Origin of the sequence: Pseudoblastomonas aquimaris (assembly GCF_035481675.1) — a bacterium.
Classification (GTDB): Bacteria; Pseudomonadota; Alphaproteobacteria; order Sphingomonadales; family Sphingomonadaceae; genus Alteriqipengyuania_B.
Genome location: NZ_JAYJJW010000001.1, coordinates 789,134 through 1,233,967 on the forward strand (window position 1 = coordinate 789,134; position 444,834 = coordinate 1,233,967).

At 65.5% G+C, this 444,834-nt stretch carries 449 protein-coding genes, 10 tRNA genes, 1 other RNA gene, 1 pseudogene and 2 riboswitches (2 of these 463 only partly in view); of the genes and pseudogenes, 215 read left to right on the top strand and 246 right to left on the bottom strand.

Going from position 1 to position 444,834, the window contains the following annotated elements:
* From VCJ71_RS03775 to VCJ71_RS03785, 3 genes are all read left to right on the top strand, one after another.
* Positions 1-574 carry the final stretch of a transglycosylase SLT domain-containing protein gene (locus VCJ71_RS03775; RefSeq protein WP_324639213.1) on the top strand. The gene continues 1,139 nt to the left of window position 1, outside the view, so the window shows 574 of its 1,713 coding nt (coding positions 1,140-1,713); its start codon lies beyond the left edge, outside the window; its stop codon occupies positions 572-574.
* 42 nt (positions 575-616) lie between these two features.
* Positions 617-1,702, top strand: a complete 1,086-nt coding sequence (locus VCJ71_RS03780; RefSeq protein ID WP_324639215.1) for a PA0069 family radical SAM protein — start codon at positions 617-619, stop codon at positions 1,700-1,702.
* A 111-nt stretch (positions 1,703-1,813) separates the two neighbouring features.
* Entirely contained in the window at positions 1,814-2,326 is a 513-nt protein-coding gene (locus VCJ71_RS03785) for a YbjN domain-containing protein (RefSeq protein ID WP_324639217.1), read from the top strand.
* Positions 2,327-2,344: 18 nt separating this feature from the next.
* Here the strand turns inward: VCJ71_RS03785 and VCJ71_RS03790 are convergent, their stop codons facing one another.
* Complete coding sequence (locus VCJ71_RS03790; protein WP_324639219.1) at positions 2,345-2,776, bottom strand: DUF1330 domain-containing protein; 432 nt, start codon at positions 2,774-2,776, stop codon at positions 2,345-2,347.
* 2 nt (positions 2,777-2,778) lie between these two features.
* The gene (locus tag VCJ71_RS03795; RefSeq protein ID WP_324639221.1) at positions 2,779-4,377 is read right to left on the bottom strand and encodes a long-chain fatty acid--CoA ligase; all 1,599 of its coding nucleotides are present in this window, start codon (positions 4,375-4,377) and stop codon (positions 2,779-2,781) included.
* A gap of 31 nt (positions 4,378-4,408) precedes the next feature.
* On the opposite strand from VCJ71_RS03795, the gene VCJ71_RS03800 reads away from it, so the two are divergent.
* Positions 4,409-4,846, top strand: a complete 438-nt coding sequence (locus VCJ71_RS03800; RefSeq protein ID WP_324639223.1) for a hypothetical protein — start codon at positions 4,409-4,411, stop codon at positions 4,844-4,846.
* Here VCJ71_RS03800 and dnaE read toward each other — a convergent pair.
* The 5 genes from dnaE to VCJ71_RS03825 are packed head-to-tail and all read right to left on the bottom strand — an operon-like array spanning position 4,769 to position 10,885.
* Positions 4,769-8,242, bottom strand: a complete 3,474-nt coding sequence (gene dnaE, locus VCJ71_RS03805) for a DNA polymerase III subunit alpha (RefSeq protein ID WP_324639225.1) — start codon at positions 8,240-8,242, stop codon at positions 4,769-4,771. The genes VCJ71_RS03800 and dnaE overlap by 78 nt on opposite strands.
* Before the next feature lie 57 nt (positions 8,243-8,299).
* The gene (locus VCJ71_RS03810) at positions 8,300-8,629 is read right to left on the bottom strand and encodes a hypothetical protein (protein WP_324639227.1); all 330 of its coding nucleotides are present in this window, start codon (positions 8,627-8,629) and stop codon (positions 8,300-8,302) included.
* Positions 8,630-8,644: 15 nt separating this feature from the next.
* Positions 8,645-8,926: a hypothetical protein gene (locus VCJ71_RS03815; protein WP_324639229.1), complete on the bottom strand. Its 282-nt coding sequence runs from the start codon at positions 8,924-8,926 to the stop codon at positions 8,645-8,647.
* A gap of 50 nt (positions 8,927-8,976) precedes the next feature.
* Positions 8,977-9,651 carry an ABC transporter ATP-binding protein gene (locus VCJ71_RS03820; RefSeq protein WP_324639231.1) on the bottom strand — a complete coding sequence of 225 codons (675 nt, stop codon included), beginning with the start codon at positions 9,649-9,651 and terminating at the stop codon, positions 8,977-8,979.
* Positions 9,644-10,885, bottom strand: a complete 1,242-nt coding sequence (locus tag VCJ71_RS03825; RefSeq protein ID WP_324639233.1) for a lipoprotein-releasing ABC transporter permease subunit — start codon at positions 10,883-10,885, stop codon at positions 9,644-9,646. The genes VCJ71_RS03820 and VCJ71_RS03825 overlap by 8 nt, the downstream gene beginning before the upstream one ends.
* Positions 10,886-11,082: 197 nt before the next feature.
* Here VCJ71_RS03825 and VCJ71_RS03830 point away from each other — a divergent pair, with 197 nt between their 5' ends.
* Positions 11,083-12,273, top strand: coding sequence for a diguanylate cyclase (locus VCJ71_RS03830; RefSeq protein ID WP_324639235.1), 1,191 nt, complete (start codon positions 11,083-11,085; stop codon positions 12,271-12,273).
* Here VCJ71_RS03830 and recG read toward each other — a convergent pair.
* Positions 12,270-14,336: an ATP-dependent DNA helicase RecG gene (gene recG, locus VCJ71_RS03835; protein WP_324639236.1), complete on the bottom strand. Its 2,067-nt coding sequence runs from the start codon at positions 14,334-14,336 to the stop codon at positions 12,270-12,272. The genes VCJ71_RS03830 and recG overlap by 4 nt on opposite strands.
* 56 nt (positions 14,337-14,392) lie before the next feature.
* Here recG and VCJ71_RS03840 point away from each other — a divergent pair, with 56 nt between their 5' ends.
* Both VCJ71_RS03840 and mfd read left to right on the top strand, forming a co-directional pair.
* Positions 14,393-14,671, top strand: coding sequence for an FAD assembly factor SdhE (locus tag VCJ71_RS03840; protein WP_290135332.1), 279 nt, complete (start codon positions 14,393-14,395; stop codon positions 14,669-14,671).
* Between the two features lie 36 nt (positions 14,672-14,707).
* Positions 14,708-18,211 carry a transcription-repair coupling factor gene (gene mfd, locus VCJ71_RS03845; RefSeq protein WP_324639239.1) on the top strand — a complete coding sequence of 1,168 codons (3,504 nt, stop codon included), beginning with the start codon at positions 14,708-14,710 and terminating at the stop codon, positions 18,209-18,211.
* A gap of 6 nt (positions 18,212-18,217) precedes the next feature.
* Here mfd and VCJ71_RS03850 read toward each other — a convergent pair whose 3' ends face one another.
* Together VCJ71_RS03850 and VCJ71_RS03855 are read right to left on the bottom strand one after the other, a co-directional pair.
* Entirely contained in the window at positions 18,218-18,796 is a 579-nt protein-coding gene (locus VCJ71_RS03850; RefSeq protein ID WP_324639240.1) for a hypothetical protein, read from the bottom strand.
* A gap of 2 nt (positions 18,797-18,798) precedes the next feature.
* Positions 18,799-20,118 carry a GGDEF domain-containing phosphodiesterase gene (locus VCJ71_RS03855; RefSeq protein WP_324639242.1) on the bottom strand — a complete coding sequence of 440 codons (1,320 nt, stop codon included), beginning with the start codon at positions 20,116-20,118 and terminating at the stop codon, positions 18,799-18,801.
* A 73-nt stretch (positions 20,119-20,191) separates the two neighbouring features.
* Between VCJ71_RS03855 and VCJ71_RS03860 the strand changes: the two genes are divergently transcribed.
* Together VCJ71_RS03860 and VCJ71_RS03865 are read left to right on the top strand one after the other, a co-directional pair.
* Positions 20,192-20,980 carry an NAD kinase gene (locus tag VCJ71_RS03860; RefSeq protein ID WP_324639243.1) on the top strand — a complete coding sequence of 263 codons (789 nt, stop codon included), beginning with the start codon at positions 20,192-20,194 and terminating at the stop codon, positions 20,978-20,980.
* An 84-nt stretch (positions 20,981-21,064) separates the two neighbouring features.
* Positions 21,065-21,139 (top strand) — tRNA-Asn (locus VCJ71_RS03865).
* Positions 21,140-21,146: 7 nt separating this feature from the next.
* Here the strand turns inward: VCJ71_RS03865 and VCJ71_RS03870 are convergent.
* The 4 genes from VCJ71_RS03870 to VCJ71_RS03885 all read right to left on the bottom strand — a co-directional run bounded on the left by VCJ71_RS03870 (position 21,147) and on the right by VCJ71_RS03885 (position 25,828).
* Positions 21,147-21,884: a sulfite exporter TauE/SafE family protein gene (locus VCJ71_RS03870; protein WP_324639245.1), complete on the bottom strand. Its 738-nt coding sequence runs from the start codon at positions 21,882-21,884 to the stop codon at positions 21,147-21,149.
* A 40-nt stretch (positions 21,885-21,924) separates the two neighbouring features.
* Positions 21,925-24,672 (bottom strand): preprotein translocase subunit SecA, encoded by a 2,748-nt coding sequence (gene secA / locus VCJ71_RS03875; RefSeq protein ID WP_324639247.1) that lies wholly within the window; start codon positions 24,670-24,672, stop codon positions 21,925-21,927.
* Between the two features lie 96 nt (positions 24,673-24,768).
* Complete coding sequence (locus VCJ71_RS03880; RefSeq protein WP_324639249.1) at positions 24,769-25,032, bottom strand: hypothetical protein; 264 nt, start codon at positions 25,030-25,032, stop codon at positions 24,769-24,771.
* Positions 25,033-25,087: 55 nt separating this feature from the next.
* Positions 25,088-25,828, bottom strand: a complete 741-nt coding sequence (locus VCJ71_RS03885; RefSeq protein ID WP_324639251.1) for an energy transducer TonB — start codon at positions 25,826-25,828, stop codon at positions 25,088-25,090.
* Between the two features lie 87 nt (positions 25,829-25,915).
* Here VCJ71_RS03885 and argJ point away from each other — a divergent pair, with 87 nt between their 5' ends.
* Together argJ and VCJ71_RS03895 are read left to right on the top strand one after the other, a co-directional pair.
* The gene (gene argJ, locus VCJ71_RS03890) at positions 25,916-27,100 is read left to right on the top strand and encodes a bifunctional glutamate N-acetyltransferase/amino-acid acetyltransferase ArgJ (RefSeq protein WP_324639253.1); all 1,185 of its coding nucleotides are present in this window, start codon (positions 25,916-25,918) and stop codon (positions 27,098-27,100) included.
* 29 nt (positions 27,101-27,129) lie between these two features.
* Positions 27,130-27,897 (top strand): inositol monophosphatase family protein, encoded by a 768-nt coding sequence (locus VCJ71_RS03895; protein WP_324640864.1) that lies wholly within the window; start codon positions 27,130-27,132, stop codon positions 27,895-27,897.
* 185 nt (positions 27,898-28,082) lie between these two features.
* Here the strand turns inward: VCJ71_RS03895 and trxA are convergent, their stop codons facing one another.
* The 8 genes from trxA to ahcY all read right to left on the bottom strand — a co-directional run bounded on the left by trxA (position 28,083) and on the right by ahcY (position 40,845).
* Complete coding sequence (trxA, locus tag VCJ71_RS03900; RefSeq protein WP_290135342.1) at positions 28,083-28,403, bottom strand: thioredoxin; 321 nt, start codon at positions 28,401-28,403, stop codon at positions 28,083-28,085.
* A gap of 57 nt (positions 28,404-28,460) precedes the next feature.
* Complete coding sequence (gene addA / locus VCJ71_RS03905; protein WP_324639256.1) at positions 28,461-31,928, bottom strand: double-strand break repair helicase AddA; 3,468 nt, start codon at positions 31,926-31,928, stop codon at positions 28,461-28,463.
* Positions 31,925-34,915, bottom strand: coding sequence for a double-strand break repair protein AddB (gene addB, locus VCJ71_RS03910; RefSeq protein WP_324639257.1), 2,991 nt, complete (start codon positions 34,913-34,915; stop codon positions 31,925-31,927). Before addB ends, addA begins: the two co-directional genes overlap by 4 nt.
* Positions 34,916-35,632 (bottom strand): nucleotidyltransferase family protein, encoded by a 717-nt coding sequence (locus VCJ71_RS03915; RefSeq protein ID WP_324639260.1) that lies wholly within the window; start codon positions 35,630-35,632, stop codon positions 34,916-34,918.
* Entirely contained in the window at positions 35,629-36,603 is a 975-nt protein-coding gene (locus VCJ71_RS03920) for an aminoglycoside phosphotransferase family protein (RefSeq protein ID WP_324639261.1), read from the bottom strand. The genes VCJ71_RS03915 and VCJ71_RS03920 overlap by 4 nt, the downstream gene beginning before the upstream one ends.
* Positions 36,600-37,037: a tRNA (adenosine(37)-N6)-threonylcarbamoyltransferase complex ATPase subunit type 1 TsaE gene (gene tsaE / locus VCJ71_RS03925; RefSeq protein ID WP_324639263.1), complete on the bottom strand. Its 438-nt coding sequence runs from the start codon at positions 37,035-37,037 to the stop codon at positions 36,600-36,602. Before tsaE ends, VCJ71_RS03920 begins: the two co-directional genes overlap by 4 nt.
* Positions 37,034-39,358 (bottom strand): sensor histidine kinase, encoded by a 2,325-nt coding sequence (locus tag VCJ71_RS03930; protein WP_324639265.1) that lies wholly within the window; start codon positions 39,356-39,358, stop codon positions 37,034-37,036. Before VCJ71_RS03930 ends, tsaE begins: the two co-directional genes overlap by 4 nt.
* An 80-nt stretch (positions 39,359-39,438) precedes the next feature.
* Complete coding sequence (ahcY, locus tag VCJ71_RS03935; protein WP_324639267.1) at positions 39,439-40,845, bottom strand: adenosylhomocysteinase; 1,407 nt, start codon at positions 40,843-40,845, stop codon at positions 39,439-39,441.
* Positions 40,846-41,042: 197 nt separating this feature from the next.
* Here ahcY and VCJ71_RS03940 point away from each other — a divergent pair, with 197 nt between their 5' ends.
* Entirely contained in the window at positions 41,043-41,522 is a 480-nt protein-coding gene (locus VCJ71_RS03940; protein ID WP_324639269.1) for a peroxiredoxin, read from the top strand.
* 61 nt (positions 41,523-41,583) lie between these two features.
* Here the strand turns inward: VCJ71_RS03940 and VCJ71_RS03945 are convergent, their stop codons facing one another.
* A complete protein-coding gene (locus VCJ71_RS03945) occupies positions 41,584-43,932 on the bottom strand; it encodes a TonB-dependent receptor (protein ID WP_324639271.1) in 2,349 nt (782 codons plus the stop codon).
* Between the two features lie 100 nt (positions 43,933-44,032).
* Between VCJ71_RS03945 and VCJ71_RS03950 the strand changes: the two genes are divergently transcribed.
* Positions 44,033-44,659 carry a TetR/AcrR family transcriptional regulator gene (locus VCJ71_RS03950; RefSeq protein WP_324639273.1) on the top strand — a complete coding sequence of 209 codons (627 nt, stop codon included), beginning with the start codon at positions 44,033-44,035 and terminating at the stop codon, positions 44,657-44,659.
* Here the strand turns inward: VCJ71_RS03950 and folE are convergent, their stop codons facing one another.
* The 5 genes from folE to VCJ71_RS03975 all read right to left on the bottom strand — a co-directional run bounded on the left by folE (position 44,660) and on the right by VCJ71_RS03975 (position 48,023).
* A complete protein-coding gene (folE, locus tag VCJ71_RS03955; RefSeq protein ID WP_324639275.1) occupies positions 44,660-45,271 on the bottom strand; it encodes a GTP cyclohydrolase I FolE in 612 nt (203 codons plus the stop codon).
* Positions 45,268-46,836, bottom strand: coding sequence for a phospholipase D-like domain-containing protein (locus VCJ71_RS03960; RefSeq protein WP_324639277.1), 1,569 nt, complete (start codon positions 46,834-46,836; stop codon positions 45,268-45,270). Before VCJ71_RS03960 ends, folE begins: the two co-directional genes overlap by 4 nt.
* A 19-nt stretch (positions 46,837-46,855) precedes the next feature.
* A complete protein-coding gene (locus VCJ71_RS03965) occupies positions 46,856-47,344 on the bottom strand; it encodes a hemerythrin domain-containing protein (protein ID WP_324639279.1) in 489 nt (162 codons plus the stop codon).
* Positions 47,345-47,462: 118 nt separating this feature from the next.
* Positions 47,463-47,539: transfer RNA gene (locus VCJ71_RS03970), tRNA-Arg, on the bottom strand.
* Between the two features lie 46 nt (positions 47,540-47,585).
* Entirely contained in the window at positions 47,586-48,023 is a 438-nt protein-coding gene (locus VCJ71_RS03975; RefSeq protein WP_324639281.1) for a (deoxy)nucleoside triphosphate pyrophosphohydrolase, read from the bottom strand.
* A 63-nt stretch (positions 48,024-48,086) separates the two neighbouring features.
* On the opposite strand from VCJ71_RS03975, the gene VCJ71_RS03980 reads away from it, so the two are divergent.
* Together VCJ71_RS03980 and VCJ71_RS03985 are read left to right on the top strand one after the other, a co-directional pair.
* On the top strand, positions 48,087-48,269 hold the full coding sequence (locus VCJ71_RS03980; RefSeq protein ID WP_324639283.1) for a Flp family type IVb pilin: 183 nt from the start codon (positions 48,087-48,089) through the stop codon (positions 48,267-48,269).
* A 102-nt stretch (positions 48,270-48,371) separates the two neighbouring features.
* The gene (locus VCJ71_RS03985) at positions 48,372-48,539 is read left to right on the top strand and encodes a Flp family type IVb pilin (RefSeq protein WP_324639285.1); all 168 of its coding nucleotides are present in this window, start codon (positions 48,372-48,374) and stop codon (positions 48,537-48,539) included.
* A gap of 95 nt (positions 48,540-48,634) precedes the next feature.
* On the opposite strand, the gene VCJ71_RS03990 is transcribed toward VCJ71_RS03985, so the two are convergent.
* From VCJ71_RS03990 to VCJ71_RS04010, 5 genes are all read right to left on the bottom strand, one after another.
* Positions 48,635-50,125, bottom strand: a complete 1,491-nt coding sequence (locus tag VCJ71_RS03990; protein WP_324639287.1) for a M48 family metalloprotease — start codon at positions 50,123-50,125, stop codon at positions 48,635-48,637.
* Positions 50,126-50,218: 93 nt separating this feature from the next.
* Positions 50,219-51,166, bottom strand: coding sequence for an acetyl-CoA carboxylase carboxyltransferase subunit alpha (locus VCJ71_RS03995; RefSeq protein ID WP_324639289.1), 948 nt, complete (start codon positions 51,164-51,166; stop codon positions 50,219-50,221).
* 12 nt (positions 51,167-51,178) lie between these two features.
* Complete coding sequence (locus VCJ71_RS04000; RefSeq protein ID WP_324639291.1) at positions 51,179-52,066, bottom strand: tyrosine recombinase; 888 nt, start codon at positions 52,064-52,066, stop codon at positions 51,179-51,181.
* Positions 52,067-52,070: 4 nt separating this feature from the next.
* A complete protein-coding gene (locus VCJ71_RS04005; protein ID WP_324639292.1) occupies positions 52,071-53,606 on the bottom strand; it encodes an ATP-binding protein in 1,536 nt (511 codons plus the stop codon).
* A gap of 335 nt (positions 53,607-53,941) precedes the next feature.
* On the bottom strand, positions 53,942-54,088 hold the full coding sequence (locus VCJ71_RS04010; protein WP_324639293.1) for a hypothetical protein: 147 nt from the start codon (positions 54,086-54,088) through the stop codon (positions 53,942-53,944).
* Between the two features lie 128 nt (positions 54,089-54,216).
* Here VCJ71_RS04010 and VCJ71_RS04015 point away from each other — a divergent pair, with 128 nt between their 5' ends.
* Genes VCJ71_RS04015 through VCJ71_RS04025 form a run of 3 tightly spaced genes read left to right on the top strand, consistent with a single transcriptional unit; the run spans position 54,217 to position 56,665 of the window.
* Entirely contained in the window at positions 54,217-54,789 is a 573-nt protein-coding gene (locus tag VCJ71_RS04015) for a shikimate kinase (RefSeq protein WP_324640865.1), read from the top strand.
* The gene (gene aroB, locus VCJ71_RS04020) at positions 54,782-55,891 is read left to right on the top strand and encodes a 3-dehydroquinate synthase (RefSeq protein WP_324639294.1); all 1,110 of its coding nucleotides are present in this window, start codon (positions 54,782-54,784) and stop codon (positions 55,889-55,891) included. Before VCJ71_RS04015 ends, aroB begins: the two co-directional genes overlap by 8 nt.
* A 3-nt stretch (positions 55,892-55,894) precedes the next feature.
* Positions 55,895-56,665, top strand: a complete 771-nt coding sequence (locus tag VCJ71_RS04025; RefSeq protein ID WP_324639296.1) for a cyclase family protein — start codon at positions 55,895-55,897, stop codon at positions 56,663-56,665.
* Here VCJ71_RS04025 and VCJ71_RS04030 read toward each other — a convergent pair.
* The 14 genes and pseudogenes from VCJ71_RS04030 to pgi form a co-directional block, all read right to left on the bottom strand.
* Positions 56,662-57,033 (bottom strand): annotated as a pseudogene (locus tag VCJ71_RS04030) (MAPEG family protein); the annotation flags it as partial. The gene VCJ71_RS04025 and the pseudogene VCJ71_RS04030 overlap by 4 nt on opposite strands.
* Positions 57,034-57,149: 116 nt before the next feature.
* On the bottom strand, positions 57,150-59,171 hold the full coding sequence (locus VCJ71_RS04035; protein WP_324639298.1) for an acetyl/propionyl/methylcrotonyl-CoA carboxylase subunit alpha: 2,022 nt from the start codon (positions 59,169-59,171) through the stop codon (positions 57,150-57,152).
* A 74-nt stretch (positions 59,172-59,245) separates the two neighbouring features.
* Positions 59,246-59,665, bottom strand: a complete 420-nt coding sequence (locus VCJ71_RS04040) for a hypothetical protein (RefSeq protein ID WP_324639300.1) — start codon at positions 59,663-59,665, stop codon at positions 59,246-59,248.
* Between the two features lie 11 nt (positions 59,666-59,676).
* Positions 59,677-60,465, bottom strand: a complete 789-nt coding sequence (locus VCJ71_RS04045) for a heme-dependent oxidative N-demethylase family protein (RefSeq protein WP_416379138.1) — start codon at positions 60,463-60,465, stop codon at positions 59,677-59,679.
* The gene (bioB, locus tag VCJ71_RS04050) at positions 60,462-61,472 is read right to left on the bottom strand and encodes a biotin synthase BioB (protein WP_324639305.1); all 1,011 of its coding nucleotides are present in this window, start codon (positions 61,470-61,472) and stop codon (positions 60,462-60,464) included. The genes VCJ71_RS04045 and bioB overlap by 4 nt, the downstream gene beginning before the upstream one ends.
* Positions 61,469-61,624 carry a hypothetical protein gene (locus tag VCJ71_RS04055; protein WP_324639307.1) on the bottom strand — a complete coding sequence of 52 codons (156 nt, stop codon included), beginning with the start codon at positions 61,622-61,624 and terminating at the stop codon, positions 61,469-61,471. Before VCJ71_RS04055 ends, bioB begins: the two co-directional genes overlap by 4 nt.
* 59 nt (positions 61,625-61,683) lie before the next feature.
* On the bottom strand, positions 61,684-63,840 hold the full coding sequence (scpA, locus tag VCJ71_RS04060; RefSeq protein ID WP_324639309.1) for a methylmalonyl-CoA mutase: 2,157 nt from the start codon (positions 63,838-63,840) through the stop codon (positions 61,684-61,686).
* A 26-nt stretch (positions 63,841-63,866) separates the two neighbouring features.
* Positions 63,867-64,328: a methylmalonyl-CoA epimerase gene (gene mce, locus VCJ71_RS04065; protein WP_324639311.1), complete on the bottom strand. Its 462-nt coding sequence runs from the start codon at positions 64,326-64,328 to the stop codon at positions 63,867-63,869.
* On the bottom strand, positions 64,325-65,287 hold the full coding sequence (locus VCJ71_RS04070; protein WP_324639313.1) for a DUF2806 domain-containing protein: 963 nt from the start codon (positions 65,285-65,287) through the stop codon (positions 64,325-64,327). The genes mce and VCJ71_RS04070 overlap by 4 nt, the downstream gene beginning before the upstream one ends.
* 8 nt (positions 65,288-65,295) lie before the next feature.
* Positions 65,296-66,828 carry an acyl-CoA carboxylase subunit beta gene (locus VCJ71_RS04075; RefSeq protein ID WP_324639315.1) on the bottom strand — a complete coding sequence of 511 codons (1,533 nt, stop codon included), beginning with the start codon at positions 66,826-66,828 and terminating at the stop codon, positions 65,296-65,298.
* Between the two features lie 87 nt (positions 66,829-66,915).
* A complete protein-coding gene (locus tag VCJ71_RS04080; RefSeq protein WP_324639316.1) occupies positions 66,916-67,704 on the bottom strand; it encodes an enoyl-CoA hydratase-related protein in 789 nt (262 codons plus the stop codon).
* An 87-nt stretch (positions 67,705-67,791) separates the two neighbouring features.
* Entirely contained in the window at positions 67,792-69,141 is a 1,350-nt protein-coding gene (gorA, locus tag VCJ71_RS04085; protein WP_324639318.1) for a glutathione-disulfide reductase, read from the bottom strand.
* A 67-nt stretch (positions 69,142-69,208) separates the two neighbouring features.
* The gene (locus VCJ71_RS04090) at positions 69,209-70,597 is read right to left on the bottom strand and encodes a DEAD/DEAH box helicase (RefSeq protein ID WP_324639319.1); all 1,389 of its coding nucleotides are present in this window, start codon (positions 70,595-70,597) and stop codon (positions 69,209-69,211) included.
* 246 nt (positions 70,598-70,843) lie between these two features.
* Entirely contained in the window at positions 70,844-72,346 is a 1,503-nt protein-coding gene (pgi, locus tag VCJ71_RS04095) for a glucose-6-phosphate isomerase (RefSeq protein WP_324640867.1), read from the bottom strand.
* Between the two features lie 161 nt (positions 72,347-72,507).
* Between pgi and lepB the strand changes: the two genes are divergently transcribed.
* The 5 genes from lepB (at position 72,508) to VCJ71_RS04120 (ending at position 75,717) form a co-directional block, all read left to right on the top strand.
* Entirely contained in the window at positions 72,508-73,341 is an 834-nt protein-coding gene (gene lepB, locus VCJ71_RS04100; protein ID WP_324639321.1) for a signal peptidase I, read from the top strand.
* Complete coding sequence (gene rnc, locus VCJ71_RS04105) at positions 73,338-74,012, top strand: ribonuclease III (protein WP_324639323.1); 675 nt, start codon at positions 73,338-73,340, stop codon at positions 74,010-74,012. Before lepB ends, rnc begins: the two co-directional genes overlap by 4 nt.
* Before the next feature lie 4 nt (positions 74,013-74,016).
* The gene (era, locus tag VCJ71_RS04110; protein ID WP_324639324.1) at positions 74,017-74,916 is read left to right on the top strand and encodes a GTPase Era; all 900 of its coding nucleotides are present in this window, start codon (positions 74,017-74,019) and stop codon (positions 74,914-74,916) included.
* Between the two features lie 291 nt (positions 74,917-75,207).
* Positions 75,208-75,450 carry a hypothetical protein gene (locus VCJ71_RS04115; RefSeq protein ID WP_324639325.1) on the top strand — a complete coding sequence of 81 codons (243 nt, stop codon included), beginning with the start codon at positions 75,208-75,210 and terminating at the stop codon, positions 75,448-75,450.
* 96 nt (positions 75,451-75,546) lie between these two features.
* Complete coding sequence (locus tag VCJ71_RS04120; RefSeq protein ID WP_324639326.1) at positions 75,547-75,717, top strand: hypothetical protein; 171 nt, start codon at positions 75,547-75,549, stop codon at positions 75,715-75,717.
* 101 nt (positions 75,718-75,818) lie between these two features.
* Here the strand turns inward: VCJ71_RS04120 and VCJ71_RS04125 are convergent, their stop codons facing one another.
* The 4 genes from VCJ71_RS04125 to plsY form a co-directional block, all read right to left on the bottom strand.
* Positions 75,819-76,001 (bottom strand): hypothetical protein, encoded by a 183-nt coding sequence (locus VCJ71_RS04125; RefSeq protein ID WP_324639328.1) that lies wholly within the window; start codon positions 75,999-76,001, stop codon positions 75,819-75,821.
* Positions 76,001-78,574, bottom strand: coding sequence for a type I DNA topoisomerase (topA, locus tag VCJ71_RS04130; RefSeq protein ID WP_324639329.1), 2,574 nt, complete (start codon positions 78,572-78,574; stop codon positions 76,001-76,003). Before topA ends, VCJ71_RS04125 begins: the two co-directional genes overlap by 1 nt.
* A gap of 369 nt (positions 78,575-78,943) precedes the next feature.
* The gene (gene dprA, locus VCJ71_RS04135; protein WP_324639331.1) at positions 78,944-80,044 is read right to left on the bottom strand and encodes a DNA-processing protein DprA; all 1,101 of its coding nucleotides are present in this window, start codon (positions 80,042-80,044) and stop codon (positions 78,944-78,946) included.
* Positions 80,041-80,628 (bottom strand): glycerol-3-phosphate 1-O-acyltransferase PlsY, encoded by a 588-nt coding sequence (gene plsY / locus VCJ71_RS04140; RefSeq protein ID WP_324639333.1) that lies wholly within the window; start codon positions 80,626-80,628, stop codon positions 80,041-80,043. Before plsY ends, dprA begins: the two co-directional genes overlap by 4 nt.
* A gap of 101 nt (positions 80,629-80,729) precedes the next feature.
* Between plsY and murI the strand changes: the two genes are divergently transcribed.
* The 6 genes from murI to VCJ71_RS04170 all read left to right on the top strand — a co-directional run bounded on the left by murI (position 80,730) and on the right by VCJ71_RS04170 (position 85,789).
* Positions 80,730-81,524: a glutamate racemase gene (gene murI, locus VCJ71_RS04145; RefSeq protein ID WP_324639335.1), complete on the top strand. Its 795-nt coding sequence runs from the start codon at positions 80,730-80,732 to the stop codon at positions 81,522-81,524.
* 68 nt (positions 81,525-81,592) lie between these two features.
* The gene (gene hemA / locus VCJ71_RS04150) at positions 81,593-82,813 is read left to right on the top strand and encodes a 5-aminolevulinate synthase (protein WP_324639337.1); all 1,221 of its coding nucleotides are present in this window, start codon (positions 81,593-81,595) and stop codon (positions 82,811-82,813) included.
* A gap of 53 nt (positions 82,814-82,866) precedes the next feature.
* The gene (locus tag VCJ71_RS04155; RefSeq protein WP_324639339.1) at positions 82,867-84,030 is read left to right on the top strand and encodes a cell wall hydrolase; all 1,164 of its coding nucleotides are present in this window, start codon (positions 82,867-82,869) and stop codon (positions 84,028-84,030) included.
* Positions 84,031-84,039: 9 nt separating this feature from the next.
* Complete coding sequence (locus tag VCJ71_RS04160) at positions 84,040-84,318, top strand: YdeI/OmpD-associated family protein (RefSeq protein WP_324639341.1); 279 nt, start codon at positions 84,040-84,042, stop codon at positions 84,316-84,318.
* A gap of 24 nt (positions 84,319-84,342) precedes the next feature.
* Positions 84,343-85,023 (top strand): nitroreductase, encoded by a 681-nt coding sequence (locus tag VCJ71_RS04165; RefSeq protein ID WP_324639343.1) that lies wholly within the window; start codon positions 84,343-84,345, stop codon positions 85,021-85,023.
* Positions 85,016-85,789, top strand: a complete 774-nt coding sequence (locus VCJ71_RS04170) for a hypothetical protein (protein ID WP_324639345.1) — start codon at positions 85,016-85,018, stop codon at positions 85,787-85,789. The genes VCJ71_RS04165 and VCJ71_RS04170 overlap by 8 nt, the downstream gene beginning before the upstream one ends.
* Here the strand turns inward: VCJ71_RS04170 and VCJ71_RS04175 are convergent, their stop codons facing one another.
* Positions 85,790-86,977 (bottom strand): type III PLP-dependent enzyme domain-containing protein, encoded by a 1,188-nt coding sequence (locus tag VCJ71_RS04175; RefSeq protein WP_324639346.1) that lies wholly within the window; start codon positions 86,975-86,977, stop codon positions 85,790-85,792. It abuts the gene before it with no gap.
* A gap of 219 nt (positions 86,978-87,196) precedes the next feature.
* Positions 87,197-87,766 carry a LemA family protein gene (locus VCJ71_RS04180; protein WP_324639348.1) on the bottom strand — a complete coding sequence of 190 codons (570 nt, stop codon included), beginning with the start codon at positions 87,764-87,766 and terminating at the stop codon, positions 87,197-87,199.
* Positions 87,767-87,865: 99 nt separating this feature from the next.
* Here VCJ71_RS04180 and VCJ71_RS04185 point away from each other — a divergent pair, with 99 nt between their 5' ends.
* Complete coding sequence (locus tag VCJ71_RS04185; protein WP_324639350.1) at positions 87,866-89,095, top strand: DUF3137 domain-containing protein; 1,230 nt, start codon at positions 87,866-87,868, stop codon at positions 89,093-89,095.
* Positions 89,096-89,098: 3 nt separating this feature from the next.
* On the opposite strand, the gene VCJ71_RS04190 is transcribed toward VCJ71_RS04185, so the two are convergent.
* Together VCJ71_RS04190 and VCJ71_RS04195 are read right to left on the bottom strand one after the other, a co-directional pair.
* Positions 89,099-90,271, bottom strand: a complete 1,173-nt coding sequence (locus VCJ71_RS04190; RefSeq protein ID WP_324639352.1) for a carboxynorspermidine decarboxylase — start codon at positions 90,269-90,271, stop codon at positions 89,099-89,101.
* The gene (locus VCJ71_RS04195) at positions 90,271-91,482 is read right to left on the bottom strand and encodes a saccharopine dehydrogenase family protein (RefSeq protein WP_324639354.1); all 1,212 of its coding nucleotides are present in this window, start codon (positions 91,480-91,482) and stop codon (positions 90,271-90,273) included. The genes VCJ71_RS04190 and VCJ71_RS04195 overlap by 1 nt, the downstream gene beginning before the upstream one ends.
* 67 nt (positions 91,483-91,549) lie before the next feature.
* On the opposite strand from VCJ71_RS04195, the gene VCJ71_RS04200 reads away from it, so the two are divergent.
* Genes VCJ71_RS04200 through VCJ71_RS04210 form a run of 3 tightly spaced genes read left to right on the top strand, consistent with a single transcriptional unit; the run spans position 91,550 to position 93,448 of the window.
* Entirely contained in the window at positions 91,550-92,497 is a 948-nt protein-coding gene (locus tag VCJ71_RS04200; RefSeq protein WP_324639355.1) for a threonine ammonia-lyase, read from the top strand.
* Between the two features lie 58 nt (positions 92,498-92,555).
* On the top strand, positions 92,556-93,008 hold the full coding sequence (locus tag VCJ71_RS04205; protein WP_324639356.1) for an MAPEG family protein: 453 nt from the start codon (positions 92,556-92,558) through the stop codon (positions 93,006-93,008).
* Positions 93,008-93,448, top strand: coding sequence for an MAPEG family protein (locus tag VCJ71_RS04210; protein WP_324640868.1), 441 nt, complete (start codon positions 93,008-93,010; stop codon positions 93,446-93,448). Before VCJ71_RS04205 ends, VCJ71_RS04210 begins: the two co-directional genes overlap by 1 nt.
* Positions 93,449-93,454: 6 nt before the next feature.
* Here VCJ71_RS04210 and trxB read toward each other — a convergent pair whose 3' ends face one another.
* Together trxB and VCJ71_RS04220 are read right to left on the bottom strand one after the other, a co-directional pair.
* Positions 93,455-94,423, bottom strand: coding sequence for a thioredoxin-disulfide reductase (gene trxB / locus VCJ71_RS04215; protein ID WP_324639357.1), 969 nt, complete (start codon positions 94,421-94,423; stop codon positions 93,455-93,457).
* 78 nt (positions 94,424-94,501) lie between these two features.
* Positions 94,502-95,278, bottom strand: coding sequence for a tyrosine-protein phosphatase (locus VCJ71_RS04220; RefSeq protein WP_324639359.1), 777 nt, complete (start codon positions 95,276-95,278; stop codon positions 94,502-94,504).
* 124 nt (positions 95,279-95,402) lie between these two features.
* Here VCJ71_RS04220 and VCJ71_RS04225 point away from each other — a divergent pair, with 124 nt between their 5' ends.
* Complete coding sequence (locus VCJ71_RS04225) at positions 95,403-95,870, top strand: response regulator (RefSeq protein WP_324639361.1); 468 nt, start codon at positions 95,403-95,405, stop codon at positions 95,868-95,870.
* Between the two features lie 8 nt (positions 95,871-95,878).
* Here the strand turns inward: VCJ71_RS04225 and VCJ71_RS04230 are convergent, their stop codons facing one another.
* From VCJ71_RS04230 to VCJ71_RS04270, 9 genes are all read right to left on the bottom strand, one after another.
* On the bottom strand, positions 95,879-97,258 hold the full coding sequence (locus VCJ71_RS04230) for an alpha,alpha-trehalose-phosphate synthase (UDP-forming) (RefSeq protein WP_324639363.1): 1,380 nt from the start codon (positions 97,256-97,258) through the stop codon (positions 95,879-95,881).
* Positions 97,259-97,265: 7 nt separating this feature from the next.
* Positions 97,266-99,071, bottom strand: a complete 1,806-nt coding sequence (locus VCJ71_RS04235; protein WP_324639364.1) for a glycoside hydrolase family 15 protein — start codon at positions 99,069-99,071, stop codon at positions 97,266-97,268.
* A complete protein-coding gene (gene otsB, locus VCJ71_RS04240) occupies positions 99,068-99,808 on the bottom strand; it encodes a trehalose-phosphatase (protein ID WP_324639366.1) in 741 nt (246 codons plus the stop codon). The genes VCJ71_RS04235 and otsB overlap by 4 nt, the downstream gene beginning before the upstream one ends.
* 42 nt (positions 99,809-99,850) lie before the next feature.
* Positions 99,851-100,336, bottom strand: coding sequence for a DUF421 domain-containing protein (locus tag VCJ71_RS04245; RefSeq protein WP_324639367.1), 486 nt, complete (start codon positions 100,334-100,336; stop codon positions 99,851-99,853).
* A gap of 127 nt (positions 100,337-100,463) precedes the next feature.
* Positions 100,464-100,540: transfer RNA gene (locus VCJ71_RS04250), tRNA-Met, on the bottom strand.
* An 87-nt stretch (positions 100,541-100,627) separates the two neighbouring features.
* A complete protein-coding gene (locus tag VCJ71_RS04255) occupies positions 100,628-101,161 on the bottom strand; it encodes a 2'-5' RNA ligase family protein (RefSeq protein ID WP_324639369.1) in 534 nt (177 codons plus the stop codon).
* Entirely contained in the window at positions 101,158-102,129 is a 972-nt protein-coding gene (mltG, locus tag VCJ71_RS04260) for an endolytic transglycosylase MltG (protein ID WP_324639371.1), read from the bottom strand. Before mltG ends, VCJ71_RS04255 begins: the two co-directional genes overlap by 4 nt.
* 6 nt (positions 102,130-102,135) lie before the next feature.
* Positions 102,136-103,398 carry a beta-ketoacyl-ACP synthase II gene (gene fabF / locus VCJ71_RS04265; protein ID WP_324639374.1) on the bottom strand — a complete coding sequence of 421 codons (1,263 nt, stop codon included), beginning with the start codon at positions 103,396-103,398 and terminating at the stop codon, positions 102,136-102,138.
* Between the two features lie 148 nt (positions 103,399-103,546).
* Entirely contained in the window at positions 103,547-103,783 is a 237-nt protein-coding gene (locus VCJ71_RS04270; RefSeq protein ID WP_067680685.1) for an acyl carrier protein, read from the bottom strand.
* A 222-nt stretch (positions 103,784-104,005) separates the two neighbouring features.
* Between VCJ71_RS04270 and VCJ71_RS04275 the strand changes: the two genes are divergently transcribed.
* The gene (locus VCJ71_RS04275; RefSeq protein WP_324639376.1) at positions 104,006-104,620 is read left to right on the top strand and encodes a hypothetical protein; all 615 of its coding nucleotides are present in this window, start codon (positions 104,006-104,008) and stop codon (positions 104,618-104,620) included.
* Positions 104,621-104,998: 378 nt separating this feature from the next.
* Positions 104,999-105,178: a hypothetical protein gene (locus VCJ71_RS04280; protein ID WP_324639377.1), complete on the top strand. Its 180-nt coding sequence runs from the start codon at positions 104,999-105,001 to the stop codon at positions 105,176-105,178.
* A gap of 89 nt (positions 105,179-105,267) precedes the next feature.
* On the opposite strand, the gene aspS is transcribed toward VCJ71_RS04280, so the two are convergent.
* The gene (gene aspS / locus VCJ71_RS04285) at positions 105,268-107,085 is read right to left on the bottom strand and encodes an aspartate--tRNA ligase (RefSeq protein ID WP_324639379.1); all 1,818 of its coding nucleotides are present in this window, start codon (positions 107,083-107,085) and stop codon (positions 105,268-105,270) included.
* 199 nt (positions 107,086-107,284) lie between these two features.
* Here aspS and rnd point away from each other — a divergent pair, with 199 nt between their 5' ends.
* The 3 genes from rnd (at position 107,285) to VCJ71_RS04300 (ending at position 109,817) form a co-directional block, all read left to right on the top strand.
* Complete coding sequence (gene rnd, locus VCJ71_RS04290; protein ID WP_324639381.1) at positions 107,285-108,475, top strand: ribonuclease D; 1,191 nt, start codon at positions 107,285-107,287, stop codon at positions 108,473-108,475.
* Positions 108,476-108,479: 4 nt separating this feature from the next.
* On the top strand, positions 108,480-109,376 hold the full coding sequence (locus tag VCJ71_RS04295) for a hydrogen peroxide-inducible genes activator (RefSeq protein ID WP_324639382.1): 897 nt from the start codon (positions 108,480-108,482) through the stop codon (positions 109,374-109,376).
* A 78-nt stretch (positions 109,377-109,454) separates the two neighbouring features.
* Positions 109,455-109,817 (top strand): PilZ domain-containing protein, encoded by a 363-nt coding sequence (locus VCJ71_RS04300; protein ID WP_324639383.1) that lies wholly within the window; start codon positions 109,455-109,457, stop codon positions 109,815-109,817.
* Here the strand turns inward: VCJ71_RS04300 and VCJ71_RS04305 are convergent.
* Together VCJ71_RS04305 and pgsA are read right to left on the bottom strand one after the other, a co-directional pair.
* On the bottom strand, positions 109,805-110,443 hold the full coding sequence (locus VCJ71_RS04305; protein ID WP_324639385.1) for a DUF6151 family protein: 639 nt from the start codon (positions 110,441-110,443) through the stop codon (positions 109,805-109,807). The two genes, VCJ71_RS04300 and VCJ71_RS04305, sit on opposite strands and share 13 nt — an antisense overlap.
* Before the next feature lie 4 nt (positions 110,444-110,447).
* The gene (pgsA, locus tag VCJ71_RS04310; RefSeq protein WP_290135412.1) at positions 110,448-111,041 is read right to left on the bottom strand and encodes a CDP-diacylglycerol--glycerol-3-phosphate 3-phosphatidyltransferase; all 594 of its coding nucleotides are present in this window, start codon (positions 111,039-111,041) and stop codon (positions 110,448-110,450) included.
* 113 nt (positions 111,042-111,154) lie between these two features.
* Here pgsA and VCJ71_RS04315 point away from each other — a divergent pair, with 113 nt between their 5' ends.
* The gene (locus VCJ71_RS04315) at positions 111,155-112,486 is read left to right on the top strand and encodes an MFS transporter (protein WP_324639388.1); all 1,332 of its coding nucleotides are present in this window, start codon (positions 111,155-111,157) and stop codon (positions 112,484-112,486) included.
* On the opposite strand, the gene VCJ71_RS04320 is transcribed toward VCJ71_RS04315, so the two are convergent.
* Entirely contained in the window at positions 112,474-112,677 is a 204-nt protein-coding gene (locus VCJ71_RS04320; protein ID WP_324639391.1) for a hypothetical protein, read from the bottom strand. The two genes, VCJ71_RS04315 and VCJ71_RS04320, sit on opposite strands and share 13 nt — an antisense overlap.
* Before the next feature lie 137 nt (positions 112,678-112,814).
* Here VCJ71_RS04320 and VCJ71_RS04325 point away from each other — a divergent pair, with 137 nt between their 5' ends.
* Positions 112,815-114,467 (top strand): thiamine pyrophosphate-dependent enzyme, encoded by a 1,653-nt coding sequence (locus VCJ71_RS04325; RefSeq protein ID WP_324639393.1) that lies wholly within the window; start codon positions 112,815-112,817, stop codon positions 114,465-114,467.
* Positions 114,468-114,627: 160 nt separating this feature from the next.
* Here the strand turns inward: VCJ71_RS04325 and VCJ71_RS04330 are convergent, their stop codons facing one another.
* Positions 114,628-115,041, bottom strand: coding sequence for an EVE domain-containing protein (locus tag VCJ71_RS04330; RefSeq protein WP_324639395.1), 414 nt, complete (start codon positions 115,039-115,041; stop codon positions 114,628-114,630).
* A 128-nt stretch (positions 115,042-115,169) separates the two neighbouring features.
* Here VCJ71_RS04330 and VCJ71_RS04335 point away from each other — a divergent pair, with 128 nt between their 5' ends.
* From VCJ71_RS04335 to VCJ71_RS04355, 5 genes are all read left to right on the top strand, one after another.
* Positions 115,170-116,825: a putative bifunctional diguanylate cyclase/phosphodiesterase gene (locus VCJ71_RS04335; protein WP_324639397.1), complete on the top strand. Its 1,656-nt coding sequence runs from the start codon at positions 115,170-115,172 to the stop codon at positions 116,823-116,825.
* Between the two features lie 75 nt (positions 116,826-116,900).
* On the top strand, positions 116,901-117,710 hold the full coding sequence (gene dapF, locus VCJ71_RS04340; protein WP_324639398.1) for a diaminopimelate epimerase: 810 nt from the start codon (positions 116,901-116,903) through the stop codon (positions 117,708-117,710).
* Positions 117,707-118,882 (top strand): MiaB/RimO family radical SAM methylthiotransferase, encoded by a 1,176-nt coding sequence (locus VCJ71_RS04345; RefSeq protein WP_324639399.1) that lies wholly within the window; start codon positions 117,707-117,709, stop codon positions 118,880-118,882. The genes dapF and VCJ71_RS04345 overlap by 4 nt, the downstream gene beginning before the upstream one ends.
* On the top strand, positions 118,879-119,814 hold the full coding sequence (ftsY, locus tag VCJ71_RS04350; protein WP_324639401.1) for a signal recognition particle-docking protein FtsY: 936 nt from the start codon (positions 118,879-118,881) through the stop codon (positions 119,812-119,814). Before VCJ71_RS04345 ends, ftsY begins: the two co-directional genes overlap by 4 nt.
* Positions 119,811-120,464, top strand: coding sequence for an inner membrane-spanning protein YciB (locus tag VCJ71_RS04355; RefSeq protein WP_416379139.1), 654 nt, complete (start codon positions 119,811-119,813; stop codon positions 120,462-120,464). The genes ftsY and VCJ71_RS04355 overlap by 4 nt, the downstream gene beginning before the upstream one ends.
* On the opposite strand, the gene VCJ71_RS04360 is transcribed toward VCJ71_RS04355, so the two are convergent.
* The 11 genes from VCJ71_RS04360 to VCJ71_RS04410 form a co-directional block, all read right to left on the bottom strand.
* Complete coding sequence (locus VCJ71_RS04360; RefSeq protein WP_324639402.1) at positions 120,454-120,876, bottom strand: hypothetical protein; 423 nt, start codon at positions 120,874-120,876, stop codon at positions 120,454-120,456. The two genes, VCJ71_RS04355 and VCJ71_RS04360, sit on opposite strands and share 11 nt — an antisense overlap.
* A 42-nt stretch (positions 120,877-120,918) precedes the next feature.
* On the bottom strand, positions 120,919-122,850 hold the full coding sequence (locus VCJ71_RS04365; protein WP_290135423.1) for a potassium transporter Kup: 1,932 nt from the start codon (positions 122,848-122,850) through the stop codon (positions 120,919-120,921).
* A 95-nt stretch (positions 122,851-122,945) separates the two neighbouring features.
* Positions 122,946-123,587, bottom strand: a complete 642-nt coding sequence (locus VCJ71_RS04370; protein WP_324639404.1) for a tetratricopeptide repeat protein — start codon at positions 123,585-123,587, stop codon at positions 122,946-122,948.
* The gene (locus VCJ71_RS04375) at positions 123,584-123,994 is read right to left on the bottom strand and encodes a cytochrome c-type biogenesis protein (protein WP_324639406.1); all 411 of its coding nucleotides are present in this window, start codon (positions 123,992-123,994) and stop codon (positions 123,584-123,586) included. Before VCJ71_RS04375 ends, VCJ71_RS04370 begins: the two co-directional genes overlap by 4 nt.
* Entirely contained in the window at positions 123,991-124,521 is a 531-nt protein-coding gene (locus VCJ71_RS04380) for a DsbE family thiol:disulfide interchange protein (RefSeq protein ID WP_324639408.1), read from the bottom strand. The genes VCJ71_RS04375 and VCJ71_RS04380 overlap by 4 nt, the downstream gene beginning before the upstream one ends.
* A complete protein-coding gene (locus VCJ71_RS04385; RefSeq protein ID WP_324639409.1) occupies positions 124,518-126,461 on the bottom strand; it encodes a heme lyase CcmF/NrfE family subunit in 1,944 nt (647 codons plus the stop codon). Before VCJ71_RS04385 ends, VCJ71_RS04380 begins: the two co-directional genes overlap by 4 nt.
* Positions 126,458-126,907: a cytochrome c maturation protein CcmE gene (gene ccmE / locus VCJ71_RS04390; protein WP_324640870.1), complete on the bottom strand. Its 450-nt coding sequence runs from the start codon at positions 126,905-126,907 to the stop codon at positions 126,458-126,460. The genes VCJ71_RS04385 and ccmE overlap by 4 nt, the downstream gene beginning before the upstream one ends.
* A 5-nt stretch (positions 126,908-126,912) precedes the next feature.
* Positions 126,913-127,053, bottom strand: a complete 141-nt coding sequence (locus VCJ71_RS04395; RefSeq protein ID WP_324639410.1) for a hypothetical protein — start codon at positions 127,051-127,053, stop codon at positions 126,913-126,915.
* Between the two features lie 4 nt (positions 127,054-127,057).
* The gene (gene ccmC, locus VCJ71_RS04400) at positions 127,058-127,774 is read right to left on the bottom strand and encodes a heme ABC transporter permease CcmC (RefSeq protein WP_324639411.1); all 717 of its coding nucleotides are present in this window, start codon (positions 127,772-127,774) and stop codon (positions 127,058-127,060) included.
* Positions 127,775-127,866: 92 nt separating this feature from the next.
* Positions 127,867-128,931 carry a Glu/Leu/Phe/Val family dehydrogenase gene (locus VCJ71_RS04405; RefSeq protein ID WP_324639413.1) on the bottom strand — a complete coding sequence of 355 codons (1,065 nt, stop codon included), beginning with the start codon at positions 128,929-128,931 and terminating at the stop codon, positions 127,867-127,869.
* A gap of 63 nt (positions 128,932-128,994) precedes the next feature.
* Positions 128,995-129,071: transfer RNA gene (locus VCJ71_RS04410), tRNA-His, on the bottom strand.
* Between the two features lie 204 nt (positions 129,072-129,275).
* Between VCJ71_RS04410 and VCJ71_RS04415 the strand changes: the two genes are divergently transcribed.
* Genes VCJ71_RS04415 through VCJ71_RS04425 form a run of 3 tightly spaced genes read left to right on the top strand, consistent with a single transcriptional unit; the run spans position 129,276 to position 130,629 of the window.
* On the top strand, positions 129,276-129,908 hold the full coding sequence (locus VCJ71_RS04415; RefSeq protein ID WP_324639415.1) for a prolyl hydroxylase family protein: 633 nt from the start codon (positions 129,276-129,278) through the stop codon (positions 129,906-129,908).
* Positions 129,905-130,216, top strand: coding sequence for a hypothetical protein (locus tag VCJ71_RS04420; protein WP_324639417.1), 312 nt, complete (start codon positions 129,905-129,907; stop codon positions 130,214-130,216). The genes VCJ71_RS04415 and VCJ71_RS04420 overlap by 4 nt, the downstream gene beginning before the upstream one ends.
* On the top strand, positions 130,213-130,629 hold the full coding sequence (locus VCJ71_RS04425; protein WP_324639419.1) for a GFA family protein: 417 nt from the start codon (positions 130,213-130,215) through the stop codon (positions 130,627-130,629). Before VCJ71_RS04420 ends, VCJ71_RS04425 begins: the two co-directional genes overlap by 4 nt.
* 57 nt (positions 130,630-130,686) lie before the next feature.
* Here the strand turns inward: VCJ71_RS04425 and rpmE are convergent, their stop codons facing one another.
* The 10 genes from rpmE to pyrH form a co-directional block, all read right to left on the bottom strand.
* Positions 130,687-130,911 (bottom strand): 50S ribosomal protein L31, encoded by a 225-nt coding sequence (gene rpmE / locus VCJ71_RS04430; protein ID WP_290135434.1) that lies wholly within the window; start codon positions 130,909-130,911, stop codon positions 130,687-130,689.
* A 106-nt stretch (positions 130,912-131,017) separates the two neighbouring features.
* Positions 131,018-131,503 carry a 3-hydroxyacyl-ACP dehydratase FabZ gene (fabZ, locus tag VCJ71_RS04435; RefSeq protein ID WP_324639421.1) on the bottom strand — a complete coding sequence of 162 codons (486 nt, stop codon included), beginning with the start codon at positions 131,501-131,503 and terminating at the stop codon, positions 131,018-131,020.
* Between the two features lie 25 nt (positions 131,504-131,528).
* On the bottom strand, positions 131,529-132,230 hold the full coding sequence (locus VCJ71_RS04440; protein WP_324639422.1) for an OmpH family outer membrane protein: 702 nt from the start codon (positions 132,228-132,230) through the stop codon (positions 131,529-131,531).
* On the bottom strand, positions 132,230-134,920 hold the full coding sequence (gene bamA, locus VCJ71_RS04445; protein WP_324639423.1) for an outer membrane protein assembly factor BamA: 2,691 nt from the start codon (positions 134,918-134,920) through the stop codon (positions 132,230-132,232). The genes VCJ71_RS04440 and bamA overlap by 1 nt, the downstream gene beginning before the upstream one ends.
* A gap of 195 nt (positions 134,921-135,115) precedes the next feature.
* Positions 135,116-136,255: an RIP metalloprotease RseP gene (gene rseP, locus VCJ71_RS04450; RefSeq protein ID WP_324639426.1), complete on the bottom strand. Its 1,140-nt coding sequence runs from the start codon at positions 136,253-136,255 to the stop codon at positions 135,116-135,118.
* Positions 136,256-137,407, bottom strand: coding sequence for a 1-deoxy-D-xylulose-5-phosphate reductoisomerase (locus VCJ71_RS04455; RefSeq protein ID WP_324639427.1), 1,152 nt, complete (start codon positions 137,405-137,407; stop codon positions 136,256-136,258). It abuts the gene before it with no gap.
* Entirely contained in the window at positions 137,404-138,180 is a 777-nt protein-coding gene (locus VCJ71_RS04460; protein WP_324639429.1) for a phosphatidate cytidylyltransferase, read from the bottom strand. Before VCJ71_RS04460 ends, VCJ71_RS04455 begins: the two co-directional genes overlap by 4 nt.
* The gene (gene uppS / locus VCJ71_RS04465; protein ID WP_324639430.1) at positions 138,170-138,853 is read right to left on the bottom strand and encodes a polyprenyl diphosphate synthase; all 684 of its coding nucleotides are present in this window, start codon (positions 138,851-138,853) and stop codon (positions 138,170-138,172) included. The genes VCJ71_RS04460 and uppS overlap by 11 nt, the downstream gene beginning before the upstream one ends.
* Before the next feature lie 25 nt (positions 138,854-138,878).
* Entirely contained in the window at positions 138,879-139,436 is a 558-nt protein-coding gene (frr, locus tag VCJ71_RS04470) for a ribosome recycling factor (RefSeq protein ID WP_324639432.1), read from the bottom strand.
* Between the two features lie 22 nt (positions 139,437-139,458).
* The gene (pyrH, locus tag VCJ71_RS04475) at positions 139,459-140,193 is read right to left on the bottom strand and encodes a UMP kinase (RefSeq protein WP_290135441.1); all 735 of its coding nucleotides are present in this window, start codon (positions 140,191-140,193) and stop codon (positions 139,459-139,461) included.
* Positions 140,194-140,282: 89 nt separating this feature from the next.
* On the opposite strand from pyrH, the gene VCJ71_RS04480 reads away from it, so the two are divergent.
* On the top strand, positions 140,283-141,128 hold the full coding sequence (locus VCJ71_RS04480) for a metallophosphoesterase (protein WP_324639434.1): 846 nt from the start codon (positions 140,283-140,285) through the stop codon (positions 141,126-141,128).
* 47 nt (positions 141,129-141,175) lie between these two features.
* Here the strand turns inward: VCJ71_RS04480 and VCJ71_RS04485 are convergent, their stop codons facing one another.
* From VCJ71_RS04485 to rpsB, 3 genes are all read right to left on the bottom strand, one after another.
* Positions 141,176-141,442 (bottom strand): hypothetical protein, encoded by a 267-nt coding sequence (locus tag VCJ71_RS04485; protein ID WP_324639436.1) that lies wholly within the window; start codon positions 141,440-141,442, stop codon positions 141,176-141,178.
* A gap of 104 nt (positions 141,443-141,546) precedes the next feature.
* A complete protein-coding gene (tsf, locus tag VCJ71_RS04490) occupies positions 141,547-142,473 on the bottom strand; it encodes a translation elongation factor Ts (protein WP_324639438.1) in 927 nt (308 codons plus the stop codon).
* Between the two features lie 88 nt (positions 142,474-142,561).
* Entirely contained in the window at positions 142,562-143,305 is a 744-nt protein-coding gene (rpsB, locus tag VCJ71_RS04495) for a 30S ribosomal protein S2 (protein WP_290135445.1), read from the bottom strand.
* Positions 143,306-143,681: 376 nt separating this feature from the next.
* On the opposite strand from rpsB, the gene VCJ71_RS04500 reads away from it, so the two are divergent.
* The gene (locus VCJ71_RS04500) at positions 143,682-143,942 is read left to right on the top strand and encodes a hypothetical protein (protein ID WP_324639439.1); all 261 of its coding nucleotides are present in this window, start codon (positions 143,682-143,684) and stop codon (positions 143,940-143,942) included.
* Here VCJ71_RS04500 and pssA read toward each other — a convergent pair.
* Genes pssA through VCJ71_RS04515 form a run of 3 tightly spaced genes read right to left on the bottom strand, consistent with a single transcriptional unit; the run spans position 143,911 to position 146,654 of the window.
* The gene (gene pssA / locus VCJ71_RS04505; protein WP_416379140.1) at positions 143,911-144,723 is read right to left on the bottom strand and encodes a CDP-diacylglycerol--serine O-phosphatidyltransferase; all 813 of its coding nucleotides are present in this window, start codon (positions 144,721-144,723) and stop codon (positions 143,911-143,913) included. The two genes, VCJ71_RS04500 and pssA, sit on opposite strands and share 32 nt — an antisense overlap.
* Positions 144,720-145,472: a phosphatidylserine decarboxylase gene (locus tag VCJ71_RS04510; RefSeq protein WP_324639441.1), complete on the bottom strand. Its 753-nt coding sequence runs from the start codon at positions 145,470-145,472 to the stop codon at positions 144,720-144,722. The genes pssA and VCJ71_RS04510 overlap by 4 nt, the downstream gene beginning before the upstream one ends.
* Before the next feature lie 51 nt (positions 145,473-145,523).
* Positions 145,524-146,654 carry a beta-ketoacyl-ACP synthase III gene (locus tag VCJ71_RS04515; protein WP_324639443.1) on the bottom strand — a complete coding sequence of 377 codons (1,131 nt, stop codon included), beginning with the start codon at positions 146,652-146,654 and terminating at the stop codon, positions 145,524-145,526.
* Between the two features lie 165 nt (positions 146,655-146,819).
* Between VCJ71_RS04515 and VCJ71_RS04520 the strand changes: the two genes are divergently transcribed.
* The 3 genes from VCJ71_RS04520 (at position 146,820) to VCJ71_RS04530 (ending at position 149,030) form a co-directional block, all read left to right on the top strand.
* Positions 146,820-146,905, top strand: a tRNA-Tyr gene (locus VCJ71_RS04520).
* A 213-nt stretch (positions 146,906-147,118) separates the two neighbouring features.
* On the top strand, positions 147,119-147,913 hold the full coding sequence (rlmB, locus tag VCJ71_RS04525) for a 23S rRNA (guanosine(2251)-2'-O)-methyltransferase RlmB (RefSeq protein ID WP_324639445.1): 795 nt from the start codon (positions 147,119-147,121) through the stop codon (positions 147,911-147,913).
* 34 nt (positions 147,914-147,947) lie between these two features.
* The gene (locus VCJ71_RS04530; RefSeq protein ID WP_324639447.1) at positions 147,948-149,030 is read left to right on the top strand and encodes a hypothetical protein; all 1,083 of its coding nucleotides are present in this window, start codon (positions 147,948-147,950) and stop codon (positions 149,028-149,030) included.
* Between the two features lie 95 nt (positions 149,031-149,125).
* On the opposite strand, the gene VCJ71_RS04535 is transcribed toward VCJ71_RS04530, so the two are convergent.
* From VCJ71_RS04535 to VCJ71_RS04550, 4 genes are all read right to left on the bottom strand, one after another.
* Positions 149,126-149,401 carry an HU family DNA-binding protein gene (locus VCJ71_RS04535; RefSeq protein WP_290135451.1) on the bottom strand — a complete coding sequence of 92 codons (276 nt, stop codon included), beginning with the start codon at positions 149,399-149,401 and terminating at the stop codon, positions 149,126-149,128.
* Between the two features lie 207 nt (positions 149,402-149,608).
* Positions 149,609-152,002, bottom strand: a complete 2,394-nt coding sequence (gene lon, locus VCJ71_RS04540) for an endopeptidase La (RefSeq protein WP_324639449.1) — start codon at positions 152,000-152,002, stop codon at positions 149,609-149,611.
* Between the two features lie 108 nt (positions 152,003-152,110).
* Positions 152,111-152,452: a YbaB/EbfC family nucleoid-associated protein gene (locus VCJ71_RS04545; protein ID WP_324639451.1), complete on the bottom strand. Its 342-nt coding sequence runs from the start codon at positions 152,450-152,452 to the stop codon at positions 152,111-152,113.
* Positions 152,449-154,245, bottom strand: a complete 1,797-nt coding sequence (locus VCJ71_RS04550) for a DNA polymerase III subunit gamma/tau (protein WP_324639453.1) — start codon at positions 154,243-154,245, stop codon at positions 152,449-152,451. The genes VCJ71_RS04545 and VCJ71_RS04550 overlap by 4 nt, the downstream gene beginning before the upstream one ends.
* A gap of 87 nt (positions 154,246-154,332) precedes the next feature.
* Between VCJ71_RS04550 and VCJ71_RS04555 the strand changes: the two genes are divergently transcribed.
* Positions 154,333-154,827: a DUF4188 domain-containing protein gene (locus VCJ71_RS04555; protein ID WP_324639454.1), complete on the top strand. Its 495-nt coding sequence runs from the start codon at positions 154,333-154,335 to the stop codon at positions 154,825-154,827.
* Between the two features lie 7 nt (positions 154,828-154,834).
* On the opposite strand, the gene ffs is transcribed toward VCJ71_RS04555, so the two are convergent.
* Positions 154,835-154,929, bottom strand: an RNA gene (gene ffs, locus VCJ71_RS04560) — signal recognition particle sRNA small type.
* A 125-nt stretch (positions 154,930-155,054) separates the two neighbouring features.
* On the opposite strand from ffs, the gene VCJ71_RS04565 reads away from it, so the two are divergent.
* Entirely contained in the window at positions 155,055-155,921 is an 867-nt protein-coding gene (locus VCJ71_RS04565) for a hypothetical protein (RefSeq protein WP_324639456.1), read from the top strand.
* Between the two features lie 48 nt (positions 155,922-155,969).
* On the opposite strand, the gene VCJ71_RS04570 is transcribed toward VCJ71_RS04565, so the two are convergent.
* The 3 genes from VCJ71_RS04570 to VCJ71_RS04580 are packed head-to-tail and all read right to left on the bottom strand — an operon-like array spanning position 155,970 to position 159,752.
* Positions 155,970-156,248: an ETC complex I subunit gene (locus VCJ71_RS04570; protein ID WP_290135456.1), complete on the bottom strand. Its 279-nt coding sequence runs from the start codon at positions 156,246-156,248 to the stop codon at positions 155,970-155,972.
* 53 nt (positions 156,249-156,301) lie between these two features.
* A complete protein-coding gene (hrpB, locus tag VCJ71_RS04575; protein WP_324639458.1) occupies positions 156,302-158,719 on the bottom strand; it encodes an ATP-dependent helicase HrpB in 2,418 nt (805 codons plus the stop codon).
* 22 nt (positions 158,720-158,741) lie between these two features.
* Positions 158,742-159,752 carry a polyprenyl synthetase family protein gene (locus tag VCJ71_RS04580; protein WP_324640872.1) on the bottom strand — a complete coding sequence of 337 codons (1,011 nt, stop codon included), beginning with the start codon at positions 159,750-159,752 and terminating at the stop codon, positions 158,742-158,744.
* Positions 159,753-159,817: 65 nt separating this feature from the next.
* On the opposite strand from VCJ71_RS04580, the gene VCJ71_RS04585 reads away from it, so the two are divergent.
* A complete protein-coding gene (locus tag VCJ71_RS04585; RefSeq protein WP_290135458.1) occupies positions 159,818-160,111 on the top strand; it encodes a chorismate mutase in 294 nt (97 codons plus the stop codon).
* A 12-nt stretch (positions 160,112-160,123) separates the two neighbouring features.
* On the opposite strand, the gene VCJ71_RS04590 is transcribed toward VCJ71_RS04585, so the two are convergent.
* The 5 genes from VCJ71_RS04590 to VCJ71_RS04610 all read right to left on the bottom strand — a co-directional run bounded on the left by VCJ71_RS04590 (position 160,124) and on the right by VCJ71_RS04610 (position 164,332).
* Positions 160,124-160,840, bottom strand: a complete 717-nt coding sequence (locus VCJ71_RS04590) for a hypothetical protein (RefSeq protein WP_324639459.1) — start codon at positions 160,838-160,840, stop codon at positions 160,124-160,126.
* Positions 160,841-160,933: 93 nt separating this feature from the next.
* Positions 160,934-162,349 carry a sensor histidine kinase gene (locus VCJ71_RS04595; protein WP_324640874.1) on the bottom strand — a complete coding sequence of 472 codons (1,416 nt, stop codon included), beginning with the start codon at positions 162,347-162,349 and terminating at the stop codon, positions 160,934-160,936.
* Positions 162,350-162,426: 77 nt separating this feature from the next.
* On the bottom strand, positions 162,427-163,104 hold the full coding sequence (locus VCJ71_RS04600) for a response regulator transcription factor (RefSeq protein WP_290135460.1): 678 nt from the start codon (positions 163,102-163,104) through the stop codon (positions 162,427-162,429).
* Positions 163,105-163,214: 110 nt separating this feature from the next.
* Positions 163,215-163,526: a hypothetical protein gene (locus tag VCJ71_RS04605; protein ID WP_324639460.1), complete on the bottom strand. Its 312-nt coding sequence runs from the start codon at positions 163,524-163,526 to the stop codon at positions 163,215-163,217.
* Positions 163,527-163,618: 92 nt separating this feature from the next.
* The gene (locus VCJ71_RS04610; protein WP_324639462.1) at positions 163,619-164,332 is read right to left on the bottom strand and encodes an SIMPL domain-containing protein; all 714 of its coding nucleotides are present in this window, start codon (positions 164,330-164,332) and stop codon (positions 163,619-163,621) included.
* A gap of 132 nt (positions 164,333-164,464) precedes the next feature.
* Between VCJ71_RS04610 and VCJ71_RS04615 the strand changes: the two genes are divergently transcribed.
* Positions 164,465-166,282, top strand: coding sequence for an ABC-F family ATP-binding cassette domain-containing protein (locus VCJ71_RS04615; protein WP_324639464.1), 1,818 nt, complete (start codon positions 164,465-164,467; stop codon positions 166,280-166,282).
* On the top strand, positions 166,279-166,848 hold the full coding sequence (locus VCJ71_RS04620) for a uracil-DNA glycosylase family protein (protein ID WP_324639466.1): 570 nt from the start codon (positions 166,279-166,281) through the stop codon (positions 166,846-166,848). Before VCJ71_RS04615 ends, VCJ71_RS04620 begins: the two co-directional genes overlap by 4 nt.
* Here VCJ71_RS04620 and VCJ71_RS04625 read toward each other — a convergent pair whose 3' ends face one another.
* Entirely contained in the window at positions 166,849-167,319 is a 471-nt protein-coding gene (locus tag VCJ71_RS04625; protein WP_324639468.1) for a DUF6456 domain-containing protein, read from the bottom strand.
* Between the two features lie 104 nt (positions 167,320-167,423).
* Here VCJ71_RS04625 and VCJ71_RS04630 point away from each other — a divergent pair, with 104 nt between their 5' ends.
* Both VCJ71_RS04630 and VCJ71_RS04635 read left to right on the top strand, forming a co-directional pair.
* On the top strand, positions 167,424-167,996 hold the full coding sequence (locus VCJ71_RS04630) for a helix-turn-helix domain-containing protein (protein ID WP_324639470.1): 573 nt from the start codon (positions 167,424-167,426) through the stop codon (positions 167,994-167,996).
* Entirely contained in the window at positions 167,957-169,171 is a 1,215-nt protein-coding gene (locus tag VCJ71_RS04635) for a glycosyltransferase (protein ID WP_324639471.1), read from the top strand. Before VCJ71_RS04630 ends, VCJ71_RS04635 begins: the two co-directional genes overlap by 40 nt.
* A gap of 19 nt (positions 169,172-169,190) precedes the next feature.
* On the opposite strand, the gene secF is transcribed toward VCJ71_RS04635, so the two are convergent.
* Genes secF through yajC form a run of 3 tightly spaced genes read right to left on the bottom strand, consistent with a single transcriptional unit; the run spans position 169,191 to position 172,132 of the window.
* Positions 169,191-170,168, bottom strand: a complete 978-nt coding sequence (gene secF / locus VCJ71_RS04640; RefSeq protein WP_324639473.1) for a protein translocase subunit SecF — start codon at positions 170,166-170,168, stop codon at positions 169,191-169,193.
* A gap of 10 nt (positions 170,169-170,178) precedes the next feature.
* Positions 170,179-171,786, bottom strand: a complete 1,608-nt coding sequence (gene secD / locus VCJ71_RS04645; protein WP_324639475.1) for a protein translocase subunit SecD — start codon at positions 171,784-171,786, stop codon at positions 170,179-170,181.
* Between the two features lie 16 nt (positions 171,787-171,802).
* Positions 171,803-172,132, bottom strand: coding sequence for a preprotein translocase subunit YajC (gene yajC, locus VCJ71_RS04650; protein WP_290135470.1), 330 nt, complete (start codon positions 172,130-172,132; stop codon positions 171,803-171,805).
* A gap of 160 nt (positions 172,133-172,292) precedes the next feature.
* Here yajC and VCJ71_RS04655 point away from each other — a divergent pair.
* Positions 172,293-172,369, top strand: a tRNA-Pro gene (locus VCJ71_RS04655).
* 7 nt (positions 172,370-172,376) lie between these two features.
* On the opposite strand, the gene VCJ71_RS04660 is transcribed toward VCJ71_RS04655, so the two are convergent.
* Together VCJ71_RS04660 and VCJ71_RS04665 are read right to left on the bottom strand one after the other, a co-directional pair.
* On the bottom strand, positions 172,377-172,928 hold the full coding sequence (locus VCJ71_RS04660; protein WP_324639476.1) for an LbetaH domain-containing protein: 552 nt from the start codon (positions 172,926-172,928) through the stop codon (positions 172,377-172,379).
* Positions 172,925-174,049 carry a glycosyltransferase gene (locus VCJ71_RS04665; protein ID WP_324639477.1) on the bottom strand — a complete coding sequence of 375 codons (1,125 nt, stop codon included), beginning with the start codon at positions 174,047-174,049 and terminating at the stop codon, positions 172,925-172,927. Before VCJ71_RS04665 ends, VCJ71_RS04660 begins: the two co-directional genes overlap by 4 nt.
* Before the next feature lie 122 nt (positions 174,050-174,171).
* Here VCJ71_RS04665 and VCJ71_RS04670 point away from each other — a divergent pair, with 122 nt between their 5' ends.
* From VCJ71_RS04670 to accC, 4 genes are all read left to right on the top strand, one after another.
* Positions 174,172-174,585: a holin family protein gene (locus VCJ71_RS04670; RefSeq protein ID WP_290135473.1), complete on the top strand. Its 414-nt coding sequence runs from the start codon at positions 174,172-174,174 to the stop codon at positions 174,583-174,585.
* 129 nt (positions 174,586-174,714) lie between these two features.
* Positions 174,715-175,149: a type II 3-dehydroquinate dehydratase gene (locus VCJ71_RS04675; protein ID WP_324639479.1), complete on the top strand. Its 435-nt coding sequence runs from the start codon at positions 174,715-174,717 to the stop codon at positions 175,147-175,149.
* A gap of 154 nt (positions 175,150-175,303) precedes the next feature.
* Positions 175,304-175,762, top strand: a complete 459-nt coding sequence (gene accB / locus VCJ71_RS04680; protein WP_416379156.1) for an acetyl-CoA carboxylase biotin carboxyl carrier protein — start codon at positions 175,304-175,306, stop codon at positions 175,760-175,762.
* 4 nt (positions 175,763-175,766) lie between these two features.
* Positions 175,767-177,116, top strand: coding sequence for an acetyl-CoA carboxylase biotin carboxylase subunit (accC, locus tag VCJ71_RS04685; protein ID WP_324639482.1), 1,350 nt, complete (start codon positions 175,767-175,769; stop codon positions 177,114-177,116).
* A 72-nt stretch (positions 177,117-177,188) separates the two neighbouring features.
* Here accC and VCJ71_RS04690 read toward each other — a convergent pair whose 3' ends face one another.
* Complete coding sequence (locus VCJ71_RS04690) at positions 177,189-177,653, bottom strand: Lrp/AsnC family transcriptional regulator (RefSeq protein WP_290135478.1); 465 nt, start codon at positions 177,651-177,653, stop codon at positions 177,189-177,191.
* A gap of 257 nt (positions 177,654-177,910) precedes the next feature.
* Here VCJ71_RS04690 and VCJ71_RS04695 point away from each other — a divergent pair, with 257 nt between their 5' ends.
* The 4 genes from VCJ71_RS04695 to VCJ71_RS04710 all read left to right on the top strand — a co-directional run bounded on the left by VCJ71_RS04695 (position 177,911) and on the right by VCJ71_RS04710 (position 180,902).
* Entirely contained in the window at positions 177,911-179,590 is a 1,680-nt protein-coding gene (locus VCJ71_RS04695; protein ID WP_324639484.1) for a histidine kinase dimerization/phospho-acceptor domain-containing protein, read from the top strand.
* Between the two features lie 40 nt (positions 179,591-179,630).
* A complete protein-coding gene (locus VCJ71_RS04700) occupies positions 179,631-180,635 on the top strand; it encodes a polysaccharide deacetylase family protein (RefSeq protein WP_324639485.1) in 1,005 nt (334 codons plus the stop codon).
* Between the two features lie 61 nt (positions 180,636-180,696).
* Positions 180,697-180,773 (top strand) — tRNA-Ile (locus VCJ71_RS04705).
* 52 nt (positions 180,774-180,825) lie between these two features.
* A tRNA-Pro gene (locus tag VCJ71_RS04710) sits at positions 180,826-180,902 on the top strand.
* A 21-nt stretch (positions 180,903-180,923) separates the two neighbouring features.
* Here VCJ71_RS04710 and VCJ71_RS04715 read toward each other — a convergent pair.
* The 5 genes from VCJ71_RS04715 to VCJ71_RS04735 form a co-directional block, all read right to left on the bottom strand.
* On the bottom strand, positions 180,924-182,132 hold the full coding sequence (locus tag VCJ71_RS04715) for a GGDEF domain-containing protein (RefSeq protein WP_324639487.1): 1,209 nt from the start codon (positions 182,130-182,132) through the stop codon (positions 180,924-180,926).
* Positions 182,133-182,174: 42 nt separating this feature from the next.
* Positions 182,175-183,686, bottom strand: coding sequence for a PH domain-containing protein (locus VCJ71_RS04720; RefSeq protein WP_324639489.1), 1,512 nt, complete (start codon positions 183,684-183,686; stop codon positions 182,175-182,177).
* Between the two features lie 71 nt (positions 183,687-183,757).
* Positions 183,758-184,252 (bottom strand): PH domain-containing protein, encoded by a 495-nt coding sequence (locus VCJ71_RS04725; protein ID WP_324639491.1) that lies wholly within the window; start codon positions 184,250-184,252, stop codon positions 183,758-183,760.
* Positions 184,249-185,619 carry a M28 family peptidase gene (locus VCJ71_RS04730; protein WP_324639493.1) on the bottom strand — a complete coding sequence of 457 codons (1,371 nt, stop codon included), beginning with the start codon at positions 185,617-185,619 and terminating at the stop codon, positions 184,249-184,251. The genes VCJ71_RS04725 and VCJ71_RS04730 overlap by 4 nt, the downstream gene beginning before the upstream one ends.
* A 44-nt stretch (positions 185,620-185,663) precedes the next feature.
* The gene (locus VCJ71_RS04735; protein WP_324639495.1) at positions 185,664-187,937 is read right to left on the bottom strand and encodes a TonB-dependent receptor; all 2,274 of its coding nucleotides are present in this window, start codon (positions 187,935-187,937) and stop codon (positions 185,664-185,666) included.
* Positions 187,938-188,150: 213 nt separating this feature from the next.
* On the opposite strand from VCJ71_RS04735, the gene ettA reads away from it, so the two are divergent.
* Positions 188,151-189,830 carry an energy-dependent translational throttle protein EttA gene (gene ettA, locus VCJ71_RS04740; protein WP_324639497.1) on the top strand — a complete coding sequence of 560 codons (1,680 nt, stop codon included), beginning with the start codon at positions 188,151-188,153 and terminating at the stop codon, positions 189,828-189,830.
* Between the two features lie 73 nt (positions 189,831-189,903).
* The gene (locus VCJ71_RS04745) at positions 189,904-190,413 is read left to right on the top strand and encodes a hypothetical protein (RefSeq protein ID WP_324639499.1); all 510 of its coding nucleotides are present in this window, start codon (positions 189,904-189,906) and stop codon (positions 190,411-190,413) included.
* Between the two features lies 1 nt (position 190,414).
* On the opposite strand, the gene VCJ71_RS04750 is transcribed toward VCJ71_RS04745, so the two are convergent.
* On the bottom strand, positions 190,415-190,939 hold the full coding sequence (locus VCJ71_RS04750; protein ID WP_324639500.1) for a hypothetical protein: 525 nt from the start codon (positions 190,937-190,939) through the stop codon (positions 190,415-190,417).
* Between the two features lie 64 nt (positions 190,940-191,003).
* Positions 191,004-191,573, bottom strand: a complete 570-nt coding sequence (locus VCJ71_RS04755) for a pyridoxamine 5'-phosphate oxidase family protein (RefSeq protein WP_324639501.1) — start codon at positions 191,571-191,573, stop codon at positions 191,004-191,006.
* Positions 191,574-191,794: 221 nt separating this feature from the next.
* On the opposite strand from VCJ71_RS04755, the gene VCJ71_RS04760 reads away from it, so the two are divergent.
* A complete protein-coding gene (locus VCJ71_RS04760) occupies positions 191,795-192,673 on the top strand; it encodes an RcnB family protein (protein WP_324639502.1) in 879 nt (292 codons plus the stop codon).
* 93 nt (positions 192,674-192,766) lie between these two features.
* Here VCJ71_RS04760 and VCJ71_RS04765 read toward each other — a convergent pair whose 3' ends face one another.
* On the bottom strand, positions 192,767-193,321 hold the full coding sequence (locus tag VCJ71_RS04765) for a cytochrome b (RefSeq protein ID WP_324639504.1): 555 nt from the start codon (positions 193,319-193,321) through the stop codon (positions 192,767-192,769).
* Positions 193,322-193,391: 70 nt separating this feature from the next.
* Here VCJ71_RS04765 and VCJ71_RS04770 point away from each other — a divergent pair, with 70 nt between their 5' ends.
* Complete coding sequence (locus tag VCJ71_RS04770) at positions 193,392-194,078, top strand: prolyl hydroxylase family protein (protein ID WP_324639506.1); 687 nt, start codon at positions 193,392-193,394, stop codon at positions 194,076-194,078.
* A 3-nt stretch (positions 194,079-194,081) separates the two neighbouring features.
* On the opposite strand, the gene VCJ71_RS04775 is transcribed toward VCJ71_RS04770, so the two are convergent.
* Complete coding sequence (locus VCJ71_RS04775) at positions 194,082-195,698, bottom strand: lysine--tRNA ligase (protein ID WP_324639508.1); 1,617 nt, start codon at positions 195,696-195,698, stop codon at positions 194,082-194,084.
* Between the two features lie 278 nt (positions 195,699-195,976).
* On the opposite strand from VCJ71_RS04775, the gene VCJ71_RS04780 reads away from it, so the two are divergent.
* From VCJ71_RS04780 to VCJ71_RS04790, 3 genes are read left to right on the top strand one after another with little or no spacing between them, the layout of a single operon-like run.
* Positions 195,977-197,782, top strand: coding sequence for an SLC13 family permease (locus VCJ71_RS04780; protein WP_324639510.1), 1,806 nt, complete (start codon positions 195,977-195,979; stop codon positions 197,780-197,782).
* A 56-nt stretch (positions 197,783-197,838) separates the two neighbouring features.
* A complete protein-coding gene (locus VCJ71_RS04785; RefSeq protein ID WP_324639512.1) occupies positions 197,839-200,556 on the top strand; it encodes an ATP-dependent DNA helicase in 2,718 nt (905 codons plus the stop codon).
* Positions 200,553-201,080, top strand: coding sequence for a SixA phosphatase family protein (locus VCJ71_RS04790; RefSeq protein WP_324639514.1), 528 nt, complete (start codon positions 200,553-200,555; stop codon positions 201,078-201,080). The genes VCJ71_RS04785 and VCJ71_RS04790 overlap by 4 nt, the downstream gene beginning before the upstream one ends.
* A 1-nt stretch (position 201,081) precedes the next feature.
* Here the strand turns inward: VCJ71_RS04790 and VCJ71_RS04795 are convergent, their stop codons facing one another.
* The 6 genes from VCJ71_RS04795 to rpmF form a co-directional block, all read right to left on the bottom strand.
* Complete coding sequence (locus tag VCJ71_RS04795; protein ID WP_324639516.1) at positions 201,082-202,515, bottom strand: NAD-dependent succinate-semialdehyde dehydrogenase; 1,434 nt, start codon at positions 202,513-202,515, stop codon at positions 201,082-201,084.
* Between the two features lie 60 nt (positions 202,516-202,575).
* A complete protein-coding gene (locus VCJ71_RS04800) occupies positions 202,576-202,965 on the bottom strand; it encodes a MerR family transcriptional regulator (RefSeq protein WP_324639518.1) in 390 nt (129 codons plus the stop codon).
* A 1-nt stretch (position 202,966) separates the two neighbouring features.
* Complete coding sequence (locus VCJ71_RS04805; RefSeq protein WP_324639520.1) at positions 202,967-203,263, bottom strand: integration host factor subunit alpha; 297 nt, start codon at positions 203,261-203,263, stop codon at positions 202,967-202,969.
* 113 nt (positions 203,264-203,376) lie between these two features.
* On the bottom strand, positions 203,377-204,348 hold the full coding sequence (locus VCJ71_RS04810) for a beta-ketoacyl-ACP synthase III (protein ID WP_324639522.1): 972 nt from the start codon (positions 204,346-204,348) through the stop codon (positions 203,377-203,379).
* Positions 204,345-205,388 (bottom strand): phosphate acyltransferase PlsX, encoded by a 1,044-nt coding sequence (gene plsX, locus VCJ71_RS04815; protein WP_290135498.1) that lies wholly within the window; start codon positions 205,386-205,388, stop codon positions 204,345-204,347. The genes VCJ71_RS04810 and plsX overlap by 4 nt, the downstream gene beginning before the upstream one ends.
* A gap of 33 nt (positions 205,389-205,421) precedes the next feature.
* Positions 205,422-205,604, bottom strand: a complete 183-nt coding sequence (gene rpmF, locus VCJ71_RS04820; protein WP_290135499.1) for a 50S ribosomal protein L32 — start codon at positions 205,602-205,604, stop codon at positions 205,422-205,424.
* A gap of 240 nt (positions 205,605-205,844) precedes the next feature.
* On the opposite strand from rpmF, the gene VCJ71_RS04825 reads away from it, so the two are divergent.
* Entirely contained in the window at positions 205,845-206,255 is a 411-nt protein-coding gene (locus VCJ71_RS04825; RefSeq protein ID WP_324639524.1) for an MAPEG family protein, read from the top strand.
* A 10-nt stretch (positions 206,256-206,265) separates the two neighbouring features.
* Here the strand turns inward: VCJ71_RS04825 and VCJ71_RS04830 are convergent, their stop codons facing one another.
* The 3 genes from VCJ71_RS04830 to VCJ71_RS04840 form a co-directional block, all read right to left on the bottom strand.
* Positions 206,266-206,940: an MBL fold metallo-hydrolase gene (locus tag VCJ71_RS04830; RefSeq protein WP_324639525.1), complete on the bottom strand. Its 675-nt coding sequence runs from the start codon at positions 206,938-206,940 to the stop codon at positions 206,266-206,268.
* A 56-nt stretch (positions 206,941-206,996) separates the two neighbouring features.
* Positions 206,997-207,314 carry a hypothetical protein gene (locus tag VCJ71_RS04835; protein WP_324639526.1) on the bottom strand — a complete coding sequence of 106 codons (318 nt, stop codon included), beginning with the start codon at positions 207,312-207,314 and terminating at the stop codon, positions 206,997-206,999.
* A 108-nt stretch (positions 207,315-207,422) separates the two neighbouring features.
* Positions 207,423-208,109 (bottom strand): LexA family transcriptional regulator, encoded by a 687-nt coding sequence (locus VCJ71_RS04840; protein WP_324639527.1) that lies wholly within the window; start codon positions 208,107-208,109, stop codon positions 207,423-207,425.
* A 142-nt stretch (positions 208,110-208,251) separates the two neighbouring features.
* On the opposite strand from VCJ71_RS04840, the gene VCJ71_RS04845 reads away from it, so the two are divergent.
* Together VCJ71_RS04845 and VCJ71_RS04850 are read left to right on the top strand one after the other, a co-directional pair.
* Positions 208,252-208,440: a hypothetical protein gene (locus tag VCJ71_RS04845; RefSeq protein ID WP_290135551.1), complete on the top strand. Its 189-nt coding sequence runs from the start codon at positions 208,252-208,254 to the stop codon at positions 208,438-208,440.
* On the top strand, positions 208,430-208,786 hold the full coding sequence (locus VCJ71_RS04850) for a hypothetical protein (RefSeq protein WP_324639529.1): 357 nt from the start codon (positions 208,430-208,432) through the stop codon (positions 208,784-208,786). The genes VCJ71_RS04845 and VCJ71_RS04850 overlap by 11 nt, the downstream gene beginning before the upstream one ends.
* A gap of 2 nt (positions 208,787-208,788) precedes the next feature.
* Here VCJ71_RS04850 and VCJ71_RS04855 read toward each other — a convergent pair whose 3' ends face one another.
* From VCJ71_RS04855 to VCJ71_RS04885, 7 genes are all read right to left on the bottom strand, one after another.
* Positions 208,789-209,727 (bottom strand): D-2-hydroxyacid dehydrogenase, encoded by a 939-nt coding sequence (locus VCJ71_RS04855; protein ID WP_324639531.1) that lies wholly within the window; start codon positions 209,725-209,727, stop codon positions 208,789-208,791.
* Entirely contained in the window at positions 209,724-211,163 is a 1,440-nt protein-coding gene (gene cysS, locus VCJ71_RS04860; RefSeq protein WP_324639532.1) for a cysteine--tRNA ligase, read from the bottom strand. The genes VCJ71_RS04855 and cysS overlap by 4 nt, the downstream gene beginning before the upstream one ends.
* 33 nt (positions 211,164-211,196) lie before the next feature.
* Positions 211,197-211,859: a nitroreductase gene (locus VCJ71_RS04865; protein WP_324639534.1), complete on the bottom strand. Its 663-nt coding sequence runs from the start codon at positions 211,857-211,859 to the stop codon at positions 211,197-211,199.
* Positions 211,856-212,329, bottom strand: coding sequence for a hypothetical protein (locus tag VCJ71_RS04870; protein WP_324639536.1), 474 nt, complete (start codon positions 212,327-212,329; stop codon positions 211,856-211,858). Before VCJ71_RS04870 ends, VCJ71_RS04865 begins: the two co-directional genes overlap by 4 nt.
* A 62-nt stretch (positions 212,330-212,391) precedes the next feature.
* A complete protein-coding gene (gene cobT / locus VCJ71_RS04875) occupies positions 212,392-214,215 on the bottom strand; it encodes a cobaltochelatase subunit CobT (RefSeq protein ID WP_324639537.1) in 1,824 nt (607 codons plus the stop codon).
* A gap of 12 nt (positions 214,216-214,227) precedes the next feature.
* The gene (gene fsa, locus VCJ71_RS04880; protein WP_324639539.1) at positions 214,228-214,881 is read right to left on the bottom strand and encodes a fructose-6-phosphate aldolase; all 654 of its coding nucleotides are present in this window, start codon (positions 214,879-214,881) and stop codon (positions 214,228-214,230) included.
* Positions 214,882-214,965: 84 nt separating this feature from the next.
* Entirely contained in the window at positions 214,966-215,667 is a 702-nt protein-coding gene (locus tag VCJ71_RS04885) for a DUF4197 family protein (RefSeq protein ID WP_324639541.1), read from the bottom strand.
* A gap of 81 nt (positions 215,668-215,748) precedes the next feature.
* Here VCJ71_RS04885 and VCJ71_RS04890 point away from each other — a divergent pair, with 81 nt between their 5' ends.
* From VCJ71_RS04890 to metH, 4 genes are all read left to right on the top strand, one after another.
* Complete coding sequence (locus tag VCJ71_RS04890) at positions 215,749-217,914, top strand: primosomal protein N' (RefSeq protein ID WP_324639543.1); 2,166 nt, start codon at positions 215,749-215,751, stop codon at positions 217,912-217,914.
* Positions 217,915-218,032: 118 nt separating this feature from the next.
* Positions 218,033-218,965, top strand: a complete 933-nt coding sequence (gene metF / locus VCJ71_RS04895) for a methylenetetrahydrofolate reductase [NAD(P)H] (protein ID WP_324639545.1) — start codon at positions 218,033-218,035, stop codon at positions 218,963-218,965.
* Entirely contained in the window at positions 218,958-220,004 is a 1,047-nt protein-coding gene (locus tag VCJ71_RS04900) for a homocysteine S-methyltransferase family protein (RefSeq protein ID WP_324639547.1), read from the top strand. The genes metF and VCJ71_RS04900 overlap by 8 nt, the downstream gene beginning before the upstream one ends.
* The gene (gene metH / locus VCJ71_RS04905; RefSeq protein WP_324639548.1) at positions 220,004-222,616 is read left to right on the top strand and encodes a methionine synthase; all 2,613 of its coding nucleotides are present in this window, start codon (positions 220,004-220,006) and stop codon (positions 222,614-222,616) included. Before VCJ71_RS04900 ends, metH begins: the two co-directional genes overlap by 1 nt.
* A 6-nt stretch (positions 222,617-222,622) precedes the next feature.
* Here metH and VCJ71_RS04910 read toward each other — a convergent pair whose 3' ends face one another.
* Positions 222,623-222,991 carry a winged helix-turn-helix transcriptional regulator gene (locus VCJ71_RS04910; RefSeq protein WP_324639550.1) on the bottom strand — a complete coding sequence of 123 codons (369 nt, stop codon included), beginning with the start codon at positions 222,989-222,991 and terminating at the stop codon, positions 222,623-222,625.
* Positions 222,992-223,092: 101 nt separating this feature from the next.
* Here VCJ71_RS04910 and VCJ71_RS04915 point away from each other — a divergent pair, with 101 nt between their 5' ends.
* The 5 genes from VCJ71_RS04915 to VCJ71_RS04935 all read left to right on the top strand — a co-directional run bounded on the left by VCJ71_RS04915 (position 223,093) and on the right by VCJ71_RS04935 (position 228,857).
* Entirely contained in the window at positions 223,093-223,689 is a 597-nt protein-coding gene (locus VCJ71_RS04915; RefSeq protein ID WP_324639552.1) for an FMN-dependent NADH-azoreductase, read from the top strand.
* Positions 223,690-223,727: 38 nt separating this feature from the next.
* Entirely contained in the window at positions 223,728-224,669 is a 942-nt protein-coding gene (locus VCJ71_RS04920) for a sulfite exporter TauE/SafE family protein (RefSeq protein WP_324639554.1), read from the top strand.
* A gap of 34 nt (positions 224,670-224,703) precedes the next feature.
* Complete coding sequence (locus VCJ71_RS04925; protein ID WP_324639555.1) at positions 224,704-226,263, top strand: cryptochrome/photolyase family protein; 1,560 nt, start codon at positions 224,704-224,706, stop codon at positions 226,261-226,263.
* 176 nt (positions 226,264-226,439) lie between these two features.
* Entirely contained in the window at positions 226,440-227,345 is a 906-nt protein-coding gene (locus tag VCJ71_RS04930; protein ID WP_324639556.1) for an OmpA family protein, read from the top strand.
* 132 nt (positions 227,346-227,477) lie between these two features.
* The gene (locus VCJ71_RS04935; RefSeq protein WP_324639557.1) at positions 227,478-228,857 is read left to right on the top strand and encodes an NAD-dependent succinate-semialdehyde dehydrogenase; all 1,380 of its coding nucleotides are present in this window, start codon (positions 227,478-227,480) and stop codon (positions 228,855-228,857) included.
* A gap of 10 nt (positions 228,858-228,867) precedes the next feature.
* Here the strand turns inward: VCJ71_RS04935 and VCJ71_RS04940 are convergent, their stop codons facing one another.
* Positions 228,868-229,908 carry a bifunctional transcriptional activator/DNA repair enzyme AdaA gene (locus VCJ71_RS04940; protein WP_324639558.1) on the bottom strand — a complete coding sequence of 347 codons (1,041 nt, stop codon included), beginning with the start codon at positions 229,906-229,908 and terminating at the stop codon, positions 228,868-228,870.
* A gap of 64 nt (positions 229,909-229,972) precedes the next feature.
* On the opposite strand from VCJ71_RS04940, the gene VCJ71_RS04945 reads away from it, so the two are divergent.
* Positions 229,973-231,520: a S1C family serine protease gene (locus VCJ71_RS04945; protein ID WP_324639559.1), complete on the top strand. Its 1,548-nt coding sequence runs from the start codon at positions 229,973-229,975 to the stop codon at positions 231,518-231,520.
* Between the two features lie 9 nt (positions 231,521-231,529).
* Positions 231,530-232,156 carry a hypothetical protein gene (locus VCJ71_RS04950; protein WP_324639561.1) on the top strand — a complete coding sequence of 209 codons (627 nt, stop codon included), beginning with the start codon at positions 231,530-231,532 and terminating at the stop codon, positions 232,154-232,156.
* Here the strand turns inward: VCJ71_RS04950 and VCJ71_RS04955 are convergent.
* A complete protein-coding gene (locus tag VCJ71_RS04955) occupies positions 232,153-232,980 on the bottom strand; it encodes a TauD/TfdA dioxygenase family protein (RefSeq protein ID WP_324639563.1) in 828 nt (275 codons plus the stop codon). The two genes, VCJ71_RS04950 and VCJ71_RS04955, sit on opposite strands and share 4 nt — an antisense overlap.
* A 206-nt stretch (positions 232,981-233,186) precedes the next feature.
* Between VCJ71_RS04955 and VCJ71_RS04960 the strand changes: the two genes are divergently transcribed.
* The 7 genes from VCJ71_RS04960 (at position 233,187) to VCJ71_RS04990 (ending at position 238,674) form a co-directional block, all read left to right on the top strand.
* A complete protein-coding gene (locus VCJ71_RS04960; RefSeq protein ID WP_324639565.1) occupies positions 233,187-233,744 on the top strand; it encodes a F0F1 ATP synthase subunit delta in 558 nt (185 codons plus the stop codon).
* 20 nt (positions 233,745-233,764) lie between these two features.
* A complete protein-coding gene (gene atpA, locus VCJ71_RS04965) occupies positions 233,765-235,294 on the top strand; it encodes a F0F1 ATP synthase subunit alpha (protein ID WP_324639567.1) in 1,530 nt (509 codons plus the stop codon).
* A 28-nt stretch (positions 235,295-235,322) separates the two neighbouring features.
* The gene (locus tag VCJ71_RS04970; RefSeq protein ID WP_324639568.1) at positions 235,323-236,198 is read left to right on the top strand and encodes a F0F1 ATP synthase subunit gamma; all 876 of its coding nucleotides are present in this window, start codon (positions 235,323-235,325) and stop codon (positions 236,196-236,198) included.
* Positions 236,198-236,500: a hypothetical protein gene (locus VCJ71_RS04975; RefSeq protein ID WP_324639570.1), complete on the top strand. Its 303-nt coding sequence runs from the start codon at positions 236,198-236,200 to the stop codon at positions 236,498-236,500. Before VCJ71_RS04970 ends, VCJ71_RS04975 begins: the two co-directional genes overlap by 1 nt.
* Before the next feature lie 43 nt (positions 236,501-236,543).
* On the top strand, positions 236,544-238,001 hold the full coding sequence (gene atpD, locus VCJ71_RS04980) for a F0F1 ATP synthase subunit beta (protein ID WP_324639571.1): 1,458 nt from the start codon (positions 236,544-236,546) through the stop codon (positions 237,999-238,001).
* A 5-nt stretch (positions 238,002-238,006) separates the two neighbouring features.
* Positions 238,007-238,264 (top strand): ATP synthase F1 subunit epsilon, encoded by a 258-nt coding sequence (locus VCJ71_RS04985; RefSeq protein ID WP_324639573.1) that lies wholly within the window; start codon positions 238,007-238,009, stop codon positions 238,262-238,264.
* A gap of 179 nt (positions 238,265-238,443) precedes the next feature.
* Positions 238,444-238,674 carry a DUF1153 domain-containing protein gene (locus VCJ71_RS04990; protein ID WP_324639575.1) on the top strand — a complete coding sequence of 77 codons (231 nt, stop codon included), beginning with the start codon at positions 238,444-238,446 and terminating at the stop codon, positions 238,672-238,674.
* A gap of 105 nt (positions 238,675-238,779) precedes the next feature.
* Here VCJ71_RS04990 and VCJ71_RS04995 read toward each other — a convergent pair whose 3' ends face one another.
* Positions 238,780-239,037 (bottom strand): hypothetical protein, encoded by a 258-nt coding sequence (locus VCJ71_RS04995; RefSeq protein ID WP_324639577.1) that lies wholly within the window; start codon positions 239,035-239,037, stop codon positions 238,780-238,782.
* 66 nt (positions 239,038-239,103) lie between these two features.
* Positions 239,104-240,003, bottom strand: coding sequence for a DMT family transporter (locus tag VCJ71_RS05000; protein WP_324639579.1), 900 nt, complete (start codon positions 240,001-240,003; stop codon positions 239,104-239,106).
* 129 nt (positions 240,004-240,132) lie between these two features.
* Between VCJ71_RS05000 and VCJ71_RS05005 the strand changes: the two genes are divergently transcribed.
* Genes VCJ71_RS05005 through VCJ71_RS05015 form a run of 3 tightly spaced genes read left to right on the top strand, consistent with a single transcriptional unit; the run spans position 240,133 to position 243,849 of the window.
* The gene (locus VCJ71_RS05005) at positions 240,133-241,140 is read left to right on the top strand and encodes a glycosyltransferase family 2 protein (RefSeq protein WP_324639580.1); all 1,008 of its coding nucleotides are present in this window, start codon (positions 240,133-240,135) and stop codon (positions 241,138-241,140) included.
* A 4-nt stretch (positions 241,141-241,144) separates the two neighbouring features.
* The gene (locus VCJ71_RS05010; RefSeq protein ID WP_324639581.1) at positions 241,145-242,767 is read left to right on the top strand and encodes a hypothetical protein; all 1,623 of its coding nucleotides are present in this window, start codon (positions 241,145-241,147) and stop codon (positions 242,765-242,767) included.
* The gene (locus VCJ71_RS05015) at positions 242,767-243,849 is read left to right on the top strand and encodes a glycosyltransferase family 4 protein (RefSeq protein WP_324639582.1); all 1,083 of its coding nucleotides are present in this window, start codon (positions 242,767-242,769) and stop codon (positions 243,847-243,849) included. The genes VCJ71_RS05010 and VCJ71_RS05015 overlap by 1 nt, the downstream gene beginning before the upstream one ends.
* Here VCJ71_RS05015 and VCJ71_RS05020 read toward each other — a convergent pair.
* The 3 genes from VCJ71_RS05020 to VCJ71_RS05030 are packed head-to-tail and all read right to left on the bottom strand — an operon-like array spanning position 243,816 to position 246,663.
* On the bottom strand, positions 243,816-244,610 hold the full coding sequence (locus VCJ71_RS05020) for a glycosyltransferase family 2 protein (protein ID WP_324640875.1): 795 nt from the start codon (positions 244,608-244,610) through the stop codon (positions 243,816-243,818). The two genes, VCJ71_RS05015 and VCJ71_RS05020, sit on opposite strands and share 34 nt — an antisense overlap.
* Positions 244,610-245,353, bottom strand: coding sequence for a glycosyltransferase family 2 protein (locus VCJ71_RS05025; protein WP_324639584.1), 744 nt, complete (start codon positions 245,351-245,353; stop codon positions 244,610-244,612). The genes VCJ71_RS05020 and VCJ71_RS05025 overlap by 1 nt, the downstream gene beginning before the upstream one ends.
* Complete coding sequence (locus tag VCJ71_RS05030; protein WP_324639586.1) at positions 245,350-246,663, bottom strand: oligosaccharide flippase family protein; 1,314 nt, start codon at positions 246,661-246,663, stop codon at positions 245,350-245,352. The genes VCJ71_RS05025 and VCJ71_RS05030 overlap by 4 nt, the downstream gene beginning before the upstream one ends.
* A gap of 242 nt (positions 246,664-246,905) precedes the next feature.
* On the opposite strand from VCJ71_RS05030, the gene VCJ71_RS05035 reads away from it, so the two are divergent.
* A complete protein-coding gene (locus VCJ71_RS05035) occupies positions 246,906-248,429 on the top strand; it encodes a CpaF family protein (RefSeq protein ID WP_324639588.1) in 1,524 nt (507 codons plus the stop codon).
* Here VCJ71_RS05035 and VCJ71_RS05040 read toward each other — a convergent pair.
* A complete protein-coding gene (locus VCJ71_RS05040; protein WP_324639590.1) occupies positions 248,426-248,704 on the bottom strand; it encodes a hypothetical protein in 279 nt (92 codons plus the stop codon). The two genes, VCJ71_RS05035 and VCJ71_RS05040, sit on opposite strands and share 4 nt — an antisense overlap.
* Positions 248,705-248,747: 43 nt before the next feature.
* Here VCJ71_RS05040 and VCJ71_RS05045 point away from each other — a divergent pair, with 43 nt between their 5' ends.
* Positions 248,748-249,656 (top strand): DMT family transporter, encoded by a 909-nt coding sequence (locus VCJ71_RS05045; RefSeq protein ID WP_324639592.1) that lies wholly within the window; start codon positions 248,748-248,750, stop codon positions 249,654-249,656.
* On the opposite strand, the gene VCJ71_RS05050 is transcribed toward VCJ71_RS05045, so the two are convergent.
* Positions 249,649-251,193, bottom strand: a complete 1,545-nt coding sequence (locus VCJ71_RS05050) for a fatty acid--CoA ligase (protein ID WP_324639594.1) — start codon at positions 251,191-251,193, stop codon at positions 249,649-249,651. The genes VCJ71_RS05045 and VCJ71_RS05050 overlap by 8 nt on opposite strands.
* A gap of 120 nt (positions 251,194-251,313) precedes the next feature.
* Here VCJ71_RS05050 and VCJ71_RS05055 point away from each other — a divergent pair, with 120 nt between their 5' ends.
* Positions 251,314-251,442 carry an entericidin A/B family lipoprotein gene (locus VCJ71_RS05055; protein WP_290135590.1) on the top strand — a complete coding sequence of 43 codons (129 nt, stop codon included), beginning with the start codon at positions 251,314-251,316 and terminating at the stop codon, positions 251,440-251,442.
* Positions 251,443-251,515: 73 nt separating this feature from the next.
* On the top strand, positions 251,516-251,644 hold the full coding sequence (locus VCJ71_RS05060; protein WP_324639598.1) for an entericidin A/B family lipoprotein: 129 nt from the start codon (positions 251,516-251,518) through the stop codon (positions 251,642-251,644).
* Positions 251,645-251,662: 18 nt separating this feature from the next.
* On the opposite strand, the gene gcvPB is transcribed toward VCJ71_RS05060, so the two are convergent.
* From gcvPB to VCJ71_RS05100, 8 genes are all read right to left on the bottom strand, one after another.
* Positions 251,663-253,288, bottom strand: coding sequence for an aminomethyl-transferring glycine dehydrogenase subunit GcvPB (gene gcvPB, locus VCJ71_RS05065; RefSeq protein ID WP_324639599.1), 1,626 nt, complete (start codon positions 253,286-253,288; stop codon positions 251,663-251,665).
* Entirely contained in the window at positions 253,285-254,655 is a 1,371-nt protein-coding gene (gene gcvPA / locus VCJ71_RS05070; protein ID WP_324639600.1) for an aminomethyl-transferring glycine dehydrogenase subunit GcvPA, read from the bottom strand. Before gcvPA ends, gcvPB begins: the two co-directional genes overlap by 4 nt.
* A 22-nt stretch (positions 254,656-254,677) precedes the next feature.
* Complete coding sequence (gene gcvH, locus VCJ71_RS05075) at positions 254,678-255,049, bottom strand: glycine cleavage system protein GcvH (protein WP_324639601.1); 372 nt, start codon at positions 255,047-255,049, stop codon at positions 254,678-254,680.
* 10 nt (positions 255,050-255,059) lie between these two features.
* Entirely contained in the window at positions 255,060-256,178 is a 1,119-nt protein-coding gene (gene gcvT, locus VCJ71_RS05080; protein WP_324639602.1) for a glycine cleavage system aminomethyltransferase GcvT, read from the bottom strand.
* 32 nt (positions 256,179-256,210) lie between these two features.
* Positions 256,211-256,305: riboswitch (glycine riboswitch) on the bottom strand.
* Between the two features lies 1 nt (position 256,306).
* Positions 256,307-256,410: riboswitch (glycine riboswitch) on the bottom strand.
* A gap of 52 nt (positions 256,411-256,462) precedes the next feature.
* Positions 256,463-257,173, bottom strand: coding sequence for an NAD-dependent epimerase/dehydratase family protein (locus VCJ71_RS05085; protein WP_324639603.1), 711 nt, complete (start codon positions 257,171-257,173; stop codon positions 256,463-256,465).
* Entirely contained in the window at positions 257,166-258,326 is a 1,161-nt protein-coding gene (locus VCJ71_RS05090; protein ID WP_324639604.1) for a deoxyguanosinetriphosphate triphosphohydrolase, read from the bottom strand. The genes VCJ71_RS05085 and VCJ71_RS05090 overlap by 8 nt, the downstream gene beginning before the upstream one ends.
* Positions 258,327-258,471: 145 nt before the next feature.
* Entirely contained in the window at positions 258,472-259,563 is a 1,092-nt protein-coding gene (locus tag VCJ71_RS05095; protein ID WP_324639605.1) for a S8 family serine peptidase, read from the bottom strand.
* Between the two features lie 125 nt (positions 259,564-259,688).
* Positions 259,689-260,417 (bottom strand): aspartate/glutamate racemase family protein, encoded by a 729-nt coding sequence (locus VCJ71_RS05100; RefSeq protein ID WP_324639606.1) that lies wholly within the window; start codon positions 260,415-260,417, stop codon positions 259,689-259,691.
* 160 nt (positions 260,418-260,577) lie between these two features.
* Here VCJ71_RS05100 and VCJ71_RS05105 point away from each other — a divergent pair, with 160 nt between their 5' ends.
* On the top strand, positions 260,578-261,018 hold the full coding sequence (locus VCJ71_RS05105) for a DUF2147 domain-containing protein (protein WP_324639607.1): 441 nt from the start codon (positions 260,578-260,580) through the stop codon (positions 261,016-261,018).
* Here the strand turns inward: VCJ71_RS05105 and VCJ71_RS05110 are convergent, their stop codons facing one another.
* The 4 genes from VCJ71_RS05110 to VCJ71_RS05125 all read right to left on the bottom strand — a co-directional run bounded on the left by VCJ71_RS05110 (position 261,019) and on the right by VCJ71_RS05125 (position 264,402).
* Positions 261,019-262,506: an NAD(P)(+) transhydrogenase (Re/Si-specific) subunit beta gene (locus tag VCJ71_RS05110; RefSeq protein ID WP_324640876.1), complete on the bottom strand. Its 1,488-nt coding sequence runs from the start codon at positions 262,504-262,506 to the stop codon at positions 261,019-261,021. It lies immediately after the preceding gene.
* Positions 262,506-262,790 (bottom strand): NAD(P) transhydrogenase subunit alpha part 2, encoded by a 285-nt coding sequence (locus VCJ71_RS05115; protein WP_290135600.1) that lies wholly within the window; start codon positions 262,788-262,790, stop codon positions 262,506-262,508. Before VCJ71_RS05115 ends, VCJ71_RS05110 begins: the two co-directional genes overlap by 1 nt.
* Positions 262,790-263,209 carry an endonuclease domain-containing protein gene (locus VCJ71_RS05120; protein WP_324639608.1) on the bottom strand — a complete coding sequence of 140 codons (420 nt, stop codon included), beginning with the start codon at positions 263,207-263,209 and terminating at the stop codon, positions 262,790-262,792. The genes VCJ71_RS05115 and VCJ71_RS05120 overlap by 1 nt, the downstream gene beginning before the upstream one ends.
* A gap of 71 nt (positions 263,210-263,280) precedes the next feature.
* Positions 263,281-264,402 (bottom strand): Re/Si-specific NAD(P)(+) transhydrogenase subunit alpha, encoded by a 1,122-nt coding sequence (locus tag VCJ71_RS05125; protein ID WP_324639609.1) that lies wholly within the window; start codon positions 264,400-264,402, stop codon positions 263,281-263,283.
* Positions 264,403-264,729: 327 nt separating this feature from the next.
* Here VCJ71_RS05125 and VCJ71_RS05130 point away from each other — a divergent pair, with 327 nt between their 5' ends.
* Positions 264,730-266,154, top strand: a complete 1,425-nt coding sequence (locus VCJ71_RS05130) for a sigma-54-dependent transcriptional regulator (protein WP_324639610.1) — start codon at positions 264,730-264,732, stop codon at positions 266,152-266,154.
* Positions 266,155-266,163: 9 nt separating this feature from the next.
* On the opposite strand, the gene folP is transcribed toward VCJ71_RS05130, so the two are convergent.
* Positions 266,164-267,276: a dihydropteroate synthase gene (gene folP / locus VCJ71_RS05135; RefSeq protein ID WP_324639611.1), complete on the bottom strand. Its 1,113-nt coding sequence runs from the start codon at positions 267,274-267,276 to the stop codon at positions 266,164-266,166.
* Positions 267,277-267,409: 133 nt separating this feature from the next.
* Here folP and VCJ71_RS05140 point away from each other — a divergent pair, with 133 nt between their 5' ends.
* Positions 267,410-268,081 (top strand): ferredoxin reductase domain-containing protein, encoded by a 672-nt coding sequence (locus VCJ71_RS05140; protein ID WP_324639612.1) that lies wholly within the window; start codon positions 267,410-267,412, stop codon positions 268,079-268,081.
* Between the two features lie 50 nt (positions 268,082-268,131).
* On the opposite strand, the gene VCJ71_RS05145 is transcribed toward VCJ71_RS05140, so the two are convergent.
* The 7 genes from VCJ71_RS05145 to VCJ71_RS05175 form a co-directional block, all read right to left on the bottom strand.
* Entirely contained in the window at positions 268,132-268,548 is a 417-nt protein-coding gene (locus VCJ71_RS05145; protein WP_324639613.1) for a hypothetical protein, read from the bottom strand.
* Between the two features lie 4 nt (positions 268,549-268,552).
* On the bottom strand, positions 268,553-268,909 hold the full coding sequence (locus VCJ71_RS05150) for a hypothetical protein (RefSeq protein WP_324639614.1): 357 nt from the start codon (positions 268,907-268,909) through the stop codon (positions 268,553-268,555).
* 53 nt (positions 268,910-268,962) lie between these two features.
* A complete protein-coding gene (locus VCJ71_RS05155) occupies positions 268,963-269,466 on the bottom strand; it encodes a helix-turn-helix domain-containing protein (protein WP_324639616.1) in 504 nt (167 codons plus the stop codon).
* 104 nt (positions 269,467-269,570) lie between these two features.
* Positions 269,571-270,707 carry a site-specific DNA-methyltransferase gene (locus VCJ71_RS05160; RefSeq protein WP_324639617.1) on the bottom strand — a complete coding sequence of 379 codons (1,137 nt, stop codon included), beginning with the start codon at positions 270,705-270,707 and terminating at the stop codon, positions 269,571-269,573.
* Between the two features lie 184 nt (positions 270,708-270,891).
* The gene (locus VCJ71_RS05165) at positions 270,892-271,797 is read right to left on the bottom strand and encodes an oxidoreductase (protein WP_324639619.1); all 906 of its coding nucleotides are present in this window, start codon (positions 271,795-271,797) and stop codon (positions 270,892-270,894) included.
* Between the two features lie 63 nt (positions 271,798-271,860).
* Positions 271,861-272,793 (bottom strand): calcium/sodium antiporter, encoded by a 933-nt coding sequence (locus VCJ71_RS05170; RefSeq protein WP_324639621.1) that lies wholly within the window; start codon positions 272,791-272,793, stop codon positions 271,861-271,863.
* Positions 272,794-272,830: 37 nt separating this feature from the next.
* Positions 272,831-273,457 carry a ribonuclease HII gene (locus VCJ71_RS05175; RefSeq protein ID WP_324639623.1) on the bottom strand — a complete coding sequence of 209 codons (627 nt, stop codon included), beginning with the start codon at positions 273,455-273,457 and terminating at the stop codon, positions 272,831-272,833.
* Here VCJ71_RS05175 and VCJ71_RS05180 point away from each other — a divergent pair.
* From VCJ71_RS05180 to VCJ71_RS05205, 6 genes are all read left to right on the top strand, one after another.
* Positions 273,456-274,643 (top strand): PQQ-dependent sugar dehydrogenase, encoded by a 1,188-nt coding sequence (locus VCJ71_RS05180; RefSeq protein ID WP_324639625.1) that lies wholly within the window; start codon positions 273,456-273,458, stop codon positions 274,641-274,643. The genes VCJ71_RS05175 and VCJ71_RS05180 overlap by 2 nt on opposite strands.
* A gap of 64 nt (positions 274,644-274,707) precedes the next feature.
* Positions 274,708-275,226: a GNAT family N-acetyltransferase gene (locus VCJ71_RS05185; RefSeq protein WP_290135614.1), complete on the top strand. Its 519-nt coding sequence runs from the start codon at positions 274,708-274,710 to the stop codon at positions 275,224-275,226.
* Between the two features lie 55 nt (positions 275,227-275,281).
* Positions 275,282-275,830, top strand: a complete 549-nt coding sequence (locus VCJ71_RS05190) for a DUF1285 domain-containing protein (protein WP_324639627.1) — start codon at positions 275,282-275,284, stop codon at positions 275,828-275,830.
* 7 nt (positions 275,831-275,837) lie between these two features.
* Positions 275,838-276,437, top strand: a complete 600-nt coding sequence (locus VCJ71_RS05195; protein ID WP_324639629.1) for a CoA pyrophosphatase — start codon at positions 275,838-275,840, stop codon at positions 276,435-276,437.
* 67 nt (positions 276,438-276,504) lie between these two features.
* Positions 276,505-277,701, top strand: coding sequence for a CCA tRNA nucleotidyltransferase (locus tag VCJ71_RS05200; protein ID WP_324640877.1), 1,197 nt, complete (start codon positions 276,505-276,507; stop codon positions 277,699-277,701).
* Between the two features lie 93 nt (positions 277,702-277,794).
* Positions 277,795-278,310, top strand: coding sequence for a hypothetical protein (locus tag VCJ71_RS05205; protein ID WP_324639630.1), 516 nt, complete (start codon positions 277,795-277,797; stop codon positions 278,308-278,310).
* A 6-nt stretch (positions 278,311-278,316) separates the two neighbouring features.
* Here VCJ71_RS05205 and parC read toward each other — a convergent pair whose 3' ends face one another.
* On the bottom strand, positions 278,317-280,626 hold the full coding sequence (gene parC / locus VCJ71_RS05210) for a DNA topoisomerase IV subunit A (RefSeq protein ID WP_324639632.1): 2,310 nt from the start codon (positions 280,624-280,626) through the stop codon (positions 278,317-278,319).
* Positions 280,627-280,724: 98 nt separating this feature from the next.
* Here parC and VCJ71_RS05215 point away from each other — a divergent pair, with 98 nt between their 5' ends.
* Together VCJ71_RS05215 and VCJ71_RS05220 are read left to right on the top strand one after the other, a co-directional pair.
* Positions 280,725-281,285, top strand: coding sequence for a type 1 glutamine amidotransferase domain-containing protein (locus VCJ71_RS05215; protein WP_324639634.1), 561 nt, complete (start codon positions 280,725-280,727; stop codon positions 281,283-281,285).
* 172 nt (positions 281,286-281,457) lie between these two features.
* Positions 281,458-282,396, top strand: coding sequence for a DUF4349 domain-containing protein (locus tag VCJ71_RS05220; RefSeq protein WP_324639635.1), 939 nt, complete (start codon positions 281,458-281,460; stop codon positions 282,394-282,396).
* On the opposite strand, the gene VCJ71_RS05225 is transcribed toward VCJ71_RS05220, so the two are convergent.
* The 3 genes from VCJ71_RS05225 to VCJ71_RS05235 are packed head-to-tail and all read right to left on the bottom strand — an operon-like array spanning position 282,393 to position 284,892.
* On the bottom strand, positions 282,393-282,725 hold the full coding sequence (locus VCJ71_RS05225) for a 2Fe-2S iron-sulfur cluster-binding protein (protein WP_324639637.1): 333 nt from the start codon (positions 282,723-282,725) through the stop codon (positions 282,393-282,395). The two genes, VCJ71_RS05220 and VCJ71_RS05225, sit on opposite strands and share 4 nt — an antisense overlap.
* Positions 282,722-283,819: a cysteine desulfurase family protein gene (locus VCJ71_RS05230; RefSeq protein WP_324639638.1), complete on the bottom strand. Its 1,098-nt coding sequence runs from the start codon at positions 283,817-283,819 to the stop codon at positions 282,722-282,724. The genes VCJ71_RS05225 and VCJ71_RS05230 overlap by 4 nt, the downstream gene beginning before the upstream one ends.
* Positions 283,816-284,892: a cysteine desulfurase family protein gene (locus VCJ71_RS05235; RefSeq protein WP_416379157.1), complete on the bottom strand. Its 1,077-nt coding sequence runs from the start codon at positions 284,890-284,892 to the stop codon at positions 283,816-283,818. The genes VCJ71_RS05230 and VCJ71_RS05235 overlap by 4 nt, the downstream gene beginning before the upstream one ends.
* Before the next feature lie 157 nt (positions 284,893-285,049).
* On the opposite strand from VCJ71_RS05235, the gene VCJ71_RS05240 reads away from it, so the two are divergent.
* Together VCJ71_RS05240 and VCJ71_RS05245 are read left to right on the top strand one after the other, a co-directional pair.
* A complete protein-coding gene (locus VCJ71_RS05240) occupies positions 285,050-285,706 on the top strand; it encodes an alpha/beta hydrolase (protein ID WP_324639640.1) in 657 nt (218 codons plus the stop codon).
* 166 nt (positions 285,707-285,872) lie between these two features.
* Complete coding sequence (locus VCJ71_RS05245; protein WP_324639642.1) at positions 285,873-286,586, top strand: energy transducer TonB; 714 nt, start codon at positions 285,873-285,875, stop codon at positions 286,584-286,586.
* A 16-nt stretch (positions 286,587-286,602) separates the two neighbouring features.
* Here VCJ71_RS05245 and VCJ71_RS05250 read toward each other — a convergent pair whose 3' ends face one another.
* Positions 286,603-286,806, bottom strand: a complete 204-nt coding sequence (locus VCJ71_RS05250; RefSeq protein WP_324639643.1) for a hypothetical protein — start codon at positions 286,804-286,806, stop codon at positions 286,603-286,605.
* Positions 286,807-286,916: 110 nt separating this feature from the next.
* Here VCJ71_RS05250 and VCJ71_RS05255 point away from each other — a divergent pair, with 110 nt between their 5' ends.
* Together VCJ71_RS05255 and VCJ71_RS05260 are read left to right on the top strand one after the other, a co-directional pair.
* Positions 286,917-287,300 (top strand): DUF3597 domain-containing protein, encoded by a 384-nt coding sequence (locus tag VCJ71_RS05255; protein WP_324639645.1) that lies wholly within the window; start codon positions 286,917-286,919, stop codon positions 287,298-287,300.
* Positions 287,301-287,340: 40 nt separating this feature from the next.
* Positions 287,341-289,203 (top strand): DUF885 domain-containing protein, encoded by a 1,863-nt coding sequence (locus VCJ71_RS05260; protein ID WP_324639647.1) that lies wholly within the window; start codon positions 287,341-287,343, stop codon positions 289,201-289,203.
* Here the strand turns inward: VCJ71_RS05260 and VCJ71_RS05265 are convergent.
* The 4 genes from VCJ71_RS05265 to VCJ71_RS05280 all read right to left on the bottom strand — a co-directional run bounded on the left by VCJ71_RS05265 (position 289,185) and on the right by VCJ71_RS05280 (position 294,186).
* Positions 289,185-290,162: a glycoside hydrolase family 16 protein gene (locus VCJ71_RS05265; RefSeq protein ID WP_324639648.1), complete on the bottom strand. Its 978-nt coding sequence runs from the start codon at positions 290,160-290,162 to the stop codon at positions 289,185-289,187. The two genes, VCJ71_RS05260 and VCJ71_RS05265, sit on opposite strands and share 19 nt — an antisense overlap.
* Before the next feature lie 113 nt (positions 290,163-290,275).
* On the bottom strand, positions 290,276-290,830 hold the full coding sequence (locus VCJ71_RS05270) for a DUF937 domain-containing protein (protein WP_324639650.1): 555 nt from the start codon (positions 290,828-290,830) through the stop codon (positions 290,276-290,278).
* A 13-nt stretch (positions 290,831-290,843) separates the two neighbouring features.
* Positions 290,844-291,176, bottom strand: coding sequence for a hypothetical protein (locus VCJ71_RS05275; protein ID WP_324639652.1), 333 nt, complete (start codon positions 291,174-291,176; stop codon positions 290,844-290,846).
* Positions 291,177-291,237: 61 nt separating this feature from the next.
* The gene (locus tag VCJ71_RS05280; protein WP_324639654.1) at positions 291,238-294,186 is read right to left on the bottom strand and encodes a M16 family metallopeptidase; all 2,949 of its coding nucleotides are present in this window, start codon (positions 294,184-294,186) and stop codon (positions 291,238-291,240) included.
* 106 nt (positions 294,187-294,292) lie between these two features.
* Here VCJ71_RS05280 and VCJ71_RS05285 point away from each other — a divergent pair, with 106 nt between their 5' ends.
* The 12 genes from VCJ71_RS05285 (at position 294,293) to VCJ71_RS05340 (ending at position 303,681) form a co-directional block, all read left to right on the top strand.
* Entirely contained in the window at positions 294,293-294,871 is a 579-nt protein-coding gene (locus VCJ71_RS05285) for a NifU family protein (RefSeq protein WP_324639655.1), read from the top strand.
* A gap of 24 nt (positions 294,872-294,895) precedes the next feature.
* Positions 294,896-295,489 (top strand): malonic semialdehyde reductase, encoded by a 594-nt coding sequence (locus VCJ71_RS05290; RefSeq protein ID WP_290135632.1) that lies wholly within the window; start codon positions 294,896-294,898, stop codon positions 295,487-295,489.
* Between the two features lie 308 nt (positions 295,490-295,797).
* The gene (gene tsaB / locus VCJ71_RS05295; RefSeq protein ID WP_324639658.1) at positions 295,798-296,415 is read left to right on the top strand and encodes a tRNA (adenosine(37)-N6)-threonylcarbamoyltransferase complex dimerization subunit type 1 TsaB; all 618 of its coding nucleotides are present in this window, start codon (positions 295,798-295,800) and stop codon (positions 296,413-296,415) included.
* Positions 296,412-296,879, top strand: a complete 468-nt coding sequence (locus VCJ71_RS05300) for a GNAT family N-acetyltransferase (RefSeq protein WP_324639659.1) — start codon at positions 296,412-296,414, stop codon at positions 296,877-296,879. The genes tsaB and VCJ71_RS05300 overlap by 4 nt, the downstream gene beginning before the upstream one ends.
* 110 nt (positions 296,880-296,989) lie before the next feature.
* Positions 296,990-297,430 (top strand): Ros/MucR family transcriptional regulator, encoded by a 441-nt coding sequence (locus VCJ71_RS05305; protein WP_324639660.1) that lies wholly within the window; start codon positions 296,990-296,992, stop codon positions 297,428-297,430.
* Positions 297,431-297,520: 90 nt separating this feature from the next.
* Positions 297,521-297,946, top strand: coding sequence for a Fur family transcriptional regulator (locus VCJ71_RS05310; protein ID WP_290135636.1), 426 nt, complete (start codon positions 297,521-297,523; stop codon positions 297,944-297,946).
* Complete coding sequence (locus tag VCJ71_RS05315) at positions 297,936-298,799, top strand: lysophospholipid acyltransferase family protein (protein ID WP_324639661.1); 864 nt, start codon at positions 297,936-297,938, stop codon at positions 298,797-298,799. The genes VCJ71_RS05310 and VCJ71_RS05315 overlap by 11 nt, the downstream gene beginning before the upstream one ends.
* A 43-nt stretch (positions 298,800-298,842) precedes the next feature.
* Positions 298,843-300,186 carry a tRNA (N6-isopentenyl adenosine(37)-C2)-methylthiotransferase MiaB gene (gene miaB, locus VCJ71_RS05320; RefSeq protein WP_324639662.1) on the top strand — a complete coding sequence of 448 codons (1,344 nt, stop codon included), beginning with the start codon at positions 298,843-298,845 and terminating at the stop codon, positions 300,184-300,186.
* Positions 300,187-300,275: 89 nt separating this feature from the next.
* Positions 300,276-301,310 carry a PhoH family protein gene (locus VCJ71_RS05325; protein ID WP_324639663.1) on the top strand — a complete coding sequence of 345 codons (1,035 nt, stop codon included), beginning with the start codon at positions 300,276-300,278 and terminating at the stop codon, positions 301,308-301,310.
* Positions 301,311-301,802 carry an rRNA maturation RNase YbeY gene (gene ybeY / locus VCJ71_RS05330; RefSeq protein ID WP_324639664.1) on the top strand — a complete coding sequence of 164 codons (492 nt, stop codon included), beginning with the start codon at positions 301,311-301,313 and terminating at the stop codon, positions 301,800-301,802.
* Positions 301,803-301,825: 23 nt separating this feature from the next.
* Positions 301,826-302,749 (top strand): hemolysin family protein, encoded by a 924-nt coding sequence (locus VCJ71_RS05335; protein ID WP_324639665.1) that lies wholly within the window; start codon positions 301,826-301,828, stop codon positions 302,747-302,749.
* 47 nt (positions 302,750-302,796) lie between these two features.
* A complete protein-coding gene (locus VCJ71_RS05340; RefSeq protein WP_324639666.1) occupies positions 302,797-303,681 on the top strand; it encodes a LysR substrate-binding domain-containing protein in 885 nt (294 codons plus the stop codon).
* Positions 303,682-303,691: 10 nt separating this feature from the next.
* Here the strand turns inward: VCJ71_RS05340 and VCJ71_RS05345 are convergent, their stop codons facing one another.
* From VCJ71_RS05345 to VCJ71_RS05355, 3 genes are read right to left on the bottom strand one after another with little or no spacing between them, the layout of a single operon-like run.
* A complete protein-coding gene (locus VCJ71_RS05345) occupies positions 303,692-304,135 on the bottom strand; it encodes a hypothetical protein (protein WP_324639667.1) in 444 nt (147 codons plus the stop codon).
* A 37-nt stretch (positions 304,136-304,172) separates the two neighbouring features.
* A complete protein-coding gene (locus VCJ71_RS05350) occupies positions 304,173-304,637 on the bottom strand; it encodes a peptidylprolyl isomerase (protein WP_324639668.1) in 465 nt (154 codons plus the stop codon).
* A 59-nt stretch (positions 304,638-304,696) separates the two neighbouring features.
* Positions 304,697-306,190, bottom strand: a complete 1,494-nt coding sequence (locus VCJ71_RS05355) for an amidohydrolase family protein (protein WP_324639669.1) — start codon at positions 306,188-306,190, stop codon at positions 304,697-304,699.
* A 109-nt stretch (positions 306,191-306,299) separates the two neighbouring features.
* Here VCJ71_RS05355 and mgtE point away from each other — a divergent pair, with 109 nt between their 5' ends.
* From mgtE to VCJ71_RS05375, 4 genes are all read left to right on the top strand, one after another.
* Positions 306,300-307,739, top strand: coding sequence for a magnesium transporter (gene mgtE, locus VCJ71_RS05360; RefSeq protein WP_324639670.1), 1,440 nt, complete (start codon positions 306,300-306,302; stop codon positions 307,737-307,739).
* 34 nt (positions 307,740-307,773) lie between these two features.
* On the top strand, positions 307,774-308,163 hold the full coding sequence (locus VCJ71_RS05365) for a DUF1489 family protein (protein WP_324639671.1): 390 nt from the start codon (positions 307,774-307,776) through the stop codon (positions 308,161-308,163).
* Positions 308,164-308,215: 52 nt separating this feature from the next.
* Complete coding sequence (locus tag VCJ71_RS05370) at positions 308,216-308,485, top strand: hypothetical protein (RefSeq protein ID WP_324639672.1); 270 nt, start codon at positions 308,216-308,218, stop codon at positions 308,483-308,485.
* Between the two features lie 112 nt (positions 308,486-308,597).
* Entirely contained in the window at positions 308,598-308,939 is a 342-nt protein-coding gene (locus tag VCJ71_RS05375) for a DUF4168 domain-containing protein (protein ID WP_324639673.1), read from the top strand.
* Between the two features lie 21 nt (positions 308,940-308,960).
* Here VCJ71_RS05375 and VCJ71_RS05380 read toward each other — a convergent pair whose 3' ends face one another.
* The 3 genes from VCJ71_RS05380 to VCJ71_RS05390 are packed head-to-tail and all read right to left on the bottom strand — an operon-like array spanning position 308,961 to position 311,852.
* The gene (locus VCJ71_RS05380) at positions 308,961-309,641 is read right to left on the bottom strand and encodes a DsbA family oxidoreductase (RefSeq protein ID WP_324639674.1); all 681 of its coding nucleotides are present in this window, start codon (positions 309,639-309,641) and stop codon (positions 308,961-308,963) included.
* Complete coding sequence (gene nudC, locus VCJ71_RS05385; protein WP_324639675.1) at positions 309,638-310,513, bottom strand: NAD(+) diphosphatase; 876 nt, start codon at positions 310,511-310,513, stop codon at positions 309,638-309,640. Before nudC ends, VCJ71_RS05380 begins: the two co-directional genes overlap by 4 nt.
* 1 nt (position 310,514) lies before the next feature.
* Positions 310,515-311,852 carry a serine hydrolase domain-containing protein gene (locus tag VCJ71_RS05390; RefSeq protein WP_324639676.1) on the bottom strand — a complete coding sequence of 446 codons (1,338 nt, stop codon included), beginning with the start codon at positions 311,850-311,852 and terminating at the stop codon, positions 310,515-310,517.
* Positions 311,853-311,951: 99 nt separating this feature from the next.
* Between VCJ71_RS05390 and VCJ71_RS05395 the strand changes: the two genes are divergently transcribed.
* On the top strand, positions 311,952-312,173 hold the full coding sequence (locus VCJ71_RS05395; protein WP_324639677.1) for a hypothetical protein: 222 nt from the start codon (positions 311,952-311,954) through the stop codon (positions 312,171-312,173).
* On the opposite strand, the gene VCJ71_RS05400 is transcribed toward VCJ71_RS05395, so the two are convergent.
* Positions 312,170-313,198 carry an A/G-specific adenine glycosylase gene (locus VCJ71_RS05400; RefSeq protein ID WP_324639678.1) on the bottom strand — a complete coding sequence of 343 codons (1,029 nt, stop codon included), beginning with the start codon at positions 313,196-313,198 and terminating at the stop codon, positions 312,170-312,172. The genes VCJ71_RS05395 and VCJ71_RS05400 overlap by 4 nt on opposite strands.
* Before the next feature lie 29 nt (positions 313,199-313,227).
* Between VCJ71_RS05400 and VCJ71_RS05405 the strand changes: the two genes are divergently transcribed.
* The 4 genes from VCJ71_RS05405 to smc all read left to right on the top strand — a co-directional run bounded on the left by VCJ71_RS05405 (position 313,228) and on the right by smc (position 318,831).
* Positions 313,228-313,803 (top strand): DUF721 domain-containing protein, encoded by a 576-nt coding sequence (locus VCJ71_RS05405; protein WP_324640879.1) that lies wholly within the window; start codon positions 313,228-313,230, stop codon positions 313,801-313,803.
* Complete coding sequence (locus VCJ71_RS05410; RefSeq protein ID WP_324639679.1) at positions 313,800-314,483, top strand: DsbA family protein; 684 nt, start codon at positions 313,800-313,802, stop codon at positions 314,481-314,483. Before VCJ71_RS05405 ends, VCJ71_RS05410 begins: the two co-directional genes overlap by 4 nt.
* 150 nt (positions 314,484-314,633) lie before the next feature.
* Positions 314,634-315,380 (top strand): thioredoxin domain-containing protein, encoded by a 747-nt coding sequence (locus tag VCJ71_RS05415; protein WP_324639680.1) that lies wholly within the window; start codon positions 314,634-314,636, stop codon positions 315,378-315,380.
* Between the two features lie 25 nt (positions 315,381-315,405).
* Positions 315,406-318,831 carry a chromosome segregation protein SMC gene (gene smc, locus VCJ71_RS05420; protein WP_324639681.1) on the top strand — a complete coding sequence of 1,142 codons (3,426 nt, stop codon included), beginning with the start codon at positions 315,406-315,408 and terminating at the stop codon, positions 318,829-318,831.
* Here the strand turns inward: smc and VCJ71_RS05425 are convergent, their stop codons facing one another.
* The 3 genes from VCJ71_RS05425 to ubiA are packed head-to-tail and all read right to left on the bottom strand — an operon-like array spanning position 318,832 to position 320,599.
* Positions 318,832-319,098, bottom strand: a complete 267-nt coding sequence (locus VCJ71_RS05425; RefSeq protein ID WP_324639682.1) for a hypothetical protein — start codon at positions 319,096-319,098, stop codon at positions 318,832-318,834.
* A complete protein-coding gene (locus VCJ71_RS05430; protein ID WP_324639683.1) occupies positions 319,095-319,697 on the bottom strand; it encodes an SOS response-associated peptidase in 603 nt (200 codons plus the stop codon). The genes VCJ71_RS05425 and VCJ71_RS05430 overlap by 4 nt, the downstream gene beginning before the upstream one ends.
* A complete protein-coding gene (gene ubiA, locus VCJ71_RS05435) occupies positions 319,697-320,599 on the bottom strand; it encodes a 4-hydroxybenzoate octaprenyltransferase (RefSeq protein ID WP_324639684.1) in 903 nt (300 codons plus the stop codon). The genes VCJ71_RS05430 and ubiA overlap by 1 nt, the downstream gene beginning before the upstream one ends.
* 39 nt (positions 320,600-320,638) lie before the next feature.
* On the opposite strand from ubiA, the gene VCJ71_RS05440 reads away from it, so the two are divergent.
* Together VCJ71_RS05440 and VCJ71_RS05445 are read left to right on the top strand one after the other, a co-directional pair.
* Positions 320,639-321,400 (top strand): 16S rRNA (uracil(1498)-N(3))-methyltransferase, encoded by a 762-nt coding sequence (locus VCJ71_RS05440; RefSeq protein WP_324639685.1) that lies wholly within the window; start codon positions 320,639-320,641, stop codon positions 321,398-321,400.
* Between the two features lie 39 nt (positions 321,401-321,439).
* Positions 321,440-322,810 carry a glutamate--cysteine ligase gene (locus tag VCJ71_RS05445; protein WP_324639686.1) on the top strand — a complete coding sequence of 457 codons (1,371 nt, stop codon included), beginning with the start codon at positions 321,440-321,442 and terminating at the stop codon, positions 322,808-322,810.
* 6 nt (positions 322,811-322,816) lie between these two features.
* On the opposite strand, the gene VCJ71_RS05450 is transcribed toward VCJ71_RS05445, so the two are convergent.
* The 5 genes from VCJ71_RS05450 to VCJ71_RS05470 form a co-directional block, all read right to left on the bottom strand.
* On the bottom strand, positions 322,817-324,202 hold the full coding sequence (locus VCJ71_RS05450) for a methyltransferase family protein (RefSeq protein ID WP_324639687.1): 1,386 nt from the start codon (positions 324,200-324,202) through the stop codon (positions 322,817-322,819).
* Positions 324,203-324,259: 57 nt separating this feature from the next.
* On the bottom strand, positions 324,260-325,597 hold the full coding sequence (locus VCJ71_RS05455; RefSeq protein ID WP_324639688.1) for an outer membrane protein assembly factor BamB family protein: 1,338 nt from the start codon (positions 325,595-325,597) through the stop codon (positions 324,260-324,262).
* A 19-nt stretch (positions 325,598-325,616) separates the two neighbouring features.
* Positions 325,617-326,399 carry a tetratricopeptide repeat protein gene (locus VCJ71_RS05460; RefSeq protein ID WP_324639689.1) on the bottom strand — a complete coding sequence of 261 codons (783 nt, stop codon included), beginning with the start codon at positions 326,397-326,399 and terminating at the stop codon, positions 325,617-325,619.
* A gap of 115 nt (positions 326,400-326,514) precedes the next feature.
* Positions 326,515-327,669, bottom strand: a complete 1,155-nt coding sequence (locus VCJ71_RS05465) for a glycosyltransferase family 4 protein (RefSeq protein ID WP_324639690.1) — start codon at positions 327,667-327,669, stop codon at positions 326,515-326,517.
* Positions 327,666-328,529 (bottom strand): alpha/beta fold hydrolase, encoded by an 864-nt coding sequence (locus VCJ71_RS05470; RefSeq protein ID WP_324639691.1) that lies wholly within the window; start codon positions 328,527-328,529, stop codon positions 327,666-327,668. Before VCJ71_RS05470 ends, VCJ71_RS05465 begins: the two co-directional genes overlap by 4 nt.
* 84 nt (positions 328,530-328,613) lie before the next feature.
* Here VCJ71_RS05470 and VCJ71_RS05475 point away from each other — a divergent pair, with 84 nt between their 5' ends.
* Positions 328,614-329,987, top strand: coding sequence for a protein adenylyltransferase SelO family protein (locus VCJ71_RS05475; RefSeq protein ID WP_324639692.1), 1,374 nt, complete (start codon positions 328,614-328,616; stop codon positions 329,985-329,987).
* Between the two features lie 84 nt (positions 329,988-330,071).
* Positions 330,072-331,487, top strand: a complete 1,416-nt coding sequence (astD, locus tag VCJ71_RS05480; RefSeq protein ID WP_324639693.1) for a succinylglutamate-semialdehyde dehydrogenase — start codon at positions 330,072-330,074, stop codon at positions 331,485-331,487.
* A 9-nt stretch (positions 331,488-331,496) separates the two neighbouring features.
* Here the strand turns inward: astD and VCJ71_RS05485 are convergent, their stop codons facing one another.
* Both VCJ71_RS05485 and VCJ71_RS05490 read right to left on the bottom strand, forming a co-directional pair.
* Positions 331,497-332,189, bottom strand: a complete 693-nt coding sequence (locus tag VCJ71_RS05485; RefSeq protein ID WP_324639694.1) for a hypothetical protein — start codon at positions 332,187-332,189, stop codon at positions 331,497-331,499.
* 142 nt (positions 332,190-332,331) lie between these two features.
* Entirely contained in the window at positions 332,332-332,805 is a 474-nt protein-coding gene (locus tag VCJ71_RS05490; RefSeq protein WP_324639695.1) for a glycine zipper 2TM domain-containing protein, read from the bottom strand.
* Positions 332,806-332,963: 158 nt separating this feature from the next.
* On the opposite strand from VCJ71_RS05490, the gene rarD reads away from it, so the two are divergent.
* On the top strand, positions 332,964-333,914 hold the full coding sequence (gene rarD / locus VCJ71_RS05495) for an EamA family transporter RarD (protein ID WP_324639696.1): 951 nt from the start codon (positions 332,964-332,966) through the stop codon (positions 333,912-333,914).
* Here rarD and pyrC read toward each other — a convergent pair.
* Complete coding sequence (gene pyrC, locus VCJ71_RS05500) at positions 333,884-334,918, bottom strand: dihydroorotase (protein ID WP_324639697.1); 1,035 nt, start codon at positions 334,916-334,918, stop codon at positions 333,884-333,886. The genes rarD and pyrC overlap by 31 nt on opposite strands.
* A gap of 120 nt (positions 334,919-335,038) precedes the next feature.
* Here pyrC and ygfZ point away from each other — a divergent pair, with 120 nt between their 5' ends.
* Positions 335,039-335,776 carry a CAF17-like 4Fe-4S cluster assembly/insertion protein YgfZ gene (ygfZ, locus tag VCJ71_RS05505; RefSeq protein ID WP_324639698.1) on the top strand — a complete coding sequence of 246 codons (738 nt, stop codon included), beginning with the start codon at positions 335,039-335,041 and terminating at the stop codon, positions 335,774-335,776.
* Positions 335,777-335,804: 28 nt separating this feature from the next.
* On the opposite strand, the gene VCJ71_RS05510 is transcribed toward ygfZ, so the two are convergent.
* Together VCJ71_RS05510 and VCJ71_RS05515 are read right to left on the bottom strand one after the other, a co-directional pair.
* A complete protein-coding gene (locus tag VCJ71_RS05510) occupies positions 335,805-336,407 on the bottom strand; it encodes a hypothetical protein (RefSeq protein ID WP_324639699.1) in 603 nt (200 codons plus the stop codon).
* Between the two features lies 1 nt (position 336,408).
* Positions 336,409-337,002: a TetR/AcrR family transcriptional regulator gene (locus VCJ71_RS05515; RefSeq protein WP_324639700.1), complete on the bottom strand. Its 594-nt coding sequence runs from the start codon at positions 337,000-337,002 to the stop codon at positions 336,409-336,411.
* A gap of 52 nt (positions 337,003-337,054) precedes the next feature.
* Between VCJ71_RS05515 and VCJ71_RS05520 the strand changes: the two genes are divergently transcribed.
* Complete coding sequence (locus VCJ71_RS05520) at positions 337,055-337,990, top strand: metal-dependent hydrolase (protein WP_324639701.1); 936 nt, start codon at positions 337,055-337,057, stop codon at positions 337,988-337,990.
* Positions 337,991-338,056: 66 nt separating this feature from the next.
* On the opposite strand, the gene VCJ71_RS05525 is transcribed toward VCJ71_RS05520, so the two are convergent.
* The 3 genes from VCJ71_RS05525 to rplU form a co-directional block, all read right to left on the bottom strand.
* A complete protein-coding gene (locus tag VCJ71_RS05525; RefSeq protein ID WP_324639702.1) occupies positions 338,057-338,602 on the bottom strand; it encodes a GNAT family N-acetyltransferase in 546 nt (181 codons plus the stop codon).
* 211 nt (positions 338,603-338,813) lie between these two features.
* Positions 338,814-339,083 carry a 50S ribosomal protein L27 gene (rpmA, locus tag VCJ71_RS05530; RefSeq protein WP_290135676.1) on the bottom strand — a complete coding sequence of 90 codons (270 nt, stop codon included), beginning with the start codon at positions 339,081-339,083 and terminating at the stop codon, positions 338,814-338,816.
* A 26-nt stretch (positions 339,084-339,109) separates the two neighbouring features.
* The gene (gene rplU / locus VCJ71_RS05535) at positions 339,110-339,631 is read right to left on the bottom strand and encodes a 50S ribosomal protein L21 (protein ID WP_324639703.1); all 522 of its coding nucleotides are present in this window, start codon (positions 339,629-339,631) and stop codon (positions 339,110-339,112) included.
* Between the two features lie 251 nt (positions 339,632-339,882).
* Here rplU and VCJ71_RS05540 point away from each other — a divergent pair, with 251 nt between their 5' ends.
* Positions 339,883-340,380 (top strand): hypothetical protein, encoded by a 498-nt coding sequence (locus VCJ71_RS05540; protein WP_324639704.1) that lies wholly within the window; start codon positions 339,883-339,885, stop codon positions 340,378-340,380.
* Here the strand turns inward: VCJ71_RS05540 and VCJ71_RS05545 are convergent.
* The 6 genes from VCJ71_RS05545 to VCJ71_RS05570 are packed head-to-tail and all read right to left on the bottom strand — an operon-like array spanning position 340,377 to position 343,547.
* The gene (locus tag VCJ71_RS05545; RefSeq protein WP_324639705.1) at positions 340,377-340,823 is read right to left on the bottom strand and encodes a molybdenum cofactor biosynthesis protein MoaE; all 447 of its coding nucleotides are present in this window, start codon (positions 340,821-340,823) and stop codon (positions 340,377-340,379) included. The genes VCJ71_RS05540 and VCJ71_RS05545 overlap by 4 nt on opposite strands.
* A 2-nt stretch (positions 340,824-340,825) precedes the next feature.
* Complete coding sequence (locus VCJ71_RS05550; RefSeq protein WP_324639706.1) at positions 340,826-341,068, bottom strand: MoaD/ThiS family protein; 243 nt, start codon at positions 341,066-341,068, stop codon at positions 340,826-340,828.
* Positions 341,068-342,066: a GTP 3',8-cyclase MoaA gene (gene moaA / locus VCJ71_RS05555; protein ID WP_324639707.1), complete on the bottom strand. Its 999-nt coding sequence runs from the start codon at positions 342,064-342,066 to the stop codon at positions 341,068-341,070. Before moaA ends, VCJ71_RS05550 begins: the two co-directional genes overlap by 1 nt.
* A 5-nt stretch (positions 342,067-342,071) precedes the next feature.
* The gene (locus tag VCJ71_RS05560; protein WP_324639708.1) at positions 342,072-342,410 is read right to left on the bottom strand and encodes a Rossmann fold domain-containing protein; all 339 of its coding nucleotides are present in this window, start codon (positions 342,408-342,410) and stop codon (positions 342,072-342,074) included.
* Between the two features lie 7 nt (positions 342,411-342,417).
* Complete coding sequence (locus VCJ71_RS05565; protein WP_324639709.1) at positions 342,418-342,801, bottom strand: dihydroneopterin aldolase; 384 nt, start codon at positions 342,799-342,801, stop codon at positions 342,418-342,420.
* 11 nt (positions 342,802-342,812) lie between these two features.
* Positions 342,813-343,547, bottom strand: a complete 735-nt coding sequence (locus VCJ71_RS05570) for a TlyA family RNA methyltransferase (RefSeq protein WP_324639710.1) — start codon at positions 343,545-343,547, stop codon at positions 342,813-342,815.
* A gap of 90 nt (positions 343,548-343,637) precedes the next feature.
* Between VCJ71_RS05570 and VCJ71_RS05575 the strand changes: the two genes are divergently transcribed.
* Positions 343,638-344,183 (top strand): hypothetical protein, encoded by a 546-nt coding sequence (locus tag VCJ71_RS05575; RefSeq protein ID WP_324639711.1) that lies wholly within the window; start codon positions 343,638-343,640, stop codon positions 344,181-344,183.
* A 451-nt stretch (positions 344,184-344,634) separates the two neighbouring features.
* Positions 344,635-345,744: a branched-chain amino acid aminotransferase gene (locus tag VCJ71_RS05580; RefSeq protein ID WP_324639712.1), complete on the top strand. Its 1,110-nt coding sequence runs from the start codon at positions 344,635-344,637 to the stop codon at positions 345,742-345,744.
* A gap of 6 nt (positions 345,745-345,750) precedes the next feature.
* Here the strand turns inward: VCJ71_RS05580 and VCJ71_RS05585 are convergent, their stop codons facing one another.
* On the bottom strand, positions 345,751-346,704 hold the full coding sequence (locus VCJ71_RS05585; RefSeq protein ID WP_324639713.1) for a sensor histidine kinase: 954 nt from the start codon (positions 346,702-346,704) through the stop codon (positions 345,751-345,753).
* 180 nt (positions 346,705-346,884) lie between these two features.
* On the bottom strand, positions 346,885-347,901 hold the full coding sequence (locus tag VCJ71_RS05590) for a DNA topoisomerase IB (RefSeq protein ID WP_324640881.1): 1,017 nt from the start codon (positions 347,899-347,901) through the stop codon (positions 346,885-346,887).
* A gap of 100 nt (positions 347,902-348,001) precedes the next feature.
* Between VCJ71_RS05590 and yghU the strand changes: the two genes are divergently transcribed.
* A complete protein-coding gene (gene yghU, locus VCJ71_RS05595; protein ID WP_324639714.1) occupies positions 348,002-348,868 on the top strand; it encodes a glutathione-dependent disulfide-bond oxidoreductase in 867 nt (288 codons plus the stop codon).
* Between the two features lie 10 nt (positions 348,869-348,878).
* On the opposite strand, the gene argE is transcribed toward yghU, so the two are convergent.
* Positions 348,879-350,030 (bottom strand): acetylornithine deacetylase, encoded by a 1,152-nt coding sequence (gene argE, locus VCJ71_RS05600; protein ID WP_324639715.1) that lies wholly within the window; start codon positions 350,028-350,030, stop codon positions 348,879-348,881.
* Positions 350,031-350,122: 92 nt separating this feature from the next.
* Between argE and VCJ71_RS05605 the strand changes: the two genes are divergently transcribed.
* The 10 genes from VCJ71_RS05605 to VCJ71_RS05650 all read left to right on the top strand — a co-directional run bounded on the left by VCJ71_RS05605 (position 350,123) and on the right by VCJ71_RS05650 (position 359,585).
* A tRNA-Gln gene (locus VCJ71_RS05605) sits at positions 350,123-350,197 on the top strand.
* Between the two features lie 122 nt (positions 350,198-350,319).
* On the top strand, positions 350,320-351,390 hold the full coding sequence (gene gmd / locus VCJ71_RS05610; RefSeq protein ID WP_324639716.1) for a GDP-mannose 4,6-dehydratase: 1,071 nt from the start codon (positions 350,320-350,322) through the stop codon (positions 351,388-351,390).
* A 2-nt stretch (positions 351,391-351,392) separates the two neighbouring features.
* Complete coding sequence (locus tag VCJ71_RS05615; protein ID WP_324639717.1) at positions 351,393-352,637, top strand: DegT/DnrJ/EryC1/StrS family aminotransferase; 1,245 nt, start codon at positions 351,393-351,395, stop codon at positions 352,635-352,637.
* Positions 352,630-353,472, top strand: coding sequence for an NAD-dependent epimerase/dehydratase family protein (locus tag VCJ71_RS05620; RefSeq protein WP_324639718.1), 843 nt, complete (start codon positions 352,630-352,632; stop codon positions 353,470-353,472). The genes VCJ71_RS05615 and VCJ71_RS05620 overlap by 8 nt, the downstream gene beginning before the upstream one ends.
* Entirely contained in the window at positions 353,469-354,491 is a 1,023-nt protein-coding gene (locus tag VCJ71_RS05625) for a glycosyltransferase (RefSeq protein WP_324639719.1), read from the top strand. Before VCJ71_RS05620 ends, VCJ71_RS05625 begins: the two co-directional genes overlap by 4 nt.
* Positions 354,488-355,369, top strand: coding sequence for a glycosyltransferase family 2 protein (locus tag VCJ71_RS05630; protein WP_324639720.1), 882 nt, complete (start codon positions 354,488-354,490; stop codon positions 355,367-355,369). Before VCJ71_RS05625 ends, VCJ71_RS05630 begins: the two co-directional genes overlap by 4 nt.
* Positions 355,366-356,319, top strand: a complete 954-nt coding sequence (gene fcl / locus VCJ71_RS05635) for a GDP-L-fucose synthase (protein ID WP_324639721.1) — start codon at positions 355,366-355,368, stop codon at positions 356,317-356,319. Before VCJ71_RS05630 ends, fcl begins: the two co-directional genes overlap by 4 nt.
* Positions 356,312-357,541: a WcaI family glycosyltransferase gene (locus tag VCJ71_RS05640; RefSeq protein ID WP_324639722.1), complete on the top strand. Its 1,230-nt coding sequence runs from the start codon at positions 356,312-356,314 to the stop codon at positions 357,539-357,541. Before fcl ends, VCJ71_RS05640 begins: the two co-directional genes overlap by 8 nt.
* Positions 357,538-358,917, top strand: a complete 1,380-nt coding sequence (locus VCJ71_RS05645; RefSeq protein WP_324639723.1) for a lipopolysaccharide biosynthesis protein — start codon at positions 357,538-357,540, stop codon at positions 358,915-358,917. The genes VCJ71_RS05640 and VCJ71_RS05645 overlap by 4 nt, the downstream gene beginning before the upstream one ends.
* A complete protein-coding gene (locus VCJ71_RS05650; RefSeq protein WP_324639724.1) occupies positions 358,914-359,585 on the top strand; it encodes an O-methyltransferase in 672 nt (223 codons plus the stop codon). Before VCJ71_RS05645 ends, VCJ71_RS05650 begins: the two co-directional genes overlap by 4 nt.
* On the opposite strand, the gene VCJ71_RS05655 is transcribed toward VCJ71_RS05650, so the two are convergent.
* The gene (locus VCJ71_RS05655) at positions 359,586-360,806 is read right to left on the bottom strand and encodes a glycosyltransferase family 4 protein (RefSeq protein ID WP_324639725.1); all 1,221 of its coding nucleotides are present in this window, start codon (positions 360,804-360,806) and stop codon (positions 359,586-359,588) included.
* Positions 360,807-360,907: 101 nt separating this feature from the next.
* Here VCJ71_RS05655 and VCJ71_RS05660 point away from each other — a divergent pair, with 101 nt between their 5' ends.
* Entirely contained in the window at positions 360,908-361,348 is a 441-nt protein-coding gene (locus VCJ71_RS05660) for a hypothetical protein (protein WP_324639726.1), read from the top strand.
* Positions 361,345-363,291 carry a pectate lyase family protein gene (locus VCJ71_RS05665; RefSeq protein WP_324639727.1) on the top strand — a complete coding sequence of 649 codons (1,947 nt, stop codon included), beginning with the start codon at positions 361,345-361,347 and terminating at the stop codon, positions 363,289-363,291. Before VCJ71_RS05660 ends, VCJ71_RS05665 begins: the two co-directional genes overlap by 4 nt.
* Here the strand turns inward: VCJ71_RS05665 and VCJ71_RS05670 are convergent.
* Complete coding sequence (locus VCJ71_RS05670; RefSeq protein ID WP_324639728.1) at positions 363,278-364,387, bottom strand: glycosyltransferase family 4 protein; 1,110 nt, start codon at positions 364,385-364,387, stop codon at positions 363,278-363,280. The two genes, VCJ71_RS05665 and VCJ71_RS05670, sit on opposite strands and share 14 nt — an antisense overlap.
* Before the next feature lie 110 nt (positions 364,388-364,497).
* On the opposite strand from VCJ71_RS05670, the gene VCJ71_RS05675 reads away from it, so the two are divergent.
* Positions 364,498-365,892 carry an O-antigen polymerase gene (locus VCJ71_RS05675; protein WP_324639729.1) on the top strand — a complete coding sequence of 465 codons (1,395 nt, stop codon included), beginning with the start codon at positions 364,498-364,500 and terminating at the stop codon, positions 365,890-365,892.
* A 39-nt stretch (positions 365,893-365,931) separates the two neighbouring features.
* Entirely contained in the window at positions 365,932-366,726 is a 795-nt protein-coding gene (locus VCJ71_RS05680; protein ID WP_324639730.1) for a DUF1499 domain-containing protein, read from the top strand.
* A gap of 73 nt (positions 366,727-366,799) precedes the next feature.
* Here the strand turns inward: VCJ71_RS05680 and VCJ71_RS05685 are convergent, their stop codons facing one another.
* The 6 genes from VCJ71_RS05685 to VCJ71_RS05710 form a co-directional block, all read right to left on the bottom strand.
* The gene (locus VCJ71_RS05685) at positions 366,800-369,184 is read right to left on the bottom strand and encodes a TonB-dependent receptor (RefSeq protein WP_416379158.1); all 2,385 of its coding nucleotides are present in this window, start codon (positions 369,182-369,184) and stop codon (positions 366,800-366,802) included.
* Between the two features lie 155 nt (positions 369,185-369,339).
* Positions 369,340-370,014, bottom strand: coding sequence for a retropepsin-like aspartic protease family protein (locus VCJ71_RS05690; RefSeq protein WP_324639732.1), 675 nt, complete (start codon positions 370,012-370,014; stop codon positions 369,340-369,342).
* Positions 370,015-370,071: 57 nt separating this feature from the next.
* Positions 370,072-371,058, bottom strand: coding sequence for an L-histidine N(alpha)-methyltransferase (gene egtD, locus VCJ71_RS05695; protein ID WP_324639733.1), 987 nt, complete (start codon positions 371,056-371,058; stop codon positions 370,072-370,074).
* Complete coding sequence (gene egtB / locus VCJ71_RS05700; RefSeq protein ID WP_324639734.1) at positions 371,058-372,311, bottom strand: ergothioneine biosynthesis protein EgtB; 1,254 nt, start codon at positions 372,309-372,311, stop codon at positions 371,058-371,060. Before egtB ends, egtD begins: the two co-directional genes overlap by 1 nt.
* A 105-nt stretch (positions 372,312-372,416) precedes the next feature.
* The gene (locus VCJ71_RS05705) at positions 372,417-373,790 is read right to left on the bottom strand and encodes a class II 3-deoxy-7-phosphoheptulonate synthase (RefSeq protein WP_324639735.1); all 1,374 of its coding nucleotides are present in this window, start codon (positions 373,788-373,790) and stop codon (positions 372,417-372,419) included.
* 192 nt (positions 373,791-373,982) lie between these two features.
* Positions 373,983-375,572 (bottom strand): phosphoenolpyruvate carboxykinase, encoded by a 1,590-nt coding sequence (locus tag VCJ71_RS05710; protein ID WP_324639736.1) that lies wholly within the window; start codon positions 375,570-375,572, stop codon positions 373,983-373,985.
* Positions 375,573-375,767: 195 nt separating this feature from the next.
* Here VCJ71_RS05710 and VCJ71_RS05715 point away from each other — a divergent pair, with 195 nt between their 5' ends.
* The 9 genes from VCJ71_RS05715 (at position 375,768) to VCJ71_RS05755 (ending at position 382,651) form a co-directional block, all read left to right on the top strand.
* On the top strand, positions 375,768-376,523 hold the full coding sequence (locus VCJ71_RS05715) for a response regulator transcription factor (RefSeq protein WP_324639737.1): 756 nt from the start codon (positions 375,768-375,770) through the stop codon (positions 376,521-376,523).
* Positions 376,516-378,114 carry an ATP-binding protein gene (locus tag VCJ71_RS05720; protein WP_416379141.1) on the top strand — a complete coding sequence of 533 codons (1,599 nt, stop codon included), beginning with the start codon at positions 376,516-376,518 and terminating at the stop codon, positions 378,112-378,114. The genes VCJ71_RS05715 and VCJ71_RS05720 overlap by 8 nt, the downstream gene beginning before the upstream one ends.
* Positions 378,111-378,524 (top strand): HPr kinase/phosphorylase, encoded by a 414-nt coding sequence (locus VCJ71_RS05725; protein WP_324639738.1) that lies wholly within the window; start codon positions 378,111-378,113, stop codon positions 378,522-378,524. Before VCJ71_RS05720 ends, VCJ71_RS05725 begins: the two co-directional genes overlap by 4 nt.
* Positions 378,525-378,601: 77 nt before the next feature.
* Positions 378,602-379,525 (top strand): RNase adapter RapZ, encoded by a 924-nt coding sequence (gene rapZ, locus VCJ71_RS05730; protein WP_324639739.1) that lies wholly within the window; start codon positions 378,602-378,604, stop codon positions 379,523-379,525.
* A 76-nt stretch (positions 379,526-379,601) separates the two neighbouring features.
* The gene (locus VCJ71_RS05735) at positions 379,602-380,006 is read left to right on the top strand and encodes a PTS sugar transporter subunit IIA (protein WP_290135714.1); all 405 of its coding nucleotides are present in this window, start codon (positions 379,602-379,604) and stop codon (positions 380,004-380,006) included.
* A 28-nt stretch (positions 380,007-380,034) separates the two neighbouring features.
* Entirely contained in the window at positions 380,035-380,316 is a 282-nt protein-coding gene (locus VCJ71_RS05740) for an HPr family phosphocarrier protein (RefSeq protein ID WP_324639740.1), read from the top strand.
* Between the two features lie 11 nt (positions 380,317-380,327).
* Entirely contained in the window at positions 380,328-381,137 is an 810-nt protein-coding gene (locus tag VCJ71_RS05745; protein ID WP_324639741.1) for a TrmH family RNA methyltransferase, read from the top strand.
* Positions 381,130-381,786: an SEL1-like repeat protein gene (locus VCJ71_RS05750; protein WP_324639742.1), complete on the top strand. Its 657-nt coding sequence runs from the start codon at positions 381,130-381,132 to the stop codon at positions 381,784-381,786. The genes VCJ71_RS05745 and VCJ71_RS05750 overlap by 8 nt, the downstream gene beginning before the upstream one ends.
* 142 nt (positions 381,787-381,928) lie before the next feature.
* The gene (locus VCJ71_RS05755) at positions 381,929-382,651 is read left to right on the top strand and encodes an META domain-containing protein (protein WP_324639743.1); all 723 of its coding nucleotides are present in this window, start codon (positions 381,929-381,931) and stop codon (positions 382,649-382,651) included.
* A gap of 4 nt (positions 382,652-382,655) precedes the next feature.
* On the opposite strand, the gene VCJ71_RS05760 is transcribed toward VCJ71_RS05755, so the two are convergent.
* Entirely contained in the window at positions 382,656-384,059 is a 1,404-nt protein-coding gene (locus VCJ71_RS05760) for a DNA recombination protein RmuC (protein ID WP_324639744.1), read from the bottom strand.
* A gap of 95 nt (positions 384,060-384,154) precedes the next feature.
* Between VCJ71_RS05760 and VCJ71_RS05765 the strand changes: the two genes are divergently transcribed.
* Entirely contained in the window at positions 384,155-384,553 is a 399-nt protein-coding gene (locus tag VCJ71_RS05765; protein WP_324639745.1) for a four-helix bundle copper-binding protein, read from the top strand.
* Positions 384,554-384,631: 78 nt separating this feature from the next.
* Here VCJ71_RS05765 and def read toward each other — a convergent pair whose 3' ends face one another.
* A complete protein-coding gene (def, locus tag VCJ71_RS05770; protein ID WP_324639746.1) occupies positions 384,632-385,198 on the bottom strand; it encodes a peptide deformylase in 567 nt (188 codons plus the stop codon).
* A 32-nt stretch (positions 385,199-385,230) separates the two neighbouring features.
* Positions 385,231-385,827 (bottom strand): recombination mediator RecR, encoded by a 597-nt coding sequence (gene recR / locus VCJ71_RS05775; protein WP_324639747.1) that lies wholly within the window; start codon positions 385,825-385,827, stop codon positions 385,231-385,233.
* A gap of 53 nt (positions 385,828-385,880) precedes the next feature.
* Between recR and fmt the strand changes: the two genes are divergently transcribed.
* The 3 genes from fmt to VCJ71_RS05790 are packed head-to-tail and all read left to right on the top strand — an operon-like array spanning position 385,881 to position 388,665.
* Positions 385,881-386,789 carry a methionyl-tRNA formyltransferase gene (gene fmt, locus VCJ71_RS05780; protein WP_324640883.1) on the top strand — a complete coding sequence of 303 codons (909 nt, stop codon included), beginning with the start codon at positions 385,881-385,883 and terminating at the stop codon, positions 386,787-386,789.
* Positions 386,786-387,556: a tRNA pseudouridine(38-40) synthase TruA gene (gene truA, locus VCJ71_RS05785; protein WP_324639748.1), complete on the top strand. Its 771-nt coding sequence runs from the start codon at positions 386,786-386,788 to the stop codon at positions 387,554-387,556. Before fmt ends, truA begins: the two co-directional genes overlap by 4 nt.
* Positions 387,553-388,665, top strand: coding sequence for a zinc-binding dehydrogenase (locus VCJ71_RS05790; RefSeq protein WP_324639749.1), 1,113 nt, complete (start codon positions 387,553-387,555; stop codon positions 388,663-388,665). The genes truA and VCJ71_RS05790 overlap by 4 nt, the downstream gene beginning before the upstream one ends.
* 45 nt (positions 388,666-388,710) lie before the next feature.
* Here VCJ71_RS05790 and VCJ71_RS05795 read toward each other — a convergent pair whose 3' ends face one another.
* Both VCJ71_RS05795 and cobS read right to left on the bottom strand, forming a co-directional pair.
* Complete coding sequence (locus VCJ71_RS05795; RefSeq protein ID WP_324639750.1) at positions 388,711-390,927, bottom strand: transglycosylase domain-containing protein; 2,217 nt, start codon at positions 390,925-390,927, stop codon at positions 388,711-388,713.
* Between the two features lie 62 nt (positions 390,928-390,989).
* A complete protein-coding gene (gene cobS / locus VCJ71_RS05800; protein WP_324639751.1) occupies positions 390,990-391,979 on the bottom strand; it encodes a cobaltochelatase subunit CobS in 990 nt (329 codons plus the stop codon).
* Positions 391,980-392,033: 54 nt separating this feature from the next.
* Here cobS and VCJ71_RS05805 point away from each other — a divergent pair, with 54 nt between their 5' ends.
* A complete protein-coding gene (locus VCJ71_RS05805; protein WP_324639752.1) occupies positions 392,034-392,870 on the top strand; it encodes an oxygenase MpaB family protein in 837 nt (278 codons plus the stop codon).
* 4 nt (positions 392,871-392,874) lie between these two features.
* Here VCJ71_RS05805 and VCJ71_RS05810 read toward each other — a convergent pair whose 3' ends face one another.
* Positions 392,875-393,558 (bottom strand): winged helix-turn-helix transcriptional regulator, encoded by a 684-nt coding sequence (locus tag VCJ71_RS05810; protein WP_324639753.1) that lies wholly within the window; start codon positions 393,556-393,558, stop codon positions 392,875-392,877.
* An 87-nt stretch (positions 393,559-393,645) separates the two neighbouring features.
* Between VCJ71_RS05810 and VCJ71_RS05815 the strand changes: the two genes are divergently transcribed.
* The 5 genes from VCJ71_RS05815 to VCJ71_RS05835 all read left to right on the top strand — a co-directional run bounded on the left by VCJ71_RS05815 (position 393,646) and on the right by VCJ71_RS05835 (position 396,677).
* Entirely contained in the window at positions 393,646-393,996 is a 351-nt protein-coding gene (locus VCJ71_RS05815) for a DUF1428 domain-containing protein (RefSeq protein WP_324639754.1), read from the top strand.
* Between the two features lie 2 nt (positions 393,997-393,998).
* The gene (locus tag VCJ71_RS05820; protein ID WP_324639755.1) at positions 393,999-394,802 is read left to right on the top strand and encodes a VOC family protein; all 804 of its coding nucleotides are present in this window, start codon (positions 393,999-394,001) and stop codon (positions 394,800-394,802) included.
* Positions 394,803-394,807: 5 nt separating this feature from the next.
* Positions 394,808-395,431 carry a glutathione S-transferase family protein gene (locus tag VCJ71_RS05825; protein ID WP_324639756.1) on the top strand — a complete coding sequence of 208 codons (624 nt, stop codon included), beginning with the start codon at positions 394,808-394,810 and terminating at the stop codon, positions 395,429-395,431.
* Entirely contained in the window at positions 395,428-395,886 is a 459-nt protein-coding gene (locus VCJ71_RS05830) for an SRPBCC domain-containing protein (RefSeq protein ID WP_324639757.1), read from the top strand. The genes VCJ71_RS05825 and VCJ71_RS05830 overlap by 4 nt, the downstream gene beginning before the upstream one ends.
* Positions 395,887-395,966: 80 nt before the next feature.
* Positions 395,967-396,677, top strand: a complete 711-nt coding sequence (locus VCJ71_RS05835) for a hypothetical protein (RefSeq protein WP_324639758.1) — start codon at positions 395,967-395,969, stop codon at positions 396,675-396,677.
* Here the strand turns inward: VCJ71_RS05835 and VCJ71_RS05840 are convergent.
* Complete coding sequence (locus VCJ71_RS05840) at positions 396,674-397,276, bottom strand: J domain-containing protein (protein ID WP_324639759.1); 603 nt, start codon at positions 397,274-397,276, stop codon at positions 396,674-396,676. The two genes, VCJ71_RS05835 and VCJ71_RS05840, sit on opposite strands and share 4 nt — an antisense overlap.
* Positions 397,277-397,319: 43 nt before the next feature.
* Between VCJ71_RS05840 and VCJ71_RS05845 the strand changes: the two genes are divergently transcribed.
* From VCJ71_RS05845 to VCJ71_RS05865, 5 genes are read left to right on the top strand one after another with little or no spacing between them, the layout of a single operon-like run.
* On the top strand, positions 397,320-397,613 hold the full coding sequence (locus VCJ71_RS05845) for a BolA family protein (protein WP_290135749.1): 294 nt from the start codon (positions 397,320-397,322) through the stop codon (positions 397,611-397,613).
* Complete coding sequence (locus tag VCJ71_RS05850) at positions 397,610-398,320, top strand: glutathione S-transferase (RefSeq protein WP_324639760.1); 711 nt, start codon at positions 397,610-397,612, stop codon at positions 398,318-398,320. Before VCJ71_RS05845 ends, VCJ71_RS05850 begins: the two co-directional genes overlap by 4 nt.
* An 8-nt stretch (positions 398,321-398,328) precedes the next feature.
* Entirely contained in the window at positions 398,329-399,219 is an 891-nt protein-coding gene (locus VCJ71_RS05855) for a pirin family protein (RefSeq protein WP_324639761.1), read from the top strand.
* Positions 399,216-400,022, top strand: a complete 807-nt coding sequence (locus tag VCJ71_RS05860) for an SDR family NAD(P)-dependent oxidoreductase (RefSeq protein WP_324639762.1) — start codon at positions 399,216-399,218, stop codon at positions 400,020-400,022. The genes VCJ71_RS05855 and VCJ71_RS05860 overlap by 4 nt, the downstream gene beginning before the upstream one ends.
* Positions 400,023-400,027: 5 nt before the next feature.
* On the top strand, positions 400,028-400,918 hold the full coding sequence (locus tag VCJ71_RS05865; RefSeq protein ID WP_324639763.1) for an alpha/beta fold hydrolase: 891 nt from the start codon (positions 400,028-400,030) through the stop codon (positions 400,916-400,918).
* Between the two features lie 24 nt (positions 400,919-400,942).
* Here VCJ71_RS05865 and VCJ71_RS05870 read toward each other — a convergent pair whose 3' ends face one another.
* Positions 400,943-402,046: a DUF2332 domain-containing protein gene (locus tag VCJ71_RS05870; protein WP_324639764.1), complete on the bottom strand. Its 1,104-nt coding sequence runs from the start codon at positions 402,044-402,046 to the stop codon at positions 400,943-400,945.
* A 42-nt stretch (positions 402,047-402,088) separates the two neighbouring features.
* Between VCJ71_RS05870 and hisG the strand changes: the two genes are divergently transcribed.
* Genes hisG through thiL form a run of 4 tightly spaced genes read left to right on the top strand, consistent with a single transcriptional unit; the run spans position 402,089 to position 405,374 of the window.
* Positions 402,089-402,748, top strand: coding sequence for an ATP phosphoribosyltransferase (gene hisG / locus VCJ71_RS05875; protein ID WP_324639765.1), 660 nt, complete (start codon positions 402,089-402,091; stop codon positions 402,746-402,748).
* Positions 402,748-404,040, top strand: coding sequence for a histidinol dehydrogenase (hisD, locus tag VCJ71_RS05880; RefSeq protein ID WP_324640884.1), 1,293 nt, complete (start codon positions 402,748-402,750; stop codon positions 404,038-404,040). The genes hisG and hisD overlap by 1 nt, the downstream gene beginning before the upstream one ends.
* On the top strand, positions 404,037-404,489 hold the full coding sequence (gene nusB, locus VCJ71_RS05885) for a transcription antitermination factor NusB (RefSeq protein ID WP_324639766.1): 453 nt from the start codon (positions 404,037-404,039) through the stop codon (positions 404,487-404,489). The genes hisD and nusB overlap by 4 nt, the downstream gene beginning before the upstream one ends.
* Positions 404,490-405,374, top strand: a complete 885-nt coding sequence (gene thiL, locus VCJ71_RS05890; RefSeq protein ID WP_324639767.1) for a thiamine-phosphate kinase — start codon at positions 404,490-404,492, stop codon at positions 405,372-405,374.
* Here the strand turns inward: thiL and VCJ71_RS05895 are convergent.
* On the bottom strand, positions 405,371-406,336 hold the full coding sequence (locus VCJ71_RS05895) for a fatty acid desaturase (protein ID WP_324640885.1): 966 nt from the start codon (positions 406,334-406,336) through the stop codon (positions 405,371-405,373). The two genes, thiL and VCJ71_RS05895, sit on opposite strands and share 4 nt — an antisense overlap.
* Positions 406,336-406,530, bottom strand: coding sequence for a hypothetical protein (locus tag VCJ71_RS05900; RefSeq protein ID WP_324639768.1), 195 nt, complete (start codon positions 406,528-406,530; stop codon positions 406,336-406,338). The genes VCJ71_RS05895 and VCJ71_RS05900 overlap by 1 nt, the downstream gene beginning before the upstream one ends.
* A gap of 249 nt (positions 406,531-406,779) precedes the next feature.
* Between VCJ71_RS05900 and VCJ71_RS05905 the strand changes: the two genes are divergently transcribed.
* From VCJ71_RS05905 to VCJ71_RS05920, 4 genes are all read left to right on the top strand, one after another.
* Positions 406,780-408,933, top strand: a complete 2,154-nt coding sequence (locus VCJ71_RS05905; RefSeq protein ID WP_324639769.1) for a sodium-translocating pyrophosphatase — start codon at positions 406,780-406,782, stop codon at positions 408,931-408,933.
* A gap of 194 nt (positions 408,934-409,127) precedes the next feature.
* Positions 409,128-410,261 carry a GNAT family N-acetyltransferase gene (locus VCJ71_RS05910; RefSeq protein ID WP_324639770.1) on the top strand — a complete coding sequence of 378 codons (1,134 nt, stop codon included), beginning with the start codon at positions 409,128-409,130 and terminating at the stop codon, positions 410,259-410,261.
* Positions 410,258-411,142: a cupin-like domain-containing protein gene (locus tag VCJ71_RS05915; protein ID WP_324639771.1), complete on the top strand. Its 885-nt coding sequence runs from the start codon at positions 410,258-410,260 to the stop codon at positions 411,140-411,142. The genes VCJ71_RS05910 and VCJ71_RS05915 overlap by 4 nt, the downstream gene beginning before the upstream one ends.
* Before the next feature lie 25 nt (positions 411,143-411,167).
* Positions 411,168-412,070: an acyl-CoA thioesterase gene (locus VCJ71_RS05920; RefSeq protein WP_324639772.1), complete on the top strand. Its 903-nt coding sequence runs from the start codon at positions 411,168-411,170 to the stop codon at positions 412,068-412,070.
* Positions 412,071-412,145: 75 nt separating this feature from the next.
* Here VCJ71_RS05920 and VCJ71_RS05925 read toward each other — a convergent pair whose 3' ends face one another.
* Positions 412,146-412,331: a hypothetical protein gene (locus tag VCJ71_RS05925; protein ID WP_324639773.1), complete on the bottom strand. Its 186-nt coding sequence runs from the start codon at positions 412,329-412,331 to the stop codon at positions 412,146-412,148.
* Between the two features lie 205 nt (positions 412,332-412,536).
* Positions 412,537-414,498 (bottom strand): excinuclease ABC subunit UvrC, encoded by a 1,962-nt coding sequence (gene uvrC, locus VCJ71_RS05930; RefSeq protein WP_324639774.1) that lies wholly within the window; start codon positions 414,496-414,498, stop codon positions 412,537-412,539.
* Between the two features lie 129 nt (positions 414,499-414,627).
* On the opposite strand from uvrC, the gene VCJ71_RS05935 reads away from it, so the two are divergent.
* The 5 genes from VCJ71_RS05935 (at position 414,628) to VCJ71_RS05955 (ending at position 419,751) form a co-directional block, all read left to right on the top strand.
* A complete protein-coding gene (locus VCJ71_RS05935; RefSeq protein ID WP_324639775.1) occupies positions 414,628-415,065 on the top strand; it encodes a hypothetical protein in 438 nt (145 codons plus the stop codon).
* A 58-nt stretch (positions 415,066-415,123) separates the two neighbouring features.
* Positions 415,124-416,119, top strand: coding sequence for an LLM class flavin-dependent oxidoreductase (locus VCJ71_RS05940; protein ID WP_324639776.1), 996 nt, complete (start codon positions 415,124-415,126; stop codon positions 416,117-416,119).
* Positions 416,116-417,288 (top strand): BaiN/RdsA family NAD(P)/FAD-dependent oxidoreductase, encoded by a 1,173-nt coding sequence (locus VCJ71_RS05945; RefSeq protein WP_324639777.1) that lies wholly within the window; start codon positions 416,116-416,118, stop codon positions 417,286-417,288. The genes VCJ71_RS05940 and VCJ71_RS05945 overlap by 4 nt, the downstream gene beginning before the upstream one ends.
* Before the next feature lie 109 nt (positions 417,289-417,397).
* On the top strand, positions 417,398-418,966 hold the full coding sequence (locus VCJ71_RS05950; protein WP_324639778.1) for a WS/DGAT/MGAT family O-acyltransferase: 1,569 nt from the start codon (positions 417,398-417,400) through the stop codon (positions 418,964-418,966).
* Positions 418,963-419,751 carry an alpha/beta hydrolase gene (locus tag VCJ71_RS05955; RefSeq protein ID WP_324639779.1) on the top strand — a complete coding sequence of 263 codons (789 nt, stop codon included), beginning with the start codon at positions 418,963-418,965 and terminating at the stop codon, positions 419,749-419,751. Before VCJ71_RS05950 ends, VCJ71_RS05955 begins: the two co-directional genes overlap by 4 nt.
* Here the strand turns inward: VCJ71_RS05955 and VCJ71_RS05960 are convergent, their stop codons facing one another.
* Entirely contained in the window at positions 419,752-422,511 is a 2,760-nt protein-coding gene (locus VCJ71_RS05960) for a TonB-dependent receptor plug domain-containing protein (protein WP_324639780.1), read from the bottom strand.
* A gap of 255 nt (positions 422,512-422,766) precedes the next feature.
* Here VCJ71_RS05960 and infA point away from each other — a divergent pair, with 255 nt between their 5' ends.
* The 6 genes from infA (at position 422,767) to VCJ71_RS05990 (ending at position 425,841) form a co-directional block, all read left to right on the top strand.
* Positions 422,767-423,027 carry a translation initiation factor IF-1 gene (gene infA / locus VCJ71_RS05965; protein ID WP_290135767.1) on the top strand — a complete coding sequence of 87 codons (261 nt, stop codon included), beginning with the start codon at positions 422,767-422,769 and terminating at the stop codon, positions 423,025-423,027.
* Between the two features lie 29 nt (positions 423,028-423,056).
* Positions 423,057-423,635, top strand: a complete 579-nt coding sequence (locus VCJ71_RS05970; RefSeq protein WP_324639781.1) for a Maf family protein — start codon at positions 423,057-423,059, stop codon at positions 423,633-423,635.
* Positions 423,628-424,617 (top strand): Rne/Rng family ribonuclease, encoded by a 990-nt coding sequence (locus tag VCJ71_RS05975; protein ID WP_324639782.1) that lies wholly within the window; start codon positions 423,628-423,630, stop codon positions 424,615-424,617. Before VCJ71_RS05970 ends, VCJ71_RS05975 begins: the two co-directional genes overlap by 8 nt.
* A 35-nt stretch (positions 424,618-424,652) precedes the next feature.
* Positions 424,653-424,796, top strand: a complete 144-nt coding sequence (locus VCJ71_RS05980; RefSeq protein WP_324639783.1) for a DNA gyrase inhibitor YacG — start codon at positions 424,653-424,655, stop codon at positions 424,794-424,796.
* A gap of 138 nt (positions 424,797-424,934) precedes the next feature.
* Positions 424,935-425,010: transfer RNA gene (locus VCJ71_RS05985), tRNA-Phe, on the top strand.
* Positions 425,011-425,169: 159 nt separating this feature from the next.
* Positions 425,170-425,841 (top strand): hypothetical protein, encoded by a 672-nt coding sequence (locus VCJ71_RS05990; protein WP_324639784.1) that lies wholly within the window; start codon positions 425,170-425,172, stop codon positions 425,839-425,841.
* A gap of 5 nt (positions 425,842-425,846) precedes the next feature.
* On the opposite strand, the gene VCJ71_RS05995 is transcribed toward VCJ71_RS05990, so the two are convergent.
* Both VCJ71_RS05995 and VCJ71_RS06000 read right to left on the bottom strand, forming a co-directional pair.
* On the bottom strand, positions 425,847-426,719 hold the full coding sequence (locus tag VCJ71_RS05995) for a glycosyltransferase (RefSeq protein WP_324639785.1): 873 nt from the start codon (positions 426,717-426,719) through the stop codon (positions 425,847-425,849).
* 245 nt (positions 426,720-426,964) lie between these two features.
* The gene (locus tag VCJ71_RS06000; protein WP_324639786.1) at positions 426,965-428,278 is read right to left on the bottom strand and encodes a lipopolysaccharide biosynthesis protein; all 1,314 of its coding nucleotides are present in this window, start codon (positions 428,276-428,278) and stop codon (positions 426,965-426,967) included.
* A 123-nt stretch (positions 428,279-428,401) separates the two neighbouring features.
* Here VCJ71_RS06000 and VCJ71_RS06005 point away from each other — a divergent pair, with 123 nt between their 5' ends.
* The 3 genes from VCJ71_RS06005 to VCJ71_RS06015 all read left to right on the top strand — a co-directional run bounded on the left by VCJ71_RS06005 (position 428,402) and on the right by VCJ71_RS06015 (position 431,152).
* On the top strand, positions 428,402-429,487 hold the full coding sequence (locus VCJ71_RS06005) for an EpsG family protein (RefSeq protein WP_324639787.1): 1,086 nt from the start codon (positions 428,402-428,404) through the stop codon (positions 429,485-429,487).
* A gap of 100 nt (positions 429,488-429,587) precedes the next feature.
* The gene (locus VCJ71_RS06010) at positions 429,588-430,046 is read left to right on the top strand and encodes an acyltransferase (protein WP_324639788.1); all 459 of its coding nucleotides are present in this window, start codon (positions 429,588-429,590) and stop codon (positions 430,044-430,046) included.
* Positions 430,043-431,152, top strand: coding sequence for a glycosyltransferase (locus tag VCJ71_RS06015; RefSeq protein WP_324639789.1), 1,110 nt, complete (start codon positions 430,043-430,045; stop codon positions 431,150-431,152). The genes VCJ71_RS06010 and VCJ71_RS06015 overlap by 4 nt, the downstream gene beginning before the upstream one ends.
* A 20-nt stretch (positions 431,153-431,172) precedes the next feature.
* Here VCJ71_RS06015 and VCJ71_RS06020 read toward each other — a convergent pair whose 3' ends face one another.
* The 8 genes from VCJ71_RS06020 to VCJ71_RS06055 all read right to left on the bottom strand — a co-directional run bounded on the left by VCJ71_RS06020 (position 431,173) and on the right by VCJ71_RS06055 (position 440,635).
* Entirely contained in the window at positions 431,173-432,399 is a 1,227-nt protein-coding gene (locus VCJ71_RS06020) for a hypothetical protein (RefSeq protein ID WP_324639790.1), read from the bottom strand.
* 10 nt (positions 432,400-432,409) lie between these two features.
* Positions 432,410-434,602 (bottom strand): GumC family protein, encoded by a 2,193-nt coding sequence (locus VCJ71_RS06025; protein WP_324639791.1) that lies wholly within the window; start codon positions 434,600-434,602, stop codon positions 432,410-432,412.
* Positions 434,603-434,636: 34 nt separating this feature from the next.
* Positions 434,637-435,344: a polysaccharide biosynthesis/export family protein gene (locus tag VCJ71_RS06030; RefSeq protein WP_324639792.1), complete on the bottom strand. Its 708-nt coding sequence runs from the start codon at positions 435,342-435,344 to the stop codon at positions 434,637-434,639.
* Between the two features lie 94 nt (positions 435,345-435,438).
* Positions 435,439-436,887, bottom strand: coding sequence for an O-antigen ligase family protein (locus tag VCJ71_RS06035; RefSeq protein ID WP_324639793.1), 1,449 nt, complete (start codon positions 436,885-436,887; stop codon positions 435,439-435,441).
* Positions 436,888-436,898: 11 nt separating this feature from the next.
* Positions 436,899-438,179 carry a nucleotide sugar dehydrogenase gene (locus VCJ71_RS06040; protein WP_324639794.1) on the bottom strand — a complete coding sequence of 427 codons (1,281 nt, stop codon included), beginning with the start codon at positions 438,177-438,179 and terminating at the stop codon, positions 436,899-436,901.
* Positions 438,180-438,270: 91 nt separating this feature from the next.
* Positions 438,271-439,380, bottom strand: a complete 1,110-nt coding sequence (locus VCJ71_RS06045) for a glycosyltransferase family 4 protein (protein ID WP_324639795.1) — start codon at positions 439,378-439,380, stop codon at positions 438,271-438,273.
* Entirely contained in the window at positions 439,377-440,012 is a 636-nt protein-coding gene (locus VCJ71_RS06050; RefSeq protein WP_324639796.1) for an acetyltransferase, read from the bottom strand. The genes VCJ71_RS06045 and VCJ71_RS06050 overlap by 4 nt, the downstream gene beginning before the upstream one ends.
* A complete protein-coding gene (locus tag VCJ71_RS06055; protein ID WP_324639797.1) occupies positions 440,009-440,635 on the bottom strand; it encodes a sugar transferase in 627 nt (208 codons plus the stop codon). Before VCJ71_RS06055 ends, VCJ71_RS06050 begins: the two co-directional genes overlap by 4 nt.
* 121 nt (positions 440,636-440,756) lie before the next feature.
* On the opposite strand from VCJ71_RS06055, the gene VCJ71_RS06060 reads away from it, so the two are divergent.
* From VCJ71_RS06060 to VCJ71_RS06070, 3 genes are all read left to right on the top strand, one after another.
* On the top strand, positions 440,757-441,929 hold the full coding sequence (locus VCJ71_RS06060; protein WP_324639798.1) for a DegT/DnrJ/EryC1/StrS family aminotransferase: 1,173 nt from the start codon (positions 440,757-440,759) through the stop codon (positions 441,927-441,929).
* 29 nt (positions 441,930-441,958) lie between these two features.
* Positions 441,959-442,972, top strand: coding sequence for a GDP-mannose 4,6-dehydratase (locus VCJ71_RS06065; RefSeq protein WP_324639799.1), 1,014 nt, complete (start codon positions 441,959-441,961; stop codon positions 442,970-442,972).
* Between the two features lie 79 nt (positions 442,973-443,051).
* Entirely contained in the window at positions 443,052-443,669 is a 618-nt protein-coding gene (locus VCJ71_RS06070; RefSeq protein WP_324639800.1) for a hypothetical protein, read from the top strand.
* On the opposite strand, the gene VCJ71_RS06075 is transcribed toward VCJ71_RS06070, so the two are convergent.
* Positions 443,670-444,834, bottom strand: the 3' portion of a protein-coding gene (locus VCJ71_RS06075) for a polysaccharide biosynthesis protein (protein ID WP_324639801.1). 785 nt of this gene lie beyond the right edge of the window; the window shows 1,165 of its 1,950 coding nt (coding positions 786-1,950); the start codon falls outside the window, past its right edge; its stop codon occupies positions 443,670-443,672. It lies immediately after the preceding gene.

Genomic DNA, 444,834 nt, shown 5'->3' on the forward strand with positions numbered 1-444,834 from the left:
GCAGCTGTGGCTCGCCCACCGCGCCCCGCGCGGTTCCGATCCGGAGCCTGCAGCGCAGTTCCCGGTGGCCCGATGGCAGCCGGTAGGCGGCTGGAGAGTCGATCCCGCCCTCGCCTATGCCCATGCCTTGCAGGAATCGAATTTCCAGCGCGGCGTCGTCAGCGGTGCGGGCGCGACCGGCCTGATGCAGATCATGCCGATCGCCGCGCGCGAATACGGGCCCTCGCTCGGCATGAACAACCCCGACCTGCGCAATGCCAGCGTCAACCTTGCCTTCGGCCAGCGCGCGCTCGAGGTGCTGAGCGAAAGCCGGGGCACGCAGGGCAAGCTGCCAAAGATCATGGCCGCCTATAACGCCGGGCTGACGCCGGTCACCCGCTGGGAAGGCGAGGTCCGCGACCAGGACGACGCGCTGCTCTACATGGAATCCATCCCCTATTGGGAAACGCGCGGCTATGTCGCCATCGTCACGCGCAATTACTGGATGTACGAGCGGCAGGCGAATGCGCCCTCGCCCTCGCGCCGGGCTCTTTCTGAGAACAAGTGGCCGATGTTCCCGCGGGTGCAGCGATAGAAAGCGGCTGACAGACCCGTTTGTTCTATCTATGTTCCGCTCATGGCAGCGGGACCGGATGACAGGATTCGCGGGCGCGGGGCGCAGTCTTCCGCGGTCCCCCAACGTTTCGGCCTGGCCGAGCGCCTGGTCGACGACGACTGGCGCGATGCGATGGAGGCGCTCGACGGCCCGCCCGCCAAGCTGCGGACCACGGTGATCGAGGAACGCCCCAAGACGATCGTCACTTTCAACCAGTCGCCTGATGTTCCCTTCGACCGGTCGATCAACGCCTATCGCGGCTGCGAGCATGGCTGCGTCTATTGCTTTGCGCGGCCGACCCACGCCTATCACGACCTCTCGCCCGGCCTCGATTTCGAGACGAGGCTCTTTGCCAAGGCAAATGCCGCCGAATTGCTGCGTTCGACACTGTCGAAACGCGGCTACCGGCCGGCCCCCATCGCAATGGGCACGAATACGGACCCCTACCAGCCCATCGAGCGGCGCTATCGCATCACGCGCAATGTCCTCGCGCTGTGTTTGGAGACCCGGCATCCGGTGACGATCACGACCAAGTCGGACCGCGTGCTGGACGATCTCGACCTCCTTGCCGACCTGGCGCGACGCGAGCTGGTGGCGGTGTCCCTCTCCGTCACCACCTTCGATCCGCGGCTGTCGGGCTTGCTGGAGCCCCGCGCCGCCTCCCCGGCCAAGCGGCTTGCCGCCATCCGCCGCCTGTCTGAGGCAAGTGTCCCGGTGCATTGCAGCGTCTCGCCGATAATCCCGGCGGTGACCGACGAATTCATGGAAGATATCGTCGCCCGTGCGGCAGGGGCCGGCGCGCGGTCCGCCGGATGGATACCGCTGAGGCTTCCGCACGAGGTCGCGCCCCTGTTCCGCGAGTGGCTCGATGTCCATTTCCCGGACCGCAAGGACAAGGTGATGAACATCGTGCGCGACATGCGCGGCGGGCGTGACAACGATCCCGGTTTCTTCACACGCTTCAGGCCGAAAGGCGTGTGGGCGGACCTCTTCCGCCGCCGCTTCGCGCTCGCCCTGAAGCGCGCGGGCCTCGACAAGCCGAAGTTCGCGCTCGACACGACCAGTTTCCGCAAACCCGGGCCCGAAGGCCAGTTGTCCCTCATCTGATGGTCGACGATCAATCCCTTGTTAAGGGGTGGCATTGTCGACTGCGTTTTGTCAGAACGACATGCGGACGCGGATTGGCAAGCCGCTTTCGAGCCAACAGGGGGATAAAGAATGAAATACCTAGCCACCGCTCTTTGTGCAGGCGCCATGATGATGGCCGCTCCCGCCGGGGCGCAGGAATTCCGCGAGAGCACCATTGTGAAGTTCCTTGACGCGGAGTCGGCAATGAAGCCCGTAATGGACGAAATCGGCGCGACCTATACCGACATGGATGGCGACACCGGCGGGAAACGGATCGTCTTCAGCAACGGTCTCATCACCTATGCTGAGTTCCGCGTTTGCAGCAACGGTAACTCGAACTGCGAAGGCATGCGCCTGCTTGCCAGCTATGGGGCGCCGGAGGGAGTCTCGCGCACCGAGCTTATGCGCCGCGCGAACGAGTTCAACAGCCTCTACAACACTGCCAAGGCCGTGGTACGTGACGATGGATCGGTCTATTACACGCGATACCTGATCAGCGACGGCGGCATCTCGATGGAGAATTACCGCGTCGGTCTCAGCGTGTTCCAGAACATGCGCGAACCGTTCGAAACCATCGTCCTCGAAGGCGGCTCGACCGAATAGGTTAAATGCGGGCGGCGGTCAGGCGAAGCCCTTGCCGCCGCCCGCTTTTGCAAAGCGGATAAGCCTGCTGTCCGCAACGGCTGCCGTGCGATTTACCACGGCCCGACGATAATCCTCGTCCGTCAACATTTCGAAGAATGCCGCGGCGTCGGGATATTCGGCAATGAAGCCTGCATCCCAAGCCTCTTCCTGCGGCCCCGTCAGGGTCACTTGCGGCTTTCCGCGCCATACGATCGTGCCGCCGACCCGTTCGAATATCGGGCCGCTGGCCTTGCCATATTCGCGATAGGCTTCCTCCCCGCTCCACCCCTTCGCCGCATGGGGATGATCGTCAGGATAAGCCGCCTTCTCGCGATAACGGATCAGGTTGAGCATCTGGATCGGCTCGTCGCGCGGCAGCGACTTGAAAAGCTCGAACGCCTCCCGCGTCGGATCGATGTGCTGCGCCATGGTCAGCTTCCCAGCGTATAGTCGGCAAACCGGGCGCGCAGGTCCTTCTTGCTGATCTTGCCGGTGGCGGTGTGCGGGATGTCGTCCACGAACTCCACCGCGTCGGGGAGCCACCACTTCGCGACCTTGTCGGCAAGGAAGGCGGTCACTTCCTCGCCCGTGCAATCAGCCCCGTCCTTCTTTACGACGAACAGCACGGGTCGCTCGTCCCATTTGGGATGCGGCATGCCGATGGCCGCTGCTTCGGCGACTGCCGGATGGCCGACCGCGGCGTTCTCCAATTCGACCGAGCTGATCCACTCGCCGCCGGACTTGATCACGTCCTTGGTCCGGTCGGTCAATTGCAAGGTCCCATCCGGGTGGAGGATGCCGACGTCGCCGGTATCGAACCAGCCATCGGCATCGACCGCGTCTTCGTCCGCCTCGAAATAGCGCTTGATCACCCATGGCCCGCGGATTTGCAGCGCGCCGCTCGTCTTGCCGTCACGCGGCAGTTCGGTGCTCATGTCGTCGAGGTCGACAGTGCGTAATTCCACGCCGAAGACCGGCCGGCCTTGCATAGCGGTCTTGCCGACCTTTTCCTCGAACGACAGCTGGTCCCAATCGGCAGTTGGCCCGCCGACTGTGCCGATGGGGCTGGTTTCGGTCATCCCCCAGGCGTGCTGGACGCGGGTGCCGTTCTTCATCAGCCGCTCGATCATGAACTTCGGCGCGGCGGATCCGCCGATGGTGGCGGCCTTTAGCTTGGGAAGCTCGGTGCCGGTGGCATCGCAATACTGGAAATGCGCAAGCCATACCGTCGGCACACCCGCACTGTCGGTCACGCCTTCGCGCTTCATCAGTTCGTCCAGCACCGCCGGCTCGTTCACGGCGGAGAACACGAACTTGATGCCTGCCATCGCGCCGGCATATGGCAGCCCCCAGCTGGCCGCATGGAACATCGGCACGACCGGCAGCATGACCGAGCTTGCGCTGAAATTGAACGCGGCAGGCTGCAGGCCGGCCATCGCGTGCAGGACGGTGGAACGGTGCTCGTAAAGGACGCCCTTCGGATTGCCGGTGGTGCCGCTGGTGTAGCACAGCATGCACGGATCGCGCTCGTCACCCTCGACCCAGTCGAAATCTTCGCCATAGGGCGCGATCCAGTCCTCGAACGCCGGACTGTGTTCGCCGGAATCGTAGCAGACGTAATGCTCGATCGTGGTCCAGCGCTCGCGCATCTTGTCGACGATCGGCTGGAACATCGCATCGTACAGCAGGACGCGGTCTTCGGCGTGGTTGGCGATATACTCCAATTGGTCCTCGAACAGGCGCGGGTTCACCGTGTGGAGCACGCCGCCCATCCCGGCGACGCCGTACCAGCTGACGAGATGACGCGAATGGTTCATCGCCAGGCTCGCGACCCGGTCGCCTTCTTTCACGCCGAGCGCCTGCAGCGCCTGGGCCATCTTCTTGGCATCCCGCCTGATCCCGGCCCAGTCGGTGCGCGTCTCGCTGCCATCGGCCCAGCGCGTCACGATCTCGCGCGATCCGGCCTCCCGGGCCGCATGATCGATCACCCGCGTCACCCGCATCGTCCAGTCCTGCATCGCACCCTGCATTCGTCTCTCCTCAAATCCGGTCGCGGGCACCATGCAGCGCCTTGCCACGCTTGGCAATCGGACCCATGGCGGGGGCATGTACTGGTATATGGATCTGAAGACGCAGGTCGTCGCCGCGACGGGCCTCAGCATGGATGCGCTGCACATCCACATTGGCATGGCCGCGTTCGTCATCGCGTGTTTCGTGCTGCGGCGGAAGGCGGGCGATCTCGCGCCGTTCCTGCTCGTGCTGTTGCTGGCCATCACCGGCGAAATGCTGGACCTGCAAGGCCAGCTTTCGCGCGAACTTCCGCTGGATATGGTCGAGCATGTTCACGACATCGTGAACACGACTGCCATCCCCTTTTTCGTATTTCTGCTCGCGCGGTTCAGCGCCGTCTTCGAGCGAAAGCTAGGCGACGAGACGGAGCCGGTCGCTCCCGCTGCGGGCAGCGATGCTGACATTGGCGAGACCGGGGATCTCGCCTAGCCGTTCCGCCAGCTCGCCATCGACGCGGAAATTGCGGCCGAGCCGCATCGTCACGAAAGAGCCTTCACTGGTGGCGAGACGCACCACGATCTCGCCCGTCGCCTGCGCATCCTGCGAAACGCTGGCGGCGAGCTGGGCAAGCCCCGCCTCGTCGGCCACGTCGAGCCGCAACAGCATCCGTGCCGCGCTAGTCACTTCGCCAAGCGGCCGCGCGCCGCGCACGGTGACCCGTGGCGGTTCGTCGGGGCTCGGCTGGTCGAGCTCGACGGTGAGCAAAACACATTCGCCGCTCGCCGCCCACTTGCGGAACGGTTCCACCAGTTCCTCGTCGAAACAGGCGGCGCTGAACTGGCCGGTCGTGTCGGAGAAATCGGCGCGGATGAAGTCCTTGCCCTTTCGCGTCTTGCCGATGTTCACGTCCTCGACCAGCGCGGCCATCACCGCGCGGCTGCGCCCGGCGCCTTCGGTGCCGCCTCCCATCAGCCCGGCATAGGTGCGCGCACCATTGGCGCTGGCTACCTCTCGATAGGCCTGCACCGGATGGGCGGAGAAATAGAAACCGAAAGTCTCGCGCTCTTTCGCCATCATGTCGGGCCGCGACCATTCGGCGGTTTCCTTGAGCCGCAGGTTGGAACCGGCATCGTCCTCCCCGCCGAACAGGGCCACCTGCCCGCTGGACCGCTCCCGCTCCGCTGCATCGGCGACCGCCATCAACAGCTCGGCATTGTCGTGGACTAGCGCGCGATTGGGCTCCAGCGTGTCGAACGCCCCGGCAGAGGCGAGCGCTTCCAACTGGCGGCGGTTCATGCAGCCCTGCGGCAGGCGGCCGAACATTTCCTCCAGAGAGGTGAACTTGCCGCTCCCCTCCCGTTCCGAAACGATGGCCGCCATCGCCTTTTCGCCGACATTGCGCAGCCCGCCGAGGCCATAGCGCACCGCATACCCGTCGTCGGTCGGCTGGACGACGTACTCCGCCTCGCTCTCGTTTATATCGGGCGGCAACAGGTCGATCCCGTTGCGGCGCATGTCGTCGACGAAGATCGCCAGCTTTTCCGACTGGTGCATGTCGAAGCACATCGAAGCGGCGTAAAATTCTTCCGGGTAATGCGCCTTCAGCCACGCGGTCTGGTAGGCGAGCAGCGCGTAGGCGGCGGCGTGCGACTTGTTGAAGCCGTAGCCGGCGAACTTGTCGATCAAGTCGAACAGCTCGTTCGCCTGTTTCCTGTCGATGCCGGACACTTCCAGGCACCCGTCACAGAAGCGGGTGCGCTGCGCATCCATTTCCGCCTGCACTTTCTTGCCCATCGCGCGGCGCAGGAGGTCGGCATCGCCGAGCGAATAGCCGGCGAGGATCTGCGCGGCCTGCATCACCTGTTCCTGGTAGACGAAGATGCCGTAGGTTTCTGCGAGGATGCCTTCCAGCTTGGGATGCGGATACTCGATCGGCACCTCGCCCGCCTTGCGCTTGCCGAACAGCGGGATGTTGTCCATCGGGCCGGGGCGGTAGAGCGAGACGAGGGCGATGATATCCTCGAACTTGGTCGGTTTCACCGCGGTCAGCGTGCGGCGCATGCCTTCCGATTCCAGCTGGAACACGCCGACCGTGTCGCCGCGCTTGAGCAGGTCGAAGACTCCCGGGTCGTCCCACGCCAGAGCGCCGAGGTCAATTTCAACCCCGCGCCGGGCGAGAAGGTCGACTGCCTTCTGCAGCACCGACAGCGTCTTCAGGCCAAGGAAGTCGAATTTCACCAACCCGCTCGATTCGACATATTTCATGTCAAACTGCGTCACCGGCATGTCCGAACGGGGATCGCGGTAGAGCGGGACGAGCCTGGCCAGCGGGCGGTCGCCGATCACCACGCCCGCCGCGTGGGTCGAGCTGTTGCGCGGCAGCCCCTCCAGCTGCAGCGCCAGGTCGACGAGGCGCTTCACCTCGTTGTCGTTGCTGTATTCGCGCTTGAACTCCGCCGCGCCGTTCAGCGCACGCGGCAAGGTCCACGGGTCGGTCGGATGGTTCGGCACCATCTTGCAGAGCCGGTCGACATGGCCGTAGCTCATCTGCAGGATACGCCCGCAATCGCGCAGCACGGCGCGGGCCTTCATCTTGCCGAAGGTGATGATCTGCGCGACATGATCGGCGCCGTATTTCGCCTGCACGTAGCGGATCACCTCGCCGCGGCGCGTTTCGCAGAAGTCGATATCGAAGTCGGGCATCGACACGCGTTCCGGGTTGAGGAAGCGTTCGAACAGCAGGCCCAGTTTCAGCGGGTCGAGGTCCGTGATGGTCAGAGCCCAGGCGACCAGGCTGCCTGCGCCCGACCCGCGCCCCGGGCCCACAGGAATCCCGTTGTCCTTGGCCCACTTGATGAAGTCCGCAACGATCAGGAAGTAGCCGGGAAAGCCCATCCCGACGATGATCTCGACTTCGAAATCGAGCCGGTCGAAATAGGCCTTGCGCTCTTCGGCGGACATTTCGCCATAGGGTTCGAGCCGGGCTTCGAGGCCCTTGCGCGCATCCTCCGCCAGCATTTTCGCCTCGCCTTCGAGGTCGCCGGCAAGGCTCGGCAAGATGGGCGGGCGCTTGGGCGGGGCGATGGCGCACCGCTGCGCCACGACCAGCGTGTTGGCCAGCGCTTCGGGAATGTCGGCGAAAGCCTCTTCCATCATCCGCTCGGACTTCACGAAGCTGTCCTTGGCGCTGCGCGGCCGATCTTCGGCCTCGATTTGGGTCGAATTGGCGATGCACAGCATAGCGTCGTGCGCGGCATAGAAATGCGGATCGGCGAAGTTGGCGGGATTGGTGGCGACCAGCGGCAGGTCGCGGACGTAGGCAAGATCGATCAGCGCCTCCTCGGCGGCAATCTCGACTGCATTCCCGCGCCGCGCCAGTTCGATGTAGAGCCGCTGCGGAAACATGCTTTCGAGGCGCGAGAGCAGCGCCTCTGCATGATCGGCCTGCCCGTCGGCCAAAAGCTGCGTCAGCCCGCCTTCGCTGGCGCCGGTGAGCGCGATCAGGCCATCCGTGTGGCCTTCCAGATCGTCCATCCGGACGTGCGGTTCCAGCTCCAGCGGCCGGTCCAAATGCGCGCGGCTGACGAGATGGCACAGGTTATCCCACCCCGCCTCGTCCTGCGCATAGAGCGGCAGGTAATCGACGCCCGCCCCGCCCTGTTCCCGCGCCATGCCCAGCAGCGTACCGACGATGGGCTGGATCCCCTCGTCGAAGCAGGCGGCAGCGAAGGCGACCGAGCCGTAGAGCCCGTTGCGGTCACAGATGGCGATTGCGGGGAAGCTGCGTTCCTTCGCCAGCTTGGCGATGGCCTTGGGCTCGATTGCGCCCTCCAGCATCGAATAGCTGGAAAGGACGCGTAAAGGGACGAAGGGAGCGAAAGCCATGGCGCCAATATGCGAACGCCGGCGGGATTCGCCAAGGCGCAGCGCCCGCCTATCCCCTCACTTGTCTTCCACTTTCGCGATCTTCCGGCGGGTGTCCCGAATTGTCGAGAAAGCGCCGTAGATCACGAGGACCGCGAGGAAGATCCACACCCACACGGGGATGTTCCGCCCCGCTATCGCAAGATAGAGATAGGCCGACACGAAGAAGAACCCGGCCAGCAGCGTGGGCACAACCGTCGATTGCCCCGCCCTCGCCCGTCGCACGAGCCAGGCGATCGACGCGAGGAAGAAAGGGATCGCGCCCACATAAATCGCGCCGAAAATCCACGGATTGACGCCATATTCGCTGCCGAGCGACAGGAACCATTCCTGGCCGGTTTCAATCATCCCCCCTCGCTCCGGTCAGTCTTCGCGCGGGAAATCGGGCCGGTCGGCCAGTGCGGCAACTTCTTCGGCGTGGTATTCGCGATCGCCCGCCTTTTCGATGTAATAGGCCGAGCGTTCTTCGGCGGGGAGCAGCATCATGTGGCGGACAATATCCGCAAATGTGCCGCTGCGCAGGCCCTTGGCGCTGTCGAGCACGCCGCCGCCATCGTCCTTGCGGTGGAGCGAGGCGCGGTCGTCCCACGCGAACCCCTTGTGCTCGCTGGTGTCGCCGTCGAATGTGCTGGGATGGTCGCTCATGAAATTCCTCCGGTGTTTGGGAGTTAACGCACCGCAGCGCGAGGCGTTTCCTAGCCGAGCACGCCGTCGTGCAGGCGGACCACCCGGTCCATCTTGGCCGCGAGCCGCTCGTTGTGCGTCGCCACGAGCGCGGCGCTGCCTTCCCCGCGAACCAGCGCGAGAAACTGTTCGAGCACCTTGTCGGAGGTATGTTCGTCCAGATTGCCCGTCGGCTCGTCCGCCAGCACGAGGCGCGGCTTGTTGGCGAGCGCGCGGGCGACCGCCACGCGCTGCTGTTCGCCGCCGGAAAGCTGGCTCGGCCGGTGATCGAGCCGGTGGCCGAGGCCGAGGGCGGTAAGAAGCTCGCCGGCGCGCGCTTCCGCCGCGTCTTTCGGCACTTCCGCCACCAGCTGCGGGAGGACCACGTTCTCGCTCGCGTTGAAATCCGGCAGCAGGTGGTGGAACTGGTAGACGAAGCCGAGGTGGTCGCGCCGCAGTCTCGTGCGTTCGTCGCCGTCCATCTTTTCCGCCGCTTCGCCCGCGATGCGAATGGAGCCGCCAAAGCCGCCTTCCAGCAGGCCGACGGCCTGCAGCATCGTCGACTTGCCCGAACCCGACGGCCCGAGCAGGGCGACGATCTCGCCCGGCTGGATGACGAGGTCGACACCGCGCAGCACGTCGATACGGACATCGCCCTGCTCGAAACTGCGGGTCAGGCCGCGAAGTTCGACGACCGGGCTATTCATAACGCAGCACCTGCACCGGATCCGTGCTGGCGGCACGGCGCGCCGGATAGAGCGTGGCGATGAAGCTGAAGACCAGCGCCATGACGCAGATCGCGACGATCTCTGCCGGATCGACGCGCGCGGGCAGTTCGGTCAGGAAACGCACTTCCGGGTTCCACAATTCGACCCCCATCATCCACTGCACGCCTTCGATGATCCCCTGCCGGAAGAACAGCAGGACGAGGCCGAGGACGACCCCGGCGATAGTGCCGAGCGCGCCGATCAGGAAGCCGGCGGTAACGAAGATTTTCAGCAAGCTGCGCCGCGTCGCGCCCATCGTGCGCATGATGGCGATATCGCGGGTCTTGGCGCGCACGAGCATGATCAGGCTGGACAGGATGTTGAACACCGCCACCAGCACGATAATCGACAGGATCACGAACATCGCCACCCGTTCGATCTCCAGCGCTTCGAACAGCGAGCTGTTGATGCTTTTCCAGTCGGTCACGACGGCGCGTCCGGCCAGGCTTTCCGTCACCGGGGCAAGCGTCTGCGTGACCGAATCCGGATCGTCGGTCATCACCTCGATCATGCCGACGGTGTCGCCGATCAGCAGCAGGGTCTGCGCGTCCTTCATCGGCATGACCACAAAGGTCTGGTCGAAATCGTATACCCCGACCTCGAAAATCGCCGCGACTTCGTAGCCGATCTGGCGCGGGACGGTGCCGAAGGGCGTGGAGCGGCCCTGCGGGTTAATGATCGTGAGCGTCTGGCCCAGCTGGAGGCCCAGGTTCTGCGCCAGCCGCGAGCCGATGGCGACCTTGTTCGACCCCGGTTGCAAGGCGCCGAGGTCCCCCTGCAGCAGGTTGGGCTCCAGCCGGTCGATATCCGCCTGCAGGTTGCCGCGCGCCATGATCGCGGCGGCGCGGCCTTCGTAACTGGCGAGCAGCGGCTGCTCAATCAGCGGCGAGGCACGGGTGACGCCCGGCGTATCGCGAACTTCCTCCAGGATATCTTCCCAGTTTTCCAGCTGGTTGCCGTAGGCCTGGATAACCGCGTGGCCGTTCAGGCCGCTGAACTTGTCCAGCAATTCGGCGCGGAAGCCGTTCATTACGCTCATCACGATGACGAGCGCGGCCACGCCCAGCATCACCGCGACCAGGCTGATGCCCGCGACGAGCGCAATGAAGCCCTCGCTGCGGCCGGGCAGCATGTATCGCTTGGCGATGGTCCATTCGAAGGGGGAGAGGATCAAAGCGTGCGCGCCGTGAAGGAAGGATCTGGATTCAGCATGAATGCAGCGCGCAGTTACCCATCCCGCCCCTGAAGGGCAACTGAATTGGCGCTGCCCTTCCCACCGAATGTCCGGACCGCCCGTTTACCATTGCGATACCGAAGGCGTGGTAGGCGAAGGCGCCGCACCATGCGGCCGGGGTAACGATACTGGCGACATTGGCTAAGATCGGCAGCGCGAGCCGGACATCCGCGTGGCGAGGCTACAGCTTCGTCGCGGTGGTCATGGCACTTGCGACGATGCTGGTGGTGGCCAGCCTGTTGGCCCACCAGGCTGCAGGCGAGCGAGATGCCGCCACGCGCCAGCTGCGCGCGACGCAGCAAGTTCTCTCGGCAACAAGCGAGCTGGAAATCCAGCTGTTGCAGGCCGTGCGCGGACAGCGCGGATACTTGCTGACTGGCGATCGGATGTTCCTCCAGCCTTTTGAAAAAGCCCGGCCGCAAATTGCCGGACGTCTGGAACAGCTGGAGATTGCCACCCGGGGCGATGCGCCCCGGCATGAAATGGTCGGGGAAATACGCGACAAGTCGAACCTGCTGTTGCAGGATCTGTCGGACACCATCGCAAACCAGGCCGACGGCGATCACGACGGCGCGGTCGACCGCACTGCCATCGCCGACGGCCGCCGCCGGATCGAAAGCGTCTCGGCCAGCATCATGCAATTCGAACAATCGGAACGCGAACTGCTGGAATCGAGGCTCGCCAGCGCCAACGCCGCCGCGGCCGAAACCGAAAACTATCAATATAGCCTGACGCTGGTCGGCTTCCTCCTGCTCGCGCTCGGAATATCCGTCCTCGTTTCGCTCAAGCGGGCCGTGCGGCGCGAATCCGAGATACGCAACGAGCTTCGCCGCATCGCGGCGACCGACGAGCTTACGGGTCTCGCCAACCGCCGCGAATTCCTCGCTGCGCTGGATCGCGCCGTCGCCGGAGCAAAGCGGCGCCGTGCCCCGCTCGCCGTGGCCATGCTCGACATAGACCATTTCAAGCGGATCAACGATACCTTCGGGCATCCCGCGGGCGATGCCGTGCTGCGCCGGGTCGCCCTGACTGCGGTCGATATCGTGCGCGCGGAAGACCTCGTCGGCAGACTTGGCGGAGAGGAATTCGCCGTGATCCTTCCTGCCGCGCCCGCGCAAAGCGCCTTCGATGTATGCGAACGGCTGAGGCTGGCCGTGCAGTCCTCCGACCTGGAGCTGGAGACCGGCTCGCCGATCAGCGTCACCCTGAGCACCGGGATCGCCGCCCTCGGCCCCCACGACACCGCCGAAAGCCTTCTCGCCCGGGCGGACCAGGCGCTTTACGATGCGAAGAACGGCGGCCGCGACCGGGTCTTGCTGGCAGCCTAGCCCCCGCGAAGCAGCTGTACGCCGTAATCGCGTTCCAGCAGGTAAAGCAGCAGCCGCGCCGCCTGCCCGCGCTCTCCGTCAAGCCCGCCGTCGCGGTCGACCAGCAGGCGCGCATCCTCGTGCGCGATGGGCAGCAGGCGCTGGATCTGCTCGAGGCTGGCGATGTTGAAAGGCGTGTCGCCGGACTGGCGCGTACCAAGCAATTCGCCCCCGCCGCGCAGGGCGAGGTCTTCTTCCGCGATACGAAAGCCGTCCTGCGTCTCTCGCATCAGCGCGAGCCGGCGGCGCGCCGTTTCGGACAATTCGTTCGATCGCATCAGCAGGCAGGTCGATTTCTCCGCCCCGCGCCCCACGCGCCCGCGCAGCTGGTGCAATTGTGCCAGCCCGAACCGTTCGGCCTGTTCGATCACCATGAGCGTGGAGTTTGGCACGTCCACACCGACTTCGATCACCGTGGTCGCGACCAGAACCTTGGCCGCGCCATCGGCGAAGCGCTGCATGTTCGCATCCTTCTCTTCCGGCGGCAGCTGGCCGTGGACGAGCACGATGTCGTCCCCGAATCGCGCCTTGAGGCTGGCGAAGCGGGCTTCGGCGGCAGCAAGATCGTCGCTCTCGTTGTCGCTGCCGCGCACCATCGGGCAGACCCAGTAGGCCTGCTGCCCCCCCGCAACGTGGCGCGCCACGCCTTCCACCACTTCGGGCAAGCGTTCCATCGCCACCACGCGCGTGTCGATCGCCTGCCGGCCCGGCGGCAGCTCGTCGAGCTTGCTGACCTCCATCTCGCCATATTGCGCCAGTGTCAGCGTGCGCGGGATCGGCGTGGCGGTCATCGCCAGCGTGTGCGGCTGGCGCTTTCCCTTCTGGCTCAGCATCAATCGCTGCCCGACGCCGAAGCGGTGCTGTTCGTCGATCACGACGAGGCCCAGGTTCCTGTAGGCCACGCTGTCCTGGAAGATGGCATGGGTGCCCACGACGATGTCGATCGACCCGTCGAGCAGGCCCATCAGCGTGCCTTCGCGCGCACGGCCCTTGTCCCGGCCGGTCAGCAGCGCCACCATGACGCCGGTCGGCTCCGCCATCTTTCGCAGCGTTTCGAAATGCTGGCGGGCGAGGATTTCGGTCGGCGCCAGCATTGCCGCCTGCGCACCCGCCTCCACCGCGACCAGCATCGCTTCCAAGGCCACCACCGTCTTGCCTGCCCCGACATCGCCTTGCAACAGCCGCAGCATCGGCGCGCCTTGCGCCATATCGCCGGCGATCTCGTCGATCGAGCGCCGCTGCGCTCCTGTCAGCGGAAAGGGCAGCTCCAGCCTGTCTCGGAGCCGCCCGTCGCCCTGCAATGCTAGCCCCTGCCGCTTGCGTCTGCTTTCGCGTACCAGCATCAGCGCAAGGCTGTTGGCGAGCAGCTCGTCATAGGCGAGCCGGTCGCGCGCGGCCTCGTGCGGGCCCTTGTGCGCCAGGTGCAGCGCATCCTGCCAGCTGGGCCATCGCGCCTTGTCCAGCTGTCCGCGCTCGATCCACTCGGAAAGCTGCGGCAGTTTCGCCAGCGCCTGCGCAACCAGCGCGATGACTTTCGGCTGCGTCAGGCCTTCGGACAGCGGGTAGACCGGTTCCAGCAAGCGGCCCATGGCTGCGCTGCTTTCGGTCTCGACCTGCTCGGGATGCACGATCTGGAGCATCTGGTCGTACTGGTCGAGGCGCCCCGCGACCCACCGCGTCTCGCCCACCGGCAGCAGCTTCTTGCCGGTAAAGGCGGCGCGCCCGAAATACGTCAGCGCGCAGATGTTGCCCATCGCGTCCTGCGCGAGGATGCGGTACGGCCCGCGCGGAGAGCGGCTGGCGCGATGCTCCGTGGGGGTGAGCGCCACCACGATCTGCTCGCCTACGCCGGCCTCGTCGAGATCGGCCACGGCGCGGCGTTCCACGAAGCGGTCCGGCAAGTGATAGGCGACGTCGCGAATGCGGCCGAGGCCGAGCTTTTCCAGCGGCTTGCGCAGCTTCGGCCCGACGCCGTCCAGCGTCTCCACTTCGGCGAACAGGGGGTTGAGGACTTCGGGCCGCATGGGAGCCATCCTATAGCTGCTTGCGCGCGCTTGGCGAGTGCCCTACCCGCGCGGCCATGCCTCCCGCCCAGCTCGACCCGACCCGTCTCGCCCGCGCCCGGTTTCGCGCCTGGCACCGCGGCACGCGCGAGGCCGACTACATGATCGGCGGCTTCCTCGATCGCTACGCAAGCAGCTGGTCGGAAGAAGACCTCGTCTGGTTCGAGGCGCTTCTGGACCACGACGATGTCGACGTGATGGCGTGGGCGCTTCAGACCCAGCCAGTGCCGGAACGCTTCGCTGGCGCGCAGATGGAGGCGATGCAGAAGCTCGACTACGTCGAAATCCCGCGCTGACGGGAACGCCCGCCGCCGCCCTGCCTTGAGCCTGTAATGCCCGATCTCTCCCGCATCCTTTCCGCCGCGCAGCCGCTGACGCTGGCCCATCTCGCCCGCGGCGCGCAGCCGCTGGTGATGGGCGACCTCGCGCGCGCCGCGAAGGGCCGCGGTGTCTTCATCGCGCCCGACGAAACTTCGATGGCATCGGTCGCCGATGCGGCGCGTTTCTTCGCGCCCGAACTGGAGGTGATCGAGTTTCCGGCCTGGGACTGCCTGCCCTACGACCGCGCGAGCCCTGCCCTGTCCGTCAGCGCGCGCCGCCTGTCCGCCCTCTACCGCCTGCAGACCGGCAAGGCGCCCAATCAATTGCTCGTCACCACCGTCAACGCGGTGCTGCAACGCGTGCTCACCCCTTTCCGCATCCGCGAAAGCGTGCGCGAGCTCAAACCGGGGATGGAGATCGGGCACGAAAGCCTCAGCCGGCTGCTCCAGCGGCAGGGTTATGGTCGCACCGACACGGTCATCGACCACGGCGAATTTGCCGTGCGGGGATCGATTTTCGACATCTTCCCGAGCGGGCTCGAAAACGGCTTGCGGCTCGATTTCTTCGGCGACGAACTGGAAAGCCTGCGCCTGTTCGATCCGAACACGCAGCGCACTGTCGGCACGCTCGATTCCCACCTGTTGCTACCCGCCAGCGAAGCACTGCTGGACGAGGAAAGCATCAAGCGCTTCCGCAGCCGCTATCGCGAGAAATTCGGCGCGGCCGCCACGCAGGACCCGCTGTACGAAGCGGTCAGCGACGGGCGCCGGCTGGCAGGCATGGAACACTGGCTGCCGATGTTCGAGGAGCGGATGGCGACGCTGTTCGACCACCTGTCTGACGGCGATGTGTGCATCATGGACGGCGGCGCGGTTGCAGCGGTCGAGGAACGGCTGACCGACATTGCCGACTATCGCAAGGCGCGCACCGACACCGCCGGGCAGGCGAAGGGCAACTACCGTCCGCTCGCCGCCGAAGCGCTGTACCTGAGCGAAAGCGAATTTGCCGAAGCGGCCGCCGCGCGCCCGATCCACCGCACCTCCATCTTCGACGAGCCGGAAAGCGACACGGTGCTCGATTTCGCCTTCCGGGCAAGCCGCGATTTCACGCCGGAGCGGACACAGAACGCCAATGCCTACGAAGCTGCGGCGAAGCATTTCGCGGCAGTCGCGAAATCGGGCCGCAAGCCGATGCTCGCCGCCTACTCCACCGGCAGCCGCGCGCGCATGGCCTCCATCATCGAGGAAGCGGGGCAGAAGGTTGCCCTGGTCGACAGCTGGCAGGAAGCGCTCGGATCGTCGGCCAAGGGCACGCTCGCCGCGATGGTCCTGCCGCTGGAGAGCGGCTTTGCAAACGACGAACTGGAATTCGTCACCGAACAGGACCTGCTCGGCGACCGGCTCGTTCGTCGCCGCAAGAAACGCAAGAGCGCCGATGCCTTCCTGGCGGAATTGCAGTCGCTTAACCGGGGCGACCTCGTCGTCCACATGGACCACGGCATCGGCCGCTACCTCGGCCTCGAACCCATCGCCGTCGGCAAGAGCCAGCACGACTGCGTGATGCTGGAGTATTCGGGCGGCGACAAGCTCTACATCCCGGTCGAGAATATCGACGTCCTTAGCCGCTACGGCAGCGAGAATGAGGGCATTACGCTCGACAGGCTTGGCGGCGAGGCATGGCAAAAACGCAAGGCCAAGCTGAAGGAGCGCATCCGCGCCATCGCCGGCGACCTGATGAACACCGCGGCTGCACGCGCCCTGCGCCAGGCGCCGGTGATCGAGGTCGAACCCAACGCCTACACCCAGTTCGTCGACCGCTTCCCGTGGGAGGAGACGGACGACCAGGATGCCGCCATCGACGATACGATGCGCGACCTTGCACGGGGGCGGCCGATGGACCGCCTCGTCTGCGGCGATGTCGGTTTCGGCAAGACCGAGGTCGCGCTGCGGGCCGCCTTCACGGCGGCGATGAGCGGCCAGCAGGTGGTGATGATTGCGCCCACCACCCTGCTCGCCCGCCAGCATTACCAGAATTTCTGCGAACGCTTCGCCGGCTTCCCGCTCAAGATCGGCCGCCTCTCGCGCCTCGTCCCGTCGAAGGAAATGAAGGACACGCGCGAAGGGCTAGAAAGCGGCGATATCGACATCGTTGTCGGCACCCACGCCATCCTGTCGAAGAGCACGAAGTTCAAGCGCCTCGGCCTCGTCATCGTGGACGAGGAACAGCGCTTCGGCGTCACTCACAAGGAAAAGCTGAAACAGCTGCGCGCCGACGTTCACGTCCTCACCCTGACCGCCACGCCGATCCCGCGCACGCTGCAGATGGCGATGACGGGCCTGCGCGAGCTTTCCACCATCCAGACCCCGCCGGTCGATCGCCTTGCGGTGCGCACCTACGTGATGGAGTGGGACGAGATCGTGATGCGCGAAGCGCTGCTGCGCGAGCACCATCGCGGCGGGCAGAGCTTCATCGTCGTCCCCCGCATCGCCGACATGGCGGAGCTGGAGGAATGGCTGCGCGACGCGGTGCCGGAAGTGAAATTCGTGACCGCACACGGCCAAATGAGCCCGACCGAAGTGGAAGAGCGGATGAGCGCCTTCTACGAAAAGAAATACGACGTGCTGCTGTCGACCACCATCGTCGAAAGCGGCCTCGACATTCCCAGCGCCAACACGATCATCATCCACCGCGCCGACCGCTTCGGCCTCGCCCAGCTTTACCAGCTGCGCGGGCGCGTAGGCCGGGCCAAGATCCGCGCCTACGCCTACCTGACCTACGCGCCCGACACGCAATTGTCCGAAATTGCGGAAAAACGGCTCAAGGTCCTCGGCGATCTCGACAGCCTCGGCGCGGGCTTCCAGCTTGCGAGCCACGACCTCGACATTCGCGGCGCCGGCAACCTGATAGGCGACGAGCAGTCCGGTCATATCAAGGAAGTCGGCTTCGAGCTTTACCAGTCGATGCTGGAGGACGCGATCCTGGCGCTGAAGGCGGGCGACAGCGGCCTTGAACGCGATTCGAGCGGGCTCAGCCCGCAGATCACCGTCGATGCGCCGATCATGATCCCGGAAGATTACGTGCCCGACCTTGCCGTGCGCATGGCGCTCTACCGCCGCCTCAACGATGCGCAGGACAAGGCGGAAATCGAAAGCATGGCGGCCGAGATGATCGACCGCTTCGGGGACTTGCCCGCGGCCACCGCGAACCTCATCCGCCTGCTGGAGATCAAGCACCAGGCCATCGCCGCCAACATCGCCAAGATCGATGTCGGCGCGCGCGGCACGCTGGTGACCTTCCACAAGAACGAATTTCCCGACCCCGCGGGCCTCATCGCCTATGTCGAACGCCTCAACGAAGGCCGCGCCGACAGCGCCAAGCTGCGCCCCGACATGAAGCTCCAGGTCAACCGCGCATGGGGCGATCCCTCATCGCGCCTCAACGGCCTGTTCCAGCTGACCAAGGGCCTGAGCGGGATCGTGAAAAAGGCGAAGAAGCGCGACAAGGCGAGCGCCTGAAGCCGTTCAATAGTTGATCGAAAATCCTTCGACGTAATAGGTCCCGGTGAAACTGCGCACCCTGCCCTCCAGCAGCGTCTCGGCATTGGAGACGAACGCCTTGCCCTTCTTCGAGTCATAGGACCTGGCATAATCGACTTTCGCAATTTGCGAGCCGCTCGATCCCGGGCTTCCCCAGCCGGCGCTTGCCGAGCCCCTGCCGCGGTGGGCGTGGCCCGACTTGTTAACTGTTCGCGTCCCCAGCGGCAGGCCGCTGACCGACTGGGTGTAAAACCCGTCAAGATAAACGGCCTCCACCCGCGCGGCCCCCGGACCGCCGATTTGCCATTCGATCGGCTCGTAAGCCGACAAGGCCAGCCTGATTGCCGGTCCCTCGGCCTTCGAGACCGTGACTGGAATCGGGGTCGACCGGTTTATGCCCCTTCCGTTGGCATGTTCGTAAATGCCGATAGCGATGATGTTGGCCTCTGCGCTTGCGTCGAGTGAAACACGCTCGACATCGCGCGCGCCGCTTGTCGAGACATCGCCACCGAAGCAACCGGCGAGCATGAGTGCGGTCGCCAATGCCGGGCCGGTCCAACGCAAACTTAGACGCATTTGAGAAACTCCGCTGCCGCCATCGGCTTCGCGCCGAGGAACCCCTGGTAGAATTCGCAGCCCTCCGCCGCGATCACGGCGCGCTGGTCTTCGCGCTCGATTCCCTCGACGATGACTTTCAGGCCGAGCGAGTGGGCCATCGTCACGATGCCGCGCAGGACGGCGAGGTCACGGCTGTTGTCGGACACGCCTTCCACCATCGTGCGGTCGAGCTTCAGGTAGTCGAGCGGCAGGATCTTCAGGTAGCGGAAGTTGCAGAACCCCGCCCCGAAATCGTCGAGCGCGATGGCGAGGCCGCGATCCGAAAAGCGGCGCAGCAGGTCTGCCGCCCGCTCCAGATCGCCGAGCAACGCCTGCTCGGTGATTTCCAGCGTGATGCAATCGGCAGGGACACCGGACGCATCGATCAGTCCGATCATCTCGGCGACGTAACCCACGGTTGAAAGATCAGCCGGCGTGATGTTGAGCGACAGGCGCAGGCCTTCCGGCCAGTCCGCCGCCAGCGACAGGGCCTCGCGCGCGATATGGTTCGATAGCTGGGCGGTCTGGTCCGCCCGGGTGGCGATACCGAACAAGGCCTCCGCACCCAGTCTCCCGAGTTCGGGATGTTCCCACCTCGCGAGCGCCTCCGCGCCAACGATGCGGCCGGTCCGGCAGTCGAACTGCGGCTGGAACAGGACGGAAATTTCCTTGCGCTCCAGCGCGGCGAGCAGGTCGCCTTCCAGCTGTGCCACGCCGCGCCCCTGCGGAACGTCGTCGCCGTCGACCCAACCGATGCGGCGGCCTTCGTGCTGGCCGAGGCCTTCGAGCGTGTGCGCCAGCGCCCCGATCAACTTCTGCGGCTCGTAGCGACCCTTCGCCCGCATCAGCGCGATCCGCGGCCACAGGCGCATCGCGCTGCCCGACGAGATATTGCCGAGCGGGCGGGCGATCGCCGCAGCAAGCATTTCCGCCAGCGATTGCCAGCGTTCCCTGCTGCTCGCCTCGTTCGCCGCAAACAGGAAGGTGCCCCCGCCGAGGCGTGCGACGAGCCATTCCCCTTCGATTTCCGCCGCCGCGAAATGCAGCAGGCGTCCGGCGACCTCGACCAGCGCGGCATCGCCCGCGTCCGCGCCATAGGCGAGATTCACCGCATCGAAACGGCGCAGGCCGATCAGCATCGCCTGCACCGGCGCAGGCCCCGCCCCCGCCTCGTCTCGCCAACGTTCCAGGCGCGCGCGCGCACCGGCGAGGCCTTCCAGCCCCGTAAGCCGGTCGCGTCCGCCCGGAAGCTCGCCCGGTCCGGGATCATTGGCAGCGTTCGTCACCATCGCGCAGGTGCGTACCAGCAGGCGGTTGAGAATTCCTTCCCATTTCGCGCGCCGACGCTAGGGTGCCGCGCCAATGACGAAGCGCAATTCCTTCGACGCCCTCGCCCTTGCCGCATCCGACACGCCGCGGGCGCAGGAAGCCTACACCGAACTGCGCGACCAGTTCGACTGGGTCCCGCTGGAAGAGGCGGACGCGGTGGTGGTCCTGGGCGGCGACGGCTACATGCTGCAGACCCTCCATCGCATGCTCGACAACGGGCGGGTCATCCCCGCCTACGGGATGAATCTCGGCACGGTGGGCTTCCTGATGAACCGCTATCGCGGCGCGGCCAGGTTGCTCGACCGGATTGGGCGGGCGCGCAGCTTTGCCGTGTCGCCGCTGGTCATGGACGCGACGCTGCACGACGGCAGCCAGCAACGCCATTGCGCCATCAACGAAGTCAGCCTGCTGCGCGAAACGCGCCAGACCGCGAAGATCGAGATTTCGGTGAACGGCAAGATCCGCCTGCCCGAACTCAGCTGCGACGGGGTGCTGCTGGCGACGCCGGCGGGTTCGACCGCCTACAATCTGTCTGCCAACGGCCCGATCCTGCCGCTGGGTTCCAACATGCTCGCCCTCACCCCGATCAGCGCCTTTCGCCCGCGGCGCTGGCGCGGGGCGATCCTGCCGGACCGATTCGACGTGCGCTTCCGTGTGCTGGAAGCGGACAAGCGCCCGGTTGCGGCCGTGGCCGACCAGACCGAGCTGCGCGACATCGCCGAACTTGCCATTTCGATCGCGCAGGACATGGAACTGACCCTGCTGTTCGACCCCGGCCATAGCCTCGACGAGCGGATCGTCGCCGAACAATTCATCGCCTGAGGCCGCACGGTCGAAAATGGCCAAACTGGGCCTTGCCAAGCGAAATCCGTCCGCATATAGGCGCGTCTCGCTCGAAAGAGCTGCTCCCCGATAGCTCAGCGGTAGAGTAGGTGACTGTTAATCACTTGGTCGTTGGTTCGAATCCAACTCGGGGAGCCACTTCTACCTAGATCGCCAGCAACAGCCGCCCGCCGACGAGGATCGTCAGCGCGGCCGTTGCCATGCGGATCACGCGTTTCGGCATGAACTTTACGGCGAGCAAGCTGCCGATCTGGCCGCCGACCACGACCGCGATGATGAGCGGCAGGCCGAACTCTGCGGCAGCGCTCAATAATCCGCTGCCCGACTTCAGTAGCTGCCCGGCCAAACCGAAGAGCGAATTCACGAGGATGAACAGGCTCGCGGTGGCCGCGATGGCGCGCGCCTCCCGCCACCGCACCAGGTGGAGCAACGGGGCGAGGAAGATGCCGCCGCCGATCCCCACAAGCCCGGCGAGGTAGCCGAGCGGCGCTGCGGCCAGCCAGGCGAAGCGGGCTGCGCGGGCGGGCTCGTCATCGCGTCCGGCAGTCGGCAGGAACAGGGCGAACCCGGCAAAGACCAGGCTCGCCCCGAGCACGGTGAAGAAAGCCCGTTCGCCGATCGGGGTCAGCCCGCCGAGGAATGCTGCCGGCGCGCCGAGGGCAACCAGCCCCAGCGCACCGCGCCACGGCGTGACCCGGGCACGGGCGAAGCGCACAGTGCTGCCCGCGACGACCACGAGGTTGCACAGCAGCGCCACCACCGGCAGCAGCAGGTAATCCGCGCCCGCCAGAGCGAGCAGCGCGCTATAGGTAGATCCGCCCCCGAACCCCACGGAGGCGTACAGGATCGCTGTGACGAAGAACGCGGCGGCGAGGACGGGCATGGCCCCCGCCTAGCGCTTCGTCGCTATCCTGGCGAGCGGATCAGCCGCGCGCACCGTGGCAATGCTTGTACTTGTTCCCGCTGCCGCAGGGGCACAGCGCATTGCGGCTGAGGTTCTGGTCCGCATAGGGATCGTCGTTCGGCGTGCCCGGCCCCGCATCGGCGCGCGGGCTGCCGGCAAGCGATCCGAACATCGCCGGCCGTGCTTCCGATCCGTCGCCATCGTTCGAGTTGTCGAGCCCGCTCAGCGGATCGATATGCCCGGTCAGGAAGTCAGGCAGGTCCGGCAGGTCGACAGGCGGCGGCGGCGCGGCGCGGCGCAGTTCCGCGGTCAGCAGGATCCGCGTCACGTCCTCGCGCAGCGTGTCGAGCATGCTTTCGAACAGGCCGAAGGCTTCCTTCTTGTACTCGTCGAGCGGCTTGCGCTGCGCATAGGCGCGCAGGAACACCACCTGCCGCAACGCGTCGAGCGTTGCCAGGTGCTCCTTCCAGTGGAAGTCGAGCCGCTCGAGCAGCACCCGCTTTTCGAGGTTGCGGAAGGTCTTCTCGTCGATCTCGGCGGTCTTGGCGGCCATGATCTCGTCGGTGCTGTCCATCAGCCGCTCTTCGAAGATTTCGGCTTCGACGGCGTCTTCCTGCAGCCATTCGTTGATCGGCGGCGTCAGGCCGGTCACGTCGGTGATATGAGCCTTCAGCCCTTCGATATCCCATTGTTCGGGATAGGATCCCGGCGGGCAATGCCGGCTGACGAGTGCGTTGATGGCGTCGTGGCGCATGTTTTCGACCACGTCGTCCACCGTCTCGCTGTCCATGATGTCGGCGCGCTGTTCGTAGATGACCTTGCGCTGGTCGTTCATCACGTTGTCGTATTCGACGACCTGCTTGCGAACCTCGTAATTGCGCGCCTCGACCTTCTTCTGCGCGGTCTCGATGGCCTTGGAGAGCCACTTTGAGCCGATCGCCTCGCCATCTTCGAGGTTGGAGTTCATCATCTTGGCGAACAGCGTGTCCGGTCCGAAGATGCGCAGGAGGTCGTCTTCGAGGCAGAGGTAGAATTTCGACAGGCCGGGGTCGCCCTGCCGGCCCGAGCGGCCGCGCAGCTGGTTGTCGATGCGGCGGCTTTCGTGGCGCTCGGTGCCGAGCACGTAGAGCCCGCCGGCGGCCAGCACCTTTTCACGGTCGGCAGCGATTTCCGCCTTGATCTTCTGGACTGCCGCGTCGCGTTCCGGGCCTTCCTCCATCGAGGAAAGCTCGTCCTCGATGCGAAATTCGGCATTGCCGCCCAGCTGGATGTCGGTGCCGCGCCCGGCCATGTTGGTGGCGATGGTCACCGCCCCCGGCTGGCCGGCCTGCGCCACGATATGGGCTTCCATTTCGTGGAAGCGGGCGTTGAGGACGTTATGCTTCACGCCCTCCTTCTTCAAGAATTCCGACAGCAGTTCCGATTTCTCGATGGACACGGTTCCGACCAGGATCGGCTGCCCCTTCGCGCTCTTTTCGGCGATCGACTTGGCGATGGCCTGGAACTTGTCGGTCGTGTTCTTGTAGAACTCGTCTTCCTCGTCCACCCGCTGCACCGGCACGTTGGTCGGTATCTCGACGACATTCATCTTGTAAATTTCGAAGAACTCGCCGGCCTCGGTCGCGGCCGTACCGGTCATGCCCGACAGCTTGGGATACATGCGGAAATAGTTCTGGAAGGTGATCGAGGCCATGGTCTGGTTTTCGGGCTCGATCTTGACGCCTTCCTTCGCCTCGACCGCCTGGTGGAGGCCATTGGACCAGCGCCGGCCGTCCATCATGCGGCCGGTAAACTCGTCGATGATGACGACCTTGTCGTCTTTCACGATGTAGTCCGTGTCGCGCTTGAACATCACGTTCGCACGCAGCGCCTGGTCGAGGTGGTGGACGACCTGCGTGTTCTCCACATCATAGAGGTTATCGCTTTCCAGCAGCCCCTTCTCGACGAGGATTTTTTCGACTTCCTCGACCCCGTCTTCGGTCAGCTGGATGTTCTTGGTCTTCTCGTCCTTCTCGTACCAGTCTTCGGGGATGTCCTTCACGATGGCGTCAAGCGCCACGTAGAGCTCGGACTTGTCCTCGGTCGGGCCGGAGATGATCAGCGGGGTACGTGCCTCGTCGATCAGGATGGAGTCCACCTCGTCTACGATGGCGTAGTTGAAGGGCCGCTGCACCATCTGCTCGCGCGAGTGCTTCATGTTGTCGCGCAGGTAATCGAACCCGAACTCGTTGTTCGTGCCGTAGGTGATGTCGGAGTGATACGCCTCGCGCCTCTGGTGCTCGGGCAGGTTGGGCACGATCACGCCGACCGTCAGGCCGAGGAACTTGTGCAACCGGCCCATCCATTCCGCGTCGCGGCGGGCGAGGTAATCGTTGACGGTAACGACGTGGACGCCCTTACCCTCGATGGCATTCAGATAGGTGGCGAGCGTGGCGACCAGCGTCTTGCCCTCACCCGTGCGCATTTCGGCGATTTCGCCGCGGTGGAGCACGATGCCGCCGACCATCTGCACGTTGAAGTGCCGCATGCCGAGCACGCGGACCGAAGCCTCGCGCACGGTGGCGAAGGCTTCGGGCAGGATATCGTCGAGCGTGGCGCCATTCGCCAGCTGTTCGCGGAACTTGTCGGTCTGGCCGGCCAGCTCCTCGTCGGTCAGGTCCTGGATTTGCGGCTCCAGCGCCTCGACCTGGCGGACGATCTTGTCGAGCGATTTGACGTAGCGGTCGTTCGCCGACCCGAAAATGGACTTGGTGATTGCGCCGAGCATGGGCGGTTCCTTGGATGAAAATAGGTGGGTTGGCCGCGCGGGCTGAACCGCAGCGCCGGCCGGAAATCGGATTTGGTGGAGGGTCGCGAAAGCGCGCTATTCGCGGGAGCGATCCACCTTGATGCGCACTGCCGACGGGGCTGCGAACGCCCGCTTCGGAGCTGCGTTTTCGTCCGCTGCATCCAGCGCTGGGGTATGCACCAGCTGCTGCGCTACGACGGCTGCGCGCTCCGCCGTGACGACGATGTCCGCGGCATCCGCAACCTGCGCCTGAACTTCCGCCGCGCGCACTTCCGCCGCGGCAGGTGCCGCAGCAAGGCCCGACAGGACCGCGAGCATGGTGAGAAGCTGGCGCAACATGTGCCTGCGCACATAGCTATCGGTCGGCAAAAGTCCAGTTAAGACGCGCGCGGCGTTACTCGGTTTCGAGGGGTATGTCCTCGACATTCAAGGTCATGAGGAGCCGCCGGGCAACCGGCTCTCCCATTTCGTTTCGAAAGGGTATGCCGCGCCCCGCCGACAAGCATGGGCCACGCTCCATCGAATCCCGCATCCCGCTCGGCAGCTTGCCTTCCGCCGCCAGAACTTCGCAATTGCTCGGCGTGCCGTCCTTGTCGACCGTGAAGGCAACCACGAGCTTGAAAGTGTCGAACTCGGGCTCCCTTTTATACCAGTTATGCTGGCCACGCACGGTCCCGCCGGCCCGCGCCATGTCGTCGTTGAATGCGAGGCGCGCTCGCTTGTAAAGGATGGGGCACGTCGCCGCATCGAGACTTTCGCTCCCACTGGAATCGACGATTTCGCACCCCGTTATCGTGGCGGCACCATCATAGGTGAGTTCGTATCCGACGCTGCCTTCCTCGTTCCTGCGCCATGCTTCCGCGGGGTAATCTGCAGGCTGGATGCCGCTGTTGGCGACCAACACCTTGGGCCGAGGCGTGGCTGGATTGGCCATGGCCGGCGCTCCCTGCGGCGGGATCGCGATCATGCGCGGCGGAGGGATATCCTGCTCGACCGCTTCAGCCGCGTCCTCGGCGATTTCCTGCACGGTCTCGAGCGCTTCGCCCCCTTCCTCCGCATCCTGAGCCGCAGCAGCGCCGCCAAGCCCCATTGAGCCGAGCGCGGCGCTCAGATAGATCGCAATCCCGTATTTCATCGCATGACCCTTCCCGTTGTGCCGCAAATCCTAACCGAGGCCGTCCGCTTGTCCAGCATATCCCCTCTCGCCGTGCCCTTCCCTGACATGTCCGCCATCGACGGAGTCACGCTGCGCACGGTCCGTGCCGGCTACAAGGAATGGGACCGGGCCGACCTCACCTTCGTCGAACTGGCGGAGGGGACTGCGGTCGCAGGGCTGTTCACGCAGAACGTGTGCTGTTCGACCGAGGTCGAAATGGGCCGCGAGCAGGTGAAGTCTGGCCGCGCCCGGGCGCTGGTGGTCAACGCCGGCAATGCCAATGCCTTCACCGGGTATCGCGGGCGCGAGGCGGTGGAGCAGATCGCGGCGCAGGTCGCAGGCGGCATCGGCTGCGAAGCTTCCGAAGTGTTCGTTTCTTCCACCGGCGTGATCGGCGTACCGCTGCCTAAGGACAAGGCGCGCGAAGGCGTGGCGGCAGCGCTTCGCGCCGAGCCTTGCGACTGGGAAGATGTCGCGCGGGCCATCGGCACCACCGACACCTACACCAAGGGCGCGCACGCCTCGGCGATGATCGGCGAGACGAAGGTCCACCTTGTCGGCGTGATCAAGGGCAGCGGCATGATCGCTCCCGACATGGCGACCATGCTCGGCTACATCTTTACCGATGCGGCGGTGGAGCCCGCCTTCCTGCAGGACATGTTAAGCGCGGCGAACGGGCCGACCTTCTCCTCGATCACGGTGGACAGCGACACCTCGACCAGCGACACGGTGCTGGCCTTTGCGACCGGCAAGGCGGGCAACGCGCCCCTCGCCGGCTTCGACGATGCCGGGGCTGACGCCTTTGCCGCCGCGCTGCACGACGTCTGCCGCCAGCTCGCCCACCTGGTGGTGCGCGACGGCGAAGGGGCGACCAAGTTCATCGAGATCGCAGTCGGCGGCGCGGTGTCGGATGAAAGTGCGCGCCGCATCGGCCTCGCTATCGCCAATTCGCCGCTGGTGAAGACCGCCATCGCGGGCGAGGATGCGAACTGGGGCCGCGTCGTCATGGCAGTCGGCAAGGCGGGAGAGCCTGCGGATCGGGACAAGCTGTCGATCGGCTTTGGCGGCACCTGGGCCGCGCGCGACGGCCTGCCGCTGGCGGACTACGACGAGGCGCCCGTCGCGGCGCATCTTAAAGGGCAGGATATCCGCATCGACGTCGACATCGGGCTGGGTGACGGGCGCGCGACCGTGTGGACCTGCGATCTCACCCACGGATACATCGAAATCAACGCGGATTATCGCACGTGAACGCGCTCGAGGAAGAAATCCTGTCGCTGATGCGGTTCGCGGCGGAGCGGGCGATCCTGCCGCGTTTTCGCAACCTGTCGGACGAGGACATCGTCGAGAAAGCGGCCGACGATCTCGTCACCGTGGCCGACCGCGAAACCGAGGAATTCCTGACCGAAGCGCTCCGCAAGTTGCAGCCGGGCGTGCCGGTCGTGGGCGAGGAGGCGGTTCATGCCGACCCCTCGTTAATCGGGAAATTGTCCGGCCCGTGCTGGATCGTCGACCCGATCGACGGCACGCATAATTTCGCGCACGGCAAGGCACCGTTCGGAATCATGATCGCGCTGGCCGATGCGGGCGAAGCGGTCGCCGGGTGGATCTACGACCCGCTGTCAGGGCGCTTCTGCCACGCGCGCCGCGGCGAAGGGGCCTTCATCGGGGAAAAGCGAATTGCGGCGCAGGTAACCGGCGAAACGCCGCCGGTGGCCGCGATTTCGGTCATCTTCCTCGACCAGGCCCGGCGCGAGGCGGTAGAAGCGCATGTCGCGCCGCATTACCGCGTGGTCGAAACGCCGCGCTGCGCCGCCGAGCAATACCCCCGCCTCGCGCTGGGCGAAAACGACGTTTCGTTCTTCGAACGGACGCTCGCGTGGGACCACGCGGCTGGCGCGCTGTGGGTCAACGAAGCGGGCGGCAGGATCGCGCGGCCCGATGGCTCACCCTACAGGGTGGACGAGCCGGACCGGACCGGCATGATCGGCGCCGCCAGCCCCGCCCTGTGGGACGGGTTGGCGGAGCTTTACGCGAAGCTTCCGTAGGCAGGTCTTTCCTAAAGCCGCTCGGGCGTGCAAGGTCGAACGATGCCGGGATAGAGGCTCGACAGGCGGGGGGCCGCCCCATCCTGTCGGCGCTTCACTGATCTGACGATAAAGTCCTGAATTCAGGTCCCTTTTTTGCTCTATCGAAGTTGACGCCCTGTCAACTTCGTCAAGCAATCAGCGGGTCAAAGCTCGCCTTCGAGCCATCCCTTCAGCTGGCTCTTCGGAGCCGCGCCCAGCTTCTTGGCGACGACCTCGCCGTTCTTGAACAGCAGCATCAGCGGGATCGACTGGACGCCGAACTTGCCGGGCACTTCGGGGTTTTCCATGATGTCCATCTTGGCGATGGTCACCTGATCGGACAATTCGTCGCTGATTTCTTCCAGCGCCGGGCCGATCATCTTGCAAGGGCCGCACCATTCGGCCCAGAAATCCACCAGCACGGGCTTGTCGGCGCCCAGCACCTCGGTTTCGAAATTTTCGTCGGTTACGGCAACGGTGGCCATGGGAATCTCCTCTTGTGTTGCCCCTTACTTGGGCAAAGGCGTCACGGGTGCAACCGTTCAGCCGCGAAAGCTTTCCTCATCCACCGGCAAGGCGGGTTTGGCGGCGGCAAGCATCGCTTCCGGTATGGTAATCAGTCGGGGTGCGTGGGTGTAGAGCACTGCCGCCTCGATGCGCCGGCCGGGATAGATCGCCCCCAGCGCGGCGGCATAGGCTCCCATCTGGCGGATCGTCGCCGCCGGGACGCCGCCGATGACCGCAGGCGGGCGGCGCGTGGTCTTGTAGTCGACCACCGTCACCGTATCGGCGGTCACCAGCAACCGGTCGGCGGTGCCCGCGATGACCTGCCCGTCGACCACGGCGGTGAGCGGGATTTCGGCAAGCGCCCGCGGAGAGAACAGGGCGGCGAAATCCGGAGAATCGAGCACGGCCAGCGCCTGATCCAGCATTTCCGCGCGCGTAGGCTCATCCAGGGCGACCGCCTGCCGCGTCAGCCATGCCGCCCCGGCTTCGCGCCGATTTTCGAGCGCGACGTCGGGCAAACGTTCCAGCAAGCGGTGGATCAGGACCCCGCGCCGTGCCGCGTCGCGCAGGGCATCGGGCGGCAGCGGCGGGTCGGGCGCTTCGTCGACGCCCGCATTCGAGGGCGCGAGCGGGCGCGGCGGGCGCGGTTCGGGGCCGATGGGCGTGGTCGCCCACGATGGAAGCGCCGGGCGCCCGGATAAGGTTGCGCCCCCTGCTGCAGGCGGTAGCGCTCCGAGCTCCCCGACCTGCCGGACATCGCCCCAGATCGCCGATGCCTGCGCCTCGGAAGGAAACAGCGGTTCGAGCCGCGCATACCAGCTGTCCGCCGCGGGTTCGTCCTCGCGTGCGCCCAGCGATCCGGCGATGAACAGCGCCTCTTCCGCCCGCGTCATCGCGACATAGAGCAGGCGCCAGTGTTCCTGCATATCCGCCGCCTGCTGCCGCTCCAGCGCCGTGGCGAGCGCGGTGGGTCGCTCGTCGCTGCGGACCGACGGGACGGGGATTTCGGGCCGGTGCAGCACATCGTCCGCCACCCCGTCCGGCAGCCCCGCCTGCAACGCGATCGCCCCGCTGCGCGAGTTGCGCGGATTGTCCGCCGCGTCGGCCAGGATGACGATCGGTGCCTGCAGCCCCTTGGACCCGTGCACGGTCATGACCCGCACCTCGCCCGAGCTTTCGCCCTGTTCGCGCTTGATCTCGCCGTCGCCCGCATCGAACCAGCGCACGAAGCCTTGCAGGCTCACGACATGGCTGGCGGAATAGGCGTAGGCCGCGTTGACCAGCTCGTCGATCGGGTCGTTCGCCTCGCGCCCAAGGCGCGCGACCAGCTTGCGACGGCCTTGCCACGGGCCGGACAGCATCCAGTGCAGCAGGGTCTCCGGCGGTTCGTAATCGGCGCGTTCCAGCAGCCGGCCGAGCTGCAGGGCGGTGCGCTGCACCAGCGGCGCGTCACTGTCGCGCAAATGGCTCCACAGGCCGGTCTTCGCCGGGCGGTATGCGTGCTCCAGCAGCTCTTCCTGCGTCCAACCCACCAATGGCGAGACCAGCAGGTTCGCAAGGCTGAGGTCGTCGCCGGGCTGCACGGCGAAGCGGATTGCGGCCATCAGGTCCTGCACCGCCAAGGGCGCGCCCAGGCGCAGCCGGTCTACCCCGGCAACCGGCACGCCCGCCGCATAAAGCCGCGCCACGATCAGCGAGGCCAGCTCCTTGCGCTTGCGGACCAGCACCATGACGTCGCCGGGTCCGGCGCGGCGGGCCGTGCCCTTCACCAGCGGGAAGCCTTCGTCCATCCACGCCCGCACCTGCCGCGCGATCCGGTCTGCAAGGTCGCGGTCGGGACGGGAGAGCCAGGCATCCTCGTCTCCCTCGCCTTCATCCTCCTCGCCATCGGGCAGGCCGGTGGGCGGCCACAAGGCGACGATGCCGGGGCGGTCCTGCCCGTCATGGCGGATGCGCCCCCCCGGCAGGCCGAATTCTTCAGGGCCGATGGCGGCGATGGCGGAATCGACGAAATCGAGCACGGGTTGCGCCGTGCGGAACGACCGGTCGAGGCCGAGCTCCTGCAGTTCGCGCGCCTGCCCGCGTTCCCGCAAGGTAGCGCGGTTTTCAGCAACCCGCGCCATGCGCGCCGCCACCCGCTCGCGCGCGGTGCGGAAGTTTTCCGGGCTCGTGCCCTGAAAACCGAAGATCGCCTGCTTGTAGTCGCCGACCACGAACAGCGTGCGCACCTTGTCGGCATGCTGCCCCTCGCCGGCGAAGAATTCCTCCGTCAGCGCGTCGATGATGGTCCACTGGGCGGCGTTGGTGTCCTGCGCTTCGTCCACCAGGATGTGATCGAACTGCCGGTCGAGCTTGTAGCGGATCCACGCCGAGACGTCGCTGCGGGCGAGCAGCCGCGCGGCAAGCCTGATCTGGTCGTCGAAATCGACGAAGCCCTCGCGCGATTTCGCCTCTTCCCACAGCGCGCTGTAACGCCGCCCCAGCTCCAGCGCCGGGGCGAGCCATTCGGCAAGGCCGAGTGCGCGCCTGCGGTCAGCAATGCGTTCGATAGATGCCAGCAGGCGCTCTGCATGCTCGGCATAGGCAAGTTCGTGCTTTTCGAGCGATTTCAGCGAGCGCGGATCGCCCGCTTGCGTGAACAGCGCCTTGGTAAGATCTTCGAGAGCCTCGACGCGTTTGTCCGTCGCCAGGAAGGCAGCGATGGCATCGGCCGATGCGAAGCCGGTCTTCGTCCCCCACGAGGCATTCGCAGCCGCGCAAGCCTGCAGCGCATCCTCGTCGAATTCCGGCGCGCGGCAGAGCGCTTCCAGATCGGCGGCGGTGGCATCCGCCGGCAGGCCGAGCAGGCCGAGCACCGGCCCACGCAGCGGCTGCGGCTCGGCCCACTGCGGTGCCTCCCACGCCGCGCGGTGATCCACGCAGCGCTGCATCCAGCTGCGCACGCCATCGGGCCCCATCCGCAGGCTGAGCGCCTCCAGCGTCGCCAGCGCTTCCGCGTCGCCGCTGTCGGCAAGTTCCGACAATACATCGCGGGCGAGCAGTTCGCGATCGCGGTCCTCCATCGCCTTCGAGCCGACGAGCAAGCCCGCCTCTTCGGGAAACGCGGCGAGTAGCCATTGGGCAAAGGCGTGGATCGTATCGATGCGCAGACCGCCGCCGGGGGTGTCGCGCACGCTCGCGAACAGGGTCCGCGCGCGTTCGCGCGTGTCGGGGTCGACCGGCGCACCGATATGGGAGAGCTCCGCTGCCAGCTTGTCGTCGGGCAAGCGTACCCATCGCGCCAGCACCTCGTTCACGCGCGTCGCCATCTCGGCGGCACCCGCCTTGGTGAAAGTCAGGCACAGGATCTGCGACGGCTCGACCCGGTCGCGCAGCAGCAGGCGCAGCACGCGGGCGGACAGGACCTGCGTCTTGCCGGTCCCGGCACTGGCGGAGAGCCACACCGTCTCTTCCGGCAAGACGGCGAGCTGCTGCGCGCCGTGGAGGGGGTAGACCGCGCTCATGCGCCAGCCTCGCCGGCCGAACGGCCCATCCATTCGGACAGGCGCATCAACTGGTCGTAATCGGTGTAGCCGGGCTGGTCGGGGTTGAGCTTGGCCGTGAACGGCTCCGAGCCGAGGATCCAGTCGTCGATCGCCTGGTCGAGAAATGCGAGCGTCGTCGGCAGGAACTCTTCCGGCAAAACGCCGCTTCGCTTGCGTCCGGTGAGTATCGGCGTCTCGATATAGCCGAAGCCGGTTTCGCTCTTGTCGTTCCTTCCCAGAGACCAGTATTCGAATGTCTCGGCGACGCCGCTCACGGAACCGCCCTCGGTCCGGAATTCGCTTTCCCGCGCGATCAGGCCGAGCGTGCCGAGTTGCAGCGCGTAGCCCTTTGCCACCTCGCTGCCGCTGGGCGGCTTGCCGGTCTTGTAATCGACGATGGCGAGCGATCCGTCCGCCATGCGGTCGATCCGGTCGACCCGGCCATGGATTGTGACGCCGCGCCGGGTCCAGTCGCCCCTGGCTTCCACTGCGACCACCTCGCGACCGTCATCGGCTTCCAGTGTCTGCCGGACCCATTCCAGCGCTGCCAGCAGGCGCGGTCGCCACAGCGTGCGCACGAGCGGATGCGCGCCCATCGCCTCAAGTTCTTTCGCGGCGAGCTCGTCCAGCGTGCCCTCTTCATTGTGCCAGCGTTCGAGGATCGCGTGGGCGAGCGTGCCCTGCCATTGCGCCGTCGGCTCTGCGTCGAGCGCGTCGAGCTTGCGCAGGCGGAGTATTTGCTGGGCATAGAACTGGTACGGGTCCGACCGCAGCCGGTCGAGCGCGGTCGAGCTGATGCGGACCTTGCGCTGCTCCGTGTCCGGCATCGGCTTGGGCTGGGGATAGGGCGACGCAGGCTCCGCATCGTCCAGCGCGCGGGCCAGCGCGACGAGGTGCGTATCAGTGTAGTCCGGCAGCAACCCGTCGCCCAGCAGCGCCTGTGCGCGCAAGAGGAAGCGCGACGGAATCGCCGGACCCGACAGCTCGCGTGCCGCGCGGCTGAGCACCACCTCGGGCGCGCCCATCGCGGCGGCAAGGTCATGCGCAGAAAGGCCGATGCGGAAATCGGCGCCGGGCACGCCGAGCGCGCGCAGCACAGGCGGCGGCAACACGGGGTCGGGCGAAGGCGCGGCAGGCCAGGTCCCTTCGTTCAGCCCGGCACAAATCACCAGGTCGGCCCGGTTCATACGCGATTCGAGCAAGCCATAGATGCTCACGCGCGGATGGCCGCCATAGGGCGGGCGGACGGACACATCCTCCATCGCATCGCGCAGCACGGCGACGAGATCGTCGGGCGCCAGCACCGTTCCGACTTCGCGCGCCTGCATCCGCAGGTCCTCGATAAAGGCCGACAGCGCGCGTCCATCCTCCCGCGCCCACACGCCCTCCCCGCACAGCGCCTCGGCCAACTGCGCGAACCGGTCGAGCCGGTCGGCGAGCGGCAAGTTGTCGGGCGCGGCGAGAGCCGGCGCGAGCAGGTCGGCCACACCTTGCCACCACTCGGCGAATTCCGGCCGCGCGCTGCCGATCTTCGCCGCAGCGTCGGCATAGCCTGCCAGACCCGCCACTGTCCGCGGGCCGCGCATCTCCGCCTCAAGCAGACGCACGTTGCGCAGCCAGCGATTGCGCCCTTCCCCGGCGCGGACGAGCGGGTGGCCGAGCAAGGCCATCAGCGCCACGGGCGCGGCATCCTGCGCCATGACCTCGGCCAGTTGCAGGACCACGCGCCCTGCCGCCGTCCGCGACAGGGGGCGGCCGGCGGAATCGTCCGCGGCGATGTTCCAGCGGCCGAGGTGGGCGACGATCCGCCGGGCAAGGCCACGATCGGGCGTGACCACCGCAACCCGCTTCTCCGGCTCCGCCAGTGCCTGCCGGACGAGCAGCGCGGCCGCCTGCGCCTCTTCTTCCGGCGTCGCGGCCTGCATGATCGATACGCCGGACAGGCGGCGCTTGTCGGCGGGCAGGCTCGCCCAGCCCTTGCTCGCCTGAGGGGGCAGAAACAGCGCGGAAATCGCATGGCTTCGCGCCGGCGGTCCCTTGCCCATGCCAGCACGATGCCATGGCTGAACCTCCTCGCGCGCGATGCCCATGCGGTTGAGCAGCAACTTGAGGTGGTATTGCGGGTGCGTCACCGCATCGCCGGGCGCGAACGGCGGGTCGGTCGGACCATCGCCCACCCCTGCCCGGCCAAGCTCGCTCCAGACATCACGCTCCATCGACAGGTCCAGGTCGGGGAGCACGACCGCCCCGTCCGGCAGGTCGGCAATCGTGCGCAGCAGCCGGGCGAGCGCCGGCGCGGCACTGGTTACGCCTGCGGCCACCACCGAATGCACGGGCGGCGTCGCCTTCCAGCGTTCAGCTGCATGTTCGAACAGGCGGTTGCGCCGTCCGGCGGCATCGACCTCGCCGCGCGCCAGCAGCACGTCCAGCCATTTCACATGGATGCGGGCGAAGCGACGAGTACTCGCCTTCCAGTGATCTGCCAAATCGCCCACGATCTCGATTACACGGTCCTGCAACAGTTCCTCGGGGCCGATATCCTCGACCAGCAGCCGGTCGATCACTTGCGCAAACTGGCGCGCCAGGCGGAGCAGCGCCGCGCCTTGCGGGGCGGCGGCACCTTCCTCCTCGCGGATCAGTTCCGCCAGCTTCAGCCAGCGGAATGTCGGGTCCACGGCCGGGGGAATGCCCGCACCGTCGCCGAGGGGATCGAGCAGCGGGCCGAGCGCTTCGTCGAGGTCGAGATCGCCCGCCGCGACCATCCGCGGCAGCAACAGCCCGCCGCCCGATATCCTCACGAACGCCTCCGTCACGGCGCGGGTCGCGCGGCTCGACGGCAGGATCAGCGTGAGGCGGGCAAGGCCCAGTTCGTCATCGCGGTAGCGCGGCAACAGACCGGCGGCGAGCGCATCGGCAAACCCGCGATGCGCGGCGATCGAATAGACGGATGGTGCGCCCTTCGACACCTACAGCCGCTTCAGCGCGTCTTCGGTCGGACCGATGGCCTGCGGCGTGCCGACTTCGAACCACTTGCCGGTAAACGGCAGGCCATAAAGCCGCCCTTCCATCAGCGCGCGGCTCCACAGCACATTGGTGCTGAACTTGCCGTCGGGCGCATCGCGCAGCAGGCGGTGGCTGACGATCTGGATGCCGGTGTAGATGAATGGCGCGATCCGGCCCGGGCGGCGGCGCGTGATGCGACCCCGTGCATCGAGGTGGAAGTCCCCCTTGCCGCTGAAGTTCGCCGCGCTCGAGTGCGGGACCACGAGGAGCAATGCGTCCATCTCGTCCGCGTCCCAGCGTTCCGACAGATCGTGAAACGCGCTGCGCGGCCCATCCAGCCAGATGTTGTCGGAATTCAGGCAGAAGAACGGATCGGGCAGCTGCGCCTGCGCCCGGATGATCCCCCCGCCGGTTTCCAGCAGGGCGTCGCGCTCGTCCGAAATCGTGACCTTGGGCGACGCACGCTCGCGCAGGTGCGCCTCCAGCGCGTCGGCGAGGTAGTGGACGTTCACGACCGCCTTGCCCACGCCGGCTTCGGCAAGCCGGTCAAGCGTGTGATCGATCAGCGCCTTGCCGGCCACGCGCACCAGCGGCTTGGGCTGCGTGGCGGTAAGCGGGCGCATCCGCTTGCCCATGCCCGCCGCCATCACCATCGCGGTGTCGCTGGCGAGCGTGCTCACGCCGCGATGCCCCCGCCGGCCTGCCGGACCTCGGCGGGGATATTGGCTGCGAACCAGTCTGCCACCGGCGTCAGGATCGGGTGCTTCAGGTCACGCTCCAGCAGGTCCCATACGCGCGGGATGAGCGAGAGGTATTTCGGCTTCCCGTCACGGTCAGCCAGGCGCGCAAAAATGCCGACGATCTTGGCGTTCCGCTGCGCGCCTAGGAGGGCGTAATCGGCAAGGAAGCGATCCTCCGGCTGCATCGCTGCGCGGTACCGGTCTAGCATGACGGCTTCGAGACCGGGATCCACGTCCCGCCGCGCATCCTGCAGCAGGGATACGAGATCGTAGGCCGGATGCCCGACCAGCGCGTCCTGGAAGTCGATCAGGCCCTGCTCGCCCGCAGGTGTCAGCATGATGTTCTCGGCATGGTAATCGCGCAGCACCGTGACCCCGGGCGATTGCCGGTCGGGCAATTCCGACAAGACGCGGATCCATGCATCGGTATAGGCGGCGCCGTCGACCTCCGAGCCTGCCAGCGGGCAATACCATTCGATGAAGAGTTCGACCTCGCGCATGTAGGTGGCGAGGTCATAGAGCGCGAAATCGCCCGGCGGCTGACGGTGCAGCGCGACCAGCGCATCGATTGCGCCCGCGTAAAGCGCCTCTTCCTCGCTGTCGTCTTCCGCAAGGCGATCGGCGAGGCGTTCGTCGCCGAAATCTTCCAGCAGGACCAGTCCCTCGTCGGGATCCGCAGCCAGCGTTTCCGGAGCGCGCAGGCCATGGCGGGAGAGATAATCGCTGACGTGGAGGAACGGCTTCGGATCCTCGTGCGGCGGCGGCGCGTGCATCAGCATCGCGGTTTCGCCACCGGCACGGCGCAGTCGGAAATAGCGGCGGAACGAGGCATCGCCCGGCAGCGGTTCGACCGCAGCGTCCGACCACCCGGCCCGTTCGATGAAAGGGGCGACCCCGTCCGGCAAGCTCATGGCATGCGCTCTAGCCAGTCCGCCCCGCCGCGGGCAATCGCCTTTCGCCCCTCGCCCACGATTTCAATGTCGATGGCCAGGCAGCCTGCCTCGCGATCGAAACCGCCCGCCTTGTCCGGCCATTCGGCAATCAGGACGGCGCCATCGCGGTAATCGTCCAATCCGATCTCTTCGGCCTCCGCCGGCGTTTCGAGGCGATAGAAGTCGGCGTGGACCAGCGGCGGATCGAGCGCGTCGTAGGTTTCGATGATCGTGAAGGTCGGCGAAGGCACCTCGCCGTCATGTCCCAAGGCGGCGATGATGCTGCGGGCGAGCGTCGTCTTGCCCGCACCCAGCCCGCCGGATAGCGCCACCACGTCGCTGGGTTGCAGCCTAGCCGCAATCTCGGCGCCGAAGCACTCCATGGCGGCGAGGTCCGGCAAATCGCGCGTCACGGCAGCAGGACCGTCGCCGTCGTGCCGAGCCCTTCTTGCGACATGACCTCCAGCGTACCGCCGTGCGCTTCGACCAGCTGCTTCGCCAAAGGCAGGCCGAGCCCGTCGCGTTTCGCGACCGGCGTTGCCGCTTGGCCTTCCAGCGCGCGGGCCAAGGCTGCCGCGCTCATGCCCTTGCCGTTGTCGGAAATGACGATACGGGCCGCGCCTTTTACCCGTCCGACATCGACGAGGATCTTGCCGCCTGCGGGCGTCGCCTCGATCGCATTATCCAGCAAGTGACCGATTGCGCGGCCGAGGCGCTTGGCGTCGCCCTCGATCGTGCCGAGGCTCTTCGCGCCGCGCAGGTCGAGCGACAGGCCGCCCTTCCCGATGGCCTCTTCCCGCTCCCGCACGATGGCGGTCACGAAGGTGAACAGTTCCAGCTTCTTGCGTTCGAGCGGCAGAAGCCCCGCCTCGCTCTGCGAGAGATCGAGCACGGTTTCGATCTGCTCGGACAGGCGCTCGACCGAGGCGAGGATGGCGGCGACGTATTCCTTGCCCTGGGCCGAAAGGTCCCCCGCCACGCCCGCTTCCAGCAGTTCGGCGAAACCGCCGATGGACGTCAGCGGCGTGCGAAATTCGTAGCTCATGTTGGCAAGGAACCGCGTCTTCAGCGCATCCGCCTCTTCCAGCGAGCTTGCGCGGGCCTGCAAGGCTTCCGCCGCGCGCTGGCTGTCGGTGACGTCGAGCGCGGTGAGCAGGCCGTTGCCGTCCGGCAGGGGCACGCCGGCGAATTCGAGGATCCGCCCGTCCTTCAGCTCCACCCGGCCGCCCCGCTCGCGCCGGTCGAGTGTGGCGGCGCGAATGGCCTCGCCCACGCGCTTGGCATGGGCAGGCATGGCCAGGCTGTTGCCGATGACATCGAGCAATTCTTCCGAACGCGGATGGCTGTCCAGCACATCGTCTTCGAGGCCCCAGAAGCTGGCGAAGCTGCGGTTCCACAGCTGGAGCTTCCCGTCGGGGGCGAAGACCGCGAGCGATTCGAACAGGCTGTCGAAAGTGGCCGTGCGGGTACGCAGCAGCGTGTCGCGCGTAGCCGACAGGGCGAGCTGCTCGGTCCGGTCCTCGGCCACCAGCGTCAAGCCGCCATCGGGCATGGGCTGCGACAGGATACGCAGGTGGGTGCCGTCGGCAAGCGACCACGCCTCGTCGCTGCCCGACCCGCTGGTGAACCACGCGCGGTGCTCGTCACGCCAGGCGGGAAAGTCGCGGGCTTCCGGCAGCCGGCCGCTATCGCGCGCATGATCGAGCCAGCGGTCGAATTCGAGCCCGTCCTTCACCGCGCCTTGCGGCAGGCCGAAGATGCGGCGGAACGGCTGGTTGGCGAAAATCAGGCTGCGCTTGCCGTCGAACTGGGCAACGCCGACGGACAGCTGGTCGAGCATGGCGCGCTGCGCCTCGCGGAAAGCGCGGAAGGCGCGGACCTGCTCCTCCACCTCCTCGATATCGACGGCGTATCCGGCAATCCCTTCCCCGCCCAGCGGCAGGTCGCTGACCCGCAAGGACCGGCGCTGGCCGGCGATGGTCGCCGATACTTCGCGGCTGATGGGCCCGTCCGTGGCGGACAGCGCGACATCCGCCGCGCTGCGCCCGTCGACCGGTTCGACCAGCTCGACCTGGCGCTCGATGACGTTCTCGGCGCTCTTTCCGTCGACGGCCTCGACATAGGCGCTGTTGACCAGTCGCAGGCGTCCGTCGCGCGCACGGAACCACATCGGCAGGGGCGCCGCCTCGATCAGGCCGACCAGCGCGGCGAAATCTTCCCGTGCCCGCGCCGTCTCGTCACGCAGGCGGCTCAATTCCTCTTCGCTTTCGGAAAAATCGAAGAACCACACCAGCGCCGCCCCGCCCGGCGAGATTTGCGCATCGGCAAGGTGGCCGTGCAAGGCGAGGCTGCGCTGCGAGCCGACCGGGCTTGCCACCATGCGAAAAGGTGCGGCCGATTTCTGCGCGGCCTTCACGTTCTCGGACAGCCGCTCAAGCGTGACCTTGGGCAGCCCGCGATCCTCGCCTGCCAGTTCGGACAGGAAGGACGGCATCGATTCCAGCCCGAGCCATTTGGCGAGCCGGTCCGGCGCCTCGATCCGTCCGTCCGCGCGCACCAGCATCGGCACGGCGGGCGCATCGTCGACCATGCGGGACAGCCGCGCGGCATGCTTGCGCGAAGCCTCGGCCTTCTGCGCCTTAGTGCCGGCGGCGATCATCAGCCACGCCGCGCCGAGCGTCCAAACGGCAAGCAGCAAGCCGATCAGGGTCAGCGCGGTGTCGGACAATTCCATGCCAATGCAGCTATGCCGCGCTGCAAGTGTTTGCAACGCGGCACAGGTGAACAATCAGGGTTTATTCGATGCTTTGCCGCTTAGTAGCGGTAATGCTCCGGCTTGAACGGCCCTTCGACCGGCACGCCGATGTAATCGGCTTGGCGCTGGCTCAGCTGAGTCAGCTTGACGCCCAGCTTGTCGAGATGCAGCGCAGCCACCTTTTCGTCGAGGATCTTGGGCAGGACGTAGACCTTGTTCTCGTACTGCTCCGGACGCTCCCACAGTTCGATCTGGGCGAGCACCTGGTTGGTGAAGCTGGCGCTCATCACGAAGCTGGGGTGGCCGGTGGCGCAGGCGAGGTTGACCAGGCGGCCCTTGGCGAGGACGATGATTTCCTTGCCGTCCGGGAACTTCACCAGGTCGGTGCCGGGCTTGAGTTCGGTCCACTCGTAATTGTCGAGCGCCGAAATCTGGATCTCGCTGTCGAAGTGGCCGATGTTGCTGACGATGCTCATCGGCTTCATCGCCTTCATGTGCTCGGCGGTAATGACGTTTTCGTTGCCCGTGGTGGTGACGAAGATGTCGGCGCGCTTCACGGCCTCTTCCATGGTCACGACTTCGAAGCCTTCCATCGCCGCCTGCAGGGCGCAGATCGGGTCGATCTCGGTCACCAGCACGCGTGCGCCGCCGTTACGCAGCGACTGTGCCGAACCCTTGCCGACATCGCCGAAGCCGGCGACGCAGGCGACCTTGCCGGACAGCATCACGTCGGTCGCGCGGCGGATGGCATCGACCAGCGATTCGCGACAGCCGTATAGGTTGTCGAACTTCGACTTGGTCACGCTGTCGTTCACGTTGATTGCCGGGAAAGGCAGCTTGCCCTGCTTTTCGAGGTGGTAGAGGCGGTGGACACCGGTGGTGGTTTCCTCCGACACGCCCTTGATCGCCTTGACGCTTGCGGTGAGGTAGCCGGGCTTGCGCTTGATGAAATCCTTCAGCGCGCGCTGCATCTCGATCTCTTCGGCGTTTTCGGGAGCGGGCATATCCTCGCCCGCTTCAAGCCGCGCGCCCCACAGGGCGAACATGGTGGCATCGCCGCCATCGTCGAGGATCAGGTTGCAGGTAAGGTCGGCATCGTCCTCGGTCGACCAGTCGAAAATGCGGCCGACATAGTCCCAGTAATCGGCCAGGCTCTCGCCCTTGATCGCGAAGACCGGGATGTCCTGCGCGGCGATGGCGGCGGCGGCGTGGTCCTGCGTCGAAAAGATGTTGCAGGTCGCCCAGCGCACATCCGCGCCCAGCGCCACCAGCGTTTCGATCAGGACGGCGGTCTGGATCGTCATGTGGAGCGAGCCGACGATCCGGGCGCCCTTCAGTGGCTTCGCCTCGCCGAATTCCTCGCGCAGGGCCATCAGGCCGGGCATCTCGGTCTCGGCAATGGCGATTTCCGCGCGTCCGTAGTCGGCAAGCGCGATGTCCTTGATGATATAGTCGTTGAAAGCCACGTGGCGTCTCCTGGGGAAATTCGTTGGGTGGCGGAGCGGCTGTTCTGCCCCGCGATTCTGCCGCAGCCCCTAGACGCTGAACTCCTGCGGCGCAAATCCTGTCACCGGCACGAGGCCCGGTTGCCGCCGGTCCCTTGCAGGAATGGGGTGGCCGCCCCTATGTGCACCGCGGACGGGACAGAAAAGGAATTCGAGACATGGCTATTTCCGTGGGCGACACGCTGCCGGACGTGAAACTGGTAAAGGCGACCGACGAAGGGCCGCAGCAGGTGGACGCGAAGGACTATTTCGCCGGCCGCACGGTAGCCCTGTTCGCAGTGCCGGGCGCTTTCACCCCGACCTGTTCGGCCAAGCACCTGCCGGGCTTTGTCGAGCATGCCGACGACCTGAAGGCCAAGGGCGTTGACGAAATCGCCTGCACCTCCGTCAACGATCCCTTCGTGATGGGCGCTTGGAAGAAGTCGGACGGGTCCGACGCCATCACCATGCTGGCCGACGGGAATGCCGATTTCGCCAAGGCGGTCGGCCTCGACATGGATGCCAGCGGTTTCGGCATGGGCCAGCGCAGCCAGCGCTATTCCATGCTGGTCGAGGACGGCGTGGTGAAACAGATCAACGTCGAGGCACCGGGCGATTTCTCGGTCTCCAGCGCGGAACACATGCTCGAACAGATGTGATCGCTTGGTCCACTCTGGAAATTAAAAAGGGGCGCGCCGGGAGGCTGCGCCCCTTTTCGTGTCAGAGACCGAAGCTGACCGTCACGAAGACCCGGCGCGGATCGCCGTAGAAGCCGGTCAGCGTGCCTTCCAGCCCCAGGGTGGGGACGAAAGGCGCACCGCCCACACCGCCGCTCACGAAGTTGTAGCCCGCCACGATATAGCGCGTATCGGTCAGGTTCTTGCCGTGCAGTCCGATGCTGAAGCGGCCCGAATCCGGCGTATAGACGATGCTCGCATCGACAAGCGCGAAGCCGTCCTGGTCCAGGAACGGGTTCGGCACCTCGAACTGGCTGGTCTTGGTCCGGAAGGAATAGGACCCGATCAGGTCGACCATGCCCGCGCCCGCCGGAATGGCGACGTTGAGACCGGTGTTGAAAGTGAGGTCCGGCGTGTTCTGGAACACCCGCTGGTCCGCCACGTCGTTGCCGAAGGCGTCGATGAACTGGTTGTATTTCGCATCCAGGATACCTGCGGCCATCGTCACGCCGAAGCGGCTGCCCGGCCCCGCAAAATCGCGGCTGATCGTCGCGATCGCCTCGATCTCGGCCCCGTTGATGTCCGCATCGCCGGCGTTGGAGGTGATGCCGATGAAGGTGTCGTTCTGCCCGTCGTTGTTGCTGTCGAAGCCGACTGATCCAGGGATCTGGACGTCGGTATAGTCGCCCTTGAAGATCGCCGCGCTCAGGTAGAGATCGCCGTTCAGCAGGCTTCCCTTGTAGCCGAGTTCGTAACTGTCGACCGTTTCCGGCGCGAAGCGGAGGAATTCGAACTGATCGGCATAGTCGATCGTGCCGTCGCCATTGAGGTCGGGCGCCGCGGTCGTTTGGCCGCGCGGATCGAAACCGCCGCCCTTGAAGCCCTGCGAATAGCTCAGGTAGATGTTCTGGTCCGGCGTCGGCTTGAAGCTGATGCTGGCGCGCGGGGTGAACTTCTCGAACGTTTCGGTGCCTTCGAAGTCCGAAGTCACCGCAATGGGAAAGGCATCGGAAGGCGGGAATAGCGGGGAATAACCGCCGAGGAAGGTCGTGCGCAGCACGGTGCTGTTCCGCTCGTCGCTCGTATATCGCCCCCCGACCGACAGGCTGATCCGGTCCGTGATATCGTAGGTGAAATCACCGAACACCGACCATGTCCGGGTGTTCACATCGCCGAGCGTCTGGGCGTTCAGGCCTGGCAGGCTGGCAATGGAGCCAAGCGTGAACAGCGCGACGTCGAAGGCCGTAAAGGCGTTGGCGTCGAGGTAATAGGCGCCGAGCACGCCATTCAGGCGATCGCCTTCCCACAGCAGCTGCAGTTCCTGGCTGAACTGGTCGTTCTCGTAGATCGCCGGCACATCGAGGTCGGCTGCCGGGAGACTGTCGAAATCGATCGGCGTGGTGGACTTGTCCTCACGGTAGCCGGTGATCGAGCGCAGCGTGAGGTTGTCGGAGAGATAGAACGAAAGGTTGAGAGCGCCGCCGTATGCCTCGACTTCCTGCTCGACGACATTCAGTCCCCCGCGCGTGTCGTAAGGATCGTCGAGCACCGGTGCACCGCTGAAGAGGCCGGGGATCAAACGCGCGCCCTGCCGCGGGTCGCTCGTGTCGCGCACATAATCGCCTGACAGGCGCGCAAAGACGGCTGGCGTGTCGAGCTCGATCGTGCCGCGCGCGGCCCAGACATCCTTGTTGTAGTTCTCCACCCCGTCCTGGACGAGGTTGTCGCCGTATCCGCCGCGGCTGAGCCGCGCACCGCTCGCCCCGATGCGCAGGCTCTCGCTCAGTGGTGCGGATGCGGAGACGACGAGGTCGGCCTGGTTATAAGAGCCGTAAGTCGCGCGAACATTGAATGCCACCTCGTCGGGTAGCGGCGCGGTCACGTACTTGATCGCCCCGCCGATGGTATTGCGGCCGTAAAGCGTGCCTTGCGGACCGCGCAATACCTCGATCCGCTCGACATCGTAGATATCGAGCACGGCCGCCTGCGGGCGGTTGAGATAGACGTCGTCAACATAAAGACCGACGCCCGCCTCGAAACCCGCGACCGGATCCTGCTGGCCGACGCCGCGGATGAAAGCGGTCAGGGTCGTGTTGGTGCCGCGGCTGACTTCCAGCGTGAGGTTGGGAACGACCTCGCCGATTTCGGTGAGCTCCAGCGTGCCGCTCGTGACCAGGTCGTCCCCGCTGAGCGCAGTGACCGAAACCGGCACGTCGACCAACCGCTCTTCCCTACGCCGGGCGGTGACGACGATCTCGCCGCCTTCTGCCGGCAGTTCGATTTCGTCATCGGGCATGGGCTGGGTGTCTTGCGCAAACGCGGCGGCTGGCACGGCAGCGAACGATGCGCCGGCCATGAGAATGGCGACACGGCTGGCAGAAAACGTCTTCATCTGGAAATCTCCCTCTCCTGATGAGCAGCCATATTGAAACTTGAACCACCTTTCAAGTTATCGATTGACCCTATCCGCAAGTGCCTGCACATTGCCGGACATGGGGACGGAGAATTCAGCGAAGGATGCCGCCAGCGAAGCGCGCATGCCGCGCACCGAGCGGGGCAAGCGGACGCGGCGCAAACTGCTCGACGCAGCGCAGGCGGAATTCGGCGAGCGCGGCTTTGCGGACACATCGATCAGTGGCATCACCCGCCGTGCCGACGTCGCCCTGGGCAGTTTCTATACCTACTTCGAATCTAAGGAGAGCATCTTCCGCGACCTGGTGCGCGACATGAGCGAACAGGTGCGCGTCGAAGTTTCGAAAGGCGTCGATCCCGAAGCGCAATCCTTTGGCATCGAGCAATCCGCCCTCGCCGCCTTCCTACGCTTCGTGAAAGCCAACAAGGCGATCTACCGCATCATCGACGAGGCGGAGTTCGTCGATCCGGAATCTTACAGGCTGCATTACGAGAGCACGGCCGCACGCATTCTTGGTCGCCTCAAGGCCGGCAGTGAAAGCGGCGAATTCCGCGACGACCTGGAAGAAGCGCACGCCTGGGCGGTCATGGGAATGAACGTATTCCTCGGCCTGCGCTACGCGGTGTGGGACGAAGACGGCGAAGATCCGGACCGCGTGTCCGCCATCGCGCGGTCATTGCTGGAACACGGCCTCGCCAAGCGCTGATCAGCCGTAGCCCATCAGCTTGAGCACTTCCTCGCGGCTGCGGGCATCTTCGCGGAATGTGCCCATCATCCGACTGGTGACCATGCCCACCCCCGGCGTCCGGACGCCGCGCGCGGTCATGCAGGCATGGGTGGCGTCGATGACCACCGCGACGCCGCGCGGTTCGAGGTGTTCCCAGATGCATTCCGCCACTTCGGCGGTCAGCCGTTCCTGGATCTGCAACCGCCGGGCGAACCCGTGCAGAACGCGTGCAAGCTTCGATATGCCGACCACGCGGTTGGTCGGCAGGTAGGCGATGGCGGCCTTGCCGATGATCGGCGCCATGTGGTGCTCGCAGTGGCTTTGGAACGGGATGTCTTTCAACAAGACGATCTCGTCATAGCCGCCGACCTCCTCGAACACACGGGACAGGTGGACGGCAGGGTCTTCGGTGTAGCCGAGGCAATATTCCTTCCATGCGCGCGCGACGCGTTGGGGCGTGTCGAGTAGCCCTTCCCGGTCGGGGTCGTCCCCCGCCCATCGAAGCAACGTGCGGACAGCGTCCTGCACGTCGTCCGGCACGGGGGGCTTGCCCCGCGGATCGTCTTCGTCGGGACCGACAAGGCTGCTCATTCGCCGTTCTTCCTCGATAATTTCTTGCGCATGCGGCTGAGGCGTCCTCCCTTGCGGAAGATGCCTCCCTTGGCAAACGGTTCGAGCAGGTCGTCCGGATCCTCCGGATCGAGCGCCTGGGATCGCGCCAGTTCCTTTTGGACGGTGTTGAGTTCCGGCGGATGGTACCGCTGCAAGCGGCGCGGGCTGTCGGTTTCGACATGTTCGATCATGGCCGCCATCGAGCCGTGTCGGGCGAGCAGATTGGGCATCTCGTCCTCTTCGACACCGCAGTGTTCGGCCAGCAGCGACCAGCGCAGGCCGCGAATGACGGTGCCGGCGTGCTCGTTCCCCTTGCGCGCCGCATCTATGAACAGGTCGCATTCGGAATCGAGCCGCATCGACCGGTTGTTGAAATTGGCGCTGCCGACCCGCAGCACCTCGTCATCGACGATCATGATCTTCGCATGCACGTAAATCGGCGTTTCGCCGACGTAGGGGCACCAGATCGAGAAGCGGTTCTTGTGATCCGCTTCTCGCACACAGCGTACGAGTTCGGCCCGGGCATGGTCCATGACCTGCTGTTCCAGCCAGCCATCGGCGTTTTCCGGATGGACGATCACGATTTCCGGCGGATCTTCCTCCTCCAGACGCGCGATCATTGCTTCTGCGATCTTGCGAGAGGCGAAATACTGGCTTTCGGCATAGATGAAGCGCTTGGCCCGGCGAATGTGCGCAAGGAACAATTGCTCGATTTCGGTCACAGCGTCCCAGTCGCGGTATTCCGCGCGGGTGCGGGCAATGCCGATTTCGACATTTTCGAACTGCACGTCGAGCTCGTCCGGCCACAAGCTGTCCGTCCGCTTCTCGTGCGGTTTCAGCGCCTTGCCGCCGGCACGGATCCAGCGGTCGCGACCGATGTCCTCGAGCATATCGGCCACCTCGCCCTCGACCATCATCGTGGCATCATGCCAGGGCGTGTAGGTCCCGCCGCGCGGAGATTTGCGACGCTCGTCGTCTTCCTTGTGCTCGCGCGTGTCCCAGCGGCCGTCGGTCATGTCGATGCCGCCGCACACCGCTAAGCGATCGTCTAACACGGCAATCTTCTGGTGATGCGAACACCCGGTGGGATGCGCGCTATCGAAGGTGAAATCGATGCGCTTGTGCGGCGTCCAGCGCAGCAGATCGAACCACATCGAACCGCGCATGGGGAACTTGAAGATGCCGAAGCTCCACTTGAGCAACCGGATTTCCAGGGTCTTGCGGTGCCGCACGAGCCAGGGAATGAAGCTGCCGAGGCGGGACGGCTGTTCCTTCTTCCGCCCCTTCTCGAACCAGCGGCGCCCCTCGGTCAGGTGAATGCGCGTATCGAAATCCCACCCGATCAGGAGGATGCGATGGCGCGCTTTCATCATCGCCTGCTGCATCACGGCAAAATAGCACTGCGCGTCTATGATCAGCGAGGCCCTCTCCGCTTTCGCGAAGCGCCAGACCGTTTCGTCCACGCCTTCCGACAAGCGCGAAACCTGTTTCGGTTCCGGCTCTTGTTCGGACGGCTGCTCGTCCGACTTGCCCTTCTTTGCCATGCCCCCCGCCGATCCTGACCTATTCCTTGGCTTCGCTCTTCTTCTCGGGCGTCACTTCGGCATCGGCCTTTTCGGCTTCCTTGCGGCGATCGAACACCTCGGCCATCTGCTCTTCGTCGTCCGTATCGAGATACTTCTCGAAATCCTTGAAGTGCTCGTCCTCCTCCTCGTCGATGTGGTGAAGGTAGTCGTGCTTCAGGGTCTTGAACTTCTGCAGCCACGCGCTCGACGACATGTCGGTTGCTGCAAGATCGTTGAGCGTTTCGTTGAGTTCATGGTGCTCGGCCACCGAATGGCGGGTCTCGTCCGTCGTTTCGGGCTTGCGGAGCATGGTGGCGTAAAGCGCCTGCTCCTCGGCGGCGGCGTGGCTCTTCACGTCCTTGGTGAATTCAGTGAACAGCTCTTCGCGCTCCGGGCTGTCGCCGCTGGTCTCGCCGATCTTGTCCAGCAATTCGCGGTGGCGATCGTGGTCTTCCTTGAGGCGAGCGAAAATCTGTTCAGCGGCCATGGCAATTCTCCGATTGTGTGCTTGGTTGGAGAATGTGCGGGCGCGCGGAGGGTTCCAACCTCTCGTTGACCCGAAACCAAACACCCCGCCCCCGCTTTCGCGGAGACGGGGTGTTTGATGGCGCGCCCGGAAGGATTCGAACCTCCGGCCACCTGATTCGTAGTCAGGTACTCTATCCAGCTGAGCTACGGGCGCGCACTGGAAGCGGGCACATAGGCAGGGGATTTGCGCTTGGCAATAGCTATTCCGGGAAAAGCCGCCCCAGCTTTGCCGCAAGCTCGACGTCGAGCGGCGGGCGCTCGAGACCGTCGATTTCCGCGACTGTGAACCAGCCGATGCCCTCCCCCTCGACGGCACGCGGGGTCCCCGCAAATTCCCCTACCCTGTAAAGGAGTATGACAATTCCCGGCTCATCATCGACAGCGTCATGCTGGGCGAAAGAGACCGGCTCGACCGCCGCCGGATCGATCTCGATATCCAGCTCTTCGTAAAGCTCGCGCACCAAAGCTTCCGTCGGCTTTTCAAATACTTCCACCTTTCCACCGGGGAATTCCCACAACCCGCCATGCGCCTTTGCGAGCGGCCTGCGATGCATCAGCCATCGACCCGCCCCGTCGGAGATCGCGCCCGCAACCACCAGCAGGTATGTCGGATTATTTTTCACGTCGCAGCCCGCCATCAACCTTTTGTTAGCATCCTCGCTGCAGAAAGGCCCCATCGCAACACGTCATTGGGGTGACCGATGTTCAACATCATCAAGTCATTGGGGAACGACGAGAAGGGCGCCACGGCTGTGGAGTACGGCCTGATCGTCGCATTGATCGTGGTTGCGATCATCGGCGCCGTCAAAGGCGTCGCCGATGAAAACAACGGCATGTGGGCCACCGTCAACAACAAGACGGCAGTCGCACACGGCACCGTTTAGAGTTTCTAAACTTCCGGCCGATATTTGAAGCAAGTCCCGAAGGCGCCAACGGCAAATCCGGGCAGGGTACCGAAGACTGAAGACTGAACCAGGAGACCAAAAATGCAGTTCATCAACAAGCTCGTCCGTGACGAAGAAGGCGCGACCGCAATCGAATACGGCCTGATCGCCGCTCTGATCGCAGTTGCAGCTATCGCAGCTATGCAGGGCCTCGGCACGCAGCTGAACACGACCTTCACCAAGGTCAGCACGGACATGGCCGGCGTCTAAGACGTTCGGACCAACCGAAAAGAAAGGCGGCCGGAGCGATCCGGCCGCCTTTTTCTTTGTCTGCAATCCGCGCCCTGCGATTCGGCGCGAAGCAATTACCGCCCGCGAACCACGATCTTGTAGCTTTGCCCGGCGCGGACCTGGTCGGTGGAGGACAGGCCGTTGAGGACACGGAAGCGCGCTTCCTGCGCACTGTCGTAAGCCATCCGGCGCGACAGTGTGGCGACCGAATCGCCGCTGCCGGCAACGACGACATCGATGATACGGGGCACGATCCGCGCCGCTTCCGCATCCGAAATACGCCGCACGGACTGGAACATCGGATTAAAGATGCCGGTCTGTCCGGCCTGGGTGATGGTGAGGAAGTGGTAGGCACGGCCGCCACCGAAGTCATACGCGAAGACGGTCACGTCGATCTGCTGCTGGCCGTTGTTGACACGCGCGACGCCATACGAAGCCGGAAGGCCGTTGACGGTCGTGCGCTCGATGACCTGCGGGGTGACCTGCTGCTGCTGGTTGCCGAGCTTTGCGAACTGGGCGCGCACGTAGGTCTCAAGGTTGCCGTTGTAGCTGTCGGTGGTGAACTGGCCCTGACCTCGGTCGCCATTGATCGAAACCGCGCGCGGCGAGTTCACCATGTAAAACCCGTTCGGGGCCGAGAAGCTGAGACGGAAGTCGGGATGGATGAAGGTGTTGCCCTCAATCATGCCCTGTTCCGGCTTGTCGCCATAAGCCAGCCCGTCGATGCGGCTGAGGAAGCGGTCGCGATTTGTAGTCGTGCCCGGCTTGCCGGCCGCAAAGGACAGCGCATCGTTGACACGCTCTGCGGGGTCGGGGTGGGTCGAAGCCCATTCCGGCAAGGTTGCATTGCCGCGACCCTGCAATTGCGAATCGAGCGAGTTTTGGGCTGCGAGGCTGGCAAGTACGGTTGCCATCGCGCGCGGATCGTATCCGGCCTGGCTAAGGTAAGTGATGCCAAGCTGGTCGGCCTCAATTTCCTGGCTGCGCGAATAGGACAGGGTAGCAAGCTGCGGTGCTTGGCCGGCAACCTGCTGGCCCAGGCGGCCGAGCGCGCTGTCACCGAGCAGCACGGCCGAGGCGACCTGGCCGAGGATGCCGAGCAGCTGATTGCGCTGCGCCGTTTGTTGGCGCCGGGCGGAATGGCGAGCGGCGACATGGCCGACCTCGTGGCCCAGCACGCCTGCAAGCTCTGCCTCGTTGTTCATCAGGCCGACCAGCTGGCGGGTGATGTAGACGTAGCCGCCCGGGACGGCGAAGGCATTGTTGACCGAGCTGTCGAGCGTGGTGACAGTGAAACTGTCGCGCGCACCGGCAAGGCCCGAACGAACCGAAATGTCCTTGCCGATCATTTCGACATAGGCCGCCGCCGGGCCGGTTTCCTGGCCGCCGAACTGCTGGATGAATTGCGGGTGGGCTTCCTGTCCGATCTTGGCCTCTTCGGGCGTGATCGGCGCCCCGGCGGGCACGTTCGCCCCGGGGATGGACGCGCAGGCCGATAGCGCGAGCGCGGTCGCGGCCCCGGCTGCAAGACGTGCGAAGCGGAATTTCTGGGTAAGTGCGGTCATGGCAATCCTCCACGGGTCGGGCGCGGAGCTGGTGTCCGCTGTTACCCTCTCCGAACCGCCATGAAGGTTCCTTGTTCCCGCGAAAGGCGCGTCCTAACGCGCGTCGATCTGCAGGAACCGCTCTTCGCGCAAGCGCCTGATTTCCGCAGGGTCTTTGCCCGCAAGCCCATCCAGCTCCTCGCTTATGGCCCGGGAAAGATACTCGGCGGCACCCGCATGGTCGCGGTGCGCCCCGCCAACGGGCTCGCGCACGATGCGGTCGATCACGCCGAGCGACTTGAGGTCCTGCGCGGTCATCTTCATCGCCTCGGCAGCGTCGGGAGCCTTTTCCGCCGTGCGCCACAGGATCGACGCGCAGCCTTCAGGCGAAATCACCGAATAGACCGCGTGCTCCAACATCAGCACTCGCTCCGCGCTCGCCAGCGCGACAGCACCGCCGGAGCCGCCCTCGCCCACGATTACTGCCACCATCGGCGTCGGCAGGGCGAGGCAAGCCTCGGTCGCGCGGGCGATGGCTTCCGCCTGCCCGCGTTCTTCGGCCTCCACGCCAGGGAATGCGCCCGACGTATCCACCAGCGTGACTACCGGCAGGTCAAAACGTCCGGCCAGGTCCATCAACCGGATCGCCTTGCGATAGCCCTCCGGCTTGCCCATGCCGAAATTGTGCTTCAGCCGGCTTTCGGTGTCGTTGCCCTTCTCGTGCCCGATCACCATCACGCGCCGGTCGCCGAGCCTTGCAAAGCCGCCCTGGATCGCCTCGTCGTCGCCATACAGACGGTCGCCGCCCAAGGGCGTGAAGTCGGCAAAGATACGCTCGACATAGTCGCGAAAATGCGGGCGCGCGGGATGCCGGGCGACTTGCGTCTTCTGCCACGGTGTCAACGCGGCATAGGTGCTGGCGAGCAAGTCCGCGCTCTTGGCCTCCAACCGGGCAAGCTCGTTGCCGATGTCCACTTCATCGCCCGCAGCGGCGGCGCGCAAGTCGGCAATACGGGATTCCAGTGCTGCGACCGGCTTTTCGAATTCGAGATAGCTAACCATCGGACAAAGCCGCTAGTCGCTTCGCCTGCGCGCTGCAAGCGGATGCCGTTCGTTCACCAGGGCGACGAGCCGCGCGGAGTCCACATGGGTATAGATTTGCGTGGTCGCGATGTCGGCATGGCCTAGCATCGTCTGCAGCACGCGCAGGTCCGCCCCGCCCTCCAGCAGGTGCGTGGCAAAGGCGTGGCGCAGGACATGCGGGCTGAGCTTGGCGGGGTCCAGCCCGGCGCGCCCCGCGAGCGCCTTGAGCAACTGGAACAGCCGCACGCGGGAAAGATGCTTGCCTCCGCGCGAAGGAAAAAGGTGCTTCGTATCCTGCGGCCGGACCGCCAGCCAGCGCGATAGCACGGCGCGCGCGCGGCGGCTGACCGGCACCATGCGCGCTTGCCCGCCCTTGCCGGTCACGGTCAGGAACGGCGCATCGCGCGGCACCGCCGCCAGCGGGAGAGAGACGAGTTCAGTGGCGCGCAGGCCCGAACCGTAGAGCAATTCGATCAGCACGAGCAGCCGGATCGCCGCGGGCTCGTCGCTATCCGCCTCCTCCTCCGCTTTCCGGAAAAGCAGCTCGATCTGGTCGTGGCCCAGCAATTTCGGGAGCGGGCGGCGCGTGGCAGGACGCGGCAGGGCGGAAGACGGGTCGTCATCGCGCAGCCCCTCGTCCACGCAAAAGCCGTAAAACTGGCGCAAGGCAGAGGATTTTCGCGCCACCGTGCTCGGCGCAAGGTCGCTCCACGCGGCGGAGAGTTTCGCCAGCGCATCCCGCGATGCGGAAAGTGGATCGCCGATCAGTTCGGCCGCGCCTTCGAGATCGCGGCGATAGGCGGCGAGCGTGTTGGCGGCCGCCCCCCGCTCCGCAGCCAACATGGCGAGGAAACTCTCCACCGCCTCGCCGGCCGCCATCGACCTAGCTCCGCGCGACCGCCTCTGCGGCGATCATCCGGGCCTCGGCAGACAGACCTGCCTGGTCGAGGGCGCGCACGATGTGGAACAGGTGACGCGGCGTCATCCGGTCCCAGGTTTCGCTCTGCATGCCAAGCCCCGCCAGCATCGCCACCAGCGGACCGTTGCGATATTCGCCCGCCTGGCTGATCAGCCGGCTCCACCGCGTTTCCCGCGTGAGACCTAGATTGCCGGCAAGGGATTCCGCCGCCGAGACATCCAGCCTGCCAAGGCCGGCGAGCCCTGCAGCGAACATCTGCCCTTTGGCCTCGCCAGCATCGCCGATGAAATCGTCCACCGCGCCTTCGTCCACCGCGCTCTCGCGATCGGGCTGTGCCAAGGCGAGTAGCGCCCAGCCTTCGGTGCCTTCGTTGACAATGCTGCCCCAGCGCATGGCGTTGCGGTCAAGGCCTGCGGACAGCATAGACGCGATAAGTCCCGCCGCGGCTTCGGCATGGGCATCCGATGGCGTGATGCGGGCGGCAGCGTAGGCGGTGAGCACTTGCCCGCCATAGCGGTCATCCCCCTCGCCCCAGAGTTCGCGGATCGCGGCGACGCGCGCTTCCTGCGTATCGGCGACATAGGCGCGGCGCAGTGTCTCCGCCCGCGCCTGCGCGTCGCCCTCCACGCCGTTGTCGGCGTAGACCTGCGAAAACAGGTCCACCGCCGCAGAAGAGGACAGCACCCCGCGCTGGGCGGCGAAGTCTGCCAGCGAGGCCCGGCGCGCCAGGCCGACCGCCGGCGATTGCGCCGCCTGCAAGCGGATGAGCGGCGCGGCGTTCTGCGCAAGCTCGTCAGGGAAATCGATCCCCAGCGCGCTGGCGAGGCCCCAGCGCCAGGTAGTCAGCTCGTTGACCCCATCCCACTCGATATTGACGGCGCGCCGCCCCTCGCCTGCCAGGCCGGCGTAGCGCTGGGCCAGCAGCACGTCGATCTCCGGCGCCTGCTTATTGTTGAGCACGGAATTCAGCTGGCGGTTGGCATAGGCGTTGTCGCCGGAAAAACCGGTGCAGATCAGCACCGCCATCCGCCACTGCGCGTCATCGCGAATGTCGGCCCCTCGCCGCGCGACGGGACATATTGCGGTGATGTCGCCCGTGCCGAGCGCCGCACCGAGCGCCTGCGTCGCCATGTTGATGCTGTAATTGCGCGTATCGACATCCTGCAGCAGCGCGCGCGCGACATGCGGCTCGCCGAGGCGGTTGAGGACACGGGCGCGAAGGGCTGCGAATTCGCTGGCCCGCATGCCGTCCGGCGTTTCGAGCCGGCTGGCCAATGCACGGCGCAGCAGGATGTGCCCCCAGCGCGACACCATGGGCCCTTCGATATTCTGCAAGGCCGCGCGCACGACGGAGCCCGGCTGGCCGGAAAGCGAGGCGGAAGGAAAGCCGCCCTCGCGGCTGTCGATCACGCCCACGCGGGAGAAGTCCCTTTGTGCGGAAGCCGGGATGTCCAAATTCTGGGTGATGCCGAACAGTTCTTCCAGTTCGGTATCGCTCATATTCTCGATCTCGCGGATCGAGGGCAGGCGTCCCGGGAAGCGCACGGTCCCGCTTGCCGAAGGGGCGGACGGAGCCGGGGCGGCGCTGCTGGAACTTCCCCCACCACCACTCGGCGGCAGGGGCTGCACGACAGCGCCCCCTCCCCCTGTCGGACGCGGCGCCGGGGCCGGAGCCGGAGCGGGCGCAGGAGCCGGCGCGGGGCGCGGGGACGGTGTGGGGGCAGGATCGTCGAAACCGGGGGGCAGGATGGACGTCGGACGCGCCATCACCAGCGAAGAGGTCGCCGCCAGCATCGCGCCGGTCACCAGCCCCGATATCCACACGGATTTGCGCATCAAAACTCCTCCGGCACAGCCACTGGCTGCACGATCTCGCGCACCTGCTCGCGACCGCCATCGATCCAGGCGTAAACGATCAGGATCGCCAGCAGGAATACCGCCCCGACGCCGATCCGCCACATCGTGTCCCGATCCATCGCCACGACCTGCCAAACTCTCCTTCGCGCGCACCAAGCCCGCGTGTCCTTGCCGTGCGCCTAGCGCATCTATAGGCGGGGCGGCAATGACCAACACGATGCCAGAAACCGACCGGCCAGAGACCGACCGGGACATGAGCCGGGCAACCCGCGCCGTCGATCCCGCCGAACTGCGCCGCCGGCTGGACCGACCCGTGGTCCTCGTCGGCATGATGGGCACCGGCAAGTCCACCGTGGGCCGCAAGCTGGCGCAGACCATGACGGTCGAATTCACCGACGCCGACCACGAGATCGAGCAGGCCGCGCAAATGAGCGTGGGCGACATCTTCACCGAATTCGGCGAGGCCTATTTTCGCGATGGCGAGCGCCGCGTGATCGCGCGTCTCCTGGAAGAAAGCAGCGGCGTCATCGCGACCGGCGGCGGGGCTTTCTGCAACGAGGAGACCCGCGCGCTGATCCTCGACCGGGCCATCGCGGTGTGGCTCGACAGTCCGATCGACGTGCTGGTGGAACGGACGGGGCGCAAGGACACGCGGCCCTTGCTGCGAGACGGCGATCCGCAGGAAATCCTCACCCGCCTCCATGCCGAACGCGCGCCCTTCTACGGCGAGGCGCAGCTGCGCGTAGAAAGCGCCAACGGACCGCACCAGCAGACGGTCGAACGTATCCTTTCCGCGCTCGACGACTGGACCCGGGCCAATGTCTGACACGGTCCGCGTCGACCTTGCCGGGCGCAGCTATGACGTGCGGATCGGCTTCGCCTTGCTGGAGCGCACAGCTGCCGAAGCGGAAGGCTTGCTCAAGCGGGAGGTCGTGCCGGTCGTGGCAGACGCGAACGCGCGGGCGCATCACGGCGAGCGGCTGGCGAAGTCTCTGGCCGATGGCGGGCACCGGGTCGAATGGTTCGAAGTCGCGCCCGGCGAGGCGGCGAAAAGCTGGGAAGTTCTGCAGCGCCTCACCGACTGGTTGCTAGAACTCGGCGTGGAACGCAGCGACAACGTGGTCGCGCTTGGCGGCGGGGTCGTCGGCGACCTCACCGGCTTTGCTTGCGCGATCCTGAAACGGGGATGCGGGTTCATCCAGGTGCCCACGACCCTGCTGGCACAGGTCGATTCGAGCGTCGGCGGCAAGACAGCGATCAACACGGCGGCAGGCAAGAACCTGGTTGGCGCGTTCCACCAGCCTTCTCTAGTCCTCGCGGACCTCGACTGCCTTGCCACCCTGCCCGAGCGCGAATTGCGCGCCGGATATGCCGAGGTGATCAAGTACGGCATCCTCGGCGATGCGGACTTCTTCGCGTGGTGCGAGGACAACGGTCGGCGCGTCGTCGAGGGCGACGTCGCGGCCCAGCTGCACGCCGTGCGCACCAGCGTGGAGGCCAAGGCGGCCATCGTGGCGCAGGACGAGCACGAGACCAGCGGCCGCCGCGCCCTCCTCAATCTCGGCCATACGTTCGGCCATGCGCTGGAGGCGGAGACCGGGTTTTCGGACAGGCTCCTCCACGGCGAAGGCGTGGCGCTCGGCATGGTGCTGGCTGCGCGCTATTCGGCGCGGCGCGGAACCCTCTCGGCAGAGGACGCGGCACGTATCACGCGGGCCCTGGACAGCGCCGGCTTGCCGAGCGAGATCGCCGCTCTGGGCCTGGATGCCGATGGCACGCGCCTCGCGCAGCACATGCGCCATGACAAAAAGGCAAGCGGTGGGAATGTGCCCTTCCTGCTGCTGCAAGGGATCGGCGATGCCTATCTAGACAAATCGGTCGACCTCGCCGATATCGCCGCTTTCCTCGACGAGCAATTGCGGGGCTAGCGCATGTCCCACTTCATCGACCTTTCGATCCCGATTACCAACAAGGTGATTTCCGACCCCGAAGTCATGCGCCCCAAAGTCTTGTACATGACCCATGAGGACACCTGGCAACAGATAGCGATGTTCTTCCCCGGGCTGGAGAAAAACGATCTGCCCGATGGCGAAGGCTGGGCGGTCGAGATGCTGGAGCTCAGCACGCACAACGGCACCCATATGGACGCTCCGTGGCATTACCACTCGACGACTGAAGACGGTGCCGCTCCCGCACCCAGCATCGACGAGGCTCCGCTCGACCGTTTCTTTCGGCCGGGGGTGAAGCTCGATTTCTCGCACCTGCCGCACGGCCATGTGGTAAGCGCGGATGAAGTCGAGCAGGCTTTCGAGAAGATCGACTACGAGCTGCAGCCGCTCGATATCGTGCTGGTACAATCAGGTGCGGTGTATGGAACCGATAATTTCATCGATCAGGGTGTTGGCCTGGGCGCGGAAGCGACCCTGTGGCTGACCGAACGCGGCGTCGAAGTCGTTGGCACTGATGCGTGGAGCTGGGATGCACCCTTCAGCCACACCGCGCGACGCTGGGCGGAAAGCCGCGATCCAGCAATCATCTGGGAAGGTCACAAGGCAGGTCGTATTCGCCCTTACTACCAGATCGAAAAGCTGACCAGTCTGGCCGCGCTGCCCGACCACGGTTTCACCTTCAGCTGTTTTCCGGTGAAGATCGAACGCGCCAGCGCGGGATGGATCAGAGCTGTCGCAATGGTGGAAGACTAGTGCGCCAGCACGCCGAAAATCAGCAATCCGGCGAGCACCGCGATCACCGCCCAGGTCACGATCACGCCCAGCTGACGCGCAGGCGGAGCCTTGCCGGGAGCCGAGTGCTGGTGGAGCCCTATCACATGCGCCAACCGTGCCAGCACGAATGCGCCCGCGAGCGAGGCAAGCAGGACCGTGTTGCTCCCCGAATATTCCAACAGGGCGAGCATGATCAGCACGATGGGCGCGTGCTCGGCGAGGTTGCCGTGGCTACGGGTAGCGGCGATCAGGCTTTGATCGCCGGCATCGCCAAACGCGGCCTTGAGCCTGAGCCGGCGCGAAACCGTGAGGATCGCCAGCGCGAGCAGGAGCAGCGCGAGCGCCGCGGCGGTGAGTGCAGTGACATGATCTCTCTCCCCTTAAGAGAGAGCGAGTTTTAGCACGCTGGCTGCGGAAGCCAATAGTAAGTTGCAAAATGCAACCATCCTATTGGCCGAACGCGCTATTCCAGCTCGAGGATCACGGCATCGACCGCAAGGCTGTCACCCTCGGCCGCGTTGACCCTGGAAATGACCGCCTGCTTTTCGGCTCGCAGGATATTCTCCATCTTCATCGCCTCCACCGTGGCAAGCGGCTGTCCGGGCTGGACCTCTTCGCCTTCCGCCACATGAAGCGAAACGAGCAGGCCCGGCATGGGGCAGATCAGCATCTTTGAAAGGTCCGGCGGCACTTTCTCGATCATGTGATCGGCCAGGTGCGCGATCCGCTGCGGTAGGATACGCAGCGAATGGGTCGCCCCGCGCGTGGTGATGTCATAGCCCATGCGCGTCGGAGCAAGCTGGATCGTCAGTTCCACGTCGCCCAGTTCGACAGCCACCGTCCGGTCTCCCGGCGTGTAATCGAAACTGAGCTCCACCTCGGTCTCGTCCACGAGAATTGCATCCTCGCCGAGCCGCACGGCAAAGTCCGTGTCGCCAACGCGCACCGCCCAGTCGCCGTTGGGGGCGGTCTTGCCGTCCAGCTGCTGGTCGATGCGCCGCGCCCGGTCCGCGTCGGCTGTCGCGATCACGCCGCCGATGGCGGCAAGGCCGCGCTTGAGTTTGTCCGACGGCGGCGCGCCTTCGAATCCGTCCGGGTATTCTTCGGCGATGAAGCCGGTGGTGAGTTCCCCCGAGCGGAAGCGCGGGTGCTGCATCAGCGCGGAGAGGAAATCGACATTGTGGCCCAGGCCCTCGATGCGAAAGGCGTCTAGCGCGGCGACCTGCAAATCGGCCGCCTCGTCGCGTGTCTCGCCCCAGGTGACCAGCTTGGCGATCATCGGGTCGTAGAACATCGACACCTCGCCGCCTTCGTAGACACCGTCGTCCACGCGGATGCCGTCCACGCCGCGGCGGCCGTTGGCAGAACCGTCGTCCGCCCACGGCTCTTCGGGCGGCTGGTAATGGACCAGCCGGCCGATGGAGGGCAGGAAGCCGCGATAGGGGTCTTCGGCATAGACGCGGTTCTCGATCGCCCAGCCGTCGATGCCGATGTCGTCCTGCGTCATCGCCAGCTTCTCGCCCGCGGCGACGCGGATCATCTGTTCGACCAGGTCGATGCCGGTAATCGCCTCGGTCACGGGATGCTCGACCTGCAGGCGGGTGTTCATTTCGAGGAAGTAGAAGCTCTCCCCGGTCTCGTCCGCGCCGCTGACGATCAGTTCGACCGTGCCGGCGGAATGGTAATCAACCGCGCGCGCCAGGGCGACGCATTGCTCGCCCATGGCCTTGCGCATCTTTGGCGTCACGAAGGGCGACGGCGCTTCCTCCACCACCTTCTGGTGGCGGCGCTGGATGCTGCATTCGCGTTCGTTGAGATAGAGGATATTGCCGTGCTTGTCGCCGAGGACCTGGATCTCGATGTGGCGCGGGTTCTCGATGAATTTCTCGATGAAGACTCGGTCGTCGCCGAAAGAATTGAGGCCTTCGCGCTTCGTCGCCTCGAATCCGTCGCGCACATCCTGTTCGCTCCAGGCGAGGCGCATGCCCTTGCCGCCGCCCCCGGCGCTGGCCTTCATCATCACCGGATAACCGATGTCGCCGCTGATCTCGACCGCGTGGTCCGTGTCACGGATTTCACCGACGAAACCGGGAACGACGTTGACGCCCGCTTCCTTCGCCAGCTTCTTGCTTTCGATCTTGTCGCCCATCGCCGCGATGGCACCGGCAGGCGGGCCGATGAAGGCGATCCCTTCTTTCTCGAGGGCTTCGACGAAACTCGCCCGCTCCGAAAGGAAGCCGTATCCCGGGTGCACGGCCTCGGCGCCCGTTTGCTTACAAGCCTCGATGATCCTGTCTGCAAGCAGGTAGCTTTCCGCCGCCGGAGCCGGGCCGATATGCACCGCCTCGTCCGCCATCCCCACGAACGGCGCGCGGGCATCGGCATCGGAATAGACCGCCACGGTGGCGATCCCCATGCGCTTGGCCGTCTTGATGACGCGGCAGGCGATTTCGCCGCGGTTGGCGATGAGGATTTTCTTGAACATATTAGCCTTTTGTCTCTTCTCTCACCTGCGCCGCATAGGGCAAACACGGCATTACGTAAGCCCCCCTCTCCGTGTCAGCTGTTGTCGAGGGCGAACCAGCACAGCGCGACAATCGCGGCAAACATGGGCACACTGCTCGCGCCGACGAGAACGCCGACCAGCCGTTCCAGCAGCGCCGAAGCATGAAACCCCTTTCCCGCGATCGGCAGTGCGCTGCTGGCCCCGCTCGCTCCGGCAAGTGCAATGCCCGCCACAAGGATATAGGACGATACGCCGAGTGTGATGGCGATGGGCGCGTCCCACGCTTCGGGAACGCTGCAGTACTGCCAGAATAGCGCAGTGGCGATGAGGGCGGTCCCCGTTTGCACAGCGGTCAGATGCGCCGAAAGCGCCATGCGCGAATTACGGAAAGCGGGGATGGCGAAGCCCAAAACGAGCCCCAGGGCGAAGAGCAGCAGGCCAGCAATACCTAGCGCGATGGGAACTTCTTTCATGATTACTCCCCTCAATCCGGATGTTTTGTCGCATAGCCGATTAGCGCGCCTGCGTAAGCCCCAGTGCCGCGCCGGTCGCCCTCGCCTTCGATCAGGCTGGCGACGGCGGTGGCGAGGCGGTGGCGGTTGTCGCGCGAAAGCACGCCCAGCGGCGCGACGTAGATACCGATCGTAAATAGGATCGCGCCGGTCTGCGGCAGGCGGCGCAGCGTCTGGCGCTCCGAGCGCACGAACAGCGTCTCGCCCGCGTTATCCGCCGTGACACGGGCGAAGGCCTGCTCCGGCGGCTCGGCCACCCAGCGCTTCTCATCGGTGGCGGCGATGAACCAGTTGCAGCGCCCGTAAAACGCACCCGGCTTCAGCTTCGCCATGAAGTGGTCGACGCCGCTGGCGAGTTGCTCCTCGTACCCCTGGATCGGGGCATGGAGCGCGCGCAGGGGAAGCCCCATCTTGTTGGCAGGCGTCCAGTCCGACGGCCACGCCACCGCTGCGCCGACGAGCCGATACTGCTCCTCCCCCTCGCGCAGGGTGAGCAGGCACATGTCTTCGTGATGCGCGCGCGCAGCTTCCGGCAAACCACCCGGCAGGCCCAGCATGGCGGCAAGCTCCGCGCCGGGTGCCGCGCTTTCGGGGGACAGCTGGATGCCCTGCGGAAAAGCGGCAAAGCCTTCCGCCCGTTCGGCAAGGTCGGGATCAGGCTGGAGCCATTCGCATTCGTCGAGCTTGGTGAGCCCCATCTTCAGCACCCCACCCCCGCGCGCTTTGGGCAGAAGCGCGTCTACGGAAAAGCCGAGCGTCACTCGGCGGGCTCTGGCACCTTGCCCGATCGCATCGGTTCTTCCTGCTCGAGCGCCGTAAGCCCCAGCTTTGTGAACAGCGCCGCGTCGCTGTCATCGCCCGCATTGGGAGCGGTCAACAGCTTGTCGCCGGTGAAGATCGAATTTGCGCCCGCCATGAAGCACAGCGCCTGTGTGGCTTCGCTCATGCTCTCGCGGCCTGCCGAGAGGCGCACCATGCTCATCGGCATGGTGATGCGCGCCACCGCCACGGTGCGGACGAATTCGATGTCGTCGATCTTGGCGAGCGGGGTGTCCGCCAGCATATCGCCCAATACCGTGCCCTTGACCGGCACCAGCGCGTTGACCGGCACGCTTTCGGGATGCCGTTCCAGCGTGGCGAGCGTGTGGACGAAGCCGACGCGATCCTCGCGCGTCTCGCCCATGCCCACGATCCCGCCGCTGCACACATTGATGCCCGCATCGCGCACGTTCTGCAGTGTATCGAGCCGGTCCTGGTAATTGCGCGTCGAGATCACGCGCTCGTAATATTCCGGGCCGGTGTCGACATTGTGGTTGTAGTAATCGAGGCCCGCATCCTTCAGCATGTCCGCCTGTTTCGGCGTAAGCATGCCCAGCGTCATGCAGGTCTCCAGCCCCATGGCGCGCACGCCCTTCACGATTTCGACGATCGCGGGCATGTCGCGGTCCTTGGGGTTGCGCCACGCCGCGCCCATGCAGAAGCGCTGGCTCCCCGCATCCTTCGCCTGTGCCGCGCGCTGGAGGACCGACTGCACCTCCATCAGCTTGGTCGCCTCGACGCCGGAATCCGCCTTCACCGATTGCGAGCAATAGCCGCAATCTTCAGGGCACCCGCCGGTCTTGATCGATAGCAGCGTGCAGAGCTGGATCTGCTCGGGCGGATGGAATTCGCGGTGGACGCTTGCAGCGCGGAAGAGCAGCTCGGTGAAAGGCAGATCGAAAAGCCCCGCGATTTCCTCGCGGGTCCAGTCGGTGCGGATTTGGGTCAATTTTTCTTCCTGTTTTTGAGCCGCAAAAGCAGCGCGATGTAGATGAGCACGACGCCGATAACTGCCAGCCAAAAAGTCATTGGAGAGGCCATGTCGCAATTGGCGTCAGGCCCCATTCCGCAAGGGAGCAAAATGGCGAACAGCGCGACCATGGCCAGTAGCCAGTAAACAAGCGACCCTAAGATCGCTACGAGCAATCGGGCGCCGGAGCTCACTGCGCCGCCTCGTCCAGTTCCTCTCCCGCAGGCGGCATGTTGTGGCCGAGAAGGCGCAGCACGTCCGCTGCGCATTCGACCACGTTGCTGCCCGGGCCGTAGATGCCCTGCACCCCGGCATCGCGCAGGAAGTCGTAATCCTTCTGCGGGATAACGCCGCCGGCGATGACCTTGATGTCGCCTCGGCCCGCTTCCTTCAGCAAGCCGATCAGTTCGGGGATCAGCGTCTTGTGGCCTGCCGCAAGGCTGCTCGCGCCGATGGCGTCCACGCCTTGCGCTAAGGCCATGTCGCGGGTTTCTTGCGGCGTCTGGAACAGCGGTCCGGACAGCACGTCGAAGCCCATGTCGGCAAAGGCGCTGGCGATCACGTTGGCGCCGCGGTCGTGGCCGTCCTGGCCCATCTTGGCGACCATCAGCTTGGGCTTGTGGCCCAGCCGCCGCTCGACCGCCTTCACGCCCTCGACGACCTGTGCGTAGCGATCATCGTCGCCATAGGCTTCGGCGAACACGCCGCGCACCGGGGTGGGCAGCGTGTCGTAGCGCCCGTAGGCATCTTCCATCGCCTGACTGATTTCGCCCAGCGTCGCATCGTGGCGCGCGGCCTCCACGGCGAGTTCGAGGAGGTTGCCGTCCTTCTGCGCTGCCCCGCGTGCCAGCGCATCGAGCGCCGCGCGGCAGGCGAAATCGTCGCGGCTTTCGCGCACCGTTTTCAAGCGCTCGATCTGGCTCTGGCGCACGGCGTGGTTGTCGATATCGAGCGTGTCGATCTCGTCTTCCTTGTCGCGGCGGTACTTGTTGACGCCCACGATCACGGTCTCGCCGCGGTCGACGCTGGCCTGCTTGGCGGCGGCCGCTTTTTCGATCTGCGCCTTGGGTTTGCCGCTGGCGACATATTCGGTCATGCCGCCCGCCGCCTCGACCTCGTCGAGCATCTTTTTCGCCTCATCCACCAGCGCGGCAGTGAGGCTTTCGATGTAATAGCTGCCGCCCAGCGGGTCGGCCACGTTGGTGATGCCGGTCTCTTCCTGGATCACCAGCTGCGTATTGCGCGCGATGCGGGCGGAAAAGTCGGTCGGCAGCGCGATCGCCTCGTCGAGCGCATTGGTGTGAAGCGACTGCGTGCCGCCGAGCACCGCCGCCATCGCCTCGATCGTGGTGCGGATGACGTTGTTGTAGGGGTCCTGCTCCTGCAGGCTCACGCCGCTCGTCTGGCAATGCGTGCGCAGCATCTTCGACTTGGGGTTCTGCGCGCCCAGATCGGTCATGACATCATGCCACAAATGACGCGCAGCGCGCATCTTGGCGATCTCCATGAAGAAGTTCATGCCGATGCCCCAGAAGAAGGACAGGCGCGGCGCGAAGGCGTCGATATCGAGCCCCGCTTCCATGGCGCGCTTGGCGTATTCCTTGCCGTCGGCGATGGTGAAGGCGAGTTCCTGCACGGCGGTCGCCCCGGCCTCGTGCATGTGATAGCCGGAGATCGAAATGCTGTTGAATTTCGGCATGTTGGCCGAGGTATAGGCGATAATGTCGGAGACGATCCGCATGCTCGGTTCGGGCGGGTAGATATAGGTGTTGCGGACCATGAACTCCTTGAGGATGTCGTTCTGGATGGTCCCGGCGAGCTTGTTCTGAGAGACGCCCTGCCGCTCTGCCGCGACGATGTAAAAAGCGAGCACGGGGATCACCGCGCCGTTCATCGTCATGCTGACGCTCATGGTGTCGAGTGGGATCTGGTCGAACAGGATTTCCATGTCGCGCACGGTGTCGATCGCGACGCCCGCCTTGCCGACATCGCCGACCACGCGCGGGTGATCGCTGTCATAGCCGCGATGGGTGGCAAGGTCGAAAGCGACCGACAGGCCCTTCTGCCCTGCGGCGAGGTTGCGGCGATAGAAGGCGTTCGATTCCTCGGCGGTGGAGAAGCCCGCATACTGGCGGATGGTCCAGGGGCGACCGGTGTACATCGAGGCATAGGGCCCGCGCGTAAACGGCGCGATGCCGGGCACGCCGGGGTCGAGACCTTCGGTATCCTCGCTGGTGTAGAGCGGCTTCACGGCGATGCCCTCCGGCGTCTGCCAAGTAAGGTCGCGGCCCTTCACCTCCTTGTCGGCAAGGGGCTTCCAGTCTTCATATTTGGGTGTGTCGGTCATAGCCGTCTCGTAATTTCGCGCCCGTCTCAATTCGACCAGTGCGTCGTTTCCTTCGGGCGCTCCATGATCTCGGTCAGCTGGCCCATCATGTCCTTCGGGTGGAGGAAGAAGATCGGCGTGCCGTGCGCACCGATGCGCGTGGGGCCGAGGATGCGCTTGCCGAGCGCTTCGAAATGCGCGCGGGCATCCTCGATATCGTCGACCTCGTAACACACGTGGTGCTGTCCGCCGGCGGGGTTCTTGTCGAGGAAGCCGGTGATCGGCGAGGCGTCGGACAAGGGTTCGATCAGCTCGATCTGCGTGCCGAAGCTCGGCCCGCTTTCGGTCGGATCGCCCGGCGTGTCGATGAAGCACACGCGCACACCCTGCTCCTCCAGCTCGAACGGCTCGCGAATTTTCTCCGCGCCCATAACCTCGCGAAAATAGCGGATCGAGTCCTCGATCGAGGGCGTGGCGATGCCGATATGGTTGAGACGGCCGAGTTTCATTCTGTACCAGTTCCGACAAAGTATACGTGACTTTCTGGAACTTCAAAACCGTTCACGGTCTGTTTAGGCTTTCCCCCAAATATCTTCGTAATATCGGTTTTGTTCCAGTCTGCCGTCACCGTCCCGATCTTCTTGGGGTCAACTTTAACCTCGAGCAGGTTTGCGATCTCTTTGCCAATGCGAGTCAAAATAAAGACTGGCACCTGCAACTTGGTTTTTGACTTACCCAATATAATGACTCCAAAACTGTTGTCAGCAATGTGGCCTTGTCCCGCGGCACCCAAATCGACCGTCAAGTTCGTGAATGATGAGCCACTGATGAGGCCATCTGAGAGAAGAATACTACCCTTCACAAACTGGGCGCCCTCTTCCCACTTCGCTCCTTTCAAAATTAAGTCATCAACTCGCGTCTTCAAAAATTCACGGAAGTAGTTGAGAGTTTCCGCCTCCATTTCTGCGACGGCACGTACCGTAGCTCGCGAATATGATCCCGGCTTCCTCGTTTCTCCCGCCAAAACCTTCCCAAGTCTTTCTCGCAGATCGTCGCTAGATGCCATCTCAGCTTCACGCGTGAAGGAATTCATCCAATCTTGTGTGGGACCTTCCTCATCGTCAGAAAGGATGTCGTCATCCGTCAGCTCCAAAATGGCTTCTTGCGCCTTTCGGGCCACAGCTTCGACATTCTCCTGCTTTGCGAACATGTCTCCTAAAAACCGCGCCTTCGCTCGTTCCATGTAATCGGGATCAGCTATCGCTTGGCGAGCGACCTCTTCAGCCACGATTGAGTCAATCTTCTTTCTTCCTTCGATCGTATTTTCGTTGTGTCTGAGTTCGTCGAGGTATTTGTATCCCGGACCACCGGCGATCAAACGCAAAACAGATTTGGCGAGCTTTACACGTAGTGACTTCGAAACGCCGCCTGTCGCAGCGTCCATAAGTTCCGTTCCGATCGGGTCCATATCATTACTCACAGCGGAATATTATCATGCTTTTTCCAAGGGTTCTCAAGCTGCTTCCCCCGCAGCTTTCTTAGCCCCAGCGCGATCCTCTTCCGTGTCGAGTGAGGGTAGATCACCTCGTCGATATAGCCCCGGCTCGCCGCCACGAAGGGGTTGGCGAAGCGGTCTTCGTATTCCTTGGTCTTCTCGGCGATCTTTTCGGGATCGTCGCGGTCCTGGCGGAAGATGATCTCCACCGCGCCCTTGGCGCCCATCACCGCGATTTCGGCGGTGGGCCAGGCGTAGTTGAGGTCGCCGCGCAGGTGCTTGGAGGCCATCACGTCGTACGCCCCGCCATAGGCCTTGCGGGTGATTACGGTGATCTTGGGCACGGTCGCCTCGGCATAGGCGAACAATAGCTTCGCACCGTGCTTGATGATCCCGCCCAGTTCCTGCCCGGTGCCGGGCAGGAAGCCGGGGACGTCGACGAAGGTCACGATGGGTATCTCGAAGGCATCGCAGAAACGCACGAAGCGCGCGGCCTTCTTGGACGAGTTGATGTCGAGCACGCCGGCGAGCACCATCGGCTGGTTCGCCACCACGCCCACAGTCCTGCCCTCCACCCGGCCGAAGCCGCAAATGATGTTGCCGGCGTGGGCGGGCTGGACTTCGAAGAAATCGCCTTCGTCCAGCGTCTTCCTGATGACCTCGTGCATGTCATAGGGCTGATTGGCGTTGTCGGGGATCAGCGTGTCGAGCGAAGCTTCCTCGCGGTCCCACGGGTCGCTGGTCGGGCGTTCGGGCACGTCCTCGCGGTTGCTCAGCGGCAGATAGTCGAAGAAATTGCGGGTCGCGAGCAGCGTTTCGATATCGTTCTCAAACGCCAGGTCGGCCACGCTGGTCTTGGTGGTGTGGGTGACCGCGCCGCCCAGTTCCTCCTGCGTCACGACTTCGTTGGTGACCGTCTTCACCACATCCGGGCCGGTCACGAACATGTAGCTCGAATCCTTCACCATGAAGATGAAGTCGGTCATCGCGGGGGAGTAGACCGCGCCGCCTGCGCACGGGCCCATAATCAGGCTGATCTGCGGGACGACGCCGCTGGCGAGCACGTTGCGCTGGAACACCTCGGCATAGCCGCCCAGCGATGCCACGCCTTCCTGGATGCGCGCGCCGCCGCTGTCGTTGAGGCCGATCACGGGCGCGCCGACCTTCATCGCCATGTCCATGACCTTGCAGATCTTTTCCGCATGGCGTTTCGACAGGCTCCCGCCGAAGACGGTGAAGTCCTGCGAATATACGTAAACCAGCCGGCCGTTGATAGTGCCGCTGCCGGTCACCACCCCGTCGCCCGGGATCTTCTGGTCCGCCATGCCGAAATCGACGCAATCGTGTTCGACGTAGCGGTCGAGCTCCTCGAAGCTGTCCTCGTCGAGCAGGACATCCAGCCGTTCGCGGGCGGTCAGCTTGCCCTTGGCGTGCTGCGCGTCGATGCGCTTCTGCCCGCCGCCCAGCTTGGATGCTTTGCGGCGGCGTTCCATTTCGGCAATATTGGCGGACAAGCGGCTCTCTCCTAACGCAAGTTCGGACAGTCGGTTAAGCGCGGCAGGGGCCGCTTGGCAAGCACAGCGAAACCGCTTTGCGGCTGTTTACCGGCCTTTGAATTCGGCCTTGCGCTTTTGCAGGAATGCCATCCCGCCTTCGACCGCGTCGTCGCTGTTCCCGGCCGTGCGCTGGCCCAGCGCCTCGCGGTGGAGCGCCTGCGTGTAGGTGGTGTCGAGCGCGCTTGCGATATTCGCCTTCATCGTGCCCAGCGCCACGGTGGGTCCGTTCGCGAGCCGCTGCGCCAGTGCGCGCGCCTCTTCCAGCAGCGCATCGTCGGATGTCGCCTTGTAGATGAGGCCCCATTCTTCAGCCTGCGCGGCGCCGATCTTCTCCCCCAGCATCATCATCTGCGTTGCGCGTGCCTTGCCGACCAGGCGCGGCAGCATCCAGCTGGCCCCGCCGTCCGGCACCAGGCCGATATTGACGAAGGCCTGCAGGAAATAGCCGCTTTCCCCCGCCAGCACGAAATCCGCCGCCAGCGCGATCGAGCAACCGACACCTGCCGCCGGGCCATTGACCGCGCTCACCACCGGGACCGGCAGCGAAGCGAGCTGTTCCATCAGCGGATTGTAGTGCCCCGTCAGCGCCTGGTAGCTGCCCTCGCCCCGGCTCGTCGCGCGATTGCCGAGACTGGTGAGATCGGCGCCGGAGCAAAAGGCCCGCCCCTCGCCCGTCAGCAGCACCGCGCGCGCGCCGCCACCGATAACCTTTTTCAGCGCATCGCGCAGCTCGCCCGCCATTTCGAGCGAACAGGCGTTGAGCTTGTCCGGCTGGGCAAGAGTGATGGCAGCGACATTGTCTGCGGTTTCGAAGCGGATGGTGTGGTAGGACAAGCGGGCTCTCCCGTGATTGGCTGCCCGGGGCCTAACGCCATGGCGGGCGCCCGGTCAACGGATTTAACCGTGCGATTAAACGCGCGGCTATTTCATCAGCACCAGCTCTTCCGCCATCGTCGGGTGGATCGCGGTGGTCGCGTCGAAATCGGCCTTGGTCAGACCCGCCTTCACCGCGATGGCGGCGGCCTGCATCATCTCCGGCGCATCGGGCGCGATAATGTGGATGCCCACGATCTTGCCGCTGTCGCCGTCGCAGATCATCTTCATCAGGCTGCGTTCGTTACGGCCCGCCAGCACGTTCTTCATCGGGCGGAAATCGGACAGGTAGACCTTCACGCTGCCCAGCTTGTTCTTCGCCTCGCCCTCCGTCATGCCGACCGCGGCGATGGGCGGGTGGCTGAAGACGGCGCTGGGGATGCAGCCGTGGTCTACCGCCACCGGGTCGCCCTTGCCAAATACTGTATCGGCGAAGGCCTGACCTTCGCGGATGGCGACCGGGGTCAGCTGGACGCGATCGGTCACGTCGCCGACGGCATAGATGTGATCGACGTTGGTCTTGCTGAAGCGGTCGACCTTGACCTCGCCCCCTTCGCCCAGTTCGACGCCCGCCTTGCCCAGGCCCAGCCCTTCGGTGTTCGGAATGCGTCCCACGGCGAACAGGATAAGGTCGGCTCTTTCCTCGTCGCAGTCGGACAGCTTCACGAAATAGCCGCCCTCGTCGCAGGGCTTGATATATTCGAAGGTGGTGTTGAAGCGGAACCTGATGCCCTTCATCGTGCTGATCTGCAGCAACCGGTCGCGCACCGCTTCGTCATAGCTGCGCAGCAAGCGGTCGCCGCGGTTGACGATGTGCACGTCGGAGCCGAACTCGTTGAAGATGCCGGCAAATTCGTTGGCGATATAGCCGCCGCCGGCGATAATGACTTTCTTCGGCAGTTCGTCGAGGTGGAAGGCCTCGTTGCTGCTGATCGCGTGTTCCGCACCCTGGCATTCTGGCATGCGCGGGCGCGCGCCGGTAGCAATCAGGATCGTCTTTGCGGTTACGACCTTGCCGCTGGCGAGCGTTATCTCGTGCTCGCCGGTCAGTTCGGCGCGTTCGTGGAAGATCTCGACATCGTGGTTCTGGAGCGTGTCGGTGTAGGCACCCTCGATGCGTTTCACGTCTTCGAGGACATTGTCACGCAGCGTCTTCCAGTCGAACTTGCGCTCGCCGATTTCCCAGCCGAAGCGCTGGCAGTCCTCGAGATCCTCCGCAAAATGCGCGCCGTAGACGAGCATCTTTTTCGGCACACAGCCGCGGATCACGCAGGTGCCGCCGACCCGGTACTCCTCTGCCAGCGCTACCTTGGCGCCGTGCGCTGCGGCCACCCGGCTGGCGCGCACGCCGCCCGATCCGCCGCCGATGGTGAAGAGGTCGTAGTCGTAATCGGCCATGGAAACTCCTGTTGAACGCGCGCCGATATGGCCGCTTCGACAGGAGTTTCCAACCGGTTGCGGCTAATTAGCCGCGATTGCCCCGTGCCGGGTTTGAGACCGGGCCGCGGCCGCCGCCGCCCTGCCCGCCGCGGTTACCCCCGCGCGAGCCGCCCTTGCGGTGGCGATTTCCGCCCCCTCCGGCCTTGCCGCCGCCGCCCTGCTTCGGGCCGCGGGCAGAGGCGCCGCGCGGCGTGATGTTGGGCCGCTTCTGCTTGCCGCTCGGCCCCTTGGGCTTCACGGGGTCGCCCTGTTCCACCACGGCACGGAAATTGTCCGGCAACGGCAGCCGGGTCAGGGTGACGCCGGTGAGCTTCTGGATGTCCTTGAGGTAGTAACGCTCGTCCTCGGCGCAGAAGCTGATCGCAACGCCGTCACGCCCGGCGCGCGCTGTGCGGCCGATGCGGTGGACGTATTGTTCCGACACGTTGGGCAGCTCGTAATTGATGACGTGGCTGACGCCCGGGATGTCGATCCCGCGTGCGGCAACGTCGGTCGCCACCAGCACGGGAACCTTGCCGCGGCGGAACTCGTCCAGCGCGCGCAGGCGCTGCGGCTGGCTCTTGTTGCCGTGGATGGCGTTCGCCTTGATGCCGTCCTGCGCCAGCTTCTTCACCACGCGGTCCGCGCCGTGCTTGGTGCGGGTGAAGATCAGCACGAGGTCGATATCCCCATCGACCGAGTAACGGCCCGACAGGATCATGCCGAGCAGCGCCTGCTTCTCGTCCTGGTTCACCAGCATGGCGAACTGGTCGACGCGCTCTGCCGTGGTGGCCTGCGGCGCGACGGACACCTGGGCGGGGTTGCGCAGGTACTGGTTGGCAAGGTCCTTGATCGATTTCGGCATGGTCGCGCTGAACATCAGCGTCTGCCGGTCCTTCGGCACCAGCTGCGCGATCTTCTTGAGCGCGTGGATGAAGCCGAGGTCGAGCATCTGGTCCGCCTCGTCGAGGATCAGCGTTTCGACCTTGTCGAGCTTGAAGGCTTTCTGGTCGATCAGGTCGAGCAAGCGGCCCGGCGTCGCGACGAGGATGTCGGTGCCGCGGTGCAGCTTGTTGCGGTCCTTGTTTACCGAGGTGCCGCCGACGATCGAATCGACTTTCAGGCCGGCCATCGCGCCGTAATCCTTGGCGCTCTTGGCGATCTGGCCGGCAAGCTCGCGCGTGGGGGCCAGGATCAGCAGGCGGCAGGACTTGAACGGCGTCTGGTTGTCCGCCTCGCGCAGGCGGTCGATGCTCGGCAGCATGAAAGCGGCGGTCTTGCCGGTCCCGGTCTGGGCGATACCCATCAGGTCGCGCCCTTCCAGTACGAGCGGGATCGCCTGTTCCTGGATCGGGGTGGGTTTGGTGTAGCCCTGCATATCGAGGGCCTGGAGCACGGGCTGCGAAAGCCCGAGCTGGTCGAATGTCTTGGTCATGATGAGTGGTAAGCTCGCAATATATGCGGCGCGCGGACGGATTCCGGACGGAATCGTCGCACGGCGCGGGGGTGAAAACCGCCCGCGTGAAAAGGGAAGTCTGTGAAAAGTGACCGAGGCTGCGGCCGGGGCGGTAGAGTTTGCTACCGCCAGTTCACGCTGCCAAGCGCCTCGATGCGAGCCATGTGGATGCTGCGGCGCACAATGTCAATGGCGCCGCGAGTGTTCTAGATCAGGCTCCCGACGTCACCCCAGCCCCGCCGCCTGCATCAGCGCTGCGGTGCTGGGGTCGAAATCCGCATCACCGCTGTCGAGGGATTTGGCGATCGCCTTGCCCAGTTCCACGCCGAACTGGTCGAAGGGATTGATCCCCATCAGCACGGCGTTGGCGAACGTCCGGTGCTCGTGGAAGGCGATCAGCGCGCCGACGGTGGCTGCGTCCAGATCGTCGCACAGCATGGTCGCGCTGGGTCGGTCGCCGGGATAGCTGCGCGCCGGGTCGTCGCTTTGCTGGCCGGCCATCAGCGCGGCGCCTTGGGCAAAGCAGTTCATCAGCAGCGTGCGGTGATGCGCCTCGTCCAGCTCGTCGCCCGCTTCGATGCTGGCGATGAAGTCTACGGGCACGAGGTTCGTGCCCTGGTGGAGGAGCTGGAACACCGCGTGCTGCGCATCGGTGCCCACCCCGCCCCAGGTGATCGGCGCGGTCGCCGCATTCACGGGCTCACCACCCGCAGTCACCGCCTTGCCGTTGCTTTCCATTTCCAGTTGCTGGAGATAGTCGGGCAGCAGGGCCAGCCGCTCGTCATAGGCGAAGCACGCCCGCGTCTGGCAGCCGCGCAGGCGGGTGTAGTACTGGTCTGCAAAGGCCGCGCGCAGGGGCAGGTTGGCGCGGCCGTCAGCATCGCGGAAATGCTCGTCCATCGCGCGCGCGCCGGCGAGCATGGCGGCGAATTCCTCGTATCCCAAGGCGAGCGCCACCGGGAAGCCGATGCTCGACCACAGCGAATAGCGCCCGCCCACGCTTTCGGGGAATGGCAGGACGCGCGTCTCGTCGACCCCGAAGTCGACCGCCTTTTCCGGGCTGGCGGTAAGCGCCACCACGCGGCCATGCGGATCGGATACTCCGCCATCGCGCAGCCACTTGATGGCGCTGGCGGCGTTGGTCATCGTCTCGGTCGTGGTGAAGGTCTTGCTCGCCACCGCGACGATTGTCGTCGCCGGGTCGCACGCTTCCATTGCCGCTTCCAGCGCGACGCCGTCGATGTTCGAGACCACGTGGCAATCGACCATCGCGACGTCCCAGGCGAGCGCGCGCAAGGCCATCGCGGGGCCCAATGCGCTACCGCCGATGCCGATGTGGATGCAGTGCTTCACCTCGCCCATGGCGCCGCCGTTGATGGCCTCGACCAGCGCGCGCATCCGGCGGTGGAGCGCCTGGGCCTCCTCGACATCCGCCTCCGCACCGACACCGCGCTGTGCGGTATGCGTCGCGGGGCGGCCTTCCGTGACGTTGACGACCTCTCCGGTCAGCAGCGCCTGGCGGTGGGCCTCGAAATCAGCGGCTTCGGCCAGCTTCTCGAACCCTTCGAGCAATGCCTCGTCGAGATGGGTCTTGGACCAGTCGAAGGTGATGCCCCCGCCATCCCATTCGAGCCTGTCGGACAGCAAATCGAGCCGGTTGCTGCTCGCAAACAGCTCCTCCAGCGTGCGCGTGGGGAGGTTTTCGAGTGCGGTCCATGCCGCCTGCATTGCATCGCTCACCGTGTCGTTCCTCGTCGGATGGCCGTTTCGTATCCCGTGCGCCTACCCTCCCCAGCGCCTATTGCAAGGGCGGCAGAGGCACGGGCGCGCGCGAATTCCTATGCGCATTTGCCTTGACTGTGCGCGGCGCGACAAACAACAGGGCGACGATGAGCGAAACGACTGCAGAGACCGCCGAAAAGGCGCCCGCGACGGACGAGAAGAAGGCCAAGAAAGAAGGGCCGTTCTGGCTGTTCGTCGTCAAGCTGGTGCTGGCGGTGCTGATCTTCCGCAGCTTCCTGTTCGCGCCCTTCACGATTCCCAGCGAATCTATGCTGCCGACGCTGTGGAAGGGCGATTACCTGTTCGTGTCCAAGTGGCCCTATGGCTACACACGCTATTCGATGCCGTGGAACGCGCCCGTCATCCCCGGCCGCATCCTTGCCAGCGATCCCGAACGCGGCGACGTGGCGGTGTTCAAGCACCCGGTCGACAAGTCCGATTACATCAAGCGCGTGATCGGCGTGCCGGGCGACCAGATCCAGATGGAAGCCGGGCGCCTGTTCATCAACGGTGAGGCGGTCGAGAAGCGCCGGATCGAGGATTTCGTCATTCCCCTGTCCGACAACACGACCTGCCACCCGCTCGCCGAAACGGTGCCGTTGACCGGCGGCGGACAAGGCTGCCGCTACAAGCAGTACCGCGAGACGCTGCCGGGCGGGCGCAGCTATAACGTGCTGGACCTGGCACAGACCCCGCAGGATTCCACACGCGTCTTCGTGGTGCCGGAAGGCCATTTCTTCGCCATGGGTGACAATCGCGACAATTCGCAGGACAGCCGCTTCCCGGCGGTGGCGCAAGGCGGCATCGGTATCGTCGACCAGCAGTATCTCGTGGGCCGGGCCAGCGCGATCGCTTTTTCCACCGATGGTTCGGCCAGCTGGCTGCTGCCGTGGACCTGGTTCAGTGCCGCCCGGTGGGGCCGCATCGGCGACGGGGTATGACCGGGACGCTCCCTCCCGAAACCATCCGATGGCTCGAAGATCTCGGGCTTCAGCCACAGGACAACGACCTGTGGGCCGCCGCCCTGACCCACGGCAGCGCCGATGCGCAGCGCAATTACGAGCGCTTGGAGTTCGTCGGCGACCGGGTGCTGGGCCTCTCGATCGCCCGGTGGCTCTACGACCTCGAAAGCGCAGCCGAGGGGGAACTGGCCCAGCGCCTTAATGCGCTCGTCTCGCGCCGCATGTGCGCGACCGTCGCCCGCCGGATCGGGGTGGCCGACCACGTCCGGCTGGGCAAGCAGGCGCGCGAGGACGGCGGGGCGGATAGCGACAACATCTTAGGCGACGTGATGGAAGCGATGCTGGGCGCCGCGCTGCTCGAACACGGGTTCGATGTCGCGCGCGATTTCGTCCGCCGCGAATGGGGCGACGCGGTGGAAAGCGATGCGGGCCGCGCGAAGCACCCAAAGTCCGCCTTGCAGGAATGGGCCGCCGCCAACCGCCGCCGCCCGCCCGAATACACCGTGCTCGACCGCAGCGGGCCGGATCACAGCGCGCAGTTCACCGTGCGCGTATCGGTGAACAAGGTGGGAGAGGCCGAGGCCACCGCCAGCAGCAAGCAGGACGCCGAAACCGCCGCCGCGCGGGCCTTCATGACACGATATGGCTGAGTTGATGACAGATCAGAGCAAATGCGGCGTCGTCGCCGTGATAGGCGCCCCCAATGCGGGCAAGTCCACACTGGTGAACCAGCTGGTCGGCCAGAAGGTCGCAATTACCAGCCCCAAGGCGCAGACCACCCGCGCCCGGCTGCTGGGGGTGGCGCTGCACGGCGACACGCAGATCGTCCTTGCCGACACGCCGGGCATCTTCGCCCCGCGCCGCCGGCTTGACCGGGCGATGGTCAACGCGGCGTGGGAAGGCACGAACAGTGCCGATGCGATCCTGCTGATGGTCGATCCGATCAAGCAGCGCCGGCACGAGCTCGAACCGCTGCTGGAGAAGCTGAAAGACCGGCCGGAGCGCAAGCTGCTGGCGATCAACAAGGTCGACAAGGCGGTGAAGGAGCCGATGCTGGCGCTTGCGCAGGAGCTGGACGAGAAAGGAGATTTCGCGGAGATTTTCTTCGTCTCGGCCCTGACCGGTGACGGCGTGCCGGAACTGAAGGACCACCTCGCCGCGCTGATGCCGGATGGGCCATGGCTCTATCCAGAAGACCAAGTGTCGGATGCCAGCGAACGGCTGCTGGCCGCGGAAGTCACTCGCGAGCAGCTCTACCTGCAACTGCGCGACGAGCTGCCCTACGACGCGGCGGTCCGGCACGAGGCCTATACCGAGCGCCCCGATGGAAGCGTGGAGATCCGCCAGCAGATCGTTGTCGAGCGCGACGGTCAGAAGGCCATCGTACTCGGCAAGGGCGGCAGCCAGATCAAGGCTATCGGCGAGGCTGCGCGCAAGGAACTGTCCGATATCCTGGGCCGCAAGGTCCACCTCTTCCTTCACGTGAAGGCGGAAGAAGGCTGGGAGGAAAAGCGCGAATTCTACGAGGATCTCGGGCTGGACTGGGTGCAGTAAATGCGGGGCAATTTGCGCTCGGATGCGGCAAATTGCCTCGTCGTGGCGCTCGCCGGAATCCTGTCGGCTTGCGACAGCTCGAGCGCCGGTGCGGCGCAAAGCGCGGTCGTGACCGACTAGGCGGCCGAAGCGACCGGGCGCTGGCAGGCCGATGCGGCTTCGCTCGCGGCACTCGGCGGCAATGGCGAAAATATCGCCCTGGAGGCAGACTTCGCTCCCGATGGCACATTCACGATGCACGCGGATTGTCGGACCTCGGAAAATGGCAGCACAGCCCTCATCCGCCGCACGATGCGCGGAAGATGGCCGCGCGAAGGCGAGCGGCTGATCGTCTCCGACTACGCCCTCCAACACGATCTGGTCGAATTCGACGGCCCTGAACAGGAACGACGGACGCTCGAAGAATTATTCCGCGGAAAGAACGAACGCTCGCTCCCCCTGCCCGCGATCGAATTCAGAATCGCCGCGCTCGATGCGCAGGTGATGACACTCGTCCAGCGGACGGAGCGCATGACCCTGCGGCGGTTGCGCTGACACGCACGGGCTAGCACGAAGGGATTAGCCCGCCTGTCGGATCGCGTGAGGATGCGTCCGGCACTATCCATGGGCCTCCGATAACAGGAGGCGAATATGCAGAATATCCGTGATCTCGACGCCCTTGAACTCGCTGCCGTCACCGGCGCCGGCGACATCTACTTCGACCTGCTCGACCGTTTCCCCAATGGCGAATGGGTCGGTAGCACGTTTTATCCGAACGGCGCACCGCAGCCGACGCCGAACTACATCCCCCCGCAGTTCTGATTGGCAAGCCGCCATGCCGGGTGCACGGCAGCCGCCGCCCGGCATGGTAGCGGCCCGGCAAGCATCTCTTTGATGCGCGCCGATACGAGGGACGTCGTGGCCTATCGCTTCTTGGCGATGCCGATCTTGTTCTTCTTGGCGAAGTCCTTCGTCGATTCCTCGCTCCGGCCAAGCGCCTTGGCGATTTGCTTGAGGCCCTGCCCCTTGCCCGCCAGCAGCCTGAGCTGGGCCGCCTCGTCGGCGTTCCACGGCTGCTTGTGCCGCTCGAAGTGTTCCTTCGCCATCACTCGGCCTTCTTCGCTGGCTTCTTCTTGGCCGCTGCCTTCTTCGCGGGGGCCTTTTTCGCGGCCGCCTTCTTCTTCGGCGCCGCCTTCTTGCGGGCCTTCTTCTTGGCTGGCCCCTTTGCGGCGCGCGCATCGATCAGTTCGATCGCCTGCGCCTCGGTCACGTCCTCCGGCTTCATATCCTTCGGGATGGTCGCATTGGTCGTACCGTCGGTGACATAGGGGCCATAACGGCCCGGCATCACTTTCATTTCGCCTTCGCTGGTCGGGTGCTTGCCGAGGGTCTTGATCGGCTCCGCCTTCTGGCGGCCGCCACCCTTGCGATTGGCCGCCTGGGCGAGGATGTCGACCGCACGGTTCATCCCGACTTCGAACACTTCGCGCGTGTTCGACAGCTTCCCGTATTTGCCATCGTGGCGCAGGTATGGGCCGTAACGCCCTATGGCTGCTTCGATTTCCTTTCCGGTTTCCGGATGGGCACCGACGATGCGCGGCAAGCTCAGCAGCTTCAGCGCCCATTCCAGGTCGAAATCGTCGATGTCCTTGGGGATCGAGGCGCGCTTGGCCTCCTTGCCCTCGCCCAGCTGCACGTAGGGCCCGAAACGCCCGGTCTTGCGCTCCACCGGCAGGCCGGTTTCGGGATCCTGCCCCATGACCGCATCCTCGGCCTCGCCATCGGCGCCCGGCTGGCCGAACTTGCGGCGGAAATTGCACTCCGGATAGTTGTCGCAGGCGATGAAGGCTCCGAAGCGACCGCCGCGCAGGGACAGCCGCCCGCCGTCGCGCCCCTCGGCGATGCAGCGCGGGCAGGCCCGCGGATCGGAGCCGTCCGCAGTCGGCGGGAAGAGGTAGTCGGACAGGAACTCGTCCAGCTCCGCCGTCACTTCGGACGGCTGCTGTTCCATCACGTGGTCGGTAACCGGCTTGAAGTCCTTCCAGAACGCGTCGAGCAAAGCCTTGTACTCGGCGCGCCCGCCCGAAACTTCGTCCAGCTCGTCTTCCATGCCGGCGGTGAAATCGTACGCGACATAACGCGGGAAGAACCGTTCTAGAAACGATGTCAGGAGCCGACCCGAATCTTCCGCGAGGAAACGGTTTTTCTCCATCCGGACATAGTCTCGATCGCGCAGCGTCTGGATCGTGCTGGCGTAGGTCGACGGGCGCCCGATGCCGAGCTCCTCCAGCCGCTTGACCAGGCTCGCTTCGGCAAAGCGCGGCGGCGGCTGGGTGAAATGCTGCGTCGCTTCGACGCCCTTCTTCGCGGGCGCATCGCCTTCGCGGATTGCGGGCAGCAGGCCTTCCTCGTCATCGTCGCGGTCGTCGAAGCCTTCCTGGTAGACGGCGAGGAAGCCGGGGAATTTGACCACCTGCCCGGTGGCACGCAGCGCGTGCATGCCGGTGCCTTCCTCCAGCGTCACGGTCGTTCGCTCCAGCCGCGCGGCGGCCATCTGGCTGGCCATTGCGCGCTTGAAGATGAGGTCGTAAAGCCGCCCTTCGTCGCCTGCCCCTGCCTTGTCGCGACTGAAATTGGTCGGCCGAATCGCTTCGTGCGCTTCCTGAGTATTCTTGGCCTTCGTCTTGTAAAAGCGCGGTTTTTCGGGAAGGAAAGACCCGTCGTAGCGATCGCTGATGGCCTTGCGCAGATCGCTCACCGCGCCGGCGTCCATCTGCACGCCGTCGGTCCGCATGTAGGTGATAGCGCCCGCCTCGTAGAGCGACTGGGCGCAGCGCATCGTGTGGCTGGCCGAAAAGCCCAGCTTGCGAGCGGCTTCCTGCTGCAGGGTCGAGGTGGTGAACGGCGGCGCCGGGTTGCGCGTCAGCGGCTTGGTTTCGACGCCGACGACCTTGAACGCGCCGGCTTCCACCGCGGCTTTCGCGCGGGTCGCGATGCCTTCCTCGCCCAGGTCCATCTTGCCGAGCTTCTTGCCTTCGAACCGGACCAGCCGCGCGTCGAATTCCGACCCGCCCTGCTCCAGCTTCGCGACGACGTTCCAGTATTCCTCCGCCCGGAACGCCTCGATCTCGCGCTCGCGGTCGACGATCAGGCGCAGCGCGACCGATTGCACGCGCCCCGCGCTCTTCGCGCCAGGCAGCTTGCGCCACAGCACGGGGCTGAGCGTGAAGCCGAACAGGTAATCGAGCGCGCGCCGGCCTAGATAGGCGTCGACGAGGTCGTGATCGATCCCGCGCGGGTGCTTCATGGCATCGAGCACGGCCGTCTTGGTGATGGCGTTGAACGTCACCCGGTCGACATCGGCGGGCAGCGCCTTGCGCTTCTTCAGAAGCTCCTGGACGTGCCAGCTGATCGCTTCCCCTTCGCGGTCGGGGTCGGTGGCGAGGACGAGGCGGTCGGCCTTCTTCGCCGCATCGGCAATCGCCTTCACCTGCGCGCGGTTGCGCTGGTCGGCATAGACTTCCCAGTCCATCGCGAAATCCTCGTCAGGCCGCACGCTGCCGTCCTTGGGCGGCAAGTCGCGCACATGGCCGTAGGAGGCGAGGACCTTGAAGTCCTTGCCGAGGTATTTTTCGATGGTCTTCGCCTTGGCGGGCGATTCGACGATAACAAGTTGCATGGGTGTGGGGGCAGTCCCTTACGTGTGTGTATGCGTATACGCGCGAAGGTGGGGTCGCGCTTCGCGGGTCGTCAAGCGGGATTGTCGGAAGTGGGATCGCAAATCACCTCCGACGACGAGATTGCGATCACGCACTGCACTGGGTAGGCGGTATGAATGGGCAAGCGATCAGGTGTCCCGCACCGGAACAGCGAATTGGAGAAGCTCACTAGCGATGAGTTGCGCTCAGAATTGGCGCGGTCACGCACGCGATTGAGCTTCGCTGGTTCGGCCAAGCAAGCCAAGCAATGGCAAAAGCGAATTCATTGGCTAGAACGCGAGCTTGCAGCGCGTGCCGTGGAGTGACTGCGCCTCATCGAGCAATAGAAATCAGGCTAAACTCACCCGCCCGCCAGCATGCCGTTGCAGCCGGCCCGCGATTTCCAGTTCCAGCAGCGCCATCTGAACCGCCGCCGCGCTTGTCCCCGACTGGCGGATGAGTTCGTCCACCGCCACCGGCGCGGTGGTGAGGAGGCCGGCGATGTCCGCGGGCTGCGCATCCTCGAAATCCTCGCCGTCCATTCCGGCGAAGTCGAAATCCTGTTCCACCTGCTCGCGGAAGGTGCTGCGCGGGGTGCCGTCGAAACTGCTCAGGAGTTCGATCACGTCCTCGGGCGCCTGCACCAGCACCGCGCCTTCGCGGATCAGGTGGTTGCAGCCCGTGCTGCGCGCTTCCAGCGGGCTGCCGGGGATCGCCATGACCTCCCGCCCCGCTTCCCCCGCCAGCCGCGCGGTGATCAGGCTGCCGGACTTGGGCGCGGCCTCAACCACCAGCGTACCTGCGGCCAGCCCGGCGATAATGCGATTGCGGCTGGGGAAGTGGCTGCCGCGCGGCTCGGTGCCCGGCGGTTGCTCTGCGATCAGCAGCCCCTCGCTGGCGATCCGCTCCTGCAACTCGGCGTGCTGCGGCGGATAGGCGATGTCGATGCCGCTGGCGATCACGCCGATGGTCGCCGGCAACGATCCTTCGTGCGCAGCCCCGTCGATCCCCCGCGCAAGGCCGGAAACCACGGTAAAGCCCGCATCGGCCAGCGCCCGCGCGAAATCGCGCGACAGCTTGACCGCGGCGGCGCTGGCATTGCGCGCACCGACCATCGCGACGCAGGGCCGCGCGGCCAGCGACAGGTCGCCGCGCCAGGTGACGATGGGCGGCGCGCCCGGCGTTTCGGCCAGCAGGCGCGGATAGTCCGGCTGGTCGTGGAAGAGGTACTTCGCCCCGGCCCGGCGCGTCGCCGCGACCTCCGCCTCGATCTTCGCTTCCGCCGCCGCGCGATAGGCGCGCCCGCCGCGCTTGGCGAGATCGGGCAGCGCGGCGATCGCTTCTGCCGCTGTGCCGAAACGGCGCAGCAGCTGCGCATAGCTGACCGGCCCAATGTTGGGCGATCGCAGCAGCCGGATGCGGGCGAACGCCTCGTCCTGGGTGAGCGTCACTTTTTGCCGCCGACCTTGGGTTCCTCGCCCCGTGTCAGGCGGCCGATATTCTCGCGGTGGAGGTAGATGATCAGCACCGCGATGGCGGCCAGCACGGGGAAGAACTGCGGAAAGCCGAACAGCGGCGCAGCAGCGGCGGCGGCCACCACCGCGCTCATCCCGGCAAGGCTGGAGATGCGGAAGATCGCGAGGATGCTGAGCCAGACCAGCGCGTAGACCAGCCCAATCTGCCAGGCGAGGCCGAAAGCGACGCCGGCGTTGGTCGCCACGCCCTTACCGCCCTTGAAGCCCAGCCAGACGGGGTAGCAATGGCCGACCACGGCCCCGGCGGCGGCAAAGGCCATCGCTTCCTGCCCCCACAGCTGCCCGGCCGCCACCACGGGCAGCAGGCCTTTCAGCAGGTCGAGCAGCAGCGTCGCCGCGGCCAGCCCCTTGTTTCCGGTGCGCAGCACGTTGGTTGCGCCGATGTTCCCGCTGCCGACCTTGCGCAGGTCCGCCCCGCCGGACATCTTCGTCAACAGCAGGCCGAAGGGGATCGAGCCCGAAGCGTAACCGATCAGGAATGCGAGAAATACTTCCACCATGACCTCCGTCCCCCGCCGTTGCGCGGGGCTGCACTTGCTTTTGCGGCGGTAATGGAAAAGACGGGGCCTCGACAAGCGCGCACCCGGCGGAAAAGACCACCTTGGACCCATCTTCCCCCATCCTGATCCTCGACAGCGGCCTTGGCGGCCTGTCGGTCCTGCGCGAGATACGGGCGCTGATGGCCCACGCGCCGGTGGTCTACGCCGCCGATTACGCCGCCCTGCCCTATGGCGAGAAGACCGAGGAGGAGATCGCCGCACGCGTGCCCGCGCTGCTCGGCCGGATGGTGGAGCGGTACCGCCCGCGCCTCGTCGTGATCGCCTGCAACACGGCGAGCACGATTGCGCTGGCCGCGGTGCGTTCGGCGCTGGACCTGCCGATCGTCGGCACGGTCCCCGCCATCAAGCCAGCGGCGGCGTTGACGAAATCCGGCAGCATAGGCCTGCTCGGCACGGCGGCCACGATCCGGCAGGCCTATGTCGACAACCTGGAGGCCGAATACGGCAACGGCCACCGGTTGATCCGCCACGCCGCTCCTGCCCTCGTCGCCGCGGCAGAGACGAAGCTGCGCGGGGGGCGCCCATCCGATGCGGTCTATGCCGAAGCTGTGGCCGGACTGCGCAGCCAGCCGGGCGGCGGGGATATCGACACCGTGGTGCTCGCCTGCACGCATTTCCCGCTGGTGGAGGACGAACTGCGCGCGGCTTTCGGCGGCGAAGTGGCCTTCGTGCACGGCGGGGAAGGCATCGCGCGCAGGGTCGCGCATTTGACGCAAGGGCAGGAATTCGCCCGCTCCCAGCCCGATTTCGCGGTGGTGACGGGTGAGCCGGACGGGCTCGCCGCGCTGCCCGCGGCACTTGCGCCCTATGGTCTCGAACGGATCGACCACTTCTAACTGCGAATCGCTCGCAAAGATCGCGGTGGAAAATCGCGTCTCCCGCGACTAGATGCGGCTCCGCCGTGATGAACTACGACCAGATTTTCGACCAGGCGATCGACCGCCTGCACGAGGAAGGCCGCTACCGCGTCTTCATCGATATCATGCGCAACAAGGGCGCCTATCCCAACGCGCGCTGCTTCCACGGCCACAACGGGCCCAAGCCGATCACGGTGTGGTGCTCCAACGATTACCTCGCCATGGGGCAGCACCCCAAGGTGATCGCGGCGATGGAAAAGGCGCTGCACGATGTCGGCGCCGGCAGCGGCGGCACCCGCAACATCGGCGGCAACACGCACCTGCACGTGGAGCTCGAGGCGGAGCTGGCCGATCTTCACGGCAAGGAAGCCGCGCTGCTGTTCACCAGCGGATACGTTTCGAACGACGCGACGCTGTCCACCCTGGCCCGCCTGCTGCCCGGCTGCGTCATCTTTTCCGACGAGCTCAACCACGCCAGCATGATCGCGGGCATCCGCAATTCCGGCTGCGAGAAGCGCGTCTTCCGCCACAACGACATGGCGCACCTCGAAGAACTCCTCGCCGCAGAGGACGAGGACTGCCCCAAGCTCATCGCGTTCGAGAGCGTCTATTCGATGGACGGCGATGTCGCGCCGCTCCACGAAATCTGCGACTTGGCAGAGAAGTATAACGCTCTCACCTACATCGACGAGGTCCACGCGGTCGGCATGTACGGCGAGCGCGGCGGCGGCATTTCGGAGCGTGACGATGCCGCACGGCGGATCGACATCATCGAAGGCACGCTGGGCAAGGCCTTCGGCGTGATGGGCGGCTATGTCGCCACCAACGCCAAGGTGATCGACTGCATCCGCAGCTATGCCCCCGGTTTCATCTTCACCACATCGCTCAGCCCGGTGCTGGTGGCAGGCGTGCTGGCGGCGGTGAAGCACCTCAAGGAATCGAGCGAGGAGCGCGACGCGCAGCAGGCCAACGCCGCCACGCTGAAGGCGATGATGACCGAGGCCGGCCTGCCCGTCATGCCGAGCGAAACGCATATCGTGCCGCTGCTCGTGGGCGATCCGGTGAAGGCGAAGCGGATCAGCGACATCCTGCTCGCCGAGTACGGCGCTTACGTGCAGCCGATCAATTTCCCGACCGTGCCGCGCGGGACGGAGCGTCTGCGTTTCACCCCCGGCCCGATGCACACCGACGCAATGATGCGCGAGCTGACCGATGCGCTGGTCGAAGTGTGGGACCGGCTCGAACTGGAACTGCGCCAGGCGGCCTGATCGCTTTCGCAGGCGATGGATCCCGCAGGCATGCCGCGATAGGCTGACCGGCGATGTCCGAGCAAACTGCCAGCTCCACCTTTCGCGACAACGCGCCGCTGTACGGCGTTTCGGCGATCCTGCTGGCTGCCTTCGCCGCGCTTGCTTTGTTCGGCGTGCAGCCGGTGGAGCGCGCTGCCGATCCGGCGGCGACAAGCGGTATGCCCCCGCCCCTCGCCAGCCTGCCAGCAACCGATACCGCCCTGGCGGACGACGACAGCGAACTCGCGCCGGAAACCGCGCGCCAGCGTAATGATGCCGTGCCTTTCATCGACGGGCCGCTTGCCCCCGCGCCGCCTTTCGCCTTTGCCGGCGATGCCGCCTCCCGCGCTCGAGCGACCGAGTGCCTCGCCCTTGCGGCCATGGCGGAAGCCGGCAGCGACGATGCCGGCCAGCGCGCGGTCATGCAGGTCGTGCTCAACCGTGTGCGCCACCCGGCCTTCCCGAACACGGTTTGCGGGGTCGTGTTCGAAGGGTCGCAGCGCCGCACCGGTTGCCAGTTCACCTTCACGTGCGACGGATCGCTCAGCCGACGCTATTCGGACGGCTACTGGGCCATATCGCGCAAGCGCGCCGCCGAGATGCTCGGCGGCAGCGTGTTCGGCCGCGTCGGCAACGCCACGCATTACCACACCGACTGGGTCTATCCGTGGTGGAGCGACAAGCTCGACAAGGTGGCGCAGGTGGACACGCACCTGTTCTTCCGCTGGCGCGGCTTTTGGGGCGGTCCGCGCGCGCTGTCGGCGCGCTACACGGGCGGGGAGCCGACGATCGCCAGCCTGACGCGCGCAAGCGAAGGCGAAACGGATGTCTCCGAGCTTCCGGCTCCGGAAACACTGCGCCAGCCGGTCGTCACGATCCGCTCCGACAAGCGCGTGGAGGGTACGATCGCCGCGGGCCCCGGGGCGCATTTCCTTGCCCTGAGCGGCAGTGAAGACCCTGCATCGCTGACGGCCCGTGCCGAAGCGCTGTGCCCGGGCGAGAGCTATTGCCAGGTCTATGGCTGGACAGATGGCAGCGCGATCCCTTCCGCCCTGCCGCTCGGGCGCGAGGCACGCCGCAGCCTCAGCTTCAGCTACCTGGCGCCGCGCGCGGGCAATCCGGCGGTGGTCTATTTCGACTGCACGACCTATGCCGGGGTGGACCGCGCCCGCTGCCTGCCGCGCGCGCGCAACTGAGGAAGGGCCATGCCAGCAGCCGCCGATCCCGATTTCCGGCACGAAACGCCCGACGAGCTGGAAGCCGCCCTCGCCGCCGACGATGGCCTCTCGTCGAAATGGGACGATCTGACAGACCTCGCCCGCAACGAGTGGATCTGCTGGATGACCTCCGCGAAAAAGGCGGAGACCCGCGCCAAGCGCTTCGCCCGCTTGCGGGAGGAGGTAGGGGAAGGCAAACGGCGGCCATGTTGCTGGCCCGGCTGCCCCCACCGCCGGGAATCGGCGCGCAAATGGGTCTCCGTCTGACCGCCATCACACGGGAGTGAAGCTTTGAACTACGACGACGTCGTCCTCGGTCGCCGGTCCATTCGCGGCTATCTCGACAAGCCGGTGCCGCGCGCGCTGATCGAGGAGATACTGACGCTCGCCATGCGCTCCCCCACCTCGATGAACACGCAGCCGTGGCATTTCCATGTCATCACCGGCGAGCCGCTCGACCGCATCCGCAAGGGCAACACCGAGAACATCCTCGCCGGCGTGCCCGACAGCCGCGAGTTCCGCCGCGGCGAGCCCTTCGCGGGCGTCCACCGCGAACGGCAGGTCGGCGTAGCCAAGCAATTGTTCGGCGCAATGGGTATCGCGCGCGACGACAAGGACGCGCGGCAGGACTGGGTTCTGCGCGGCTTCCGCCAGTTCGATGCGCCGGTCTGCGTGATCGTGACTTACGACCGCGAATTGTCCGGCAGCGACGACACCGCTTTCGATTGCGGCGCCGTCACCACCGCGCTCGTCAACGCGGCGTGGAGCCGCGGGCTGGGCTGCGTCATCAACTCGCAAGGCATCATGCAAAGCCCCGTCGTGCGCGAACATGCCGGCATTCCGGACGACCAGGTAATCATGAAAGCCGTCGCGATGGGCTGGCCGGACGAGGATTTCCCTGCCAACGCCGTCGTCAGCGAACGCAAGAGCGTGGACGACGCGGCAACATTCACGGGGTTTGGCGATGACTGAGAAACTGGTGGACCTCGGCAACGGGTTCTGGAGCATCCGCGGCGAGCTGAAACTGGCAGGCGTGGTCGATCTCGGCACGCAGGCATCCTTGATCGAGCGGCCCGGCGGCGGTTTCGTCATGCTCGACAGCTATACGCTGCCGCCCCGTGTTCTGGAGCAAGTGCGCAAGCTGACGGATGGGGGCACGAAGATCCAAGCGATCGTTAATGTACACCCCTTCCACACGTTGCATTGCGAGGCTGCGCACAGGCAATTTCCCGACGCGAAACTCTACGGGCTGGATCGGCACAAGGAGAAGTACCCCGACCTGCCGTGGGAAGCGGAAACGACGAACAGCGAAGAGTGCCAGGCACTGTTTGCCGATTGCCTCGAATTCAGCGTGCCGGACGGCATTCGCCTCGTCTGCTCCAGCGAGCACATCCATGCCGGGTCGGTTCTGGCCTACCACCCCGCATCGCAGACGCTGCATGTCGATGACACGTTCAGCTGCACCGACCTGCCCTTCCCCGCCAGCCTGCTGCCGATGAGCGGGCGGCTGGACTTCCACCCGACCATCCCGCTCTCGCTGGATAAGCGCGACGGTGCGGTGGACGATTTCCGCGCGTGGGCAAGAGACATCGCGCAGCGCTGGAGCGACTGCCGCCATGTCGCCTGCGCGCACAGCAAGATCGTGACAATGGAACCAGAAGGGTTCGAGAAACAGGTGCTGGCCGCCCTGCAGCGCGCGGAAACCCCGCTCAAACTGCGCAAGGCGGCGCCGTTCTAGCTACCTCAGACTGACCACGTTGTCCGCTTCGGGCCGCTCGCGATCGCCGCGGTAGAGGCTGGCCATCGGCTCGTCAGTCACCTCGACCGGCTGCGCCCGGCCGAAGCCGTTGAAATCGGTCCGCATTGCCGCGCCATAGGCGCCCAGCATGCCGATCTCGATATAGTCGCCGGCCTGGATGTCTTCCGGCAGCGGGAACGGGCCCTGCATGTAGTCCGCATCGTCGCAGGTCGGACCGTAGAAGGCAAAGTCCGCATCGGCGCCGAAAAGGTCGTCCTCAAGCGCGCGGACCGGGAAACGCCAATCGACGTGCGCAGCATCGAACAGCGCGCCATAGGCGCCGTCGTTGATGTACAGCTCTTCGCCGCGGCGCTTTTCCACGCGCACGACGAGCGAGTTGTATTCGGCGCACAAAGCCCGGCCCGGCTCGCACCACAGCTCCGCGTTGTAGGCAATCGGCAGCGCGTAGAAGTGCTGGTGGATCAGCCGGAAGTAATCCTCCAGCGGCGGAGGCTCCATGCCGGGATAGACGCTCGGGAAACCGCCGCCGACGTCGATCATGTCGATGACGACGCTGGCTTCCGCGATCGCGGCGCGCACGCGGTCGAGCGCCTGAACATAGGCGAAGGGCGTCATCGCCTGGCTGCCGACGTGGAAACACACGCCCAGCCAGTCGGCGACCTGGCGGGTAGCCTGCAGAAGGGCTGCGGCCTCGGCCTGCTCCACGCCGAATTTCGATGCCAGCGACAGCTCCGAATATTCGGACGACACGCGCAGGCGGACGCACAGGCGCAGGTCGCCGGCGTCTTTCGTGGCGCGGCGGATCTTCTCCAGCTCCTCGACACTGTCGAGGCTGAAGGTCTTGCAGCCATGCTCGAAATAAGCCTCTTCGATGGCGCGTTCGGTTTTGATCGGGTGCATGAAGCACAGCACCGCATCGGGCAGCGTCTTGCGCACCATGCGGACTTCCGCGATGGAAGCGACGTCGTAATGCGTGATCCCGCCGTCCCACAGCACCTTCAGCAGGTCGGGCGACGGATTGGCCTTTACGGCATAGAGCGACTTGCCCGGAAATTTCTCGACAAAGAAACGGGCAGCGCGCCGGGCAGCGTGCGGGCGATTGAGGATCAGCGGTTCGTCCGGCGAAAGATCGCGGACTACAGTGCGAGCGTCAGGATAGCTGTGCAATTCAAGGGACCCCCAGGGAACGGTGAAGTTTCTTGGTGCTGCCTTGCGGTGAGCATGGTCCCATGGGGCAACGGAGGGCGCATATAAGCGGGGCGACATGAACCGCAAGTGGATTCTTGATGCCGCCGGACAAGGGCCGAAACGGTTGCAGCGGGGCTGGCGTACGATGGTTCGCACCCCTGCCCCGCCGCGAAGGCCCCAGAATGTGGCGTGGTCCGGTTAGAACTGGACCTGCGGACGCTGGTCCACGATGCCCCGTTCGCTGTCGTCGAGACGGTTGAAGTCGTAATGCTTGAAGCCGAGCAGGCTGGCGAATAGCACCGCCGGGAACGCCTCGATCGAGGCGTTGTAACGGGCGACGGCGGCGTTCAGCGCACGGCGCGCGGCGGCCAGCTTGTCTTCCACCATCGACAATTCATTCTGCAGCTGCAGGAAATTGGTGTTGGCCTTCAGCTCCGGATAGGCCTCGCCCAGCGCAAGCAGCCGGTCGAGCGCGATTTTCAGCTCCTGCTCGTTGCGGCTGTTGGTGTTGGCCGCCGCGGTGTTGCGGGCCATGATGACGCGTTCCAGCGTCTCTTTCTCGTGCCCGGCATAGCCTTTCACCGATTCCACCAGGTTGGGGATCAGGTCGTGCCGCTGGCGCAGCTGTGCATCGATGTCGGCCGTGCCCTGGTTGGCCGCCTGACGCAGCGAAACCAGCCGGTTGTAAATGACGATGACGGTGATGAAGAGCGACACGAGAATCACGGTCAGCGCCGACCACCACAGCGTCGAAAGAATCGGTTCCACGAGTAATACCCCCTTAATTTGCGGATTACGTTCAGTCCGTTGTTAGGAAAATCATAGGGGATAAGGGTTAACGAACCTCTCCATGACGAGAGTGGGACAATGATCGAGAAACCCTGCCCCAACGCGCTGATGGCCGGTCCGCTCGGCGACTGGCTGAAGGACCAGGCGCATGTGCGCGAGGATGCCAAGGAATTGTCGGACAACCGGCTGTTCAAGGTCTGCCTGTTCGGCATTCCGACCTTCGCGTTCCTGTGGATCCTCTCGCCCCTGCCGTTCGATTTCATGGTGATGATCGGATTTTTCGGCGCGGCGGCAGGCTATGGCTGGTCGCAGGCGCCGAAAAGCAGGGCGAAGAAGCAGGTCAAGCACGGCATCAATTCCGCCATCGCCGAAGCAGTTGGTCTGCACTACGAACCCGATTGCGCGCCGGGCTCCGCCTTCACCATGGCCAAGCACTACAAGATGCTGCCGAAATTCGACCGCAGCAGCTTCGAGGACAAATGGTGGGGCAATGTCGGCGGGGTCGACTTCTGCCTGCACGAAGCGAAACTGGAAGAGCGCCGCGGATCGGGCAAGCACCAGCACTGGGTGACGACGTTTCAGGGCGTGATTATGTCGATCACTTTCCGGCGCCGGTTCCAGGGCACGACGATGCTGGTCCGCGACGGGACGCACAAGCGCCTGTTCGGCGGCGCCAAGGACAAGATCAAGATTGCCGGCGAACACCTGCAATATTGCGCGATGGTCGACCCGCGCTTCGAAGACGCGTTCGACATCTATTCCAACGATCCGACCGAGGCGCGGTATCTCGTCCACCCCGAATATGTCGAGCGGCTGATCGCGGTCGAAAGCTCCTTCGGCGGGCAGGACATCCGCACCCTGTTCCAGGGCGGGGAGCTGATCATCGTGCTGAAGGCGCCGAACCTGTTCGAAAGCGGTTCCATCGAGGCTGGCGAAGACCGCAGCCGGATCGAGCGCACGATCAAGCAGTTCGGCACGCTGACCGACCTCGCCAACACGCTGAACGAGGATTACCGCACGGGCGAAGCGCACGTCATGGCAGCGATGATGCCCAGCTTCGGCAACAAGACCGCAGAGCCGAAAAAAACCGCATTCTCCGATCCGACGCAGACGGCGGCGGCTGTTGCGACCATGGGCGCGATGGGGGCCCTGGCCGGCGGCGTTATAGGCGCCCCCCCGCCTTCGACAACTCCGACCCCGGCCACGCCCGCTCCCGCATCGCCTTCCCCGAAAGCCGGCGGCCAGCCACCGCTTCCGCCCGCCGCGCAGTTCCGCCGGCCCGGGGGGTTCGGGCGCAAGGGGCTGTAACCCTCAGCTGAGGCGTCCCCGAAAATCCTCGTAACCGAACTTGCGGACTTGCTCGAGCGCGTCGGTCTCGCTGTCCCACAGCCAGATACTCGGCAGCGGCACCCCGTTGAACGTGGTGGTCTTGACCATCGAATAATGCGCCTGGTCCAGGAACGCGAAGCGCGCGCCCGGCTGCGCCTCGACCGGGAGGGTGTAGTCGCCGATCACATCGCCCGCGAGGCATGACGGGCCACCCAGGCGCACGGGCGCATCGCCGTCACCCTCGTGCAGCATGGCCGGGCGATAGGGCGCCTCGATCACGTCGGGCATGTGGCAGGTGGCCGAAACGTCGGTAATCGCGAAGGGTACCTCGTTCACGCCTGTATCCAGCACCGTGCCGACGAGAATGCCCGCATCGAGCGCCACCGCCTCGCCCGGTTCGAGATAGATTTCCGCCCCGCTGTCTTCCTTCGCGTCCTTCAGGAACTCCACCAACTCCTCGCGCTGGTAATCGGCGCGGGTGATGTGGTGGCCGCCGCCCATGTTGATCCACTTCAGTTGGCCGAACCACGGCTCGATCGCGTCGAATACGCGGTCCCACGTCTTGATCAGCGGCTCGAGGTCCTGTTCGCACAAATTGTGGAAGTGGATGCCGTCCACGCCTTCCATCATCTCCGGCGTCAGCTGGTCGATCGGGAAGCCTAGACGGCTGCCGGGGCTGGAAGGATCGTAGCGCGGCACCTCGCCGGTCGGCACCATCGGGTTGAGGCGCAGGCCCACGTCGAACGATCCGCCTTGTGATCGCGCCTGCTCCAGGATCAGGCTCGCCCGCGCGATCTGCTGCGGCGAATTGAAGATCACATGGTCCGACAGGCGGCAGACTTCGGGCAGGTCCTCCGGCTTGTAGGCCGCGCAATAGGTGCTGATCTCGCCGTCGTAATACTCCGACGCCAGAAGCGCCTCCCACAGCCCGCTGGTGCACACGCCGTCGAGATATTCGCCGATGATCGGCGCGGCAGCGAACATGGAGAACGCCTTCAGGGCGGCGAGCATCTTGATGTCCGCCTCGTCGCGAATTTGTGCCAGCACCTGGCAGTTGGCCCGCAATTTCGCCGCATCGACGACGAAGGCGGGGCTATTCACCCGCTCGAGGTCGAAATGCGCAAAAGCGCCCGGATCGCCGGCTTTCGTTTCCATCAGAAATCGACCGGCCCGTCCATTTCCTTCACGTTCCACGGCAGGCCGTGATCGTTCAGCATGTCCATGAAGGGGTCGGGATCGAACTGCTCCATGTTGAACACGCCCTCCCCTGCCCACTTGCCCTGCAGCATCAGTGCGCTGCCGATCATTGCGGGCACACCGGTGGTATAGCTGACGCCCTGGTTGCCGGTTTCCTCGTACGCCGCCTCGTGGCTGCAGATATTGTTGATGTAGAACGTCTTCTCGCCCGAACCGTCCAGCGCTTCGCCCGTCGCGATGACGCCGATGTTCGTGTTGCCGGTGGTCGTCTCGCCCAGCGTCTCGGGCTTGGGCAGCACGGCGGCGAGGAATTGCAGCGGGATGATGTCCTTGCCCTGATAGCGAATGGGCTCGATGCCGGTCATGCCGACATTCTGCAGCACGGTGAGGTGCTTGATGTACTCGTCGCCGAAGGTCATCCAGAAGCGCGCACGCTCCAGCTCGGGCACGAATTTGGCGAGGCTTTCCAGCTCCTCGTGATACATCATGTACATGTTCTTCGGGCCGACCGCCTCGAAGTCGAATTCCACCTTCTTCGCCATGGCGGGCGTTTCGATGAACTCGCCGTCTTCCCAGTGACGCGCGGGCGCGGTCACTTCGCGGATGTTGATTTCCGGGTTGAAATTGGTGGCAAAGGCTTGCCCGTGGTCGCCGCCGTTGCAGTCCAGGATGTCGAGCTGGCGGATCGTCTTCAGCTTGTGCTTTTTCAGCCACATGGTGAAGACGCTGGTCACGCCGGGGTCGAAGCCCGATCCCAGCAGCGCCATGATGCCCGCGTCCTTGAATTGGTCGTGATAGGCCCACTGCCAGTGATATTCGAACTTCGCCTCGTCCTTCGGCTCGTAATTCGCCGTGTCGAGGTAATGCGTGCCGGTTTCGAGGCAGGCATCCATGATCGGCAGGTCCTGGTAAGGCAGCGCAAGGTTGACGACCAGCGAGGGTTCGATCTTGCGGATCAGATTGACCATCGCGGGCACTTCCTCGGCGTCGATCTCGTAGGTGGAGATGTCGACGCCGGTGCGATCCTTCACGCTGCTGGCGATGGCGTCGCATTTGGAGCGGGTACGGCTGGCCAGGTGGATATCGGTGAAGATACCGCTGTTCATGGCCATCTTGTGGACGGCGACCGAGCTGACGCCGCCGGCGCCGATGACGAGGACTTTGGACATGTGTGCTCCTTCAGGGGGCGAAATCGAATCTTGCGCCGCGCATAAACGAATGCGTTAAGCTGTCCAAATGATCCGCATTCCTACCGCAGAGGGCGTTCGCGCCGCCGCAGCCAGCATCGCAGAAATCCTGCCCCCGACCCCGCTCCTGCCGGTCGAGATCGGCGGAGTGCGATGCCACGCGAAGGCAGAATCGCTGCAACCCATCGGCGCCTTCAAGATACGCGGCGCCTGGTGGCGCCTGTCCAGCCTGACACCGGAAGAGTGCGCCCGCGGCGTCGTCGCGCTGTCGAGCGGCAACCATGCGCAGGGCGTGGCGTGGGCGGCGCGGCGGCTGAGCATCGATGCCGCCATCGTCATGCCGCGCGACGCGCCCCGGGTGAAGCTGGACGCCACGCGCGCGCTGGGCGCGGAAATCGTGCTGTACGACCGCGACCGGGAAGACCGGGAAGACGTCACTGCGCGCGAGGTGGAACGTCGCGGCGCAGTGCTGGTCCACGCTTTCGCCGATCCGTGGGTAATGGAGGGTCAAGGCAGCGCGGGCATCGAGATCGCCGGCCAGCTCGGCCGTGCGCCTTCGCGCATCGTCGCCTGTTGCGGCGGCGGCGGATTGTCCGCCGGCCTCGCCCTCGCCTGCCCCGACAGCGCAATCCACATCGTCGAGCCCGAAGGATGGGACGTGGTCGGCCAATCGGTCGCGGCGGGCGAGATCGTGTCCGTCGGCCCCAATCCGCCCGCCACGATCTGCGATGCCCTGCGACCGGACCGGACGCTGCCGCTGAACCTGCAGATGTTGCAGGGACGGATCGAGCCCGGGGTCGCAGTCAGCGATGCGGAGGTTCGCATCGCCCAGCGCTTCGCGTTTTCCAACCTCAATCTCGTCCTCGAACCGGGCGGCGCGGCGGCCCTTGCGGCAGCCTTGGCAGGCAAGGTTCCGGTGGACGAAGACACGGTCGTCATGCTGACCGGCGGCAATACGGATGCGGCAAGCTTTGCCGCAATGCTGGCCAGCGATTGACACCGCCACACGGGACGCGCAGGTTTCGCTTCGAAACGTAATTTGGGGGGAATTCGCGATGCAAGCTCAGATCCTGGCGCCGGCAGCGGTGCTCGTGGCGTGGACGTTGGTCATGCTGTTCTGGATGGCGGGCACGCGCCTGCCGGCAATCAAGAAGGCGAGCGGCGGCGGGCTCGGCCAGGCAAAGCCGGGCGGGCGCGGGCAGGACCTGGAAGGCGTCGTGCCGGACAGGGTCAACTGGAAGGCCCACAACCACACACACCTGCATGAACAGCCAACGATCTTCTATGCCGCCGTCCTCATTATCGCGCTGATGGGTGCAGGCGCGGTGGATGTGACGCTCGCATGGATTTACGTCGCGCTGCGCATTGTCCACTCGATCTGGCAGGCGACTGTCAACAAGGTCAGTGTGCGCTTCCTGATCTTCCTTGCCAGCAGCATCGTAATGGTCGCGCTGGTGATCCGCGCGCTTATGCTGACCCTGTTCGCCGACCCGACGAGCTTCGCGTGATGGAAACCGTCGGCATGGCGATCCTGCAGCCAGTCGTAGCCCTGATGGCGTGGACGATGGTGATGTGGGTGTGGATGTACGCCACCCGCTTCCCGGCCATGAGCAAGGCAAAGGTCGATCCCAAGGACCTGGCCGGCGGCGATACGGGCACCACGCTGGACAAGGTTTTGCCGCCGCAGGTGCAGTGGAAGGCGCACAATTACAACCACCTGCACGAAGCACCGACGCTCTTCTACGCCGTCGCAATCGTGATCGCGATCATCGGCCAGGGAGACGGCTTCAACCTGTGGCTGGCGTGGGCCTACGTTGCGTTACGCGTGGCGCACAGCATTGTGCAGGCGACAGTGAACAACGTGCCGGTGCGCTTCGGGCTGTTCATTCTATCGACCGTCGCGCTGATGGCGCTCATCCTGCATGCAGGGATGGCGGTCTTCCACTAGGCGGCCTTACTCCGCCGCGACGGCTTCCTTCTGCGCGAATTCCAGCGTGGCGAGGAAGCGTTCGGCATCGAGCGCGGCCATGCAGCCCGTTCCTGCAGCCGTGACCGCCTGCCGGTAGGTGTGATCCATCACGTCGCCGCATGCGAAGACGCCGGGAATGGCCGTTTTCGGCGTGCCGGGCTCGACCAGCAAGTAACCGCTCTCGTCCATCGGCAGCTTGCCCTTGAACAGCTCGGTCGCGGGCGCATGGCCGATGGCGACGAAGGCCCCGTCGACTTCCAGCTCCGAGATTGCGCCGGTTTGGGTGTCGCGCAGGACCAGCCGTTCCAGCTTGCCCTCACCTTCGAACCGCTCGACCACCTTGTTCCACATCATCGAAATCTTCTCGGAGGCGAACAGGCGGTCCTGCAGGATCTTCTCGCTGCGCAATTCGTCGCGGCGGTGGATCAGGGTGACGTCGTCGGAATGGTTGGTGAGGTAGAGCGCCTCTTCCACAGCGGTGTTGCCGCCGCCGATCACGGCGACTTTCTTGCCGCGGTAAAAGAACCCGTCGCACGTGGCGCAGGCCGACACGCCCTTGCCGCCCAGTTCCGCCTCGCCCGGCACGTTGAGCCATTTCGCCTGCGCACCGGTCGAGATCACCAGCACGTCACCGACATAGGTATCGCCGCCGTCTCCCTTCGCAACGAAGGGAGAGCCGTTTTCCAGATCGACTTCGGTGATCGTGTCCCACATCATTCGCGTGCCGACATGCTCGGCCTGCTTCTGCATCTGTTCCATCAGCCACGGGCCCTGGATCACGTCGGCAAAACCGGGGTAGTTCTCGACGTCGGTGGTGATCGTGAGCTGGCCGCCCGGCTGCAGGCCCTGCACCACGATCGGCTCCATCCCGGCGCGCGCGCCGTAGATCGCGGCCGAGAGGCCGGCGGGGCCGGAGCCGATGATGAGCATGCGGGTCTTGTGGGTCGTCGCCATGGATGTGCTTTCGGATTCTCTCGAGAAATTCAGCCGCGCACTATCGCGCCGAACGCGCGTGCGCGCAAACCCATGTGGTCACCCTTCCACAAGGTGCAACCGCAAGGCTTCGCGCATGGCCGCATCCACGCCGAGCTGGCGCTCCAGATAGGCGTCTGCCGAACCGAAGCGCTGCGTCACCGCATCGCGGGCGGCTTGCAGGAAGGCAGGCTCCACGCCCATCAGCACGCGGGCCGTCTCTTCGTCCTTCGCGCCGTATTTCTTGCCTAGCAACGCCATGCCGTCGGCAATCCGCTGCTCGTTGCGCGGCGCTTCATTGGTAAGCAGGTAATCGGCCATCGCGTCGTCCGGGTGGACGCCCAGCGCGTGGTGCAGCAGGTCCACCGCGATGCCGGTGCGGTCCTTGCCCGCGGCGCAGTGGACAAGGCTGGCGCCCTTCCCTTCCGAAAGCGCTGCGAAATAGCGGCGCAGCATCGTGTTGAGCCCTTCCCGGTCGGGCAAGGCACCATAGAGCGTGATCATCGCAGCGCGGGCGCCTTGCGCGTCGATATCGCCCTCGGCCGCCTCCAGATGCGGCGCGAGGCCGGCAGTCTCGCCATCGTAAGCCAGCACTTCGCCATCGAAAGCCGGATCGCGGCGGCAGCTATGGCGGTCCCTCTCGCCCTTGCCGCGCAGGTCGATTACGGTGGCGAGGTCGAGTTCGGCCACCACCTCCAGATCCCCGTCCGACGCGTCCGCGTGATGGCCGGAGCGCCACAACATACCACGGCGCACCGTGCCCCCGGCAGCCGCATAGCCTCCGTAATCGCGCAGGTTGTGAATGGTGGAAAGCGGCAGGAAACGCGGGTCGGTCATCCAGGCGCGGTGCCATGCCGGCGGGCGGGTGGCAATGCGGTTATCACCTAGACCGACCTTGATGCCTTGGCGACGAGAGCGGCCTAGATCGGGCACCCTGACCGCAACGGGATACGAGGAAGCCATGGCCTATATCGTGATCGCCGACGACGACGAATTGGTCGCCGAGATGGCGAGCGACGTGCTGATCAACGCGGGCCACGCGTGCGGCTGGGTCACCGATGCGGAAAAGACCAAGGAACTGCTAGCCTGGCGGCGGCCGGATGTCCTGCTGCTGGACCACGACATGCCCGGCCTGACCGGGGCCCAGTTGCTGCGCGAGCTGCGCAATTCCACCGAATTCTACGACCTGCCGGTGATCATGTTCACCAAACTGTCCGGCGAGACGGACGAAGCCTATGCACGGCTCAATGGCGCGCAGGATTTCATTCGCAAGCCGTTTGACCCGAGCTACCTGAAGTGGCGGGTCGAGCGGTTGCTGGAATCGCGCGCGGACCGGCCGCGGCATCGCTCGCTCGAAGAGGTTGTGGAAGCCGAGCAAGAGGAGCTCAAGCGGCGCCGCCAATCGGAAATGCGCCGCAGCTTCCTGTAAAGGAGGGGTCAGACGGCGCCGAGGTCCCGGACGAAATTGTCGGTCCACGCGCCGATATTCTCGTCGCGCACGCAGGCATTGAGTTTATCCCACCGTGCCTTGCGTTCCTCCAGCGGCATGTCGAGCGCTTGGCGGATCGCGTGGGCGATCTCGTCGTTGCTGTAGGGATTGATCAGGAGAGCGTCGGACAATTGCTGCGCCGCGCCGGCAAACCGTGACAGGATCAGCACGCCCGGATCGTCGGGGTCTTGCGCCGCGACATATTCCTTTGCCACCAGGTTCATCCCGTCCCGCAGCGGGGTGACGAGGCCGATCTTCGATGCGCGGTAGCAGCCGTACAGCTCGGCCATCGAATGGCCCTTGTTGACGTAGCGGATGGGAACGACGTCGATCTCCGAATACTCGCCGTTGATGCGCCCCGTCTTGGCTTCCAGCGTTTCGCGGATCTTCTGGTAGCTTTCCACGTCCTCGCGGCTGGGCGGCGCGATCTGGACATAGATGACTTCGCGGTTGCCTTCCGGAAAGCGTTCGAAGAACCGGGCCAGCCCGTCGATCCGCTCCGGCAATCCCTTCGAATAGTCGAGCCGGTCGACCCCGATGATCGCGGTCCTGTGCCTGGTGCTCGACATCATGCGCTGCTGCGCCTGCCGCGCTTCCCCGCTGTCGCCAACCGACTGGAAATGATCGTAGTCGATCCCGATGGGGTACGAGCGTGCGTAGGTGGTCCGCCCTTCGAACGTGACCTTGCCGGTCGCGTCGTCGACTTCTGCGCCCAGTTCCTTGCGGCAGTAATGCAGGAAGCTTTCCAGCCATTCGTTACACTGGAAGCCGATAAGGTCGTAGTGCAGCACCGTGCGCACCAGCCGCTCATGATACGGCAGGCTGGTGAACAGGCGCGTCGGTGGCCAGGGGATATGGAGGAAGAACCCGATCCGGTTCTCGAAACCGCGGGCGCGCAGCCTCTCGCCCAGCGGCATGAAATGGTAATCGTGGACCCAGACCGTGTCGTCCGGCTCGATCAGGCCTGCCGCGCGGTCGGCGAACAGCTCGTTGACGCGTTCGTACCCCTTGCCCGTCTCGCGGGAGTATTCGGCGAGGTCGATGCGGTAATGGAAAAGCGGCCACAGCGTCGAATTGGCGTAGCCGTTGTAATATTCCTCGATATCCTGCGGGGCGAGGTCGATCGTGGCGGTGGTCACCCCGTCATGGGTCTGCACGTCCGGTTCGGCAGAAGGATTTGCCGCTTCCTCTCCCGACCAGCCGAACCAGATGCCGTCATTGGTCTTCAGCGCAGCGTTCAAAGCCCCGGCAAGCCCGCCTTGCGCACCAGATGCACCGCGTGCCTTGGGCACCGCGACGCGGTTGGAGATAACGACGAGGCGGCTCATGTCTTGGTCATCGGACTTCGTTCCAGCTCCTTGAAAGCAATGCGGCGCAATTGATTACCCCTACCAGCGAGTAGGTCTGGGGGAAGTTCCCCCACAGCTCTCCGGTCTCGAAATCCATGTCCTCGGACAACAGGCCCGATGGCGTGCGGTGCGCGAGCATTGTGCAGAAAAGCTGCCGCGCCTCCTCGTCGCGGCCCGCCAGGTGCAGCGCCTCGATCAGCCAAAAGGTGCAGACATTGAACGCCGTTTCGGGGGCGCCGAAATCGTCTTCCGCCGCGTAACGCAGCATGTGCTCGCCCCGACGCAGTGCCTTTTCGATCGCTGCGAAGGTCGACTGGAACCGCGGATTGTCGGGCGAAAGGAAGCGCAGTTCCACCATCTGCAGCAGGCTGGCATCCAGGTAATCGCTTTCGAAGCTGGCGCGGTAGTGGCCGCCCTCCCCGTCATCCTGCCACGCCTTTTCCTCGATCGTCTTGCGGATCGCGTCGGCGCGGCCGGCCCAATGTTCGTGCCGGTCAGCCTTGCCGAGATATTCGGCGACGTTGGCCAGCCTGTCGCAGGCCGCCCAGCTCATCACCGCGCTGTAGGTGTGGACCTCCTGCCGGGTGCGGAATTCCCACAGGCCGGCATCCGGCTGGTCGTGCATCTTCCACGCCATTTCGCCGACCTGCTCCAGGCTTTCGAAATCGGCTTCGTCCGCCATGCGCAGCAGCCGCTTGTCGAAGAACGCCTGCACGGTCGGCATCACGATCTGGCCATAGCAATCGTGCTGGATCTGCGTGTAGGCGGCATTGCCCACGCGCACCGGGCCCATGCCGCGATAACCGGAAAGGTCTTGCGCGAAGCCTTCCTCAAGCTCGGCGACGCCCATCACGGAATAGAGCGGCTGGATCTGCCCGCCTGCCGCCTGGTCCACGATGTTGCGGAGATAGGCGAGATACTTCTCCAGCACGTCGAGCGCGCCGAGGCGGTTGAGCGCCTGCACGGTGTAATAGGAATCGCGGATCCAGCAGAAGCGGTAATCCCAGTTCCGCTCCGAATTGGGCGCTTCGGGGATGGAGGTCGTCAGCGCCGCGACGATCGCGCCTGTTTCCTCGTGCTGGCACAGTTTCAGCGTGATCGCACAGCGGATCACCTCGTCCTGCCACTCGAAAGGCGTTGCTAGGCCGCGCGACCAGTTCTGCCAGTAACTGCGCGTCTTCTGCTCCATGCCGCGAACCTGCTCGCGCAAATTGCCGACGAAGGGCTCGTCGGGGCCGAGGAAGAAATGCGTATCGTCCTCGATCCGGAAGAAGCGCTTTTCGAGCACGTATCCGACCGCCGCATCGGTCGACAGGCGCATCGCCTGGTCCCCCACGAGATAGCGGATGTGGTTGGTGCCATTGGTCGTCTTCGCCAGTTCTGCGCCATAACCGCGCATCGGCGCCAGCTTCACGCGGATTCGCGGATTGCCCGCCACCGGCCGCACTATGCGCACGAAAGCGACCGGGCGGTACATTCGGCCCGAGCTTTCGAACCTAGGGCAGAAATCAAGGATTTCGACCGCGCTGCCGTCTTCCGCTTCAAGCCGCGTGACGAGGTTGGGCGTGTTGCGGATGTATTCCTGCGTGCTCGAAACCTGGCCGGCCAACTCGAACTGCCACAAACCCTCGTCGGGATCGCCATCGTCCATCAGCGAGCAGAAGACCGGATCGCCATCGACCCGGGGGACGCAGCCCCAGACCAGTGCGCCTTGCCGGTCGATCAGGCCGGAAACCTGGCAATTGCCGACGGGCCAGAGGTCGAGAGTGGATTTGCTGGAAAGACCGTTCATAGCGCCAGCCAATCGCGCACGGCGTCCGGCCCTGCAAGGCCGAATTCGGCCTCGGTCGGCTTGGGCTCGCCCACGCGTATGGCCGTACCGCCGCGTCGAAGGACCTCGGCAAAGCCGTCCTCGTCCGTCACATCGTCGCCGATGAAAACGGGGTGAGCGCCGGCAAAAGGCGCGCTTTTCATGAGGACGGACACCGCACGATCCTTGCCGCCGCCGGCATGCATGAGCTCGCAAACGGACTTCCCGGTCTTGAGCTGCAATTCCTTAGTGGCGGCGAGATCCTTCGCGAAGGCGAGAACATCCTCGCCCGCATCGGGTGCGGCACGGTAATGCAGGGCAAGGCCGAAAGACTTGTATTCGACCTCGACGCCTTCGTGACCGGCCGCGAACCCCTCGATCGCCTTCCGCACATCAGCCGAAAGCGCTTGCGGCTTCCCGCCGATCCGCTCGCCCGAAGCGCCGCGCACCTCGGCACCATGGCTGCCGGCTACGGCGAAGCGGAACGGGCCCAGGTGTTCGAGCAAATTGTCGATCGCCCGGCCGCTGACGACGGCGAGCGCCCCGCCCTGCCGCGCGGCAAGATCCTCCAGCGCGGCAGCAAGGCCGCCGGGCACTTCGATGGAATCGGGCGTCGGGGCGATTTCCACCAGCGTTCCGTCGAAATCGAGGAACAGTGCAACGGGCCCCCGCTCGCGCAGGTCCGACAGGGCGGGAGGATCGGGAAGCATGGCGGTCATTGCGGGGGACCCTACAGCGGGCGCGCGGCCCTGCAACGTTGCTCAGCCGTCTTTGCCATCCGAAAACGTATGCATGTTCTCGATCAGCGCATCGTCGAGCTTCTCGCCATGCAGGACCGAGATGTCGCCGGTGTTTTCGAGCACGACGGCGCGCACCTCGTCGAAGCTCAGCACATTGGCTTCGCGCAGCTTGGCGAGCAGGTCGGCGCGGCTGACGCGGGTCGCATCGAGCGCCGCATCGTTGATCACGCCGTCGCGCATCAGGATACACGGATCGTTGGAAATCGCCTGTTCGAACCCCTCATGGTCCTTGCGCAGCCGGGCAGTCACAATCTGGACGAGGAAAAGCCCGGCCATCGCCGCCATGGTCTGCCCGAACTCCAGTATCTTCGTGTCCTGCGCAGCCCCTGCAACCAGAGAGCCCATCGCCACAGTCATGACAAAGTCGAAACTGGTCATCTTGGAGAACGAGCGCAAGCCGACCAGCCGGACGAGGATGACCACCCAGACCAGCGCTGCCCCGCCCAATATGATGCCGCGTGCGAGATGGTCGATAAGGTCGTTTTCGAAAAAGATGAGCCGTTCCCCCGTGGTCAGTTACCCGGAAGACGCCCCAGCACGGCGAAAGTTTCGAAACTGCGATTTAAGAGGAAATTGGTAGCGGAGGAGGGACTCGAACCCCCGACACGCGGATTATGATTCCGCTGCTCTAACCACCTGAGCTACTCCGCCCCGAAAGGCCGTTCCGGCGCCGCTGGGGCAGGAACAGGCGGCGCGTTTAGGGCGGCGGCGGCGCGGGGTCAAGCGCCGTGTGCGGGCTCAGGGAGACCCGCGGAAAGACCAGTCGCGCATGTGCCCCCACGGACCGCCGAGATAGCGGTAAAGGCCGAAACCGCGAAAGGCGAAATCGCGCGGCTCGACCACCAGTTGCGCCTGCAATTCCTTGGCCTTGGCACTGGATACCTTGTTCTGGATCGTCACGTGCAGGCGCGGCTTGTGCTGGTCCTGAGCGGTCAGCATGCCGGTGAAATGCTCGGCAATGCGCGCGCGGTGGCCAAGCATCTCATCGCTAACCAGTTTCAGCGCTGTCCCGCCGCCCAGCGACATCATCCCCTCCAGCCGCGCAGGCGGGGGCGGATTTTCGGCCACGATGCGCTTCAGCACATCGCCCAGCTCTTCCTCGCACTGGGGCGGAATGGCGTGGAAGAGCGTGACATGCGCATCGAGATAGTTGCGCTCGGGCGGGAAATGCTCGGTCCGCAAGGCAGTGGCCCAGGCCGCCATGTCTTTCGGCAGCAACGCCGTCAGAATGAGCGGCGCGTTGCGCTCGCCTGCGTCGCGATCGGCGATCACATTTCCCCGCGCGCGCGGCGCAAGGCGAACCACTTTTCGACATTTGCGTTGTGCTCCGCCAGCGTTGTGGCGAAGGCGTGGCCGCCGCTACCGTCGGCGACCATGTATATCGCCTCGGTGTCGGCCGGGTTCAGCACCGCGGCGATGCTCTCCCGGCCCGGATTGGTGATCGGCCCCTTGGGCAGCCCGACCATCGAATAGGTGTTGTAATCGTTGATCGCGCTGATTTCCGACTGGCGGATCCGGCGGCCGAGCGGCTTGCCCTTGGTGATCGGGTAGATGATCGTGGGGTCCGCCTGCAGCATCATGCCGGTCCTGACACGATTGGAATACAGGCCGGCCACCATCCGCCGTTCTTCCGGAACGCCGGTTTCCTTTTCCACGATGGAGGCGAGGATGACCGCCTCGCGCGGGTTCGACACGGCGATATCGCCGCTGCGCTTCGCCCACAATTCGTCCAGCGTGCGCGCCATTTCGGCCTGCATGCGCTGGAGGACCTCCGCCCGCGGCTGTCCGCGCTCGAACGCATAGGTGCCGGGCAGGACGCTGCCTTCCGCCGGGACGTCGACGCTGCCGGTCAAGAGCGGCGTCGCCATCAGCCGTTCCTGCACCATGATCGACGGCATGCCTTCGGGGATGGTGACGAAGCGCTGGATGGGCTGCGCGTGCTGCAGGATGTCGAGGATGCCCGACGGGCTGACCCCCGCCGGGAAGGCGAACTCGCCCGCCTGGATCGGGTCCCCGCCGCCGAAGATTTTCGCCCGCAGCAGGAAGGCATCGGCGGAGGAAATGAATTGGTCGTCCTCCAGCTCCTGCGCGACCGAGGTCAGCGAACTGCCCGACTTGACGATGAAGGACGTCTCCTCGTCCAGATCGGTGCCGCCCCACCAGCCCATGGCGAGCCAGCCCACGGCCAGCACGGCGACCAGCGCTGCTGCCAGCAGCAGCGGCTTGAAGCGACGCAGCATCTGTCCCTAGTCCTCGAGGCGCTTCATGATCAGCGAAGCGTTGGTCCCGCCGAAACCGAAGCTGTTGTTGAGCACGGCGTTCACTTCCCGCTCCCGCGCCTTCAGCGGGACGAGGTCCACGCCCTCGGTGCCTTCGTCCGGGTTGTGCAGGTTGAGGGTCGGCGGGACCACCTGGTCGCGCATGGCGAGGATGCAGAAGATCGCCTCCACCGCGCCGGCGCCGCCGAGCAGGTGGCCGATGGCGGATTTCGTGCTGCTCATCGAAGCACCGCACAGGTCGTCGCCCAGCACGCGCTTCACCGCGGCGAGCTCGATCGTGTCCGCCATAGTCGAGGTGCCGTGGGCGTTGACGTAGTCGATATCGCACGGCTCCAGCCCGGCCTTCTTCAGCGCCATGCGCATGGCCAGTTCCGCGCCGCGACCTTCGGGATGGGGGGCGGTGACGTGGTAGGCATCGCCCGACAGGCCATAGCCGACCACTTCGGCATAGATTTTCGCGCCGCGTGCCTTCGCGTGCTCGTATTCCTCCAGCACCACGACGCCTGCGCCCTCGCCCATGACGAAACCGTCGCGGTCCTTGTCGTAGGGGCGGCTCGCCTCGGTCGGGCGGTCGTTCATGCTGGTATTGAGCGCGCGCGCCTGCGCGAAGCCCGCAATGCCGAGCGGGTTGACGGTCGATTCGGAGCCGCCTGCCAGCATGATGTCGGCATCGTCGTCCTTGATCATGCGCGCCGCGTCGCCGATCGAATGCGCGCCGGTCGAACAGGCGGTCACCACGGCGTGGTTCGGGCCCATCAAGCCGTAGCGGATCGACACCTGTCCGCTGACGAGGTTGATGATCCGCCCGTGGACGAAATGCGGGCTGACCCGGCCCGGGCCGCGTTCATGCAGGTTGACCGATTCCTTTTCGATCCCCGGCAAGCCGCCGATGCCTGCGCCGATGGACACGCCGGCACGCTCGCGCGTGGCCTCGTCCATTTCGGTCAGGCCTGCATCTTCCAGCGCTTGGCCGGCGGCGTCGAGGCCGTAGACGATGAAGGGATCGATCTGGCGCTGGATCTTCGGGTCCACGCGCTTGTCGGGATCGAAGCCCCAGGCATGATCCTTCGTTTTCACCTCGCAGGCGATCGTCGCCTTCTGGTTGGAAGCATCGAAGCGGGTGATCGGCCCGGCGCCGCTTTCGCCCGCGATAAGGTTGGACCAGCTGGTTTCCACGTCGCCACCCAGCGGGGTGACGAGGCCGAGACCGGTTACGACTACACGACGCATTCTATTCTCCGCTTGGGCGGCCCGCACGGCGCGTGTGGGCGGCCCCGAAACGACAACAGGCCCGGCCCGTGGGTCGGGTCGGGCCTGTCACAGCCGCCATGCCGGCATGCGGCAGGCGTATCCTCGGCTAGCGAGCGCTTGGCCCTGCTCAGCCCTTGTGTTCTTCGATGTACTTCGTGGCATCGCCGACGGTGGCGATCTTTTCCGCCGCATCGTCGGGGATTTCGACGCCGAATTCTTCTTCGAACGCCATGACCAGTTCGACGATGTCGAGGCTGTCCGCACCCAGATCGTCGATGAAGCTGGCGTCCTGCGTCACCTTGTCGGCTTCGACGCCGAGATGCTCGACGACAATCTTCTGCACGCGGTCTGCGGTATCGCTCATGTAATATCCCTCTTGAACCTGGGTTTTCGAATTGGCTTTCGCCCTAATGAACGGCGCGGGCAAGCGCAAGTGCTGCCGCGGCACGGACGTAGCGTTATGTGGGGAGGATATTACGGTTTTGCCAGCGGACGCGAAAAAAGGCATACTCGGCACCGCTTTCGGGGGGAGGCATCGGTGCTGCAGAAATTGAAGGACAGGATCGGCGGATGGGAGGTGGCGTGCATGGCCGCCATCCTTGGCGTCGTCCTCGTCGCCATGCCGCTTATCGCCGTGCTCGGGCCCGACGGATCGGTGCGCGGCCAGATTCTCGGCTTCACCGACGGGTTCTGGCGCAGCGACTACCCGGTACGGGTCGACCTGCCGGAAAAGACCGCCGCAATCGCGCCGCGCCTCGCCACGCCGGAAGCGGACCGAGCGCGTGAGTCGGAGGGCGAATTCGTCCTCGAACCGGTCGAAGAACTGGCGACTGTCGAAAGGCCGGACGGCGCTGTACAAACGCGTACCGCACCGAAACTCGACGGGGTGATGGATGTGCGCTTCCGCCTTGCTCCGGGCCGCATATCGAACGACCAGTCGAACACCGACCCCGTCCGCATCAACCGGCCCGTTTCGATCGGCGGGCGAAGCGCGGGCTCGATCGCCCTGCTGGTCCAGCCCGACGGCACGCTGATGGCCCGCCCGACGGAACTGGGCGCCCTGTTCCCCGAAGGCAGCGAAACCACGTCGAGGCTGGTCGCGGAAGGACCCGATTTCGTGCCGCTGGACCGCTTGCGCGCGCTCGGCATCGCCATCCGCTACGACGCGGCGAAGGACGGGTTGGCGGTCAGCGGGGGGTAAGCAGCAGGCAACACCATCTGCAAATAGAGCAGAAACGTGCGCCTCGCCCTAATGCAATCAGTCTAGCTCCGCCGCCTTAGATAGATTTGGCTAGCACCATCCTATTAGCACATTCAGAATAATTTACACACCGAAGTAAATCGTTGATGAATTCTCCCGTCGAAATCGATCGACACAACAGGAGAAGATCAGTGAAAAATCTTAGTCACACAGAAATGGATCAGGTTGCTGGAGGAGATCCGCTTTCGGCGCTTATTGAATATTTCACGAAGACGTCGACCGACGATTGCGTCACGACCTACGAATACAACGACAAGGGTCAGTTGGTTCGCGAAGTCACCACTTGCACCTGATCAGCTATTTGAAAGGAAACTGAAAATGCAACTCTCTGACAAAGAAATCGATTCGGTCGGCGGCGGAAATCTAATCCCGTTCGTGGGACCGGTCATCGAAGCAGCTATTCGTTACGTGACTGCAACGAGCACCGACGACTGCACGACGACCTACGAATACAATGACGATGGCCAGCTCGTCAAAAAGACTGTCACCTGCACGTAATCAAATCTGCTCTCCGTTTTGCCTTAATCGCGGGGAGAAAGATTCGCTCACTATCGGCCCGGCACCTTCGTGCCGGGCCGCCATTTTTATCAGTCGCCCGCGCGGTCCACGCGCTGGCCTTGCCCTGTATCGCCCTTCGGCACGTCCATCGTGCGAATGTGGACGTCGCGCAGCTGGCCCGCGCTGACCGGGCTCGGTGCGCCCATCATCAGGTCCTGCGCCCGCTGGTTGAGCGGGAAGGCAATGACTTCGCGGATGTTCGGCTCGTCGGCGAGCAACATCACGATGCGGTCGATACCGGGGGCCGAGCCGCCGTGCGGCGGGGCGCCCAGCTTGAACGCCTCGATCATGCCGGAAAACTCGGCATCCACGGTTGCCTTGTCGTAGCCGGCGATTTCGAAGGCCTTGTACATGATTTCCGGCTTGTGGTTCCGGATCGCCCCGCTCGACAGCTCGTAGCCGTTGCAGACGATGTCGTACTGCCAGGCTAGGATATCGAGCGGATCCTTGTTCTCCAGCGCGTCCATCTCGCCCTGCGGCATGGAGAACGGGTTGTGGCTGAAATCGACGCGCTTCAGTTCCTCGTCGTACTCGAACATCGGGAAATCGACGATCCAGCAGAACTTGAAGCAGCCTTCCTCGATCAACCCCAGTTCCTCGCCCACGCGAGTGCGTGCGGCACCGGCGAGCTTTGCTGCGTCCTTTTCCTTGCCCGCGGCGAAGAACAGGCCGTCGTTCTCACCAAGGCCGAGTTCGGCATAGAGCTTTTCCATGCCTTCCGTACCGTGGTTCTTCGCGATGGGCCCGCCGAATTCGCCGCCCTTGCGGGTGACATAGCCGAGGCCGGCGAAGCCTTCCTTGCGCGCCCAATCGTTCATGTCGTCGAAGAACTTGCGGCTCTTTTCGTGCGTGGCCGGCGCCGGGATCACGCGCACGCGGCCGCCGCTGCCGACGATCTTTTCGAACAGGCCGAAGCCCGAAGTGGTGAAATGTTCGGTCACGTCGCTGATGATTAGCGGGTTCCTGAGGTCCGGCTTGTCGGTGCCGTATTTCAGCATCGCCTCGGCATAGGGGATGCGCGGAAATTCACCCGCCGGGGTCACGCTCTTGCCGCCCGAGAATTCCTCGAAAACGCCGGCAAGGACCGGTTCGATCGCCTGGAAGACGTCTTCCTGCGTCACGAAGCTCATTTCGAAGTCGAGCTGGTAGAATTCCGGCGAACGGTCGGCGCGAAGGTCCTCGTCGCGGAAACACGGTGCGATCTGGAAATAGCGGTCGAAACCGGCGACCATCAGCAGTTGCTTGAACATTTGCGGGGCCTGCGGCAGCGCATAGAAAGTGCCGGGATGCAGGCGGCTGGGCACGAGGTAGTCGCGCGCGCCTTCGGGGCTGGAAGCGCCCAGGATTGGCGTCTGGAATTCGCTGAACCCCTGCGCGATCATCCGCTGGCGCAGGCTGGTGATGACCCGGTTGCGCAGCATGATGTTGTTGTGGACGCGCTCGCGCCGCAGGTCGACGAAGCGGTACTTTAGGCGCGTTTCTTCCGGATAATCTTCCGCCTGGTTCACGATCAGCGGCAGTTCCTCCGCCCGGCTCTGCACTTCGATGCTGCGAGCGAAAACTTCGATTTCGCCCGTCGGCAGGTTGGCGTTCACCGCCGCGGCATCGCGCGCCTTCACCTCGCCGTCGATCGTGACGACCGATTCCAGCTTGAGCCGTTCCAGCACGGGCAGCGCGTCGCTATCGCTGTCCGCCACGATCTGCGTGATGCCGTAATGGTCACGCAAGTCGACGAACAACACGCCGCCATGGTCGCGCTTGTTATGCACCCAGCCCGACAGGCGGACGGTTTGGCCGACATCGCTCTTGGTCAGCTGTGCGCAGTTGTGGGTACGATAGGCGTGCATCTGTGAACTTTCCAATTCGGGGATTAAGGCGCTAAGGGCGCGGCCGCGTGATGGGCGCTCCCTACCAGCGGAACGCGCGCGCTAACAGGGCAAGCCCCGGCTTTTGTCAAGCTCGGGCGCGCCAGACTGGCCTGCGATCCCCCCGACACGGGGAGCAAGGGCCGATGGGCGGCATACCGCCCGACCAGAGAAAAGACCGATGAAAATCCACGACCTGATTACCGATACCGAAACCCTCGCCGATCTCTGCCAGCGCCTCGCCAAGTCCGACTTTGTCGCCGTCGACACGGAATTCATGCGCGAGAATACCTATTACCCCCTCCTCTGCCTGGTCCAGATCGGCAACGAGGAAGAGGCTGCGGCGATCGACCCGCTTGCAGACGGCATCGACCTTAAATCCCTGTGGGACTTGCTCACCGATAACGAGGATGTCCTGAAGGTCTTCCATGCCGGCGGGCAGGACGTGGAGATCGTCTATAATTTCACCGGCAAGACCCCGCATCCCATCTTCGACACCCAGATCGCGATGATGGCTATCAGCCAGAACGAGCAGATTGGGTATGCTAACCTGGTCGAAAGCTGGCTCGGCCTCACCATCGACAAGGGCGCCCGCTTCACCGACTGGAGCCGCCGCCCGCTGACCGACCGGCAGATCGAATACGCCATCGGCGACGTTACGCACCTCGCGAAGATTTTCCCGAAGATGCTGAAAAAGCTGATCAAGACCGACCGCGGCCGCTGGCTGAATGCGGAAATGGACAAGCTGGCCGATGCGGAAAACTATCGCAACGATCCCGGCGAGGTCTGGCGCCGCATTCGCGCGCCCAGCCGGAACGCGACCGTCCTCGGGCGGCTGAAGGCGCTCGCCGCCTGGCGGGAGCGGGAGGCGCAAGACAAGGACATCCCCCGCGGCCGGATCATGCGCGACGAGACGCTGGCCGATATCGCCAGCCATCCGCCCAAGAAGCAAGCCGACCTTGCGAAGGTTCGCGGCCTCTCCAACGCCTGGCGCGAGAACGACATCGGCCGGCGGATGATGAAGGTCCTGTCGAATGCCGAACCGCTACCGGGCGATGAAATGCCGGAGAAGCGTTCTTCGGGCCGCCCGCTGGGCAAGGAGGGTAAGCTTGTCGGCGATCTCCTCAAGCTGCTGCTGAAGATCCGCAGCCGGGAAATCGACGTTGCCAGCCGCCTCCTCACCCGTTCCGACGAGATGGAGGCGCTCGCTTCCGGCGAGCGGGACCTGCCGATCCTCGAAGGCTGGCGCTATGAAGTGTTCGGCAAGGATGCGCTGGAGCTGGTCGAAGGACGCATGGCCTTCGCGGTGGAAAAGGGCCGCCTCAAGATGACCCGGATCAACGGCGAAGCGGAAGAGGCCGCGACCGCCTGATCCGATGTCCACCTACCTGCCCACCCTCAAGCAGCTGCAGTATCTCGTCGCGCTGCATGAACACGGCCACTTCGGCCGCGCGGCGGAAGCGGTGTTCGTGTCGCAGTCGACACTCTCGGCAGGTATTCGCGAACTGGAATCGCTTCTCGGCGTGACGCTGGTGGAGCGCAGCCGGCGGGTGGTCCGTTTCACCGGTCTTGGCAATGCGGTGGTCGCAAAAGCGCACCGCGTGCTGCGCGAGGCCGAGGAATTGTCCGATCTGGTTCAGGCCGCCGGCGCGCCGCTGTCGGGCGAAATGCGCCTCAGCGTGATCCCCACCATCGCGCCCTTTGTGCTTCCGCGCCTGCTGCCGCGCCTCAAGAAGGAACGGCCCGGCCTCAAGCTGTTCCTGCGCGAGGAACCGAGTGCCGCGGCAATGGAATCGCTCCAGCACGGGCGCGCGGATTGCGTGCTGCTGGCCCTGCCCTACCCAATCGGCGAGGCGGCATACGAGGAGATCGAGGACGACCGCCTGTTCGCCGCCTTTCCCGAAGGCCAGCCGGGCAATCTGCCAGACGAGGTCGATCCCGCGATCATCGAGGAAGGCACGCTGCTGCTGCTGGAAGACGGGCACTGCCTGAAGGACCATGCCCTTGCCGCCTGCAACCGCCCCGAACTGCGCGCCAGCGCAACGATGATCGGCACCAGCCTGCACACGCTGGTGCAGATGGTCGACAATGGGCTCGGCGTCACGATGCTGCCCGAAATGGCCATCGATGCCGGTATCCTGCACGAAACCAGCGTAGTTGCCCGTCCGCTGGAAGGCGACGGCGCAGTGCGCCATATCGCCCTCGTCTGGCGCAAGAACTCGCCGCGCGAGGACGATTTCCGCCTGCTGGCCGAAGAGTTACGCGCGGGGTAAGCACACCTGTGCATTAACCTTTTGTCAGCCCCGATCCTGCTATTCCGGAGCGTGGGGTAGCACAGGGGCTAAGGGCACATGCGTTCGTACAATCGCTTCACGACCGATCACACGGTCCATTTCGAGACCGAAAATCAAAGCGGCAGTGCCGCGCTCTACAACTTGTCGAGCGGCGGTTGCATGATCGAATTGTCGGACACCGAAGCCGAGGAAGGCGCACCGCTGATCGTGACGCTGAAGGAAGGCGTCGAGATGCCCGGCCATATCGTTTGGCGGATCGGCAAGAATGCCGGAATCAAGTTCGAAATGCCGCTGCATACCAAGGTGGTCGAAACCTTCGGATACGACGAGGACGAAGTGTTCGACCGCAACGATCCGCGCGACCGCTTCGGCATCCCGCTGGTCGAAACCCGCAAGACCGGTTCAGGCTACATGGGCTGACCGGAAGCCGCCCGGCTTTCGCAGAACCCGCGTGCGCGCGAGTCGGCCAGTTTCCGTTCTTCTCCGGTGAGCAGGTGTGGCCGCGCGATCGGCCGGCCCTCCGCATCGAAAAACGCCCCCGTTCGGCCCTTTCGCTGCCATTTGTCGCGCAGGATCCGGCCGAATGCCCGCGCGACCATCTTCAGCGCGCCGCCTGTTTTCAATCCCGACGTGTCCCCGCAACCGCTCTCCGTGAACACATGCACCGGGCCATCGGCCGCAGCGGGCTTCTTGCCTTTCAACGGATAGGCGATCAGCGAGAGGAACGGCCACTTGCCGTCCATCATCGTGTTGGCGATCGGGGTACGGCACTCGCGGCAATACCAGCGCAGCAGCTTGCCGTCCGTCACGCGGACACTGGCGAGGCTTTCCTCGCCCTTCCCGATTTGCAGGCCGAAGGCGCGGGTCTGCACCAACGGCGTTCCCGCATGATCGTCCAGCACGTCATCGCCCTTGTCGAGGTGATGCACGAATGCCTGGCAATCGCGGCAATGGCACACGAGCCAGCTTCCCTCCGCCGCCGCTTCGGCGGACAGCGTTCCGCCGACCGCACCGCAATCGCATTCGAGGATCAGGTCGCCGGCCATAAGTTCAGTCCATGTGCTTGAGGCCGACCCGCAGGTAATCCCAGCCGGTGATGACCGTAAGGATTGCTGCGGCCCACAGGCTCCAGAGCCCGACCATGTGCGGCACGTTGAAAGTGAATTCGCCCAGCGTCATCATCCAGCGCGGCAAGCCGCCTGCAAGTATCAGCGAGCCGAGCGATAGCATCTGGAAGGTCGTCTTCCACTTGGCGAGGCGACTGACCGGGACCGAAACCTGTATGCCGCCGAGGAATTCGCGCAGGCCGCTTACCGCGATTTCGCGGATCAGGATGACCAGCCCGGCGATGACGTGGAAGTCGCCCACCAGCGGCCCGCGCAGCCAGCCTTGCGCCGTCAGCACCAGGATGACGGCGGCAACCATGATCTTGTCGGCGATGGGATCGAGGAAGGCACCCAGCTTGCTGACCGTGCCGCTCGAGCGCGCCAGCATCCCGTCGAAGTAATCCGTGATGCCCATCAGGCTGTAGAGACCGAAGGCGAGCAGGTAACCCAGCTCCCACCCCGGCCACCACAGCAGCGCGACGAGAAACGGCACCGCAAAGATGCGGCTCATGGTGAGGATGTTCGGCAGGGACAGCATCGGCTGCCACCCCTAGCGCGCCAGACCGCCGGGCAAAAGCCGCGAGTAATCACTTGTCCCGCGTCATCTTGCCGCTACGGTCCCGCACACTTCAGGGGCTACCAAGGGCGCGCATGTCGACCACAACCGAACTCTTGCGCGCACGGCGTTTCCTGCCGCTGTTTGTCACCCAGCTGTTCAACGCCTTCAACGACAATGTCTACAAGACGACGATGGTCCTCTTCGTCGTCTACACCGTCTATAATTCGGCGGAGACGGAGACGATGTTCTCCAGCCTCGCCTCGGGCCTGTTCATCCTGCCCTTCTTCCTGTTGTCCGCCCTTGCCGGCCAGCTCGCCGACCTGCGCGACAAGGCGCGGCTGATCCGGCGGATCAAGTTTGCCGAGATCCTGCTGATGTCGGTGGGCGCGGTCGGCCTGTTCCTGGCCTGGCGCGGTATTGCGGTGGACACGGTGGCGATCCCGCTGCTGCTCGCGACCCTGTTCGGCACCGGGGTGCAATCGGCATTCTTCGGGCCGATCAAGTACGCGATCCTGCCCCAGCACCTGAAGCCGGAGGAAGTGCTGGCGGGCACAGGCCTGGTCGAGGCCGGGACCTATATCGCCATCATGGGCGGCGTCATCCTTGCCGGCCTGCTGTCGGAATCGATCGAAATCGCGGCCTTCGCCATCATCGCCTTCGCGCTGATCGGTTATGCCGTGTCGCGCCAGGTGCCCACCGCCCCGCCCATGGGCACGCAGGAAACGATCGACTTCAATCCCTTTACCTCCTCATGGCGACTGGTGCGCGACACCGTCCACAACCGCGAGGTGTGGTTCGCCATCCTCGCCATCAGCTTCTTCTGGACCATCGGCAGCGTGCTGTTCATCCAGTTCCCCCCGCTGGCGAAGAACGTCCTGATGGCCGATCCGAAGGTGGCGAGCCTGTTCCTCGTTTTCTTCTCCATCGGCGTGGCGATCGGCTCAGTCGCGGTAAACATGCTCCTGAAAGGCGAGGTTTCCGCCCGCTACGCGCCGGCGTCGGTCGCCGCGATGGGCGCGATGGTGGCCGTGTTCTACTTCGTGTGCCGGGCGTGGAATGCCGGGCTGCGCAGCCAGGAACTGATGGATGTATCCACCTTCCTCTCCTACCCGCTGGCGTGGGTGGTGTTGGGGAGCCTGCTGCTGATCGCGATCTTCGGCGGGATGTTCGTGGTGCCGCTCTACGCGTTCCTCACCACGCGCGTGCCCGCGAATGTCACCAGCCGGACGGTCGCGGCGAACAACATCGTCAATTCCGGTGCGATGGTCGTCGGATCGCTGCTGGCGTTTGCCCTGAGCACGATCGGCGTTCCGCTGGCCGAGCAGGTCCTGCTGTCGAGCGCAATGTGTCTCGTTTCGATCTGGCTCGGCTATCGGCTGCTGGTGGCCGAGCGCGCTGCCCGGCCTGCCGGTCAGGCGATATAGGCGGATACGCCGAACAGGCAGGCGCAATAGGCCATCATGAAATGGCGGATGTCTTCCGCTTCGATCCGCCAGGGCATGCGGCTCGGCACGGGCTCTGCCTCCTCGCCGCTGCAAGCGAAGACATGCGGCGGCAGGCTGGCGCGGAACGGGTGGCGGGCGGCTTCGGTGGTTAGGGTGAGTGAGCGTCTCATAGCGAAGGTGTTAACGCCTTCTTTACGATAATGGCCACGGCAGGAAATCCACCGTCGCAGGACGGGACATTAAGGCTGATCGTTCACGCTGAAGATGTCGGATTGCCGTTGCGAAGGGGCGGCGCTAGGGCGCTGGCATGAGCGAAAACCAGACCGCGGCCGCCCTCCTCGTCGACAGCCTGATCGAACAGGGCTGCGACCGCATTTTCACCGTGCCGGGCGAAAGCTTCCTCGCCGTGCTCGACGCGCTGCACGACCGCGACGCGATCGACGTCATTACCTGCCGGCAGGAAGGCGGGGCAGCGTTCATGGCCTGCGCGGACGGAGCGATGACGGGTCGCCCCGGCATCTGCTTTGCCACCCGCGGTCCGGGCGCGACCAACGCCAGCATCGGCGTGCATGTCGCGATGCAGGATTCGCAGCCGATGGTCCTGTTCGTCGGCGATGTCGGCCGCCCCATGCGCGACCGCGAAGGTTTCCAAGAGATCGACTTTCCCGCCTTTTTCGGCCCCATCTGCAAATGGGCCGCGCGGATCGACGATCCCGCCCGCGTGCCCGAATATATCGCCCGGGCCTATGCCACGGCCATGAACGGTCGCCCCGGCCCGGTGGTCCTCGCCGTGCCGGAAGACATGCTGGTGGAAGAGGTCTCCGGCGCGCCGCGGCCGATGGTCACCCGCCCCGCACAGGCCGCCTGTCCCGACGCGATGGGTGCGGTGATGGCGATGATCGGCGATGCGGCCTCCCCCGTTGCGATCGTCGGCGGCGCAGGGTGGAACGCGCGAACTCGCGAATATTTCACCCAGTTCGCTGAACGGATCGGCCTGCCGGCCGCCACCGCCTTCCGCCGGCAGGACGCGATCCCGGCCAGCAGCGCGGTCTATGCAGGCGCACTCGGCTACGGCCCCAATCCCAAGCTGGTCGAACGCGTGAAGAACGCCGACCTCCTCCTCGTGGTCGGTGCCCGGCTGGGCGAAGCGACGACCGACGGTTACACCGTCGTCACGCCCGACCATCCCGGCCAGATCCTGATCCACGTCCACCCCGATCCGGAAGAGCTCGACAGCGTCTATCGCGCCGATCTCGCCCTGTGCTGCGACACGGCCGAGTTCGCCGAAACCGCGGCGCTGTGGGATGACGACATCCTGTCCTTCGATGCCGGCGCGCAGGCCAATCGCGAATGGTCGGAATGGGCGACACCGCAGCCGGGCGAAGCAAAGCTCGATCTCGGCATGGCGGTGGGTGCGATGGTGGAGCATTGGCCGGAAGATACGATCGTCTGCAACGGCGCGGGCAATTTCGCCGGCTGGTGGCATCGCTTCTGGCGCTATCGAGCGCACCCTTCCCAGTTGGCCCCCACCTGCGGCGCGATGGGCTACGGCGTGCCCGCAGCGGTTGCCGCCGCGCGCCGTTTCCCGGACCGGCAGGTCGTCGCGGTGGCGGGTGACGGCGACTTCCTGATGAACGGGCAGGAACTGGCGACCGCCGCGCAATACGGCCTCGACCTCACCGTCATCGTGGTCGACAATTCAGCCTACGGCACGATCCGCATGCATCAGGAGCGCGAGCATCCCGGCCGCATTTCGGCCACCACTCTCGCCAATCCCGATTTCGCGGCTTTCGGCAAGTCCTTCGGCGCATGGTCGGCCCGCGTGGAAACCACCGAGGAAATGCTGGCCGCGCTGGAAGAAGCGCGTGGACACACCGGCCTGCGCCTCATCCATGCCGTCACCGATATCGAGTATATCGCCGCATCCGGCGCAACGGTCAGCGGGCTGCGCAGCAAGTAGCGCGCACAAAAAGAAAGAGCCGCCTCCCGAAAGGAGCGGCTCTTTCCGTTGAAACCGAACGGTCGGCAGAAGCGGTATCGCCGGACGCGTCTAACGGTTTCAATCGATCAACGCGCACCCTGACCGTTGGTTTCCGCGCGCGCATTCGGTTCGTCGCAAATTACACGCCGGCCAGCGACATGATCACGGACCATTCCTCCGGCTTGATCTCCGCCACAGACAGGCGGGACTGGCGCACCAGTTCGCAATCCTCCAGCGCGGGTTCGGCCTTGATCTGCTTCAGCGTGACCGGGCTCGGCAGCTTCGTTTTCGGCTTCACCTTCACGGCGGCCCACTTGCCGGTCTCGTCCGTCGGATCGGTGATGCCGGCCACGCTCACCTCGCAGATGCCGACGATCTCCAGCCCTTCGCGCGAATGGTAGAAGAACGCCTGGTCCCCTACTTCCATCGCAGCCAGGTTGTTCTTCGCGCGGTGGTTGCGAACGCCGTCCCACGTGCCTTCCTTTTCCGCGACAAGATCGTCCCAGCTGTACTTGAACGGTTCGGATTTCAGCAGCCAGTAGCGTTTCGCCATCATATCTCCTCACGCCCGGGCGGGCGGAAAGCTCGTGTTAACCAGAATTTCAATTCCTTGCGCGATATCCTGCGGACACGTGCAAGGGGGTACGATTGAGCGGTTCTCAACCGACTACGGATGACGCCATGGCCCGTTCCGCCAAGCCGGAACAGGGTGATAAGCGCGATTTCATCACCTTTGGCATCGCCATTGCGGCCATCATCCTGTTCGTCGGCACCGCCGGACAGGTGCTGGCGCAGACCGTGAAGAACGTTCTCGGCCAGGCCCCCGCCCCCGATCCGCTGCTGCTCAACGCCGTGATCCTGAACGTGGCGCTGATTATCCTCGTGTGGCGCCGCTACCGCGAATTGACCGCAGAGATCGAGCAGCGCCGCGAGGCCGAAGCGCTCGCCCGCCGCCTCGCAGAGACCGATCCGCTGACCGGTTGCCTCAATCGCCGCAGCCTTTCCGCCGCCGGTGCCGCACTGCTACAGGCGGCTGCGGGCGAGCGACGATTGGTTGCGGCGATGATGCTCGACCTCGACCATTTCAAGGCCATCAACGACCTGAACGGGCACAAGGTCGGCGACCAGGTGCTTGTCGAACTCGCCCGCCGCATCCGCGGCGTCATGCCGGCCGATGCGCTCGTCGCCCGCCTCGGCGGGGACGAATTCGCCTGTTTCATGCGTTTCGACGCGCGCAGCCGCGAGGCGGTTGATCGGCACGCCGCGGCATTGCTCAAGGCCATATCCGCGCCGGTGGTGATCGACGGGCTGGAAATCGACATCAGCACCTCGATCGGGATCGCCGCAAGCGACGGCCTCGAAGGGGCATCGCTCGACGAATGCCTGTCGCAGGCCCTCGTCCACCGCGCCGATATAGCCATGTACCAGGCCAAGAAGGCCGGCCGGGCCCAATTCGCTTGGTTCGAACCGGCGATGGAAAACGAACTGCGCTTCCGCAACGAGCTGGAAGTCGGCATCCGCAACGGCGTGCGCGAGGGCCACTTCAAGCCGTATTACGAAAGGCAGATCGATCTCGCCACAGGCGACCTCATCGGTTTCGAGATGCTCGCCCGGTGGGAATCGCCCGACATGGGCCTCGTCGGGCCCGACATCTTCATCCCCATCGCGGAAGAAATGGGCATCATTTCGGAAATGTCCGACCGTCTGGTGGAGCAGGCGCTGGCCGACGCTGCCGGGTGGAGCGAGCACCTGACGCTGTCGATCAACGTCTCGCCGGTCCAGCTGCGCGATCCGTGGTTCGCGCAAAAGCTGCTCCAGCGCCTCCACGCCGCGCATTTCCCGCCGCAGCGGCTGGAGGTGGAGATTACCGAAAGCTGCCTCCACGAAAATCTGGAAGTCGTCCGCACGGTCATCGCCAGCCTCAAAAACCAGGGCGTAAAGATCAGCCTCGACGATTTCGGCACCGGCTATTCCAGCCTGTCGCAATTGCGCAGCCTGCCGTTCGACCGGATCAAGATCGACCGCAGTTTCGTGAGCGGCGTCGACGGCGACGAGAACGCCGCCACCATCGTCGAATCCATCGTCCAGCTCGGCCAGGGGCTGAACCTGCCGATCACCGCGGAAGGCGTTGAGAACGAGGCAATCCTCGGCTTGCTCCGCGGCATGGGCGAGATGAAGGCGCAGGGCTATCATTATGGCCGCCCTGCCGATGCGGCTGCGACGCGCGACTGGCTGGCGAGCCAGGATCTCGTGGTCCCTGCCGCCGAGCTCGAGGCGCTGACCGCCGACGAGGCGGCCCGGGCTGCCGAGACGGAGCCTGCGCGCCGCACCGGCTGACAGCCTGCCGTCCGGCCCCAGCTATACTCCCCACAGCTTTACTGGGGCGCGCCCGCCCCCTAATGCCCGGCAGACATGCGGGTTTCCTTCACCAAGATGCACGGCCTCGGCAACGATTTCATCGTGCTCGATGCGCGCGAGCAGGCGCTGCCGCAGCTGACCGAGAAGCTGGTCAGTTCGCTGGCCGACCGGCGCACCGGCATCGGTTGCGACCAGCTGATCGTGCTGGAGGATACGGACGAGGCCGATGTCCGCATGCGCATCTTCAACAGCGACGGCGGCGAAGTGGAAGCCTGCGGGAACGCGGCGCGCGCCGTGTCCCTGCGCGAAGGCAAGCCTGCGCGCATCCTGACCCAGGGCGGCATAATCGACGCCGTCCCGGCCGATCGCGGCGCGCGGATCGACATGGGCAGCCCGCGGTTCGAATGGACGCAGATCCCGCTTGCCTATGCGATGGACACCGCCTCCATGCCTGTCGCCTGGGGCGAACTCGAAGCGCCGGTCGCCGTCAACGTTGGCAACCCGCACGTCATCTTCTTCGTGGACTACCTCGGCGCGGTGGAGCTCGGCAGGCTCGGCCCGATGATCGAGAACGACCCGCTTTTTCCCGAGCGGGTGAACGTCAACGTGGCGCAGGTCATGGATCGGCGGTCGATCCGCCTTGCCGTGTGGGAACGCGGCGCGGGTCTCACCCGCGCATGCGGCACAGGCGCCTGTGCGACGGCGGTCGCAGCGGCGAAGCGCGGCCTTACGGAGCGCAGCGTGACGGTGCGCCTGCCGGGCGGCCCGCTCGACATCGAGTGGACGGGCGAGGACCGGATCATGATGTCCGGCCCGGCGGCGGAGAGCTTTCGCGGCACTTTCGAGGCGGGCGACTACGCATGAGCGCGCATGTCGTCACCCTCGGTTGCCGCCTGAACCTGGCCGAAAGCGAGCGGATCCGCGTGATGTTCGCCGCCGAGCCGGGCGAAGTCGTCATCGTCAACAGCTGCGCGGTCACCAGCGAAGCGGTGCGCCAGACGCGCCAAGCGATCCGCAAGGCCCGCCGTGCCCAGCCGGATGCGCGGCTGCTTGTCACCGGCTGCGCCGCCGATATCGAGCGCGAAAGTTTCGCTGCGATGGACGAAGTGGACGGGCTCGTCGCCAACAGCGCCAAGCTCGATCCGCGCAGCTGGAACCTGCCGCCGGCGCAAACGCCGCCAGCGCCAACGAAGACCCGCGCCTTCATCGCCGTCCAGAACGGCTGCGACCATGCCTGCACCTTCTGCGTCATCCCGCAGGGCCGCGGTACCAGCCGCTCGCTGTCCGTGGCGCAGGTGCTGCGCGAAGTCGGCGCGCACCTGGCGCGCGGCGCGCAGGAGATCGTGCTCACCGGGGTAGACCTGACCAGCTGGGGCGAGGATTTGCCCGGCGCGCCCGGACTAGGGGTGCTGGTAGAAGCTATCCTGGGCGAATATCCCGCCCTTCCCCGCCTGCGCCTCTCCTCCGTCGACGGCATCGAAATCGACCCGCTGCTGTTCGACCTGATCGCGGGCGAAGCGCGGGTCATGCCGCAATTGCACCTGTCGCTGCAGCACGGTCACGACTTGATCCTCAAGCGCATGAAGCGGCGGCATGGCCGGAGCGACGCTGTATCGCTGGTGGAGCGGCTCAAGGCGCGGCGGCCGGAGCTGGCCATCGGCGCAGACCTGATTGCCGGCTTCCCGACCGAGACCGACGCGCACCACGCGGCGAACCGCGCGATCATCGAGGAACTGGACATCGTCCACGCGCATGTCTTTCCCTACTCCGCCCGCCCCGGGACGCCTGCCGCCCGGATGCCGCAAGTGGACGGTGCGACCATCAAGGCCCGCGCTGCCGAATTGCGCGAGACGGCTGCGAAGGTTCGCCAGGCATGGCTCGGCTCGCTCGTAGGCCAGCCCCTGGCCGTGCTTGTCGAAAAGGACGGCACCGGCCATGCAGCGAACTTCGCCCGCGTCCGCGCGCCGGAAGGTGCCGTACCGGGCACCGTCATGACCATCATCCCCACCCGCCTCGACGAAGGACTGCTTGCATGAGCGACGCCGCCGACAATACCGGCTGGACCGACCGCGTTTTCGGGGGGTTCAAAAAGACTTCCGAACGCCTGTCCGGCAACCTCGCCGGCACGGTCGGGAACACGAAGCTGGATGACGCCACGCTCGACGAGGTGGAGGACGCGCTGATCGTGTCCGACCTCGGCCCGTCCGCTGCCGGCCGCATCCGCGCCAAGCTGGCCGAAAAGCGCTTCGGCTCGACCATCACGGAGCGCGAGCTGAAGGAAGCCGTGGCTGAGGAAATCGCCGCCATCCTGCGCCCTGTCGCAAAGCCGCTGGAAGTCACGGCGTTCCCCCGCCCGCAGGTGATCCTGGTGATCGGGGTCAACGGATCCGGCAAGACGACCACGATCGCCAAGCTCGGCCACCTTTTCTACGAAGACGATTACGAGGTCATGCTGGCTGCGGGCGACACGTTCCGTGCCGCCGCCATCGAGCAACTGGCGGTGTGGGCCGACCGCATCGGCGCGCCGCTGATCCGCGGGCCGGAAGGCGGCGATCCGGCCAGCATCGTGTTCGACGCGGTCAAGGCCGCGACCGATGTCGGGACCGACGCGCTGATCGTCGATACTGCCGGGCGGCTGCAGAACAAGCGCGAGCTGATGGACGAGCTCGCCAAGATCCGAAAGGTCCTCGGCCGGCTGAACCCGGAAGCGCCGCACGACGTGGTGCTGGTGCTCGATGCCACCAACGGCCAGAACGCGCTCGGCCAGATCGAGATTTTCCGCGAGGTTGCGGGCGTCACCGGCCTTATCATGACCAAGCTCGACGGCACGGCGCGCGGCGGCGTGCTGGTTGCGGCGGCCGAGCAGTTCGGCCTGCCCATCCACGCCATCGGCGTCGGCGAAGGGATGGACGACTTGCGCCCCTTCGATCCGGACCTGGTCGCGCGCGTCATTGCAGGGGTGGCATGATGGCCGACGACACGAAGAAGCAATCCGCCGGGTCCAGCTGGATCAACGTCGCGGTCGATTACGGGCCGCTGCTCGTATTCTTCCTCACCTACCGCTATTTCGCGCCCGACGGCAGCGATCCGGTGGGCGAAGTCTTCGCCGTGGTGCGCGGGACCGGCGCTTTCATCGTCGCGGCGCTGGTCGCGCTCGCTGTGTCGAAATTCCGCCTCGGCAAGATCAGCCCGATGCTGATGCTCTCGACCGTGCTGATCGTGGGCTTCGGCATGCTGACGATCTTCCTGGGCGATCCCTTCTGGATCCAGATCAAGCCGACCGCGATCTATGCCTTCTTCGCCGTCGCGCTGCTGGTGGCCTATGCGCGCGGCAAGGCGCTGCTGAAATGGGCGCTGGAAACCGCATTCGAGGGTCTTTCCGACGACGGATGGCTGAAGCTGTCGCGCAACTGGGGCATATTCTTCATCGCGCTGGCGCTGCTGAACGAGGCCCTGCGCCATTTCCTCAGTTTCGAAGACTGGCTGGCGGCGAAACTGTGGGTGTTCCTGCCTCTGACGTTCCTGTTCACCTTCACGCAGATCCCGATGCTGTTGCGGCACGGGCTGGACGTTGGACAGGAAGACGATGTCGTGAAGGACGAGCCGCCTACGGGCTGACCGTGCGATAACGCCGCGCGATCGCCAACTCGCGGGCACGCCCTGCCGCGGGAATGAGCGAAACAGCGCCGGCAGCGGACAGCAGGAGCGCTGCCGTGACATAATTCGCGCGCAGGGCCTGTTCCAGCGCATGGTGCCACCACAGGTAAGCCGCTGTCGTGCCCACGAGGGCAACGATTATGCTGGCCAGCCAAAGCGGCGTTCGGCGCAGGAAGAGGACATAGATCGTCGCCGTGACCGCCGTCGGGATGAATCCCGTCAGGTAGATCATCGTAAGCAAAGTCTTCAGGCCCAGCAGCAGGCCCAGTCCGGCTATGCCGAGCGTCAGGATAACAAAGAAGCTGTAGCCGAGCGGGGGCAGAAGCAACGCGCACAAGGCGACGAAACAGGCTCTCTCGGCGGCGGCGATCATGCGGCCTCAATAGCCGCAGATCCGTTAAAAACCTAGCTGCGCCTAGATTTTCATCTGGCTGCCGAGCTCGACCACGCGGTTGGTCGGCAGGCGGAAGAATTCCATCGGCGTTGCGGAATTGCGCATCATCCAGGCGAACAGTTTCTCGCGCCAGACGGCCATGCCGGGGTTCTCCGCGCTCAGCAGCGTCTGGCGGCTGAGGAAGAAACTGGTCTTCATCATGTCGAACGGGCCGCCGCACATTTCCTTGCGCGTCAGGGCGCGCGGAACATCGGTTTCCTCCATGAAGCCGTAATGCAGGCTGACCCGGAAGAAGCCGTCTTCCAGCTCGTGGATTTCGCAGCGATAGGCTTCATCGACGTAAGGTTCGTCGGCGATGTCGACGGTCAGCACCACCACCCGGTCGTGGAGTACCTTGTTGTGCTTGATGTTGTGCAGAAGCGCCGACGGCACGCCGCTGGTGCTGCTGCTCATGAAGATCGCCGTGCCAGGAACGCGCTTGGCGCTGCCCCGCGCGCTTTTCGCGAACACGTCGAGCGGCAGGCCGACCTCGCTCATTTTCTTGCGCATCAAGGTGCGACCGCGCGCCCAGGTGGTGAGCATGGTGAACACGATCGCGCCCACCAGCAGCGGGAACCAGCCGCCGTCCGGCACCTTGAAGAGGTTGGCGACGAAATAGGCCCCGTCGACGATCAGGAACAGGATCACGACCGGCGCTGCCAGCCACCATTTCCATTTCCACACGCCGACCAGCAACACCGCCATCAGCAGCGTGTCGATGGTCACCGCGCCGGTGACCGCGATACCGTATGCGCTCGCCAGCGCAGAGGAGTTCTGGAAAGTCAGGACCAGCACGATCACTGCGATCAGCAGAGCCCAGTTGATCACGGGAATGTAGATCTGGCCCGCCTCTTCCTCCGACGTGTGGCGAATGCTCATGCGCGGCATGAAGCCCAGCTGGATCGCCTGGTGCGTGATCGAGAACGCGCCCGAGATCACCGCCTGGCTGGCGATGAAGGTGGCGCAGGTCGCCAAGATGACGAGCGGCAAGCGCAGATTCTCCGGCGCCAACAGGAAGAACGGATTGCGCACGACCTCGGCCGCTTCGGCAGCGGGCAATCCTTCGATCATCGCGCCTTGCCCGAAATAGTTGAGCAGCAGGCACGGCATGACGAAGCCGAACCACGACAAGCGCATCGGGCCGCGCCCGAAATGGCCCATGTCGGAATATAGCGCCTCCGAACCGGTTACGGCGAGGACGACCGCGCCCAGCGCGAAGAACGCGATCCACTTGTCGGTGATGAAGAACTGGACCGCGTACCAGGGATTGAGGGCGAAAAGGATTTCGGGATTCTGGACGATCTGGATCGTCCCCAGCACCGCGATCACGCAGAAATAGACGATCATTACCGGCGCGAATAACGCACCGACCTTCGCCGTGCCGCGCTTCTGCAACAGGAAGAGAAATACGAGCAAGAACAGTGCGATAGGGATGACCAGCGGGTCGAGCCGGTGGTCCACCACCGTAAGCCCCTCGACAGCCGATAGGACCGAGATTGCGGGCGTAATCATGCTATCGCCATAAAACAGCGATGTCGCGAACACGCCAAGCACCACCACCAGCCAGCCGTAACTACCGCGCCCGATATGCCGTGACAGCAGCGCGACGAGCGCAAGGCTGCCCCCCTGCCCCTTGTTGTCCGCGCGCATCAGGATGGTGACGTACTGGATCGCCACGACCAGTAGCATCGACCAGAAGATCAGGCTGACCACGCCGAACACGTGCAGCCGGTCGATCAGCAGGCCGCCGCTATGCGCACCGGTAAAGGTCTCACGAAAGGCGTAGAGCGGGCTCGTGCCGATGTCGCCGAAGACGACGCCGATCGCGCCGACTGCCAGCGCGGCCTTTTTCTTGTCTCGGTGGTGGCCGTGCGCTCCGCCTGTTTCAGGCAGCGGCGCTGCTGCTTCGCTCATCGGGATTTAAGCCCCTCGCTCCATGGCGGAAAGCGCGCGCACTAGCAGCGCGGCAATGGCGCCGCAATAGGTGCCGGATTGCGAGGTTTCCAGCGTCATTCCCCGCCCTGCCCGCTGCGCTGGGCGAGTGCGGCATCGAGCTGCGCCAGCCGCGCCTGCAATTCGGCGCGGCCCCAGGCGTTGCCTTGAGCCTCACCGAGCGCCCGCGCCCATTCGCTGCGGCCTTCGTCCAGCTGCCCCTGGCCCAGCATGGCCGCACCGCGGAAGAAACCTGCGGCCACCTGGCCCGGTGCGGCAGCCTCCGCCCGCTCGAACGCGTATTCCGCCGGCGGCGTAAGCCGGCCCTCGGCGTGGGCGACGAGGTTCATGGCCAGTGCCAACCACAGTTCCGCATCCTGCGGCCTGCGTTCGACAGCGGACCGGAGCGCTGCGGCGGCATTTGCGAACTGCCCGCGCCGGGTCAGGCTGTCCGCCGTGATGAGCTCGCGCGAAAGCAATCGGTCGGGCCGTCCGAAGCGCAGCCGCGCCTCGATCATCTGGCTGCCGTCCTCGGCTTCCCGCGCCGACCGGTCGCTCGGCGCGGAAGGCAGGTCGGGGCTCGCCTGCAGGGCATAGCCGGTCAGGCCGAACAGCAGGGCGGCGGCAAACAGCGTCCATGCGCCGCGTGGCATCTTCAGGACGAAAGCGGCAGCCGCAAACGCCGCTGCGGCAAGAAGGAGGACGGACAGCCAGGTCACGCGCGCCTCCGCAGCCTGCGCGCCAGCACGAAGAGCGCCAGCAGCACCAGCAGCGCCGGGATCGCGAACAGCGGCCAAGTGGTGCGCGAAACCTGCGGTTCGTAGCTGACATAATCGCCATAGCGCGATATCAGGAAGCCGCGGATCTCGTCAGGCGATTGGCCCGCCGCGATCCGGCTGCGCACGACATGGCGCATCGTGCCCGCCATCGGCGCATCGGAATCGGCGATCGACTGGCTTTGGCAGGTCACGCAGCGCAGCGTCTCCATCAGCGCGCGCGCCTCGTCCTCCTGTGACTGGTTGGCCAGCTGGGTATAGGCATATTGGGCCGGCGCAACGGACTGCTGTGCGGCCAGCGGCACGGGAATCGCGGACATCACCAGGAAGAGGGCGACCAACCGCATCATCGCCCAGCCTTTTCGAGCTCGCGCAGGAGCACCGGTATGTCGCGCTCGGCGATATCGCCGATGTGGTGGTACCGGATCACGCCTTCGCCATCGACGACGAAGGTTTCGGGCACCTGGCTCGATCCGAATTCCAGCTGGATCTGCGCATTTTCGTCGTCGCCGATGCGCGCGAACGGGTTGCCGTATTCGGCCAGGAACCTGTCGACATCCTCACCCTCGTCGGAAATCGCAATCGCGACGATTGTCGCCCCTTCCCGCTCCAGCCGGTCGAGGAACGGCGCCTCCACACGGCACGGCAGGCACCAGCTGGCAAAGAAATTGACCAGTTTGGGCTTTCCGTCGCGCAGGTCCGATGTCTGCACGCCCGGCCGGCTCTCGCTGATCGGCGGCAGGACGAACGCGGGCACCGGCTGCCCCACCATCGCGCTCTGCACGAAATCGTTGCGCGGCTGGGTCAGCTTGTAGGCGAAGAATCCGCCGAGCAGCGCGACGATGGCGATGGGGATCAGGGCGAACTTCATCTTCATAGCGCTGCCAGCTCCGCCTGCTGCCGCGCCGTTCGCGCCCGTGCGCGGTCGCGTTTCCGCCGCTTCCACATCCGTCCGACCAGCGCGAGCACGCCGCCGAGCGCGATCAGGATGCTGCCGAGCCAGATCAGCGTGACGAAGGGCTTCCACCACAGCCGCACCTGCCAGCGGCCGCCGTCCGCCTGTTCGCCGATCACTGCGTAGAGCTGGCCGTTCCACGATCCCAGCAGCGCGGATTCGCTTGTCTGCTGCTGGGGCTGCCAGAAGCTGCGCGATTGCGGATGCAGCTCGTAACTCGCCCCGCCCCGCCGTGCTTCCAGCGTCGCTTCGGTTGCGGTCCAGTTGGGGCCGGCGACGGGCGTGACCGAGGTCAGCTCGACTTCGTACGGGCCGATTGCCATGGTGTCGCCGACGGCGTTGGCAGCCAGCGTTTCCTTGCTGAAGCCGCTATCGGCCGCCGCGCCGAACAGGCTTACCGCGAGGCCGAAATGGGCCAGCACCATGCCCCAGACGGACAGCTCGACATAGCGCAGGCGCCGGCCTCTGAGCGGCATCCAGCTCGCCACCCCGAGCGCGCCCGCAAAGGCTATTCCGAGTGCCGGGAGGAGGCCCGCCCCGCCCAGCATCGCGACGCCGACCAAAGCCGCGCCCAGCATTACGGCCGCGGCAATCGCAGGCTTCGCGATCCGGTCCAGCCGGTCGCGCTTCCAGCGCAGCAGCGGGCCGACGAGCAGCACCAGCACCAGAGGCAGGAAGAACATGGCGGAGACCGGGTTGAAATAAGGCGGGCCGACGGAAACCCGCACGCCGAATGCCTCGGTCGCGACGGGGTACAGCGTGCCGAACAGCACGATGGCGAGGATTGCGCTGAGCAGCACGTTGTTCACCACCAGCGCACCCTCGCGGCTGACCACGGCGAACCGCTGCCCTTCCGCGATGGCGGACGCCCGCCAGGCGAACAGGCCGAGCGCGGCGCCAGTGTAAAGCACCATCAGCACGAGGATGAAGGCCCCGCGCTCCGGATCGACGGCGAACGCATGGACGCTGGTGAGGATGCCGGAGCGCACGAGGAACGTGCCTAGCATCGACATGGCGAAGGCCGTCACCGCCAGCATGATCGTCCAGGTCCTGAGGCCTTCGCGCGATGACAGGACACTCACCGAATGGAGCAGCGCCGTAGCGGCGAGCCAGGGCATCAGCGAGGCGTTCTCGACCGGGTCCCAGAACCACCAGCCGCCCCAGCCGAGCTCGTAATAAGCCCAGTAGCTACCCGCCGAAATGCCGAGCGTGAGGAAGACCCAGGCGCCCAGAACCCAAGGGCGCATCGCGTCGGCAAAGGCGCGGTCCACGCGGCCCGTCAGCAGCGCACCCACGGCGAAGCTGAAAGCGACCGAAAGGCCGACATAGCCGAGGTAGAGCGTGGGCGGATGGAAGGCGAGGCCGATGTCCTGCAACAGCGGGTTGAGGCCGAGGCCCTCCGGCACCGGCGTCGCCAGCCGCTCGAACGGGTTGGAACTGAACAGCAGGAAAGCATAGAAGCCAAGCGCCAGCGCGCCCTGTGCCGCCAGCGTGCCCGCGAGGCTTCGTGCATCCAGCCGGCGTTCGAAGCGGGCGACGAGCGCACCCGACATTGCCAGCACGGTCACCCACAGCAGCATCGAGCCCTCGTGGTTGCCCCACGCGCCGGTGACCTTGTAGATGAAGGGCTTGGCGCTGTGCGAATTCGAGGCGACCAGTGCCACCGACAGGTCGGTGACCGCGAAAACGTAAAGCAGCGCGGCGAAGCTGCCCATTACCAGCAGCGCTTGAACGATCGCCGCCGGGCGCGCCATGTCTGCTAGGATACTGTCCGCGCGAACGCCGAACGCGCCAGCGACCAGCTGCAGCAGCGCCAGCGCGGCCGCCATCCACAGCGCCGCAAGGCCCAGCTCGGCGATCACTCGACGGTATCCGCCAGCGTATCGGCCTTGGCCTCGGCGTCCATGCCTTCCAGCTCGCGCGGCATGTAGTTCTCGTCATGCTTGGCGAGGAGGTTTTCGGCGAGGAACAGGCCGTCCGCCTGCCGCCGCCCCTCCGCCACCACGCCGGAGCCTTCCACGAACAGGTCCGGGAGGATGCCGGTATAGCGCACCGGCACCCGCGCCTTGCCGTCACCGACGGTGAAGTTGACGGTCACCCCGTCGGGCAGGGTTTCGAGCGATCCGGCCTCTACCATGCCGCCGAGCCGTATCAGGCGGTCCGAAGCGGGCTTTTCCGCGACATATTGCGCTGGCACGTAGAAGAAATTGGCCTGGTTGCGCAGGCCCCATGCCGCGAGCAGGCCTGCGCCGACCAGCGCCGCAAGCGCGAGGGCGACCAGCACCAGCCGCTGGTGTTTGGGCTTTATCGTGCTCACTTGCGCTTCAGGTCCGCCTTGCGTCGTTCCGCTCGGCGCATCCACGCCCAGCTCCACCCGGCAAGCGCCAGTGCCGCCACGATGGTGAGCACATAGGCGGCGAGCACGAAGTCGCCCTGGTCGAGTGCTTCGCGCATCGCGCTACCCCTCCCGCGCCAGGCGGCGCAGGCGCGCCTCGGCTTGCGTTGCGGCAAGGATCGCCCGCATCCGCGCAAGTACGACGCCGCCGAACAGCAGCGAGAAACCGGTCACGCAGATCACCAGCGGCCACAGGTACACCGGGTCGATCGCGGAATTGCCCACGGTCAGGCTGGGCGGCTGGTGCAGCGAATTCCACCACACGACAGAACGGTTGATGATTGGAATATTGACCGCACCCAAAAGGCCGAAAATGGCAGGCAGCCGCTCCGACGCGCCTTCGCGCATGGTCGCGGAGCTGAGCGCGATGTAGGCGAAATAGAGGAAAAGCAGCACCAGCATGCTGGTCAGCCGTCCGTCCCACACCCACCACGTGCCCCAGGTGGGCCGGCCCCAGATGGACCCGGTGGCAAGGCAGATCGCGGTGAAGACCGCACCGGGCACCGCCGCGGCGCGCGCCGCGATTGCGGCCAGCGGATGCCGCCAGACGAGCACGACCAGGCTTGAAACCGCGATCGCCGTCCATCCGCCCATGCCCAGCCATGCCGCCGGTACGTGGACGAACAGGATCGCCACGGTTTCCCCCATCAGCCGGTCGGGCGGGACGCTAAGGCCCCATGCGAGCCCTGCCGCCGACAGCAGCAGGCCGCCAAGCAGCAGTACCGGCGTGAGCCAGCGCGCAATGCTCAGGAAGCGGGTGGGATTGGCGAAATAATGCATCGGTGGCGGATGATCGGGAGAGTCGCCGCCCCCTAGCAGCTTTCGCCGCATTTGTGGCGGAAATTCGTGCGTTTCGGGCGCGATGGCCCCACTTACTTCCGGCCGATCAGCTCCTGCGCCATCTCGTCGGCCACCACGTCCGGACGCTCGCCGGTTTCGTCGCACTTGGTCCAGATCGATTGCAGCCGGTCGGGGATCTGCGCGATGCGCTTGCGCACCTCGTTGATGTCGCACGGCTGGCCTTGGGTGCGGCAGAGATATTCGAGGCAGACGCTGATGATGCCGCCTGCATTGATGACGTAATCGGGCGCGTAGAGGATGCCGCGGTCGGCCAGCAGCTTGCCGTGTTCCGGCCGGGCGAGCTGGTTGTTCGCCCCGCCTGCCACGATGCTGCAATCGAGCCGGGCGATGCCTTCCTCATCAAGGATCGCGCCGAGCGCATTGGGACTGAAGACGTCGCACTGGGTGGACATGATCGCGTCCGCCGCCACGGCCTCTCCGCCAACTTCCTTGGCGAGCGACTTGGCGCGGCCGGTATCGATATCGGCGACCGTCAGCCTGGCGCCTTCCTTGGCCAGCAGGCGCGCCACGCCGCCGCCGACGCTGCCGGTGCCCTGCAGGGCGACATGGACGCCGTCCAGCTCGTCGCGCCCCAGCTTGTGGGCGACCGCGGCCTTGATGCCGTGGAAAATGCCCATCGCGGTGAAGGGGCCCGGATCGCCGCCCGCATCGCCTTCCTCTACCGGGAGGCCCGAGACGTGCTGGGTGTACTGCGCCACCAGTTCCATGTCGGCGGGCGAAATGCCGACGTCCTCTGCCGTGACATAGCGACCGCCCAGTCCGTCCACCGCCTTGCCGAATGCAGCCAGCATCGCTTCCGTCTTGGTCCCGTCCTCGTCTGCCAGGATTACCGCCTTGCCGCCGCCGATCGGCAGGCCGGCCATGGCGTTCTTGTAGCTCATCCCGCGGCTGAGGCGCAGCGCGTCGCGCATCGCGGCCTTCGGCTCCGCATAATGCCAGAAGCGCGTGCCGCCCGCCGCCGGGCCGAGATGGGTGGAATGGATGGCGATGATGGCGGTCAGGCCGCTGTCGCGATCGCGCACAAAATGCACGATTTCGTGGTCGTCGTAATCCGGTTCGGTCCAGAATGCGGTCATCGTCGCTCACCCGCCTGGCGCGAAATTTCGCGCTGGAATATCAGGTCCGGGAAACGGGGAAGATGGGGCGATCGAGGGGTCTCGAACCCCCGACCTCCGGTACCACAAACCGGCGCTCTAACCAACTGAGCTACGATCGCCACACTATCGTCACGCAAGCGTGCCGCCCGTGCCGGACGTGCGCGCTGATACGCCCCTCGCGCCGCCGGTCAAGCGGTCATCTGGGGCGGGCGCGGCCTGTTGCATGGATGGCCGGAATTGGGAAGCGAAAACTGCATCCGGGCGCTGTTTGCGCAAGAAAGTTTCGTGCTTGCGACACGGGCGCTGCGGCGTAGAACGGGGCGATGCTTGCCCCCGGCGAATCCTCCCCCGACATCCTGCGCGCCATGGGCGGCGTGAAGCAGGTCCCCTCCCCAAAGCTCGAATTGCTGGTGGCGGACGGTTTCCTGCCGGCCGGACTGTGCGGCGAGCTGATCGAGCTGATCGATGCGAACCGCCGGCCCTCCACCCTCGCCGATCACAATGGCGACGACTATTTCCGCACCAGCGAAACCTGCGATCTCGACCCAGCCCAGCCGGCAGTGATCGAGCTCGAGAGGCGGCTGCGGGACTTCAACGGCATCGATCCCGCCCACGGGGAGCCCGTCCAGGGACAGCGCTATGCCGTGGGCCAGGAATTCAAGCAGCACACCGACTGGTTCGACCCCCACGGCAAGGACTGGGAGGAGTATTGCACCGTGGCCGGGCAACGGACGTGGACTTTCATGATCTATCTCAACGAGGTGGAAGCCGGCGGCGGCACCCGTTTCAAGGTCATCGGCAAGACCTTCCAGCCGGAAACCGGCAAGCTTCTGTGCTGGAACAACCGCAAGGCCGACGGCAGCGGGAACGTCAACACGCTCCACCACGGCATGAAAGTGCGCAAGGGCGTGAAATACGTGATCACCAAGTGGTACAGGGAGAAACCGTGGGGATGACCGAACCGGGCCTGGTGGCAATCTATCGCTGGCGGGTGGCTGCGGAACATCGCGCGCCCTTTCGCGACACGTGGGAGCGCGCGACCTTGCGCCTGCGCGAATTTGGCGGGCAAGGATCGCTGCTTGGCGAGGATGCCGACGGCACGCTCGTCGCCATCGCCCTGTGGCCGGATGCCGCCACGCGCGATGCGGCCTTCGCCGTGACCGAAGGCGAGTTCGACTGGCCCGAAGCGGAGCGGCTCGACCCCATCCTCGTGACGCCCGAGATCAACCATTGGGACTTCACCGGCGGAGAGGGAGGCACATGACGGACATCGTCCGCAAGGGAGGCTGCCATTGCGGCGCGGTGCGCTTTTCCGCCCGGATGCCCGCCGACGCCCGGCCGCACCTGTGCAATTGCTCCTATTGCGAGATGAAGGGCAATGTCATGGTCGATGTCCCGCTCGATGCGCTGACGATCGACCAAGGCGAGGATGCGCTGACGCTCTACACTTTCAACACCGGCGTCGCGAAGCACCGCTTCTGCAGCAGCTGCGGCATCCACGTGTTCCACCAGCTGCGTTCGGAGCCGGACATGTTCGGCATCAATATCGTCTGTCTCGACGGCGTCTCGCGCTACGACCATCCCGCGCTGCAGGTTCTCGACGGTCAAAACCACCCGCGCGATACGGGTTGCGGGGCGCAGTGGGCCGGAACGGTGAAGTTCGAGCCGGAGCCTTAGAAACGCAAAAGGGCGGCCCCGCAGGACCGCCCTTCACGTGTTCGATGCAAGCGAGGCTTACTTCTTGAGGCTGAGCCCGCCGAAACGCTTGTTGAAGGCTGCGACGCGGCCGCCTTCCTGGATCTGCTGCTTGCCGCCGGTCCATGCCGGGTGGCTGGTCGGGTCGATTTCCAGCGACAGCGTGTCGCCTTCGCTGCCCCAAGTGGAGCGCGTCTGGAATTCGGTACCGTCGGTCATCTTGACCGTGATCATGTGATAATCGGGATGCGTATCGGCCTTCATGGCATGGTCCTTCGTAGCTGTGCCCGGTTCCGACCGGGCGTGCTGTTGATCGGGAAAGGCGCGCGCCTAGCGGCATCGCGCGCGAATGACAAGCGAAGTGTGCGGCCTATTTCGGGGGATCGGCGATCATCGCGGTGAAATCGACCTCGCAGGTGGTCTTGCCCTCCACGCTGGCGACGCCGCGGAACTTATAGACGCGGCTGCGTTTCTGGACGAACTCCACATGCATATCGAGCAGGCAGCCCGGCGTCACGGGCGCGCGAAATTTCGCGTTATCGATGCCCATGAAATAGACGAGCTTGCCCGTCCCGGCGAGTTCCAGCGTCTCGATGCCCAGGATCGCGGCGGCCTGCGCCATCGCTTCAACCTGCAGCACGCCGGGCATGATCGGCTGAGCCGGGAAATGGCCCTGGAAGAACTGCTCGTTCATGCTGACGGCTTTGACCGCGTGGATCTTCTCGCCCAGTTCGAGCGAGACGACCCGGTCGACGAGAAGCAAGGGGTAACGGTGCGGCAGGGCCTTCAGGATCGCCTGAATGTCCATCGCGCCGCCGGCTGCATTGCCGGCTTCGCTGTTATTCTCGTCGCTCATGGCCCTGCCCCCGCTTTACTTTGGCTTAACGGCCCGTCGGCGCCGGCGTTGCTGCCGGCTGCTGGCCCTGCTGCTGCTGCGCGTCGATCATCATCTGGCGACGCACGGCGATGCCGATGATCTGGCCCACGGTCTGGTGCAGCTGGGCAATCGTCTGGCTGGGGCGCCAGTCGGCCGGCGGGGCGGTCGTCACGGAAGGCAGGCGCGAGTTGATCTGCGCCACGATGGCATCGGTGATGTCGAAGTTGTCGGGTGCGCTCTGCACCGCGGTCGGATCGAGCAGGACCTGCACACCGCGCGACTGCATGGCCGCGGTGCGCGCGTTGCCGTAGTCGCGGGCGATCTGCTCCAACGCGTACATCTGCGCCAGCTGGATCGGGCGGCTCAGCGTGTCGAGCTGCTGCGACAGGGTCTGCGCCTGCTGCAGGGCCGCGGAGTTCGCCTGCGCTTCTGCCTGGGTCACCTGGCCGTCGCGGTTGGTATCGATCTGCTGCTCCAGCGTAGCGAGCTGTTCGGACAGCTGGCCGATCTGGGTGATCTGCGCCTGATACTGCTGGCCGATCTGCTGGTAGGCGGTTGCGCGCGCCGTCGACTGGGCGATCGCCAGTTCGGGATTGGCCGTGGCGAAACCGGCGACCTGGGCGGCAGCCTGCACGGGCATGATTGCGGCGGTGGCAGCGCCGGCGAGCATGGTCGCGGCGATTGCGGTGCGGAAAATCTTGGTCATCAGAATTGCGTTCCTACGTTGAATGAGAAGGCCTTAACGTCGTCGCCTTCCTGGCTCAGCAAAGCGTGAGCGAAGTCGATCCGGAGCGGACCGAACGGGGAGTTCCAATTGACGCCGACGCCAATGGAAATGCGGGGTTGCGCGCTGTTCCCTAGGAACACCTCGCGGAATGCGGGGAAGGAGCGTCCTTCGGCGGAGAAGCCGTCAGGGATCGGGTCACCTTCCGGAATTGCCAGCAGGACATCGTCCGTCACATCGTCGGGATCGTTGACCTGGCGGTAGATCGGGTTGCCGTTGTCGTCGCGGCTGGCGATGAAGATCTCGTTGCCTAGCGGGCTGCTGAGGAGTTCCGGCTGCGTCACGTCGAATAGGGAGCCGATGTCGACATAGACCGTCGGGCGCAGGCCCAGCTCTCGCGCCCCGCTACTGAGCGGGATTTCGAGCTCGGCGCGGCCGAGATAATAGGCATTGCCGCCCAGCGGGTCGCCGCGTACGTTTTCCTGGTCGGTGATGATGACAGGTTCGCCGTCTTCGCCGGCCACGATGGGCTGGCGGATGACGCGCGGGCCGACGCCGCGAATGTCGAAACCGCGCAGCTGCGGTTCGCCAAGCTGGAAACGGTCGGTCAGGCGGACCGGGTCGATGAACGGATCGTCACGCTCCTCCAGCCCCTTGATGTAGCCACCTTCGGCCGAGAGCGAGAAGATGAAGCCGCTGCCTACGTTCCAGTACTTGCGGGCATTGGCCCGACCGCGAATGTACTTTACGTTGCCGCCGAGCCCTGCAAAGTCGAGCGATACGCTGCCTGCTTGGCCACTGGTCGGGCGGATGCCGTTGTTAAGCTGGTTGTAGTTCAACGACAGGCCGACGATCGAGCTGGTCCGCTCCCCGATCAGGTCGCACAGGTAACGCGAGCCAAGCAGCGGCTGGCAGGTCTCGATGCCATCGCCGTCGAAGTCCGCGAAATAGCGATCCTCGTCGATGAACACGTCTTCGAAATTCAGCGTATAGCGCGCGATGCCGGAAATATATTCCGTGATCGGTATACCGAGGCGCAGCTGGCCACCGGTTGTCGTCTGCTCGAAAGTGGTGGTCCGATCGCTACTGAAGGTGTTGTAGTTGTTGAGGTCGCGCCGGTAGAGATCGATGCCCGCCGAAATGCTCTTGTTGAACAGGTACGGCTCGAAAAAGCTGAGCGAGGCGGAGCGCGAGTAGCGCGAATAGTTGATGCTGGCGCCGACCGTCTGGCCGCGCCCGCGGAAGTTCACCTGCCGGATCGAACCCTGAAGGATGAAGCTTTCGAGGCTGGAGAAACCGGCGGCGAACTGCAGCTGGCCGGTCGGCTGTTCCTGCACGTTGGCGGCCAGCACGATGCGGTCGGGCGCGCTGCCCGGCTGCTGTTCGATCTCGAAGTTTTCCTGGAAGTAGCCCAGCGAATTGATGCGCGCGGTCGAGCGGGCCAGCGCGAGGCTGTTGAAGGCGTCGCCTTCCGCGATGCGGAATTCGCGGCGGATCACCTTGTCCTGCGTCAGCGTGTTGCCGTTGATGTCGACCCGCTCCACGTAAACGCGCGGCGCTTCCTGGATGACGAATTCGACATCCATGGTCAGGTTTTGGGCGTTCTTGGAGAAACGCGGGTTCACTTCGGCAAAGGCGTAGCCGAAGGTGCCGGCAGCCTCGGTCAGGCCTTCAACAGTGTCTTCCACCGCCTTCGCGTCGTACCAGTCGCCGGTCTTCATCGACAGGCCGCGGGTCAGCGCCTCGTCGTTGAAATCGCGTAGCTGGCTGTCGACCGAAACGTCGCCGAAGCGGTATCGCTCGCCCTCTTCCACCACGTAGGTGATGATGAAGTCTTCCTTGTCCGGCGTCAGCTCGGCCACGGCGGAGACGACGCGGAAGTCGGCATAGCCTTCGGTAAGGTAGAAGCGGCGCAGGTTCTGCTGGTCGAACGCCAGCCGGTCGGGATCGTAGGTGGTGTTCGAGCTGAGGAAACGGAACCAGCGCGACTGCTTGGTCGCCATCTCGCTGCGGATTTCGCTGTCGGAGAACGCTTCGTTGCCGATGATGTTGATCTGGCGGACCTTCGACTTCGGCCCTTCGGTAATCTCGAAGACGATGTCGACGCGGTTCTGTTCGAGCTGCACGGCCTTGGGTTCGACCACGGCGGCATAGCGGCCCTGCCGCTTGTAGAGCTCGATGATGCGGGCAACGTCGGCGCGGACCTTGGAACGGGTGTAGATCTGGCGCGGGGCAAGGCGGATTTCGGGAAGGATCTTGTCGTCCTTGATCTTGCTGTTCCCCTCCAGCACGATCCGGTTGATGATCGGGTTCTCGACCACCTCGATCACGACATTGCCGTTGTTGTTGGTAATCCGATAGTCGGCGAACAGTTCGGTCGCGGACAAATCCTTGAGCGCCTGGTCGGCAACCGCAGCGGTGTAGACTTGGCCGGGGCGCAGCTGGATGTAGGAGAGGATCGTGTCCGCCTCCAGCCGCTGGTTGCCGACCACGGTAACCGTGCGGATCACCTGTTCCTGTGGGAGGATAGAAGTCGTGGCGGCAGGCGCCGCTTCCCCAGCCACTTCCTGCGCGGAAGCGGGAACACCGCCCAGCATCGTGCCTGCCATCGCCACCGCGCAGAAAGCGGCAACGCGGCGCCGCGCGCCTGAAGTGGTAACCGTGTGGCTCATATCCCGTCCGTTCATTGAAGGGCCAATCCCGTTATTCGTATCGCGTTCCATCGCGCCTGATCGCGGATGCCCTTCGGTCTGTGGCAGGCCTGCCTGAAAGCCGGTGGGCGAGTGCGCTTCGCCCTTGCCCGATGCCCGTTCCCCTTTCAAGCATCGGCTCCTGCCAAACCGTCCGCGATACGATCCTTTCCCCAGCTAGCTCCCGAAGATGGGGAGCGAGATGATGTCGTTTACCGTCACGAACAGCATCAGCGCGAGCACGAGTGCCATGCCGGTGCGGAACGCCCATTGCTGACTGCGCTGGCCCAAGGGTTTCCGGCGGACCGCTTCGGCCGCGTAGAAAGCCAGGTGCCCGCCGTCGAGGCCGGGAATTGGCAGCAGGTTAATGAATGCCAAGTTAATTGAGATCAGCGCCGCAAAGGTCACGTAGGCGAGCGGGCCGAGGCTCATCTGTTCGCCCGAAAACTTGGCGATCTTGATCGGCCCGCCAAGCTCTTTCACGGAACGCTGGCCGGAGACGATCTGACCGATTCCCTTGACCATCATGTCGAGCGTGCGGCCGGTTTCGACAAAGGCCATCCGGGTGGCCGCAGGCAGGGACTGGCCCTGGAATTCGTACTCCACCGCCGCGGGCGAAATGCCGACGAGGCCGATGGTCATTTCGTTACCGAACCGGTCGGTGATGGTTTCCGGTCGCGAGGTGACCGGCAGCACCAGTTCGCGCCCGCCGCGCTCCACGGTAAATTCGAACGAGCGGCTGGGGTAGAATTGCACGGTCGACTGGATGTCGCGGAAATCGTCCACTGGCTTGCCGTCGATCGCAAGGATGCGGTCGCCGATGCGGAAGCCCGCTTCGCGCGCGGCAGATTCCTCGGCGAAGCTCGCCACCGTCATCTGCTCTTCCAGATTGGTAGCGACCGGCTTGCCGTAGAACATGAAGAAACCGACGAAGATGACGATCGCGATAAGGAAATTCATGGCCGGCCCTGCCGCCACGATCAGCGCACGCTGCCACAGTTTGGCATTCTGGAACGCGCCTTTCGCGGTCTCCTCGTCCATTTCCGCCATCGCGGCATCGTCGCCCTGGCTCGCCGGGTTCATATCGCCGCGGAACTGGACGTAGCCGCCCAGCGGCAGCGCGCTGATTTTCCAGCGGCAGCCGCGCTTGTCGGTAAAGCCTGCCAGCTCCTTGCCAAAGCCGATCGAGAATGCGTCCGCCTGCACCCCGAAGGCGCGGCCGACGAGATAGTGGCCGAATTCGTGCAGCGTCACCAGTGGGCCGAGCACCGCCAGAAAGCCGAGCACCATCATCCACCAGGGAACGGATTCGAACACTTACGCGGTCTCCAGCATGCGTTCGGCGCAGGAACGGGCCTCGGCATCTACCGCCAGAACGTCATCGAGCGAGGAAGGTGCCGGCGGCGTACACTGCGCCAGGGTTTGCTCCACCACTACCGCGATCCGGGTGAATGCGAGCTTACCTGCGAGGAATGCGGCCACCGCGACCTCGTTCGCGGCATTGAGCACGGCAGGGGCCGCGCCGCCCGCTTGCACGGCCTCGCGCGCCACCCGGGTGGCGGGGAAAAGTTCCTCGTCCGGCGCGAAGAATGTGAGCTGGCCGATATCGGCGAGGTCCAGCGGCGGCATCGGCGTGTCCATCCGCTGCGGGTACGCAAGGCAACTGGCGATCGGCACGCGCATGTCGCTCGGCCCCAGTTGCGCGAGCGTGGACCCGTCGCGGTATTCGACCATCGAGTGGATCACGCTTTGCGGATGGACCACGATGCCCAGCCGGTCGAGCCCGACGGGAAACAGGTGGTGCGCCTCGATGAATTCCAGCCCCTTGTTCATCATCGTGGCGGAATCGACGCTGATTTTGGCGCCCATGTCCCAGTTGGGGTGCTTGACGGCCTGCGCGGGCGTGGCCGCGTCGAGCTGCGCCTGCGACCATTCGCGAAAGGGGCCGCCGCTGGCGGTCAGCGTGATCTTCGCGACATCCTCTATCCGGTTGCCGGCAAGGCACTGGAAGATTGCATTGTGCTCGCTGTCCACCGGAAGCAGCGTGGCGCCGTGCTTCGCGACAGCATCGGTCATCACCTCGCCTGCGGAAACGAGAGCTTCCTTGTTGGCGAGCGCAACGGTGCCGCCGCGTTCGATGGCTGCCATTACCGGCCCCAGGCCCGCGCAGCCGACGATTGCGGCCACCGTGATGTCGGCGGGGCGCGCGGCGGCTTCGCATAAGGCCTGCCGCCCGCCTGCGGCCTCACAGTGATTGCCGACCGCATCGCGCAAGTCGCCGAGGCACCCCTCGTCACCGACTACGGCAATCTCGGCATCGAATTCGCGCGCCAGCTCGCCGAGTTCGCCGGCGCTGCTGTTGGCCGTGAGCGCGACGACGCGCCACTGGTCGCGGTTACGCCGAATAAGGTCGAGCGTGGAAGCGCCGACCGAACCGGTCGCGCCGAGGATGGAGATGGAGCGGGTCACAGGTCGATCCAGTGCGGCGCCAGCGTGGAGAAAACCGCGCCGAAGAAGATCGCCACCGGCAAGATGCCGTCGGTCCGGTCGAACACGCCGCCATGGCCGGGAATTAGGTTGGAGCTGTCTTTCATCTTCGCCTTGCGTTTCAGCCAGCTTTCGAAAAAATCGCCCGCCTGCGCCAGCACCGCGATCATCGCGCCGGGGACGACCAGCAGGGCCCATTCGTGCGGCGGGCGATACGTCACGGTAGAGCCGTATTCGGAAAACAGCAGGAACAGCACCAGCGCGGTGGTCGCCCCCACTACCCCGCCGCCGAGGCCCGCCCATGTCTTGGACGGGCTGATCTTCGGTGCAATCTTCGGGCCGCCGAATGTGCGCCCGAAGCCATAGGCGAACGTGTCCACGAAAATGACGCACCCGACGATCAGCACGATCGCCTCGCGCGATGCGGCGCTCACGAGCACATAGGCGGCTGCGACGATATAGGCCGCGCCGGCTAGCCAGCCGAACACGCGGGCGAGCGCGCCCATCTCGATGCGCAGGATCAACCGCGCAAATTCGAAATACGTCGCCGCCGCCACGGCGATGATGAACAGGTCGAGCACCAGCCCGCCCAGCCAAAGCGCCCCCAGCGCAGCCGCCATCATCACCGCCGCAGAAGCGGCACGGCGCTGCAGGTCGGACGTGCGGATAGCGAGCGGCACGGTCATGTACCGCTTGGCGAAAGCCTTCATCCGGTCGCGCTTGCGATCCGGCTGCCGGTCGATCTCACCGGCCACCGAAGCGCCGCTCCCGCCCGGAGAAATCGTCGAGCGCCTGCTGCAGGTGGTCCGGCGTGAAGTCGGGCCACAGCGTGTCGACGAACAGCATCTCGGCATAGGCCGCCTGCCACAGCAGGAAGTTCGACAGGCGCACCTCGCCGCTGGTGCGGATCAGCAGGTCGAGCGGCGGGAGGTCCGCCGTGTCGAGATGCCGCGCGAGGCTTTCCTCGGTAATCTCGCCGCCGGCTGCCGCCTGCCGCGCCGCGCGCACGATCTCGCCCTGCGATCCGTAATTGAGCGCCACGGCCAGCGTGGTCGTTCCGCCCGCGGTCCGCTCCAGCGCGTCTTCCAGCATGGCGACGATATCGGGCGCAAGGCCGCGCCAGTCGCCGATGATGTGCAGCCGCACCTTATTGGCAATGAATTCCGGCAAGTCCGATTTGATGAACTTGCGCATCAGGTCCATCAGGTCGTCGACTTCGTCTTCCGGCCGCTTCCAGTTCTCGCTGCTGAAGGCATAGAGCGTGAGGCAGTCCAGCCCCAGACCGTCGCAGGCGCGGACCAGCTTGCGCACGGCCTCGACACCCTGCCGGTGCCCCATCGCGCGCGGCAAGTGCTTGCGCTTCGCCCAGCGCCCGTTGCCATCCATGATGATGGCGACGTGTCTCGCGCGCTGGCTCTCCCCGTTCATTGCAAAGGTCCTGGCCGCCCTGCCCTCACTGGGTCAGGATTTCCTTTTCCTTCGCCGCTGCCACCTCGTCCGCTTCGGCGACATACTTGTCGGTCAGCTTCTGGACCTCGTCCTCCAGGCGCTTGCGGTCGTCTTCGGAGATTTCCTTCTTCTTTTCGTCTTCCTTCAGCGCTTCCATCCCGTCGCGCCGCACGTTGCGGATCGCGATCTTCGCGTTCTCCGCATATTTGCCGGCCAGCTTGGCGAGTTCCTTGCGCCGCTCTTCGGTGAGGTCGGGCATGGGCAGGCGCAGGGTCTGGCCGTCCTGCATCGGGTTGAGACCCAGGTTGGCGTGGGCGATGCCCTTCTCGACCGCGGTGACGTTCGCCTTGTCCCACACCTGCACACTCAGCATGCGCGGCTCCGGCGCCGATACGGTGGCGACCTGGTTCAGCGGCATCATGCTGCCGTAAACCTCGACCGTGACCGGATCGAGCAGGCTGGTGTTGGCGCGCCCGGTGCGCAGGCCGGAAAGGTCGCCTTTCAGCGATTCCACCGCGCCGGTCATGCGGCGTTCGATGTCGGACTTGTCGAATTTTGCCATGGGTCAAGTTTCCTTCGGGGGATCAGTCTTGGGTCTGGACGATGGTCTGGACACCCTCGCCCGCCAGCACGCGGGCAAGGTTGCCTTTCTCGCGGATGGAGAAGACCACGATGGGAATGTCGTTGTCGCGGCACAGCGCCACGGCAGAGGCGTCCATGACCTTGAGATTGGCTGCGAGCACGCGGTCGTAACTCACGGTATCGAAACGCTTTGCCGCGGGATTGTGCTTGGGATCACTGTCATAGACACCGTCCACGCTTGTGCCTTTCAGCAGCGCGTCGCACTTCATTTCGGCCGCACGCAGGGCCGCGCCGCTATCGGTGGTGAAGAACGGGCTGCCGACGCCGGCGGCGAAGATCACCACGCGGCCTTTTTCGAGATGCCGTTCGGCGCGGCGGCGGATCACCGGCTCGCACACCTGGTCCATCTCGATGGCGGACTGAACGCGCGTGTCGACGCCCAGCTGCTCCAGCGCGTTCTGCATGGCCAGCGCGTTCATCACCGTGGCCAGCATGCCCATGTAATCGGCCTGCGCGCGGTCCATACCCTTGGCCGCGCCCGCCATGCCGCGAAAGATATTGCCGCCACCGATGACGAGGCAGATTTCCAGCCCCGCATCCTTGGCCGCCTTCACTTCTTCCGCCAGTTCGGCGACGAACGCGGGGTCGATGCCGTACTGCTGGTCGCCCATCAGAACCTCGCCCGACAGCTTGAGCAGGACGCGCTTCATCTCGGGCATCTGCGGCGAAGGGGGCATGTGGGCGCTTTCCGGGTTGTTATGGCTTGCCGCAGCGCCTTAGCGGGGACATCGTGGCAAGGCAAAGGCTTAGGGGCGGTAGAACAATCGTGATTGGCAGACTGCTCCGCTCGAAGAAGGTGTGGCTCGTCGCGGCGATTCTCCTTGCTGGCATCGCGGTGCTCGCCTGGCGTCACACGATGGGCGACCCGGTAGTCAGGCGCACGATCATCGCGACTGCCGATCTTCCGGCCGGTTCGCCCCCGGTCAGGATCGCCCTGATTTCCGACATCCACGTCGCGGGACCCGACATGCCTCCCGAGCGGCTGGAGCGGATCGTCACGCAGATCAATGCGCTGCGACCGGATGTCGTGATGATTGCCGGCGACTTCGTGAGCGACAAGCGGACTGCGACCCATATCTACCGGCCCGACGAGATCATCGCCCCGCTTGCAGGTTTGGAAGCGCGGTTGGGTGTCGTCGCTGCGCCGGGCAATCACGATCACTGGTACGACCTGCCGGGGCTTGCTGCGGAATTGCGCAAGGCGGGGGTAACCTTGCTGTCCAACGAGGCGGACCAGGTGGGCCCGCTCGCCGTCGGCGGGCTCGACGATGCCTATACCGGTCGCGACGATGTGCCCGCTACGCTGTTGGCCATGCGAGGACTGTCAGGTCCGCGCATCATCCTGTCGCACAGCCCCGATCCATTTCCTGCCCTTCCACCGGACTTCGGCCTGATGCTGGCCGGGCATACCCATTGCGGGCAGATCGCCTATCCGTGGGGCGGCGCGCCGGCCCACCTGTCCGACTACGGCGATCGCTACGGGTGCGGGAGGGTGGACGAGCGCGGCAACACAGTCGTCACCGGCGCCGGACTCGGTACCAGCCTGATTTGGATACGCCTCTTCGCGCGGCCGGAAATCTGGATCCTTGAACTGCGCGCGAAAGGCGCCTGAGGTTCGCCGGGCGCTCTATCCTCTCGCTGCCCACCGAGATTACCCGATCAGTATTCGCGCTCTGCATGCGGGTCGTTGCCGATCAGCAGGAAGCCGATCAGGAAATAACCGGCAGCGGCCACCAGCGCGACCGAGCCCCAATAGCCGAACGGTTCCACCAGCAACCACTGCATGACATCCTGAACCGATGTAAGCAGCCGGGACATGGCGCGGCTGCCCCACTCGATGTCCATGAAAGCGCCGTAGAGGGCCGCCAGCACCAGCGGCCAAGTCGCCATCTTGATCCGGTCGATGCGCCGCTCTTCCTCCGTCATCCCCCCCGCTATGCCGCGAATTGCTTGCCGTCCGGTTAGCAAACGAAAGCGGCCGCCGGAGCCTTAACTCCGGCGGCCGCCTTATAAATCCTGTCCGGAAAGGATCAGCCGCCGACGGCAGCTGCGACTTCGGCTGCGAAGTCGCTCTGTTCCTTTTCGATGCCTTCGCCGAGCTGGTAGCGGACATAGTCCTTCAGCACGATTTCGTGGCCTGCATCCTTGCCGGCCTTGGCGACGACGTCCGAGATCGGGGTCTTGTTGTCGATCACGAACAGCTGGCTGAGGAGAGCGTTCTCCTTGGCGAACTTCTTGATCGCGCCGTCGACCATCTTTTCCTGCACGTTTTCCGGCTTGCCGCTTTCGGCAGCCTTTTCGGCAGCGATGGCGCGCTCGCGCTCGATCATCGCGGGGTCGAGGCCGTCGGCGTCCAGCGCCTGCGGGAAAGCGGCGGCGATGTGCATGGCCAGCTGCTTGCCGAGCGGGACGAGAACGTCTTCACCGGCTTCGCTTTCTAGGGCCACGAGAACGCCGATCTTGCCGAGGTTTTCGGCCGCCGCGTTGTGCATGTAGGGCACGACAACGCCGTTCGACACTTCGACCGTCTTCATGCGGCGGACCTGCTGGTTCTCGCCGATGGTCGCCACGTTGTCGGTCAGCTTGTCGCCCACGGTGCCGCCGTCGGGATAGGATGCGGCCTTCAGCGCTTCGACGTCGTCACCGTCCACGGACAGGGCGGCTTCGGTGGTCTTGCGGACGAAGTCCTGGAACTTGTCGTTCTTGGCGACGAAGTCCGTTTCGGAGTTCACTTCGACGGCAACGCCCTTCGTGCCTTCGACGGCAACGCCGACGAGGCCTTCGGCAGCGGTGCGGCTGGACTTCTTCTGCGCGGTGGCGAGGCCCTTTGCACGCAGCGCGTCGACGGCGGCTTCGATGTCGCCGTTCGCTTCAGTCAGCGCCTTCTTGGCGTCCATCATGCCCGCGCCGGTCTTCTCGCGCAGGGTCTTCACATCGGCGACGGTAAAATCGGCCATGGTTCAAATCCTTCCTGGAAAAAAATCGTGGGGCGCCGGGCCGCATCGGGGCCCGGCGCGCCGGTAGACGCGTTTTGCGTCAGTTCGATTAAGCGACGGCTTCCTCGGCCGGCGGATTTTCCATCTCGCCTGCCATGCCGCCCGCGTCGTTGCTGCCGCCCTTGCGCGCCGCTTCGGCGCAGGCTTCGCAGTAAAGGCGGATGGCGCGCGCCGCGTCGTCGTTACCCGGGACCGGGAACGCGATGCCCGACGGATCGACATTGGAATCGAGCACGGCGACCACGGGGATGCCGAGGACGTTGGCTTCCTTGATCGCCAGGTCTTCCTTGTTGGCGTCGATCACGACCATCACGTCGGGCGTGCCGCCCATGTCGCGGATGCCGCCGAGCGACATCTGCAGCTTGTCGAGCTCGCGCGTCAGCTGCAGGACTTCCTTCTTGGTCAGGCCGCTGGTGTCCCCGCCGAGCTGCTCTTCGAGCGTCTTCATGCGGCGGATCGACTGCGAAATCGTCTTCCAGTTGGTGAGCATGCCGCCCAGCCAGCGGTGGTTGACGAAGTGCTGGCCGCTCATGCGCGCAGCTTCTGCGATCGGTTCCTGCGCCTGGCGCTTGGTGCCGACGAACAGGACCTTGCCACCGGCGTTGGCGGTGGAGCTGATGAAGTCGAGCGCGCGTGCGAACAGCGGCACGGTCTGCGACAGGTCGATGATGTGAACACCGTTGCGGGCGCCGAAGATATACGGCTTCATCCGCGGGTTCCAGCGGTGGGTCTGGTGGCCGAAGTGTGCGCCGGCCTCGATCAATTGCTGCATGGTGACGGTAGGTGCCGCCATAATAGAATTCCTTCCGGTTGTGCCTCTGGGAAGCTGGAACCGCGCTGCGGAGATCCCGCGTGCGGCACCGGTATGGGCGCTTCCCATGTGGATTTGCCTCTCGCCGGACACGACCGTGACCGACCGGGCGAGCGCGCAGTTAGCGATTCACTCCGCGAAAATCCAGCCCTTTCGTGCAGCGGACCGGCCTGCGCACTGCTGGAGCGGAACATTTCGTGAAAAAGCGCTTGACTGCGCTGCTCCGATGCGGAACATAAAGAGAACAGAGCGGGTCGTCAGTTCCGTGTCGGGAACCGATAGCGCCGATTAGGGGTTTTCCACAAGCGTTCCACAGGTCGCCAACAGGCCTTGCGAACCGAATTCGAAAGTTCGAGCCATGATGACAGTCACGATCTCGCTAGCCCTTCTCGCCATCGCCGCCGTATCGCTCGGCGTGATCGGCACGTCGCTGCGCAACGCCATGGCGATTGCCGGCGACTTGCGCGGCAAGCTTGCCGATCTCGATGCGAAGGAAGCGCTCGCCTACCGGCTCGAAACCTGCGGCCAGCCGGAGCTGCGGCAGCCGATGCATCGCACGGCCCCGGCCAGCGCGCCGCGCCGCCGGACTAGCTACGGTCGGCGCTGCGTCCACGCTTGAGCTTGCGGTAACGCCACAAGGCCCACGGCATCAGCGCCAGGTAACCGACGCAGATCACCGCCAGCGTCCACCACGGCTCGGTGAGCAGCGCGGCAAACAGGATTCCGACCAGCGCGATCGCTTCCAGCCGGAAATTGCGGCGGGGGCGTAACGAGGCCCAGCTGGGGGTCGCCATGTTGGAAATCATCAGGAACGCGATGACGGCCACCCATCCCGCGACAAGGATGGGCTCTCGGAACAGTTCTTCGCCCGTGGCCAGCCAGATATAGGCGGGCAGGAACGCCAGCCCCGCGCCCACCGGTGCAGGCACGCCGGTCAGGAAGCCCAGGCTCTTGTGCGGCTGGTCGTCCATGTCGATCTGCGCGTTGAACCGCGCGAGGCGCAAGGCGCAACAAATCGCGAAGGCGAGCGCGGCGAACCAGCCGACCCGCGGCAGGTCGTCGAGCGCCCACAGGAACAGGATCAATGCCGGCGCCATGCCGAAGCTGAGCGAATCGGCGAGGCTGTCGAGCTCGGCCCCGAAGCGCGACTGTGCGTTCAGCAGCCGCGCCACGCGGCCGTCGATCCCGTCGAGCACGCCTGCAAGGATGATCGCGAACAGCGACATCTGCCAGTTACCCTCGATCGCGAAGCGGATACCGGTGAGGCCGGAACACAGCGCCGCGGCCGTAATGGCGTTAGGCATCACGGAGCGCAGGGAGAGGCCGCGCCCTTGCCCCTTCACGCTCACTTTCTCGCCGACACCGCCGCGCGGCCCGAACGGCCCGCCCGCTTCGCTCACTGGGAAATTCCTTCGATCATGGGGGTAGAACCGATGCGGGCCAGAACCGTTTCCCCGGCCACCATCTTCTGCCCCAGCATCACCGCAGGCTCCGTGCCCGCAGGCAGGTAGACATCGACCCTGCTGCCGAAACGGATCAGGCCGACGCGCTGGCCCACTGCCACCGTGTCGCCCGGCTTCACGAACGGAATGATCCGCCGCGCCACGAGTCCGGCAATCTGGGTGAAGCCGACCATCGTCCCGTCATTACGCTCGACCAGTATATGCTGGCGCTCGTTCTCCTCGCTCGCCTTGTCGAGGTCGGCGTTCATGAACTTCCCCGGCACATAGACAAGCCGGCGGATCGTGCCGCCGATGGGCGTGCGGTTGATGTGGACATCGAACACGCTCATGAAAATGGAGATCCGCGTCACCTCGCCATGCGGCAGGCCCACAGCGCCGGTGCCATCATCCACCAGCAGTTCGCGCGGCGGCACGACCTTGCCGATCAGCGTGACCTGTCCGTCGGCCGGGGAGACGATCGCATCGCTTTCTTGCGGCACGACGCGTTCGGGATCGCGGAAAAAGGCGAACACGCCCGCCGAGAGCGCCAGCAGCGGCCAGCCGATGATCTCCCAGTCCAGGATCAGGAGGAAGAAGAGCGAGACGGCGAGCGCGATGACGCCGTATTTGCGGCCTTCGGGATGGATCGGCGGGAAACGCCATTCCACGTCCCCGCGGCCGCGATTGTCGAGAATTTCACCTGCCATCGAAGCTGCCTAGGCCGCGGCGGGCGCTGTCACAACCCATGCGCGCGCCCTTCACCCGACCTTCTCGACGAAGACGGTGCCGGCCGAATAGCCCGCGCCGAAGCTGCAGATCAGTCCCTTGTCACCCGCGGCAAGGTCCTCGCTGTGCTTATGGAACGCGATGATCGAGCCTGCGCTGGAGGTGTTGCCGTAGGTATCCAGCACCGTCGGGCTCTCGTCCTCGCTCGCCTCGTGGCCCAGGACGCGCTGGGCGATCAGGCGGTTCATGCCCGCATTCGCTTGGTGCAGCCACAGCCGTCTCAGGCCCTGCGCGTCGATATCCAGCCGCTCCGCCTCGTCCACGATCATCTGCGCGACCATCGGTACCACTTCCTTGAAGACCTTGCGGCCTTCCTGCACAAACAGCTTGTCTGCCGTGCCTTCCGTCTCGGGCGTCGCACGGTTGAGGAAGCCGAAATTGTTGCGGATGTTGTTGCTGAAGACCGTCTTCAGCCGCGTACCGAGGATTTCCCAGTGTTCGGCGGGGGCCATCGCGCTGTCTTCCACCAGCACGGCGGTCGCCACGTCGCCGAAGATGAAATGGCTGTCCCGGTCGCGCCAGTTCAAGTGCCCGCTCGTGATTTCCGGGCTCACCACCAGCACGCTGCGGGCATTGCCGGCGCGGATATAATCGGCCGCCGTCTGGATGCCGAAGGTCGCGGAAGAGCACGCGACGTTCATGTCGAAGCCGAAGCCGTCGATGCCCAGCGCTTGCTGGATCTCGATCGCCATCGCGGGATAGGGGCGCTGCATGTTGGATGCCGCGCACAGGACGGCGTCGACATCCTCCGGCTTTCGTCCTGCGCGCTCCAGCGCCTCGCGCGCGGCCTTCACGCCGATTTCGGCCATGATCGACAGCTCGTCGTCGCCGCGCTCGTCCCACCGGGGCGCCATGGTTGCCGTGTCGAGTACCGCGGCCTTGGCCATCACGTGGCGCGACTTGATCCCGCTTGCCTTCTCGATGAAACCAACGGAGCTGGGCTGCAATTCCTCCACCTCGCCCGCCGCGATCGCGGCGGCGTTGGCGGCGTTGAATTCCTCGACGTAGCGGTTGAAGCTTTCCACCAGCTCTTCGTTGCTGATGCTTTCGGCGGGTGTGAAAAGGCCGGTGGCGCTGATCACGGGGCAATGCGTGTATTCCATGGCAGCGATCTAGGCCCATGGCGGCGATCCGGCAACTGCGAAGCCGGCCATTGACACGGCCCCACCCCTTCGCCAAAGGGGCGCCTCTCGGCAGGGACGCGGCGGCGATTTGCTCGGCGCTGCTCCCGTATCCAGGGCGGATTTTCCGCCACCGGGCCATGGTGTGGACAGGTGGCCGAGTGGTTAAAGGCAGCAGACTGTAAATCTGCCCGCGCAAGCGTACGCTGGTTCGAATCCAGCCCTGTCCACCACCGGCCTCCATTAGATCAGGCACAACCGTCCCAGGGCACAAGATCCGCGCGAACCAGCGTACGGTTCCTGCGCAGCAGGAACACGCTGGGCCGGTTTCGGAGCGAAGCGGAGACGGGCGCTGCGAAGCGGCGCCCAATTCAGCCCTGTCCACCACCGGCCCTTCCCCTTCCCGCCCATCGCTGGCAAAGGCGCCCGCGAAAGGACTTCGCATCATGGCAAAGAGCGGCAAGAGGGCCCTGCGCGGGCGCGCGGGGCGCAACCAGGGCGGGCGCGGCAGCGGCCGGGCTTCCAGCGGGGCGACGCGCCTGTGGGGCCACCACGCGGTGGAAGCGGCCCTCAAGAACCCTGCCCGCCAGCACCGCAAGCTGTGGGCGACGCGCGATGCGATCGCACGGCTCGACGGCGAACTGCCTGAAGACTTCACCGTCGAATATGCCGACGTGATCGACCTCGCGCGGCTGGTGGCAAAAGATGCACCGCACCAAGGGCTCGTGCTGGATTGCGAACCGCTGGACGACCTCCATCTCGACGAAGTGCTGCACGAAGGGCCGGAGCGCCCGATCCTCGTGCTCGACCAAGTGACCGACCCGCATAATGTCGGCGCGATCCTGCGGTCCGCCGCCGCGTTCGACGCTGCCGCCATTATCACCCAGGACCGCCACGCCCCGCCCGAATCCGGCGCGCTCGCCAAGGCAGCCTCCGGCGCCCTGGAGACCGTGCCGTGGGTCCGCGTGGTCAATCTCTCGCGCGCGCTGGACGAAATGGCGGAGGCCGGTTTCTGGCGCATCGGCCTTGCCGGAGAGGCAGAGGCGACGCTGGCCGAAGCCCTGCCCGAAGCCGGCAAGGTCGCGCTGGTCCTCGGAGCGGAAGGCCCGGGTATGCGCTCCAATGTCGGCCAGCACTGCGATGCCCTCGTCCGCCTGCCGATCAGTGCGGCGATGGAAAGCCTCAACGTTTCCAATGCCGCCGCGATTGCATTATACGCTGTGGCGACACGCGGCAGCTGACGGGCAGCGGGCCGCCGAACACGGGGGTCTTTCGATGCACTTTTCCAACCTGCGCCGCATCGCCGGCGTTTCGCTCGTTTGCGCGGGCGCTGCGCTGCTGTCCGGCTGCTTCATGGTGCCCGGTCAATTCGAGAGCGAAATGGAGCTGATGGCCGATGGCAGCTTCACCTATTCCTACGACGGCGAAGTCACCCTGCTAGGCCTGACCGAGCTCGCCGGGTCCGGTCCGTTCTCTGGCGGCAGCGCCGAAGAGGTCGACCTCGACGGGCCGTGCTACGATTACTCGTGGGAAATCGAGGATGCGATGGAAGAGGCCGCCGCAGTAGAGGCCGATGCAGCAGCGGAGGCCTTGGCCGAGGCCGATGTCGAAGAGGCCGACGCGCCGATGGAAGGCAGCGCGGCATCGCCCGGGGCTAACGCCACGATCATGCTTCCGCGGGTCACGACCCAGGCGGTCGAAACGATCGACGACGGTTGGGAAGACAGCCGCATCGAGCGCGAATGCACGGCCGAGGAACTGGCGGACCGCAAAGAAAGCGCCGAACGCGCGAAGGAGCGCCGCGAGCGCGAAGCGAAGCAGATGGCGGCGTTGTTCGGCGGCATCGACCCCACCGATCCGGATGCGGGCAACAAGATCGCCGAACGCCTGCAGCGCCAGTACGGCTGGGAAAAGGTCGACTACACCGGCAACGGCAAGTTCGACATCGAATACCGGGTGACCAGCCGCATGACCCACGACTTCGCCTTCCCGATGGTGGAAGGCATGACCGCCGCGCAGCCGTTTCTCTATGCCTACCGCCGCGACGGTGCGGTGCGGATCGATGCACCGGGCCTCGCTGTCAACCAGGCCTCGCCCTACCCCGGCACGGCCATGGGCATGGGCGGCCTCAATTTGCTCGCCTTCGCTATGGCCATGGAAAACGAAGGGGGGGATAGCGAGGAACTGATCGAAGGCATCGGCAATATCGGCGGCACCTTCACCCTGATCACCGACGGCGAGGTATTGGCAAACAACACGGACGAAGGGTTCGAGCGCATGGGCGACGGCCGCCGCCGCATGGTGTGGACGCTGGACGCGACGTCCAAGGTCGCCCCGATGGCGCTGATCGGGCTGTAACACCCACGGCCTTCAGGCCAACGAAAAGGGCCGCGCCGGTCATTCCGGAGCGGCCCTTTTTCATGCCGGCGCCATGGGGCGCCGCGCGGTGCGGATCAGTTGTTGACCGCGTCCTTCAGGCCCTTGCCGGCCTTGAACTTCGGCTGCTTCGACGCCTTGATCGTCATCGGCTCGCCGGTGCGCGGGTTGCGGCCGGTGCTGGCCTTGCGCTTGGCGACCGAGAAGCTGCCGAAACCGACCAGGCGAACTTCGTCACCCTTGGCGAGCGAGTTCTGGATGGCGTCGAACACGCCTTCCACCGCCTTGGTCGCGTCGTTGCGCGAAAGGCCGCTCGAATCCGCGACGGCGCCGATCAGGTCATTCTTGTTCATTTTGGAAGTATCCCCTGGATAGATTTTCTAATTGAATGTCGCGGCGTGTGAATCGCCGCGTCCGGGGCGGGATACAAGGCGCTTTTGGCCCCGCTGGCAAGGGCAATCGGGGCGCATTAACTGCAATTCGGCGCATTTTTACGGATACGCGGCGCGCCAACGTGCCCTTTGTTAAAAAGGGCGCCGTTTATGCTGCATCGCAGCGCGTCAGTGCGCGGTCGCGCCGCCCCTCGTCACCGCGCCCGGATCGGGCTGGCTGGCCAGATCGTCCGCCTCGGTCCATTCGATCGCCACGGTCTTCTCGGTCAGCGCGACGTCGAGCACCTGGTCGACATGCGAGACCGGGATAATCTTCAGGCCTTCGGTAATGTTGGCCGGGATTTCCGCGAGATCCTTCTCGTTTTCCTCCGGGATCAGCACGGTGGTAATACCGCCGCGCAGCGCCGCCAGCAGCTTTTCCTTCAGGCCGCCAATGGGCAGCACGCGGCCGCGCAGCGTGACCTCGCCCGTCATTGCGACATCCGGGCGGATGGCGATGCCCGTCAGCGTCGAGACGATGGAGGTCACCATCCCGATGCCCGCGCTGGGCCCGTCCTTCGGCACCGCGCCTTCGGGCAGGTGGATGTGGATGTTCTTGCGGTGGAACAGGCTCGGCTTGATGCCATAGGCAGGTGCCCGCGCTTTCACGAAGCTGAAGGCGGTCTGGATGCTTTCGCCCATCACGTCACCCAGCTTGCCGGTCGCCTTGATCTCGCCCTTCCCCGGCACGGTGACGCTTTCGATCGTGAGCAGCTGCCCGCCGACTTCGGTCCAGGCAAGACCCGTGACCGCACCGACCTGCGCCTCTTCCTCGCCCATGTCGTGGCGGAACTTGCGCACCCCGGCATAGTCGCCGAGGTTTTCCGGCGTGATCGTCTCGCGCTCGATCTTGCCTTCCAGGATCGCACGCAGGACCTTGCGCGCCAGCCGCGCGATCTCGCGTTCCAGCGTGCGGACGCCGGCTTCGCGGGTGTAGTAACGGATAAGGTCGCGCAGCGCGGGCTCGGTCAGCTCGAATTCGCCGTCCTTCAGCCCGTGATCGTCGACCTGCTTGGCAATCAGGTGGCGCTTGGCGATCTCGACCTTCTCGTCCTCGGTATAGCCTTCCAGCCGGATGATCTCCATCCGGTCGAGCAGCGGCTGCGGCAGGTTGAGGCTGTTCGCGGTGGTCACGAACATGATGTCGCTGAGGTCGATATCCAGCTCGAGGTAGTGGTCCTGGAACTTCGAATTCTGTTCGGGGTCCAGCACTTCGAGCAGCGCGGAAGCCGGATCGCCGCGGAAATCCTGGCCCAGCTTGTCGATCTCGTCGAGCAAGAACAGCGGGTTGCTGGTGCCTGCCTTTTTCAGGTTGGTGACGATCTTGCCCGGCAGGCTGCCGATATAGGTGCGCCGGTGGCCGCGGATCTCCGCCTCGTCGCGCACGCCGCCCAGCGACTGGCGGATGAACTCGCGCCCGGTCGCCTTGGCGATGCTCTTGCCGAGGCTGGTCTTGCCCACGCCCGGCGGCCCGACGAGGCACAGGATCGGTCCCTTCAGCTTGTTGGTGCGCGCCTGCACGGCGAGGTATTCGACGATCCGGTCCTTCACCTTCTCAAGCGCATAGTGATCGGCGTCGAGCACTTCCTGCGCTTCGGCGATGTCGGTCTTGATCTCGCTGGTCTTGCCCCACGGCAGGCCCAGCAGCACATCGAGATAGTTGCGCACCACGGTGGCCTCGGCGCTCATCGGCTGCATGCCGCGCAGCTTCTTCAGCTCCGCCTCGGCTTTGGCGCGCGCTTCCTTGGAAAGCTCGGTTTTTTCGACTTTTTTCGCCAGTTCGGACAGCTCGTCGCCATCCTCGCCGTCGCCGCCACCCAGTTCGGACTGGATCGCCTTCATCTGTTCGTTGAGGTAATATTCGCGCTGGGTCTTTTCCATCTGGCGCTTCACGCGGCCGCGGATCTTGCGCTCCACCTGCAGCACCGAAAGCTCGCCTTCCATGAAGCTGTAGACCATCTCCAGCCGTTTCATTGGGTCGGCTTCGGTCAGCAGGGTCTGCTTGTCGGACACCTTGGCATTGAGGCTGGCGGCGATGGCATCGGCCAGCGGGCCGGGCTCCTCGATCTCGCCGAGTTCCGTCTCCAGCTCTTCGGGCAGCTTCTTGTTGAGCTTGGCATATTCGCCGAACTGTTCGACGACACTGCGCATCATGGCGGAGACTTCGGCGTTGCTGACACTCGCCTCGTCCAGTTCCTCAACCTGCGCGACGACGAGGTCGCCGTCCATCTGAAGCGCCTTTGCCTGCGCGCGCGACTGGCCTTCCACCATGACGCGCACCGTGCCGTCGGGCAGCTTGAGCATTTGCAGGACCGAGGCGATCACGCCGACATCATAAAGGTCCTCGCTATCGGGATCGTCGCACGAGGGATCGAGCTGGGCGAGGAGGAAGATTTCCTTGTCCCCCTCCATCGCCGATTCCAGCGCGGCGACGGATTTGTCGCGGCCCACGAACAGCGGCACGACCATGCCGGGGAATACGACGATGTCGCGCAAGGGGAGCAGGGGGTAAAGTTTCATCATGTCATCCGGTCATAGCACGCGCGCGCCCACTAAAGGCGCGGGTGCGTTAATTACCGGTGGATATGGGGTTAAGTGGCGCTGCTGCAAGCGGCGCGAAGGCAGCGGTTACTATCCCATGCCCGGCAGGTTGAGGCCCGGCGGCAGGCCCATGCCGGCCTGCGCCTTCTGCATTTCCTCGCCCGCCACGCGGTCCGCCTTGTCGCGCGCGTCGTTGAAGGCGGCGGTGACGAGGTCTTCCAGCATCTGCTTTTCTTCCGGCTTCATCAAGCTGTCGTCGATATGGACGCCCATGATGCGGCCCTTGGCGGTGCAGCGGATCTTGACGAGGCCGCCGCCCGATGTGCCTTCGACCTCGATGGCATCCAGCTTGGCCTGCGTTTCGTTCATCTGCTTCTGGATGGTTTCGGCGGCTTCCTGTGCCGCCTTCATCATTTCTTCCATCGACTTCATGCGGATTTGCTCCAGTTGCGGCGCCGATCGGGCGCGGTATCGTCTTCGATGATTTCCGCATCGGGGAATGCGGCGAATGCGGCTTTCACCATGGGATTTTCAAGCAGCGCGGCGGCGGCTTCTTCTTTCGCCGTCTCTTCCCGCTCGACCAGCGTCGGTTCGCCGCCCTGGGCAACCTCCTCCACCGTCCAGCGGTTGCCATAGGCGCGGTAGAGCGCGTCGCGGACTTCGGGCAGCACCGGATCGGTGAAGCGATCCTCGCGGCTGTAGACGAGCTTGCCCGGCTCCAGCGTCACGATCCGCAATTGCAGGCGCATCTGGCTAGCAGCAAGGTGATTGCCGCTTGCCTCGACCTTGGCGATCACATCGGGCCACAATAGCGCGGCGGGCGCCCCTGCCCCGCCTTCTCCTGCCGGTGCGCCGCTCTGGAGCGTCACACCGCTGGCGGCCATGTCCTCGATCTGCTTGGCCAGCTTGCCGGGGTCCGGCAGGTCGGCTGCATGGAGGATGCGCAGCAATGCCATCTGCGCCGCAACCAGCGGGTCCGGCGCGGCGCGCACCTCGTCATGCCCTTTCAGCATCAGCTGCCACAGGCGGTGAAGCTGTGCGGGCGACAGACGCTCGGCCCAGTCCGCCAGGACCTGCCGCTCGTCCTCGGTCGGCGCGTCGGCCTCTCCCTTGCCGACCTGCGTCACGGCGATGCGGTTGAGCAGGTCCATCAGCGAGCGCATCAGCGCCAGCGGTTCGACGCCTAGTGCATATTGCTCGTCCAGCCCGTCGAGCAGGGCGGCCGGATCGCCTTCCAGCACGGCAGCGAACAGGCGGCGCTGCGCGGTCTTGTCGGCAAGGCCGAGCATGTCGCGCACGCGGCCCGCGCTGACCGCGCCGCCATCTTCCATGTCGGCGTGGGAAATCGCCTGGTCGAGGATCGAGAGCCCGTCGCGCACCGACCCTTCGGCCGCGCGCGCGATCATCGACAGCGCCTCGTCATCCGCCTCCACGCCTTCGAGAGCGCAGATTTTTGCGAAGTGGTCTTTCAGCAGCGGCGTCGGGATGCGGCGCAAGTCGAAACGCTGGGTGCGGCTGAGGACCGTAACCGGCAGCTTGTCGACCTCGGTTGTGGCGAAGATGAACTTCACATGCGCAGGCGGTTCCTCAAGTGTCTTCAACAAGGCATTGAAAGCATTGCGCGACAGCATGTGGACTTCGTCGACGATGTAGATCTTGTAGCGCGCGCTGACCGCAGCATAGCGGACCGCCTCGATAATCTCGCGCACGTCGTCCACGCCGGTGTGGCTGGCGGCGTCCATCTCGATCACATCGATATGGCGGCCTTCGGCGATGGCAACGCACGGCTCGCACACGCCGCACGGATCGATTGTCGGACCGCCGTCGCCGTTCGGCCCGATGCAGTTGAGCGCCTTGGCGATCAGCCGCGCGGTTGAGGTCTTGCCGACCCCCCTCACCCCGGTCATCAGGAAGGCATGAGCCAGCCGATCCCGCGCAATGGCATTGCCGAGCGTGCGGACCATCGCGTCCTGCCCGATCAGCTCCGCAAAAGTCTGCGGACGATACTTGCGGGCCAGAACGCGATAGGGTTGCGCGGCATCGGGGGCCGGCGCGGAAGGCGGCTTATCGGCGACAGGCTGCGGCGCGGCCGCGGCCGGCGCATCGCCGAACATGGCGGACTGGCCCGCAGCCTCCAGCTCGGCCGCGCTTGGCGCGGTGTCCGCTACCTCATCGGCCTCGGTCGCCCATGGCAGGTCGTCTGGATTATCCGGTGAATCGCCCATGCGGGATTGGTAGTCGCAACAAGGCACTTTGTCGAAGTTGACTTTTAGGTTTCATTTTGCAATGTAGTTGTGAAGAGGAGCATCGTCATGATCCACCCCGGTCGCTTTACGGATGCACACGAGTCAGACATCGTCGTCTTCCTCATCGGAATGCGGATCAATGCTTTCCACAGGGTCGGCAAATGGTTGCCCGTCGCCAAATCGATGGGGCCCATGATTGCCGAGCTTAGTCGCGATCCAGATAGCGGCTTCCTTGGCGCGGAATTTATGCGGCAAGGACTGCGCACGATCATACTCGTCCAGTACTGGCGCGACTTCGACAGTCTTGAAACTTACGCTCGGGCGAAGGACCGCGAGCACTGGCCCGCATGGACCGCATTCAACAAGGCAGTAGGCGCAGATGGCAGCGTCGGGATATTTCACGAAACCTACGCCATCCGGCGCGACGGGTTCGAAACTCTCTATGCCAATATGCCGCGGTGGGGCCTTGGAAAGGTCGCCGGGATTATCCCCGCCATTGGATCGCGGAACGAAGCGCGCATGCGCATGGCCGCGCAAATGCGGAACGATAGCTTAGACTGACTGGTTAGATAAAGGAGCCGGGCGACCCGTCGCAATTCACCTGGGCTGCTTCCTTCCGGACCTGACCCGGTGAGCGAACGCAAACGTCCACCCGACTCCCGCGCGCCATATGGCGATGGATGCCTGCAGGATCAAGTCGTCATTCAGAAACCGGCAAGCCGATCAGCGTAATTCGATTGTCGGGAGACGGCCCTGTGCTATCTCGCCGATGAAGGGGGAATATATTCATGAGGAAATTCAATATCGTTGCGGCCCTGGCCTTCTCAGCAACGGCGTTGGCAACGCCCGCAGCGGCCCAGCAGGCGATCGACTTCGGCGACGATTCCAGCGACTGGGCGAACGACGGGGAATGTGACGATCCGCGCTTCGAAGGCGACGGCATGGCCGAAATCCTGCTGTCCGAGGATGTGCGCAGCGATGCGTCCGACTGCAGCGCCCTGCATGCAGCGGGCAAGATCACTTACATCGGCATGGAAAATTCCGTTCCGTCGGCAAACACGGCGCGCAACACGGTGGCTGTGACCCTTCGCTGGGCGGACGACACGACAGTCGATTTCGGCGATGACTCCAGCGAATGGGCGAACGACGGCGAGTGCGACGATCCCCGCTTCACCGGGACCGGCATGGCCGGGGTGCTGCTTGAAGAGGATACACGCCGCGATGCGACCGATTGCCGCACGCTCTACGCGGCAGGTTCGATCCGGCTGCGCGGGGCGGCGGGCAGCACGTCCACCGGCGGCCTCGACTTCGGCGACGATTCCAGTGAATGGGCGAACGACGGGGAATGCGACGATCCGCGCTTCACCGGCACCGGCATGGCCGACGTGCTACTGGAAGAGGATGCGCGCCGCGACGCGACAGACTGCCGCGCCCTTTACGAAGCCGGTTCGATCCGGATTTCTGCGGGCGGGAGCACCGGGTCGTCCATCGATTTCGGTGACAACTCGAGCGAATGGGCCAAAGACGGCGAGTGCGACGATCCCCGCTTCACTGGCACCGGCATGGCCGAAACCCTGCTGGCGGAAGACAGCATGCACGATGCGAGCGACTGCCGGACGCTGTTCAACAGCGGATCGATCCGCCTGATCGACTGATCCGGGATTGGCGGGCGCGCAGGTCCGGAAGCCCGCGTGTCCGCCAGCCTAGCGGAAGTTGTCGGCGTAGGCCTGCAGCTTCAGCGTCTTCTTCGGCGGCTGGTGGACGCGCACGGCAATCTCGTGCTTGTCGGCATAGGCCTTCGCCGCATCGAGGCTGGGGAATTTCAGCACCACCTGCGTCTGCGTGTCCCCGCTCGACGTCCAGCCCATCAGCGGATCGGATCCGCGCGCTTCGGACTGCTCGAATTCGAGGATCCACTGGTCGGTCTTCGCCTTGCCCGATTGCATCGCACTCTGGGGCCGCTGGTAGATGATCGCGCTCATGCGATCCCTTTCGTGCGCGGCGCGGCAAAAATCAAGTCGCCCGCACGCTGGCGCTAGCGATTGAAGGCATTCTTCGTTTTCAGGCTGGGCGCCTCTGCCCAAGGCTCGTCGGGCCAGCGGTGCTTGGGATAGCGCCCTTTCATGTCCTTGCGCACATCGGCCCAGCTGCCGCGCCAGAAGCCGGGCAAGTCGCGGGTCGCCTGGATCGGGCGGCCCGCCGGGCTGGTCAGCTGGAGCAGCAGGGGCGTGGTACCGACCATGGGATGGCGGTCGAGGCCGAACAGCGCCTGCACCCGCACCTCCACCGTCGGACCACCCTCCGCCGCGTAGTCCACCGCGTGCTGCGTGCCGGCGGGGCTGGTCCACTGGCGCGGAGCCACCGTGTCGAGGCGCTGGCGCGTGTCCCAACCCACCAGCGACAGCGCCGCTTCGGCAAGCTGCGCTGCCGGGATGTCGAGCGTGCGCTTGCCCTCGAGCAGCGGGGCGAGCCATTGGCCGGCGTTCTCCGCCAGCGCTTCGGGTGACAGTGCATCGATCCCGGCATAGCGCGCGCGGGCCAGCAGGCTGGCGGGCAGGAGATCGGCGAGGCGGCCGCGTGCAGCCTCGAGCAGCGCCGCTTCCACCTCTGCGGCATCGGGCTCCGGATCGGGACCGTTGGCGATCGTGACTGCCCCGATCCGCTGCTCCAGCCGCGCTTCGACCCTGCCCTCCTTCGCATTCCAGCGGACGGTACGACGCTGCTCGGCGAGATGCGAGAGGGCGCGGGCGACGTCGCTTTCCTCCATGGCAATCGCGGCGGTGATGCGCGCGCCCTTGGCGCTGCCCTGCGCATCGCCGATGGCGAGCCAGTCCGCGCGGGCGAGCGGCGATGCGGGATCGAGCACCAAGCCGCGCCCGCTGACGGATTGCCAGCTTTCCCCCGACGCATCGCGCCGCCGCGCGACGAAGTCGGGCCGCGCGCGGGCAAGGTACACGCCGGCATCGCCCTGGGTGGGTTCGACCTTATCGACCAGGGCCTCTGCCGATTTCGCCCAGCGCGCGGCCAGCTTGCGCGAAGCCTCTGCGCGGGCGGAGCGATCGCCGTCCCAGCGTTGCAACCGCGCGAGCAGGTCCTCGCTCCGCCCGCCGAGCCCGCGCTCCTGCAGCAGCAGGGCAAGCCTTGCCGCCACAGTCGCATCGCCAGCGTTTGCGCCGTAGAGCACCATCGCCGCCTGCGCCGGGTCCATCGGCAGTGCGGCTACCTTCTCGCCAAACGCGGTCAGCCTGCCGTTCTCCAGCGCACCCAGCCTGCCCAGCCGCTCGCGCGCTGAGGCGATGGAGGCAGGGGGCGGCTCGTCGAGCCACGGCAGGGCGGCAGGATCGCCCGTGCCCCAGCGGGCGAGCGACAGGACCAGCGGGGCAAGATCGACCGCCGCGATCTCCGGCGGATCGAAGGCCTGCCGCCCGCCGTGGCCGCCCTCTTCCCACAGGCGGTAGGCCACGCCCGGCCCCTGCCGCGCCGCGCGCCCTGCCCGCTGCGCCGCCGCGGCCTGGCTTGCACGAACGGTCACGAGCCGGTTGGAGCCCGCAGCCTGGTCGAATTCCGCGCGCCGCGACAGGCCGCTGTCGACCACCACCGATACACCGTCCAGCGTCAGCGACGTCTCGGCGATAGCGGTGGCGAGGACGATGCGTCGCCGTCCGTCCGGATCGCGCTTGATCGCCGCCTGCTGCGCGCGCGGCTCGACCTGGCCGTGCAGCGGCAGGACCGGCGTGTTCGGCATTGCTTCGGCCAGCCGTTCGCGTACGCGCTCGATTTCCCCCACGCCGGGCAGGAAGGCGAGGATATCGCCCGCCTCGTCGCGCCAGGCTAGGCGGATCGCGCTCGCCATGCGGTCCTCGATCCGCTGCTCCGCACGCGCGCCCAGCCATTCGATGCGCAGGGGATGCGCGCGGCCCTCGCTTTCGATGATAGGCGTATCGTCGCCCAGCAACCCGGCGAAGCGGGCGCCGTCGATCGTGGCGCTCATCACCACCACGCGCAAGTCCTCGCGCAGGACGTCGCGGCTTTCCAGTGCGAGGGCGAGGCCGAGGTCACTGTCGAGGTGCCGTTCGTGCGCCTCGTCGAACAAAACGGCGGAAACGCCCGGCAATTCCGGATCGGCGAGGATGCGATTGACGAAAATAGCCTCGGTTATGACGAGGACGCGCGTGCGCGCCGATTGCCGCGTGTCGAGCCGGGTTGCGTAGCCGATCGTCTCGCCGGCCTTTTCTCCGATCTGCGCGGCCATGCGCTCCGCCGCCGCACGGGCGGCAACGCGGCGCGGGCTGAGCAGGAGGACGGTGCCATCGCACCATGGCTCGTCCAGCAGGGCGGGAGCGACAGCGGTGGTCTTGCCCGCTCCCGGAGGTGCGACCAGGACCGCGCCGGTACCGGTACGCAAGCCGGCCAGCAGGTCCGGCAGGACGGCGTGAATGGGTAGGTCGCTCACAGCCTGCGGCAGGCCAGCGCGATCAATATCCGCGCGAAACCGCGAATTGCGCCGCTTCGACCATCGCCGCGCGTGCCTTGCTGTCGGGGAAGATCGAAAGCGCTTCGGCAGCGCGCTGCGCGAAATGGCGTGCCCGTTCGCGGGTGGCGGCTACGGCGTCGTGCTTGCGCACCAGCCGGATCGCTTCGGCAAGCTCCTCGTCGCCCGAGCGGCGGCCCGCAATGGCGTCGCGCCAGAACTGGCGCTCGTCCTCGTCCCCGCGCGCATAGGCCAGGATCACCGGCAGGGTCATCTTGCCTTCGCGGAAGTCGTCGCCCGCATCCTTGCCCATTTCGGCAGCCTGCGAATCGTAATCGATCGCATCGTCCACCAGCTGGAAGGCGATGCCGAGGTTTCGGCCATAGGCGTCGAGCGCCTCTTCTTCCTTCTCGCTGCGTTCCGCGACCACGGCAGCGATGCGGCTGGCAGCGGCGAACAGCGCGGCGGTCTTCGCGCCGATGATGCCGAGATAGCGCTCTTCGCTCGTCTCGATCTGGCGCTGCGCGGTCAGCTGGTCGACCTCGCCTTCCGCAATCACGGCGCTGGCGTTCGACAGAATCTTGAGGACGCGCAGAGAGCCGTCCTCCACCATCAGTTCGAAGCTGCGGCTGAACAGAAAATCGCCGACCAGCACGGTTGCAGGGTTGCCGTAGATGATGTTGGCCGCCGCCTTGCCGCGACGCAGTTCGCTGCCGTCGACCACGTCGTCGTGCAGCAGGGTCGCGGTGTGGATGAACTCCACCGCCGCGGCGAGCTTGTGATGGCGGTTGCCGCCATAGCCGATCAGCTCCGCCGCAGCGAGCGTCAGCATCGGGCGAAGGCGCTTTCCGCCGCCGGAAATCAGGTGGCCCGCCAGGGTCGGGATCAGGGGAATCTCGCTCTGCATCCGGTCGAGGATGACGCGATTGACCGAATTCATCGCGGTCGCGGTCAGCGCCAGCATCGGGTCGAGCGACGGCTGCGCGCGCGGGAGAGTGATAACCTCTGCGGTCATGGCTGCCATGTGGAAGCTGCCGCGCCGCTTGGCAAGCGCGCGTTTGCCGCTAGTTTGCGCATTCTATGCCAGACACATCGCCCGACAGGCAGCTCGCCGCGTTTCGCAAGTCGATCGACAATATCGACGCGGCGCTCGTCCACATGCTGGCGGAACGGTTCCGAATCACCCAGCAGGTGGGTGCCTACAAGGCGAAAACCGCCCTGCCCCCGGCCGATCCGAACCGGGAGCAGGAGCAGATTGCGCGGCTGCGCAGGCTGGCCGAGGAAGCGGACCTCGATCCGGAATTCAGCGAGAAATTCCTGCGCTTCATCATCGACGAGGTGATCCGCCACCACGAACAGGTTCGCGGCGGCTAGATCGAAACCGCGTCAGTCGTCGACGCGCTGGCGCCGCTCGCGGTCGGTACGGCTGGGGCGCTTGCTCGAAGCCCTGCTTTCGCGGCGCTCGGCACGCTCTGCCTGGCGCGTCGCCCGCTGGGGCGCAGGTTGGGTGCGCTCCTGACGCTGGACCACCGGGCGGGCAGGCCGCTCCGTTCGCTGGGTGCGCGGCGGCGTTGCACGGGTTTCGCTGCGGCGGTCGGACCGGCTGCGGTCACCACCGCGACGCTGGTCACGCGCCCGGTCGCCATCGCGATCGCGGCGCTGGTCGCGGTAATCCTCGCGCCGGTCGCGGCGCTGGTCGCGGTAGTCTTCGCGCCGTTCGCGGCGGTATTCGCGATACTCTTCGCGGTTGTCGCGGCGGCCTTCGTAGCGTTCGATACGGCGGTCGCGGCGCTGGTCGCGATAATCCCCACGGCGGGTGTAGCCGTAACCGCCCCACTGTTCGCGGAACTGGCGGTGGCCGGCACGGCGGCCTTCCCAATAGCGGCGATGGTGATCGCCCCAGCGATGGCGATAGCCGGACCGGTCGTAGATGTAATAGCCCACGCCGGGATAATAGTAGTCGTCGTACCAGCCCCAGTATGGCGAGGATGCGCCGTAGCCGTAGCTGTACTGGTAATCGTCGTAATACGGATCGTACATCGTGCAGGCACCGAGCGTGGCGGTCGCGGCGACCAGCAGGATCGGTTTAAAGATGCGGGTCATCGCGCGTCTCCCATCGGAAAGTCTGTAGATGACCTGCCTTGTAGGGGCGACGAATTGAACCGCCTCTGAACCCGTTGTTACAGATTGCGACAATTAAGACTTTGAGCCGTTTTGCTGAACAGCCTCGGCAGCGCGCGGCAGGCTGAGGCGGACGAGCAACCCGCCGAGGTCCTCGCTTTCCTCCAGTCGCACGCCGCCGCCGTAGATTTCGGCCACGTCGCGCACGATGGCGAGGCCGAGGCCGGTGCCGGGCTTGCCGGTGTCGAGCCGCGCGCCGCGGTCGAAAATGCGGATGCGCTCGGCATCGGGAATGCCCATCCCGTCATCCTCAACCCAGATTTCGCACTGCTCGGCATCGGGCACGGCATCGATGGTGACGAAAACGCTGCCGCCGCCGTATTTCGCCGCGTTCTCGATCAGGTTGCCGAGGATTTCGTCGAGGTCCTGGCGTTCGATGGCGACATTGACGTCCATGTTGCCGTCAAGGTCGAAGCGGGTCCGTTCGTAAAGCCGGGTCACGGCGCGCAGCACCGCCTCCACGCTGCCGGCGACATGCGCGCGGCTGAGCCCCGTCGCGCGGCGGCCCACGGCGCGCGCGCGGGCAAGATGGTGTTCGACCTGCCGCTGCATCACCTTTGTCTCGCGGTGGACGAGGTCGGACAGGTCTGGGTCCTTCGCCGTTGCCGCATTGACCAGCACGGTCAGCGGCGTCTTCAAGGCATGCGCCAGGTTGCCCGCGTGCATCCGGGCCTCTTCCGCCTGCCTTTCCGAATGGGCGAGGAGGCCGTTCAATTCCTCCACCATGGGTTGCACCTCCAGCGGCAACGGGTCGGTCACCCGGTTCGCCCCGCTGGTGCGGATGCGGATGATCGCCTCCTTCACCCGGCGCAGCGGGCCGAGCCCGTAGATCGTCTGCAGGAAGGCGAGGATGAACAGGCCGAGGCCGAGCACCACGAAGCTCCAGAAAAGGATGCTGCGGATGCGGTTGATCTGCTCGTCGAGATCCTCGCGCGCGGCGGCGAGCGCGAAGGTCCACTCCGTATCGCTGCCCGGCAGCACGACGGAACGCTGGGTGATCCGCAGCGCTTCGTCCGGATACTGGCTGCTGTCGTAGATGACCGGCTCGGCAAAGAAACCGTCGCGCACTTCCAGCGTGCGCGGCGCCCACAAGGAGCGCGAGGGATAGGGATCGCGCCCCTCACCGGTTACCTGCCAGTACATGCCGGAATTGGGCTCGAGGAAGCGCTGGTCGCCGAGCGGGCGATTGAACATCACGTCGCCGAAATCGTCGATCTCTGCCGAGGCGACCATGGCGGTGAGCATGTAATCGAGCTGGTCGTCGAACTGGTCGGTCACCAGGCTGGTCAGCGTGCGGTCGAGGGCGAAGCCGCCCACGGCCAGCAGCAGCGTAATCCACACCGCCGCAATCAGCTGCATCCGCCGGCTGAGCGATCCGGTATGCGGCGGCGCGGCGCCGGACGCTATCGCCGCGCCCTGCTCCGCCTCCATGGTCGCCTTCTCCGCGGCGGCCGACAGCGCGGGATCGCTCCCCGATGTGGCGACCGCGTCCAAATCAACCGCCCCGATCAGCCGCGCGGCGCGTCGGCCGGGTCGTCGAGACTGTAGCCGAGGCCGCGGATGGTGGTGATGACATCGGCACCCAGCTTCTTGCGGATGCGGGTGACGAAGACCTCGATCGTGTTCGAATCGCGGTCGAAATCCTGATCGTAGATATGCTCGATCAGCTCGGTCCGGCTCACGACCTTGCCCTTGTGATGCATCAGGTAGCTGAGCAGCTTGTATTCCTGCGCGGTCAGCTTCACCGGCTCACCGGCCAGCGTGACGCGGCCGCTGCGCGTGTCCAGCCGCACGTCGCCGGCGATCAGTTCGCTGGTGGCATTGCCGGTAGAGCGGCGGATCAGCGCGCGCAGGCGGGCGATCAGCTCTTCGGTCTGGAAAGGCTTGGCCAGGTAATCGTCCGCGCCCGCATCCAGACCGGCCACCTTGTCGGACCAGCTGTCGCGCGCGGTCAGCACCAGCACGGGGAAGGTCTTGCCTTCCTTGCGCCACATGCCGAGCACCGTCAGGCCGTCGATTTCGGGCAGGCCGAGGTCGAGGATGACGGCGTCGTATTCCTCCGTGCTGCCGAGGAAGTGCCCGTCCTCGCCATCGGTGGACAGGTCCACGGCATAGCCGTTCTGTTCCAGCGTGTTTTTCAGCTGCTGGCCGAGTGTCGGCTCGTCCTCGACGATCAGGATGCGCATCGAATTCCCCTATGATGCCTAATTGCCCGCCTTGCGGCGTATTGCCCCCGCGTTTGGGGTTTCACCACATATCCGTCAAGCAATGGAAGGGTTCCGGCAGGCGGCGCTATTCAGCGCCGGCGGCGGATGATCCGGCCGCTGCGCGCATCGACATCGACGAAGGTCACGCGGCCTTCGCGTATGAACTTCAGGCGATAGGCGTGCGCGCGGGAATCGTACTCGAAATTGAGATACTCGTACCCGCGGCGGCGATAGTCGGGGACGATGCGCCGCTCCACCTCGCGCGGGGAAAGGACGCTGCCCGATTCCATCTGCTCGCGCGCGTTGGCCGCATCGTCGAACGCCTGCGCGCCCGCACCGGTCGGCACGAAAGCCGCTGCCGCGGCGACGAGGGTCAGGGAAAGGAGGATCCGGGGCATCATGGTTTCCTGGCTAACCCCGCAGCATTGAACAAGGGGTGAATTCGGCAGTCACCCTCCCGTTCAGCTTTGGGCCCGTTCAGATTCGAGCTGCTTCAGTTGACCATTTCATACGTTACCGAAATCGACACGCCCGTCGCGACCGTGCCGGGCAGGATCGGCGCGGAATCGTTGGCAGACGCGGTCATCACTATTTCGCGCGAGAGCGGTTGCGGGCCGGAGCCGCGAACCGATTCCGACACGCGGAGCAATCGCACGTCGGCATAGCCGGCACTTTGCGCATAGGCCCGCGCCATTTGCCGCCCGCGTTCCATGGCGTTCCGGCGCGCTTCGGCCTTGGCCGCCGTGTCGTCGTCCACGCCGAACATCGGCCCGTTGAGGTCGGTCGCGCCGGCAGCCACCAGCGCATCGAGAACTTCGCCCGCACCGCCTATGTCGCGCAACTTGATGCTGACCCGGTTTGACGCCTGATACCCGCGGAACACCTGCTCGCGGCTCATCTGGTCGTAATCGAACCGGGCGTTGAGGTTGATGCCGCTCGTCTGGATATCGCGCTCCGCCACGCCCAGCGACTTCAGCCGGTCGATCACCTGCCGTATGCGGGCGCTGTTCTGGCGCAAGGCCTCCACGGCAGTCGGCGCCTCGCTCGTCACCCCTGCGCTCATCGTCACGATGTCCGGTTCGATATCGACCGTCTCGAACACGTCGAGTTCGACCACCGGGCCGCTCGTCTGCACCTGCACCTGCGCGGCGGCGGGGCTGGCGAACAGGGCGGCGGAAGCGAACAGCGGCAAGGCGTAGCGAAGCATGCGAATTCTCCAAAGGTTGCGCCATGCGTTTCGGCGCAGCGGGATAACGCGCACCTGAACGATGGCGTTCCGCTGGAGATTGGCGCCGTTCCGCTTGCGATAGCGCCGCGGCGCGCCTACCTGCGCGGCGCTATGGCACAACCTCCGATCCTCAGCTGGGAAGGTCTCGGCCTCATCCAGGGCAGCGGCTGGCTATTCGGGCGGCCCGAGGACCAGGGCGGCCCCGGAGGCATAGACCTCCACATCGGCCCGCGCGACCGGCTGGCCCTGATCGGCCGCAACGGCGCGGGCAAGACCACGCTGCTGCGCCTGATCGACGACCGGATCGAGGCCGACCGCGGCATCCGCAAGGTCAAGCCCGGCACGCGGATCGTCTTCCTGGAGCAGGACCCGGATTTCTCCCCCTTCGAAACGCTGATGGATTTCGCGCTCGCAGGCGAGCATGCCCCGGCGGAGCACGAGGTGGAGGCCATCGCCGGCCAGCTCGGCATCGACATGGCGACCGCGGCGAAGGGCGCCAGCGGCGGCGAACGGCGGCGCGCCGCGCTGGCCAAGGCGCTGGCGCAGGATCCGGACATCCTGCTACTGGACGAGCCGACCAACCATCTCGACCTCTCTGCCATCGATTGGCTCGAAAGCTGGCTCGACCGCTACAAGGGCGCCTTCGTCGTCATCAGCCACGACCGGACGTTCCTGAAGCGCCTGACCCGTGCGACCCTGTGGCTCGACCGCGGTTCCCTGCGCCGCAAGGACGTGGGCTTCGGCGGCTACGACGCATGGGAAGAACAGGTCTATGCCGAAGAAGCGCGCGCGGCGGAGAAGCTGGACGCGAAGCTGAAGCTGGAGGCGCACTGGCTGGAACGCGGCGTCACGGCGCGGCGCAAGCGCAACCAGGGCCGGCTGGAGAAGCTGTGGGAAATGCGCGCCCAGCGCGCGGCCATGCTGAACCCGACCGGCAAGGCGAAACTGGACCTCAAGAGCGACGAGACCAAGACCAAGTCGGTCATCGTGGCGGAAGGCATCAGCAAGGCATACGACGGGCGCACCGTCATCAAGCCGTTGGATTTCCGCATCCAGCGCGGCGACCGCATCGGCATCGTCGGCGGCAATGGCGCGGGCAAGACCACGCTCTTGAAGATGCTGACCGGCGAGCTGGAGCCGGACACGGGCACCGTGACCCGCGCCAAGACCCTGAGCGGCGTGATGATCGACCAGCAGCGCAGCCTGATGTCGCCCGACAAGACGGTGCGGCAGGTCTTGGCCGAGGGCGGCGACTGGATCGACGTGCGCGGCGTCCGCAAGCACGTGCAGGGCTATCTCAAGGAATTCCTGTTCGACCCGAAGATCGTCGACACCAAGGTCGGCATCCTGTCGGGCGGCGAGAAATCGCGCCTGCTGCTGGCGCGCGAATTCGCCCGGACCTCCAACCTGCTGGTGCTGGACGAGCCGACCAACGACCTCGACCTCGAAACGCTCGACCTGCTGCAGGAAGTGATTGCCGATTACGACGGCACGGTCCTGATCGTCAGCCACGACCGCGATTTCCTCGACAAGACCGTGACCGTCACGCTCGGCCTCGACGGGACCGGCCATGTCGATATCGTCGCAGGCGGGTATGAGGATTGGGAGGCCAAGCGCCGCAATCTCACCGTGACGCCGCGATCGAAGGCCAAGGATGCCCCCGCGCCCCAGCCCTCCCCGCCGGTCGCGCCGCCGAAATCGGCCAAGCTCAGCTACAAGGACCAGCGCGATTACGAGATCCTGCCCACGCGGATCGAGGAACTGGAAGCGGCCATTGCGAAGGGCGAGGCCATCCTCGCGGACCCGGACCTTTACACCGCCGATCCGCAGAAGTTCGCCAATATATCCAAGGGTCTCGAAAATGCGCGGGCCGAAAAGGACGCGGCGGAGGAACGCTGGCTGGACCTGGCGGAGAGAGTGGAGGCTTGAGCGACCTTCACGCACAGGTGCGCGCTTGCACGCTGTGCGCGCCCTACCTGCCGCTGGAACCGCGACCCATCGCGCAATTCTCGTCCACGGCGCGCATCCTCGTCATCGGGCAGGCGCCGGGGAGGATCACGCATGAAAGCGGCATTCCTTTCGACGACAAGGCGGGCGAACGACTGGCGGGCTGGCTGGGCATCGATGCCGTCACGCTGCACGATCCCGCGCGGGTCGCGATCGTTTCGATGGGCCTGTGCTACCCCGGCAAGGCGAAGGGCGGGGACAAGCCGCCGCGCCCCGAATGCGCGCCGCTGTGGCACGGCCGCATCTTGCCAGTGCTGCCCGCGGATCGCCTGACCGTGCTTGTCGGCACGTATGCGCAGGCAGCCTATTTGCCCGCGATGAAGGGCCGGCCGATGGCGGAAAGGGTCGCCGGCTGGCGGGACCTGTTGCCGGAGCGGATCGCCCTGCCCCATCCCAGCTGGCGCAGCGCGCTCTTCATGCGCGAGCACGACTGGTTCGAGCAGGACTTGCTGCCGGATCTGCACGCAGAGGTCGCCGCCCGGCTCTGATCACGCGATGCGGTAGAAATCCGCCACCCGCTCCAGCGCCAGCCTCAGCACCAACTTCCCGCTGCGCGCGGGCCAGGCGAGCGCCTTTTCCGCCGTCGGCAGCGTCTCGCCCGCGCACACCACGCGCCAGAGGATGTCTTCCAGCCCCTTGCCCGCCAGCGCGATGGCGCCGTCGAAGCGCTGCTTCGCCACCAGCTGGCGTTCCGACCGGGTCAGGTTCTGTTCGCCGCCTTTCACCCGCACCGGGTCCCAGCGCATCGTGACGCTGGGTGCCAGTTGCGCGCGCTCCCAATCGGCGCGCAGGCGCTCGGCGGCGGCGAACAACCGCTCTTCAAGGTGGCCGCGCGCATAGAGCCAGGCGACCGGCGATTCGGCCTGGTTGACCGTGACGCTGCGCCCCCGGCGGGGCGCGGTGCCCCTTGTGCGCGGCCCTTCGGAAGTAAGTTCGCGTTCGACGAATTGGCGGGTCATGGCGTTGGTCCCCTTTGCTGGTGCACGGAAAGAATTGGTGCAGCGCCCTTGCCAAGGTTCACGATCTGTAGGAAAGAACCAAATCGGTTATTGGAGCCCCCGGCATGATCAATCGCATCCGTTCGATCCGCAAGGAAAAGGGCATGACCCTGGCAGAGCTTGCCGTCGCCTGCGATCCCGCAACGACGCCGCAGACGGTCGGACGGCTGGAAACCGGCACCCGCACGCTCTCGACGGCATGGATGGACCGGATCGGCAAGGCGCTGGGGGTGGAACCCGAAAGCCTGATCCGTAGCGAAAGCGCGGATGCACCCGAAGTGATCGCAGCGCTGACCAACGCGGGCGCCGAGGCGCTCGCCAAGCCGCGCGAGGCGATCCTGCCGAGCGAACTGGCCGGCAATGTCCCGATGGTCTGCCTGATCGTGGAAGCCTCCCAAGGCGAATATCGCGAAGGCGACCAGCTTTGGCTGCGCCGCGCCGATCCGGAAGAAGCCGGCAGCTTCGTCAACCGCGATGTGCTGGTCCCGCGCGCCGGCGGGCGCTTTGCCTTCGGGCGGTTGATCGACCGGCAGGGAACGCTGGTCGGCATCCTCCCGCCCGGCGTCGGGCAGAAACAGCAGGTGGTCGACAATCCGCCATGGCTCGCCATCGCCACCATGCTGGTCCGCCCGCTTTGAAGCGGGTCCTGTCGCTATCGACGCTATACCCGAACGCGGCACAGCCCCGCTTCGGAACCTTCGTCGCGCGCTCGCTGGAAGCGCTGGCGGCGCGGGGCGACTGGGACGTGACCGTCGTCAACCCGATCGGCGTGCCGCCCGTAAGGTTCGGCAAGTACCGTGCCTTGGCAGAAGCGGCGGAGGACGGCGCGGAAAACGGGGTCGAGGTCCAACGCCCCATCTTCCCGCTGATCCCGAAATTCGGCGGCCGTTTCAACCCTGCGCTGCTCGCGCGCACCGTGCTGCCGCTGGCAAGGCGCCTGCATGCCGATCGCCCCTTCGACCTCGTCGATGCGCAGTTTTTCTATCCCGATGGCCCGGCCGCCGCGCGCATTGCGGAGGCACTGGACCTGCCGCTCTCGATCAAGGCGCGCGGGGCGGACATCCATTACTGGGGCGCGAAAGCCTACGGTCGCAAGGCGATGGTGCGGGCGGCCGAACGTGCGGACGGCCTGCTCGCCGTGTGCGAAGCTCTGGCACGCGACATGGCGGCCATCGGCCTGCCGCGCGGCAAGATCGCCATCCACTACACCGGGCTCGACCGGAACCGCTTCCGCCCGCTCAACCACACGCAAATCCGCCCGCGCCTCGGCAAGGAGCTCGGCATACCGCTGGCGGACGACGACTTGCTGCTGGCGACCGTCGGTGCGCTCATTCCGCGAAAGGGTCAGGAATTCGTGATCGGGGCCTTGCCGGAATTGCCGCGGGCGCGCCTGCTGCTCGTCGGGCGCGGGGAGCACGAGGCGAAATTGCGCTCTCAGGCGGCCGGGCTCGGCGTGGCCGATCGCGTCCATTTTACCGGCTCGCTCGACCACAACATCATGCCGATCCTGCTGTCGGCGGCGGACCTCATGGTCCTGCCCTCTTCCAGCGAAGGTCTCGCCAATGCGTGGATCGAGGCGCTGGCCTGCGGCACGCCGCTGGTCATCACCGATGCTGGCGGCGCTGCCGAGGTGGTCACGAGCCGCAATGCAGGCCTCATCGTCAGGCGCGACAGCGCGGACATCGCCGCTGCCGTCCGCGACCTAGCCGCCGACATGCCGGTGCGCGAGGCGACCGTCGCCATGGCGGAGCGCTTCAGCTGGGAAGCCAACGCCGCGGCGCTGGCCAAACACTTCGACCGTTTGACCGTCTGACCTGCCGAACTTCCGGCGGTCAGGCTTCCCCGCGAGCCTTGCGCTCCTGGAGGTCGGCCTCGGTTTCCTGCGGCACGAAGCTGTCGCTCGTCACGCCCAGCCAGATCAGGATCGGCGCGGCCATGTAGACGGAGCTGTAGGTACCCACGAAAATGCCGAGTACGATGGCGGCGGTCAGGCCGAACAGGCTTTCCGGCCCGAAGAACAGCAGCGGGATCAGCGCGACGAGCAGCGTAAGGCTGGTCATCACGGTACGCGCCAGCGTCTCGTTCACCGACAGGTCGAGCAGTTCGGGAACCGGCATCTTGCGGTATTTCTTCAGGTTCTCGCGGATGCGGTCGTAGACCACGATGGTGTCGTTCAGCGAATAGCCGATGATCGCCAGGATCGCGGCGATGATCTGCAGGCTGAATTCCCACTGCAACAGCGCGAACAGCCCCAGTGTCAGCGACACGTCGTGGAACAGCGCGAACAGGGCGCCCACGCCGAACTGCCATTCGAAGCGCACCCAGATGTAGAGCGCGATGGCCAGCATGGCCGCCAGGAGGGCGAGGCCCGCCTTTTCGCGGAATTCGCTGGCGACCTTGCCCGACACGGTGTCGTTGCCGTCGCGCCGGACCTGGTCGTATTCGCCTTCGATAGCGCCGATCACCTCGTTACCGATGGCGGTCGCGGCACCGGGCACGCCTTCCGCCTCGGCCGGCAGGCGGACGCGGATGGACACCTGGTTCGCCTCTCCGAAACGCTGGATGACCGGGTCGCCATAGCCGAGTGCGCCGATCTGCTGACGCAATTCGGGGATCGGCGCTTCCTCGCGCCCTTCGAAGGTCACGCGGACTTCCTGCCCGCCGGCGAAATCGACGCCGTAGTTTAGGCCGTTGTTCACCACGAAAAACCAGCTCAGCGCGATCAGGATCAGGCTGACCACGTAGAACGGCACGCGCCATTTCAGGAACTTGATGTTGGTATCGTCGGGGACGAGCTTGAGCAGACGCATTCTCAGACCCTCACAGTGCCAGGTCGTTGGGGCGCTTGGCCCGCAGCCAGCCGGCGACCCACATGCGGGTCAGCACGACGGCGGTGAAAACGGAAGTGAACAGGCCGATGATGAGAACGACAGCAAAGCCGCGCACCGGGCCGGAGCCGAACAGGAACAGCAGCACGCCGGCAATGAAGTTGGTCACGTTGGCGTCGTAGATCGCGCGGCTGGCCTCGCGATAGCCGTTCTCCACCGCGGCGAAGACCCGCCTGCCTTTCTTGCGCTCTTCCCGGATGCGCTCGTTGATCAGCACGTTGGCGTCCACCGCCGCACCGATGGTGAGCACGAAGCCCGCGATGCCCGGCAGGGTCAGCGTCGTGCCCATCACCGCCATGATGCCGAGGATCATGAGCACGTTGATGACCAGCGCAATCGTCGCATAGACGCCGAAGCGACCATAAGTGGCGATCATCAGCAGCACGACCAGCAGGCTGCCGATCGACATTGCGACAACGCCCTTGCGGATCGAATCGGCGCCCAGGTCCGGGCCCACGGTGCGCTCTTCCACCACGGTCAGGTCGACCGGGAGCGCGCCCGAATTCAGCGAAATCGCCAGCGCATTGGCGCTGTCCACGGTAAAGTTGCCGGAAATGCGCGCCGCGCCGCCGAGGATCGGTTCTTCGAAGCTGGGCGCGGAGATGATCTTGTCGTCGAGGATGATCGCGAACCGGCGGCCCACGTTCTCGCGGCTCAGCCGGGCAAACTGCGCCCCGCCCTGCCCGTCGAACTGGATGTTCACGACCGGCGCGTTGGTCTGCTGGTCGAAGCCCTGCTGCGAATTTGTCAGCCGCTCGCCCGAAATCCCGCCGAGGCGACGGACATAGTGGCCATAGCCGGCCATCTCGTCCTCCTCGTCATACGGCAGGAACTGCATGCCGGCCGGCGCGATGGCGGCCTGTGCGATCGGCACGGGCTCCTGCCGTTCGGGGTCGACCAGCTTGAATTCCATTTGCGCTGTTTCGCCCAGCAGCGTCTTCAGCCCCTCCGGATCGTTGAAGCCCGGCACCTGCACCACGATGCGGGTGTCGCCCTGGCGGATGATGGTGGGCTCGCGCGTCCCAAGGCCGTCGATACGGCGGCGTACCACGTCGGTCGCGGCGTCGAGCGCGGTGTTCACCGCCGCGTCGAAACCGGCCTGCGTCGGAGTCAGCGTGATGCGGTTGCCGTCGGACACCGCAAGGTCCCAGTCGCGCGTTACGCCGGTGCCGGACAGGATCGGCAGCAATTCCTCCCGCGCCGCATCGAGCTGGCTGGGATCGTCGAGGATGAAGCTCAGGCGGTTGTTGCTGGTCGACATGTCGCCGAAGCGGATGCGCGGATCAGCATCGTCGAGCGCGTTTTCGACCGAGCCTTCCAGCGATTCCAGTCGCGTCTGCGCGACTTGCGAAGCTTCCGCCTCCAGCAGCAGGTGGCTGCCGCCGGCAAGGTCGAGACCCAGGGCGACTTCGGGATCGGGCAGGCTCTCTTCGGGCCAGTCGCCCCCCGCGACGCTGACCAGCGAAGGCAGCGCGGCGACCATCACCGCGATGGTTATGGCCCAGAGGAAAATCTTCTTCCAGCGCGGAAAATCGAGCATCGTTCGTGCCCCGTCCTCAGTCGTTCGCGGCGGGCTTCGTGCCCGGATCGATCACGTCGCCGATGGTGTGCCGCACGGCCTGCACCTTGGTGCCGCCGCCAAGATCGATGGTGACATAGTGATCGTCGACCTTGGTGATCTTGCCGACCAGCCCGCCGGCGGTGACGACCTGGTCGCCCTTCTTCAAGCCTTCCACCTTCTCGCGATGTTCGCGCTGGCGCTTCATGCCCGGGCGGATCAACAGGAAATAGAAGATCAGGCCCATCGCCACCAGCGGTGCGAACTGCATCCATGCGGGCGGCGCTTCCGCACCCGATGTTGCGGCGGCGAGAATGAATGTGGTCATCTAGTAAGCTCGTGAAAAACGGGTTGGTCGCACACGGTCGGCGCCTTCCGGCCCCTCCCTCGCGAAATCAGATGGGCGCGCCTAGCAGCAATGCAATATGCGCGCAACGCGGCTGCTTGCCATTATCAAGAGCCGCTTCTATAGGCGCGCCTCCACTGCTCGGGAAGTAGCGCAGCCTGGTAGCGCATCACACTGGGGGTGTGGGGGTCGCAGGTTCGAATCCTGTCTTCCCGACCAGTGGAATTCACCCCCCTCGATCACCGACCCTGATTGCAGGATTGCCGGCGTAGATCGCGCCGGCTTCCGCGGTGCCGTTCAGCACGCCGCGCGCTCCGAGGACCGCACCGTCCTCCATAATGGCACCGGGGCCGACGAAGGCTTCGGCAGCGATCCAGCAACCGTCGCCTATGTCGACAGGCCGGCTCACCAACGGGAAAGCCGGGTCCCGGTGATCGTGCGTGCTGGCACACAAGTGCGCGCGCTGGCTGATAACGCAGCGGTCGCCGATGGTGATGCGGCCCTGGTTGTAAAGCCGCACGCCCGGCCCGACCAGGCATCGCTCCCCTATCACAAGGTGGCGCGGCAACCAGACGGACACGCTGGCATAGATGCGCGTTCCCGCGCCGATTTGCGCCCCGAACAGCCGCAGGACGAAGCGCCGCCAGCCGTGCAAAGGCGGAGGGGTCCAGCGCGCGAGGACCAGCCACGCGGCCATCCAGACAACGCGCGCCAGCTTGTTGCGCAGGGGGAAAGCCGGCGGACCGGACAGCGGATCTAAAACCGGGCGCTCGCTCATGCGTTCTCCATCAAGCGCGCATAAAGCGCCGCCCACTCCTGCGCCACGACTTCGGGCGCGAAGGGGCCTTGCGCAAGGCCGGTCGCGGCTTGCGACATCTTGCGCCAGGTTGCGACAGGGATGGCCAGCGCCTTTGTCAGCGAGGCAGCGATACGGCTTGCATCGGTACCGCAATGGATCGCCGCGCGGGCCGTAAAGCCTGCGGGCAGGTTGCATTCCTCGCTCATCAACGCCGGCGTGCCCGCTGCCCAAGCTTCCAGGATCGCCATCGGCAGGCCTTCGCTGAGCGAGGGCAGCACCATGAAACGCGCTTCGCCGACCAGAGCCTTCTTCGCCTGCCCGTGCACGGGGCCGACGAACTCCCCATCGGGCGAAGCTGCCACGCGCTTCTCGAGCTGCGCCACATCTTCCGGTGCCCCCCACCCGGCGATGACCAGTCGCGCGCTGTCGGGCTTGTCGGCCATGTCCCACCCACCCAGCAATGCGCCGAGGTTCTTCTTCGGGTGGATCCGGCCCAGGTAGAGCACCATCGGCGGGCGGAAGTCGGCCCCGCGCGGCATGACGGGTGCGGCGTTGGGAATGACCGCGCTGTCGGTGCGGCCGCTTTCGGACGCGATGTCCTTCGCCTCCGCTCCGGTCAGCGCGTGCATGACGCTCGCCTCGCGCCAGCCGCTGCGCTCGTACAGCGCCCGCGCCACAGCCTTCTGCAGCCGCCCGCGCGCCGTGATCCACGGGGCGAGCATACCGTGGGGCGAAATGACCAACGGCTTTCGCGTCCGCCGTCGCCAATCGAGCGCGGCCTTCGAAGGGTACATCCAGATGCCGTGCAAGTGGACGAGGTCCGGATCGAGCGCATCCAGGTTGCGCCTGAAGGAGCGCGAGTAGCCGAAACGCCGAGGCCCCTGCACCCCGACGAGCCGCAGCGGGACGTCGCCATAACGCGGACGGTCCTCCTCCCCATGCTCGTCATCGAGGGCGAGGACCACCGGCTCCGCCCCAAGACCGCGCAGCATGCGCGCATGGGCGATGACCGCTTCCGCGACCCCGCCGCCCAGGCGCGAGGCCGAAGCGGTCAGCAGCACGATTCGCTTGCCGGCAACCGAGAGAATCTGGCCGTTCACGCCACGGCTTGTCCGCAATTCCGCCCCCGGAAACAAGCATGCGCCGGCGGCTGCCCCCGTTTTCCTACGCGAACCGTTTTGGTTATCTGGCTTGGCTCCACCATCCAGTCAGGAGCGTTACCATGTCCATCATCGATTCCCTCATCGGCCCCATCGCCAGCATCATCGACAAGATAATCCCCGACAAGGAAGCGCGCGAGCGGGCCAAGCTGGAGCTCATCAAGCTCGAAGGCACGCAGGAGCTTAAGACGATCGAGGTCCGCCTTGCTGCCATCGTTGCCGAGGCCGGCAGCCGCGATCCGTGGACCAGCCGCGCACGGCCGAGCTTCCTCTATGTGATGTATACCATGCTGCTCGCTTCGCTGCCGATGGGCGTGCTCGCCGCGTTCAACCCCGACACCGCGCGGGAAATCGCCGCCGGCATGAACGCCTATCTCAACGGCCTGCCCGAACCGCTCTACGCCCTCTTCGGCACCGGCTATCTCGGCTACACCGCCGCGCGCCAGTGGGGGAAGATCAAGGGCGTGGAAGGCTGATCGGGCCGACGGCGCTTTTGCCGCAGGACCGTGTTCCATGTGTTCCATGAAATAGGACCTGCCCCGGGCCGATCCTGCCGCAATCCAACAGGTTTCCCGATTGCGGCGGGATCGGCTAAGGGCCGCCAGATGACCGATACCGTTTATGTCCTCAACGGCCCCAACCTCAACCTCCTCGGCCAGCGCGAGCCGGAGATCTACGGCGACACCACGCTCGACGAGATTGCGGGCATGCTGGAAGACCGGGGCCGCGAACTGGGCCTGTCCATCGACATGCGCCAGTCCAACCACGAAGGCCACCTGATCGACTGGCTGCACGAGGCGCAGGCCGAAGGGGCGAAAGCCGTCCTGCTGAACGCCGCGGCCTATACCCACACCTCCATCGCCCTGCTCGACGCGATCAAGGCGATCGTGACGCCGGTATTCGAAGTGCATTTGTCCGATCCCTCCACGCGGGAGGAATTCCGCCATCGTTCCTATGTCGGCATGGCGGCACGCCAATGCTTCCAAGGGCACGGAGCGAAAAGCTACGTCCTCGCGCTGGAGGCGGCAGCGGCCCTTTGACGTAGCGTCAAAGCGCAGGCGAAAGAGCGCAACATTCTTGCGCATCGCTCTTGCGCCGCCAAATCCTTGCGAGCATAGCGGCGGCTCGCAAATTTCGCTGCATAACGGGGTACGAATGGCCGACAGCAAACCGACGGATCGCAAGTCGTCCGGCATGAACGTGGACACCGGCATGGTCCGGGAACTGGCCGAACTGCTGGCCGAAACCGGGCTCACCGAAATCGAGGTCGAGGACGGCAACCGCAAGGTCCGCGTATCGCGCGGCGCGGTCGCGGCCCCGATGGTCGCAGCGCCCGCCATAGCCGCCGCACCGGCTCCCGCAGCCGCACCTGCCCCGGCGGCAGCCGATGCTACCCCTGCCGAAGCGCCCGCCAGTGCCGCCGACGCGGTGAAGTCGCCCATGGTCGGCACCGTCTATCTCGCCCCCGAACCGGGCGCTGCGGACTTCATCAAGGTCGGCGACAGCGTGAAGGAAGGCGATACGCTGGTCATCGTGGAAGCGATGAAGGTGATGAACCCCATCACGGCCCCCGCATCGGGTACGGTGAAGGAAATCCTGGTCGCCAACGCCCAGCCGGTCGAATTCGACCAACCGCTGGTGGTGGTGGCCTGATCCCATGACGATTACGCGTATCCTGATCGCCAATCGCGGCGAGATCGCCCTGCGCATCCATCGTGCGGCGCACGAAATGGGCATCGAGACGGTCGCGGTGCATTCCACCGCCGATGCCGATGCCATGCACGTACGCTTGGCCGACCACGCGGTGTGCATCGGCCCGCCGTCCGCCACCGACAGCTACCTCAACCAGGCCGCCATCATCTCCGCGGCCGAGATCAGCGGCTGCGACGCGATCCACCCCGGCTATGGCTTCCTGTCCGAAAACGCGAAGTTCGCCGAGATCGTCGAGGCGCACGACATCCGCTGGATCGGCCCCAAGCCCGAACACATCGTCACGATGGGCGACAAGGTCGCGGCCAAGCAGACCGCCGGTGCGCTCGGCCTGCCGCTCGTCCCCGGCAGCGACGGCGCGGTGAGCGACTATGACGAGGCCCGCAAAATTGCGGCCGATATCGGCTATCCCGTGATCATCAAGGCCGCCAGCGGCGGCGGCGGGCGCGGCATGAAGGTGTGCGAGAGCGAGGACCAGCTCGAAAGCCTGATGAAACAGGCCGGCAGCGAGGCGAAGGCCGCATTCGGCGACGCCACGGTCTATATCGAGAAGTATCTCGGCAACCCGCGTCACATCGAATTCCAGGTTTTCGGCGATGGCAAGGGCAACGCCATCCACCTCGGCGAACGCGACTGTTCGCTCCAGCGCCGCCACCAGAAGGTGCTGGAGGAAGCGCCCTCCCCCGTCCTGTCGGAAGAAGACCGGATGCGGATGGGCGAAACCTGCGCGCAGGCGATGCGCGACATGGCCTATCGCGGGGCGGGCACGATCGAGTTCCTGTGGGAAAACGGCGAGTTCTACTTCATCGAGATGAACACGCGCCTGCAGGTCGAACACCCGGTGACCGAAGCGATCACCGGCCTCGACCTCGTGCGCGAGCAGATCCAGATTGCGTCGGGCATGCCGCTGTCGGTCACGCAGGACGAAGTCACGTTCACCGGCCACGCGATCGAATGCCGGATCAACGCCGAAGACCCGTTCACCTTCGCGCCGAGCCCAGGCAAGGTCACCTACTACCACGCCGCCGGCGGCATGCATGTGCGCGTCGATAGCGGCCTGTACGCCGGCTATTCGATCCCGCCCTATTACGACAGCATGATCGCCAAGCTGATCGTCTACGGCCGCAGCCGCGAAAAGTGCATCATGCGCCTCAAGCGCGCGCTGGAGGAAATGGTGATCGAGGGGGTCAAGACCAACGTCCCCCTGCACCGCGAACTCCTGCAGCAGGACGATGTGCTCGCCGGCGACTACACGATCAAGTGGCTGGAAGAATGGCTGAAAGAGCGCGAGGCTTGACTAGGACCACCGGAAACTGACGCCCGGACGTGGTGGGAGCCCCCAACTAACCTAGTAATGGGGCGACTGCCATCACTCCAGCGGGACGCCTGGTTCGTGCTTGCTGGTACGGATCGTCAGGCTGGTCTTCACGCTTGAAACGTTCGGCGCGGGCGTCAGCTTGCCGGTCAGGAATTCCTGGAAGCTTTGCAAGTCGCGGCTGACGATCTTCAGGATGAAGTCGATCTCGCCGTTGAGCATGTGGCATTCGCGCACTTCGGGCAGGGTCTGGATGTGATCCTCGAATGCGCGCAGGTCGTCCTCCGCCTGGCTGCGCAGGCTGACCATGGCGAACACCGTGATGGCAAAGCCCAGCTTCGACGGGTCGAGGTCGGCGTGATAGCCGCGAATAATACCCTGCTCTTCCAGCGCACGCACACGGCGCAGGCATGGCGGCGCGGTCAGGCCGACGCGCTGGGCCAGCTCCACATTCGTGATTCGCCCCTCGTCCTGCAATTCGGCCAGCAGGCGCTGGTCGATCTGGTCGAGATTGGCCATTTTCCGTCCCCCTCAGCGTTGCGCGACCCCTAGGGGTCGGAAAGCGAAACGGGCCCTCTCCCGCAGCTTCATGCTTCCCGCAGCCCCGCAACTATTACGAAAAATGCGGCGCGCGACAACTTTATAACTATGCCGAGAAATGTCCCGCTTTGCAACGCACGGTGTTTGTCCACACCGGCGGCGCCCCCTCTCCTGCTACCCATACGTAATGCGGCCTAGTGTTCGCAGCCTTTTTTCGCTTGCCCGACGGAGCCTGAATGCAATTCGACGACCGCCTCGACACCGTATTGCGCAGCCGCGCGACCGGTGACTTGGCGCGCCGGACGCAATACCGCCAGCTCGTCGATCTCGTCGGCACCCCGCGCGAGGATCGGGAAGGCGCGCAGATGGAAGAGGCCTATGCCCGGCTGGCCGAGCTGGAAGCTGACATTCCCGCTGCCACGCGGGCGGGCCTGCTGCGCGATCCCGCGCTCCGCATCGCCTCGCCCCGCCTCGCCGCTCGCCTCGCGGAACAGGAGCCTGCCGTCGCCGCTGCCGCGATGGCCCGCGCGACCTTGCGCGAAGGCGACTGGCTGGAGCTGATCCCGCAGCTACCCATCGCCGCGCGCGGATATCTCCGCCACCGCGACGACCTGCCCGGCACGGCGGAAGCGCTGCTGCGCCGCCTCGGCGTGCTCGACCTCGTGCTCCCCCAGCCGGACATCGTCCCGCTGCCCGGTGACGACGCACAGGACGAACCGCTCGAACTCGTGGACATCGCGCCCGCGGCGCAAGACGATGCAAACGAGCCGGTCGAGACAGAGGAGCCTGTCGTCGAGAGCGAGATCGGCGCGCTGGTGCAACGCATCGAAGCCTTCCAGAAGGCGCGTCGCCGGCCAGTGAGCGAAGCGGCGCCGCGCCTGCCGCTGAACGACGCTGCCCACGGCGATGACGCGCCGGATGCGATCGATTTCGAATGCGACCCGGCGGGCACGATCGTCTGGGCGGAGGCGGACCATGCGCCGATGCTGGTCGGCACCCGGCTGGGCGGCCCGGTGATCGACGGGACGATGACGCGGCGCATGCCGCTGGCAGGCATTCCCGTCACCCTCGACGGGGCCGCCGCCATCAAGGGCGATTGGCGCATCGATGCCGCACCGTATTTCCACAAAACGACCGGCGGCTTCGCGGGTTACTACGGCCGCCTGCGCCGCGAGCCTGCCGAGGACGATGACCGCCCGGCGAACACTGCCGCCGACCGCATTCGCCAGCTGCTCCACGAATTGCGCACGCCGGTAAACGCCATCCAGGGCTTTGCCGAAGTGATCCAGCAGCAGGTCTTCGGACCTAGTCCCAACGAATACCGCGCGCTCGCCGCGAACATCGCCGGCGACGCGGCGCGCATCCTCGCCGGGTTCGAGGAGCTCGACCGGCTCGCCCGGCTGGAGACAGGCGCGCTCGAACTGGGCGACGACGAAAGCGACCTGGCTGCGATATTCGCCCGCACGGCCCAGCAGGTCGCGCCCTCGCTTGCCACCCGCAGCGCGCGCCTGTCTTACGAGGGCGACGCGCAAGGCGCACCGGTGGCCTATGGCCGCGACGACGCCGAACGGCTCGCCTGGCGCCTCGTCGCGACGCTCGGTGCAGCGATGGCGCCGGGTGAAGCCGCCACGATGCAGCGCGTGGAAGACCCCAAGCGGTTCGTCCTCGCCTGCGACCTGCCCGCCACGCTCGACGACCGCGATGATGTCTTCGCCAGCGGGGCAGGCGGCACTTCGGGCGCACTTTCCGCCGGCCTCTTCGGCACGGGTTTCGCCTTGCGCCTCGCCCGCGCGGAGGCGCGCGCAATCGGCGGCGATCTTGCCCGGATCGACGAGACGCTGGTGCTCAGCGTGCCGCTCTTGACCGCAGCGGGTGCGGGGCATAGCGAAAAGGCGGAGCAGGCCGAGCGCGCCTGATCCGCCGGTGACAGGGGGTTGCCGGCGCTTCGGGGGAACCATGCAGCCGCTTGTCGATCCACCACCGCCGGGATCAGAGGCGCGTTTCGCCGACGGGTTCGGACCGCGGTTCATCCTGACCGTCGATACCGAAGAAGAATTCGACTGGTCGCAGCCGTTGCGCAGCGAAGGCCACTCGCTGCGCCATGTCCCCCGCCTCGCCCGGTTCCAGCAATTCTGCGAAGGCGAGAGCGTTCGGCCGATCTATCTCGTCGATCATCCAATCGCGACCTCGGATGAAGCGACCGCAATCCTGCGCGATGCGGTCCGCGCAGGCCGCGCGGATATTGGCGTGCAGCTTCACCCCTGGGTGAGCCCTCCCTTCGAAGAGGAAGTAAACCAATACAACAGCTTTGCAGGCAACCTTCCGAAGGAGCTGGAGCATGAGAAACTGTCGCGCCTGCGCGATGCCATCGCGGAAGCTTACGGCACCGATCCGCTGATCTATCGCGCCGGCCGGTATGGTGTCGGTCCGAATACCGCCGGCCTGCTGGTCAAGGAAGGCATCGCGATCGATACGTCGGTGCGGCCGCTGTTCGGCTATTCCGGGGGCGGCGGTCCGATCTATCACGACCACCCGCTGGTGCCCTATTGGGCGGACGATGCGCAGCAATTGCTCGAACTGCCGCTGACGACGGTGTTTTCCGGCATGCTCCGCAGACAGGGTCGGGCGATTTATCCGCGCCTGTGGCGGCGGCCAGAGCTGCGGGGCATCCTCGCAAGGCTGGGGCTGCTGGAACGGCTGCCGCTGACGCCGGAGGGCGTGCCCCTGGCCGACGCACTCTGCGCGATCGATATCGCGCTGGACGACGGGTTGCCCCTGCTCAATTTCTCGTTCCACAGCCCCAGCCTAGAACCCGGCCACACCCCGTATGTGCGGACCGAGCGGGACCTTGATTCCCTCTACGACTGGTGGCGCGGCGTGCTCGCCCACTTGCGCACGCGCGAGGTGCGTGACGCCTCGGTCAGACAGATCATGGAGGCGGTCATCCGCCAGCCGGCATAGCGAAGGGCGCTTGCGCATCGCGCGGCCTGCGATTAGGCGGGCCACCGCATTGCTGCGCATCGGGCCTGTAGCTCAGTTGGTTAGAGCTGGCCGCTCATAACGGCTAGGTCGCGGGTTCGAGTCCTGCCGGGCCCACCACAGCTGCCTCGGCAGCCGATGCAGCGATGCTTGCCCACGTGGCACGAACGGTCGGGGAGTGGCGCAGCCTGGTAGCGCACCTGTTTTGGGTACAGGGGGTCGCAGGTTCAAATCCTGTCTCCCCGACCAATTTTCGTGACATAAAGCGGCTCAGGCAGCCGCAGGTCGTGCCAGCGCCACCGGCTGGCCCTGCTGCTCGACTTCGGCCGTATCGCCATCGGCGCGCACGCAATCGCGGCCCTCGCCCTTCGCGCGATAAAGTGCCGCGTCGGCGCGGGCGAAGAACTTGCCGTAGCCTTCGCCGATTTTCCACGTCGCCACACCGAAGCTGGCAGTCAGCCTGGTGTCCGCCCCCAGCTGGGCGATTTCCTGTGCGGTGAACTTGCGGCGGATCCGGTCGGCGAGACCGATCGACGGGTCCAGCGTGCAATTCCATACGAGGATGCAGAATTCCTCCCCGCCGATCCGCCCGGCAAGGTCGCCTTCGCGAACCGTTCCGCCGATCAGCCTGCCGAATGCGGCAATCGCCTCGTCCCCCGCCTGGTGGCCCCAGATGTCGTTCACGCGCTTGAAGAGATCGATGTCGGCCACGACCATGCTGACCGGGACCCCGGCATCCTTCGCCCGTTCCAGCATCGCGATGGCGCGCTGTTCGAAAGGCTGGCGCAGGAACAGGCCGCTGAGCACATCGCGCTCCGCCTTGGCGCGGTCGGACGATAGCTGGTCGTAAAAGAAGCTGCCGAGCAGGCTGAGAGCCGTCGCCAGCGAGAAGAATGCCAGCGTGACGACGAGGATCGCGTAGTACGGGCTGTCGCGGTAATCGTCTGCCGTGACGATGCCTGCTAGCACGAAGGACATGGTCGGCCGGATAAAGAACTGCGCGGATGTCGCCGCGAATATCCAGGTCAGAACCTTGCGCATCGGGTCCTTCGCCGCACCGCCTCCCAGTGCCATCGCGCCCACCGCATAAACGAGCCCGTAGAACATGTTCGCCACGTAAAGCCGCGCATTCATATCGGCTTGCGTGGCAGTTGCCATCAGCAGCAGCGCCATGGAAATGACAGCCGCAAATGCCATCGCCTTAAGCGGGAAAGACCGCTTGCTGCGGCGGCAGAAGCCCGCAATCATCGCCATGCAACCGATGGAATAGCACCCGTGCATCATCAGGGTGGCAGCGACGCTGGTTGGATCGGTAAAAAGGTGGAAGGTGAGAAACCCGCACGCCAGCATCGTGTAGGAAAAGGCATAGGTCAGCAGGTGCGCGCCCTGCCGTGTTCGTATCCACAGAATTAGGAATACGGATGCGAAGAGTACCGCTATCAGCGGTAACACCAGCCCCACAATCTCTTCACGTGCCACCCAAACGACCCCCTTGCTGGGAGTGGGGATAGGGAAAATTGGTTAAGTCGTCGTAAGTAGATTGGATATTGGGCGACTTTTCCGGTCGTCCAACCGTGAATAGTCCGTTCGCGCGATCCGCTGCAGGATGGCATCACGGAGGATACGGGCTTCTCCGACCGGCACGCCGTGGATGTGCATGCGCCCGCCCGGCAGGCCGAAATGCACCTCGCAATAGCCGCGAAACCGCGCCAGCGGCCCTTGCTTAATCTCAACCGATTGCAGGCGGACCTGCGGCGCAACGGTATAATGCGGCGATAGGAACCCCGTGCGGATGGACAGCTGGCCTTCATGCGTGACGTGGCGGTATCGCAGCGAAGCGAGACCGTTGGCGATGGCTGCAATCGCGGTCACGCCGAAAAGGATAAGCGCGCCGACCAGCGGTCGGTCGAAAATCCACCAGCCGCCAGCGACAATCGCAGCGAAAGCCGACACGACCAGCGTTCTGTCGAGCCAGTAACTCGGACTCGGCTGGAGCCATTCGAGGCCTTCCATCGACAGGTCGATACCGGCTTCTGCCGCGATGGGGTCGATCTCCTCGCGCTTCGCAAAGGGCGCGACGACGTGGTTTGCCGCGCCGCTATCCTGCGCCAGGCTGACGAACTTGAGCGAATGCCAGCCGAATATTCGCCGGACGAGCCCGGTGCCGAGGCTCGCCGCCTGGACGCGGTGGGCGGGCATCAGGACGTCGGTGCGGGTGATAAGGCCGCGTCGGCGCCTAAAGCCCTTCGCCGTGCGGGTCAGGCAAAAGTCCCACTCCCGCGCCGCCGTCCGTGCCAGGCCCGTCGCGAAGCCGACGAAGATCAGGGATACGAGGCCGGCGACGGCCCCCAGGACCTGTCCCATGCGACCCAAGCTGGATATCCGGTCCGATCCCTGCCCGGCGATGTCGCGCCAAAGGTCGAGATCCCAGATGTCGAAATCGACGAAGAATTCCAGTTGCTGGGCCAGACCGGCGAGCACCGCGAAGACCACCAGCGAAAATTCGAACAGGCCGAAGGTGAAAATGCGCTTCGGTCCCATGGCGAAAAGGAGTTTCCCCACTTCCACCCGGGCAGGTGCCTCTTCAGCGACCTCTTCCGCGCCGCCGGCTGTCGCCTCTTCTTCCTCCTGCCTGCGGCGGACCAGTTCGCGAAGGCGCGCGCCCTCTCCTTCGGAAACATAGGCGAGATGCAATTCGTCCTTCCCGCCGGCTCCGGTTTCGAAGCGCACTTCGACGAGGCCGAAAAGGCGCGGGATCAGCTTCTGTTCGAGACTGACGTCCTGAATGCGCTCGTAAGGCACGGATCGCTTGGCGAGGCTGACGATCCCGCTTTCCACCCGGATGTCGGTTTCGCCGATGAAGTACTTGAGCCGGCTCCAGCGCAGCCATGTAGAGCCGACTGCGACGACCAGCACGGTCGCCGCGATCGCGGCGGTGACACCCACTGTCATGCCGAAATTCTGCGTGCCGATCACCACCGCGACTATCGGCAAAACCATCTGGCGCATCATGTCGACTGCACTCACGGCCATGCCCAGGGGAGACGTCCGGTGACCCTCACCGCCCGACGGCGCAGCGGCTGTGCCTGTCTGCGGCTCCTGGCTCACAGCGTCTCGCGCTTGATATGCGCGCGAATTTCCTCGCGCAGGCTTTCCGCTGTTTCGCGCTTCAGCCCTTCCAGCACCACCGACGCGTTGTGCGATCCCGCCGTGTGCACGACCAGCTGCGACAAATCGTACACGCGCTCCAGCGGGCTTTGGGTCACGTCGATATGCTGCACGCGGCCATAGGGAACCACCGTGTCGCTGCGGAACAGGAAGCCCTTCACCACCCGCAGGCGGTTGTCGTCATGGGCATAACCCTTGTGGGTCCAGCGTCGCTGCGGGACGCGCCAGACGAAAATCGCAGCGAAAACAAGCCACGGGACCAGGAAGACACCGGTCGGCAATTCGTCCGCCGCGAATTCGCCGATGATGCCCGGCACCAGCAGCACCAGCGAGACGATGACGGCGCGGATTCGCAGGACTTTCTTGTGGTCCGGGTGGACCGGCGTCAGCGCCTGCTCGCCAACGAGCGCCTCCGGGCCCTCATCGCTCATTCGGCGTCGCCCTTGATGTTGCCGGGCTCATTGGCGAGGATGGCGATGACCTGCGCCCAGACGGCGACGTTCTGGCGCAGCTGCACGGGGTCGATCTTGTCGAACGTGTCGTCCGCCGTGTGGTGCAGGTCGAAATAGCGCGTGCTGTCCTGCTGCAGGTCGATGATCGCCCCGCCCTGGTCGCGGACGATGTTGATGTCCGCGCCGCCGGTGGCAACCGCATTGCCGCCAGCGACCCCGAAGCGGGCGACGGAGGCGACGAGGCGCTTGTGCAACGCCGGGTTGCTTGCGGCGAAATTGCTTTCGAAGCGCCAGATGCGGTCCGCCCCGAAATCGCTTTCGAGACCCACCGCGATCGGCTCGTCCAGATGCGCTTCGCTATAGGCCTTGCTGCCCCACAGACCGGTTTCCTCGGCGCCCGCGAAAAGGACGCGGATGGTGCGCAGCGCCGGCCCGTCCTCGGTCGCGACCTTTGCCGCGGCCGCCACGATGCCGCAGCCCGCAGCATCGTCGATCGCCCCGGTACCCAGGTCCCAGCTGTCGAGGTGGCAGGCCACAAGCACCGGCGGTAGCGAAGGATCGCGCCCGACGATCTCGCCGACCACATTGCCGCTCTGCGTCCGGCCGAGCATGCGCGGGGTCATCACCAATTTCATCGTGACCGGCCGTCCGGTCGCCAGCAGGCGTTCGAGATTGTCCGCATCGGGATTGCTGAGCGCGCCCGCAGCCGTCGGCGTCACGCCCTCGGGCCAGCCGGTCCCGCCCGTATGCGGGACGCGGTGGTTGTCCGTGCCGATGGAGCGGATCACCGTGGCGACCGCGCCCTTCTGCGCCGCGAAGCCCGGCCCCACCCAGCGTGCCGGGCCAGCAAACCCGTATCCCGAGCCATCCTGCGTCGGGCGCATGTCGTGGGTCAGGAAAACGATCTTGCCCGCCACCGCCCTGTCGGGCGCAGCCATCATCTCGCCGACGCTGGAAAAGCCGACGACTTCGGCTTCGATCCCTTCCGGCCCGGTCGATCCGCTGGTGCCGAGCGCGGTCACCGCCATTGCCTGCGCGAACTCGCCGGTAATCTGCGCCGTCTCTTCTCCCCTCACCCATGTGTCCATCATGAAGGGCTCGTCCGCCACGTTGGCGAAGCCGTTCTCGCGCAGCCAGCGCATCGCCCACACGCGCCCGCGCGCCTCGTCCGGCGTGCCGGGCATCCGTGCGCCCACTTCGGTCGTGATGCCGCGGGTGAAATCGAGCGCGAGCTCGTCCCGCTCCAGCGCCACGTCGGCGGCGGGCAGCGTGTCGTCCTGCGCGGCGGCAGGCTGGGCGGACAGGGAAAGCGAAAGCGCGCCAAGCGCGGTCATGAGGGTTTTCATGCCCGCCCTATAGCGCGCCGTCACTCGCGGCAAAACAGCCCGGATCAGAAAGTGATGCCGGCTTCCACGCCAAAGATGCGCGGTTCGTTCACCATCGCGGTCAGGTTGTTGAAATCGATCCCGCTGACGGCGGACGTATCGTCGGTGATGTTGCGGACGAAGGCAGCGATATCGAACCGGTCGGTGCGATACCCGATCCGCAGGCCGCCTTCGAGCATTTCGTCGTCGCTGAATTCCACCGATTCATACAGGAAGAACTGCACCTTGGAGCGGTAGGCCCAGTCGGTGAAGATGTAGAGTTCGGCGTCCCCCATCGGGTAGGCGTAACCGGCCGACCAGTTGGCGATCCATTTCGGGCTCTGCGGAAGCTGGTTGCCGTCGATGGAAAAAATGCCCGGGCTGCCGGCACGGACCGGGTCGAGCACGGTACATGGCGCTGCACAGCCGGCGACGAAAGCATTGGGATCGTTGATCTGGTTCTCGTTGTAGGACACGCCGGCGGCGAGCTCCAGCCCGTCGAACCGTGCCGCCAGTTCCGCTTCGAAACCGTAGCCTTCGACCTCGTCCGCATTGAGCAGGGTCGTGAAGTTGTTCTGTCCGCCGACGGCAGTCAGCTGCAGGTCGCTGGTGTTGAAATAATAGCCGGTGACGTTGAAGCGCGCGATCCCGCCGAGGATGGTCTTGATGCCGGCCTCGTAGCTCATCGTCGTTTCGCTGTCGGCGATCGACAGGTCGCGCCCGAACAGGAGGCGGCCCTGGATCGACGGAGCGCGATAGCCGCGCGCCACGCGGGCGAACAGGTTCACGTCCGGCGTCGCGGGATAGACGGCGGACACGTCCCAGGTGATCACGTCGTCTTCGACCGAGGTCGAGATCGGGTCGACCGGACCGCCGAAGCCGAGGAAACCGGGCCGGTTGTCCGTCGGGCGCGAGGCGGTGAAGTCGCGCTCGTCGTTGTTGAAGCGAACACCGCCCTGCAGGCGCAGGCCACTGGCAAATTCGTAGAAGACCGAGCCGAAGACACCCCAGGCATCGCTTTCCTGGCGTTGCAGCGCCACGGCCGCCGGCGTCGTGTCCTGCGGTGCGCCGAAATCGAAGCTTTCGATGTTCAGCTTCTCGGAGAAGTAGAAAACGCCCGCCTGGTAGCCGAGGCCGACCGTGTTGTTGGACGCGATGCGCACTTCCTGAGTGAATTGGTCGAGGCTGGGGATGTTGTCCTGCGACTGAGCCGAAAACGGGATGAAGCCTGGGCCCATCGTCGGCGCGAAGGCATTGCCGAAGCCGCCATCGATGTCGCCGCGACTGAACAGGTCGGCATTCCAGTAACTCGACACCGAAGTCAGCGTGACGGGGCCGAGATCGTGTTCGACCGTCAGGCCGAGGTTGTAGGTCGACAGTTCCTGGAAGTTGATGCCGTCGGCGCGGACCTGGTCACGCTCGAATTCCATACCCGGACCGCCGAGGCCGATCAGTTCGTTGCTACCTGTCGCCAGCGCGTTGGCACGGAAAACTCGCGCCGTGCCGTCGAGCTCGCGATACTGGCCGACGAGGCGCAGTGTGGTGTCGGGGCCGGGTTCCACCTGCAGCTGGATGCGCGCTGCGATTTCGTCGAACCCTTCGAGATCGTCTTCCTGCGCCGTGTCGACATTGTCGATCCAGTCGTCGCGGTGCTGGTAGAGCGCCGAAATCCGCAGGCCCGCATTCGCGCCCAACGGGACATCGGCGGCGCCTTCGGCATTGATCGTGTTGTAGCTGCCATAGCTGGCGCGCACATAGCTGTCGCCGCGACCGGGCTTTACCGTGTCGAACTTCACGATGCCGGCCGGCGTGTTGCGGCCGAACAGGGTGCCCTGCGGGCCGCGCAGCACCTCGACGCGGTCGAGATCGAAGACCGGAAAACCTTTCAGCACCGGGTTTTCGAGCACCACATCGTCATAGACGAGGCTGACCGGCTGCGAGGCGTTGAGATCGAAGTCCGTATTCCCCAGCCCGCGGATGTAGAAACGCGGGAAGGTGCGCCCGAACGAGCTTTCGATGTTGAGGCTGGGCACGCGGCCCGACAGCGCGCGGATATCGGCGCCCGCGCCGGTTACGGCGGAAAGCTCCTCGCCGCTGACGGTCGAGATCGAAATCGGCACGTCCTGGATGTTCTCCTCGCGCCGCTGGGCGGTCACGATGATCTCGGTCACGCCGCTGTCCTCCTCCTGTGCCTCGACGGAGGCGGATTGTGCCTGCGCGGCGGCAGGCACTGCGAGGCCCGCAGCGACAGCGGCGATGGCGGAGGATGCAGTCAGCAGGCGGGAAGAAGGGCGAAGCATGGTGGGAAGTCTCTTGCGATGGTGGACGGTGGAGCGCGGATTCCACCGCAGGGCGATTGCGTCAATTCCGTGACAATCGATCCCGAACTTAACTTTTGTGACGTGACAGTTTCGCCACGTCCGCGCGCGCCGCCAACAGGCTTGCCCGCATCGCCGCCTGCCCCTATCTGGCAGGCCAATCCAGCAAACCAGATTACCCGAACGAGGACCATCATGGCCGCCCAGTACGCCTATGTCATGAAGAGCATGACCAAGACCTTCCCCGGTGCCCCCAAGCCCGTGCTCAGCAACATCAACCTGCAGTTCTACCAGGGCGCCAAGATCGGCATCGTCGGCCCCAACGGCGCCGGCAAGTCCACCCTGATGAAGATCATGGCCGGCATCGATACCGAATTCCAGGGCGAGGCGTGGCCGGGCGAGAACATCACCGTCGGCTACCTGCCGCAGGAACCGCAGCTCGACGAGAGCAAGACGGTGCTCGAAAACGTCAAGGACGGTGCGCGCGACATCGCCGACAAGGTGGATCGCTTCAACGCCATCTCCGCCGAAATGGGCGATCCCACGGACGAGACCGATTTCGACGCCCTGATGGAAGAAATGGGCACGCTGCAGGAAGAGATCGACGCGGTCGACGGCTGGACGCTCGACAACCAGCTCGAAATCGCGATGGAGGCACTGCGCTGCCCGCCGTCCGATGCCGATGTCTCCAACCTGTCGGGCGGCGAGAAGCGCCGCGTCGCCCTCACCCGCCTGCTGATCCAGAAGCCGGGCATCCTTTTGCTGGACGAGCCGACCAACCACCTCGACGCCGAAAGCGTCAATTGGCTTGAAAACCATCTCAAGGAATATGCCGGCGCCGTCCTGATGATCACCCACGATCGCTACTTCCTCGACAATGTCGTGGGGTGGATCCTGGAGCTCGATCGCGGCAGCTATTACCCTTACGAAGGCAACTATTCGACCTATCTCGACAAGAAGGCGAAGCGCCTCGCGCAGGAAGAGCGCGAGGAGAGTGGCCGGCAAAAGGCCCTTTCGGAAGAGCTCGACTGGATCCGCCAGAATCCCAAGGGCCGCCAGACCAAGTCCAAGGCCCGCCTCAAGAAATTCGAGGCGCTGCAGGACGCACAGGGCGACCGCAAGCCGGGCAAGGCGCAGATCGTCATCCAGGTGCCGGAACGTCTCGGCAGCCAGGTGATCGAGGCGAAAAACCTGACCAAGGCTTTCGGCGATAAGCTGCTATTCGAAGACCTCAGCTTCACCCTGCCCCCGGGCGGCATCGTCGGCATCATCGGCCCCAATGGCGCCGGCAAGTCGACCCTGTTCAAGATTATCACGGGTCAGGAAGAGCCGGACAGCGGCAGCATCAAGATCGGCGACACGGTCCACCTGGGGTACGTCGACCAGAGCCGCGACGACCTGACGCCAAGCAACAACGTGTGGGAGGAAATCTCCGACGGGCTCGACTACATGAAGGTCAACGGCCACGACATGAGCACGCGTGCCTATGTCGGCGCGTTCAACTTCAAGGGCCAGGACCAGCAGAAGAACGTCGGCAAGCTGTCGGGCGGCGAACGCAACCGCGTCCACATGGCCAAGATGCTGAAGCAGGGCGGCAACGTGCTGCTACTGGACGAGCCCACGAACGATCTCGACGTGGAAACCTTGCGCGCGCTGGAAGAGGCGATCGAGAACTTCGCCGGCTGCGCCGTGGTCATCAGCCATGACCGCTTCTTCCTCGACCGGCTGGCGACCCACATCCTCGCTTTCGAGGGCGACAGCCATGTCGAATGGTTCGAAGGCAATTTCGAAGCCTACGAAGAGGACAAGCGCCGCCGCCTGGGCGACGCTGCGGACCGCCCGACGCGGTTGGCTTACAAGAAGCTGACGCGCTGATCGCAGCGGCAAGGGTTTCGGGCGAGCTTGGACTTTCCCGAAACCCCAGGCCGCCTCGCCCGTTGGGCGGTCAATGGTATTCGCCTCCGGACTTTCCAACCATCGCTGGGCCACGGCGGCTTTCCTGCTGGTGTGCGTGCTGGGCTATTTCGCGCGGCAGGCGATCGGGACCGTCTATTCGGGCGCCCAGGCGACACAGTTGATCGAGGCGCTAAGCCGGGCGGGACTGTACCTCGGCTCCGCCATCGTCACCGCGTCGATCACCACGCTCGCGCTGATGCTGACGCTGATCGGGATGATCCGGCGCATGGAGAAAGAATTCGACGCCGCGACCTATCGCAGCATCGACCTTATCGCGAAGCTCGCCACCGCATCGCTGATGATCGGGCTGTTGGTGCTCCTCGCCTTTACCCTACCAGTCGGCGAGTTCGAGGAGATGCCGCAGGACTGGTTCATCCGCCTTTACGATGGTCTGTTTGCAGCCTGCGTCGTCATGGTCGGGCTGGTCGCCGCCACGGTGGCCGTGCTCTACAACACGGTACGGCGAGTGATCGGCATCGTCACTCCGGGCGACGACGTCTGACCTAACCCAGCGGCACCTTGCCTTGCATCACTTCGGTGGAAAATTTGTGCAGGTGGATGACGGCATACATGCACGCATCGTCCGACAGCTCGCTGCGGCCGGCCCATTCCTTCAATTGTTTCTGCTGCATGGCAGCCAGCTGGTCGTTGTATCCGTTGGCAGCGAGCGGATTGTGCTGCACCATGCCGAAACCGCTGGCGACCAGTGCCTGGCGCAGCGGCTCGTCCGGGGACATCGCGGCAAAGCGGGCGACCGACTGGGGGTTTTTCAGCAGCGACATCTTGTTGCCGCGCGATTCGGGTTGGATCCCGGTCATGTCGATCATCCGCTTGATCGACGGATCGAACCAGAGCGGTGGCGCGAAGATGTAGGCAATGTCGAAATCGAGATCGATGCCGAGCGCTTGTGAGAGCGACGCGATCGCATCGTCCGTTCGCTCGTTCATCTCCGCATTGGCCAGGCCCTGCGGCGAGCCGCCGGCCGGTGCCGCCATGTTCACGCCCTTGCGCCCGAAAATCACGCCCATTCTTTCGCTCCCGTCGCAATTCTCGGCGAGGTTAGCGCGGGTGCATTAAGGACGTTCTAAGCGATCAGGGCGCGATCCACTGGCCGCCATCTGCTGTAAGCAAGGCGCGGCAGTGGCCGGTGTTGGCGAGGTGGAACCAGTCCATCGTTTGCACTTCGACCAGCAGGATAGCGAAATTCTCGCGCGCCGGGCCGAGTTCCTGTTCGCTCGGCTCTTCACCTTCCGCCCAGTCGGGCAGGCCGCTGGTCGGTTCGTCCGAGACTGCGCCCGGCCCCTCCCCCAAGTAACAGCGGCGCGAGAAGTTGCTGCTTTCCTCCCAAGCCCGGTCTGCCGCCGCGCTGTCCGTTTCGATACGCCCGGTGCCGTGCAGGCGAAGCTGGATCTTCGCTTCCCTGTCGTAGAATACCACGCCCACCGGTGCACCGCTGCCGATGGCGGAGCATTTCGGCGCGCGGGCATCGGTGTGGAAACGCAGTGTGCCGCTGTCCGCATCCCAGCCGCGCAGGACCATGACCCGCGCATCGGCATCGGCGGTCGCCACCACCGGCGTGTGCATGGGCGATTTGCGATCGGAAGCCGCCTCTCCAAGCCGTTTGGCGATGTCCTCGCGGATGGCCTCGAAACTGTCGTACATCCGTGCCGCGTGACCGATTGCCCAAGTCTTTGCAAGGCCCGCGAGATCGTTCACAAAGGTCGTCGTCAAGATGAACGTTAAGGTTACTGCCCAGTTCAGTGAACCGTCAGGGTAGGCCCGATACATCTTGCGACATCGACAACAAAGCCGCCCCGATTGCTATGCGGCCCCCAAAGGAGATGCCGCGCATGCAGCTCGCCAGTTTCTTGAAGTCCAGCGGTATGGCAGCGCTTACTGCCGCCATCGCTTTCGGCGCGCCCCCGGCCCTGGCTGCCGAGGTCGCGGCGTATGATGACGTCGCCATGGCCGAAGCCCGTCCGGGCGGAGGCGAAAACATTGACCGGCAGGACCGACGCGCGCAGCGCCGGGCGGCCCGTGATGCCCAGCAACGCCGCGGCGACCGTTCCGAGCGGCGCGCCGAACGTCGCGCAGAACGCCGCGCACCACAACGGACAGAGCGCCGCGCGCCCCAACGCGCCGAGCGTCGTGGGGAGCGTCGCGCCACCCCGATCCGCACCGAACGTAGGGCTGAACGCCGCAGCGTTCGACCCGCAGAAACGCGGACGCGTGACACCCGGAATGATCGGCGTGCAGAACGTCGCTACGACCGCCGCACCGAACGTCGTGCCGACCGCCGCTACGATCGTCGCGAGACGTATCGCGATGGTTACCGCGACGGCCGCCGTGCCGACACGCGCCGCGACCGCTACGAGCGCCGCGATGCCTATCGTGACGGTCGTCGGGCCGGTTACCGCGAAGCGCGCCGCGACTATCGTGACGGCCAGTACCAGCGCTGGAACAACCGCTGGCGGCAGGATCGCCGGTACAATTGGTACAACTATCGCCGTGCCAATCGCGACCGGTTCCGGATCGGGATCTATTACTCGCCCTACCGCGACTATCGCTATCGCCGCCTGAGCATCGGCTATTTTCTCGACAGCCTCTTCTTTTCGGATCGCTACTACATCAACGATCCGTGGCGCTATCGCCTGCCGCCGGTCTACGGCCCCTATCGCTGGGTCCGCTATTACGACGACGTGCTGCTGGTGAATATCTACACCGGCGAAGTGGTCGACGTAGAATACAACTTCTTCTGGTAAGCCACGCTCCTCTCCGCCGGGATGGATCGCCCGGCGGATTTGCGGGAAGCCCTCGCCCCCCATCACGGGGAGCGGGGGCTTCTTCGTATCGGGTCAGGCCTTGCCGAAGGGCAGCATGCGGGAAAGGCCGCCGCGCTTGTCGAAAAAGGTGTGCTTCAGCGCGCCGAGGATATGCAGGCCGATCAGCCAGATCATCAGTCCGCCGGCAGTGCCGTGGATCCCGAAGATCGTTTCTGCAAGGCCGCCGTTCTCACCCACCGGCAGAGGCGGGATCGTGAACAGGCCGAAGAAATCGATATCGCGACCGGCCATCGAATTCGCGAGCCAGGCGCCGATGGGAAGGCCGATGAGCAGGACGTAGAAGATGACGTGGGTCGTTTTCGCCAACGCCTTTTCCCAGGCTGCCATTCCCGCCGGCATCGGCGGCGCCGGATGGCCGATCCGCCATGCCAGCCGCGCCAGCGTCAGCACCAGGATCGTAATGCCGAGCGCCTTGTGATCGGCGAAAATGGCCATCCTTTCCGCCCGGTCGGCGGCATGGTGGGCATTTTCCGCCAGTCGCCAGTTCCAGATTACCGCGATGGCGATAACCCAGTGAAAGAACATCGCCCCGGCGGAATAGCGGCGCTGCACGTCGTCATCGATCATTCCGATCTCCTTGTCAGGACCGCGTTTTCTTCCCTTGCGAGCAGCGCTGCAAGCGCTATTTCCGCGTTCTATGGCTGACAAGAAATTTCCCTTTCCCGACAAGATACCCGACAAGGATGCCTTGCGCCGTATCGGCGAAAAGGTTCGCAAGCGGCTGGAGGAAGACGAAACCGTCTTCAAGTTTCCGACCGAGGCCGCGGAAATCTTTGCGGTCGGCAATTTCATCCGTCCGTCGGAGTGTGACAATCTGATCCGCCAGATCGACGCCGTCGCCAAGCCCAGCCAGACCTACAAGTCTGATTACACCGATGCCTATCGCACCAGCTATTCGGGCAATGTCGATCCCAACAATCCGCTGGTGAAATCGATCAGCCGGCGGATCGACGACCTGCTCGGACTAAATCCCGTCCAAGGGGAGGCGATCCAGGGACAGCGCTATCTGCCCGGCCAGGAATTCAAGCCGCATTTCGACTGGTTCCACCCAACCGACGAAAGCTGCTGGCCGCTGGAACAGAAGCGCGGCGGGCAGCGCTGCTACACGGCGATGGCGTTCCTCAACGAGGTGGAGGAAGGCGGGCACACCGACTTCCAGCATGCCGGCTTCGGCGTGAAGCCGCAGCGCGGCACCCTGCTGATGTGGAACAACGCCCTGCCCGACGGCACGCCGAACGAGGATACGATGCATTCCGGCAGCCCCGTGGTGAAGGGCCAGAAATACGTCATCACCAAGTGGTACCGCGTCAGGAAGTGGGGCTGATCCTCACGCGCGGTCCAGCGCCTCGGCGATCAGGCGGCGGGTGTTGTCGATACCATACAGCGCGATGAAGCTGCCCATGCGCGGTCCCTGGCTCGATCCCAGCAGCGTTTCGTAAAGCGCGCGGAACCAGTCGCGCAGGTTCTCCGCGCCCACTTCTTCGCTCTTGCCGATTTCGTAGACGATGGTCTGCAGGTCCTCGGCAGTAGTGCCCTCATCGGCCGCTGCCAGCCTGCGATCGAGGTTCTGCAATCCGTAGATCTCGCCGCCCACCGGCGCGCGCTTCTGCAGTGTCGGGGCCACGAAGTCTCGGTTGTAGGCCAGCGCCCGGTCGATCAGCGCATTGAGCTGCGGATGCTGCTCCGGATCGGCATCGGGCACGTAGTTGGCAAGGTAGGACCACACCTGCTCCGCATCCGCTTCCGCGCCCAGCACGCCGATCAGGTTGAGCAGCAGCGCATAGGTCACCGGCAGGCTGTCGCCCGCGCCCGGCGCATTCGGCCCGGCTTGCGCGATATTGGCGCGCAGCAGGTGCCACGCCGGATTGCCCAACTGCTTGTCGAGATCCTGCTCGGCCAGCCGCTCGCGGAAGGCCCAGTAATCGTCGACCGCGCGCGGGATCACCCCGGCGTGGAGCTGCTTCGCGCTCTTGGGATTGGGGAAGATGTAGAAGCCCAGGCTGTCGTCGCTGCCGTAGGTCAGCCATTCCTCGATCGTCAGGCCGTTCCCCTTGGACTTGGAGATCTTCTCGCCCTTCTCGTCCAGGAACAACTCGTAGATTAGGCCTTCGGGCTTCCGTCCGCCAAGCACCTGCGCGATCTTGCCGGACTGCACGCCGGTGTCGGTCAGGTCCTTGCCGTACATCTCGTAATCGACGCCCAGCGCCACCCAGCGCATGGCGAAGTCGACCTTCCATTGCAGCTTGGCCATCCCGCCCAGCGCGCTCTGCTCGACCACGGTGCCGTCCTCGTCGGTGAAGCGGATGGTGCCGGCCTCGGCATCGACCACTTCCACCGGAACCTGCAGCACGTTGCCGCTGGCCGGGCTGATGGGCATGATCGGCGAGTAGGTCGCGGCGCGCTCGGCCCGCAGCGTCGGCAGCATGATGTCGAGGATCGCCTGGTTGTTGCGCAGCACGCCGCGCAAGGCATCGTCGAACTTGCCGGTGTTGTACATGTCGCTCGACGCGATGAACTCGTATTCGAAGCCGAACCGGTCGAGGAACTCGCGCAGCATCGCGTTGTTGTGCGCGGCGAAGCTCTCGTACTTGCCGAAGGGGTCGGGAATGCGGCTGAGCGGCTTGTGCAGGTGCTCTGCCAGCATGGCCTGGTTCGGCAGGTTCTCCGGCACCTTGCGGAACCCGTCCATGTCGTCGCTGAAGGCGACCAGCCGCGTCGGCGCGCCGGTCAGCGCTTCGTAGGCGCGGCGCACGAAGGTGGTCCGCAGCACTTCCTGGAAGGTGCCGATATGCGGCAGCCCGCTGGGCCCGTAGCCGGTTTCGAACAGCACCGGCGAGCCATCGGGCTTGGTGCCGCCGGGATAGCGTTTGGCCAGCCGCTGCGCCTCCTGGAACGGCCAGGCCTTGGAGTTGCGGGCGGCGTCTTGCAGCACGGTATCGGTCATGCGCGGCACATTGGCCAAGCGGCCCCGTGTTGCAAGTGCGAACTGTTGGATCGGCGTAGGAGCCGCGCCCGGCGCATCCTCATCGATGGAACACATGGAACACGGTCCTGTCGCAAAACCGCTGGGAGCCTGCGGGCGGACGGCGCAGGGGCATGAAGGGAGGCGCAGGCGATATTCATGGCGCGGATAGTATCGCTGCAAAGAGGCGAGTAGGAAAATGCGGCCCCGTTCGATTGCCGCTATTCGCCCTTCTTTCGAAGCAGTAATCACCAGCCCACATGGCCGCCGTGATGTCCTTCATCGATTCGCATTCGGCGCTTATCGGCCTCGCCCTCCTCGTCGGGATATTCGTCGCGTTTTTCCTCGAACGCCGTCCGCCGGTGACCATCGCCGTGGCAGGGGCGGTCATCGTGCTGGCGCTGGGCTTCGTCGATCCCGACGCGATCCTGGGCGTGTTCGGCAACAACGCGCCGGTTACCATCGGGGCGATGTTCGTGCTGAGCGGCGCTTTGCTGCGCACGGGCGCGCTGGAGGAGATTTCGGGCTGGGTCATCCGCCGCACTCTGCGCAAGCCGCGGCTGGCGGTGGCGGAAGTCGGTGCCGGCACGCTCGCGGCCTCGGCCTTCATGAACAACACGCCGGTGGTGATCGTGATGATCCCCATCCTGAAGCGGCTGGCGCGCGTGCTGGGCACGGCATCCACCCGCCTGCTGATCCCGCTGTCCTATCTTTCGATCCTTGGCGGCACGATTACCCTGATCGGCACTTCCACCAACCTGCTGGTGGACGGTGTCGCGACCGAGGCTGGCCTTGCCCCCTTCGGGATCTTCGAGATTTCGCTGGTCGGCCTCGTCACCGCAGCGGCCGGTGTCGCCACGCTGGTCGTGCTCGGCCCCGTCCTGCTGCCCGACCGCCCCGGCCGGCAGGACGAGGCGATGGCGGAGAACGAAAGTTACCTCAGTCATTTGGTGGTGGCGGAGGACAGCCCGCTGATCGGCCAGAAGCTGGGCGATACGCGCATGTCGCGCCGCCCGGGCGTACGCATCCTGGCCGTGCGGCAGGGCGGCGAACTGGAGCGCAGGAACGTGTCCGATATCGTCCTTGCCGCGGGCGACCAGCTGGTCATCGCCGCCAGCCCCACCGAAGTCGCCTCCTTTGCCGAAGGGCGCGATTTCCGCATCGGCCTGACCGGCGTCGGTGGCGGGATCGCGACGGCCAAGGAAAAACGATCGACCGACACGCGGCTCGTCACGGCGGTCATCACCCCGTCCCACCCGATGATCGGCAGCCGGCTGGCCGAGATCCCGATGCTGTCGCGCCTGAAGGTCCGCGTGCTCGGCCTCGCCCGTCCGCGCCACCTCGCCGGGCCGGACCTTGCCAACGCCCGCGTGCGCGCCGGCGACCGCCTGCTGATCGCCACGGGTGACGATGCGGTCGTGACCCTGCAGCGTAACGTCGACCTGGCCGAAGTCGGGGATGCCCCCGTGCAGAGCTTCCGCCGCGCACGTGCGCCCATCGCCATCGCCACGCTGGCCGCCGTGGTGTTGGGCGCGGCGATTTTCGACCTGCCCATCGTGGCGCTGGCCATTGCCGGGGTCGCGGTGGTCCTGCTGACCCGCTGCATCGAGCCCGAAGAGGCGTGGAGCGCGATCGACGGCAGCACGCTGGTACTGATCTTCGCCATGCTCGCCTTCGGGATGGGGCTGGACGAGGCCGGGACCATCCAGTTGATCGTCGATACGTTGCAGCCCGTGCTGGCGGATGCCTCCCCGCTGCTGCTGCTGGTGCTGATCTACGCCCTGACCAGCGCGCTGACCGAAACGGTCACCAACAACGCGGTTGCCGTGATCATGACCCCGCTGGTAATATCGCTGACGCAGGCGCTGGGGGTCGATCCCCGCCCTTTCGTGGTCGCGGTAATGTTCGGCGCCAGCGCCAGTTTTGCGACGCCGATCGGCTACCAGACCAACACGCTGGTCTACGGCGCAGCGAATTATCGCTTCATGGATTTCGTGAAGATCGGCCTGCCGATGAATGTCATCGTCGGCATCGCCACCTGCGCTGCGATCCACTTCTTTTTCTGAGCAATCGCCGCGCGCCGCGCTTGGCAATCGTTCCACCTTCGTTCTAAACCGTTGGGATGGTCGCCGCGCTTCCCCTCCCCGCCCTGCACGCCAGCCATGCGGGCACGTGGCTGCGCAGCGCCAATGGCGAGACGCGCGGCGTGGCGAAGGGCGAAGCGGTGACGCTGGCAGCCGACACGCCCGCCCTGATCCTCAACGCGCCGCTGGTGGCGACCCGGCTCGGCTATCCCGACCTGTCGGGGCTCGACCTGCTGGAGCTGTTCGCATTCGTCCGCCCCGCGCAGTTCTGCGTGCCGACGCCCAAGGGACTGGCCCACGCAACCGGCTTGCCCGAACCGGCCAGCGACGATGCGGTGCCCGAACTGCTCCAGCGCGCCGCCGCGGTGTTGCTGGAACAATGCGAGGCGGCGGACTGGCCGCAGCGCGAAGGCGCGTGGAGCATCCTGCAATCGCTCGCCAAGTTGCGCTGGCCGTGGGCGGCGATCATCGCCCCGCACATCGCGCGGCCGGAGCGGGCGGAGAAGTGGCTCTTCAGCCGCCTGCCCGAATGGGAGGAAAGCCCCGAACGGCCGCAGCCCGCGCAGGTGCTGATCGAGGAAAACGAGATCGAAGGGCGGCTCGAACGGCTGACCGGCGAAGGCGCGGAACGGCGCGAGGGGCAGCGCAGCTACGCCCGCGAAACCGGCGGCATGTTCGCGCCACGGGGCAAGGACCGCCGCCCGCACGTGGTGCTGGCACAGGCAGGCACGGGCGTCGGCAAGACGCTCGGCTATCTCGCCCCCGCATCGCTGTGGGCGGAACGTGCGAAAGGCACCGTCTGGGTCAGCACCTACACCAAGAACCTGCAACGCCAGCTGCGGCAGGAAGCGCGCCGTGCGTGGGGCGAGACGCGGCCCGACGGCAGCAAGCCGGTGGTGGTGCGCAAGGGGCGGGAAAACTACCTCTGCCTGCTCAACCTGGAAGATGCGCTGCAGGGCGGCTTCGGCGGGCGTGCGGCGATCCTGGCGCAGCTGGTGGCGCGCTGGGCGGCTTTCAGCGCCGATGGCGACATGATCGGGGGCGACTTGCCCGGCTGGCTCGGCACGCTGTTCCGCAAGCGCGGGATTGCCGCCCTGACGGACCAGCGCGGCGAATGCGTCTATGCCGGCTGCCCGCATTACCGCAAATGCTTCATCGAACGCAGCGCCCGGGCGAGCGCGCAGGCCGACCTCGTCATCGCCAACCACGCGCTGGTGATGATCAACGCAGCGAGAGGCCGCGACCACGCACTGCGCCCCACCCGCATCGTGTTCGACGAAGGCCATCACGTCTTCGACGCCGCCGACAGCACCTTTGCCGCCGCGCTGACGGGGCAGGAGCTGATCGAACTGCGCCGCTGGGTGATCGGCCCGGAACGCAATTCGCGCGGGCGGCGGCGCGGGCTTGCGGCGCGGCTGGCCGATATCGCGAGCTATGACGAGGAAGGCGGCAAGGCGATCGCCGCCGCGCGCGAGGGGGCGGAGGCGCTTCCGTCGGAAGGTTGGACGCAGCGGCTGGCGGACAATGCGCCGTCCGGCCCGCTGGAGGCGCTGCTCGCCGCCGTGCGCGCCCTCACCTACGCCCGCGACGAAAGCGGGGCGCAGGACGCGGGCTACGGGATCGAGACCGAGGCCGCGCAGCTGGACGGCAATTTCATCGAGCTGGCCGGACAGGCCGCCGCCGCGCTCGCCGCTATCCGCAAGCCGCTTATCCGGCTGGGCGTACGGCTGGAAAAACTGCTGGAAGAAGCGCCCGACTGGCTCGATGCACAGGGGCGCCAGCGGCTCGACGGGGCGCGCCATGCGATGGCGTGGCGGATCGACCTGCTCAGCGCGTGGGAGGCACTGCTCGACCGACTGGGCGGCCCGGCCGATCCGGAATTCGTCGACTGGCTGGCCGTCGACCGCAACGAAAGCCGCGAGTTCGACATCGGCATCCACCGCCGCTGGCTCGACCCGATGAAGCCCTTCGCCCGCGTGGTGCTGGAGCCTTCCCACGGGGTCACCATGACCAGCGCCACTCTCCGCGACGGGGACGACTGGCAAAGCGCCATCATGCGCAGCGGGGCCCCGCGTATCGAGGTGCAGCCGCGGCTGGTGCAGGCGGACAGCCCGTTTGACTATGCCGCGCAGGCCGAAGTGCTGATCGTGACCGATGTGAAGAAAGGCGACCTTGCCGCGCTGGCGGGCGCCTATGCGCGGATCATCGAAGGTTGCGGTGGCGGCGTGCTGGGCCTGTTCACCGCGATCCGGCGAATGCGCGCCGTGCATGGCCGCATCGCGGACCGGCTCGCCCGGGCGGGCCTGCCGCTCTACGCCCAACACGTCGATCCCATCGACACCGGTACGCTGGTCGATATCTTTCGTGACGATCCCGCCGCCAGCCTGCTCGGCACCGATGCCCTGCGCGACGGAGTGGACGTGCCGGGGGAAAGCCTGCGCTGCGTGGTGATGGAGCAGGTTCCGTGGCCCAAGCCGTCCATCCTCCACCGCGCCCGGCGCGCCGCGAACGGGGGCAGCGCGCACGACGACCGCATCATCCGCGCCCGGCTGGCGCAGGCTTTCGGACGGCTGATCCGCAGCCGCGAGGACCGCGGCCATTTCGTCGTCCTCTCGCCCGCCTTCCCCAGCCGCCTGCTGACCGCCTTCCCGCCCGGCACGCCTGTCACACGCCTGACGCTTGCGGAAGCTTTACAACGCCTCGGCAGCGGTGTTTCGGAAAGCGAGCCCGCCGTTACGGAAAGTCAGGACACGTGAAGACACTCGGCCTCTTGCGCCATGCGAAATCGGACTGGGACGACCGTGCCCTGCGCGATTTCGACCGCGGCCTGAACGATCGCGGGCGGCGCGGTGCGGCGTTGATGGGCGCGCATATCGTGGACGAGGGTACGGCGTGGGACCTGCTGATCGCCAGCCCGGCCGAGCGCGTGCAGCGCACGCTCGAAAGCGCGAAGCTGGGACTGGAACCGCAGTTCGACAAGCGCTGCTACCTCGCTTCGTCCGCCACGCTGATGGAGGTCGTGCGCGATCTTGCCGGCGATGCCGACCGCGTGCTGCTGTCCGGCCACAATCCGGGCATGCAGGAACTCGTCTTCGACATTGTCGCGCCGGACGCGGAAGATGCCCTGTTCGACGAGGCGGCGCGCAAGTTCCCCACCGCGTCCTTCGCCATCCTGGAATGCGATATCGACGACTGGGCGGACCTGGCCGACGATTGCGGCAAGCTGGTGCACTTCACCCGCCCGCGCGACCTCGATCCGGACCTCGGCCCCGAAGACTGACCTATCCCTGATGGATGGCCTTGGTCACCGTATAGGCTTCGAACCCTTCCGGCCCGCCTTCGCTGCCGAAGCCTGAATCCTTCACCCCGCCGAAAGGCGCATCGACCGCGCTGATCGCGAAGCTGTTGATCCCGACCATCCCGGCTTCCACCGCATCGCCCACGAGGTTGGCGGTCTTGAGCCCTTCCGTGAAGGCGAACGCGGCCAGCCCGTAAGGCAGGCGGTTCGCCTTCGCGATCGCCTCGTCCAGCGTGGCGAAGCTTTGCGTGACGGCCAGCGGGCCGAAGGGTTCCTCGTTCATCACCCGCGCCGCGTCGGGCACGTCGGCGAGCAGCGTGGGGCGGTAGAAATAGCCCGCATCGCCGCGCTCCCCGCCTGCCATCAGCCGCGCGCCGCTGGCCACGGCATCGCCGACCAGTTCGTCGATCGCGCCGGGACGCCGCTCGTTGGCGAGCGGCCCCATCGCGGTCCCTTCTTCCAGGCCGTTGCCGACCCGGACTTTCGCCGTACGCTCCGCAAATCCCTTCACGAAAGCATCGTGGATGCCCTCCTGCACGAAAAAGCGCGTGGGGCTGACGCAGACCTGCCCGGCGTTGCGGAATTTCTGCGGCACCACCATGTCGAGCGTCTTGTCGAGATCGCAGTCGTCGAACACCAGCACCGGCGCATGGCCGCCCAGCTCCATCGTAATGCGCTTCAGCCCGTCGGCCGCCAGCTTCATCAGGTGCTTGCCGACCGGGATGGAGCCGGTGAAGCTGACCTTGCGGATGACCGGGCTGGCCAGCAGGTGGCGGCTCACCATGTCGGGCACGCCGTGGACAAGCTGCGCCGCGCCTTTCGGGATACCCGCATCATGCAGCGCGCGGATGAGCGCGCCCGTGCAGCCGGGCGTTTCCTCCGGCGGCTTGGCGATCACGGAATTGCCTGCCGCCAGCGCCGGGCCGAGCTTCTTTGCCATCAGGTAGGTCGGGAAATTCCACGGACTGAAAGCGGCGACAGGGCCGACCGGCTGGCGGATCACCATCGAGCGCTGCCCGGCGGGCCGCACCAGCACGCGGCCGTATTGCCGCTTCGCTTCCTCTGCCGCCCAGTCGAGGATTTGCGCAGAGCCCATCACCTCGCTCTTCGCTTCGGCCAGCGGCTTGCCCTGCTCCATCGTCATGGTGCGGCCGATCCCTTCGGCCCGTTCGCGCAGCAATGCGGCAGCTTTCTTCAGGATCGCACCGCGCGCGTCCACATCCATCGCCCGCCACGTTTCGAAACCGCGCGCCGATGCCGCCAGCGCAGCGTCGAGATCGGCGGCGGTCACCAGCGGCACCTCGCCGATCGCCTCGCCGGTGGCGGGGTTGATCACGGTATGCGTGTCGCGCCCGTCGCCGGACAGGAATTCGCCGTCGATATAAAGGGCCGGCTGGGCGTCGTAAGTGGTGGTCATGCGTCTGCCTTCTGGTCGCGTCCCGTAAGCGGGTTCGCGCTCCTTTAGGCAGGCCGGGTGTCAGCCGTCCAGCGCTGCGGCGAGCCGGTTGCGGACAGATTTGAGCGCCGCGAGGATGTCCGGAGAAGCGGCCGCCCCAGGCGCGGTTTCCGGGGCCGGTTTCGGAGCTTCCGCATCGGCGACTTCCCCGACATGCCCGTGCTCGATCGCCTGGCGCGCGCCGCGCAGCGTGTACCCTTCGCGGTTCACCAGCCGGTGGATGGTCTGCACCAGTGCGACATCGTCAGGGCGATAATAGCGGCGGTTGCCGCTGCGCTGGAGCGGGCGGAGCATGGGAAACTGTTTTTCCCAGTAACGCAGCACGTGCTGCTTTATGCCGAGGCCGTCCGCAACCTCGCCGATGGTCCTGAGGGCCGAGGGGTCTTTCCCGTCGTCGAACCCGGCGGCCATGTCAGCCTGCCATCACCCGTTCCTTGAGTTTCTGGCTGGCGCGGAACGTCATCACCCGGCGCGGGGTGATCGGCACCTCCACCCCGGTCTTGGGATTGCGCCCGACACGTTCCTTCTTGTCGCGCAGCAGGAAGGTGCCGAAACCTGAAATCTTCACGTTCTCCCCGTCGGACATCGCATCGCACATCTTGGCAAGGATGCTCTCCACCAGATCGAGCGATTCCGCGCGGCTGAGGCCCAGCTTGCGGTTGATCGATTCCGCCAGATCGGCGCGAGTAAGAGTTCCGACTGAACGCATTTTCCATCCCTCCCAGCGCGACCCGGGTCAGTGAATCCGCCACTTGCGTAGCAAATAGATGAACTTTCGCAAAGGCTTGCGGGCGCATTTTTACACTGCGCCGACAGCGCCGGTCAGAGCCGTAGCAGGCTGGCGCCCCAGGTGAAGCCGCCGCCCATCGCTTCCAGCATGACGAGGTCGCCCGCTTTCAGCCGCCCGTCGCGCATCGCGGTGTCGAAAGCGAGCGGCACGGAAGCGGCCGAGGTGTTGGCGTGGCGATCGACCGTGACGACCACTTTTTCCATCGGCAGGCCGAGCTTGCGCGCGGTTGCATCCAAGATTCGGGCATTGGCCTGGTGCGGCACCACCCAATCGATCTCGGCGGCGGAAACGCCTGTTTCTTCAAGCACTTCTTTCAGGACCGACGACAGGTTGACCACTGCGTGGCGAAAGACTTCGCGCCCCTTCATCCGCAGCTTGCCGACCGTGCCCGTGCTCGACGGACCGCCGTCGACATGCAGCAGGTCGCAATGCGCGCCGTCCGCGTGCAGCTTGGTGCCAAGCACGCCCGTCTGCGCCTCGCCGCTTTCGCGTGCTTCCAGCACCAGCGCGCCCGCCCCGTCGCCGAAGAGGACGCAGGTGGTGCGGTCCTCGAAATCGAGGATGCGGCTGAAGGTTTCCGCGCCGATGACCAGTGCCTTTTTCGCATGGCCGATCCGCAGCATCGAATCGGCGACGCCGATCGCGTAAAGGAAGCCGGTGCACACTGCAGCGACGTCAAAAGCGATGCCTCCGTTGCAGCCCAGCGCCTGCTGGACTTGAGTAGCCGTGGCGGGAAACGTGTTGTCGGGCGTGGCGGTGGCAAGCACGATCAGGCCGATCTCGCTCGCGTCGGCCCCAGCCATTTCCAGCGCCTTGCGCGCGGCGGCGGTCGCCAGCGTGGCAGTGGTTTCCCCCTCGCCCGCGAAATAGCGCTGGGTGATGCCCGTCCGCTCGACGATCCATTCGTCGCTGGTGTCGAGATTGTATTCGGCGGCCAGCTCTTCGTTGGTCAGGCGGCGCGCCGGCAAGGCGGAGCCGCTGCCGATGACGTGGCTACGGATCATTTGCCGCCCGCAGCGGTGGCCGAATGGTCGAGCGCGCCGATGTCGGCGGAAATGCGCGCGGTCAGCTCGTTTTCCACCAGCCGCGCGGCCACTGCGACGGCATTGGCGACGCCGCCGGTCGTTGCGCTGCCGTGGCTCTTCACCACCACGCCGTTGAGGCCGAGGAAGACCGCGCCGTTGTGGTTGTTGGGGTCGAGGTGGTGGCGCAGCAGCTCGGTTGCGGGGCGACTGACGAGGAAGCCGAATTTCGACCGGATCGAGCTGGTAAAGGCGCGGCGCAGCAGGTCCGTCACGAAGCGCGCAGACCCTTCGATGGCTTTTAGCGCGATATTGCCGGAAAACCCGTCGGTCACCACCACGTCCACATCGCCGCGGTTGATCTTGTCCGCCTCGACATAGCCTTCGAACCGCAGCGCAAGCTCGCTCGCCTCGTTCAGCTGCTGGGCGGCTTCCTGCAGGTCCCAGGTGCCCTTGTTCGCCTCGGTCCCGATGTTGAGCAGGCGCACGCGCGGAGCCTCAAGTCCCAGCGCAAGGCGGCTGTAGGCGGCGCCCATGATCGCGAACTGGACGAGGTTGCGGGCGTCGCATTCAGTGTTCGCGCCCAGGTCCAGCATGATCACGTCGTTGTCGCCCAGCGTCGGCATCAGCGCGGCGAGCGCGGGGCGATCGATACCGGGAATGGTGCGCAGGGCCAGCTTGGCCATCGCCATCAGCGCGCCGGTGTTGCCGCCGGAAACGGCCGCGCCGGCATCGCCGCGCTTTACCGCGTCGATCGCCATGCCCATCGATGTGGTCTTGGCACGGCGGAGCGCCTGGGTCGGCTTTTCCTCGCCGCCCACCACGTCTTCCGCGTGCAGGATCTCGCTGGCACCGGCCATGCCGGGGTGCTTGTCGAGCGCGGCCTTGATCCGCGCCTCGTCGCCCACCAGCAGGAACTTGAAGCTGTCGTGGCGGCGCCGCGCGATCGCGGCACCTTCCACCATAACGCGCACGCCTTCATCGCCGCCCATCGCATCGATCGCGATCCGCGGCAGGCTCATGCGCTCATCTCCAGTTTAAGGCTGTGAAGGACCTTACAGGCCCTTGGGCGCCATAACCTCGCGGCCGTTATAGAAACCGCAATGGCCGCACATGTTGTGCGGACGCTTCAATTCACCGCAATTGTCGCATTCGTGGAAGGCTTCGACCTTCAGCGAATCGTGTGCCCGGCGATTGCCCCGGCGATGCGGCGATACTTTTCTCTTAGGGACGGCCATGGCGGCACCTGTTCCTTGAATACACTGTGATATCTGTTGCGGGCCGCCCTAGGCGAAGCACCGGAACGGCACAACCCGTATCTGGGCCATATGGTGACCCAGATGGTTGCGCGCTCGGTCCATCGTGTTGGCGGCGAAGGCGCGGCCTATAGAGGATTTCGCGCGCGTTGCAACACCGCACGTGGCGTGGCAGGGCACGAACCGCGCGGCGACGGGCTGCGCGACAGGGGGTAATACCGCATGAACTTCACCACCGGCATCGTCCTTCCCACCACGCTGGCGCTGGCCGCCGCGGCCGCGATCACCAACCTGTGGCTTTCCATCCGCATCGGCGCCCTGCGGCAGAAGCACAAGGTGAGCGTGGGCGACGGCGGGAACGAGGCGATCCAGCGCCGCATGCGCGCCCAGCTGAATTTCGCCGAGAATACGTTCCTGGTGCTGGTGCTGGTCGCCGCCATCGAGCTGTCGGGCCACGGCGGCTGGTGGCTGCCGCTGGTTGCCCTCGCCTATGCCGTCGGGCGCATCCTCCACGGCCTCGGCATGGATGGCGGCAAGCTGCAATGGGGCCGGATGGTCGGCACGCTGGTGACGATGCTGACGCTGGTCGGCCTTGCCGGCGTGGCCGCCTGGCTGGCGTTCCAGTACAGCTAGGAAACGCGCCTCAGGCGACGCCCATGGCGTGATCGCCGACGAAGGGGTTGGTCTTGCGCTCCTGACCGAAGGTGCTGACGGGGCCGTGGCCGGGGATGAAGGTGATGTCCTCGCCCAGCGGCCAGAGCTTCTGCGTGATTGCGTCGAGCAGATCCTGGTGGTTGCCCATCGGGAAATCCGTGCGCCCGATGCTGCCCTGGAACAGCACGTCGCCGACGATAGCGAAGCGGCTCGGCTCGTGGAAGAAGACCACGTGGCCCGGCGTGTGGCCGGGGCAATGGATCACCTGAAGCATCAGTTCGCCCACGGTCACCGTGTCACCGTCCTGCAGCCAGCGATCAGGCTCGAACACCTGGCCGTTGATGCCGTACTTGCGCCCGTCGTCGTCCAGCCGGCTGATCCAGAAGCGATCGGCCTCGTGCGGCCCTTCGATGGGCAGGCCCAGCTCCTTCGCCAGCACGCCCGCCTCGCCGCAGTGATCGATATGGCCATGGGTGACGAGGATCTTTTCCAGCTCCACACCCGCCTTCGCGACATTGGCCTTCAGCATGTCCAGATCGCCGCCCGGATCGACCAGCGCCGCCTTGTTCGTGGCGGTGCACCAGATCAGCGAACAGTTCTGCTGCAACGGCGTGACCGGCAGGATGGCGGCTTTCAGGGGCGGTGTCGGGGCGGTCTGGCTCATGCGCGCCGATGTGGCTGCGCCGGGCACGCAATGCAAGCGGCGGGCGCCGGCCTAGTTCAGTCGACGTCGAAGTCGACGATCCGGCCGTCGCTGCGGAAATCGCATTCGAAGCGCGAGTTGCGGTAGTCGCGGCGGATGTCGCCGCGGACGCGCACGATGTCGCGGGAAATCTGGTCGACGTCGCGGATTTCCACGCGGCCGTAGCGCGAGGCTTCGTTGGCGCAGGCCTGCACCGCGGCACGCTCGAAACGCGTTTCGCCGTACTGGTCGTTGCCGCCGAGGATATCGCCGAGCAGACCGCCGCCGAGGGCCGTGGCGCAGCCGCCCAGCATCATGGTGGTTGCGAGGGCGGCGGGGATAAGGGTCTTGCGCATGGTTCTCTCCTGGACGTTCCGCGCCGTTGTGTCCCACGCGCGGGGTTGCCCTATCTACCCCGCCGGGGCGCGATTGTTCCGCCCAACCGGCTGTAACGCAAGGGAAAGCTAGATCCGCCCGCCTTTCCACACGACGCGGCCGATTATCTCGACCTCGTCCAGCGCGAGGTCGATCGGCGCATAATCCTCGTTCGCGCTGACCAGCTTTACCCGGCCGGGTCCGGCAAGCTGCACCTGCTTCACGTGCAGCGCCTCCCCCACCCGAACGACATGGATGCCTTCCGCCGACCGCTTGCTGCGGTCGACGAGGATCTCGTCGCCCGAGCGCAGGACGGGCTCCATGCTGTCCCCCTCCACCCGGATGGCCGACAGGTCGGCGCCTTCCAGCCCCATTTCGCGCATCCACCGCGGCGAGAACCGGATCGCGTCGTAGGAAATTTCCTGCGCCCCGAAAGCTCCCGGTCCTGCCGACGCATCGAGCGGGAAGCGTGGCACATCGATCCAGTGGTCGTCGCTCTGCAAAGGTGCGGCCGCGAAGGAAGGCGAGGACGCGGTCTTGCTCTCGTCCCAGCGCCGCGTTTCGAACAGCGCCGGTGCTGAGCCGAGGAATTCCGCGATCTTCTTCTCGTCCGCCTCGTCCAGGTGGCGCGGACTGCCGCGCGTCACGAATTGCTGGAGATAGGCATCGTTGCGCCCGATAAGCCGGGACAATGCGGCCAGGCTGGTCCCCTTTTCACGCACGAGGCCCTGCAACCTGCGCCGCGCCGCCTGCTCCCCCTTACCGAGATGTTCCATCAATTTTCCTTCGCAAAACGCGTCACCCTTAGAAAATTCCTATAGCATAGGATTTCTCCTAGACAAGTAGGATTTGCGTTGGAACATAAGCGGAACAGATTCGCCGAATCGCCAACACAGTCAGCCAGACAGGGGAGCGCCAATGCTGATCCGCCAGATCGAGAAATTCCTGCGAGAACACGAGATGCCGCCGACCAAGTTTGGTCGGCTTGCCGCGCACGACCCGCGCTTCGTGCTCGATCTCAGGATGGGACGCGAACCGCGCCAGCACACCGCCGCGCGGATCGAAGGCTTCATGACCGGTTACCGGGAGGCTGCCAATGTCCGCTGAGACCGCCCCGCCCCGACCCGCCCGCCGCCGCATCCGCCGCAGCCCGGGCGACCGCCTGCGCGATGCCGTCCTGGCCCTGGCCGGTAAGGACGCCATACTGGCGCGCCATGTCGAGAAAAGCTGGGCCAGCATCACCTTTGCCGGCACCCGCCACACGCTGGAAATCGTCTTTACCGGCGAGGCGATTGCATCAGGTGAACGCTTTATCGCCGACCTGCCCGATCACGAATTCGCACTGGCCGGTCAACTGGTGGCCGATGCCGTCATCGTGAGCGCGGACCATACGCTACTTCCGGAGCCGCGCCTGTCGGTGACCTGTGAACTGCTTCTATTGGAAGAAGGCTAGACCTAATAACCCAGCGCCGGATCGAAACGGGGCTCGACCGGCTCGCCCTTCTCCCACCGCGCCAGGTTTTCGATGAACCTGTCGGCGCTGCGCATGAACATCTTCGATTGCGCGCGGCCCGACAGGTGCATCGTCACCTGCGTGTTATCCAGCGCCCAGAGCGGGTGGTCTTGCGGCAACGGTTCGGGCGTGGTCACGTCCAGCAGCGCGCCGCCTATGGATTTCGATTCCAGCGCCGCGACCAGCGCCGGCTGTTCGACGACGCTGCCGCGCGCGATGTTCACCAGCACCGAGTCGGACTTCATGGCCTTCAATTCGGCCGCGCCGATCATCCCGTCGGTTTCAAGCGTTGCGGGCACGGCCAGGATCACCCAGTCGAATTCGCCCAACTTGCCGCGCCATTCATCCGGCCCAAGCGCGCCTTCGGCGGCGGACCTTCGCACCGGCACGACCTCCACATCGAACGCTTCCAACCGCGCCTTGATGAGCTTGCCGATCGCGCCCATGCCCAGCAGCAGAGCGCGGCTGCCGGCAAGCTCGATCTTGCCGGGGCTGTCGAGCAGCCATTCCTTGCGATCCTGCGCGCGCACCACCTCGCGGTAGCCCTTGGCGTGGACCAGCATCAGCATCACGACATATTCGGCGATGGTGACGGCGTTGATCCCCGCGCCATTGGTGACGATGGTGCCGCGCTCCTGCAGCAGGTCGAGCGGCAGGAAATCGAGCCCGGCGTAGATCGAGTTGAGCCACTGCAACTTCTCTGCCCGCCGCACCGCCTCGGCCATTGGCTCTTGCTGTTGCAAGTCGAACCAGCCGATTTCAGCCTGCGGGGCGAGCTCCAGCAGTTCTTCGGTAGAGGCGAACCACAGCGGCTCCACCCAATCGGGCAGGCGCGGTTCGACCAGCGGGCGGATCATGGCGGACAGGACAGCCCTGGTCATGCGAGCTTCCATTCCCAGCCGAGCGGATCGCCGTCCATCACTTCGACGCCCTTGGCCGCAAGCTCGTCGCGGATGGCGTCGGAGGTGGCGAAGTCCTTTTCGGCGCGGGCGGCCTTGCGGCGGGCAAGCGCATCCTCGATCTCGCTCTCTTCGATCGCGGCGGACGCGGGACGGATGCGGAGATCGGCGCGGGAGACGGACAGCAGGTCGAGGCCGAGCACCGCGTCCATGTCGGCAATGACGCCACGCTTGACGGCGCCATCGACTTTCTTGACCGCGAGCGCTTCTTCAAGCGCCACGAGCGCCACGGCGGTGTTGAGATCGTCGGAGACCGCTGCGGCAAATTTATCGCGCATCGGCGCAAATTTTGGATGGTCGGCATCACCGATATCGCCTTCGCCCAGCCGCTCTACCGCCATCACCATCCGCTTCAACCGCGTCAGCGCCGCCTCAAGCCCTTCCCACGAGAACTCCAGCTCGCTGCGGTAATGCGCCTGCAGGCACATGAGGCGGTAGGCGAGCGGATGGTAGCCCTTGTCGACCAGCAGTTGCAGCCGGAGGAACTCGCCCGCGCTCTTCGACATCTTCCCGCTGCGTTCGACGAGGAAGTTGTTGTGCATCCAGATCTTCGCGCCCGAATTGCGCGCATCGTCCAGGCCATTCGTGCAGCACCAGGCCTGGTTCTGCGCGATCTCGTTCGGGTGATGGATTTCGCGGTGGTCGATCCCGCCGGTGTGGATGTCGAACGGGAAGCCCAAAAGCGCCTCGCCCATGACCGAGCATTCAAGGTGCCAGCCCGGCGCACCGCGTCCCCACGGGCTGTCCCATTCCATCTGCCGCGTTTCGCCAGCAGGGGTCTTGCGCCAAATGGCGAAGTCGGCGGCGTTGCGTTTGCCCTCGACCGTGTCGATCCGGCCTTCGCCTTCATCGGTTACTGCACGCGCAAGCCGCCCGTAGTCGTCCACCGTCGAGACGTCGAAATAGAGCCCGCTGTCGAGTTCATAGCAGTGCTTTTCGGCGATCCGCTCTCCCCACGCGATCATCGCCTCGACATATTCGGTTGCGCGCGGGTGCTGCTTCGACTGCACGTTCAGCCGCGCAAGGTCGCGCTCGAAATCCTGCTGGTAGAATTTGGCGATGTCCCACGCGCTCTTCCCCTCGCGCGCGGCCATCCGCTCCATCTTGTCCTCGCCCTCGTCCGCGTCGGAGGTCAGGTGGCCGACATCGGTGATGTTGATGACATGGGTGAGCTTGTAGCCCTTCCACTGCAGCACCCTCCCCAGCGTGTCGGCGAAGACATAGGCGCGCATGTTGCCGATGTGCTGGTAGTTGTAGACCGTCGGCCCGCAGGAATACACGCGCGCCTCGCCCGGATGGACGGGCTCGAAGGTCTCGAGGCTGCGGGTGAGCGAGTTGAAAAGCTTGAGGTCGGTCATCGCAGGCGGCTTTGATAGCCTGCGCGCCGATGGTCAATCCCAGCCGAGGAAGCGGACGTGCTCGTCCAGCGGCACGCGCTCGCGCTCGAAATTGTTAACCGGCGCATTGGGATCGCGATAACCGATTGCCATGCCGCAGAAGAACATGGTGTGTTCGTGGTCGAGGCCGAGGTGGTCGCGGATGACGTTTGCGTAGTAGGCCATGAATTCCTGGAAGCAGGAATCGAGCCCTTCTTCCCGCAGCAGCAGCGCCACGGTCTGCAGCCACATGCCCGTGTCCGACCATTGCGGCGCTTTCATCAGGCGCGGGAAATGGACAAACATGACGGCCGGCGCATCGAAGCTGGTGGCGTTGCGCGCCATCGCGTTCATGCGCGCCGCCTTGTCCTCCCGCTCGATCCCCAGCGCATCGAACATGCCGCGCGAAATGCCGTAGAGGCGCTCCTTGTACTTCTCTTCCGCCTTCGGGGCGTCCCAGTCGTATTCCAGCTCTTGCGGGGGCGTAGTCCGGATCTTCGCCTGCAAGTCCCTGAGCGGCTGGCCGGTGAGGATCGAGGCCTCCCACGGCTGGTAATTGCACCCCGACGCCGCCCAGCGCGCCTTGTCCATGACGCGCCGCAGCGTCTCCAGCTCGACCGGCGTGTCGAGATATTCACGGATCGAGCGACGGCTGGTGACGGCTTCGGTGACGTTCATTTTGCTTCCACTTTCATCTCACCCGTCACATCATCGCGCCACATCTTCAAATTCTCGGGATAGTCTGACCCGACTTGGCGAAAAATCCGAGCAACCTCAGAAGTGGTGATGAAATTTAAGCGACTTTCTTTGTCGCGGTCGCTCGTAAAATATATTCCGCTGCCGAACTCTTCCTCACCCAACATGAAGATAAAGCTATGGGTTACCCGATGCGCTACATAGAGCACATCCCGTCTTTCTCGCTTCGGGAACTCGATGTTGTAATGCTCCCAAAACTCCGAACGATTGTACCAATCTACTAGGTCGGTATTATCTAAACGGTCAAAGTACACGACATCCAGGAGCTGTCTTCGTGTGACTTGACTGAGCTTAGCAGGAGCTTCGAAGAGCTTTCTGATGCCATAGAAGCCAACAAAAAACTCTCGTTCGATCTGGCCAAATTGATCTTCTGTTATGTCTTCGAGGGACATCAATTCCTCGATGATGTCAGCTCCGCACAAAAGCGGATCTTTCCAATATCGACTCTCTGTGATCACCCCTCAACCTCGAACAAATCCGCCAGCTGTTCGATGATCGTGCCGCCCAGCTGTTCGGCGTCCATGATGGTCACTGCGCGGCGATAGTAGCGGGTGACGTCATGGCCGATGCCGATGGCGACCAGCTGCACCGGCGACTGGCGTTCGATCCATTCGATGACCTTGCGCAAGTGCGCCTCCAGATAACCGGCGTGGTTGACGCTGAGCGTGCTGTCGTCGACCGGCGCGCCGTCCGAGATCACCATCATGATGCGGCGGTCTTCGGGGCGGGCGAGCAGGCGGTTGTGCGCCCAGATCAGCGCCTCGCCGTCGATGTTTTCCTTCAGCAGCCCTTCGCGCATCATCAGGCCGAGATTGCGGCGCGCGTGGCGCCACGGCTCGTCGGCCTTCTTGTAGACGATGTGGCGCAGGTCGTTCAGGCGCCCGGGCTTCTGCGGCTTGCCGTCGGCGAGCCATTTCTCGCGGCTCTGGCCGCCTTTCCACGCCTTGGTGGTAAAGCCGAGGATCTCCGTCTTCACGCCGCAGCGTTCCAGCGTGCGGGCGAGGATGTCCGCGCTGATTGCCGCGATGCTTATCGGGCGGCCACGCATGGAGCCGGAATTGTCGATCAGCAGGGTGACGACCGTGTCCTTGAACTCGACCTCCCGTTCGATCTTGTAGCTGAGCGAGTGGCCGGGGCTGACGACGACGCGGGCAAGGCGCGCGGCATCCAGCAGGCCTTCCTCCTGGTCGAAATCCCAGCTGCGGTTCTGCTGCGCCATCAGGCGGCGCTGGAGCCGGTTGGCGAGCCGGGTGACCACGCTCTGCAAACCGGCCAGCTGGCTGTCGAGATAGGCGCGCAGGCGGGTCAGTTCCTCGCTGTCGCACAGCTCCTCCGCCTCGACGATCTCGTCGAAAGCATCGGTGAAAACATTGTAATCGAGCGCCAGCAACTCGTCTGCGGGGTGGCGGTTGGGGCGCACGGGCATCATGCCCTCCTCGCCCTCGTCCTGCGGCTCGCCCTCGGGGCTTTCGGCGTTCTCGTCGAACTCGGGCTCGCCCTCCCCGTCGGCGTCGCCTTCCGCCATTTCGCCGGCGACTTCGCTCGACCGGTCCTGGTCGGGATCGTCGGTCTGGTCGTCGCCCTGGTCCTCGTCGGGCTCGGCACCGTCCTGGTCCTCGCCATCCTCGTCGGTCGCGTCCTGCGCCTCGTCGGGGCGGGTGAGGTCGAGGTGGCGCAACAGGTCGAGGCTCAGCGACTGGAAGGCGGACTGGTCGTCCAGCGTCAGCGCCAGCCGCTCGAAATCGTCGCCGCTGCGGCTTTCGATGAATTCGCGCACGCTTTCGACCTCGGCGCGCACGCGCTCGGGCACCGACGCGCCGGTCAGCTTCTCGCGCAGCAGCAGGTGGAGCGCGGCGGGCAGCGGTACATCCTCACCCTCGCCCAGCTTGGACAGCGGGCCGGTCGCAACTTCGCTTTCCAGCGCGGCGGCCAGGTTGTCGCGCGTGCCCGCCATCGCCCGCGCACCCAGCGCCTCGTACCGCGCACGCTCGACCGCGTCATAGGCCGTGCGGGCCAGCGGCTCGGCCGGGGCGCCTTTTTCGTGCAGCGCCTCGTTATGGTGGCGCAGGCGCAGGGCGAAGCGATCGGACACGCCGCGCGCTTCGGCGGCCTGCTCTGCCGGCAGGTTGCGGGCGGGCATCGGTACGCGGAAATTATTGCCGGACTGAACCGGGCTTTCGGCGGTCCACGCGACCTCCACCTCTTCCTCGCGCGCAATCGCCCGCGAGGCGCCGGTTAGGGCGCGTTTGAACAGGTCGAGAGGCGTTTCGTCGGACAATGGTTCAGATGATCAGAGGATCGACTGGCCAGTGGCTTCCCAGTCCTTCAGGAAGCCTTCGATGCCCTTGTCCGTCAGGACGTGGTTGGCGAGGCCCATGATGACCTTCGGCGGCGCGGTGGCGACATCCGCGCCGATCTTCGCGCTTTCCAGTATGTGGGTCGCGTGGCGCACGCTGGCGACGAGGATTTCGGTCGAGAAAGCGTAATTGTCGTAGATGCGACGGATGTCGGCAATCAGGTCCATGCCGTCGAACCCGTTATCGTCGTGCCGCCCCACGAAGGGGGAAACGAAGGTCGCGCCGGCCTTCGCCGCCAGCAGCGCCTGGTTGGCGGAAAAGCACAAAGTGACGTTCACCATCGTGCCATCGCCGGTCAGCGCCTTGCAGGTCTTCAGCCCGTCGATCGTCAGCGGCACCTTGATGCAGACATTGTCCGCGATCGCGCGCAGCTTTTCCGCTTCCTTCATCATCGTCGGGTGGTCCAGCGCGACCACTTCGGCGCTGACCGGCCCGTCGGTCAGGCCGCAGATTTCCTTCGTCACTTCCATGAAATCCCGTCCCGATTTCGCAATCAGGCTGGGATTGGTGGTGACGCCGTCCAGGAGGCCCGTGGCGGCCAGTTCCTTGATGGCAACGATTTCGGCAGTGTCGGCAAAGAATTTCATGTGCGGGCCAGCCTTTTTGCGTGTGGGGCGAATCTCGCCAAGCCAGTTAGCGAAGGCTGGCCCCTGCGGCTAGGGCGCGGGCGTTCAGTACCCCCCGCCGGCGCCGAGCACGGCGATGATGGCGGGATCGTTGCTGAGGCGCGGGTTGTCGCGGATCAGCCCTTCCTCGACGCCCATCTGGTTCCAGATCGCATCGTCCGCCTCGCGCGCGAAATTGCCCACCGTGCGTTCGATATCGACGCCCGAGAGCGCGGACAGGAGCTGGCCGACCACGGGTTCGCGGCTGATGCGCATGGCGTCGCCGATTTCCGGCACCATCACTTCGATCAGGGACTGGCCCATGTTGTTGCGCAGGAAGCCGGTGGCGGCGGTGCGCCCGCCGGTGACCAGAGCGATGGCGTTGCCGATGCCGATGGTGCGCACTGTATCGTAGACGACCGGCGCGGCGCGTTCGGCACCCTCGACCGCGATCATCGCGAATTCGCGCTCCAGCCGGTCCTTCACGATGCCGCTGGTCAGGATCGACTGCAGCACGCCGCCGCGGTTGCCGAGCACGTTTGCAAGGCCGAGCTTGGCGATCTGCCCGTCGTACCAGCCGCCCGGCTCCGTCAGCGCGGCGAAGGTCCGCTCCGCGCTCAACAGCAGCAGGTTGCGGATGGCGTCGATCGGGCCCCAGCCGAAGCCGCCCAGGGTGGAGCAGCCGGCAAGGCCCACGCTGGCCGTGCCGGCGGCAATGCCGCGCAGCATGGTGCGGCGGTCGAGAATGGTGGTGGTGGCCTGCGTCATAATCTTCGAACTCCCAATATCCCGGATTTCCGGGGATGGCCCTTGCGGGGATGGCTTTGCGGGCACCATATGGAGCCTTCCATGAACCGCGTCCGACTCCTCGTTTTCAACGCCGCGCTGGGCGCGCTCGACTACCGCGTGCCCGACGGGATGGCGGTGGAGCCCGGCAGCGTGGTCATCGCGCCGCTCGGGCCCCGGCAGATCACCGGAATCGTCTGGGAAAACGAACATTTACCGACTGCCGAAGTTCCTGACGCCAAGCTGCGTCCCTTGCTCGCCGCCCTGCCCGTCCCGCCGATACGCGCGCAGCTGCGCCGTTTGATCGAATGGACGGCGGACTATTACTGCGCCCCGATGAGCGCGGTGGCCCGGATGGCGCTGTCCAGCGGGCAGGCGCTGAAAGGTGCCAAAACCGCCATCGAATACCGCCTGTCGGGGCAGGAACCCGACCGGATGACGCCCAAGCGCGCGCAGGCGATGGACGCACTGCAGGGCGAGCAAGGCTCGATCCGCGAGCTGGCCGAGCTTTCGGGAACCTCGGAAGGCGTGCTGCGCGGGCTGGTGAACGGCGGCGTGCTGGAAGCGGTCGAAGTCGACCTCGACCGTCCCTACCCCCGCGCCGATGCCGGCCATTCGCTGGTGGAGCTGAATCCCGACCAGGAAGAAGTCGCAGGGCAGCTTGTCGAGGCGGTGGAGGCGGGCAAATTCGCGCCGTTCCTGCTCGACGGCGTGACCGGCTCCGGCAAGACGGAGACCTATTTCGAACCGATGGCGCAGGCGCTGCGGATGGACCGTCAGGTGCTGGTGCTGCTGCCCGAAATCGCGCTGACCGAGGCGTTCCTGAAGCGGTTCGAGGAGCGTTTCGGCGCGCCGCCGGTGGTGTGGCATTCCTCGCTCAAATCGTCGGAGCGGCGGCGGGCCTGGCGCGCCATCGCGGCGGGCGAGGCGCAGGTCGTGGTGGGCGCGCGCTCGGCGCTATTCTTGCCCTTCGCCCGGCTAGGGCTTGTCGTCGTGGACGAGGCGCACGAAGTCAGCTTCAAGCAGGATGACGGGGTGCGCTATAACGCCCGCGATGTGGCCGTCATGCGCGCGCGGTTCGAAGGCGTGCCTGCCATCCTCGCCAGCGCGACGCCGGCGCTGGAGAGCCTGCAGATGGCGGCCAGCGGCATTTACGAACGGCTGGAATTGCCGAGCCGCTTCGGCAGCGCCGAACTGCCCGACATCGCGACGCTGGACCTGACGAAGCACCAGCCGGCGCGGCAGCACTGGCTCGCCCCGCCGCTGGTCGAGAAGCTGCAGGAGCGGCTGGACCGGGGCGAGCAATCGCTGCTGTTCCTCAACCGCCGCGGCTATGCGCCGCTGACCTTGTGCCGCCATTGCGGATACCGCTTCCAGTGCCCCAATTGCAGCGCCTGGCTGGTGGAACATCGCCTCAGCCAGCGGCTCGCCTGCCACCACTGCGGGCACGAGACCGCGCCGCCCGCCGCCTGCCCCGATTGTGGGGAGCCGGACTGCCTCGTCGCGTGCGGCCCCGGGGTGGAGCGGATTGCGGACGAGGTGCGCGAGGTACTGCCGGAGGCGCGCGTCGCGGTCGTCACGTCGGACACGCTCGGTTCGCCCGAACGCGCCGCAGCCTTCATTGCCGAGGCGCAGGCGCAGGCGATCGACGTGATCGTCGGCACCCAGCTGGTCACCAAGGGCTTCCACTTCCCCGAGCTGACGCTGGTCGGCGTGGTAGATGCCGACCTCGGCCTCGAAGGCGGGGACCTGCGCGCAGCGGAGCGGACGTACCAGCAGATCGCGCAGGTCGCCGGCCGCGCCGGGCGCGGGGAGAAGCCGGGCGAAGTCCTGCTGCAGACCCGCCACCCCGAAGCCGCGGTGATCCAGGCGCTGGTCGAAGGCGACCGGGACGCGTTCTACGAAGCGGAAACAGAGGCGCGCCGCCATGCCGGGGCCCCGCCTTTCGGCCGCTGGGCCGCCATCATCGTGTCGAGCGAGGACGAGGCGGAGGCTCGTTCCGCCGCCAAGCTGCTCGGCGGGAGCAAGCCTGCCGCGGACGGGATAGACATCTACGGCCCCGCCCCTGCCCCGCTGTCTCTGCTGCGCGGGCGCTATCGCTATCGCCTGCTGGTGAATGCTCGGCGCAATGCGGACTTGCAGAAGGTGATCCGCAGCTGGCTGGGTGGCCACGAGTTTCCGCGCGGGGTGCGCGTGGCGATCGACATCGATCCCTACAGTTTCGTCTGAGGCCTGCCGGGCCCCTGTGAATTGGGCCGCTGCAAACTTCCTGCATTGGAATGCAAAGCAAACTTCGTCCGCCTTCGCCCTTCCCCTCGCTGCCGACTTTGCTAAGGCCCCACCCGCAATGAACAAACTTTTCGATCCCGCTCACGAGGCCAAGGTCGCCCACGAAGAACCACTGTTCGGCGGGCTTCCGGGCGACATGCGCGCAAGCTTCGAATTCTTCCCGCCGAAATCGGAGAAGATGGAAGCGCAATTGTGGGACGCGGTGCAGGAACTGAAGCCGCTCGACCCATCCTTCGTGTCCGTCACATACGGCGCGGGCGGTTCCACGCGGGAGCGGACGCACGACACGGTGAGGCGGATCATCGCGGAAGCCGGCATTCCCGCCGCCGCGCACCTCACCTGCGTCGATGCCAGCAAGGCGGAAACGCGCGCTGTGGCGGAGCAGTATTGGGAAGCGGGCGTGCGCCACATCGTCGCCCTGCGCGGCGATGCGGGCGAGCCGGGCGCCGCCTTCACGCCGCATCCGGACGGGTTCGCCAGCGCGGCTGAGCTCGTCGCGGGCCTGAAGGACGTCGCCGATTTCGAGATTTCGGTCGCCGCCTACCCCGAGACCCATCCCGACGCTTCCTGCCCCGATAGCGACATCGACAATCTCGCCCGCAAGCTCGACGCGGGCGCGACACGGGCGATCACGCAGTTCTTCTTCGCGCCGGAGACCTATTTCACCTTCCGCGACAAGCTGGATGCAAGAGGCATCACCGCGCCGGTGGTGCCGGGCATCCTGCCGGTGACCAATGTCGCCCAGGCCCGCAAGTTCGCCGGGCTGTGCGGCGCGCAGATCCCGGAATGGATGGACGGTTTGTTCGAAGGGCTGGACGAACGACCGGGCGCGCGCGACCTCGTCGCCGCCACGGTCGCGGCCGAACTGGTGCGCCGCCTTTATGCCGGCGGCGTGCGGGACTTCCATTTCTACACGCTCAACCGCGCCAAGCTGAGCTACGCGATCTGCCACCTGCTCGGCATGCGCCCGAAGGATGCGGCCCATGGGTAAGCGGCAGGAACTGCTGGACGCGGCCGGGCAGGCGATCCTGATCAAGGACGGCCCCTATGGCACGGCAATCCAGAACGAGAAGCTGGGTGAAGAGGGCTATCGCGGCGACTACGATCTCGGCTTCGACCAGAAGGGCAACAACGACCTCGTCAACCTGACGCGGCCCGATGTCATCGCGAAGATCTGCAACAGCTACATCGATGCAGGCGCGCATATCCTTGCCACCAACACATTCAACGCCAATCGCATCAGCCAGGCGGATTACGGCGCCGAAAGCCTGGTGGCAGAAATCAACGCGGCGGCCGCGCGGATCACCCGCGAGTGCATCGACACGGCCACCGCAAGGGACGGCGTACCCCGCTTCGTCGCCGGCGCTCTGGGCCCCACCAACAAGACCCTGTCGCTCAGCCCCGATGTCGAGGATCCGGGCTACCGCGAGGTCGATTTCGACACCATCGTGGAGGTTTACCGCGAACAGGCTGGCGCGCTGGTCGACGGCGGGGCGGACTTCATCCTGATCGAGACGATCTTCGATACTCTGAACGCCAAGGCCGCCATCATGGCCGTGCGCCGGCTGGCGGAAGAGCGCGGCGCAGACATCCCAATCATGCTGTCGATGACGCTGACCGACCTGTCGGGCCGCAACCTTTCGGGCCACACGGTGGAAGCGTTCTGGAGCGCAGTCCGCCACGCGAACCCGGTGACCGTGGGCCTCAACTGCAGCTTCGGTGCGGACCAGCTGCGCCCGCATATCCAGGTGCTGTCCGACATCGCCGATACGCTGCTGATGGCCTATCCCAACGCCGGCCTGCCCAACGACCTCGGGGAATATGACGAGATGCCCGAAACCACCGCGTCGCTGGTAAAGGTGTGGGCGGAAAACGGCCGGGCCAATATCCTGGGCGGCTGCTGCGGTTCCACCCCCGCACACATCGCCGCCATCGCGCAGGCCGTGAAAGGCCTGCCGCCACGCAAGATCCCCGAAGCCGACGGCAAGATGCACCTTGCCGGGCTGGAAACCTTCACGATCGCCGCCTGATGTCCGACCTCAGCACCGCCCGCTTCGTCAATATCGGCGAACGCACCAACGTGACCGGCAGCGCCCGGTTCAAGAAACTGATCATGGCCGGCGATTACGACGCCGCCGTCGAAGTCGCGCGCCAGCAGGTGGAGAACGGCGCGCAGGTGATCGACGTCAACATGGACGAAGGCCTGCTCGACGCCGAGGCGGCGATGACCACTTTCCTCAAGCTGATCGCGGCGGAACCCGACATCGCGCGCGTTCCGGTGATGATCGACTCATCGAAATTCGAAGTGATCGAAGCCGGGCTGAAATGCGTTTCCGGCAAGCCGATCGTCAATTCGATCAGCATGAAGGAAGGCGAGGACGCTTTCCTCCAGCATGCGCGCATCTGCCGTGATTACGGTGCCGCGGTTGTGGTCATGGCCTTCGACGAGGAAGGCCAGGCCGACACGAAAGAGCGCAAGGTCGAAATCTGCACCCGCGCCTACAAGCTGCTGACCGAAAACGGCTTTCCGGCCGAGGACATCATCTTCGACCCCAATATCTTCGCCGTCGCGACGGGGATCGAGGAGCACAACCGCTACGGGCTCGACTTCATCGAGGCGGTGACGGAGATCAAGGCGGCCTGCCCCCGCGCGAAGACCAGCGGCGGCCTGTCCAACCTGTCCTTCAGCTTCCGCGGCAACGAACCGGTGCGCCGCGCGATGCATTCGGTCTTCCTCTATCACGCCATCCCCGCCGGGCTCGACATGGCGATCGTCAACGCCGGACAGCTCGACGTGTACGATGCGATCGACCCCAAGCTGCGCGAGGCGTGCGAGGATGTGATCCTGTGCCGCGAGGACGGCGCGACGGAGCGGCTGATCGAGCTGGCCGAAAGCTTCCGCGGGATGAGCGCGGCGGACGAAAAGGCCGCCGAGGAATGGCGCAGCTACGACGTCAAACGCCGGCTGGAGCACGCACTGGTCAAGGGCATCGACGCGCATATCGTGGAAGACACGGAAGAAGCGCGCCAGGCCGCCGCCCGCCCCATCGAGGTCATCGAAGGCCCGCTGATGGACGGCATGAACGTGGTCGGCGACCTGTTCGGCAGCGGCAAGATGTTCCTGCCGCAGGTCGTCAAGTCCGCCCGCGTGATGAAGAAGGCGGTGGCCCACCTCATCCCCTTCATCGAGGCGGAAAAGGACCTGCTGCCTGAAGCCGAGCGCAAGGCGAAGGGCAAGATCGTGATGGCGACCGTGAAGGGCGACGTCCACGATATCGGCAAGAACATCGTCGGCGTCGTCCTGCAGTGCAACGGCTATGACGTGATAGACCTCGGCGTGATGGTGCCGTGGTCGAAGATCCTGGAAACCGCGCGCGAGGAAAAGGCCGACATCATCGGCCTGTCCGGCCTGATCACGCCCTCGCTGGACGAGATGGTCACGGTGGCGGAAGAAATGCAGAATGCGGGGATGGACCTGCCGCTGCTGATCGGCGGCGCGACGACCAGCAAGGTCCACACGGCGCTGCGCATCGACGGCGCGTACGAGGGCCCGGTCATCCACGTGCTCGACGCCAGCCGCGCGGTCGGCGTCGCCAGCCGCCTGCTGTCCGACACGCAGCGCGACGACTTCGTGGACGAGACGGCCGGCGAATATGAAAAGGTTCGCGCCGCACGCGCGGGCAAGTCCCTCAGTGTCCTCCTCAGCCTGGAGGAAGCGCGGGCGAACCATTACGACCCGTTCTATTCCGACAAGCCGGCCCCGCCGCTAAAACCCGGCCTGCACGTCTTCGAAGACTGGGACCTGGCAGATTTGCGCCAGTACATCGACTGGACGCCTTTCTTCCGTACGTGGGAGCTGCACGGCAATTATCCCGCGATCCTGGAAGACGATGTGGTCGGCGAAACCGCGCAGCAGCTCTTCACCGAAGCGAACGCGATGCTCGACCGGATCGTTGCGGAAAAGTGGCTCACCGCGCGCGGTGTCGCCGGGTTCTGGCCCTGCGCGCGCGACGGGGACGACATCACCGTGCACGTGGACGAAGGCGAACATCCGGTATTTCCCTTCCTGCGCCAGCAGGTGAAGAAATCGCGCGACCGGGCCAACATGTGCCTTGCGGATTTCATCGATCCGGCGGGCGACTGGATCGGCGGTTTTGCGGTCGGCATCCACGGGATCGACAGCCATTCCGAACGCTTCCGCGCGGACAAGGACGACTATTCCGACATCCTGCTGAAAGCGCTGGCAGACCGTTTCGCGGAAGCTTTTGCCGAAGCGCTGCACCGGCATACCCGCACCGACCTGTGGGGCTATGCACCCGCCGAACAGCTCGACAACGTCGCGCTGATCAAGGAGCAGTATCGCGGTCTCCGTCCGGCCCCGGGCTATCCCGCCTGCCCGGATCACAGCCTCAAGCCCATGCTGTTCGACCTGCTGGATGCCGAGGCGAACGCAGGGCTCTCGCTGACCGAGAATTTCGCCATGTGGCCCACCGCCGCGGTGTGCGGGTTCTACTTCGGCCATCCGGAAAGCGAGTATTTCGGCGTCGCGCGCATCGGCCGCGACCAGCTGGAAGATTATGCGCAGCGCCGCGGCGTCGATCTCGCCACGGCAGAGCGGTGGCTCAGGCCCAACCTCGACTAGCCCCGCTTACTCCGCGTCTGCCGCATCGTAATCGGCGCGCGCCTGCATCATCGCCGCCTGGTTTTGCATTGCCCATGTCGCGATCGCGGCGACCGGCGCGCTCAGGCTCTCCCCCAGCGGGGTCAGCGCATAGTCGACGCGCACCGGCACCGACGGCGTGACCGTGCGTGAAACGATCCCGTCCCGCTCCAGCGCCCGCAGCGTGCGGGTGAGCATGCGCTGCGAAATACTGTCGATCCGCCGCCGCAGCTCGCTGAAGCGCAGGTCCTCTTCCGCCAGCGCCATGACCACGCGCACGGTCCATTTGTCGCCGATGCGCGAAAGCAGGTCGTTGACGGCCTGGCACGCCGGCGCATCGGGAACCGCAAGGGTCACACCCTTGTTCCTATCCCGCGCGGATGTGCCGTCTTGCGCTATCTCCACCACAGTCACCATATGGCCTCCTGGTAATCAGAAGTAACCAAGGAACCGAAAGTATGCAAATCCTCCGCATCGACAGCGCCACCACCGGCGAACAGTCCGTCTCGCGCCGCATCAGCCAGATGATCGCCGACCACTTTTCCGAAAAACACCCGGATGCGACCATCGTTGCCCGCGACCTGTCGAAGAACCCGGTTCCCCATCTCGACCCGGTGACCACCGCCGCCGTGCGCACCGCGCCCGACACGCACGAAGAAGCGGTCGAGCGCGCCTATCCCGAACAGAAGGACGTGCTCGACGAATTTCTCGGTGCCGACATCGTGATCATCGGCGCGCCGATGTATAATTTCTCCGTCCCGTCAAACCTCAAGGCGTGGATGGACCGGCTCGCGGTCCCCGGCGTCACTTTCGGCTATTCGGAAGACGGTCCCGAAGGCAAGGTGAAGGACCGGCGCGTGATCATCGCCTCGTCCCGCGGCGGCGAATATGGCGACGACAATCCGATGGACCACCAGGAAAGCCTGCTGAAGGGCTTCATGGGCTTTCTCGGCATCGACAGCGTCGAAGTGATCCGCGTCGAGAAGGTCGGCTACGGCGAAGAGGCGATCGAGGAAGGCATCGCCGCCGCCAAGAAGGAAATTGCTTCGCTGTAAGCGCGATGCGATAGCGCGGTCCGACTTGGCAGGGGACCGTGCGCACCATCTATCGAACTTTCGCAAGCTGGCCGCCGGGGCGCATCGTGCGCATCGGCGGCCTTGGCTTGCTGGCCGGATGGATGGCGCTGCTTCTCCTCGCCCGGCTCGATGGCGATCTGCTGCGCCATCTGTGGTTCCTGCCCGGAGTTGGCGTAATCGGGGCGATCATCGCCAACACATCCGGCACCGGCGGCGGGGTTGTCTTCGTGCCGGTGTTCAACGCCTTGCGCGAATTTGCGGTCATGGACCTCTCGCCCCTGCAGATCGTGGGCGTGTCGATGGGCATCCAGTCCTTCGGCATGACGATGGGCGCGCTGCGCTGGAGCGACCGGTTGTTCCACCAGCCGCCGCCGGCCCCCGGCGAAGCGCAGGTCCGCCCGCGCGATTTCGCCATCGCCACGCTGGGCGTGCTGTGCGTGTCCCTGCCCCTGCTCTTGCTTGTCCAGCGCTTCGCGACCTTCGATGCGCAGGTGGTCCTGCTCGGCTACAAGGCGTTCTCCATCGTCCTCGGCCTGGTCCTCATCGTGTCCACCTGGACGGTGAACCGCAAGCGGCCGGAACGCGCGCGGCTGGAGCAGGTCGACCTTGTCGCCCTCCTCCTCATCGCGATCCCGGGCGGCATGATCACGCCGCTGTTTTCGGTCGGCATCGGGGAGCTTGTCGCGCTCTATCTCTTCATCCGCCACTACCCGATCCTGCTGTGTACCGGCACGGCCTGCGCGATCTCCTCGGCCAGCATGATCGCGGGGGTCCTGTGGCATGTTGAGGCAGCGACCATCCAGTGGGAAGTCGTCCTGCTCGCGGCGCCTGCCGCAATGCTAGGCGGGTTCCTCGCCCGGCCCATTGCCCTGTGGCTCGGTGCCCGGCGCCTGAAGACGCTGGCGGGCCTGTGGATCGTGCTGTCGGCGCTCTACCTCGTCTGGCTGGCTGCGGCCTGACGGCACCAACCGCGCGGGCACGCGTTGGGCGGGCATGCAGAACCCGATCCTCGTCCCCATCCTTGGCGACCAGCTGACCCGCGACCTCGCCTCCATCAGGGGTCGCACAAAGGACGATACCGTCGTCCTGATGATGGAGGTCTGGGACGAGGCGACCTACGTCAAGCACCACAAGCAGAAGATCGCTCTCATCTTTTCCGCCATGCGCCACTTCGCCGCCGAGCTGGAGGATGCCGGCTGGACGGTGGATTACGTCCGGCTGACGGACGCGGACAACGCCGGCAGCTTCACCGGCGAGGTCGCCCGCGCCGTGGAGCGTCACGATCCGCGCGCGATCCATGTCGTCGAGGCCGGGGAATGGCGCGTCCAGCAGGCGATCGAGGAATGGCCGGACAAGTTCGATTGCGACGTCGAGATCCTAGACGATGACCGCTTCGTCTGCTCGCTGGCGGAGTTCAACGACTGGGCGGACGACCGCAAGACGCTGCGCATGGAAAACTTCTACCGCGAGATGCGCAGGAAGACCGGCATCCTGATGACGGACGAAGGCAAGCCCGAAGGCGGTGACTGGAATTACGACGAGGACAACCGAGCCTCGCCCAAGGATGACATGGACCCGCCCCCGCGCCCGCTGTTCGAACCGGACGACATCACGCGCGAATGTATCGAACTGGTCGAGGACAAATTCGCCGACCATTTCGGCAGCCTCGGGAATTTCGGCTGGCCGGTAACGCGCGACGATGCGGAAAAGGCCGCCGATGCCTTCTTCGCGGAGCGGATCGAGAAATTCGGGAAATTTCAGGACGCGATGGTCCATGGGCAGGACGACCTGTTCCATTCCATGCTGTCCACCAGCATCAACCTCGGCCTGCTCGATCCGCTGGACCTCTGCCGCCGGGCGGAAAAGGCCTATCGCGACGGCAAGGCGCCGATCAATTCGGCGGAAGGGTTCATCCGACAGCTGATCGGCTGGCGCGAATATGTGCGCGGCTTCTACTGGCGCTTCATGCCGGACCTTGAAAGCAACAACGCGCTGAATGCGCAGCGCGGCCTGCCGGAATTTTACTGGACGGGTGAAACCGGCATGCGCTGCCTGGCCGACAGCATCCGCTCCACCCGCGACAACGCCCATGCGCATCATATCCAGCGGCTGATGGTGCTGGGCAATTTCGCCCTGATCGCCGGGATCGCGCCGCGCGAGGTGCAGGACTGGTACCTCGTCGTCTATGCCGATGCCTACCAATGGGTCGAGCTGCCCAACGTGGCGGCGATGATCCTCTATGCCGATGGCGGCAAGCTGGCTACCAAGCCCTATGCCGCCAGCGGCAACTACATCAACAAGATGAGCGATTACTGCGGCGACTGCGACTATTCCGTCAGCAAGAAGACGGGCGAAGGCGCTTGCCCCTTCAACGCGCTTTACTGGCGCTTCATGGACCGCCACCGCGACCGACTGGAGAGCAATCCGCGCATCGGCCGGATCTACGCCAACTGGGACCGGATGGGGAAAGACCGGCAGAAAGAGTATCTCGACAGCGCAGAGGCGTTCCTCGATACGCTGACGCCCGCATCGGACGGCTGGGCGCGCAACTGAAAAGCGCGCAAATCCGCCATTTTCCGGTATCGGCGGCTCGGTTCGTCGCACAGCAGGCCCCGCCGACCCTTGCACAGCCCGGTTCGTTCATCGCCCCGACAGACGCCAGCCGCATGGCGCTTCCCGACATTTACACCGGCGACCGCAAAGGTCGCGGAAATCTGGAAGGGAAAACCATGTTCAACATCAAGACACCCGCGGCGTCGTTCGTCGCCCTCGCGCTCGTCGGCGCGGCCCTGCCCGCCGCGGCGCAGCAGCAGCCCGCCGAAGTCGCGGCGGAAGCCAGCCAGTCCATCCTCGTCGAGGGGCAGGTCCCTGCCGACATCTCGGACCTGCCCGACGGGCCGGACATCGAAGGCATCATCTCGGACCGCCTCGGCAGCGCGATGGAAGTGACGACGCCGGCCGGCGAGGCGACGATGGTCGGCCTGAGTCAGGGCACCAGCATCAAGGGCCGCGGCGGTTTTCTCGGCCTCGGCCGGACCGAAGTGACCGGGGACATGCTGCTCGCCGGCTTGCCGGTGGAAATCGAGACCGTGCAGTGGGGCGGCGGGCTGCTGGCCAAGCGGGTGCGCTTTTCCAACTCCGACCTCGAAACCGCGCAGATGATCCGCGGCGGCACCGCCGGCCAGTTCGCGCGGCAGGGTGCGGCGATCGAGGCCAACACCGAAGCTGCCGAGGCGCTGCGCGGCCGCATGGGCGAGATCGACAATTACGACATCGTCGGCGTGACCAACGTCTATTTCGACACCGGCGAATGGAGCCTGCCCGGCACCGCCGAGCGCGAGCTGTGCGCCGCCGCGATGCAGGCCGACAGTATCGACAATTCGCTGCTGCTGGTCGTCGGCTACACCGATTCCGTGGGTGACGAGGATTACAACCAGGTCCTGAGCGAACGACGCGCCAGCCGCGTGGTGAACACGCTGCAGCAGAAGTGCAGCTGGAAGCCGTGGCGCATGCTCTCGCCCACCGGCATGGCTGAATCCGACCCCACGGCGGACAACAGCACCGCCGCCGGGCGCGCGCAGAACCGCCGCGTTTCGGTGAACATCCTGGTCAGCAAGGCCGCGCAGGGCCTCTGATCCCGGCGACAGGAGACACGGGCGGGCGGCCTTTTCGGGCCGTCCGCCTTTTTCGTGTCCGCAATCCGGAACGCAGCCGTCGCCGCGCTGGTTGGAAGGGGGCAACCCCGAAGAACCAGAGAAAGACTTTCCATGGCCGACATTACCACCGTCAACCCCGCAACCGGTGAAGACATCCAGACCTATGACCACATGAGCGAGGACGAAGCCTTCGCCGCGGTCGAAGCCTGTCACGAGGCGTTCACCCAGTGGAAGCTGCGCAGCCTCGAAGACCGTGCCGAAGTGATCAAGGCGCTCGGCAAGGGCCTGCGCGAAAACAAGGAAGAACTGGCCCAGCTGATGACGCGCGAAGTCGGCAAGCTGATCGGCGACAGCCGCGACGAGGTGGAACTTTGCGCCGGCATCTGCGACTGGACCGCCGCCAACGGGCCGAAGGAATTGGCCGACGAAAGCCGCGATCCCAGCAACGCCGGGCGCGGCATCGTGACCTTTTCGCCGATAGGCGTCGTCTACGGCATCCAGCCGTGGAATTTCCCCGCCTACCAGGTGATCCGCTATGCCATCGCCAGCCTGATGGCGGGCAACGGCGTGCTGTTGAAGCACTCCTCGCTGTGCACCGGCAGCGGCCTGATGATCGGCAAGATCTTCCGCGAGGCAGGCCTGCCGGAAAACCTCTTCACCGTACTGGTTATCGGGCACGACCTGTCGGACAAGATCATCGAACATGACAAGGTTCGCGGCGTGACGCTGACGGGCTCCGACGGTGCGGGCCGCCATGTGGGCGAGAAGGCCGGCGCGGCGATCAAGAAGACCGTGCTCGAGCTTGGCTCCAACGACGCCTACATGGTGCTGGAAGACGCCGATCTCGACCTGGCCGCCGAAGTCTGCGCGCAGGCGCGGCTCTACAACAACGGCCAGACCTGCATCAACGGCAAGCGTTTCATCGTGACCGACAAGGTCTACGACGCCTTCATCGAAAAATTCGTCGCCCGCTTCGAAGGCGTCGAGCTGGGCGATCCGACCGACGAAGACAGCGATATGGGCCCGATGAGCTCCGCCGACCTGCGCGACGACCTGCAGGACCAGGTCGACAAGTCGGTCGCGAACGGTGCCAAGGTCGCCTGCGGCGGCAGCGTGCCGGATCGCAAGGGCGCATGGTACCCCGCAACGGTGCTGACCGACGTCGCGCCCGGCCAGCCGGCCTATGACGACGAACTGTTCGGCCCGGTCGCCAGCGTAATCCGCGCAAAGGACGACGAGGACGCCATGCGCCTCGCCAACGACAGCCGCTACGGCCTCGGCGGCGGGATTCTGTGCGGTGACGAGCAGCGCGCGATCGAACTCGCCTCGAAGCATTTCGACACCGGCATGGTCTATATCAACACCTACGGGGTAGCCGATCCTTCCATGCCCTTCGGCGGGGTCAAGAACTCCGGCTACGGCAAGGAACACGGCGGCTTCGGCGTGAAGGAATTCGTCAACGCCAAGGCGATCTTCGTGGGCAAGAACTGAGCGACCATGCTCAGCGCTTCTCGCGTTCCAGCAGTTCGCGCTTGATCTTCGTGCCATAGGCATAGCCGCCCAGCCCGCCGTCGGCGGCTATGACCCTGTGGCACGGGATCAGCACGGCGATATTGTTCGCCCCGTTCGCCCCGCCGACCGCGCGGCTAGCTTTCGGGTTGCCGAGCGCGGCGGCGAGTTCGCCATAGCTACGCGTTTCGCCGGGCGGAATTTCGCGCAGGGCCTGCCACACGCGCTGCTGGAAAGCGGTGCCTTTGACGTCCAGCGGGATGTTCGCGGCGCTCCTCGGGGTCTCGACGGCGGCCACGACCTCTTCGAACAGGTCGCGAAAGTCCTCACCGGCGGGCACCAGGGTGGCGTTGGGAAACCGGTCGCGCAATTCCGGCTCCCCTTCTCCGAAGCTGAGGCAGCAAACGCCCCTGTCCGTCGCCGCGACAAGCATCGCGCCCAGGCTCGTCTCGATCACGCTCCAGTGCACGGTGCGGCCCTTCCCGCCGCCGCGCCAGTCGCTCGGTGTCATGCCCATCCTGCCCTCCATCGCGGCGTAGAAGCGGCTCGGCGCTTCGAAGCCTGCATCGTAGATCGCATCGCCGACCGTTTCGGCGCCGCTTAGTTCTTTCCGCGCCCGCTCTTCCCGCAGGGCCCGCGAATAGGCCGCGGGTGAAAGCCCCGTGGCGCGTGTGAAGACGCGCTGGAAATGCGTCGGCGAATAGCCGGTCAGCGCTGCCAGGTCGCCGAGCGTGCGGCGCCCCGCCGACCGCTTGATCGCCTCCACCGCCGCCAGCACGGCAGCCTCGTCCCGCGCGACATCGTCCGGCAGGCACCGCTTGCACGCGCGTAAGCCGCTCGCCTTCGCCTCGTCGCCGCTGGCAAAGAAACGCACGTTTGCGCGCGCCGGATGCCGCGCGGCGCAGCTCGGCCGGCAATAGATGCCGGTGGTAAGCACGCCGGTGACGAAGCGCCCGTCGAACGCGCGATCGCGGCGCTGCACGGCGTCCCAGGCAATGTCGTCGTTCGGTTGCATGGAGGGTGTTGTAGCCATCGCGGCGGCGGCTTGCATCCCGAAGCTTGCGGTCAAAACCCGCACTCGCGTATTGCCGCAGGCGATGACACGGTTTTTCACGATCCTCGCCGCGCTGCTGGCGCTCCTTGCCCCGCAGCTGGCCGCTGCCGATGCCGCAGATATCGACGCTGCCGCGCGCGGGGTCGTCCGCGTGCTGATCGTGGGGACGGACGAGGAAGGCGAAAGCTTTCCCGTCAGCCACGGCACCGGCTTCGCGGTTTCCGGCAACCGGGTGGTCACCAACAACCACGTGGTCGACGAATTGCGGATCGACCCGCGGTTGCGGGTGCTGGTGGTTCCGGCAGAGGGCGGCGAGGCGGTGGAAGCCCGCGTCATCACCTACAGCCCGCGCAACGACCTGGCGCTGATAGAAATCGCCGGCGGTCTTCGCCTGCCGCCGCTCACCATCGCCGGCGCGGCGGAGGCCGACAGCGGCGACGTGTATGCCGTGGGCTATCCGCAGAACGTGGATATCGCGCAGGGGCTTGGCCTCGGCGACGTGTTCCGCGCCACGCCGCCCGTCAAGGCGCGCGGCTCGCTCGCCGGGCGGCGCCCGTCGCGCCAATTCGACACGATCCTGCACACCGCGCCCATCGCGCGCGGCAACTCAGGCGGGCCGCTGCTGGACAATTGCGGGCGCGTGGTCGGCGTGAACAGCTTCGGCGCATCGAGCAGCGGAACGGATGCCGAGTTCTTCTTCGCTGTGTCGATGCGCGAATTGCTGCCGTTCCTGCGTGCGAACGACGTGCAGCCGCGCGTCAACGCCATGCCCTGCCGCAGCCTGGTGGAGCTGGATGCGGAGGAACAGCGCCGCGCCGAGGCCGCCGCGAGGCAGGCGGACGAAGCGGAGAGCGCCGCCGCCCGCGACCGTGCCGCCGCCGAAGCCGCCATCCGCACCGAGGTGAGCCGCGACATCGCCGAATCGCGCGACAATGGCCTGGCGCTTGCCGCCGTGCTGCTGGTCCTCTCGCTCGTCGCCGGGTTCGCCGCCTACCAGCTGCACGTCAACGGCAAGCGCAACCCCTTCATCGCCGCCGCCGTGCTGGCCTCCATCGCGCTGGTCGCAGCGGTCGTGACATGGTTCAGCCGCCCGCAGCTGCGCGAGATCGACGACCGGGTCGCCATGCGGCTGGACGAGGAATTCGGCACCGGCAGCGCCGATCCGGGGGCCGGCGAAGGCGCGCTTGCCGGCGATCTCGTCTGCACCGTCGAACCGCAGCGCAGCCGCATCACCGGGGCTTCGGTAGAAGACCTGCCGTTCGAATGGAGCGCGGGCGGCTGCGTCAACGGGCGCACGCAGTATGGCCTGCTCGATGGCAAGTGGTCGCGCGTGTTCGTGCCGAACGAGGAAGCGGCCGTATCGCTCAACCGCTTCGATCCCGCGACCGGCGAGTACCGCATGGAACGCTACCTGTTGGGCGCCGCCGACATGGCCACCGCCCGCGAGGCCCGCGGCACCTATCGCGGCCCCGGCTGCGGCATAGACGAAGCCGCCGCCCGCGATTTCGGCGAGAAGCAGGACGCCGTGCTGGCGCTGCTGCCCGACCGCCCGAACGAGCGGGTGGTCTACAAATGCAGCAAGGCCGATTGATACGGCTTCATGGAAAACCGGCAGATCCTGAAAGTCGCAGGCGTAACCGGGATCGCCGTATTTGCCGCCCTGGTCCTGCGTATGCTGCTGCCGGACTCAGCAGAGACGGATCGCCCTCCCCCCGAACCACAGCAAGTCTCTTCGGAAGTCCAGCTTGGTGAATGGCGTGCAGCAGCCTTGAAAACCTGCCGGTGCCGGCAAGCCGGCGGACGGGAAAATGAATGTGCCGAGCCGCTCTTCATGGCGACGCGCCGGATAGTCCTGCAGACCTATGGGCAGCGAAACGGGCAGATGGATTTCGCGCGCAAGACCTGCGGTCCGCTGGAGGAACGCCAGCGGTGCCTCAAGTTTGCCGACGGCCGGAAATGCATCACGGAAGGCTACTTTCTCGCAGAACCGCTCGATGAAGAGCCGGTGCCGCCGGCATGCACAGCGGAAGAAGCCGGAATCATCCTCGCCGGAAATCGCGAGTTACGCGGCAGGCTCTATGATTTCGGCAGCCGCACGCCAACCAACGTGGAGACGATGATGGCCGACAGGGAGCTTTCCGAAGCGGCGGCAGTCGGCCTGCGCGAGATTGCAGGCAATCCGCAAGGGTCGGTCGGCGAAGCGTATACGGAAAACGCCTGCGGCTAGGCCGCCAGCGCTTCCCCGCTCAGCGTGATGCGGTGCATGATCCGCTCTTCGCCCGGATAATCGTTCAGCGCCATGTGCCACGTCGTCCGGTTGTCCCAGATCGTCACCGTGCCGGGCTTCCACACCACCCGGGCCTGAGCTTGGGGCGTCATCGCGGCGGCATAGAGCCTTTGCAGCAGCGGCAGGCTTTCCTCCCGCGTCTGCCCTTCGAAATGCAGGGTGAAGGCAGGGTTCACGTAAAGCAGCTTGCGGCCCGTCTGCGGGTGGCGGATCACCACCGGGTGGGTCGCCAGCGTCTTGAGCTCCTGCCCGCGCAGCGCCTTGCCCTGGTCGGTCTGGGCATAGGCGCCGTCGGGCGCATAGATATGGTCGGCGGAATGGACGGCGCGCATGCCGGCGATCTCGGCCTTCGTCTCCTCGTCCAGCGCATCGTAGGCCGCGCCCATATGCGCGAACAGCGTGTCGCCCCCCTTGGGCGGCAGGGCCCGCGCCACGAGGATGGAGCCCATCGCCGGCACCTGATCATAGGAATGGTCGGTATGCCAGCCGCCGCCGATATTGGTCTGCTGGTCCTTTTCCTTGCGGACCTCGGCAATCTCCGGATGCTCTCCGTTCAACGGGAAGTAGTTGTTGATGTCGATCCCGCCCCACCGGTTGGCGAGCGCGATGTGCTGCTGCGGCGACAGGTCTTGCCCGCGCACCACCACGACGCCGCTTTCCCAGACCGCTTCCTTCAGATGATCCAGCGCATCGTCGGACATTTCGGCGAGCTGGCAGCCGGTCACCTCGGCACCGATTTCCTCGCCCAGCGGGGTCATCTTCATCGCATCTCTCCTGCGCGACTCACGCGGCGATGCTACGCCGAAACCCGCGCGTCGCCAAATCACCCGCGATCTGCCGGATACCCGGCTTGCATGAATCGGGGGCGGCTGCTAGGCGCGCGCCAATCTTGCGAGGGCCGCCGTTCCGGCCGGCCGTTTCGCAGTCGATCAGATAATCCGTTACCCGGACCCGAAAAGGACTTTTGCGCGTGGAGATTTCCGCCGGTATTCAGGCTAGCCTGGCAGGCCGCTATGCTTCCGCCCTGTTCGACCTCGCTGCCGAAAAAGGCACCGTGACCGCTGTCGAATCGGACCTCGAGAAGCTCGAAGCAGGCCTCGACCAGTCGGACGAACTGCGCCAGCTGACGACCAATCCGCAGGTTTCGCGCAAGGATGCGCAGAAGGCCGTGTGGGGCGTTGCCGCCATCATGGGCCTGGCCGAACTGACCCAGAACTTTCTCGGCACGCTGGCGCAGAACCGCCGGCTGGGCCAGCTGCCTGCCATCATTCGCGCCTTTCGCGCCATTGCCGCCGCCCAGCGCGGCGAAGTGACGGCCGAAGTGACCAGCGCCCACGCCCTCACCGATGCCCAGCTTTCCACGCTGGAGCAGAAGCTGAAGGCCCGCGAAGGCCGCACCGTGAAACTTACCACCAAGGTCGATCCCGACTTGCTCGGCGGCCTTGTCGTCACCATCGGTTCGAAACGCATCGACGGTTCGATCCGCACCCGCCTCAACACCCTCGCCAACGCGATGAAAAGCGCCTGACAGGCTCAAAGGACAACGCAATGGATATCCGCGCCGCAGAAATCTCGAAGGTCATCAAAGACCAGATTGCCAATTTCGGCACCGAAGCCGAAGTCACCGAAGTCGGCACCGTGCTGTCGGTGGGTGACGGTATCGCCCGCATCCACGGCCTCGACCAGGTACAGGCCGGCGAGATGGTCGAATTTGCCAACGGTATCCAGGGCATGGCGCTCAACCTCGAAGCCGACAACGTCGGTGTCGTTATCTTCGGCTCCGACCAGGAAATCGGCGAAGGCGACAGCGTCAAGCGGACCGGCACGATCGTGGACGTTCCCGTCGGCAAGGGCCTGCTCGGCCGCGTGGTCGACGCGCTCGGCAACCCGATCGATGGCAAGGGCCCGATCACCGACGTGACCCGCGCCCGCGTGGAAACCAAGGCCCCCGGCATCATCCCGCGCCAGTCGGTGCACGAGCCCGTGCAGACTGGCCTCAAGGCCATCGACGCGCTGGTCCCGATCGGCCGCGGCCAGCGCGAACTGATCATCGGCGACCGCCAGACCGGCAAGTCCGCCGTTGCGATCGACACCTTCATCAACCAGAAGGAACTGAACGCGGGCGACGACGAGTCGAAGAAGCTCTACTGCGTCTATGTCGCCGTGGGCCAGAAGCGCTCCACCGTGGCGCAGCTCGTCAAGACGCTCGAAGAAAACGGCGCTATGGAATATTCCATCGTGGTTGCCGCCACCGCGTCGGAGCCTGCCCCGCTGCAGTACCTCGCGCCCTACACCGGCTGCGCGATGGGCGAATTCTTCCGCGACAACGGCATGCACGCCGTGATCGTGTACGACGACCTTTCCAAGCAGGCCGTCGCCTATCGCCAGATGTCGCTGCTGCTGCGCCGCCCGCCGGGCCGCGAAGCCTATCCGGGCGACGTGTTCTACCTTCACAGCCGCCTGCTTGAGCGTGCCGCGAAGATGAACGCCGACAACGGTTCGGGCTCGCTCACCGCGCTGCCGATCATCGAAACGCAGGCCGGCGACGTATCCGCCTATATCCCGACCAACGTGATCTCGATCACCGACGGCCAGATCTTCCTCGAAACCGAACTGTTCTACCAAGGCATCCGCCCGGCCATCAACGTCGGCCTGTCGGTCAGCCGTGTGGGCGGTGCCGCCCAGACCAAGGCGATGAAGAAGGTTTCGGGCTCGATGAAGCTGGACCTCGCGCAGTATCGCGAAATGGCCGCTTTCGCCCAATTCGGCAGCGACCTCGATGCCGCGACGCAGAAGCTCCTCAACCGCGGTGCGCGCCTGACCGAGCTGCTCAAGCAGCCGCAGTTCTCGCCACTGCCCTTCGAAGAGCAGACCGTGTCGATCTACGCCGGCACCAACGGCTATCTCGACGATATCCCGGTGAACCGCGTGACCGAATACGAAGCCCAGATGCTGAGCTTCATGCGCAACGAACACGCCGACGTACTCGCCGACATCCGCTCGAGCGGCAAGTTCGAGGGCGAAACCGCCGACAAGGCGAAAGCCGCGCTCGACACGTTCGCCAAGCAGTTCGCCTGAGCCTGAGAGAGACACCTAGGGAGCCGACATGGCCTCGCTGAAAGAACTCAAGGGTCGGATCAACTCGGTCAAGTCGACCCAGAAGATCACCAAGGCCAAGCAGATGGTCGCTGCGGCCAAGCTGCGCCGTGCGCAGGCGGCGGCGGAAGCCGCGCGCCCATATGCCACGCGGCTGGCCGACGTGATGGCCTCGCTCGCAAGTAAGGTCAGCGGTGACGGCGCGCCGAAGCTGCTGGCCGGCACCGGCAACGACCAGCGCCACCTCCTCGTCCTCGTCAACACCGACAAGGGCCTGTGCGGCGGCCTCAACGCCAACCTCGTCAAGGCTGCGAAGCTCAAGGCGAAGGAATTGCTGGCGCAGGGCAAGGACGTGCAGTTCTACCTCGTCGGCAAGAAGGGCCGCGCGCCGATCAAGCGCGACTATGCCGACCGGATCGAACAGCATTTCGACACCAGCACCGTGCGCAATCCCGGTTTCGAGGAAGCCGAGAGCATTGCGGCCGAGCTGATCGAAATGTTCGAAGGCGGCAAGTTCGATATCGCGCACCTGATCTTCCCGACCTTCAAGTCGGCGCTGGTGCAGGAACCCACGATCAACCAGCTGATCCCCGTCCCAGCACCGGAAACGGACGCGGCGGTCGGCAGCGACGCGGTCGTGGAATACGAACCCGGCGAGGAAGAAATTCTCGAAGAGCTGCTGCCGCGCTACGTCAAGACGCAGGTCTTCGGCGCGCTGCTGGAAATCGCCGCGTCGGAACAGGGCGCATCGATGACCGCGATGGACAACGCCACGCGCAACGCCGGCGACCTGATCAGCAAGCTCACCATCCAGTACAACCGCAGCCGCCAGGCCGCGATCACCACCGAACTGATTGAAATCATTGCAGGCGCGGAAGCGCTTTAATGCGCGCCTACTCGTTCTGTTGCGCAGTCTTATTAATTGGAGGTTGTTCAGAAGAAGTAGTCAGTGATCAAGTTGAGCCGACTCAAACCGTCGACGTGGCAGCGCTCGTAGAGACCGCGGTCGCCGAATGCGCGAATGAGACTGCCAACGCCGATCAAAACTTGATCCCAGGAGCAAATGAGGTTTGCTTGGCCGAAAAGGCGAATGCAGCACCATTATTGGCAAGAGCCGCTATCTGCTCTGAAGCCAAGGCTTGGGCCGGGTTCATGGATGATGAAATCTGCTACATCGACGCTGAATAGTCCCACAAACATCGACCGAGAATCACTTAGGTAGGAAACGAACATGGCCACCGCCCCCGTACTCAACCAGACCACCAACGGCACGATCGCCCAGGTCATCGGCGCCGTCGTCGACGTGCAGTTCGAAGGCGAACTGCCGGCGATCCTTACCGCGCTCGAAACGAAGAACGGCGACAACACGCTGATCCTCGAAGTCGCGCAGCACCTCGGCGAGAACACCGTGCGCACCATCGCGATGGACGGCACGGACGGCCTCACCCGCGGCCAGGAAGTGATCAACACCGGCTCGCAAATCTCGGTGCCGGTCGGCCCGAAGACTCTCGGCCGCATCATGAATGTTGTCGGCGAGGCGATCGACGAGCGCGGCCCCATCGGTGCCGAGCAGACCATGCCGATCCACGCCGAAGCTCCGCTCTTCGTCGACCAGTCGACCGAAGCGGCCATTCTCGTCACGGGCATCAAGGTGATCGACCTTCTCGCCCCGTACGCACGTGGCGGCAAGATCGGCCTGTTCGGCGGTGCCGGCGTGGGCAAGACCGTGCTGATCCAGGAACTGATCAACAACATCGCAAAGGGTCACGGCGGCGTGTCCGTGTTCGCCGGCGTGGGTGAGCGTACCCGCGAAGGGAACGACCTCTATCACGAATTCCTCGACGCCGGCGTTATCGCCAAGGACGCCGACGGCAACGCCACGTCCGACGGTTCCAAGGTGGCGCTCGTCTTCGGCCAGATGAACGAGCCTCCGGGCGCGCGTGCCCGCGTTGCCCTGTCGGGCCTGACCATGGCGGAATACTTCCGCGACGTGGAAGGCCAGGACGTGCTGTTCTTCGTCGACAATATCTTCCGCTTCACCCAGGCGGGTTCGGAAGTGTCGGCGCTGCTCGGCCGTATCCCGTCTGCCGTGGGCTACCAGCCGACCCTGTCGACCGACATGGGTAATTTGCAGGAACGCATCACCTCCACCACCAAGGGCTCGATCACCTCGGTGCAGGCAATCTACGTTCCCGCCGACGACCTTACCGACCCTGCACCGGCCACCTCGTTCGCGCACTTGGATGCAACGACCACGCTGAGCCGCGCGATTTCGGAGCTGGGCATCTACCCGGCGGTCGACCCGCTCGACTCCACCAGCCGCGTGCTCGAACCGCGCGTCGTGGGCCAGGAGCACTACGAAACTGCGCGCCGCGTCCAGGAAACGCTGCAGAAGTACAAGAGCCTGCAGGACATCATCGCCATTCTCGGGATGGACGAGCTGTCGGAAGAGGACAAGCTGACCGTGCAGCGCGCACGCAAGATCCAGCGCTTCCTGTCGCAGCCGTTCCACGTGGCGGAAGTCTTCACCAACATCCCGGGCGAATTCGTCCAGCTGGAAGACACGGTGAAGTCGTTCAAGGCCGTGGTCGATGGCGAGTACGACCACCTGCCGGAAAGCGCCTTCTACATGGTCGGCGGCATCGACCAGGCGGTCGCCAAGGCCAAGAAGATGGCGGACGAGGCGTAAGGCACATGGCCCTTCACTTCGAACTGGTGACCCCGGCCAAGCTGGTCCGTTCGGAAGACGTCCACATGGTCGTCGTCCCCGGCAGCGAGGGCGAATTCGGTGTGCTGGAAGGCCACGCGCCTTTCATGTCGACCATCCGCGACGGCGCGGTCCAGGTCTACAAGACCGAAGGCGCTGCCCCCGAAGAGATCAAGGTCCGCGGCGGTTTCGCCGAGGTCGGCGAGAACGGTCTTACCGTTTTGGCGGAACACGTCGAAGGCTGATCGATTCGATCAGGACCTGAAAGACAGAGGGCGGCCCCATGGGTCGCCCTTTTTCGTGGACGAAGCGGCACGGTAAACGGGCCTGCAACCACAGCGCGAAAGGCAGGGTTAGGCCTTTAGGGCGAAATTACCCATGCAACGGGGACAAACGAGGGGGCACCACGAAGGAGCACTCGCCCATGTCGCAATCAGTATCCGATATCCGCGGCCCCGCCGCCCAGCGCCGTGAGAACCGCGCCGCGAAGGCCAAGCTGCCGCCCAGCTACGACGTCCACTGGTCGCAGCGCCGCAAGGCCGAAGTCGTTCGCGCCGTGCGGGACAAGCTGATCACTTTCGATGAAGCGCGCTGGCGCTACCTGCTCAGCCGCAGCGAATTCGAAAGCTGGGAGCAGGAACTGGAAGACGCCTGAGGTCCACCCGGTTCAGTCGGGCCTTCGGCAAAATCGCACCTGCCACGAAAAAGGGGCGCGACCATCTGGCCGCGCCCCCTTTTTTGTTCGCTTGAAGCGAAAGGCTTACATGGCGCCTTCGTCGACAGCGTCTTCGTTCATGTCGCCAGCTTCGCCCATGGCGTCAGCTTCGGCATCCAGAGCTTCTTCAGCTGCTTCGTCACCCTGTGCTTCGGCGAGGTCGGCCTGCTCTTCAAGAAGGTCTTCCTGCGATTCAGCTTCCTGCTCAACCAGGTCTTCCTGAGCTTCCTGCTCCGACTCGGCGCAAGCGGCGAGCGAAAGAGCGGCTGCAGCAGCCATCGAGGTCATGATCAATTTACGCATGGGATCTCCCTGTTTCTTTGCGTTGGTTCCCAACCACAATGGCCGAATGCCGGATGGGTTCCGGCTTTATGGCGAAATTTTGGCAGACTGCAAGCGGCCGGCATTCCACAGGTACAATCCTGCCCCGATAATTAGCGCTGCCCCGACAAGGGTTTGCCAATCTGGAATGTCGCCGAACAGGACGATACCGAGCAGCGTGGCGACGAGCATCTGGACGTAGGTCATCGGCGCAACCGTGGCCGCCCCGGCGCGTGTCGTGCCGAGATAGACCAGCCAGTGGGCCGTCGTCGCCGTTACCGCGACCACCGCGCAGCGCAGCGCGACGTGCCATTGCGGCCAGCCTATCGCCAGCTCCGGCAGGCCGCTCGCCACCCCCAGCAGGGCTGCGGTCACCAGTATCGGCGCGGCGATCGAGGCGATCGAGAACTGCATCGCCAGCGGGCTCGCCAATCTGGCGGACATGCGGTTGCCGATCATCACGAAGCTCATCCCGATGGCGGAGCCCAGCGGCAGCAACGCAGACCAGTCGAAATCGGCCGGATCAGGGCGCAGCACCAGCATGACGCCGGCAAACCCCGTGACCAGCGAGATCCACGTCTCTTTGCGCGATTCCTCCCCCAGCATCACGATGGCGAGCACGGCTGTCAGCATCGGGCTGGTGAAGACGATCGCCGTTGCGGTGGCCAGTGGCATCACGAACACCGCGCTGAAGAAGCAGAGCGTCGCAAACGCCACCCCGGCGCCGCGCATCAGCTGCACGCCCGGGCGCGGCAGGCGGAAACCGCCCGCCCCTTCCCGCCGGTACAGCAGCACGCCGAGACCGATGGCACCGAGCGTATAGCGCAGCGCCGCAACCCCGGTCGGCGGCCAGGCCCCGGCCATCGTCTTGATGATCGCATCGCCCACCGACAGGAAGGCAAATCCTGCCAGGGCAAAAAGCAATCCGCTGCGTTCGTCCTGCTGCATGCCGCGCGCTTTGGCAGGCTGCGGCGCAAAAGCAAGCGCGGGCCCGCGTGGCAGCGGCTCGCCATGGTTTACCATTCCTTAAGCCCGATGCGCGAAAGCCGGTTCGAACGGGGGCGAATTGCGGCACACATGACCAAGCTGATCATCCAGATTCCCTGCCTGAACGAGGCGGAGGACCTGCCGGCCACATTGGCGGCCCTGCCCCGCCATGTGCCGGGCATCGACACGGTCGAATATCTCGTCATCGACGACGGTTCGAGCGACGACACCGCCGGCATCGCCGCGCGCTGGGGCGTCCATCACATCGTCCGCCATCGCCGCAACCGGGGCCTTGCCGCCGCCTTCCAGAGCGGGGTGCGCGAGGCGCTGGCGCAAGGGGCGGACGTCATCGTCAACACCGATGCAGACGGGCAATACGAAGGTGCGGACATCGCGCTGCTGGTCGCGCCGGTGCTGGAAGGCCGCGCCGATATCGTCGTGGGCGACCGGGGCGTGGCGAAGAACGCGCATTTCGGCGGCTTCAAGCGCCGCCTGCAGCGCCTCGGCAGTGCCGCCGTGCGCAAGCTCAGCGCCACCGACATCACCGATGCCGTCAGCGGCTTTCGCGCCTTCAGCCGCGATGCCGCCCAGCGCCTGACGATCACAACCGAATTCAGCTATACCACCGACATGCTGATTCAGGCCGGGCGCAAGCGCATGGCCATCGCCAGCGTGCCGATCCGCACCCACGCGACCCCGCGCCCCAGCCGCCTGTTCCGCAGCGTGCCGCGCTTTATCATGCAGACCGGCGTCACAATGGCGCGGGCCTATACGATGTACAATCCGCTGCGCGCCTTTGTTGGCAGCGGCCTCGTGGTCGCGCTGGTGGGGATGGTCCCGCTTTTGCGCTTCGTGTGGTTCTACCTGCAGGGACAGGGTGACGGGCACATCCAGTCGATCGTGATGGGCGGGGCGCTGCTCGTCATCGGGGTGCTCCTGTGCATCCTCGGAGTGCTGGCCGACCTGGTTGCCGCCAACCGCAAGCTGCTCGAGGCGAACCTGCTCGAGATCCGGCAACTGCGCGAGAAGGTCGATGCGCAGGCAAAGGCCTTCTCTGACTCCTCCGATGAACACCCGCGCCGGTCGGCCACGGGATAGGCGCATGCAGACCGCAATCGCCCGGCGTCCGACCTTCAGCCTCCCCGCCTGGCTCGCCGACGGGCGCACGCTCGCCATGGCCTGCGGCCTCGCTATCTTGGCCATGCAGGTCGAACTGATTTTCGCCAAAAGCGTGAACTGGGACGAATTCTTCGGTTTCGGCCAGATCCACCAGTGGCTGCGCGGCGAGCCGGTGCCGGTCCTGCAGGTGCCCTATGTCTACCTGTTCGGCTGGGTGCCAGGCTTGCCCGGTGGTGCCATCGACCACATCTTGGCCATCCGGGCGCTGATCCTGCCGTTCGAACTGCTCACCGCTGCCGTGATCTTCGACCTCGCCCGCCGCTTTGCCAGCCGCAATGCCGCACTGCTGGCGGCGATGTCCTATATCGGCGGGGGACACGTGTTCCTCCACGCCTTCGCCCTGCGCGCCGACATGATTGCGGCAAGCCTGCTGATGGGCGTGCTGTGGGTGGTCCTCACCCGGCCGCTTCGCTTGCCCGCGCTGGTGGGCGCCGCGCTTCTCTTCGCCCTTGCAATGATCGCCACGATCAAGAGCGTCCTCTATGCGCCCGCAATCCTTGCCGCCCTGTGGTGGCGCCGGGACAGCCTGCCCCTGCGTCTCCTGATGCCCGCTGCGGCAGTGGCGGCAGGCCTGGGCCTCGTCGCCCTGATCGCGACAGGGGCTGCCGGTCCGTTGGTTGCGATGGCAGCCTCGTCTGCCGAACGCATGTTCGATGGCGGGCTGTTCCCGCAAGGCGGCTATCTCGCCGACCAGCTGCTGACCGCACCGATCCTCACGATCATGTTGCTCGCCGGCGCTGTCGTCCTGTGGCAGCGGTGCCGGCAGGCCCTGCCCTTCCTCGCCGCGTGCCTCGTGCCGCTGCTGGCCGTCGCGATCTATCGCAACGCCTTTCCCTATTACTACGTCTTTGCGCTGCCGCCTGCGATGATGGTCGCCGCGGCCGGGGCGGACTGGATGCAGACGCGTTATGGCCTTGCGCCCGTCGCTGCCGTGCTGGCGCTCAATGCGCTTGCCCTCTCCCTCTCGGAAAACCGCCAGGTCCTGCGCGACCAGCGCACCGTGCACGCGGGGATCGCCGAGATTTTCCCCGAGTCTGTCACCTATATCGACGATGCCGCTTTCGTCGGCCCCTTCCCCCGCGCGGTGCATCACTTCGCGAGCGGCTGGGGCCTGTCGGGCTATCGCGCCGGAGGCGTGCCGAGCTATCGCATGGCGATGGAGCAGCGCGTCGTCCCCTTCCTGCTGCGCGAAGGCCCGGCGATGGAGAATTTCGATCCGGCAAGGGACGGCGAATTGACACTGCTGGGCGAAGATACCGCGGCCTTGCGCGACAGTTACATCCGCCACTGGGGCAAGGTCTTCGTGGCCGGCAAGCGGATCGGTCCGGGGACGGGGCGGATCGAGGTGCTGGTACCGGGCACCTACACCGTCGAGGGCTCCGCCGTCACCGTCGACGGCCAGACCCATGCACCGGGCCGGACGGTCGTCTTGCAGCGCGGCGAACATGCGGTGTCTGCGCAGGCGCCCGCGACCTTGCGCTGGGGAGACCATTTGCCGCGCCCGGCCTTTGCGTGGCCCGACGGGGCGCTCTACACCAACTATTGATGACCGCGCCGCGCATCCTGTTCGTGACCCGCAAGTGGGCACCCGCGATCGGCGGGATGGAGACCTACAGTCACCGCCTCAGCGAGGAGCTTGCCGGCATAGAGCCGGTCGAAGTGGTCGCCCTGCCCGGCCGCGACGACGGTTCACCGCCCTCCGCAGCGGCCTTGCTCGGCTTCCCCTTTACCGTTTTGCGCCGCTGGTTCGCGCGCGACACCGTGCCCGAAGTGCTGCATCTCGGCGACATGGCGATCTGGCCGCTCGGCCTGCTGGCAAAGCTGTTCGCGCCGGGACGGCAGGTGGTGCTTTCCGCCCATGGTACGGACGTATCCTACCCTGCGCGCGGGGGCTTTCTCGGCAAGGCTTACGGCGCTTACCAAAGGCTAGGTGCGCGGCTTCTGGGACGGCGCGCAGCGGTGGTGGCCAATTCGGATACTACGGCGGAGGCGGCCCGCGGACTGGGCTGGCACGTCGCGGCGATCGTGCCGTTGGGGACGGATCTGCGCGCGCCTCAGGAACCCGAACAACACACCGACGAAATCCTTTTCGCCGGCCGCCTCGTCACCCGCAAGGGTTGCGGGTGGTTCGTGCGCGAGGTCCTGCCGCTGCTGCCGGAGCGCTTCACGCTCGCCGTGGCGGGGACCGGCTGGAAGGATGAAGAAGCCTTCGTGACCCGACACGCGCGCGTGCGTTTCCTTGGCGGGCTCGACCAGGCCAAGCTCGCCCGCGCCTATGGCCGGGCGCTGTGCGTCATCGTGCCCAATATCGAGCTTGCGAACGGCGAATTCGAAGGGTTCGGCCTCGTCGCGCCGGAAGCGGCCGCGTGCGGCGGCGTGGTCCTTGCCGCGCGAACCGGCGGCCTGACCAGCGCCGTGCGTGACGGTGAGACCGGGTTCCTTCTGCCGCCCGGCGATGCCGCAAAGTGGAGAGCGCAGATCGAGGCAGTCGCGGAATGGAGCGAGGCTGAGCGTTCGGACTTTACCCGTAATGCAGCGAAGGTCGCGACCGAACATTACAGCTGGCCCCGCGCGGCGCGCGAGACCTTTGCCGTTTACGCGCTGCCTTCGCCCGCTTTCCAGGCCTGATTGCGTAGTTGCAGGTTCGATAGGCCACGCTTCGCGAAACGGCGGCGCAGGAATTTGTCGAAGAACCAGCTTTCGCGGCCGGCGGGAACCAGCTTGTAGAGCAGTCTCTCCAGCCGGTTCCAGTGCGCGTCGCTGCGATCGCTGCGCCGGTCCGAAGCACGGCAAACGAGGCGCGGATCATAGGCAATGCCGCCGTATTCGCGCACGCGGCAGACGATTTCGTGGTCTTCCAGCACAAACGGCCAGCGCGCCGGATCGAAGCCGCCCGCCTGCTCCAGCGCGTCGCGCCGGAAGGCTTGCGCACACCCCCCGCCGTGGCATTTGCGCGGCCACAATGCGATCTGCATCCGCTTGCTCGGCGAGACCTGCGAACGACGCTGGTCGGAGCCGGTGTTAATACCGATCACCATGGCGGCGTCGGGGTTGGCATCGAAAGCGGCGAGCAGCCTTTCGACGTAGTCGGGCGGGTAGAATGTGTCGGCGTCCAGCGTGCCGACAAATTCATGCGTAGCGACAGCCATCCCTGCGACAAGCGCGTTGGTCTTGCCCGGCGACGGCTCCGACACGAAACGCCCGCGCAACCGCGGCGATCGATCGAGTTCTGCCTTTGCAATGGCGACCGACCCGTCGGTTGAACCATTATCGACAAGCACCAGCTCGAAGTCCCCGCATGCCTGTGCGGCCAGGCTGGCAAGAGTGTCCGCGATAAAATCCGCTTCGTTGTAGAACGGAAGGACAAAGGTGATGCGCGGTTCGGCCATCAGGCAGCCCGAATGCGCTTGTAAGTCGCATAAAGCGCCCACCAGCCACGATAGAACAACCGCATCGGCAGGTTCGAATGGCGTAAATGAAGGCCTTTCACTTCCAACAATCGTTTTGCCAGCGTCGGCCAATCCGACCGGGTACTTATTCCGGTTTCCGGCATGATCGACAGCGGCATATCTACTGGCTTGCAAACCGCGCCGGCGCGCCGGGCCCTGACCAGCCAATCGTAATCGACCGCGATCCGGTAGGCAGGATCGAAATTCCCGATCCTCTTGAAAAGGCAGAGCTTCGCGAAAAGCCCCTGATGAGGAACAGGCATGAAGAAGAAGCTCCGCATCCCCAGCGTCCCGGCCGGCAAGAGCTGATCGCGATGTTCGCCGCGGAGGATGACGGGAAAGGAAACCAGTTCCTCGCCCTCGAGATGGACGGCGGCCGACGCCAATGCCTCACGATCGATAAAATGATCCTCGGCCTGCAGGACTACCACATAATCGCCACTGGCAAGTTCCACGCCCTTGCGCAAAGCGTCGCCGATCCCCTCGTCGGGTTCGCTGATCCAGGTCACATCCTTGCCGAGCGATTTGAGGAATTCGACCGTGCCATCGGTCGATCCGCCGTCGACGACGATGTGCTCGATATCCGCATAGGTCTGCTCGGCGACGCTGGCGACTGTGGCCTTGAGCCCTGCGAGTGCATTGAAATTGGCGGTGATGACGCTGATCCGTGGTGTGCCGCTCATGACAGTGCCTCCCGCAATTGCGCGCCGTACAGCGCCCACAGGCGCCGCGAGGCGGATACCGGGTCTAGCGCGCGAACCAGCCGGGCCGTCCACGCGCGGGTCTCCGGAAACAGCATTGCCGCGACGATCGTCGCGAACAGGAACGCGAACCACGTGGCAATCGCCGCGCCGGCCCAGCCCCACAGCGGGATCAGCACCGCGTTGAGCGCGATGTTGACTGCTGCAGCCAGGGCGGCCGCGCCGGCCGACTGCCACACCAGCCCGCGCACCGTCAGCAGCGTCCCGAAGGCGAAATAGAGGAAATAAAGCGGGGTTGCGGCACTGAGGGTCAGGACCATCGCCAGCGCCGGGGCGTAAACGGCTCCGAACACCGGCACCAGCAGCAGCGCGCAGCCCAACGCGGTAACGGCGACGACCGGCCATGCGGCCAGCGCGAAAATGTCGAGAACTCGCTGCGAGAAGGTTTCGAAATCGATCGCCGGATCCGCATGGTTGCGCACCGTGGCCGACGTTAGCGTCGCCTGAAGGACGACAGGAACGAACCACGCAAGCTCCGCAAGGCGCGCCGCCAGCCCGTATTGACCGAGTTCCGCCTCGCCCACCATCCAGCCGAGCATCAGCTGGTCCACCCGCATGACCCCGGCCATGCACAGCGTGGCGATCATCAGGGGGAACCCTTCGCGCGAAAGGGCGCGCGCATCCGGTTGCGGGCGGGACGCAGGCATTATCGGCGAAAGCATCAGCCATGCGGCGATCCCGGCGACGGCCGCCAGAACGGCCTCTGCGCTGCGCAGCGCCACCATGGCTTCCAGCGAGGGCGCCTCTATCGCCGCCCACGCCGTCACCGCCGCGATTGCGACGATCACGGCAATGCGCATCGCGGCGAAACGGCCGACCTGTTCGCGGGCCTTGACCGCCGTGGCGAAGCTTTCCCCCGGGCTTACCAGCACGGCCACCAACGCAATGGCGACGATGGTTGCGGTCACACCCTCCGGCGGCGTGCGCATCGCGAAAAGCGCGGCGCCGACCACGGCGGCAAGGAGCATGGCGGGCACGGTCACTCCCATCGCGGCACGCAGGATCGAACGCCCCTTGTCCGGAGCAGCGGCAATGCGGCGCATCACCACCGGCTCCATGCCGAAGCGGGCCAGCGGCAGGACCAGCACGGCAAGCCCGATGGCCCAGCTATAGGCACCGAACCCCGCCGGGCCGAGCGCGCGGGCGACCAGCGTCATGACCGCAAGTCCGGCGAAAAGCCGGGCCAGCATCTCGCCCGAAAGCCATCCGAAATTTGCAAGCAAACGTCGCATCGAAGCGCAGCCGCCCCTTTCCCGTGCTCGCGCATGCCCGCTCGCGCGCGCACCGCAGATACAGCCGTTTCCTAGGCGGGGCGTGGTTAACGCGGTGTAAAACCCCCGGTAAATCGTAAATGCGCGTTTCCAAGGCGATTTCCGGTTTGTTTACCATTCCTGCCTACCACAGCCGGCGTAACAGGGCCCGGCCATGACCGTCGGGCGTCACGGGTCGTATCCGGCCGGGGAGACAGGGAACGATGAGCGCATTTGGACGCAAGGGTGGAGCAAGCGGCTTGGGTGCCGGGTCCCGGCCGAGCTTCGGTGTCGCCAAGCCCATGAAGGGCGGCATCCCCGATCGCGGCGATTCCGTCCCGCCCCCCGGTGGCGAGCAATTCCCTCCTCTGCCCGGGGAAGGCGAAGCGGCGCCGTCCAGCGGCGGCAAGGCGGACCAGGCCGATGCGATGACGCGTCTGGCCGACCGCGCCAACGCCATTCACGAACAGCAGGAAATCGGCGGCTTCGAAGCCAGCGTCCACAAGATCAAGGAACAGGTGCTTCCGCGCCTGCTTGAACGCGTCGATCCCGAAGCGGCAGCCACGCTGACCAAGGACGAGCTGTCGGAAGAATTCCGCCCGATCATCATGGAAGTGCTGGCGGAACTGAAGGTCACGCTGAACCGGCGCGAACAGTTCGCGCTGGAAAAGGTGCTGATCGACGAGCTGCTCGGCTTCGGCCCGCTCGAAGAGCTGCTGAACGATCCCGACGTGTCGGATATCATGGTCAACGGCCCGGACCAGACCTACATCGAAAAGAAGGGCAAGCTGACGATTGCCCCGATCCGTTTCCGCGACGAGAACCACCTGTTCCAGATCGCGCAGCGCATCGTGAACCAGGTCGGCCGCCGCGTCGACCAGACCACGCCGCTGGCCGACGCCCGCCTGAAGGACGGCAGCCGCGTCAACGTCATCGTCCCGCCGCTGTCGCTCAAGGGCACGGCGATCTCGATCCGTAAGTTTTCCGAAAAGCCAATCACGATCGACATGCTCAAGGGCTTCGGCTCGATGAGCGAGAAGATGGCGACCGCGCTGAAGATTGCTGGCGCCAGCCGGATGAACATCGTAATTTCCGGCGGTACGGGCTCGGGCAAGACGACCATGCTCAACGCCCTGTCGAAGATGATCGACCCGGGCGAGCGCGTGCTGACCATCGAAGATGCGGCCGAACTTCGCCTGCAGCAGCCGCACTGGCTGCCGCTGGAAACCCGTCCGCCGAACCTTGAAGGCCAGGGCGCCATTACCATCGGCGACCTCGTGAAGAACGCCCTGCGTATGCGACCCGACCGCATCATCCTGGGCGAAATCCGCGGGGCGGAATGTTTCGACCTGCTCGCCGCCATGAACACGGGTCACGACGGTTCGATGTGTACGCTGCACGCCAACAGCCCGCGCGAATGCCTCGGCCGTATGGAAAACATGATCCTGATGGGCGACATCAAGATCCCGAAGGAAGCCATTTCGCGCCAGATCGCCGAATCGGTCGACCTGATCGTGCAGGTGAAGCGCCTTCGCGACGGTTCGCGCCGCACGACCAACATCACCGAAGTGATCGGGATGGAAGGCGAAGTCATCGTGACGCAGGAACTGTTCAAGTTCGAATATCTGGACGAGGGCGACGACGGCAAGATCGTCGGCGAATACCGCTCGTCCGGCCTGCGTCCCTACACGCTGGAAAAGGCCCGCCAGTACGGTTTCGACCAGGCATTCCTGGAAGCCTGCCTCTAGGGCGCGAGCAAGCCTTTCGCCGCCGCGGCACCCAGCCCGGCGGCGGCAAAGGCGGCAGCAAAGAAAATCCCGTTCCACGGCATCCAGCCGACGCTGTCGATGCGCTTGCGCTTCAGGCGGCGGCGATCCGCGACCAGCGCAAGGATGGCCAGCAGCAGGCAGGCGAGCGCCAGCCACGCAATCTCCTCGGCATCGCTCGCAAAGCGGAAATGATCGGTCACGGCCTGCATCGCGCCGGCCATATGGTGGCACGCGGCCCCGGCGGCAATGGCCACGTGCAGGCTTGCGCCTGCCCCCGCCTGCCCTAAGGCGGGCGCCATGGACGGATCGATCGCCCGCCCCCGACCGATGCTGGCGCTGTTCCTGCGCCTTGCCACGGCGTTGAGCCTGGCGACCATGTCAATGCTGGTGAAGCTGGCGCAGCAGCGCGGTGCGCATCTGGCTGAGCTTATCTTCTGGCGACAGGCCATCACGGTCGCGCTGGTCGGCGGCGGCCTGCTGCTGGCGGGACGGCTCGCCACCGTGCGTACGAAGCGGTTCGGTGCCCACGCCCGGCGCGCCTTGCTCGGCCTCATTGGCATGTTCTTCGTCTACGGCGCCGTCATCCTGCTCCCGCTGGCGGAGGCGACCACGATCAGCTTCACCACACCCATGTTCGCCGTGCTGTTGTCGCTGGTGCTGTTTCGCGAGCGGATCGGCCTCTATCGCTGGGCCGCCGTCGCGATCGGCTTCGCCGGTGTGCTCATCGTGCTGCAGCCGGGCGGCAGCGGTGCGATCGACCCGTTCGGCGCCGCCATCGGCCTGATCGCCGCGCTGTTCGTCGCCCTGATCTCGTTGCAGATCCAGGACCTCAATACCACGGAGAGCCCTTGGAGCATCATCTTCTGGTTCACCGCGCTGACCGCGCCCATCGCCGCGCTCGCCCTGCCCTTCGTGGCGACGGCACACGATCCCGCGACGTGGGGCATCATCCTCGCCATGGCGCTTTGCGGCGCGCTGGCGCAGGTGTTGCTGACGAGCTCGCTGCGCTTCGGCAGCGCGGCGACGATCATCGTGATGGATTACACGTCGCTGATCTGGGCGACGATTTACGGTTTTGCCATCTTCGGCCGCGTGCCGCCCTCCACCTTGTGGATCGGCGCGCCGCTCATCATCCTCGCCGGGCTCGTGATCTTCTACCGCGAACGGCAGATCGCCCGCCGGAAGCCTGCCGAACCGGTCAGTTGACCTGCCGGTCGCGCCCTTCCCAATAGGGTGCGCGCAATTCCCGGCGGAGGATCTTGCCCGAGGGGTTGCGCGGCATCTCCGCGATCAGGTCGACCGATTTCGGCACCTTGTAGGCCGCCACCTGCTCGCGGGCATAGGCGATCACGTCCGCTTCGGTCAGGTCGTGCCCGGGCTTGCACACGACGCAGGCCTTGACCGCCTCGCCCCACTTTTCGTCCGGCACCCCGATCACGGCGACTTCGGCGATGGCCGGGTGGCCGTAGATCGCGCTTTCCACTTCGGCGGGATACACGTTCTCCCCGCCTGAGATGATCATGTCCTTGATGCGGTCCTGGATATAAACATAGCCGTCTTCGTCCATGTAGGCGGCATCGCCGGTGTGCATCCAGCCGCCTTTCAGCGCCTCTGCAGTCGCGTCGGGTTTGCCCCAGTATTCCAGCATGTTGCTGGGTGACTTGATCAGCAATTCGCCGATTTCGCCGCGCGGCAATTCCTCGCCGTCCTCGCCGACGATCATCATCGCCGCGCCCGGTACGGCCTTGCCCGCGCTGCGCATGCGCTTGTTGCCCTCCAGCGTGTGATCCTCCGGCGGCAAGGCGCTGATCGTGCCGGTCGTCTCGGTCATTCCGTAGACCTGCACGAAGCCGGCATTGGGGATGGTCCGCACCGCCTCGCGCAGCAGTTCGAGCGGGATCGGCGCGGCACCGTACATGACGAAGCGCACGGCGGAAAAGTCGGTCTCTTTTGCGCGCGGATGCTGGACGACCATCTGCAAGGCGGCGGGCACGATGAACAGGCGGGTGATCCCTTGGGAGAAGCTGTCGAGCACCCTCTCCGGATTGAATTCCGACTGCACGAGCGCCCGCTTGCCCGCGCTCATCGCCATCACGCCGAGCCCGGTGCCGCCGATATGCGCGCAAGGCATGCAGACGAGGATCGCCTCGTCCTCCTCCCAGATCGCCCACGGCACCCCCGCCTCCTCGCCCGGCAGGCGCAGGGCGAAGAGGTTGCGGTTGGAAAGCACCGCGCCCTTCGGCTTGCCGGTGGTGCCGGAGGTGTAGAGCTGCAGCACCGCATCGTCCGGGCCGGCCGGGACGAAATCGGTGCGGGCGGCTTTGCCGATTGCCTGCCATGCCTCGGCAGGCGGGATGATGGCGGGCGCGTCCGCAATCCCCTCGACCGCCTTTTCCGCCGCGCCGCTGCAATCCTCGCAGGTGAAGAGCAGTTTCGCGCCGGTGTCTTCGAGGATGTAGCGCACCTCAGCAGGCGCGAGTCGCCAGCCCACCGGCGCCATCACGACGCCGAGCCTTGCCGCGCCGTAGAACAGGGTAAAGTAGAGGTCGGAATTCTTGCCGAGCCAGGCGATCCGGTCGCCTTTTGCGAGGCCCCGCTCCGCCAGCATCGCCGCGAACCGGGCGGTGTTGTCCTCGAGCTCGCGCCAGCTTTGCGTGCGGCCGTCCTGCTCCAGCGCGACCGCATCGGGCTTCTCCCCGCTCCAGTGCCGCAGGAAAGCATCGAAGCTCAGCATCTCGTCCATCGCACCTCTCCACGCCCGTTTGCGGGTCCCGATGCATTCAAACAGGAACTTTGGCGGCGGAACAAGCGTTTGGTGGGATCATGACGGTCGGCGATGTGCCGGTCGTGCAAGGAGAACACCATGCGCAAGTTCGTAATCATCGTCGCCGCCACCGGCCTCGCGCTGACCGCCAGCGCCTGCAACACCGTCAAGGGCCTCGGCCAGGACGTGGAATCCGTGGGTGAGGCCGGCGAAGAAGTCATCGACTGATCGCCGCGATCATTCAGCGAAAATCAAGGCCCGCGCCGGTTAAAGGCGCGGGCCTTTGTTTTTGGAGTTTCCAATGCGTCGATTCGTCCTCGTCCTGGCCGCGACCGGCCTCGCCCTCACTGCCCCAGCCTGTAATACGGTGAAGGGCCTCGGAGAGGATATCCAGTCGGTCGGCAGGGCCGGCGAGCGCGCGATCGACTGACCGCGCGCCCGGCGTCGCCTATCGCCCGCCGATCTCGCTCGGCACCGGCTGGCCGGACGGCGCGGGGTCGCCATTCCACACCAGCACCGGCTTGCGGGCAGCCTGCGTTTCGTCGACCCGGCGACGCGGCGTGAAATGCGGCGCGGAATGCAGCGCCTCGTCGCCTGCTTTCGCCCGCTCCGCCACGCTGCGCAGCGCCACGATCAGCCGGTCGAGCCCGTCCTTGCTTTCGGTCTCGGTCGGCTCGACCAGCATCGCGCCGTGGACCACCAGCGGGAAATAGACCGTCATCGGGTGGAACCCCTCGTCGATCAGTCCCTTGGCGATATCCAGCGTCGAGAAACCTTCCGCCAGTCCCGCATCGCTGAACAGTGCCTCGTGCATGCACGGGCCGCTGTGCGCATAGGGCGCATCGAGCAGGTCTTCGAGGCTGCGCAGGATGTAATTGGCGTTGAGCACGCTGTCTTCCGCCACGCGGGCAAGCCCGTCCGCACCGTGGCTGAGCATGTAGGTCAGCGCGCGGGTGAACATCCCCATCTGCCCGTGGAACGCCGCCATGCGGCCGAAGCTGCGCATGACGCCGCCGAAATGTTCGTCGGAGAATGCGTCGGCCTGCTCTTCTTCGACCAGATGCACCACGCCGTCCTTCGTCCGCGCGGTGTAGGGTAGCGGACCGAACGGGCTCAGCGCTTCGGACAGCACGACCGGGCCCGAACCCGGTCCGCCGCCGCCGTGCGGGGTGGAAAAGGTCTTGTGCAGGTTGATGTGCATCGCATCGATGCCGAGGTCGCCGGGGCGGACCTTGCCGACGATGGCGTTGAAGTTCGCACCGTCGCAATAGACGAAGCCGCCGGCTTCGTGGACCGCATCGGAAATCGCCTTCATGTCCGGCTCGAACAAGCCGCAGGTGTTGGGGTTGGTGATCATCACCGCCGCGACATCGGGGCCGAGCCGGTCCTTCAGCGCGGCCAAGTCGACGCGGCCCTCCTTGGTCGCCGGGATCGCCTCCACACGGTAGTTGGCGAAGGCGGCGGTGGCGGGATTGGTGCCGTGCGCGCTTTCCGGCACCAACACCACCTCGCGCGGATCGCCGCGCGCTTCCAGCGCGGCGCGGATGCACAATATGCCGCACAGCTCGCCATGGGCGCCGGCCTTCGGGCTCATCGCGACGCCGTGCATGCCGGTCAGGTCCATCAGCCAGAACGCCAGCTCGTTGATGCATTCTAGCGCACCCTGCACCGTGCCCGTCGGCTGCAGCGGGTGGATGTCGGCAAAGCCCGGCAGGCGCGCGATCTTCTCGTTGAGCCGCGGGTTGTGCTTCATCGTGCAACTGCCCAGCGGGAACGGGCCGAGGTCGATGGCATAATTCTGCCGGCTGAGGCGCGTGTAATGGCGCACCGTCTCCGGCTCGCTGAGGCCCGGCAAAGCCGGCTTTTCGGCACGCAGGTGGCCCGACAGGCTGCCCAGCACCTCGCCTTCCACATCCTCGATATCGACGCCGGTCTGGTCCCAGCCGCCGAGTTCGAAGATCAACTTTTCTTCCAGCATCAGCCCGCGGTCGCCGGTGGCGGTCGGGCTGTCGGGGGCGTCATCGGCGCGGGCGGGAGCAGCCGGGCGCCAGCCCGAGGGATTCACGGCGTTCATGCTGCCTCTCCCGCAAGGATATCCTCGAGTGCGCCGGCCAGCGCCTCGATATCTTCGGTGGTCGTCGTTTCGGTGGCGGTCACGAGCAGCCCGCCGTGGATCGCCTCGTAATCCGGATAGAGCCGGCCGAGTGACACCCCGCCCAGGATCCGGCGATCCGCCAGCGCCCGCACGACCTCGCGCGCGTCGGTCGGCAGCTTGACGCAAAATTCGTTGAAATACGTCCTGTTGACCACTTCGACGCCCGGGATAGCCGACAGGCGGTCCGCCAATTGCCGTGCCCGCAGATGATTGGTCTTCGCCAGTCTGGCGAGGCCCGTTCCGCCGAGCAAGGTGATGTGAATGCTGAAAGCCAGCGCACAAAGCCCTGAATTCGTGCAAATGTTGCTCGTCGCCTTTTCACGGCGGATATGCTGCTCACGGGTCGAGAGCGTCAGCACGAAGCTGCGCTTGCCCTGCGCATCCACAGTTTCTCCACAGAGCCTTCCCGGCATCTGGCGGACGAATTTCTCGCGGCAACCGAACAGGCCGAGATAGGGCCCGCCGAAGTTCAGGCCGACGCCGAGCGACTGCCCCTCGCCCACCACGATATCGGCGCCCAGCTTGCCCGGCGCCTCGATCAGGCCGAGCGCCACGGGTTCCGTGACCACCGCGATCAGCAGCGCGCCCTTCGCGTGCGCGGCATCGGCGATTGTCTGGAGGTTGCCGATCCGGCCGAGTATGTCGGGATACTGCACCACCACGGCGGCGGTCGCGTCGTCAATCCGGCCGATCAGCCCGGCCTCGTCGGGTTCGGGCGCCACGGTAGGCTGCGCATCGGCAATCTCGTCGCCGGTGAACTTCGCCATCGTCTTGATCGTCGCGACGTAATGCGGGTGCAAGGCGCCCGACAGCACCGCCTTCTTGCGCCGCGTAATCCGCCCCGCCATCGCGATCGCTTCCCAGCAGGCGGTCGAGCCGTCGTAGAGCGAGGCGTTGGCGATATCGGTGCCGAACAGCCGCGCGACCTGCGTCTGGAATTCGAACAACACCTGCAGGGTGCCCTGCGCAATTTCCGGCTGGTAGGGCGTGTAGGCCGTCAGGAACTCGCCGCGCTGGATCAGGTGGTCGACGCTGGCCGGGACGTGGTGGCGATAAGCCCCCGCGCCGAGGAAGAAGGGCGCGGCCCCTGCCGAAAGGTTCTTGGCCGCCAGCCGCGTCATGTGCCGTTCCACCGCAAGCTCGCTCGCATGCGGGGGCAGGCCTTCGATCGGACCTTTCAGCCGGGCGGCCTCGGGCACGTCGGTGAACAGGTCGTCGACCGTATCGGCACCGATCACACCGAGCATTTCGGCGCGGTTTTCGGCGGTCAGGGGAAGATATCGCATGTCAGGTTCCGGCAATTGCGGGTTAGAGAGAGCTGACGAAGTCCTTGTACTTCGCTTCGTCCATCAGCCCGTCGAGCTCGGACGCGTCGGACATTTTGACCTTGAACAGCCAGCCGTCGCTTTCGGGGGCGGAGTTGACCAGTTCCGGCTCCTCGTCGAGCGCGGCGTTGGCTTCGGTCACCTCGCCGCTGATCGGGGCGTAGACGTCGCTCGCCGCCTTGACGCTTTCGACCACGCAAGGCGCGTCGCCTTTCTTCAGCTGGTCGCCCGCGCCCGGAAGCTCGACGAAGGTGATGTCGCCCAACTGGCTCTGCGCGTAGTCGGTGATGCCGACCGTGCCGACATCGCCGTCGACGTCGATCCATTCGTGTTCATCGGTGAAGTAACGGGTCATTGCGTGCTCCTCAGCGGACGTATTTGGGGGGGACGAAGGGCAATTTTACGACGGTCGCGGGTAGGCGCTTGCCGCGCTGCTCCACTTCCAGCGCGGTACCGGTCTCGGCATGCGCCGCGTCGACCTGCGCCATGGCGATCGGGTGTTCCAGGGTGGGCGAGAAACCGCCGCTGGTGACGGTGCCGATTTCGCGCTCGCCCGCGTAGACCCTGGCGCCTTCGCGAGCGGCCATGCGACCTTCGAGCGCGAGGCCGACGCGCCTAGTTGGCCCGCCATTTGCGAGCAGGTCGAGGATGCGCTCCGCCCCGTGGAAGCCGCCCTCGGTGCGCCGGCGCTTCGAAATAGCGAAAGTCAGGCCGCTGGTGACCGGGTCGCTCGCCGTGGTCAGGTCGTGGCCGTAGAGCGGCAGCCCCGCTTCCAGCCGCAGGCTGTCGCGCGCGCCCAGTCCGATAGGCTTGACCTCGTCCATCGCGACAAGCGCTTCGGCGAACTTCTCCGCCGCATCTGCGGGCAGCGAAATCTCGTAACCGTCTTCGCCCGTATAGCCGGAGCGGCTGATGTAGAGCGGAACGCCGTCCCAATCGGCAAGCCCTGACTGCATGAACTTGAGATCCGCGGCCATCGGCACGAGGCGGGACAGCGCATCGACCGCCTTCGGACCCTGCAGCGCGACCAGCGCCTGGTCCTCGTGATGGGTCAGCGTGATGTCGTCGGGCAGATGTTCGCGCAGGAACCCGAAGTCTTCCCACTTGCAGGCGCCGTTGACCACCAGCGCCAGGTGCCCGCCAGTGTTCGTCACCATCAGGTCGTCGATGATGCCGCCGTCCTCGTCGAGCAGCAGGGAATAGCGCATGCGCCCTTCGCCCAACGCCGAGAAATCGCCCGGCATCAGCTTTTCCAGCGCCTCTGCCGCGCCAGCTCCGCTGACCATCAGCTGGCCCATGTGCGACACGTCGAACAGGCCCGCGTTCTCGCGGGTCCAGAGGTGTTCGGCGATGATCCCTTCGTACTGGATCGGCATGTGGTAGCCGGCGAATTCCACCATCCGGGCGCCTTGCGCGCGGTGCCATGCGTCGAGCGGCAAGGTGCCGGTTTCGACCGTGTCTTCGCCAGTTTCGAAATCGCTCAAGATACGGGTCCTTAGCGGGCGGAATTGCCCGGCGGACCCCCTCTGTCGGAAAACCTGAGAGCTTCGCGCAGGCCGGGCCGCGCTTCCCCCTTCGGTGGCCATCAAGGCGCTTTCCAGAGCATCGCTATCGAACCCGCGCGGTCCCTGATGCCTGAGAGATTCCGGGGTCGGTTGCTCCTTCGGCGGCCCGGTCCGTCTGGCGACGAATCGGACGCTCTCCCGCGCGGTTCAGCGATGGAATGGCGATGCATTTACGAGCGGCGGCTGTCAATCGCCGCGCCCCGTCAATCGGCGGATTCCAGCGTCCGGCGATAGCGTTTGGCCGCCAGGTGCAGGCCGTCGTTCTCGTGGATGAAGCGCCCGCCCGCCTTTTCCAGCGCAAAGGCGATCGCCGCGGTCGCCACTTCGCTGCCCCTGATGGAGCGGAACTTGCGCGCGCCGCCATGGAGGAACAGGTCGGTCAGCGGGCTGGCGATGATCGCCGCGCGCTCTTTCAGCCGCCTATCACCGCCCCGCGCCCCGCGCAGCAGGCCGGGCCGGACGATGTCGAGGCGGCGGAACTTGAGGCCGGTGAGCGCCTTTTCCACCTCCCCTTTCGTCTTCAAGTAAAAATTGCTGCTGCTCGCCGCTGCGCCGACCGAGGAGACATGGATGAAGTCGGTCGCACCCGCATTTTTCGCAGCGCGCGCAACCTCGAGCACCAGGTCCACGTCGACGGCGCGAAAGCCTTCCTCGCTCTTGCCGGACTTGCGCCAGGTCGTGCCCAGCGCGTTGATCACCACATGCGGCTTCAGCGTCCTGATGGCCTGCGCCCAGTCCTGCGGGTCCGCCACCACCATCTCTGCCCGCGTGCCCGGCGGCAGCGTGGCTTCGCGGCGCGAGAGGCCGAGGATGCGGACCCGCGGGTCAGCCGCGCCGATTGCAATCGCCTCTCCTCCGATCAGGCCGGTGGCCCCCACCACCAGCACCCGCATCCGCTTCGCGGCTTCAGACATTGGACAGTCCCTCCGGCCGCGCGCCGTAGATCTGGGTGACCTGCTGCATGGCGAAGCGGTCGGTCATGCCGGCGATGTAGTCGACGATATGGCGGCTGCGCTCGGGCTCCCGGTCCGGCATCGCGCGCTGCCAGTCGCCCGGCATCCGGCGCGGATCCTGGTCGTAGGCGGCATAAAGCCGCGCGATCACGTCATGCGCCTTCTTCGCCGTCTCCAGCTGTTCGGGGTGGTAATAGAGCCGGTCGTACATGAACTTCTTCAGCGACCTTTCTTCCTGCGCCAGTGCGGGCGAAAACCCGACCGACTGCCGCCCTGCCCCGCGAACGTCCCCTACCGAGCCCATGCCGGCAAGGTTTGCCCGCCCGGTTTCGATCACGTCATTCACCATCAGGCCGATCTGGCTGCGGACAAGCTCGCGCAACTGGCGCTCTTGCTCGGCGTGGGGGAAGCGTTTTTCGACTGCCCGCCACTGGTCGGCGACGAAATCGAGCGCGAGCAGCTCGTCGAGTTCAAGGAACCCCGCGCGCAGGCCGTCGTCGATATCGTGATTGTCGTAGGCGATGTCGTCGGCGACGGCCGCGACCTGCGCTTCCGCGCTCGGCCAGCTGGCAAGGTCGAGCGGGAACGCGGCATCGATCTCCTCCAGCGCCCATGATGGCTGGTGGACCGGGCCGTTATGCTTGGCGAGGCCTTCCAGCGTGTCCCAGGTCAGGTTGAGGCCGGGATGATCGCAATAGGGGCTCTCGAGCACGTGCAGCATGCGCAGGGTCTGCGCATTGTGGTCGAAGCCGCCATGGCGACGGGTAGCATCCTCCAGCGCCGCTTCGCCGGCATGGCCGAACGGCGGGTGGCCGATGTCGTGGGCAAGGCACAGCGCCTCGGTCAGGTCCTCGTCGAGGCCGAGGGCACGCGCGATGACGCGGCCGACCTGGGCGACTTCGATACTGTGGGTCAGGCGAACGCGGTAATGATCGCCATCGGGCGCGACGAAGACCTGCGTCTTGCCGCGCAGCCGGCGGAAGGCGATCGAATGGACGATGCGGTCGCGGTCGCGCTGGAATTCGCTGCGCGGACCGCGGGTCTCGCCGCCCGTAGCCCGGTACTGGCGGCCGCGCGTGGCGGCGGGATCGGCGGCATAGGGGGCGCGGGTCATCGGCTTGCAGCGCTAGTCAGCGCGGGCTTGCGTGGCAACGGGAACAGAGCGGGAAACACGCCGGAAACCCGCGCCCGACGAGAAAGGGCCGCGCGGTCGCCCGCACGGCCCATCCCCCTCTCCCGCAAGCGGGAACCCGTTTGTCTTACCGCAGCGCGATCAGGTCGGCGTTGCCGTCCGGATCGTTGATGGCGCGGCGACCGTCGGTGCGGTAGCCCGTCAGCACCAGGCCGGCGAAGTGCGGCGCGGCCATGGAGGTACCGCTCAGCGTGGCGTAGCCACCGTCCTTGTAGGTCGAACCGACCGACACGCCCGGCTCCGCATAATCCACCGGCGACCCGAAGTTCGAGAAGCTGGCGAAGCGGTCGTTGATGTCGATGGCGCTGATCGTGAAGATATTCGCACCGTTCACGCGAGCCGGCGAAACGTTGTTCGAATCCTGGCTCTCGTTACCCGCGGCGAGCGAGAAGACGACGCGGCTGGACGCGGCGATGATCGCGTTGTCGAGAGCGGAGCTGGCCCCGCCGCCGAGGCTCATGTTGCAGACGTCGCCGGCCTTGCCGTTGGCGCCGACGTAATCGACCGCGGCGATGATGTCCGAGTAGGAGCCCGAACCGCGACGGCCCAGGGCCTTCAGGCCCACCACCGGTGCGCCGGGGGCCACGCCGATCACGCCGATGTCGTTGTCGATGGCAGCAATCGTCCCGGCGACGTGCGTACCGTGGCCGTTGCCGTCGTCGGCGTTACGCTCGCCGGTGAAGTTTATGCCCGCCAGAACGTTGAGATCGGGATGATCGAGGTCCACGCCGCTGTCGATGATCCATGCGGTACCATAAGTGCCTGCCGCACCGCCGTTTACGCGAGTGATGCCGTACGGCGTGATCTGCGGCTGGGTGGTGGTTCCACCGCCGCCCTTCTTGCCGCGCTGGCCGATGGTGGCGACCTGGTCCTGCTCGCAATAGGCGATTTCCGGACGCGCACGGCGCATCGCGGTGACGGCCTGTGCCGAGCCCTTGAAGTTGAAGCCGCGGATCGTGGCGGAATAGACATGGCCCACGCTGCCGCGGCCATTGGCTGCGGCGGCCGCTGCTGCGCGCGCTTGGCCCGGAGCCACGCGGCTGTCCTTAAAAACGCAGATATAGCTGTTGTCGATCTTTTGTGCTGCCGCCGCCGGCGAGGCGAACGCGAACGCAGCGAAAGCCGCTGCCGATGCAGCGGTCATCATACGACCCTTCATAACCTATTCTCCCAGTCCCTTGGAAAATCAGAGACCGGCACAATGACGCGTGTTACGCTTTTGTGAACCCCAAATTGACGGTAAATTTCGGCTTAGGCACGAAAACAGGTGGAAAGCTGGTAAGCTTAAGTCGCGGTGCTTTCCGAAAATTTCACGTCGCCAATATCGCCAAGCATCCAGTCAGCCGCAGCCTCCGCATGGATCCGTGTCGAATCGTACACCGGCAAGACGTTGGCATCGGTGTCGACGATCATTTCAAGCTCGGTACAGGCCAGCACGATCGCGTCTGCGCCGTCCTTCTCCTTGATTGTCAGGATGCTCTTGAGCGTGCGCTCGGCATTCTTGGTTGCCTTGCCGAGCATGAGTTCCTCGTAGATGATCCGGTCGACGGTCTCGACAGTTTCCATGTCCGGCGGAAGCAGGGTGATGCCCCGCTCGATCAGGCGACGGCGATAGAAGCCTTCGGTCATGACGTTGCGCGTGCCGATCAGCGCGGCGTTCGTGACCCCGTCGGCCTGCATACGCGCCGCAACGCAATCGGCGATGTGGATGATGGGCACGTCCACCGCCTCTTCCAGTTCGCGAAACGCGCGGTGCATGGAATTGGCGCAGACGATCAGCCCCTCTGCCCCCGCGCCGACCAGCCGCTTCGCCGATGCGGTCAGCGTGTCGGCTGCGCGTTTCCAGCCATCCTCGTCGGCAATGCGGTACAGTCCGTCAAAATCGAGGCTTTCGATCAGGAGCGGAGCGCTCGATCGCGGCGAGACGCGGCGCTGCACGATCGTGTTCAGGTGTTCGTAATACCGGCGCGTGGAAACCCAGCTCATCCCCCCGATCAAACCAAGCTTGCGCAAAACAAAAACTCCCCCGTTTTGAACTCATGCCGTAGAAAGGCCCGGCCGGTCGCATCGTTCCCCTGTCAGGAAAAGCTGGCAGCCCAGCCGGACTTCCTGCAACCGATATCCATTGGTAGCCGTATATTCCCGCAGAATTCGCAATAAACGGAGTAATGCCATGATCCGCCAGATTATCGCCGCCACGGCCTGCGTGGTTGCAGCGAATGCAGCGGTCGCCACCGCCCCGCTCTCCGCTGCGGCCCCGCCTGCGGCCATCGACGGGCAGTGGAAAACGGCAGACGGGCGCGCGGTAGTCACCATCGCGCGATGTGGCTCCGCCTATTGCGGCCGCATCAGCCGCTTCCTGGTGGCAGAGCCTGCCGGCGGGGCGAAGGATACGGAGAACCCGAACCGCAACCTGCGCGGCAGGAGCCTGATGGGCCTGCGCATCCTGTGGGACCTGAAGGCCGATGGCGGCGACTGGCAGGGCAAGGGCTACAGCCCGCCCGACGGGCGCTATTTCACGGCAAAGGTGCGCAAGCTTTCCGCCGACCGGCTGGAAGTGAAAGGTTGCGTCGCGGTGTTCTGCAAGACGCAGGTCTGGCCGCGCTACAACTGATCAGTCGAGCGACTTGACGATTTCTTCGACCATTTTCTTGGCATCGGACAGCAGCATCATGGTCTGGTCCATGTAGAACACGTCGTTGTCGACGCCGGCATAGCCCACGCCGCCCATGCTGCGCTTGATGAAGAAGACCTGCTTGGCCTTGTCCACGTCAAACACGGGCATGCCGTAGATGGGGCTGGACTTGTCGGTCTTGGCCGCCGGGTTTACCACGTCGTTGGCGCCTATGATGAAGGCGACGTCGGCCTGGGCGAACTCGCTATTGATGTCCTCCAGTTCGAACACCTCGTCATAGGGCACCTGCGCTTCGGCCAGCAGCACGTTCATGTGGCCCGGCATGCGGCCGGCGACGGGGTGGATGGCGTATTTCACCTCCACGCCTTTCTCCTTCAGCATGTCGGCCATTTCGCGCAGCGCGTGCTGCGCCTGCGCCACCGCCATGCCGTAGCCGGGGATGATGATGACCTTTTCCGCCTGTTCCAGCATGAAGGCCGCATCGGCCGCGCTGCCCTGCTTGTAGGGGCGCTGCTCCTTCGCCTCGCCGCTGCCGCCCGCGCTGTCGTCCGCGCCGAAGCCGCCGGCGATGACCGACAGGAAGCTGCGGTTCATCGCGCGGCACATGATGTAGCTGAGGATCGCACCCGAAGAGCCGACCAGCGCCCCGGTGATAATCATCGCCGTGTTGCCCAGCGTGAAACCCATCGCCGCTGCGGCCCAGCCGGAATAGGAGTTCAGCATGGAAACCACGACTGGCATGTCCGCCCCGCCGATGGGAATGATCAGCAGGAAGCCGATGGCGAAGGCGAGCACCGTTAGCGCGATAATGAGCGGCATGGTCTCGGATGGTCCGGCCATGGCGAACAGCGCGGTCAACACGATGATCGCGGCGAGCGTACCCAGGTTGATGACATGACGCGCGGGCAGCAGGATCGGCGAACCGCTCATCCGCCCCGACAGCTTGGCAAAGGCGATGACCGAGCCGGAGAAAGTGATCGCCCCGATGGCGATGCCGAGGCCCATCTCCACCTTGGAAACGGGCGAGATACCACGGCCAAAAGTGAAAAGGCCATCGCTGCCTATCACTAACGTATCACCCATGGACAAGAGGCCGAAAGCGCCCGGATTGAGATAGGCTGCCCAGCCCACCAGCACAGCGGCAAGGCCGACGAGGCTGTGGAACCCGGCAACCAGTTCCGGCATCGCCGTCATGGCGATACGGCGGGCGATCACGAAACCGATGCTGCCGCCGATCAGGATCGCAATGCCGATCTCGACGATGTTCGCGACATCGTGCGTCACCAGCGTCGTCACGACCGCGATAAGCATGCCCACCATGCCGAAACGATTGCCCGTCCGGCTCGTCGCGGGCGAGGACAGGCCGCGCAGCGCAAGGATGAAAAACACGCCGGCGACAAGATATGCGAGCGCGACCCACGGGTTCACCGGCGCGCCGTCCGCACCGCCTGCCAGGAAGGAGAGCATCACTTCTTCTCCTTCTTCTTGTACATCGCCAGCATGCGCTCCGTGACCGCGAACCCGCCGAAGATGTTGACGCTGGCCAGCACGACCCCGGCAAGGCCGAGCCACTTGGCCGCAGGACTACCCGCCTCGGCGCTCGCAATCAGCGCGCCGACGATGATGACGGAAGAGATCGCATTGGTCACCGCCATCAGTGGCGTATGCAGCGCGGGCGTGACCGACCACACCACGTAATAGCCGACGAAACACGCCAGCACGAAGATCGACAGGATCGAAATGAAGTCCATTAGGCAGTAACTCCAGAATCTCCCCCCTTGGGGGAGGTGGCAGCCGCGCCAGCGGCTGACGGAGGGGGCCGGTCGGCGCAGAGTTTCGCAATTCCGTCGGCAACCTCCGATGGATCGCGCAACACCTCGGTTGCAGCAATGCGAACGACGTGGATGCCCTGCGAGACCAGCCAGACATCGCGCTTGCGGTCGCGCGCCGGATTGTCGCCCATATCATGCGAAATTCCATCGATCTCGATGGCAAGCTTCTTGCTCGCACAATAGAAATCGACGACCAGACTACCGATTGGATGATGGTTGCGGAACTTGACGCCATGGGGACGCTGGCGAAGTTTTTGCCACAAAAGACCTTCGGGCAGGGACATTTCCCGACGCTGCCTGCGCGCCGAGGTGAGTGATTGCGTGGTATGGTTTTCCAAGCCCCGCCCCCTCCGTCAGCGCTTCGCGCTGCCACCTCCCCCAAAGGGGGAGCTTCCAGAAGTGCCGTGGCTCAAACCGCCAGCCTCTCGTTCACGACCTGGCCGTCTTTTGTCAGCCGCACCGCGTCGCCGATTTCCTCGTCCAGCACGGGCCGGCCGGCATCCTTGTCCCAGAACGCGCTGAGGAAGTTGTAGAGGTTGCGGGCGTACAGCGCGCTTGCGTCGGCAGCCAGGTGGCCGGCGGTGTTGGAAAAGCCGATGATCTTGACGCCGTGGCGCTCCACGGTTTCGTCGGCCTTGGCGCCTTCCACGTTGCCGCCGTTGGCGATGGCGAGGTCGAAGATCACGCTGCCCGGCTTCATGCTGGCTACCTGCGCATCGGTGATCAGGCGCGGCGCGGGCTTGCCGGGGATCAGTGCAGTGGTGATGACGATGTCCTGCTTGGCGATATGCGAACTTACCAGTTCGGCTTGCGCCTTGCGGTATTCCTCGCTCATTTCGGTGGCATAGCCGCCGCTGCCTTCGCCCTCGATGCCTTCGACTTCCTCAACAAAGACCGGTTTCGCGCCGAGCGACTGGATCTGCTCCTTCGTCGCGCTGCGCACGTCGGTGGCGGAGACCTGCGCGCCAAGCCGCTTGGCCGTGGCGATCGCCTGCAGACCCGCGACGCCGACGCCCATCACGAACACGCGCGCGGCCTGCACCGTGCCAGCGGCGGTCATCATCATCGGAAAGGCGCGGCCATACGCGTTGGCGCTGGCGATCACCGCCTTGTAGCCGCCAAGGTTAGACTGGCTGGAAAGCACGTCCATGCTCTGCGCGCGGGTAATGCGCGGCATGAAATCCATCGCCAGCGCCTCGATCCCGGCAGCGGCATAGGCATCCACAGTCTCGCGCTGGCGGAACGGGTCGAGGACAGCCGCGAGCCATGCGCCTTTCTTCGCCGGTGCCAGCAGCGCCGCATCGGGGGCCTGGACGCCGAACACGATGTCCGCATCCCTCACCACCTCGGACTGCGAGGCCACGGTGGCGCCCGCCTCCGCATAGGCATCGTCGGGGATCGACGCGCCCGCGCCGGCCCCGCTCTCGACCGCCATGTCGGCGCCGAGGGCGATGAATTTCTTGACGGTTTCGGGGGTGGCCGCGACCCGGTGTTCGCCCGGAGCCCGCTCCTTCAACACCGCGATCTTCATAGTGCGCCCCCCGTATGCCAGATCAGGAGATCAAGATGACCACGAAGGCCGTGATGGCGGCGATCAGAGGCACCGCCCACTTCAGGTGCCCGATGAAGGACGTATAGGTTTGATTGGCGGCTTTCATGTCGTTGCCGGACATGGGCATTCCTTCGGATGTGTTGTCGTTGGCCCGTGTCCTAGTCCGCCGCAGCGCGCCGCTCAAGTCCCTGTGGGTAATCGGCGGCTGCACCCGGCGGCGGCAGGAAGACGCCATCAGCCTTAATTCGCTCTTTACCCCTCGCCGCTACACGCATTTCCGTACCAAAGGGGGACGGTTTCGGGGCCATGAGCGACAGCGATACTCGCCTGTTGATGCTGATCGACGACGAACCAGCGCAAAGCCGGCTGATCTCCGCGCTCGCCGCGCGGGAGGGTTGGCGCACGCTCGTGGTGCAGGATTCCGAAACCGCCATCGCCACGCTGGGGACGCGCGAGGGCATGCAGCTTTCCGCGATTATCCTCGACCAGTGGGTGCCAGGCGACGATGCCTGCGCGCTGATCGGTGAACTCAAGAGCCGCCGCCCCGCCTTGCCGCTACTGATGCTGACCACCAGCGCCAGCCCGGTGCTGGCGGTGGAGGCGATGCGCGCGGGCGCAACCGACTATCTCATCAAGCCCGTCAGCCCGGACCGGCTGATGCTGGCGCTGCGCAGTGCCACCACCCGCGAAACGCCTGCCGACGAGCTCGCCCCGCTGACCGAGAAGATGGAGGCAACGCTCGATTTCGACGCGATGATCGGCACCTCGCCCGAATTCCGCACCGCGCTGGCCAAGGCGGCAAAGGCGGCGCGCGGCCATGGGCATGTGTTGCTGGAAGGCGAAACGGGAACGGGCAAGGAAATGATCGTGCGCGCGATGCACGCCGCCAGCCCGCGGTCAAAGGCGCCGCTGCGGCTGGTCAACGTGGCCGGCATGCCCGCAGCCTCGCTTGAATCGCTGCTGTTCGGGCACGAAAAAGGTGCGTTTCCCGGCGCGTTCGACCGGCAGATCGGCGCGATGCAGCAATGCGACGGCGGCACGCTGGTGCTGGACGAGGTCGACCATCTGCCACCCGAAGTGCAGGAGCGGCTCGCCGAGGCCATCGCCAAGGGCCAGGTCCGCCCCATCGGCGCGCGACACGCCTTCAAGATCGACCTGCGCCTGATCGCCTGCACCAACGCACCGCTGGACGAGCTGGTTGCCGCGGGCGATTTCCGCGAGGACTTGCGCAGCGGCCTCGCCGCAACGCGCATCATCCTACCCGCCCTGCGCGACCGGGGGCGCGACATCGGCCGGCTGACCCGCTTCTTCCTGAAACGCATCGGCGAGCAGCCGGGACTGCGCGAACTGGGCATCACCGACGGCGCGCTGGCGCTGCTGTCCGCATACGACTGGCCCGGCAACGTGCGCCAGCTGCAATCCGTCCTGTTCCGCGCCGCCGTCTATGCCGATGGCGATGCGCTGACGGCGGACGACTTTCCCCAGCTCCTCGAGCTGATCGGCGAGCTCGCTCCCGCGGCCGACGACACGCCGACACACGAAGGCATCGGCATCCAGCTTTACACCGAGGACGGCAATCTGCGCCCACTGGAAGAGATCGAGGCCGACGTCATCCGCCTCGCCATCGGTCACTACCGTGGCCGCATGACCGAAGTGGCGCGGCGGCTCGGCATCGGTCGCTCCACGCTTTACCGCAAGCTCAGCGATCTCGGAATTGACAACGCCGCCTGACCGGTCGGCCTAGGCCGGCAGATCCGCGAAATCCGTCAGCGCCGCATCGCGCAGGCCCCGCCACACGTTGCGCGCCTGAACGGTTTCGAACACGTCGTGGACGCGCAGCAGTTGCACGCCGGCATTCATGCCCGCGATGGCGAGCGCGACGCTGCCGCCCAGCCGCTCGTGACTGCCCGCCTCGCCCGACAGCGCGCCGATCATCCGCTTGCGGCTCGCACCCAGGAGCAGCGGCTGGCCGAGCGCATGGAACAGCGGCAGCGCATTGAGCAGCGCAAGGTTGTCCGCCAGGGTCTTGCCGAAGCCGATACCGGGATCGAGCACGATCTTCTCGCGCGCGATGCCCGCATCCAGCGCCGCATCGCGCCGGTCGCGCAGCCAGTCGAATACGTCGAAGACCACGTTCGCGTAGTCGCCGTTGGAATGGAGGTCGTCGCCGTCGCCCGGCGCGTGCATCAGCACCACGGGCGCGCCGCTCGCCGCAGCCAGTTCCATGCTGCGCGGGTCGTGGCGCAGCGCGGATACGTCGTTGATCAGCTGCGCCCCCTTGTCCAGGGCGGCCTCCATGACCGCCGGCCGCCGGCTGTCGATGCTGATCGCAGCACCCATTGCGGCGACGCGCTCGATCACCGGCTCGGTCCGCTTGATCTCCTCGCCTTCCCACACCGCAGATGCGCCCGGCCGCGTGCTTTCGCCGCCGATGTCGATGATCGCCGCACCTGCTTCCAGCATCGCTGCCGCGTGCTGCGCGGCGACCTCCGGATCGTCGAGGAATTCGCCCCCGTCGCTGAAACTATCGGGCGTGACGTTGAGCACGCCCATCACCTGCGGCTGGTCGAGCCGCACGGTGCGCTCTCCGAGCTGTAGCGGCACATGCGCCATGCGCAAATTGGACCACTGCCGTTCGCCTTCCGCCGCAAGGTCGCTTTCGAGCGCGCCGAGCATCGCAGGCACATCGTCCACCCCGCCAAGGCTGCGCGAAACGACCCGGTCGCTATCGCGCACGATCACCGCGAACCGGCTGGCGTAGACCATCCCCCCCGCCAGCCTGATCGCTCCGCCCTCCTCGCTCTGCGGCGAAGGCGCGAAACCGATGGGGCGGGTGTAGATGCGTGTGGTCATGCTGTTGCTTTAGCGGGCAGATGCGCCTTCTGACAGGGCGTTTACGCCTGCTTTGGCGGGAACCGCGTTCCGCCACCGCTCATTGGGATCGGACTGGAAAAGACTGCCCGCCAACCTCTCCCGGAACCCGTCCATGACGCACCACCTGACCCTGAAGTCGATCCGCTCGATTACCCACGACGTGAACGAACTGACGTTCGATCGCCCGGAAGGATTCGAGTTCAAGCCCGGTCAGGCGACCGATTTCGCGATCGATCGCGACGGCTGGCGAGACGAGAAGCGGCCTTTCACCATTACCTCCTTGCCCAACGCGGAGCATCTGCAGTTCACGATCAAGTCCTATCCCAGTCACGATGGCGTGACCGAACAGATCGGCCAGATGGAAGGCGGGGAGACGGTGTTGCTGGAGGATCCCTGGGGCGCGATCGCGGATCGCGGGCCGGGTACGATCATTGCCGGCGGCGCGGGGCTGACGCCGTTCCTCGCCATCCTGCGCGCGCGCCAGGCGGAAGATGGCAACCTCGACGGATATCGCCTGATGTTCTCGAACAGCCGCGAAAAGGATATCATCCTGCGCGACGAGCTCGAGGCGATGCCGGGCCTGAAGCTGGATTTCCTTCTGAGCGACGAGGAAGTCGACGGCATTTATCACGGGCAGGTCGACCGCAACTATCTCGAGCAGGCCGATCTCGACTTTTCAGGCCGGTTCTACCTTTGCGGTCCGCCGCCCATGGAGGAGGATGTCAGCACGCTGTTGAAGGCACGCGGAGTGAGCGACGACCGGCTGATCCACGAAGAGTGGTAAGAGGCTTATCGTTCGTGCCTCGACGCTCGGATAGGCACGCCGCGCTTTGGTCAGTCAGCCACTGAAATTTTCGCCAGACGGTCCTTCGCCAAGCCGATACACATGACGACCAGCGCTGGAATGGCCCAGAAACCTCCGAGCGTCTGGAAAATCCAGCGGTTCCCCTCGGACATGAGCAGAGCCGACAGCGAAGTGAGGACAGCCGCAAGCTGCAAGCCGGCAAACCAAAGCGGCCAATAACGATCAGTCCTCAAAGCAAGCCAGCCAACTGCGATAAGTAAGGCACTGTCGATCCCGGCTTTCCAGATGAACGATCCAGATATGCCGACCATTAGTTCGGCTAAAGTCGAAAGCGCGAGTGCTGTCGAAATTAGTGCGACAATCTGCCTATCGATCGAACTTCCTGCCCGCCATCCGAAAAGCAATGCGCCTATCGTGAAGGTCCAGAAGACGAGCAGGAAGCTCAAAGGCTCAGCTTTCGGGCACAAGGCTTGCGGAAATTTCAGTCTCAGCGTGACCTGTGGGTTTCGGCAGGCCAGTCGGGCAACCGAAATTTAGGCTGGCTAGCGTCGATGCTTTCTGCACGCGGATGATTTCGCGCGTCGCTGCCGCCATATCCTCACGCGAAGCGACCAAGTTGGAAAGCCCCGCGGTGGCGTGCGCCAATGCGCTCTGTGCGGTGGCGATGGGCAGGTTCGACGCCGTGCTCACTTCGACGATGCTGGCACAAAGGTTTGCCAGCGACAAAACAGCCTGATCGACCGATGCAACGGACTTTTGCGTGTCGTTGGCGACCACGTGACCTGCGGAATCTTCAATCTTGTGCATAATTGACCCTTTCGCGAAGCTCCCGGAATGGGGGCTGGGAAAGAAACTTGCCTTCATGAACTGTTCGAAAGAACATGGATTGCCCCCGCAATGGTCAGGATTAGCCCTGCGACGACGAGGATAGACACGCTGGCAACGGTCAGTATCGCCTTGAGTCGTGCCGCAACGGTCAGATCGTTAACCTTACCACCGACAGGCGGAATGTGACTCTGGCGCCCTTCTTCGGGTGCTTTCTCGACAAGATCGACTTCATTTGATTCGTGGTCGGAAAAGAGCATGAACGGGCCCGGTTGGCGGGCTCTAGCTGTCTCCACCTCTGCCTTGGAATTCTCCAATTCGGACAGCATCATAACTGCGCCTAATCGGTTGCCCGCCTGCAATCTCTCGATGGCTGCGGTAAGATGAAATTCCACCGTCCGATGGGAAATGCCCAGTTCTCGCGCTACGTGCTTTGCCGACAGGCCGTCGCGGACCAAGCGCAGGCATTCGAGTTGACGCGGGGTCAACCTGTCCAGTGGTGACAATTCATCGTTGTTAATGGTGTGGCCCCGTTTCATCCATATTGGATCAATCACAGGGCGTGTAGCGAGTTCCGGTTAACGGTCGACTAGGTAAAATGTACTAGGTATCCGTCTCCGAGACAGTTCTTGAACGCGAAACCTCAATCCTCGACGCTGAGCAGGTAGAGCTGCCGTGCGGCGTCGATGGGTTTGACCTCTCCGCCGTTCTCATAATGCCAGAAGGTCCAGCCGTTGCAGCTGGGGGCGCCTTGCAATTCCTTGCCGAGGCCGTGGATGCTGCCGGCCTGCTTGTCATGGACGATGGAGCCATCCGCGCGGACGGTGGCGATCCAGCGGCGTTTCTTGTCGAAAAGCTCGGTACCCGGCGGGATCAGGCCGCTTTCGACCAGAGCGCCGAAGGCGACCTTGGGCGCGCTGCGGCCGGCCTGCATGATCGTGATCGCGCTTTCATCCAGCGGCAATTCCTTGTCGATCCGCGCGCGGGCGGCCTTGCGATAGGCTTCTTCCCGCTCGCACCCGATCCATTCGCGGCCAAGCCGCTTGGCGACCGCGCCGGTGGTGCCGGTGCCGAAGAAGGGGTCCAATACCACATCGCCCTTCTCAGTCGTCGCCAGCAGCACGCGGTAAAGCAGGCTTTCGGGCTTTTGCGTCGGGTGGACCTTCTGCCCCCTGTCCTTCAGCCGCTCCCCGCCCTGGCAAATCGGCAGGACCCAGTCGCTGCGCATCTGCAGTTCGTCGTTGAGCGTCTTCATCGCGCGGTAGTTGAACTGGTATTTCGCCTTCTCGCCCTGGCTCGCCCACAGCAGCGTTTCGTGCGCGTTCGTGAAGCGGGTGCCGCGGAAGTTGGGCATCGGGTTGGTCTTGCGCCAGACGATGTCGTTGAGGATCCAGAAGCCGAGGTCCTGCAGGATCGCGCCGACGCGGTAGATATTGTGGTAGCTGCCGATCACCCACAGCGCGCCGTCCGGCTTGAGGACGCGCTTGCATTCCACCAGCCAGTGCCTTGTAAACTCGTCGTAAAGGGCGAAGCTGTCGAAGCGGTCCCAGTCGTCCGTAACGGCATCGACATGGCTGCCGTCCGGGCGGTTCAGGTCACCGCCCAGCTGCAAGTTGTAGGGCGGATCGGCAAAGACGAGATCGATGCTGGCATCGGGCAGTTCGCGCAGACGCTGAACGCAGTCGCCGTCGAGGATCTGGCCGAGCGGCAAGTCCGCCTTCCGGGCCGCATCGTCCCTTGCGCGCACACGCGGCGCGCGAATTTTCGTAACCTGGCCCACAACATCCCCCTCGACTTATCCACAGGGTGTGGCCTGTCAGGACTCCGCGGGTCAAGCGGCAAATTTGCCGCATGTTGCGAGCATTGGGGGAGAACGAAGCGAGTCCGGCACAAGATGTTGAGTCCGCGCAGGACGCGCAGACTCGCCATCTTGTGGTGTGGCGGGAAAGACTCGCCCTGCCCCGTTAAATGCGAAAGTCGATCCCGGTCAGCTCTTCGGAGCGTTCCCACAGCTTCTTCGCCAGCGCCTCGTCGCGTGCGCGGCGCGTCGCATAGGCGCGGCCCGACGTGTTGCCTCGTGCCTCCAGCAAGCCGCGGGGTCCGTAGTAGTCGCCGCCCTGCGCTTCAGGGTCGGTCGCTGCTTGCAGCGCGGGGATTGCCCCCTGCTCCGGGGTGTTGAGCACGATTTTCATGACCGGCGTGAACAGCGCGGCAAAGCCGATGTGGCGCGTCAGCTCAGTCGCGGCGACGCCGGGGTGGCAGGCGATGGAGGCAACAGGCGATCCGGCGGCGCGCAGGCGGCGATCCAGCTCCAGCGCGAACAGCAAGTTGGCCAGCTTGCTCTGCGAATAGAACGGGCTGCGGGCGTAGTATTTGCTCGCGTCGAGATTGTCGAAATCGATGTTGCCGCTCTTGTGGGCGATGCTGGACTGCACGACCACGCGCCCACCGCCATTCTCAGCCAGCTTGTCGACCAACTGGGCCGCGAGCGCGAAATGGCCCAAGTGGTTGACGGCAAACTGAAGTTCCGTGCCCGCGGTCGCATGGCCGAGCGGCGGCATCATCACGCCAGCGTTGTTGACGAGGAGATCGATGCGCTCCTCTTCCTTCGCCTGCTGCGCAGCCCTCGCCACGCTGTCTAGGTCGGCGAGGTCGAGGGCGAGGAAATCGAGCGACGCATCCGGGGCGTCGGCGGCGATTTCGGCGATCGCATCGCGCGCCTTGTCCTCGTCGCGGCAGGCTAGCACCACGCGGGCGCCCTTCATGGCGAGGTGGCGCGCAATTTCGTAGCCGATGCCGGTGTTCGCGCCGGTGACGATGGCGGTCTTGCCGGACTGGTCGGGGATATCGGAAAGGGTGAATTCTCGCATCGGGCGCTCCTTGGATCGTTTCCGGTCCAATGCGGGGCGCAGCCGCTACGTTCCGTCAGGAGGTCAGGTAAAGGCGAGCGCCGAGTAAGCTGCGAAGACCGCCAGCATCCCCGCACCCACCCCGCGCCCGATGCGCTTGATCTTGCCTGCGAGCAGCACGAGCAGCGCCGCGCTGGCGATCAGCACCGGCCATTCGATGTCGAGCAGTTCGACCGGGATGGGCATCGGTGCAACGGCCATCGTCACGCCGCCGATCAGCAGCGCATTGAAGACGTTGGACCCCACCACGTTGCCGAATGCAAGGCCGGGCTGGCCGCGCAAGGCGGCGGCAACCGACGCGGCGAGTTCGGGCAGCGATGTGCCGATGGCCACCACCGTCGCGCCGATCGCGACTTCGCTCACGCCCGCCAGCCGGGCGAGATCGACCGCGCCGGAAACCAGCCAGCTGCCGCCCAGGACGAGCAGGCCCACACCGACGGCGAACAAGGCGCTGGCGGCAGGCAGGCGATAGCCGCCAAGTTCCTCTTCCTCCTCCTCGTTCTCCGCCGTCGGCATGCGCGGATGGCCTAGCCGCCAGACGATGTAGATGACGAGGAGCGCGACCAGCACGATGCCGAGCCACGTGGCGGCAAGCCCGAACCACGCAAGCCCGCCCAGCAAGACCGCGGCCAGGAGGCCGACCACCGCATCGCGCTTGCCACCGCCCGACAGGCTGAACGGCGCAAACACGGCGACCGCGCCGAGGATGAGCAGCGTGTTGGCGATATTGGAGCCGACGATATTGCCCCATGCGATCCCCGGCGATCCGGCAAGCGCGGCCTGGATGCTCGCGACCAGTTCCGGCATCGATGTCGCCGCGCCGACTATCACGACGCCGGTGACGAGGGCCGACAGGCCGAAGATTTCCGCCAGCGACACCGCACCGCGCACGAGGAGTTCGCCGCCGATGGTCAGGGCCACGAGGCCGGCGAGAAGGATCAGGATCGAAGTCAGCATCGGCGCGCCCTAGCGGGTTCGATGGCCGCGCGCGAGGTCAAAGCAGGCTGGCCTGCGCAACGGGCGCAAAGCTATGCCGGTGGAGCGGCGTCGGCCCGTGTTCGCGCAGCGCCGCCATGTGCTCCTTGGTGCCGTAGCCCTTGTTACGCTCCCACCCGTAGGCCGGGTGCCGCGCCGCCGCGTCTTTCATCAGCCGGTCGCGCCATTCCTTGGCGACAATGCTGGCTGCGGAAATCGCCGGTTCGATCCCGTCCCCGCCCACGATGGCGCGCGCCGGCCAGCGCCACAGGTCGCAGCGTCCCGCGGGCGTCATGTTGCCGTCGATCAGGACATTGGCCGGAGCAGAGCCGAGTGCGTCGCACAGCCGTTCCACCGCCAGGCTCATCGCCAGCATGGTCGCGGCGAAGATGTTGATGCGGTCGATTTCGCTCGGCTCCACGATCCCGACGCCCCAGGCGCAGCTTTCGCGCACCGCAATGTCGAGCTTCGCGCGCCGGGCGGCGGTGAGCTTTTTCGAATCGTCCAGCCCTTCGGGACACGGCTGGCACAGCACGACCGCAGCGGCTACCACAGGCCCTGCCAACGGTCCGCGCCCAGCCTCGTCCACCCCGATGACCGGCGCCGTTTCGGACCCGAACGATGCACAGGGAGTTGAAGCCAACATGACCAACGCAAAAACCCTCCTTCTCGCCGCCTTTTCGCTTCCCCTGCTGACCGCCGCAAGCTGCTCGGGCGGAATGGGCGGGGATAGCGCCGCGCCCGCCAGCACCGGCTCTGCAGGCGATACGGTGCCCTACACGATCAGCGAACACGGCACTTATGACGAACCGTGGGCGATCGCCTTCATTCCGGGCACCGACCTTGCCTTCATCACGGAATTGCCCGGGACCGCGCGCATCGTCGACACGTCGGGGGAGAACCCGCGCCTCGTGACGGTGAGCGGCCTTCCCGACGTCGACTACGGCGGGCAGGGCGGGCTCGGCGACGTTGCCTTCCTACCTTCGGAAAGCGCCGACCGGCTCGATACGCGGACGATCTACCTTTCCTTCGCGGAGGCCGGCAGCGGCGATACGCGCGGAGCGGCGGTCGGGCGCGGAACGCTGAAATGCTACGTTGCCGATGAGTGCACGATCGAGGACTGGCAGGTCATCTGGCGGCAGGCGCCCAAGGTTACCGGCCGCGGGCATTATTCGCACAGAATCGCCTTCTCGCCAGACGAGCGTTATATGTTCATCGCCAGCGGAGAGCGCCAGAAGAAGGACCCGGCGCAGGACAACACCAACAACCTCGGCACGATCGTACGCCTGAACCTCGACGGCACCCCGGCCGCCGGCAATCCCTATCCGCGGTTGCCCGCCCCGACGAACCAGATCTGGAGCTACGGCCATCGCAACATCCTCGGCCTGCAATTCGACGATGCCGGGCGCCTTTGGGACCTGGAGCATGGCCCCGCAGGCGGTGACGAGCTGAACCTCGTGGAGGCCGGCAACAATTATGGCTGGCCGCTTGTATCCAACGGCGACAATTACAACGGCTCGCCGATCCCCGACAACGACACGCGGCCCGACCTCGTTAAACCGGTGATCGGCTGGACCCCGGTAATCGCGCCGGGCGATTTCATCTTCTATTCCGGCGACGCCTTCCCCGCATGGCGCGGCGATGCGCTGATCGTGGGGCTGAAGACCGAGGCGCTGATCCGCGTAGCGATGGACGGGACGCGCGCCACCGAGGCCGGTCGCTACGACTTCGGCAAGCGCCTGCGCGACATTGCGCAAGGGCCGGACGGCGCGGTCTGGATCATCGAGGACGGTGAAGGCGGCCGGCTGCTGAAGCTGTCGCCGGCAAGCTGAGCCGCACGGACGCAAAGCGGAATTTGATCGACTTGGCCCGCCGCCGCCCGTAACGGCGCGCGCCATGTCCGCCGACGATGCCACGCTGATCCCGCTCGCCCAGGTCGAGCCCGCGATGATCGAGCAACTGCTCGACCGTGCCTTCGGGCCGGATCGCCACGCGCGCACCGCCTATCGTGTCCGCACCGGGACGCAGTGGCTTCCGGCGCTGAGCTTCGCCGTGCTCGACGCGGAGGAAATGCTGGCCGGCACGATCCAGAGCTGGCCCGTCGCCCTGACCGATCCCGATGGCCGCGCGCACCCGATGGTGATGGTGGGACCGGTGGCCGTGGTGCCCGAACGGCAGGGCGAAGGGTTCGGGAAGGTGCTCATGCTGGGGCTGCTCGGCGCGCTGGGCGAGAACGCCCTGCCGCAGGTCATGGTCGGCGATCCCGACTATTACGGCCGCTTCTTCGGCTTCAGCGCCGCGCCCACCGGTGGCTGGCGCCTGCCCGGCCCGTGGGAGCCGGAGCGGCTGCTGGTCCGCGCGCCCAATGCGGCCGTTCTGCCGCGCGAAGGCATGCTGGGGCCGTGGCCCGGCTGAAGCCCGCAAAGGGCGCTTGGCGGAACGCGCGGCCTGTGCCAGCGCTTTAACCCGCATGCCTTACACGCCCCCGCCCGAACTCGCCTCCCTCTCCCTGGCCGAAATCGCCGAACAGGTCGCCGCGCGCAAGCTGCCGCCGGTTGCCGAATGGGCGCCGACGCACGAAGGCGACAGCCACATGCGGATCGATGCGGCGGGAACCTGGTATCATGACGGCAGCCCGATAACCCGCCCCGCCATGGTGCGTGCGTTTTCCGGCCTCCTGCGCCGCGAAGAGGACGGCAGCCATTCGCTCGTCACCCCGTTCCAGAAACTAGCGATCGCCGTGGAAGACGCGCCGCTTGTCGCCGTGGACGTGCAGCGGCGCGACGGCGCGCTCGCCTTCCGCCTCAACACCGACGATCTCGTCGTCGCGGGGCCGGACCATGCGCTTGCGGCGCGGGGCGATGCCGATACGCCGGCCATTTACCTCCACGTCCGCAACGGCCTGGAAGCCAGGCTCAACCGCTCGACATACGAACAGCTTGCCGCGCTCTCGCTCGAGGAAGGGGATGACTGGACGGTCACCAGCGGCGGCGAAACCTTCAGCCTCCGGCCCGCATGAGACGCGCATGACGCTGGTCGAGCGGCTGACCCGCATTTTCGATGAAGGCCACGGCAAGCCGCTCGACGGACTGCTGACGGACGAGCGCTTTGCCGAGCCCGATCCGCGTCCTGCCGCAGTGCTGATCGCGGTGACCGACCGACCCGACCCGGGCGCGATCCTGACGCGCCGCCGCGCCGACATGCGCAGCCATCCGGGCCAGGTCGCCTTTCCCGGCGGCAAGCTCGACCCGGGCGAGGACGTTGTCCAGGCCGCCTTGCGGGAAGCGCACGAGGAAATCGCCCTGCCGCCTGCCGAAGTGGAAATCATCGGCGCGACCGATCCCTACACCACCGGCACCGGGTTCGTGGTCACCCCGGTGCTCGGCGTCGCGCCGCCCGACTTGCCGCTGCGCGCCAATCCGGACGAGGTGGAAAGCTGGTTCGAAGTGCCGCTGCGCGTCCTATTCGACCGCAGCAATTACCGCGAAAACTCCACGTTCTGGAAAGGCGCCGACCGGACCTATTACGAGATGGACTGGGACGGCTACCGCATCTGGGGCGTGACGGCCGCGATCATCGCCAATCTCTCCCGCCGGCTGGAACTGACCGAATTGTGGGAACGCTAGGCCGGCGAAATCCGATTGCGCGCCATTCGACAAGAGCCGGCGGCGTAGTAAAGGACGCCCGGTGAGCATGACCAACAACGATACCGAAACCGCCGCCATCGACGCCGAATGGCTGCACCGCGAAGACCTCGCGCAGCTCGTCGCGGCGCTGGGTGAGGGAAACGTGCGCTGGGTGGGCGGCTGCGTGCGCGATACGCTGGCGGGCCTGCCGGTCCACGATATCGATGCAGCGACCACGCTGACGCCGGAGCAGGTGATCGCTGCCTGCGACGCTTCCGGCATTCGCACCGTCCCCACGGGGATCGAACACGGCACCGTCACCGCGCTGCGCGAGGGCGGGAATGTCGAAGTGACCACGCTGCGCAAGGACGTCTCCACCGACGGGCGGCGCGCGACCGTGGCATTCGCCAGCGAATGGCAGGACGATGCCGCGCGGCGAGATTTCACCATCAATGCCCTCTATGCCGAGCCGGGCAGCGGCGTGGTCCACGATTACTTCGGCGGCATCGCCGATTTGCGCGCCGGCGTGGTCCGCTTCATCGGCGATGCGCGCGAACGCATCCGCGAAGACCACCTGCGCATCCTGCGCTACTACCGCTTTCAGACCCGCTTCGGCAGCGCGCTGGACAGCCAGGCGGAGGAGGCCTGCGCCGAGCTTGCTCCGACGATGAAAGGGTTGAGTCGCGAACGGATCGCGATGGAATTGCTGAACCTCCTCGCCCTGCCCGCCCCTGCGGACACCGTGGCGCGGATGGAGGACAGGGGTGTGCTCGGCGTGATCCTGCCCGAAGCGGGCGCGAAGGAAGTGGCGGCGCTCGCCCGGCTCGTGGATGCCGAGAAATCATCCGGCATCGCGCCGCACCCGCTGCGCCGGCTTGCCGCGCTGCTGCCTCCCTCGCCAGAGGTGGCAAGGGACGTTGCCGCGCGCCTGCGCCTGTCGCGCGCGCAGAAACTGCGGCTGGTGACGGCGGCATCGCGCGAGGCGGCGGACAGCGACGGCGCGCATGCCCTCGCCTATCGCCACGGGCTCGACAGCGCGCGCGACCGCCTGCTTTTGGGCGGCGCAAACACGGCCATGCTGGACGAGTGGGACGTGCCCCAATTCCCGGCGAAAGGCCGCGATGTGATCGAGCGCGGGGTCAGCGCCGGCCCGCAGGTCGCGGCGATCCTGCAGGACGCGGAAGAACGCTGGATCGCGGCCGGCTTCCCGGACCGGGAGGCCGCGCTGGCGCATATCGACGCCGCCATCGCCGCCGCCGCTTAAGCCGGGCTTCATCGCTCGCGCCGCAGGATCGCTGTTGCCTTGGCCCGCATTCGATGGAATGGCTGGCCCCGGACAAGACACTGGAGTTCCCCGATGAAATCGACCGCCTTCCTCGCCGCCGCCCTCGCCTTTGCCATTCCCGGCATCGCCCAGGCGCAGGACATGCGCGATCCGGCCCCGGGCCGGCAGGTCGTCGATCCGCGCGGGGACTATGTTGCCACGATCGTCAGCGTGGACCAGGCGGCGGGCACCGCGGTGGTGGATACCGGCACGCGCCGCGGCACCGTGCTGCTCGCGACCTTCGGCCAGTCGACGCGCGGCCCGATGCTGGTGACCACGCGCGCGCAGCTCGACGAGCTTATCCTTGCTGCGGAAACCGCGCAGGCAAATGCGCTCAACGCAGCGATCGTCCCCGCCGTGGCCGTGTTCGACGCGAACGGCGCCCCGCTTGGAACCATCACCGAAGTCACGGCCACCGGCATGGTGCTGGTGGAAGGCGTTGCCGGCACGTTCTACCTGCCGCGCACCGGCTTCCGCCTGGTCAGCAGCCAGCTGCAGGCGCTGGTCAGTACGGCCGACGTCACCGCGCAGCTGGCGGCGAAGAAGTAACGCGCCTCAACCGAAGCTGTGGTCGCGGGGGAAGCCTTGCGGCGGCATCCGGCCGGCGGCGCCGCGCGCCACCTTCCATTGCCACATGTCGCTTTCGGTGCGGGTCCGGTCGCCCTTGCCGCCCATCTGCCAGCTGAGGCCTTCCTCCAGCGTAAAGGTGATCGCGTCCGACAATCCGCCGTCGCGATAGCGCTGCAGCTGCACGCCCTGCCCGCGCGCCATCACCGGCACTTCCTCCAGGTTGAAGACCACCAGCTTGCGGTTGTCGCCGACCACCGCAACATGGTCGTGCGCTTCGGCGATCGGGCGGATCACGGCAAGGCGCTGGCCGGCCTTCAGGTTGACGACCTGGCGCCCCTTGCGCGTTTCGGCGACCAGCGCGTCGGTTTCAGCGGCAAAGCCCTTGCCCGCATTGCTCGCCAGAAGCAGCCTGCCGCCCGGCCTGTGCGCCAGCAGCGCCACGATGTGCGCCTGCGGATCGATGTCCAGCATCGTGCGGATCGGCTCGCCGAAGCCGCGCGCGCCGGGCAGCTTGTCCGCGCCCAGCGTAAAGAAGCGCCCGTCATCGGCGACGACCAGCAGCTTGTCGGTCGTCTGCGCGTGGATGGCAAAGGCGGCCTCGTCGCCTTCCTTGTACTTGAAATCGCCCATGCCATCGGCGCTGCCGGCCAGTTCCACATGGCCTTTCGCCGCGCGCACCCAGCCCTTTGCGGAAAGGATGACCGTGACCGGTTCCTTCTCGATCATTGCGTCCATGCTGAATTCGACCGTGGGCGCGGCTTCCGCAATCGTTGTGCGCCGGGCGCCGAGATCGGTATCCTTGCCGTATTCCTTTTGCACCTTGGCAAGATCGCGCTTCAGCCTCGTGCGCTGGCGCGCCGGGCTGGCGAGCAGCTTCTCGAGCCCGTCCTGCTCTTCCAGCAGGCTCTCCTGCTCGCGCTTCAGCTCCATCTCTTCCAGCTTGCGCAAGGACCGCAGCCGCATGTTGAGGATCGCTTCTGCTTGCCGGTCGGTCAGCTCGAATTCGGCCATCATCACCAGCTTGGGCTCGTCCTCGGTCCGGATGATCTCGATCACCCGGTCGAGGTTGAGGAAGGCGATGATATAGCCGCCGACCAGCTCCAGCCGCCTGGCGATCTGTTCCAGCCGGTGGCGCGCGCGGCGCTGCAGGATCTCGATCTGGCTGGCGATCCAGTTGTGGACCAGTTCCTTCAACCCCATCACCATCGGCGTGCGGGTGGCGTCCAGCACATTGAGGTTGAGGCCGAAGCGGGTTTCGAAATCGGTCAGCTTGTAGATCGATTCCTTCAGCAGCTCCGGGTCCACATTGCGGCTCTTGGGCACAAGAACGATGCGGATCTGCTCGTCGCTTTCGTCGCGCACGTCTTCCAGGATCGGCAGCTTGCGGTCCGAAATGGCCGCCGCGATCTGCTCGATCAGCTTGCCCTTCTGCACCATGTAGGGAATTTCGCTGATTACGAGCTGGTACCCGCCGCCCTTCTGCCGTTCGATCCCGGCTTCGCGGTCCTCTGCCTTCTCTGCCTCCGCCGCATGGAAGCGGCCGCGCACGCGGAAGCTGCCGCGCCCGGTCTCGTAAGCCTTGGCAATCGCTTCGGGACTGTCGACGATCAGGCCGCCGGTGGCGAAATCCGGTCCCTGGAACAGCTCCATCAGCCGCGCGTGTTCCGCGTGGGGGTTGTCGATCAGTTCCAGCGCGACGTCGATCACTTCGGCCACATTGTGGCTGGGAATGCTAGTCGCCATGCCCACCGCGATGCCGCTGGCCCCGTTGGCGAGCAGGTTGGGGAACGGCCCGGGCATCAGCTCCGGCTCCACTTCCTCCCCATTATAGGTCGGGATGAAGTCGACCGTGCCTTCGTCCAGCCCCTGCATCAGGGTCATCGCGGTCTTGGTCAGGCGCGCTTCGGTATAGCGGTAGGCAGCGGCATTATCGCCGTCGATATTGCCGAAATTGCCCTGCCCTTCGACCAGCGGATAGCGCAGCGAGAAATCCTGCGCGAGGCGGACCATCGCATCGTAAGCGGCGGTGTCCCCGTGCGGGTGGTACTTGCCGATCACCTCGCCGACCACGCGGGCGGACTTCTTGAAGGTGTTGCCGGGGTCGAGCCTGAGCTGGCGCATCGTCCAAAGCAGCCGGCGATGGACCGGCTTCAGCCCGTCGCGCAAATCCGGCAGGCTGCGCGCGGTAATGGTGGAGAGGGCATAGACGAGGTAACGCTCGGACAAGGCGCTGTCGAAAGGGGCGTCCACGATGGCGTCGAACGGGTCCGTTTCGTCTTCGATATCGGTGCTCATGCGGTTCGCCTTATCACCGGCTCGCTTCGCGGGACACAGCGGAACGAGCGCTTTCCCCACGCGTAGATCGGGTAACAGAGAAACAAGGAGTTACCCCCATGCAGACCAACCGCATCATGATCCTCGCAACCGACGGTTTCGAACAGTCGGAACTGATGAAACCCAAGGCCAACCTGGAAGCGAACGGCTTCGAAACGGTCGTCGTCAGCCTCGAAAGCGGCGAGATCAAGGGCTGGGACCAGAAGGACTGGGGCGAAAGCGTCAAGGTCGACAAAACGGTCGACGAAGTCGACACGATCGACGGGTTCGACGCGCTGTTGCTGCCGGGCGGCCAGATGAACCCGGACATCCTGCGCATGAACGAACGGGCCATCGCCCTCGTCCGCGATTTCGAAATCCAAGGTAAGCCGATCGCCGCAATCTGCCATGCGCCTTGGCTGCTCGCGGAAGCGGACATCGTGAAGGGTCGCACGGTCACCAGCTGGCCCTCGATCCGTACGGACCTCGCAAATGCCGGCGCGAATGTGGTGGACGAGGAAGTCGTAGTGGACGGCAACCTGATCACCAGCCGCAAGCCGGAAGATATTGCCGCATTCTCGCAGGCCCTGCTCGAAAAGCTGGGCATGACCGTCGAGAAGCGCGAGATGGAAAGCGCCTGATCCCAATAAATTGAAATAGCTCGATTAAGTTCGGGTTTCGGCACCCCGTCACCGTCCCCCCGGTGGCGGGGTGTTCAGTTTCCCGCTTGCATCATTTTCCGATTGTGGCACAATTAAGGCATCATTGAGGCATAATAAGGCAGGGCCGGATGGCCCCATTTACGGAGAGGAAATGATGATGCGACTCGGATTGAAAATGGGTGTTTGCGCGCTGGCCCTGGCAGCGGCCGCGTGCTCGGAAGCGGACAATTCCAGCTACACGGAAGCTGCGGGCGAAGCCGAAATGGCGCAGGCCGACATGGCAAGCGAGGCTGCGGTCGAATCGACTGCGGATGCTGCCACTGCAAGCAGCACGACCGAAGCTGGCAGCGTGCCCGAATTCGAAATGCCGGCGACGATGCCCAAGATCGCCTATGCCTATCAATACGGCTTCAGCCTGCCGGGCGACGACATCGTAGACCTGCAGCAGCGCCATGCCGACATGTGCGAGGCGAAAGGGCCGGCGGTGTGCCGGATCCTCGGCATGACCGGCGCCAGCGCCGACAACGAAGGACAGGGCAGGCTGGAACTGGCAGTGCGGTCCGAAGTCGCACGCGGCTTCGGCAGCGAGCTGGCGCAGGCGACGGAGAATGCAGGCGGCGAACAGGTCTCCACCGGCATCACGGGCGAAGACCTGTCGAAGCAGATGGTCGATACCGAGGCCCGGCTGGAAGCGCGCAAGGCGCTGCGCGACCGGCTGATGGCGGACCTCAAGAACCGGCGCGGCTCGGTCGGCGACATGGTGCAGGCGGAACGCGAGGTGGCGAAAGTCACCGAAGAAATCGAGGCGGCCGAGGCATGGGTGGCCGAAATGCAGGGCCGCGTGTCGTTCAGCCGGATGACTCTGGAGTACGAAAGCTCGACCCCGATGGGCGGCAGCTTCTCACGCCCCATCGGCGATGCGCTGGGCAATGTCGGCGGCATCCTGGGCACGGTGATCGCATGGTTGCTGATGCTGGGTGCGGTCATTGCCCCGGTCGCGGCACTGGTGTGGGGCGCGATGCGGATCAATCGCTGGAGCGAACGGCGCGACGCCGAACGGATGGCGGCCGAAACGCCAGCGGAAGCCTAGCGGCTCTGGTCGTAGGACGTGGGCGGGATCGTGATGGCGATCCCGTCCAGTTCCGCCGTCAGCTCGATCTGGCAAGACAGCCGGGAATTCGCGCGCGCGGCGGCGGCAAGGTCCAGCATGTCCTCTTCCTCCTCGCGCGGCGGCTCCAGTCTGTCGAACCATTCGCGCGCGACATAGACGTGGCAGGTGGAGCACGCCATCTGCCCCTCGCACGTACCCTCCAGCGGCAGGCCGGCGTTCTGGGCCACAGTCAGCAGGCTCTCGCCCTCGTCAGCTTCCACGTTCAGCACCGTGCCGTCGCGGCGGGTGAAGTTGACCGTGACGCTCACTGCTGGCGATCCGCCGCGGCGTTGATCATCTCCGCCGCTTCCTCGATTTCCGCCAGCGTGGTGTAGCGGCCCCAGCCCAGCCGGATCGAGCTCTTCGCCTTCTTCGCCGACAGGCCGATTGCTTCCAGCACATGGCTCGGCCGGCCCGATCCGCTGGCGCAGGCGGACCCGGCGGAGAACATCACCTTGCGGCAATCGCTCATCAGGCGGTTCACATCGAGGCCCTTGCGGCGGATGTTGAGATTGCCGTGCCAGCGCGTGTCCTCGCTGCCGTTCAGGTCCCAATCTGCGAAAAGGATGCGGGCGCGCTGCCAGAGCGTTTCGACGTGCTCCGCATCGCGGCCCATACGGTCCTTGCATTCCGCCACCGCGGCGCCGAAGCCGGCGCACAGGGCCGGGCTCAGCGTGCCCGAGCGCAGGCCGAATTCCTGCCCGCCGCCGGTCTGCACCTCGCCCAGGTCCACCCCGTTGCGCACCCACAGCGCACCGATGCCCTTGGGCCCGTGCAGCTTGTGGGCGGAGACCGCGATCAGGTCCGCGCCGGTCACCTCCATCTTGCCGAAGGCCTGCACCGCATCGCACAGGTACAGCGCGTTCGCCTCCTTTGCCTTGCGGTGCCAGTCGACCGTCGGCTGGATTGTGCCGATTTCGTTATTGACCTGCATCAGGCAGACGAGGCGGCAATCGTTGGGCAGGTCCTGTTTCGTGTTGCACTGCCCGTCCTTCGCAACGTTCAGGATATGCGCCGCCCCCAGCGCGCGGGCGGTGTCGAGCACGCAGGCATGTTCGATGGCGGAGACCGAGACACTGCCGCGCGGCTTGCCCTCGCTGCGCGCCGCGGACAGCACGCCGCGGATGGCGAGATTGACCGCCTCGGTCGCGCCGGAGGTAAAGATGACCCGGCCGTTGGCGGGGAACAGGGAGGCGACCTGCTCGCGCGCCATCTCAACCGCGGCATGGGCCGCGCGCCCCATGCGGTGCGGGCTGTGCGGATTGCCGAACCCCTCGCCCCCCGGTCCGTCGAGCCAGCGCAGCATGGCATCGCGCGCTTCCGGCGCCAGCGGGGTCGTGGCCTGGTAATCGAGATAGATCATGCGCCTACCCCTGCCAGTTCGCACCACGTCTCGCAAAACCTCTCGACATCGGCGCGGGTCGTGCTCCAGCCGAAACTGACGCGGATGATCCGCTCGGCAATGTCGGGATCGAAGCCCATCGCCTCGAATACCCGGCTGGTCTTGAGCGTGCCGGAAGAACACGCGCTGCCTTGCGACAGGGCGATGCCGGCCATGTCGAAACGCATCACCTGCGCGCTGGCGGACATGCCGGGCATGGCGAGCGGCAGGATATAGGGCGATGTTTCCGCCAGCATGTCCGGGATCCACGGCAGGCCAGCCGCCACGACGCGCTCCTTGAGCTCGCCCAGCGGCGCGAGGATGGCGGGGTCGAGATAGGGCCGCTTCGCCGCCTCCAATGCGACTGCCATGCCCAGCGCGCCGGGCAAATTCTCCGTCCCGCGCCGATAGCCACGCTCCTGCCCGCCCGTCGGTTCCAGCAAGGCAAAGTCGCGAACCAGCAGCGCGCCGACGCCGATCGGCCCGCCGAACTTGTGCGCCGAAACGATTGCCATGTCGCACGGCGGCAGCGGCATCTTTGCAGCACCCTGCGAACAATCGGCGAGCAGGCGGCCGCCCGCATCGCGCACCATTCCGGCAATGGCAGCCATCTCCTGCACCACGCCGGTTTCGGAATTCACCTGCTGGATCGCGACAACCGGCGCTTCCCGCTCGAGCGCCTCCTGCAACGCGTCCATGTCGATCCGGCCATCCGGGCGAACCGGGACCTGCTCGGCAATTGGCGCGGCATCGCGCACCGCGTCGTGCTCGACGCTGGAGACGATACGCGCTCCGCCCTTGGCCTTGCCGAGCGCCAGCGCCGCTGCCTCGCTTGCGCCGGAGGTCAGGATGACTTCGCCTTCCCAGCCGAGCGCTGCCTTGATCCGGGCTCTAGCGTCTTCGAGCGCGGCGCGGGCCTTGCGGCCTTCGGCATGCGGGCTGCTGGGGTTGGCCCAGACGGCAAAGCCTTCCTCCATCGCGGCGCGTGCTTCTGGGCGCAGCGGGCTGCTGGCGGCGTGGTCGAGATAGATGCGGTCGGTGACGTGGTCCTCCAGTCGAGGGGCAAGGAACAGGCAGGTCGCTTTCGCGGCGCGGGCGCGAACCGCCGAAATCGTTGCGAAAATGGCGCTTCGCCCTATATAGGCGCCGACCCGGCATGCGCCAGCGCTGCATTGCCGACCACCGCATCACTTCACTTGCGAGAACCGCACCATGCCCGCCGTCATTTTTCCCGGTCCCGAAGGTCGCCTAGAGGGGCGCTTCCAGCCGGCCCCGCGTCCGCGCGCACCCGTCGCCATGATCCTGCATCCGCACAGCCAGAGCGGCGGGACGATGAACGACCAGATCGTGCAGCGCCTGTACAAGACCTTCGTCAATCGCGGCTTTGCCGTGCTGCGCTTCAACTTCCGCGGCGTCGGCCGCAGCCAAGGCAGCTTCGACAACGGTATCGGCGAGCTGAACGATGCGGCCGCCGCGCTCGACTGGGTGCAGACGATCCATCCCGAAGCGCAGGTCACCTGGGTCGCAGGCGTCAGCTACGGCGCGCTGATCGGCATGCAGCTGCTGATGCGCCGCCCCGAAATCCGCGGCTTCATCTCGGTCGCCCCTCCGGCCAACATGTACGACTTTTCCTTCCTCGCCCCCTGCCCCGCCAGCGGCATTTTCGTGCAGGGCGCGGCAGACACGGTGGTGCAGCCAGCGGCTGTGGAAAAGCTTGTGGAGAAGCTGCGGACGCAAAAGCACATCACGATCCACCACGACGTGATCCCGCGTGCGAACCATTTCTTCGAGAATGAACAGGCCGAACTGATGCAGTCGATCGACAACTATCTCGACTTCCGGCTGGACCCGGCCTGCCCGATCCGCTGATCACTGCAAATCCGAAGTTCGAAGGGGCGGTCGACGGGCCGCCCTTTTTCGTTTTGTGCGCGCTCAAGAGGGACGGGCGAAGCGCCACCTTGCAAAGCCCTCCTTATTATGTAATGTTATCACATGACTCGCAATCCAATGCGAGCACGAGTGAGAGGAACCGCCCATGTCCTATGCCCAGCAGACGATAACCCCCGCCCAGCGCGCTTCATCGGTCGGCACCGTGGTGCTGATCCACGCCGGTATCGGCGCGTTGCTCGTCGTCGGCCTCAACGCCACCGGCGTGATCGGCGCTGCCCCCGAGCGCATCGACACGTTCGAGATACCCGAGGACAAGCCGACGCCGCCCCCGCCGCCCGAGCCAGACCAGCCCGAACGAACTGAGGTCGAAAGCGTCATCACGATGCCCCCCGTTCCGAACCCGATCCCGCGCCCGGACGATTTCCGCACGCCGACGACCGACGAAAATGCGAACGAAGGCGTCACCGCCGATCCCAATGCCAGTGATGAGCGCCCCAGCCCCGGTCCCAGCGCATCGCCGTCGGCATCCCCCAGCCCCTCGCCCAGCCCGCCCCCGCTGTTCGATCCGCTCCCTCCGCGCCCAAGCAACGAGCAAGGCGGCTGGGTCACGGCGCGCGACTATCCTTCGATCGAACTGCGCCGCGGCAACGAGGGGGTGACGGCCTACCGCCTCTCTGTCTCCAGCAGCGGCCGGGTGTCGGCCTGCCAGGTCACACGTTCCTCCGGCCACTCCCGCCTGGACGAAGAGGCTTGCGACGCAATCACGCGCCGCGCCCGCTTCACGCCGGCACAGGACCGGAACGGCAATACTGTGGTCGGCACCTACACCGGCCAGGTGCGCTGGCAAATCCCGCGCTAGGCGAGCCTTAATACCGTCATTCGCTGTCGCTCGCCGCATCCAAGATCGGCGAGCGACCGCTGGCATCGGGCGCGGCGATGATCGCGATATTGCCCGCCATCACCAGCGCCAGCACCACCATCAGACCTGCCTGCTTGCGGTGGCCGGCACGGAACGCGAAGACCGCGCCCACCAGCAGCGCGATGGCTGCGATCGCCACAATGGAAAGTACCGTGTCCATCGGATTGCCTTCTGCCTCATATGGCGGGAATGTCCGCCCAAGCGGGACCGATCCGCGCCCGCGTGCGTTGAACCGGTGACCTCATAATAACAAACCAAAGGAGTCACCACATGGGCATTTTCTCATCCATCAAAAACGCGATTTTCGGCAAGGACGAGCCCAAGCCGGCGCCGCCGGAAGAGGCGCAGAAGGCGCGCGACAATTCGATCACGGCAGAGGCGCTGCGCAACATCAGCCGCGCCGGATCGGTGGACGTGGAAGACCGCCTGTCCAAGATGGAGGGCGCCGATCGCCTGAACTGGCGCACATCCATCGTCGACCTGATGAAGCTCCTCGGCATCGATTCCAGCTACGAGAACCGCAAGGAACTGGCGCAGGAAATGGGCCGCACCGATTACGAAGGCAGCGCGGAAGACAACATCTGGCTGCATCGCCGCACCATGCAGGAACTGGCGCTCAACGGCGGCAAGGTTCCCGACAAGATGCTCGACTAAGCGTTTGACTCCAATCCATAGCGCGGCGATCAACCGCGCCATGGACACGACGAAATTCACACGCCGCCAGACCCTCGCATCGCTCGGTGCGGGGGTTTCGCTTACCGCGCTTCCGGGATGTGCGCAAAAACTGGCACAGCCCGCCGCACCGCAGGCCGGCGGACTGATGCCCATCGACAATGCATCGGCCAACGCCTTCCTCGAACGGATCGCCTACAACCTGCTGAAGCACGAGCCGGAGCGGGCGACCGGTCTCGGCGTCGATACCGGCGAATACGCCTATCTTCGCGGACAGCTGGAAGACCAGTCGCCCGATGGCCAGGCGGCGCTGGCCGAGACCCTCAAAAGCGACCTCGCCCTGGTCCGCTCGCTCGACACCTCCGCGCTCGATGCCGACACGCGCACCAGCCTGGAAGTGGTCGAAAGCGCCTACGACGTCGCGACGGCTGGGTTCGACCTTCCCTATGGCGACATTCCCATCGGCAGCTGGCGCACGGCGCCCTATGTTGTGATCCAGAACGTCGGGACCTATCTCGACATGCCGCGCTTCCTCGACAGCACGCACCCGCTGAAGACGCCGGACGATGCGGAGGCCTATGCCGAGCGGCTGCGCGCCCTACCCGCCGTGCTCGATGGGGAACTGGCGCGGATGCGCGAGGCCCGCGGGATGGGCGTAGTCCCGCCTTCCTTCCTGCTCGACAAGGCGATCGCGCAGATGGAAAGCACCTTGTCCATGGCGCGCAGCGGGGAGCTGTTCCTGGCCCAACTTTCGGAGAATCTGTCGGATACCGGCATCGCCCGCGCGTGGCCGATGGAATTGAACCCGCTCGTCACCGGGCCGATTGCCGGCGCGCTCGCCCGCCAGCTGTCCGAACTGAAGGTGCAGCGCGGCATGGCGACCGGCGATCCCGGCATGTCCGCCCGCCCGCGCGGCGACGAATGGTATGCGTGGGCGCTGCGGTCCAGCACCACCACCACCATGTCGCCCGACGAGGTGCACGAACAGGGCCTCGACGAACTGGCGCTGCTGCATGACCGGATGGACCCGATCCTGCGCGAAATCGGCTACACCTCCGGCACGGTGGGAGAGCGGATGCAGGCGCTGAGCGAAGATCCGCGCTACAAGTTTGCCGAAGGCGATCCCGGCCGCGCGGAGATCATGGCCTTCATCGAAGAGCGTATCGGCTGGATCAAGGGCCAGATGCCGCGCGCTTTCAACACGCTGGTCGATCCCCGCCTGGAAGTGAAGCGTCTGCCGCTGGCCGAAGAACCCGGCGCGCCGGGCGCCTATGGCGGCGCGGGCAGCAAGGACGGCTCAATTCCGGGGCGCATGTGGATCAACCTGCGCACCACCGACCTGCACCGCAAATACGACCTCGCCGACCTGACCTATCACGAGACCATTCCCGGCCACGTGTGGGAAGGCGAATATTCCAACCGCCTGCCGCTGATCCGCTCCATCCTCGCCTTCAACGCCTTCAGCGAAGGCTGGGCGCTGTATGCCGAACAGCTGGCCGACGAGCTTGGCGCCTATGACGATTTCAAGGTCGGCCGCCTCGGCTATCTCCAGTCGCTCGCCTTCCGTGCCTGCCGCATGGTGGTGGACACCGGTCTCCATCACAAGCGCTGGAGCCGCGAGCGCGCGGTCGATTTCTTCGTCGAGCGCAACGGATCGAAGCGGGAGGAAGTCGAAAGCGAGGTCGACCGCTATTGCAGCTGGCCCGGCCAGGCCTGCGGCTACAAGCTGGGCCACAGCGAGATCGTGCGCCAGCGCGGCCGCGCGCAGGCGGCGATGGGCTCGGCCTACGACTTCAAGGGCTTCAACGACGCCGTGATCCTGGGCGGCAACGCGCCGCTGGACGTGCTGGCGAAGAACGTTGACCGCTACATCGCGAGTGTGTGACCGCGTGCGGCGGGAGCAGCCTCAGCGCGGCTCCACACGCGGACCCAGTCCACTTCCATCGCCAGTTCGCCGCCCTTGATCCGGTCGACCGTTTCCTGCGGCACGCCGTAATAGGGCGTGTCGATGGAATTGACGTTGAAGGGATAGACGCCGCCGACCGCGAAATTGAGGATGATGTACTGCTCGCGGTCGGAGCGCCACGCGCCGTAGCGTTCGATATCGGCCTTGGTGACACGGTAGTATTCGATATCGTCGACCGAGAATATCAGCGCGTCGGGCGTGCGCTCCACGGCATAGGTGTGCCAGCCGCTGACATCCTGGCCTTGCGGGAAGTAGTAGCGCTTCAGGATCGGGGTATCCCCCGAATAGCCGGGCCCGTGGATGGCCGAGTTCACCCACGTGGGATCGCCGACATATTCCATGATGTCGGTCTCGCCCGAATCCGGCCACTGGCCATAGCCGAGCATCCAGAACGCGGGCCACACGCCGACTGCCACCGGCATGCGGATGCGCGCGGCGACCTTGCCGTAGGTCACGTTGACCTTGTCGCGCGTGTTGATGCGACCGGACACGAAATCGACTTCGCGGCCGGTCGGTGTGGTATAGTTCTCTTGCCAGACGGGCTTCAGCACGAGCGCGCCGCCATCCGCGCCTGCGGGGCGGGAGAACGAGATCGTCTCGGCAGAATCGATATACGCTTGCTGCTCGTTGTTTACGAAGAACGAAGGCCCTTCGACTGTCCAGACATTGCGATCGAGCGTGCCGGTGTCGAATTCGTCGGACCACACCAGCTGGAGCGTTGCCGGCGGGGTCGGCGTCGGCGTCGGCGTCGCGGTCGGCGGCGGGCTGGAGGGGCGCGCGATGACGCCGGAGCCACCACCCCCGCCCTCGCCCCCGCCGCAGGATGCGAGCGCCAATGCGCCGAGCGAAGTGGCAAGAATGCTGCGAAGTCCTGGCATAGCTTCTCTCCCGGTCATCGCCGCCCGGCCAGGGCGCCGGCGGCTGATAACGTTCACAGAAGCTAAACTGCCGACCCTGCGATTGGCAAGGCCGGCGCATAGCTATGCGCGGGTCAGCGGCGCGCCATTCCGGCCACGACCTGCGTCAGCAGCCCGCCGAGCGCACCGCCCAGTGCGCCGCCTCCGGCGCCCCCGCCCTGCCCGGCAGGCGCCTGCTTGTCCATCATGTAGCCGACCACGGCCATGGCGAGGATCGGGAGCATCTTCTTCAGGATGGCGCTGTCGATCCCGGTCGATCCGGCAACCTCTTCCGCCACCCCGCGGCTGACGTCCTTGCTGCCGAAAATCTGGCCGAGGATGTCGTTGCCGGGCGCGGCCGGGGTCGGGTCCTTCTTCAGCACCGCGTCGATCAGCATCCCGCCGAGCCCGCCGGCAAGGCCGCCCCCCGCGGCGGAGCCTGCACCGCCGCCCATCGATCGACCCAGGATGTCGCCGAGCCCGCCCAGGCCGCCGCCTTGCGGCGCGGAGGTCGACTGGCGGCCCATCCCGGCCACGATGGCAGGCAACAAGGCGCCCGCGCCGACCTTCGCGGTCTGCTCGTCGATGCCGAGCTCGTTCGCCATGCTGGCGATGACGCCGCTGTTCTGCAGAATCTGGTTTAGGTTCATGCCGTGCGCTCCCTTATTTCTTGCCGAAAAGGCCGCCGAGCATGCCGCCGCCCGAACCGAGGATGTCGTTGAGCGGGTTTCCGTCGCCGTCCTTGTCGAGCATGGAGGCGAATTTCGTCAGCGAGCCTTCGCCGCCGATATGTTCGCGCACCTGTTCCAGGATGCCGGCGTCGAGACCGGTCTTCGCCGCCGCTTCCTGCACCGTGTCGCCATCGGCCTGGTGGCCTTCGGCAAGGCCGGCGATCGCCTTGGCCGCCTGTTCCTTGTCGATACCCAATTTGGCGGCAAGATTGTCGACCGTCGGGTGGTCGCTGACTTTGTCGAAGATGGAATCGAACAGGCTCATGGTGACGCTCCTTCTATTGCTAGGGCGTCACCATGCCTCGCGGGCGGCAATTCTCAAACCCCTAGCGCCCCGATGCAGCCGATCCCGCGCCCGCACCGCCGCTTTCGGGCAGGACGACGATCTTCACCGCCTCACCCGGCACGAAGTACTTGGCGGCCAGCGCGCGCATTTCTTCGGGCGTCGTTTCGGTGAAGTCCGGCAACAGAGTGGCGAGCTGTGCGACGCGGCTCTCGTCCGTCGTCGCGCCTTCGACCTGGCCCAGCCAGAAGGCGTGGCCCGTCTGCACTCGCAGCAGCAGCTGCTTGAGCGGTTCGGTCACGCGGGCAAGTTCGTCCGCATCGGGGCCATTGGCGGCAAGGTCTGCCGCAATCGCCTCCGCTTCGGTGAAGAAGGCATCGGCCGTTTCCGGCGGCAATTGGGCCAGCGCCAGCATGTTGCCGCCGCTGTCGATATCGACCGGCCACTGCGAGACGACCTGCGGCGAATAGCTCGCCCCGGCCTTTTCGCGCAGCGCATCCATCAACCGGTTGTTGAAAAGCTGGGACAGGATTTCGAGCTTGCGGGCCTCGGCCAGGTTGGCGGAGCCGCCCCCCGTCTCCCAAGCAACGGCGGCCGCCGCCTGGTCCGCCGCGCCGCGATGGGTCAGGCGGATCGGTTCGGGCGTGCCGTCGAGGAAGGGGACCGCGCGCGCGGCGACGCCGGCGGGCAAGGGTTCGCGCACCGGGATCGCGCCGAAGGTTTCGGCAAGCGCGGCAACCGTCTCTTCCGCCTCGATATCGCCGAAGACGAGGACTTCGACCGGGCCCTGCTTCAGGATCGGCTCCCACACGGCGCGGTATTCGGCGCTGGTGACATCGGCGATTTCGGCCGGCGTGGGCGTCTGGTAGCGCCCGTCCTTGCCGGCGAGCAGCCATGACAGGTCGCGATTGATCACGCCCACGGGGCTGGCGCCATAGCTCTCGTAACCAGTCTGCAGCGCCGATTTCGCGCGGCGCAACGGCGCCTCGTCCCAGCGCGGATCGGCGAGCTTGCCGGCAAACAGGTACAGCTGGTCGCGCACATCGGCACGGCGCGTTTCCGCATTCATCGAGAACACGCCTTCGCCGATCTCGAAATCGAAGCCGAACTTGCGACCCGTGGCGATGCGGTCGAGGTCCTCGAGGTCGAGCTCGCCCAGCCCTTGCGGGACGAGGGCATATTGGCCGAGCGCGATTTCCGGTGCCTGGTCGGGCGTGAAGGCACGGAAGCCTGCGCCCCAGCGCACTTTCACCGTCGCACGGCCGGGCTCGTTGGTCGTCGGCCAGATCAGCGCCGTCACGCCGTTGTCGAATTCGATACGCTGGAAACCCAGCCGCGAAATCGAGCGGCGATCCGTGACCGTTCCCGGCGTGCCAAGGGCGGGAAGATCGGCGAAGCTGCGCAGGTTCGCATCGCCCCGGATGTTTTCGGGCAGTTCGAGCGGACGCGTCAGCGCGAGGCGCAGCGCGCTATCGCCGCCATCCGGTGCCTCGGGCGTGACCAGCACGGCGCGGACCGCGGTCGCTTCGAACAGACGCTTGGTGCGGCGGAAGATCTCTTCGGGATTGTAGCGGTCGGTCAGGCCGGTGACGAGCTCAAGCCGGGTCTGCGGTGTAGCGATCATCTCGCGGATATCGACGGCGGTCACGATCTCGTCGGCAAGCCCTGCGCCCGCTGCGACCGATTCCTGCTCAAGGCCGGTCTCGAAGGCGAGGATGAATTCGGCCGCCTCGCGGTCGATTTCCTGCTGGCTCGGCGGGTTGGCGAGCGCATCCTCGATCACCAGCCGGACATCTTCCAGCGCACCTTCCCAATCGCCGTCGATGGGCGTCAGCGAAACGAAGGTACCGTTGGCCGAGCGGGCGACGTCGTTGGTGCCGACCTGCGCGGCAAGGAAACGCGCATCGCCGCGCGCGCGGCTTTCCAGCCGGCGGTTGATGATCGACATGGCCAGCTGGTCTAGCATGAGCCCGCGATTGTATTCGAGGTTGTCGGTCACCTGCTCCCACGGGCGCATGTAGGCGAGGCTCACCGAATGCGGCAGGTCCGGCTCAACCACCACCTCGATCGCGTCGAGCGGGAATGCGGGATCGGCATCGGCGGGCGGCTGCGGCGCGCCGAAATCGGGTTGCGCCGGGACCGGGCCGGGGACCGACCAGTCGCCGAAATATTTCTCGATCAGGCCGGCCATCACCCGCGCATCGATATCGCCGACCGCGCTGATAACGGTCAGTTCGGGCCGGTACCATCGGTCGTGGAAGGCCTGCACGCTGTCCGGGGTCGCCGCCTGCAGCGTCGCGACCGTGCCGATGGGCGACCGTTCGGCGAGCAGTTGGCCGCGGTAGAACGTCTCGCGCGAGGCATCGAAGGCGCGCTGGCCGGGTCCTGCCCGCTCGCGCAGTTCGGCGAGCACGATCGGCACTTCGGCGGCGAGGTTGGCTTGCGAGAACACCGGATCGCGCATCATGCCCGAGAGCAGCCGGAAGGATTCGTCCAGCTTGGCCGGCGTCGCGTTGGGCAGGTCGAGCTGGTAGACCGTGTGCGTCGGGCTCGTCTCGGCATTGGTGTCGCTGCCGAAGGACGCGCCGAGGCGCTGCCACGTCGGGATAGCCTCGCCCGCCGCGAGATACTTGGATTCGCGGAAGGACAGGTGCTCGATCAGGTGGGCAAAGCCGCGCTCCGCCTCACGCTCGTACATGGACCCGGCGTCGATGCGAATACGGATGGAAACCTGCCCCGGCGGCACGCCGTTGCGGCGCGTGGCGTAGCGGACGCCGTTCTCCATTTCGCCGAAATACCACGCCGGATCGACCGGGATGTCGCCGCCGCGGAACAGCCACGGATCCTCGCGATCGATCGCCTGCGGTTCGGGAACGGATACGGCGGCGCGGACCGGCGTGTTCGAATCCTGCGCCAGCAACGGCAGTGGTAGCAGGGCAAATCCGGCGAGCAGGAAAGCGAAAGCCCTGGCGGGGCGCAATTTCGATGTCATGGGGCACCCAAGCACGAAAGCCCCTGAAGGTTTGGTGAATGCGGACGTTTTTGCCGGATGTCTGCCCATTGCAGGCGCAACGCCGCACTCCTAGATGCACTGCATCATGTATATCGAAACCGAACCGACCCCGAACCCGTCCACCGTCAAGTTCCTGCCGCATCGCACGGTCATGGAAAGCGGGACCCGCGACTTCGCCTCGCCGGAGGATGCCGAGGCCAGTCCGCTCGCCCAGGCCCTGTTCGACACGGGCATGGTCACCGGCGTGTTCTTCGGGGCCGACTTCGTATCCGTATCCGCCCCTCCCGGTACCGACTGGTCGGCCCTGAAGCCGCAGATCACCGGCGTGCTGCTCGACCATTTCGTGTCCGGCGCCCCGCTGTTCGCACCCGGCACCGCCGCCGGCATCAGCGTCCCGGCAGAAGACGACGAAATGATCGAGGACGATCCCGCCGACGCGGAAATCGTCGCGCAAATCCACGAATTGCTGGAAACGCGCATTCGCCCGGCGGTGGCCGGTGACGGCGGCGACATCCAGTACCGCGGCTTTCGCGAAGGCGTGGTCTACCTCACCATGCAGGGTGCCTGCGCCGGTTGCCCTTCGTCCGAAGCGACGCTGAAGCATGGCATCGAAGGCCTTTTGAAACATTATGTGCCGGAAGTGGTTGAAGTTCGCGCAGCCTGAATTTCATTTCTTCCGGAGCATCACTTGACCGACACTCTTTCCGATTCCGCCCTCGACCTCATCTTCCGCGAAGCGCGCAGCTACAACGGCTGGCACGACAAGGAAGTGTCGGACGAGGAAATCCGGCAGATCTACGAACTGCTGAAAATGGGGCCGACCTCTGCCAATTCGCAGCCCGGTCGCTTCGTGTGGTGCAAGTCGAAGGAAGCGAAGGAACGGCTCGCCAAGCATGCGAGCGAGGGCAATCAGGAGAAGATCCTGACCGCGCCCGTCTGCGTCATCGTGGGTTATGACATCGATTTCCACGAGCAGCTGCCCTGGCTGTTCCCCCACACCGACGCCAAGAGCTGGTTCGAAGGCGACGAGGAAGGCCGCAAGGAAGGCGCGTTCCGCAACTCGGCGCTCCAGGGCGCATACCTGATGCTCGCGGCGCGCGCGATCGGCCTCGATTGCGGCCCGATGTCGGGGTTCGACCAGGATGCGACGACCAAGGAATTTTTCGCCGACGAGCCGAAGTACCGTGCCGACTGGCTGATCTCTATCGGCCACGGCGACCGGTCGACGATTTTCGACCGCAGCCCGCGTCCGGACTTCGACCGCTTCAATCGGGTCGTCTAGGGTCTGTTCCCATTACTGGCGCGGAGCGTGGTTGGGAGCAATTGGCCCCAGCGAAGCGGTGTGCAAGGAATGGGAGCGCGGGAAATGCCGTGGCATTTCCAAGCTTCCGTGACGCGGCAAAGGGGCCAATTGACCCAATCCGAAGGACGGCAAGATGACTTCGATCTCGAACAAAACCGCGTTTGCTAAGGCATCCAGCCTTCGCTGCACGCAGTTTCGTCCGATATCTTCGTCATCTTGCCGCCACGCCCGTGCCAGTATTGGGTCCTGACCCTCGCACTTCGCCAGCGCGGGTGTATGGGGGGCAGGTGAGAACGCTCGCGATAGATTGCGCGACAGCCGCCTGCTCCGTCGCCCTGTTCGAAGGCGACCGCCTGCTTGCGGGCGACTGGCGCGAACTGGGCCGCGGGCACGCGGAACAGCTGGTGCCCATGGTCTCCGCCCTGCCCGATCGCGGGAAAGCGGAGCGGATATTGGTCGCACGCGGCCCCGGCAGTTTCACCGGCGTGCGCATCGGGATTGCCGCAGCGCGCGGATTCGGTCTCGCCTGGCAGGCAGAGGTGCTCGCCTACCCGACGCTCGCGCTGGTCGCCGCCATGGCCCGCAAGCGCGAGGGCGCGCAGAATATCGCCGTCGCGATGACCGGCGGGCACGGCGAATGGTTCGTGCAATCGTTCGGGAGCAATGGCGAGGCGCTGGGAGAGCTTGCTTCCCTCATCCCGGCACAAGCTGCCGAAGCGCTCAGCCAAGAGCTGGTTGCAGGCACGCAGGCGCAGGCCCTGGTGCAGCAGCGCGGGCACGGTACGGCGCTCGACATCCTCCCCGATGCGCGGGAGGCGCTGCTGCTTGCAGAAGAGCGCTTCACCGCCGACCTCTCCCCCCTCTACGGCCGCGCGCCCGACGCGAAGCTCCCGCAGGCGCGATGAACGACTCCGTCGACAGGATCATGGCGGTGATGGAACGCGGCTTCGATCCCTTCTTCGGTGAAGCGTGGAACCGCAGGCAAGTCGGCGATGCACTCGTCATGCCGAATACTTTCGCAGCAACCATAGATGCGGCCGGAAGCATCGACAGCGAGGGCGATCCGGTCGGCTTTACGCTCAGCCGAATGGCCGCAGACGAGGAAGAACTGCTGCTGATCGCAGTATTGCCGAACCTGCGCGGGCGCGGGTTCGGACGCGCCCTCCTGACCAATCTTTTCGAAGCGGCTGCGGAGCGCGGCGTCGCCAAGTTATTCCTTGAAATGCGGGCGGATAATCCAGCGGAAACGCTTTATCGCGACCTTGGATTCTCGCCCATCGGTATTCGCAAGGCTTACTATCGCGCCCTCGATGGATCGAAACGTGATGCCATCACATTCGTAAAACCGCTCGCCAAGATCGACGGATAGGGAAAACTATACTACAATCGGTTGCAAAGCGGGACGCTCAAGGCCATAGATGGCGGATTCCTACAACGGAATACACAAAGGCCCGCAGAAGGCTTGGAGAGAACACACACATGGAAAATTTCGAAACCGATTCCGCAGAAATGCTCATCACACTGACGTCCGAAATCGTCGCCGCGCATGTCGCGAACAATTCGGTCGAGGTGGATAAGCTGCCCGAGCTCATCCAGAACGTGCACGGGGCGCTTGCCGGTCTCGGTTCGCCCGCGCAGGCCGATGAAACCCCGCCGGAGCCGGCCGTTACCGTCCGCGCATCGGTGAAGCCGGATCACATCGTCTGCCTGGAAGACGGCAAGAAAATGAAGATGCTGAAGCGTCACCTGATGACCGACCACGGCATGACGCCCGACGAGTATCGTGCGCGCTGGAACCTGCCGTCCGATTACCCAATGGTCGCGCCGAACTATGCCGAGAAGCGCCGCGAATTGGCCAAGAAGATCGGCCTCGGTCGCAAGCCCGGCCAGAAGCGCGGCCGCAAGAAAAAGACGGACTGAACGCCGTTTTATTCCGGGCCATTGCCCCGAACTTGAGCGCAGCGCCCCGCCCCGCTATCGGTGGCGGGGCGTTTCGTATCCAGGACCAGCATGCCGAACCCGATCGATCTTGAACAATTGTGCGCCGACAAGGGCCTGCGGATCACCGAACAGCGGCGCGTGATCGCCAAGGTGCTGTCCGAGGCGGACGATCATCCCGACGTGGAAATGCTCCACGCCCGCGCCTCGGCAGTCGATCCCAAGATCTCTATCGCCACGGTCTATCGCACAGTGCGCCTGTTCGAAGAGGCCGGCATCCTCGACCGCCACGATTTCGGTGACGGGCGCGCGCGGTACGAACCTGCGCCTGAAGCCCACCACGACCACTTGATCGACATCGAAAGCGGCCAGGTCGTGGAATTCGTCGACCCGGAGATCGAGGCCCTGCAACGCCAGATCGCCGAAAAGCTGGGCTATCGCCTCGTCGACCACCGGATGGAACTCTACGGCGTCAAACTGGGCCGCGATGCCGGATAGGGAAGCGCTGCGCGCCCGCGCGGCCGCCGGCGAGAAGACGCCGCTATCTCCGCTCGGCTGGGCGTTCTTCACCCTCCGCGTAATCCTGCTGCTGCTGGCACTGTTCGTCTTCGTGCCGCTGCATTATCTTTATCGAATCTTCGCCTACGGTTCGCCCTTCCCGAAGTATTTCCTGAAGCTGGCCGCGTGGATTGCCGGCGCGCGAGTGAAGAACCACGGCACCCCGCTCAAGCGCGACGTGTTCTTCGTTGCGAACCATGTGTCGTGGCTGGATATCCTATCGCTTGCGGGGTCGAGCGGGACGGCTTTCGTCGCCAAGGCGGAACTGCGCGATGCACCGGTGGTCGGCTGGCTCGCGGGGCTCAACCGCACCGTCTATGTCGAACGGGAAAACCGCATGGGCGTAGCAGGCCAGATCAACGCCCTGCGGGAGGCGCTGGCCGACAACTGGTCGGTCACCGTTTTTCCCGAGGGCACGACCACCGACAACAAGTCGCTCCTCCCCTTCAAGAGCTCGATGCTCAAAGTGCTGGAGCCGCCTCCTGCCAACGTGCTCGTCCAGCCGGTGGTGCTCGATTACGGCAAGGTCTCCGAATGGATCGGCTGGATCGGCACGGAAAGCGGCGTGAACAACGCGATGCGCGTGCTGGGGCGGCCGAGCACGTTCCGCCTCAACATCCATTATCTCGAACCGTTCAGCCCGGTCGAATATCCGGGGCGCAAGGCCATCGCCCAGAATGCGCGCGAGATGATCGAGGCGAAGCTGACCGATATCCTCGGCCACCCGCCCCGCCCGTTCGATCACGATGTCGGCCCGGTGCGCTATTCGAAGCCGCAAGTGCCGCTGGAATAGTCCCGCCTTTCGCGGTCCGCCATCTGCCGCTATAGGCGCCCGCATGCCAGACAACGCGCCCCCGAAGACCTACCGGGTCAAGAGCTTCGGCTGCCAGATGAACGTCTATGACGGCGAGCGGATGGGCGAGCTGCTTGGCGAGCGCGGCATCGTGCCCGCAGCAGAAGGGGAGGATGCCGATCTCGTCGTCCTCAACACCTGCCACATCCGCGAAAAGGCGGCGGAGAAGGTATATTCCGACATCGGCCGCATTTCCAAGCGCGGGCGGGAAGCGGGCAAGCAGCCGCTGATCGCAGTCGCCGGCTGCGTCGCCCAGGCGGAGGGCGAGGAGATCATGGCGCGTGCCCCCGCGGTGTCGATGGTCGTCGGCCCGCAGGCCTACCACCGCCTGCCGGAAATGCTCGACACGGCGATCGCCGGGGGGCGTGCGACCGACACGGACATGCCCGCCAATGCGAAGTTCGACGCGCTGCCAAGGCGCCGCAAGACCGCGCCGTCGGCCTTCCTCACCATCCAGGAAGGGTGCGACAAGTTCTGCACCTATTGCGTGGTACCCTACACTCGCGGAGCGGAAATATCGCGTCCATACAGCGCCCTGGTCGACGAAGCGAAGAAACTGGTCGATGCCGGCGCGCGCGAGATCACGCTGCTCGGGCAAAATGTATCCGCGTGGAGCGGGGAGGATGAGGCGGGCCGCACCGTCGGCCTCGCCGGCCTCGTCCGCGCGCTTGCAAAGCTGCCCGACCTTGCCCGCATCCGCTACACCACCAGCCACCCGGCCGACATGGACGAAGCGCTGATCGCCGCCCATGGCGAAGTCGACAAGCTGATGCCGTATCTCCACCTGCCGGTGCAAAGCGGCAGCGACCGCGTGCTGAAGGCGATGAACCGCAGCCACACGGCGGAAAGCTACCTCAAGCTGCTCGACCGGTTCCGCGCCGCGCGCCCGGATCTCGCCCTGAGCGGAGACTTCATCGTCGGCTTTCCCGGCGAAACCGAGGCGGAATTTGCGGAAACCCTGCAGCTGGTCGACGCGGTCGGATACGCGCAGGCCTTCAGCTTCAAGTATTCGCCCCGTCCCGGCACGCCGGCCGCGACGATGGACGGGCAAATCGCGCCCGAGGTGATGGACGAGCGCCTGCAACGCCTCCAGGCCGCGCTGCGCCGCGACCAGCTTGCCTTCAACGAGGCGAGCGTCGGCAAGACCTGCCAGGTGCTGGTGGAGCGGCGCGGCAAGCAGGACGGCCAGTGGCTCGGCAAGTCGCCGTGGCTGCAATCGGTCCATTTCACCGGCGACATCGCGATGGGCGATCTCGTCGAAGTGGAACTGACCAGCGCCGGCCCGCAATCGCTCGGCGGACGCTTGCGCCAACGCGCTCTCGCCTAAGCGCTATCCACTGTCACGAAAGCGCCGCCAGCTTGCCTTAATCCTTCGCGTGCCTACATTTCCGACTCGGACACACGCGAAAGGAGCGCATGGCTCGCAAGACAACCCGCATCGCCCCACGGGCGGCTGCAAATATCGACGGGCCGGGGCATATCGGCCCCCGCACCCACGCCGAGGTTACCTTCGACGGTGAAGCCGTCCTCGGCGCGCTGTTCGGCGAATTCGACGCCAATCTCGTCCAGATCGAAAACCGGCTCGGCGTGTTCATTTCCGCGCGCGGCAACAAGGTGCATATCGAAGGCAGCGAGGACGATGTCGCCCGCGCCCGCGACGTGCTGAAGTCCATGCACGAAAAGTTGATGACCGGGCAGGACCTCGACGCCGGTCTCATCGAAAGCATCATCGCCATGTCGAACGAACCCACGCTGGACGGGATCATGGCCGACGCGCCGGATCGCGCGCCGCCGATCATGATCCGCACAAGGCGCAAGACCATCGTGCCGCGCAGCCCCGGACAGGTCCCCTACATGGAAGCGCTGGCGCGCGAGGATATTATCTTCGCCCTCGGCCCGGCGGGCACCGGCAAGACCTATATCGCGGTGGCGCAAGCGGTCAGCCAGTTGATCAGCGGCAGCGTGCAGCGCCTGATCCTGTCGCGTCCAGCAGTCGAGGCGGGCGAGAAGATCGGCTTCCTGCCCGGCGACATGAAGGAGAAGGTCGATCCCTTCCTGCGCCCGCTTTACGATGCGCTGTACGATTGCATGCCGCCCGAACAGGTGGAACGGCACATCGCCAGTGGCGTGATCGAAATCGCGCCGATCGCCTTCATGCGTGGGCGGACGCTGGCCGATGCGTTCGTCATCCTCGACGAGGCGCAGAACACGACGCGCGAGCAGATGAAGATGTTCCTCACGCGCTTCGGGCAGAACAGCCGCATGGTGATCTGCGGCGACCCGCGGCAGGTCGACTTACCGGGCGGCAGCAGCATGAGCGGGCTCGCGGATGCGGTCGAGAAGCTGGAGGGCGTCGAAGGCTTCGGCACCTGCCGTTTCACCGCGTCGGACGTGGTCCGCCACCCGATCGTCGGCCGCATCGTGGAAGCTTACGAAGGCCCCGCCGCCTAGGTGGAACTCGACATCGACATCGAGGAGCCGTGGCCGGCCGGGCCGTGGCAAGAACTGGCGGAGCGGTGCCTTGAGGCCCTCGCCGCATACGAGCATGCGCTGGCCAAACCCCGGCTGACCGCCAGCGTGCTGTTCACGTCCGATGCGGAAGTGCACGCGCTCAACCGCGAATGGCGCCAGCGGGACAAGCCCACCAACGTCCTGTCCTTCCCCATGCTGGCGCGCGAGGACCTCCTCGATCTCGCCGATGAGGGCCCGCCCGAAATGCTTGGCGATATCGCGCTTGCCTATGAAACCTGCGCGCGCGAGGCCGCGGAAAAATCGCTCCCGGTCGAGCACCACGCCGCGCACCTTATCGTCCACGGCTTCCTCCACCTTGCCGGCCACGATCACGAGATTTCCGACGAGGATGCCGACGCGATGGAAACAATCGAGGTGAAGGCCCTTGCGGACATGGGGCTGGCGGACCCATATGGGCGGACCGAACAATGACTTCAGGGAAGACAGACAGGGCCATGCCCGACCCTTCGAGTACCGACACCTCCGCCGAGGCGGAGAGTAGCAGCGGGTTCTGGCCCGCAGTCCGCCGCTTCCTTTCGGGCGAAGAGCCCGGCCAGAGCCTGCGCGAGCAGCTGGAAGAGGCGATCGACGACAAGGAAGCCGAAGAACTGAACGGCGATGCCGGCGGCACCGCCGTCGCCGGCGACCTGTCGCTGGTTGAGCGGCAGATGCTGCGCAACCTGCTCCATTTCAGCGAGCACGATGCCGACGACGTGGCGATCCCGCGCAGCGAAATCATTGCCGTGTCGACCGAGGCATCGTGGGAGGAACTGGTTGGCATGTTCGCCGAGCACGGCCATTCGCGCATGCCGGTCTACCGCGACGGGCTGGACCAGGTGATCGGCATGATGCTGATCAAGGACGTCTTCAACCACCTCGCATCCGGCAAGGAACCGCCGCGCGACTGGACGCGGATGATGCGCCAGCCGCTGTTCGTGCCGCAGGCGCGCGGCGCGCTAGACGTGCTGGCGGACATGCGATCGAGCAAGACGCACCTTGCCATCGTGCTCGACGAATTTTCCGGCACGGACGGCATCATCACGATCGAGGACCTGGTCGAGGAAATCGTCGGCGAGATCGAGGACGAGCATGACGACGATCCGATCGACCAGCTCGTGGATATCGGCGACGGCATGTGGGATGCCCTCGCCCGCGTGGAGCTGGAGGAAGTCGCCGCCCGCGTCGATCCGCGCCTTGCCGAGGTGGAGGAACAGGTCGACACGCTTGGCGGCCTCGCTTTCGTACTGGCGGAGAAAGTCCCCGCCAAGGGCGACATACTCGACCACCCGAGTGGCTGGCGCATCGAAGTGCTGGCGGGCGACGAAACGCACGTAACGCGCCTGCGCCTGCACGAACCGAGAGCGGCCGAAGAGGGATAGGGCGACAAACCGTTCGACATCGCGCTTTGTTGCACTAAACCGAACCCATGGTTGTCCGCCGCCTCCCTCCCCTGCGCGCCCTCGAAGCTTTCATGCGGGTCGTGCGGCTCGGCTCCGCCCGCGCGGCGGCGGACGAGCTGGCGCTCAGCCCCTCGGCCCTGTCGCGGCGGATCACCAATCTGGAAGAATTCGTCGGGAAGAAGCTGTTCACCCGCGCGCACCAGGCGATGAAGCTGACCGACGAAGGGCGCCATTTCTACGACGCCGTGCAACCCAAGCTGGAAGAGCTGGCGCTGGCAATCGAAGGCCAGTCGGAAAACCTCTCCCTCTTGCGCTTGCACCTCGGCGTGCTGCCGTTGTTCGGCAGCCAGCGCCTGTTCCCGCGCCTCGCCGAATTGCGCCGTATGCACCCGCGCCTGCATATCGATATCGATACCGGGGCGCATCTGGAGGACCGGGTCGGCGACACGCTGGATGCCGCGATCATCCTCAGCCGCGGCCCCAAATCGGGCCTTCACGCCGTGCGGTTGGACGAGAACAAGGTCCACGCCATTTCCAATGTCGAAGTCGCCAAGTCGCTCGGCGACACGCCGGATCGCGCGATCCTGGAAAAGCAGACCTTCCTCATCCACAACGAGCTGCCCGAAAGCTTTACCGCGTGGAAGGAAGAGCTCGGCATGCGGGACCTGGAGCCTGCCGCCATCGACCAGTTCGATTCCGGCCAGCTGATGCTGGAGGCTGCCGCACAGGGCCTCGGCATCGCCATCATGCACGACGACCACCGCCGCCGCGCCGCCGATCCCCGGCTGACCGACCTGTTCGATTTCGAAGTCGACAGCCCTTACAGCTACTGGTTCGTCTGCAAGCCCATCGCGCTGGAACAACGCCCCGTGCGCCTGTTCCACGACTGGCTGGTCAAGGCAGGGCTGTGAGCACCCTCGACTAGTGCCCAATTAGCTCTGCCAGCTCGATTTCACCTCTCATCAAGCGCTCGATGTCGCTTCTGAACATTGCCACCGCAGGGTATCCAACCCGGAAGAATGTTCGGAGCTGCTTTCGAGGCTCATCATTTTCCATCAAGCTTACAATCGCTTCCAGCTCATCGAGGGATCCTGTCGAAGCGATCTGCAATCCGATCATCGGTGTTTCGGAATTTTCCTGATGGTGTGCCAATGCCAAGGCGACAGGATCATTCTTCTCGATGGGATGACGCCCCAAGTTTTCGGCAAACTCGAGCACATCCTGCCATTGGACCCAATAGGAGCCGCGCCCACTTAGATCGCTTGTCTCGACAACGATCGAAAGAGAACCGAAGGAATCGGGGGGCAGCGACTTATCAAAATGACTCGGGTCGAATTGATATCCGATAGTAATCCTGTTTCGCATCGCGATCGAAAAGGGGCGCCGTAGCGCCCCTTTCTAATTAGCCCACCGTGGCCTTCACGATCTTGCCCGGGTTCGCGGGCGGTTCGCCCTTCGGCAGGGCGTCGACGTGTTCCATGCCGCTCTCCACCTGGCCCCAGACGGTGTACTGCCCGTCGAGGAAATGCGCGTCCTCGAAGCAGATGAAGAACTGGCTGTTGGCGCTGTCCGGCACTTGGGTGCGGGCCATCGAGCAGGTGCCACGCACGTGCGGCTCGCTGTTGAATTCGGCCTTCAGGTCGGGCTTGTCGCTGCCGCTCATGCCGGTGCCGGTGGGATCGCCGCCCTGCGCCATGAAGCCCGGGATCACGCGGTGGAACACCACGCCGTCGTAGAAGCCTTCCTTGGCAAGATCGGTGATCCGCTCGACATGGCCGGGCGCCAGATCGGGTCGCAGCTTGATGACAACGTCCTTTCCTTCGCCGTCGCCAGTGTCGAGGGTGAGGGTCAGTGTGCTGTCGGCCATGTCTGCGAATCTCCTGTGATTGGTTGCAGCCACGCCATAGGTGGCCATGCCCCCACTGGCTAGTCGCCGGTCATGGCGTTGGCCTGCACCACCCACGCCCGCACGTCCGCCAGCAGGCCGTCGAGTGCGGCGCGATCATAGAGCCGACCGTTCACGAACACCGCCTCGATCTGCGTGGTGTTGCCGATGTCTGCGAGCGGATCGGCACGCAGCAGCACCAGGTCGGCCAGCTTGCCAACCGAGACCCCGCCCAGCTCTGCCGAGCGGCCGAGATATTCCGCCGGCACGGTGCTGGTCGCGCGCAGCACGTCCATTTCCGACAGGCCGGAGCCGACCAGGTGGCGCAGCTCGTCATGCAGGCTGAAGCCGGGGAAAACCATCGTGTCGTTGGCATCGGTGCCGGTCATGATCTTCACGCCCGCCTTGTGCGCCATGCCGGTGGTGCGCTGCGTCAGTTGGAAGAAATCGCCGAGGTCGGCAACCAGCTCTGCGGGCATGGAGGCCGTGCGATCGAGGTCGCCGTTCCAGTGCCCGGCCTGCATCGCGGGGATATAGGCAAGGCGCGGATCGTCGCGATAGGCCGCCTCCCCTGCGCGGTAATCCATTTCGCGCGTCAGCAGCGTCGGCACGTAGTAGGTGCCATTGTCGCGCATGGCAGCGATCTGCGCATCGCAGGTCGCCTGGTCGAACGTATCGCGGGCGTTGCCGGGCATGGCGCGCCGGTCGGGCCAGTTCTCCGCCTCGCCGCGGATCTTGGCGAGGATCGCACCGCGATATTCGGCCCCGAAGGTCGAGCAGTCGAGTGGCAGGTCGCGGGCGTGCTCGATGGAAGTCATGCCCGTCGCTGCAACCTCGGCCACGCTGAGCATCGGCGGGATGTGGCCGCCGAACTTCATGCCGCGCGCCGTCGCTTCCCCGGCCAGCGCGCGGAACGCGTCAGGCTCGAACTGGTCGCCGACCTTGAGGATATCGGGCCCGTCGGCGGCGAAATAGGTAACGGTCGCGCGGGCCTCCGCCGGCGTGGTCGGTCGGTAGGCGGCGACTCGCTCGCTGGCGTCTTCCGGCCGCTGGCTGTCGATCTTGGCCGTCGACAATTCCACGATACGCGGGCCGACCTGCTCGCCTGCGAGAATGTTAGCCTGTGCCTCCCGCATCTCGCCCAGGCACATCGTGATCCCACCGGGCTCGACGCAATCGCTGCCCATTTCGCGGATGCCGGTCACGCCGTTGGCGACCATTAGCTTGAGGCTGGAGATATGCACCGGGCGGAAGCTGGAGTGGGCGTGCATGTCCATCAGACCCGGGATCAGGAAGCGCCCCTCCCCGGCCAGCGAGCGTTCGGCTGTACGGCGCGAAGAGCCTGCGGCGGCAATTTCCACGATACGTCCTTCGTCGATGTAGACGTCGCGTGCTGCAGTGACAGACCGCGTTTCGGGATCGATCACGGTGACGCCGGTGATCTGCACGTCCGCTTCCGGCAACGCGACCTGTTGCGGCATGGTGGAACAGGCCGGCAGTGCCAGAACTGCGGCGGCGGCGAAAAGTCTGTGCATGGAAGCCCCTCTCTTGCTTCGGTCAGTCGAAATAGTGACTCACTGTTATAGTGCAATAATACACTTGGCAAGCGCTTGCGTTTCCATCGCGCGGGCCTAGACGGGGCGCATGGCAGGGGACCCGGACATTCTCGATCGCGAACTCGCCGATCCGCAGGGTTCGGCGGGCGAGGAATCGCGGCTGGACGAGGACGACCGGCTGAAGCCCGGCTTCGTCCGCGAGGTCGAAAACGCGCTCGACGCGGGCGACGAGAGCGCCGCCTACGACCTCGTCGAACCGCTCCACCCGGCCGACATCGCCGACCTGTTCGAGCTGCTGGAGCGCAAGGAACGGCTCGCCCTAGCCAGCGCGATAAGCGACCTGATGACGGCGGACGTCATCGCCGAACTCAACGACTTCGTGCGCGAGGACATGATCGAGGCCCTGCCCGCCGCGGCGGCGGCGGCGATCACGGAACAGCTAGACACCGACGATGCCGTCCAGCTGATCGAGGATCTCGACGCAGAGGATCAGCAGGCCATCCTGGCCGAGCTCGACGCGGAAGACCGGCTCGCGATCGAGACCGCGCTTTCCTATCCCGACGAGTCCGCCGGCCGCCTGATGCAGCGCGAGCTGGTCGCGGTGCCGGAGCATTACACCGTCGGCAACCTGATCGACGACTTGCGAAGCCCCGATCGCAACAGCGACGATTTCCCGACGGATTTCTGGGAAATCTTCGTCGTCGACCACCGCCACCATCCGGTCGGCACCTGCCAGCTGTCGTGGATCCTCACCACGCCACGCGATGTCGCCATCGCCGATGTGATGAAGCGCGAACAGACCTTGATCCCGGTCGAGATGGACCAGGAGGAAGTCGCGCTGCGCTTCCAGAAATACGGCCTTATCAGCGCCGCCGTGGTCAACGACGACGGGCGCCTGGTCGGCCAGCTGACGGTCGACGACATCGTCCACATCATTGCCGAGGAAGCCGGCGAGGACGCCCTGCTGATGAGCGGCGCGGGCGAAGGCGACATCAACGAGCCGCTGCGCGAGGCATTTTCCGCCCGCGTCCGCTGGCTGATCGCCAATCTCGGCACCGCTGTGGTGGCAAGCGCGATCATCGCCTTTTTCGGCGGGGCGATCGAACAGCTCGTTGCCCTCGCCGTGCTCATGCCGATCGTCGCCAGCATCGGCGGCAATGCGGGCACGCAGACGATGGCCGTCACGGTGCGCGCCATCGCCATGAACCAGCTGACCCGGTCGAACACCTGGCGCGTCCTGTGGCGGGAACTGAAGGTGGCGATGATGAACGGCGTGGTCATTGCCGTGCTGATCGGCCTTGCGGTCTCGGTCATCTTCACGCCGCCGCTCGGCGCGGTCATCGCTGCCGCCATGGTGGTCAATATCGTCATATCCGGCATGGCCGGCGTGCTGGTGCCCGTCGCCTTCGACCGCATGGACCAGGACCCGGCGGTGGCGAGCAGCGTGTTCGTGACGATGATCACGGATTCGATGGGATTCTTCGCCTTCCTCGGCCTTGCCGTCGCCAGCGGGCTGGTCTCGCTCTAGTTGCAGCGGGCAGCCCGGCCCCTATGTTGGGGGCATGCCGCTCCATTTGACCAAGATCGCATTCGGCGCGCAGTCCTTCGGCGATATCGAAAGCTGGTACGCGCAGCGGCGCAGCCCCAACCTGACCACGCGCTATCGCCCCACGCGGTGGGAGGAATGCATCGGCGGATCGCTGTACTGGATCCACCAGCACAACATCGTCGCCCGCAGCGAAATACTGGGCTTCTCCGAAACGCAGAGCGGGCGCTGGTCGATCGACCTCGAACCCCGGCTGGTGCCGGTCCTGCCGCGCCCCAAGCGCGCGCACCAGGGCTGGCGCTACCTCAAGGGCGAACCGCCGCGCGACCTGGAGGAAGGCGAGGACATCGGCGATGTCATCCCCGGGAAGCTCGCCGGCAAGTTGCAGAGGCTGGGCCTGATCTGATTTTCGGAACGGGCATGCCCTCCGGCCCGTTGATCGGGAAAGGAGAAACTTCATGCCCGAACGCCAATCTCGCCACCCCGACAACGAACTGATCGATGCCATTACCGAGGACGCGACACCCGGACAGTACGGTCGCGCAGGCGGAGAGCTCGCCCGCGATGTAGGGACACGCGCCGAAAAGCACCACGTGAAGGACGCCGATCCGCGCGTCGAGCGTGTGCGCGGTGCCGACAAGTCCGAAGCGCAGGATGCCGCGATGAGCAACAACACCATGGGCTCCTCGCGCCCCGAAAAGGCCGATCCGCAAGGCCCGCGCGGCTAATTCGCAAATCGGGCTCGGCTCGCCGAACACACGCAACGAGCTGGCTGACTGTCCTTGAACGGGCGCCACGATCCTACGAGGTCGCGCGCCCATTCAACGGACAGGAGACCCGATGACCTATCTCAAGACCACTTTTGCCGCACTCGCCCTCACCACCGTGCCGGCCGCCGCCGCCGCGCAGGATGCGGCGATGGCCCCCGCCGAGGCAGGCGGGCCGGTCACCGAGGCCGAAATGAGCGGCTTCGTCGACGCGGCAATCGTCCTTGCGCGGCTGCGTGACGATGCTGGCAAGACAAATGCGGAAAAACAGCAGCTGATGGCGGCCGTGTTCCAGCAAGGCGGCCTTTCGGTCGCGCGCTTCAACTATATCGGCCAGCGTATCCAGACCGACGAAGCACTGATGGCCCGTTTCAATGCGGAAGTGGCCGAGCGCAGCGCGGCCCAAGCGGGCTAGCTGGCAACCCCCAAGATCACCTTACGAAGCGCGCTTCGCCACCACCCGGCGGAGCGCGTTTTCGTATGTTTCGGCGCCCTGCGCGCCGGGGATCAGGAACTTGCCATCCACGACCATCGCCGGGACGCCGGTGATGTTGAGGTCGAAAGCGTGGCGTTCCTCCATGCGGATCATCTGGCCCAGTTGCTCGTCCGCCAGCGCAGCGGCCGCTTCGGCGCGGTCGAAGCCTTCCTCCGCGGCGATATCGAGCAGGACTTCGGCCTCTCCGATCTTGCGCCGATGGTGGAAATGGGCGGCAAACAACGCGAGCTTCAGCCGCGTCTGCGCCTCGGTCCCTGCCGTTGCCAGCGCCCAGCCGAGCAGCTTGTGCGCCAGGAAGGTGTTCCACATCATCGCCGCCGGTTCGGGCGTTTCGCCGCCCGAATAATCGAGGCTGACGCCGGCTTCTTCCGCCATCGCGCGCATGTGCCCTTGCACGTCGCGCGACTGTTCCAGCGTGCGGCCGTATTTGCGGGCGATATGCGCTGTGCGCTCCTCACCTTCCTCCGGCATGTCGGGGTTCAGCTCGAACGGACGCCAGCGGATCTCGGCGTCGATTTCGCCCTCAAGGGCCTCCAGCGCGCGCGACAGCTGGCCCCAGCCGACAAGGCACCAGGGGCACATGACATCGGACCAGATGTCGATAGTGACCCGCTCGCTCACCGGTCCAGCCACCAGTCGATCAATGTGCGCGCAATGGCGAAGGGGCGCGGGTATATGATCGTGTCGTTCCCTTGCGGCCCGGCCTCGCGCGCCTCCAGCAACTCGCCGCGCGTGAACCAGCGCGCGTCGTCCAGTTCGGTCCGGTCGATGGTCAAGGCATCGTCGCTCGCCTTTGCATGGCAGCCGATCATCAGCTGCGAAGGGAAAGGCCACGGCTGGCTGGCGACGTATTCGACATCGTGAACCGTCACGCCCGCTTCTTCGAGCACCTCACGGGCAACCGCCTCCTCGATCGTCTCACCCGGTTCGACGAAGCCGGCAAGCGCGGAATACATGCGCGGCGGGAAGCGCGGCTGGCGGCCGAGCAGCAGGCGATCTTCGTGCTCGACGAGCATGATGGTAACGGGGTCGGTGCGCGGGAAATGCTCCGCCCCGCACGCCGGGCAATTGCGCTGCCAGCCGCCTTTTGCGGGCTTGGTCGGCGAACCGCAGCGGGCGCAGAAGCTGTGCCGCGCATGCCAGTCCACGAGGCTGCGCGCCCCGCCGTAAAGCGCGAGGTCGGCGGGTTGCAGCAGGCCCAGGACCTGCCAGGCGCGTGGATCAGCGGGGCCGCCGGCGCCCTCTTCCGGCACGGCAGCGAAGCAGGCCTTGCCGTCCAGCAGACCGAGGAAAACGAGCTCCGCATCGTCCGCCGCATCCGCCAGCGTGCCCCATTCCAGCGTGCCATCGTTGGTGATGCCGGGGATCAGCCCGTCGAGCTTCAGCAGCCGCGCGCGCCAGTCCATCAGGCCGCCCAGCGCATCGGGATCGCAGCGGATGTTGTCTGCCCGGTCCAGCGGGCTGCCGGAAAATGCTACGGCAGGTGCCGCCATGTTACATCCCGCGCATGGCCGAAAGGTCGCGCAGGACGATCTCCGGATAGCCGCGTTGGATGGGATAGGCTTCTGCCGGCATGTACTGGGTGTAAAGCCCTGCGCGCAGCCCGCTGGTGTATTCGACGAAGCCCACCGTGCCCGCAGCGCCGCCCCAGCCATAGGCGTGCATGCCGTTGTCGGTCTGCACCCGGCCGCCGGCGCCGAAGCCCTGGCCTTCGATCCACGTGCCCGTGGTCTCCACGCCGCGCGGCAGGAGGTTGCTTGTCCCGAGGCGCACGGCAAGTTCGCCCATCACCCGCTTGCCGTCGAGCATGCCGTTGCCGAGCAGCATTCGCAGGAAACGGTCGTAATCGCGCGGGCTGCTGACGAGGCCCGACCCGCCATAGGGGAACGCCGGTTCGTCGAGGAAGATCGAATCCGCTGCAAGGTCGAGCGGTAACGGGCTTCCGCCATTGATGCCGTAGTTGGTCGTCAGCCGATCCTTCTCGCTGTCCGGGACGCGGAAGAAGGTGCTGTCCATGCCGGCCGGTTCGAACAGGCGGGTGCGCAGGAAACTATCGAAGCTCATGCCGCTCGCCACCTCGATCACGCGGCCAAGCACGTCGAGGCCGACGGAATAGCTCCACTTCGTGCCCGGCTGGTGGACCAGCGGCAGGCTGGCGAGGCGGTTGGCAAAGGTTTCGAGAGTGATCTTTTCCGGAACGCCGCCGATTCCCGGGATGGGCAGCTTCGTTACCTGCCCCGCGCCCAGCCCGCGCGCGGCATAGGCGGCGGCGATCGGGCCCTTCTGGACGATGCCATAACCAAGGCCCGACGTGTGGGTCAGCAGGTGGCGGATGGTGACCGGGCGCGCCTGCGGCTCGAGATTGTCTTCCTCGATGCTGCCGTCGTATTCGATCTGCACCTTGGTGTCGGCGAAGGCGGGAATGATCTCCGCCAGCGGCTGGTCCAGGCCGATCAGCCCGTCGTCGATCAGCATCATCGTGGCCATGCCGGTGATCGGCTTGGTCTGCGAATAGATGCGATAGAGCGTGTCCCCGTCGACCGGGGTCCCGGTGGCAAATTGCGTCAGGCCGTCGGAGATGATTACAGGGTCGGCCTGCCCGAAACCGAGGACCGCCTGCATGTTGGCGACCTTTCCGGTGGAGACATAGTCCGCCACCGTGGCCGCGACGTTGGGCCACATCGCCGCCCCTGCCGCCTTGTGATGGTCTGCCCACGCGACGCCCGCGCCGATCGGCGATGCGGCGACGGCCGCGCCCCCTGCAAACAGCGCGCCGGAGCGAAACAGCGCGCGCCGCGACAGGGTGACATCTTCGAATGAGCGATAGGCCATCGGGAATTCCTCAGTGGGGTTGCAGCAGCGCGTTTTAAGCGACTGGTTAAGCCGGTCAATGTTCTTGCGAAAGTGCACTGCACTACCTATATAACACACATGCTGAATATCCTCTCCTTCCTCCTCGGAATCCTGTCGCTGATCATCGTCATCCCGGCGACGATCCCGCTTCTCGGTTGGGGCAACTGGTTCGCCTTGCCCATCCTCGTGATCGGGGTCGTGCTCGGCCAGATGTCGTCGAGCAATTCGGGGCGCAACTTCTGTCTCGTGATCGGCCTGATCGCCGTGATCCGCCTCTCGCTGGGCGGCGGCTTGATCTAACGCTCGGCGAGCGCTCGCGCGGCCGCTTTCGCGAAGAGAGTCGGCAAGCCTGCATCGTCCAGCCGCTCGATTGGCCACCACTCGCCCTCAAGCGATGCGTCGCTGACGCGGGCACACTGCACCGCCATGTCGAGTGTAAAGTGGGTGAAGCCATGGCTGACGACACCTGCATCGCTCCACCCGGCATCGGTCGGCGGCACACCGTCGCCGTCGCCTCGCGCGCTCCAGCCGTCGTCGGGTAGCGCGCGCATCCCGCCCAGCATTCCCGTGCCCTGCCGCGTGACCAGCAAGACCTTGCCGGTCCGCTCGATAAAATAGGCGGTGCCGGTGCGGTGCGGTTTGGCCTTTTTCGGCGCCTTTACCGGGAAGCGAGCCGGATCACCGGCTCGCCTGCCCTCGCACTGGGCCGACAGGGGGCACAGCAGGCACTTCGGATCGCGCGCCGTGCAGATGCCGGAGCCAAGATCCATCATCGCCTGCGCAAAATCGCCGGAGCGCGTGTCCGGCGTAATCTCGTCCGTGCGCGCCCGGATCGCCTTGCGCGCGCCGGGAAGCGGCTCGGAAATCGCAAACAGGCGCGACACCACGCGCTCCACATTCGCATCCACGACCACCGCCCGCTGGCCGAATGCGATCGCCGCAACCGCCGCTGCTGTATAAGCGCCCAACCCCGGCAGCCGGCGCAGCTCCGCCTCCGTCTCCGGAAAAACCCCACGCTCCGCCACCGCGCGGGAACAGGCGACGAGGTTGCGGGCGCGCGAATAATAGCCGAGCCCCGCCCACGCCGCCATGACGTCCTCCTCGCTAGCCGCCGCCAAGGCCTCCACGGTCGGCCAGCGCGCGGTAAAAGCTTCGAAATAGGGCTTCACCGCCGCCACAGTGGTCTGCTGCAGCATCACTTCGGACAGCCACACGCGGTATGGGTCGGGCGCAGGCGATCCCGGCGGCGCGCGCCAAGGCAGCGCGCGGGCGTGGACATCGTACCATTCCAGCAATGTTCCGGCGATGTCGGCGGTGGCGCTCACGCGGCGCCTATGGCATGGCTTTCCCCGCGATGGAACACGGCGACGGGAAGCCCGGCAAGGGTACTGGAAAAGGCAAGGCTGCGCCCAAGGCGTACGAGCGGCCGCGCGGCCGCGGTGCGCGCCAGATTGCCGACCTGATGCCGCACGTCGGCCGCAGCGCATTCCGCCGCTTCGGTTTCGTCCAGTCCAGCGTCGTCACCCGCTGGCCGGAGATCGTCGGCACTACGCACGCCCGCGTCTGCGCGCCCGAAGCGATCCGCTTCCCGCCCGGCGAAAAGGCCGACGGGATCCTGCAGCTTGTCGTGCTGCCGGCCCACGCGCCGCTCATCCAGCACGTCATCCCCGAAATCATGGAGCGGGTGAACCGCTTCTTCGGCTATCGCGCCGTCGCCAAGGTCAAGATCCGGCAAGGCGAGGTTCAGCCGCCGGCTGCTGAAAAGCCGCGCGCGGCGCCGCCTTCGCTCAAGCCCATCCCGATGGAGCTGGGCGAAAGCCTGCGCGACATCGGCGATCCGGAACTGCGCAGCGTGCTGGAAGGCCTCGCCCGCAGCCTAGGCGACAATGGGGGCGACAACGGCGGCGACAAGGAGGACGGCAAGGCGTGACAGGCAAGTTTTTCATCGGCGCGGCGGCGCTGGCCCTTGGCGCGGCAGTGCCCGGCGCCTCTGTGCAGGGCTGGCTCAATACCGTGGTGGAGACCGACGGCGGGCACCGCATGGGCGATCCCGATGCCGACGTTCAGCTGATCGAATTCGTCAGCTATACCTGCCCTCACTGCGCCTCTTTCGAAAAAGCGAGCGAGGGCATCCTCAAGCTCGGCTATATTCACGAAGGGCGCATCGGGGTGGAGATCAAACACTTGATCCGCGACAAGGCGGACCTCGTCGCCGCGCTCACCACCCGTTGCGGCCCGCCGGAAAAGTTCTTTGGCAACCACACGGCGATGATGATTGCCCAGGACCAGTGGTTCGCGAAAGGGCGCGCCGCCTCCCCCGCGCAGCGTACGCGGTGGGGCAGCGGAACGCGTGCACAGCAGTACCAGGCCATGGCCAGCGACCTCGGCTTCTACGACCTGATGGCGACGCGTGGTTACGATGCCACAGAGCTCGATGCCTGCCTCGCCGACACTGTAGAGGCCGACGCCATCCGCGACCGCTCGACCCGCGACGCGGACGCGTACGGGATCACCGGCACGCCCAGTTTCGTCGTCAACGGCGCCACGCTGGAGGGCGTGCATAGCTGGCCCACCCTCAATGCGCGGCTCTACGAACTGGCGTACGATTGACCCGGAAAGGGACGATGATCGCCTGATCTGCGCCCGAATTGGCCCGAACTGGGGATGGCGCTGTGCAAAACCCGCCGCTCTCGCCCCTTCGCCCTTGTGCGATGCCCCCCTACCGCTACGTTTTTCGCAAACCTTGAGACAGGACTGACCATGACGATCCGCACCGCTTTGAAATCCGCATCCCTCGCCGCGCTGGCGCTGACGCTGGCCGCGTGCAATTCGGACGATACCGGCGAAGGCGCGCCGAGCGGCGATGCCATCGACCCGATCGAGGCCCCCGCAGGGCAGAGCTGGGTCGAAACCGCGAGCGAGACCCCCGAAGGCGGCATCGTGGTGGGCAACCCCGATGCACCGATCAAGCTGGTCGAATACGCCAGCCACACTTGCGGGGCCTGCGCCCAGTTCTCCCAGACCGGTGCCGCGTCCATCGAAAACGATTACGTTGCTTCGGGCCGGGTCAGCTATGAGATCCGCAACCTGATCCGCGACCCGCTCGACCTCACCATCGCACTTGGCGCGCGGTGCGGCGCGGCAGAATCGTTCCACCCTATCGCCAACCAGGCGTGGGGCGACTTCCAGAACATCATGCAGACGGCCTACGCCAATGAAGCCGCCTACAACGCGGCCTTGCAGCAGCCGCCGGAACGCCGCTTCGTGGCGCTGGCGCAGCTCGCCGGCCTGCCCCAATTCTTCGCCCAGCGCGGCATTTCCGCCGACCAGCTCGCCACCTGCCTGGCCGATACGGACAAGGCTGCGGAGATCTACAAGAATTCCAACGACCAGGCGGCAGAGCTCAACATCACCGGCACCCCGACCTTCTTCCTGAATGGTCGCCGCGTCGATGAAAACAGCTGGCCGAAAATCGAGGAGGCCCTCAAGAACGCGGGCGCCCGCTAGGGCGTAGCGCGGGGCAGCGGGCGGCATGCAGTTCTCGAAGCTCAAGCTGACCGGCTTCAAGAGCTTCGTCGAGCCGTCCACCCTGCGCATCGAACCCGGGCTGACCGGCGTGGTCGGCCCCAACGGCTGCGGCAAGTCCAACCTGCTCGAGGCGATCCGCTGGGTGATGGGCGAAAACTCGCCCAAGTCCATGCGCTCCGGCGGAATGGAAGACGTGATTTTCGCCGGTACCGAGGCGCGCCCGCCGCGCGACTTTGCCGAAGTCGTGCTGGAAGCGGAAACCGACGAAGGCGACGAATTGCAGGTCGTCCGCCGGATAGAGCGCGGGGCGGGCAGCGCGTACCGCGTGAACGGGCGCGACGTGCGGGCGAAGGATGTCGCGCTGACCTTTGCCGATGCGGCGACGGGGGCGCATAGCCCTGCCCTCGTCAGCCAGGGCAAGATCGCCGCCGTCATCGCCGCCAAGCCGACCGAACGGCGCCAGATGCTGGAGGAGGCGGCCGGCATCGCCGGGCTGCACGTCCGCCGCAAGGACGCCGAAAGCAAGCTGCGTTCGACCGAAAAGAACCTCGAGCGGCTGGAAGACCTGATGGCCGGGCTCGACAGCCAGATTTCGTCGCTGAAACGCCAGGCACGGCAGGCCGAACGCTACACGAAACTGACGGGCGAGATACAGGCTGCCGAGGCGCGGCTGGTCTTCGCCCGGTGGCGCGATGCGGCCGCCGCCGCCGATGCCGCACGGGCCGAAGCGGAAAAGGCGGAAACACGGGTTGCGGAAGCCAAGGCCAGGGCGGACGCAGCGCAAAAGGCGCAGCAGGCCGCCGCCATTGCCCTTGCCGAAGCGCGCGAGGAAGTGGCCGACCGGCGCGATGACGCGAGCGCCCACGGCCACCGCATGGCGGCGCTCACCAGCCAGCTGGAAGCCGCGGAACAGCGCCTCGCCGATCTCGACCGGCAGAAGGCGCGGCTGGAGGAAGACCGCGGCGAAGCGGACCGGCTGACGAAAGATGCGGCCGAAGCCCTGCAGCGGCTGGAGCGCGAACTGGCGGACGCGGGCAAGGCGCTGGCGGCGGACGAGGAGCGGCGGCCCGCCCTCGCCGCGAAACTGGAGGATGCCGAGCGCGCGAGCCGCACCGCCGAACTGGCGCTGGCCAAGGCGACCGCCGACCATGCGGGTGTCGAGGCGGAATGGCGCGTGGCGCAGGCCGCGATCGAACAGAGCGAGGCGCGGCTCGCGCGGCTCGATGCCGAAGCGCGGCGGCAGGCGGCCCAGCGCGAGGACCTGCTCGGCGCGCGCGATCCGGACGAAGTCGTCGCCGAAGCGCGCGCCGATGCCGACGCAGCCTCCAAGCGCCTCGCCGACTTGCGCGAGGAACTGGAGGCAGAGCGGGCCCGCAAGGACGACCTGCAGCAGGCCCGCGATGCGGCCGCTGAAGCGCAATCTTCCGCCCGGGCCGAACTTGCCGGGATCGAGCGGGAATATGCGGCGCTCGAACGTGACCGTGCCGCGCGCGAAAAACGGCAGAAGGACGCCAGCGGCCGGCAACTGGCCATCGACGGTATCCGCGCCGCTCCCGGCTATGAGCGGGCAGTCGCCGCCGTGCTCGGCCGGGATGCAAAGACGCCGGTCGGATCGCCGCAGGACAAGGCGGAAGGCCGTTTCTGGACCGGGCGGAGTGCGCCTGCGCGCGTGGCCGACAGCCTCGCCGCCCATGTGCTCCAGGCGCCGGAAGAGCTCGCGGCGCGGCTCGCGCTGGTCCACGTGGCGGAAGGCGACGACGGGCGCGATCTAGCCCCCGGCGAATGGCTGGTGACCATGTCGGGCGCGCTGCGGCGGTGGGACGGTTTCGTCGCGCGCGGCGAAGGCGGGGCGGAAGCGGCGCGGCTGGAGGCGGAGAATCGCCATGCCGAACTCGCCGCGCAGCTGCCGAAGCTGCGCGACGCTGCCGAACGGGCCGAGGCGCAGGCTCGCGGCGCTGCGGAGGCCCTTGCCGAACTGCAACGCAGCCTCGTCGCCCGCGAGCGCGATATCGCTGCGGCGAGCGAGGACGAGCGCGGTGCCCTGCGCGCCCTCGACCAGGCGGAAGCGGCAAAGGAACGGCTTGCCGCGCGGATGGAGCAGCTCGATGCCGCCTCCGCCGACCTCGCCGAACAGCGCAAGTCGGCCGAGAGCGATCTCGAGGAAGCGCAGGCGAAGAAGTCCGCCCTGCCCGACCCCGCCGCCGGCCGCGCGCAGCTGGAAGCCGCGCAGGCGAAGAACGAAGCCGCACGCGCCCTCCACCAGTCGGCCACCGGAGAGCTCGCAGCGCACGACCAGGCGCTGGCCGTGGGCAGGGAGCGGACTGCGGCCCAGCAGGCCGATATTTCAGGCTGGCAGGCCCGCGCCGGCGATGCCGCCCGGCGCCTGTCCGACATGGGTCGCCGGTTCGAGGAAATCGAGGAAGAGCGCGCGGTCATCGCCGCCAAGCCCGCCGGGCTGATGCGCGAAATCGAAGGCGGCGAAGCGACCCGCCAGCGGCTCGGCGACGAACTCGCAAAGGCGCAGGCGGCCCTGGAGGCAGAGGAAGCGAAAGGGCGCGCCGCCGACAGCGCCTTTGCGGAAGCGAACGAAGCCCTCGCCGCTGCGCGCGAAACGCGTGCCGCCTCCACCACCCGCGCGGAAAACGAGGAAGAGCGGCGCCGCGAGATGGGCCGCATTTCCGGCGAGCGCTTCCAGTCGCCCCCGCCCTTGCTACCGACGAAATTCGATTTCGCCGAGGACGAGGTCAAGCCGGCCCCGGACGAATCCGCCATGCTGGAGAAGCTGACCGCCGACCGCGAACGCATCGGCCCGGTCAATCTCGTCGCCGCGGACGAACTTGCGAAGATCGAGCAGGAACACGGCGCAAGTGCCGAAGAACAGGCGGAATTGCACGAGGCGGTCAATCGCCTGCGCGGCAGCATCGGCAGCCTCAACCGCGAAGGGCGCGAGCGGCTGCGCGCCGCCTTTACGGAGGTCAACGCGCATTTCAAGCGGCTGTTCACCGCCCTGTTCGAAGGCGGGCAGGCCTATCTCGAACTGATCGACAGCGACGATCCGCTTGAAGCCGGGCTCGAGATTTTCGCCCAGCCGCCGGGCAAGCGCCTGCAATCGCTCACCCTGCTTTCCGGCGGCGAGCAGGCGCTGACCGCAGTGGCGTTGATCTTCGGCCTGTTCCTCACCAACCCGGCCCCGATCTGCGTGCTGGACGAAGTCGACGCGCCGCTCGACGATGCCAATATCGACCGCTTCTGCGACCTCCTCGACCGCATGACGCGCGAAACCGACACGCGCTATCTCATCGTCACGCACAACGCCGTGACCATGAGCCGCATGCACCGCCTGTTCGGCGTGACGATGATCGAAAAAGGCATCAGCCGCCTCGTCAGCGTCGACCTCGGCGGCGCGGAAGAACTGCTGGCGGCGGAGTAGCTAACGCTCGAAAGCGGTAGTTCGGTTCTCTTCGAAAGCTCGCTGGATAACCTTTTCACGCCAGTCTGGATCGAAGCCTTCCAACGTTGCGACCAAGGCAAGCACCTCGCTCCATTCCGGGGCCTCCTCATGACAAAAGAACAAGCCAGCCTCAGTTTCGATATCGCAGCAAACCAGATCAGACGTTAGCTCGTCTCGCTTGAAGAACTGTACCTTCAAAATGCGGCCATCTTTGAGCAAAGCACCCAGCCGACCGAGATCGTTCACCGCCGCACCCACGGCGCGTCCGTCCGTTCCACCTCCAGCCCGCCCTGCCACGGCTTGCATAGCGCGAAGGCCTCGTCCGGCTCGCCGTCCAGCCATGCGCCGCGTTGGTCGGCCCCGATGATGACCGGGCTGCGGTCATGGACGCCTTCCACTTCCGGGGCGGCTTCGGTCATGATCATGGAATAGACCGCCCCCCATTCCTCGCTCCAGCGCCAGATGCCGGCGATGGCGAGCAGGTCGGCATCGGGCGCGGAGAACCACGTCCGGGTCTTGGCGCCCTTCTCCCCTTCGGCTTCGGCAAAGGCTTCGACCGGGATCAGGCAGCGGCGTTTCTCGAAGCTGGATTTCCAGAACGGCGAGCCGAGCTTGTCGGTGCGCGTGTTGTTGACCGGCTTCGGTTTAAGCGGCTGGCCTTTCGCACCCTTGCGCTGGAGCGGGAAGCCCCAGGTGCAGGCCTTCACTTTGCCTTCCGCCATCACGAGGCCTGGCGTGCCGGGATAGACCTCCGCCCCCCAATTGCCGCCTGCGGCCTCGTTCACCGCATCGAACCATGCAGCGACCTCGCTGGCGTTCTTGGTCATGCGATAGAGGTTGCACATCAGGCGTTCCCCACCACGAAGCAGGCGAGGGCCAGCAACAGCCCGGCGAAGCGGTTGGCGCGGAAACGGGCGAGCGGGTTCTCGGCGTCTGCCGGGTCGAGCGTCAGCACCTGCCACGCAAGATGGCTAGCGACCGGCAGCAGCGCCGCCAGCGCCAGCCAGTCCCCGCGCAGCAGCCAGATGGCGAGCGCCCACAGGCCGAGCGCGCCGGCATAGAATGCGGCGACACCGCCCTTCACGCTTTCGCCCATGCGCAGCGCGCTCGATCTTATGCCGACCAGCGCGTCATCCTCCCGGTCCTGCAGCGCGTAGATCGTGTCATAGCCGATGGTCCACAGCGCGCATCCGGCATACAGCGCGGCCAGCGCCTCCCACGGGGGCCCACGCAGCTCGGTCCAGCCGACCAGCGCGCCCCAGCTGAAGACGAGGCCGAGCCAGGCCTGCGGCCACCATGTGATGCGCTTCATGAAGGGATAGGCCGCCACCAGTGCAAGGCTGGCAAGCGCGACCAGCTGCGCCTGCCACCGCAGCTGGAGCAGCACGACGAGGCCGACCAGGCTCAGGCCGATCAACCAGCCCCAGGCCAGCCGCTTTGACACGCGGCCGCTCGCCACCGGGCGCTGCGCCGTGCGGGCGACCTTCCGGTCCAGCTTCGCATCGACGATGTCGTTGTAGACGCAGCCCGCCCCGCGCATCGCGATGGCACCGAGCAGGAACCACGCGAGCAGCGCCCATTGCGGCCCTTTGCCCGCCAGCCAGACCCCGGCGACGCAGGGCCAGAACAGCAGCCACCAGCCGATCGGCCGGTCGAACCGCGCCAGCTGCGCAAGGTCGCGCGGCAGCTGCGGCAGGCGCGCCACGAGCCCGCGGTGCTGGCTGTCGGGGACGATGTCGTCGGTCATCGCCCTTGTCCTACAGCTGCGATCGCGTAGTGAAAAGCCATGCCGGCGACGCATGATCCCAAGACCCCCGCATGGCCCCCGCGCAGCGCGCCGCGTCTGTTCGTCGGGCAGCGGCTGGCGCAGGGAGCGGTGGTTTCGCTGGACGGCAACCAGGCGAATTATCTCGCCCGTGTCATGCGCGCCAGGCCCGGCGATGCGATGATCCTGTGTGACGATGCGACCGGCGAATGGGTGGCCCGGGTGGAGTCGGCGGACCGGCGCAGCGTCACGCTTGTAGTGGACGAGCAATTGCGCCCGCGCGAGGACGTGCCAGACTTCTGGCTCGTTCCCGCCCTCCTCAAGAAAGACCGCTTCGATCTCGTGCTCGAAAAGGCGACCGAGCTGGGCGTGGCGGCCATCCACCCGGTCGTCACCCGCCGCTGCGTCGCCGACAAGCTGAACGATGCGCGCGCGCAGACCATCGTCACCGAAGCGGCAGAGCAATGCGCGCGCACAGCCTTGCCGCAAGTTGCCGCGCCGGTGAAGCTCGACACGCTGCTGGCAGGCTGGCCGGAGGACCGCGTGCTGTTCTTCGCGGACGAGACGGGCGGCGATCCGGCAGCCGGAGCTTTTGCATCCGCCGCAGGTCCGGCCGCGCTGCTGGTCGGCCCCGAAGGCGGCTTCGACGATGCCGAGCGCGCCGCCATCCGCGCCCACCCACAGGCGCGCGCCATTGCGCTCGGTCCCCGCATATTGCGCGGCGAGACCGCCGCCATTGCCGCCACCGCACTGTGGATGGGTATCGCCGGCGACTGGAAATAGCGCTTGGCGAATTCGCCGCGACTTGCTTAGGGCGAAACCATGTCGACCCGGACAGTTTCAGATAGCAACGATCCCGTGATCGAAAGCCGCGACCAGCTCGTCGCGCCGATGCAGGCGGGCGAGAAACCGAAGGATCGCTGGCGGATCGGAACCGAGCACGAGAAGCTGGTCTTCCGGACCGAGGACCACCGCGCCCCGTCCTACGACGAACCCGGCGGCATCCGCGATATCCTGCTCGCCATGCGCGAATACGGGTGGGAGCCGGTCGAGGAAGGCGGGAAGGTCATCGCCATGGCGGGCGAGGATGGCACGATCAGCCTGGAACCCGCCGGACAGTTCGAGTTGTCGGGCGCGCCGCTCAATTCCCTTCACGAAACCTGCAACGAGGCCCAGCGCCACCTCCACCAGGTGAAGACGATCGGCAAGAAACTGGGCGTCGGGATGCTCGGCCTGGGCATGTGGCCGGACAAGACGCGCGGCGAACTGCCGGTGATGCCCAAGGGGCGGTACGGCATCATGATGCGGCACATGCCCAAGGTCGGCAATCTCGGCCTCGACATGATGCTGCGCACCTGCACGATCCAGGTGAACCTCGACTATTCGTCCGAAGCGGACATGGCGCAGAAATTCCGCGTCGGCCTGGCGTTGCAGCCGCTCGCCACCGCATTGTTCGCCAACTCGCCGTTCACCGAGGGCAAGCCCAACGGCTACCTGAGCTATCGCAGCCACATCTGGTCCGACACCGATCCGCACCGCACGGGCATGCTGCCCTTCGTGTTCGAAGAGGGCTTCGGTTACGAGCGCTATGTCGACTACATGCTCGACGTGCCGATGTATTTCGTGGTGCGGGACGGCCGGTACATCGACTGCGCGGGCGAGAGTTTCCGCGCGTTCATGGACGGCAAGCTGCCGCAGCTTCCCGGCGAGAAGCCGACGGAGAGCGATTGGTGGGATCACCTGTCCACCGCCTTCCCCGAAGTGCGGCTGAAAAGCTTCCTCGAAATGCGCGGGGCCGATGGCGGCCCATGGAACCGCATCTGCGCCCTCCCCGCACTATGGGTCGGCCTGCTTTACGACCAGGGTGCGCTCGATGCGGCGTGGGACTTGGTCAAGGACTGGTCGATGGAAGAGCGCGAGGCGCTGCGCAACGCGGTGCCGAAGGAAGGGCTGGCAGCTGCCGTGCCCGGCGGGCGGACCTTGCAGGAACTCGGCAAGGACGTGCTCGCAATCGCGCGGCAAGGCCTCGCCGCGCGCGGCAATCCTTCCACCAGCGGCGACAACGAGACCGGTTTCCTGCGCCCGCTCGATGCCATTATCGAAAGCGGCAAGTCGCCCGCCCAGCTCCTTCTGGACAAATACCACGGCCCGTGGGGCGGCGATATTTCGCGCGTTTACGAGGAACGCTTCTAAGGCGCCTTATTCTGCCGGATGCATGACCGGCGGCCCGGACTTGCGCGGATTGGCGAAGCGCACCAGCTTGCGCAGCCGCGCGGTCAACGCGCCGTGCTCTCCCATCCAGTCGTAATATTCGCGGTACTTCGGATCCTCGGCCAGCAGGTGCGCCTCTTCGGTACGCGCGCGCCAGTAATAAATCGCGCTCACCACGCCGAGGAACACGGTGTTGCGGACCATGTCGGTAGTCGATCCGTTGACGACCGCGAAGGGCAGCACGCTGCTCCACCAGAACAGGTTCTTCGACACATAGGCCGGGTGGCGGGTGAAGGCATAAGGACCGTTCGTCACGACCCCGCGATAGGTGAGGTTCGAAAAGCGGATGCCGAAAGCGAAGGTCGCCCAGGCATAGACCGCGGTCAGGAACACCAGCCAGCTCATCCAGACCCACAGCAACAGCTCGCTGCCGCCCAGCCAATGCGCCCAGCCGCCGGTGCCCACCTCGTATCCCAGCAGGCCACCCTCGCCGTTGGTGAAGATGCCCGGGCCGCCCATGATGCCCCACACCAGCGGCGGGTAGCAGATCAGCGCCGCGATCCAGCCCGCCAGCAACGGGTTGCCGCTGCGGATGTGGCTGTCGAGCGGGCGGAAGGTGAGCAGGTAACCGACCGTGCCGATCTGCACGTCGACCAGGAACAGCGCAGCGAACAGCACCTCGCCCAGCGCCACCGGATTGCCCGCGACCGCGCCGATGTCGGCCATCACGAGGTAGGAAAAGCCGCCCGGAATGATGGAGAGCATGAAGGCGGTGAAAAACGCCTTGATGAACCAGGCGCGGCCATGCTTCTTCACCGCCGCCATTTCCCAGCCATCGCGGCCGAGCAGCATCGCGCCGAAATGCCAGCTGGCATCGCGCGGTTCGACCATGCGGCGGTCGATCCACAGGACATAGGGCACGGACAGCAGGACCAGCGGGATCGCCGCATAGCCGAGCACGTGCATCGAGAACTGGTAGCTACCGTTCCAGTACCACCGGCCGAGGCAGTAGAAAGCCGCGATCAGTGCAAAGGTGGTCCACAGCCCGGCGAGCTTGACCACGGACACATCCAGTACGGCATGCAAGGGGCGCGGGTCGTCCCACGCCATCCCGGTCGAGGCATTGCGGTGGACTTTCTCGACCACCACCGACCACACGCTCATCGCGAGGCCGGAGAAGACCACGCCGAGCAATGCGGCATAGGGCCCGTCGAGCCGGCCCAGGGCGGGGTCGAAGCCGAAATGGGGGGCGATGGCAGGCCAGTTGCGGCACACCATGACCCACGCGGCAAGCGTCGCCAGCCCGACGAGGCCGACGGCGGCGCTGACATCGCTAACCGGGCGGGCCGCGGGGATCGTGCGCGTGGTGTCCATACCCCTCGCGCCGTAGCGCAGAAGGGTTAATGCCGCGGTAAAGGCCGCGGGCGAGCCCTAGCGGTAGGCGTTGATGCGGCCGTTGTCTTCCAGGATATACATCGTCCCGCCGGCCACGATCGGCGGCAGGGAAACGCCGCTGTTCAGCTGCTGGAAGTCGGCGATGGCGCCCGACATTACGTCGACGCGCTTGACCGCACCGCGGCTGCTGGCGACCCACAGCGAATTGCCGGCGAGCACCGGCCCGGTCCAGAAAATCTCGCCCTCGCGGTCCTTCGCGTCGCGGTAGCGGTCGAGCTGGGAAATCCAGCGGACCTTGCCGGTCGTGCGCTGGATGGACAGCAGTTCCGCCTCGTCCGTCAGCACGAACAGCCACTCGCCCGCCACCGCGGGGGTGGAAATACCGGCGATGTTGAGTTCCCACTGGCGCTGGCCGCTCAGCAGGTCGTAGGCTGCCATGCGGCCGCCCTGCCCCAGTGCGTAGACCTTGCCCGACTCGATGATCGGCCCGGCGTCGACGTCGGTCAGCGTGCCGACCTGGGTGGAAATCGAGGTGCGGGCAAGCGCGTCGGACCACAGGTTGCGGCCGTTTTCGTACCGATAGGCGGTCAGTTCGCCAGAGCTATAACCCGCAATGACCGAACCCTGCGCTGCCGCCGGGGCACCGACGCCGAAGACGCCGGCAGTGCCTGCGGCTGCCGTGTCCGACCAGATGGCCGAACCGTCGAGCGTGCTCAGTGCGTGGATCTGGTTGTCCTGCGTCATCACGAAGACCTGGTTGAAGGCCACGGTGGGTGCGTTGCGCAGCGGACCGGCGGGCTTCACCTGCCAGCGGATTTCACCCGTGTCGGCGCTCATCGCCACGACGTTGCCGGTGCCATCGGTCGCGAACAGCTGGCCGCCGGCATAGCTGACGCCGCCGCCGAAGGCAGCGTTCTGCGAACCGTCAGGCCGCTCCAGCGCCTTGGTCCACAGCGCACCGCCGCTCGCCGCGTCGAACGCGCGGATCGTGCCGCTGGTGTCGACCACGAACAGCTTGCCGCCGCCGACCACCGGAGAGGAGCCGAGACGGCGCCGGTCGTTGGAGCCTTCGATCTGCGCGGTCCATGCCAGCGCCGGCGTGGCGCCGAGCGCGACGTGGCCGATGGCGTTGCTGGCCGCGCCGCCCGGCTGGGGCCAGTCCGCGTTCGCCTGCGCTGCCGGCACGATCACCGACACGCCTGCGAGCGAGGGATCGACCACTGCGCCCGCGCGGATCTGCGACAAGATCGGCACCCGGTTGCCGACCGTCGGCGTGGTCGTCTTGTCGTCGCTGCCGCCGAAGATGCCGCAACCGGATACGGCCAGCGCCATCGCCGAAACCGCGAGGAAAGAGAAAGGCTTGGTGCGGGTCATTCGAAAATCCTCTGAAGTCCTATTCGGCTGCGGCCGGCGCTGCCGCGCCTTGCGGGCCGACGATCTCCGCCACGTTGTCGATCGCATCGAAGCCGAGCGATCCGGCCAGTTGCCGGGTGCGCTGGCGGATCGTGTTCGGCAGTGTATCGTCCTGGGCGATTGCGACCAGCAGCGGGCCGGCTTGGTTCGGCTTTCCCTGTGCAAGATAGGCGTGCGCGCTCATTTCGGCAGCGCTGGCGAACCACGGGTTGCCCGGTTTTGCGAGCGGGGCCAACCGCTGGATCACGTCCGACGGCTGCATCGTGTCGTAACCGGCGGCAACCGCGCGGATCGTCGCCCCGTCGCGCAGCGCAGCGGGCGCATCGCCCATGGCGGCGACTTGGTCGAACAGCTTGATCGCTTCCGCGTTGTTACCCTGCCGCTGGGCGGCAGACGCGCGCAGCATGATCGCTGCTGCCTGCTGGGCCGGACCGCCATCGGCCTCCACCGTGGCGAGCGTTTCGCTGGCGTTCGCATTGCCTTCGACCTGGTCGATGCCGCGGATCAGCTCTTCGGAAACGACCTCGCGCTCGGCCTTCTGGCTGGAATTCCACCACAGGTAGCCGCCGAACGCCGCCAGCAGCAGTACGACGCCCGCGACGATGGCCGTGCCATATTTCTTGGCGAAGCCTTCGAACGTATCGGTACGGACCGCCTCGTCCACTTCGCGCAGCAGGGCTTCCTGCTCCGCATCGGCGACGCGTTCCTTCTTGCTGGGCTCATTGCCGATACTTGCCGGCGGGGTCTTGGGTGTCAGGGCCACAAAAAGCCACTTTCGCTGTCAATTTCGGAATGGCGCGCTCTTTAGCGCATGGCGGGGACTATTCAACTGGTCCGCCGAAGATGTCGTCCGGCAAATGAAGTTGCGGTGAACCGGCTCAGGCCTGCAGGCGGGCGTGGGCCGGCAGGAAACGGTTGTAGAGATCTCGGTAGGCCTCGATCATCCGCGCCTCGCCGTATTCGGCCGTCACGTTCGCCTTGTTTGCCATGCCGATGCGCTCGCGCAGCTCGGCGTCGGAACTCAGGGTGCGGACGGCCTGAATAAGTGCCTCGCTATCGCCGGGCGGGACGATGAATTCCTCGTTTTCGGGCGCGACCATGGCGAAGATGTCGCCGACATCGGGCGCGGCGACCGGAAGCCCGGCGGCCATCGCCTCCAGCACCGAAATCGGAAACTGTTCGCTGTCGGAAGAGAGCGCGAAGATATCGAGGAGGCCGATCACCTTCGCTGGATCCTTCACGTGGCCGGGCAGGTGGACGCGGTCGCTTATCTCGTATCGGTCCGCAGTCTCGAGGATGGCCTCGCGCTCCGGCCCCTCTCCGAAAATGACGAGGTGCCAGTTGTCGGGCAGTTTGCCGACGACTTCCACCAACCGGTCGAGGCGTTTCACCTCGCGCAAACCAGCCATGGTACCGAGCCACATTTCGCCCGGCCGCTTGATCAGGCGCGGCAGGGCGCTGCGCTTCGGCTTCTTGCGGAAGGCGGACACGTCGATACCGTTGGGAATGCGCTTCACGCGGTCCGCCGGCTGGCTCCAGGTCTGGCGCGCGATCCGGCCGAGGATGTGCGACGGCACGACGACCGCCGCCGACCGGCCAAGCGCGATCCGGCGATACCAGTTGCGCGACCACTTCAGCTTCTTCGCCTCGTCCGAATTGAAGCCGTCCTCGTGGTGGATCAGCGGCGGCAGGCCCATCCGCTCCGCAAAGGCGGTGTGCGCCATCGCGGCGTCCATCGCGCCCCAGTTATAGGTCAGGATGAGGTCGTAATTCGCCATCGCCTGCGCCATTTTCAGCAGGCGGCGCGGCGTGGGCTTGCCCGTCAAGGAGGGGAAGCTGCGGGGATAGCGCACGCGAAGGCCCGGCTTGATCGCCTTGGAGGCGCCGTACTGGTTCCTGTCGGCGGAAACGATCTCGTGCTCGGCAGAGCGGCCGAAGGCATTGATCAGTTGGACGCTGCGCAGTTCCTTGCCGCCGGGGGCGAAGCTGGAATGCAGGTGAAGGATGCGCGCGGGCCGGCGGGCTTCGCTCATCCCGCTTTCCCCAGCAGCGCGTCGATGGCGGCGATGGCCTCCGGCTCCGCCAGCGTCGGCGCATGGCCCACGCGGGGCACCGTGACGCTTTCCAGCCCGTCGATCCGGGCCAGCATGGCGTCGCGCGTGGCGGGCGTCAGCAAGTCGGACTGCTCGCCGCGCACCAGCAGGCCCGGCCGCCCGCCCAGAGCCTCGAAGGCGGGCCACAGGTCGACATCGGGCGCGCCGTCCGACTGGCGGAAGGGTTCGGCGATCTTCATGTCATAATCGAACACGATCCGCCCGTTGCCGCCCACGGTCATGCATTTCTTGGCAAAGGCGAGCCAGTCTTCCAGCGACCAGTCGGGGAACGTCTCCCCGTGTCCTTCCTGCAGGGACCGCGCCGCGTGCATCCACGTGGGATAGCTGCCGCCGACGCCGACATAGGTCTTGATGCGTTCGATCCCCTCTGGGTCGATGTCGGGGCCGATATCATTGATGACATAGCCGGCGATCTTGCCGCCATGCATCGTCGCCAGCAGCGAGGTCACGAGACCGCCGAGCGAGGTCCCGATGGCGACGAACCGCTCGATCTCCGCCTGGTCAAGCAGCGCGGCGACGTCGCCGGCATAGACCACCGGGTTATAGGTCATCGGGTCGCGCGCATATTCGCTGTCGCCCCGGCCGCGGAAATCCACGCACAGCACGCGGCGCTTGCCGGCCAGGTGCTCCGCCAGCTCCTCGAAATCGCGGGCGTTGCGGGTCAGGCCCGGCATGCAGATCACGGGGAGCGCAGCCGCGTCGCCGTCGTAGTGGCGGTAATGCAGCTTCAGCCCGTCAGGACTGTCCCAATAGCGGTCTTCGTGGGCGGCACTGGCCAATGGTCTGATCCCCTCCCCGCGAGCCGGGCGCGGCGCGCGTGTCAATGGCTTGCGCTGCTAGCGCCCCTCGCCCACTTAGGGAAGATGCCGCGCAATCCCGACCCTGTCGCCTACCGCCCCGCGCCGATCATCGGGGAGGTGGCGCAGTGGCTGGGCGATCCGGTCGCGCCCGCCGATTTCCCGCAGACTGTTTTGCGTTTCCGCAACGACCGTGCAGCGGCGCAAGTCGGGCTGCAAAGCCTGCCGGACGAGGACTGGATCCGCCATTTCGGCCGGTTCGAGCCGCTGGCAGACAACCTCCCTCACCCCCTCGCCCTGCGCTATCACGGGCACCAGTTCCGCGTGTACAACCCGGATATCGGCGACGGGCGCGGGTTCCTGTTCGCGCAGCTGAAGGACGGCGGCGACCGAATCCTCGACCTCGGCACCAAGGGTTCGGGCCAGACGCCCTACAGCCGGCAGGGCGACGGGCGGCTGACGCTGAAAGGCGCGGTGCGCGAAATCCTCGCCACGGAAATGCTGGAGGCGCTGGGCGTCGAGACCAGCCGCACGTTCTCCGTCATCGAAACCGGCGAGCAGCTGGAGCGGGGCGACGAGCCTTCGCCCACCCGCTCCGCCGTGCTGGTGCGGCTGCAGCACAGCCATATCCGCATCGGCAGCTTCCAGCGGCTCGCCTTGCTGGAGGAGCACGATCACCTGCGCGAGCTGGTCGATTACTGTCTGCGTCATTATCCCGGCGCAGAGCCGCCGGACGACGCGCCGGATCGCGGGGAACCGGCCGTACGCCTGCTGCACCAGGTGGTCGAACGCATGGCGGAACTTGCCGCCAGCTACATGGTCGGGGGCTTCGTCCACGGCGTGCTCAACACCGACAACATGAACATCACCGGCGAAAGCTTCGATTACGGCCCTTGGCGATTCCTGCCCAGGTGGGAGCCGGGCTTCACCGCCGCCTATTTCGACCATGCGGGTCTTTACGCGTTCGCCCGCCAGCCGGAAGCGATGCGCTGGAACAGCGCGCAGCTCGCCATCGCGCTGCGGTCGATCTGCGAGGCGCCGCCTCTGATCGCCGCGATGGACCGCTTCGGGCCGCTTTACGAGGCGGCGATGGCGCGGCGCTGGTGCCAGCGGCTGGGACTGAAGCCCCGCGGCGACGAAGTCGACCGCCAGCTCGTCTCCCTGTCGGAAGCTGCCCTTCGCTCCAGCAACGAGCCGCCCGATGCCTTCTTCTTCCGCCACCGCGGCGGGCGCAATGCCGACCATGCCCTCGGCGAAATCATGGCGCAGTATGAAGCGGTCGAGAACGATCACGATTACTGGCAGGGCGACAGGCCGGAAACCATGCTGATCGACGAGGTAGAGGCGATCTGGGCGGCGATCGACCGGGACGACGACTGGGGCCCGCTCCACGCCAAGGTCGACGCGCTGCGAGGCATGGGAGAGGTGCATCGCGCATAGTTATCAATATCGAACGCGCTTCACTGGAAAGCTTGGAAAAACGCGGCTATCAGCGCTGCGAAACGGGGATGGAACCGATCAAACATGAGTAGCGACGCGATTATTTCGACCGAACCGGCGACGGGGCGGGAATTGTGGCGCGGTGTCGCCGGCGATGTCGACGCCACGGTCGACCGGGCGCGCCGCGCATGGCCCGCATGGGCCGCGCAGCCCCTCGCCAACCGGATCGAGCTCATGCGCCGCTTCGCCAACGAATTGCGCAAGGAGCAAGAGAATTTCGCCGAACTGATCGCGCGCGAGACCGGCAAGCCGATGTGGGAAGCCCGCACGGAAGTCGAGGCGGTGATCGGCAAGGTTGAAATCTCGATCCGCGCCTATGCGGAACGGACTGGCCAGCGCAAGCTAGACAGCGCGCTGCAGGGCACCGCCGCGCTGCGGCACAAGCCGCATGGCGTGATGGCGGTGCTTGGTCCCTACAACTTCCCGGCTCACCTACCCAACGGCCACATCGTGCCTGCACTGATCGCGGGCAACGCGGTCGTTTTCAAGCCGAGCGAGAAGACGCCTGCCGTCGGCGAACTGCTGGTGAAATGCTTTCACAAGGCCGGGGTCAGCGCCGCCGTGGTCCAGGTGCTCCACGGCGGGCCGGAAGAAGGCAAGGCGCTGGTCGCCCACCGCGGCATCGACGGCGTGCTGTTCACCGGCAGCGCGCAGGCGGGGATCGCGATTAACAAGCGGCTCGCCACCAATCCCGGCAAGATCGTGGCGCTCGAAATGGGCGGCAACAACCCGATCATCATGTGGGACACGCCGCTCATCAGCGATGCGGCGGCGCTGATCATCCAGTCCGCCTTCACCTCGGCCGGGCAGCGCTGCACCGCCGCGCGCCGGCTGATCGTGAAGAAATCGCTCTATGACGAGACGATGGAGCAGGTGAAGCGCCTCGCCGACCGGCTCATCGTGGGGGAACCCTTCGGCGAACCGGCCCCGTTCATGGGTCCGGTGATCGACAACAACGTGGCCGACCAGCTGACGGAGAGCTTCGTCTATTTCCTGTCCAACGGCTGCAAGGCGATCAAGCACATGCGCCGAAAGGATGACGACCTACCCTTCGTCAGCCCCGCGATCATCGACACCACCGCGATGCAGGACCGCCCCGACGTGGAGCTGTTCGGCCCGCTGCTGCAGGTGATCAAGGTCGACGATTTCGACGAGGCGATCGCGGAGGCGAACAACACGCGCTTCGGCCTGTCGGCCAGCCTGCTGGGCGGCACGCCGCAGGAATACAACCGCTTCTGGGCCAATATCCGCGCCGGCATCGTCAACTGGAACCGGCCGACCAACGGCGCATCCTCTGCTGCTCCGTTCGGCGGCGTGGGCCTGTCGGGCAACCACCGCCCGGCGGCGTTCTACGCGGCGGATTACTGCGCCTACCCGGTCGCCAGCACGGAGATGGAGCAACCCCGCGCCACCATCGGCGTGGGCCTGCGCGAAGCCTAGGAGACGGCCTCAGTCGCTGGCGACGAGCAGCTCGGCCTCGGTCACGCCGTCGCCGATCTCGCTCACATATAGTGCGAACTTGCGGCCCTTGCGCTCGCCGGTCAGCACCTGCGTCTCGCCCATTTCGGCGCGCGCCTGCTGAAATCCGGCCTTGCCGCCCAGCGTATAGTAGAAGTCGAGCACTTCCTGCACCGGCATCGGCGTCCGGAACACGGCGCCGCGCAGCTTGCAGGCCTCCCCGTCCGATCCGGCGGCATCCTGCAAGGCAGCTTCGGGATAGAGAGCGAAAGGCTGCGGCATCGTCGCCGAATAGCGCCCGCCATAACGGACGGTGCGGCTGCAGGCGCGCGTCGCCATCCCGCTCGAAACGAAGCGCTGCTCCAGCGTCAGGATGTCGGGCGTTCCTTCCAGCGTCTCGGCAGCTTCGGGTGCGTCCTGCATCGTTTGGTTGCCGCCGACATGGCGGACCGCCTTTTCGCGAATGCGGACGACCGTTTCCGGTGACCAGTCGACTTCCGGCATGCCGGCCGCGCTGCCCCCGCCGAGCCCGAGCACCGCGTCGCTATCGTTGCTGAGCGCGAGGTCTGGATCCGAAGCTATCGGCCGTTCCAGCGCCACCTCGGTCGGAGGTACGGCATCTTCCCCGCTGCCACCGCACGCGGAGAGGAGCACGAGCAGGATCGGGGCGATATTGCGAACCATGCAGCGCTCTGTAATCCATCCTGAGCATAAAGCGAGGGCGCCCCGCCATCGCTGGCGAAGCGCCCCCTGCACACGGACGACTAAGATTGCGACCCTTGCGTCCGGTGCACGCCGGACCTCGGCCCGGCGGTTTTCCGTTGGTTTAGCGGCAGCGCGAGTTCGAGCGGTCGATCTCGCGGCCGGCAAGACCGCCGACGGCAGCACCCAGGATGGTGCCGAGCGTACGGTCGCGGGCCAGTTCGCGTCCGGCAAGCGCGCCCACTGCGGCGCCGATCAGCAGGCCGGTCGTGCCGTCGTCCTTGCGGCAGTAATAACGGCCGTCACGGCCCTGCCACACGCGGGTGTTCCGCGTCACGCGATCGCCATAGTAGCGCTGGCCGTCGTCATAGTAGCGGCGCGAATCGCGGCGATGCCCATAGGCATTGCCGCGCGGGCGGTGCCCACGGCGATGGTGCTCTGCCGTCTCGAGGCCGCTCGCAGCCATCGGCGACGCGGGCAGCGCCATGGTGAAGCCGGCCGGCTGCGCGGAAGGCACTTCGGCAGCCCCGACGGGCGCAGCGAGGGACATGGCGGCAGCGGCTGCTGCGAGCGATGTGGCGGTGAAAATGTTACGCATCTGGAATCTCCTGGCTCCCTGTTGTGTTCAGCTTTGGCATCAGGAAGGTGAACGGCGCGCAACTGGGCTGCAAGATTCCCGCTCAGTCGGCGAGGCGTTTTTCAGCCGCGACGAAACGAGCGATTGCACCGCCCGGCAAGCGCTCCTACCGCGATGCGATGGCTGGCCCGCAAACTGGTGACGAGAACCGCAGTGGGCTGCCGCATGCCATTGCGGCCTATGTCCTGTGGGGCCTGATGCCGCTCTATCTCGCACTGGTGAAGACCGTGCCGCCGGTGGAATTCGTCGGCTGGCGGATCCTGTGGACGGTGCCCGTCTGCCTCGCCATCGTCGCGCTGCGCGGTCAGGTGCCACAACTGAAAGCGGCCTTCGGCGATTGGAAGGTGCTGCGCCTGCTGCTTGTCAGCAGCGTCCTGATCGCCATCAACTGGCTGGTTTATGTGTACGCCATCATGGACGGCAAGCTCTACGGCGCCAGCCTGGGCTACTACCTCAACCCGCTGGTCAATATCGCGCTCGGCACGCTGTTTCTTGGCGAGAAACTGAGCTGGCGGCAGTGGCTCGCAGTGGCGCTCGCGGCCAGCGGCGTGGCGATACTGCTGTTCGGCGCGCTCGACACGCTATGGATCACGCTGACGCTGGCGTGCAGCTTTTCGCTCTACGGCCTCGTCCGCAAGACGGCGCCGGTCGGATCGCTGCCGGGGCTAACGATCGAGGCCTCTCTGCTCGCGCTGCCTTCAATGGCGGTGATCGGCTGGTTCGCGACACAGACCGCCGCCGGTTCCGCGATGGGCCAGTCGCTCCAGCTCGACTTGCTGATCGTGGCTGCGGGCGTGGTAACCGGGGTGCCACTGCTGCTGTTCGCCACGGCGGCGCGGCGGCTGCCCTACTCGCTGCTCGGCTTCATCCAGTTCATCGCCCCGACAATGGTGTTCGTGCTGGGGCTCACGGTTTTCGGCGAGGAGCTGCGTCCGTCGCAACTGGCGTGCTTCATCCTGATCTGGCTGGCGATCGCGCTGTTCTGCTTGGACCTGTGGGCCAAGCGCGCGCCTGCGGAGGTCGTCACGCAGCCGGCAGCTCAGCCCGCGAAGGACCAGCCGATCCGCTGACCGGCATGGAATGGCGTGAGCTCGTGCTCGCCGTCCATCCGCTCCGGCACATCGGTGGCCGATTTCGCCAGCGTCACCCTGTCCTCGTTCAGCGGAAGGCCGTAGAAGCGCGGGCCGTTTTCGCTGGCAAAGGCCTCGAAGCGGTCCAGCGCGCCCTCTTCCTCGAACACGGCGATGTAGCTTTCGAGCGCATAGGGCGCGTTGAAAATACCGGCGCAGCCGCAGGCGCTTTCCTTCGCATGGCGCGCGTGGGGCGCGCTATCGGTGCCGAGGAAGGCCTTGGCGCTGCCCCCGGTCGCAAAGGCCCGCAGCGCGAGGCGGTGCTCCTCGCGCTTGGCGACGGGCAGGCAATAGGCGTGCGGATTGATCCCGCCGGCAAAGATCGCGTTGCGGTTGATGTGGAGGTGCTGCGGCGTGATCGTGGCGGCGACGTTCGGCCCCGCCCCTTCCACGAATTGCACCGCATCGCGCGTGGTGATGTGTTCGAACACGACCTTGAGTTCGGGCAAGCGCTCGACCACCGGGGCAAGCACGCGGTCGATGAACACGGCCTCGCGATCGAAGACGTCGATCTCGCCGTCCGTCACCTCGCCGTGGACGCACAGGATCATGCCGATCTCGGCCATCCGTTCCAGCACACCCATGATATTGGCGATGTCGGTCACGCCGCTGGCTGAATTGGTGGTCGCGCCGGCAGGATAGAGCTTGGCAGCGGTCAGCACATCCTCGCCGTGGCCGCGCGCAAGATCGCCTGCGTCGGTCGTATCGGTAAGGTAGGCGGTCATCAGCGGGGTGAAGTCCATGCCTTCCGGCAAGGCCGCCAGGATCCGCTCGCGATAGGCCGCCGCGTCCGCCGTCGTCGTGACCGGCGGGGCGAGGTTCGGCATCACGATCGCCCGGGCAAACTGGCGCGCGGTGTAGGGAAGCACGGCCTCCAGCATGGCCCCGTCGCGCAGGTGGAGATGCCAGTCGTCGGGGCGGCGGATCGTGATCGTCTCGGTCATGCGCGCTCCTCTAGCGCGTCGGGGCGCGGCGGAACAGCCACCGCCTTGTCATTGGCACGTCTCGCTTTGCCAATCCTCTCATTGCTTGTGCAGCGCGCGCTCCCGCCCCATCTATCGGCCATGAATGCAACCCGCCTGTTCGACCGTGCCGTGATCCGCCTTGCCCCCACCGACGACGGCGAGGACGTGGCCGCGTTCCTCCAAGGCCTGCTGACCAACGACGTGACCGGCAAGCTGCCGGCCTACGCGGCGCTGCTGAGCGCGCAGGGCAAGACGATGTTCGACTGCATCGTCTGGCCCGCCGGCGACGGCCTGCTGCTCGATTGCGAGGCCGCCTATGCGGAGGAGTTCGCCAAGCGCCTTTCGCTTTATCGCCTGCGCCGCAAGATCGACATCGCGGTGGACGATGGCGTCGGCGTGCACTGGCAGGCCGAATTAGGCGATGGCGGCGCGCCCGACCCGCGCCTTGCCGCGCTTGGCCAGCGCTGGCTCGCGCCGGTGGCGGAGGAGGACGAGGCCGCCGATGCGGAGTGGACGAAGCACCGCCTGTCGCTCGGCGTTCCGGAAGGCCGCGCCGAGCTCGGCGATATCCTCTGGCTCGAAACCAACGCGGCGGAGCTGAACGGCGTCAGCTTCGAAAAGGGCTGCTATATCGGCCAGGAAAACACCGCGCGCATGAACTGGCGCCAGAAGGTCAATCGCCGCCTGCTGGTCGTCCCGTTCGACAAGTCCGACGAAAAGCGCCGCAAGCACGCGTGGCCGGAACTCAACTACGCCATCGGCCATGTGCGCGTTGCGGATGTAGCAACGGACGCCTGGCCCGATTGGTTGGACGTGGCCAACATCGCTCATAGCTGATGGTACGAACGGCACGAGGGATAATCGCTCAACTCACCGAGAGCGCCTTTTCGTCGACGGCGGTCCAGCTTTCGTCGGTCTCTAGGCGATATAGAAAGATTCCCGAGACACCGGCCATGCTGCCCGCGTCCTCGCTCGCGTAGATGAGGCCCCGACCCGAATTCGCATCGAATGCGGGCATCGCAACCGAAATCACGGTCGCCGACCACTTCTCCTCACGGGTTATCTCCGAGATTTGGCTTTGATCGGTGATTAGTCCGGTACGTGCCAGCCACAAGCCTACGTTCTCACATTCCTTCAAGGGATCAGTGTCCCGAAGCAAAACCGATTGGCGAATTAGCGGCAGGGTTTCGCTATCCGCATAGGATGGGGGCGTATTCGAAAATTCGACCAACTCCTCTCGCGTCGGAATACCGAAGTTCGAGAATTGAACCGCGATTTCGCGATCCTCAAAGCCTGATACGCTTTGAATTTTGCCTACACGTCCAACGATGTGTGCAAGGACCAGGGAACAAGAGGCATCACGGTCCATCGCCATGGCCTCAGGTTTGAGGCAGGCAGAAGCGAGCATGGTCGATGCTAGGCATAAAATCCCGTTAAGTGTTCTGCCCATCACGGAGCGGTAGCGCACCCTAACCTACCACCTCGGCCGCCAGCGATTGTTCCAGCAGGCGCTGGGCGATGTCTCGGGCGCGGCTGTCGGGGAGCTTGAGCGATGCGGCCAGCGGGGCGCCCATCAGCGAGTTGCCGAGCGCCAGCAGCACCACCCCAAGCGTGGCGTCATGGGCAGGCGTGGGCTTGCCGTGTGTAGCCTCGTCGAGGTTCAATTCGTCGACCATGCGGTGGATGGTTTCGACGAAGGGCTCCATCGCGTCTTCTTGCCCCGTCGCCAGCATCCAGCTTACGAGCGCGCCGCCACCTTCCCGGTCGAACGCATCGAAGGCGATGTCGACCACCTCGCGCGGGGAGGCGATCCCGGCGCGCGCAGCGCGAACCGCTTCGGCCACCGAATCGCACACGGTCGCCGTCAGGTGCTCGGCCAGCGCCTTCTGCAGACCGGCAGCCGAACCGAAATGGTGGAGCAGGTTCGCATGGGTCCGCCCGATCCGCGCGCCCACGGCCTTGAGCGTGACCGCCTGCGGCCCCGCCTCGATCAGGATCGCGCGCGCGCTTTCCAGTGCGGTCATGCGGAACTCTTCGGGGCTTAAACGCTTCCTTATTGACATTGATGTAAGTAAGCCCCAATTTGCAATCACTAACAATCACGAGGCAACCGGCATGAACGCCCCGACTGCAATCCCGTTAGACCGCGCCGCCGCAACCGACAAGGACGCGGCCCGCACCGCTACAGGCACTGGCGCCCGCACCACCCCCACTCCCGCCGATCTCGACATCGTGATCCGCGACGAGCGCTTCAATCGCGACAAGAAGGCGAGCCGCTGGTGGGCGGGCGAACCCTTCGGCACGGCTTGGCACAATGCCCTGTCCGCCACTTTCCCACGCGGCGAGGCCTTCTTCATCGAATCGGTGAAGGCTCACCGCGACGGCGCCGATCCGCAGCTGGCGGAGGAAATCCGCGCCTTCATCCGGCAGGAAATCAACCACACGCGCGAACACGTCGCCTTCAACCGTCTGGCCGAGGACCACGGCTACGACATCCAGAAGATCGACCGGCGGGTGAAGGAACTGCTCGACCTGACTAAGGGTCGGCCGCAGATCATCAACCTCGCCGTGACCATGGCGCTGGAACACTACACCGCGATGATGGCGCACGAATTCCTCGCCAACCCGCAGCACTTCGCCGGTGCGGACGAGGAAGTCGCCGCGATGTGGCGCTGGCACGCAGTCGAGGAAATCGAGCACAAGGGCGTCGCCTACGACACCTATCTGCACGCGACGAAGGACTGGCCGGCGTGGCGCAAGTACCGCCTGCGCGCGATCATGATGCTGATCATCACCAACCGCTTCATCGTGAACCGCTGGAAGGATGCCATCGAGCTCCTGGCGCAGGACGGCATCACCGGCTGGAAGGCGCGCTGGGGCCTGTTCAAGTACCTGACCGTGAAGCCCGGCGTGCTGCGGCGGATTTTCCCGGCATGGCTGGCCTATTTCAAGCCCGGCTTCCACCCGTGGGACCACGACGATCGCGAGCTGATCGGCAAGTACGACAGCGAGTTCGCCGACGCCAACCTGACCGCGGTCCCGGCGGAATAAACGCGGTCCGGACATGAAAAAGGGCGGCTCCCGTAGCGGGGGCCGCCCTTTTCTTTTGCGCTTGGCTCAGGCCGCCTGGGGTTCGTCGCCGCTCGCCATCCCCGCCCCGAGCAGTCGCTCGTACTGGCGCACGAGCGATTCCTTGCCCCTCCCGCAGCTGAAGCGCGGCATGACGCGGCCCGTCGGCGTGAAGCCGTTCTTCTCCAGCACCCGGCCGGACGCCGGATTGTCGAGGAAGTGGCCCGCCGTCAGCCGGTCGAGCCCGAGCATGCGCGCGACCTCGATCACGCCGGCCAGCGCTTCGGAGGCATAGCCGCGGCCCCAGTATTCGCGCGCGATCCAGTAACCGACCTCGACCTCGCCCGCGTCCTCGCCCAGCCCGGCACTGCCGATCAACCGCTCGCCCCGCGCCGTGGGCTCGGTGACGATGAAGCTCGGCAGGCTGGGATCCTGGCCGCGCGCGGCGAAGGCCTTCGCATCCTTGGGGCGATAGGGCCAGGGTGCCTTGGCAAGATTTCGCACCACCGTCTCGTCGGCGATGCCGGCAAAGATCGCTTCCCAGTCGTCGGGGAAGACGGGCCGCAGGAACAGGCGCTGCGTACGGTGGAACATCGGTCTTACTCCTTTCGCCCCCGCAAGCCGCACGATCGTGCGCGAATTCTTGCTGGAGCCTGCACACGGCCGCCCGATGGCGGCAGATTGTTGCAAGGGAGCGACACATAGAAAAAGGGAGAGGGGTTGGCCCCGTCTCCCTTGCAGATGCCGGTGTTCGAAAACCCGGCGGGGCCATCCCGGTGGATGACCCCGTTATCGGATCATCCGGTTATTCGGCTGCTTCCGCCATGGCGTCCACGGACACGTAAGTGCGACCAAGTTTGCCCGAGTGGAATCGCACGCGGCCGTCCACGAGCGAGAAGATCGTGTGGTCGCGGCCGAGGCCGACGTTCTGGCCCGGGTACCACTTGGTCCCGCGCTGGCGCACGATGATGTTGCCGCCGACGACATTTTCGCCGCCGAACTTCTTCACGCCGAGGCGCTGACCCGCTGAGTCGCGGCCGTTACGCGAAGAGCCGCCTGCTTTTTTATGTGCCATGTCTCGTTCCTACCGGATCGCTTGGATTACTTCTTGGCAGCCGGCTTCTTGGCCGGTGCCTTCTTGGTTGCGGCTGCCTTCTTCGGTGCCGCAGCCTTCGCCTTGGGAGCTGCCTTCTTCTCGGCTGCATCCTTCTTCGGCGCTGCCTTCTTGGTGTCGGCCTTCTTGGCGTCAGCCTTGGGGGCGTCGTCCTTCTGGACCTTTTCCTTTTGGGCTTCTTCCTTCTTCGGCGCGGCCTTCTTCTTGCTGCCTTCGCCGACCGACGTGATGCGCAGCAGCGTCATCTGCTGGCGGTGGCCCGCCTTGCGGCGATAGTTGTGACGGCGACGCTTCTTGAAAACGACGACCTTCTCGCTCTTCGCCTGGGCGATGATCTCGGCCGAGACGGTCACCTTGGCGGCATCCGCCATGCTGTCGCCTTCGCCGGCCAGCAGGACGTCGCCCAGGGTGATCGTGTCACCGGCTTCGCCGCCGAGTTTCTCGACCGCGATCTTGTCTCCTTCGGCGACGCGATACTGCTTGCCGCCCGTGCGCACTACTGCGAACATGGTTTTCAAATCCGTTTCTAATCGTGTCAGGTCGCCCCGCTCCGATCCGCTGCCCGAACGGGCAACATAGCGCAAGCGACACGCCGGCCACCCGCAAGGGAGGCCGGAAAGAAGGGAGCCGTTAGGCCAAGCCCCGTCTTCTGTCAACGCCGGGCGGGCGGTTTTTTGCCCGCTCCGCACCCCGCGCGCGCCTCTCATGGAGCGCCCGTCCCATATGGTGCGCCGCGCCAAACATGCTAGGGCTGCGGGCGATGCGTATCGTCCTGCCCTTCGCCGCCGCCCTGCCCCTCGCCGCCTGCGCGGGGGCAAGCACCGATTACCCCAGCCTCGCCGTCCGCGATGCAGAGCTCAGGCGCACGGGCGACGTCGATTATTCGAACCCCGCCGCGCCCCTGCGCGCCCTGCCAGCCGACCAGCGCGCCTTGCTGGAAGACCGCCGCGCCGCCGCGCTGGCCGATGCGGCGGCATTTCGCGAATCACTCGGCCGGGCGCAGCGGGCCGTCGCGGCAGCCTCCGGCGCATCGGTCACGTCAGACGCCTGGGCCGCCGCGCAAGTGGCCGTGGCCGACCTGTCGAGCCAGCGCAGCGCCATGGCCGGGCCGCTCGCCGACATCGAACTGCTGTATGTCGAGACCTACGATATCGGCGTCGATGCGAGCGATGTGGAGCGCGCGCGCAACGAGCTGGCCGCGCTGCAAGACGAACAGGATGCCGCCATCGCCGCGCTGCGCAGCCGATTGCGGCGCTAGACCCGCCACCGCTCCAGCGCGGCGTAGTCGTCCGGGCGGGGTTCGATCCAGTGCCAGCCGTCGGCGCGGTGCTCGCGCTTCCAGAACCACGCGGCGCTTTTCATGTGGTCCATCAGGAAATCGACCGTGTCGAAAGCGGCGCGGCGATGATCGGCGGCCGCCGCGACCACCACGATTGCGGTGCCCGGCGTCATCACGCCGACGCGGTGCCACGCGAGAAGGCCGAGCGGCGCGAAGCAGGCCTCTGCCTCTTCCGCCAAGGTTTCCATCTCCGGCAAGGTGAGGGGTTCGTAGTGGGTGAGTTCCAGCGCTTTGACACTGTCGCCCTGCCGGACACGCCCCACGAAACTGGCGAGGCCACCCGCATCCGGGAACGCCTTGGCCAGACCGGCGATGGCGGAGGCCGGCGAGAAGCCGCTGGCGGTCACGCGCACGTCGCGCATGGTCAGCCGCCGCTGACAGGCGGCAGCAGCGCCACTTCGTCACCGTCCTGCGCTAGAAGTGCGGTCTTGTCGGCGAGGACCCTGCCCCGCGCAGCCACTTGGACGCGATCTTCCCGCAGTTGCTCCGCCGTCGAGGGCTCGACCTTGGCGAGCAGGGACTGCCAGTCTAGCGGCGCTTCGAAGTCGCGCGCGGCCGCGCCTTCCCAATCCTGCAACGGGCCGAGGAAGAGGACGCGGACCGCCATCAGCCGCCCGTCACCGACATCGTCCGCGCCTGCGCCGGGGCCTGCCCGCGCGCTGTGATCGCGAAATCGTGCCGTTCGGGCTTCGTGCGCATCGCCGTGTCGAGCGCCGCGTGGATGCGCGCGGGGTCCCCACTTCGCAATGCGGCGCGCAGGTCCACCCGGCCGGCATCGCCCAGGCAGGGATAGAGCTGCCCCGTGGCCGTCACGCGGATGCGGTTGCAACTGCCGCAGAAGTTTTCGCTCAGCGGCGTGATGAAGCCGATGCGTCCGCCTGTCGCGGCGCTGCGCATGTAGCGCGCCGGTCCGGCGGTCCGGTGGCCGATGGCGGAGAGGCCGAACTCCGCCTTCAGTTCCTCCCGCACCGCGGAGAGCGGCAGATACTGGTCGAAGCGGTCCTCGCCCGTTTCGCCCAGCGGCATGATTTCGATAAGCGCGAGGTCGAAGCCCTGCCCGTGGGCCCAGCGAACGATGTCGGGGAGGTCGTGCCGGTTGCCCGACTTCAGCGCGACCGAGTTGATGCGCAGCGAGAGCCCGGCGCGCCTGGCGGCCGCGATGCCATCCAGCACCTGCGACAGGTCCCCGCCGCGCGTCAGCCGGGCGAAACGATCGGCGTCGAGCGTGTCGAGCGAGACATTGACCCGCCGCACGCCCGCCGCCGCGAGTGCCCCTGCATGCTCTGACAGCATTGTGCCGTTGGTCGTCAGCATCAGCTCGTCGAGGCCGCTGCCGACGAGCGCCCCCAGCCGTTCGACCAGATCCATCGCTCCGCGCCGCACGAGCGGTTCGCCCCCGGTAAGCCGGATGCGGCGGATGCCGCGCGCGACGAAATGGGTCGCCAGCAATTCCAGCTCGTCGATGGAGAGCAGGTCCTTGCGCGGAAGGAATTCCATGCGTTCGGGCATGCAATATGTGCAGCGCAGGTTGCAGCGGTCGGTCAGCGACAGGCGCAGGTAGTTGATCCGCCGCGCAAATCCGTCGATCAAGCTGCCCTCGTTCATGCGGCTCAGCCTAACGCAGCTTGCGGCCCGGCGCCATCCACAGCGAAATATTGCCCGGTGATGCCGGGCGCAGATGCGAGCCAGGCCGCGGCCCTTTCCATGGTCGCATCGTTATTCCCGCTAATGGCATTGACCCTGCGCGGCGCGACCTTGCGGGCAAGCGCACCCATCGCAGCGCGCAAATATTGCTCGTGGGTTTTGGGCACAGCGGGCAATTGCACTGTCAAAATATCGAGCACGGACAGCCCGACTTCGATCAGCTTGAGGTGATTGCCGTAGAACAGGGCCGCCGCGTCGAGCGGATCATCCGGCATCTCTTCGATTACGTATCGTCCGGATTCCACGGTAAGATCAGCGCCGCTCGCGGTGCAAGGTCATGCCGATCTTCTCGTCCGCCTCGCTGATCTTCGGCTTCACGATCTTGACCGTCACCGCCTCGATCCGTTCGTCCTGCGCCATCAGCGTGGTGCAGACGTGGTCGGCCACCGATTCGATCAGCTTGAAATGCACATCTTTCGGCAGCGCACTCGACGCCGCCTCGATCAGGTCCATGTAATTCTTGCTGTCGGTAAGCGGTGTGTCGGGCGTGTATGCCGGTTCGGGCCGCATCCGGACAGAGATCGTGAAGACCAGGGGCTGCGCCTCGCCCGTTTCTTCGGAATAGATCCCGGTGAGTACGTCGTGGGTGAAGTCCGCGACTTCAAGCACCAGTGTGTCTTTGCTGAATGCAGTCATCGAAACGGCCCCTAGCGCCTTTGCGCGGCGATGAGAAATTCCACATTGCCTTCCGGCCCGGTGATCGGGCTTTCGACGATGCCGTCGACCTGCCAGCCTGCGCTTTCCAGCCAGTGCCGCACTTCGCCGCACACGCGGTCGTGCAGCGCCGGATCGCGCACCACGCCGCCCTTGCCGACCTCATCGCGACCGACCTCGAATTGCGGCTTGATCAGGGCGACCAGCCGGCACGGCGTGGCCGCAAGCTCCAGCGGGCGCTCCAGCACCTTGGCGAGGCCGATGAAGCTGGCATCGCACACCACCCAGTCGCACGGCCGGTCGATTTGTTCAGCGGTCAGGATCCGCGCGCTCGTCTGTTCCAGCACGGTCACGCGCGCGTCCTGCCGCAGTTTCCACGCGAGCTGGTTCGTGCCGCTGTCGACTGCGAAGACATGCGCCGCCCCGCCCTGCAAAAGAACGTCGGTGAACCCGCCGGTCGAAGAGCCGATGTCCATCGCGACTGCGCCGCGCGGATCGAGGCCGAAATGGGCGATGGCGTGGGCGAGCTTGATGCCGCCGCGGCTGACCCACGGATGGTCGCGCCCGCGCACTTCCAGCGGCGCGTCGACGGCAAGCTGCTGGCCGGGCTTGGCGATCTTCGTCTCGCCGGAAAAGACCAGCCCCGCCATCACCAGCGCCTGCGCACGGGTGCGGCTTTCCACCAGCCCGCGCTCCACCAGCGCCTGATCCACCCTCTGCTTCGCCATGGCAGCGCGATAGCGGCGAGACGCCCCACATGCCAGCCGGGGTTCACATCGCGCGTTGTAACCATGACCCCGAACCTTCATAGGAAGCCCATGCAAATCAAACGCCTCCTCGCCTGTATCCCGCTGATCGCGATCGCCTGCTGTTCCACTCCGCCGGAGCAGCCGCGCCAGCCGCCGGTGACCTACACCCCGATTCCGCGGCCCGCGCCGACGCCCGAAGCGCCCGTGGTGGCCGTCGCGCCGGAGAACTGGATCGACAACCCGCGCACGCCGGGGAACTGGACGTACGGCGCGGTCGGCAACGCCACCGTCGCGACCTATGCGGGCGAGGACGGGACCGTCCGCCTGTCGATCGAATGCGACCTTGCCGCGCGGCAGGTGCGCATTGCGCGGCCGGGCAATGCGCCGTCCGCCTTGGCGATGCAGGTCTTCACCGAAACGGAGAATCGCCAGCTCAGCGCCTCGCCCACGACAGGGTCCGTGCCGCAGCTGGTCGCCGCGCTGTCCCCGCGCGATCCGCTGCTCGATGCGATGGCGTTTTCGCGCGGCCGTTTCGCCATCGAGATCGCCGGCCTTGCGCCGCTGTACCTGCCCAGCTGGATCGAGGTCAGCCGGGTGGTCGAGGATTGCCGCTGAAACGCAAAAGGCCCGCGCATATAGCGCAGGCCGGAAGCGCCGTATTCTGACGGGGAAAAGATATATTTCAAGCCTTGTCTTTGCCGCGCAAACGACTCACATATGCATGTAAGGCCAGCGGTGAACGCGGGTTCTTGGCCCCCGGTGAAACGGTGGGTTTTGGCTCAATAGCGCGAAAGGAGGTGATCCGATGTCTCATGGTTCAGCAGAGGGGTCGGCAAGTTTCCACGCGAGGCATTATCGGTAAGCATTCCTGACCGATAAAGGTTTCGTGGGCGGCACTTCCGGCCGCTGACCATGCGAAAGGTCGCCACCGGCATAGCCGTGGCGGCCTTTCTCATTTTCGGGCCCTGCCAGAAGTCCATGCGCGCCGCTTCTTCGGCCCTTTCCAGGGTCAGCAGCCTTGCCAGCCGCAGCATGGCGAATTAGGCGCGCCGGGCAGGAGATTACCATGGCCGCAGACGGCACCGACAGCACCGATATTCCTTTCGAGCGTATCCCCCATCCCGCGCCCGTACCCGGCGCCACGCGCGACCAGGCGCTAGCCGATCCGGGCTTCGGATCGCTGTTTTCGGACCACATGGTGCAGATCGACTGGACCGAGGGGCGCGGCTGGCACAGCCACCGGGTCGGCCCGCGCGAGCCGATCGCCCTCGACCCCGCCACCAGCGTCCTCCACTACGCGCAGGAAATCTTCGAAGGCATGAAGGCTTACCGGCAGGACAATGGCGACATCGCCCTGTTCCGCCCCGAAGCCAACGCCGCGCGCTTCAACAATTCCGGTGCGCGCCTTGCCATGCCGCCCATTCCGGAAGCCGACTTCCTCGCCGCGGTTCGCGAGCAGGTTTTGGCGGACCGCGATTGGTTTCCAAGCCTTGAAGGCGGCTCGCTCTATTTGCGCCCCTTCATGTTCGCGTCGGAAGCCTTCCTCGGTGTGCGCCCGGCGAAGGAATACAAGTTCCTCGTCATCGCCAGCCCCGTCGGCGGCTATTTCAAGTCCGGTGCGCCGGCGGTCTCGATCTGGGTGAGCGAGGACTATATCCGCGCCGCGCCCGGCGGCACGGGCGATGCGAAATGCGGCGGCAATTACGCTGCCAGCCTCGTGCCGCAGGCGGAGGCTATCGCGAAGGGATACGATCAGGTCGTCTTCCTCGACGCGGTCGAGCGCAAATGGATCGAGGAACTGGGCGGCATGAACCTGTTCTTCGTATTCGACGACGGGCGTATCCTGACCCCGCCGCTGACCGGCACGATCCTGCCCGGCATCACCCGCGACAGCCTCATCACCCTCGCCCGCGAGGAAGGACTGGATGTGGTCGAGGAACGCTACAGCCTGGAGCGGTGGCGCGAGGACGCGCAGAGCGGCAAGCTGCTGGAAACGATGGCTTGCGGCACTGCGGCGGTCGTCACCCCGGTCGGCAAGGTCGGCGGGCGCGACGGCGAATTTACCATCGGCGGCGGCAGCGCCGGGCAGATGACCGCCAAGCTGCGCGAGAAGCTGGTCGGCATCCAGCGCGGCACGATCGAGGATCGCCACGGCTGGGTGACCAAGATCGGCTAGGCCGGATTAGTGAACGGAGGGTTCGGCAGGGCGTGATTTCAGCGCCACTCGTGCCCCGCCTTCCCCGATCTCGATTTCGTGTTCGGCGCCAGCTTGCATCGCGAAGGCGGTGAAGAGATTGCTGCCAAGACCGCTTTTATCGGTCGAGGCTTTCGCTGCGTTGCCCGCCCCGTCGTCGAGGATTTCCAAGGTCCAGCCATCGTCGTCGGACTGCTGAAAGCGCAACTTGACGGAGCCCGCGCGGCCATCGGCAAAAGCATATTTGCCGCAATTCGCCAGGGCTTCGTTGGTGAAGAGGCCGATGGCAACCGCTTTTTCGCGCGGCAGAACCATTCGCGCAATGTCGGTGTCGATCCGCACATTCTCGTGAAGGCTGGCCTTGGCAACGCGCGTCGTCAGGCGAGACAGGTAATCCGCCATATCGATGTCGCTGTCGTCGTCCGGGTCCAGCGTGAGGTTGGAATACGCATCTTTGAAAGTGTGGATGCGGTTGATGGCAAGGTCGAGCGCCGCTTCGATCCCCGGCGTGGTATCTTGCCGTTTCTGGATGGCGAGCAGGCTGGCGACAAGGGCGAAATTGTTCTTCGTCCGGTGCTCCAGATCTGCCATCAGCAGCTTGCGACGCGCGATTTCCAGCTCGGCGCGATCGGCATTGCTGCGCACCGCCCGTCTGAAAGCTTCGGCAAGAATGATCAGGATGGAACAGGCCGCGAAATTGATCGCGACACGGGCCGGGTCGGTCGCCACGACGAAGGTGAAGCTGGAAGTCGCTTCCAGCACGAAATACCACGCCCAGCAGAACGAGACGAGAAGCGCGACCAGCCCGCCACGCCAATGCCCGAACAGTGTGGCAATCAGGACGGTAGGATAGACCAGCGCGAAGGGACCGGCCGCCGGCGCGATGAAATCGACGAGGGTGCGCAAGCCGATCATCGCAAGGGCGCAAGTCAATCCAAACACCAGTTGCGCAGCGATCTTCGACCGCGGCCGGCGAAAGGTCTTTGCAATGTCGAAATGCGCCAGGCGATGCATGGAATGGCTCCATGCCGCGTCCATGCCCGTGGCAGGTCATAATCCGCGACAGGGACTGCCTACCACAGGTTCGTCAAAACCCAGCGTGAATAGCGCGGCCCGCGAATTTCAGGCCGCTGCCAAGATTTCCATTGCGTCGGGCTCGCTTTCCAGGAATTCGAGCAATCCGCGCTCCCATTCGTTGAGGTGCGGCTGGGCGCGCAGCAGGCGCAGCGTCTTGCGCCATTCCTCCTGCCGCCCGATCAACTCGATGACGGCGGGGTGGACGTAGCTCTTGCGGGTGACCGCCGGCGTATTGCCCAGATGCTGCGCGACCTGTTCCAGCACGGCCTTGATCGTCAGCTTCTCGGTCGCTTCACCCAGCAGGCGGAAAGCCATGACGCTGGCGTGCCAGGTGCGGAAATTCTTGGCGCTGAACGGGCCGCCCATGTTGGTGCGCAAATATTCGTTCACGTGGCTGGAATTGACGTCCTGCGGCTGGCCGTCATCGCCCACCCAGGCGAACAGTTCCTGCTCGTTCAAATCCTGCATCAGGCGCACCACCCGCGCGAGCGAGGCGTCGGACAGCTTGATGTCGCGTTCCTTCCCGCCTTTGCCGATGAAGCGCAGGCGCAGCGTCTTTCCGGTGACCTGCGCGTGGCGCTGCTGCAGGGTGGTGGCGCCGTAGCTCTTGTTCGCCTTGGCATATTGAGTGTTGCCGACGCGGATTGCGCCAAGGTCCAGCAGCTTTACTAGCGCAGCCACCGCGCGGTCCCGCGTCAGCTTGGGCTTGCGCATGTCGCTGATCACCTTTTCGCGCAAGGCCGGCAGCGCCTTGCCGAATTCGATGCAGCGGTCGAACTTCTCGCTTTCCCGCCAGGCCCGGAATTCGGGGTGGTAGCGATACTGCTTGCGCCCGCGCGCATCATGGCCGGTGGCCAGGATGTGGCCGTTGCAGTCGATGCAGAACCACGCGCGCTCGTAGGCAGGCGGCAGCGCGATCGCGTTGAGGCGCTTCTTTTCCGCGCTGTCTTTGATCAGCGAACCGTCCGGCATGTAATAGGCCCAGCCCTTCCCCGCGCCCTTGCGGGTGATCCCGGGCTGGGAATCGTCGACATAGACAATCTGTGACGGGGCGGAGGCCATGGCGGGCAAGGAAACGTTTCCGCTGCGAAACGGGTTCCTTATGGAAATGATGCAGGTCGTCGCCAATTGACCCCGTGTCGCATTGCAACAGGAGCCGAACATGGCCGATCCCACCTACACTCCGCCCACGGTCTGGACACACGATGCCGAGAACGGCGGGAAGTTCGCCAATATCAATCGGCCTACCGCCGGCGCGCGGGAGGACAAGGCGCTGCCCGAAGGCGACCATCCCTTCCAGCTCTATTCGCTCGCCACGCCGAACGGGGTAAAGGCCTCGATCATGCTGGAAGAGCTGCTGGAAGCCGGCCACGCTGCGGAATACGACGCCTACACGATAAACATTGGTGACGGGGACCAGTTCACCAGCGGCTTCGTGGGCGTGAACCCCAATTCGAAGATCCCCGCCCTGCTCGACAAGTCGGGCGCAGAGCCTGTGCGCGTTTTCGAAAGCGGCGCGATCCTGCTGCACCTTGCCGAGAAATTCGGGGCCTTCCTGCCGACCGGCAAGGCCCGGACCGAAGTGCTCAGCTGGCTGTTCTGGCAAGTCGGCAGCGCGCCATTCATGGGCGGCGGTTTCGGCCATTTCTACGCCTACGCGCCGGAGAAATACGAATACCCGATCAACCGCTACGCGATGGAAACGAAGCGCCAGTTCGATGTGGTGGACCAGCGGCTGGCGGATAATCGCTATCTCGGCGGCGAGGACTATTCCGTCGCCGACATCGCGACATTCCCGTGGCTCGCGCCCTTCGTCGAAGGCAACATCTACAACGACGCGAACACGTTCCTCTCGATCCACGAGTACGAGAACGTCGCCCGCTGGGTGGCAGAGATCGGCGCGCGTCCGGGCGTGCAGCGGGGCCGCATCGTGACGAAGGTCTGGGGCGACGAGGACACAAGGCTGGCCGAGCGCCACTCCGCTGCCGATTTCGAGGGCAAGCGGCTGGAGCCGAGCAAGCCCGACTAGAGTCCTGACCTCAGGCCAGCGCTTCCGCCAGCCGGTCCATGAACCGCGCCCCGGCTTCCAGCTGGGACAGCGCGATCCATTCGTCCGGCTGGTGCGCCTGCTCGATGGAGCCCGGCCCGCAGATCACGGTGGGGAAGCCGGCCTGCTGGAATTGCCCGCCCTCCGCCGCGTAGGACACCTGCAGCGGCGGCGCGTTCTCGCCCGTCAGCGCGCGGACGAAATCGACCGCATCGTCGCTGCCTTCCGGCGTCATGGCGCAGGTGCCGGAGCGGCGCTCCAGCCGCACGCCGGTGCCCGGGAAGCGCGCCTTCATCTGCGCGTCCATGTCCTCGCACGTCCGGCGAAACGGGGCGAGGATGGCGTCGGCATCTTCGTTCGGCGGGCAGCGCAGGTCGAAGACGAAGCGCGCATGGCCGGCGAGGATGTTGGCGGCCGTCCCGCCTTCCATCTCGCCGATGGTCAGCGTCGCCTGCGGCGGATCGAAGCCATTGCCCGCGTCGGCGCGCCGCTCAATTTCCTCCGCCAGCTCCGCGAGCTGCGCCATGAGCCTGACCGCCACCATGTTGGCCGACAGCCCCTGGTCCAACAGCGAGCTATGCGCCTCGTGGCCGCGCACCGTGACTTCATGGACGGCGATGCCCTTGTGCCCCGTCACCACGCGCATCAGGCTGGGCTCGCCCACGATGGCGCAGCGCGGCGCGGGGATCGTCTTCGCCATTCGCGCGATCATCGCCGGCGCGCCCGCGCAGCCGACCTCCTCGTCATAGCTGATCGCAAGATGCACCGGCCGCGAGGCGGATACGAATTTCGGCACCCATGCCAGCGCCAGCGCGATGAAGCCCTTCATGTCGCTCGTCCCGCGCCCGTAAAGCCTGCCGTCGGCTTCGCGCACGACCCACGGGTCGCTCGTCCAGTCCTGCCCCGCCACCGGGACCACGTCGCTATGGCCCGAAAGGATGACGCCGCCTTCCACCGCAGGCCCGCAGATCGCGAACAGGTTGGCCTTTTCCCCGCTGTCGTCCGGCACCCTTTCCGAAGCGACGCCATGATCGGCCAGGTACTCCTCCACCCACTCGATCAGCGCCAGGTTGCTGCGGTGGGAGGTGGTGTCGAAGGCGACCAGCGTTTCGAGGATGCGGCGGGCGGCGTGCAGGTCGGTCATGCCGCCAGCCTAGCCCGCGAAATGCACCATGGCATCCACAAACATCGGGCCTTCACATCACCGGCAGGGGCGCTATAGGGGCGCTCGCCTGCTGGGGTGTAGCCAAGTGGTAAGGCAGCGGTTTTTGGTATCGCCATTCGCAGGTTCGATCCCTGCCACCCCAGCCAGGCCCTGAACCGACGGTTCCGACGATCTTCCTGACATGTCGATTACGCAAAGGCGGCGGTTGCGGCGCGACTCGTGATGTGGCTACGGCTTTGCGGCACTATTTCAGGAGAGCCGCGTCGCCATGTCCCAGGATCGTAAAGTCGCCCTCATCACCGGTGTCACCGGGCAGGACGGCGCCTATCTGTCGCGGCTGCTGCTGGAGAAAGGCTACGAGGTGCATGGCATCAAGCGCCGGTCCAGCAGCTTCAACACCGACCGGATCGAAGGCATCTATCAGGATCCGCACGAGGACAACCGCCGTTTCCACCTGCATTACGGCGACCTCACCGATGCGACGAATTTGATCCGGATCGTGCAGGAAACCAAGCCGCACGAAATCTATAACCTCGCCGCGCAGAGCCACGTGGCAGTCAGTTTCGAAACGCCGGAATACACGGCCAATGCGGATGCCATCGGCACGCTGCGCCTGCTTGAGGCGATCCGGATTCTCGGCCTGGAGAAGCACAGCCGTTTCTACCAGGCGTCCACCAGCGAGCTTTACGGGCTGGTGCAGGAAGTGCCGCAGCGCGAGACCACGCCGTTCTACCCGCGCAGCCCCTATGGCGCGGCAAAGCTCTATGCCTACTGGATCACGGTCAATTACCGCGAAGCCTATGGCATGCACGCCTCCAACGGCATCCTGTTCAACCACGAAAGCCCCTATCGCGGGGAGACCTTCGTCACCCGCAAGATCACCCGTGGCGCCGCGGCGATCAGCCTCGGCCGGCAGGAGCGGCTGTATCTCGGCAACCTCGACGCCAAGCGCGACTGGGGGCACGCCAAGGAATATGTTCGCGGCATGTGGATGATGATGCAGCAGGACGAGCCTGACGATTTCGTCCTCGCCACCGGCACCACTACCAGCGTGCGCGATTTCGTGAGCTGGGCTTTCGAGGATGCGGGCCTGCCGCTGGAATTCCGCGGCGAGGGCGTGGACGAAAAAGGCTATTGCCGGACCACCGGCAAGGTGCTGGTCGAAGTCGATCCGCGCTATTTCCGTCCGACCGAGGTGGAACTGCTGCTGGGCGATCCCAGCAAGGCGCACCAGAAGCTGGGCTGGCGCCACGAAACCGACGTGCGCGAACTTGCCCGCGAGATGCTGCAGGCCGACTTGCAGGAAATGCAGTCCGCCACGATCAGCCAGGCCGACTGACGATGGCGGACTATCGCATCCCCCTCGCCTACAACACGCTGGGCGATGCCGAGATGGCCGCCGCGCATGAGGTGCTGGAAAGCGGCCGGCTGACACAGGGCGCAAGGGTAGCACGGTTCGAGCGGGAATTCGCGGACTGGCACGGCGCGAAGCACGCGATCTTCGTCAACTCCGGCTCCTCCGCCAACCTTGTGGGGATAGAGGCACTGGTACAGCTGTCGCGGCTGCGCCCCGATCTCGTGCCCTCCGGCCGCCCCTGCGCGCCGGGGGACGAGGTCGTGATCCAGGGGCTCAACTGGCCGTCCACGCTGAAGCCGTTGATGAACCTCGGCCTGAAGCCCGTGTTCTGCGACATCGACCCTGCCAGCCTCAACGCCAGCGTCGAAACGGTCGCCGCCGCGGTGACGGAGCGGACCCGCATGGTCATCGCCGTGCCGGTGCTCGGCAATCCCACCCACGTGGCCGAGCTTGCCGAATATTGCGCCGCGAACGACCTGCTGTTGTTCGAAGATGCCTGCGAAAGCGTGGGCGCGGTGACGAAAGGCGGTGCAAGGATCGGCAGGCTGGGTTCGGCCAGCGCTTTCAGCTTCTATTTCAGCCACCACCTAACCACCATCGAGGGCGGGATGATCCTGACCGACAGCGACGAGCTGGCGGACATGGCCTATGCCCTGCGCGCCCACGGGTGGAGCCGGAACCTTCAGCTGGACGGCTTCCTCGATTTCGACAGCGGGAAGGAAAGCGGCACGATCGATCCGCGCTTCTGCTTCGTCCTGCCGGGCTACAACGTGCGCTCGACCGACCTCAACGCCGCTCTCGGCAGCGTGCAGCTGACCCGGCTTGCGGACATGGTCGATGCACGGCGCACGGTGGCGCAGGGGCGTATCGATGCGCTGGATGGCACCGCCGTGCGCGTGCCCGGCGCGGACATCATCGATCGCCATTCGTGGATGACGACGCCGCTGCTGTTCCCCGACCGGGACGCGCGCGACCGCGGCCGGGACGCGCTGGAAGCGGACGGGGTGGAAACGCGCCCGATTATCGTCGGCAATGTGCTGCGCCACCCGCTGGCCCGCATGCTCGGCCTCGCCGACCACCAGCGGCCCCTGCCCGAATGCGACGGCGTATTCGAACGCGGCCTGATGATCGGTCTCAACCCGCAGCCCGATGCAGGCGACGAAGCCTTCCTGCACGAGGCGCTGCGCCGCGCCGCCAGTGCCGGTACAGGTATCGGTACAGGTGCCTGACGCCATGCGCATCGGCCTGACCGGGGCGAGCGGTACGCTCGGCCGCCGCATCCGCGCCGAGCTGGAAGCGCGCGGGCACGAGGTCGACGCTTTCGCCGGCGACGTGACCGACAGCGTCGCCGCAACCGCATGGGCGAGCGGGCAGGAAACGGTGGTCCATTCCGCCGCTATGGTGCCGGTGGGCGAAGTGGCCGCCGACACGGCGCGCGCCATCGCCGTGAATGTCGGCGGCACCGTCACGATCGCGCGCGCAGTCGCCAAGGCAGCCGGGCGGATGGTGCAGATATCCACCTCGCACGTCTATCGCCCTTTGGACGAGGCGCTGGCCGAGGATGCCACGCTCGCCCCCGCCTCCGACTACGGCCTGACCAAGCTCCATGCCGAACAGTGGGTGAAGCGCATCCTGCCCGATGCCGCGGTCCTGCGGTTGTTCAGTTTCTTCGATGCGCAGCAGGCGGCAAGCTATGTCGTGCCCGCGCTCGCTGCCCGGATCGAGGCGGCGGAATTCGAGGCGGAGCTCGACCTGCACGGCGCGCAAAGCGTGCGCGACATCGCAGACGCCGCATGGCTGGCGGCGCGCGTGGTCGATGCGTTGGAGGCGAATGTTTCCGGGCCGCTGAACATCTGCACCGGCAGCGGGGTGAAGATCGAAACCCTCGCCCGCAAGCTATCCAAGGCGTTCGGGCGCAGCGACATCAAATTCGTACCCGTCGAAGGCGAGGCGAATATGCTGGTCGGCGATACGGCGCGCTACGAAAGCGAAGTCGGCACGGTGGCCGATTTCGATCTCGATGCCGCACTGACACGCTTCATGGCGGAGCGGGGATCGGCGTGAAGACCAGCTTCCTCATCCCCACGCTCAACCGCAACGGACTGGTGCAGCGGGCGGTCCGCAGCTGCCTCGTCGCGCTCGACCATGCGCGGGCCGACGGCGAAGTCATCGTGCTCGACAGCCAGAGCGACGACGGATCGTGGGAAGGACTGCAGCAGGAATTCGGCGAGGAGCCGCGCGTCGTGCTGCGGCAGAACAGGCGCGGTCTCGGCCCGACGAAAAGCTGGCTCGATTGTGCCGAGGGGCTGACCGGCGACGCGGTCACCTTCGTCTGGTCGGACGATTACATCGCGCTCGATTTCCTGCTCCACCTGCTTCCCGTGCTCGAACGCGGTGCGCCGGTCGCCATCGGCCATGGCGAGGTCCGGCCGGCGGAAACGGACGCGCCGTTCACGCCCAATTCGGAGCAGCTCGCCTTTACCGCGCGCGACCTCCTCGCACTCTATCTCGGCGGTTCGCAGCCGGCGGGCGTGACCCTGCCCGTCAGCCCCACTGCCGCACTCTTTCCACGCGCCGCCTTCGACCTGTGGCTGGCCGAGGTCGAAGACACGTCGAGAGCCGATCCCTTGCGCGAACATTTCATGTGGAAGCGCGCCATCGGGCCGGACCTGCTGCTGTTCACCATCGCCCTTGCCCGCGCGCCGGGCGTGCAGGTGCCGGTGCTGCGCCAGCCGGTCGCGCAGTTTTCCGCGCACGAGGATTCGATCACGATCTCCACCAGCTCGTGGAACCTCACCATGGGGTACTGGCTCTCGCGCGCGGCGGTGCTGGCCGACCAGGCGCGGCTGGAGGCCCTTCCCCGGCCGGGCCGCACGATCGGCGAGACCGTCGCACAAGGCCAGTGGCTCGGCCTGCGGGCAGAGACGCCGGGCGGCGCGCTCGACAGCAAGGCCACGGTGCGCCGCCTGCTGCGTGCCGAAATCGCGAGGCTTCGCGCCGCCGCGAAGGGGCATGGCGGCAGCGTCGCGGTCGCTTCCGGCATGGCCGACGCCGTCCTCACGCGGCTGCGGAGGAAGCTGTGACCGCGCGCCCCTCCACCTTCCCGTCGCCCGCTATCGCCGTGCTGATGACGTGCCACAACCGGCGCGAGCTGACCTTGCGCTGCCTCGAGAGCCTGGCCGGACAGGCGCATTTCAATCCCGCAAACCTCTTCCTCGTCGATGACGGATCGGCCGACGGCACGGGCGCGGCGGTGCGCGCCGTGATGCCGCAAGCCACCGTGATCGATGGCGACGGCTCGCTGTGGTGGAACGGCGGGATGCAGCGCGCCTGGGATGCGGCAAAGGCGCGCGGCGGCTTCGATCACTACCTGTGGCTCAACGACGATGTGGAGCTGCTGGACGGGGCGCTCGCCATGCTCGTCGATGAAGCAACCGGCCAAGACGCGGTGATCGTCACCGCTGCCACGCGCGATCCTCAGACGGGGCGGACGACCTATGGCGGGTCGGTGCGGACCGATCCCCTTCGCCCGCTGCGCTTCGCACTCGCGGAGCCTGCGGGAGAGGCGCAGGCGGTCGATACGATGAGTGGGAATATCACGCTGGTTTCTGCCGCAGCAGAGGCCCGGCTCGGCGGGCTCGATCCGCGCTTCACCCATATCTACGGCGATCTCGACTACGGCTTGCGGGCCGGCGTCGCGGGAATCCCGGTGCTGCTGGCGAGCGACTTCGGCGGCCTGTGTGCAGGCAACGAGCCTGCCGGCAGCTCGCTCGACCCCGCGGCCAGCCGCATGGAACGCTTGCGCCGCGGACTGGCGGAGGATGGCCGCATCCACGGGCGGGACTGGCGCCGCTTCGTCGCCAAGCACACCGCCAATCCGTTGCGCCGCATTGCGCACCGCGCGGCACCGTTCGCCCGCATCCTGGCTGCGCGGCCGCATCCGGCAGGAGCAGGCCGATGAGCTTCGATCTTTCCGACAAGCGCGTCTATGTCGCGGGCCATCGCGGGATGGTCGGCTCCGCCATCGTGCGGCGCCTGGCGAGCGAGAGCTGCGAGGTCCTGACCGCAGACCGCAGCCTCGATCTGCGCGACCAGCGTGCGGTGAACGACTGGTTTGCGCAAGAGCGGCCCGATGCCGTCTTCATGGCTGCGGCGCGGGTCGGCGGGATCGCCGCCAACGATGCCTATCCGGCGCAATTCCTCTACGACAATCTGATGATCGAGGCGAACGTGGTCGAGGCCGCCCGCCGCGCAGCGACCGCCAAGCTGCTGATGCTCGGCTCCAGCTGCATCTACCCGCGCGAGGCCAACCAGCCGATCTCTGAGGACGCATTGCTGACAGGCCCGCTGGAGGCGACCAACCAGTGGTATGCCATCGCCAAGATCGCCGGCATCCGGCTGTGCCAGGCCTATCGCATCGAGCATGGCTGCGATTTCATCAGCGCGATGCCCACCAACCTCTACGGCCCAGGCGACAATTTCGACCTCGATACCAGTCACGTCCTGCCCGCGCTACTGCGCAAAGCGCACGAGGCCAGGGAAGCCGGCGAGGCGGAAATGACCGTCTGGGGCAGCGGCAAGCCGCGCCGCGAACTGCTGCACGTGGACGACCTCGCGGATGCCTGCGTTTTCCTGATGCGCGAATATTCGGGCGCGGAGCATGTCAACGTCGGCTCCGGCGAGGAGCTGACGATTACCGAGCTGGCGCAGCTGGTTGCGCGCACCGTGGGTTTCGAAGGCAGGCTGGCTTTCGACAGTTCCCGCCCCGACGGCACGCCGCGCAAGCTGCTCGACAGTTCGCGGCTGAAGGCAATGGGGTGGCGGCCTTCGATCCCGCTCGCCGAGGGGATCGCCGCGACATACCGCGACTTCCTTTCGGAAGGCGGGCGGCGCGTCCGGCTCGATGGCTGAACAGCAAACGCGGCGGCCGCGCCTGCTGGTGCTGGGCCTCAATTACGCCCCCGAACCGATCGGCATCGGCCCCTACACCGCCGGCCTGTGCGAAGGCCTCGCCGCGCGCGGCTGGGACGTGGAACTCATCGCAGGCCGGCCCTACTATCCGGCATGGCGCGCGATGGAGTGCCCGGATGACGGGGTCGAGCGCGGTGTCTGCGTCTCGCGGCGCCCGCACTACATTCCCGCCCGTCCGACGGCGGCGCGGCGGCTGGTGCATTACTTGAGTTTTGCCGCAAGCGCGCTGCCGGCGCTGCTGCGAGCGGCGCGGAGGAAACCGGATATCGTGCTGGCCGTCTGCCCCGCCCTGCTCGCCGCGCCGGTCGCATGGCTTGCAGCCCGGCCAAGCGGTGCAAGGCTGTGGCTGCACGTGCAGGATTTCGAAGTCGAAGCGGCATTTGCGACCGGCCTCGTCGGGCAAGGCGGACCGCTTGCCCGCCTTGCGCTGTGGTTCGAACGCGCCATGCTGCGCCGCGCGGATCTTGCCAGCACGATCGGCCCTGCCATGCTGCGCAAGCTGGCAGACAAGCGCGGCTCGGCGCAGGATACCTTCGAACTTCGCAACTGGGCGAACCATCCGGCGGGCGGCGGGCCTCTTCGCGATTTCCGGCAGGAATGGTCGCTCGGCGACCGCAAGGTGGCGCTTTATTCAGGCAACATCGCTGCGAAACAGGGTCTGGAAATCGTGATCGAGGCTGCCCGCCGGCTTTCCGACCGCGCGGATATCGCTTTCGTCATTTGCGGTGAAGGTCCGAACCGCGAGGCGCTGGAAGCCGGGGCGGCCGGCTTGGCTAACGTGCAGTTCCGCGACCTGCAACCGGCGGAGGATGTTGCGGCGCTGATGCAGCTGGCGAGCGTCCACCTGTTGCCGCAGCTTGCGGGTGCAGCCGACCTCGTGCTGCCGTCCAAGCTCACCAACATGCTGGCGTCGGGACGACCGGTGATTGCCACCGCCGCCGCCGACACGGGCCTTGCCGCCGAGATAGAGGGGTGCGGCGTGGCCGTGCCGCCGGGCGATGCAGGGGCGCTCGCCCGTGCGATTGCCGCGCTGGCCGGCGATCCGGCGCGCGCCGCGCGACTGAGTAAGGCGGCGACTGCGCGCGCCGCATCGGTCTGGGACCGCGACGCAATCCTCGACCGCGCGGATGCAGAGCTGCGGCGCAGGGTGGCGGGCCCATGACCGGCTGGCTCCGCCGCAAATTCGCACCGGGATCGCTTGCCGGCAACATTGGCGCGCACGGGGTCAGCCAGGCGGTGAATCTCGCAGTCCAGTTCCTCTCCATCGCGGTCCTGTCGCGCGTCTGGGGGCTGGAGACCTACGGCACCTGGCTGATCCTCTTCACCCTCCCCGCCTATCTCGCGATGGGCGATTTCGGCTTCGTCACCGCCGCCGCGAACGACATGACCGCCGCGGTGGCGCAGGATCGCAAGCGAGATGCGGCACGAAGCTTTGTGGCGCTTGGCCGAGGCATGATGCTGGTCGGACCCGCGAGTTTCCTGATCGCGTGGGCACTGGTCGCCGGGCCGCTTGCCCCGCTTGTCGCGCTCGCCGATCCGGCTGCGGGAGGCCGCGCCGCGCTGGTCGTGATGGTCCTCGTCGCCTTCGCCATCGCGGGGCAGCAGCTCGCCATCGCGCAGGCCGGAATGCGCGCCGTGGGCGCTTATTCGACAGGCATTTACGTCATCACCGCGCTCACCGCGGTAGAGACGGCTTCCGTCTTGATAGCGGTCGTGGCCGGCGGAGGTCTGCTGGAAGCGGCGGCGATCTACTGCGCCGGCCATGTCGCCGGCGCGATCCTGCTGCGCGTGATGCTGTTGCGCCGCGCGCCGTGGCTAGCGGACGGATCGCCCGGCGCCCTGCGCGGAGAGGTCGCCCGCCTCGCGGCCCCTGCCCTCGCCATGGCGGTCGTTCCGCTCGGCTATGCACTGGCGTTGCAGGGCCCCGTTGCGGTGCTCGGCGCACTGGCCGGCGCGGCCGCCGTTCCCGCCTTCACCGTGGTCCGCACCATGAGCCGCGCTGCGGTGCAACTGACCACGCTGGTTTCCGTCGCGGCGGGCCCGAATTTCACAGCCGCCAGCGCCCGCGACGAGCGCGAACGGCAGGCGGAGCTGGTCGCGCTGTCGCTCGGGACGGCGCTGGTCGTCCTCGTCCCCGCAGCTATCGCGCTGTCGGTGGTGGGCCCGGAACTGGTCCGCTGGTGGACCGGCGGCACGGTTACGCCATCAGTCTGGCTGGTCGCCGCGCTTGCCGCCGCGATGCTGTTCAATGGCCTTTGGGTGCCGCTTTCCAACTTGCTGATGGCCGTCAACCGGCAGCAGCGTTTCAGCTACGCCTTCGTAGCCTTGGGCCTGGTCAACCTGGCCGTGGTAGCCTTGCTGGTGCCATCGCTCGGCGCATTAGCAGCAGCCCTTGGCGCGGCCGCTCTCGATGCCGCTATGGCGCTGTGGCTGGCGCTGCAGGCGCGCCGGCTCGGCATGCTCGATACAGAAGCGGTTCGGCGCGCGCCGCACCGCTTGGCCGCGCTTGCGGGGCGCATCACGGGGCGAAGGCCGTGAAGCTCTGGACCAAGATTATCGCCGGGGCGGAAAGCCGCAAGACGCGCCTCCACGATGCGTCCGGCGAGCGCGTTTCCTTGTCCCGCCTCGTGCGCAACGGGCCACGCGCCTTTGCCAGCGCCGTGGGCCGGGCAGCTTTCGGCCTGCAGCCGGAGCGTCCGTGGATCTCGTACGACGCTGCGCGCGAACTTGCACGGCGGATCGGCCCCGCGACACGCGTGCTCGAATTCGGCTCGGGCATGTCCACACTCTGGCTGGCGCAGCGCGTCGGATTGCTGGTTTCGGTGGAGGACCATGCCGGGTGGCACACGCTGGTATCCCGCAAGCTCGGCGCGGCGGCGGACAAGGTCGAGTACCGGTTGGCGACCACGCGCGAGGAATATCTCGCCGCAGCCGACGGGCGCGAGTTCGACCTGATCCTCGTCGACGGGAAATGGCGCGGGGACTGCGTTGCCGTAGGCCTCGCGCATATCGCGCCCGGCGGCATCCTCTATCTCGACAACGCCGATCACGGCGCGGGTGGCAGCGCCGGTGACGTACCGCAAGGGGTCGGGTTGATGGAAGAGGCGGCACGCACAAGCGGCTGGCGCCTGACACGTTTCACGGATTTCGCGCCGACGAGCTTCTTCGCGCAAGCCGCTCTGATGCTGGAGCGGACGAAGGACTGATCAGAGCGTTTTCAGCACCTTGGCGACGCCATTTGAATATGCTTCGAAATTGAACTGCCGTGCGCGGTTCGGCGCAGCCGCGCGCCAGCGTTCGAGCCGCTCCCGGTCCATGATGCAGGTGCGCATGGCCTCTGCCAGCGTGTCGACGTCCAGATTGTCGAGCAGGATGCCGGTGTCGGCATCGACCGCATGGCTCGCCCGCGGCGTCTGCACCAGCGCCAGTCCGCTCGCGAGCGCTTCGTACAGGACGATGCCGCCGCCCTCGTAGAAGCTCGGGAACAGCAGCACGTGATGGTCCGCCATCGCCATCGGTACCTGGCTGCGCGGCAAATGGCGCACGTGCCTGACGCGGCGTTCGTGCTGCCCCCATTTCTGCGGCGGCAGGGCGAGGCTACCGACCAAGGTCAGCGTTGCTTCCGACGGCGAGAATTGCTCGATCGCCTGGAGCGCAAGATGCGCCCCCTTCTGCGCCGAGATCGATCCGACCATCAGGAACCGGACCGGTCCGCTCGTCGCCTCCGGCGCCCTTTGCCCGGTGAATTGCGCCGCATCGTAGCAATAGGGAAGGAGCCGGGTCCGCGCAGCCACGCCCGTACCGGCATGTTCCCGCAAGGTGGCGGCGGTGTATTCGCTGCCCACGAGGATCCGATCGGCGAGTGCGAACTCCCCCGCCTGCCGGTCGATGGCCGCCTGCGAATGGCGGAAGCCGGGATTGACCAGCCAGTCCGCGTGGCCGCTTTCCAGTTCGCCCAGCACAGCGTTGATGGCCCGCAAGTCGGGTGTCGTCTGGTCGAGGATGCGCGCCGAACCCGCAGCGGCGCCGAACGCTTCGAGCGAGCTGGAATTGAAGCCCCACAACGCATCGAGCCGTTCCTTTCGCGCCATCCGTGCGACCCAGCGCCCGAATTCGACATTGCCGCCCGCGTTAAGCCGCGCAGCAAGGCGGCCGAAACCGGCGCGCCGCGCCGCACGTTCCGCCCATTCGTGCAGGCCATGGGTGCGCACTTTTGCCGGATCGAGCGCATCGAAGCGGAAGCGGCCGAGCTCGCGGCGGACAGCCCGGCCCGCAGGCCCGGGCAGCCGTTCCAGCAAGTCGAAGGGGAAACGCCTCTCGCGCCGGAATATCGACGTGGCATACCAAGCGAGCCGTTGGTGCTGCTGCAGCGCGAGAGCGGTCTGCCAGCTGTGCTGCGTGCCCGGATGGAAGAGACCCACTCTCATGCATCCGACCCTAGCATCTGCATGCGTGTCGGCAATTTTCATTTTCCTACACGGACCCTCATGCATAACCGAATTGGTTCCTTTTACCGCAGGAGCCAACCATGAAAGACTTGCCCATTGATTTGCCCATTGACTTGCCAGGCGGCTTCGCACCCGCCTTCGCACTCGGTTATGCCGACCCTGCCGGACGCTTCGCCCTGATCGACCACGACAGCCCCCTGCCGGTGCTGGCCCGTGCCGAATCGCCGCCCCAGCCGCTGGAGGGCATGGCCGCAACGGTCGGCGAGGAAGGGCCCTTCGCCCCCGCACCCGGTACGCCCGTGATGCTGCGCCTCGCCGGCGAATGGGAAGGCACCGTGACTGTCACCCGCTCCACCAACAACGGTGCGACCCGCAATCCGCTGACGCTGGCGGGTGCCCCGTGGGCAAGCTTCACCGGCAACGCCTGCGAGCCGGTCTGGGTCGAATACGAGGACGGGGCCACGCTCTACCTCGAATTCGACATCACGGGCGGGACGGTCGACTGGAGGATCGCACAATGAGCGCGCCCGACATGATCGCGCGCGGCCTAGCTGCGCGGGCAAGCCTCCTCGCCGCGGCGCCCTTCGCGCAGCTTTCCGGCCGCGCCGTGCCGCCCGGTTGCGACCGGATCGACAGCTCTGCCCATGCGGCAGGCGGTATCGGGGCGGCGCGTTACGTCCACGATGCGCGATGCACCGATGAATTGCTTGCCGATCACCCGGGATGCACCTTTCGCGCCGTGGACGGGCGCGTCTTCCGCCTGATGCCGGAAGCGGGCGGGATCGCAGTCGAACAGGCGGGCGCGATCGGCGACGGCGTAACCGACGACCAGCCGGCGATCCAGGCCGCGCTCGATTACGCGGCCGCCACCGGCATCGGCGAAGTCCGCTTCACCGCGCCTGCCTATCGCATCCATTGCCCGCAGCGCACGAGCCCGGCGAACGATATCTATTCGCCCGACGGTCACCCGCTCGTCGCCCGCGGATCGGTGACACTGCGCGGCGTCGGCCCCGCGCGCAGCACGCTCGACTTCCGCGGCCTCGGCGGGGCCGACCCGGAAGCCAGTTGGCAGGTGGTGCCGAAATCCGCGTCTGATGCCGGCGACGCCGTGTGGCGGGGCGGCGGCCTGTTTGCGCTTGCGGACCAAGGCGCCGAAGCCCCGGAAAGGCTCGCCATCGAAAGGCTGGAGATCCATCGCCTGAACTTCATCGGCAACCGGCAGCGGACCGGGCAGCAAAGCTGGCCTGCCAACCCTGCGACCGGAGACGGCTGGGACACCAGCGACAAGGCGGTCTGGTTGCACGACACCCACATCGGGGACGTCGTGATCGCCGATTGCGACTTCATCGGCTGGAAGGGCGAGATCTATTTCGGCGGCGCGAAGACCCAGCGTAGCCTGACGATCGAGCGCACGAGGCTGCTGACCACCAATGCCAACGCCTTCAACCCCGGCACGAACTGCCCGCTCGTCGCGCGCGAGTGCGAATTCGGCGATGCGCGCACGGCGCAGGAGGACACGGGCAAGACCCGCGCGCAATACAGCGGCTGCCTTTGGCGCGACAGCGACACGACGCTGATCGGCAGTGGCGCGACCGACGGCATCACCTACCACTACCTCTATCCCACGCGGGATGCCGCCGGCGCGCCGCCGATCACCCAGCTCGACGGGTGCGAGTTCCGCAATATCCCGACGGTCTTCGTGGGCTGCTGGGTGCGCGGGCGCATCCGGACGACGGATGCGACGGTGGATTTGTCGACCCCGCTCTATTCCGCGCTGCGCGATATCGACCTCGATATCGATGCCACGATCGACGCCAAGAACGCCATCGTGCCGCTGCGGATCACAGGGCCGGCCACCCTGACCACCCAGATCGGCAATGCGCCCGCGGGCACGTATCAGCTGCCGCCGCGCGATGTCCACGTTACGCTGCGCACCCGGCGGACCCAGCTGGCAAGGGATGGCGGGCGGCAATGGTACCCGCCCAGCTGGACCGGCTATGTCACGAGCTCGGTGCGCCTGGTGATCGACGACTGCGTGATGAACGCCGCGCCCACGGTGGGCCATCCGCCCGTCAGCGTGCCCGCCATCGAAATCCGCAACCTGGTGACGCAGAGCGGCAGCTACGGCACGGCCAACATGGGTCCGCTGACCGGCGCGACCACCATCACGCCCAACAGCCCGCTGATCGGCTGCTATTTCGACGCCAACGGGCCGCACGACATGGCGCTGGCGCGCTTCCCCACAGGCGGCAGCAATTTCGCCTATGCCCACGGCCAGAAAGTGAAGATCCGCGCCCTGTCCGACACGCCGGGCGCAGGATTGAAATTCGCCAAGGGCACGAAATGGTGGATGAAGCTTGCCGCCGACCGGGTGCTGAGCCGATCGGGCGACTGGATCGAGTTCACGTATAACGCCTACGCCGGGTCGATCTGGGAGGAGACCGGCTTCTTCACGACCGCCTAGGCAGGGCGAGGAGCGCCTCCACCCCTTCCACGAACTGCCGCACGTCGCCGCGCGGGGCGCTGTCCCGCGCGGCGCTGCGCATAGGCTGCCAGCGCGATTCATCGTCCACTGCGCGCATCGCGTCCACCAGCGCTCCCTCGTCCTGCGGATCGATCACGATACCGTTGATGCCGTCGTCGACCAGCAGGTCCACCGCGCCCGCATTGCGGGTCACGATGACCGGAAGCCCGTTGGCCAGCGCTTCGTTCACGACCAGGCCGAATTGCTCCGACAGGCTCGGCAGCAGAAGTGCGAGCCCTTCGCGCATGGCCACGCTGACCTGAGCGCTGGAACAATGGCCTTCAAAGGCCACGTGTTCGGCGATGCCGAGCCTTGCCGCCTCGCTTCCGAGATCGCGGCGCAGGGGACCGTCGCCGAGAATTCGCAGGCGCCTTTCGACGCCCGCCGATCGTACTTGCGCGAAGGCGCGCAGGGCGTGTGCGATGTTCTTCTTCGGCACCAGCCGCGCCGCGATGACGAACGGGCGGTCTGCGTAAAATGGCTCGGTAGCGGCATCTCCCTGCTGCCGGATGCGGGCAATGTCGACCGTGTTGTAGCCGGTGACGCTACGCGCGCCCGGCAGGCCGAGCCCGGCAAGGTAATTGCGAGACCGTTCGCTTCCCACAATCGCGCCGGCGTAGGGCTTCAGCCACAGGCGCTTCAGCGCCTCGCGCCAGGGCCGCCTGGCATAGTCATCGCCTTTCGAAGCAACCATGGTGAAGACCCGCACGCCCCGCATGGCAAGGATGGTCGCGGCGAGGAGCACGGCAGGTTTTTCGTAGTGACAGAACAGGCACTCGCGCGCGCCCGATTGGCGGACGGCGCCGACCAGTCGCCGGGCCAGCGCAAGCGTGCCGGTGGTCTCCTCCCCGCGCGCCAGGGTGACCAGCGGATAGGGCACCTCTTCCGCCTGCTCCCAGTCATAATCGGTCGAGCGACCGAACAGCTGGATGGCATGGACACGGTAGCCCGCCGCTGCCAGCGCGCGGGCGCGGTCGTGATGGTAGGGGCCGAAATTCTCCCACATCACGGCAATCGGGGTATCACGCGCGGTCATGCGCATGACATGGCGCATGACCGCGCCGGAGGCGATAGCATCGCCGTCCCCCGCTTTGCCTCGCCCACAGTTTTGCTTCGCCGGGCACATGCCCTATTCCCCATCCCGGCATGTACGACCTGCTCCTGATCGCCTCGACGCTGTTCTTCGTGGCCGCCTGCACGGTGTTCGCGCGGCACAAGGCGGCGTCGATCTATCACCCGGCAGCCTTCTACCTGCTCTTCCACGGCTTCCTGTTCGTGTTCCGCCCGATCCTGGCGCGCATCTACGACTTCCGCTTCGTCTACATGGTGTTCGAATTCCAGCCGTCGATGGCGGACAAGATGACCGTGATCCTGGGCGCGAACCTGGGCCTCGTCGTCTTCCTCTTCGTCAGCCTGAGGATTGGCGACACGCGACTGGAGCCCGCATTGGCAGGGCGCGCAGCCATCCCGCGTGAAAGCCTGTGGCGCGCCTTTATCATCGCCGCCACCATCCTGACTCCGCTCGGCCTCGCGTCCGTCCTGTCGCGCTGGACGGCCATTGCCAGCGGCGATCCGACCGAAACGATCGACCCCACCACTTTCGTGAAGATCCACACCGACAGCGTCGGCTATTTCGTCGAAGCGCAGCTGGTGCTGGCCCCGCTTGCCGTGCTGTTCGCCTGGCTGACGCGGTTCAAGTGGTGGTCGTTCATCCCGCTGGTCGTTTTCGTCATCATGCGCGCCGGGACCGGCGGGCGCGGACCCTTCGTCTACGCCATCACCGCCCTCCTCTTGTTGTGGCTGTGGGACAAGCGGCGCAGCTGGCCGGATGCCCGCACCGTGGCGCTGGTGGCGATGACCGGCCTCGCCTTTGCCGTGGTGGTGACGGACCGCGGGCGCGGCATCCGCGAGGTCTTCATCGAGGACAACTCGGTCGCGTGGGAGCAGGCCTACGACTACGCGCCGCTCGAAAACATGGACTACGCCAATCTCGAGTATTTCGAGTACCTGGTCTACGTCGTCCCGCAGCGCAGCGGCACCTACGACTATTTCGCCAGCTACCTGCAATTCTTCACCGAACCGATCCCGCGCGCCTTGTGGGAGGGCAAGCCCGCCGGCGCGCCGGTGCGGTTCATGAACCTGTTCGATTACGGGCGCCCGATGGGCATGACCCCGTCGCTGCCCGGCGCGGGATGGTACGAACTCGGCTGGCTCGGCATCGTGATCCAGACCGCGATATTCGCCGCGTTCTATAGCTACTTCTACCGTCTCGCCGCGCGGCGCGGTTCGTCGCGCCTGCTGGTCCTGTTCTATTTCCTGCTGCTGGCGACGACCGTCATCAGCTATCGCGACGGCAGCCTGATCTCGGTCGCAAGGATGAGCGTTTTCTACCAGTTGCCGCTGCTGCTGATCTGGCTGTTCACCCTGATGGACCGCCGCGGCAGCCTGCCGGCCGATGCCTTTGCCGGGCCGCAGCCGGACCCTTCCCAGCGGCGCAAGGAACTGGCGGCGCAGGCAGCCAAGGCGCGCAAACCCGCGTAATTCCTTGCCTGCGAGGCATGCGCGGGGCACAAGGCGCGCATGAAAACGACCCTCCCCCGCATCGCCCTGTGGCTCGCCCTCGCCCTCGTCCTGTGGTTCGCCGCCGCCGTGTTCGGGCCCAAGTTCGGCCTGATCGAATGGCCCTTCGCGTTAGGCACGATGGTGAGGCAACTGGGACCGATCTTCATCGGCATCGTGGCGCTGGTCGCCTTGGTCGCACTGATCGTTGCGCTGATCGGCAAGCCGAAAGGCAGCTGGGGCCGGGCGCTCTTCGCGCTCGCCATCCCTGCCGCCTTCATGGCCGGGCTCGCGTCGGTGAGCGCGACGGCGGAAAGCGTGCCGCCGATCCACGACGTCACCACCGATCCTGCCGATCCGCCGACGCATTCCGCGACGATCCTGGCAGAACGCGAACGGATCGACGCCAACCCGGTGCGCGGGTTCGACACGCCGCTCGGCGAATATGAGGAGTGGAAGGGCAGCGACGTGGCGGGCAAGACGTCTGCTCAGCTGATCGCTAAAAGCTTCCCCGACGTGCGGCCCCTCAACACCACAGCCGATCCGGCTGCCGCGCTCGAAGCGGTTATGGCCGGCATGAAAGCCATCGGCCTTTCGGGCGTGACCTCCGACGCCGAGGCCGGCACCGCGCAGGGAGTGGCCGAGACGTTCCTGTTCGGCTTCAAGGACGATGTCGCCGCCCGCGTCCGCCCGGGCGAGAATGGCGGCAGCGTCATCGACTTCCGCAGCACATCGCGCGTCGGGCTGAGCGACCTTGGCTACAACGCCGACCGCATCGTGAAGCTGCGCGCTGCGATTGAAGGGAAGCTTCCCTGACGCCCAACGGCAAAGGGCGCGGAACCCTGCGGTCCCGCGCCCTTCCCCCTCTCCGGGCTCCCGTCCGGAAGCGTCAGAAGCTCTGGCGCACCGTCACCCCGATGGTGCGCGGCTGGCCGACCGAGTAACCGAGCCGGGCCCGCCCGCCACGCTCGCGGTCGAACGACAGCAGCGGGTTTTCGTCCAACAGGTTGTTGGCATAGACGATCAGCGACAGGCCGCTGTCGAAGTCGATCCCGGCGCTGAGGTTCACCAGCTGGTATTCCGGCAGTTCCAGGTCCAGCACCGTGGCATCCGTCCCAGGCGCGCCGAGATACGGCAGGCCCGACACGAACGTGCGCGGATTGTTTTCCTGGTCGGCAGGCTGGGTAAAGCGCGAACCCACATGCTGGACCGATGCCGCGAAGTAACCGCTGGCACTATCGCCGACGGGAAATTCGTAGCTTGCCGCGGCCGACAGCTGCAGTTCCGGAACGGAAGCCAGGCGGTTGCCGTCGCGAATGCCCGTCGCCGTCGCGAGCGGTTCGGGCAGCGTCGTGCCGAACTGCGCATCCACGTAACTGCCGCTGAAGCTGAAATCGAGGCCGGGTGCCGCCTCGACCCCGAACTCCAGCTCGATACCGCGTGAGTAGGCCTCTTCCACGTTGAACACGATACGGCTGGAACAGCTGCCCGCATCGAGCGTGGTCTGCAGGTTGTTGATGTCGTTGTAGAACGCAGCCGCGCCGAAGCTGAAGCCGGGGCCGAAGGCCTTGGCACCCACTTCGTAGTTCCACAGCGTCTCGTCCTCGTAGGACTGGAAGTTGCCGAACAGGGCAAGGTCGTTGGCCGAACACAGCGTGGCGTTGAGGGGATCGTTCACCCCGCCCAGGCGGAAGCCTTTCGAAACCTGCGCATTCAGCGTCAGGTTGTCGCTCGCTTCGTAGGACACGATGAAACGCGGGCTGACGCCGTCGGAGGTGGTCGAATCCGTCTGGTCGTCACCGTTTGCAAACAGGCCGCCGGACAGGAAGCGCCGCTCTTCCTCGAAGTCATAAGCGCGCGCGCCCGCCGTCACCGTCAGGCGATCGGTCAGTTCGTAGGACAGCTCCCCGAAGATCGCGAACTGCTTGATGTTGTATGGCAGGTCTGCGTTGTAGGGGCTGTCGAGATTGTCGAAGCCGTTGGCCACTGCGGCCGACGTGCCCGCACCCAGCGCCGCATCGGTCGCCGCGGCGTAGCCCGGCGTCGGCAAGCGCTGCGCATAGACGCGGTCGACTTCGGAATAATACACGCCGTAGAGCCACTGGAACGGCCCCGCATCGGTCGATGCGATCCGCAGTTCCTGCGTGAACCCTTCGAAATCGGTGGTGTCGCGCAGGTTGGACGGCAGGGCCACGGCGGCGTCCGGATAACCCAGATCGACCGAGACCGAACCGGTCAGCGCGCTCGCATCGCGGCTGACCAGGATGTCGCGGTTGATGTAGCTGGTGACGGAAGTGACGGTGGCATAATCCGTTACCGGGATGTCGATCACGAGGTCGGCCAGCAGCGTCTCGTCCTCGAAAGCCTCGCGCAGCAGCAGGTACTGCTGGCGCTCTTCCAGCGTCACCGGGTTGGTGATGAAGGGGTTGGCGTAGAGGTTGAACACCTCCTGCCGGTTGAAGCCGCCGGTTTCGACCTTCTGCCATGCCACGCGCGGAGTGATGGTAAAGCCCGGGCTCGGTTCGAACGTCAGCGCCACGCGGGTGCCGTAGCGATCGCCGCTGTTGACGTTGTCGCCGCCGGCCGGGCCGATGGCGTCGATGAAGCCTCCGTAATGCTGCCAGTATCCGACGACGCGGAGCGCCGCGTTGTCGCCCAGCGGCAGGTTGACCGCGCCCTTCAGCGCGCCGCCGATATCGTCTTCCTCCACCATGTTGATGTTGGCTTCGACCGTGCCCTCGGTAACGCCGAGAGTCGGCTGGTTGGTGATGTAGCGGATGGTGCCGCCGACAGAGCCCGAACCGAACAGCGTGCCTTGCGGCCCGCGCAGCGTTTCCACGCGGTTTAGGTCGAACAGGTCGAAATCGGGCGTGAACAGCGACAGCGAAATCACCGATTCGTCGAGATAGACGCCGACCTGCTCCTTCACGCCCGGCTGGTCGCGCACGACCTGGCCGGCGGAGACGCCGCGAACCGAAACCTGGCTCTGCCCCGGGCCGAGGTTCTGCACGCTGAGGCCGGCGACATTGCGCGACAGGTCTTCCAGCGTGGTCGCGCCGGTTTTCTGGATGTCTTCCGCAGTCTGCGCGTTGATCGAGAACGGCACGTCCTGGATCGTCTGGTCGCGCTTGGTCGCGGTAACGACGATCAGGTTGTCGTCGGAATCTTCCGCCGGAGTGCCCGCATCCTGGGCCATGGCCGGGGTGGCGAGCAACGCCATGCCGGTGGTTGCGAGAAGCGACAGGCGCGTCAGGCGCCCCTGTGTGTGAGCCATACGCGACATCGTAAATCTCCCTCTGCCGGACCGGTGCCTATCCGCATCGTTTCCCGGTCTATCGAATCTGCGCTCTTATATGCCGTTCTGGCAATTGCCTGTGCAACATTCGCATGGAATCGCCGGACAATGTGGCTATCCCGCCACAGCCTTGCTCAGCGGTCCACAACTAGTTCCGGCTGGGGATTGTTGGGCTGGAGGATCAGCTCGCCCTGCTCCACGCGCCAGCCCTTCAGGCGGCTGAGCAGGTTCATGCCGATGACATTGGTCGGGCCGATATTGGGCGCGATGACGGCATCGAGGCCGCGCGCCGCGACATTGCCGAAGCGCAGTTCGTCGATGGTGGTGATGCTGGCGCTGATCGATCCATTGGCGGTCTGCATGCGGATCGGCAGGCGATCGCGGGCAGGTTCGAGGCCGGCAGCGGCAGCGGACTCCGCGCCCAAAGTCGTCAGCGTCGCGCCGGTATCGACCATGAAGCGGGTGGGCACGCCGTTGACCTCCGCATCCAGCCAGTAATGCCCGTCGCGCGCCAGCGGTACGCGGGTTTCGCCGCCCTCCACCACCTGTTCGGGCAGCCCGGCTTGCGGCAGCGCCATGTCAAAGCGCGGATCGAGCCGGCTCAATTGCAGCACCACCAGCACCAGGACACCGCAGAGGACCACGGTGCTTGTCCCGCGGATCAGCCCCCCCAGGCGCGGCGCGCGGCGACGCAGAAACCCGCCGAACACGCTGAGGAGCACGGCGGCGAGGACGACGGCCATAAGCCCGGTTTGCGGAACCTCCGCAATGCCGTTCGCCGCATCGCGCCACAGATTATCTATCGACATTCCGGTTATATAGGGTGCGCCACCCTATCCTGCCATGAACGGCCAGCCCGACCCACGTCAGGGCGCGTTGCGCGGTTCGCTGGCGTCGGCGAGGATGAGCGAAAACCGGCCCTCAGCGTCCAGCCAGCGCTTCACCGGCGTCCACCCTCCGGCAAGGAGCAGCATTGTCGAGGACCGCTCGTCGAACTTGTGGCTGTTTTCGGTGTGGATGCTTTCGCCCTTCGCCATCCGGAACGTCTCGTCGCAGACCTCGAATTCGATGTCGCGGTCTGCCACCAGGTGCATCTCGACACGGGCGAACGTGTCTTCCCAGCGGGCCTCGTGATGCAGGGCCTCGACCGGGATGGTGCCGTCGAGCTCGCGGTTGATGCGGCGCGCGAGGTTGAGGTTGAATTCGGCCGTGACGCCCGCGGCATCGTCATACGCCGCTTCCAAGACCGACGGATCCTTGATCAGGTCCATGCCGATCAGCAATTGCGATCCGTCGCCCAGCGTTTCGCGCATCGATCGCAGCAGGTCGACCGCCGTCCACGCGACCATGTTGCCGATTGTCGAGCCGGGAAAGAAACCCAGCTTGGCCATGTCCGCCACCGCCGCCGGCAGCTCCACCCGCCGCATGAAATCGGCCTCGATCGGGTACACCGCGAGATCGGGAAATTTCGCCTGCAGTTCGGCCGCAGAGGCGCGGAGGAAATCGCCCGCGATATCCAGCGGGACGTAGGCCGCAGGCTCGATGGCGGAAAGAAGCAGCGGGGTCTTGAGGCTGGAGCCGCTGCCGAATTCCACCACTGCGCGATCGGGCCCGATGAGCTCGCAAAACTCAGCTCCCTGCGCCTCCAGGATGGAGCGTTCGGCGCGGGTCGGGTAATATTCGGGGACCTTCGTGATATCCTCGAACAATTCGCTGCCCGCATCGTCGTAAAGCCAGCGCGCAGGCACCGCCTTCTGCCGCTGCGACAGGCCTTCCAGCACATCGGAGCGAAAGGCGCGGTCCACCCCGCCCTCGTCCAAGTCGACGAGGGACATGGAATTGTTTTTCGTCATCAAAGATCCTTCGCGAGCCTGACGCCGGTGAATTGCCAGCGCTGGTGCGGGTAGAAGAAATTGCGGTAGCTCGCGCGCGAATGGCCGCGCACCGTGGCGCAGCTGGCGCCCTTCAGCACGAACTGCCCGCTCATGAACTTGCCGTTGTATTCACCCACCGCGCCCGCCGGCGGGGCATAGCGCGGGTATGGGAGATAACCGGAGCGGGTGAACTGCCAACCATCGCCGAACAGTCCGTCCGATCCGGTGAGCAGCGGCGGGACCGCGCCGTCCAGCTGGTTGCCGCCTGCCGGATCATGGGCGGGTTCGATATCGTCGTGCTGGCCGCGGGCGACCGCTTCCCATTCGGCTTCCGTCGGCAGGCGGTATCCGGCCCACTCGGCAAACGCGTCCGCCTCGAAATAGCTGACGTGGGTGACGGGCGCATGAGGATCGCGCTCCTGCCAGCCGGCGTGGGTGAAATGCTCGCGATCGCGCCAGTACATGGGCGCGTCGATGCCGTTCTCATTCACCCAGGCCCAGCCGTCCGCCAGCCACAGGCGGTGATCCCGGTAGCCGCCGTCCGCGATGAAGCGGTCCCAGTCGCCATTGGTGACAAGCCGGTCCGACAGGGCGAAGGGTTCCAGCAAGGTACGGTGCAACGGCCCCTCGTTGTCGAAGGCGAACCCATCGCCATCGTGGCCGATCTTGGCGATGCCACCGGGATGGCGGTGCCAGCCTTGCGGACGCTGCGCCGACCGATCCGGCTGGCCGTCCCACATCTTCGGGCCGAGCGGGTTCTGGAACAGCGCGTGCTTGATGTCGGTCAGCAGCAACTCGATATGTTGCTGCTCGTGCGCACAGCCCAACGCGATGAGCGGCTGCAGCTCTTCGCGGTCCAGCAGCGGGGCCATCGCTTCCTCCACCGCATCCCGCCAGTCGAGGATTTCCGCCACCGTGGGGCGGGACAGCATGCCGCGCCGGTCGCGGGCGATCCGCGCGCCTTCCGCCTCGTAATAGGAATTGAACAGGAACGGCCAGCGCTCGTCATGCAGTGTGTAGCCCGGTACGTGGTCCCGAAGCAGGAAGGTCTCCCAGAACCAGGTCGTATGGGCCAGGTGCCACTTCGTCGGGCTCGCATCCTCCATCGACTGGATGGTCGCATCCGCTTCGGACAGCGGCGCGGCCAACGCGGGCATAAGCGCGCGCGTGCGGCGGAATTCTGCTTCGAGCGACGCGGCGGGCGCCCCGTGTTGCGGCTGGACCGATGCCAAATCCGCCTCCCCTCTTCGTGTCTTCCCCCAGCATGGCGGACGGACATGACAATAGAAAGGCCGGGAGGCCGGAAATTTCCCGAAATTAACGAAAGATAGTTGGGGTCAGGCCGCGGCGGCGCGGCTGTCGACCCCTTCTTCCACCAGCATTTCGGCAATCGCGAAGGCGAGTTCGAGCGATTGCGCGGCGTTGAGGCGCGGGTCGCAATGCGTGTGATAGCGATCGCCCAGCCGTTCGTCGGTGATCGCCACCGCGCCGCCGGTGCATTCGGTCACGTCCTGCCCGGTCATCTCCAGGTGGATACCGCCTGCATGCGTGCCTTCGGCCTTGTGGACCGCGAAGAAGCCGCGAACCTCGCCCATAATCCGGTCGAAAGGCCGCGTCTTGTAGCCGCTGTCCGCCTTCACGACATTGCCGTGCATCGGGTCGCAGCTCCACACCACCGGGTGCCCTTCGCGCTCAATCGCGCGGACGAGCTTCGGCAGGCCGGCTTCCACCTTGTCGTGGCCGAAGCGGCTGATCAGCACGATCTTGCCCGCCTCGCGCGAGGGGTTGAGCGTATCGAGGATGCGCACGAGGACGTCCGGCTCCAGGCTCGGCCCGCATTTCACGCCCAAGGGGTTGCCGATGCCGCGTGCGAATTCCACGTGCGCGCTGCCGTCAAACCGCGTGCGGTCGCCGATCCACAGCATGTGGGCGCTGGTATCGTACCAGTCGCCGGTCAGCGAATCCTGCCGCGTCATGGCCTGTTCGTAAGGCAGCAGCAGCGCTTCGTGACTGGTGTAGAAGCTGGTGCCCTGCAATTGCGGCACGGTTGCCGGATCGATCCCGCAGGCTTCCATGAAATCGAGCGCTTCGCCGATGCGGTCGGCGGTTTGCGCAAACTTGTCCGCCCATGGGCTGCGGCCCATGAAATCGAGCGTCCACTGGTGGACCTTGCGCAAATTGGCATAGCCGCCGGTCGAAAACGCACGCAGCAGGTTCAGCGTCGCCGCGCTCTGGTTATAGGCGCGCACCATGCGCTGCGGATCGTTACGGCGCGTCTCGGCATCGAATTCGATCCCGTTCACGTTGTCGCCGAAGTAGCTCGGCAGGGTCTGCTGCCCCTGCGTTTCAGTATCACTGCTGCGCGGCTTGGCGAACTGGCCCGCCATGCGCCCCACCTTCACCACCGGGCTCTTGCCGGCAAAGGTCAGGACGACCGCCATCTGCAGGATCACGCGAAACGTGTCGCGAATGTTGTTCGGGTGGAATTCGGCAAAGCTTTCCGCGCAGTCTCCGCCCTGGAGCAGGAACGCCTCGCCCCGGCATACCTCGGCCAATTCCGCCTTGAGCGCCCGCGCCTCGCCCGCGAAGACGAGCGGGGGGAAGGACGACAGCGTGCCGGTCGCCTCTGCCAGCGCTGCCTCGTCCTCGTAGCGGGGCAGGTGCTTCGCTTCGAAACCTGTCCAGCTGCCGGGTTGCCAATCGTGTGCCATCGTTTCCATCCGTTACTCGGCCTCCAACCTAGGGGTTGGCCGGTCGGATTGCCAGAAACGGAATTTGGGCCGCGGGCAAGCGCGCTTTTCCGATCACGTTGATCGGGTGCGAGGACGCGGGGGCCAGAGAAAACCCCCGCGACGGTCTCCCGTCCGGGGGTTTTTCTCATGGCGCCATATGCCGGCAGCGCGTCAGGCGGCGGCCGGTGCGGCGTCGCGCACGCCTTGGTCGACATGCGCCGCAAAGGGTTCGAAATTGTCGACGAAGAGCTGGACCAGCTTTTCTGCCGTGCGGTCGTATTCCTCCCCGTCCGCCCAGGTCGAGCGCGGGTCCAGGATCGCGCTGTCGACGCCCGGGACTGCCACCGGGACTTCGAAACCGAAGTTTGGGTCCTTGCGGAATTCGGCATCGTTCAGGCTACCGTCGAGCGCCGCGTTGAGCAGCGCACGGGTCGCCTTGATCGGCATGCGGTGGCCGGTGCCGTACTTGCCGCCCGTCCAGCCGGTGTTGACCAGCCAGCATTGGACGCCGCCATCGGCAATGCGCTTCTTCAGCAGGTTGCCGTAGACGCTGGGATGGCGCGGCATGAAGGGCGCGCCGAAGCAGGTGCTGAACGTCGCTTCCGGCTCGGTCACGCCGATTTCGGTTCCGGCGACCTTGGCGGTGTAGCCCGACAGGAAGTGGTACATCGCCTGGTCGGGCGTCAGCCGCGCGATCGGGGGCAGCACGCCGAACGCATCGGCGGTCAGCATGATGACGTTGCTGGGCGGCGGGCCCATGTTGTCTTCGCTGGTGTTGGGAATGCTGCTGAGCGGATAGGCGCCGCGCGTATTTTCGGCGAGGCTGTTGTCATCGAGGTCGATCTCGCCGTTCGCGTCCATCACCACGTTTTCGAGTACGGTGCCTTCCATCTTGGTGGTGGCGTAGATTTCGGGCTCCGCTTCCGGATCGAGGCGGATCATCTTGGCATAGCAACCGCCTTCGAAATTGAAGACCGCGGTGTCCGACCAGCCATGCTCGTCGTCGCCGATCAGCGTGCGGCTGGCATCGGCGCTGAGCGTGGTCTTGCCGGTCCCGGACAGGCCGAAGAACACCGCGCTCTTGCCGTCGGGGCCGATATTGGCGCTGCAGTGCATGGGCATCACGCCCTGCGGCGGGAGCAGGTAGTTGAGGATGCCGAACACGCTCTTCTTCATCTCACCGGCGTATTGCGTGCCGCCGATCAGGACGAGCTTTTCGGAGAGGTTGACCGCGATCACGGTCTCGCTGCGCGTGCCGTGGCGTTCCGGATCAGCCTTGAAGCTGGGCAGGTCAATGATCGTGTATTCGGGCGAGAAGCCGTCCAGCTCGCTCGCCGTCGGGCGGCACAGCATCGTGCGGATGAACTGGTTGTGCCATGCGAATTCGTTGATGACGCGAACGTTGGCGCGATATTCGGGCTGCGATCCGCCGAACAGGTCGGCCACGTAGAGGTCACCCTTGTCCTTCAGCGCGGCCAGAAAATCGGCCTTCAGCGCGGCAAAATGCTCCGGCGACATGGAGGCGTTGTTGTCCCACCAGACGGTATCTTCCGTCTCGCCGTCACGGACGATGAACTTGTCCTTCGCGCTGCGGCCGGTGTGCTTGCCGGTTTCTACCACCAGCGGACCGTCCTTGGCGCGCTTGCCTTCCCCGTTGGCGAGCGCAGCCTCGGTCAGCTCCTCGCTCGACAGGTTGGCGTGGATCGTCGCGGCGGTTTCGATACCTTGGGCGGACAGCGGAACGGAAAGCGTGTGGGCCAATGGAAACTCCGTGGCGTAACAGGTCTGGTGGACGGCGCGAGGCAGGCGAACGACACGCTGTGTGCATTCGTATGCAAGCGACCTTTGCGCCGCCTTTAGGGCCCCGTGCCGATTCCGTCAATTTCGCTGCGGCTGTCCGCGCTAAAAATCCCCTGCGTTGTGCAGTCGGGCCTGCCGCGCTATCTCCGGCGGACGATGGAAACCGACACCCCCGAACTGGCCCCCGGCGCCGCGTCCGGCGCCGACAACCGCGTCATCGCGCTGGTCGACGACGACCGCAACATCCTGACCACGCTGGCGATAGCCCTGCAGGCCGAAGGCTTCGTCACCCGCCTCTACACCGACGGCGAAACGGCGCTGAAGGCCTTGCTGGAAAACCCGCCGGACCTGGCCGTGTTCGACATCAAGATGCCCAAGATGGACGGGATGGAACTGCTCGCCAAGCTGCGCGAACATTCCGACCTCCCCGTCATTTTCCTCACCAGCAAGGACGAAGAGGCGGACGAGGCGGCCGGCCTTGCCATGGGCGCGGACGATTACATCGCCAAACCCTATAGTCAGCGCCTGCTGCTGGCCCGCATCCACGCGATCCTGCGCCGCAGCGGATCGCCCGCCCATGCCGGCCCGCACGGCGACGAAGACGGCTCCGGCGTCGTTACCCGCGGCCGCCTGGGCATGGACCCCGCGCGCCACCGCGTGACGTGGGACGGGGTGCCGGTGGCCCTCACCGTGACCGAATTCCTCATCCTCGAAGCGCTCGCCCAGCGTCCCGGCGTCATCAAGAGCCGCAACCAGTTGATGGACGCGGCCTATCCGGACGACATCTTCGTCGACGACCGGACGGTGGACAGCCACATAAAGCGCATGCGGCGCAAGTTCCGCGCCAAGGATCCGGAATTTTCCGGCATCGAGACGCTTTACGGTGCAGGATACAGCTTCTCCGGTGCGTGAGCCTGCCGAGACCGGGCTCGACCCGCACGATCCGGGCCGGATCGCGCCCCGCTTCGCGCGTTTCGACCTTGCCCGAGGTGCCTCGCTTACCACACGCATCCTGCTGCTCAACATCATTCCCATCGCGCTGCTTGCCGGCTCGGTCTTCTACCTCGACAGCTATCGCCGCCAGTTGACGGGCGAACGGTTCCGCCTGGCGCAGGTGGAAGCCCAGATCATCGCCGAGGCCTTGGCCGGCGCGTCGCAGGAACGCCAGGAGGCGCTGCTGATCCAGATCGGCAAGGAACAGCAGCTGCGCATTCGCCTCTACGATCCCGAAGGCGTGCTGACGCAGGACAGTTTCGTCCTGGGCGAACCCGCCTACACGCTCGACGACCCGACCGACGACAGCTGGGTCGAACGCTGGGGTCGCTCGCTCGACGCGGGCATGGATGCAATGCTGGGCGCGCCCCCGGTGCCCGACTATGTCGAGCCGGAGACCGACGATGCGGAAGACTGGCCCGAGCTCGCCGAAGCGCGGCGGCAGGGCATCACGCAGCTGCGCCTGCGCTATGCCCCCGACCGGACCCCGGTGATAACCGCGGCCGCGCCGGTGGGCCTCGAGGGCGCGACGCTGCTGCTCAGCCGCAACCCGCGCGACATCGTGCAATCCGTGCGCGACGCGCGCGGCCTGATCGCCGCGCTGATCGGGGTGGCCTTCCTCGTTTCCATCATGATCTCGCTGTACCTCGCGCGAACCATCGTCGAGCCGCTGCGCCGGCTTGCCCGCGCCGCCGTGCGCGTGCGGCTGGGGCGCGAGCGCGGCGTCGTGGTCCCGCGCATGAGCGAGCGCGGCGACGAGATCGGCATCCTCGCCCGTGCAACCTCCGATATGACCGAGGCGCTGCGCCAGCGGATCGATGCCGTCGAGGCCTTCGCCGCCGATGTCGCGCACGAGATCAAGAACCCGCTCGCCTCCCTGCGCAGCGCCATCGAGAGCCTCGGCACGGTCGACGACCCGGCCCTGCGCCGCCAGCTCAACGACATTGCCGCCCACGACGTGCGCCGGATCGACCGGCTGGTGACAGAGATTTCCGATGCCAGCCGCATCGAGGCGGAAATGTCGCGCACCGAGTTCGAAGTCATCGACCTCGACCGGATGGTCCGCAACCTCGTCGCGGCGCGCGATCGGCGTGACGAAAACGAAGGCCGCGAGGTCGCTATCACCCTGCACGACGGCCCTGCCTACATCCAGGGGGTTGCCCTGCGGCTGGAGCGGGTCATCGGCAACCTCCTCGACAACGCGGTCTCGTTTTCGCCCAAGGGTGGCAGGATCGACATCGATATCACGGCGGAAGGCGAGTTCGTCGAACTCAACGTCTGCGACCAGGGCCCCGGTATCGCACCCGAAGCGCGCGAGAAGGTCTTCACCCGGTTCCATTCGGTGCGGCCGGACAGCGAACAGTTCGGCAACCACTCCGGCCTCGGCCTCGCCATCGCGCGGACCATCGCGGAAGCGCATGACGGCACGCTGACCGTCGGCGACCGGGCGGACGGAGGAAGCGGGGCCTGCCTCACCCTCGCCCTCCCCGCCGCCGACAGCGCGCGATGACCGTCAGGCAGGCCGGCGCCATCCTGATCGACGGGCGCGTGCTGCTGATCGAAGGCCCGGCGGGCAGCGGCAAGTCCACCCTCGCCCTCCAGTTGCTCGACCGCGGCGCGACGCTGGTGGGCGATGACGGCATCACGCTCAGCGATCTCGGCGAAACCCTGTGGGCCGCGCCTCCGCCCAATACCGCCGGCCTGATCGAATTGCGCAATGTCGGCCTGGCCCGAAAACCCGTCGGCGAAGGACCAGTTGCGCTGGTGCTGACCCTTACCGCAGAGGCCCCGCGTTTCGTCGATACAGCCGGCGGGATCGACCTTCTCGGCCGCTGCATCCCCCACCTCCTGTTCGACCCCGCGATCCCGGCGGCGGCCATCCGGGCGGAGCATGCGCTCGCCCGCTACGGCCTTGCCTGAAGCCTGTCCTCGTTCGGAACAGCGTCGCCACTTCGCCCTTCCATTTCGCCGCCAAGGCGCGCAAGCCCGCCCTCCCCATGGTGTCCGATTCGACAACCGCCCCGGCTGCCCAGCCGATCCTCCTCGTCACCGGACTGTCCGGCGCCGGCAAGACCACGGCCCTGCGCGAGCTGGAGGACCTGGGCTGGGAGACCATCGACAATTTCCCCATCCGCCTGCTTAAGAACCTCGTCTCCGGCAAGGAAGCGGACGAGCATCGTGCCCCGCTTGCCATCGGCTTCGACGCCCGCACCCGCGGCTTCGTGCCGGCCAAGATCATCGAGCTGGTCAAGACGCTGTCGACGCGGCCCGATCTCGAAATCTCCACCCTCTACATCGACTGCGACGATGCGGAGCTGGAACGGCGGTATAACGAGAACCGTCGCCGCCACCCGCTGGCGGACGGCGTGCCGGTGACCGAAGCCATCGGCATGGAGCGCGAACTGCTCGCCCCGCTCAGGCGCTGGGCCGACCTCGTCATCACCACGACCAAGCTCAGCACGAATGCGCTGCAGGAAACGATCCGGGAGCGTTTCGCCGGGGCCACCGAAGATGCGATGGTCGTCACCGTGACCAGCTTCGGCTTCGCCCGCGGGATGCCGCCCGTCGCCGACCTCGTCTTCGACATGCGCTATCTCGACAATCCCCACTGGGTGGAGGGGCTGCGCGAACAGACGGGGCTGGACGAAGCGGTGGCGCGGCACATCCAGGCGGACCCGGCTTTCGATGAAACCTTCCCGCAGATGTGCCACCTCGTGCTCGATTTGCTGCCGCGCTATCGCGACACCGGCAAACGCTATGCCACCATCGCCTTCGGCTGCACCGGCGGGCGCCATCGCAGCGTCTATTCGGCCGAGCGGATGGCCGCCGCCCTGCGCGACGAGGGGTTCGAGCCCACCGTCGTCCACCGCAACCTCGGCTCGCGCGCGGCAGGGCTGGTAGAAGGCAGTTCGAGCCTGTAATGGCCGCCGCTTCACCTTCCAGCCAGCAAGCCCGCGATAGGCTTTGGCCATGCAGATTGACGAGTGCGCGTAACCGATGATCGGTCTAATCCTGGTAACCCACGGCCGCCTGGCCGAAGAATTCGTCGCCGCGATGGAACACGTGGTCGGCGGGCAGGACCGCGTCGCCACCGTGTGCATCGGGCCGGAAGACGATGTGGAGGAACGGCGGCAGGACATCCGCACCGCGATCGGCAAGGTCGACATCGGCGACGGTGCGATCATCCTCACCGACCTGTTCGGCGGCACGCCCTCCAACCTCGCAATTTCGCTGCTGGAGGCGGGCCGCGTGGAAGTGGTTGCCGGTATCAACCTGCCGATGCTCATCCGCCTGGCCGGCGCGCGCAAGAACCTGTCCATCGGCGAGGCGGTCAAGGCGGCACGCGATGCCGGGCGCAACTACATCACCGTGGCTAGCGAATTCCTCGCGGCCGAGGCATAGTCCGCTGCCGAGGGGGAACCACGCAGCCATGGCCGACACCGCAAGCGAACGCGTCGTCATCGAAAATGTGAAGGGCCTGCACGCCCGCGCCAGCGCCAAGTTCGTCGGCGCGGTCGCCGGCCTGCCCGATGGCACGCAGGTGACGGTCGAGAAGGACGGGGTTTCCGCAGGCGGCGGTTCGATCCTCGGCCTGATGATGCTGGGCGCGGCTAAGGGCGACGAGGTGACGATCACCGTCGCCGGCCCGGAAGCGGACGTCGCGGTCATGCGGCTCGTCGGCCTCGTGAAAGATCGCTTCGGCGAAGATTGAGGCGAAGGGCCATGCGCCGCGAAATCACCGGTTTTTCCAATCCGACGGTCAAGTACCTGCGGTCCTTGCGCGACAAGAAGTACCGCCGGCGCCAAGGGCGTTTCCTCGTCGAGGGGCTGCGCCTGCTCACCGATGCGCGCGAAAGCGGGCGCCTCCCGGAAATGCTGGTGATGGCCAGGGGCCGCGATGCGCATCCGCTGCTGGACGAGCTGGAACGCGCGGTGGATGCGGGCGGCGGCGAGGTGATCGAGACCACGCCCGATATCCTTTCCAAGATCACCGGCAAGTCGAACGCCCAGGCGGTCGCGGGCGTGTTCGCGGAGTGGGACACCTCGCTCGCGCAGATCGACCGCACCGCCGCGCCGATCTGGCTGGTGGCGCAGGCGCTGCGCGATCCCGGCAACCTCGGCACGATGCTGCGCACCTGCGACGCGGTGGGTGCCGGCGGGCTGATCCTGGTCGACGATTGCGCCGATCCGTTCAGCGTGGAGGCCGTGCGCGCAAGCATGGGCGCCGTCTTCACCCAAGCCATCGCCCGCGCCACATGGGGCGAATTCCTGCCCTGGCTGCGAACGGGCGATGGCCAGCTCGTCGCCGCGTCGCTGCGCGATGCCGTGCCCTATCGCGGCGCGCCGTATGCGGCGCCGTGCTTCCTCCTCGTCGGCAACGAGTCGCAAGGCCTGCCCGAAGCCTATGAAGCCGCCTGCGACCTGCGCGTCACCATGCCCATGCGCGGCCGCGCCGACAGCCTCAACGCCGCCATCGCCGGCGCCGTGCTCGCCTACGAAGTGCTGGCGGGTTTGGGTCTGGACAGTGTTTGACGGTATTCGGGCCGAAGCGGAGCGCCGCAACACGGTGCTCTGGAACCTCGTTGGAAAAATCGATGAACAGTGCGACAACACGTGGCTTGCGTGGGACGCCCTTACGTCGGACGTAAAAGAACTCGGTTCTCGGGCACACGACCTTTGGCCTGAGGACCCAGCTGCGTCGCTAGCACTTTACGAGGAAGCTGGGGCCGGAGGACATCCTTATGCCATGGTCTGGGCCGGATGGTGTTTTACCATCGGCAACGCGGTTCGACCTGACCACGACCGCGCGCACGAATTTTTCTCGCAAGCGATGAGCGCCGGATCGTGGATGGCGACCACCTATCGGGCTCGTCTGTACGACCGGCAAGAGAAGCGGGACCTGGCGTTGGGGCTGCTAGAAGACGGCGTGAAGGTGGACCACCTCGCCTCATATTTCTGGTTAGCCTGGTTGCGCTGGAGATACGAGCCCACTCGCAAGACGGCGCAAGCGATCCGACCCTTTCTCGATCACGCGATCCGCGACGGACACCCCGGCGCCCGTTGGCTGTTGGCAAAGCTCATGATGCGCGGCCAATACGGCCTGCGCAGGATTCCGGAAGGAATGCGGAACGCAGCTAAGCTATCAGCCGAATGCGCTTTGATCGCGCAGCAGGAAACATAGAATTCGGGAGGGCAAGCGCACTGTCGCTGCTCGCTCCTCCCATCGCCGCCCATCGCAGGTTCATCGAAATCCCCCTTTGCTTGCCTTTCCCCATCCTGCACCACCGCCAGTGCGACGACAAGCACGCCCGGGAGAGCCCGCCATGAACCGCCTTGCCGCCACCATCGCCCTTGCCGCGCTGGCCCCGTTGCTGTGGGCCTGCCCGCCCAAGCCGCCCGTCAGCTACCTACCGAAAAGCCCGGAGGCCTCCACCGCTTTCGGGCAGGAACCGGCGTGGACGCTGACCATGGACCGGGAGCGCTTCTCCTTCGCCAGCGAGGAGCTCGGCATCGCGCGCAGCGGCACGTGGGACACAGCGGAAGAGGTCGCCTTTCGCAGCTGGCGCTATGCCATGGAAGACATCGTGGTCGATTTCCTGCCAGGTCACTGCACCGATCCGGTGGACGGGCAGCGCTATTACAACGCATATCGCGTGACGGTGGACGGCCGGGATCTGCGCGGATGCGGCGGCGCGAGCCTGCCGCCGGCCGACCTTGCGGGCAGCAGCTGGCGCGGCGACAAATGGATCGGGACCCACGGCGACCGCCGCGACTTTGCCGGCTCGCTCGCCTTTGCCGGCGGGCGGGTGACCGGCAGCACGGGATGCAACCGCATCGAGGCGGATTACAGCGTTGCAGGCAGCATCATGACCGTCGGCCCCATGGGCGTCACCGAAATGGCCTGCAGCGGCGACATCGCGAAAAACGAGGCCGCGATGTTCGACATCCTGCGCAGCGGTCCGGTGATCGGCTTCGATGGGGACGGCAACCTCGTCCTGTCGCAGCCGAGCACGGGCCGCAGCTTGACGTTTCGGCCGGCCGGGTAACGCTCTACTCCGCCGCTTCCCGCCCCTCGCCGCTGGCGTCTTCGATCCGCGCTGCGTCCTCGGCGTTATAGCGCGGGGTTGCTTCCACCTTCGGGACTTCCTCGATCTGGCGCTTGCCGATCTCGATGCCGCGTTCGGCGAGGCGGCGGCCTGACGTGAGCACGTTGCGTTCGAAACTGCCGACGAACTTGTTGTAATTGTTGACCGCGGTTTCCAGCCCGCCGCCCACGCGCTTCATGTGTTCGGCGGCCACGGCGAGCCGGTCGTAGAGCTCCGCCCCGGCCTTGCCGATCTCCACCGCCTCGCGCGCGATCGTGTCCTGCCGCCAGACCTGCGCCACGGTGCGGGCTATGGCGACGAGGTTTGTGGGCGTCGCCAGCAACACCTTGTTGTGAAAGGCAAAATCCCACAGGTCGGGATCCGCCTCCAGCGCGGCGGCGACGAAATGTTCGCCGGGGACGAACATCACCACGTAATCGGGCGCTTCGTCGAACTGGCTCTGGTAGCTCTTGGTGCCGAGCGTCTGAACATGGCCGCGCATCGATTTCGCGTGCATTGCCAGCTGCCGGCGTTTCTCGTCATCGTCGTCCGCCTCGAACGCGGCCTGATAGGCGTTGAGGGAGACCTTGGCGTCGATCACCAGCTTCTTCTGCCCCGGCACGTTGACGATGGCATCGGGGCGCAGCCGGCCCTCGTCCGTGTCCATCGAATGTTCGAGGATGAAGTCGGTGTGTTCGGCCAGGCCCGCCTGTTCCAGCACGTTCTGCAACGCCCGCTCGCCCCAGCGCCCGCGCGCCTTGGGGGCATTCGTCAGGCTGTTGCCGAGCCGCTGCGCTTCCTTGCGCACCTCCTCCTGCGAAACGCGCATCCCCTCGATCTGCTGGTGCAGGCGAGAGAAAGCATCGGCGCGCTGCCGCTCCAGCGTGCCGACCTGTTCCTCGTATTTCTGCAGCCGGTCGTTCACGGGCTTGAGGAGGTTGGCGACCGCTTCGGTGTGCTTCGCCTCCGCCTCGCCCAGCCGCGTGGTCGCTTCGGTGCTGAAGCGTTCGCGCGCAGCCTCCAGCACCTTGGCGCCGGTGTTCTCGAATTCCTTGAGCAGGTTGGCGCGACTTTCTTCCAGCAGGCGCTTCTGCTCCGCGAAGCCGGCGGCCTGCGCTTTCAGCCCGGTGAGCTCGTCACGCGCGGCATCGAGCCGGGCGGCGAGATCGTCTGCCCGCGCGGCGCGTTCGGACATGGTGGCAAGCTCCGGCGCCATCGCCTTCGCCCGCTCGTCCGCGTCGGCCGCGCGCGCTTCGGCCGCGCCGTGCCGCTCCTTCCACTCCGCAATCGGGCGGGAGCCGGCGAACCAGCCGATCCCTCCCCCGATAAGCAGGGAAAGCAGCGCGACGATCAGCAGGGTGACTTCCATGCGCGGAACATATTCGGAACGCGAGCCCTTGCCAAGCGCCGCGGCGGAACCAATCCCCCGCCCCGTTCGCTCCCCAGTCGAAGAGGAGAAAACACATGTCGATCAAGGAAATGATTTCCGAACACCCGCAAGTGGGCGCCGATTACAACGAACAGCTGGGCGAGGCGATCAAGCATGCGATGTACGGCGCGGCGATCATGAACAGCTGCGCCGATGCCTGCAGCGCGGAGCCGGGCGACATGTCGCGCTGCATCCGCCTGTGCAGCGATGCGTCCGACGCCTGCACCGCCTATTATCGCATCGCCAGCCGCCGCACCGCGGGCAACGTCACGGTCATCAAGTCGCTGTCCGAAGCGGTCATCATCGCCTGCAAGGTCTGCGCGGAAGAATGCGCGAAGCACGACAACGCACACTGCAAGCGCTGCGAGCGGATGTGCCGCGAAGTGGTGGAAGACGTGGTCAAGGCGCACGAGGGCATGGTCGAAGCGGCCTGACCTGAACCGCGACACAAACAAAAAGCCCCGCCAGAAACGGCGGGGCTTTCTTGTTAGTCCATCTGGGAGCCTACGTCGTCACGCGGCGCGGCGAAGCTTCTCCAGCTTCTTGAGCGCCATCTTGCGCTTCAGCTTGCTCAGGTGGTCGATAAACAGGATCCCTTCGAGGTGGTCCATCTCGTGCTGCAGGCAGGTCGCCAGCATGCCTTCGATGTCTTCCTCGTGGCTATTGCCGTCCAGGTCCTGGTAACGCACCCGGCAGGTCGCGGGGCGTTCGACGTCGGCATAGATGTCCGGCACCGACAGGCAACCTTCCTGGTATGCCGCCATCTCATCTGCCGGGGCGAGGATTTCGGGATTGATGAAGACCAGCTTCTCGTTGATCACGGGGTAATGTTTGTGCCCGCACTCGCCGTCGCCGCAATCTTCGGGCTCGGCGGTCTCGTCGGGTCGCTGCAGGTCGATCACCAGCACGCGCTTGGGCACGCCCACCTGGATCGCGGCAAGGCCGATGCCGTGCGCGGCATACATGGTTTCGAACATGTCATCGACGAGCAGCTTGAGCTCGTCATCGAACTCGGTGACGGGTTCGGACACGGTCTTCAGCCGGGGGTCCGGCACTTCGAGGATTTCGCGGATAGCCATGCGGGGGCAGATAGTCGCTCGCCGCGGGGTTTTCAATCCACCGGCCGCCGCGCGCGCAATGCCTGGGCGAGCGTGCCTTCGTCGAGGTAATCGAGCTCCCCGCCCACCGGCAGGCCATGGGCCAATTGCGTGATGCGGACGGGTTTCCCCTCCAGCCGCTCGGCGATGTAATGGGCGGTCGTCTGCCCTTCCAGCGTGGCGTTCATGGCGAGCACGATCTCGTCGATGCCGCCCTGCTCGACCCGCTGCATCAGGCTGGCGATGTTGAGATCCTCCGGCCCCACACCGTCGAGCGCGGAAAGCTTGCCGCCCAGCACATGGTAGCGCCCGGTGAACAGCCGCGCCCGGTCGAGCGCCCACAAGTCCGCCACGTCCTCCACCACGCACAGGCTGCGGGAATCGCGCTTCGCATCGGCGCAGATGCCGCACGGGTCGGTGGTGTCGACATTGCCGCAGGTCGAGCATTCGACCAGCCGCTCGCCCACTTCGGCCAGCGCCTCGACCAGCTGCGGCAGGGCGCTGTCGCGGCGCTTCACCAGCCACAGCACCGCCCGACGCGCACTGCGGGGCCCCAGCCCGGGAAGCCGTGCCAGCGCGCCGGTCAGCCGTTCGATCTCTTGCGATGCCATGGGCCGGGAGATAGGGCCGCGAACCTCGATTGGCAAAAACAGAAACACACGCAATGCGCATCATCTTCATGGGAACGCCCGATTTCGCGGTGCCGAGCCTCACGGCCCTCGCCCGCGCCAATCACGAAATCGTGTGCGTCTACACCCAGCCCCCGCGCCCGGGCGGGCGGCGCGGCAAGCAGCTGACGAAGACGCCGGTCCATGTCGAGGCCGAGCGGCTGGGCATCGAAGTGCGCCACCCCGCCAGCCTGAAAAGCGCCGAGGCGCAGGCGGAATTTGCCGCGCTGGAGGCGGAACTGGCGGTGGTCGCGGCCTATGGCCTGATCCTGCCGCAACCCATCCTCGACGCGCCGACGCGCGGTTGCATCAACGTCCATGCCAGCATCCTGCCCCGCTGGCGCGGTGCCGCGCCGATCCAGCGCGCGATCCTGGCCGGCGACGAGGGCACCGGCATCACGCTGATGCAGATGGAAGCCGGTCTCGACACCGGCCCCATGCTGGCCACCGTGCGCACGCAGGTGGAGGACAAGACCGCGGGCGAACTGACGGACGAACTCGCACAGCTGGGCGCGCGGCTGCTGGTCGGCCAGCTGGAGGACCTCGATGCGCTGCGCCCGATCACTCAGGAGGATGAGGAGGCGACTTACGCCGCCAAGATCGACAAGGCAGAGGCACGAATCGACTGGGGCGCGGAGGCCGCAACAGTGCTGCGGCAGGTGCGCGCCTTTACCCCTGCCCCCGGCGCGTGGTTCATGCTGGGCGAGGACCGGGTGAAGCTGCACGCGGCCGAACTGGCGCAGGGCACCGGCGCGCCGGGCGAAATCCTCGACCAAACCATGACCATTGCCTGCGGCACGGGCGCAATCCGCCCGCTGCGCCTGCAAAAGGCAGGCAAGCCCGCTATGGAGGTGGACGAATTCCTACGCGGCAATGCGGCAGAGCCCGGGACGCAGCTTTCTTGACCCGCTACGCCCTTACCATCGAATTCGACGGCGGGCCGTTCCAGGGCCTGCAACGCCAGAAGCACGGGCCGAGCATCCAGGGCGCGATCGAGGCGGCGGCGCACCGGCTCACCGGGGAAGACGTCACGCTCTACAGCGCCGGGCGAACCGACAGCGGGGTCCACGCGCTGGCGATGGTCAGCCACCTCAACCTGGAAAAGGACAAGGATCCCTTCCGCCTGATGGAGGGTCTCAACGCGCATTTGCGGCCCGATCCCATCGTCGTGACGGACTGCCGGATCGTGGACGGGGACTGGCACGCCCGCTTCTCCTGCACCGGGCGGCGCTACCTCTATCGCATCCTCAACCGCCGCGCGCCGCCCGCGCTGCTGAAAGGCCGCGTATGGCACCAGCCGCGCCCGCTCGACGAAGATGCGATGCACGACGCGGCGCAAGTCCTCGTCGGCAAGCACGATTTCACCACTTTCCGCAGCGTCAATTGCCAGTCCGACAGCCCCGTTAAGTCGCTCGCGCTGCTGGATGTGGAGCGCGTGGGCGAGGAACTGCATATCCACGCCGCCGCGCGCAGCTTCCTCCACCACCAGGTCCGCTCGATGGTCGGCTGCCTTGCGCTGGTCGGGCTCGGCCAGTGGAACAAGGCGAAGCTGGCAGAGGTTCTGGATGCACGGGATCGCCAGCAACTGGGCCTCAACGCCCCCGCCCACGGATTGTATTTCGTGGCCGCAACCTATCCAGACGACAACGATAAGCAGGAGAAAACCGCATGAGCACCACCGGCAAGCAACTCTTCACCACGCTGGAATCCGACGGCAGGCTGACGGTCGAGATCGCCGACACCACTTTTCCCGACCCGACCGGCAACCAGGTGCTGGTGAAGATGGAAGCCGCGCCGATCAACCCGAGCGACCTTGCCATCCTGACAGGGGCCGCCGATTTCGAGAATGCGGAATACTCGCCCGGCAAGGTGGTCGCCAGGATGCCGGAGCCGTTCAACACCGGCTCGAAAGCGCGCCACGGCCAGCGTCTGCCCGCCGGTAACGAGGGCGCAGGCACGGTCGTTGCTGCGGGCGACGGCGAGATGGCGCAAGGCCTGATGGGCCAGCGCGTCGCCTGCGTACCCGGCAGCGCGTTCAGCCAGTACGCCATCGCCGATGCCGCCATGTGCCTGCCGCTGGGCGACCACAGCGCAGAGGCCGGGGCATCCAGCTTCGTCAACCCGATGACCGCGCTCGGCTTCGTCGAGAATGCGAAGATGGACGGGCAGAGGGCGATCCTGCACACGGTGGGCGCATCGAACCTTGGCCAGATGCTCAATCGCATCTGCCAGGAAGACGGGATCGCGCTCGTCAACATCGTGCGCAAGGCTGATCAGGCGGAATTGCTGAAATCGCAGGGCGCGGAGCATATCGTGAATTCCTCGGACGAGGATTTCATGGCCCAGCTGCGCAGCGCCATCGAGGCGACGGGCGCATTCTACGGCTTCGATCCCATCGGCGGCGGCCAGATGGTCGACCACTGCTTCAAGGCGATGGAACAGGTCGCCGTGGCCCAGATGAGCGAATACAGCCGCTACGGCTCCAACCAGGCGAAGCGGATGTTCATCTACGGCCGGCTGGATTTCGGGCCGACGGTCCTGACCCCGGCATACGGCTTCGGCTGGACCCTGTCTGGCTGGCTGCTGACGCCGTTCCTGCAAAGCGCTGGCATGGAAACCGTGATGCGGATGCGCAAACGCGTGCTCGACAACCTGACCACGACCTTTGCCAGCAATTACAAGGAAAAGGTCGACCTGGAAGGCATGCTGACCAAGGAAGCGATCCTCGACTACCGCCAGATGAAGACGGGCGAGAAATACCTCGTCACCCCGAACGGGTAAGCACCAGGGGGCGAGCGGGTCCCGGCCTTCGCCGGGGCCCGCGCTCTACCGCTCCAGCCGCTGCAATTCTTCCTCCAGCCGCGCGGGATCGACTTCGCGCGGCGCGTCGCGCGGCGCATCCCGCTGGCCAGGGTTGAGGCGCACGCCGTCGCGGTCGATCCGGACATCGATGGGCACGCCTTCGATCTCGGTACGGATATTCGCGCCCTCGCCGTCAACGCCCAGCGTCGCGCCGTCACCCAGGGGGATGTCGCCGATATCGGGCACGTCGAGCGGCTCGATCGGGCCGCCGGGGTCGGTCTGCTGCGGCGAGGGACGCGGCGCGGGCGCGGTTCCGGCTTTTGCGCCAACCATGAAGTCGCGCCAGATGCGCGCGGGCAGGCCGCCGCCGGTCACGCCGTTGAGCGGCGAGTTATCGTCATTGCCGATCCACACGCCCACGACCAGCCGGCTCTCCCCTTCCCCGGCATAGCCGACGAACAGCGCGTCGCGGTTGTCCTGCGTAGTGCCGGTCTTGCCGAAATTCGGCCCCGCCAGCGTGGCCGCGCGGCCCGTCCCGGTGTTGATCGCCGCGCGCAGCATCCTTTCGATCTGCGTAAGGTCGCTGGAATAGAATTCGCCGCGCCCGCTCGTCAGCCAGTCGAACCAGCCCGCTTCTTCCGCCCTGAATGCGCGCGGTTCGACCGGATAATCGTTGCCCGCGACCGCGGCATAGGAGGCGGTCAGTTCCATCAGCGTCATGATGGATGTGCCGAGCGCGAGGCTGGGGTCGCCCTCCGCCATCGGCGAGGACACGCCCAGCCGCTGCGCCATTTCGATCACATTTTTGCTGCCGATGTCCTGCAACAGGCGCACGGCGGCCACGTTGCTGGATTGGGCAAAGGCCTGCTCCAGCGTCAGCGTGTCGGAATAGCGGTTGGCGTAGTTCTTCGGGCGATAGCTGCCGGTGGTGAAGGCGGTGTTGTCGATCGTATCCGTCGGCTCCGCCCCCGCTTCCAGCGCGGCGAGATAGACGAACAGCTTGAAGGTGGAACCCGGCTGGCGCTTCGCCTGCGTGACGCGGTTGAACGCACTTTTCGAGTAATCCTTGCCGCCGACCATCGCCACGACCTCGCCATTCGGCCGCATCGCGACCAGCGCGGCCTGCGCCCCGCCCAGCGGCGCGCGCTCCACGATCCGGCGGGCGAGGTTCTGGAGCCGGCTGTCTAGCGTGGTGGTCAGCGTCTGCCGGTCGTAGCCGCCCTGGGTCAGCTTGCGCGCCTGCGGCAGCGCCCAGTCCGCGAAATAGGTGCCGGTCGGCACATCGCGCTTGGTGCGAACGTCCAGCCGGGGCAGCGGCATCGCATCGGCCTCCGCCTGCGTAATATAGCCCGCGTCGGCCATCGCCTGCTTGACCATCCCCATGCGCCGCACCGCCCGGTCCCAGTGCCGCGTCGGCGCATAGGCGGACGGCGCCTGCACCAGCCCGGCCAGCATCGCCGCCTGTTCGGGCTTCAGCTTTTCCGGCTGGCGGTAGAAATAATGCAGGCTCGCCGCGCGCAGCCCGTACACATTGTCGCCGAAATAGGCGTTGGAGAGGTAGCGGCTGAGGATCTCGTCCTTGGTCAGCCACGCCTCGAGCCAGAAGGCGATCAGCGCCTCGCGCGCCTTGCGGGTCAGCGTCTGCTCGGGAGTGAGGAAGGTGAACTTGGCGAGCTGCTGGGTGATCGTGCTCCCCCCGCCCACCCCGGTCCATGCGGCGCGAGCGATGCCCTTGGGCGAGATGCCCCAGTGGTCGTAGAAGCCGCGATCCTCGATGGCGAGGAAGGCGCTGGTCACATGGTCGGGCAGCTTCGCCGCATCGACGGGCTTTTCCACCTCCGCCCCGTTGCGCGCGATCGGCGTGCCGTCTGCGGCCAGCAGGGTGATTTGCGGCGGCACCACGGGCTGGAGCGATTTCGACAGCGGCGCGGTGATCGCGAGATAGGCGACTAGCAGCAGGAAGGTGAGCAGGATGCCGGCGACGATCCGCACCGCCCACCAGCGCTTCCGCCGCCCGAACCAGAAGCGCTTCTGCCACCAGCGGTCGCCTGCGTGGTCGATCCTGCAATCATCGGGTCCGCGCGGCTCGTCGTCGTCATAGCCCAGCGCGGCATCGAACCGGCGGAAATCGACGCGCTCCTGCGCTTTGCCTGCGTAACCGTAATCGTCCGGCAACTGCCAGCCGCCGCCGCTGCGATCGGCGTCGTCCCGGCTGCGGGAGAAAAGCGACCAGATACCCATTACGCCTACTGTATTACACGTTTAACACAGCGGGTGCGAGGATTTTCTCGGCGCGCGGACTGTCAGGCGCTGCCGACCACGCTTTCGGGCAGGTCGGTGTTGAACACGCGCTGATAGTATTCGGCCACCAGGCTGCGCTCCGCTTCGTCGCACTTGTTGAGGAAGGTGAGGCGGAAGGCGAAGCCCACGTCGTTGAAGATCGCCGTGTTCTGCGCCCAGTTGATTACCGTGCGCGGGCTCATCACCGTGGAAATGTCGCCGGTCATGAAGCCCTGCCGCGTCAGATCCGCGACCTTTACCATGTCGCCGATCAGCTTGGGATCGGTGTCTGGGTTCTTGGCCGCGACGATTTCCGTCTCCGTCTCGTGCGGCAGGTAGTTGAGGCCGACCACCAGGCTCCAGCGGTCCATCTGGCCCTGGTTGATCGCCTGCGTGCCGTGATACAGCCCGCTCGTATCGCCAAGGCCGACGGTGTTGGCCGTGGCGAACATGCGGAACCACCTGTTCGGGCGGATCACGCGGTTCTGGTCGAGCAGCGTCAGCTTGCCTTCCGTTTCCAGCACGCGCTGGATCACGAACATCACGTCGGGGCGTCCGGCATCGTATTCGTCGAACACCAGCGCGGTCGGCGTCTGCAATGCCCACGGCAACAGGCCTTCGCGGAATTCGGTCACCTGCAGCCCGTCGCGCAGCACGATGGCATCGCGCCCGATCAGGTCGATGCGGCTGATATGGGCGTCGAGGTTGATGCGCACGCACGGCCAGTTGAGGCGCGCCGCGACCTGTTCGATATGGGTCGACTTGCCGGTGCCGTGATAGCCCTGCACCATCACGCGGCGGTTGTGGGCAAAGCCCGCCAGGATCGCCAGCGTTGTGTCCGGATCGAACACGTAGTTCGCGTCGAAATCGGGCGTCCGCTCGTCCGCTTCGGAAAAGGCCGGCACTTTCATGTCGATATCGATGCCGAAGGTTTCCCGCACGTCGACGGTGATATCGGGCTCGGCAAGGACGGTCTGGCCGCCGTGTTCGCTGGTGCTGGTCATGTCGTTCATCGCGAGGGGCGACCTAGGCATTTATCCGGCGAACGCCAACCCTATATTGGCCCCATGCCGCCAACGCTCCCTTCCGAAGCCATCCGCCGGCGCGTGGTCGACCACGTGCGCGGCTTCTTCAACGAGGATGGCCAGGGGGAGCCGCCGTCCGACGACGCGCTGTTCGAACGCGACACGCCGATCCGCATGGTCCACGCCGATATCGTCGGCATGATGGTGGGCGGAATTCGCGGCTTGCTCCTGCAGATGCTCCACCCCCATGCGCTGCAGGGCGTGCTCGACCATTCGGATTTCCGCGCCGACATGCACGGGCGGCTGCGGCGTACCGCACGCTTCATCGCCACCACCAGTTTCGGACACCGCGACCGCGCGGAGGCCGCCATCGCGCGGGTCAATCGCATTCACGAGGTCGTGAAAGGCACGCTGCCCGACGGCACGCCCTACTCCGCCCGCGATCCGCGCACGCTGGCCTGGGTGCACGTGGCAGAGGCGGACAGCTTCCTTGCGGGCTATCTCGCCTATGCGAAGCCGGCCTGGCCGATGGCGAAACAGGACGAGTATTTCCGCCAGTTTGCAGAGGTCGCGCGGCGGCTGGGCGCAGATCCGGTGCCGGAGACGCGGCGCGAGGCGGACGCCTTGCTACGCGATTTCCGGCCGGAACTGAAAGCGACGCCCGAAGCGCGCGAGGTCGCCCGCCTGGTGCTCTCCCAGCGGCCCGAAGGCACGCCGCGCGCGGTCCAGCGGGCCGTCGGCCAGGCGGCGGTAGACCTGCTGCCCGCCTATGCGCGCCAGATGCTGGGGCTGAAAAGCGGCGGCCTTGCGGTCTTGCCCGCCCGCGCGATGACCCGCGGCATCGCGGGCGGTTTGCGCTGGGCTTTCCGGCAAGGCTGAGGCGTCAGGTCATCTTGGCCGGAAGCTCGAAGATCGCGGCGAAGCGCAAGGCCGCCTCCCGGTCGCCCTCCACAGAAACGCCGACGTCTTCGGGCGCCACGTTGCCATAAAAGATCGCCGCCAGCTGCGGTGCTTCGGCGGCGTCGAACACGGCATCGCATCCGTCGAGCGGCCCGCGCGATGCGACGAGCACCCCGTCGGCCAGTTCACCGACCAGCCGGTCGCCGGGAAAGCGGAAGCCGATGCGTGCCGACTGCCCGGCCGCCTTGGCGGGGTCGAACATCGTGCGCAGCGAGAGCATGAGGGACACCGGCGAGAGCGGCAGCGTGGGATCGTGATCGCCCGACATCGCCGCCCAGCGCCCCAGTTCCTGGATCAGCGGCTCCGCCCGATAGCCCCACTCGGTAAGCTCGTAGACGCGCGCGGCGACCGGCGGCTCCATCTGCCGCTTCACCAGCACACCGGCGCTTTCGAGGTTGGCCAGCCGCTCCGTCAGCACCTTGGCGGAAATACCCGGCAGGCTGGCGCGCAGGTCGGAAAAGCGGCGCGGGCCCAGCATCAGTTCGCGCAGGACGAGCAGCGCCCAGCGCTCCCCCACCACCTCCATAGCGAAAGCGGTACCGCAGGCATCGTTGTACCATTTGCCGTGGGCGCCCTGCCCGGCTTTGGTTTCTTTTTGTAACTTCACTGTTGCAAAAGGTAACTACTGCCGCAATGCTTATCAAGTGCCGAGTCGCGGCTTTGTTCAGGGGCGCGGAAGTTTGGGAGAATTTTCATGTACATCAATGGTTTCGTGGCCGCAGTTCCCGCCGATAACAAGCAAGCCTACAAGGAAACGGCCGAGAGGTTCTGGGACATCGTGAAGGACTGGGGTGCCATCACGCAGATGGAATGCTGGGAAGTGGACGTCGAAGACGGCCACACCACCGATTTCCGCCGCGCGGTTAAGGCGGAGGACGGCGAGAAGATCGTCTTCGCCTGGGTCATCTGGCCCGACCGTGAAACCGCGAAGGCCGCCGAGCAGAAGATGATGGAAGACCCGCGCATGGAAGGCTGGGACATGCCTTTCGACGGCAAGCGGATGATCTTCGGCGGATTCGAAACCCTCGTCCACAAGGGGAAATGACGATGGGCGCGCCGCAAGGGGACTTCATCTGGTACGAATTGATGACCGACGACGTTGCGGCGGCAGGCCGTTTCTACGGCGACGTCATCGGCTGGCGCTTTGCCAGTGACAACAGCGCGCCGCCGGGCACGGTCGATTATCGCATGATCGAGCGCAGCGACGGGAAGATGGCGGGCGGCGTACTCGCCCTTACACCAGAAATGAAGGACGGCGGCGCCAGGCCCGGCTGGTTCGGATATGTCCACACACCCGATGTCGACGGCGCGGCCAGGCGCTTCGTCGATGCGGGCGGCACCATGTTCATCGAACCGCACGACATGCCGGGGGTCGGCCGCATCGCCTTCCTGTCCGATCCGCAGGGCGCGCCGATCTACATGATGAAGCCCCAGCCCCCTTCGGGCGATCCCGACGCCCAAAGCGACGTGTTCTCGGTCGATCAGCCGCAGCGGTGCCGGTGGAACCAGCTGATGACCACCGATACCGGTGCCGCACTGGCGCTGTATCGCGAAGTGTTCGGCTGGGGCCAGGAAGGCGGCATGCCGATGGGCGAGATGGGCGACTACCTGTTCCTGCAGAACGGCGATGTCACCTTCGGCGCGCTGATGCCGAAGATGGACGATGTGCCTGCCCCGGTGTGGAGCTATTTCTTCGGTGTCGACGATATCGACCGGGCCGCGAAGGCGGTCGAGGCCGGTGGCGGCAGGCTCGATACGCCGGTACAGGAGATCCCGGGCGGCGAGTTCTCCGTCCATTGTTTCGACCCGCAAGGCGCCGGCTTCGGGTTGGTCGGACCGCGCAAGGAGTAGACGCCATGGCAGAATTCACCTTCTTCACCAATCCGATGAGCCGGGGCGCGATTGCGCATTGGGCGCTGCTCGAAGTGGGGGCGGATTTCGAATACGCCTTCGTAGACTGGGGCGACAAGCCGCAGGCGCTGCTCGATGCCAACCCGATGGGCAAGGTGCCGACGCTGGTCCACCACCACGGCGACCATGACCACGTGGTGACCGAGGCTGCCGCGATCTGCCACTATCTGGCCGAAACCCACCCTGACGCGGGCCTGCTGCCGAATGCGCACAAGAAGGCCGACTATTTCCGCTGGCTGTTCTTCGCCGCCGGGCCGATCGAGGCGGCAGTAACGAGCAAGGCCATGGGCTGGGAAGTCCCCGACGACAAGCGCGGCATGGCCGGTTTCGGCACTTACGAACTTGCGGTCGATACGCTCGACAACTGGCTGTCTTCCCACGACTATGTCTGCGGCAAGACCTTCACTATGGCGGATGTCTATGTCGGCAGCCAAGTCGACTGGGGGCTGATGTTCAAAAGCCTGCCGGACCGCGACAGTTTCAAGGCCTATGCCGAGCGACTGCAGCAGCGCGAAGCCTACCGGAAGGCGCGCGCGATCGAGGCCGAGCAGCGCGGGGACGCGGCGTGAACGAACTATCCGTTTCGCGCTTCATCGCTGCGCCGCCGGAAAAGGTGTGGGATGTCCTCGCCAACCGGCAGGAGGAATGGTGGTGCCCTGCCCCGTGGAAGGTCCGGCTGGACAAGCAGGACAAGCGCGTCGGCGGGGCCTGCGACATGACGATGCTCGGCCCCGATGGCGAGGAAATGCCCAATCGCGGAATTTACCTCGAGTGGGACGAGGGCCGCCGTTTCGTGACGACCGACGCGATGACCGAAGGTTTCGTGCCGGCGGAGCCGTTCATGGTCGGCACGTGGGAAATCGGGCCGGCAACCGAGGATGGCGTTGCGGGCACACGCTACACCGCCTCCGCCCGCCACTGGAGCGAGGAAGCGCGCAGGAACCACGAGGAAATGGGCTTCGTGGAGGGTTGGGAAGCCTGCGCCGCGCAGCTCGCCAACATCTGCGAAGGCGAAAGCGGCTGACCGTCACCCGTCGCTGCCGGTAACCCGGTTTTCACCGCTTGCGTCTAATCTCACCCCCGCCAGACACGAGGGGGTTTGCAATGGCATTCGGGCGCAAGGTGACATTCGGCCGCAAGCAGCAGAGCATGGCGGAGCTGCAGGCGATGATGCGGGAGCCGGACGCAGACGGCATCGCGCGGGTCTTCCCCAAGGAACTGTGGGACGATCCGGCGATCGGCAAGCTGCTGCGCGATGTAGGCATGAACCCGGATGACGAGCGCAACATCATACGTTCCGCCGACGACTGGATCGCCACGTTCAAGGCCGCCGAACAGCGCCTGGCCGAGCGCACCGTCGCCTTCAGCCGCGAGATGGAAGCGCGCCACGGCTATTGCCGCGCCATGCCGCTGCTGGTGATCGGCCGCGACATCTACAACGGCGAACACGGCGCCTTCCTTTATGCCCAGATGGACCTGATCGGGTTCGACGACTGGAACGTCATCTGGTGCGCGGCCGACCAGCAGACCAAGGACGCCTGCGGCCTTCCCGGCTATCCGTTCGACCTGCCGCAGCTGACAGAAGCGGTGCTGACCCGCGTGAAGGACTGGCACAACCGCCACGAATTCATCCTGGAAACCTTCGGCATCACCGCGACCGGCGGCATGGGCATCTCCCGCCAGAAATACGAGCGCGAGACGGCGAACATCCGGCAGGAAATCCTGGACTGGGTGGAAAGCATGAAATCGCGCATCGTGGGCGAACTCGACCGGATGCAGCGCGGCTACACCCCGCCGGAAGGCGAGGCCGCCTAGGCCAGCGCCGTGCTCTCGCGCAGCAGCTTGTAGGCATCGACGACCCGGGACAGCCGCACCTCGTGCGTACGGTCCCCGCCGTTGCGGTCGGGGTGGTACCGGCGCACGAGCTCGCCATAGCGGCGGCGCAGCGCCCGGCGGTCGATATCGCGGGACAGGCCCATGACATCCAGCGCCTGCACCTCTGCGCGGGTGAAGCGCCCGCCGCCCGGCATCGGCCGCGCGGTGGCGGCGCGGCGTCCGGCGGCGTCGCGAATGCCCTCCGCACGGGCGCCGATGGCATCCAGGGGATCGGTAAAGTCGGCCCAGCGCGGCAGGCCGTCCTCCCCCACCCCGGCAAAGGCGCGGGTGACGTCTTCCCACCCGGCGGTGGTGCCTTGCGCGTGGAAGATCTCGTCCGCGCTCATCCCTTCGAAGAAGTCGTAGCCCGCATTGTGCGCGCGCACGTGGTCGAGGCACATCCAGCGCCAGCTGCCCGGCCCGTCGAAGCCGTGGCCTTGGGTGCCCGGCGCACGGAATTCTCCCGCCTCCTCGCACCCCGGAACGGCGCACAGGCGCCCGTCCGCTTCGTATCGTCCATGGAACTTCGTCTGCCTCACGGGCATAGGATGGGGGCACGACCCACGAAAAGGAACCCCCGCCATGGCACCCCGTCCCGAAGCAGGCCCGCTCGAAAGCGAAATGCACGCGATCCTGGAAGAGGCTTTCGCGCCGCTCCACCTCGCGGTGATCAACGACAGCGCGGCACATCACGGCCATGCGGGAGACGACGGCTCGGGAGAATCGCATTTCACCATCGAGATCGAAAGCGCCGCCTTCGCCGGGCAGAGCCGCGTGGCGCGCCACCGGCTGGTCAATGCCGCGCTGGGTGACATTCCCGGCACGCGGGTCCATGCAGTCGCGCTGAAGACCTGGGCACCGGGAGAGCGGCCATGAGCTATGATTTGTGGTACTGGCCCGGCATACCCGGACGCGGCGAGTTCGTGCGCCTTCCGCTAGAGGCTGCAGGCATCACCTATCGCGACCGCGCGATGGAAGACGGAATCGACGCGCTGACCGAGGACATGAAGCAGCGCAGCGGTATAAAGCCATACGCTCCGCCCTATATCGTGACCGAGGAAGGGCTGTGCATCGGCCAGACCGCGCATATCGTCAGCTGGCTGGCAGACCGGCACAATTTCGGCAGCGAGAACGAGTCGGAAGCTCTTCAGCTGATCCAGCTGCAACTGGACATTTCGGACTGGGTCGAGGAGGTTCACACAACCCACCATCCCATCGCCACGTCGAAATATTTCGACGAACAGAAGGATGCGGCGATCGCCCATGCCAAGGATTTTCGGGATAACCGGATCCCCAAATATGCGGCCCATTTCGAAACCGCCCTGTCGGCGAACGACGGCCCCTTCGTGTGCGGTGCGCGGTGGAGCCACGTGGACACGTCACTGTTCCAGATGATGGAAGGCCTGGAATACGCGTTCCCGAACAGGATGGCCGCGCTGCGCAAAGACTATCCGCGACTGAAAGCGTGCTGCGATGGCGTGTCCGAACTGGACGGCATCGCCGCATACAAGCGCTCCGACCGCGCGCAGGCCTTCAGCGAAGACGGCATTTTCCGCCACTACCCCGAACTGGACCCGGAATGAGCAGCCCGATGTCAGACCTATTCTACCAGACCATCACGCCGACGACCCACGATCTCGGCGATTTCAAGGTTCGCCGCGCGCTGCCGGGGCGGCCGCGGACGATGGTGGGGCCGTTCATCTTCGTCGACCAGTTCGGGCCCGCCGATCTCGACATCGGCAGCGGGATGGACGTGCGCCCGCACCCGCACATCAACCTCGCCACCGTGACCTGGCTGTTCGAGGGCGCGATCGACCACCGCGATTCCATCGGCAGCTTTTCCACCATCCGGCCCGGCACGGTGAACCTGATGACCGCCGGCACCGGCATCGTGCATTCCGAGCGCAGCCCGCAGGACGAGCGTGACAGGGGACCAAAGCTCTACGGCATGCAGACCTGGCTCGCCCTGCCGGACGGGCAGGAAGAGATCGCACCGGCTTTCGAAGCAATCAGCGATCTTCCGGTCGTCGAGGACGATTGCGCCAAGGCAGTCGTCATCATGGGCGAGCTGTGGGGCAAGCGCGCCGCGACCACGACCCATGCGGAGACCATCTATGCCGAGATCGTGCTTGCAGGCGGCGGCAGCCTGCCGATCGACGCCGGGGCGGACGAACGCGCGGTGATGCTGGTGGGCGGGGAAGCGAGCCTCGATGGCGAAGCGCTGGAGCTCTACACGCTCTATGTCCTGAAGCCCGGCGAGGCGATGACACTCACGTCGCAGACCGGCGGACGGGCGATGCTGCTGGGCGGGGAAGCCTTTGCGACGCAGCGACACGTATGGTGGAATTTCGTCAGCAGCGACCGCGAACGCATCAACCACGCGAAGGAACAGTGGCAAAGCGGGGCCTTCCCCAAGGTCCCGGGTGACGAGGAAGAATATATCCCCCTGCCCGACGTGCCCAAGACGGTGAGCTACCCATGAGCGGCAGCGTCTGGATCACCGGCGCCTCGTCCGGCATCGGCCGCGCGCTGGCTCTCGCATGGTCGCAGGCGGGCGAGCCGGTCATCCTCTCCGGCCGCAACGTCGATGCGCTGGACGCAACGGCGGCGGAGTGCGCGTCCGACACGCTTATCCTGCCGTTCGAGGCGACCAACCGGGCCGCGATGGAAGAGGCGGTCGAGCAGGCCAAGGCATGGCAGGGCGGCGTCGGCACGCTGGTCAACAACGCCGGGATCTCCCAGCGTAGCCGGGCGATCAACACGCGCCTGTCGGTTTACCAGCACATCGTCGACATCGATCTGATGGCCCCCATCGCGCTGACGCAGGCGCTGCTCCCGCACATGGTGGAGCGGGGATCGGGGCGGCTCGTCTTCATCAGCTCCATCGCCGGCAAGGTCGGCGTGCCGATGCGTAGCGCCTATTGCGCAGCGAAGCACGGCCTGATCGGCTATGCCGATGCGCTGCGGGCGGAGCTGTCACAATCGGGCGTGGACGTCCATGTCGTCGCGCCCGGATCGGTCGCCACCGACGTCAGCCGCAATGCCTTGTCGGGCAGCGGCGCGGCGCGCGGGCGCAGCGACAAGGTGATCGACAACGGCATCCCGCCCGCCGAGGCCGCCCTGGCCATCTTCGACGCCATCGGGCGCGGCGAGCGCGAGATCATCGTCGCGCGCGGGGTGGAGGAACAGATGGGCGAGGCGCGCCGCACCGAAGATGCCATGTTCGACCAGATGGCCGCCATGGTGGCGAGCGGCTACATGGAAAAGATGGAAGCGGAGGATTGAGCGCGATGGAGCAAACCCGCGTTACGCTCGCCAACGGTATCGAACTGGATGTGGTCGATACCGGCCCCAGGGACGGCGAGGGGCTGGTATTCCTGCACGGCTTCCCCGAAAGCCATCGCACTTGGCGGCACCAGATCGCGCATTTCTCCGACCGATATCGCTGCATTGCGCCCGACCAGCGCGGCTATCGCGGCAGTTCGAAGCCGGCGGAGGTCGCCGCCTACACGCCCGACAAGCTGATCGGCGACATCTTCCAGCTTGCCGATGCGCTGGGGGTGGAGAAGTTCACCGTGGTCGGCCACGACTGGGGCGGCGCGATCGCCTGGGGCACAGCCATCGGCGGCCAGATGACGGGCCGTGTCACCCGCGCGATCATCGCCAATGCGCCCCACCCGCTCGTGTTCCAGCGCCTGCTCTTCACCGACCGGACACAGCGCGAGGCGAGCCAGTACATGCGCGAATTCCGCGATCCGGCGAACGACGCGCTCGTGCGCGAACACGGGCTCGTCGGCATATTGCTGAAAGCGGTGCGCTGGGACCGGCCGAGCGCGATGGAACCGGAAGAGCGCGAAGCGTTGCTCGCCGAGTGGCAGGACCGCGACGCCGCCATGGCGATGCTGAACTGGTATCGCGGCTCGCCCGTGCAGGTCCCCCCGCTGGATGCGCCCTACGAGGTGCCGGCGGACTACACCCCTCCCGCCATCCCCAACCTCGCCATCCCGACGCTGGTCATCTGGGCGATGGACGACCTTGCCCTTCCCGCTGCGAATATCGAGGGGCTGGACGAATTCGTCGACGACCTCACCATCGAGAAAGTCCACGGTTGCGGCCACTTCGTCCCGTGGGAAGCCCCCGACAAGGTCAACTCGGCGATGGAGCGGTTTCTCGGCGACTGATACCGCGACGCGTCCGACGCCCGCCTACGCCTGCCACTCGATCCATTCGCCGTGGGGGTGCGCGGTGGCCAGGTGGGTCCATTCCTCCCCGCCGGGCCAGTACCGGACGGTGAGCTCGTGGCGGTGGGTGTCGCGGTTCGCCTCCAGCGAGACCCATGCCAGCGGGGCGTCGGCCGTGGCTGCGGCGCCGGCGGCTTCCATAAGTTCGGTCACACGGCGGCGCTGGTCTTCGGGCACGTATTGCCACACAACCGAGTGCATGAGCACGCGGGTGACGCCATCCTGCGGTTCCTCCGCCAGCATGGCCTCCACGAAAGCATCGGCGCTCTGGCGCGCGACTTCGGGCGGCATGGTCTGCGCGGCGGCGATGGCGGCGTCCATCCGGGCAAAGCGGGCGTTGAATTCCGGCCAGATATAGGCCCGCAGGCGCAGCGCCTGGGCGGGATCGGTGAGATCCACCGGCGCAATGTCGCATCCGCGCGCGGCCACGATATCCACCCCGGCTTGCGGCGGCGCATCGCCGCGCCACTCCGGTGCGAGCTGCATCGAGGACAGCGACGGCCCCATCGTCGTGCCGCCAAGATCGTAGCGATAGCGCCGCATCATCAGGTTGATGCCCGCGCTCGACCCGATCTCGTTCAACGCGAATTGCGAGGGCAGGCCCTTGTCCGCCAGCCACAACAGCGCGGCGGCATAATTGGCGGACCGGCCCGCCTCGTTCGTTTGCGGGGGACCGTCGAGCCAGACGGGCAGCGTGTAGTCGTGCCGCTCGATAACCTCGGCCAGCAAGTCGGCCACGTCGGTGACGCGCTGGCCGGTGTAAAGCGGCTCCAGCGCCGGCTCCTCGCCCGACAAGTGCAGCGCGTGTAGGCCGCCTGCCAGCCGCAGCGGCAGGGCATCGGCGAGCGGCGGCCCGGCCCAGCGGCGCACGCGCTCCATCGTCGCACCGCCGCGGTCGGTATCGAGCAATGCACGCAGGCCCGCGCACACGCAGGCCGTGATATCGGCCCCGTTGTCGCGGCAATAAGCCACCTGGTTCTCGAACGCGCGGTCGACTGCCTCCGGCCCCGTCGCCTGCGGATCGATTACCTCGTAGCGCTCGCCACCACTTGTGCTGCCTTCACTCATGCACGATTGCCCTTTTCCCTGCCTCACCCTATCTCGCCGCCCATGACCAGCAACAGCCTGACATTCGCAGTGCCCAAGGGGCGCATCCTCGACGATGCGCTGCCGCTGATGGCGCGCGCGGGCGTGGTGCCCGATGCCGCCTTTCACGACAAGGCCAACCGTGCGCTGAGCTTTGCCACCGAAGGCGGCGACATGCGCATCATCCGCGTGCGCGCCTTCGACGTGGCGACATTCGTGGCCCACGGCGCGGCGCAGGTCGGCATCGTGGGATCGGACGTGATCGAGGAATTCGATTATCCGGACCTCTATGCGCCGGTCGATCTCGACATCGGCCACTGCCACCTCGCCGTGGCGGAACCGAAAGGCGGCGCGGCCGACACGAGCGGCGCCAGCCACCTGCGCGTCGCGACCAAGTATCCGAACATCACCAGCCGGTATTTCGAGAAGCGCGGCATCCAGGCCGAATGCGTCAAGCTGAACGGCGCGATGGAACTGGCGCCCTCGCTCGGCCTTGCGGGGCGGATCGTCGACCTCGTCTCCAGCGGGCAGACGCTGAAGGACAACGGCCTGTTCGAAACCGGCCATATCATGGACATTACCGCCCGGCTGATCGTCAACCGCGCCGCGCTGAAGACCGACCCGCGCGTCGGCGCGCTGGTGGAACGGTTCCGGGCCATCGCAAGCGAGAGGAAAGCGGCATGATGCAACGCCTTTCCGCAAGCGATCCCGATTTCGCCAAGCGCTTCGACCGGCTGGTGAAGGACCGCCGCGAATCCGGCGACGACGTGTCGCAGGACGTGCGCAACATCCTCGCCCAGGTCCGCGATGCGGGCGACAGGGCGCTGGAGGACTACACCCAGCGTTTCGACGGCCACTCGCTGACGGCGGACCTTGCCAGCTGGCGGATCACGCCGCGCCAGTGCGAGGCGGCGTGGGACACGCTCGATCCGTCGCTGCGCGATGCCCTCACCCTCGCCGCCGACCGCATCCGCGCCTATCACGAGGCGCAGCTGCCGCAGGACCGCGACTATCGTGACGATGCAGGCGTACGGCTGGGCGCGAAATGGCGGCCGGTCGACGCGGCGGGCCTCTACGTGCCCGGCGGGCGGGCGAGCTATCCCAGCTCGCTGCTGATGAACGCGATCCCGGCAAGGGTTGCCGGGGTGGAGCGGATCGTGGTCGCGACCCCGACGCCCAAGGGCCTCTCGAACGAACTGGTGATGGCCGCGGCACACCTGTGCGGCATCGACGAAATCTGGCGCATCGGCGGCGCGCAGGCCGTGGGCGCGCTCGCCTACGGCACCAGCCGCATCCGCCCGGTCGACGTCATCACCGGCCCCGGCAACGCCTGGGTGGCGGAGGCCAAGCGCCAGCTCTACGGCACCGTGGGCATCGACATGGTCGCCGGCCCCAGCGAAATCCTGGTCATCGCCGACAAGGACAGCGATCCGCGCTGGCTCGCCGCCGACCTCCTCAGCCAGGCGGAGCACGATCCGGCGGCCCAGTCGATCCTCATCACCGACGACACGCTGCTTGCCGGGCTGGTGCAGGACGAAATCGGCATGGAACTTAACCAGCTCGCCACGGAGCGCGTAGCGCGGCAGAGCTGGGACAATCACGGCACGATAATCGTGGTGGAGAGGCTGGCCGACGCCATTCTGCTCGCCAACCGCCTCGCTGCCGAGCACGTGGAGCTTTCGGTTGCCGACCCGGAGCCGTTCCTCGACGGCATCCGCCATGCGGGCAGCATCTTCATCGGCCGGCACACGCCCGAAGCGGTCGGCGATTATGTCGCCGGGCCGAACCACGTGCTGCCGACCGGCCGCCGGGCCCGCTTTTCCAGCGGGCTTTCGGTAACCGACTTCATGAAACGGACCAGTTTCCTCGAAAGCGGGCCCGAAGCGCTGGCCGCCATCGGTCCCGCTGCCGCCCGCCTTGCCCATGCGGAAGGGCTGCCAGCCCATGCCCGCTCGATAGAATTGCGCCTCAAATGACCCAGAACAAACGATCACAGGCCCGCTCTGCCGCCCGCCTCGCCGCCGTGCAGGCGCTGTACCAGATGGACATGGAGAAGACCGCGCTGGCGCGGCTGCTCGACGAATTCCACCAGCACCGGCTGGGCGAAGTCATCGACGACATGGAACTGGCCGAAGCCGAGGTCGAATTCTTCGACGATATCGTGCGCGGCGTGGATGCGCGGCGCGAGGAAATCGACACGCTGCTTGCGGGCTATCTTTCCGAAGGGTGGAGCCTGACGCGCCTCGACCGCACGACGCTGCAGATCCTGCGCTGCGGCGCCTACGAGCTGATGGCCCGCCCCGACGTGCCCACCGGCACTGCGATCGGCGAATATATCGACGTGGCAAAAGCCTTCTTCGAAAACCGCGAGGCGAAGTTCGTCAACGGCGTGCTCGACCGTGTCGGCAAGGCCGTGCGCGCCTAGGTGCCCTCGGCGGAATTCGCCTTTATCGACATGCTCCGGGGCGTGGCCCCGCTCGCCCCGGGCGCCCGCGACCTGCGCGACGATGCCGGCATCATAGAAATCGGCGGCGAAACGCTCGTCGTGACCTGCGACACGCTGGTCGAAGGCGTTCACCTGCTGCCCGACATGGACGAGGCCGACATCGCCTGGCGCCTTGTCGCCGCCAACCTGTCGGACCTGGCGGCGAAAGGCGCGAAACCGCTCGCGGTGCTGGTTAGCCACTCGGTCACGCTGGACGATGCGCGGTTTGCCGCAGGGCTCGTCTCCGCGCTGGGGACTTGCCAGGCCGACGTGCTCGGCGGGGACACGGTGCTCATGCCCGAAGGTGCACCGCGCAGCTTCACCATGACCGCCATCGGCAAGGCGCGGCACTGCCCGGTTCCGGGACGCGACGGAGCCCGCCCCGGCGATGCGATCTTCGTCACCGGCGAAATCGGCGCGGCGATGACCGCGTTCGAGGAATTGTCCCGCGATCGCAGCGCCGCCGCGCGCGCCTATCGCCGGCCCGAAGCGCGCACATATGAAGGCATCGATCTTGCGCCCCATGTCAGCGCGATGATGGACATTTCCGACGGGCTGCTGCTTGACGCGTGGCGCATGGCGCAGGCGAGCCGGGTTTGCCTATCCATCGAGAGCGGCGCGGTCCCGCTGGGCGCGCCCGAACATCGCCGCGCCGAAGCGCTGCGCTGGGGCGACGACTACGAACTGCTCTTCACCGCGCCTGCGGATTTCACCTCGGAATGGCCCATCCACCGCATCGGCACGGTCGAGGCGGGATCGGGCATCTCGTTGGATGGAGAGGTTTTCGAGCGCCCCGACGGCCTCGGCTATCAGCACGGCGCCTAGAGCGCCGAACAGTCCACGCCGCGTTTCTGCAGGATCGGCTTGAGCGCGAAATACGCCTCTTTGGTGCGGTGGTTCGGGATACCGGGATAGAGGTGGTGGATGAGATGGGTTTCCATCCCCATGCTCATCGTGTGGCCCAGCCTGCTCTTGAAGATGCGCGTGGTGTCATAACGGCTGGTGTTGCCTTCGCGCGGGTGGTGCGGCGCCCAGCTGAGGTAGAAACGAATGTAGCTGAGGCCGACATGGCGCGGCAGCCACCAGACCGCGGCGGCCACCAGCGCATAGCCGTTCCACGCCAGGGTGAAGAGCGTCGCCATGAAGAACAGCTGCAGCAGCAACGTGTCCTTCAGCGCCTTCTTCGCCTCCGGCGTGCCCATGCCGGCGAGGATACGCTTGTAGTGGTGGATCGAACCGTCGACGCCCGGCTGGCGGTTGTACCACGTCTTGTACCAGGCCCACGCCGCGCTCGGCGCCTCGTCGGTATAGTCCGGGTCCTTTTCGGGGTCGTTGCAGTGGTAGTGATGCTCGAGGTGCATCAGCCGCGCCATCGAGAACGGGAAGACGATCGGGATCGTCGAAACCTTGCCGACCCATTCGTTGACCCAGCGGTATTTCGTATTCGGCCGCGCGATGTTGGAATGCATCGCCTCGTGACTGGTGACATAGCCGCCGGTCGCCAGAACGCAGGCGACGATGCAGGCGAGCCAGAGCGGCACGATGCCCAGCATGGTGAGCGGGAACAGGCTGACCCACAGCGCAAAGCCGCCCCACGCCGCAACGACATAGGGCCACATCCGCCCGCTATGGAATTCCTTGGCGATGGCGCGTTCCTGCTTCAGCAGGTCGACCCGCGTGTGCTTGTCGAGATCGTCCCCGCCGCGCAGCGCAAGGCCGGCGACTTCCGCTTCGACGTCGGCGGTGAACGCCTCGTCCGCATAGCCCGGCTGCCGGATCGTATCCATCACAGCCACCGCCCGCGGATGTTCGCGACGAGGCCCCAGGTGCCGCCGAACAGCAGGCCGAAGGCGATGGCGCTCAACCCGAACGGGCCGGAATAGCCGAAGCGTTCCAGCAGCTGCGCGGTCAGCGGGGCGATGAAGCCGATCCCGAACAGGAACGGCATGATCGCCATGAGTTTCTTTGCGGCCCCTTCCATGACGGTTAAGATAATGGAAACCATCGCAGCCCGCAAGAAACCTCGCATCGCTAACGATTTGGGTTAATGTCCCGATGCTGGATCGCGCGCGCAGCCGGGCGGAGAATGCATGCGGGCGGACTGTGGGAAACCGGCGGTTTGCGGGGCTTGCGCCGCCCCCGCCTTTGCTTATACCCCTTGCCCCAACGCCCCCCGCTTTCACGAGGGGGCTTTTCACATCAATGTGATCTGGGAGAGGGGAACAACCCGATGATATTCGTTTACACAGCGATCGCGCTGGGTGTGCTGGCCGTGCTTTACGGCTTCGTCACCAGCCGACAGGTGCTCGGGGCCGGTGCCGGCAACGAGCGGATGCAGGAAATTGCCGGCGCGATCCAGGAAGGCGCGCAGGCCTATCTCAACCGCCAGTACACCACCATTGCCATCGTCGGCGTGGTCGTGGCCGTCCTCGTCGGCGTATTCCTGGGCGTCATCCCGGCCGTCGGCTTCCTGATCGGCGCCGTGCTGTCGGGCGTGGCGGGCTACATCGGGATGAACATCTCGGTCCGCTCCAACGTCCGCACCGCGGCTGCCGCGCAAAGCGGGCTGCAGCAGGGCCTGACCATCGCGTTTCGCGCAGGGGCCATCACCGGGATGCTGGTCGCCGGCCTCGCGCTGCTGGCCATTGCTGTGTTCTTCCTCGTCCTGATCGGGCCGATGACGCTGGCACCCAACAGCCGCGAAGTGGTCGACGGGCTCGTCGGCCTTGCCTTCGGCGCCTCGCTCATCTCGATCTTCGCGCGCCTCGGCGGCGGCATCTTCACCAAGGCCGCAGACGTCGGCGCCGACCTGGTCGGCAAGGTCGAAGCGGGCATTCCCGAAGACGATCCGCGCAACCCGGCCGTGATTGCCGATAACGTGGGCGACAACGTCGGCGACTGCGCCGGCATGGCCGCCGACCTTTTCGAAACCTATGTCGTGACCGTCGGCGCCACCATGGTGCTGACCGCGCTGCTGCTGACCGATCTCGGTGACCAGCTGCTGCCGCTGATGGCGCTGCCCCTGCTGATCGGCGGTGCCTGCATCGTCACCAGCATCATCGGCACCTATTTCGTCCGCCTCGGCGGCGGGACCAACGTGATGGGCGCGATGTACAAGGGCTTCATCGTTACCGCCGTGCTCGCGATTCCGCTTATCTACCTCGTCACCAACTGGGCGCTCGGCGACATGACCACGCCCATCGGCGGCGGCGAGAACCTGGGCAATGTCGACCCCGGCGCGCCGCTGGCAGAGGAAGGCACCGCCGCCCTCGCCAGCTTCACCGGCATGGACCTGTTCTGGTGCGCGATGCTGGGCCTCGTCATCACGGGCCTGATCATCTGGATCACCGAATACTACACCGGCACCAACTATCGCCCGGTGAAGTCCATCGCCAAGGCATCGGAAACGGGCCACGGGACCAACGTGATCCAGGGCCTTGCCATCAGCCTTGAATCGACCGCGCTGCCGACCATCGTGATCGTGGCCGGCATCATCATCTCGTTCCAGCTCGCAGGTCTCATGGGCATCGCCTATGCGGCCACCGCGATGCTGGCGCTGGCCGGCATGGTCGTGGCGCTCGACGCTTACGGTCCGGTGACGGACAATGCCGGCGGGATCGCCGAAATGGCCGGGCTGGACGACAGCGTCCGCGAACGGACCGACCTGCTCGACGCCGTGGGCAACACCACCAAGGCCGTGACCAAGGGCTATGCCATCGGTTCGGCCGGTCTTGCCGCACTGGTGCTATTCGCCGCCTACACCACCGACCTGGCGCAGTTCTTCCCCGATGCCGACGTCGATTTCTCACTCGAGAACCCCTACGTCATCGTTGGGCTGCTGCTGGGTGCATTGCTGCCCTACCTGTTCGGCGCGATGGGCATGACGGCAGTGGGCCGCGCCGCAGGCGATGTGGTTAAGGACGTGCGCGAACAGTTCGCGGGCGACCCGGGCATCATGGCAGGCACCAGCCGTCCCAACTATGCCCGCACCGTGGACCTCGTCACCAAGGCTGCGATCAAGGAAATGATCGTGCCGTCGATGCTGCCGGTGCTGGCACCGATCGTGGTCTATTTCGCGATCCTCGCCATTGCCGGGCAGGAAAGTGCCTTTGCGGCGCTGGGCGCCCTGCTCCTGGGCGTGATCGTGGGCGGCCTGTTCGTGGCCCTGTCCATGACCGCCGGCGGCGGCGCTTGGGACAACGCCAAGAAGTACATCGAGGACGGCAACCACGGCGGCAAGGGCAGCGATGCCCACCACGCCGCGGTGACGGGCGACACGGTCGGCGATCCATACAAGGATACCGCCGGCCCCGCCGTGAACCCGATGATCAAGATCACCAACATCGTGGCGCTGCTGCTGCTCGCCGCGCTGGCCCACGGCTGATCGAAACGCCCAAATCGGGCAAGCCAAGGCCCCGTCCGGTTCGCGCCGGGCGGGGCCTTCGCATTTGGGGCGTTAACGATTGCAGCGGCCCCCGTCCGGTTCGGGGACGCGGATTATACGGTTAAACCTTGCTTCGGCTTTCCCTGCTAGGCGCCAATTGCGGCAATGTCGCCGCGGGGCAAACAGGGGCAGTCTTGGCCAGCAGGGCTCTCGATATCCACGCAGATGCGAACCCGCAGCCGGTGGTGGCGCCGCGCTTCGAGATGTGTGCGCGGTCTGTTGCCGAGGTAGACAATGCGGAGTGGGACGCGCTGGCAGCACTGGCCGCAGAACCCAACCCCTTCGCCGAAAGCTGGTACCTGCGCCCGGCCATCGAAGCGCTTGGCCGGGCGGGATCGGTCCGCCTGCTATGCCTCTATAACGATGGCACGCTGTGCGGCCTGCTGCCGGTGAAACACCGGGCGTTTTACTGGCGCTATCCCCTTCCCCACCTCGCCGGGTGGTTGCACGGCAACGCATTCCTCGGCTCACCGCTGGTCGCCCGCGGCTGCGAGAAAGCCTTCTGGCGCGCGCTGCTCGCATGGGCGGACGAGCACGCCGGCGCGGCGCTGTTCCTGCACCTGCGCGACATGCCGCTCGGCACCACGCTCTCCCGCGCGCTCGAAGCGGTCGCGGAAGAGCAGGCGCGCCCCTGCGCCATCGTCCACCGCCACGAGCGCGCCATCCTGCAGCACGGCCTGACACCGCAGGCGCATTGGGAGCAGTCGCTGAACGGCAAGAAGCGCAAGGAACTGCGCCGCCAGGCCAAGCGCCTGTCCGAAGAAGGCGCGCTGGAATTCACTCGCCGTACCGATGCGGAAGGCCTCGCCAGCTGGACCCGCGATTTCCTCGACCTGGAAGCGCGCGGCTGGAAGGGCAAGCGCGGCAACCCGATGGGCAGCGATCCGCGCACAGCCGCGCTGTTCGCACAGGCGCTGGAAGGCGCGGCGCGGCGCGGACGGCTGGAGCGCCTCGCCCTCACTCTCGATGGCAAGCCCATCGCCATGCTGGCAAACTTCCTCACCCCGCCCGGCGCCTTCGCCTACAAGACCGCCTTCGACGAGGATTACGCCCGCTTCAGCCCCGGCGTACTGCTGCAGCAGCACAACCTCGCCCTGCTGGAGCGCGAGGATATCGCCTGGTGCGACAGCTGCGCGGCCGAGGACCATCCCATGATCGACAAGCTTTGGCCCGACCGCCGCGCCATCGGCCGCTACTCCGTCGCCATCGGCGGACCGCGCCGCCGCGCGCTCTTCGCCCGCCTGCTAGCCCGGGAAACCGCCGCATGACCGAGATGACCGCCCTCTCCGCCTCGACCACGCTCTCCGCCGCGACGGTGTTCGACGCCGCCGCCCGCAGCCGCTTTGCCGCGCATTATCCGGAACAGCCGCACATCCTCTCCCACGGTTTGCGCGACCATCCGCTCCTCGCCCTCGATGCGCTGGCGGAGCTTGCCGGCCAGATCCCCGCACGCTCGATCGAATACAATCGCGGCGACCTGCCCATCGGCGTGGACGGGAAGCCGGGCGCGACCGGCCTCTCGATTGCGGAGACCATCCGCACAATCCACGATGCAGGCAGCTGGGCGGTGCTGAAGAACGTGGAGCAGGTGCCCGAATATGCCGCGCTGCTGCACGATCTGCTGGGCGAATTGCGTCCCGCCATCGAGGCAAGGACCGGCGCGATGCTGACGCCGCAAGCCTTCGTCTTCATCTCCAGCCCGAACGCGGTGACGCCCTATCACTTCGATCCGGAGCACAATATCCTGCTGCAGCTCGAAGGCACCAAGGCGATGACCCAGTTCCCCGCCGGCGATACCGGCTTCGCGCCCGATACGGTGCACGAGGCCTATCACACCGGCGGACCGCGCGAACTGACATGGAGCGACGACATGCTGCCCCACGGCACCGAATTCGCCCTGTCGCCCGGCGACGCGCTGTTCGTGCCGGTCATGGCACCGCATTTCGTGCGGAATGGCCCGGCGTCCTCGATCAGCCTGTCGATCACCTGGCGCAGCGAGTGGAGCTATGCCGAAAGCGAGGCGCGCGCTTTCAACGCCGTGCTGCGCCGCATCGGCCTGCGCCCCGCAGCACCGGGCCGCTGGCCGCATGCCAACCGCGCCAAGTCGCTCGGGTGGAAGGTCCTGCGAAAGGCGCGCTTGACCGGATAGGCCTGCCCCGCCATCGCAGCGCGCGATGACCGACAGCACTCCCCCTGAAGAGCTCGTGGCGCGGCTGATGCGCCTGTTCACGCTGACCGACGAAGGCGACGACGTATTCACCGCGCCGCGCAAGGGCGACGGCATCGGCCGCGTCTTCGGCGGGCAGGTGATCGCGCAGGCGCTCGCTGCGGCCGAAAGCACCGTGGCGGAAGATCGCCACGCCCACTCGCTCCACGCATATTTCCTGCGCGGCGGCAGCGAGGAGCACGACATCACGCTGAAGGTGGACCGCCAGTTCGACGGCGGCAGCTTCTCCAACCGCCGCGTCGTCGCCCTGCAACCGGGCGGCGAGAATGGCGAATTGCGCCCGATCCTGAACCTGGCGGCGAGTTTCCAGAAACAGCAGGCCGGTCTTCACCACCAGTTGCCGCAGATGCCGGACGTGCCCGGACCGGACGAGCTGGAAAGCGAGGACGCAGCCCGGCGCGCGATCGCGGAAAAGGTCGACGGCCCGTTCAAGCGGATCCTGTTGCAGGAACGCCCGATAGAGATCCGCCCGGTCGGTGAACGGCACTGGGAGCGCACCGGCCCCGCCGAGCCGATCCAGCACGCATGGTTCCGGGTCAAGGCCCCGCTACCCGACGATCCGCGCCTCCACCGCGCGGCGCTCGCGTGGCTCTCGGACATGCAGCTGCTCGGCACCAGCGCGCTGCCGCACGGCCTCAGCTGGGCACGCGGTGAGCTGAAGAGCGCCAGCCTCGACCATGCGATCTGGTTCCACGAACCTTTCCGCGCCGACGAATGGCTGCTCTATTCGACCGACAGCCCCTGGACCGGCGGATCGCGCGGCTTCAACCGCGGTAGCATTTTCGCCGCCAAAGGAAGATTGGTCGCCAGCGTCGCGCAAGAGGGCATGATCCGGGACGCGCGGGGGTAAGTTTGTCAACCGAGGAAGAGCAAGCCTCCTTAAGAAGGGCGTGACGGTCCATAATAGGACCGTCACGCAGGCAGGTCATTCCTTGATGCAGGTGATGATCGCCTTGTTGTCGCCGGTGACGACATACATCGTGGTGCCTGCCGGACACTCGGCGACTGTCACTTCGGGCGACGACACCGTTTCGGGTGCAGTAGCGGTAGGTTCTGATCCGCCACTCACTTCTGCGATTTCAGCGACTGCAAGATCGATGATCATTTTCATTTCAAGTTTCCTTTCGAATGCCGTGATTGGCCACTGCAATATCCGGAAACTTTAGGCGGTAAGAAATCCGACTTGTGTTCTAAGCCGTTGTAACTAGAATGTTTTATCTAGCTAATCTGCACAAATTGCGGAACGACGAAACTCTGAGACGCAGAGTGAATTGTTGCGCGGCGTCGCCAGTAATCGCAAGCAGCGTGACGTCCACTCACCCACCCGCGTGGTAGAAATCGTAGACCTTCCGCGCCACGCCTTCACTGATGCCGGGGGTGCGCATCAGGTCTTCGAGGCTGGCGGCGCGGACTTTTCCGGCGGTGCCGAAATTCAGCAGCAGGGCTCGCTTTCGTGACGGGCCGATCCCGGGGATTTCGTCGAGCGGCGATGCGCTGATCGCACGGCTGCGTTTGGCGCGGTGGGCGCCGATGGCGAAGCGGTGGACCTCGTCGCGCAGGGTCTGCAGGAAGAACAGCACCGGCGAATTGGTCGGCAGCGTCTTTTCGCGCCCGTCGGGAAAATGAAACACCTCGCGCCCCTCGCGCCCATGATGCGGGCCCTTGGCGATGCCGACCACGGCCAGCCGGTCCGCGATGCCCAGCTCCTCCAGCACGGCCATTACGCTGGAGACCTGCCCCTTGCCGCCGTCGATCAGCAGCAGGTCGGGCCAGATCGTCTCGTGGCTGTTCGCCTTGCCTTCCTCGCCGTCCGGGTTCTCCGCAAGGTTGCGGAAGCGCCGCCGCATCACCTCGCGCATCATGCCGAAATCGTCGTTCGTCTGCGCGGTCTTGATGTTGAACTTGCGGTACTGGCCCTTCTCCAGCCCTTCCGGCGAAGCGACGACCATCGCACCCAGCGCCTTGTCGCCCTGGATATGGCTGTTGTCGTAGATCTCGACGCGCTGGGGGGCCTCTTCCAGCTCGAGGAATTCGGCCATTTCCCGCCAGGTCTTCGCCCGCGTGCCGCTTTCCGCCAGCCGCCGGTCGAGCGCTTCCACCGCGTTGCGCTGCGCCTGTTCCATCAGCCGCCGGCGGTCCCCGCGCTGGGGCACGCTGATATCCACCTTGTGCCCGGCGCTGGCGCAGAACGCCTCGGCCAGCAGCTCGCCTTCTTCCAGCGCCCGGTCGACGAGAATGGTGCGCGGCGGCGGCACCTCTTCGTAAAACTGGGTCAGCACGTCGGCGAGCACTTCGGCAAGGTCGATGTCGCCGGTGTTGCGGGGGAAGAAGGCCCGGTGCCCCCAGTTCTGCCCGCCGCGAATGAAGAAGGCCTGCACCGCGATGCTGCCGCCCTTATCCGCCAGCGCGAAGACGTCGGCATCGCCCACGCCCGCCGCATTCACCGCCTGCGACCCCTGGATGAAGGTCGCCGCGCGCAGCCGGTCGCGCAGCATGGCCGCGGTTTCGAAGTCCAGGTCCTGCGCGGCCTTCGCCATCTGCGTTTCGATCTTGGCCTGCACCTTGCCCGACTTGCCGGCGAGGAAATCCTTCGCCTCGCCCACCAGCTCGGCATAGCCCGCCTCGTCGATCCGGCCGACGCAGGGCGCGCTGCAGCGCTTGATCTGGTAAAGCAGGCACGGCCGGTCGCGGTTGTTGAAGAAGCTGTCGGTGCAGCTGCGCAAAAGGAACAGTTTCTGCAGTGCATTCAGCGTCTTGTTGACCGAGCCTGCGCTTGCGAAGGGCCCGTAGTAATTGCCCTTCGCCCGGCGCGCGCCGCGATGCTTCATGATGCGCGGGAAATCGTGGTCGGCGCGTAAAAGGATGAAAGGGAAGCTCTTGTCGTCGCGCAGCAGAACGTTGAACGGCGGGCGGAAGCGCTTGATGAACTGCGCTTCCAGCAGCAGCGCCTCCGCTTCCGAATTGGTGGTGACGATTTCCATCGCCCGCGTCTGGCCGATCATGCGGACGAGGCGGTTGGATAGTCCCTTGGGCTGGGTGTAGTTCGCCACCCGCGCCTTCAGGCTGCGCGCCTTGCCGACGTAGAGGACATCGCCCCGCGTATCGAGCATACGGTAGACGCCGGGCTTGGGCTTCAGCGTCTTCACCACCTCGCGGATGGCCTTGACCCCGGTTTCGAGGTCGGGCTTCGCGCCCGCGACGGTGTAGGTCGCGCGTTCTTCGTTGAACCGTTCCTTGCCACGCGGATCGTGGGGAGAGCCTGCCGGGGTGCGCGCCATCGCGCCTATATAGGCGGTGTCGCCGCCCCGTCACCACCGCGCGGAATTTCCTTGCGTTAATCGACAATTTACGCGGCTGTAGCAGCGTGGAAGAGCAGCGGCAGTTTCGCCGCCGGAGGGGAGTTTTCCATGCCAGCATTTCGCCTTGCGGCCGCCGCCTGCGCCGCCGCCGCCCTTGCCACCCCGGCCGCCGCGATGGCGGAAGACTGGTGGTACGTCACCGACGACGGGTCGACGATCGGCTATATCGATGTCGACAGCGTTTCCGGATCGCAGGCGAACCGGGCCGCGCTGATCCTGATCGCCCAGCACGACGGGTCCGGGCTGGAATTCATGGAAGCGGAGATCATCCTCCATTGCGACACGCGCGAATGGAAGCTGTATTCGATGACCGTGATCGACGGATACGGCAGCGTGGTCGCATCCGAAGTGCTCGACCTGCCGCCAGAGCCCATTCGCGATGGATCTCCCGGCGCCGACTACGAAGCCTTCATGTGTAACGGCGACAAGTCCGGCATGGCGGACATAGGGGATCCCTATGCCAAATCCGCCGAACTGATGGGCTGATCGCCGCTCAGGCGTCGCGAAGGTCGACAAGCCGGCCTGCGCTTCCCATCTGGAGCGCATGACACAGCTTTCCGTCCTCGACCTCGTCCCCATCCGCGAAGGCGGCACCTTGCCGCAAGCCTACGCCTCGGCCGCCTCGCTGGCGAAGGTGGCGGAGGATGCGGGTTACAAGCGGTTCTGGGTGGCGGAACACCATGCGATGGAGGGCATCGCGGGCGGCGCGGCCAGCGTCGTGCTGGCGCATGTCGGCCACGCCACCAGCACCATCCGTATCGGTTCGGGCGGGATCATGTTGCCCAACCACAACCCCTTCGTGATCGCGGAGCAGTTCGGCACGCTCGACGCGCTGTTTCCGGGCCGGATCGACCTGGGACTGGGCCGGGCGCCGGGCGCGGACGGTCGCATCCAGCGTGCCTTTCGCAAGAACCTGGGCCACGCTGCACAGGATTTCCCGCAGGACGTGCAGGAACTGCGCGCCTACTTTGCCGGCCATCCCGACGTCGGCCTGCGCCCGACGCCGGGCTTCGGTGCCGATATCGAGATGTGGATGCTCGGCAGCAGCCTGTTCGGCGCGCAGCTCGCCGCTGCGCTCGGGTTGCCCTATGCCTTCGCCGCCCACTTCGCGCCCGACCACCTGGACGAGGCGCTGGCGGTCTATCGCCGCAATTTCCAGCCGTCCGAGACGCTGGACAGGCCACACGTGATGGTGGCGATGAATGTGTTCGCGGCCGAAACCGACGAGGCCGCGCAGACGCTCTCGACCAGCCAGCTGCAGGCCTTCGTCCGCCTGCGCACCGGCACACCGGGCAAGCTGCCGCCGCCGGTCGCGAATTACCGCGACACGCTCGATCCCATGGCGCGGCGGATGCTCGACCATGTGAGCCAGGCGAGCGCCGTCGGCAGCCCTGCCACGGTGCGCGAACAGGTCGAGGCTTTCGTTGCGCGCACGCAGGCGGACGAAATCATCGTCGCCGGCGCGACATACGATCCCGAAGCGCGCGAAAAATCGCTCAGGCTAACCGCCGAAGCGCTGGCCGCTTTCGAACCGGCGTGAGCGCCCGTTACGACGCGATCGTGCTTGGCGCGGGCGCGGCCGGGCTGATGTGCGCCGCACGCGCCGGCCAGCGGGGCAAGCGCGTGCTGGTGCTCGAAAAATCCGACCGGCCGGGGAAGAAAATCCTCATTTCCGGCGGCGGGCGGTGCAATTTCACCAACCGCGGCGCGGGGCCGGCGAACTATCTTTCCGCCAATCCGCATTTCGCGAAGTCGGCGCTCGCCCGCTACACCGCGCAGGACTTCGTCGAGCTCGTCGAAAGCTACGGCATCGCCTATCACGAAAAGACGCTCGGCCAGTTGTTCTGCGACGGACGCGCGCAGGCGATCGTCGACATGCTGCTGGCCGAATGCGCCAAGGGCGAGGGCGAAATCCGTTGCGGCGAAGAAGTGGCCGGAGTTGCCCATGGGGAAGGTTTCACGGTCACCACCGGGGCGGCGAGCTACCGTGCGGACAGTCTCGTGATCGCCACCGGAGGGCCGTCAATCCCGAAGATGGGCGCGACCGGCATCGCCTATGACCTTGCGCGGCAATTCGGCCTCAAGGTGGTCGAGCCGCGCCCCGCACTCGTCCCGCTGACGCTGGGGGGCGAGGACATCTTGTTCCGCGACCTTTCCGGCGTATCCGCCGACGTGGAAGCCCGCGCGGGCAAGGCCGCGTTCCGCGAGGCGGCGCTGTTCACCCACCGCGGCCTCAGTGGACCGGCGATCCTGCAGGCGAGCAGCTACTGGAAACACGGCGAGCCGGTGACCGTGAACCTGCTGCCGGACCATGCCGAAGGCTGGCTACTGGACGCGAAAAGCGCCCAGCCCCGCGCCACGTTGCGCAGCCTGCTTCGCGACGCGCTGCCGCAGCGCCTGGCCGATACGCTGGCGGAGCGGCTGGGGATCGAGGGCGATCTGGGCAACACCGGCGACAAGGCCTTGCGCGCCGCGGAGGACCGCCTGCGCCGCTGGACCTTCCTCCCCAACGGCACCGAAGGCTTTGCGAAGGCGGAGGTGACCGCCGGGGGCATCTCCACCGCCGAACTTTCCTCCCGGACGATGGAAGCGAAGAGGCACCCCGGCCTGTACGCCATCGGCGAAGCGGTGGACGTCACCGGCTGGCTCGGCGGGTACAATTTCCAGTGGGCCTGGGCCAGCGGTGTCGCGGCGGGCGAGGCACTGTAAGGCACGGATATCCGCGCCTTTGACGGGAGCGGCAAGTTGACCGGGCACCGCCCTCTGCTAGCTTCCCCCGCTTGAGCCCGCGGAAAAGCGGGCCGCGCGGGAGATATACATGCGCCAATTGCAGGGCATGGACGCCAGTTTCGTGGCGATGGAAACGCCGACCTCGCCGATGCACATCGGCTCCATCCTCATCTACAACCCTGCCACCGCGCCCGGCGGCTTCGTCCGTTTCAAGGACATCCTCGCCTTTTTCGAAAGCCGGATGCAGCTGTCACGCACGATCCGCCAGCGCATGGTCCGCGTGCCGTTCGACCTCGATTATCCGTACTGGATCGAGGACCCGAATTTCGACCTCGAATACCACGTCCGCCATATCGCCCTGCCCAAGCCGGGCGACTGGCGGCAATTGTGCATCCAGGCCGCGCGCATCTTCGCCCGCCCACTCGACCTGACGCGCCCGCCGTGGGAATTCACGGTGGTGGAAGGGCTCGACGGTGTCGAAGGCGTGCCCAAGGGCAGCTATGCGATGGTGACCAAGGTCCACCATGCTGCGATCGACGGGATGAGCGGGGTCGACCTGCTGGAAGCGATGCACACGCTGGTGCCGGACGCGCCGCCGCCCGACACGCCCGACACGTGGAAGCCGGAAAAGATTCCCGGCCCCGCCGAATTGCTCGCCAAGAGCTACGTCGGGGCGATCACCAATCCGATGAAGCAGCTGGAAGTGGCCGCAAAGGCGATGCCGGGCATGGCCAATGCGCTGAAAGGCGCGGTGCAAAAGGACTTCAAGCTGGAGCGTGACCTGATCCCGCCCGGCACCCGCTTCAACCGCAAGATTTCCGCCAGCCGCGTCGTCGAGGGGATCAGCGTGCCGCTGGCCGACATCAAGGCGATCCGCGCCCTTGCGCCAGGTAGCAAGGTCAACGACGTCTTCCTCGCCATCGTCGGTGGGGGCCTGCGCCGGTATTTGCTTGCGAAGGACGATCTGCCCAAGCGGACGATGACGGCGATGGCGCCGATCTCGGTCCGCGCGAAGGACGAGAAGGGCGACATGGGCAACCAGGTCGCCGCCATGATCGCACCGCTCGGCACGCATATCGAAGACCCGGTGGAGCGGCTGCAATACTGCCACGCGCAAACGGTCAATTCCAAGGCGATGACCGACGCGATGGGCGCCCGCAACATGACCGAAATTAGCAAGGTCTCCCCCGCCCTGTTCATGGCGCTGGGCGCGCGGCTCTACACCCAGCTGGGCCTCGCGAACCGGGTGAAGATGCCGTATAATACGGTGGTGACCAACGTGCCGGGCCCGCCGGTGCCGATCTATTCGAGCGGGGCGAAGCTCGAAAGCCAGATGGGCCTCATCTGCCTCGCCGACGGGCTCGGCCTCGCCCACACGGTCCAATCCTATGTCGACGAGGCGACGATCGCCTTCACCGCCTGCCGCGACCTGCTGCCCGATCCCGAATTCTATGCGGGCTGCATCCGCGAGAGTTTCGAGGAACTGCGCGACCTTGCCGCGAGTAACGGTGGGGCCAAGGCAGATGGGAAGCCCGCAAGGAAGGCTCCGGCGAAGAAGAAGCCTGCCGCCAAGAAAGCGGCAGCGAAGAAGGCCGCAGCGAAGAAAAAGGCGCCGGCGAAAAAGCCGCGCGCGAAGAAAGGGACGCAAACCGCATGACCGCCACCACGATGACCGAAGAGCTCGCTGCGCGTCCGCCGAGCCCGCTGTTCGCGCTGACCGAACCGGCCCGCGCGATGTTCGAAGTCGCCAGTTTCTACGCCATGCGCCCGTTTTATTCCGCCCTTCCGTCGGGCGACGGGCACGGGGTGCTGGTGCTGCCGGGCTTCATGGCGAGCGATTTTTCCACCGCCCCGCTCCGCCGCCTGCTGCTGGACCTCGGCTATGACGCTGCCGGCTGGGACCTCGGCCGCAACGTCCGCGTGGACAATGCGCGGGTCGAGGCGATGAGCGGCTGCCTCGATGCGCTCTACCGGCGCAACGAAGGGCGCAAGGTCTCCATCGTCGGCTGGAGCCTGGGCGGAGTATTCGCGCGCGAACTGGCCAAGATGCACCCGGACAAGGTCCGCAGCGTCATCAGCATGGGCAGCCCGATCAGCGACGACCGCGGCCATTCCAACGCCGCGCGCCTGTTCGAAATGCTCAACGGCAAGGAGCCTGAACCGCTGCGCAACGGCCGCTTCACCGGGCTGGGCAAGGCGCCGCCGGTTCCGACCACCTCGATCCTGACCAAGAGCGACGGCGTGGTCCACTGGCGCGGATCGGTGCAGAAGCCGGAAAAGGATACCGAGAATATCGAGGTCGTTGCCAGCCACATCGGCCTGGGGGTCAACCCGGCGGCGATCTATGCCATCGCCGACCGGCTGGCCCAGCCCGAAGGCGAATGGAAGCCCTTCGCGCCCGAAGGCATCCCGGCCATGTTCTTCCCGAAAACGATCAACTGATCAGAAGAACAGCTTGCGGAATTCGATCCCGAGATAACGCCCGACCGGATCGATCAGGAACGGCTGGTAGGCGATGGGCACATCGCCGTTGCCGTCCGTGACGCGGCGGCGCGTGTCGAAGATGTTGTCCGCCCGCAGGGAAACCCGCGCGCCTTTCCAGATGCCTTCGTTGTCGATGACTTCGCCGAGATCCGCGAACAGGCGTACGTCGAAGGTGGCAAGATCGCCGAAGAAAAGATCGGTCGAACCGGGCGCGCCGGTGCCGAGCACCGTGCTCGCGCCCGAGTAGCGGCCGGACAGTCGCAAGCCGAGGCCATCGCGGAACGCGCCTGCCTCCAGCGAGGCGGAACCGCGCGGATTGCCGCTGCTGCCGACCGCATCGCCATCCAGCAGGTCGAGCAGCGGGCCGCCCTCTGCAATCAGGATCTCGTTCGTCAGCTCGTAATTATAGGTCAGATTGACGAAATAGCGCCCCCGCCCGTCGCCCCCGCCGAACATGCCGCCACCGCGTCGGCCTCCGCCGCTGCTACGCTGGCCGCCGCCAGATGCCTGCTGTTGCCCGCCGCCCGTCTCCCGGCTGCAAATCATGGTACGGAATTGCGCCACGCGCTCGAAATCGACCGTGCCGTCATCCTTGCGGAACCGTGCCAGGAAGCCTGCCGCCTGCTGCGGATCGAAGCCTTCGCCCATCTCGGCGATCGCGGCCTCGTCACCGTCCACCGCGGCCACGAAGCGGCGGATGAAATCCATCCCGTCTTCGGCACAAACCTTCGTGCGGAATTCCATGAAGCGGGCGCGCTGTTCGTCGCTCATGCCGGGAGGGCCGCCAGCGCCGCCCGGCCCACTCTGTCCGCCCGGCCCGCCACGAGGCCGGGCGCCTTCGGGACGGCCGGAGCCCTCGCCCGCAGCGGCAGGCCTTCCGCCGGGTCGTCCGCCGGCGCCCTCGGGCGGGCCACCCTGCGGCCGCGCTTCGCCGAAGCTGCCGCGCACAGTCAGGCCGAAGGCCAGCCGGCTCGCATCCTGCCGCGCATAGGTGACCGGACGGCTGTCGAGCGCCACCAGCTCGCCGAATGCGTTGCGCTGGACACGGCCGGGAAACGCCGCCTCGATCTCCGGCGTCAGAAAGGGGAAGGACGCGGTGACATTGCGCGAGGAATTGTCGAAGTACTCGACGTTGAGGCGCGCATCGTCCCAGAACCAGGGCTGCCAGTTGGCGCTGAATTTCCAGTCGCGCTGGGTCTCGGCCAGAAGGTCGGGATTGCCGCCGCTGGTCATCGTGACGAGCGAGGTCGTGTTAATCGCGAAATCGTAGACCGGCACGTTGAACGTATCGACCTGCGCCGCGCCCAACTGGGTCAGGCCGGGGGCCTGCTCGGCATAGGTGTAGCTCGCGCCCAGCGTCAGGTTCTCGAAGATGCCCCACGTCAGGCCCGCGTTATAATCGCCCAGCGTGCCGAAGTCGGAGACATCCTCAACCCCGGCGGACAGGTTGAGCGCCAAATCGCCCAGTGCACCCCACGCAAAGTCGCGCTCCGCAATCGGGATGGTCACGTTGACGCCCGCGTTGAGATTGCGGCGCGACAGGTCGGTGTCGCGTGCGGTCCGGCTGTCCTGGCTTTCGACGCGGGTCCAGTCGCCGCCCAGGTCGAAGGTCGTCGAAACCTCGCCGGCAGGTAGCACCAGCGGCGTGCCGCGGAAGGTCGCCTTGCCGTTCAGCCCGGTGTCCTGCGTGCGCGACAAGGCGGTTGCGGCGCCCAGCGGATCGGCCGGGTCGGGGCGCAGGTCGATTTCGCTCTCGTTCTCGCCGCGGCGGATGTCGAGCGTCAGCGCGGTGTCCCAGTCGCCGAGCAGCGTATTGAGCGCGCCGCCGTAGGACAGCGTATCGCTGCGGGTGCGGCGGTCGAGCGGGTCGACAGTGCCATCCGCCTCCACCAGCCGGACGCCCGACAGCGTGCGCCCTTCCTCGCGCAGGTAGGTGGTGTTGGTGCTGAGCGTGGTGACCCCTTCGCCGATGCGGGCGGTGTAATTGCCCGTCAGCTCGAATTCCGTCAGTTCGCCCACCAGCGTGCGGAAATCGCCCGTGTCGACGCCCGGGAATGCCGTGCCGCCGGCTTGCAGGACGCTGCGGTCCGCCTCGGTCAGGTCGGTGCGGTGTTCGTATTCGCTGCTGATGTTGAGCCGGCCGTTCTCGCCCAGCCGCAGCAGCGTGCCTTCCACGCCCGTGCGATTGAACCCGCCTGCAGACGGCTGGCGGTAATCGACCTCGATCTCGCGGCTGGAGTAGTTCTCCTTCATGATGAAGTTGATCACCCGCCGGTCGGGCGGGAAGCCGTAACGCTGGGCCACTTCTTCGGGAAGGACTTCGACCCGTTCGATGGCTTCGGGCGGATAGCTGCGAAATTCGCGGAAGGACGAAACGCGCAGGCCGTTGACCAGGAAGACCGGTTGCCCGCCCCCGCCACGCCCGCGGGCGGAGCTGGTCTGCGGCGACAGCTGCTGGACGAGATCGGCGATCGAGCTGGCGCCGTAGGCAGCGATATCCGCCTCGTCCAGTTCGATGATCGGCGCTTCGGGCGCATTGATCTGGCCGCGCAGCGACCGCCCGATGACAAGGATTTCGTCGCCCTCCACCGGCGCTTCCGCATCCGGGACATCGGCATCCTGCGCGACCGGAGGCGGCGCATCCTGCGCAGCGGCGACGGCGGGCAGGGCAAGCAGGGAAACGGCGATCGCGCCGAGCGAGGGGGTCCAGAATGTCATGGCAGCGCTAGTGGGTCCGGCATGATCGGCAAACAAGCCGCAAAGTGTATCAATCGCTGCCAATGGTCGACGAGCGACTTGGTTGCATGGCTGCGGGCCCGCTCTGGGCGACTCAGGCCCGCCCGACCGGCCCTCCGGAACCGTCCGATCCCCTCGCCGCTTCCCTTTTTGCTCTGCGCCCGCTAAAGGCCCCCGCGCGGCGGGAATTTCCCCGCAACCTGCACTTAATTCTGAAGAAAGCGACCGAACCGGATCATGGCCAAAGAAGAACTCCTCGAAATGCGCGGGAAAGTGACCGAACTTCTCCCCAACGCCATGTTTCGGGTGGAGCTGGAAAACGGCCACATGATCATCGGCCACACCGCCGGCAAGATGCGCAAGAACCGCATCCGCGTGCTGACGGGCGACGATGTGCTGGTGGAACTTACGCCCTACGACCTGACCAAGGGGCGCATCACCTATCGCTTCATGCCCGGGCGCGGCGGCCCCGGCCCGCAGTCGGCCCCGCCGGCCTGACCACCCGGCCCGGGTACTGCCGAAACACCGTGGCCGATACTCCGCAGCTGATCCTCGCTTCGGCCAGTCCGCGCCGGCTCGACCTGCTCGCACAGATCGGGGTCGTGCCCGACGCCGTGCGCCCCGCCGATATCGACGAGACCCCGCAGCATGCCGAACTGCCGCGCGACTATGCGCTGCGGATGGCGCGTGAAAAGGCGCTGGCGGCAGCAGATGACGGCGCACTCGTGCTGGCGGGCGACACGGTGGTCGCGGCCGGACGGCGCATCCTGCCCAAGACGGAGGACGAGGCCGAGGCGCGGCGTTGCCTTGCGCTGCTGTCGGGCCGCCGGCACCGGGTCCTGTCCGCCATTGCCCTGCGAGCGCCAGACGGCACCTTGCGCCACAAGCTCAGCGAAACGGCGGTGCGGTTCAAGCGCCTCTCCGATGCCGAAATCGATGGCTACATCGCCAGCGGTGAATGGCGCGGCAAGGCAGGCGGCTATGCCATCCAAGGCCGCGCGGCGGGGCTGATCGACTGGATCCAGGGCAGCTATTCCGGCGTGGTCGGCCTGCCGCTTTACGAATCGCGCATCCTCCTCGAAGCCGCGGGCTACCGGCTTGGCTGACCGGCCCCGGAACGAATGGCAGGTGGAGGAAGGGATCGGCGAGCATCGCGCGATCCTGTGCCGGGGCGGAGAGATCGTGGCGGCGCAGATCGACTGGCCGGGAAAACTCGCCGCCGGCCAGGTGGAGGACGCGGTCCTCGTCTCGCGCGCAAAGGGCAACAGCCGCGGCACCGCCCGCTTTGCAAGCGGTGAGGAAGCGCTGGTCGACCGCCTGCCCAAGGACGCGCGGGAAGGCGCCGCCATCCGGCTCGAAATCCATCGCCCTGCCTTTCGCGAGCACGGCCGCAGCAAGATGGCGCAGGCCCGCCCGAGATCCGCCGATCCCCGCCCTGCCCCGACGCTGGCCGAAGCCCTGCGCGCCGCCGGCCATGCCGTGCGCATCGTGCATCGCTTCACCGAAGGCGACTGGAACGCGCTTTGGCTCGACGCATGGCACGGCCGGACCGAATTTTCGGGCGGCGAACTCGCCTTTTTCCCGACGCCCGCGATGACGCTGGTCGATGTCGACGGCACGGTCGACCCGCGCAGCCTGGCGCTGGCGGCAGCAGAGGCGCTCGGCAGCGCCATCGCGCGCTTCGACCTTGCCGGCTCCATCGGGGTCGATTTTCCCACGCTCCAGGCCAAGGCCGACCGCAAGGCCGTGGACGAGCGGCTGGAAGGCGCCCTCGATGGCTGGCCGCACGAACGCACCGCAATGAACGGCTTCGGCTTCGTCCAGCTGGTCGCCCGGCTCGAGCGCGCCTCGCTCCTCCACCGCATCGCCGGCCGGCGCACGGCCGCTGCTGCCCGTGCGCTGCTGCGCCATGGCGAGGCGGTAGCGGAGCCGGGCGAATTGCTCCTGACCTGTCATCCGGGCGTCGGCGCGGCCCTGCGGGACGACTGGCTGGAAGAACTTGCCCGCCGCAGCGGACGTAGGGTGCGGATAGAGACGCGCGGCGACCTTGCGCTCGAAGCCGGATTTGCGCAGGCGGTGCAGCCATGACGCCTGCCGCTCCGCCACGACCCAAGCCCTGCCCGATGTGCAAGAAGCTCCGCAGCGAGGAATTCAGCCCCTTCTGCTCGGCGCGCTGCCGCGACCTCGACCTCGCCAAGTGGTTCGGCGAAGGCTATTCGATGCCCGGCGAACCGGCCAATCCGGACGACTTGGCGCGCGAGGATTAGGTCGCCCGGCGCCGCGATCGGGGCGCAGCGGGATTTACTCCGATTACCCCCCAAATAGCCCTTGCCATCGCCCCGCGCCTTCGCCATAGGCGGCGCTCACTCGCCCAGCCGCCCACCCGGGCCGCTGCCGGACGATATGCCCAAGTAGCTCAGTTGGTAGAGCATACGACTGAAAATCGTAGTGTCGGTGGTTCGATCCCGCCCTTGGGCACCATTTCCAAGAACTTGAGCCAGGTTAATCCCTACCTTTTGCCAGAGCGTTCGAATGCGGCGAGTTGCAAAATGCGCGACGAGCGGTAGAGCCTGCCCTACTTATCGTGATGGCATGGCCGCTTGCTGCGCCTCATTCCCCACGAACCACTAGGAATTTTCCGTGCAGAAACTGCTCATCATCGATGTTGGCACTCACAAGGCAGAGGAGGTACGCCTTTTCGCTGGCGATCCGTCATGGACGATCCGAAACCGACTTCGAATGGTCCGTGCGAAACGCTTAGCAGAGATCGCCGAAACTGATCGCCTGTCGCGGCAGTTCCGGTCCATTTTTGACTGCCGATACATTCTTATCGAGCCCGTTATGCATCGCGAACTCATCGACTTCGCAGGGAAGGAGCCCTGTCTCCTTTTGAACGGCGTGACGAGCTGTGATGCCGATGGCCCTGTCGACTTGTTAATGGCCGAAGACAGCCTCGGCAACTCGATCATCCCCACGAAACCCAATCTCACCGGCGAAAAGAAGACCACCTTCAATTTCAATTTTCCGCATCTTTACGAGTACCTTGTGGAAACATTCGCGGACCGCCAAATCGTGATCCGGATGAATGCGGAAGGCGTCGAAGGGCCGATCATCGACTATCTCGCGCATGCGAAGGTAAGGCCTGCTTTGTTGGCGGGTTCAATCGGCGACATTCGCAAATGTTTCGGTGAGGAAGCCTACGCTGCCGCGCAAGCGACAATGGAAAGGGCCGACATACCCTTCGTCTACCTGACATCGCACCCGCGCTATTGGGCAGACGGACTGCGTAAGATTATGGACATTCTCCGCTAATTTGATCAGCGGGACGATACCAGTTGTTCGAGAGCCAATTTGACCTCAGCATCTCCAGCTATTCTCGCAATGTGGGTTGTTGCATACAGTCGCGCCGTCTGCATGGCAGCAGAATCCCCCAAGAATGGAGCGATTGCCGCTGCAATGTCCGCCGGTTTGGCCGCATCGAATTCGAAATCTTCCGAGGGCGGCAGATAATGTCTCGTCCCCGAACGCCGATCAACTAGCGGCAAGCAACCATGCCATGCCGCTTCCAAGGGCGAAACAGCAGCCGGCTCACTGGTCGAGGGCAAAACGAAAATGTCGTGTTGCGAATAGAGTTGAGCCATTTCCAACTGCCTGAGTCCGCTGCGAAATGCGACCCTGGCACTCAGGTCCGCGTCGTTCACTGCGGTTTCAATTTCGCGCCGTAACTCGCGATCAGCCTCGGTCACCTCTTCGCCACAGAATGTAAGTGAGAAATCGTACGTAGATGCAAAGGGTGCCAGCGCCTCGATAAGTCGCTTGTGTCCCTTTCGCGACCGGTACTTAGCCACCATCAGGATACGCGGCGGACCCTCGGCGGTGATGATGCGCTGCTTGGCTGCCCTAACCATCGCAGCGGAATTTGTCGGTGCTCCAAACGGTAAGGTCCTGGCAAATCCCGGTCCTCGTTGCAGCGAATGCGGGTCAGGGATCCGCGCAGTTACGCAAGTGAAACCGGCCGCCCTTGACACCGTACGACGCAGCCGGGTGCTGCTGCGCGGCGGAGGTAGCGGGTCTTCTTGGTCATAGACCACGACGCGTCGACCCTGAATTTTTGCGATAAGTGCGGCAGTGCGACAGAACCAGCGAGACAGGCCGCGTACGACGACCACATCCGGATCGATCCGTGCCATTGTCGCCGCATATTCTCGAAGCGGAGGAGCCGAATAGAAATCCGGGTCAGCCCGATGCTTGAGCCGTCTGCCAAAGCTTGTCGACCAGCGAGATGGCTCAACAAGTTCCGGTTCTAGCAGGCTGTAATCTTCCGACCCGCCCTTGCGCTGTACATGAAGGAAGGCCTCTCGCCCTTGGTCTCGAAGAAGGCGAACCCAAGGTATCATGTTTGTGTGATACCTAGGCATGCAGAACAAAACTCTGCTCACGTCCCGGCGCCGTTGCGAATGATACCCTTGGGACCAAGAACCAACCAGTATTGGGCAGCATAGGCGAAGATGAGCGGTACTGTGTAGCACAGGGCAAAGAGCAGAGGCGTCATCTCGGCTTCAACAATCACCAAAGCCGCAAAGAATGAGGCCAGCACCCCCGCGTGTATGGCAGAGAGCAGGTTGGTACGCCCGCGGACCTGAAACACCGGGATGAACATGACTGTCGCAAGATAAAGCCCTTCGGCCAATAGCAACGCGCCCAGAACAGGCGCAGCATCCGCGAAGTCCGGACCGAGAACGAGTTCCACGATTAGATCGGCGAACAGCGCGAAGGTCGCAGCGCCGACCAGAAGAAATCCCAGCAAGGCCAGCGATGCCCCCCGAAGTTTCCGCACGGCGCCGGTGGAGGTTTCCGGACGCGCGAATGCCTTGACCGTATCGCTAAACAGCAGTTGTTTGAGGGTCTCGGTGACGCGACTCAGAATGGTTGTGCAGCGAAAGGCCGCGCCTACCAAGCCAGCGCCCGCCGCTCCCAGAAAACCACCCGCAGCCATGATCGCCAGATTCTTCCGACTGTTCGTAATAGTACTTAAGAGGCTAACAGCCAAACTCATTCTCGCTACCCGGCCGAAGGTAAGAGGAGGCGGATCAGCAGCCGGGGCAACCTTGCGAAAACGCAGATAGAAACGGGCCATCAATTGCAATTTCGCAAGCACCGCGACAACCGTGAAAGCATAGACATAATGCTCCAGCGGCGATTCGTATGCCCACAAAAGGAACGAGGTGGCGAGCAACAGGACGGCATTGAATATCAAATTTGCCGCCAAGACATCGAAACCGTCACGAAAGCGGAAAAACCCACGGGGCGTTCCGGTCACACCAAGGAGCAAACTGAGGGAGTAGACCATAGCCAGCACTTTATACCGTTCATCGAGGCCAGTCGCGGCCCCGAACAACTGCAAGCCGACGACGGCGAGAAGAAAGGCGGCCACAGCAGCCAAGAGGTCGAGCGCCAGGGTTTTCCGGCAGATTGCGCGCATGTCCGCTCCGTCCTCGGCAGCGAGCCGGCAGACGCTTTGCCACGTTTCCATCGTGCAGATCGTGGCGCACAGCGCGACGTACGCCTGGATTGCGACGAGAACACCGAAATCGGCTGCCCCCAGCCCGCGCGTATTCAAGGCAAGCGCGATCAGCGATGCGAAGGCTGCAATAACGCTCGCGCCGCCTAACGTGCCCGCGTTCGACAAGCGTCGCCGCTGCGAAACCAGAAGGTTGCGGATGCGAAGAATTGTTGCGGGTAAAACCATCGGATCAGGTCTGAAAAGTGTTGAAACGGATCATGTCGTCGGGGCACACACGGCCTTAGGGAATGCGCGGAAATTCGCAAACCATTCCCATCGAATCCGACATCCGGAACGCGTAGAAGGTTGATGACTGCCGAGCCGGGCCGTAAGGATGCCCGCATCGCTTTGCATCAGCCCGGACAGTCAGCTTTCCTCATGTACGCCATGCCCTCGACTTCTGAGCAGCCGCGATATGTCCCGACTGCTCGGCTCGCCGATGAAGCGCGGATGGCCCGGATAGCAGCAATAGCGATCGCGGCGCTCTTCGCCTTTCTGTATGTTCGGGGAATTTATTCTTTCCGCCCGCTTATCGAGTGGGAGGACCTTTATCGATACGTGGAGCGGTTTTCGCTCGATCCGTATTACGGAATGACTGTTCCACAAGAATTTCTGGATTACGCGACAACGGAATACGGATGGCAATTGATAGTGCGTGGCGCGTTCGATGCGGGCTTGGACTTCGAGGCAGTTTTTGCGCTGATCAGCATGATAGCCGTCGGGCTTTGCGCGCATGCCATTCTTCGCGTCACGAACCGCCCGGCGGTCCTCCTCTTGCTCCTCAACCCTGCACTGATCGACTTTTTCATATCACAGGTCCGCTCGGCATTGGCGGTGGCAATTGTCCTCAACTTCGCGCGTAAAAGCTTGCCTGTCGGCATCGCGGCTATCCTGCTTTCATCGGCCATCCATACCTCGATGATGTTGTTTATGATCCCCCTGTTCCTGAATGCGATGCGACTTCGCTCTTCGGCGGACAATCCGCGGAACACACCACCGGCCTGGTTCTGGCTGCTGGTGGCCGTAGCAATCGGCACGCTGCTAGCTTCATTCCAGACCCTTATCCTGGGCGCAATCGGTGACCGCCGCGCGTCTTACGCCGATACGGATCTCAGTGCGGGGCCATTACTCACACTCGCCTGGACGATGATCGGGATCGTCGGGGCTGTATTAACGCGACATCGCTCGACCTGGCCTGGAATGGCCGCATTTTTCATGCTCGCAATGTTCACCGTGTCGAGCATGTTCGGCCTATATTCTCACCGCTATGCAGCGTTTTTTATGCCATTGATGGCCATGTCCATCGGGGGGACTTTAACTCCAACCGCAAACCGCATGGCATTCTTCGGCGTCTATGCAGCCTTCAGTCTGGTTTATTTCAGCTTCTGGCTTTGAAGGGCCTGTTTTGCGATCTTTTGCTCATATCCTTCGCTCGGTCTGGCACCGGTTTCGCCCGAGGCTTATCGGACGAGTGGCACACGCGCGCAAACTCGGGGTGACTATCGGCAAGGGTTGCCGGATCTATATTACGCAGTGGGGCACCGAGCCGTTTCTCGTTTCGATTGGTGACAAGGTCACCGTGACCGACGGGGTGCGCTTCATAACCCACGATGGCACCACGTGGCTTTTTCACGACGCAGATGATTACCGTTATCAAAAATACGGGGCCATCTCGGTCGGCAACGAGGTATTCATCGGAACTGGCACGATAATCCTCCCGGGCGTGACGATCGGCGACCAATGCGTGATCGGCGCGGGCTCGGTCGTAACGCGCGATGTAGAATCCGGAATGGTTTACGCGGGCAATCCAGCGAAACAAGTTTCGACTTTCCAGGCTTTATCTGAAAAGATCGCCGCTACCTGCGTGTCGGACGGCGAGGTCGAAAATGCCGCAAATTATCGTGACAAGGTAATCTCGATGATGCGATCCGCCGAGCAGATGGGATCGGAATGAAGATCCTCGTCATAATGCCAAACTCTCTCGTCGGCGGCGCGGAGTCCATTGCCTTCAATCTCGCTTCCACTTTTCTGGACGCGGGGCACGAGGTCGTCACGCTGATTGTGAGCCGCGGTGAAGGTACGTTCTGGACGAAGCTGTCTAATCGCCAGCGTTTTTCGCTTATTGCGTCTGATGCAGCGGACGAAAAAACTGGCTTTCTTGATTTGCGTCGCACCATCCCCGCTGCTTCCCGCCACGGGCCATTCGATCTCGTCTATACCAGCCACGTTCACATGAATGCGCTAGCTTCGCTGGCAATCAGGGCCGGCCTGATCAAGGCCCATTTTCTCGTCAGCAGGGAATCGACGCGCATCTTCGATCGTTTCCGGGGCCTCAGGCTCGCGACCTACAAGTTGCTTTATCGCTGCTACGGCCGTCAGGATCTGCTGATTTGTCAGACGGAAGAAATGCGCGCATCCTTGCTGGAAAATGTGACACTCCCCCCCGGTGTGCCGATCGTGGTCATGCCCAACCCGGTCAACCATAGTCGGATCGAGCGCGCGCTCGAAACCCAAACAGGCAAAGCCATTTTACCTACGGGTCGATTCGAGATTGTATTTGCTGGTCGGCTCATCCCGCTGAAAAGGGTAGGGACAATCATCGAAGCACTCGCGATCATCCGCCATCGCGACTGGCACTTCACCATCCTCGGAGACGGTGAAATGCGAAGCGCGCTGGAAAGACAGGTCGCCTCGCTGGGTCTGACCGACAAGGTGACCTTTGCGGGTCAGGTCGCCAACCCCTACGCTTACTTCCAGCATGCGGATCTGGGCCTGATGACGTCGGAAATCGAAGGCTTTCCGAATGTCGTGCTGGAAATGATGGCCAGCGGAACGCGCCATGTCATCGCAACGCCCTGCACAAAAGCCATCCGGAACCTCGACGGGATCGAAATCCTGGAAGATCCGGCGGCGGAAAACCTGTCCGCTACGATTGATCGCGCTATCGAACACAAGCCCGACACATCAGCACGCTATCGGAAATTTATCGACCAGCATCACTCGTCGGAAGATTTCGTGCGAGGCATTCTCAAACAGCTCGACGAGGGCCTCACTCTCTGAGCTGCACGACGAAGTTCGCTCTAGCGCGGGGGACCGGCCAGAATCGAGACGGTATCGAGCACCACCGAATTGTCGCGTCGGTCGTCTTGCGGGCGAACCACCAGTTCCAGCCAGTTGAAACGGCAATCCGCTTTCGGGCGAACAAGTGGAATACTCGCCGTCGCGCTTCGCAGCTCGAGCGTCACCGAACTGTCGCCACCTTCAGCGCAGGATATTCGCGCGTATAGCGTCTGCCCATCACGGTTGTCCCAATCCTTGGCCCGAATGTTCAGCGTTGCAGCCGAATCAGGCAGGCCAACTAGCTGCCGCGCTGCGACCCCGCTTCCTCCCCCGAATGTCTGGATGCGCAAGGTGCCATCAGCGGGAAGTATGTCGGTCGACAGAGAATTCCCGAACTTGAGCTCCCAATCGAACGGCGGATCGCGAGGCGCGTGGTCGAAACCCGCATTATTAACCATTTCCCGCCGATCGAGATCGACGGAAAAGAGTTCTGTGTAAAGTGCGAGGGCCGTGTTGAACTCGCCTGCATCGGTGATCGCTGCCAGAAGCCTTCGGTCCAAAATCGGCTTGCCAACGTATCCGTCTTGGCTTCGCGCGATGCGTATCCGTGCAAGATTGGTCAGGGAGGGCGTCGGCGCTCCTGCTGAAGCCTCCCAGAAATCTTCCTCCCACGGCGGAGCATCTGCCAATAGATCCGCCACAAGCGTCACGGCTTGCTCGTAACCAAGCAACCCCATGAGCTGCGGCAGCATCGTTTCACGGATCTGCACGCTTCCCCGCATCGCATTGTCGATCGTCGAAAGCATGGCCTCGACATCTTCCTGCTCTGCGTATGCCAGTGAGAGAAGCAGGCCTGTTTTGGCGTCCCTACGGGAAACCCGCTCCGAAAGTTTCAGAAGGCGGAAGCTTTCCTCGTCCCGATTCTCGAGCTTCGCTACCACCGCCAAGGCACGCAGACCGTCTGGATTGAGGGGCTCAAGAAGGATGCCACGCCGCGTTTCAATTGCGATCGCCTTCCGCATTTCTTCGGATACAGTCTCGTCGGTCGGCTGTCCGATCGCCTCGCCGAGAGCGGGCGTCAGAATTGCGGCAGCACGCATGCCAACCGCCAATCCGCTATCGGACGGCGCATCGAGAGGAATGGTCTGACGGCGTTCGTTCAGCAAATCAAAGGTTGCGGGAATGGAAAAAATGCCCGCGCCCAACGCGGCAATCGTCACAAGCGCTTTCGTCAGTGTTGCCAGCACGATATTGTTCTCAAGACATCCGACCGGCAGGCGACGGCTCGTCAGCCTCCGAACCGTACGAATAGCCGTAACCATAATCGGTGCCGTATCCATAAGCGGAATTGCGCTGGTCGACCTTCGTTACGATAGCCCCCAAGAGCGGTGTCTTGGTGTGGCGAAGCCGGCGAATAGAATTCTCAATGGTGCGCAACTTGTATCGATTGGCTTCGATCGCGAGAATCACACCCTCGACCGATGTCGACAGCAGCGGCGCGTCGGCCAGGCCAAGGACCGGGGGGCTGTCGATCACAACGTGATCATACGTGCCCAGCAATTCACGCACCAGCTCAGTCATGCGCTGGCCGGAAAGGAGTTCCGCCGCATTTGGGGGCTGCGGGCCCGCGTGCATGATGGCGAGATTAGGCAACTCGGAGTCGAGGACCAGTTCGGCGATATTGCTCTGACCCGAAAGGTAATTGGATAGCCCGGCACCATTCTTCTCGTCGAAAAGCCCGGCAACCGAAGGGTTGCGCATATCGGCGTCCACCAGAATGGTGCGCTTGCCCGAACGCCCGAGTATCTGGGCGAGAGCGAGGGAAGAAATGCTCTTGCCCTCGTTCGGCCCGGTGCTCGTGAGCATGAAAGCGCGCGGGACACCATGGTCCGTGAGGAAGGAAAGGCTTGTCTTGACGGACAGATATGCCTCGGAAAACTCGGTTTTCCGGTCCTGTATTTCTTCTGCCAGAACGGCGCCGGTTGTTGTCGGGATACTGCCGAGGAGGGGCAGACCGAACAGACGGTCCACGTCCTGCGGGTCGCGTACACTCTGGTCCGCGAGGTTCAGGCCGACAACCACAAGCGCGCTTACAAGACCCCCCGCCACGAGCGAAAGCAGAAGGTTTAGTATGAGATTGGGGCTGGAAGGTCCGCCCGGGATTTCCGCCCTGTCCACAATGGCAATGTTGTTGCTACCGACACCGGCGACGCCGATCTCCTTGTATCGCTGCAGAAGTGCATCATAGAGTTCGCGGTTGGTGTCCACCTCGCGCTGATAAATGGTGTACTGGATTGAATCGCGACGCTGGGAGATAAGGTCGCCCTTCAAAGCTTCGACCCTCTGCCGCAACTCGCGCTCACGTGCGGCGGCCTGCCGAAATTCGCGCTGGGTGCCGGAATTTACACGCGCCTCCTCGGCCGAAATCGAACGATCGAGCGCGTCGAGCTGCGCCTTGATAGCTTGAGCGGCCGGATAGCCCGGTTCGAATTTCTGCAGCATCCGGGCGTATTCCGACGCCAGAGCGGCGCGCTGTTGGCGAAGTCCGTTGATTGCGGAATTGCCCAATAAATTGGCATTAGCCCCAGCCCCGGCGCGCAATTCACTTTCCGCTGCAATCCTCGCTCCAGTCGCGTCAGCGAGCTGGCTGTTGAGCGCTTCGAGATCGGCGCCTGCCAAGGTCTGCTCGGTACGTGTCGCGCCATCGGAACCTTCGCTTGTCGAAAGCTCGATTATTCGCTTGTCGGCGGCGTAATTGACGAGGTCACGCTCGGACTTCTCCAGTCGCTCGCGCAATGTCGCCAACTGATCTTCCAGAAAATCCCTAGCATCCTTCGTCGAACCGAACCGGCGATCGAGAGTCGCTTCGGTGAATTGCGCTGCGAAAGTGTCGGCGATCTTGGCGGACAAGGCCGCATCCGGACTTGTGTAAGTGACGTCAACAAGACTGGAACCGCGGATCGGATCGACCTCCATGTCGCGCTGCAATATGTCCGTCACCGTTTCGATGCGATCGTCGATCGAGGAATCCACCGTGTCGCCAAAACTGTCGCCGAGATCATATGCCTCAATGAAAGTCGCATCGCTCGCCAAGTTTAGAGTGCGAGCAACGCGCGTCGCCAACGAACGAGCTTCAAGCAACGAATACTGGGTTTGGTAGAATTCCAGACTGTTCCCCGCATCCTCCGACTCCAGGCCCTGCACGTTGGTCACGTTTTCCTGATCGCGGCTTATCTCGATGCGGGTCGATGCCGTGTATTGCGGGGTCATCAGGAGGGTCAGGATCAGCGCCAGCACAAAGAATGCGGTCATAATGGCCGCAATAAGCCATTTACGCCTCTTGGCCTCGCGCCAGTAGTGTTCGACGAGGTCAAACCTCAGCCAGCTTCCGCCTTGTCTGTTAGGCACGCCCTCGGCGACGAAAGCCTGATTTTCAGGAAGCTGATTCATGGATACTCCGGAGTAACCCAAACGCGCGAAATGCTTATCTGAAAAGGATAAGCAGCGGCGTGGTAATTAGCGAAGAAGATTGCGACAGGTCCCTGAAGAGTCGACGCTGCGGCGAATCCCCAACTATGACGACATCGTTGGAAAAGATTTCCGGATCGGCATAGGCGCCGGCGCGGATCGCGCCAAGATTGTAGAGACCAGCCATCCGCTGTCCGTCAACGGTCCGGAAAATAACCACATCTTCCAGATTGGCGTATTCGCCGACCCCGCCTGCGGTTGCCACCGCCCTTTGCAGGGTCATCTTGCCGATGACAGGATAAAGACCCGGTTTCGCCACCTGTCCGTCGACCGTCACAACTTGACTGACGGTTTCCGTCAAATTCACGGTCACCTGCGGATTGCGCACATAATTACCGCGCAATCTGCTTTCGATTTCGGCGGCCAGCAGGTCCGCAGTCAAGCCTGCAGCATCAATGCTGCCGACAAGGGGAACCGAAACCCTGCCGCTTGCATCGATCTGCAGTTGCTCACGCGAAAGCTCCGGGATGTCGAACACCTGCACCGATAGCTTGTCGAATGGCGCGAGCAGATATGGCCGCGTGGCGGAAACCTGGTCCGAACTGGTTGGCGGCGGGAGAGGCGCATTCTGCGTCAAAGGCAGATCGCCGTTGCTCAGTATGGCAGGAGTGCTCGAACAGGCCGCCAGCAGCGCACACGAAATAGAGACTAAAGCTTTTCTCATGTCATCCTTGTCGGGCTAAGCACCGCACACTCGCATGTAGACCAATTTTTCGGGGTGCGCCGGACTATGCGAAAGGCCCCTGCTCCCGCCGCTATTAACGAGGCCTTTCCGAAACCATGCCTCGATCGGTCCGGCGTCGGATCGCCCCGCCCCTACCCCGGTTGCATATGATAACCGCAAGCATGCTTGCAACCAACATCAGCGATGGCACCCGTAGTGGATACTCGAAAATTGAGGCGGCAAGGAGGATTGCGAGAGACAGCCACGCGAAGAGAGCCCCATCAATTTGGTCGCGCGTCTGGACTTGAAGCCGAAATTCACCAAAGCAGCGCCATCCTTGCACACCGAACCACCCGATCCCTGCCAGCAAGATTGCAATTCCCGCCAGTCCGCCTTCAATCACAAACTGAATTGGGTCGTTGTGGGCCTGGTTTACGTAGGCTGGTTGCAGAAGCTCTGTCGGTTCGATGACCTGATAGACCTGATAAAATGTGCCGAACCCGCTACCCGCAGGGAAATAAGCGACGGCGAGGTCCGCCAGATACGGGAGCAAGGCTGCACGCAAGCTCGTATCGAAACTGTCACCGGCAAAACGATCGAACGCCAGCGATCTGGAAGCCAGATAAGCCGCGATAGCGATCCCGGCGAAGCCGCCAAGAAAGAGCAAGGGCGCAAACCGCTGCCACCGGAGCGATTTTTTTCCCACCACCCCTCTGTTCGATGCCATGTTCGCAGACCTTTCAAGAAAGGACAGAAAAGCGATAGCCCCCGCCGCAATGCAGGCAAGAACGGCACCGTTACGCGAACCGGACAGCAGGATCATCGCGAAAGCGAACAGTATGAAGCCGACTGCCCCGACCTGCCGGAAGGTCGAGTTACTCCTGCCAACCGAAGGGCTGCCGAACAAACCGATCCAGGCGGCGAGGGGAAGAAGGGCAGCGAGGAAAATCGCGTTATGGTTGCGGTTGGCAAACAGCCCCACTGGAAGACCTTCGTTCGTGAGGCGATAGAAATATAGCGGGCCGTCGCGGGGGCCCAGCAATTGCCCCAGCGAAACAGCGGAAGTGGCAAGACCACCGGCGAGGAGCGTCCAGACGATTACTCGGCGTGGAATGGGCCGCGAAAGACTGCACAATGCGAGCGCCGCCAAGGGCACACCCAACGAAAGCAAAGCGTTCGTCGTTCGTGATGGCGATAACGTGAGAGGTCGCCACTGATCGGCCATGCCCGCCGCGGCCAATACCGACTGTTGCAGTTCCCGCCCGGGCAATGCCGTCGAAACAAAGGGCGGAAGTGGAACGAGCTGAGCCAGTGCCAGCACGAATATTGCCAAGACAAGCCAGAATGGAGCCCCGGCACTACGCCAGCTTCCGCTCTTCGCTTGCCAGAGCGCGAAGGCGAGGATCGCGAAAGAGATCGGACGCAGGAATATAAGCGACGTGATATCGGCACGGGAGCCTCCGCCCAGGAGAAAGGCAGCCACGCACAATAACAGAAGTGCCGCCAATTGCAGCCTTCCCGTCGTATCTCGCTTTGCGGTCATGATCGGCAGCGCTACAACGACCAATACACCAGGTCGTCCGGCCAATGCTCTTGGGGTTCGAGCGCCGACTTGACGTCAAGCAGCACTCCCTTGCCATCCAGTCGGCTAGGGAGGTCGACGCCGTCGGTCAGGAATTCCGCGTGATTGACGGCCAGGATCAGCGCATCGACCCCGCGAATTTCGTTAATCCCGACAAGTTCCAAGCCATATTCATGACGCGCTTCTTCGGGATCGACGTGCGGGTCATGGATCAGCACCTCGACACCGTATTCGCGTAACTCGGCGACGATGTCGGGAACTTTCGAGTTGCGCAGGTCGGGGACGTTTTCCTTGAAAGTGAGGCCCAGCAAACCGATGCGAGCGCCATTCACGGACTTGCCTTGCTGGATAAGCAATTTGATGGCCTTCCGCGCGACATAGGCGCCCATCTCGTCATTGATGCGCCGGCCAGCCAGAATCACGTCCGGATGATAACCGTGGCGCTCAGCTGCGCTAGTGAGGTAGTACGGGTCGACGCCGATACAGTGGCCGCCCACCAGCCCGGGTGTAAAGGGCAGGAAATTCCATTTGGTCTGCGCCGCTGCCAGTACATCCGTCGTGCGGATGCCCATCCGGTCGAAAATCAGCGAAATCTCGTTCATGAGCGCAATATTCAGATCGCGCTGAGTGTTTTCGATGACCTTGGCAGCCTCCGCGACCTTGATAGTCGGAGCCTTGTGCAAGCCGGCCTCGATGACTTCGCTATAGACCGCCACGATACGATCGAGCGTCGCCTCATCTTCGCCCGCGACGATTTTGGTAATCGTCTCCAGTCTGTGGACCTTGTCGCCCGGATTGATGCGCTCGGGCGAATAGCCGAGGAAGAAATCCCGACCCCGTACCAATCCAGATTCCTTCGCGAGCAGCGGACCGCAAACTTCGTCGGTTACACCGGGATACACCGTCGACTCGAATACCACGACGGAGCCTTCGGACAGCCTCGGCCCGATCAGCCGGCATGCGCTCGCAATCGGGCCGAGGTCGGGCCGTCGCTCCGCATCAATCGGGGTTGGAACCGTCACGATAAGGAAGGTCGCATCACGAAGACAATCGGGGTCGCTCGACAATTCGAGTCCTGCCGCGACAAGCCGGTCGTCTTCGATCTCTCCGGTCCAGTCGGTGCCGCTCTGGAGGCTTTGGACGCGCCGCTCGGAAACATCGAAACCCGTCACCTTGCCGAATTTCTCCGCAAGCGCGACCGCAACCGGCAGGCCCACGTAACCAAGGCCAAGGACCGCAATTCTTTCCGACATCGATAAGCCACCCTATTTCACAATCGGATGCGCCCTTAGCTACCGGCCCGACCGAAATCCACCCGGGATTGAGATTATCGGGCATTTGCACTCACAAGCCCAAAGCATTGCACACCTCGCGCGCCACGGCAGCGTCATCAAATTGCTTGACCGCGCGCTCTCGGGACCGTTTGCCCATGTTCTCCCGAGCTTTGGCGTCGTTACCAAGCATTTTCATCGCCAACGCCAAAGCGTCTGCGTCTCGCGCCGGAACAAGGATACCGTTCCGCCCATCTTCCACGGTCTCCCTGCAACCGGGCGTATCGGTGGTAATTATGGCACGGCCACACGCCATCGCCTCAAGTACGCTTCGCGGCGTGCCCTCGCGATAGGAAGGCAGCACGTAGACTGAGCAATCCTGCAGGTAAGGAAGAACATCGTTCGCCGAACCGCGATAGTCGATTGCGCCTGCCCCCACCCAGCCGGCAACCTCTTGCTCGCCGATCCCGTCGTGTTGCGGATCGAAGGGGCCGACGAGGATAATTGGCCAGTCTAAACCCTCGTCGCGCAAGGACTTCGCCGCAGCGGCATATTCCCTGACCCCCTTGGCGCCGAGCATCCGCGCAATCATGAGAAACCGTGGTTCAGAAGGTAGCGGTGCGGCGGCGAAGCGCGATATGTCTACGCCTGATCCATTGACCTTGACCGCCTTGTTCGCGTCGACCAGTGCGCCCGAGGCCGCGAAATCGCGAATATCGTCGGGGTTCTGGAATATGACCTTCTCGTTTGCCCTGGTGGCGGCACGGTACAGCCGCTTGGCGAAATGCCCGAGCAAACGCTGCTTGAACCCGCCATCTGCGGCAAATGCGTACCCCAAGCCGGTCACCATCGATGCGCTTTTCACGCCGAGCGAGCGGGCTGCAAGCGAACCCCAGATATTGGGTTTGATCGTGTAATTGACGACGTAGTCGGCGCCGATGCTACGCATCAGGCGGCGCAAGGCGCGGAAATACGCAAGGTCCGCCACGAGGCCCGTGCCGGTACGCTGGAGCGGAACATCATGCACCACTATGCCCAGATCCGACAATCCTGCCCACGTCTGCTCGTCCATCTGCGGTGCACTGGCATGAACCGCGTGACCGCGAGCCAGGAGTTCCTTGAGCAAGGGGCGTCGGAAATTGAGCAGCGACGCGGCAAGAGAGCCGTTTAAAAGAACGATCATTTAGTCAATTGCCGGGCGGGATTACCGACCCATACCTCCCCGGCGGGCACGTCTTTGGTTACGACTGCACCCATCCCCACAACCGCCCCGCGGCCGATGCGCAGTGGCTTGTCAGGCGTACCCTGGCGCAGGATCGCACCTGTACCGATATAGGCATGATCCTCGATATGGACGTTGCCGTTGCATTTGACGCCGGGCGCAAATGTGACGAAATTGCCGATCTGGCAGTCGTGGGCCACATAGGAGTATATGTTGCAATGGAAGTGTGACCCGATCGTCGCGTCGCAGGTCACGTGCGAAAATGGCGAGAAGATGCCACCGTTTCCGATCGCGACCGAATTTCCGATGACTGCATTTGGGGCAACAAGAGTGATGAAGCCGACATCTGCGTCTGCCACCTTTTCGACCAACCGTGCACGCACTTGGCTGTCTGCGATGGCAAGAGCGACCAGCTTTTCTTCCGGCAGCATGGCAAAATCTTCGAAATTGAACACCCGGATACCAGACACCATCGCCGCTGCTGGTGTGTCTTCGATGAACGCGATCTGATTGTCCGCGTGTCCGGTCAGCCGTGCCAGAGACAAGACTTCGCGACCAAAGCCGCTGGCGCCATAGATGCCGAGAATGGTCATGGCTGCTTTCCCAGATGTTCCCTACGCGCATCGTTTTTCGTGCCAGTGAACCGGGACATAGTAGCCTCCCCCTCAGAAGAAATATCGTCTCGCCGAAGCACCTTGAGCGCGGTCAGAGCCAATATTCTCATATCGAGGCCGAAAGACTGCCGCTCGACATAATCGACATCCAGCCGGAACTTTTCGTCCCAGCCGATCGCATTTCGGCCATTCACCTGGGCCCAGCCCGTTATTCCCGGCCGCACTTCGTGCCGCCTCGCCTGTTCGGCCGTGTATAGGGGCAGGTATTCCATCAGGAGCGGTCGCGGGCCGACAAAGCTCATCTCTCCCCTCACGACGTTCCAGAGTTCCGGCAATTCGTCGATACTCGTCGATCGAAGGAAGCGACCGAAGTCCGTAAGCCGTTCGGCATCCGGCAGTAATCGGCCGTCCGCGTCCCTGGCATCGGTCATCGTCCGGAACTTGATCATTTCGAAAGGTCGACCACACAGGCCGGGCCGCTCTTGCCGGAAAAGTACCGGCCTGCCGAGAAGGATTGCCACCAAGACTGCTGCGCCCAACCAGACAGGTGTCAGCAGGACCAGCAGCAGAAGGGCAAGGAAAAGGTCGAGCACGCGTTTCATGTCAGATTTGCGCATAAGGTGGCGGTCCGATGGGCGCAACCGTATCGGATTGGCGCAGGGTGGACTTGCCCCGGGATGTCGCTAAGAGCGCGAGCGCCCCCTTCCCATACGGTCCCGGACCATGACAACCTTTCCCACTTGGCCAAGCTATACGGAACGAGAAGTCGATGCCGTTGCAGAGACATTGCGCTCGAACCGCGTAAATTACTGGACAGGCACGGAAACCCGCGAGTTCGAGCGGGAATTCGCCGCAGCGACGGACAGTCGCTACGCTGTCGCTCTTGCGAACGGAACGCTTGCGCTCGACCTCGCGCTGAAAGCTCTGGATATCGGGCCGGGCGACGAGGTCATCGTCACGCCGCGCAGCTTCATCGCTTCCGTCAGCAGCGTGGTCTCACTTGGCGCAAAACCGGTCTTCGCCGATGTCGATCGGGACAGCGGTAACCTGAGCGCCGATACCATAGCCGCGTGCATCACCGATCGAACCCGCGCAGTCATTCCGGTCCATCTGGCAGGCTGGCCTTGCGACATGCATGCCCTCCTGTCCCTGTGCGCCCCCCTCGACATCGCCATCATAGAAGACTGTGCTCAGGCGCACGGCGCGGCGATCGGCGGCAAGTCGGTCGGGAGCTTCGGTACGGTCGGGGCATGGTCCTTCTGCCAGGACAAGATCATGACGACGGGCGGCGAAGGGGGGATGGTCACCACCGACGACGAGGGACTGTGGCGGCGCATGTGGTCTTACAAGGATCACGGCAAGAGTTGGGACGCTGTGTATGAGCGTGATCATGCGCCTGGCTTTCGCTGGCTCCACGAAGATTTCGGTACGAACTGGCGTATGATGGAAATGCAGGGTGTAATCGGCAGAATACAGCTGGGCTTGCTGGATGGCTGGTCTGCCCGTCGCCGCGAAATCGCCGGTGCGTATCGCGCCATGTTGCAGCCTTTCGCTGATGTCGTTCGCGCACCATGGCCCGACAACCCGTTCCGGCATGCCGCGTATCGGTTTTACGCCTACGTCAGGCCGGATGGCCTGGCCGTCGGATGGTCTCGCGACCGTATTGTTGCAGAGGTGAGCGCCCTCGGCTTGCCGCTGCTTCATGGCACCTGTTCGGAAATCTATCTGGAGAAGGCGTTCGAAGGCACGGGCTTGGCGCCGGAACTGCGCTTGCCCAATGCTCGGGAATTGGGCGAAACCAGCCTGATGTTTCTCACCCACCCGACGCTCGAAGAGACGCATGTCTCTGCCATTTGCGACGGCGTCGCCCGGATACTAGCCCGCGCTTCGAAATAAGCTCGCCCATCGACACGGATTGCATTCTCATGACCAAGGTTCTCGTTACCGGAACAGCCGGCTTCATTGGCTTTCACCTGGCTCAACACCTTCTTGACGAGGGATACGAGGTAGTCGGCTTCGACGGCATGACCGACTATTACGACGTCCGCATCAAGGAACGACGGCACCAGATGCTGCTGCAGAACGAGAAATTCACCTGCCAAATCGGCATGCTCGAAGATCTTGAGGGGCTACGGCAACTGGCGACCCAAGCGAGACCCGACGTCATCGTCCATCTGGCTGCTCAAGCGGGCGTCCGTTACAGCCTCGAGAACCCCCGCGCCTATGTGGATGCCAACCTCATCGGCACATTTAACGTGATGGAAATCGCTCGCGAACTGGGCGTCGACCATCTGCTCATGGCGTCGACCAGCAGCGTCTATGGCGCGAATGACGAAATGCCTTTCGATGAGCGCGAAAAGTGCGACACGCCGCTGACCTTTTACGCCGCCACGAAGAAGGCGAACGAGGCAATGGCACACAGCTACGCGCATTTATGGAACCTGCCGGTCACCATGTTTCGCTTCTTCACGGTTTACGGTCCGTGGGGACGCCCGGACATGGCATTGTTCAAATTCACTAAGGGAATCCTCGAGGGCACCCCGATCGACATCTACAATCACGGGGAAATGTACCGCGACTTCACCTACGTCACCGATCTGGTTCGCGGTATCCGGCTGTTGATCGACGCGGTACCGCAGCGTCCGGAGGACAAGGGCGAAATCGCCGACTATGACAGTCTTTCGCCGGCAGCCCCCTTCCGCGTCGTCAACATCGGCAACTCCGACAAGGTCCGTCTCATGGATTTCGTGGAAGCGATCGAGGCGGAGTGCGGCGGCGAGGCGAAGAAGAATTTCATGGAAATGCAGATGGGCGATGTCCCTGCGACCTGGGCCGATGCCACTCTCCTGCACGAATTGACGGGCTATCGTCCGCAAACCGATGTCAAGGAGGGCATTCGCAGGTTTGTTGCGTGGTATCGGGATTACTATCAGGTCTGACCGTATTGTAGAGAGGGCAAAACGCAGAACGAACAACGCATTCAGGCTCGCTTAAACCGAGATTTGCGAAAAGGTGGGCATGAAAAGACATTTCGCTATTTTCGCAGTCGCAGTTGCCTTGTCGGCATCGGGTGTCTATGCCCAGTCCGCGTCGTTCTGGGAAATTGGCCCGGTTATAAACGGCCGCAGCTATTCACCCGGAATGCCTCGCACGATGAGCGATGGCAGCCGAGGTCCGACATTCCAGTTTCCGACTTCGGAGCGGGAAGGTCACGTCCACTACGTCACTCGCGCAGTCGGTTCTTTGTCGGAAACACGACGCATCACGTTGCGCTACCGGATTGATGCTGGTCAGGGTGCCCGGTTCATCCCTCACGAGCGTCCGGAAGAGACTGCCTTGTTGAGCATGTATTTTCAGCGACGGGGCGACACCTGGCAGGCGGATCGCGCATACGGCGATTATCGCTGGTATGCAGCAGATCCGGTTTCGTTGCGGCCCGGGACTCACACAGTGACTGTGGACATGAGGGCGGATGATTGGATCCCTGTCTCGCGAAGCGGCAGCGACGACTTCGCTACAGCAAAGGCGATGGCGGGCCGTGCGGGGTTCACCTTTGGATGGCGCGGCGGCCGCGGGCACGGCGTTTATGCGACAGCCCCGGCGCAATTCACCTTGCTCAGCTTCGAAATCGATTGATCAAGCCTCGCGATTTCCAACATCATCGTCGCGACGGTGTTGGAAATCCGGGACGAGTTCCTTGAGCAAGCGAAGTGCCTGATCGCGGTCGCGGCAGGATCGCAACTGATCGAGAATTGCGTCCAAGCTCGCCCAATCGATATAATCCTCGGTAGCCATCATAACACGCTCATGCGAAGTGCGTTGCGGCGAATTGCCGATCAGCAGCTCTTCGTAAAGCTTCTCGCCCGGACGCAGGCCGACTTCGACGATTTCGATATCGCCGTCCGGCCTTTCATCATCGCGCACCGTCAGGCCCGAAAGGCGCACCATGGAGCGCGCCAGGTTCTCGATGCGAACCGGCTTGCCCATGTCGAGCACGAAGACTTCCCCGCCCTTCGCCATGCCGCCTGCCTGGATGACCAGGTTCGCGGCCTCCGGAATGGTCATGAAATAGCGCGTGATATCGCGGTGGGTCAGGGTGATCGGCCCGCCCTCGCGAATCTGGCGGTCGAACAGCGGGACGACCGAGCCGCTTGAGCCGAGCACGTTGCCGAAGCGCACCATCGAAAACCGCGTCGCGTCCTGCCGCGCCGCGAAGGCCTGCACCACCTGTTCCGCCGCGCGTTTGGAGGCGCCCATCACGTTGGTCGGGCGCACCGCCTTGTCGGTGCTGATGAGGATGAAATCGGAAACCCCTGCATCCACCGCCGCGCGTGCCAGTTGGTGGGTGCCAAGGATGTTGTTGGCGATCCCTTCCAGCGGGTTCGCCTCGATCAGCGGCACGTGCTTGTAGGCCGCTGCATGGAAGACGGTTTCTATGCCGTAGCGGGCGAAGACTTCGGCCAGCTTCGCACCGTCCTGGACCGACCCCAGCACCGGCACGATCTCGCACTCCGCACTCGCGGGGGACGCACGCAGCTCCCGCTCGATCCGGTAAAGCGCATATTCCGACAGTTCGAACAGGACGAGGCGCGAGGCGCCGATCGCGAGGATCTGGCGGCACAATTCGCTGCCGATCGAACCGCCCGCGCCGGTGACCAGCACGCAGCGGCCACGCACGTTGCGCGACAGCAGGTTCTCGTCCGGCACCACCGGGTCGCGGCCGAGCAAATCTTCGATCGCCAGCGGACGGATATCGTCGATCGATACCTTGCCGTCGATAATGTCCTTCGCACTCGGCAGG

Excerpts from the sequence above, each read along its gene's own strand:
- VCJ71_RS03780 (WP_324639215.1), top strand. The coding sequence starts at position 617 with ATGGCAGCGGGACCGGATGACAGGATTCGCGGGCGCGGGGCGCAGTCT.
- VCJ71_RS03785 (WP_324639217.1), top strand. The coding sequence starts at position 1,814 with ATGAAATACCTAGCCACCGCTCTTTGTGCAGGCGCCATGATGATGGCC.
- VCJ71_RS03790 (WP_324639219.1), bottom strand. The coding sequence starts at position 2,776 with ATGGCGCAGCACATCGATCCGACGCGGGAGGCGTTCGAGCTTTTCAAG.
- VCJ71_RS03795 (WP_324639221.1), bottom strand. The coding sequence starts at position 4,377 with ATGCAGGGTGCGATGCAGGACTGGACGATGCGGGTGACGCGGGTGATC.
- VCJ71_RS03800 (WP_324639223.1), top strand. The coding sequence starts at position 4,409 with ATGCAGCGCCTTGCCACGCTTGGCAATCGGACCCATGGCGGGGGCATG.
- dnaE (WP_324639225.1), bottom strand. The coding sequence starts at position 8,242 with ATGGCTTTCGCTCCCTTCGTCCCTTTACGCGTCCTTTCCAGCTATTCG.
- VCJ71_RS03810 (WP_324639227.1), bottom strand. The coding sequence starts at position 8,629 with ATGATTGAAACCGGCCAGGAATGGTTCCTGTCGCTCGGCAGCGAATAT.
- VCJ71_RS03815 (WP_324639229.1), bottom strand. The coding sequence starts at position 8,926 with ATGAGCGACCATCCCAGCACATTCGACGGCGACACCAGCGAGCACAAG.
- VCJ71_RS03820 (WP_324639231.1), bottom strand. The coding sequence starts at position 9,651 with ATGAATAGCCCGGTCGTCGAACTTCGCGGCCTGACCCGCAGTTTCGAG.
- recG (WP_324639236.1), bottom strand. The coding sequence starts at position 14,336 with ATGCGGCCCGAAGTCCTCAACCCCCTGTTCGCCGAAGTGGAGACGCTG.
- VCJ71_RS03840 (WP_290135332.1), top strand. The coding sequence starts at position 14,393 with ATGCCTCCCGCCCAGCTCGACCCGACCCGTCTCGCCCGCGCCCGGTTT.
- mfd (WP_324639239.1), top strand. The coding sequence starts at position 14,708 with ATGCCCGATCTCTCCCGCATCCTTTCCGCCGCGCAGCCGCTGACGCTG.
- VCJ71_RS03855 (WP_324639242.1), bottom strand. The coding sequence starts at position 20,118 with ATGGTGACGAACGCTGCCAATGATCCCGGACCGGGCGAGCTTCCGGGC.
- VCJ71_RS03860 (WP_324639243.1), top strand. The coding sequence starts at position 20,192 with ATGACGAAGCGCAATTCCTTCGACGCCCTCGCCCTTGCCGCATCCGAC.
- VCJ71_RS03870 (WP_324639245.1), bottom strand. The coding sequence starts at position 21,884 with ATGCCCGTCCTCGCCGCCGCGTTCTTCGTCACAGCGATCCTGTACGCC.
- secA (WP_324639247.1), bottom strand. The coding sequence starts at position 24,672 with ATGCTCGGCGCAATCACCAAGTCCATTTTCGGGTCGGCGAACGACCGC.
- VCJ71_RS03880 (WP_324639249.1), bottom strand. The coding sequence starts at position 25,032 with ATGTTGCGCCAGCTTCTCACCATGCTCGCGGTCCTGTCGGGCCTTGCT.
- VCJ71_RS03885 (WP_324639251.1), bottom strand. The coding sequence starts at position 25,828 with ATGAAATACGGGATTGCGATCTATCTGAGCGCCGCGCTCGGCTCAATG.
- argJ (WP_324639253.1), top strand. The coding sequence starts at position 25,916 with ATGTCCGCCATCGACGGAGTCACGCTGCGCACGGTCCGTGCCGGCTAC.
- VCJ71_RS03895 (WP_324640864.1), top strand. The coding sequence starts at position 27,130 with ATGCGGTTCGCGGCGGAGCGGGCGATCCTGCCGCGTTTTCGCAACCTG.
- trxA (WP_290135342.1), bottom strand. The coding sequence starts at position 28,403 with ATGGCCACCGTTGCCGTAACCGACGAAAATTTCGAAACCGAGGTGCTG.
- addA (WP_324639256.1), bottom strand. The coding sequence starts at position 31,928 with ATGAGCGCGGTCTACCCCCTCCACGGCGCGCAGCAGCTCGCCGTCTTG.
- VCJ71_RS03920 (WP_324639261.1), bottom strand. The coding sequence starts at position 36,603 with ATGAGCTTGCCGGACGGGGTCGCCCCTTTCATCGAACGGGCCGGGTGG.
- VCJ71_RS03930 (WP_324639265.1), bottom strand. The coding sequence starts at position 39,358 with ATGGAATTGTCCGACACCGCGCTGACCCTGATCGGCTTGCTGCTTGCC.
- VCJ71_RS03940 (WP_324639269.1), top strand. The coding sequence starts at position 41,043 with ATGGCTATTTCCGTGGGCGACACGCTGCCGGACGTGAAACTGGTAAAG.
- VCJ71_RS03945 (WP_324639271.1), bottom strand. The coding sequence starts at position 43,932 with ATGAAGACGTTTTCTGCCAGCCGTGTCGCCATTCTCATGGCCGGCGCA.
- VCJ71_RS03950 (WP_324639273.1), top strand. The coding sequence starts at position 44,033 with ATGGGGACGGAGAATTCAGCGAAGGATGCCGCCAGCGAAGCGCGCATG.
- folE (WP_324639275.1), bottom strand. The coding sequence starts at position 45,271 with ATGAGCAGCCTTGTCGGTCCCGACGAAGACGATCCGCGGGGCAAGCCC.
- VCJ71_RS03960 (WP_324639277.1), bottom strand. The coding sequence starts at position 46,836 with ATGGCAAAGAAGGGCAAGTCGGACGAGCAGCCGTCCGAACAAGAGCCG.
- VCJ71_RS03965 (WP_324639279.1), bottom strand. The coding sequence starts at position 47,344 with ATGGCCGCTGAACAGATTTTCGCTCGCCTCAAGGAAGACCACGATCGC.
- VCJ71_RS03975 (WP_324639281.1), bottom strand. The coding sequence starts at position 48,023 with ATGGCGGGCTGCGACGTGAAAAATAATCCGACATACCTGCTGGTGGTT.
- VCJ71_RS03980 (WP_324639283.1), top strand. The coding sequence starts at position 48,087 with ATGTTCAACATCATCAAGTCATTGGGGAACGACGAGAAGGGCGCCACG.
- VCJ71_RS03985 (WP_324639285.1), top strand. The coding sequence starts at position 48,372 with ATGCAGTTCATCAACAAGCTCGTCCGTGACGAAGAAGGCGCGACCGCA.
- VCJ71_RS03990 (WP_324639287.1), bottom strand. The coding sequence starts at position 50,125 with ATGACCGCACTTACCCAGAAATTCCGCTTCGCACGTCTTGCAGCCGGG.
- VCJ71_RS03995 (WP_324639289.1), bottom strand. The coding sequence starts at position 51,166 with ATGGTTAGCTATCTCGAATTCGAAAAGCCGGTCGCAGCACTGGAATCC.
- VCJ71_RS04000 (WP_324639291.1), bottom strand. The coding sequence starts at position 52,066 with ATGGCGGCCGGCGAGGCGGTGGAGAGTTTCCTCGCCATGTTGGCTGCG.
- VCJ71_RS04005 (WP_324639292.1), bottom strand. The coding sequence starts at position 53,606 with ATGAGCGATACCGAACTGGAAGAACTGTTCGGCATCACCCAGAATTTG.
- VCJ71_RS04015 (WP_324640865.1), top strand. The coding sequence starts at position 54,217 with ATGAGCCGGGCAACCCGCGCCGTCGATCCCGCCGAACTGCGCCGCCGG.
- aroB (WP_324639294.1), top strand. The coding sequence starts at position 54,782 with ATGTCTGACACGGTCCGCGTCGACCTTGCCGGGCGCAGCTATGACGTG.
- VCJ71_RS04025 (WP_324639296.1), top strand. The coding sequence starts at position 55,895 with ATGTCCCACTTCATCGACCTTTCGATCCCGATTACCAACAAGGTGATT.
- VCJ71_RS04035 (WP_324639298.1), bottom strand. The coding sequence starts at position 59,171 with ATGTTCAAGAAAATCCTCATCGCCAACCGCGGCGAAATCGCCTGCCGC.
- VCJ71_RS04040 (WP_324639300.1), bottom strand. The coding sequence starts at position 59,665 with ATGAAAGAAGTTCCCATCGCGCTAGGTATTGCTGGCCTGCTGCTCTTC.
- VCJ71_RS04055 (WP_324639307.1), bottom strand. The coding sequence starts at position 61,624 with ATGGTCGCGCTGTTCGCCATTTTGCTCCCTTGCGGAATGGGGCCTGAC.
- scpA (WP_324639309.1), bottom strand. The coding sequence starts at position 63,840 with ATGACCGACACACCCAAATATGAAGACTGGAAGCCCCTTGCCGACAAG.
- mce (WP_324639311.1), bottom strand. The coding sequence starts at position 64,328 with ATGAAACTCGGCCGTCTCAACCATATCGGCATCGCCACGCCCTCGATC.
- VCJ71_RS04070 (WP_324639313.1), bottom strand. The coding sequence starts at position 65,287 with ATGGACCCGATCGGAACGGAACTTATGGACGCTGCGACAGGCGGCGTT.
- gorA (WP_324639318.1), bottom strand. The coding sequence starts at position 69,141 with ATGGCCGATTACGACTACGACCTCTTCACCATCGGCGGCGGATCGGGC.
- VCJ71_RS04090 (WP_324639319.1), bottom strand. The coding sequence starts at position 70,597 with ATGACCAAGACATTCGACCAGCTCGGGCTTTCGCAGCCCGTGCTCCAG.
- pgi (WP_324640867.1), bottom strand. The coding sequence starts at position 72,346 with ATGCAGGCGGCATGGACCGCACTCGAAAACCTCCCCACGCGCACGCTG.
- lepB (WP_324639321.1), top strand. The coding sequence starts at position 72,508 with ATGAGCGAAACGACTGCAGAGACCGCCGAAAAGGCGCCCGCGACGGAC.
- rnc (WP_324639323.1), top strand. The coding sequence starts at position 73,338 with ATGACCGGGACGCTCCCTCCCGAAACCATCCGATGGCTCGAAGATCTC.
- era (WP_324639324.1), top strand. The coding sequence starts at position 74,017 with ATGACAGATCAGAGCAAATGCGGCGTCGTCGCCGTGATAGGCGCCCCC.
- VCJ71_RS04115 (WP_324639325.1), top strand. The coding sequence starts at position 75,208 with ATGCGCGGAAGATGGCCGCGCGAAGGCGAGCGGCTGATCGTCTCCGAC.
- VCJ71_RS04120 (WP_324639326.1), top strand. The coding sequence starts at position 75,547 with ATGCAGAATATCCGTGATCTCGACGCCCTTGAACTCGCTGCCGTCACC.
- VCJ71_RS04125 (WP_324639328.1), bottom strand. The coding sequence starts at position 76,001 with ATGGCGAAGGAACACTTCGAGCGGCACAAGCAGCCGTGGAACGCCGAC.
- topA (WP_324639329.1), bottom strand. The coding sequence starts at position 78,574 with ATGCAACTTGTTATCGTCGAATCGCCCGCCAAGGCGAAGACCATCGAA.
- plsY (WP_324639333.1), bottom strand. The coding sequence starts at position 80,628 with ATGGTGGAAGTATTTCTCGCATTCCTGATCGGTTACGCTTCGGGCTCG.
- hemA (WP_324639337.1), top strand. The coding sequence starts at position 81,593 with ATGAACTACGACCAGATTTTCGACCAGGCGATCGACCGCCTGCACGAG.
- VCJ71_RS04155 (WP_324639339.1), top strand. The coding sequence starts at position 82,867 with ATGTCCGAGCAAACTGCCAGCTCCACCTTTCGCGACAACGCGCCGCTG.
- VCJ71_RS04160 (WP_324639341.1), top strand. The coding sequence starts at position 84,040 with ATGCCAGCAGCCGCCGATCCCGATTTCCGGCACGAAACGCCCGACGAG.
- VCJ71_RS04170 (WP_324639345.1), top strand. The coding sequence starts at position 85,016 with ATGACTGAGAAACTGGTGGACCTCGGCAACGGGTTCTGGAGCATCCGC.
- VCJ71_RS04185 (WP_324639350.1), top strand. The coding sequence starts at position 87,866 with ATGATCGAGAAACCCTGCCCCAACGCGCTGATGGCCGGTCCGCTCGGC.
- VCJ71_RS04190 (WP_324639352.1), bottom strand. The coding sequence starts at position 90,271 with ATGGAAACGAAAGCCGGCGATCCGGGCGCTTTTGCGCATTTCGACCTC.
- VCJ71_RS04195 (WP_324639354.1), bottom strand. The coding sequence starts at position 91,482 with ATGTCCAAAGTCCTCGTCATCGGCGCCGGCGGCGTCAGCTCGGTCGCC.
- VCJ71_RS04200 (WP_324639355.1), top strand. The coding sequence starts at position 91,550 with ATGATCCGCATTCCTACCGCAGAGGGCGTTCGCGCCGCCGCAGCCAGC.
- VCJ71_RS04205 (WP_324639356.1), top strand. The coding sequence starts at position 92,556 with ATGCAAGCTCAGATCCTGGCGCCGGCAGCGGTGCTCGTGGCGTGGACG.
- VCJ71_RS04210 (WP_324640868.1), top strand. The coding sequence starts at position 93,008 with ATGGAAACCGTCGGCATGGCGATCCTGCAGCCAGTCGTAGCCCTGATG.
- trxB (WP_324639357.1), bottom strand. The coding sequence starts at position 94,423 with ATGGCGACGACCCACAAGACCCGCATGCTCATCATCGGCTCCGGCCCC.
- VCJ71_RS04220 (WP_324639359.1), bottom strand. The coding sequence starts at position 95,278 with ATGACCGACCCGCGTTTCCTGCCGCTTTCCACCATTCACAACCTGCGC.
- VCJ71_RS04225 (WP_324639361.1), top strand. The coding sequence starts at position 95,403 with ATGGCCTATATCGTGATCGCCGACGACGACGAATTGGTCGCCGAGATG.
- VCJ71_RS04230 (WP_324639363.1), bottom strand. The coding sequence starts at position 97,258 with ATGAGCCGCCTCGTCGTTATCTCCAACCGCGTCGCGGTGCCCAAGGCA.
- VCJ71_RS04235 (WP_324639364.1), bottom strand. The coding sequence starts at position 99,071 with ATGAACGGTCTTTCCAGCAAATCCACTCTCGACCTCTGGCCCGTCGGC.
- otsB (WP_324639366.1), bottom strand. The coding sequence starts at position 99,808 with ATGACCGCCATGCTTCCCGATCCTCCCGCCCTGTCGGACCTGCGCGAG.
- mltG (WP_324639371.1), bottom strand. The coding sequence starts at position 102,129 with ATGCTGCGTCGCTTCAAGCCGCTGCTGCTGGCAGCAGCGCTGGTCGCC.
- fabF (WP_324639374.1), bottom strand. The coding sequence starts at position 103,398 with ATGCGTCGTGTAGTCGTAACCGGTCTCGGCCTCGTCACCCCGCTGGGT.
- VCJ71_RS04270 (WP_067680685.1), bottom strand. The coding sequence starts at position 103,783 with ATGAGCGATACCGCAGACCGCGTGCAGAAGATTGTCGTCGAGCATCTC.
- VCJ71_RS04275 (WP_324639376.1), top strand. The coding sequence starts at position 104,006 with ATGGCCGCCATCCTTGGCGTCGTCCTCGTCGCCATGCCGCTTATCGCC.
- VCJ71_RS04280 (WP_324639377.1), top strand. The coding sequence starts at position 104,999 with ATGCAACTCTCTGACAAAGAAATCGATTCGGTCGGCGGCGGAAATCTA.
- aspS (WP_324639379.1), bottom strand. The coding sequence starts at position 107,085 with ATGCACGCCTATCGTACCCACAACTGCGCACAGCTGACCAAGAGCGAT.
- rnd (WP_324639381.1), top strand. The coding sequence starts at position 107,285 with ATGAAAATCCACGACCTGATTACCGATACCGAAACCCTCGCCGATCTC.
- VCJ71_RS04295 (WP_324639382.1), top strand. The coding sequence starts at position 108,480 with ATGTCCACCTACCTGCCCACCCTCAAGCAGCTGCAGTATCTCGTCGCG.
- VCJ71_RS04300 (WP_324639383.1), top strand. The coding sequence starts at position 109,455 with ATGCGTTCGTACAATCGCTTCACGACCGATCACACGGTCCATTTCGAG.
- VCJ71_RS04305 (WP_324639385.1), bottom strand. The coding sequence starts at position 110,443 with ATGGCCGGCGACCTGATCCTCGAATGCGATTGCGGTGCGGTCGGCGGA.
- pgsA (WP_290135412.1), bottom strand. The coding sequence starts at position 111,041 with ATGCTGTCCCTGCCGAACATCCTCACCATGAGCCGCATCTTTGCGGTG.
- VCJ71_RS04315 (WP_324639388.1), top strand. The coding sequence starts at position 111,155 with ATGTCGACCACAACCGAACTCTTGCGCGCACGGCGTTTCCTGCCGCTG.
- VCJ71_RS04320 (WP_324639391.1), bottom strand. The coding sequence starts at position 112,677 with ATGAGACGCTCACTCACCCTAACCACCGAAGCCGCCCGCCACCCGTTC.
- VCJ71_RS04325 (WP_324639393.1), top strand. The coding sequence starts at position 112,815 with ATGAGCGAAAACCAGACCGCGGCCGCCCTCCTCGTCGACAGCCTGATC.
- VCJ71_RS04330 (WP_324639395.1), bottom strand. The coding sequence starts at position 115,041 with ATGGCGAAACGCTACTGGCTGCTGAAATCCGAACCGTTCAAGTACAGC.
- VCJ71_RS04335 (WP_324639397.1), top strand. The coding sequence starts at position 115,170 with ATGGCCCGTTCCGCCAAGCCGGAACAGGGTGATAAGCGCGATTTCATC.
- dapF (WP_324639398.1), top strand. The coding sequence starts at position 116,901 with ATGCGGGTTTCCTTCACCAAGATGCACGGCCTCGGCAACGATTTCATC.
- VCJ71_RS04345 (WP_324639399.1), top strand. The coding sequence starts at position 117,707 with ATGAGCGCGCATGTCGTCACCCTCGGTTGCCGCCTGAACCTGGCCGAA.
- ftsY (WP_324639401.1), top strand. The coding sequence starts at position 118,879 with ATGAGCGACGCCGCCGACAATACCGGCTGGACCGACCGCGTTTTCGGG.
- VCJ71_RS04355 (WP_416379139.1), top strand. The coding sequence starts at position 119,811 with ATGATGGCCGACGACACGAAGAAGCAATCCGCCGGGTCCAGCTGGATC.
- VCJ71_RS04360 (WP_324639402.1), bottom strand. The coding sequence starts at position 120,876 with ATGATCGCCGCCGCCGAGAGAGCCTGTTTCGTCGCCTTGTGCGCGTTG.
- VCJ71_RS04365 (WP_290135423.1), bottom strand. The coding sequence starts at position 122,850 with ATGAGCGAAGCAGCAGCGCCGCTGCCTGAAACAGGCGGAGCGCACGGC.
- VCJ71_RS04375 (WP_324639406.1), bottom strand. The coding sequence starts at position 123,994 with ATGATGCGGTTGGTCGCCCTCTTCCTGGTGATGTCCGCGATTCCCGTG.
- VCJ71_RS04380 (WP_324639408.1), bottom strand. The coding sequence starts at position 124,521 with ATGAAGATGAAGTTCGCCCTGATCCCCATCGCCATCGTCGCGCTGCTC.
- VCJ71_RS04395 (WP_324639410.1), bottom strand. The coding sequence starts at position 127,053 with ATGCGCGAAGCACTCGACCAGGGCGACTTCGTGCTCGCCGCCTATGTG.
- ccmC (WP_324639411.1), bottom strand. The coding sequence starts at position 127,774 with ATGCATTATTTCGCCAATCCCACCCGCTTCCTGAGCATTGCGCGCTGG.
- VCJ71_RS04405 (WP_324639413.1), bottom strand. The coding sequence starts at position 128,931 with ATGACCGCATTCTGGACCGAACCGGATTACGACGACCACGAAATCGTG.
- VCJ71_RS04415 (WP_324639415.1), top strand. The coding sequence starts at position 129,276 with ATGCTTGCCCCCGGCGAATCCTCCCCCGACATCCTGCGCGCCATGGGC.
- VCJ71_RS04420 (WP_324639417.1), top strand. The coding sequence starts at position 129,905 with ATGACCGAACCGGGCCTGGTGGCAATCTATCGCTGGCGGGTGGCTGCG.
- VCJ71_RS04425 (WP_324639419.1), top strand. The coding sequence starts at position 130,213 with ATGACGGACATCGTCCGCAAGGGAGGCTGCCATTGCGGCGCGGTGCGC.
- rpmE (WP_290135434.1), bottom strand. The coding sequence starts at position 130,911 with ATGAAGGCCGATACGCATCCCGATTATCACATGATCACGGTCAAGATG.
- fabZ (WP_324639421.1), bottom strand. The coding sequence starts at position 131,503 with ATGAGCGACGAGAATAACAGCGAAGCCGGCAATGCAGCCGGCGGCGCG.
- VCJ71_RS04440 (WP_324639422.1), bottom strand. The coding sequence starts at position 132,230 with ATGACCAAGATTTTCCGCACCGCAATCGCCGCGACCATGCTCGCCGGC.
- bamA (WP_324639423.1), bottom strand. The coding sequence starts at position 134,920 with ATGAGCCACACGGTTACCACTTCAGGCGCGCGGCGCCGCGTTGCCGCT.
- uppS (WP_324639430.1), bottom strand. The coding sequence starts at position 138,853 with ATGAACGGGGAGAGCCAGCGCGCGAGACACGTCGCCATCATCATGGAT.
- frr (WP_324639432.1), bottom strand. The coding sequence starts at position 139,436 with ATGGCAAAATTCGACAAGTCCGACATCGAACGCCGCATGACCGGCGCG.
- pyrH (WP_290135441.1), bottom strand. The coding sequence starts at position 140,193 with ATGCCCCCTTCGCCGCAGATGCCCGAGATGAAGCGCGTCCTGCTCAAG.
- VCJ71_RS04485 (WP_324639436.1), bottom strand. The coding sequence starts at position 141,442 with ATGACGGAGGAAGAGCGGCGCATCGACCGGATCAAGATGGCGACTTGG.
- tsf (WP_324639438.1), bottom strand. The coding sequence starts at position 142,473 with ATGGCCGATTTTACCGTCGCCGATGTGAAGACCCTGCGCGAGAAGACC.
- rpsB (WP_290135445.1), bottom strand. The coding sequence starts at position 143,305 with ATGGCGGCACCTACCGTCACCATGCAGCAATTGATCGAGGCCGGCGCA.
- VCJ71_RS04500 (WP_324639439.1), top strand. The coding sequence starts at position 143,682 with ATGATGACAGTCACGATCTCGCTAGCCCTTCTCGCCATCGCCGCCGTA.
- VCJ71_RS04510 (WP_324639441.1), bottom strand. The coding sequence starts at position 145,472 with ATGGCAGGTGAAATTCTCGACAATCGCGGCCGCGGGGACGTGGAATGG.
- VCJ71_RS04515 (WP_324639443.1), bottom strand. The coding sequence starts at position 146,654 with ATGGAATACACGCATTGCCCCGTGATCAGCGCCACCGGCCTTTTCACA.
- rlmB (WP_324639445.1), top strand. The coding sequence starts at position 147,119 with ATGGCAAAGAGCGGCAAGAGGGCCCTGCGCGGGCGCGCGGGGCGCAAC.
- VCJ71_RS04530 (WP_324639447.1), top strand. The coding sequence starts at position 147,948 with ATGCACTTTTCCAACCTGCGCCGCATCGCCGGCGTTTCGCTCGTTTGC.
- VCJ71_RS04535 (WP_290135451.1), bottom strand. The coding sequence starts at position 149,401 with ATGAACAAGAATGACCTGATCGGCGCCGTCGCGGATTCGAGCGGCCTT.
- lon (WP_324639449.1), bottom strand. The coding sequence starts at position 152,002 with ATGATGAAACTTTACCCCCTGCTCCCCTTGCGCGACATCGTCGTATTC.
- VCJ71_RS04545 (WP_324639451.1), bottom strand. The coding sequence starts at position 152,452 with ATGAAGTCGATGGAAGAAATGATGAAGGCGGCACAGGAAGCCGCCGAA.
- VCJ71_RS04550 (WP_324639453.1), bottom strand. The coding sequence starts at position 154,245 with ATGGGCGATTCACCGGATAATCCAGACGACCTGCCATGGGCGACCGAG.
- VCJ71_RS04555 (WP_324639454.1), top strand. The coding sequence starts at position 154,333 with ATGATCCACCCCGGTCGCTTTACGGATGCACACGAGTCAGACATCGTC.
- VCJ71_RS04565 (WP_324639456.1), top strand. The coding sequence starts at position 155,055 with ATGAGGAAATTCAATATCGTTGCGGCCCTGGCCTTCTCAGCAACGGCG.
- VCJ71_RS04570 (WP_290135456.1), bottom strand. The coding sequence starts at position 156,248 with ATGAGCGCGATCATCTACCAGCGGCCCCAGAGTGCGATGCAATCGGGC.
- VCJ71_RS04580 (WP_324640872.1), bottom strand. The coding sequence starts at position 159,752 with ATGACCGCAGAGGTTATCACTCTCCCGCGCGCGCAGCCGTCGCTCGAC.
- VCJ71_RS04585 (WP_290135458.1), top strand. The coding sequence starts at position 159,818 with ATGCCAGACACATCGCCCGACAGGCAGCTCGCCGCGTTTCGCAAGTCG.
- VCJ71_RS04590 (WP_324639459.1), bottom strand. The coding sequence starts at position 160,840 with ATGACCCGCATCTTTAAACCGATCCTGCTGGTCGCCGCGACCGCCACG.
- VCJ71_RS04595 (WP_324640874.1), bottom strand. The coding sequence starts at position 162,349 with ATGGAGGCGGAGCAGGGCGCGGCGATAGCGTCCGGCGCCGCGCCGCCG.
- VCJ71_RS04600 (WP_290135460.1), bottom strand. The coding sequence starts at position 163,104 with ATGCGCATCCTGATCGTCGAGGACGAGCCGACACTCGGCCAGCAGCTG.
- VCJ71_RS04605 (WP_324639460.1), bottom strand. The coding sequence starts at position 163,526 with ATGATGCCCCGGATCCTCCTTTCCCTGACCCTCGTCGCCGCGGCAGCG.
- VCJ71_RS04610 (WP_324639462.1), bottom strand. The coding sequence starts at position 164,332 with ATGCTTCGCTACGCCTTGCCGCTGTTCGCTTCCGCCGCCCTGTTCGCC.
- VCJ71_RS04615 (WP_324639464.1), top strand. The coding sequence starts at position 164,465 with ATGGCACAACCTCCGATCCTCAGCTGGGAAGGTCTCGGCCTCATCCAG.
- VCJ71_RS04625 (WP_324639468.1), bottom strand. The coding sequence starts at position 167,319 with ATGACCCGCCAATTCGTCGAACGCGAACTTACTTCCGAAGGGCCGCGC.
- VCJ71_RS04630 (WP_324639470.1), top strand. The coding sequence starts at position 167,424 with ATGATCAATCGCATCCGTTCGATCCGCAAGGAAAAGGGCATGACCCTG.
- VCJ71_RS04635 (WP_324639471.1), top strand. The coding sequence starts at position 167,957 with ATGGCTCGCCATCGCCACCATGCTGGTCCGCCCGCTTTGAAGCGGGTC.
- secF (WP_324639473.1), bottom strand. The coding sequence starts at position 170,168 with ATGCGTCTGCTCAAGCTCGTCCCCGACGATACCAACATCAAGTTCCTG.
- secD (WP_324639475.1), bottom strand. The coding sequence starts at position 171,786 with ATGCTCGATTTTCCGCGCTGGAAGAAGATTTTCCTCTGGGCCATAACC.
- yajC (WP_290135470.1), bottom strand. The coding sequence starts at position 172,132 with ATGACCACATTCATTCTCGCCGCCGCAACATCGGGTGCGGAAGCGCCG.
- VCJ71_RS04660 (WP_324639476.1), bottom strand. The coding sequence starts at position 172,928 with ATGAGCGAGCGCCCGGTTTTAGATCCGCTGTCCGGTCCGCCGGCTTTC.
- VCJ71_RS04670 (WP_290135473.1), top strand. The coding sequence starts at position 174,172 with ATGTCCATCATCGATTCCCTCATCGGCCCCATCGCCAGCATCATCGAC.
- VCJ71_RS04675 (WP_324639479.1), top strand. The coding sequence starts at position 174,715 with ATGACCGATACCGTTTATGTCCTCAACGGCCCCAACCTCAACCTCCTC.
- accB (WP_416379156.1), top strand. The coding sequence starts at position 175,304 with ATGAACGTGGACACCGGCATGGTCCGGGAACTGGCCGAACTGCTGGCC.
- accC (WP_324639482.1), top strand. The coding sequence starts at position 175,767 with ATGACGATTACGCGTATCCTGATCGCCAATCGCGGCGAGATCGCCCTG.
- VCJ71_RS04690 (WP_290135478.1), bottom strand. The coding sequence starts at position 177,653 with ATGGCCAATCTCGACCAGATCGACCAGCGCCTGCTGGCCGAATTGCAG.
- VCJ71_RS04695 (WP_324639484.1), top strand. The coding sequence starts at position 177,911 with ATGCAATTCGACGACCGCCTCGACACCGTATTGCGCAGCCGCGCGACC.
- VCJ71_RS04700 (WP_324639485.1), top strand. The coding sequence starts at position 179,631 with ATGCAGCCGCTTGTCGATCCACCACCGCCGGGATCAGAGGCGCGTTTC.
- VCJ71_RS04720 (WP_324639489.1), bottom strand. The coding sequence starts at position 183,686 with ATGGCCGTGAGTGCAGTCGACATGATGCGCCAGATGGTTTTGCCGATA.
- VCJ71_RS04725 (WP_324639491.1), bottom strand. The coding sequence starts at position 184,252 with ATGAGCGATGAGGGCCCGGAGGCGCTCGTTGGCGAGCAGGCGCTGACG.
- VCJ71_RS04730 (WP_324639493.1), bottom strand. The coding sequence starts at position 185,619 with ATGAAAACCCTCATGACCGCGCTTGGCGCGCTTTCGCTTTCCCTGTCC.
- VCJ71_RS04735 (WP_324639495.1), bottom strand. The coding sequence starts at position 187,937 with ATGCTTCGCCCTTCTTCCCGCCTGCTGACTGCATCCTCCGCCATCGCC.
- ettA (WP_324639497.1), top strand. The coding sequence starts at position 188,151 with ATGGCCGCCCAGTACGCCTATGTCATGAAGAGCATGACCAAGACCTTC.
- VCJ71_RS04745 (WP_324639499.1), top strand. The coding sequence starts at position 189,904 with ATGGTATTCGCCTCCGGACTTTCCAACCATCGCTGGGCCACGGCGGCT.
- VCJ71_RS04750 (WP_324639500.1), bottom strand. The coding sequence starts at position 190,939 with ATGGGCGTGATTTTCGGGCGCAAGGGCGTGAACATGGCGGCACCGGCC.
- VCJ71_RS04755 (WP_324639501.1), bottom strand. The coding sequence starts at position 191,573 with ATGTACGACAGTTTCGAGGCCATCCGCGAGGACATCGCCAAACGGCTT.
- VCJ71_RS04760 (WP_324639502.1), top strand. The coding sequence starts at position 191,795 with ATGGCAGCGCTTACTGCCGCCATCGCTTTCGGCGCGCCCCCGGCCCTG.
- VCJ71_RS04765 (WP_324639504.1), bottom strand. The coding sequence starts at position 193,321 with ATGATCGATGACGACGTGCAGCGCCGCTATTCCGCCGGGGCGATGTTC.
- VCJ71_RS04770 (WP_324639506.1), top strand. The coding sequence starts at position 193,392 with ATGGCTGACAAGAAATTTCCCTTTCCCGACAAGATACCCGACAAGGAT.
- VCJ71_RS04775 (WP_324639508.1), bottom strand. The coding sequence starts at position 195,698 with ATGACCGATACCGTGCTGCAAGACGCCGCCCGCAACTCCAAGGCCTGG.
- VCJ71_RS04780 (WP_324639510.1), top strand. The coding sequence starts at position 195,977 with ATGGCCGCCGTGATGTCCTTCATCGATTCGCATTCGGCGCTTATCGGC.
- VCJ71_RS04785 (WP_324639512.1), top strand. The coding sequence starts at position 197,839 with ATGGTCGCCGCGCTTCCCCTCCCCGCCCTGCACGCCAGCCATGCGGGC.
- VCJ71_RS04795 (WP_324639516.1), bottom strand. The coding sequence starts at position 202,515 with ATGACCACCACTTACGACGCCCAGCCGGCCCTTTATATCGACGGCGAA.
- VCJ71_RS04800 (WP_324639518.1), bottom strand. The coding sequence starts at position 202,965 with ATGGCCGCCGGGTTCGACGACGGGAAAGACCCCTCGGCCCTCAGGACC.
- VCJ71_RS04805 (WP_324639520.1), bottom strand. The coding sequence starts at position 203,263 with ATGCGTTCAGTCGGAACTCTTACTCGCGCCGATCTGGCGGAATCGATC.
- VCJ71_RS04810 (WP_324639522.1), bottom strand. The coding sequence starts at position 204,348 with ATGATCCGTAGCCACGTCATCGGCAGCGGCTCCGCCTTGCCGGCGCGC.
- plsX (WP_290135498.1), bottom strand. The coding sequence starts at position 205,388 with ATGAGCCTGCCGCGGATCGCGATCGATGCGATGGGCGGCGATGAAGGC.
- rpmF (WP_290135499.1), bottom strand. The coding sequence starts at position 205,604 with ATGGCCGTCCCTAAGAGAAAAGTATCGCCGCATCGCCGGGGCAATCGC.
- VCJ71_RS04825 (WP_324639524.1), top strand. The coding sequence starts at position 205,845 with ATGAACTTCACCACCGGCATCGTCCTTCCCACCACGCTGGCGCTGGCC.
- VCJ71_RS04830 (WP_324639525.1), bottom strand. The coding sequence starts at position 206,940 with ATGAGCCAGACCGCCCCGACACCGCCCCTGAAAGCCGCCATCCTGCCG.
- VCJ71_RS04835 (WP_324639526.1), bottom strand. The coding sequence starts at position 207,314 with ATGCGCAAGACCCTTATCCCCGCCGCCCTCGCAACCACCATGATGCTG.
- VCJ71_RS04840 (WP_324639527.1), bottom strand. The coding sequence starts at position 208,109 with ATGGAACATCTCGGTAAGGGGGAGCAGGCGGCGCGGCGCAGGTTGCAG.
- VCJ71_RS04845 (WP_290135551.1), top strand. The coding sequence starts at position 208,252 with ATGCTGATCCGCCAGATCGAGAAATTCCTGCGAGAACACGAGATGCCG.
- VCJ71_RS04850 (WP_324639529.1), top strand. The coding sequence starts at position 208,430 with ATGTCCGCTGAGACCGCCCCGCCCCGACCCGCCCGCCGCCGCATCCGC.
- VCJ71_RS04855 (WP_324639531.1), bottom strand. The coding sequence starts at position 209,727 with ATGACCAGGGCTGTCCTGTCCGCCATGATCCGCCCGCTGGTCGAACCG.
- cysS (WP_324639532.1), bottom strand. The coding sequence starts at position 211,163 with ATGACCGACCTCAAGCTTTTCAACTCGCTCACCCGCAGCCTCGAGACC.
- VCJ71_RS04865 (WP_324639534.1), bottom strand. The coding sequence starts at position 211,859 with ATGAACGTCACCGAAGCCGTCACCAGCCGTCGCTCGATCCGTGAATAT.
- VCJ71_RS04870 (WP_324639536.1), bottom strand. The coding sequence starts at position 212,329 with ATGTCCCTCGAAGACATAACAGAAGATCAATTTGGCCAGATCGAACGA.
- fsa (WP_324639539.1), bottom strand. The coding sequence starts at position 214,881 with ATGAAATTCTTTGCCGACACTGCCGAAATCGTTGCCATCAAGGAACTG.
- VCJ71_RS04885 (WP_324639541.1), bottom strand. The coding sequence starts at position 215,667 with ATGACGCAGGCCACCACCACCATTCTCGACCGCCGCACCATGCTGCGC.
- VCJ71_RS04890 (WP_324639543.1), top strand. The coding sequence starts at position 215,749 with ATGAACCGCGTCCGACTCCTCGTTTTCAACGCCGCGCTGGGCGCGCTC.
- metF (WP_324639545.1), top strand. The coding sequence starts at position 218,033 with ATGAACAAACTTTTCGATCCCGCTCACGAGGCCAAGGTCGCCCACGAA.
- VCJ71_RS04900 (WP_324639547.1), top strand. The coding sequence starts at position 218,958 with ATGGGTAAGCGGCAGGAACTGCTGGACGCGGCCGGGCAGGCGATCCTG.
- metH (WP_324639548.1), top strand. The coding sequence starts at position 220,004 with ATGTCCGACCTCAGCACCGCCCGCTTCGTCAATATCGGCGAACGCACC.
- VCJ71_RS04915 (WP_324639552.1), top strand. The coding sequence starts at position 223,093 with ATGCAAATCCTCCGCATCGACAGCGCCACCACCGGCGAACAGTCCGTC.
- VCJ71_RS04925 (WP_324639555.1), top strand. The coding sequence starts at position 224,704 with ATGCAGAACCCGATCCTCGTCCCCATCCTTGGCGACCAGCTGACCCGC.
- VCJ71_RS04930 (WP_324639556.1), top strand. The coding sequence starts at position 226,440 with ATGTTCAACATCAAGACACCCGCGGCGTCGTTCGTCGCCCTCGCGCTC.
- VCJ71_RS04935 (WP_324639557.1), top strand. The coding sequence starts at position 227,478 with ATGGCCGACATTACCACCGTCAACCCCGCAACCGGTGAAGACATCCAG.
- VCJ71_RS04940 (WP_324639558.1), bottom strand. The coding sequence starts at position 229,908 with ATGGCTACAACACCCTCCATGCAACCGAACGACGACATTGCCTGGGAC.
- VCJ71_RS04945 (WP_324639559.1), top strand. The coding sequence starts at position 229,973 with ATGACACGGTTTTTCACGATCCTCGCCGCGCTGCTGGCGCTCCTTGCC.
- VCJ71_RS04950 (WP_324639561.1), top strand. The coding sequence starts at position 231,530 with ATGGAAAACCGGCAGATCCTGAAAGTCGCAGGCGTAACCGGGATCGCC.
- VCJ71_RS04955 (WP_324639563.1), bottom strand. The coding sequence starts at position 232,980 with ATGAAGATGACCCCGCTGGGCGAGGAAATCGGTGCCGAGGTGACCGGC.
- atpA (WP_324639567.1), top strand. The coding sequence starts at position 233,765 with ATGGATATCCGCGCCGCAGAAATCTCGAAGGTCATCAAAGACCAGATT.
- VCJ71_RS04970 (WP_324639568.1), top strand. The coding sequence starts at position 235,323 with ATGGCCTCGCTGAAAGAACTCAAGGGTCGGATCAACTCGGTCAAGTCG.
- VCJ71_RS04975 (WP_324639570.1), top strand. The coding sequence starts at position 236,198 with ATGCGCGCCTACTCGTTCTGTTGCGCAGTCTTATTAATTGGAGGTTGT.
- atpD (WP_324639571.1), top strand. The coding sequence starts at position 236,544 with ATGGCCACCGCCCCCGTACTCAACCAGACCACCAACGGCACGATCGCC.
- VCJ71_RS04985 (WP_324639573.1), top strand. The coding sequence starts at position 238,007 with ATGGCCCTTCACTTCGAACTGGTGACCCCGGCCAAGCTGGTCCGTTCG.
- VCJ71_RS04990 (WP_324639575.1), top strand. The coding sequence starts at position 238,444 with ATGTCGCAATCAGTATCCGATATCCGCGGCCCCGCCGCCCAGCGCCGT.
- VCJ71_RS04995 (WP_324639577.1), bottom strand. The coding sequence starts at position 239,037 with ATGCGTAAATTGATCATGACCTCGATGGCTGCTGCAGCCGCTCTTTCG.
- VCJ71_RS05000 (WP_324639579.1), bottom strand. The coding sequence starts at position 240,003 with ATGCAGCAGGACGAACGCAGCGGATTGCTTTTTGCCCTGGCAGGATTT.
- VCJ71_RS05005 (WP_324639580.1), top strand. The coding sequence starts at position 240,133 with ATGACCAAGCTGATCATCCAGATTCCCTGCCTGAACGAGGCGGAGGAC.
- VCJ71_RS05010 (WP_324639581.1), top strand. The coding sequence starts at position 241,145 with ATGCAGACCGCAATCGCCCGGCGTCCGACCTTCAGCCTCCCCGCCTGG.
- VCJ71_RS05015 (WP_324639582.1), top strand. The coding sequence starts at position 242,767 with ATGACCGCGCCGCGCATCCTGTTCGTGACCCGCAAGTGGGCACCCGCG.
- VCJ71_RS05020 (WP_324640875.1), bottom strand. The coding sequence starts at position 244,610 with ATGGCCGAACCGCGCATCACCTTTGTCCTTCCGTTCTACAACGAAGCG.
- VCJ71_RS05025 (WP_324639584.1), bottom strand. The coding sequence starts at position 245,353 with ATGAGCGGCACACCACGGATCAGCGTCATCACCGCCAATTTCAATGCA.
- VCJ71_RS05030 (WP_324639586.1), bottom strand. The coding sequence starts at position 246,663 with ATGCGACGTTTGCTTGCAAATTTCGGATGGCTTTCGGGCGAGATGCTG.
- VCJ71_RS05035 (WP_324639588.1), top strand. The coding sequence starts at position 246,906 with ATGAGCGCATTTGGACGCAAGGGTGGAGCAAGCGGCTTGGGTGCCGGG.
- VCJ71_RS05045 (WP_324639592.1), top strand. The coding sequence starts at position 248,748 with ATGGACGGATCGATCGCCCGCCCCCGACCGATGCTGGCGCTGTTCCTG.
- VCJ71_RS05050 (WP_324639594.1), bottom strand. The coding sequence starts at position 251,193 with ATGGACGAGATGCTGAGCTTCGATGCTTTCCTGCGGCACTGGAGCGGG.
- VCJ71_RS05055 (WP_290135590.1), top strand. The coding sequence starts at position 251,314 with ATGCGCAAGTTCGTAATCATCGTCGCCGCCACCGGCCTCGCGCTGACC.
- VCJ71_RS05060 (WP_324639598.1), top strand. The coding sequence starts at position 251,516 with ATGCGTCGATTCGTCCTCGTCCTGGCCGCGACCGGCCTCGCCCTCACT.
- gcvPB (WP_324639599.1), bottom strand. The coding sequence starts at position 253,288 with ATGAACGCCGTGAATCCCTCGGGCTGGCGCCCGGCTGCTCCCGCCCGC.
- gcvPA (WP_324639600.1), bottom strand. The coding sequence starts at position 254,655 with ATGCGATATCTTCCCCTGACCGCCGAAAACCGCGCCGAAATGCTCGGT.
- gcvH (WP_324639601.1), bottom strand. The coding sequence starts at position 255,049 with ATGACCCGTTACTTCACCGATGAACACGAATGGATCGACGTCGACGGC.
- VCJ71_RS05085 (WP_324639603.1), bottom strand. The coding sequence starts at position 257,173 with ATGTCTGAAGCCGCGAAGCGGATGCGGGTGCTGGTGGTGGGGGCCACC.
- VCJ71_RS05090 (WP_324639604.1), bottom strand. The coding sequence starts at position 258,326 with ATGACCCGCGCCCCCTATGCCGCCGATCCCGCCGCCACGCGCGGCCGC.
- VCJ71_RS05095 (WP_324639605.1), bottom strand. The coding sequence starts at position 259,563 with ATGAAGGGTCGTATGATGACCGCTGCATCGGCAGCGGCTTTCGCTGCG.
- VCJ71_RS05105 (WP_324639607.1), top strand. The coding sequence starts at position 260,578 with ATGATCCGCCAGATTATCGCCGCCACGGCCTGCGTGGTTGCAGCGAAT.
- VCJ71_RS05110 (WP_324640876.1), bottom strand. The coding sequence starts at position 262,506 with ATGCTCTCCTTCCTGGCAGGCGGTGCGGACGGCGCGCCGGTGAACCCG.
- VCJ71_RS05115 (WP_290135600.1), bottom strand. The coding sequence starts at position 262,790 with ATGGACTTCATTTCGATCCTGTCGATCTTCGTGCTGGCGTGTTTCGTC.
- VCJ71_RS05125 (WP_324639609.1), bottom strand. The coding sequence starts at position 264,402 with ATGAAGATCGCGGTGTTGAAGGAGCGGGCTCCGGGCGAACACCGGGTC.
- VCJ71_RS05130 (WP_324639610.1), top strand. The coding sequence starts at position 264,730 with ATGAGCGACAGCGATACTCGCCTGTTGATGCTGATCGACGACGAACCA.
- folP (WP_324639611.1), bottom strand. The coding sequence starts at position 267,276 with ATGACCACACGCATCTACACCCGCCCCATCGGTTTCGCGCCTTCGCCG.
- VCJ71_RS05140 (WP_324639612.1), top strand. The coding sequence starts at position 267,410 with ATGACGCACCACCTGACCCTGAAGTCGATCCGCTCGATTACCCACGAC.
- VCJ71_RS05150 (WP_324639614.1), bottom strand. The coding sequence starts at position 268,909 with ATGCACAAGATTGAAGATTCCGCAGGTCACGTGGTCGCCAACGACACG.
- VCJ71_RS05155 (WP_324639616.1), bottom strand. The coding sequence starts at position 269,466 with ATGAAACGGGGCCACACCATTAACAACGATGAATTGTCACCACTGGAC.
- VCJ71_RS05165 (WP_324639619.1), bottom strand. The coding sequence starts at position 271,797 with ATGCGAGAATTCACCCTTTCCGATATCCCCGACCAGTCCGGCAAGACC.
- VCJ71_RS05170 (WP_324639621.1), bottom strand. The coding sequence starts at position 272,793 with ATGCTGACTTCGATCCTGATCCTTCTCGCCGGCCTCGTGGCCCTGACC.
- VCJ71_RS05180 (WP_324639625.1), top strand. The coding sequence starts at position 273,456 with ATGACCAACGCAAAAACCCTCCTTCTCGCCGCCTTTTCGCTTCCCCTG.
- VCJ71_RS05175 (WP_324639623.1), bottom strand. The coding sequence starts at position 273,457 with ATGTTGGCTTCAACTCCCTGTGCATCGTTCGGGTCCGAAACGGCGCCG.
- VCJ71_RS05185 (WP_290135614.1), top strand. The coding sequence starts at position 274,708 with ATGTCCGCCGACGATGCCACGCTGATCCCGCTCGCCCAGGTCGAGCCC.
- VCJ71_RS05190 (WP_324639627.1), top strand. The coding sequence starts at position 275,282 with ATGCCTTACACGCCCCCGCCCGAACTCGCCTCCCTCTCCCTGGCCGAA.
- VCJ71_RS05195 (WP_324639629.1), top strand. The coding sequence starts at position 275,838 with ATGACGCTGGTCGAGCGGCTGACCCGCATTTTCGATGAAGGCCACGGC.
- VCJ71_RS05200 (WP_324640877.1), top strand. The coding sequence starts at position 276,505 with ATGACCAACAACGATACCGAAACCGCCGCCATCGACGCCGAATGGCTG.
- VCJ71_RS05205 (WP_324639630.1), top strand. The coding sequence starts at position 277,795 with ATGAAATCGACCGCCTTCCTCGCCGCCGCCCTCGCCTTTGCCATTCCC.
- parC (WP_324639632.1), bottom strand. The coding sequence starts at position 280,626 with ATGAGCACCGATATCGAAGACGAAACGGACCCGTTCGACGCCATCGTG.
- VCJ71_RS05215 (WP_324639634.1), top strand. The coding sequence starts at position 280,725 with ATGCAGACCAACCGCATCATGATCCTCGCAACCGACGGTTTCGAACAG.
- VCJ71_RS05220 (WP_324639635.1), top strand. The coding sequence starts at position 281,458 with ATGATGATGCGACTCGGATTGAAAATGGGTGTTTGCGCGCTGGCCCTG.
- VCJ71_RS05230 (WP_324639638.1), bottom strand. The coding sequence starts at position 283,819 with ATGATCTATCTCGATTACCAGGCCACGACCCCGCTGGCGCCGGAAGCG.
- VCJ71_RS05240 (WP_324639640.1), top strand. The coding sequence starts at position 285,050 with ATGCCCGCCGTCATTTTTCCCGGTCCCGAAGGTCGCCTAGAGGGGCGC.
- VCJ71_RS05245 (WP_324639642.1), top strand. The coding sequence starts at position 285,873 with ATGTCCTATGCCCAGCAGACGATAACCCCCGCCCAGCGCGCTTCATCG.
- VCJ71_RS05250 (WP_324639643.1), bottom strand. The coding sequence starts at position 286,806 with ATGGACACGGTACTTTCCATTGTGGCGATCGCAGCCATCGCGCTGCTG.
- VCJ71_RS05255 (WP_324639645.1), top strand. The coding sequence starts at position 286,917 with ATGGGCATTTTCTCATCCATCAAAAACGCGATTTTCGGCAAGGACGAG.
- VCJ71_RS05260 (WP_324639647.1), top strand. The coding sequence starts at position 287,341 with ATGGACACGACGAAATTCACACGCCGCCAGACCCTCGCATCGCTCGGT.
- VCJ71_RS05265 (WP_324639648.1), bottom strand. The coding sequence starts at position 290,162 with ATGCCAGGACTTCGCAGCATTCTTGCCACTTCGCTCGGCGCATTGGCG.
- VCJ71_RS05270 (WP_324639650.1), bottom strand. The coding sequence starts at position 290,830 with ATGAACCTAAACCAGATTCTGCAGAACAGCGGCGTCATCGCCAGCATG.
- VCJ71_RS05275 (WP_324639652.1), bottom strand. The coding sequence starts at position 291,176 with ATGAGCCTGTTCGATTCCATCTTCGACAAAGTCAGCGACCACCCGACG.
- VCJ71_RS05280 (WP_324639654.1), bottom strand. The coding sequence starts at position 294,186 with ATGACATCGAAATTGCGCCCCGCCAGGGCTTTCGCTTTCCTGCTCGCC.
- VCJ71_RS05285 (WP_324639655.1), top strand. The coding sequence starts at position 294,293 with ATGTATATCGAAACCGAACCGACCCCGAACCCGTCCACCGTCAAGTTC.
- VCJ71_RS05300 (WP_324639659.1), top strand. The coding sequence starts at position 296,412 with ATGAACGACTCCGTCGACAGGATCATGGCGGTGATGGAACGCGGCTTC.
- VCJ71_RS05305 (WP_324639660.1), top strand. The coding sequence starts at position 296,990 with ATGGAAAATTTCGAAACCGATTCCGCAGAAATGCTCATCACACTGACG.
- VCJ71_RS05310 (WP_290135636.1), top strand. The coding sequence starts at position 297,521 with ATGCCGAACCCGATCGATCTTGAACAATTGTGCGCCGACAAGGGCCTG.
- VCJ71_RS05315 (WP_324639661.1), top strand. The coding sequence starts at position 297,936 with ATGCCGGATAGGGAAGCGCTGCGCGCCCGCGCGGCCGCCGGCGAGAAG.
- miaB (WP_324639662.1), top strand. The coding sequence starts at position 298,843 with ATGCCAGACAACGCGCCCCCGAAGACCTACCGGGTCAAGAGCTTCGGC.
- VCJ71_RS05325 (WP_324639663.1), top strand. The coding sequence starts at position 300,276 with ATGGCTCGCAAGACAACCCGCATCGCCCCACGGGCGGCTGCAAATATC.
- VCJ71_RS05335 (WP_324639665.1), top strand. The coding sequence starts at position 301,826 with ATGCCCGACCCTTCGAGTACCGACACCTCCGCCGAGGCGGAGAGTAGC.
- VCJ71_RS05340 (WP_324639666.1), top strand. The coding sequence starts at position 302,797 with ATGGTTGTCCGCCGCCTCCCTCCCCTGCGCGCCCTCGAAGCTTTCATG.
- VCJ71_RS05345 (WP_324639667.1), bottom strand. The coding sequence starts at position 304,135 with ATGCGAAACAGGATTACTATCGGATATCAATTCGACCCGAGTCATTTT.
- VCJ71_RS05350 (WP_324639668.1), bottom strand. The coding sequence starts at position 304,637 with ATGGCCGACAGCACACTGACCCTCACCCTCGACACTGGCGACGGCGAA.
- VCJ71_RS05355 (WP_324639669.1), bottom strand. The coding sequence starts at position 306,190 with ATGCACAGACTTTTCGCCGCCGCCGCAGTTCTGGCACTGCCGGCCTGT.
- mgtE (WP_324639670.1), top strand. The coding sequence starts at position 306,300 with ATGGCAGGGGACCCGGACATTCTCGATCGCGAACTCGCCGATCCGCAG.
- VCJ71_RS05365 (WP_324639671.1), top strand. The coding sequence starts at position 307,774 with ATGCCGCTCCATTTGACCAAGATCGCATTCGGCGCGCAGTCCTTCGGC.
- VCJ71_RS05370 (WP_324639672.1), top strand. The coding sequence starts at position 308,216 with ATGCCCGAACGCCAATCTCGCCACCCCGACAACGAACTGATCGATGCC.
- VCJ71_RS05375 (WP_324639673.1), top strand. The coding sequence starts at position 308,598 with ATGACCTATCTCAAGACCACTTTTGCCGCACTCGCCCTCACCACCGTG.
- nudC (WP_324639675.1), bottom strand. The coding sequence starts at position 310,513 with ATGGCGGCACCTGCCGTAGCATTTTCCGGCAGCCCGCTGGACCGGGCA.
- VCJ71_RS05390 (WP_324639676.1), bottom strand. The coding sequence starts at position 311,852 with ATGGCCTATCGCTCATTCGAAGATGTCACCCTGTCGCGGCGCGCGCTG.
- VCJ71_RS05395 (WP_324639677.1), top strand. The coding sequence starts at position 311,952 with ATGCTGAATATCCTCTCCTTCCTCCTCGGAATCCTGTCGCTGATCATC.
- VCJ71_RS05405 (WP_324640879.1), top strand. The coding sequence starts at position 313,228 with ATGGAACACGGCGACGGGAAGCCCGGCAAGGGTACTGGAAAAGGCAAG.
- VCJ71_RS05415 (WP_324639680.1), top strand. The coding sequence starts at position 314,634 with ATGACGATCCGCACCGCTTTGAAATCCGCATCCCTCGCCGCGCTGGCG.
- smc (WP_324639681.1), top strand. The coding sequence starts at position 315,406 with ATGCAGTTCTCGAAGCTCAAGCTGACCGGCTTCAAGAGCTTCGTCGAG.
- VCJ71_RS05430 (WP_324639683.1), bottom strand. The coding sequence starts at position 319,697 with ATGTGCAACCTCTATCGCATGACCAAGAACGCCAGCGAGGTCGCTGCA.
- ubiA (WP_324639684.1), bottom strand. The coding sequence starts at position 320,599 with ATGACCGACGACATCGTCCCCGACAGCCAGCACCGCGGGCTCGTGGCG.
- VCJ71_RS05440 (WP_324639685.1), top strand. The coding sequence starts at position 320,639 with ATGCCGGCGACGCATGATCCCAAGACCCCCGCATGGCCCCCGCGCAGC.
- VCJ71_RS05445 (WP_324639686.1), top strand. The coding sequence starts at position 321,440 with ATGTCGACCCGGACAGTTTCAGATAGCAACGATCCCGTGATCGAAAGC.
- VCJ71_RS05450 (WP_324639687.1), bottom strand. The coding sequence starts at position 324,202 with ATGGACACCACGCGCACGATCCCCGCGGCCCGCCCGGTTAGCGATGTC.
- VCJ71_RS05455 (WP_324639688.1), bottom strand. The coding sequence starts at position 325,597 with ATGACCCGCACCAAGCCTTTCTCTTTCCTCGCGGTTTCGGCGATGGCG.
- VCJ71_RS05465 (WP_324639690.1), bottom strand. The coding sequence starts at position 327,669 with ATGAGCGAAGCCCGCCGGCCCGCGCGCATCCTTCACCTGCATTCCAGC.
- VCJ71_RS05475 (WP_324639692.1), top strand. The coding sequence starts at position 328,614 with ATGCCGCGCAATCCCGACCCTGTCGCCTACCGCCCCGCGCCGATCATC.
- astD (WP_324639693.1), top strand. The coding sequence starts at position 330,072 with ATGAGTAGCGACGCGATTATTTCGACCGAACCGGCGACGGGGCGGGAA.
- VCJ71_RS05485 (WP_324639694.1), bottom strand. The coding sequence starts at position 332,189 with ATGGTTCGCAATATCGCCCCGATCCTGCTCGTGCTCCTCTCCGCGTGC.
- VCJ71_RS05490 (WP_324639695.1), bottom strand. The coding sequence starts at position 332,805 with ATGCGTAACATTTTCACCGCCACATCGCTCGCAGCAGCCGCTGCCGCC.
- rarD (WP_324639696.1), top strand. The coding sequence starts at position 332,964 with ATGGCTGGCCCGCAAACTGGTGACGAGAACCGCAGTGGGCTGCCGCAT.
- pyrC (WP_324639697.1), bottom strand. The coding sequence starts at position 334,918 with ATGACCGAGACGATCACGATCCGCCGCCCCGACGACTGGCATCTCCAC.
- ygfZ (WP_324639698.1), top strand. The coding sequence starts at position 335,039 with ATGAATGCAACCCGCCTGTTCGACCGTGCCGTGATCCGCCTTGCCCCC.
- VCJ71_RS05515 (WP_324639700.1), bottom strand. The coding sequence starts at position 337,002 with ATGTCAATAAGGAAGCGTTTAAGCCCCGAAGAGTTCCGCATGACCGCA.
- VCJ71_RS05520 (WP_324639701.1), top strand. The coding sequence starts at position 337,055 with ATGAACGCCCCGACTGCAATCCCGTTAGACCGCGCCGCCGCAACCGAC.
- VCJ71_RS05525 (WP_324639702.1), bottom strand. The coding sequence starts at position 338,602 with ATGTTCCACCGTACGCAGCGCCTGTTCCTGCGGCCCGTCTTCCCCGAC.
- rpmA (WP_290135676.1), bottom strand. The coding sequence starts at position 339,083 with ATGGCACATAAAAAAGCAGGCGGCTCTTCGCGTAACGGCCGCGACTCA.
- rplU (WP_324639703.1), bottom strand. The coding sequence starts at position 339,631 with ATGTTCGCAGTAGTGCGCACGGGCGGCAAGCAGTATCGCGTCGCCGAA.
- VCJ71_RS05540 (WP_324639704.1), top strand. The coding sequence starts at position 339,883 with ATGCGTATCGTCCTGCCCTTCGCCGCCGCCCTGCCCCTCGCCGCCTGC.
- VCJ71_RS05545 (WP_324639705.1), bottom strand. The coding sequence starts at position 340,823 with ATGCGCGACGTGCGCGTGACCGCCAGCGGCTTCTCGCCGGCCTCCGCC.
- VCJ71_RS05550 (WP_324639706.1), bottom strand. The coding sequence starts at position 341,068 with ATGGCGGTCCGCGTCCTCTTCCTCGGCCCGTTGCAGGATTGGGAAGGC.
- moaA (WP_324639707.1), bottom strand. The coding sequence starts at position 342,066 with ATGAACGAGGGCAGCTTGATCGACGGATTTGCGCGGCGGATCAACTAC.
- VCJ71_RS05565 (WP_324639709.1), bottom strand. The coding sequence starts at position 342,801 with ATGACTGCATTCAGCAAAGACACACTGGTGCTTGAAGTCGCGGACTTC.
- VCJ71_RS05570 (WP_324639710.1), bottom strand. The coding sequence starts at position 343,547 with ATGGCGAAGCAGAGGGTGGATCAGGCGCTGGTGGAGCGCGGGCTGGTG.
- VCJ71_RS05575 (WP_324639711.1), top strand. The coding sequence starts at position 343,638 with ATGCAAATCAAACGCCTCCTCGCCTGTATCCCGCTGATCGCGATCGCC.
- VCJ71_RS05580 (WP_324639712.1), top strand. The coding sequence starts at position 344,635 with ATGGCCGCAGACGGCACCGACAGCACCGATATTCCTTTCGAGCGTATC.
- VCJ71_RS05590 (WP_324640881.1), bottom strand. The coding sequence starts at position 347,901 with ATGGCCTCCGCCCCGTCACAGATTGTCTATGTCGACGATTCCCAGCCC.
- yghU (WP_324639714.1), top strand. The coding sequence starts at position 348,002 with ATGGCCGATCCCACCTACACTCCGCCCACGGTCTGGACACACGATGCC.
- argE (WP_324639715.1), bottom strand. The coding sequence starts at position 350,030 with ATGACCGACCTGCACGCCGCCCGCCGCATCCTCGAAACGCTGGTCGCC.
- gmd (WP_324639716.1), top strand. The coding sequence starts at position 350,320 with ATGTCCCAGGATCGTAAAGTCGCCCTCATCACCGGTGTCACCGGGCAG.
- VCJ71_RS05615 (WP_324639717.1), top strand. The coding sequence starts at position 351,393 with ATGGCGGACTATCGCATCCCCCTCGCCTACAACACGCTGGGCGATGCC.
- fcl (WP_324639721.1), top strand. The coding sequence starts at position 355,366 with ATGAGCTTCGATCTTTCCGACAAGCGCGTCTATGTCGCGGGCCATCGC.
- VCJ71_RS05640 (WP_324639722.1), top strand. The coding sequence starts at position 356,312 with ATGGCTGAACAGCAAACGCGGCGGCCGCGCCTGCTGGTGCTGGGCCTC.
- VCJ71_RS05645 (WP_324639723.1), top strand. The coding sequence starts at position 357,538 with ATGACCGGCTGGCTCCGCCGCAAATTCGCACCGGGATCGCTTGCCGGC.
- VCJ71_RS05655 (WP_324639725.1), bottom strand. The coding sequence starts at position 360,806 with ATGAGAGTGGGTCTCTTCCATCCGGGCACGCAGCACAGCTGGCAGACC.
- VCJ71_RS05660 (WP_324639726.1), top strand. The coding sequence starts at position 360,908 with ATGAAAGACTTGCCCATTGATTTGCCCATTGACTTGCCAGGCGGCTTC.
- VCJ71_RS05665 (WP_324639727.1), top strand. The coding sequence starts at position 361,345 with ATGAGCGCGCCCGACATGATCGCGCGCGGCCTAGCTGCGCGGGCAAGC.
- VCJ71_RS05670 (WP_324639728.1), bottom strand. The coding sequence starts at position 364,387 with ATGACCGCGCGTGATACCCCGATTGCCGTGATGTGGGAGAATTTCGGC.
- VCJ71_RS05675 (WP_324639729.1), top strand. The coding sequence starts at position 364,498 with ATGTACGACCTGCTCCTGATCGCCTCGACGCTGTTCTTCGTGGCCGCC.
- VCJ71_RS05680 (WP_324639730.1), top strand. The coding sequence starts at position 365,932 with ATGAAAACGACCCTCCCCCGCATCGCCCTGTGGCTCGCCCTCGCCCTC.
- VCJ71_RS05685 (WP_416379158.1), bottom strand. The coding sequence starts at position 369,184 with ATGGCTCACACACAGGGGCGCCTGACGCGCCTGTCGCTTCTCGCAACC.
- VCJ71_RS05690 (WP_324639732.1), bottom strand. The coding sequence starts at position 370,014 with ATGTCGATAGATAATCTGTGGCGCGATGCGGCGAACGGCATTGCGGAG.
- egtD (WP_324639733.1), bottom strand. The coding sequence starts at position 371,058 with ATGACGAAAAACAATTCCATGTCCCTCGTCGACTTGGACGAGGGCGGG.
- VCJ71_RS05705 (WP_324639735.1), bottom strand. The coding sequence starts at position 373,790 with ATGGCACACGATTGGCAACCCGGCAGCTGGACAGGTTTCGAAGCGAAG.
- VCJ71_RS05715 (WP_324639737.1), top strand. The coding sequence starts at position 375,768 with ATGGAAACCGACACCCCCGAACTGGCCCCCGGCGCCGCGTCCGGCGCC.
- VCJ71_RS05725 (WP_324639738.1), top strand. The coding sequence starts at position 378,111 with ATGACCGTCAGGCAGGCCGGCGCCATCCTGATCGACGGGCGCGTGCTG.
- rapZ (WP_324639739.1), top strand. The coding sequence starts at position 378,602 with ATGGTGTCCGATTCGACAACCGCCCCGGCTGCCCAGCCGATCCTCCTC.
- VCJ71_RS05735 (WP_290135714.1), top strand. The coding sequence starts at position 379,602 with ATGATCGGTCTAATCCTGGTAACCCACGGCCGCCTGGCCGAAGAATTC.
- VCJ71_RS05740 (WP_324639740.1), top strand. The coding sequence starts at position 380,035 with ATGGCCGACACCGCAAGCGAACGCGTCGTCATCGAAAATGTGAAGGGC.
- VCJ71_RS05745 (WP_324639741.1), top strand. The coding sequence starts at position 380,328 with ATGCGCCGCGAAATCACCGGTTTTTCCAATCCGACGGTCAAGTACCTG.
- VCJ71_RS05755 (WP_324639743.1), top strand. The coding sequence starts at position 381,929 with ATGAACCGCCTTGCCGCCACCATCGCCCTTGCCGCGCTGGCCCCGTTG.
- VCJ71_RS05760 (WP_324639744.1), bottom strand. The coding sequence starts at position 384,059 with ATGGAAGTCACCCTGCTGATCGTCGCGCTGCTTTCCCTGCTTATCGGG.
- VCJ71_RS05765 (WP_324639745.1), top strand. The coding sequence starts at position 384,155 with ATGTCGATCAAGGAAATGATTTCCGAACACCCGCAAGTGGGCGCCGAT.
- def (WP_324639746.1), bottom strand. The coding sequence starts at position 385,198 with ATGGCTATCCGCGAAATCCTCGAAGTGCCGGACCCCCGGCTGAAGACC.
- recR (WP_324639747.1), bottom strand. The coding sequence starts at position 385,827 with ATGGCATCGCAAGAGATCGAACGGCTGACCGGCGCGCTGGCACGGCTT.
- fmt (WP_324640883.1), top strand. The coding sequence starts at position 385,881 with ATGCGCATCATCTTCATGGGAACGCCCGATTTCGCGGTGCCGAGCCTC.
- VCJ71_RS05790 (WP_324639749.1), top strand. The coding sequence starts at position 387,553 with ATGAGCACCACCGGCAAGCAACTCTTCACCACGCTGGAATCCGACGGC.
- VCJ71_RS05795 (WP_324639750.1), bottom strand. The coding sequence starts at position 390,927 with ATGGGTATCTGGTCGCTTTTCTCCCGCAGCCGGGACGACGCCGATCGC.
- cobS (WP_324639751.1), bottom strand. The coding sequence starts at position 391,979 with ATGAACGACATGACCAGCACCAGCGAACACGGCGGCCAGACCGTCCTT.
- VCJ71_RS05805 (WP_324639752.1), top strand. The coding sequence starts at position 392,034 with ATGCCGCCAACGCTCCCTTCCGAAGCCATCCGCCGGCGCGTGGTCGAC.
- VCJ71_RS05815 (WP_324639754.1), top strand. The coding sequence starts at position 393,646 with ATGTACATCAATGGTTTCGTGGCCGCAGTTCCCGCCGATAACAAGCAA.
- VCJ71_RS05820 (WP_324639755.1), top strand. The coding sequence starts at position 393,999 with ATGGGCGCGCCGCAAGGGGACTTCATCTGGTACGAATTGATGACCGAC.
- VCJ71_RS05825 (WP_324639756.1), top strand. The coding sequence starts at position 394,808 with ATGGCAGAATTCACCTTCTTCACCAATCCGATGAGCCGGGGCGCGATT.
- VCJ71_RS05835 (WP_324639758.1), top strand. The coding sequence starts at position 395,967 with ATGGCATTCGGGCGCAAGGTGACATTCGGCCGCAAGCAGCAGAGCATG.
- VCJ71_RS05845 (WP_290135749.1), top strand. The coding sequence starts at position 397,320 with ATGGCACCCCGTCCCGAAGCAGGCCCGCTCGAAAGCGAAATGCACGCG.
- VCJ71_RS05850 (WP_324639760.1), top strand. The coding sequence starts at position 397,610 with ATGAGCTATGATTTGTGGTACTGGCCCGGCATACCCGGACGCGGCGAG.
- VCJ71_RS05855 (WP_324639761.1), top strand. The coding sequence starts at position 398,329 with ATGTCAGACCTATTCTACCAGACCATCACGCCGACGACCCACGATCTC.
- VCJ71_RS05860 (WP_324639762.1), top strand. The coding sequence starts at position 399,216 with ATGAGCGGCAGCGTCTGGATCACCGGCGCCTCGTCCGGCATCGGCCGC.
- VCJ71_RS05865 (WP_324639763.1), top strand. The coding sequence starts at position 400,028 with ATGGAGCAAACCCGCGTTACGCTCGCCAACGGTATCGAACTGGATGTG.
- VCJ71_RS05870 (WP_324639764.1), bottom strand. The coding sequence starts at position 402,046 with ATGAGTGAAGGCAGCACAAGTGGTGGCGAGCGCTACGAGGTAATCGAT.
- hisG (WP_324639765.1), top strand. The coding sequence starts at position 402,089 with ATGACCAGCAACAGCCTGACATTCGCAGTGCCCAAGGGGCGCATCCTC.
- hisD (WP_324640884.1), top strand. The coding sequence starts at position 402,748 with ATGCAACGCCTTTCCGCAAGCGATCCCGATTTCGCCAAGCGCTTCGAC.
- nusB (WP_324639766.1), top strand. The coding sequence starts at position 404,037 with ATGACCCAGAACAAACGATCACAGGCCCGCTCTGCCGCCCGCCTCGCC.
- VCJ71_RS05895 (WP_324640885.1), bottom strand. The coding sequence starts at position 406,336 with ATGGATACGATCCGGCAGCCGGGCTATGCGGACGAGGCGTTCACCGCC.
- VCJ71_RS05900 (WP_324639768.1), bottom strand. The coding sequence starts at position 406,530 with ATGGAAGGGGCCGCAAAGAAACTCATGGCGATCATGCCGTTCCTGTTC.
- VCJ71_RS05905 (WP_324639769.1), top strand. The coding sequence starts at position 406,780 with ATGATATTCGTTTACACAGCGATCGCGCTGGGTGTGCTGGCCGTGCTT.
- VCJ71_RS05915 (WP_324639771.1), top strand. The coding sequence starts at position 410,258 with ATGACCGAGATGACCGCCCTCTCCGCCTCGACCACGCTCTCCGCCGCG.
- VCJ71_RS05920 (WP_324639772.1), top strand. The coding sequence starts at position 411,168 with ATGACCGACAGCACTCCCCCTGAAGAGCTCGTGGCGCGGCTGATGCGC.
- VCJ71_RS05925 (WP_324639773.1), bottom strand. The coding sequence starts at position 412,331 with ATGAAAATGATCATCGATCTTGCAGTCGCTGAAATCGCAGAAGTGAGT.
- uvrC (WP_324639774.1), bottom strand. The coding sequence starts at position 414,498 with ATGGCGCGCACCCCGGCAGGCTCTCCCCACGATCCGCGTGGCAAGGAA.
- VCJ71_RS05935 (WP_324639775.1), top strand. The coding sequence starts at position 414,628 with ATGCCAGCATTTCGCCTTGCGGCCGCCGCCTGCGCCGCCGCCGCCCTT.
- VCJ71_RS05940 (WP_324639776.1), top strand. The coding sequence starts at position 415,124 with ATGACACAGCTTTCCGTCCTCGACCTCGTCCCCATCCGCGAAGGCGGC.
- VCJ71_RS05950 (WP_324639778.1), top strand. The coding sequence starts at position 417,398 with ATGCGCCAATTGCAGGGCATGGACGCCAGTTTCGTGGCGATGGAAACG.
- VCJ71_RS05955 (WP_324639779.1), top strand. The coding sequence starts at position 418,963 with ATGACCGCCACCACGATGACCGAAGAGCTCGCTGCGCGTCCGCCGAGC.
- VCJ71_RS05960 (WP_324639780.1), bottom strand. The coding sequence starts at position 422,511 with ATGACATTCTGGACCCCCTCGCTCGGCGCGATCGCCGTTTCCCTGCTT.
- infA (WP_290135767.1), top strand. The coding sequence starts at position 422,767 with ATGGCCAAAGAAGAACTCCTCGAAATGCGCGGGAAAGTGACCGAACTT.
- VCJ71_RS05980 (WP_324639783.1), top strand. The coding sequence starts at position 424,653 with ATGTGCAAGAAGCTCCGCAGCGAGGAATTCAGCCCCTTCTGCTCGGCG.
- VCJ71_RS05995 (WP_324639785.1), bottom strand. The coding sequence starts at position 426,719 with ATGGCACGGATCGATCCGGATGTGGTCGTCGTACGCGGCCTGTCTCGC.
- VCJ71_RS06000 (WP_324639786.1), bottom strand. The coding sequence starts at position 428,278 with ATGGTTTTACCCGCAACAATTCTTCGCATCCGCAACCTTCTGGTTTCG.
- VCJ71_RS06005 (WP_324639787.1), top strand. The coding sequence starts at position 428,402 with ATGACTGCCGAGCCGGGCCGTAAGGATGCCCGCATCGCTTTGCATCAG.
- VCJ71_RS06015 (WP_324639789.1), top strand. The coding sequence starts at position 430,043 with ATGAAGATCCTCGTCATAATGCCAAACTCTCTCGTCGGCGGCGCGGAG.
- VCJ71_RS06025 (WP_324639791.1), bottom strand. The coding sequence starts at position 434,602 with ATGAATCAGCTTCCTGAAAATCAGGCTTTCGTCGCCGAGGGCGTGCCT.
- VCJ71_RS06030 (WP_324639792.1), bottom strand. The coding sequence starts at position 435,344 with ATGAGAAAAGCTTTAGTCTCTATTTCGTGTGCGCTGCTGGCGGCCTGT.
- VCJ71_RS06035 (WP_324639793.1), bottom strand. The coding sequence starts at position 436,887 with ATGACCGCAAAGCGAGATACGACGGGAAGGCTGCAATTGGCGGCACTT.
- VCJ71_RS06040 (WP_324639794.1), bottom strand. The coding sequence starts at position 438,179 with ATGTCGGAAAGAATTGCGGTCCTTGGCCTTGGTTACGTGGGCCTGCCG.
- VCJ71_RS06045 (WP_324639795.1), bottom strand. The coding sequence starts at position 439,380 with ATGATCGTTCTTTTAAACGGCTCTCTTGCCGCGTCGCTGCTCAATTTC.
- VCJ71_RS06050 (WP_324639796.1), bottom strand. The coding sequence starts at position 440,012 with ATGACCATTCTCGGCATCTATGGCGCCAGCGGCTTTGGTCGCGAAGTC.
- VCJ71_RS06055 (WP_324639797.1), bottom strand. The coding sequence starts at position 440,635 with ATGAAACGCGTGCTCGACCTTTTCCTTGCCCTTCTGCTGCTGGTCCTG.
- VCJ71_RS06060 (WP_324639798.1), top strand. The coding sequence starts at position 440,757 with ATGACAACCTTTCCCACTTGGCCAAGCTATACGGAACGAGAAGTCGAT.
- VCJ71_RS06065 (WP_324639799.1), top strand. The coding sequence starts at position 441,959 with ATGACCAAGGTTCTCGTTACCGGAACAGCCGGCTTCATTGGCTTTCAC.
- VCJ71_RS06070 (WP_324639800.1), top strand. The coding sequence starts at position 443,052 with ATGAAAAGACATTTCGCTATTTTCGCAGTCGCAGTTGCCTTGTCGGCA.